Here is a 461,373-nt window from a genome sequence, read left to right on the forward strand (position 1 = left end):
GCAGCTTCAGTCAGGAGCTGCGCCTTGTCTCGCCCGCGCGAGAAGGTGCAAAGATAGATTATGTCGCGGGCCTCTATCTGGAGGATCTGCGCTTTTCCTATCGCATGCCGGTCATGACGCTGGGCAACCATCAGACCATCCGCACGCTGGCCGCCTTTGGCGAGCTGACCTGGCATGCAACAGACCGCCTGTCGATCACGCCTGGCCTGCGTGTCTCCAATGAGCGCACGCAGGCGCAGGCCGATTATGCCAGTGTCAGCTATGGCAACCGTGTCGATGCCACCCGCGTGCTGCCCAAGCTGGCGCTGGGCTATCGGCTGGACGGGAACACGCGGCTCTATGCCGTGGCCAGCACCGGCTTCAAGGCGGGGGGATTCACCCGCGCCGCCGTGCCCACCACGCTGGCCTATGCCTACAAGCCGCAATACACCCGCAACATCGAGGTCGGGCTGAAGGGCAACACCGAAGATCACCGCGTGGATTACAGCCTCTCGGCCTATTACATCGTCAACACCGGCTTCCAGCTGCCGGTCGGCACGGTGGCGGTGCAATATCTGGAGAATGTCGGCACGGCCAGAAGCCGGGGCGTCGATCTCAATTTGCGGCTGCGCCCGGTCGATCCCTTCACCATCAGCCTGTCGGGATCGCTCAACCGCAGCTGGTTCAGCCGCTACGACAATGCGCTGACACCCGGCCTCGACCTGACCGGCCACAAAGTGCCCTATGCGCCCTCCGCGCAGCTCAACGCCAACATCGATTATCGCATCTCCCTGCCCGGATCGCTGGGCACGCTGAGCCCCCATGCCGGGGTCAGCCACAATGGCCGTATCTGGTTTACCGAGGCCAATGCGGTGGGTCAGGGCCCCTATACGCTGGTCGATGCGGGCCTGTCGTGGCGGCTGAACGAGCGGCTGGGGATCGACCTCTATGGCGACAATCTGACCGACAAGACCTATGCCACCTATGGTTTCGACACAGGCGGCGCGGGTCTGGCCTATCAGCTGGGCCGAGGGCGCGAATTCGGACTGCGGCTGCGCGCCGGGCTGTGAGCGTGGCCGCGATGCCCACACCGGCGCGGCCACGGGCCGGATCGCGGGGGTTGCGCCGCTGGTCGGCGGTGCATCGCTGGTCTTCGCTGCCGCCCACCTTGCTCCTCTTCATCCTGTGCCTCACCGGCCTGCCGCTGATCTTCGAGAGCGAGATCAGCGCCATGCTGGGCGAGGCCCCGGCGCGGGTCGGCGCTTCGCCCGGCACGCTCGACGCAATGATGCAGGCCGCCCGCGCCCTTCACCCCGACCGCGTGGTGCAGTTCATCGTCTGGGAGGCTGATGCGCCCGAGGCCATCACCTTTTCCCTCGCCCCCTCGATCACCGCCTATCCCGACCACAACATCAATGTCGTCCTGTCGCGCCAGACCGGGCAGGTGATGCCACCCGATGCGGGCGCGGGGCCGATGGAGATGGTGCGTCGCCTGCACACGCAGCTGTTTCTGGGGCCGGTCGGCGGCATCGTGCTGGGGTTGATCGCGCTGGCTTTCGTGGCCTCGGTGCTGTCGGGCATCGTGCTGTACGCGCCCTTTATGGGGCAGCGGGCCTATGCCTCGATCCGGCAGTCCGCCGGGCCAAGGCGGCGCCATCTCGACTGGCACAATTTTCTGGGCATCACCCTGGCGATCTGGCTGCTGGTGGTGGGGGCCACGGGCTGGATCAACGGCTGGGGCAGCCTGATCTTCGAACAGTGGCGCGGGCAGGTGATGGAGCCCGTCACCGCACAAACCCGCATCCCCCCACCCCGTACCGGGCCCGCCGCCGTGCTTGAGGCCGCTCAGCGCAGCCTACCCGGCACCGAGCCCGCCTTTATCGCCCTGCCCGGTTCGATGATGGCCGATGCCCGGCATTACGGCGTCTATCTGCGCGGCATGGATGGGTTGCGCAAACGGCAGATGCGGCTGGTGATCGTGGATGCGGCCAGCGGACAGGTCAGCGCCATTCCGCCCATCCCCTGGTATATCTCCATGCTGATGATGGCCCAGCCGCTGCATTTCGGCGATTATGGCGGGCTGGGGCTCAAACTGCTGTGGGCTCTCCTCGACCTGCTGGCGATCCATGTGCTGTGGACGGGATTGCGCCTGTGGTGGGGCAAGCGGGGGCGACCATGACAACCAATGTCCAGCCGCCGATCACCGTCGGCCTGACGATGCTCGCCGGGCTGATCATGGCCCTGATCGGGGACGGGCTGTGGGATGATCTGGGCAATGGGCTGATCGTGCTGGCCCTGATCCGGGCAGGCCGGTCGTGGTTTGATCGCCAACATGGCGCGCGATGATGAAAGGACCATACCATCATGAAGCATCCCCTGCCCTCCGTCACCACATCGACCCTGAGCGGGGTGCCCGAAACCCTGCTGATTACGCTGGCCGCGCGCCTGCTGGCAGGACAGCTCAACCCCGATCTGAAATTTGCCGATCCGGCCGCGCTGGCAGTGGGGAAAGCGCTGGATTTCGATCCCGCCCGCTTTGCCCATGACCGGGCCAGCATGCGCGGATCGGTGGTGCGCGGCCAATGGTTTGACCGGATGGTGAGGCAATGGCTGGAGCGGCACAAGGATGGCCTGATCGTCTCGATCGGATCGGGGCTGGATACGCGCGCCAACCGCCTGATGCCTGAGCGGCACGACCTCGGCGGCACCGATTGGGTCGATATCGATGCTGCCGAGGTCGTGGCGCTCCGGCAGGCCTGCATCCCCTCACTGCCCAATGTGCAGCTGTTGCCGGGCGATGGCACCAGGGTCATGGATTGGGCCGACAAGGTTCCATGGCGCGAAAACCGTCCGGTGATGGTCATCGCCGAGGGGGTCTCAATGTATCTGCAGCCCGATCAGGGGATGCGCTGGCTGAGCGATCTGGCCGAAACGGCGGCGGCACGACGCTCCGGGCTGACGCTGGCGCTCGACCTTGCCTCGCCCCTGATGGTCAGCCAGTCGCACCGTCACCCCAGCGTGTCGCAGACGGGCGCCCGCTTCGCCTGGGGCCTGCGCCGCCCCGAGGAGATCACCCGCGCCATCCCGAGGCTGCGGCTGGTGGAAACCTATGATGTTGCCCGCCATTGCGGTCTGGCATCCAGCTGCTTTGCCTTGGCCTACCGGCTGTTGACGCTGGGCAGGCCCGTTTACAGCTGCGCCCGCTTTGTCACGCAGATCGAATGATGGCCAATTGGGGCGCAACCACAGCATTGCGCCTCGCATTGGACGATGTTTCCGGGGCCACTGGTATATCAGCGCTTCGCCACTCGCTGCCAAGCCTGCCCTTCGGCAACCGATATCGGAGCCTTGGAGGCGGTTATGCGTTCACGCGACGTTTGCTTGCCTTGATGTGTCGCTCGGCTCGGTATTCTGTCTGCTTCCTGTGAGCTCCCGACCAGCTCAACCGCGGGAGGCGTGTATGTCTGGCCGATAATCGCGACTCCAGGCAGATAGGCTCGCAGCAGGACCAGAAACGACCCGCTGGCGGGCCACCGGCAGCGCGGGAAAGTCTGAGACGGCGATGCCCGCGCAACCCAGATAGGCCTGGAAGAAATTGCCCGTGTTCGCCGCCGGACAGATCCAGTTGCCCATCCGCCGCCCGCTGAATCCGGCGGCCTTGCTCAACGCCCTACCCTCGGCGATGCCAGCGGCGATCTCCTCGGCTTGTGCGGGGGTAAAGTCGATGGGATCGAAATCGGCGCGGTCCAGCCCCGGCAGGGTGATGCTTTCCAGCATGCACCGGTCGACCGCAGGCGCCGGGTTTCCCAGCATCAGCGCATGGGCGGCGACCAGCCAATCCTACCATGGTCCGTGGCGATATCGCCCATCGGAGCAGCCTCGCAGGTGAACCCTGCCCGCATATCGCGCGCGGCCGCGCGGACCGCACCTGCTGGCTCCGGGCCTTCGGGACCGACGAGCGTGAAGGTTCCGCCATGTTGGCCCGTCGTGCGGCTGGGGAAGACATGGCCGGGGAGGCTATGGAAAAATAGCTTCTTAGTTAACTTATCTGACGCGCCACTCCTTTACGACACTTTATGACTTCCAAGCGATCGTAAAAGCCTTCCGGTGCCCGAGCTCGGCTCGGCATTCCCATCGAGCTATGTTAGCCAGATCATTGCCGCATGCGAAAGGACGGGCTGATGCATCAACGAATGACAGCGATCTTGCCTTGCAATGATCTCGACGCGGCACAGCGTTTTTTTCGAGCGTCTGGGCTTCACTCTCGAGGACGGAAGTCCCGATGAGTATCGGATGCTGAGCGACGGAAATGGAGGACTATCCACCTTAATCTCGCGGTTGAGGGCTGGCTTATACCGGGGCGAAATCCTTTTGACCTCTACCTCTATCGCGAGGACGTGGACGCTTTAGCCGCCGCCTTCGCTGGCGAAATCATTGAAAAGGAAGGTGCTGCCGATAAGCCTTGGGGTATGTATGAGTTTGCACTGAATGGCCCGGATGAGACGCTTGTGCGCGTCGGTTGGCCTAGCCGCCTTCGACGAGACGGCTAATTTTGACACCTCAATTCCAAACAGCGGTCGATCTACGGTCGCTGATAAGCCGTCCATTCATCTCGCGCGGAAAGGCATCCGGCGAACACGGGACGGCTCAGTTCAACTCCAATCTTATAGCTGGGCGCGCCCTTAGAACCAACGGCTTCCTTTCGGGCATGGAAGCCCGTGGCCAGCAGATACGCTCCCCTTTGGCCCGATCCATGCCACTTTGCAGCTTCGCACCGTTGCGGCGGTCTTCTGGAAGGTTATCATGTCGCTTTGAAGCCGGTTGTGACGGGTCCTCAGGGTCAGTACCGCCTGGGCGGGAGCATCAGCCTGATATCTGGCGGTTACCGTGCGTGTGATTTGGCGCCCCTTGCGCTCCTCGCAAACGGGTCGCGAAGTACCAAGGAATATGATGGTGGCGACCTGGTGACATGGTGAAGCCGGCGCATCCCCCTCATCAAACCAGTAGCCGTAGTAAAGATCGATGGCCGCCAGATTGTCGGGTTCATAATTTCTGCTGCTTGATGGATAACCAGCCCCACCACAACGTTTGGGCCGTTCCAGAAAGATGATCGTGCCGTGATCTGACCCGACCCAATCTTTCGGCAACGGGCAGTAGGTTGCCAATCGCGGAACATGAAAGGTGATACCGTAGTTCGAACTGGCGTAATGCGCGGGAGCAATATGAGGCAGGTGCCAGATAGGGGATTCCGCCGGAGACAGGTTGGGCATTAACAGCATCATGGCAAGCGTCAGGTGTTTGAAGGCTGCCATCAGTCAAATACTCCCATGCCACGACAGCAGTTCTTGAACCCGGCTGATTGGAAGCCCTTTGCCGACGCGTTCGAGCACGTCGGCCAGCAGCGTCAGTGATCTCCGGTCCTGTCCAATGCACTCTCCTCACGCAGTGTGAAACGACACTGCATCAGGAAAACTCATCGCGATGAACTGTCATTCAGGCAACACGACCGAGGCAGGATGCTTGCGGGACTTGAGAAGGCCCTTATTTCAGAACTGCCCAGCCACGCATGCGGGCAGTTTGCCATTCGAGACGACTATCTGCGCCTTCTCGCCTGTTGGGACTGCAAAGAATGGTCCAACCCAAGGACGTTGACACGAACCAACCCTGGGTCGGACAGGGCACAGTTGAGGTTTGGTCCATCTGAATTGCAGTTATTGCCGCCACGCAGTTGGCTTATCCAGATCAACCCATTGCTTTGATGTTTAGGGTCGTTCAAGATTCCCGCCATGAGCAGGGACTTAGCTTCCACCATAGGACAGGGGTGGATCGGCGATTGAGCGAAGGCTTGATCAGCGGTCGATAAAACCGAAAGCACGCAGAGGATTAGACGCTTCATATCCGATTTCCATGCCGAGATCTGGAGATTTTCTCACAGATTATATGGAATTTCTATCTCGAAATGCGCTTCCGAACCGGCTTTTCCCGTTGTGTCAAAAATACTGGCAGCAGGCCAGTCACTCAGGCCGTAGCTGCATCCTGATCATCAATAAAAATTTCGGCGCTTCAATACTATCTTCCGCCCATCGCACAGAGACAGGTGCATCACACTACCATCGCGCCCGCGCGGAATGAGCGATTTCGCTGTCATTGCCTGGTCATCAACGGCGCAAATCCGATCTCCATCATGAAGACCGATCGCCTGGGCGGGGGAATGTCGCATGACATGCGTAACCTGCCACCCCTGATCCGTCATGTCGCCCTGAATCCCCATGTTCGACACAACAGGCGGGCTGGGGCGACGTGATCGCGGCGTGAGAAGCAATCGGCCATTTGGGCCGTCTATAAACAGATTGTAGCGTTCGAGCATCTCCATGCCAATTCGCCCGCTTCCACTCCCCCCGATCGCTTTCCCATCGATCGTGGTCGGTACATTACCCAAGCGGTTGCCGCCCCATGAAATGCCATTCAGGCGGACATAATCTGTCGTATAGCCACCACCAAAACCAACCGACTCCAGATCGGTTACCCGCCAGTGAGGCGCGTCCGCTCCCAAAACAGATCTGTAAATGCTCAAGCTGCCTGAATCGCCCGTGTCGATCATCAAGGGGCCGATTGTGCGATGAGAAAGTGAAAGACTTGTCATCAGCCGCTCCTTGTCGCGTGACAACTCTGTCGGGACAGGTCTTGCACGAGAAGGGGAAGATGCTGCCATGTGAATCCGTATGCGCACCTGGTCAAAATCAATCTCGGTGACGAAGTGCTGAAGCGCTGCAAATCCGATGATCATGTCAATGCGGCGATTTGGAAGCTGCGCGTTGATTCCGTCCAGATCCATAACCGAGATGACACCACCTTTCTGCACATAACCACCGAACCTGAGCGATCCCAAAGCCGTTTGCCAAAGGTGCACCTCGCGTCCACCAAGGCCCGTCGAGTTCTCTACCGCTGATAATGCGGCGCCGTGGCTTTTTGCCCAGGAGGCGCTGATCGCCGTGAAGGGTGTACCCGTGTCGATGAGGGCAGATATAGACTCGCCGTCGATCCATGCTGGAATAACGATCTGCTGGTCCTCAAGGCCGGTAAAGGGTATCCAGCGCTCCGCCTCCTCAGGAAAATATGTTCCCTGCGCAGCGTCGCCTTGCGCTTTGACAGGCGATGTTGAAGCATCCCCGGCATGACTTGGGAGAGGGACCGCACACAGGACGATCAAGCCAATCAGTCTGGCAAGCATATCAACAATATGGTGCAATTTTGGTCCGCCCATTGAGATTTTCCCTCGGATGATCACACCATTGAGCGCTTCAAATTGCCGCAGTCGTCCGGAACCAATCAGTATGCGAGATGCTGATGTGAAGCACACCGGTGTTGATCGAGGTCACCTGAGAACGCCTGGTTAAATTTGAAGTCGATCATGTCTATCAAGGTGGCGGCGGCGGAGGAGGAAATGGCGCACCTGATGGGTCGCGAGGCCAGTAAGCGCAGTAGGTTTGTAGGCCGTAAATCGTTACGGGAGCATCTGAGTCTGTCTGAGCAGCAAGCAGAAATGAACAAGGTTGCCCAGGATCATTTCGATCTCCGCGTCTGACAGCTTCCGGTAAACTCTTGAAATGAAAGCGCGCGTCAGAAATCGCGACGATCGGCGCATCGATCACCCCGATATCGCGCAGGGCAGTGATTTCCGTTGGTTGGCGATGCTGATGCTGAGGTTTGACCCAAAGAGCTTTTTCCTCAGTGGCGAAGCCTGGCGAACATTGCGTCAGAACATGGGTTCCTTGCCCCTGGCGCTGGAAGATCAACTCATCGCACCCCAGCGCCAAGGGAATTCTGGTGGCAAGCGAAGCAGTGCTCATCAATGGAGAGGCCGAGCCATCGATGCTTGGATCATCTGACACACCCCAAAAAGCCCGCAGGATACTCAGTCGCCCATCCGCCCCTTTGTGCAACAGGCGCGCCCCATCCGTTGTAGGCAATAAACGAACGAGACCATCCGTAAAAGGCTGCCTGACACCTTTTATGGGGCGAGCACCAGGAAAGCAGCCACCTATTTCATAGCCCAACAATCTGGACTCACCCTTGACGGCAACCCAGACATTCAGGCCGACATAGCCCGGCTCGCCCGACCAACCGGCAAAACTCATCTGCCACGGTGGCCCTGGCAAGTCACGAATTGTCGTGGCGACCGGCTGCGCGGGTGCAGCGCGGGCTTCATCCGTGGAGGAAGGGACGCGAAGCCAATAGCCTCGATCTGTCGCCGCAACGATCGAACCGTTCTGCGTCAAGGTCAGTCCGATGACGCGCCCGATATGGGTGCCCGGAGGTGGCGTTACGGCTATGGCCCAGCCCAAGTTCAACAGAGCAGGTGCCTGAGGCAATGATGCAACGGTGCGGGTGAGCGGAATTGTCTCGGCTGGCTGTACGCGGCAGTCCGCGACCATTCTTGCAACAACCGCTGGCGGCGGGGGCGGCGGTGGGACCGCCCACGTCGTGGGGGGCGCAGATGATACCAGCAGGCTCAGCACAACAGATCGTTGCAGAAAGTTGGAGTAGATCTTCACTGGAGGGATCATCTCATATCATGGGGGCTGGTGAGATGTTTTGGTTTCCTCTGCGACTTGCGCATATGAATTGCACAAAAATCCAATAGCTTCCAGATCTGATTGAGCCATCTGGGTGATCGAAACCCGGTCGCGACTGTCAGCCGCGATCGTGCACACTATTCAATCCTCCTTCTTCTACCCCAGATCCACCAAAGCACCCGCCCCAGCACCATCGGAATGTCCCAATGTCCGCTTCGAATGTGTGCCCCGCCACGGTGCCCTAACGTCCTGCGCCCACGCCGCGGCATGTGCCGCCGACCATGTGCCTTGCGTGTCCATGCGGGCACCGAACATCCCCGCTCCCTCACCAGCCCCAAGCACTGCCAGTTCGATCAGGACTGGGTGCTATCCATTCTCCCCAACGGCGCTTACGCTGGCGGGCTGAACATATCATCGACCGGAGATTGTTCACCTCACAGATTGGGCGTGAACAATCGTCAGCTCTTCCCGATCCGGGATTCGGACGCGGACATTCTGTATGCCAAGCCCGCGCCGCCCATCGAGGCATAGCTCTCCACATGGCGAGACACTTGTCACCGACAAAGCGACCATACAATGCTTCGGAGTTCTTCAAAGCAGCCCTTCATTCAACACTAAAAGAGTGCCACCTCCCGAAAAACCTGCGGGATTCAACTTCCCCGCGCCGGCTCTGCTCGCTGAATGCGCACTTCTGCTTATGTGAACGTTGCCCTAGCCGCCGGGAACAGCTGGAGGCGATCCATCCACATGGCCCAGCCAGAACGTCCCGTCATAGGCACCATCCGCGACATGCTGAAGGACGATCCCCTGACCCGGAGGCTGACCAGGATCCGCAGACACTACTCTATTTTCGCAAACGAAATCAGCACTGCGGATCGGCTTGCCCGGTTCCGGCTTGATGCCCTCCCGCAACTGGCAATTCCACGCCGTGCCCCCGGACGTCCGCATATCAAGGGAGATCAGCGGGCCCGTAGCAGCCAGATGCATGGCCATCGGCTGAAAGCTGCTGCCGCGAAAGGCGACAGGCTGCAAACGAGCATGGACGTTGCCGACGAGGACAAGCGTGAGATCGTAGGCGTGTGCTCGCGATGCGGTGGCAATGTTCTCCGCCTGTGCCGCATCATATGGCCCTTGGCCTGGCAATTCCGCAAACTTGCTTGCCTGCTCGGCATTCCTTGGACCACTGAACGCCACAATCGCGATGTGCTTCCCCTTCTCCTTCAACGCGTGCAGCTTGACCAGCATGGTGAACAGCCCCTCGCTGGCCACACCATCGTTCCGACCGGCCCACCCCGCCTTGCGCAGTGCATCGGCAAACTGGTCATGCGGCTTTGCCCAGGCATCCTGCATCTGGGCATCGAAGGTGGAGCCCAACTCCACGCCCACAAGCACACTTTTACCCGATGCCGCCAAGGCACAAGCCACTTGCCCCACAAAGGCCGGGCTTTGCGCGGTGCCATGCCACTCGCCAAAGACCACATAGCGGGGTTTGCGCTGCTCGACTTCCACCCAACCGGAAGGGAGTTCGCATGATGAGGAGGTAGCATGCCCTCCCTTGGCGAAAACCACCAAGCCGCTTACGATCATCAATGACACAAGAAGGTGAAGGCGCATAATGAATTCCACCAACCTCGCTTCATAGATGACACTTATACCAATAATGCATGGAATATATATTTTTGCAAGATCGCCTTTCTGCAATGACCATCAAATAAATCTTGCCTTTTCAACGCAAATTAATTAAAGAAACCCCTAATCCGCTAAAGTCAACAAAGCTGTCTTCCGACCGCTGGAAGCACATCCCCGATAGCGGCTGTTCGTTCACATGCTGCGAAGGCGATGGGAGGCCTGATCCGGTTTCCATGTACCCCAAGCCAGTCTCTGTTGGGTACGTCTCAAAGAGACCAAGGCTCCAGCAGGCCCGGCGCGGTTCAATCCCCGCTTTTAGCGATCGATACTGAAACAGGCATCCAGCCGACCTTCCAGTGGAATCCTCTGCTCTTGAAACCCGAGATTCAGCGCCGTAGCATGCCGTTCATAAAGCGATTGCAGTCCTTAGGGTCCCGGCATGCCCTCATGTCTCACGGAATGGATCACATATGGAGGAGCGGATGGGAAGCAAGGGAAGAACGATCGGGATTCTAGCCACGCTAGTGGCCTCATGTCTTTCAGCGATTGCCAATGCTCAATCTATCCCGCCCAGCGGATACAGCGGCAACATATCCCACCCTGGAGTGGCCCCGGTGGACGATCCGTATGCCCCGCATCTCGCTCGTATCGACGACGACAGCGTTTCGAAGCTGATACGTCTCAACCTCGCCTATCCAAACTGGTATGCTACAGCGCATGTGGCTTCGATTGGTGCTTTTCCACCACGTGCCAAGTTGATTGGTGCTTTTTCCATCACCGAAACGAAGAAGCGGCATCTCGTGGCAGCCGAATCTCCCGGCTTCCTGCCTGTTACTCTATTTTTCAGCGACGGTGAGTGTTACGCCTTCGGTGCAAATTACGAGGGGGGCATGCTCTCAAATGGGCACCTCACACAGGTACCTTGCCAGCATCACAATCTTTATGAAGGTGAGAGGCGTGCATTTCCAAACCTTGAACGCGATCTGCGACTCCTCGGGAGGTCCTGGGGTTTCGGCGCGTGGATCGACGACAAGGCCCAAAGCACTCTCATCACAGCACCGTCGGCCAAAACCGATCAGCCGCTGTTTTCGCTCGACGCGGTCAGTATCTCAATGATGGCGATGCAAAGTCCGGATACGCCGAGTGGCGATCTCACGCTGGTGAGCCGGATAAAGGGGAAGCTCGTGGTTATGACGCTTGAGGTCAGCTATTGAAGAGAGGCGGCGAACGCGTCGATAGCGAACTGGTATGGATTTACCATTCGGCCAGCAAAAAGCCCGGTCTTTACCTCAAATGCTGACCTGTCGAATGTCCCTCGCCCATCGCCTCCGCTAACAGACCGGTTATTCAAATGCCCGCAACCGGTCTTCAAAAGCGGCCGTTCATTGACCTCGTCCACCGGAATTCCGAATTACCGCCATCGGGACTTTGCCGCCCTTTCCCTTCTGTATTGACATGCCTCTGACTGCGGCGATGCGCTGTCCCTTACTCTGGGATCATGACGGACCTGGGCAATCTGTGGTAGTGGTAGGACAATGCCGATACCTCCCGCACCCACAACCATTGTGTTTGACTTGGTGACCCATCCCGAGGCGATCACACCGCCATACGAGTATTTTGTCGTCTTCGGGCTTGGAGCTGTCCTGCTTGCGGCCATCGCAACCTTTGAATGGCGTCGAGGACGGCGGCCCATCAGGTTCTTGGTCTTTGTGGTGGTGTGGATCATGGTGGCGGTCTACGGCGGGGCTGTCGAGTTGAGCCATGTCCGCAAGACGCGGGCCAAGGCTCGGTCCGGCACCTATCAGTCGGTTCAAGGCTGCCTTGAAAGCTTCCACCCCGGCAAACCCTACGCCAGCAAGACAGTAAACGCTGACGAGGTATGGAGCGTCGGGGGCGAGAGGTTCCAATACGGTGCCGGTCAGGGAATCTTTGCCTGGCACCGTGTCGAGACACAGGGCGGTGCGATCCATGCCGACAGTTGGGTCGCGGTCGATTTCATGCGTGACGAGGACGATCGCCGCAATGACATCCTGCGACTTGCGGTTCGGCAGCACGCCTGTCCGAGGGCTCCCGATACCCTCCAGCTGTCTTGAAGGCAGGTGTCAGATCCCCAGCCACTCCAGCCCGCCGGGCAGGGTATCAGCGCTGAAATCGACCTGTAGCACCCGCCGTCGCGCCGGACGGCTCGCAGCCTCCGAGGCGTGCAGGATTGGCGTGGAGCAGGCCCACACGTCCCCGGCCGAAGCGAGACATGCCACCGTGCCGCAAAGGGCGGCCACGCCCTCCACCTCATCCACCGGCACTCGGCCATGCCTGTGCGAGCCCGGGGCGATAAGCAGCGGGGCATTGGAGGCGGGCACATCGTCAAGATGCACCCGCAGCGTGACCATCCGGGCCAGCAGATCGAAGGGCGGGGCGACATGATGCAGCCCGGCCTTGATCGACCACGGGCCGAAGCCGTCCACCTCTACCCGTTCGGCCACGCAAATGGTGCGGTCCTGATGCCATGCCAGCGACCAGTTGGTGCCCTCGCTTTTGTCGAACAGGATCGCCCGCACGGGTTTGCCCTCAGCCCCCAAGGCACGGCTGGCCACAGCGCCGATGGAACTGCCGGGAGCGAGGTAGGGGCGCAGGCCCGGCAGTCGACTGATGCGAACCCCAGCTTGTTCGTCGGGGAGTTCGGCCAGCGCGGTCAACAGGCCGGGGAGGTCGCGGAGTGCGGCGCTCCGAAACAGTCGGGCGCCATGGTCAGCAAGGGTGAGGCTGTCGGCATTGATCGAGGCGAGCACGAGATATCCAGTATTTTATGGCTGGTGGGATAAAGGTAGGCGCCCTGAGGTTGAAGCCCAAGGCGCCGAAGAGGCTATACACGCAGAACCTTCCCGACTAGCCTTCCGTCATGACCGCAGTTGCAGCGCCCGCCTATACCCTTGGCGACCCTCGCCCTATCGCGGCAGAGGCCCCCTATTCGTTCTTCCTGCCGGGCAAAGCAGAACTTGACGCGGTGGGGCCGGGCGACCTCGTGAAGCTCCTGTTCGAGTATACTCATGAAACCGAGAACTGGGCCGCCGAACGCATGTGGGTGACAGTGGGCCAGGTGGAAGGCGATCACCTTCACGGCGAGTTGAGCAACCAGCCAGACGAGCCCACTGCGCCTATTTCGCTGGGCGATCCTGTCGACTTCGAGCGACATCAAATCCTCGCCATCGTCTGGGCCGAGCCCGAGACAGCCCCACCCTCGCCGGAATATCGGGAGTATTGGGAGCGCTGTCTTGTCGATGATTGCGTGTTGGAGGGGCTGGAACCGGTTGAATACATCTATCGTGAAGAACCTGACCCAACACCCGAAGGTGACAGCTTCCCGGACAGCGGCTGGCGTATCCGAGGGCGACGGGGCGATGCGACGGATGCCCAAATGGAGGAACGCCAGCCGTCCTACATAGCATTGGCAAAGGTATTGAACCGTGACGACAGTTGGCTGCCTTTGATTGATGAGCCGGTAGGCGCTGCCTTCATGCGCAACTTCGATACCGGGACCTATGTCCGCCAAGACTGAAATGGCGGAGGCTTAATGCCATCCGGCCAGAACATCATATCAATCATCTGCTGCGTCAAATCAGTTGATTAGCGCTGGCAAACCCGCCATTCAGGGCCGCTGGCCACTTCCTCGATAGCAGCCAGCCATTCATCTCCTGCGAAAAACCCGGCGTGCTTCAAACTGCACCTGAAGCAGTGCCTTTCGGACAACGACCTTGAGATTTGTTAAGCCGAACATCACCGGCGCGAGGATCAGTTGGCGTGGGCAACCGGTCACTGGCGGCGACTTGTTTGCCATGCTCACCGGCAAAGCGATGCGGCATCTGCAACGCCAACCTATGGCGAAACGCTGACATCCTGATTGGCAGGAAAGATCATGACTTGCCGCTTGCCAATACTGAACACCGTCACTGACGTGCCCAGCACCGACAATCCGACCCGCCCCTGATAGCCGTTGAGGTCAGCAGGGCTTGCGCTGGAAATAGGCACATTGTCGGCGGCCAAGGTGCCGATCTTCAAGGTTTTGGCCGTGCCCAGGCGCCCCGTTACGGTGTTGCCCGCCGCCATCGTCGCACTGTTGATCTCCTCGGAGCGATCTTCCGGCGGGATCGCCTGTTGCCAGAGGTCCTCGCGCAACGAAATGGCGCCATTAAAACCATAGTCGAGCTTGAGATCGACCGGTTGGCCATTGACCGTGGCCTTGACGACTTGCCGCTCATCGAAAGGTATCGTCGCCGGCATCAGCTTGGGCATCAGGGCATTGACCGCCTCGCTTGTCGGCTTGGTCGCCCCGAAATTCATATTGGCATGCATGCTGACGTTCATATGGCCGGGCAGAGCGACAGCCATCCAGCCCTTCGCCGGATTAATGACCGCGGTGATCCCATAGAGCACATCGGTTCCGATGATCGCAGCGACCGGCGTGCCCAGCGCCCGCGACATCCTGCCCAGATCCGCCTCCATCATCTGCCCACTGATCCGTAGCGATCCGCCAAGCGTCAATGCGCCTTCCGCCAGCCCCAGTGGGATGACCATTGCTCCGGCATGAAGTCGGCTGACGGCTTTGGTCAGTTTCATCCCGCTGGCCTGTGCGATATGTTCATCGATGATCGTTGTATCGCTGCCATTGTCGAACACCACATCGACCTGCCGCTCACCGATCCGCGCAGGCAGCAGAATGATGCCTTTCACCTGCCGGATGGGAATGGTGGCCAGACCTTCCGGAGGAAAGGCGATCCGCATCGACCGTGTCGATGGCACGACTGCCGGAGCATCGGCAACCTGCGCCCACCCCGCCGTAGGCGCGAGAAGCGACAGGCCTAACATCGTGAAACGGATCATGCTTCGAAAGCTCCCATTGCTGGCAATTTGGCGCCACAGATGCTCGATGGCATGGCAGTCGGCAAGGAACTTGGAAAAATTCGACATTATCGCAGCAATTTGCCGCCGGCCTGTTATGGGAAAAGCACGTTCAGGCGCCGTGACAGATGCCTCGGCTCCCCGCGTAGCGGACGGATCACAGGAAGAGCCGAGCCGGCTTGCGCCAGGCGCACCGTCCAGCACCTGAAACTGCGCCGCTGCATCGGCCACTCCTTAGTCACAACGCCAATTTCGATGGAGATCGCGATCTGTGCTCGTTTGTTATCTTTTCAAAACCGCAGTCTCGGTTTCGCTTGCGCTCGCTGGCGCGCCCTGGAGCCTTGCGCAGAAGTGCTTTGAAGATTTCCGTCCGGCTCGATAAGAGCACCGGATCGGGTTACTCCAATCGCCTCGCACTCGGTTTCCGCCTCCAGCGGATCGTGTAAAGGCAGATCGTCAGGATTTTGAAGTCTCAATGAATTATCGCCATTCCTTCCATGCTGGCAACAGCGCCGATGTCGTGAAGCACAGCCTGCTGATTGCCCTCGTGCACGCCTTGCAGCAAAAAGAGGGCGCGCTGACCCTGATCGACACCCATTCGGGCTGCGGCCTGTACGACCTTTACGGCGACGAGGCCCAACGCACCGGCGAGTCCACCCAGGGCGTGCTGCGGGCCTTTGCCGACACGAATCCCTTGCTCGACGACTATCGCGCCGCCGTCCAGGCGGTGAATGGTGGGAATGAGCCACGCCTCTACCCCGGCTCACCGCGGTTTCTGGCGCAGCTTCTGCGCCCGCAGGATCTGCTGATCCTGAACGAAAAACATCCTGAGGACGCCTATGCCCTGCGCGGCGCGATGCGCGACACACAAGCCGCCGTGCATGAACGCGATGCCTACGAACTGTGGCTGGCGATGGTGCCGACCCGAACGCCTCGCGGCGTGGTCGTGGTCGATCCGCCGTATGAACAGACCGACGAACGCGCGCGCATCACCGCCACCCTCGCCGCCGCACATCGCAAATGGGCGCATGGCGTGACGGTGATCTGGTATCCGCTGAAGGAGCGCTCCTCGCATGCGCAGTGGAAGCACCAGTTGCGCAAGCTCGGCATCCCGAAATTCCTGAACGTGGAGCATTGGCTTTATGATGCCGATCAGCCCGGCATCTACAACGGCGCGGGCCTGTTTATCGTCAACCCACCCTACGCCTTTACACAGGCGTTGCCGCCTCTGCTGCAAGCCCTGCGCGCCGCGCTAGCGCCGGAGGGGCATAGGGGCGAGATCACAGCCGACTGGTTGACCTAAACGAACGAGGGCTTCAAAAAAGCCCCGCGACACCGGTGAGGGGTGGCATGCCGCCGCGGGCCTGCTAAAGGCATTCCATGCTTTATACGAATGGCCGTGGCGGCACCGTTGAAATCGACGGTTTCAAATATGACTGGGAACTCCAGAGCGAGCCCCAGCTCTCCTCATCCGATGGCTGGAAGGGCATGACCGTCTCCTTGCGCCAGCAAGGGATGCCACGCGAAGCCGTGCTGGAATTTCCGACGCCCAAACGCTTGTTGAAAGGATTGCCGAAAGGGCGGACCCACATCAATGACACGATTGCCGCGCGAGGCGTGCGGGCGGCCTTGTCAGCAGGATGGGATCCGGCATCGCGGGGCAAGCCCACGACATTTATGGTCGATGCCAACGGCGACTGACCGAAGGCCCGGCCTGCGCAACCTGAATGGCGGGTTTGGCAAAAGCTGACGTTCACATTGACGGCGCAGGATGTCTTGGGTTGGTCAGCAACTGCCGGTTGAAGCCCCGTCCGGCTGTGGCCGTTCGCCGGGAGCGCCAAGAAAGCGAATGCCAAAGGGGGCGGTTCGTAATCGTCGCAATCGCCCTTTCATTTGTCTCATTCTCAAAGGTTGACCGCTCCGGCATACCCGGAGTGATCCACCATCCAGCTTAGACGGCAGCGACCTGTGGCACGACGCGGAAGCTGATCTCCATGCGGTTACAGGCGTTCATCAGGCCTATGGCGATGGTCAGGTCGACCAATTCTTTCTCGGAAAACACGGCGGCAGCGGCCTCATAGGCGGCACCGAGCACATGGGTCTGCGCCACCAGCATCACCGCCTCTGCCCAGACCAGCATGGCCTGCCTGCTGAATGAAACGGCCCATCAAGCGCGTTTCAAAGCCCGCAACCCCAATCTGCCGTTGATCGAGGCGCTGGAACGCGCCGGGGTAGAGGTGCGCTGGTACAACTATGCTCTGGCCCATCAAGGCTTCCGCAAGGGCGAGGTCGCGCCCGGTGTGAAGGTTGATCTGTCGGCGATGATGACGCTGGCCAACCTTCAAATGCGTGGCTGGGCGGTGATCGCCGATTGACGGATCGGGGCGTGCAGGAACCAGGCCAAGGCCCCGCCTGAACGCCTCCGGCCTATTATTGGCGTTCAAAGCGCAGATTGTGCCAGATGAAGCTGGCACCCTCACCCTTGGCTGCAGGCGCGATCAGTTCGAGTTGGCGAGCGCCCTTCAGATCGAGATCGAGCGCCTCATTGCGCAGCGGCCCATGGGGCACAGCTTTGCCGTCCACCTTGATGACATAGGCGTCGGTGGCCACATGCTCGGGCGCAAGGCTAAGCCGTCGAAACTCCCCCCGCAAATCCACCATCAGATGCGCCCCGGCGCCGACGCCAATGGATGCTGTCTCCTGCCGTCCTGCAAAGGTGATCGGCGTACCCGAGGGCAGGAAGCCGATCCGCGCCGGCACCCACTGGTTCCGGGTGATACGGTCTGGCGGGAGATAGCCTGCCTCAGTCACATGGATGCGTGCGGGCATGTCGGCCGGAACACTCACCTTCGCCTCGATGGGCCGGGCCTCAATGCGGAGCAGCGCCGTTTCGCGCGGGGCAAGATCGACGCTCACAACGCCGTCGCGCAGCGTGCCTTGCCTGCCGTGCCACAGATCCCGCAGGTGAACCCCTTGGGCGGAGAGATTGAGGTCGGCCAGCGGCACGGAAAGATGCAGCCTGCCATCGCCCCGATTGACGAAGGCCAGCGCCTTGTGCCCGCGCGTTGCAAGCGCTTTGGCGATGATCTGCCCGTCCCCCTGTTGGGCGATGATAACTCCCTGATTCCCCGCAGGGTCCTGATCGATCGCGATCACATCCCGATTGCGGACGACCGCCAGAATGTCTGGCGACGCCCTGGTGAGGTCGAAACCCAGCACCAGCGGGGCCGCGATCATCGCCCACAGGCTCATATGTGCGCGGGCTTCCGTGAGATGGTTTCCATCGAAATCGCCATTACCGACTTCGAGCATGTCCGGATCATTCCAGTGACCGGGTCCGGCAAAGAGCGGGCGCACCGCCGCACTGTCGAAGTTGTGCAGCATGGCGCCCCAGCTCGCGTTGATGTCGGAGCTGGTCCGCGACATTTGACCATAGGAGCCCGCCCAATTGTTGACGTCGGCATCGCCCCAGGCACAGATCGAAAGCAGCAGCGGGTTGGCCGGACGCGCCTTGCGCAGTGCTGCCGCAAAATCGGCATAGAGTTTTTCCACCCGCGCTATATCCGAGGCCCCGGGGCGCTCGCGAAGCATGATCGGCCCGAGAGGGCGATAGGTGCCATCCATCACTTCTGGAAGATCGGCGCCGAAATCCGCAATGCCGCATGCATCGACCTTGACGAGATCAAAGCCCCAGGCGCTGAAGGCACGTGCATCTTCAAGTTGATGACCAAGGGAGCCAACTTCGCGCTGCCCGCGATTGCCCTCCGGCAGGTTGGCAGTGGCCTTTTCCCAGCGCTGTGAGCAAATGTTGTAACCGATATCGGTGTAGATGCCTGCTTTCAGCCCCATGGCGTGCAGCCGGTCGACAAATGGCTTCAGGCTGGTGGTGCCGTCGGGGAGGCGGGCGGAAGGGTAGAGATTGGTGCGGATCGTGATGCCTCCGGCATCGCGACGCAGCCACCAGCCATCGTCGATGTTGACGTAGCGATAGCCATCATCCTTCAGGCCCAGCTGCACCAGAGCTTCAGCGGCGGCCATCACAGTGCTTTCGTCATAATTCAGACGAAAGGCATTGAACGGGTTCCAACCCATCGGGGGTGTGGCGGCAATGGTCCGATGATTGTCGGCCGGATTGGCAACGACCGGAGAGGCCGCCAAGGCCGCTATGGCAGCAAGCCCCGTCCCAAATGCTCTGGATAGCATGGCATCCTGTCTCCATAATGAGGCCATTATTCGCCCATGGAAGACAGCTTAATTGTCTGACTTAATAACGACAAACGGAAAATGAACCTTCCGGATCGAATGGCGGCTCTACCGTCCTTGATGGGCGAATGGAGATCCAGCACGACTGCTCGACCGTCGAATGGTCATTCCGACAGGGTGCCCCCTTCCTCTACCGCCAACAAAGCTGCCTTTCGCGAGTCCGATTGGACCCGTCAAAAGCCGCCGTCGGTTCATCGGACTTTGGTCCGTCGAGAACGCCAATCTTTGGCAGAAAGTTGGGGCAAGCCCCCCCCTCAACTCCGGCCATTGAGTGCGGCGGCCGCTACATCGCCAAACTTCCATGCGAGCGTGCTTATGATGCCTGCAACACCGAGATAGATTTTGTCGCGCTCGGCCGAGGCTAGTTTGGCGAAAAAGGCGGTGCGCAGCAGCTCGGTCTGGCCCTTGAGCCGCGACAACTGGTCGAGGCCTTCGCTCAGTGTGGTTGGCTCTTTTTCGGCGAGAACATCGCTGTCCAGCCCATGGCTGTCGCCCAAGAGTGGGTCCACGGCAGGCTTGGACATGAAGACCATGAAGAACGTGAACGCGCAGCCCAACGCACCACCGTAACCGCCCTCTGATGCATCACCCCAGCAGCCGGCATAGACAATGCCGATCAGGGAAAGGGTCACCGAGGCGATCATCGTCAGGAAAAGGCGAATTTCGGCGGGCTTCTCCGGTCCGCCGGCTTCACTCTTTTTCTTTCGATCCTGATCGTAATGCCATTTGATCGCGAAATACATGCCCGTGAAGAGCACGAAAGCCTTGAACGTTAAGAAAACTATCGGAACCCATTCCATCGCTTTTTCCAGACACGATCGTGAGGTGCGCCAAAGGAGCGCTGCTTCAGGTTGAAATCTGCAGGCTGCCAGTCATCTGCCAGAGGTGGTTCGCTCTCCACCTCAGGGTCAGACCAAGCTTACTTTTCGAGGGGCCTGCGGGCTGATAAGGGCAGACAAGAGGGTGAGGCCGCGCCGCAACTGTTCTCGCGAGATGGTTCCCCCGATAGAAACCCGCATGGCGGCGGGGCCGGGCAGAGCTTTGTCGACAGCGAAAGCGTCCCCCGGGATCGCAGGAAGACCGTGCTGCCGCAGCACATCGCAGAGGTGCCGCGTATCGAGGTCATCCTGAACCTCGACCCACAGGTGATAGCCGTAGTCCTGCCACCGGAATGATCCCGGAGCCAGGCATTCCAGCGCCATGGCCTGCCGAAGGCGGGCTTCCGACCGCACCTCGCCGACCAGTTTCTGGAAGAGGCCGGAATGCACCCATTCGGTCACCACCGCAGCATTCAACGGAGGCGCCATGATCGCGGTTTCGTGCATATCGGCGGCAAGCCGCCAGGCTCCGGCAAGGTCGGGTGCGCGCAACCATGCCACGCGCAGACCGGGCGTCAGAACCTTTGACACGCTGGCGATATACCAACTGTTGACGGGAGCATAGGAGGCGATGGGCGGAAGCGGGTGCTCCGGCAGCCATCCATAGGCATCGTCCTCGATCAGCAGCAGATCATGCTTCGCGATAATGTCTGCGATCGCCTCTCTGCGCTCGACGGGCATCGTGACGGTGGTCGGGTTATCGTTCGTGGGAACGAGGTACACACCTCTTACGGTGCCGTTTTCACAGGCCTGACCAAGTGCATCCGGGGCCATGCCATCGGCATCGGAGGCGATGGCCAGAAGTTGCACGCCAAACCGCCGGGCCAGAGCGAGCAGCCCCGGGTAGACATGGGCGCACACCGCGAGCGTGTCGCCCGCCTTGAACTCGGCACTGAAGATGGCATGGAGCGCGTTCTGCCCGCCCGCAGCCACCAGAACGGTATCCTCCGAACAGGGAAGGCCACGCGCGCCCAACAACGCTGCCCCGGCCTTGCGCGCGGAAGGCGCTCCTCCGCTCCGCTGGTACTGGAACGGCAGCACCCCGGCCTCCGCGCTCAACAGGGCGGTGGCGCAATCGCGGAATTCTCTCATGAGCGTGCCGCCAAACCCTTCCGGCGGAGCGTTCATGCCCGTATCGCCGGCGTCGCCCGCCAGTTGCGAGGGCGACACGCTCGGCTTGCCCCGAACGAAGCTCCCGCGACGCCCGCTGCCTTCGATAAGGCCGAGGCGCTGGGCTTCACCATAGGCGCGGGTCACGGTGGTCAGGTCCAGCCCCAGCGCTTCCGCAAGAGACCTCTGGGGCGGCAGGCGATCGCCGGGCGCAAGGAGTCCGGCCTCGATGTCATTGGACAGGGCTTGAGCTATCGCGAGATATTTCGGCCCACCTATCGCGCGAATGTCGGGGTTCCAGGCTTGCATTGCCACCTTCCAATCAACTTTGCATGCATTTTGTCGGGGCGATTAGTCCCGATGGTCGAATGCGGGGCGCCCTGCAAGGACGTTTCGCGCCATCTCGCCGCCATCGTGAAGCGCCAGCGCGCCGCCCGGCGTCATATCGTCCCAGAAACCAGGATCGGCATATTGGCGCAGCGCTGATTCATATCGCGCAAGTCGCCCTGCATCCTGCTCCAGCCAGGAGGATGCGGCCTTGATCTCCGGGAAGTCGTCAGCCCCGCCCGCGCGGATCATGCCGGACAGGTCTGGCCGGTTGATTGCATCATACATGTCCGCGACGAGGCGCGCGGCCAGATTGAGCCCTTCGGCTGCACCAGATGCTTTACCGCTCATGTCGTTCACCTTCATGTTCGGCCCGGGCATGCAATTCAGCCCAGAGCTTCTCGGTTCCCGCTTCCTGCGCATGATTGACGTACTGCGAGGCGACCAGCCATCCCTTGATATAGGGCAGCGGAAAGACGCAGCCGAGCAGGACCAGAGGGAACGAGGTAACGAGATGCACCCAATAGGGCGGATCAAAGGCCACCTGGAGCCACACCACGAAGAATGAGAGCGGGAAAGCGACGATGCAGAGCGAGAAAAAGGCCGGGCCGTCGTCGGGCGCCGCGAAGTTATAGTTCAGATCGCACTTGGGGCAGCGGGTCTGCAACTTCAGCCATTTCCTGAACATGGATGCCGATCCGCACTTGGGGCAAAGACCCTTCAGCCCGCAGTGGAAGATCCATTTCCCTTTGCCTTCGGTGGTGCCTTTGATCTGCATCGACTCAGTCCTTAGCGGGATTGCTGATTCTGCCTGCCCTATACGCCCCCATTTGCATGCATGCAATATACCATGCAATTTACAGATATATGCCTATGCCAGGATTTATATGCATGCATTATGGCCAAGCGCCTTGATAGGCCGACGATAGCAAGCCAATAAACGTGCATATCGGGCAACCATATCTCGACACGGATGTGCGACCAACTATCGATAGCGATCTCTGCCATCAGCCTTCATCGCTTGCGGGAAGCACCCAAAGCCCCAACTTCCGGGCTGACAATCGCATTTGCGCTCCGCGCTGTCTCTTCTGCCATGTGGGCCGGGCCAATCCTGCCGGCCCTGGCTTCGCTGCCTTTGGCACAACCACCATTCTGTTGAGTCTGATCAACGCTGGTGTCCTCCCCATGGGCGGAACTGCGGTCGTCGTCCCCTTGGCATTGGTGTTTGGCGGGTTGACGCAGATGGTTGTCGACATCGTCGAATTCCAGCGCGGGAACACGTTTGAGGCTACAGCATCCTGCAGCTACGGCGCATTCTGGATGTGGTATGCCTTGCTTCAATTGCTGGCCGCCACCCGAATTCTCGATCTGGCAGCGGCTGGACCGACCATGGGCGCTGCCCTCCTGCTGTGGGGCGTGCTCACCCTCTATTTGTGGATCTGCACATTCCGCCAACCTCTGGTGGTTTTCCTGATCTTCCTAACCCTTTGGATTGACTATCTGTTGCTTGGGCTGGGCGCTTTCAATGATACGCCTGTCCTGACCCACGCAGGCGGTTGGCTCGGTATCTTGTGCGGTGCCATTGCGCTCTACGGGAGCTTCGGCACGATAATCAACGCAAATTCTGCAAAAGAAACTGTACCTTTAGGCCCAAAGCTTATCCCATGACGCTATAACATTTTTTACTATTACTGCGGTCAAAATTTAATTCTGATGATCAAGATGAAGTCTTTTCATATCGATTCATTTTGAAATCGGAATTGATCACCTGAATAGAGGAAGGCCAGCAACGCCGACCACTCCTTGGCACCTCCAGTTGGGCTAAGACCAGACCTGACCGGGGTGACTGCGACCACGATCGGATTGCGGAAGTGTGGCGATATATCACCGCCAATCCATCAAATTTCTTGCACTTAAACTGCAAAATTATGCGCTGAACGTTTGGATCTCACTTGGAATAAGGAGCGCCAGTCCGTGATAATCGAGCCTGAACCATGAGCATTCCCCCTGGCGCAGGGCGCACAGCCCCATTCGCGCCATTGATCAATCCGCAATGGCTGCTTTTCTCTTTGAGCAGCTTTCTGGCGGCCGGGATCACGCTGATTGTCACGTTCATGGCCAGCCTGCCCCGGCCATGGTGGGCGCTGCTGACCGTCTATGTCACCGCGCAACCGATGGCAGGCGCCTTTCGCCCCAAGGCGATTTACCGGCTGGGCGGGATCGCACTGGGCGCGCTGGTGACCATCGCGCTTGTGCCCAACCTGCAGAATTCTCCCGCGCTGCTGGTGCTCTGCCTGGCCGCATGGACGGGCTTCTGCATCTATTTTGCCGTGCTGGACCGCACGCCGCGCGCCTTCCTGTTCCAGATGTCGGCCTTCAGCGCGGCGGTGATCAGCTTTCCCTATCTCGACGATCCGGGCAACATCTTCGATACGACCATCGCCCGTGTGCAGGAAATGGCCATCGCCATCCTGAGCGTCACGGCGGTGCATGCCGTGCTTCAGCCATGGAGCGCCACGCCGGTAATCCGTGGCCGCGCGCAATCCTTCCTGACCCACGCCCGCCAATGGATGGCCGAGGCGATCGGCGAGCAGCACACGGTGCTTGAGAACGATCATCGCCGCCGTCTGGCCACCGATGTGACCGAATTGGGCATGCTGGCGGTGCATCTGCCCTTCGACCAGCGGTCGGCGCCCGCCACCCGCCAGCGTATCGCTGCCTTGCAGCAGCAGTTGGCCCGCATCCTGCCGCTGGTCTCGGCGGCATCGAACCGGTTGGCTTTCCTGCGCAACGGATCTGCATTTCCGCTCGCCCTTGAACGCCTGCTCGCGGACATCACCACATGGCTAAGGGATCAGAATAGCCGGGCGGTGGAGGGTTTCACTCTGGCGCAACGCTGCATGCGGCTTGCTCACACCGCCGAGGCGCAGCGCGATTGGCCCTCCCTGCTGGAGGCGAGCGCCTGCATCCGTCTGGCCGAGGCGCTCAAGGCCATGGCAATCAGCCGCCGCCTTGCCGAGCGGATCGGCATGCCCTCTCGCCAGCAGGGCCGCCAGACGCCCGCGCCCTTCGCTCTGGCGCGCGATCACACCATGGCTGCACTGGCCGGACTGGCCACGGCGCTGGCAATCATGCTGTACTGCGGTTTCTGGATCGTGCTGGCCTGGCCCAATGGCTCGGCCACGGCGGCCTTCGCCGCGCTGATCACCTGCTCCTTTGCCGCGCAGGACGATCCGGCGCCCACCATCACGCGCTATCTGGTGGCCACACTCAAGACCTATCCGCTGGCCGCGCTTTACCTCTTCGTGATCCTGCCGCGTGTCGATGGCGCCGAGATGCTGATCCTCACTTTGGCGCCCGCGCTGATCTGGATGGGCTATCTTCAGGCCGATCCCGCGCGCACCGCGCAGGCACTGCCGATGTTTTCCTGCTTTATCGTGGCCATGGGCTTTCTCGCCCGGTTTCAGGCCGATTTCGCCACTTTCGTCAACACGGGCCTTGCACAAACGGGCGGCATCGTCACCACGCTGGTGGTCACGAAACTGTTCCGCTCGACCAATGCGCTGTGGACGGCGCGGCGCATCGCCCGCGCCAACTGGAGCGATATGGCGCAGCTGGCCGACATTCGCCGCCCCTTCCGCCCCGCCGACTGGACCGCCAGAGCGGTGGACCGCCTCGGCCAGTTCGCGGCAAGGATCGCGCTGGCTCCGCCCGGCGATGCGCTGCATGGGGCCGACGGGCTGGCCGATCTGCGGATCGGGCGCAACATCATCCCGCTGCGTCGTGCGCTCAGCCATGTGCCGCATGATCTGCGCCACAGTCTGGGCGTGGTGCTGGGCGATCTGGCGCAGGCCTATCACGCGCGCCGGCAACAGGGGATTGCGCTGCCACCGCCCGCCGCGCTGCTGGGGGGCATCGATGATGCTCTGCGCGGCCTGCTGGTGCTGCCCGCCGATGCTGCGCGGCAGGAAGCGGTGCGCGCGCTGGTCGGTATGCGCTGCAACCTGTTCCCGCAAGCCGATGATTTCACCGTGAGGGCCCCGTGATCGAGGAAGTGCATCTCTGGGGCATCTATATGCCCGCCGCGCTGGCATGGGGCGTGCTGGCCGCGATCCTTGTCTTCGCCCTGCGCGGGGTGTTGCAGCGCCTGCCCCTCGAACGCCTTCTCTGGCACCCCAGCCTCGCCGAGCTGGCCTTGTTCTTTCTGCTGTGGTGGGGGCTCGGCGCCCTTGCCGACAGGCTTCCTGCCGGATGGTTCACATCATAATGGTCTATCGTCAAACTCTGCTGCGTTCGCTGGCCACCTTGCTGGTCATCCTGATCATTCTGGCGGGCATCTATGCACTCTGGCTGCGCTATCAGGTCGAACCTGTCACCCGCGACGGCAAGCTGCGCGCCGATATGGTGCCGGTCTCACCCGATGTCAGCGGGCTGGTCACCGATGTGCGGGTGACCGACAATCAGGTGGTGAAGAAGGGCGATGTGCTCTTCGTCATCGACCGGCCCCGTTATCAGCTGGCCCTCGATCAGGCCGAGGCGACGCTGGCGCTGCAGCAAACCATGCTGGCGCAGGCCGCGCGGGAGGACCGCCGCAACCGCGCCATGCCCGAGGTGGTCGCCGCCGAAGTGACAGAGCAGGGCAGCGCCAAGGTCAGCGAATTGCGCGCCACCATCGGGCAAGCTCTGGCGACGCGCAATCTGGCACGTTTCAACCTGAGCCGCACCGTGGTGCGGGCACCGGTCGATGGCACGGTGTCCAATGTGGGTCTGCAGCCGGGCGTCTATCTGACGGCGGGCAAGCCGGCGCTGGCGCTGGTCTCCGACAAGACCTTGCGCGCCGAGGGCTATTTCGAGGAAACCAAGCTGCCCGATGTGCGCATCGGCGATCCGGCCAGCCTCTATCTGATGGGCGTGGCCGACCGCATCGACGGCCATGTCCAGAGCATCGCGGGCGGTGTCGAGGATCGTGAGCGCACCGGCGCCGATGGCCAGCTCGCCAATGTGAATCCCGCCTTCACCTGGGTTCGCCTTGCCCAGCGCATTCCAGTGCGCGTCGCCATCGACAAGGTCCCGCCCGGCGTCCGCCTGATCCCCGGTCAGACGGTGACTGTCATCGTGCATCCCCGCAAGGATGGGCGCAGCATTCACAGGAGCCTCCCGTGGTAAGGCGCGCCGCAGCGCTGCTGTTGGTGACGGTGCTGGGGGCATGCACCACCGTGGGGCCGAATTACCACGTTCCCGATAAAGCGGTGGTGAAAGCGCCCGAAGCGCAGGGGGCGTTTCTCTCCGCCTCGGCGGGCACAACGGCGCAGGCTTTGCCAGATCGCTGGTGGGCGCTTTACGATGATCCCAAACTCGATGCGCTGATCGAGCAGGCCTTGAATGCCAACACCGATCTGCGCGTGGCTCAGGCCAATCTGGAGCGCAGTCTGGCCCTGCTGGGCGAACGCAACGCGTCCCGCGAAATTCAGGGCGGGGTCGATGCCGAAACCACCCAGTCGCAACGCTCGGCAGAGGCGGAGTTGCAGCATGTGCAGCCGCCCCGGCGGGAACTTTACAACATCGGCCTGGCGGTCAGCTATGATTTCGACCTGTTCGGCGGGCTGAAGCGCGGGATCGAGGCCGCCCATGCCGACAGCGAAGCTGCCGAGGCTGCGCGCGATCTGGTGCGTGTCAATGTCGCCGCCGAGGTGGCCCGCGCCTATGCCGATATCTGCAACAGCGGCCATCAGATGGATGTGCTTGGCCATGCCATTGCCGTGCAGAACAAGGGCGTGCGCCTGACCCGGTTGACCATCCAGCATGGCCGCACGGCGCCCTATGAACTCGACCGTCGTCAGGCCTTGCTGGAAGGCACCAGCGCCCGCCTGCCGCGCCTGGTCGCACGGCAGCGCAATGCGCTGTTCCGCCTGACCGCCCTGCTGGGGCAAGTCCCCGCTCAGGCCGACACCAGCCTGTTGCAATGCCATGCTCCCCTGGCGATCCGGCAGGCGATCCCGGTCGGCGATGGGCAGGCCCTGCTGCAACGCCGCCCCGATATCCGCATCGCCGAAAGGCGTCTGGCGGCCACGACGGCGCGGATCGGCGTGGCCACGGCGGCGCTCTATCCCGATATCACCTTTGGCGCGACGACAGGGTCGACCGGCGCGTTGACCGATTTCCTCTCGCCGCTGACCAACCGTTTCGGCTTTGGCCCGGGGATCAGCTGGACGCTCAACCGCCATGCCGCCCGTGCCCGGATCGAGGCGACGCAAGCGCAAAGCCGGGCCGATCTGGCCAGCTTCGACGGCACGGTCATCAAGGCCCTGCGGGAGGTGGAAACCGCACTCGACAGCTATGAGGCGGGCCTCGTGCAGCAACAGCGGCTGGAGCAGGCGCAGGCCGATGCCGCCCGCCTGTTGCAGCGCACCGCCCAGTTGCGACGCGGCGGACGGATCGCCGTCTTCCCCGCGCTAGATGCTGAAAGGGATGCTCTGGCCGCCGAGCAGGCCGCTGCCGAGGGGCAGGCAGCGGTCAATGATGATCAGATCAGCCTGTTTCTGGCACTGGGCGGAGGGTGGGCAACCCCGAAATAAGGCGTCAGACTGTGATCGCCGCAGCCTCATGCAGGCCAGAGCGGATGCGGTCCATCACGCCCGGATCGGCCTTGGCGGAATGGACCATATAGGCTGAATAGGAAAACTCCGGGCTGCCCGGCACCAGCGCGAGGCGGCCTTGCTCCAGATAGGGTCGGATAAAGCCTTTGCGGAAATAGCCGCTGCCGCCTGTTTCCAGAATATAGTCCAGCGCCAGCGGGCCATAGCTGATCGAGACAACCGGATTGGGCTGATCGGGAAAGGCTGCCTGATAGCTGGCGGCGAACTCATCTCCCCAGTCGATCTGTACGTGGTCCTCGGCGGTGAGGGGCGCAGTGGTGGGTGTCGTGCGCACCAGCACCAGCTTTTCCTCGAACAGCAGTTCAGCGATGATGCCCGGACGGCTGGGGGCTGCATAGAGCACCGCCACATCCAGCGTGCCGTCCTGCACCTGCTCCATCAGCCGCTCGGACGCATCGATCTGGGTGCTGACGGCGATCTCCGGGCATTCCCGGCGCATCCAGAGCAGCCAGTGGCGCAGCAGCGGGTTCCACAGGCTGATCTCTGCCCCTACCGTCACCACAGTTTCGCGACCGGGCGGCAAAGCGACTGCCCGCTGTGCCCGTGCCCAGACCTGCACCAGCGTGGTGGCAAACCGCAGGAACTGCTCGCCCGCCGGGGTCAACCGCGCCCCGGCCTTGTTGCGGATGAAGACAGGGCGGTCGAGCTGCTCTTCCAGCACGCGGATACGCGCGCTGACTGCGGTCTGCGTCAGATTGAGGTTGTTGGCCGCTCCCACGAAGCTGCCGGTCTTGACGACCTCCAGAAAGGTCCGGGCAACGCTGATGTCCATTCAATCAATGTCTGTATGAAACTGCATATCTCAGGATTTTTAGCCTGATTAAATATCCCTCTCAAGGGAAGAGTGAACCGCGCCCAGCCTGCATAGGCAGGTCCGTTTTCGCCGAGTTCAGGTTGGAAATTCGTTGGCCCCTTATTGAGGCTCCCTATGCCAACCGGCCATCTAAAAAGGATCGGAAACAACCCTCCCGAGGGGAGCGTTCCGGTGCCGTCGCGACGGGCATCTGAACCTGTGGCATCTACCCCGGTCCTCCAGCTTCAAACCGGAACTTCCGGAAACCGCGACCGCGCCGCCGCCGCGGATGCATATGGCTCTGCTCAGGGGATCGAGGCCAAAGGCAGAAAGCTGCCATATCCGCCTTGCAGGAAAAGCAGGGGCGTATGAGGATGTTCGACAGCCATGGCATAGACTTCGCCCACCGCGATGTCATGGTCCCCCGCCTCATGCACAGCATAGGGGCGACAGGCGATCCAGGCCACGACGCCCTCGATGATGGGCAGGCCGCCGCTGGACAGTCGATAGGGTACGTTCTCGAACTTGTCCTCCAGCCGGGATGACAGCGCCCGGCAGACGTCCTGCTGATGCTGCGAGAGAACATTCACGCAAAAATCCCCGGCCACAGCGATATCGGCCCAGCTTTTGGAGCGGCGATCCGGCAGGAACGCCACCAGCGGCGGATCGAGCGACACCGATGTGAACGACCCCACCACCATGCCTTTGGGCTTGCCCTCTTTCATGGCGGTCACGGCGCAGACGCCCGTGGGATAATGCCCCAGAATTCTGCGGAATTCCGCAGCGTCGATGGCCTCGGCAATCATGACTTTATCCTTGTGCAAGCAGGCCATCAGGCTCCGGCGCGTCAGGCGCCGGGGCCTTGACCGCCGGATAGCTGTAAGGCCCAAGCAGGAGAATCCCGGCAGCGCACACGATGAAGGACCCGCTCAGCAAGGGCAGCACCGCTTCATAAGAGCCAAGCTTTTCGTAAGCGAAGCCCACCAGGATCGGGCCCACCGCGATGCACACCATCACAGCGCCCTGAAGCACGCCGATCAGCGAACCGAACCGCCGCATGCCGAAATAGCGGCTGGTCAGAAAAGCCAGCAGGTCCACCTCGATGCCAAAGGCGATCCCGCACAGGCCCGCGGCAAACAGCGTGACCGCAAAGGCATGATTGACCAGCATCAGCACCACGCCCGAGGCTGCCAGCAGCAGCACCCCGGCCCCCACGCGCGTGCCGTGAAACCGGTCGAGCAGCACGCCCCCCAAGCGGCCGACCAGCGAGGCCAGACCGAACGCCGAAAGCACCACGGTCGCCTTATCCGCGCTGATGCCGCGCGCCAGCATCAGCGGGACGATGTTTGTCTGCAGCCCGGTCACCGTCAGGGCGGCAAGGCACAGCGGGATGATGATCAACCAGAAGTGGCGGGTCCGCACCGCCTCCCCGACGCTGAGCCCGGGCATGTTGAGCGCAGGCGCACGATCGCGCGCGGGATCAGCGATCACATCCCCGCCAGCCGCGCGCGGGCGCACGAACAGCAGGATCATCGTCAGGCCGACCACCAGCGCCAGACAGGCAAGCCACAGATAGGCCTGACGAAAGCCCGCCGTGCGGATCAGATAGGTCGCCACGATCGGGATGGTGGTCGTCCCCAGCCCCATCAGGGCCGCGGTGGCCCCGATCCCGGCGCCGCGATTGGCATCGAACCATGTCACCACCGCTTTCGCGCAGGAAATCAGGATGCCGCTGGTGGCCAGCCCCATCAGGGCGAAAGGCACATAAAACAACGGCAGCGAGAGAGGCGCCACCGAGACAGCCGCCAGACAGAGGCAATAGGCCAGCCAGCAACTCACCAGGATCGGCCGCATGGCAAAGCGGTCGATCAGCCGGCCGCAGATCGGCAGGCCCACGGCCACGCCCAGAGCGCAGGCAGTATAGCCGCCCAGCACCGATGTCCTGCTCCAGCCGGTCGCCTGCGTCAGGGGCAGCACGAAAAGGCTGAAGGTCGAGAGCACCAGCGGTTGCGCGCTGACCGCCTGGGTCACCCCCGCGCCAAAGACGACATGCCAGGGGCTCTGACGGGACGAAACGGTGGTAACATCAGAAGACATTGCGATCATCCGTCTTGAAAGGTGATGCACCTGCCGGTTTCGGCAATCCCGGGCAGGTGCTGATGGTCATGATGCGGCTGCGGCTTCAGCCGAAGATCGTCTTCATCTTGACGTCACCGATCGGCTGGGTGATGCCCTTGGTGAGCAGGAAGCCGCCGATGCGATCGACCCCGCCGCCAAAGGCGCTCTGCTTGTAGAAGTCGCGCAGCGCATTGGGCGCCCCGCGCTGGCCGTTGATCAGCAATTGACCGGTGCTCAGCTTGCGTGAAAACTCGGTCGCGCGCGCCAGATCACGGCTGTAGACGCTGCCGCTCAGGCCGAAATCGGTGGCGTCATGCAGCATGACCGCCTCTTCCTCGGTGTCATAGGCCGAAACGGTGAAGACCGGGCCAAAGATTTCCTCGCGGAAGATCTTCATGTCAGCCGTTACGCCGGTAAAGACGGTGGGGGCGACATAATAGCCCTTGTCGAAACCGGTCGGCGTGTTGCCGCCCAGCGCCAACACCGCGCCTTCTTCCAGCCCGCTGCGGATGTAGCCTTCCACGCGCTCCTTCTGGCGGGCGGAGACCAGCGGGCCCATGATCGTTTCATCATCCGAAGGATCGCCGAAGCGGAAGGACTGCAGCGTGGCGATCACCCCCGCGACCACCTCATCCTGCATCTTGCGCGGCACGATGATGCGTGCGTTGCAGAAGCAGGCCTGACCCGAAAACGGCAGCCCCTCGCGTTGGATCGAGGAGAGGAACAGCTCCACATCGGCATCGTCGAGCAGCACCGCCGCCGACTTGCCGCCCAGCTCGGCGATCAGCGGCTTGAGCGTGTTGGCGCATTCGCGCGCCACCGCCTTGCCCGATGCCGTCGACCCGGTGAAGGAGACCTTGGCAATGCCGGGATGCGCCACCAGCGCCGCGCCCGTAGCAGGGCCGCCGGTGACGACGTTGAACACGCCGCTGGGCACACCCGCATCGCGCAGGATCTCGGCCAGCAGATAGCAGTCGAGCGAGGTTTCCGGCGAAGGCTTGGCCACCACGGTGCAACCGGCGGCCAGCGCATTGGCAACCTTCATCGCCAGCAGTGCTTGCGGCGCATTCCAAGGCGAAATGGCGGCCACCACGCCGATCGGCTCGCGCTGAAGCAGTGTCTTGCCGCCATTGGGCGCCTCGACCAGCGTTTCATCCTCCAGCTGCCCGGCCCCCATCGAGGCCTGACGGTAAAGCATCTGGGTGATCGTCACATCCTGATCGCGCCACCAGCGGGGTGCGCCATTCTGCAGCAACAGCAGATCCTTCAGCTCCTCGGCACGCGCGGCGATGCCTTCGGCGACGCGGGCCAGAATGGCCGAGCGCGCGGCGCCACCGGCACGGCGCCAGCCGGGCAGCGCGGCGCGCGCGGCGGCCACGGCCCGGTCGATGTCGCGCTCATTGGCATCGGGGATGCTGCCGATGCGCTCCTCGGTGGCAGGGTTGATGGCATGGAGCCGCGCGGTGCTGTCGGCCGCCACGAATTCGCCGCCGATGAAAAGGTCTGAACGGTCGTGCTGGATTGCTGTGGACACTTCGAAACTCCTTAATCGTGCAAAGTCGCGGCGGGCGAGGCCGGAGCCCCGTCGTCAGCCGGGCGATACGTGTCGGCAAGCGCGCGCGGATCGAGCAGGCCCTGCGCCTGCTGCTGCAACAGGCTGGCATGATCGGGCGTGGCGGAAGCGAGGAAGTGCCCCTGCGCCAGAGCCTCGACCAGCACAGCCACCGCCTGCTCGGGGGTCTGCCTGAGGCGCGGGATCAGCCTTGCCAGCGCCGGATCGAGCGGCGGCGCCCCGGCGGGCGGCTTGGCAAAGCCCGTATCGGTCACATCGGGCGCGAAGAGCGTGACACCCACACCATAAGGCGCCAGCGCCACCGCCGTCGATTGCGCAAGACCGATAACCGCCGCCTTGGACGCGATATAGGGCGCCGTCCGCCCACTGAGCGGATGGCCGCTGATCAGCGCCAGGCTGGAGCTGGTCAGCACCACATGGCCCGAGCGCCTTTCCGTGAGATGCGGCGTGAAGGCACGCAACACCCGCACCATGCCCATGACATTGACGTTGAGCACCCGCTCCCACGCCTCATCCGACAGCGTAGCGATGTCGCCGGGGCCGGTGATCCCGGCATGGCTCATCACCAGATCCACCGCGCCGAAGCGGTCAAGCGCCATGTCGCGCGCATGTTCGACCTGACCGGTATCGGCAACATCGCAGGCCAGCCCGATCGCGCTGGGCAGCGAGGCCGCCAGCGCCTGCGCCGCCGCACCGTCAATGTCCGCGATCACGACATTGCCGCCCGCCTTCGCCACATGAGTGGCAAAGCTGCGCCCCATGCCGCTGGCGCCCGCCGTGATGAACAGCGTCTTCCCGGAAAAATCCATCATCATGCTCCAGCCTGCGCGGCGTTGAATTTGGCCTGAGGCAGCGTATCGAGCCGGAACAGGCGATCGGAATTCTCATGCATCACCTTGCGGCGCTGCTCCTCATCGAGCGTGACCGTCGAGCGTATCCATGCGGTGCCTTCGCTCGCCGAGGCGTAGGGATGGTCGGCGGCGAACAGGATGCGGTCGATCGGCGTCACCTCCATCGCGCAGCGCATCGGCGCATCGTAGAAGAAGCCCGCCGTGGTGACGTAAAAATTGCCGCGATAGACATCCTTGAGATGCTGCGACATCTCGGGCGAGGCGCGGTTGAGCACCTTGATCGATCGGTCGAGGAAGAAGGGCAATCCCTCACCGCCATGGCCGATGATCAGTTGCAGCCGGGGAAAGCGCTGAAACACGCCATTGAGCACCATGCGCATGCTGTGCATGGCCACTTCATAATGCCAGCCCATCATGCCGGTCGACAGCATCGCGCCGAACGCCGGGGGCAGATTGGAATAATAGGCGTCCACCACCGCCTTGGGTGCATAGCCGGGGTGCAGATACAGGGGCACGTCCAGCGCCTCTGCGGCCTCAAGCATCGGCCAGAAGAATTGATCGTCGAGAAAGCGCCCGCCGGTATGGCCGTGGATCATCGCGCCGCGAAAATCGAGATCACGCACGCAGCGTTCCAGCTCGCGTGCGGCGTCGACGGGGGCCGGTGTGGCCAGCGTCGCCAGACCTGCAAAGCGATCGGGGTGAACGGCGACCGCCTCGGCCAGCCGATCATTGACGCGGCAGGCGACATCGACGGCCTGATCGGGCTCCATCCATTGCACATGCGGCGCGGCGGATGACAGAACCTGCACATCGATCCCGGCGGCATCCATGGCGGCAAGGCGCTTCTCGCCGATATCCGCGAGATTTTCGCCCAGGATCTTGGGGAAGAGTTTTTCGGGCCCGTCCAGCACGGCCTCAAGTTCGGGGGTACGAAAATGCTCCTCCACCGCGACGACGCGCGTGCGGGCGGGTGTTCCAATAGGCTCGTTCATGGCGCATGCCTCTCCTGCGATGACGCGGTTTTCTCCACGGCGCGGGCGGCATTCTGGCCGCCTCGTTGCCCGCCGTGTGCGGGCCGCCGGATGATTCCGTGCGGCCCGTGGCACCGATTTAAACCTGCATCAGCAGTTCCTCAACGCCGCACAGCAGGCGGCCATAGGTTTCAAAATTGCTCGACGGATTGACGAAGGGGTGCATCGTGGCGACCCGCGCATCCTGCCACAGCCGGTTGGCGATGTTCTTGCTGTGCGCGAAAGACCCGCCGCCCGCTTCGGACAATTTGGTCGCCGCTTCAAAGACCATACGGTCGGCAAAGGCGACATCGCGATTGACCCTGGCGCGCTCTGCCACGGGCATGAAGGCCTTGCCGGCGCTCCACAGATCGACCTTCTCGACCGCACGCACGATAATGGATTCAGCCGCATCGAACATCGCGCTGATTTCGCCGGTCTGAAGATGGGTGACCGGGGCCTCGCCCTGGTTGGTGTAGGTGGTCAGCTTGATGTCGCGCTTGCCCACGGTTTCCAGGAAATTTTCCATGATATGCTTGGCCACACCGAGCACCGGAAACGCCAGGATCAGCACCATCAGCGGGCCGAAGGCGGCATTGAAGATCGGCACCTCGGGATAGGTCGGCTTCACCTCGCCACGGTTGCACCCCATCAGGCTGACGATCCGCTCGTCCGGAATGAACACATCCTCCATCGCGACATTGGTGCTGCCGCTGCCACGCAGGCCGCTGGGGTTCCAGTCATGGAGATTCTTGACATCGCTCATCGGCACGGCGGCCACGCCCGGGCCGATGGGCTCGCCATTCTTGTCGAACATCGGCACGCCGAGCAGATCCCAATCCGCCTGATACACACCCGAGTTGAAGAACCACATGCCCTTTTCAACCACGATCCCGCCATCGGCACGGCGCGCTTTCACCGCGCGACCGGAGAAAACACCGGCGACATTGGTGTTGGGCCGGGCGAAAATCTCTTCCGACACATGCTTGGGATAGAGGTTGGCCGCCATCCAGTTGCACGCCGTCACCAGCGTCAGCCCCCAGGCGACACCCGCGTCGCCGCGACCGATCTCGGTGACCACCTGGCGCCAGGTATCGAGACTGGACTGCAGGCCGCCATATTCATGCGGAACGGTCATCGAATAGATGCCCTCCTGCTTCATCCGCTCGGCCAGTTCTTCGGGCGGACGGGCGAGACGGTCGATTTCGGACCGTGCCTCGCGCAGATCGGGAACAAGCGCCTTGGCCCGCGCAACGAGATCAACATCCGTGCGATCGCTGGAGGCAAGAGTCGCCGTGCTGAGATTGAGAACGCTCATGTGCTTCCTCTCATTTTTATGAATTAGACGATATGTCCGTTATGACTTTGCATGGTGACTGTCAATGATCTTCGCTTTCGGGCCCTGATGCCAAAAACGGAACCCGTGCGGGGACGGGCTGACCTCAGCCGCTCTGAAAGCTGTTCCGCAGCCGTGATGCAGATGGACGATCATTCAAATTTTTCTGTATGTATCTGTATATATTTGTCTTTTTAGACATGTGGAAACTTTCGGCTTCGCCCTATCCCAGACAGGAGCAAGATCATGGCTGCCGCATCCGCTGCTCGCCCCGAACCACATTTCTTCCATCGTGCGCCATGCAGCAGGAAATTTGAGACGAAATGTATGGTATGAAAACGCCCAAAGGCACTATCGGGATCGCGAGTCGGCCTGCGGGGCGCATCTGACCTCTGGCGCAAGTGGTCAAAATCACCTAGGAGCAGGCGAACCCTTCAGCCTCATATCAGACCGATGATCTGAATTTCGAAGGCAACCGGGCTTGAAAATGTTGATGTGCGAATGGGCGACATGGGAATAAACAGGTGGGCATGAACAGGGAAGACGTCAAAAACGCCGATGAAGACCATCGCGTCAGAGTGGCCCGCCAGCGCCGCAGCAGAACGCGTACACGGTTGCTCGAAGCCGTTCTGGCCACCTGTGCCGCACGTCTGAATCAGGACTTGCCCACAGTCGATGACGTCATCGCCGAAGCCGATGTTTCCCGGGCGACATTCTATAAATATTTCAATTCCGTCGAAGAAGCGATCCGCGTCTACGGCCATATGCTGATGGAAGAGATGTTCCGCAGCCTGGTCACGCTGTTTACCCCGCAGGACGATGAGCTCTCGCGCATCGTCACCGCCATCCAGCTGTTTCTGATGCGCTCCGTGATTGACCCACAGTGGGGGGCTTTTCTGTCGCGCACGGCCCATCTCGCGCGTGAGACGATCCTGGTTGACCGGATCGTGGACTATGTGGAGACAGCGCGCGGAAAAGGCGTCCTCAACGTTCAGGCCCCGCTTCCCGCCAGCAGCATGATCATCGGCACGGTGCTGGAAGCTGTGCGTCATATCTCGCGCACGAACCTGCGCAGCCGCACCTATGTCGATGGCATAACCGCGATGCTGCTGCACGGGCTGGGCGTCGAGCAGGCCGTGGCCGAGGATCTGATCCGCAGCCGCACGATCTACATTCGCGGCCTTGCCCCCGACCGGCTCAGCTGGTGGAGCGACCCCTGGGCGCGCATGCCCGAGGATCGCTCCGAAACCAGAAATAGCTGACGCAACGCCTAATTTCCGAGCGCCCTGCCCCGGTCAGGATGCGGCGGCGCTCGTCTCGCCGGCCAGCCAGCTGCGCTCGGCGGCGCGCAGTTTTATGACCGTATCGGGCTGATCCACTCCGGCCCGATCATTGCGGGTCGGCCCGCCGCCTGACGCGGTCAGATAGCTCAGATAACGATAGGATTGGCGGAATTGCGCCAGTTTCTGCTGATCGATAACAAGGGCCTGCGTCGGGTCCGCAGCAGCCAGCGTATCGCGGATGTAGATCCCGCGCAGCCCGAAAATCAGCCATTCACCCTGCTGCTTCACCGCACGCCACAGCAGCCGCGTGTAGGCCGTGACATGCACATCAACCCCATTGAGCGTGGAAAAGGAATGTACCGCGCAAGAGGCGTCCGCAATGGCGCGGTCTCCGTTGATCGAGACAGCTGGCGGGCTCATGCTGTCGAAATAGACCGCCTTGAGCGAGGTGCCTGCGCGACCGGCCGCCGCACCGCGCCGCCCGGCTTCGACAAACTGCTTTGCCGTGCCGGAAAACCATGAAACATCAACGAAAGCATCCGGATGGAAGCAGGACTCTTCCAGATCGAAATCATGCGTCTCGCGCCCCAGCCGCTCACGCGCGATCACCTGAGTCACGGCGAACTGGTCCAGCAGCGTTCCGGCGTTTGCAGGACCTGCCGCAGGTTTCTTGCCCTCGCCGGCGGCAGCGGCGCGCCCGGTCACCATCGCGCCGAACATGGCGGCAATCCCGCCCTTGAGCAGGCTGCGGCGCAGCAGGGGCTCACGGGATTCGCCCGAGCCGACAGAAATGTCCGTCATTTTTTGATCTCCTCAACCCTGGATGAAAGTGCCGGAACCGGGGGCCCGAAGGTGAGAGAAAACCCCACCTTCCGGCAAGGCCGGATGGGCATCTCTGCACCCGTTCGGCCTGTTCCGTCGCGTTATTGTCGCTGTCATTCCAATGGCCTTACACCTGCCACGATCACGAAAAAGACACAAGGTACATTATGTAATTGGCAGCCATCATGATCCCCTATGCCGAGGGCACGATCCTGAACAGCTGCTCGGCATTGGCATGGGCCACCTTGCGCATGGTCTCCTCGTCCAGCGGCGCCTTGCGGATGAAATCCACCGCCTCGGCGGTCTGCTCATAGGGATAGTCCACGGCGAACATCACCCGGTCAGCCCCCATCATGTCGAGGCAGAAGCGCAAGGGCTCGTTCGACATCATGCCGCTGGTGGTGATCCACACATTCTCTCGGAAATAGTCGCTGGGCAGGCGCTGCAGCTTCTTCATGCCCAGCGGCTCCAGCCCGCCGCGCCGCAGGATGTTCTGATAGCGGTTGTCCAGCCGGCCCAGCCAGAAGGGCAGCGCCTCACCCAGATGGCCCAGCACCAGCTTCAGGGTCGGGAAGGCATCGAAGACCCCGCCCATGATCAGGCGCATCACATGCAGCGAGGTTTCCGCACCAAAACCCCAGAGCGCGCCCATCATGCCATAGTCGGAATAGGCGCCGATCATGCTGTCGGGAGGAAAGTTCGGATGCAGGTATAAAGGCGCATCCGCCGCAACAAGCGCCTCCAGAATCGGCCAGAATTTGGGATCATCGAGATATTCGCCCTGCGTATGCGAATTGATGATGATGCCTTTCATGCCCAACCCCGTCATGCAGCGGGTCACCTCGCGCGCGGCGCGCTGCGGGTCCTGCGGGGCCACCGCGCCCAATCCGGCAAAACGGGTTGGACGGGCCGCCACGGCAGCCGACAGCGTCTCATTGGCCAGTGCGGCCAGATCCGTGCCCAAACCCGCGTCGAAGGCCTGCACACCGGGCGCGGTGATGCTAAGCAGATGCATATCCACACCATGCGCGTCCATCTCGACCAGGCGGTGATCGAGATCGACCAATTGCCGCACCGCTTCGGCTTTCTTGTAATAGATGCCCAGATAGCGTGTGACCGGCGTATCGATCGTCCGGGTCAGCTTCAGAAATTCATCGATATAGTCCCGGGGCGCAAAGGCCTCTTCGGTGGCGATCAAGCGCATGGCGTTTTCTCCCAGATCATTCCGGTCTGCTCCCCGTTGGCCACGCACTATCCGCGGCGCCGGGCAGCGCCCAAGACCACTTGTTGGCCTTGGCTATAGCGTTTGCGTATCGCCCCCCTTTGATGGCACCGGCACAGGCGGTATCATCATAGCCATATTGGTAGCACCAAAGCCCCGCCTCGCCATGCTATCAGCTCCCAAAAGCATGACAGGGGAGAAGGACATGGGGTCGAGGATGGCATTGGCGACGGGCATTGCCCTTTTGGCCATGGTGACGGGTTTCGAGGCGCAGGCTCAGCAAAGGCCGGGCCCTTTGACCCTGACCCCGCACAAAATCGCCTCAGGCGTCTATTGGGTCGAGGGCGGCACATCGAACACCGGCTTTGCCGTGGGAACGACAGGCGTGGTGGCCATCGACGCCCAGCAGACGGCGGAGGCCGTGCAAGCGGTGCAGGCCGAGATTGCCAAAATCACACCCCGCCGCGTCGATACGCTGATCATCACCCACAGCGATCCCGATCATGTCGGCGGCATACCCTCTTATCCCCCCGCCACGCAGATCATCGAGCAGGAAAACACGCGCGCCACCATTCTGGCCACAGCCGCCGATACCAGTGGCGCCCCGCCGATGGTCGCCCTCTACAAGCAACTCGCAAAGGCCCCCAATCCGACAAGGCTGGTGGCCGACAGCGAGCATGCGACCATCGATGGCCTGCGGGTGGAGTTGATCCATGTCGCGCCGGGGCACAGTGCGGGCGATCTGATCATCTATCTGCCCGATCAGAAGGTGGTGTTCGCCGGTGATGTCGTCACAACCAACACTGGCCAGTTTCCCGTCATTCATCTTGGCGGCTCTTCGCTGGGCTGGATCGCGGCGATGAAGGCCATTCTGGCGCTGGACGCCCGCGTGATCGTCCCCGGCCATGGCGCGGTGGAAAGCCGCGAGCAGCTGACGGCCCGACTGAAAGCCGCCGAGCAGCGCCGCGATGCCGTCAAGGCGATGATCGCGCAGGGCAAGTCGCTCGACGAGATCAAGCAGGCCCTGCCCGAAACGGGCGGCAACCCCATGTTCCCCGGCTTTGACGAAACGACCTACAATGAGCTGACCAAGGGCTATCCCGGCACCGCCGTGGCGCCATGGCACAACATCATCCATCGGCCCTGAGGCAGGCGATCCGCCCAAAACCCGAATCATCCGGCAGCACCAGCGCGGCGCCTCCCTTGTCGGAAGGCGTCGCGACAGGTATCGTCATGCTCGCCGGTTTGAAGGGATAGCGGCCCGGCTTGCTGCTCAGCGTCCCCAGCCGCTGTCCTTCACGCCGCCTACCGGCAAGACGACCTCGACATCATCGAAAGCCTCGATCACGAGGAGTGATCCAAAGGTCTCGTCGCCCCCTGTTAACCGGACCAGCAGCTATGCCCCCCACCCGGTCGGACTATGCGGAGATGCTGGACGCCATTGCCGGCTGCTCCCGCGCGGCAGGACTCCAGGGCAGCACGATATCGAAACTCGATCACCACCGCCAATCACGATCTTATGCCTGAGCGCGCGCCCGTCTAAATATGGCGCCTGAACACACTGTCAGACTTGCGGGCAGCCGAGGCACAGAACCGGCCCCGCCCTTCCGTGGAGAGCCATCTTGAAACTTTTGCGCTATGACGATGCCGGTACGCCCAAGCTGGGCGTGGTTCAGGACGACCGGATCGTTTCGCTCGCCCCGCTTGCGGATCGCTATCCCACCATGCGCTCGATCATCGAGGGCGGCGATGCGGCTCTGGCACAGTTGCGCGATTTTGTGGCCACCGCGCCATACAGCCTGCCCCTCGCCTCGGCAAGGCTGCTGGCGCCCGTCGAAAGGCCCGGCAAATATCTGGCCATCGGCATGAATTATGCCAAGCATCTTGAGGAAGCCGACAAGCTTGGCGTGGCCCGTTCGAAGCATCAGGTGTGGTTCAACAAGCAGACAACCTGCGTGGCGGGCCCCTATGACCCCATCGAACCGGGCGCGACCGAAAAGCTGGATTATGAAGTCGAACTCGCTCTGGTGATTGGCAAACCTGCCAAGAATGTGTCGCAGGACGAGGCCCTCGACCATGTGTTTGGTTATGTCGTCGCCAATGACGTGTCGGCGCGCGATTTCCAGTTCCATTCCGCGACCTTCACCATGGGCAAAAGCTTCGACACCCATGGCCCCATCGGCCCGTGGATCGTCACCGCCGACGAGGTCGCCAACCCTCAGAACCTCGATCTGCGTTGTTTCGTCAATGGTGAGCTTCGCCAGTCGAACAACACCGCCACCATGATCCATCCGATCCGCGCCCAGATCGCCTATCTGGCCAGCGCCTTCACGCTGGAACCGGGCGACCTGATCGCCACGGGAACGCCTGAGGGTGTGGGTGTCGGCATGGAACCGCCGGTGTTCCTCAAGGCGGGCGATGTCGTGCGTTGCGAGGTCGATGGCATCGGCGCCATCGAAAACACCGTCGCGGGCTGACGGCAGAACGAGCCTGATCCGGAACCCGGCATCGGTTCTTAAATCGATGCCGGGTTTCCTGCCGGGCAGACAATAACAGACCTCATTTTTCTCGAACAATCGGCGCATCGCGCCCAATGCCGCATGACATGCCGGCCCCTGATGTGCATAATGGCCCTGTATCGATCATGGAACGATCGAACGAAGGGCGAGGCATGAAGTTCAATCACTTACGCAGGTTCGTGGCCGTCGCGGAGCGTGGCAGCATGCGCAGCGCCGCGCGCGAGCTGGGCATTCCCCAGCCCGTCATCACGCGCAGCATTCAGGAGCTGGAGCGCGAGCTGGGCGTGCAACTGTTCGAACGCTCCATCAACGGCATCGTGCTCACGCCGATTGCCGAAAAAATCCTGCGCCGCGCCAAGGTTATGGAAACCGAAATGGAGCGCACGCTGGAGGAAGTCGACCAGTATAAGGGCAAGGAGGTCGGCACGCTGACCATCGGCCTGTCATCGGGCGCGCATGTCGGAATTCTCCCCAAGGTTCTGGCGCCATTCCGCAAGCGCTATCCCAAGGTGCGGATCAAGGTCGTGGAGGGCCTGTTTCCCAAGCTGGAAACCGACATTCGTGACGGGATCATCGAACTCTATGTCGGCCCCATTCCGCGCGAAAGGTTCGGCGCCGATCTGACCGTGGATCTCTTGTTCGAAAACCAGCGCATCATCGTTGGCCGGCAGGGGCATCCGCTGTCGCAAGCCACATCGATCATGGATCTCAAAGATGCCCAATGGGTGGCAACGCCCGTGATGATGGACAGCGAAAACGAGGTCAACGCGATCTATACCGCAGTCGATATGCCGCCGCCCAACATTGTGGCGCAGGCCTCATCGGGCCTCAGCATTCTGTCGATCGTTGCCTCATCCGATCTGCTGGCACCCTTGCCGCATCTCTGGTCGGACTTCATCAGCAGCACGAAATTCGCCTGCATCATTCCGATCAAGCAGACCACCTTCTCGCCGCCCATTTGCGTGGCGCGGCAATCACGGCTGCTGCTTTCTCCACCCGGCCAGTTTTTCACGGATCTGGTTCACCGCGTGGCCGTCAATCACAAGCGTTCACTGGTCAGTTCGGTGGAAAGCGGGGGCACCCTTCCCCCGCCCCTGTAAAGCACAACCTCCCCGTAGCCTGAAAGCTCAGGCTGCGGGGAGGCATCCCCCATGGTCAGAAATGAACCCCGACCTGAACGCCATAGGTCCGGGGAGAGCCGGCGGTATAGAGTTGGTTGCCACCAACCGCAGCCGCGCCACCGGTGTAATAATATGAATTGGTCAAATTCTTGACGAAGGCCTGAATGTCATAGCGTTTGTTGGGCGCTTTCCATGTCAAGGATGCATTGACCAGATGGTAAGGTGCGTTGCTGATCGAACCATCGGCCACGAAGACATAGCGCGATTTGTAGGAATCGTTGGCGACGAGCGTAAAGTCGCCGATGTTCGATTCAATCGTGTAGCTCGCGCCGATGTTGAACGACAGCGTGGGTGACTGGATCAGCCTGGCGCCGCTCAGATCGCATGGCGATGCCGAAAATCCGCCCAGAATGGCCCCGCCGATCACCTGCGCCTTCACGCAAGTGCCGCCGACAAAGCTGGTGTAATGGGCGTCGAGCAATTCCATATTGCCGGTGAAGGTCAGATTGCTCACCGGCGTCAGCACCAGATCGACATCCAGCCCCTTGACCCGCGCCTTGCCCGCATTGACCAGCAGCGAACCGCCCGGAGGCGCCGGCGGCGCGGTGGAGCGCAGCTGGATATCCTTGTAATTATAATAGAAACCCTCGATGTTCAGCGTCAGCAAGCGATCGATCAGGCGCGATTTCACACCTGCGGCAAACGCATCGAGCACTTCGGGTTTCGAGGCCGGATTGTTGAACGCCGTCGGGTTGTAGGTCCCCGATTTGAACCCGCGGTTGTAGGACAGGTAACCGTTGATATCATCGGTAAAATCCTGCGCGAGAACCGCGCGCCACGTCACCTTGGCGAAGGTTGAATGGGTGGCGATCCCGCTGGGATTGCCCGCATAGGGGTCACCAGGATGCACCACTGTCGTGGCAGGCAGAACGGTGGGTGTGTTGGGCTGCCCCGCGAAAGGTATGGTTGTGCCCGACAGGGCTTTCTCGTCGCTGGTGTAACGCAGCCCAAGGGTCAGCCGCGTGCCATGCGTGATGCTGTAGGTGCCCTCGCCATAGCCGGAATAGGAGCGCGTCGTGGCCAGCGCATTGGTCTGCACCGGCAGCGGAGCCGCCGCGCAGACCGTGCCGACGCAGGTGCTGTAGGCCGCATTCACGATCGTCGTGTTGTCATTGAAATAGAAGGCGCCCGCCACCCATTTGAGCCGCGAGGCCGGGCTGTCGGAGGTCAGCTGAAACTCTTGTGTGATCGACCGGTCGGCGCCGGTCTGGTTGTTCTCGATGGCCGACTGGCCCAGCACCGGATTGCCGGGATCGCCGCTCTGGGTGAACATCAGCGGCTGGCGCGCATGGCTGTAGCTGGTCAGGCTGATCAGCCGGGCGAAGCTCAGCCGCTGCTCGATCTTGAGGTTGACGTTATACTGATTGAGTTCGGCGAAAGGATCGCGCCGCGTATCGGTGCGGTATTCGCCCTGCGGACGCGTGCCATCGGCGGCCACCGTGCCGGGCAGGATCTGGAACGCCAGACCGAAATCGCTCTTGTTGTAATTGTAGAGCCCGCGCAGCGAAATCTCCGTATCCGGGCCGGGGTTCCATTTCAGCTTGGCCTGCACCCCGCCGCTGCGCGCTTTCATCACATCATCGCCGGTATAGACGTTTTTGGCATAGCCGTCGCCCTGATTGGAATAGGCGGCGGCCACGTTGAAGGCCAGGTTCGGCGTCAAAGGCGTCGATCCGTAGAATTTGAAATCCACGGTGTTGTAATTGCCGTAAGAGACCGATGCGTCGAGGCGCGGCTTGTCGCCGGGCTCACGGGTGATGACATTGATCAGGCCGCCGGTCGAATTGCGCCCGTAGAGCGTGCCTTGCGGGCCCTTGAGCACCTCGATCCGCTCGATGTTGTTGAAGGAGAACAACCCGGCCGAGGCATTGGGCTGATAGACGCCATCAAGATAGACCGCGACAGGAATTTCCGTGGTAAAACCCGATGTCGCGGTGCCCACGCCGCGAATAAAGGGAATGATGCCGCCGCTGCGCACGATGGTCAGGCCCGGGGCCAACTGAGGCAGATCGGCGGTGTTGGCGATCCGCAGCGAGTCAAGACGCGCGCCCTGCACGGCGATCACATTGACCGGAACCTTCTGCAGGCTTTCCGAGCGCCGCGTCGCGGTCACCAGAATATCCTGCACCCCCGGGGTGGGGGCTGCAGCCTGCGCCGTCGTCCCGGTCTGGTTCGCCGGAGCAGCGGTCTGCGCCGCAACCACGCCCGGACCGGCTATGCCGGTCGTCAGCGCGAGCATCCATAGCTTTCTGTTCATCCTGTTCCTCCCCAAAACACTCGATATGAGTGGCAGGACGATCCGGGCCGCTCCTGCGGCCTCGTCATCGTCCGGTCATGTGCAATGTCCGTCCGTCCCATTGGACGCATCCGGCCCCGGCTGAAGCGCCATGCTGGTTTCCCATCCTGCTGCGGGGAGCAGGAGCCTCAGCTTCGCCCCCATCGTAATGATACAACCGCAAGGCGCAGTGATCACATAATGGAAAGCATGATATCAAATATTCGTCACCGGCCAGCCAGCCATGCCTCTCCTCTGGCATACAGCGCCTCGACCTCGGGCCCGCGCAACCCCGGCATATCGGTCTTGACCACCATGCCAAGCCCCGCCTGCATATAGGCCAGATGCCGGTAACCGTCCGGGAAGCTGCCAAGCAACGCCAGATCCAGCTGAGGCAGCGCCCCCGGCGTCACCGGATCAAGGCGGTCGCGCTCATAGATCGGCTGACGCAGCGCCAGCTTCCATTGGCCCTGACGGCACTCGAAAAAATCGTAAAAGCGGCCAAAGCAGGTGGCATCGCACAGCACGCCCTCCACCTCGCCGCGCTGCGTGATGGTCGTCTTGGTCTGGGCAATCGCGCGCTGGCCGACAATATCGACATGGCTGCCGCCCAGAAAATGCTGGATCATCGCGCCGCGCCCGAAGGCTTCGCGCGACCGTGCCACGAAATCGACCGCCGAAACCTGCGCCCAGGTGGTCATCATCCGGCCATCGTCATGCCACAGATCGAGCAGACGATCGTAAAACCCCCCGTCACGAAAGATGACCCAGTCTTCCACGACATTCCGGATCGCCGCAAGGCTTTCGGAATCACGCTCATTCATGAAACTACCTCCTTGTAATGGTCAGCGGGCCCCGCGCCGATCTGCCCCCTGGGTCGGCGCGGCATCTTGGTGGCCAGCCCGCATGCGATGGGGCAGGAAAGCGGCTAAAGAACTCGAACCAGACGAAAGCCACGCCACGAGGTGGCCTGATCACCCGGCGCTGTCGCAAGGCCAGCCGCCGCCAGATCGCCACCCTGCCATGATCCGCCGCGCAGCACCCGGCGGCGGCATGAGGCATCGGCGCAATCGCTTGTCCAGGATTCCACATTGCCGCTCATGTCGAACAGACCAAAGCCATTGGGCTTGTAGGTGCCGACAGGTGCCGCCGTCGCGCGCCCATCATGGCAGGCCAGCCGGACGGGGGCACCGCGATAGGTCAGGCCATCCTGATCATAGCCATTGGCATAGGTGCAGGCGTCTGCGGCCTCATTGCCCCACCAATAGGTCGTCGCCGTGCCCGCGCGGTTGGCATATTCATACTCCGCGCTGGTGGGCAGGCGATAGAGACGCCCGGTCTTCTTGGACAGCCATGCGGCATAGGCCAGAGCATCGGCATAGGCCACACAGGTCACCGGATCGCGTGGCGTAGCCGTGACGCCCGGATTGCGCCAATCGCGGTCCGGCATCGCGCGTAGCGCATCATCGCTGATCGTGGTGCAATGCGATGCCGCCTGATAGCCCGTTTCGGCCACGAAAGTCGCGAATTCCCCCACGACCACCGGAAACAGCCCGATCGCGACAGGTTCGGACATGCGGAACCGTCGGCGCGCCCTGCCCTTGCCGACGCCGCTGCCGATGGTGATCTCGCCTGCCGGAATGACGACCATGCGCGGCGCCACCGGATCTTCGAAGATCACGATCGGCTTGTCATACGCGTGCCAGACCACCGGAGCGGCATCCACGCCGCCGATTGGCCCTGCCGCTGCGACCATTTGGGCGGTGCGTGCCTTGGCCGCCTCAATCCGGGCGGGCTGATCGGGGTCCCCCGCCTTGAGCGCATCAAAGCGCTCCAACCGATTGTCCATGAAGGCTTTCATGGTGATCGGCGCCGCCAGAGCAGGTCCTGCCAGCGCGCTGGCCATGGCCAGAGCCGCCATCGTCAAGCCTCGTTTGCCTTGCAAGCTCATGCCATGGACCTTTCAATGTTGAAGGGCGGGAGCGAGGCCCCCCTCGCCCCCGCCAGAGGGCCATGTCCCGCCAACTGAAGCGGCAGGACGCGGCCGGGCAAGATGCCCGGGGCGATGGCCACCGCCGCCGCAACCGCCACCACCTGGCCCATGCGTCGATCGGCTGCCATCAACCCTCCCCTTTTGAAATATTCGTTGCGGTCGATCAGAGATGAACGCCAAGCGTCGCGCCGAAAGTGCGTGGAGCACCGGGCACAACCGTGAAGTTGCTGGATTCCGTGGCGACCGCATAGGTGTATTGCTTGGTGAGATTGCGAACGAACAGGTTCACATCATAGCGCTTCGAAGGAGACGTCCAATTGAGCGACATGTCGATCAGATGGTGGCTGTTCTGCCACATGCTGCCATCGGCCACCATGGAATAGCGCGAATTGTAGTGATCATTGGCGCTCAGCGCGAATTTTCCTGCCGGTGTGTTCAGCGTGTAGACCAGACCCAGCGCACCGGAAAAGGGCGCCGCGAAAGGCACGTCATAACCGGCAAGGTTGCAAATTGTGGTGACATTGGCCCCCACGGTGACGCCGTTCACAACCTTCGTGCCCGGGGTGACGCAGGCAGCACCGGGGAAATCGGCATATTTGGCGCGCAGGAATTCGAAGCTGCCGTTGATGACCAGCCCCGACAGCGGCGTAAAGCTGAAGTCACCATCGACGCCATCAAGCTTTTCGCGCGCGGCATTTTCCAGGATCGGAGATCCGGGGAGAGCTGGAGCTGCCTGCGAGCGAACCTGCACATTCTGATAGTTGTAATGGAAATAGGCGAGATTGAGCCGCAGATGATGATCGAACAGTTCCGACTTCACCCCAGCCTCGCTGGCCCACAGCAATTCAGGTTGCGCGGGCGGATTGTTGAATGAATTGGCGTTGAAGGCCCCCGATTTGAAACCAAGATTGTATGAGGCATAGGCATGCACATGGTCGGTGATGTCCTGCGCCAGCACAAAGCGATAGGTCAGCTTGTCGAAGTGCAGGCGCGTCGGGATGCCGTTGGGGAAATTGGGGAAAGGCTGACCCGGATAATAGACGCCACCCGGCGTCGTGGCGGTCGCGGCGACGGGCAAGGTCGTCACCGAATTGGGGAAACCTGCCAAAGGCGCCACGAAACCGCTCAGCTTCTTGGTTTCATCGGTATAGCGCAGCCCCGCCGTCACCCGGGTCGCGGAGAAAAAGCGATAAGTCAGATCACCATAGGCCGACAGCGATTCCGTCGAGGGCGAGCCTGCATTGCGGTTGGGCGTCAGGCTGATCGAATTGGTGGGATTGGGCACGCAATTGTTCGCCACACAGGTGAACCATGTATCGAGCTGCAAATATTGGTGATCATTGTAGTAAAAGGCACCGGCCACCCAATCGAGCCGCGACGAGGATGGCGCCGAGGTCAATTGCAGCTCCTGACTCCAGGTCCGGCTGGTTTCATAGAAAGCATCATAAGTCGCGCTTTGCCCCGTGACGGGCTGGCCCAGGATTGGCAGGCCACCCTGGAACGTCACCGTCGAGGCGCTGTGCTGATAGCCGGTCATGCTCATCAGCTTGGCAAAACCCAGATCCTGCGTGACCTTGAGCGAGCCGATATAAGAGCGGAACGGCGCCGAGGGATCGATCCGCGAGGCGTTACGGTACTTGCCCTGATTGACCGTGCCATCGGTGCCGACTGTGCCCGGATAAACCTCGTAGGACAGGCCCAGATCGCGGTTGTTGTAGTCGTAGATCATGCTGGCGACGACGCGCGTCCTGGGGCCCGGCTCCCATGCCAGCTTGCCCTCTACGCCGGTTTCGGTCGATTTCTGATTGTCATGACCGTTGAAGGTATTGGTGCTCCAGCCATCGGCCTGCCGGGAATGGAAGACGGCCAGATTGGCCGCCAGATTGCTGGTCAGCGCAGTCGTGCCATAGAAGTTGGTCGAGAAGGTGTTGTAGTTGGCGTAACCGACGGACGCATCGACATGGGTCGTATGGCCGGGATCACGCGTGGTGACGCCGATCAGGCCGCCGGTAACGTTACGGCCATAGAGCGTACCTTGAGGGCCTTTGAGAACTTCGATCTGATCGATGTTGTTGAAGGAATAGACGCCCATGGCCGGGTTGGCCAGATAAAGCCCGTCAATATAGACCGCGACCTGTGCTTCATTGTAACCGGTGCTCGTCGAACCAATACCGCGCATATAGAGGTTGTTGCCCCCCGCCGGTGTCACGACCAGACCCGATACCAGATTGGGCAGTTGCAGGACGCTGTTGATGTTGTAATCCTTAAGTGCGACTGCCGGGACGGCCTCCACAGTGGCCGCAACCTTTTGCAGATTGACGGCGCGGCGGGTGGCCGTGACCACGATCTCCTGCAAGCCGTGGTCATTGCCCTTGGGGTCGCTACCATTGGCGGCCCCGCTTTTGGCGGCTGTATCCTTGGCGGTGCTTTCGGGCGATGGAGCGGCGCTTTGCGCATGGCTTGCCTGGGCGCCCGCGATAAGGGCGACAAACGCCACGCTCGAAAATAAGGTGCGCACCATGGTAAATCTCCCTGACTGCCCGGTTCAAGCGTTCCGCTGACCATTTTTTTGACGGCATCCTGGGACTTTTCTTAAAGGCGTCGCCTTGCCATGAGGTGATGCAAAAAATCCAAGCATGATGAAGAATGCTGATTGGGCCAATCACGCGGCTGGCGCCATGCTCGCGCATCCGGGCATCAAACCGGCGTGCCCTATACGGCGCGACCGGCGGCGCTGATAAGCGCCACCGGCCCTCACCCCCTGCACGTCAGGCAAGCCCGGGTTTACCGGTCGTCCGCCAGCTTTTGCCATTCGGATATGGCGATCGTTCCGTCTCCCGTGGCCGAAGCCGGAACCTGATAGACAAGGCGGTCTCCTTTCAACGTGTAATCGCGCGTTTGCCTTTTCCCTTCCCAATTGGGAAAAACTGAAAGCTCGACATCGAAGATGATGTGATGACTGGCGTGATCCAGTGAAACATGGCCATAATGCACACTGTTACGCAACATGGCGTCCCGGAATTCTTCCGAAGAGCCACCCGCCTTGGTGCCAGAGGCAAAATTGACCGCTGCGGCGCGATAGATCTCAATGGTGTAGCGCCCTTGTCGATCCACCATCATCCGCCCTTCGGGATGATCGCCAAAGCCGTGGACACGATGCCCATCGGGATAGAGCGTGTCGGCAGCCGTCAAAATCCATGTCCCAGCCAACTCCGAGCCGTGCGATCCGGCGGGAGAAGCCTGTGCAGTCCCGGACAGGCACAGGCCGGCCACCATCACCACCTTCATCATTTTCGCCATCATCATCCTCACAAGCAAGCGCCATCCGGTTTCCGGTTGCGCATGACGAGAGGTCTATCGCCCGCAGGTCACTTCGAATAACGTCCATTTCTGAAGTCACTGTTCAGAAAGGCGAAACTGGAATGCCATCCCACTTCGATCTGGATTGCCTGCGCAGTTTCGTCGCCGCGCAGGATCTGGGCGGCTTCAACCGCGCGGCCGAGGTGCTCAACCGCTCGCAATCGGCTGTCAGCCAGCAATTGCGCAAACTCGAAGAACAGGCCGGTCAGCCTTTGACACGTCGCGACGGACGGCAACTTGTCCTCACACCCGCAGGCGACACTGTGCTGGCCTATGCAAGGCGCCTGCTCGCCCTGAATGACGAGGCCATGGCCGCGCTCGGCAACTATGCTCTGGCAGGACAGGTTCGGTTCGGCGTGGTGGGCGATCTGGCCGAGAGCTGGCTTCCCGCCATGCTGGCCTCCTTTCAGCGCGCCCATCCCCAGATCGTGCTTGAAGTCTGCGTCGACCGCGCCAGCGCCCTTTTCGAGGCGCTCGATCGCGGCGCTCTGGATCTTGTGCTGACCTTTGGCGGCGATGGCCGGATCGATGCGATGCCCTGGCGCGCCTTGCCCCAGCGCTGGCTTGGCGCCGTGGGCGGCACCTTCACGCCGGACGAAAGGGTCGAGCTTGCCGTTCTGCCCTCGCCCTGCCGCTTCAGAAAGGCGGCCATCGATCAGTTGGAAGCAGCAGGCATTCCATGGCGGATTGCCTTTACGGGACACAGCGTGGCGGCGCTGTGGGCTGCGGTGCGCGCTGGACTTGGCGTCACCTTTCGCGCGGTGGATGATATGCCGCAAGGCATCGCGGCATGGGACGAGCCGCTATCCGTTCCTCAGGCCTTGCCGATCAGCGTCAATCTGCATGATGGCGGGCGCCCGGCGGATGCGGCCATCGATCATCTGCGCGGCATTCTGCTGGAGCTAAAGGACTGAAAGGCCTGCGATCACGCGCCTGACGGTGAAGACATCAAGGCCACATGCCGCGCTTGCGTGATCTCATCAGCCGGAAACATGCATTCCACCCGCAATTCCTGAGCATTGATCTCCGCAGGCGTGCCAAGGGTGGAGACCATCGAGAAATAGCGCAACCGCATGCCATCCTTCTCGAAGCCGAGCGGGATCATCGGCAGGGCTTCATCCTCCACCGTCATGCTCCGGGCCGCAGGGCCCTCGACCGGCGGATAGGCCTCCAGCGCCGCGATCAAGGACTGCAGACGCGCGTCGATCACCCCGCCCACTGCTTCGCGCCGGACCCGCGTCAGCAGCGAGGCCGACACACGGTCCCAATCGCAGATGAAGGGGCGCATCCCCGCCGGATCGAACATCAGATGCAGAATGTTACGGGGTGCCGGCCGTGCGGCCATATCGATGAACAGGCCGAAAAAGCGCAGGGTCGCATCATTGGCCGCCAGAACGTTCCAATAGCGGTCCATCAACACCGCCGGATAAGGCTCCTGCAGTCTGAGCATACGGTCAACCGCCGCCGTCACGCTTTGCAGCTGAGGCGCATCCCACGCGGCCTCGCGATAGAGCGGGGCATAGCCCGCCGCGAGCAGCAACGCATTGCGATCGCGCAGGGGGATATCCAGTGCCTCGGCGATCGCGACCAGAGTTTCGCGCCCCGGCGCGCTGCGCCCGCTCTCGATAAAGCTGAGATGGCGCTGGGACAGGTTGGCATCCAGCGCAAGATCAAGCTGGCTTTTGCCCCGTGTCGAGCGCCAGCTGCGCAGCAAAGCGCCAAGCTCACCGCCACGCCGCCGATCGGTGCCATGCTGGATGGAAGGCAAGCCGGTTTCTCCCTTGATGATCGCACCCGACCGCCTCGGGCAGAGCGATGGCTAATCCATGCGCGCGGCGCATGGCAATGACCTCTCACGTAATTGAGAGCCGCCCGCAAGCGCCCTAGCCAGCTCCTGTCCGCAACAGCAATGGAATGGGTCATACGATGAGATATGAAGCTTTGGATCGTCGAACCGTGTTGGGTGCTGCCGTCACCCTGGCCTTTCTGCCGCTGCCTGCTGTGGGCAGAACCCCTCTGGCAAGAGAGAAAACCGCAATGCAAGTGACATTCACCAAAACCGAAGCGCCTGACTGGCTGATGGCTTTCTGGCGCGAGATCGACAACAAGACATGGGGATCGGGCTTCGATTGCCTCGCCGTGGATGCGGTCTGCAACCTTGGCGTGGCGGACTGGCATGGCCGCGAGGCGATCCGTGACAATCTGCGCAAATTCATCGACACCGGCTTCACCGCCCATCACGATGTGCTGGAATATTGGGACAGCCCGCGCCTGAAAGTGTTTCGCGGCCGGGTAACGATGACACCTGACGATGGCGGGCCCGCCGTTCACCCCACCATGACTCACTTCTTCCAGATGGATGAGGCTGATCCCGCTAAGGTGAAGCACTGGTATGGCGCCGTAGGCCCCGTTTCCTTCGGCTGACCTTGACCGTGCAGGCATCCGGCATCGGTCGGATGCCTGCATGGCGTCGCCTGAGCCATCAGGCTTCAACCATGTTGATCTTGAGGGCGTCGAAAGGCTCCAGCAGTTCGGGTGGCAGCATCGGTTCGATCACCAGCGTGTCCACCTCGTCCAGCGGCATAATGCGATAGGAGGATGCGGCTCCAAGCTTTTCCCGCGTGGCCAGCAGGATCGTTTCCGCCGATTGGCGCGCGATCAGCCGCTTGATCGCGGCCTCTTCCGGATCTCCCGTCGTCACGCCGGTGTCCGGATGGAGGCCGGTTGCGCCCATGAAAAAGGCGTCGAAACGGATGCGCGCAATGGCCTCGGCGCTCGACGCGCCCACCGCGACGATGGAATGTTTGAAAAGCCGCCCGCCGATGATCTCGACATCGATGCCGGGGTGATCGACAAGTTCGATCGCGATGCTGGGGCTGTGCGTGACGATGGTCGCCTGCAGGCCCCGGGGCAGATGGCGGGCGAGCTGAACATTGGTCGTGCCGCCATCGAGAAAGACGATCTGGCCCGGTTGAATCAGGCTGGCCCCCGCCTTGCCAAGGCCGGTCTTGGCCGCGGACTCCAGCCGCTCACGCGCGGCGAAATCCGCGATCGCCGAGGAGGCCGGCAAAGCCCCGCCATGCACCCGCTGCAACAGACCTTCGCGTGCAAGTTCACGCAAATCCCGGCGTATCGTGTCTTCAGACACATCGACCTGCTGGCTGAAGCGCTTGGCGATCAGCCTGCCCTCCTGCTGAAGGGTCTTGAGGATCAGCGCCTTGCGTTCCGAAGTCAGCATAAAACCTCACTTGCACGATATTCCTTGACTCTGCGCGATATTGCACGAAATTTCACACAAGGTCGAGCCTTCATTGGCTGCCCCGGATCACCATCGAAAGGATCGTCATGACTGTCGCCCATCGTGTCCGCCTGGAAGATGTCATCACACTGGCCGACGACTGGTATGTCCTGAAAAAGTCCACCTTTTCCTTCCAGCGCGCTGATGGCAGCTGGCAAAGGCAATCGCGCGAAACCTATGATCGCGGGAATGGTGCCACCATCCTGCTCTATGATCCCGAGCGACGGACGGTCATTCTCACCCGGCAGTTCCGTTATCCGGCCTTCGTCAACGGCCATGATGATCTGCTGATCGAAACGCCGGCAGGCCTGCTGGACAATGCCGCCCCCGAAGAACGCATCCGCGCCGAAACGCAGGAGGAAACAGGGTTCCATGTGCGCGAGGTGCGCCAGATCTTTGACGCTTTCATGAGCCCCGGTTCGGTGACGGAAAGGCTCCACTTCTTCGTCGGCGAATATCGCCTGGACGATCGCCTGTCCGCTGGCGGCGGCAATGCGGAGGAAGGCGAAGACATCGCCACCTTCGAAGTCGGCATCGATGAGGCCATGGCCATGATCGACTCAGGCGCCATCAGGGATGGCAAGACCATCATGCTGCTACAATATGCCGCGCTGAAGCTTTTCCGGTCCGATGGACGATGATCGCGGCGGTCTGCCCGGAATGACGGGGCTTTCTCCATCGAGAGCAATCGTCCAAGTCCGGAAAAGTCAGGCTTACAGGCCCAGCTCCGACAGGCCGGGATGATCGTCGGGGCGGCGACCCTGCGGCCAATGAAACAGGCGATCCTCTGGTGCGATGGCCAGATCGTTGATGCTGGCGATCCGGCGGCGCATCAGACCAGCCTCGTCGAACTCCCAATTCTCATTGCCATAGGAGCGCCACCACTGGCCGCCCTCATCATGCCATTCATAGGCGAAGCGCACCGCGATCCGGTTGTCATGAAAGCTCCAGACCTCCTTGATCAGCCGGTACGCCTGTTCGCGTGACCATTTGCGGGAGAGGAAGGCGATGATCTCCGTGCGGCCCGTTAGAAAATCGGCGCGATTGCGCCACTGACTGTCGAGCGTATAGGCCAGAGCGACCTTTTCAGGATCGCGGCTGTTCCATGCGTCCTCGGCCAGACGGGCCTTTTGCGCGGCGGTTTCCGGGGTAAAGGGCGGCAGGGGCGGACGGCTCATCAAACAATCTCCTGAAGGGCAAGGCGGGACGCGGCTTGGCGCGCTTCGGCTTCACGGATGGGCATCATGGCGGCCATGCGCCCCTGATAGGCAGCGAGGATTTCGGGCGGCGCTGTCTCGGGCGTGCCAGACTCGAAAGGCGGCGCGGGGGCATATTCCAATCCTAGCTGAAGCGACTGCGCCAGAGCAACGCCGCCCAGTTCGGCCAGCACGGTCAGCGCGAAATCGATCCCCGCCGTCACCCCGCCGCCGGTGATGACCGTGCCATCACGCACGACACGCCCGGCATCCGGTATGGCGCCAAACAGCGGCAGCAGATGGCGCCACGCCCAATGGCAGGCGGCACGCCGGCCCTGCAGCAGGCCTGCCGCTCCCAAAATCAGCGATCCCGTGCACACCGAGGTGACATAACGCGCGCCCAGACCAAGGCGGCGCACCTCACCGACAAAATCCTCATCCAGCGCCACTTGCGTGGCTGTGGCCCCGCCGGGAACGCAGAGCAGGTCACAGGCGGCAATGTCAGCCAGGCGCTGCGTGTCGGCAAACACCAGCCCCTCGGCAGCGACATGGCCGCCATCGCGGCTCGCCACAAGCGTCTCGCTGTTCGGCAGCCGTGAAAGGAACTGATGCGGGCCCGTGAAATCAAGCTGGGTCATGCCGGGGAACAGGGCAAAGACGATGCGGAACGGCTGATCGGTCATGAGAGCCTCCTTATGGGGAACAGCCTCTTCATCGCGCAGGGCACGGCTTGACGAAATGACAATGATCCCTCAATTCAAGCCATGCCTCGCACCCTCGCCCTTTACCTTTATGAGGAGTTTCAGCTCCTCGACGCCTGCGGGCCGATCACCAGTTTCGAGATTGCCGGGCGCATGCATGATACACCCTATCGGCTGACACTGCTTTCGGCCAAGGGCGGGCCGGTGCGCAGCTCTTCCGGCGTGGCGCTTGAGACCATCGCCGCTGATGCGGATGCACTTTCCATCGACACGCTGATCGTCGTGGGGGGCAATGGCAGCCGCGATGCCATGCGCGATCCTGCGGTTGTCACCTTCCTCCGTCAGGCTGCGGGCCGCGTGCGACGCTTGTGCAGCGTCTGCTCCGGCGCCTTCCTGCTGGCCTCAGCCGGTGCCCTCGACGGGCGCCGGGCCACCACCCATTGGCGCCGGGCCAAGCTGCTGGCGCGCCTGTTCCCCAAGGTGGCGGTTGACGTGGACCGCATCCATATCCGCGATGGCGATGTGTGGACATCGGCGGGGATCACCGCCGGCATTGATCTGGCGCTGGCGCTGATCGGCGACGATCTGGGCGAGGATCTGGCGCGTGCCGTGGCGCAGGATATGGTGGTCTATTATCGCCGACCGGGCGGGCAATCGCAATTTTCGGCTCTGGCGGAGCTTGGCGGCGATGGCGCGCATTTCGCCCCCTTGCTTGACTGGGTCCGCGCTCACCTCGACCAGCGGCTGACCATCGACGTGCTGGCCGCGCAGGCCGCGATGAGCCCGCGCAATTTCTCGCGGGCCTTTACCCGTGACATGGGGATGAGCCCCGCCAAGGCCGTCGAGCGTTTGCGGCTGGACGTCGCCCGCGAGCGTGTGGAAAGCAGCCCGGCCCCGATCGAGCAGATCGCCGCCACACTTGGCTTTCACGATCCCGAGCGGATGCGCCGCGCCTTTATTCGGGCCTTTGGCCAGCCCCCGCAGGCCATGCGCCGCTTGGCCCGGCATGGGTGATGCCGGACGGCCCCAATATCCGCAAATTCTGTCGACAACGCTTTCGATAAGGCCGAGGGAACGGCGAAACCACAGCAGGAAACCGATGCATGCCAGACAGCGATGACAACTATGTGTATGATGAGGAAAGCGGCGAATGGATGCCCGCCGCCGAACTGGCGGAACGGCGCAATGCCGCATCCCGGCCCGAAGTGCGCGATGCTGTCGGCAATCTGCTGGCCGACGGCGATCAGGTGACGCTCATCAAGGATCTCGACGTCAAGGGCGCGGGGCAAACGCTCAAGCGCGGCACGCTGATCAAGTCCATCCGCCTGACGGGCGACGCGCAGGAGATCGACTGCAAATTCGACGGCATCAAGGGCCTGGTGCTGCGGGCGGAGTTCGTCCGCAAGCGTTGATGAAGGCTGCTCCCGGATCGCACCCTGGCTGCCATGGCCATAGGTAATCCGGGAAGCCTCCAACCGAAAACATCGGCCACTCTGACCGGCATACCGAACGCGCGCTGCATCGTTGCGGCCAGCGCCACCATCTCGACGATCAGCGCGTAATGGACACCGCGCTCCTGATTTTCAGGCGCCTATTTCCCCTTTTCCTTCATTTCGAGATAGGCTGCATCACGCGCTTCCGGGGTCAGCCCCTGCAGATATTGCTTGGCGGCTTTATAGGTCAGGAATGGCTTCCCATCAGCAATGATGGGGGTGGTACGGCCGTTGTAGATACGGCGAAGCAACCGCCTTTGCGGTCTGCTCAACGATTGGGTGGCTTCATCTAACATCCCTAATTTTGATCCCGATCCCGGGAACAATCAAGCCCCATGAGGCGCTTTGTCGACCGAATACCGGCGCAGGTCATGCGCCCACCTCGCCTGCGCGAAACAGCGAAATCGTCAGAACATCCACAAGGGCCCGCAGGCGCGGCAACATATGCCACGCGCAGCCTCCCCTGCTGTCAGGGACGCATCATCACTGGTGCTGACCCGTCGCGCGCCAACGCCGTCCCTCGCCAATTTTACGCCCGCTCACTATTTTCGAGGGGCCCGCTCTGCCGCCGCGTATCGCATAAGCAACCAAAGGGAGTTTCTTCGATGCGCCATCCTCTTCTTGCCGCCGCGCTGTGTGCCGGCCTTGCCGTTTCGGGCCTTGCCGCCCCCGCCATGGCGCATCCCAGGCTGGTTTCGGCCAAGCCCGCCGACACCACCACCGCCAGCCATGTGACCGAGGTTTCCGTGACCTTCAGCGAGCCGCTGATGGCGGCCATGTCCGGCATGGATCTGGTGATGACCGGTATGCCGGGCATGGATCACCACCAGCCCATGAAGATGACCGGCGTGAAGACCAGCGTGGCGCCCGATGGTGTGACCCTGCTGGCCAAGGTCGCTCGCCCCTTGCCGCCCGGCACCTATGAGGCCGACTGGCACGTGGTTTCCACGGATACCCATCGCGTGACGGGCAAGCTGACCTTTACCGTCAAGTGATGGAAGGGGCTCAGATCTGGCTGCGCTGGGCCCAGTTCATCGATCTTGCGCTGGTTTTCGGCATTCCCCTTATCGCAAGCCTGCTGGGGGAACGCCGGATGAGTGGGCAATTGCGACTGGTTCTGGGCATCGGCTGTCTGGCCGGGCTCGGCATCGGCGTGCTGGGCTTCCTTGTGGCGATGGCGGTGATGGCGGGCAGCGGCATCAAGGATCTCGATCGGGATATGGTCATGATGGTGGCCTGCCATACCGCGCTGGGCTGGAGTGTCCTCACGCGGCTTGGGGCCTTGCTGATCGGCCTGATCCTCGCCTTGTCCAGCCGGTCGCTGGCGCCGTGGCCCGTGGTAGCAGGCGTGGCAGCAGCCAGTCTGGTATGGGGCGGCCATGCCGCTGCCTCGCAGGGAGCCCCCGGCATGGCGCGGCTGGCGGGCGACATCGCCCATCTGTGGTGCGGTCTTGGCTGGGTGGGCGCCTTGCTGCTGTTCACCGCCCGGCTGTGGCGCGCATCGGGTGAGGACAGCGTGATCCTTGCGCAGCTGACGCGCGCGCTGGGCGGCTTTGCCCTGATCGGCAGCGTGCTGGTCGGCGTGCTGCTCGTCAGCGGTCTGGGCAATCTGTTGTTTCTGGCGACACCCGGGGCATGGGGTGCCATCGCTCACGCGCCCTATGGGCGGCTGATGATCGCCAAACTCAGCCTGTTTGCCGGCATGTTCCTGCTGGCCGCGCGCAACCGCTTTCTTCTGGTGCCCGCACTGGAGCAGGCCTCCCTGCCTTTGGCCCGGCAACAGGCCCTTTCGGCCCTGCGCCTCAGCGTCTCGCTGGAGATGCTGCTGGCCCTCGGCGTGATCCTGTGTGTGGCTGCGGCAGGAACACTCGACCCTGCCGCAGCCTGAGCCTCTGGCCTAACAGACCACCACACGCACAAAACGGGCGATGGTCTCGCCCGCATTGGCATAGGAAAATTCCTGAGCGCTGCCATAAATCGCAAAGTCGCCAGCCTTGATCGTGACGGCGCCGTCCTGCTTGTCGATCCGCACGCAGCCTTCGTGAACGAAGATCATCTCTGACCATCCGGCAGGGTCCGGCTCGGCCTGATAGGTATCGCCGACGCCAAGCGACCAGCTCCAAAGCTGCGCGGATGAGGCCGCGGGCACGCTGCCCAGCAGCTTGGAGATGCTGGCGTCGCTCGCCCCGCGCCACATCGTGGCATCGATCCGCTCGGTGGCAGCGGTCGGGTCGGCGACCATGGCGACGAAATCGACGCCGAGCGCCCACGCCAGCCGGTCCAGACTCGAAAGGCTGACATTCGTGTCGCCGCCTTCGAGGCTGACGATCATGCGGCGGCTGACCTCGGCCCGTTTGGCCAAAGCGTCCTGACTCAAACCGGCAGCCATGCGCAAGCGACGCAAATTGCTGGAGACATGCGCCAGCACATCGCCACGCTTTTCTTGACTGCGCATTATATTGCTCATATCTGCGCATTATGTTGCACATCTCTCCACAGCGCAAATCCCTTTTCTCGCCTCAGGAACTGGCCCTGATCGGCATCACCACGCTGTGGGGGGCAACCTTCCTGATCGTCCATATCGCCATGGCGCATGCCGGACCGCTGTTCTTTGTGGGGCTGCGCTTCGTGACGGCGGGCGGGCTGAGCCTTGTGATCTTCCGCAAGACCTTGATGAAGGTAACGGCCAAGGAGCTGGTCGCCGGCACCGCCATCGGCGTGGCGATTTTCCTTGGCTATGCGCTGCAAACCTATGGCCTCAAGACGATCAACAGCAGCACATCGGCCTTTCTGACCGCGCTTTATGTGCCGATGGTGCCGCTGCTGCAGTGGGGCGTGATGCGGCGCTTGCCGCGGGCCATGACCTGGGCCGGGATCGCGCTCGCCTTTGCGGGGCTGGTCTGTCTGGCTGGCCCGAATGCCTTTCATGTGGGGTTGGGACGCGGCGAAGTGGCAACCGTGGTGAGCGCAGTCGCGATTGCCGCCGAAATTCTGCTGATCAGCCAGTTCGCCGGATCGGTCGATTCCACCCGCATCACGGTGGTGCAGCTCCTTGCCGCCGGCCTGTTGTCTTTCGCGATGATGCCGATCGCCGGGGAACAGATTCCCGCGTTTTCATGGATCTGGTGTGCCAGTGCTATCGGCCTTGGCATCGCCAGCGCGATGATCCAGCTGACCATGAACTGGGCGCAGCGCTCGGTCTCGCCGGCCCGCGCGACCATCATCTATGCGGGCGAGCCGGTCTGGGCCGGTCTTGTCGGTCGCCTCGCCGGGGACCGGCTCCCTGCCCTCGCGCTGTTGGGCGCGTTGCTGATCGTTGCAGGCGTGATCGTGAGTGAATTGAAGCCGCGAAGTGACCCTGCCTGAATCCCCCTTATTGCTCTCATCGCAGCGCCAGAAAGGCTTCAGAGCCCGATCTTTTCCAGAGCTGATGCGAGTTCGGTGTCAGCGATCACGCCATCCTTGGGCTTCAGGCGGTTCAGCGCAGTCTGCAGCCGCTTTTGCGCGACCTGAAAGCTCTTGTGCCGAACATCGCGCGCAAAATTCGTCCGCCCCGACCGGCTCTCGCCCAGCAGGGCTGCCCATTTCGCCTCTTCGGCGGCCAGCAGCGCCAGCGCCAGTCTCAGGCCATCTCTCTGGCCATGAGCGTAATCATCGGACATGCCGCGTCTCCTGAAGCCTCACAATCCGAAGGCGCTGGCGACGAACTCGGCCCCCATCCGCAATCCGATATCATCCACGCCGTGCCCAAGCCCTTGCGACACATGGGTCGTCACCGCAATACCCCGCGGCTCCAGCTCCATTTGCGCTGCTCGCAGCGCGGTGACCGGCACGATATCGTCCTGATCACCATGGATAGCAGCACGGGCGGCTTGCTGAACGGCTCGCGTGACAGCTCGGCCGCGCCCGTCAGCATCCCTGAATAGCCGACGATGCCCGCCACCGCCCGCTGGCGCCTGAGCCCGACATGCAGCGCCATCATCGTCCCCTGACTGAAACCGACAATCGCGAGCTTGTCCTCACCCAGACCATATTGCGCCAGCTTTCGGTCGATAAAGGCATCAATGGGCGCTGCGGCACTGGCAGCACCGGCAGCCAGCGCCGCCGGATTGAAGGCGTTGAGCGCCCACCACTGGTAACCCGGCCCCATCACACATGGCTGCGGCGCGTTGGGCGCCAGAAACAGAGCATCGGGCAAAAGCTTTTGCCATTCCGGCACAAAGGAGATCATGTCCGCGCCATTCGAGCCATATCCATGCAGCAGAAGCACAATCTGCTGCGGCGCTTTGCCCGAAAGGGGCTGCTTGCTCGATCCGTTGACAATTTTGGACACGCCGTCTCCCTTGGTGGCCGTTTCGCTTGAAAGCCTGTCATTCTGCCTTGATCAGGGATGGCTTGGCAACCGCCAGCCCGCTGCCAAAGACGATGGCATCCTCGATAAAGCCGGTCACCGTCTGGCCATAGCGCCCCATGGCCGTGCAGCGCAGTCTCCAGCCGATGTAGGATGCGGTCAGCGCGGTGGCCGCCGCAATCGCTCCGCCAAGCATCCGGCGACCGCGCGGCGCAACAGCCGCCCCGGCATAGGCGGCGGTGATGCTGCGCACGGCAAGGCCGACAGGCTCGATGCGATCAGGCGCGGTTTTCATCTTGTCGCCCGCCATCTCTGCCGCCGCCAGCGCCGCCGTTCCCGCCGCGATCAGCGGATTGAGCAGCAGCGACTGCAGTGGCAGATCCGTTGGCAAGCTACCGCTGCGCGTGGCCGTCGCGATGGCGGCCAGTGGCGTGATGCCGCGTTGCCCGGCCACCAGACCCATAAGGAAAGAACGAAGCATAGCGCCCCCTTTCGGTGAGACTGACCACATTGTAAGCGATGAGGACAACATCTGGTTCCTTGTCCCCCGCGGCAGATCGGTTGCTGAGGAAAGATCGAGGGGCAGGCCCGTCCATGGGCGGCTCACAGGATCAAAGGCTCGACCACCGTTTCAGACAAGGCGGTTCCCTTACGCCGCAGAAACAGGCGGAATTCAGGTTGAGTGATCGCCGCAGGCCGCACATCGAGGGTTACGCGCCAACGCTTTTCGACGCCGACCACAGGATAGGCCGCTTGCGCCACCACGGCGGCGGCGGGCAGGTTGGTCACCGCCTCGACCCCACTTGAGCGGTCCAGCCCGGCCAGATTTTCGCCTTCGAAATCGAAGACCAGCTTGCGTGTATCCTGCTGCGCAGCCGCGCCAGCCATGCCGCCAGCGCCGTTCCACTGATCGACAAGGCGCGCACCTGCACCGACCGATGGGTCATGCGAGGTCCAGTGCAGCCGATAGCGCCATTCATGATAGCCTCCAGCCCGTGCCGGCGTATCGCTGAGCCAAAAGGCGCTGACATTGTCGGTAATTTCGGAGTCGGTCGGAAACTCATAGAGCATCACCGCCCCCGGCCCCCAATCGCCGATCGGCTCCACCCAAAGGCTGGGCCGGCGGTTGTAAAAGGCGCCATCATCCTGATAGTCGCTGAAGCGGCGATCGCGCTGCATCAGGCCAAAGCCGCGCGGGTTGATGACGGTAAAGGCGTTGGTGCGAGGATGCCGGGGATCGCGTAGCGGGCGCCACAGATGCTCGCCATTGGCCGCAACGATCGCCAGACCATCGGAATCATGGATTTCGGGCCGCCAGTCCGGTGTGCGCTCGGGCGAATTCTGATCATACCAGAACATGCTGGAGGCAGGGGCAATGCCCAGGCGCTTGATGTCACGGCGCATGGCGAGTACGGCGGTCACATCCTGCAGGACTCCGTCGGGTCCCATGGTGTTGTCGAAGCGCATGGCGCCGACAAGGCTGGGGCCATCGAGCAGCGCGTAGACGCGCATGCCCGTATCGCCGAAGGTCTCGATCCAGAACTCGGTGAAAGCCGGAAACTCCTCCTCGGTGGCCAGCGCCGTGTCGACCGCGATCCCTCTTGCCGAGATGCCATATTGGTTCTGCGCGCCGGCCGTGCGGAAATAGGAGGCGCCCGTAAAGGCCAACCAGTCGCTGTCAGCGCCGGTGTGGAGCACGCGAAAGCCCGAGGCTTCTGACTCGCCACCGCCAGCGAACAGCCCTTTGGTCGACAGCAGGCGGCGGGCACGCCCGCCCTCAAGGATGTTCAGCTTGACTGGCGTTGGCGCGTAGCGGTTGACCGGAAGCAGGCGCACCGTTCCCGCCAGCGGCGTGGCGGGGCCATAGGTGAGCTTGCCCGCGGCATCGAAGTCAATGTCATGCGCGCCGGGAACGGGTGACTGCGTTTCGTAAGGCTTGCCCGACAGCGCCCGGACGCGCGCCGTCAAGGCCTCCCATGAAAAGTCTTGCGGCGGGGCGAAGCTTGTTGCGCCCGTGGCAGCGCCGGTCGCACGCGCCAGTGACAGGAGCGAGAGGCCCGCGATGCCGCCGCATATGTCACGACGCGAGAAGGCGGTGGGGCCGTTTTGCGCACTCATGCAGCAAAACTCGCGCCCGGTCGCTGTGGTGCGAAGGTAAGCGAAGAGATGGAGCGCCTTAAAACAGCCTCAGAGGGTGACTGAGGGTCGATACGGTCGGGAACGGGGTCGGCCTGACGAGCCATGGCGCTTCTCCTGACAGATCAGGGAAGGCACCGAACTCCGACAAGTTCCGGGCAGAGGCACAGCCGATCACCCTCAAAACAGTTACGGTCCTCCCATCAGCGTAAGGCTAACAGGAGGGAAAGCCTGTTTAAGAAATTTCCGAGTCGGCCTCTTAGGAAAGAATTTTTATGTTTTGAGGCATTCTATTCAACTGGACCGTAAATGCTGTTGCGATCTGGCGAGTGGATTGTTTTTCATAATGATTTTATCCTCGGAACAGTTAATGCCCGGCACGGCGAATCTTGCCTCATTCTTCCCGAAGAAGAGTGTGTTGCCGCGCAGCCTGCCGGGAATCGCGCAGGAAAGGCTGGCCGAAGCCGAGCGCCTGTCACGCTCCGGTCAGCCGATTTCGGCGATCACCCTTGCCGAACAGGTGAGAAACGAGGCGCTCGCCTATGGCAACCAGCATGTTTATGCGCTGAGCACCGGGCAGCTTTCCTGGTACTATTTCATGACCGCCCGCTATGAACAGGGCGCGGTGCATGCGCTGGAAGCGATTGAACTCTGGCAGGTCACGGGCGATGCCGTCCGTGAGGCGACCTGCCGCTGTTACTACGCCTGGCAATTGTGCCAGATGGGCATGCCCGGCGCCGAGCAGGAGGCGATGCAGGCGCTGCGGCAGGCGGAAAAGGCGGGTGATCCGGCGGCGCTGTGTCTGGCACAGAACACGGTTGCCGTGGTTCTGTGGATGTACAAGCAATTCGAACTGGCGCTTGATTTCAGCACTCAGGCTGTCGCTCTGGCGCGGCAGGTGGGCGATCCGGTGGCGCTGGGCTGGTGGCTGATCAACGATGGCGGGATCAGAGGCGATCATGCCGCCATCAAGGCAGCGCAGGGCGACCGCAGCGACCTCGCCTCCGCCATCGACCACGCCAACCGCGTCACCGAAGAAGCTCTGGCTCTGGCTCTGGCTCATCAGGATCATTGGGGGGCGCGGATCTGCCTCGGCAATCTGGCCGAATTCGCGCTGCATGTGGGCGATACCGATAGCGCCATGGCCCATATGGAGCATTGGCAGCAGCTTCCCGGTGAAGTGGGCGACCGCGACACCACCCAATACCATCGCTGCAACGGCATGGTGCTCATCGCCCAGGGGCGGATCGACGAAGCGATCGTCGCGCTCAAGACCGGGGTCGAGCATGCCGATCAGGTGAATGATCTCGAATCCGGCGTGCCGGGCTGTCAGGCACTGGCCGAGGCCTATGAGCGCAAGGGCGATTTCCGGATGGCCCTGCACTGGCACCGCGAATTTCACGATCATTATGTGCGTTACTGCACGCACACCGCCCAGCGCAGCGCGCGCGTCGCAGCAACCCAGTATGAGACCGAGCAGCTGCGCAACCAGAGCGAAACGGCACGCCTTCAGGCACAGGCGCTGGAAGTGTCGAACCTGGAGCTGACTCAGGAAACCGACCGGCTGAAAAAAGCCAATCTCGAAGATCCGTTGACCGGTCTCTACAATCGCCGGGCGCTGGAGCATGCCTTGGCGGAAGCGCAGAGTGCCGGTTCAGCCTATGCCATCGCCATTCTCGATGTGGATCATTTCAAGCGCATCAACGATCGCTTCTCGCATCTGGTTGGCGACGAGGTGTTGCGCCAGATCGCCGCGATCCTGAGCGGGTTGATCCGCAAGAGCGAACTTCTGGCACGGTTCGGGGGCGAGGAATTCGTCTTGCTGATGCCGGACGTTGGGAGTGCCGATGCGGTTATCCTGTGCGAGCGTTTGCGCAGTGCGGTTGAAGCATGGAGCTGGGTCGAGCAGAACACGCAGCTTCAGGTGACGATCAGCATCGGCATCGCCAGCACGGACGGCACCGACGAACCGACGGCCATTCTGGCTGCAGCTGACGCACTGCTTTATCAGGCCAAGGCGAATGGGCGGAACCGGGTGGAAGTGTCGAAACCCGCCGAGATTTGATGCGCCAGGAGCTTTTAAGCGTCCCTTCCCGATATCGTCAAAGAATGGCATGGATGCCATCGGCAAGCCTTATCCTCCCGAGCTGCGCCGTGTAGCATGTTCGCCGCCGGCGACGCTTTTGTCAGAAGATGGGGGAATGATGTCCGCAGGTGTTGAAACGCAGTTGCCTTTCCACTGGCTTCAGAACACGCCCATGGCAGCCACTGGCGTTCAAGACCAATCATGCCTCAGAGCATGGCCGCCGCGTGCCGATCTGGTTACGAAGGCTAACAGCGGGGAAGGCAGGCAATGCCCGATCCGCTGAGCGAGCCTCCCCGGCATGTCTGGCTGATGGGGCTGGCCAACACCACTTACGGCTATCTCTATGCCGTGCCGCTGGTCACCGTACCCCAGCAACTGGCGGCGCGCGGCGTGCCCGAGCCGGAGATCGCCAACATCGGGGCGATGGTCATGGCGCTGTCGCTGGCGACTTTCGCGCTGGCCCCGGTGCTCGATACGTCGATGAGCCGCCGGAAATGGTCGGTGACGCTGGGCTTTCTGGCCACCGCCCTTGCGCTGGCGGTGCTGCTCCTGCCCACCTCCAGCGCGCTGCTCACCCCGGGCCTTGCGGCGATGGCGCTGGCGACCTCGCTCTACAACGCAGCCATCGGGGGCTGGCTGGGGGCCGCGCTTCCCAAAAGCTGCGACGAAACCGTCGGCACATGGTTCGGCATCGGCAATGCGCTGGGTTTCAGCCTGGGCGCGATGTGCCAGTTCTGGCTGCTCACCCATCTGCCCACACCGCTGGGCAGTCTGGCCGTCGCGGGGATCGGCGTGCTGACGATGCCGATCCTGCTGGCACTGCCCAGCCCATCGGCTGACCGCAAAGCCATGCGCGAAACCTTTGGCACGCTGGCACGCGATGTCGCGCATCTGGCAAGGCGGGGGCCGGTCCTGCGGATTGCGGGGCTGCTCGCGATGCCTTGCGCTGCCTTTACCCTGACCAACGCTTTTGGAGGATTGGGCGGCGATTTCCATGCCTCGGCCAGTGTGGTCGGTGCGGCCAATGGCATGGGGCAGATGGTGGCCTCACTGCTAGGGGCACTGGCGATCCGCCTTGTGATGACACGGATGCCCGCGCCATTGCTCTATCTGCTGGTCGGCTCGGTGGGGGCGGCTTTTACCCTGCTGTTGCTGCCTCTGCCGCATACAGCACCGGTCTATGTCCTGGCCGTCCTGGGGGAATGCGCCGCGCAGACCTGCGCCCAGGTGGTGCAGAACGCGATTATCTTCCGCTCGATCGCGCCCGAGGACCCGCTGGCCTCCAGCCAGTTCGGGCTGCTGCAGAGCGCCCTCATCGTGCCTTACGCCTATATGCAGGCGCTTGACGGCTATGGCTATCGGTTGGCCGGAGGGGTTGCGGGCTCGCTGCTGATGGATGCGGGCGTAAGCCTTGCTGCCTGCGCCATCATGGCGATGCCGGTCCTGCGGTGGCTGCGCAACGGGCGCCTTGAAGCCGATCTGAAAGCACATCCCGGTCTTATCCGGTGATGAAGACCGAAAAGAACGCCCACGCGCACACCGCCGCTGCCCATGACATCATGAAGAAAGGCCAATCCACAACGGCTTATGTTGGCCTTATCGATCCCGCCTCATCCCTCTGCCCCTAAAGCCAACTCTGGATCACAACTGCGTCGGCCCGTCCTGCAATGCCGATGCGTCCATCCGTCCATCGCAGTGCATGGCGTCAGCTGGTGCCCACAAGCATGCGAAGGCGCTCGATATCCCGGTGACGCGTGGGGACATCGTCCCGCGGTGCGGCGCAGCGATAGTCCCGCAACCGCTCCAGACTGCGCAACAGCACTTCGAGCGGCGGCCCGCTCGCAGTGATCCCGTTCAAAGCGCGTGTGTTCACCTGCGCAGCCGGACGGGTGATGAAACGGTCAACCAGCATGTCGTGATGCTGCTGCGCCGTCCGCCCGAATGTATCGCAGAGCTTCAGAAACGCCCGGGCGTTGGTCTGGAACCAGGGCTGATCCGCATGGCTGTCGGCTGCCAGCAAAAACGCGTCAAGCATGCTGGGCGTCGCCATGCAGTCCCGCAATTGTGCCTGATCGCCCGGCATCATGAAGGGCATTTTCTCAAGCAGCAGCTGCGAATAATAGGGATCGCTGGCGCGGCAGAGGCCGAGCAGCAGGTCGATCTCGTTGATGCCGGGAAAATCCCCGGCATTGGCGCCGCGATAGACATGCCGACCGACCCTGTAAGGCTTGTAATAGGGCCGCACGCTGTAGAAGAACCGATCGACATCCAGCGTCTCGAACAGGCGCTGGTTGAAGCGGATGACGGCCTCCAGCGCGACGCCGGCCTGCTCGAACAGCACATCGGCCACCGGGCTGCTCACACCGATGGCGACCAGCCGCCGCAGCGCATCCGCCGCACATTGGAAGCTCAGAATGCCGCGCGTGTTCTCGTCGATGAACAGGAATTCGTCAGGCAGCGCGGTGAAGCTTTTGCGCACCCCGTTCACGGCCAGATTATGCGTGGCCAGATGGGCGGTCGCAAAGCGTGGCGCCATGCCCGCCGCCGCGCCGACATGAAGCGCCAGTGCGGAGGCCTCCCTATGCGGCGATTGATCTTCGCGATCGGGATTGGTCAATTCATGCCGGCGCAGCGCCCCCAGATAGAGACCAACATTGCCGAGCAGGTGAAAAGCCGAGCCAAAACCATCGGTCGTCCGCCCCTCTGCCAGCAGCGGCACGATCAGCAGACGCCCCTCCTCGCACAGGCGCTGCTTGATGCCCTCGCCAATCCCCTCGACCGCAGAGCGGTCCTCGCGGGCGAAATAAAGCTCCTCCAGTTCGGTGTTCATCGCGACGAAATCCGTGCGAATCCAGCGATCGAAGGCTTCCGCGTTCTGTGTCATCCTGCTCTCCTCAACCGCGCTTCGCCGAGCGCAGGCAATCGGCCACGCGATCGACATCCGCTTCGTCATTCCAGATGCCGAAGGAGAGGCGCAGGCGCGGCCCCCGTCGATCGAAACGGACGCCGTCCGCTTTCAGCGCAGCCTCGTGATGCTCGTCGAGGATAAGGCACAATGTGCCGCCGCGCTGGGCCAGAATGCCGGGATCGGCGAAGCCAAGGTCCATCCGGCCCAGCAACCTGCCGGAAAGATCAAGATTATGCGCGCGAATGGCAGCAACGCCGATCCCCGCCACAGTCCGCAAGCCAGCTGTCGCGATCACAAGAGGCGCCACAGAGGGCGTTCCTCCCCAGAGCCGCCGTGCATCGGGCGCGAAGGCGAAGTGATGGATATCCATCTCGAATGGGTTCGCGTGCGAAAACCACCCGCGCTCGACCGGCATGATGCGCTCGATCACCTCGGGCGAGATCCACGCGAAGCACGCGCCCGGCCCGCCGCTCAGCCATTTCACCGAGGTGCCGACAACCGCATCGGCATCCCATGCATCGACGCTGATCGGCAAGACACCCGCCGACTGGGCGATATCGACAATCGAGAAAACACCCCTGGCCTTCGCCATCGCCGTCAGTTCGGCAACCGGGCTGAGGATACCCGTGTTCGAGTGAACATGCATCATCACCACCACGGCAATGTCGGGATCGCCAAGGCGCCGCCAATTGGACAGGTCTGAAGGATCGCCTGTCACCAGCTCCATGCGGAAACCGAGGCGGGAAAGCCCCTCCACGGCATAGGCCACGGAGGGAAACGCGTGTTCGGAGATCAGGACGACATTGCGCCCCGGGCGGCATTCAAGGCCGCTGATGATCCGCGATATGGCGGCGGAGACGCCGGGTTGAGGGCACCATTGACGGGCCTCGCCGCCGAACAGATCGACCAGAGCGGATCGGAACGCGTCGACCGCCCCGAGCCATTGCGGCCATGCATCGCCGCCAGCGGTCTCCCAAGGGGCGAAGAACGCTTGCTCGGCGCTATCCCGGGCGGCGAGGGGCAGGCATCCGACACTATGGGCGATGAGGTAGGGCCCGCCCTCCGGCAGGTGAAACAGGCTTCGCGCGGATGGTGCAGCATGTTTGCCGCGGGTTTCTGGATCGGTCATGGCCTTGGCTCCCTCTGCGGGTATTCTAGGCATTCCGGTGGCGAATGTTGTCCTTTAAGCCGCCATGGCATCACGGTTATGCAGAACATTATTCCTCTTTATCGAAGCCTTCAGGAACGCTATCCACGTTGCGATACGGTCTGGCAGACATTTTGCGATTGAGAGGGGTTGAGGTGGACAGGTTCGATCGCGCCATTCTGGCCGAACTGGAACAGGATTCCCGTCAGAGTTTCGGGGCCGTGGCCGAAAAGGTCGGCCTATCGAAAACGCCGTGCTGGAACCGGGTGCAGGCGCTTGAACAGCAGGGCATCATCACAGGCTACCCTGCCGCCATCGATCCCTATGCCATTGGCCTCAAACTCAGTGCCTTTGTTGAGGTCTCCGTCGAGTTTGCGCAGCATCCGGCTTTCGAAGCGGCCATCATGGACCATCCCGCCGTCCTCAATTGCTACACGACGGCAGGCGACGGCGATTATCTGCTGCATGTCGTCACCAGCGACGTGGAAGCGCTGGACGGATTGCTGCGCGGAAACCTCAGCCGCCTGCCCGGTGTGCAGCGCTTTGCCACGACCATCTGCATGAAGACGATCAAACGCGGTGCGCCCTTGATGGCAGCGGCAAGATTGGGGGAGCCGTAAGGCAGGCCTTTTTCGTCGAGCGCGCACGAAGCGCGCCCGACGTGATCAGAGGAAAACAGGCCGCATCTTCAGGGTTTGCCGACTCCAAGATAAGTGTCGAACCAGGCGACGGTGCGGGCGGCGGCATCCTTGACATGGGCAGGCTGACGCAGCCGATGACCTTCGTCCGGGTAGATGACCAGGCTGGTCGGCACGCCCAGATCGTGAAGCGCGTGCCAATATTCCACCGATTGCGTGGGCGGCACCTCAATGTCGCGTTCGCCCACATAGATGAAGGTGGGGGTCTTCGCCTGCTTGATGAAGTCTATGGCCGAAGCGGCGCGATAGGCTGCAGGATCATCATACATGGTCTTGCCGAAGAAGGGCAGCATCCACTGGTCGATGCCATTGGTGCCGTAATAGCTGATCCAGTTCGACAGACCTGCGGCAGCGACGATGGCCTTGAAACGGTTGGTCTGCGTGTTGGCCCACATCGACATGAAGCCGCCATAGCTGCCGCCGGTCAGGCCAAGGCGACTGTCGTCAACGGGCGCAATCTTCTCCACCGCGTCGATGCCGGTCAGGATGTCGCGCAGGTCGCCGCCGCCGAAATCGCGCCTGTTGGCGGCGGTGAAGGCCTCGCCCTGCCCATAGGAGCCGCGAGGGTTGGGGTAAAAGATGTAATAACCCTTGGCCAACAGATCGGCCACGGTGCCCTTTTGCACATAGCGCGGTTCATTGGCCGCCGCCGGGCCGCCGTGAACGATCGTCACCATCGGCGCCTTGGCCGCGTTTTCGGCGGTGAGCGGCGCCAGGACCCAGCCCTGCACGGTGAAACCATCGTTGGTCCATGTCACGCTGCGCGCGCGGGTGACAGCGGGAAGACTGTCATTGTCATGGGTGAGAAGGCGCGGCGCCGTGGCGGTGCCCGCCAGGATGGCGGGGCCATGGGTGAAATCCTGCTGCACGCTGGCCACACGTGTGCCATCGGCCGACCAGACCGCACGGCCATCGCCCGCGCCAAGGCTGACAGGAGCATTCCACAAGACCCGCGCGGGACCACTCGCGCCCCAGGACACCAGCTGAGCGCTGTCACCGGCAAGGCGGGTGCCGCGCAAACCGCCCATGGTCCAGTCGAGCGAATTGACGGTGGCCTTATCGCCCGCCGTGCGGTTGACAGGCGTGCCGCCGGCCAGCGCCACGGTCCAGACATCGCCGCCGATCGAGCCGAAATCGCTCATCACGCCGCCGATGAAGGCCACGGTTTTGCCATCCGGCGAGACCCGGGGCATGTTGATCTGGGTGGTGGGCTTGGCGATGGTGCGCTGCGCGCCGGTTGCGGCATCCACCGCGTCCAGCGTGGCCACCCACCAGTTGTTGTCACCATTGCCCACCGCGCTGGTAACAACAAGGCTGCGCCCGTCCGGCGCCCAGTCATACTCATAGATGTAGCGGTCGGCGGGGGTCAGCGGCTTGACATCGGCGCTGGAAAGCGTGGCATTGCGGTCGAAAAGGGCCAGGCGCTGTTCGTCGCTCTTGTCCCCGATCTCGCCCACTTGCCGGGCTCCGGCCTGCGTCGCGCCGGTTTCCTTCGATGCGCCGATGGTCACCAGCAGAGCCACGCGCTTGCCATCGGGCGAGAAGCGGGGCGTAGCGGCCAGCCCGGCAATGGTGGCCAATGTGCGGAGTTGGCCATCCTGCGCCAGCATCAGGCTGGAGATGCCCTTCGCCCGGTCACGCGCAACAAAGGCCAGCGCGCCATCCATCGAGAAGCCGAGGCCTGCATAGGTGCAGGTGCCGCATGGGTCGAGCGTGGTCAGCACATGGCCATCAGCCGCAGCACGCAGGACGATGGCGGAGTGATCCTTACCGGCCGGTTCCACAGCGGCCAGCCGATCGCCTTTCGGCGCGAGAGCCAGCGCATCGTAAGTGTGAATGTGTTCCGAGGCCGTTTGAGACAAGGCAGGAGAGGCCAGCATGGTGGCGGCCAGAAGCACGCAGGCGGGAAGGCGCATGAGGCAGGAAACTCCGTAAAGCGATTGGCAAAGGGCTAGGGCGGGCAGCCAAGGATCGCAACCCTGCCGGCAAAGACCGACCTGCCGTTACCATGGCCTGAGTTTGCGTGGGCGCAATGCATATTGCATGCAATTGCGGGGCTCGCCGTCAGTTTTGACAAGCGATCCCGGTAATACAGGCATGAACGCCCCGCCAGACGGTTTCGGCTGGACGCTGTTGCGGGCATTTCGCGATAGCGCGGGCCTCCTGCTCAACCCACTGCCGTTTCAGTGCCTGCACAACAAAGGAGCCTTCGGGCGCACCGCCACCGTCAAGCCAAGTTCAAGGAGTTTCGGATCATCACACTCAGCCGCAGCGACACTGGCAGCATCACCAACAAAGCTTTGCTGCTCCAGACCAGCCTCGATCTGGTTCGCTCGATCTTCCCTCCTGAAATGGGTATCCGGCTGGTTGGCGTCACCGTGTCGAATTTCGGGATGCCAGCCTTTGATGGCGAACCGCCACTCCCCCTTTTCCTGTGGAACAGCGTAACCTGGCAACCGCAACGCAGGTCCCTGCTTGAGCAAGCGGTCCGGTAGCCCAGACATGCCGCTACACGATGGGCACGTACATGTCTGGCTCGGCCAACACATGATCCACTTGGGCGCCGTCATGGTCGAAGCCAAGGATTTCTTTCAGGTGGCTCTCTACAGATCGAGACCGAATGAATAGCCAAGATCGACCGGCGCCGGTCGTTGGGGCGGGTCAGAGGGGATCAGCACAAACTCGAATGCCGGCTCATCCAGGGCAGATCCGTTCCCATTGTCTGCAGCGATCCAGCCTGCGCGAACTTCAACCTGATACCAACCGTTCTCAATCTCGATAATCGGTCGGTTGGGCTCGGAATATTTCGCAAGGAGCTTCTCTACGGTTTCTCCCGTAAAATTATGGAGAGCCCGCCAAGTAAAGAGCGCCAGAGATCGGTTTTCAACACGCAAATAATAGCCCACGCGGCGATGCTGCAGCCTGCATGTCGATTCCGTTAACCGGGGGGCGCTCGGAGCGAGCGTGAATATGATGGTATAGGGGAAATTGTCGAGGCCGGGGACCGGGAGCACGAAGCCTTCATGGACGGCACGATCACCGGAATCACTCGTGACAAATTCCTGACCGAGATCGTCGGGAAGTGCGTTTTCTTCCTTGAAGCGGAGCAACGCGCGAAGGTCTGCAACGAGAAAATAATCGATGAGGTCGTTGAGGACTTCCGAAAATTCATAGCGCATCGTCGTATCCTGCCGCTGCGCGGGATCTCGATGTCCGCAACCGGGTTGAGGCGAAGGCGGGTGATCCAATCGATGGATCGGCGCCTGATCCTGATGTGATCGGCAATCCCGCCGCGAAAAGCAACCCGTCTTCATTGCCGTCAATCAGAGCCTATCCCTCTGAGAGGCATGACCCGCTCTGCCGCTGGCTAGGCGCGTAACCTGAACCAACGGAACTGCCCTCAGGCAAGCTGAATGAGGGGCGGCCAAGCCCCCTTACTTGATCCGAAGCTGCCCTCCCGGACCCAACATCGCTTCTTTCTCTTCCACCAGCACATCATCGATTGCCGGCGAAAGTCGATCAAGCTGTCGGCCTTCCTGCGTTCAGACATGGATCGTATAGGAGTATCTCGGTATTCGACGGATTCAAAGGCAAGGCACCGCATCACAGGTGCGAATACTGCAAAGCTCCTGGGCGTTTGCGCCACACAGGGCACGGTGTCGAAAAGAGCCCAAACAACCGATAGGTCATTCCATGAGCGCGTCCGTCGCGCTCAAACGGCGGGGGCCACCGGGTTGACGCTGATGGCTCCGTAGAAGAGCCCACAGGCGACCATATGAGCGCTGTTCTTCGCGCGCAGCTTCAAACGCATGTTTTCAATATATCGCTCTACGGTGCGGGGCGCCAGGCTGACATGCCTCGCAATTTCCTTGGCAGACAGTCCCAAGGCGACAAATCCAAGGATTTCACATTCCCGTACCGTCAAGCGCGGCTGCACATCCACCAACTGGGATATTATCACTCAAGGCCTCCCTGTCTTAATTCAGTCAAGATCACATATATTTTCCATACATTTTACATTACACCTTGATACAATGAGTCTTAACTCGATTCTCCCAAATAATATCCTTCATCTTCCATATAAAATTCAACACCCCATCGCCTTTTCGCAACCTCAACTCATCGCTAAATCACTCAATATCATGATATTAAATAACTTTACCTCTCCAACAACTATCCATAATTTCAATTCACGCCACCTGACTTTTGGGGAATCGCCCCACATCTTCGTGTAAAACATATGTCTGGAGCGTGTGCCGCACAGGCCTCAAGCCATTGGCGTTTGCCGATATTGTCCGTCACCTCGGCCAGCCGCGTTGGCCAAAGCTCCAGCGCATCGACCAGCGAGGGTGGTGCAATTGCTTCCACTACCCCTGTGTCAAATCGGGACATCCGCGTGCGCCTCTGAGCGGCCGCATAGCCAGCACTAGATATCGATTGCATCTTCGTTATAATATAACGACGCCTGAGTTCGCGGCATGGACCTTCTGTCTCCCCGACTCAGGCGGTGTGCATCCGGGTCGGGTCGCATTCGCCCGGATGCACAGCCTTTCACGAAAAGACCGCACTTCCCTCCGCGCCTTTTCGGCTGTCAGAGACACGGGTCTGTAAGCAGTCGGCCGCCGGATCATGGCATCAGCAACTCACAAGAACCATCAAAGAGGCTTACACCGCCTTGGTCCGGGATGATGCCCAGCCGAGGTGAACGGTCAGGGCGAGCGCTGGGGATGCAATGCCCAGACCCGCGATTGGTCCTCACCCAAGCATGGATGACACGGGGAATTGGCCATCCACCTCCCCAGTCGTTCCATTGGCTGAGCCGGGAGAATTCGAACCTCCGTACGGCGGCACCCAAATCCGCGAATTCCCGACATCACAGATCATGATGGCGATGATCCTGATTCACGATTGGACTGATAATGCTCCAAGGCGCAGATCGCCGCCAATCCCGGCTCATCCCAAGGAACAAACCCATGAATGCGATCATCTGGCCAGAAGATTATACCCCTGGCTTTACAGATAATTTTTGCTCGAACGAAGTGATCGTGGCAGGGCTGACGGCAGCGCAGATCTGGCCCTATCTGGTCACTCCTACCGCTTGGCCCAGCTATTACGCCAACAGCGCCGATCCCGCCTTTCTCGATGGCACAGGTCCGCAATTGCAGGATGGCTCGCGCTTCTTCTTCAAGACTTTTGGCTTCCCCGTCGATGCGCGCTGCAACGAATATGTCGCCCCCGCTGAGGGCCATCCGGGCCGCGTCGCCTGGCATGGCTGGGCCGGAGACGAGGGCGCGACAGACCGTCTGGACGTACATCACGCCTGGCTGGTCGAGAACCTGGAGGGTGGCCGCGTCCGCATCCTCACGCAGGAAACCCAGAAGGGCGAGCCCGCGAAGGAACTGGCCAAGGCGAGCCCCAACCCGATGATCAACGGCCATCAGGACTGGCTGAACGGACTGATCCGCGCCGCTCGCGAAAACCTGCCGCTTTAGCCAAATGGCATGGGGGCAGCTTCGCCTGCCCTCGTTGAGCAGAGCAGCCGCCCCCTCGCCTTATGCTGAACCTTCGAGCATCTTGATCGCGATGGTTGCGGCTTCCTGCACATGCTGGCGGCAGGCGCTGCTGGCGGCGGTGGGATTGCGATCGGCAATGGCGGCCACGATCTTCGACAGGCGCTTGAGCCCCGCCGCCTGACGGCCCACAACAGAGAGCGTCATCGCCCGCATCTGGCTGATCCGCCCGTTCAGGCGCTGCACGATATCCCAGGCGATATCATGCTGGCCGGTCATGAAGATGATCTCGTAAAACCGCGTCGAGGCGCGCAGCGCGCCAATCGGATTGCGATCCTCATGCGCCTGACGGATCGCCTCCAAAGCGGCTTCCAACTGGCTGACCACCTCGGGCGTGGAGGCTTCGGCACAGGCCGCCGCCGCCGAGGATTCCAGCTGGCTGCGGATTTCATAGATCTGCTGCGCCTGCGCGGGCGAAATCGTCGCCAGACGGGGCCCCGAGGGCGCGTTTTCCACCAGCCCTTCGGATTCCAGATTGCGGATCACCTCGCGGATCACCGAGCGGCTGACGCCCAGACTTTCCGCCAGCGTGCGCTCCACCAAACGTTCGCCCGGAGCGATTCGCCCCTCCATCACCGCATCGCGCACACGGTCCAGCGCGATCAGCCGCAGCGTCTGCGGGCGGGTCTCAATTTTCTCTAGAGTCTCAACCATTTTAACTTTCGCCCTGTCTCAATTCTCTCTTTGACAGAAAGGGCGAACCCTGTCTATTGTCTTGGTATACCATCCGACAACATACATATCAGGAGGCGCGCCATGACGCTCAAGATTCGCAAGCTGGTCAGCTACATCGAGGACGTTCGCATCGAGGGCGGCAAGGAAGCCACCAAGCCCGTCACCACCGTTCTGCTGGCCGCCGTGGTCAAGAATCCCTGGGCCGGTCGCGGTTTCGTCGAGGACCTGCAGCCCGAGATCAAGGCGATTGCCTCTGATCTGGGCGCGCTGATGGTGGAGCGCCTCTGCGCCCTGATCGGCGGCGCCGACAAGATCGAGGCCTATGGCAAGGCCGCCGTTGTGGGCGGCGCGGGCGAGATCGAGCATGCCTCGGCGCTGATCCACACGCTGCGCTTCGGCAACCACTATCGCGAGGCGGTGCAGGCCAAGTCCTACCTCAGCTTCACCAACAAGCGTGGTGGTCAGAACACCTCGATCCAGGTGCCGATGATGCACAAGGACGATGAGGGCGCTCGCTCGCACTACATCACCGGCGAATTCGCGATTTCCGACGCGCCGCTGGACGATGAAATCGTGATCGTGCTGGGCGCCGCCGATGGTGGCCGCGTGCATCCGCGCATCGGCAACCGCTATCTCGATCTGGAAGCCATCGCGGCGGAAAAGGCGGCGCAGGGCTGATCGTGGCAGCGTCTCTGCCCCCCCTGCCCGCGCGGGCCGCTTTCGACGACACCGGTGGTGATCTGCCGGTGGTCGTGCTGATCCATGGTGTGGGCCTGTCCCGCGCCATGTGGTCGGCGCAAATTGCCGCGCTGCGCCCGCATTATCGCGTGATCGCGGTGGATATGCTGGGCCATGGCGCCAGCCCCACCCCGCCCGCCGATGCCACGCTTGACGATTATGCCGCCCATGTGGCGGGCTTGCTCGATCTGGCGGGCGTGGAGAAGGCGGTGTTGATCGGCTTCTCGATGGGCGCGCTGGTCGCCCGCGCCTTCGCCTTCCTTTACCCGGATCGCCTGAACGCTCTGGTGCTGATGAACGGCGTCTTCGAGCGTGAACCCGATGTCCGCGCCAACATTCTGGCCCGTGTGGCCGAGGTGCAGGCCCATGGCCCCGGCGCCAATATGGACGCCGCCATCGAGCGCTGGTTCAGCCCTTCCTTCCGCGAAAGGAACGAGCCCTATCTCGCCGATCTGCGACAGGCTTTTGCCGCCAACGATCCGCAGGGCTATGAAACCTCCTATCGCCTTTTTGCCACGCAGGATGCCCTCGGCGCAGACCGCGTCGCCGGCATCGCCGTGCCCGTTCTGGTGACCACGGGCGAGTTCGATGTGGGCTCCACCCCGGCGATGTCATGGGCGCTGGCCCAGCGCATTCCGGGCGCGCGGCTGACCATCGTGCCGGGCGCCCGCCATATGATGCCGGTCGAAATGCCTGTAGAAACCAACGCCGTGCTAACCGATTTCCTGCACAGCCTCCAACAAGAGGCGCGCGCTTACGGAGAGTCCGAATGAGCCAGACCCATTTCAAGATGCTGATCGGAGGGCAGCAGGTCGATGCGCTCTCCGGGCGCACCTATGCCTCGCAGAACCCCGCCACGGGCGAGGCCTGGGCGATCCTGCCCGATGCCGACGCGCAGGATGCCGACCGCGCCGTGCGCGCCGCCCATGACGCTTTCCGCTCGTCCGCATGGCGGGGCCTGACCGCCACGGCACGCGGCAAGTTGCTGCGCAAGCTGGGCGATCTGGTCGCGCAGCACGGGCAGGAACTGGCCGAGCTGGAAACCCGCGACAATGGCAAGCTGATCCGCGAAACGCGCGGCCAGCTGGCCTATCTGCCCGAATTCTTCCACTATGCCGGCGGTCTGGCCGACAAGTTGGAAGGCAGCACCCTGCCCATCGACAAGGCGGACATGTTCGCCTTCACCGTGCCCGAGCCGCTGGGCGTGGTGGCCGCGATCATCCCGTGGAACAGCCCGCTGTACCTCACGGCGATCAAGCTGGCCCCGGCGCTGGCGGCAGGCAACACAATTGTGGTCAAGCCCTCCGAGCATGCCTCGGCCAGCATTCTGCGTTTTGCCGCGCTGGCCAAGGAAGCAGGCTTCCCCGATGGCGTCGTGAACGTCGTGACCGGCTTTGGCGCTGGTGCTGGCGCGGCGCTCACCAGCCATCCGCTGGTGCGCCGCGTGGCCTTTACCGGCGGGCCTTCCACAGCACGCCACGTCATCCGCGCCACGGCGGACAATTTCGCCAAGCTCTCGCTGGAACTGGGCGGCAAATCGGCCAACATCGTCTTTGACGACGCCGATCTGGAAGGTGCGGTCAATGGCGCGGTGGCGGGCGTCTATGCCGCCTCGGGCCAGAGCTGTGTAGCGGGCTCGCGCCTGCTGGTGCAGGCCGGGATCTATGACCGCTTCGTCGCGGCGCTGAAGGAGCGCATGGCGTGCATCGCCATCGGCGATCCGCTCGACCCGGCTTCGGACATGGGCCCCATGGCCACCGAGCAGCAGCTGGGCATCGTGGAGACCATGGTCGCCCGCGCCCGCGAACAGGGCGCCGAAGTTCTGGCTGGTGGCCAGCGCCCGGCAGGCCGCGAAGGCTGGTTCTACGAACCGACGCTGATCGCCGCCGAGACACTCACGCTGGACATCGTGCAGAACGAGGTCTTCGGGCCTGTTGCGGCGATCATGCGCTTCGAAACCGAGGCCGAGGCGCTCGAACTGGCGAACGGCACCGAATATGCTCTGGCCGCAGGCATCTGGACCCGCGACATGGCGCGCGGCCACCGTTTCGCCCGCGATGTTCATGCCGGGATCGTCTGGGTGAACACCTATCGCGCCGTCTCGGCCATGGCACCGATCGGCGGCTATGGCGCCAGCGGCTATGGCCGCGAGGGCGGCATTCACGCCGTGCTCGATTACACCGAGCTGAAGACTGTGTGGGTCAACCTGTCGGAACAGCCGATGGGCGATCCCTTTGTGATGCGGTGAGACCCATGACCAACCTGACAATCGACCCCGCCCAGTTCCGCCAAGCGATGGCCAGCTTCGCCTCGGGCGTCACCGTGGTGACGACCCAGGACGAGGACGGCCGCACGGTTGGCTTCACCGCCAGCGCCTTCAGCTCGCTTTCGATGGCCCCGCCGCTGGTGCTGGTGTGCCCCTCGCGCACTTCGGCGACCTATCCCCATCTGGTGCGCGGCGAGCGCTTTGCCATCCATATCCTCGCCGCCGGGCAGCAGGATGTGGCCATGGCCTTCGCCTCGAAGGGCGCGGACAAGGTGGCGGCGCTGGAGTTCTCGATCAGCGATCTGGGCAATCCGGTGCTGCCGGGCGCCACCGCCGTGATCGAATGCCGCCTGTGGAAGGAATATGACGGCGGCGATCACCTGATCATCGTGGGCGAGGTGCAGCGCATCGAGCAACAGGATGGCGCGGTGCTGCTCTACCATCGCGGCAAGATGAGCGACCACGGCGCGGAGGTGGTGGCATGAACATCACCACCCTCTCCCCCTTCCGCGACAAGTCCTATATCGATGGCGCTTGGATCGGCGGGGATGACACCACCGATGTGACCAACCCCGCCACGGGCACGGTGCTGGGCACGGTGCCTCATCTGGGCGCGGAAGCCACGCAGCAGGCCATCACGGCGGCTGAGACGGCTTTGGTGGAATGGCGCGCCCGCCCGGCGGCGGAACGCGCCGACATTCTGATCGCGTGGTACAATCTTATGCTGCGGGATCAGGAGGCGCTGGCGCAAATCCTCACCGCCGAGCAGGGCAAGCCTCTGGCCGAGGCGCGGGGCGAGATCCTCTATGCCGCCAGCTTTATCCGCTGGTTCGGCGAGGAAGCCCGCCGCATCGATGGCGAGGTGATCCAAGCCCCCCGCCGCGACCAGCGCATCATGGTCTGGCGCGAGCCGGTGGGCGTGGTGGCCGCCGTCACCCCTTGGAACTTCCCGGCGGCGATGATCACCCGCAAGGTCGGCCCGGCGCTGGCCGCCGGTTGCACGGTGATCCTCAAGCCCGCGCCGGAAACACCCTTCAGCGCTCTGGCGCTGGCCGCTCTGGCCGAGGAGGCGGGCGTGCCCGCTGGCGTGTTCAACGTGGTGACCGGTGATGCCGCCGCCATCGGTGGCGCGCTGATGGAAAGCCCCGTTGTGCGCAAGCTGACCTTCACCGGCTCCACCCCGGTGGGCAAGATGCTCTATGCACAGGGCGCGCCGACGCTGAAGAAGCTGTCGCTGGAATTGGGGGGCAATGCGCCTTTCATCGTCTTCGACGACGCCGATGTGGATGCGGCGGTCAAGGGCGCGATGCTGGGCAAGTTCCGCAATGCGGGCCAGACCTGCGTCTGCGTCAACCGCTTCCTGGTGCAGGACGGCATCCATGATCGCTTCGTGGAAGCGCTGCGCCAGCGGATCGGGGAACTGGTCGTGGGCGATGGCACGGCGGAGGGCACCACCACCGGTCCGCTCATCAACGAAAAGGCCGTAGTGAAGGTGGACGAGCATGTCGCTGATGCGGTGCGCCGTGGCGGCAAGCTGCTGGCAGGCGGCCAGCGCGCGCATGATCTGTTCTACCAGCCAACGCTGATCGCCGATGTGCCTGCCGATGCCATCGTGGCCAGCGAGGAAACCTTCGGTCCTCTGGCGGCGGTGATCCGCTTCAAGGACGAGGCCGAGGCAATCCGCATGGCCAATGACACCGAATTCGGTCTGGCGGCCTATGCCTACACCCGCGATATCGGGCGCGCCATGCGCGTGGCCGGGGCGCTGGAATATGGCATGGTCGGGCTTAACGAGGCAGCGATCTCCACCGAAGTCGCGCCCTTTGGCGGCATCAAGGCCTCGGGTCTGGGCCGTGAGGGTTCGCATCATGGCATCGAGGATTATCTCGAACTGAAATATGTGATGCTGGGCGGCCTCTGAACCGTCCCTCATAGGACAAAGGAAAGGGCGCCGGATCGTGATGATCCGGCGCCCTCTTCGTATCGACGTCAGGACCGATCAACCCTGAGCGTCGATCTCCGCAAACAGTTCGCGGGCCAGACGGAAGCTGTCCACGCCCGCCGGAATGCCGACATAACAGGCGATCTGCAGCAGGATCTCGCGGATCTCGTCGCGGCTGATGCCATTGTTCAGCGCGCCGCGCAGATGCGCCTTGAACTCATGCGGGCGGTTCAGCGCCGCCAGCATGCCAAGGTTCAGGATCGAGCGACTGCGGCGATCCAGACCGGGCCGGTTCCAGATATGGTCCCAGCAATATTCGGTGGTGAGCTGCTGCATCGCCCAGTTGAAATCGTCGGCATTGTCGACCGCTTTGTCGACATAGGCATCGCCCAGCACGGCGCGGCGGGTTTCCAGACCGCGCTCGAACTTTTCGCCGCGTTCGCGGGTGTCGCTCATGGTTCCAGTCCTTCCATCAGGATGATCTCCACCTCGGCCGCGCCCGCGCGCGCAGCACGGGCTTCCCGGTATTCGGGCGAGTCATAGCAGGCCAGCGCGGCCTCCATGCTCTCGAATTCGATCACCACATTGCGCTGGCGGGGCATGGGCCCCTCCAGCGCAACGGTGTGGCCGCCGCGCGAAAGAAGCCTGCCGCCATGCTGCGCAAAGGCTTTCGGCCCCAGCGCCATGTAACCGGCATAGGCTTCCGGGTCGGTCACATCGACCCGCGCGATCCAATAGGCCTTGGGCATTACGCGAAGGCCGGGAGGACGTGATCGATGAAAAGCTTCACCGAGTCGCGCTTCTCCTCGAAGGTCATCGCGCTGTCGACCCAGATGCTGTATTCATCGACGCCCATCGCCTCATAGGCCTTCAGGCGGGCGATGATCTCGTCCGGCTTGCCGATCATCACGCCCTGACGCAGCGCATCGGGGACGATATCGGCAAACTTCACCGGATCGAGCGGCGCGATGTCCTTGTGGAAGCCGTTGACCGGCGGCTTCTTGTTGCCCGCCCAGGCGCCGAAGGCACGGAAGAAATAGGAAATCGCCTCGGCGGGGCGCTTCCAGCCATCGTCGTCCTGATGCACGTAAGCATGCTGCAGGATCATCAGCTCGGGGCGCGGCACGTCGGGCGAGGCTTCGCAGGCCTCATCGAACTTGCGGACCAGATCCTTGACCTCGTCGTCGCCCTTGAACAGCGGCGTGGCCATCACGCTGCAGCCATTGGCCACAGCGAATTTGTGCGAATCGGGATCACGCGCAGCGATCCAGATGGTGGGATGCTCCTGCACCGGCTTGGGCACGCTGGTAGAAACCGGGAACTGCCAGATCTCGCCGTCATGGGCGTAATCGCCTTCCCACAGCTTGCGGATCACGGGGACCATCTCGCGCAGGTACTTGCCGCCGTCATTCGCCGAAACGCCGTTCAACATGCGATCGAATTCAAACTGATAGGCGCCGCGTGCCAGACCGATTTCGGCGCGACCACCGCTGATGACATCAAGCAAAGCCGCCTCGCCCGCCATGCGCAGCGGGTGCCAGAAGGGGGCGATGAAGGTGCCCGCGCCAAGGCGGATCTTCTTGGTGCGCTGCGCGACAGCGGCCAGCAGGGGAATCGGATTGGGCGAGATGGTGTATTCCATCGAGTGATGCTCACCGATCCACACTTTGTGCAGACCGCCCTCTTCGGCCAGATCGCACAGGGCCAGCAGCTCGTCGAACAGCTGCGCATGCGAGACCGTCTCGTCGTAGCGCTCCATATGCAGGAAGAGCGAGAACTTCATCTTTCATCCTTTCCATGCGGCTCCGACAGGCGGAGGCAAATTTTTCTCTTGCGGCGACCCATAACAGACAATACCGTCCGATGGTATACCAAAACTAAGCCTGGATAAGAGGATTCGCGAGGCATGGCAAGCAAGACCGATAGGACCGGTGAAGGCACAGGCGATGGCGGCAGCGTCATCGAGGAAAACAGCATCGGCTTCGTCCCCCTTGCCGCGCGGCATGGCAAGGTGCGCGACCTGTTTACGCTGTGGTTCACCACCAACATCGCGCCGCTGCCGGTGGTGACGGGCGCGATGGCGGTACAGGTCTATCACCTTCCGCTGCTTTCGGGGATCGTGGCTATCGTGCTGGGACATCTGGTGGGCGCGCTGGTGCTGGGCGCCTGCTCGGCGCAGGGCCCGCAGATGGGTCTGGCTCAGATGATCCAGAGCCGTGGCCAGTTCGGGCGCTATGGCGCGCTGCTGGTGGTGGTGTTTGCCACGCTGCTCTATGTCGGCTTCTTCACCTCCAACATCGTGCTGGCGGCCAAATCGGTGCATGCGCTGGCCCCCGCGGTCGGCCTGCCGGTGGGCGCGATCATCTGCGCGCTGGCCGCTGCCGGGATCGGCCTGCTGGGTTACAATGTGATCCACTGGCTCAACCGCGTGGGCATGTGGTTCATGAGCGCGGGCGTGATCTTCGCCGCTTTCGAACTGCTGCGCAACATGCCTGCAGGCGTCTGGACTTCGGGCAATGCCTCGATGATCGGCCTGCTCTCGATGTTCTCCCTGGCTGCGGTCTGGCACATCTCCTACGCCTGCTACACCTCGGATTATTCGCGCTATCTGCCACCGAGTGTTGGCATTCGCGGGCCGTTTCTCGCCAGCTTCGGCGGGGCCGCGCTGGGTGCTGCCGCCTCCTTCACGCTGGGCGCCATCGCCGTGGCCGGCGCGCCCGAAACGGCCGATCCGCTCGGCATGGTCAGCGGCGCGGCGGGCGCTCTGGGCCCGGTGCTGATGCTGCTCTTCGTGCTCAACATCGTCAGCCATAATGCGCTCAACATCTATGGCGCGGTGCTGTCGCTGATCACCATGGCGCAGACCTTCGCAGTCTCGTGGATGCCGGGACGCAAGGCGCGAGTCGTGATGTCGGCGCTGGTGCTGGCCGGGTGCCTCACCGTCGCCACCCTGTCGGCGACCACCTTCGTGCCGCGCTTCATCACCTTCGTGATCGGGCTGATGGTGGTGCTGGCGCCCTGGGCGACGATCAACATCGTCGACTTCTACCTGATTCGCCGTGGCCATTATGACATCGACTCCTTCTTCGAGGCCGATGGCGGCATCTATGGCCTGCTCGATGCGCCTGCCGCCATCGCCTATGTCGCGGGCATTGCGGTGCAGATCCCCTTTCTCTCCAGCTCGCTCTACACCGGCCCGCTGGCCGTTGCGCTGGGCGGGTTGGACATCGGCTGGCTGGTGGCCCCCATCGTCACCGGCGGCCTCTATCTGGCGCTGGGCCGCAACCGCAAGGCGGCCAAGCCCCGCGCGGCAACCCTGATCCCGGCCCGCGCCGAAACGCGCTGAAGCCCATAACCCTTCGGAGATCGCTCTCATGTCCCCTCAGACCTCGCCCGTCACGCTGGTGCGCGAACGCCCCGCCTTCCTTTCCTCGCCCGAGGAGATCATCGATGACGCCCGCAACGGCCGGATGTTCATTCTGGTCGATGACGAGGACCGCGAGAATGAGGGCGATCTCATCATCCCGGCCCAGATGGCCACGCCCGATGCCATCAACTTCATGGCGACTCACGGCAAGGGGCTGATCTGCCTCGCCATGGCCAAGAGCCGCATCGACCAGTTGGGCCTGCGCCCGATGGTGGAAACCAACGGGACGCGCCATGGCACGGCCTTCACCGCCTCGATCGAGGCGCGGATCGGCGTCAGCACCGGCATTTCTGCGGCGGATCGTGCCCGCACCGTGGCGGTGGCCATCAACGCCATCAATGGCCCGGAAGAGATCGTCTCGCCCGGCCATGTCTTCCCGCTGGCCGCGCGTGAGGGCGGCGTGCTGGTCCGCGCCGGCCATACCGAGGCGGCGGTGGATGTGGCGCGTCTGGCAGGGCTCAACCCCTCCGGCGTGATCTGCGAGATCATGAAGGAGGACGGGACCATGGCCCGTCTGGACGATCTATCCGCCTTCGCCCAGCTGCACGGCATGAAGATCGGCACGATCCGCGACCTGATCGCCTATCGCCGTCGCCATGACCATATCGTGGAAAAGCGCGCCGAAGCCAGCTTCCACAGCCGCTGGGGGGGCGAGTGGAAAGCCCTGACCTTCGCCAACCGCGCCACCGGCACCGAGCAGATCGCGCTGGTGAAGGGCAAGATCGACCCTGCCAAACCCACCCTCGTGCGCATGCATGCCATCTCCGCCTTCACCGACATTTTCGGCGGCGATGGCGCGGGGCTGGGCGTGCTGGAACAGTCGATGCGGATGATCGGCGAGGAAGGCTGCGGCGTGGTCATCGGCATCAACAGCCAGCGTGACGATCGCTACACCATGGCGCTGAAGGCGCGTTCGGGTCAGCTTTCGCCCTCGGATATGGATGAATTGCGCGACTATGGCGTGGGCGCGATGATCCTGACCGAGCTGGGCGTGGAGCAGATGGTGCTGCTGACCAACACCCATCGCACGCTGGTGGCGCTGTCAGGCTATGGCCTGTCGGTGGTCGGCGAGCGGCGGATTCCGGTGACCGACGCGCCCTGAGCGCGTCAGCCACCGCACAACCTCAATCAGAACAGAAGGGGCGCGGCCACGCTTGGCCGCGCGGGAGAGAGACTATGCTGACGGCAATCACCTTGCTGGCCGCGCTTGCGGCTGCGCCTGCCACACCCGTTGCGGCAACGCCCGCGCCAGACACGAGCGACACCATCACCACACCCGTCGCTCCGGCAGAAACGGCGACGCAGAAAGACGTAGCGGCTCTGCCGGAGGCGCCTGTCGCACCGGGTGCAGCCACAGACTCGACGCAAAAAGCGAAGCTGAAATTCGGCGTCGGCATTCGTGGTCGCTATGATCTGCGCTTCAACGATGTGGGCGGCAATGGGCAGCGCCGCACCTCCAGCCATCTCTCTTTCGACACGCTGGCGCTGACGGCGGATTACGATTCCGAGCACTTTTTTGGCGCGGCGCAATACCGCTTCTACGGCGGCAGCTTTATCTATGGCAAAGCCTCGGGCTATCAGAACTATCCCGGCGAGGTGAACTATCTGATGTATGGCTATGCCGGTGCGAAATTGTCCAAAAAGGACACCGTCACCGTCGGTGTGCAGGCCGTGCCCTTTGACGAGCAATATTGGGGATCTTCGCTGCTCGATGATCTCGGCTTCGTGCTGGGCATGGAGGAAACTTACGATCTTGGTGTGAAATATGCCCATAAGGGTGATCGCCAACAGTTCCAGCTGGGCTTCTTCCCCTCCAGTGGGCCCGATGGCATGGGTATCAGTCTGGATGGATCGCGCTATTCCACCAACATCGCGCGCGCGGACTCCTATGTCCCCAACGGCAGTCAGAATGACGAACGCAACATGGTGATCGGCAGTGCGCGCACCACGCTGATCAATCCCGCTGGCAAGGGCGGCTTCAAGCTGGACGCGATGGGATCAGCCTGGATCTCCACGATCCACAATTACGAGACCAATCGGAATGGCAGCAAACATCTCTTCGCCGCCAGCCTGATCGCCACCAAAGGCGCCTGGCACGCCAAGACACTGGTGGCCCGGCAGGATATCAATCCCCGTAATCCGGGGCGCAATGATATGATCACCGTGGGGGGCTTCGATGCTTCCTACAACATCGCCACCCACGGCACCTATGTCTTCGCCGAGATCGGGCGCGATATCGATACGGGCAAGTTTCCACTGAATGTCGAGCCTTATCTGAATTATGGCAAGTTCATCAAGGATGCCGCTGGCTTTCAGGACAGTGAGCGTTTCGATCTGGGGGCGGTGTGGACCTCCAAGCACAGCAAGCATGTGAAGGTCTTTTCCGAATTGCTGATCGGTCGCAACGATCCTTATGTCGGGGCCGGGCAGTTCATCTCGGGCGGGGCTCAGGGGGGCGACAATCGCTACAAAGTGTCTTTCATGCTGGTGGCCGGTTACTATTTTTAAGGCCTTGCCTTCCACAGCCCGAACTTGCCAGCGATGCAAATTAGGCTAGCATGTCCGGCATGACCGCCCCGACCATCTCCGCGCAATTTCTGCGGCATATTGCCAACTGCGTGGAGCTGACCGGCCGATCGACGGACACCCTGCTCGACAACATCGGCCTCACCCGCGCCGATATTGACGATGCCGACAATTTCATCGCCCTGGCGGATTTCCTGACCTTTATCGAAAGCTGCGCGCTGCTGATCCGCAATCCGCAATTCGGGCTGATGGCGGGGCGGCTGGTCGGCTCGGATGCGGTGGGGCCGCTCAGCCTGCTGTTTCTGAGCGCACCGACCTTGCGCCATGCCCTCAACGGTTTCACGCGCTATTTCACGCTGATGCAACAGGGATCGCGCATCGGCTTTGCGGAGGAGGGCGCGCTTGCGATCTATGAATATGGCATTCTTGATCAGACTTTGGGTCATTTACGACAGGATGCCGAATATTCGATCAGCGCCATGTTCAATCTGGCGCAGAAATATTGCGGTGGAAGCCTGTCTCTCACCGAGGTGCGCTTCGAGCATGAGCGGGTTGGCGACCTTTCCCGCTATGAGGATTATTTCCAATGTGATGTCTTTTTCGGGCAGGAGCGCAATGCGCTTTATTTCCCTGAGAGTCACCTCGATGTGCGCGGTAAGGTGCTGAGCGACAGTCTCTATCCCATCATCGATGATTATCTGGCGCGCAAGGCCAGTGTGGAACACAGCGCGACAGGGCTGACCAGCCGGCTGCGCGCTGCGATCGCCAGCTATCCGCCGGGCGCGATCCCTCAGCGCGAGGTGCTGGCCCGGCGCATGGGCCTGTCGGAAGAGACCATGGCGCGGCATTTGCGCGCGGAAGGCTGCTCGCTGCGCGCATTGGTCGCCGAGCGACGCATGGATGCCGCGGCCTATTTGCTGCGCAACACAAAACAGTCGGTGGCGGAAATCGCACACGGTGTCGGCTATACCGAAAGCGCCAGCTTTATCCGGCGTTTTCAGCAGCATTTCGGGACGTCTCCGGCGCGTTACCGTCGCGGATAAAAGCGCGCCATCGCCCCGGCAAGCCGAAACGATGGCGCCAGTCAGGGTAGACTGTTTACCACTTCACTGTGGCGCTGACGCCATAGGTGGCGGGTTTGGCATACATGCTGGTGGTGCCCAGCGCGCCTAAGTTGAGCGTATATTCGCGATAGGCCTTGTTGAAGATGTTACGACCGAAGACTTCGACCGATAATTTCTCATTGCGCGCCGTCCATGTCAGCGAAGCGTTCGAGACGTTATAGGCGTTCTGCAGCGAAGACAGGCCATTGGTGACCTCCAGATATTGCTTGTCGTACCAGGCCCCATCGAATTGCAGCGCAAGGTTGCCGATGGGCGTATCACGGTCATAGCGGAACACATAATTGACGCTGAACTTGGGTGCATTGGGCAGTTGCGCACCGACAATACCCTTCACCGGATAATTGCAGACGTAGTTGTCACCCACCAGCGTGCAATATTGCGGCACGCTGGCGCCCGGCACCGCGGTAAATGTCTCGCTGCCCACCGCTTTGACGTAATCGACACGGCTGGTCTCCCAGGTCGCGCCCAGATTGACGTTGAAATGCGGTGCCGGTGTCAGGAAAGTTTCCAGCTCCACGCCAGTGGCCGTGGCATTGCTGTTGCTGACCTGCGGCGTACCTCCAAGCAGAGCAAACACCTGATAATTGTTGTAGATATAATGATAGAGGGTGGCATTGGCGCGGATCGTCTTGCTGTCATTGGCCCATTTCGCGCCCGCATCCAGCGCATTGAGCACTTCACCCTTGTGCTGGAAGTTGTCAGGCGTGACATTGGGGTTCAGCGTAAAATTTCCGCCCTTGATACCACGGTTCCATGAGAGGAAAAACAGCGTGTTCGGCGCCGCCTTGTAGTTCAGCGTGGCACGCGCCGCCCAATCGCCCTTCACAATGCTGTCGACGCCGGGGATCACCGCATCGAAGCTCTGGTTGGTGGCCAGAACAGCGGTCTGCCCGCTGTCATTGATCACCGAATTGTAGAGAACATGCTTGTTGTCCTTCGAATAACGCAGTCCGCCGATCACCGTCAGCTTATCGGTCAGATCATATTCGCCCTGCCCGAAGATCGACCAGTTCTTCGACGACAAGCGATAGGTCTCGTCATCGGCCGGATTGTTACCGGGCAGACCTAACCCAAGCGAAGCGCCCAGCACCGGCTGACCGGTGGTCACCGAATGACCGCGCACCAGCATATTGAGGTAATAGAGCCCCGCCTGCCAGCGGAAAGGGCCCGCAGCCTCGCCAGAGAGGCGGAATTCCTCGCTGAACTGCGTATAACGCGCCTGGCTGCGATATTCGATGATATCCGCCGAGGTCCCGTCGCCATCCTCCTGATATTGCTTGGTCAGCCATGTGTAATTGGTGATGTTGGTCAGCTTGGCAAAGCCCAGATCATATTGCAGCTTGCCCTGATAGATATCGGTCTTGCGGCTGAAATCGCCGGGTGTGTTGGAATAGTTCGTCCAGGGGCTTGCCTTCTGGCCGGTGACACCATTGATCACACCGCCCGTGCCGTTTGAAAGCCCCGCCGCATCGGTCGAACAATAACCGCTGTCGAGCAAGTTGCAATTGTCGAAGACATAGCCACCGGTGGCGACATGATCATCCTGACTGTGCTTGTACCACAGATCCAGCTTGCCCTTGCTGCCCAGATCCGCCTGGATCGTACCCCGCAGCGCCCAACCGTTCTCACCGCCCAGCGCCTGTCCATCGCTGCCCGCCCCCGGTTTCACATAGCCATCGGCTTTGGAGACTCGCCCCGCCACGCGGAACCGCAACCCATCCATAATGCTGCCACCCAAGGCGCCTTCAACCGAGCGGTGGTTGAAACGCTCCCACCCGGCGGTGACATAGCCGTTCAGCTTGCTCTTGCTGGCATCCTCGCTGACATATTGGATCAATCCACCGGTAGCATTGCGCCCGAACAAAGTGCCCTGCGGCCCGCGCAACACTTCCACGCGCTGCACATCGAAGAGCTGGCCGGAAATGCCATTCATCGATCCCATATAGGCATCATCGATATAGACCGCGACCGGACTTTCCAGATAGTCGGTAAAATTGTTCTGCGAAATGCCGCGCAAATTGAAGATCGTCACATTGGGCGACCAGGCGTTCAACTGCAATCCGGGCACATGCTGGGTGATCTGCGTGGTGTCGGTGATGCCCAGCTTCCTGATCTGATCGCCGGAAAACGCGGTGATGGCGATCGGCACTTTCTGCACATTCTCGCTGCGCTTGTTGGCGGTGACGACGATATCACCGAAACCGCCCGACTGCGGCGCGGCTTGCGCCTTGGCACTGTCCTGAACAGCCCCCGTATCCTGCGCCTGCGCGATCCCGCCCAGAGTCAGACCGGACAGAGCCGTGGTCAGTACTAAAATTTCCCTCATATGCTTCATCCCGGAACTCCTGATGATCGTGAGCTCGCTCCTGCGGCGCCGCTTTGCGCGGGTCTCGCGATCCTTCATGCTGCCTGTCGCCGTGTCAGGCTTGCCCGATCCGGCCAAACATGCCGCCAACCGGTCTTCCTACGTCAAATGCCCCAACCTCTGCATAAATGCTAATTTTTGACCGAAACTATCAATCAACTTTGCCGATCCGGTTATAACCTCGCTCTCAGCAACAAGAACAACCGGATTCGGGAGAACCTTATGATACGCGCCAGCGTCAGATCGACTGCGCTCCACGGATGGCATGACATGCTGGCCGACAAGGGGCACATGTTGGGCCAGAACATTGCGGAGAACCCCCATTCCGCGCGCAGTGACATGATGTCGCTGCAGGATTTTGTGAGCTTTTCAGAGGGCGTGGTCGAGCAGGCGCGCGATATCGCCATTCCCTGGCTGGTGGGCACCCATTACGATCTGGCCAATCTGGGGCAGATCGGCCCGGCGATCCTCTCGGCCAACAGTGTGGGTGTGGCGCTGCGCCGTCTGGTCGATTACTTTGCCCTGCTGCAGGACAGCACTGATATCGCCCTGCACCGCGACGAGCAGACCGCCACTGTCAGCTACCGCATCCTCAGCCCTGACATCTGGCCGCGCCATCAGGATGCGATGTTCACTTTGGGCATCGTTTCGCAGATTTTGCGGCAGGGTCAGGGCTCCGGCTGGGACCGGATCGACTTCGCCTTCGAGGCCGAGCGTCACGATATGCGCGGCGATATCGGGCAAGTGCTGAACGCCCCTTGCAGCTTCGGCGCGGACACCAATCAGATCCGATTTCCGGCAGCCTTCCTCGATCTGGCGCTGCGCTCCTCGCCGCAGCATAGCGATGTCGGCGCGCTCAACCGTGCCATTGCGCAGCAGCGCCGCCAGACCCCCATCATCGACCGCATGGCGCAGCTGGTCTTCCGCGATCTCAACAGCTTCGCGGTCGATCAGGCGCGGCTGGCGCGTGAAATCGGCATGTCGGACCGCACCATGCGCCGCAAGCTGGCCGATGCGGGCAGCTCCTATCAGCAGGTGCTGGATGAATGCCGTATGCGCCAGGCCGCCTTCGAGTTCCAGACGCGGCCCGAACTGTCGATCGCCCAGATCGCGCTGCGGCTGGGTTATGCCGAACACAGCACCTTCACCCGCGCTTTCCAGCGCTGGAGCGGCATGGCCCCGCAAAGCTACCGCGCCCAACTGGCGCAGCATCGGGCGCAATAGGCATGGCCGCGCTTCACCCGCAAGCAGATGCCATCCGCGCCATGGCCCTGATCCGCATCGCCGAGGATCTGGCGCAGCATCGCGCCGGGCTGGAGCCGGTGTTGTCTCGGCGCAGCCTCTCGCTGGCTCAACTCAAAGACCCTTACGCCCTGCTTCCGCTGCATGATTATGTGCAGATCTTCGAGGAACTGGCCGCGCTCACCGCCCGGCCCGCGCTGGGGGCGATGATGGGCCAGAGCCATCGCCCCGCCGATATCGGCCCGGTGGGCATCCTCTTCTCGCTCTCGGCCTCTCCCGCCAAGGGGTTCGAGCGGCTGGGGCGGCTGCTGGCGGCCTTTCAGTCGGGCACCAGCGCGGCTCTGGTGCGCGATGGCGCGGAAACCGCATGGGTCTACAAGCTGAGCCGCAACGATATCTGGCCAAGGCGTCAGGATGCCGAATATGCCATCAGCGCCACCTGCGCCATGGTCCGATCGCTGCGCGGCACATCGTGGAGCCCGATCGAGGTTCAGTTCGAGCATGAGGCCCCCACCGATCCGCAGATCCTGCTGATGCTGCGCAACATTTTTCGCTGCCCGATCTCCTTCGGCCATGCCGCCAATGCGCTGGTGATGGACAGCACGGAGGTGGACCAGCCCTGCCATCGCGAGGATGCCGCGCTGATCGCCGTGCTGGAACGCCATCTGGCAGACCTCCACAGCCAGACCGCCCGGAACGACTGCCTGCGCCAGCGTGTCGAAGCCGCGCTCGACCTCTTGCTCGGGCAGCGCAGCGTCACTTTGCCTCTGGTGGCCTCCACTTTGGGCATCCCTGCGCGCACGCTGCAAAGGCGGCTCAATGCGCAGGGGCTGACCTTGCGCGATATGCTGCGCGAAAGGCGCCTCGCCACAGCGGAGCATCGGCTGCGTCAGGGCGGCACCACCATCGGCCAGATGGCGCAAAGGCTGGGCTATGCCGATCCCACCTCCTTCTCGCGCGCCTATCGCCACTGGACGGGAGATGCACCCTCGCGCCGCCGCGCCTGAGCCTGTCTCCCACTGGCACAGATGTGGCGCATTTTGCCACGCACTTGTCGCGCAATGCCATTCCCGCCCTTGCTCGCAGCACCTATCATCACCCCATACCAGGCGATGCCGCGAGAGGGCCAGTTCAAGGACGCACAGGATGGAACAACCATCATCCGCCATATCCGCCGATCGCGATCAGGCGCTGACCGGCTCGATCGGAGTCGGCCATGTCGTGTTTTTCGTGGTGGCTGCCGCCGCGCCGCTCACCTCGGTGGTGGGTGCCTCGCCCGCCGCTTTCGCTTTCGGCAATGGCGTGGGGGTGCCGGGCACCTATCTGCTGGCCGGGCTGCTTTACCTGATCTTTTCTGTGGGTTTCACCGCCATGAGCACCCGCGTCCGCTCGACCGGCGGCTTCTTTCTTTACATCTCGCTGGGGCTCGGCGTGCCGATGGGCATGGGCGGGGCTCTGGTCTCGATCCTCACCTATATGGCGATGCAGCTGGCGGTGCTGGCGCTGGCCGGGGTTTATATTGGCCATGTCGCGGCAGGGCTGGGCCTGATACTGCCATGGTGGGCCTATGCGGTGGCGATCATGGGCGTGGTGATGGCCGTGGGCCGCCGGCAGATCGAGTTTAGCGGCAATCTGCTGGGCATCTGCATGCTGGCCGAGATCGCCATTCTGCTGCTGCTCGATCTGGGCATTCTGCGCCATGGCGGAGGCCCTCAGGGCATCGCCTTCACCGGCTTTGCGCCCGCATCGGTTTTTGTCCCGGGGCTTGGCGTGTCGATGGTCTTTGTGATCGGCTCCTTCATGGGCTTCGAGGCCACCGCCCTCTTCGCCGAGGAAGCGCGCGATCCTTCCCGCTCGATCCCGCGCGCCACCTATCTGGCGGTGCTGCTGATCATGGGCTTCTACGCCTTTTCCACCTGGGCCATCGCGCAATTCTACGGCCCGGCCCATGTGACGCAGGCCGCCAATGCGGGTCTCGACAGCTTCTTCTTCCGCGCCAGCGACGCCATTCTGGGCTCATGGGCCACCGACACCATGCGCGCCCTGCTGATCGTCAGCCTGTTTGCCTGCGCGCTCTCGCTGCACAGTTCGATCAACCGCTATCTGCTGGCACTGGGGCGCGACGGGCTGCTGCCCCGCGCGCTGGGTCAGATCGATGCGCGCCATGGCGCCCCGGTGATCGCCGGCATCGCCCAGACCATCAGCGCGCTGGTGCTGGTGGCATGGATGGCTTTGGCGCATCTCGATCCTTATGCGGTGGTCTTCGGCTGGGCATCGGCCTTTGCGGTGCTGGGCATTCTGATGGTTCAGCTGGTGGTGTGCCTTGCCATCGCCCGCTATTTCCATCGGCGCGATGAAAGGCCTTCGCCCCTCATCTGGCTCTTCGCACCAGGTCTGGCAGGGTTGGGACTGCTGGCCTGCATCGGCGCTGTCATCGCCAACCTCCCCCTGCTTGCCGGGAGCGACAGCCCCGTCATTCGCACCTTCCCCTATGCGATCGCCCTGGTGTGGTTGTTGGGCGTGATCCGCGCCCGCCGACGAAAACACGCCACCCTGCGCGCCTTCGCCTGACATCTTTCCAAAATTCAACGGAGACTGGCCATGAGCACCATCTGGCAGCGCCTCGACGCGCCCAACTACTATCGTGCCACCAAGAAATACGACCTGTCCTTTCCGGCGCTGGACGGCGATCTGGATGTCGACATCGCCGTCATCGGCGGCGGCTTTTCGGGCATCAACACCGCGCTGGAACTGGCCGAGAAAGGCTTCACCAACATCGCCGTGCTGGAAGGCAAGGTGCTGGGCTATGGCGGCACGGGCCGCAATGGCGGTCAGGTGATGGCGGGCATCGGCCATGACATCAACGCCGTCTCCAAGCATGTCGGCAAGGAGGGCATGGAGATGCTCTTCCAGATCTCCACGCTGGGTGCAGGCGTGATCCGTGACCGTGTGGCGCGTTACAGCATCGATGCCGATCTGTGCCGGGGCTATGGCTATCTCTCCTACAACAAGCGCCAGACCGCCACACTGCGCAAATGGATGGACGAGTTCAAACAGGCCGAACCCGATGAGGACATCCAGCTGCTGGAAGGCAAGGATGTGCACCAGATCATCGGCTCGGACGCCTATGACGCGGTGATCAAACATATGGGCGGCGGGCATGTTCATTCGCTCAACCTGCTGCTGGGCGAAGCGAAGGCGCTGGCCAGCCATGGCGCGAAAATCTTCGAGAACACGCCGGTGCTCTCGGTGGAATATGGCCAGCGCATCACAATCCGCACCGCCACCGGCACCGTGCGCGCCAACAAGCTGCTCTGGGCCTGCGACAGCTTCCTGCGCGGGCTTGAGCCCGAGATCTATCCGCGCACCATCAACACCCATTCCTTTCAGGTCTCGACCGAGGTGCTGCCGCAAGAGCTGATCGAGCGCATCAGCCCGATCCGCGGCGCCTTCAGCGACATCAGCCCGGTGATCAACTATTTCCGTATCACCAATGAGAACCGCCTGCTGTTCGGTTCAGCCACGCGCTATGTGGAATATATCCCGAGCGATTTCGCAGCATGGAACCGCGACCTGATGCTTCAGGTCTTCCCCTATCTGAAAGACGTGAAGATCGATTTCGCATGGGGCGGCCCGATGGCCTGCAGCGCCAATCTCTTCCCGCAGATCGGCACACTCTCGGGGCGGCCCAATGCCTTTTACGTGCAGGGCTATTCGGGGTTTGGCGTCACGCCCTCGCACATCGTCTGCAAGGTGCTGGCCGAGGGGATGAGCGAAGGCTCGGCCCGCTATGATCTGATGAGTTCGATCCCGCACGCCAGCATCCCGGGCAAGGACGCCTTTGCCCCCGCCCTGCTGACCGCCGCCAAGACATGGCACCAGATTTCCGGCTTTTTCAACGGCCGCCGCTAAGGAGAACACTGATGTTTGCTTTCAACACCAACGATCATCCCGAACTCGATGCCTGGGGCACGGTTGCCGATCTGGGCTCCGAAATCCTCGAAGGCGAGTGCAAGGCGCTGGGCAAGATGGTGTTCGGCGCGCCGACTGACGCGCTGTCCAGCGCCTATTTCAGCGTGACCAAGGGCAAGTTCCGCATGACCTATCCCTTCAACGAACACGCGACCGTCATCGCGGGCAGCCTGACCCTGACCGACGAGCGCACCGGTGAGGCCACCACCTACAACCCGGGCGATGGCTGGTTCGTGGAAAAGGGCACGCCGGTCCTTTGGGACATCCACAGCGACCATTTCGTGAAGCATTATCTGGCCGTGGCCTGATGATTTGGGGGGCCGGTGCAACTCGCGCCGGCCCCTTTTGCCCTCACTGATTGCCAATCAGCAGATTGACAGCCTTTTCCGCCAGAGCGATGGTGGGCGCATTGGTGTTACCACTGGTCACCGCCGGGAAGGTCGAAGCATCGATCACCCGCAGCCCATCCACCCCATGCACCCGCATCCGCAGATCGACGACCGAATCCGCCGCCGAAAGCCCCATCCGGCAGGTGCCGACCGGGTGATACACCGTCTTGCAGGTGCGGCGCACCCATGCCTCCAGCGCGGCATCATCCGCACCCGGCTCAGGCGAGAAGACACCGTCAGTCAGCCCGCTGAGCGAGGGCGAACCGGCCACCTGCAAGCCCGCCTTGGCCGCGCGGATCTGCCCGGCCAGATCGTCCGGATGGCCCAGATGATTGCCCCAGATCTTCACCCCTGCCGCAGGATCGGCGCTGCGCAGGGTGACGGTGCCCCGCGCCTTGGGCCGCAGATGGCCGACCTTCAGCGTGATGCCATGGGGGTGCCCGTTGGTGATGCCATCGGGATCGTCCCAGCGGTCAAGCAGAGGCAGGAAATGGATCTGCACATCAGGGCGGCCCTCGCCATGGGTGTCGATAAAGGCGCCCGCCTCAAGGATGTTGGAGGAGACCACACCGCGCCGGGTCAGCATCCATTCCATGCCATTGCGCAGGGCTTTCAAACCGCCATTCTCGCCATCCAGCGTGATCGGCTGCTTCGTGGCGGCATTGACCGAAAGATGCAGGTGATCGTGATAATTGCGCCCCACCGGCAGATCGGCGACCGGCGCGATCCCCAGCGCTGACAAGTCCGCCGCGGGGCCTATACCCGAGAGCATCAGCACCTTGGGGCTGCCGATCGCCCCTGCGCTGACGATCACCTCGCGCGCAGCATGCGCTTCGGTCACGCCGCTGCCGCTATCATAGGCCACACCCGTGGCGCGCCCCTCCTGCACGATCACGCGATGGACCAGCGCTCCGGTCACCACTTTTAGGCGCTGGTTGCCTGCCACGGCTTTCAGATAGGTTTGCGCGGTGCTGGCTCGCTCACCGCCATGGGTGGTGGTCTGATACCAGCCCACGCCTGCCTGGCTCGCCCCGTTGAAATCCTGCGTATAGGGCAGGCCCGCCTCCTGCCCCGCGCGGATGAAGGCGCTGGACAAAGGATGGCGATAGCGCTGGTCGCTGACCGGCAGCGGACCATCCGTGGCGTGATAGCGATCGCTCAGGCTCTCATTGCTTTCGGCGCGGCGGAAATAGGGCAGCAGCGAGTCATAATCCCATCCCGTGCAGCCATGGAGGTCGCGCCAGTCATCATAATCCTCCCGCTGCCCCCTGATGTAGATCATGCCATTGACCGAAGAGCCGCCGCCCAACACCTTGCCCTGCGCCACCCCCATGCGCCGGTTGCCGGTGGCCGCATCGGGCTCGGTGGAGTAATCCCAAGTGCGCTTGCCGATGGCGATGGGCACACCGGCGGGCATCTTGAGGAACTGGTCCTTGTCCGAAGGGCCGGCTTCCAGCAGCAGCACGCGGGCATCGGTGCGCTCGATCAGGCGGCAGACCACGACGCAGCCTGCGGAGCCGGCGCCGATGATGATATAATCGAAACGTTCAGTCACGTTGGGGGCTTTCGAAAAGAGGCCGCCATGGGGGAGCATGGCGGCCTGTTGGGGGGACTGTCAGAAATGGAATTCGGCCCGCGCGTACCATTCGGCGGGGCGGTTGTAGGTCGCCTCTGCAAAGCCGACCGACGGGGTGACGTAACCGGCCACCTTGTAGCGCTTGTCGAAAACGTTCTTGCCGCCCACGCTGAGCGTCAGAGCGCCGCTGGGGATGGTGTAGGCAACCGACAGATTGACCAGATTGACCGCGCCCTGAAACAGCTGCGGCGAATTTTCCGCGTCGAGATAGACCGAGGAGCGGTAGCTGTCGGCGGCGTTCAGATCGATCTTCGCGCCGGAGGCCAGCGGCAAGGTGTAATTGGCCGAGGCGCTGGCCGTCCACGCAGGCGTGTTCTGGAAGCGGGCGGAGAGACCGAAAGTCGCCGTGCCTGCCGGGAAATTCAGGCTGGTGTATCTGGCATCGAGATAGCCCAGCGATCCGCCGAGCCGCAGCCGTGAGGTGACCTTGGCGTCCAGCTCGCCCTCGAAGCCGCGAATGCGGCCCTGCGCGGCATTTTCATTGGCCGGGGTGATGCCTGCCTGCACCACCACCTGAATATCGCGATAATCGTTCCAGAAAGCCGCCATGTTGAGGCGGAGACGGTGATCGAAGAACTCGTTCTTCAGGCCGATTTCATAAAGCGTGTTCTTCTCGGGCTGGAAGGCCAGCGAGGGCAGCAGGGAATTGCCCGGGAAAGCCGGATTGTAGGGTGCGGTCAAACGCGTGGTGAAACCGCCCGACTTGAACCCTTGCGAGAAGGTGAAATAGGCCATCGTATCGCGCGTGACTTTGTAATTGGCGCCAGCGCGGACCGAGAAATTATGGAAATGCACCCGCTGAATGCCATCGGGGCCCAGATAGCTGTGATCGGCGCGGGGGAAGGCATTGGCGGGCAGCCCTTCCAGATCGAAGAAATCGGTGAGGTTGCGCTGGTCGAGCTGCAGTCTTTTGACCTCATCGGTGTAGCGCCCGCCCAGCACCAGATTGAGCCGGGGCGTGATGGCAAAGGTGCCCTCGCCGAAGAGCGCGCCATTGTAGGTCCATTGCGTGTTGGGGCCGTAAATTTGCAAAAGCCCCTGCCCCAGCGGCACGAAATCGGTCTGAAGCGCATATTCCTTGAAGTAATAGCCGCCCAGCGTGTAGGTCAGACGGCTCAGCGCCTTGCCGTTCAACTGCAGTTCCTGGCTGAACTGATGCTCGTTGATGGCAAAGGTGGTCTGGTCGATGTCCAGCGGCGATCCGTCGATATCGGCGCCAAAACGGGCCTTCAGGCTGCGATAGGCGGTGATCGACTTGACCGAGAGATTGGGCGAGAACTCGTAATTCAGCGACAGCGCCGTGCCCCATGAATCCATATTCGAGAAATTGGCGCCCGTGGCATAGGTCTTGTCGATGTTGCCGGTGACATAGCGGTTGTCATAGATCGCCGCATTGCCCACGCCGTAGTTGATATAGGGCGAGGCAGCGCATAGCCCGCGCGGTGCCGCCCCCATCACACAGCCATTGTAGAGCGCCGAAAGCGAATTGACCGGGTCGAGGGTGGTCGTCAGCAGCGTGGTGGGCGGCGCGGCATCGCGGATGCGCGAGTAATCCGCCGAAAGCGTCGCGGTCAGCCCATCCTTGCGATAGCGCAGCTTGCCGCGCAGGGTCTGATTGTTCTCCGCCCCCGATTTGGCGCCGGAGTTCTTGTCGGCCACCAGAATCTGACCCAGCTGCGCGCCGCTGGTGGGTAAAGCGCCCGGAAAGGGAATGCGGTCCTGATAGCCGTCCCGCGCATGGGTGACGAAGGAGAAGGTCGCGCCCAGAGTCTCGCTGATCGGGATGTTCAGCGAACCGCCGGTGTTGATCTGGTTGTAATTGCCATATTGCACCATGCCCCGAAAACCGAAATTCGGCCCCGGATCGCGCGTGGTGATGTTGATCGCCCCGCCAATGGTGTTGCGCCCGAACAGCGTGCCCTGCGGGCCTTTGAGCACCTCGACGCTGTTCACATCCATCAGATCGGTGACCGCGCCCACCGTGCGCGCGATATAGACGCCATCAATGTAGACGCCCACGCCCGGATCGGTGTTCACCGCAAAGTCGGACTGGCCGATGCCGCGAATAAAGCCCTGAAAGGTGGACGACGCCCCCGAGAAGGACGAGGTGGAGGCGAAGACCACATTGGGCACCGCATTGGCCAGCTGGGTCGTATCGCTCACCCCGCGCGCTTTCAATGTATCGGCGTTGAAGGCCGAGACCGAGATCGGCACATTCTGGATGTTTTCGGCCCGGCGCCGTGCCGTCACCACGATCTCGCCCAGACCCTGGCCGGGCGCATGGGCGGCGGGTTGGGACGCAGGGGTTTCCTGCGCGAAACCCGGTGTGGCCACCAGCGCCCAACCCAGCGCTAGAACGGAACTCAGCTGTCGATCAGGTGTCACAGGCTTCTCCCACATATGTTTTATGGGGGAGAGTGTGGCGCCTGAACGATGCGCCGTCTTTCACGCAACCGAAGCGATCATGTCCAGACGCGAACAGAAAGCGCGGTCAGCCCATCCTCGGCGCCCCGCAGGAGGAGCGCCGAGGGATCAGGGAAGTGTCTGCAGCTCAGTATTTCAGGCTGAGCGTGCCGATCACCGTGCGGCCCGCTGCCTGATGGGCATAATGGGTCGCATAAGCCTGATCGTAATAGAGCTTGTTGGTGATGTTCAGCGCGCTGATCCGCAGGCCGATCCGCTCATTCAGCTGGTAGGCCGCATTGGCATCGAAGCGCCAATAGTCGGGCACATAGACCGCGCGGGTCTTCACGATGGACAGCACGCCATTGGTGTAGGTCCGGCTATCCGAGAAGCCGCCATAGACCTTGCCCATATAGATCGCGCCGCCGCCCAGGCTGAATTTGGGCGTCACCTTGTAATTGGTGAAAAGCGTGAAGCTGTTGGTCGGCGTGTTGGGGAAGGCATGGCCGGTCAGCGCCGCCGGGGCATAGATCGTGGCCGCCAGACCGCTGGCATTGGTGCCGGTGGTGGCGGTGTAGCCGGCGTTCAGCACCTTGGAGGGCATATAGGTGTAGCCGCCGAAGACGCTCCACTTGGGCGTGACATTGCCGCTGAAGCCCACCTCGACACCGCGCACGCGCTTTTCGCCAATGAAGGCCACGATACCGTTGGAATCGGTGTAGCGGGCATTGGTGGTGCGGGTCTGGAACACGTCCAGGCTCAGCGCGAACTGGTCGTCGAACAGGCTCCACTTGGTGCCGACCTCATAGGAGGTGGTCTTCTGCACCTTGAGCGAATTGGGATCGATCGTGGCGGAGGCCACGGCATTGTCCTCGCTGCCCTGCGCCAGGAACGAGCCCGGTGGCACGGCGGAGGAGCCGGTCGAGATGTAGAAGCTGCCGTTGGAAACCGGCTTGTAGATCAGGCCGGCCTGGTAGGTGAAGATGTTGTCCGTGCGCCCCTGCCAGGTGCGGCTGGCGGTATAGGGCGCGACCACGGCGGCGCTGGCATTGGTGACATAGCGGTCGAAACGGCCGCCAAGGTTCACCATCAGCTTTTCGCTCAGCGAGATCGTGTCGAACAGGCTGGCCGACACGGTCGAGGAATTGGCCAGCGTCATCGAGGCAGGGGCGCTGCGCTGAATGGCCGCTGACGTGTTCGACGTATCGCTGACGGTGCTGGCCCAGGCGTCATTCGGATTGGGGTTGGCCGCCGAGGCGCAATAGAAGCGGGCAATCGCCGCGGCGGTGCAGCGCGGGGTGAGAGTCGAGCCGGTGGACAGTGCCGTTCCCGTCGCCGCATTCGAGACGAAAGCGCCGTAGCCGGAGGTCTGCCAGCTGTATTCCACCGCGGCGGCAAAGCTGTGCCTGACCGAACCGGTGTTGAACTTGCCCGACAGATCAAGCTGATCCACAAAACCGCTCTGCGAACCATAACGGGTGTTGGCACGGCGCCAGACCGTGCCCGGCACCATGGAACTGGCCGTGGCATTGATCGAGGCGGCCACACCATAGACATCGCCCTGGGAATCGTCGGGCTGGGTGTAGATGTATTCCTGCGTGGTGTTGGAATAGCGCGAGGTGTTGCGCAGCTTCAGGCCGCTTTCGAACACATGTTCGAAGCGGGCGGTCAGGGCATCGGTGTTGGTGGTGCGGAAATCACGATCGATCAGACCATAGAAGGCACCGCGCGACCGGGTGATCGTCTGCCCGTTGATCAGCGTGGTCGGCGCGGTCGACAGCGGTGCGGTCTCCGCATTGGCCGAGGTCTGGTTGTTGATCGTGGTAAAATAGGGAATGCCCGAATCCGGCAGTTCGGTCGAATGCAGGTGATACCAGTCCAGCTCAAGGCTGGTGGGACCGGTCAGGCCGAATTTGATGGAGGGCGCGATGCCCCAGCGCTTCTGCCAGATCGCATCGCGGCCCGCCACGCCCTGATCGTGATACATGCCGTTGATGCGCACGCCCACAAAATCGCTGAGCGGCTGGTTGATGTCCACCGTCTCGCGCTTGTAGTGGGCATTGCCAAGGCTGCCGTCGATCTGGGCGAAACGCTTGTCGGTGGGCGCCTTGGAGACGATGTTGATCGAACCGCCGCCATTGCCCGAGCCATTGGTGACACTGTCCGAGCCCTTGGTGACCTCGATGCTTTCAACATCGAAGGTTTCGCGGGTCTGGGCGGCGATATCGCGCACGCCGTCGAGATAGGTGGAAGCCTGCGAATCCGCGCCGCGGATAAAGGGGCGGTCGCCCAGCGGATTGCCGCCCTCGCCCGATCCCATGGTGATGCCCGGCACGGTGCGCAGCGCCTCGGACAGGGTCGAGGAATTGGTATCGGCCAGCACCTGGCGCGAGATGACCGTGATCGACTTGGGCGTGTCCAGCAAGGGCGCGGTCGCCTTGGGGCTGGCCATGCGCTCGACCTTGTAGCTGCCTTCGGCAATGGCCGTATCGGTCACGGTGACGCCGCCCAGATTCTGCCCCTCGCCAGCCTGACCCGCTTGATCGGTGCCCTGAGCCATGGCGGGAAGGGTGCTGGAAAACAATCCGATGCAGCCAATGGCCAGCGTGCTGGCGCCTTGTGCAATCGTCCTTTGGGCGTTGCCGGTCATATAATCCCCTATTGAGAGTGAATTGCAATTAAGCCAAGCGGCCTTTTGCAAATGCGTTGCAATAGGTCAACGCGCAAAAGAACAAGAATCTTTGATGTTGCATCCAGACAACACAAAGGCATCAATCAGGAAGCGGGAATCCTATGAATGTATTCAAAATGTATCCATGCAGGATACATTCGCGATAAATTGACTTAAGACTTCACAGTCGAATTTTCATACATTGGCAAAAATCAATCTTTGTCGCAAAATTTATCGATTTGTCTCTCACTCATGACAATATGATGTTTGTAGAAGAATTCCCGGAAGCAAACGCTATGCAAGCGTTGGAGCCCTCCAGCCAAAGCATCCACTCTTCCGGTCTATCTCGTCATGAAACGCCATCCGTCACACCGCCATCCGCAACCCACCCGACATGCACATGCCTCGCCTGAAGCGCTCCCGTGTTTCTTCTTCAGGCGCCATTCCTCATGACGACGCCGGCGTCTTTTCGTCCCCATGTGCTGATTGTCGATGACGAGCGCGATATCCGCGAGATGCTCGCGGCCTATCTTACCCGCCAGGGCTGCCATGTGCTGTGCGCCGCAGACACGGCCGAAGCCCGCCACATCCTGAACAGTCAGCCTGTCAGCCTGGTCCTGCTCGATGTGATGCTGCCGGGGGAGAGCGGCCTGTCGCTGGCCAGCTTCATTCACGCCAGCAGCGGCATCCCCGTCATTCTGGTGACCGCCAAGGCGGAGGAAGCCGACCGGATCAACGGTTTGAATGCCGGCAGCGACGACTATGTCGTCAAGCCCTTCTCCCCGGGCGAGCTTTATGCCCGCATGTGCGCCGTGCTGCGGCGAAGCGGGGGACACAGGCCACTCCCCAGCCGGGAAAACCAGACCTACGCCTTCGCCGGCTGGACCTTGCGCACCGGCAGGCGCGAACTGATCGACGCGCAGGGGGTGGTGACGCCGCTTCCGAAAAGCGAATTCAACCTGCTGCACGCCCTCGTCACGCATCCACACCAGATGCTTTCACGCGAGCAATTGGTGAAGCTGAGCGAGGGCCCCGACGCCGTCCTGTTCGACCGCAGCATCGACAACAAGATCCGCCGCTTGCGCAGCAAGCTGGAAGCGGTTCCCGCCAGCCCGGAGCTGATCAAGACGGTCTGGGGCGGCGGCTATGTGTTCGCCGCCGAGGTCAGCGTGCGATGATGGAACTGCGGCGATCCAGCTTTGCCTTTCAACTCGCCCTGCTGCTGGGCATCGCGCTGCTGGTCGCGCAACTGGCCAATCTGGCGCTTGTTCTGAACGAACAGCAGAAACTCAGCCTGGCCAAAAACGAGGGGCCCGCCATCCATCGCTTCGCGGCGATTGCCGCCGATGCTCAGAAGGCGCCCATCGCAGCCGTCAACCGGCTGCTTCAGGAACGCTCCCATCGCGGCGCCTATTTCGACCTCAAGACTTACAATGATGTCACCTTCCCCGATGAGGAAAGGCTGGTGCGGCAAACGGTGGAGGCCCTCAAGGCGACCGGCGTCACGGCCCGGGATGTCCACATTGCCAGCGCGCCGCCGCATCAGGGCATGGGCCCGGGCGGAAAACCCTTCCCCAAGGCCGATCCGCTCGACCCGCACAAGCCTGATCCCGAGAGGCTTGCCGCCATGCAGGTCCTGCATTTTGCGTTTCAGCGCCCCGATGGGCTCTGGTTCACCGCGCGCATTTACGCCCCGCTGCCCGAGCCATTTCTGACCGTCCGCCTGCTGGTGGCGACAGCCTTCCTCTACGCTGTCGTGCTTGTGCCTGCCTTGTGGATTGCGGCCCGGATGGCGCGACCGCTTCGCTCGCTCACGCGGGCGGCCGAGGCGTTTGGCGGCCGAGGTACGCCGGATTTCGTCGAGCCGACCGGCCCCGGCGACATTGCCGGCGCCATCAGCGCCTTCAATGCGATGAACAGGCGCGTGGTCAGCCTGCTGGATGAAAAGGACCGCATGCTGGGCGCGATTGGTCACGATCTGCGCACACCGCTGGCCTCCTTGCGCCTCAGGCTTGAGCAGATGGAACCGCTCGACGACCGCGCGAGTGCCATCGCCAAGATCGAGGATATGGCGGCCATACTGGATGACATTCTGATGCTGGCCAGAACGGGCCGCTCACGCAGTGAAAGAGAAGCCATTGATCTTGCCGCGCTGGTGGAGGCCGTGGTCGCCGACGAGGTGGATTTGGGCCGACCTGTCACCTTCAGGGGCGGCGATATCGACGCTGGCGACCGGCTTCTGGTCATGGGGCACGCCGGCCAATTGCGCCGCGCCCTGAGCAATCTGATCGACAATGCAGTCACCTATGGCGAGTGCGCGCTTGTCGAGATCCATCCCCTTGGCGATCGGATCGAACTGAGCGTCTCCGATCGCGGCCAGGGCATCCCGCAAGAGGAGCTGGAGGCCGTGCTGGCCCCCTTCCATCGCACCGAACCCTCGCGCAACCGGGACAGTGGGGGGAGCGGTCTGGGGCTTCCGATTGCTCAGAGCATTGCGGAAAGCCACGATGGCACATTGCGCCTGCTGCCAGCAGAAGAACGCGGCCTGAAGGTGGTGCTCACATTACCGCGCGAACTGCCCTCCCCTGCCCGCCCCTAGCAAACAGCAACGCGCGGCCTTGCCGGATCAGTGCCGCGCGTCGGTTCTCGCTTCGAAGACAATCATGGACTGCCCCGCATTCTGGAAGACCATGTAGGAAAACATGTTGTTCGTGCCCGGTTGCATAAAACGGTGCAAGCCGAGCAAGGTCTGGGTGTTCGTGAAGCCCTCCGCACGGGCCTGCGCCTCGTAAAACGCGCCGATCTGCTCGGGCGATGCCTTGACGCTGAGTGTCTTGCGCCAATCGGCCAGTCCAAATGAATCCAGCTTCTGATCACGAACGACCTGCGCGCCGGGATACAGCCTGGCCCAGACCGGCATGTCGCCCGTGTTCGACGCGCCCTTGCCCACCATCACTTCAGCCGCCGGAGCAGGGGAGATGGCAGGGGCCGCTGCCGCATTGATCGCGCTGTGGGCCACGCTCGTCATCAGCCCCAGATAGGCCGCCAGCGCGATATACAGCGCCGTATATTCCAGGCGCTTGGCCATGGCCATATCATAATAGGCCCGGTTTTCCGGCGCATTGCGATCATAACGCCATGCCTTTTTGAGCGAGGGGATGGCCATGATCGCGATCAACACCAGCAGGGGGCTCGGCCTGTAAACCATCAGGGCCAGCATCACCGGCACGCCCAGAAACCAGATCCTGGGCGACAGAACGCTGGTGATCCGCCCGCCATCCAGCGGCGAAAGCGGGATCAGATTGAAGAAATTGAGGAAGAATCCGGCATAAGCCACCGCCAGCAGCAAGGTGCTGCCGAGTTCCCGCGCCAGCAAATAGCAGGCTGTCGCGCCCAGCGTACCAATGAGAGGCCCGGCCAAGGCGACATAGGCCTCGGTTTCGGCATCCATCGGCTGTTCCTTCAGCTCAATCCACGCGCCGACGAAGGGGATAAATGTCGGTGTACCGACATGAAGGCCGCGCCTTCGGGCTGCCAGATAATGCCCCATCTCATGCAGGAAGAGCAGTCCGATAAAACCGGCGGCATAGCGCCAGCCGAACTGAACACTATAAAAAACAAGCGACAACACCATGGTGATGGCCGTGCCGCCGATCTTGCCCAATTTGAACAGTTTCAGGACAAGGATGAGCGGCAGAAATATCGTGGCAAGCAGGCCGCGACGCTTCGTATCGGGCTTTTGATCTGTCGCGGCCTCGCTCCGCACCGAGGCATAAACATGGCCGGCGTGAAGGGCTTGACGCTGGATACCCTGCTCTCCGGATGGCTGGGGCAGCCCCTTGCGGCCAAAGACAACGGGGGTGGAGGGATGCACCATCGAAACGCCTTTCGGTACAAATAGGGAGGAGACCTTACAGGCCCTTGCGGCCGAAACCCCGAACGGGCGATCGCGGCGAACCGCCTTCATATCCGGCCCCGGGCATCGCCAAAGGCCATTGCTCCCCCCATGCCGCATTGGGCGAAGCGGGCATCGGATCACGCTGGTCGGATCGCCCTGGGGGGATGTTCAGACTGTCATCCTGACCTGGAACGAAGGCGATGACGGCCAGAAAGACAAAATCCGCCATTCCGAGCACGATGCTCACCACCAACAGCGGGATCGTCGTGTGGAAGGGCAGAGCAGGAAGGAAAGCCGATTGCAGGGCCCCCAGAACCCCGAAACTGGCCGCCATGCGCAAGGCCAGCCAGGGCAGAACGGGAGACCAGCCGATATCGCGGCAACGGCGCATCGCAATCACGCGCAAATAGAGGCCGAGAATAAAGGGCGCCACAAAGCCGAAAACGATCGGGACAAGCTTCAGGACCTGCCATTCATACAGGCCCCATCCGTACATGGTGACGCTCAATCCAGTGAGTATCCCGTAGTACACGAGGTACGCTGGACGGCCGATCCGACTCTCGTCTTTCATGCGATGGATCATGGCCCCTTCCCCTTTGGTGCGCTGTGAGTAGGAAAGTCGCATTAAAATTACGTAAAAACCTTAGGACTGTTCAATTTTCATTGGATCGAATTTTTATAGACATTTTTCCATCGCCCAAGATGTTCTGCAAATGCCGCAAGTATTGCTTAATTTCTCCTTTAACGAGGTGATGGTTGAATATGGCGGGAACACCACGATGACCGTGATCGCTGCGGGCGACCCAAGCCACACCCGGCAGGACAATCGAACCCTTTTACGGTCTCGACACCATAAAGATGGCGGCAACGGAGCCCTTTGATGGAAAATACCGCCCAGATAATTAAGCAATATTCTGTTTTATAATGATAAAACTAGAATCTCAACCTGACTTGCATGCACTGCCATAAAAGTGCAAAACATACTAACTAAATCTACGTTAGTTAGATTCGCTGGGAAGGTCCTTTCATGCCGTGTTTCCGCTCCGCCCTGTTATCCGCATCCGCGCTGTCGCTGATGCCCTTCACTGCCCACGCTCAAACCAACACGCCCCCAACCGGCCAGAGCGACATCGTGGTCACCGGCACCCGCGCCTCGATGGCCAAGGCCACGCAGATCAAGCGCGCCGCAACGCAGATCATCGACACCGTGTCCGCCAGCGAAATCGGCCAGCTGCCCGATTTCAACGCGGGCGATGCGCTGCGCCGCGTTACTGGCGTCAACACGCTGACCTATCAGGGCGAGCCGCGCTTCGTGATCGTGCGCGGCTTCAATCAGGGCTATAATGATGTGCTGGTCGATGGCTTCAGCCTGGCCGCCACGGACATCAACATGGGCATGACCACCACCAATGGCCGCCAGATCTCGATGGAGGTGCTGCCCGCCAACCTCGCCTCGCATATCGACGTGATCAAATCGGCCACGCCCGAGACCGAGGGCAATTTCATCGGCGGTCTGGTCAATTTCGTCACGCCCAGCGCCTTCGATTTCGCCAAGCCGACGCTCTCCCTCTCGGTGAAGGGCGGCGAGGCGCTGGACAGCAAGGCCAATGGCGGCAACCACTTCGGCGGTCAGGCCGAAATCGCGGGCGCCACCCGCTTCGGATCGGACCAGCAGTTCGGCCTCTACCTCTCGGGCACCTATTGGCGCCGTGACATCAATGTGGCGCAGGAGGAAACCGGCAGCACCCGCAACTGGTACACCGCTGCGGGCACCGTCACCACGCCCTATGGCGGCAATGGCTATGCCGTGCCCGCCAACCGTATCTACTACAACTATCGCAACAAGCGCGAGCGCTTCGGCTTTCAGGGTCGCCTCGACTGGCATGGCGAAAAGGCCAAGGCCTATATCGCCTCCTACTATTTCAACCAGCGCGAGAACTCCACCCGCTACACCACCAATGCCGCTGTTGCCGCCACCGCCACGGACAGCAACCAGACGGCCACATCGGGCACGCTGAGCAATGTTACCCAGACCGAGCAGCTGGGCCGCTATCTGTGGAAGCGGCAGGTCTATGGCCTCTATGGGCGTGGCGATGTGGAGCTGGGCGGCGGCTGGAAGGCGGATATCGGCGCCAGCTGGTCGCACAGCTCGGTGAGCAATCCGCAGATTTCGGATTCCTTCGCCCAGAGCAACATGGCCTTCAATTACGACACCAGCGGCATCGCCCCCACCTTTACGGCGGTGAATGCTGCCAATGCCGCGAATGCCAGCCTCTACAAGACCACCTCGCGCACGATGGAGACCTATTCGCTCTCCTCCAACCGCTATGATGTGCAGGCCAACATCGCCCGCAATGTGGAGGCGCAGGATCGCGGCTTCGGCATCAAGGCCGGCGCGCGCTTCAGCGGTACGCGGCAGGGCGTGGGCTATTACGGCACAACATGGTCGAACCTTGGCTACACGCTGGCCGGCGTGACCAATGGCGCGGGCATCTGCGGCTATCAATGCGATACGCCGATCCCGATGATCAGCGGCGCCGCAGCTGACAGCCTGTTCGCCCAATATGCCTCAAGCGCCACGGCCACCGTCAACACATCCTCCAACGCAGGCGGCACCTACAAGGTTTCGGAGGACATCTGGGCCGGTTACCTGCAAGGCCAGTGGCGCAGCGACCGCCTGCTGGTGGTGGGCGGCGTTCGTCTGGAGCAGACCCGCTTCGCCTCCAGCAGCACGCAGGCGACCAACGGCGTCTATGCCCCGGTCAGCGCCAGCAAGAGCTATTTCGATGCGCTGCCCTCGGTGAACGTGATCCTCAACACCACCGAAAACAGCAAACTGCGCCTTGGCGCCAGCATGAGCGTCGCCCGCCCGGCCTATAGCGCGGCGGCGCTGCATGGCGGTGTGCTGAACACCACATCGTCCACGCCCACGCTCAGCACCGGCAATCCCGATCTTGCGCCCCGCCGCGCCCGCAATCTGGACATCGCGCAGGAGTTCTATTTCGACCATGGCAAGGGCATGTTCGCCGTCTCGGGCTTCTACAAATGGATCAACAATGAGATCTATTCCTTCGGCGCCTATCAAACCGTCGCGGGCGTCTCGACCCCGGTGCTGGTCACGCAGGCCCGCAACGCCACCGGCCTGACCCGCGCCTATGGGCTGGAGGTCAGCGCCTCGCATGATCTCAGCTTCCTGCCCGCGCCGTTTGACGGCTTCGGGGTCAGCGCCAATGCCACCTTCTCGCGCGCCCAGGTGCCCATTACCCTCAGTGACGGTTCGGTGCGGGTGATGAACAATCTGGCCGAGCAGCCCGGGCGCATCATCAACGCCTCGATCTATTACGACAAGGGCCGCGTGCATGGCCGTCTGGCATGGAACCATCTGGGCCGCCTCTGGGACGATCGCTATCCCAACCTCACGCCCAGCGGTTTCTACGCCAACCGCATCCAGCAGCCGACCAACAATCTCGATTTCCAGATCTCCTATGATGTCACGCGCCGCTTCACCGTCAGCTTCGATGCGCAGAACCTGACGGCGCAGGGCATGAGCTATCGCTACGGCACCAATCAGGAACTGCTGCAATCGGCCTTCAAACTGCCCACCCAGATCCTCTTTGGCGCGAAGGTGAAGCTGTGAGCAGCCGTAGAACCTTTCTGGCCGGAAGCACGGCGCTGCTCGCGGGGCTGGGTACGGCGGCGCGCGCCGGATCGCCGGAACAGGGCACGCCCCCCGATGTCGGTCGCAAATTTCTGGCCAACGGGCAGGTGATGCCTTTTGCGGGCAACACCATCATCTGCCACCTGCCGCAACAGGGCCCGGACAGCGCGCCCTTTGACGCCCTGCTCGACGTCTATCGCGTTCTGCCTGCACGGGAATGGGCGCGCAAGGTAACAGTGCTGCCCCCCTCCAGCTATCATATGACGATCATCGGCGGCGCCAATGACAAGGAGCGCCGCCGCCCACTCTGGCCCGCCGATCTGCCTCTGGATATGCCCATGGCCGAGTGCGACCGCATTCTGGGCGAAAGGCTGCGCGCCTTCCGTCTGGGCACGGAGGCAGGCCCCTATCGCATGCGGGTGAACCCGGCGGCGCCTTCAGCCAAGGAAGGCCCGCTGACCATGCGCCTGCTGCCCTTCGACGCTGCCGAGGAAAAGCGCCTCAGGCGCCTGCGCGATCGCCTGTCCGAGGTGCTGGGCATTCAGGATACGGGCCATGATACCTATGGCTTCCATATCACGCTGGCCTATCAGTTCGCCGCGCTGACCAGCGCCGAGGATGCCGCATGGCGCGAGGATCTGGCGCAATGGAAACAACAGATCATCGCGCGCGCGCCGGTGATCACACTGGGGCCTCCGGAATATTGCCTGCTGGCCGATATGTTCGCCTTCAAACGCCAATTCTATCTGGAGTAGCAATCGGGAGTCATCATTCTGTCACCTTCCACAAGCAGGCGACAGCGATGCAGGCTCCGCACAACTACGGAGCCCTGCCCGCCGAGGAGGACAGGCCGTGGACGGACGATCACTGAGGATGCGGCCTTTGCTCCCGCCCCTGATCCCTCCTGCGCCAAAGCCGTTGCGCCTGTCCCCGCCCTCGACGCTGATGGTCTATGCGCTGGCCCATGCGGGCAAGACGCTGTTCTGGACCGTCAGCGACCTCTATTTCACATGGATGGTCATCACCGTGGGTGGGGTGGCGGCAGGCTGGGCCGGGCTGGGCATCGGCCTGTCGATCCTGATCGCAGCAGGGGCGGACTATACCGGAGGGCGCTGGCTAGGCGCCCGGGTCAGTGATATCGCCATGGCCGCCCGCACGCAGTTTCTGGCCTGCCTCGCCACCAGCGCCGCGCTGCTGGCCTTCGCCATTCTGGGGCTGATGCGGCCCGAGGGTCTGGCGCTGGCCATGATGGCGGGGCTGATCCTTTTCCGCCTCACCTATGCCGGGCTGGACATCACCCAGAACGCCCTGCCCGCCCTGATCGCCACCAGCGAGCGCGAAAGGGCCGCCTATGGCATGTGGCGCAACATCTCGGGCGGCCTCGCGCGGATTGCGCTGAGCGCGGCCTTTGTCCCCCTGCTGATGCACCGCCTGCGTCAGGATCAGGCGCTGAATTTCCTCGCCATGGCACTGGTGATCGCGGTGCTGGCCTGCGCGGCGGCGGCCCTGCTGCGCCTGCGCCTGACACATGGCGCCACGCCCGCGACAGTGCCTCCCCCGGCCCCATCCGCAGCGGAAGACAAGCCGCGCCTTGGCCCCCTCTCGCTGGCCATGGCGCTGGCCTCGCTGGGCATGACGCTGTTTCAGCAATTGGAGCCCTTCTTCGCCGCCACAGCGCTGGATCGCGATGCCGCCACCGCCTTTCTCACCGCAGGCGCGGTGGGCATGGTCGGCAGCCAGCCGCTCTGGCGCCTGCTGGCGCTGAGCCGCCACCGGCGCTGGACGCATGCCAGCGTCATCGCCGCCTGCCTTGCCTGCGCAGGGCTGATGCTGCTGACCAACGCCTATGGGCTGGTCTGGGCGCTTGTCTCGGGGCTGTTCTATGGGCTGGCGGGCGGCGGGGTGACGCTGCTGCTGTGGATGGCCGCGCTCGACTGCCTGCCGCAGCAGGCCATCGGGCGGATCAGCACATTTTCGGCCAGCGCCAAGCTGGGTCAGGCGCTCAGCATCGCGCTGGGCTGCGCCATGCTGCAGATCGGCGCGCCCGCTCCGCTGCTGGGGATGGTGATGGCGGCAGCGCTGGGGCTGGTGGGGCTCTCCATCCTGATTGCCAGAACCGGCCCGGCACGCTTACATAAAGCCTGACACAACAGAGCCTTCATCCCTTTATGAATCCATCGCATCTGCGCCCCTCCCCGCTTCCCGCCCAGCCCTTTCGTGCCCTTTCCGCCAATGAGCGCATGGTGCTGGGGCTGATCCGCCAGCATGCGCCGATCTCCCGCGCGGAATTGGCGCGGCGCTGCGGGCTGACCATTCCCTCGATCAGCCGCATCGCCGAGGCGCTGCTGAGCGACGGGCTGATCGCGGCGGAGGAAAAGGTGATGATGGGCCGCATGGGCCAGCCCAGCCTGCCGCTGGTGCTGGCGCCCGATGCCGCCTTCGCCATTGGCGTGGCAGTGCGCGCGGACAGTCTGGTCGTCACGCTGAGCCATCTTTCCGGCGCGGTGCGGGCGCAGGCGCGCGAGCATCTGGCCGATCCCGCGCGCGATGCGGTCGAGGCACGGATCATCGATCTGGCCACCGCCCTGCTGGACGCTCATGGCGCCGCACCGCGCCTGTGCGGCATCGGCATCGCCCTCTCGGGCTTTTTCCTTGAGGGGCAGGAGCAGATCAACGCTCCGCTGGGCATGGAAGACTGGGCCATCGACCGGCTGGAAAGCCTGATGCACACCCGTATGGGCGTGCCCGTGGTGATCGAGAATGACGGCAATGCCGCCGCCATCGGCGAGCATGACCAGCGCGGCGCGCAGGCCCCCTCCAGCATGGCCTATCTCTACATCGACCGGGGCCTTGGCGGCGGCATGGTGGTGGACGGGCGGCTGATGCGCGGCGCCCATGGCAATGCGGGCGAATTCACCGGCCTGATCCCGCCCGAAACCCGCCCCCTGCGCCCCACGCTGGAGCTGTTGCGCCGCATGCTTGAGGAAGACGGCCTGCCCTTCCCCTCCATCGCCGCCATGCTGGAACAGTTTGACGAAGACTGGCCGACGCTGGACCGCTGGCTCGATACGGTGACGCCTGTGGCCAATGCCGTGGTCTCCGCCGCCGCCGCCCTGCTCGATCCGCAGGAGGTGGTGATCGGCGGGCGCATTCCGCCCTCGCTGGCCCGGCGGCTGGCGGATCGCATGGCCTGCTACACCGTGCCCTTGCGTGGCAGGGATCGTCCCTTTCCGCAGATCACGGCCTCCGTCGCGCATGACGATACGGCGGCTTTCGGCGCGGGCATGATGTGTTTCCAGCGCTATCTGCTGTAGCGAATTCCCGCGCTCTGGCGAAGAGCGCATCGCCGCCTGTCAGACCGCAGCGCCCTCTTCCTGAGGTTGCGACCGCAATCGCTCGGCATCCCGCAAGGGCGGGGCTCCGAACTGGCGCGCATAATCGCGGCTGAACTGCGATGCGCTTTCATACCCCACGGCATAGGCCGTGCGCGCGGCATCGAGGCTGGTGCTCATCAGCCTGCGTGCGGCCTGCAGGCGGAGCGCTTTCTGATACTGCAGCGGGCTCATCGCCGTGGCCGCCTTGAAATGGCGGTGGAAGGAGGCGATGCTCATGCCCGCAATGTCCGCAAGAGTTTCGGTGCGCAGGGCCTGATCGAAGTGATCGCGAATCCACAGGATGGCGCGGCGCACCTGCGCCAGACGGCTGTCCTCATGGACAAGCTGGCGCAGCATCGGGCCATGGGCGCCTTGCAGAAAGCGGTACAGCACCTCGCGCTGACGCGCGGCGCCCAGAAAGGGGATATCCTGCGGCGTGTCGAGCAGGGCCAGAAGCTGATCCCATGCGGCCAGCAATTCGGAGGTGACCGGCGCCACGCCAAAGCCTGCCACCGGCTCACCCGGTGCGATCGGCGGCAAATCCGCCAGCAGCGCGGCCAGCATCTCGCGGTCCAGCGCGAGGCTGGCCACGACATAGGGCTTGTCGCCCGCCGCCTCGATCACGCAGCCGCTGGCGGGCAGGTCCAGTGAGGCGATGAAGCAGCTGGCCGGATCGTAACGCAGCACGCGGTCACCGATCAGCACCTGCTTGGCGCCCTGCAGCACCAGACAGGCCATCGGCTGATAGAGCGTGAGCACCGGCGTGCTGCTCTGCCGCGCGACGGCCAGCCCCACCCCCGGCAGCGGCGTTTGCAGCCGCAGCCCGTCAGTGTGGCGCAACACGCGCTGGCAGAGGCGATCGAGTTGGTCCTGCATCGGCTGATCCTCGCCCTTTCCGATGCCCAGCGCAAGCGGCTGATAGGATCGGGCAAGAGATCGATCGGAACGGGCAGCGGTTTGGCGCATCGCTCACCAATATGGAGGCAGCGGCGCAATCAGCCCCGTGACAGAAATGGACAGGATGATGACACAGGAATTCGGTTCGCAATCGACCACCGACGAGGTGCTGGCCGGGGTCAATCTCCATGGTAAGCGCGTGCTGGTGACCGGCACCTCAGCCGGGCTTGGTGTTGAAACGGCCCGCGCGCTGGCGGCTCACAGCGCCCATGTGCTGGGCACGGCGCGCGATCTCGCCAAGGCGCGGCAGGCCACGAGCAGCGTGCTGGAGGCCGCCAAAGCCGGCGGCGGCAGCTTCGAACTGGCCGAGCTTGATCTCGCCTCGCTGGCCAGCGTGCGCGCCTGCGCCGACCGCCTGCTGGCTGCGGGCGAAGGCTTCGACATGGTGATCGCCAATGCCGGTGTGATGGCCGCTCCCTTCGGCCACACGCAGGACGGTTTCGAGACGCAGTTCGGCACCAACCATCTGGGGCATTTCACCTTCATCAACCGGATCGCGCCGCTGCTGAGCGCCGGCGGGCGGCTGGTGAACCTGTCCTCGGCGGGCCACCGCTTTGCCGATGTCGATCTGGACGATCCGAACTTCGCGCAGACGCCCTATGATCCATGGGTGGCCTATGGCCGGTCGAAAACGGCCAATATCCTCTTCGCCGTTGAGTTTGACCGGCGGCATCGCGACCGGGGCGTGCGCGCGACGGCCGTGCATCCCGGTGGCATCCGCACCGAACTGAGCCGTCATATGAGCCAGGCCGATGAGGAAGCGCTGATCTCCACCATCAATGCGACCAATGCGGCGGCGGGCCTGCCGCCCTTCACCTACAAATCGATCCCGCAAGGCGCGGCGACCTCGGTCTGGGCGGCGGTGGTTGCGGATGGCGACGCAGTGGGCGGCCATTATTGCGAAGACTGCCATGTCGCTGCGGTGCAGGACGGCGAAGGGCTGCGCGGCGGCGTGCGCCCCTATGCCCTCGATGCCGAGCGTGCAAAGGCGCTCTGGGTGCTGAGCGAAAGGCTGGTGGGCGAGCAGTTCTGAGAAAAGAAGTGCCCGGCCTGTGAGCCGGGCGCTGTTATGATGAAGCCTGTAGGATGCTGATTTTCATCGGCCCAGGGAGCGAAAGACCACATCCCCATGCCCGCCCTTGGCGCTCCAGCGCGGGACGATGCCATGACCTTGCGGATCACGCTCCACCCCAGAGCCCCGACACCATCGTCAGCACCAATCTCCATGCCGCTATCCTCTCCGATCTGGCAGGCGCGTTGGCCAGACCGCTGGGCGCGGCCCCCACCGGCAACATCGATCCGGAACGCCGCTTCCCGTCGATGTTCGAGCCGATCCATGGCTCGGCTTTCGGCATCACCGGCAAGGGCATCGCCAACCCCGTCGCCACCTTCGGGACCGCCACGCAGATGCTCGACCACCTGGGCGAGCCCGATGCGGCCAGACGTTTGATGATCGCGGTGGAACAGGTATGCGCCGATGGTATCCTCATCCCCGATGTTGCCGTCATCGCCGCGATCCATGGAGCCAATGCCCGACATGACCCAGCCAGCTTTCACTGACACCCATGCCCGCCACGTGCTGCGCCGCATGTTCGATGCCGCCGTGGAAAGCGCGGCCCCCGCGCAGGCGGTGATCGGCCATCTGCCGGAGAAGCCGCGCGGGCGCTGTGTCGTGGTGGGGGCTGGCAAGGCCTCGGCGGCGATGGCGGCGGCGGTCGATACGGCATGGCCCGATGTCGATGTTTCCGGCGTGGTGGTGACCCGTGATGGTTATGCTGTGCCCGCCGGGCGGATCGAGATCCTCGAAGCCGCTCACCCCGTGCCGGATCAGCGCAGTGTGGATGCCGCAGGGCGTATTCTTGCTGCCGTTCAGGGGCTTGGGGCCGATGATCTGGTGCTGGCGCTGGTGTCGGGCGGCGGTTCGGCGCTGCTGGCCGCGCCTGCGCCGGGCATGTCGCTGGAGGACAAGCAGGCCGTCAATCGTCTGCTGCTCCACAGCGGCGCCACCATCGAGGAGATGAATGCCGTGCGCAAACATCTCTCCGCCATCAAGGGCGGGCGATTGGCCGCAGCGGCGCATCCGGCGCGGGTGGTATCCCTGCTGATCTCGGACATTCCGGGGGACGATCCCGGCTCGATTGCCTCGGGCCCGACCGTGGCCGATGGCAGCACGTTTGCGGATGTTCAGGCCATTCTCACCCGCTACGCCATTGATCTGCCGCCTGCGGCCAAGCACGTGCTGGAACGCGGCGAGGAAACGCCCAAGCCCGGTTCCATCGCCGAGGATATCCGCATCATCGCCGCCCCGGCTCTGTCATTGCGCCATGCGGCGCAGGTGGCGAGCCAGATCGGCATCCGCCCCGTCATTCTGGGCGACGCCATCGAGGGCGAGGCGCGTGAGGCAGGAATTGTCCTCTCCGGCATTGCGCAAGGCGTGGCGCGGCATGGCTTCCCGGCGAGCGCCCCTGCCGTGCTGCTCTCGGGCGGGGAGACCACCGTCTCCATCGGCAAGGGGCCTGCGGGCAAGGGCGGGCGCAACACCGAATTGCAGCTCTCCATGGCGCTGGCGCTGAAGGCGGCCCCGAACATCTGGTCCATCGCCTGCGACACCGATGGCATCGACGGCAGCGACGATGCCGCAGGGGCCATCGTCACCCCCGATACGCTGAGCCGCGCCCGCGCCAGGGGGCTGGACCCGCATGCCTTCCTTGCGGGCCATGACAGCTACAGCTTTTTCGAGCCGCTGGGCGATCTGGTCATCACCGGCCCCACGCGCACCAATGTCAATGATTTCCGCGCCATTCTGATAGGTTAGATCGTGACCGCCGCTCCCGAACAGACCCAAAGGGATACACACGGAAACAAACGTGCGGTTCTGATGAAGGGACGGATGCCATTCCAGCACATACCGTTTACCCTGCCCCACCCCCAATGCAGGCTATATGCCAAGCGGCCAGAAACACGCCTTCCACACCGGCGAAGCCTTCACGGAAACGTTGAATGATGTCCGTCACGGGGTCAGCGGCGACAAGCCGGCAGTGCTGATCATCACCTGTTCGGGCGTGAAGGGCATACCCGCCTTCAAGGCCGAGCCGGGGCAAAAGCCGGAATATTCATGCGATCAGGGCCTTGGTCGCACTTCCCTCTGCCGCGATCGGGGCCCACATCCGCCTGACTTAGTTGCCTTACAGAATGGATCATCGATGAGAACCCTCCTCCGCCTTGCTGCCTCCGCTTCGCTGGGCGCCCTGCTGAGCGTTTCGATCGCCCAGGCCCAACCGGCGGGCCAGATCGTCGCTTTGCAGCATGCCCGCGTGATCGACGGCAATGGCGGCGCGCCCAAAAACGCCCAGACGATCCTGATCGAGCAGGGCAAGATCCGCGCGGTAGGCCCCGATGCCAGCGTGAAACTCCCCAAGGGCGCCCGCATCATCGACCTGACCGGCCAGACCGTGCTGCCGGGTCTGATCTCTGACCATTCGCATCTGGCCTATACCGATGGCACAACCAGCGGCCCGCAGAATTACACGCGCGACAATGCCGTGCGCGAGCTGAAGCAATGGCAGCGCTATGGCGTGACGACCATCACCTCGCTGGGCCTGAACGCCCCGCTGTTCTATGAGATGCAGCCGCTCGCCCATGCCGGAACGCTGGGCGGGGCGGACTTCTTCGGCGCCGATCGCGGCATTGGCGTGCCCGAGGGCGCCCCGCCCATGGCCGCTGCCGACGACCAGCTCTATCGCCCCGCCACGGTGGAGGAAGCGCGCGCCGATGTGGATGAAACCGCCGCCCGCCATCCCAGCTTCATCAAGGTCTGGGTCGATGATTTCCATCACGCCCTCCCGGCCAGGATGAAGCCCGAGATCTACAAGGCGGTGATCGAGGAGGCGCATGCCAAGGGCCTGCGCGTCGCCGCCCATGTCTATTACCGCGAGGATGCACGCAAGCTGGTGGAAGCCGGGGCCGATCTGCTGGCCCATGGCGTGCGTGACGAGCTGGTCGATGCCGATCTGATCACCCTGATGAAGCGGCACGGCACATGGTATCTCCCGACGCTGGGTCTGGATGAGAGCTTCTACATCTATGCCCAGCACCCGGAATGGCTGAAATCGGGCTTTTTCCGGGGCGCGGTGCAGCCTGCTCTGGCAGCGCAACTGGCCGATCCGGCCTGGCAGGCCAAGGCGCTCGATCCCAAGGTGCTGGCGGTGAACCAGACCTCGCTGGCGATCAACAAGAGCAATCTGCTCACCCTCTATCGGGCCGGAGTAAAGATCGGCTTCGGCACCGATTCCGGCGCCACACCGCTGCGCATGCCCGGCATCGCCGAACAGCGCGAGCTGGTGCTGATGGTGCAGGCGGGCCTCACCCCGCTTCAGGCCATCACCGTGGCGACGCGCGATGCGGCGGCGCTGCTCGATCTGACGGATCGCGGGGTGATCGCGCCGGGCAAGCGGGCCGATCTGCTGGTGGTGGCGGGCGATCCTGCGCGCAACATCACCGACACCACCCATATCCGCGCTGTCTGGGAAGCCGGGCAAGAGGTCGTCTCGCGCCCTGCCCCACAACCCCGGACCTGATCATGATCGCCAGTTTAGCCGGCAAACTTCAGGCCTTACTTGAAGTTCAGACCCTGAAAACCGTGCCCTGACGAACCTTGCCGCGACCACTTCTGCTTGGTCGCGGTCCAAGGCCCGGTATGCTAGAGCACAGAGATGCTCGATCTGCCCCTCCTGCTGGCCTTTGTTGCCGCCGCCGCGATCCTCACCATCACGCCCGGCGTCGATACGGCCATGGTGCTGCGCGCGTCCACCACCGGAAGCCGCCGGGAAGGCGTTCTGGCCGCGGCCGGGATCTCGCTGGGATGTCTGATCTGGGGAGCGGCCGTTTCGCTGGGGCTTGGCGCCATTCTCAGAGCCTCCGTGCTGGCCTACACCATCGTCAAGCTGGCAGGGGCGGCCTATCTTCTGTGGCTCGGCTTTGGCCTGATCTTCAAGCCGCGCACCGGTCTGGCCACGCCCGAAACGACCCCGGAGCGCAACAGCCAGCATGCCTTTCTGCGCGGCTTGCTGACCAACCTGCTCAATCCGAAGATCGGCGTCTTCTATGTGACCTTCCTGCCCCAATTCGTGCCGGCTGGCGCCGATATCGCCGCATACACCTTCTTTCTGGCCTGCCTGCACGTCCTGATATCGCTGGTGTGGTTTGCGGTGCTGATCGCCGCCTCGGTTCCGCTGGGGCGCATGCTGCGCGAGCCCAAAGCGGTCAAACGGCTCGACCGTCTGACCGGAGGCGTGTTTATGGCGTTCGGCCTGAAGCTGGCCTTGTCTCCCGCGCGCTGAGGATGATCGGGCGCCAGACAGCCGCTCCCATCAACCTCAATTGTCGCTGAGTTCCGCCACCAGATCATAGGCATCGCCGCGATACCAGCTGTGCGTCAGCTCGATCGCGCGGCCATCGGCCAGAAAGGCACGGCGTTCGATGAACAGGCAGGGATCGTTGGGCTCGATCTTCAGCAATTGCGCCTGCTCCTCATTGCAGCCGATCGCCCGCACCCGCTGCAACGCGCGCACCGGGCGATAACCCGCCTGCTCCAGCGCGCCATAGAGCGAGGTGTCGACCGCATCAATCGAGGGCAGCCCCCAACCGGGGATCGTCGCCTGTTCCAGCGCCATGGGCTGGCCATCGGCAAAGCGGATGCGCTGAAAGCGATAGACGCGCGATCCCGGCGACAAGCCCAACCCCAGCGCCTCCTCGGGATTGACCGCGCCCTCGGCCCGATCAAGCCAGGCATTGCCCGGCTTGCGCCCGCGTGAGAGCATATCCTCGGAAAAGGAGGAAAGCATGGAAAAATTCTTTTCCACCCGCCCCGCGCCCGCCGCCTTGGCCGGATGGCCGGACACGAAGGTGCCCGCCCCCTGCCGCCGTTCCAGCAGCCCTTCATCCACCAGCCCGTCAAGCGCCTTGCGGATGGTAACGCGCGACAGATCATAGGTCTCGCAAAGCTCACGCTCGCTGGGCAAGGCTTCGCCAGCGGTCAGCCGCCGATCGCTCACGGCCTGCCGGATCAGATTCTGAAGGCGCATATAGCGCGGGCCTGCCACGCTCTCATCCAGAGCGCCGATGTGATCAACGAAGGACATGTCTCTCCTTTGCCACGGAAAAATAGGGCAAAGTGCGAGTTTGGACAACATGAATATTATCTGTATGGTTTTGGTATTATAAACGCAAGGAATCGGCTTTATGATCGACCGCAGGCAGCTTCTGGTTTCAAGCGCGCTGGCCGGTTCCGCGCTTTCAGGCTGGACATCAGCCTTCGCGGCCCAGACTGAAAATCCTGCGACCGCCCCGCTCTCGCCGGATATGCCCACGCCCCTGGGCCACCTGCCCGCGCCCGTTCCTGCGCAAGACCCCTCGCTGCATCGCCTCAACGATGGCTGGCGCTTCCATGAGGGTGACATCCCGGTCCCTTCCCCACGCGGCAATGACGAGACCTATTCCGCCACCAAGGCCGGCCATGCCCAAGGCGCCGCCGCCCTCGATTACGACGACACCGCCTGGGCACAGGTCCGCGTGCCGCATGACTGGGCCATCGCTCACCCCATCGAACCCGACCAGAACAACGCCTTCGCCTATCGCCGCCGCGGCATTGGCTGGTATCGCCGCACGCTGCGCCTGCCCGCGCAATGGCATGGCCGCTTTCTGGAGCTGCAGCTGGGCGGCATCGCGACGCTGGCCACGGTATGGGTCAATGGTGTGGAGGTGGCGCACAGCCATTCGGGCTATGTGCAGCTCAACATCGACATCACCCCCTATGTCAGCTTCGGCGCCGAACCCAACACCATCGCCATCCGCGTCGACGGCGATGCCATGGAGGGCTGGTGGTATGAGGGCGCCGGTCTCTATCGCGACTGCTGGCTGGCGGTGCGTGATCCGCTCCACATCGCCACCGACGGCGTCTGGGCCGATCCACGCCAGAACACCGATGGCAGCTGGCATGTGCCGGTGGTCGCCACGCTGGAGAGCAGCGCGGAAACGCCGGGTACAGCCACGCTGGAAGCCATGCTGCATGGCCCGGATGGCAGGATCGTTGCGCAACAGCGCCAAAGCGCCACTGTCGCCCCGCTTGGCCAGTCCGAAGCGCGCCTGACGCTACCCATCGCCGCGCCGCAAATGTGGCACCCGGACAGCCCCACGCTTTACACGCTGGAAACCCGCCTGCTGGATGGATCGGGCAAGCTGCTCGACAGCCGCCACACCCCCATCGGTTTCCGCACCATCCGCTTCGATGCGCAGACTGGCTTTCACATCAATGGCCAGCCCCTGAAAATCAAAGGCGTCTGCATCCATCAGGATCATGTGGGCGTGGGCGTCGCCATGCCCGAGGCGCTGTGGGAATGGAAGGTGCGCCGCCTCAAGGAGATTGGCTGCAACGCCATCCGCTCCACCCATCACGCCCCCAGCCCCGCGCTGCTCGACGCCTGCGACCGGCAGGGCATGCTGGTGATGGACGAAAACCGCCATTTCAACCCCAGCCCCGATTACCTCGCCCAGCTGCAATGGATGGTGCGGCGCGACCGCAACCGCCCCAGCGTCATCATGTGGTCAGTGCTGAACGAGGAGCCGATGCAGGGCACCGAGCAGGGTTATGAGATGGTCCGCCGCCTTGCTGCCGCCGTCAAGGCGCTGGACGACAGCCGCCCCGTCACCGCCGCGATGAACGATGGCATGTTCACCGCGCGCAATGGCACCGATGCTGTCGATCTGGTGGGCTTCAACTACAAGGCCAACTGGTACGACCGCTATCACGCGCTCCACCCGGACCGTCCGCTGACCAGCACCGAGGACACCAGCGCGGTGATGACGCGCGGCGAATGGCGCACCGATACCGAGCGCAATGTGCTGGGCAGCTATGACACCGAAGCCCCCGAATGGGGCCTGACTCATCACGACAGCTGGCAGATGATCGGCAGCCGGCCCTTTATCGCCGCCACCTTCGTATGGACCGGCTTCGACTACCACGGCGAGCCAACGCCCCTGCCATGGCCCGCCGCCAGCAGTTCCTTCGGCATTCTCGACATCTGCGGCTTCGGCAAGATGGCCTACCACCTGCGCCGCGCACAATGGCGCACTGAACCGGTGCTGGCCCTCGCCCCGCACTGGGATTGGGCTGGGCAGGAAGGCAAGCCGATCCGCGTGATGGTGCTCACCAATGTGGAACGCGTGGAACTGCGCCTCAATGGCGTGACGGTGGGCATGCAGGACCTCAAGCCCTCCACCATTCCCGAATGGCAGGTGCCTTATGCCCCCGGCAGACTGGAGGCCATCGGCTTTATCGGCGGCAAGGAGGTGCTGCGCGCAGCGGTAGAAACCACCAGCGCCCCCGCCCGGCTGCGCCTGACCGCCGACCGCCCGCTGATGCTGGGCACGGGCCGCGATGTGCAGCCCGTCAGCGTCGATCTGCTGGACACCATGGGCCGCCATATCCCCACCGCGACAGACCGCGTCACCTTCACCATCGATGGCGGGGAGATCATCGGCGTCGGCAATGGCGACCCGAACGATCACGACTCCGAACTGGCCGAAAACCGCAAGCTCTTCGCAGGGCTGGCGCAGGTGCTGATCCGCGCGCCCGCAGGCAAGGGCGATCTGGTGCTGACGGCGCGGGTCGCAGGCCTGCCGCCCGCTCGCCTCCTCATCCGCGTGGTGGAGGCCGATGTCGGCCCGCAGATCGCCGCCTCCCCCGCCGCGCAGCCGCTGACCGAATGGCGCCGCGCGGAGTTTACCGCCTCGGCGCCCGATGCCGCCCATGCCTATCCGGCCAGCGCCTGGCAGCACCTGTCCTACGTCCGCCCCGGACGGCTGGAAGAGGCCCAGAGCGCCAACAGCTTCACCCTGATCCAGAGCCACTACGCCCCGCGCGGCCCCGTGGCCGTGCATGGCGGGCAAGTGGTGTTCTCCGGTGTGTCCGGGCGAGCGCAGCTGTGGATCGACGGCAAGCTCGCTGCCCGCAAGGACAGCGAAGCCGATGGCCCGCTTCAGGCCGATCTCACCCCGGGCGATAACACCCGCATCCTTACGCTGGCGCTGGAAGCCCCCGCCGGGAAGCAGGTCGGGTTGAGCAAGGGGGTGACGGTTTGGGCTAAGGAGGTTTAAAAAGAGAATGCGAGGGGGTTACCCCCTCGCGCTCCCATAACGTCTTCCGGCGATGGCGCAGTGGCCCCCAATCGTGACGCGCTAACTCTCCACCTGCGCAACCAAAAAGCGCCGCAGGCAGGAAGCCCCGACGCCCATGTTTTCATGTGAAAGCCTGCGGCGCCGCGACGTTATCCTATGGCCGAACCCGAAGCACCACGTAGACATTCACGGGAGCGCGAGGGGATAATCCCCTCGCATCTTTCCCTTTTCCCCCTTCAACACCAACCAGCAATAACCTCCGGCGCAAAGAGCAGATGCCACACGGCCCCGCTCCGGGCGCTGCCGCGCAACCCCATCTCCGCCAGCGCAGGCAGATCGGGCGCACTGGCGCTCTCCACCAACAAACGACTGTGGCTGGCCGCAACCGAGCGGACCTCACCCAAGGCCGACAACAGATCTGCAGGCAGGCGCGTCAGCTCCAAAGCGACGGGCGCATCGGGCACATCGGCGCTCTCAGCCACCGTCGCCTCGCCGCCGCCTGCTGCCGCCGCCGCGCGGATATCGCCCGCCACGGCATCGGCGATAGGGCCAAGCACCACCTGCAGCGCCTGCGCCGAAGGGCGGATGATCCCCTTGGCGCCCAGCGCGCGCAGCGCAGGTTCATTCACCACGCCCTGATCCGCGACCACCAGCCGCAGCCTTGTGGTGCAGGCACCGATCTCGCGCAGGTTCGCCGCGCCACCCAGCGCCAGAACGAAAGCCCCGCCGCGCTCGCTGGCCGAGGTGGTGGGCATGACGGCCACCGCTTCATCCTCGCGCCCCGGTGTCTTCAGGTTGAGCTTCACGATCGCCACGCGGAACACTGCGTAATAGAGCCCGAACCACAGGAGCCCCACCGGGATCAGCATCAGCGGCCTGGTCGCCTTGGAGAAGTTCAGCACATAGTCGAACAGCCCCGCCGAAAAGCCGAAGCCCAGATGCACCCCCAGCGCCGACATCAGCGCCATGGAGGCCCCCGTCAGCACCGCATGCAGCGCAAAGAGCATGGGCGCGAGGAACATGAAGCTGAACTCGATGGGCTCGGTCACGCCGGTCAGGAAGGAGGTTGCCGCCAGGGACAGCAGCATGCCCCCGGTCGCCTTGCGGCGTTCCGGTTTGGCGGTGTGATACATGGCAAGGCAGGCGGCGGGCAGGCCGAACATCATCACCGGGAAGAAGCCGCTCATAAAGCCGCCCGCCGTGGGGTCGCCCGCGAAGAAGCGCCTCAGATCGCCGCTGGCGCCGTGATAGTCGCCCAGCACGAACCAGGCGATGTTGTTGAGGATATGATGCAGCCCGGTCACCAGCAACAACCGGTTGAGTGTGCCATAGATGAAGAGGCCAAAGCCGCCGCTGCCTAGTGCCGCGCGGCTCAATGCATCGACGCCATGGTCGATGGCGGTGAAGCTGGCGCCGACCACGCCCGCGATCACGATGCCGAAAGCGCCCGCAACGATGGGCACAAAGCGCCGACCGCCGAAAAAGGCGAGATATTCAGGCGGCTTGAAGCCGGAAAAGCGGTTGTAACCCACGCCGCCGACAATGCCGGAAAGGATGCCGATGGGCACGGCGAGGCGGGCAATCGGCACATCGCGCCATCCGGCCTCCACCACCGCCCAGGCGACTTTGGGCACGCCTTGCGTCACCTCGGGCGGCACGGCGAGCAGCATCTTGGCGCCCTCGCTGGCGACCAGAAAGCACACCACACCGGCCAGAGCCGCCGCCCCATTACTGTCCCGCGCAAAGCCTGTCGCCACGCCGATGGCGAAGAGCAGGCCGAGATGCGCGAACATCGCATTGCCCGCCGCGCTGACAAAGCTGAGGTTCAGCAGATCCGGCTGGCCCAGCCGCAGCAGCAGCGCCGCCATTGGCAGCACGGCAATGGGCAGCATCAGTGCCCGGCCCAGATTCTGCACCTGCTCTCCCAGCGATTTGCTGAAATGCTTCACTGACCAGCCCCCTCAATCGCTGTTTCATGCTGCACGCGCATCAGCAGCCCCCCGACCAGAGCGCGGACCTCCTTTGCCGAGGACACCGCGCAAACCTCCGCCGCCAGCGCCTTGCAGGCCTCCAGCGTCAGCACGCGCACCAGCGCCTTGACCTCGGGCACCATGGCTGGCGCGGCGGAAAGTTCACTCACCCCCAGCCCGATCAGGATCGGCACGGCCAACAGGTCCGACGCCAAACCGCCGCAGACGCCGACCCATTTGCCATGGCGCGCCGCTCCGGCGCAGGTCTGGCCGATCAGGCGCAGCACGGCAGGGTCCAGCCCATCGATCCCGCCTGCCACCGCCGGATTGCCCCGATCCATGGCCAGCGTGTATTGCGTGAGATCGTTGGTGCCGATCGACAGGAAATCGCATTGCGCCGCCAGAGCATCGGCCATCACGGCGGCGGCAGGGGTTTCCACCATCACACCCAGCGGCGGCATGGCGGTGCCCATGGCCTCCGCTTCGGCCTGAAGGGCGGTGCGGACGGCCTGCAACTCATCGACGCGAGCGATCATCGGCGCCATGATGCGCAAATCGCCCGAGGGCACTGCCCTCAGAATGGCGCGCAACTGAGCCAAAAGAATATCGCGCCGCGCCAGCGCCACGCGGATGCCGCGCAGGCCCAGCGCCGGGTTTTCCTCGGGCGCGATGGGCAGATAGGGCGCGGGCTTGTCGCCGCCGATGTCAAGCAGCCGCACGATCAGCGGGCGCCCTTCCAGAGCTTTGGCGATGGCGGCGTAATCCTCCGCCTGCTCGGCTTCCGAAGGCGCGGTTGCGCGGTTCAGGAACAGGAATTCGGTGCGCAGCAGGCCGCATCCCTCCGCCCCCTGAGCCACGGCCTTCGAAGCATCGCCCAACGAGCCGAGATTGGCGAAGACCTCGATCCGCTCGCCATCGGCCATGCGCGCTTCCTGGTGAGCACTGGCCAGAGCTGCGGCGCGGCGCGCGGCGCGGCCTGCCTTCTCTGCGCGAGCCTGTTCCAGACGCGGTGTGCCGGGGGCGATTTCCAGCCGTTCGCCCCCGGCATCCAACACCAGCGCTTCTCCTGCCGCCAGTGTCAGAAGTCGTTCGCCCAGCGCCACCAGAGCGGGGATGCCCCGGCTGGCGGCAATGATCGCGACATGCGATGTCGGCCCGCCGCGCGCCATGGCAATGCCCACCACGCGCGAGGCATCCAGCGCTGCCACTTGCGAGGGCAGCAGATCCTCGGCGATCAGGATGGCGTTCTCGGGCGCTTCCTGAGCCGGGGGCTCCTGCCCGGCCAGCTGCCATTGCAGGCGCAATTCCAGATCGAGCAGATCGTCGGCCCGCTCGGCAAAGCGCGGATCTGATTGCGCGCGCAGGGCTGCTGCCTGCGCCTGCAGTTCCTGCCGCCAGCTGATCCCGGCGCTGAGGCCAGAGGCGATACGGGCATGGGTTGCGGCAATCAGTTCGGGGTCTTCAAGGAAGCCCAGATGCGCGGCAAGGATCGCCTGCTGGGCCGGAGTGCCCTGACTGGCCTCACCGTCCATCTGCTGGCGCAGCGCGGCCAATGCCGCATCGAGCCGCGCCTGTTCGCTGGCGATGCCGCCTGCCTGCACAAGGATCTCCGGCTCGGCGCGCGCCAGCCGCCAGGCCTGCCCGACCGCCAGACCGGGCGCAGCCGTCACGCCGGACAGCACGTCCCCGGGTTCCAGCGGCAGCACCGAAGGTTGCTCTGCGATCACCTCAGGGGTTTCTTCAGGCAAGGGAGCGCCCTCGCCCATGCCGCTGGCGATCAGGTCGGCCAGAGCGTCCAGCGCCTCCTCGGCCTGACCGCCGCTGGCCAGCAGGGTGATGGTATCGCCATGACGCACTGCCAGACGCAGCATCGCGCTGGGGCTGGCCAGCGAGGCCTGCTCATCGCCCCGCGCCACGCGCACCTGCGCCGCAAAACCGCGCAGCACTTGTGCCAAACGCGCGCATGGCCGCGCATGCAGCCCATGGGCCAGAGGCACGCGCAAAACCCGCTGGGCCGTTGGCGAGAAAGCTGCGGTGGCCTCTCCAGCCTGCGCCGCGCCCACCAGCACGCCCAGCGCATCGCCCACACGCACCGGCCCGGCGGCGGCGCGCGGCTCAAACACCAGCCCCGCGCTTTCGGTCACGATGATCGGCGTCACCAGACTTTTGACGCGACCGCCCACCAGCGCCAGATCGACGCGCAACAGCGGATCGCCCGCCGCCACCTGCGCGCCCACGCTGACCAGTGGCGCAAAGCCCTGCCCGCCCAGCCGCACCGTATCGAGGCCAACATGCATCAGCACATCCACCCCCGGCGCCAGACGCAGGGTGACGGCATGGCCCGCCTCATGCACCGCCACCACCTCTCCGGCGGCGGGGGCATGCAGCGTGTCGCCCAGCGGATCGATGGCCAGACCGTCCCCCAGCAAGCGCCCGGCGAAGACCGGATCGGGCACCTCCTCCAGCGCGCAGAGCCAGCCGTCGAAAGGCGCGACAAGAGGAATCTGGATCATCGGATCATCCGTCAGAAAGAGAAAGGCTCAGGCAGCGACGCGTTCGGCCGCAACCGGGCGCCCGCCAATCCATGTCTGCACGGCATTCAGCCCCGCGTCGAGCATCACGAAATCCGCCCGCTGCCCTGCCGCCAGCGTGCCCAGATCATGGCCGAGGCGCAAAAACTCCGCCGGCGTGGCCGAGGCCATGCGCGAGGCCGAGGCTACATCGCAGCCCGACAGCGCGACCATAGTGCGCACGGCGCCCGCCATATCCAGCCCGGAACCGGCCAGCGTGCCCGAAGCATCGGTGCAGATGCCGTCCTTCACAAAGATCTCGCGCCCATCGAGCAGGAAGGGTTTGCCGCCATTGCCCACGCCGGGCATGGCATCGGTGACCAGCATCAGCCGTTCAACACCCTTGGCTTTCAGCGCCAGCTTCAAGGCAGCGCCCGCCACATGCACGCCATCGGCGATGAGGCCGCAGAAGGTTTCATCGCTGGTCAGGGCGGCCCCCACCATACCCGGCGCGCGATGCAGCAACGGCGACATGGCGTTGTAGAGATGCGTCACCCCGCGCACGCCATGAGCAAAACCGTCCAGCGCCTGCTCAAGGCTGGCATCGGTGTGGCCTGCGCTCAGGATCACGCCTGCTGCGGCCAGACGCTCCAGATCGGCAGGATCGGCCAGTTCAGGGGCCAGAGTCAGCATCACCACGCCCTTGCGGGGGCGGGTGAGCAGTTCCATCACCTCTGGGTCGAGGCGGATCAGCCGCTCCTCCAGATGGATGCCCTTGCGCTTGGGGTTGATGAAAGGCCCCTCGATATGAGCGCCCAGCACGCCGGGGATGCCTGCCTCAATGGCCGCGTCCACCGCATCCAGCGCTTTGGCGATCACCACAGGGCGGTCGCTGATCAGCGTGGGCAGAAAGGCGGTGGTGCCATATTGGGCATGGGCCGCGCCGATGGCGGCGATCCCGGCCACCGTGGGCTCATCGTTGAACAGCACGCCGCCGCCGCCATTGACCTGCGTGTCGACAAAGCCGGGCAGCAGCCAGCCGCCGCCCAGATCGATGCGGTGATCGTCATCGGCGCCGACCGTGGCCGGGGTGATGGCGGCGATGCGGCCATCCTTCAACTCCAGCCTTGCGGCGGAGAGGATCTCTTGGCCGGCCAGAATATGGCCATTGTGCAGGAAAAGGCAGGTCATCGCGTGCGGGTTACCTTGGCAAGATAGGGCGGCTGGTCGGGGTTGTTGCCGCGTGCCAGCGACAGGGCATTGGCCATGCGATAGAAGCTGGCGATCATCAGCACCGGGGCGAGTTCGGCCCGTGCCGTCACGGCGGGCAGGCTGGTCACGCCGGGGCGCGTTGCCCCCGTGCTGTCGGCCAGCCAGACGCGGGCGCCGCGCGCGGCGAACTCCTCGCACAGGGCGCGGACATCATCGCCCGCCGCATCCTCTCCGGCAAAGGCGATGACCGGGAAGTCCTCACGCACCACCGCCATCGGGCCATGGCGCACCTCCGCCGAGCTGAAAGCCTCGGCATGCAGGCTGGAGGTTTCCTTGAGCTTCAGCGCCGCCTCCTGCGCCACCGCCAGACCAAAGCCGCGCGCGATGACAAACAGGCTGGAGGCCTCGACCAGCCCTGCCGCCAGCGGCGACCAGTCCAGCGTAAAGGCTTTATCCAATTGCGAGGGCAGCGCCCAGATCGCCTGCTCCAGCCCGGCATCCTCGCGCCAGGCGGCCACCAGCGCGGCAATCCCCGCCAGCGAGGTGATATAGCTCTTGGTGGCCGCGACCGAACGCTCCGGCCCGGCGCAGAGCGGCAGCACCACATCGGCAAGCTCCGCCAGCGGCGAGGCTTCATCATTGACCAGCGCCACCACCAGCGCGCCTGCTGCCTTCTGCCGCTCAACAGTGGCGAGCATGTCCGGGCTGCGGCCCGATTGCGAGATGGCAAGGCACAGGCTGCCCGCCGTGCCCGCCGGGGCATCATAGAGCGACACGGTGGAAAAGGCAGCCGAGACGGTGGGCACGCCCAGCCCCGTCTCGATCAGATATTTGGCATAGGTGGCGGCATGGTCGGACGAGCCCCGCGCGCAGGTGACCACCAGCGCGGGCGGCGTGGCGCGCAGGCGCTTGCCCAGATCGGCCAGTGTCTTGCGATTATGCGCCAGAAAGCGAGCCACGGCAGCGCCTGCCTCGGCAGCCTCGGCCTGCATCAGTGTGGAGGGCGCGCCAGCCCCGGTCGGACTGGTCATGGTTTCTGAGTTCACCTTGGGAATCCTGCACTGTGCCGGTGCTGGCCGACAGACAACAATAGGGGCCCGATCAGAGGCCTGCCACCGCGAGGAATGGCCATAAATGGTATTATCATTCCAGCCATATTCGCACAATGGTATTGCATATGTATTTTCTAAAAGGCAGATGCCTATTCGATCACCCACTCCCACAGGCCACCGGTCTGCCCGGGCTTTGTGTGCAGACGCAGATAGCGCGCCGTTACACCGTGAGTGACAAGGATCGGCGATCCGTGCTGCTCCTGCTCGGGGACGATCACCTGCCATTGGCGCCCATCCGGGGAGGCCTCCAGCGTGAAAGCCCAAGGCCTGTCGGCAAATTCCGGGCGCAGCAGACTGCGATGCAGCTTGCGAAGCTGCCCAAGATCGGCGGTCAGCATGCCATCGGGCCCCGGGCGCCAGAGCGTGGCGAAATTGTTATCCGCCGCCCGCTCAGGGCCATGGGCAGCATCCGCACCCTGCCCCGAAGCGCGCCACGGCAGCCCATGCTCACGCGAGGAGGGCCAACCCGCCACCGCCGCGCCGGTATGGGTGGGATGCACCCTGTCCAGCAGGCCGTCAGGGCGCACATGCAAACGATCCACCACCACCTGCCTGAGCGTTTCCGCGCGCGGGCCGGTCCAGGGCAGAGCCTGTCGGTGATAGAGGATATAGGTCTGCCCGCCGCTGCGGAAGATCGCATGATGGCCGGGGCTGACGATGTTTTGCGCGGCATCTGTGCTCAGGATCGGACTGTTGGGCGCCTCGGTGAAGGGGCCCATCGGCGTGGGGCCGGTGGCATAGCGCACCTGATAGGTGTCCGTGGTGGTGTTGCCCGCGCTGTAGGTCAGATAATAGCGCCCGGCCGCCTTGAAGAGGAATGGTGCCTCAAAATAATGCGCCGGGGTGACGTCGCGCGGCGGGCCGTCGAGATGGACCATATCGGGCGCCAGCCTGGCGATAAAGCAATGGCCGTTGACCCAATGCAGGCCCGAGCCCCAGGCCAGATAGGCCTGCCCATCGTCATCGATAAAGGCCTCGGCATCGATCATATGATAGCCGGGCATGGCATTGCCGGGGATCAGCGGCTTGCCGTGATTGGCATCGGCCCATGGCCCTGCCGGGCTTGGCGCACTGCCCACCCAGACCTCACTGCCCACCGAGACATACATCCACCAGCGCCCGTCCCGCCCCTTCACCACCGAGGGCGCCCAGACCATCGAGTCCCCCGATGTGGGGCTGGTGGCCGCCGCCTTGGTGGGCCATGCGGGTTGGGAGAAGCTCCAGTCGCGGCCATTGGCGGATTGCCACAGGCCGACATGATCGCCGCCCCAGGGATCGATGGTGGCGAAGATATACCAGCGGCCCTGATCCTGCACGATCGAGGGGTCCGCCGCATAGGCGGGCAGCAGCGGATTGCCTGCACCCGGCTGCGCCCATGCCGCATTGGGCGTTGGATCAGGCGCCGGATCGGGAGGGCTGGCCGCCATCAGCATCAGCCCGGCGATCAGCACTGCCGCCCTGCCCCCTGCAATCTTCCCCATCAGCGCAACTCCAGCATGACCACGGCCTTGGGCGGCAGTGTAGCGGTGAGCACACCGTTCTGCCACCGGGCGGCGGTGAAGCTCTGCGGGCGCACCGCGTCTGGCGCGTCCATGGTGTTATGCGCGTCCATCTTGTCTGCCGTGAGGATGCGGCCCGAGACCGTGCCCGGCGCCACGCCATCGATCTTCACCGTCACCTGAGAACCCTGCGCCGGATCGGCATTGACCAGCGCCACATGCACCACGCCCTGCGGATCGCGCACCGCCGAGGCGCTGATCGCGGCGAGACCATACTCACCGCGCCCATACCAGCGTGAATCGACCTCGACCGGCAGCACCGTGGCCCCCTGATAATCCTTGTAGAGATCGAAGGCCCAATAGGTGGGCGTGCGGACCATTTTCGCGCCATCGGTGAGGATCAGCGCCTGAAGCACATTGACCATCTGCGCGATGTTGGCCCCGCGCAGCCGCTCGGCATGGCGGGTGAAGATGTTGAAATTGAGCGCGGCAACCAGCGCATCGCGCAGGGAATTCTGCTGATAGAGGAAGCCCGGGTTGGTGCCCGGCTCATTCTTGTACCACGTGCCCCACTCATCCAGCAGCAAAGCCACGCGACGCTTGGGATCGTACTTGTCCATGATCTTGCCGTGGCGGGTCAGCAGCGTGTCGACGGCAACGGTCTTGGCCAGCACCTCGGCCCAGTCATGCTCATCGAAGCCGGTGGCGGGCTTCTTGTTCTCCCAGCCGCCGGGCACGGTGTAATAGTGCAGCGCCAGACCGTCGATCACATCGCCGGCCTTGGCCATCATGGTCTCGGTCCAGGCGTAATCCTCGCCGCTGGCGCCGCTGGCCACCTTCATCAACGGCACGCCTTCAGGCGTCTTGATAAAGGCGGCGTAGCGGCGGGTTTCCTGCGCCGCCGTCACGGCATCCATATTGCCGCCGCAGCCCCACAGCTCATTGCCGACGCCGAACATCGCCAGCTTCCACGGCGCCTTGCGGCCATTGGCGATCCGCTCCTGCGCCAGCGCCGAATCGGTGGGCGAGGTCATATACTCCACCCATGCCGCCATCTCGCGCGGAGGCGCCGAACCCAGATCGCCCGCCACATAGGCGTCAGCGCCGACCAGCTCGGAAAATTCCATGAATTCATGCGTGCCGACGGCGTTGCTTTCGGTCACACCGCCCCAATTGGTGTTGACGCGTTTGGGGCGTTTGGCGACGGGGCCGATGCCCTCACGCCAGTTGTATTCATCGGCAAAACAGCCGCCCGGCCAGCGCACCACCGGCACGCGGATCGCCTTGAGCGCATCGATCACATCGCGGCGGAAACCATGGATGTTGGGCACGCTGCTTTTCGGGCCGACCCAGATGCCGTCATAAACACCATGGCCAAGATGCTCGGCGAACTGGCCGAAGATGTGGGGATCGAGTCGCGCGCCGGGCCGGTCGGCATGGATGGCGACGGCAGCGTCCTGAGGCGCGGCGGCCGGGTCCGCGGCAAAAGCGGGTTCGGCAAAACCCATCGCGGTGCTCATCGCGACGGACGTCAGGACACTGAGGGCGCAAGCCATTTTCGTCAGCTTTTTCGGCAACTTCGTTTCTCCCCCGTGGCTTGTGTCGCCCATAGTCCCGCCCGGCGCATGCCCTGAGCCCGAGCAAGACATCACCTGATTCTTACAAGACCAATATAGGTCAACCACCCCATGGCTTTACCAGTCACCCTATGGCAATCACGGCATCTGGCAATACCAAAATGTTTGGTATCGTCTTGCAATGGCCTTGACACTGTCCTTTTTCTTCGTGACACTAATCCTACAAAACGAGTGCCGATCCAAGACGACGCCGTACCGGCAGGGGGCCGGACACAGGGAAATTTCGCCGTATTTCCATGCCATGAGGGGGTTTCATGTCAATCAATCAGGCTAATCTCGCCCAGAATTTGTCCAACCGTTTGAAGCTGGTTTTGCTGGCATCGGCCTGCACAGCCTCGCTGGGCCTGCCGGCTGGCGCCCGGGCCCAAACCGCAGCACCTGCCCCGACCACTGCATCCGATGCCGCGCCAGAAAACAACGCGCCCACCGATATCGTGGTCAGCGGCTTCCGCTCCAGCCTGAAATCGGCGATGGATGCCAAGCGCAACGATATCCGCATGTCGGACGGCATTTCGGCGGAAGACATCGGCAAGTTTCCGGCTGAAAACATCACCGAAGCCATTCAACGCATCGCCGGTGTGCAGATGTCGAACATCAATGGTCGCGGCTCGACAATCAGCATTCGTGGCCTTGGCGCGCAATATGCCCGCACCACCATCAATGGCCAGACCTTCGCCAGCGCCGACTTCAAGGATGGTTTTCGTTACGACATCATCCAGACCGATCTGGCCAATGCCATTCAGGTCTACAAGTCGCCCACGGCTGACATGGATACGGGCGGTCTTTCCGGCACGGTCAACATCGATACGATCCACCCGCTGGATTACAAGGGGCCGCATCTGACCCTGACCGCCAAGGGCTATGACAATCTCTATCGCGGCGCGGTGACGCCCAAGGTGGGTGCGGCCTATATCAACAGCTTCGCCGATGGCACGGTGGGCGTGATGCTCAACGTGGACTATCAGAAGCTGATGGATCGCGGCGATTACGTCTTCATCGACCGCTGGTACCACCCCGCCGACACCTCGATCGGCGCCTATGTGCCCAAGCGTTTCCGCTATCGCCGCATCGATCGCAACACCGAGCAGCTGATGGCCAGCGGCGCGCTGCAGTGGAAGCCCACCGACAATCTGGAAACGCTGTTCCAGGCGGAATTCTCACGCGATCACACCACCTACAACACGCAGCAGCTGGTCTATGCCTTTGGCGACAGCAGCAAGATCACGGCCAACAATATCGCCAATGGCGTGGCCAACAAGATCACCGTGGCCAGCGGCAGCACGCTGGACAACAACGATCAGTCCGAAAAGCGCGATCTGCAGACCCAGGCCTACACCGCCACGCTGAACTGGAAGCCCGATGGCTGGAAGATCCATGCTGCAGCACATTACACGGTGGGCACGGCGCATCTGTATGAATGGGCCAGCATTCTGGGCATGAACATCAATTCGCCCATCTCGCTGGACATCAGCAACCCGAGCAACATTTCCTTCACGCCGACCCAGAGCCTGACCGACGGCTCCTTCTACAACAACAAGTCAGCCTACAACTGGTACGCCTTCTATGATGGCGCCTATCACTTCCAGACGTCGAAGGAAGCCGCGCTTCAGCTCGACACCACCAAGGAGATCTACAACGCGCCGATCAAGTCTTTGGTCTTCGGCGTGAAGTATCACCACGAAAGCTTTGCCACCCAAGCCTATCGCCATGACCGCGACGCCGATCCCAGCGACACCACCACCTATCCCGAAATCAATTACATCCCCGACATGACCGGGGCGGGATCGACGCTGGTGACAAATTTCCTCGGCAACTCCATGTCGATCCCGCACAGCTTCCTGGAGGTGAACGCCCCGGTCTGGCAGTCGACGCTGGACTCGCATGGCATCAACGTGCCGGTCACCTATGATGCCAGCAACAGCTGGCGCGTGGATCGTTACATTCCGGCGGTCTATGCCATGGCCAATCTGGACACGCATGTCTTCGGCAAGACGCTGCGCGGCAACATCGGCGTGCGTTATGAACACACGCATCAGAACGTCACCGCCAACAGCGTGGACGGCAACGGCAACTTCCTGAACCGCACCAACACCATTCAGGATTATGGCAATGTGCTGCCCAGCGCCAGCTTCGCGCTGGATGTGACCAAGCATTTCGTCACCCGTCTGGCGCTGGCCAAGGTGCTGGTGCGCCCGCTGCTCAACAGCGATACGGTGATGGCCACATCGATCACCACCGGCACGGCCTCGGGCCGGCCCTATGTGGCGGTGGCCGGGGGTGAAGCGGCGCTCAAGCCGATGACCGCCAATCAGGCCGATCTCAGCCTTGAATATTACTATGGACGCGGCAACTCCTTCACCGTCGCCGGTTTCTACAAGGCGATCAAGAACGGCACCTACACCTCCTTCTACTGCCCCGGCAGCTACAATGGGGTGACGCTGGCGGGCGGATCCACCAATTGCACCTCGGCCAATGGCGGCACCGATTACAGCTTCAGCCAGGTGCTGAATGACTCCGAGGTGGTGCATATCCGCGGCGTCGAGGTGGCCTGGAGCCAGGGCTTCGACCAGTGGCTGCCCTTCAAGGGTGCGGGCGTCACCACCAACCTGACGGTCGTGGACCCGGACAACGTCACACTGGGCAATGGCTTCCACCTCCGCAACCTGTCAAAGCTGACCTGGAACCTGACGCCCTATTGGGAAAACGAGACCTTCAGCGTGCGCGTCTCGATCAACCATCGCAGCGCCTATGATCAGGACTATGCCGATAGCTTCTTCGCCGGTTATGGCGAGACGCATACGGTGCGTGCCCGCACGCAGGTCGATCTTGCGCTGGGCTATACGATGAACAAGCATATCAGCTTCACGGCGGGCGTCATCAACCTGAACAACAGCCATGAAGACGCCTATTACCAGAATTCCAGCACCTTCCAGATGGCGAGCCGGACGGGTCGCAACGTCTATGCCTCGGTAACGGGCAAGTTCTAACATCTACCCTGCCTGTGGCGGGTGGCCATGGCGCCACCCGCCACTTTTTGTTTATGAACGATACGGACGACAAGCGGGCGAGACGGCTGACACGATGACCAACCCTTCCTTGCCCTCGCTGGCTTTGGGCGCACTGCTGCTAAGCCCTGCCACCTTGCACGCCCAGCCCACCGCGGAAGCGCGTGCTGCTTTGGCCCGTCTGGGGGTGGATCAGCGGCAAATCACGCTGACCCTGCGCCCCGGCGCAAAGCCCAGCTATCATATCCGCATCCGCAATGGGCACGTAACGGCTGAAGGCAATTCCGAAGTCGCGCTGGTGCATGGCGTGACGCAGGTGCTGGAACGCCAGGGCCGTTTTTCGCTGAGCTGGGAGGGCAAGCGCGTCGCCCCCCTCACCCATCTGCCCGCCTATGACAGCGGCGAGGTGACATCGCCCTTCGATGTGCGGGCCTATCTCAACACCTGCACCTATGGCTACACCACGCCATGGTGGGGCTGGAACCGCTGGCAACAGGAAATCGACTGGATGGCCGCGCGTGGCGTCGATATGCCGCTGGCGATGGAGGGGCAGGAGTATGTCTGGCGCGCCCTGTGGCGCGAGAACGGCATGGCCGAAACCGATATCGCGCAAAGCCTGTCTGCCGCCCCCTTTCTGCCATGGCAGCGCATGGGCAATATGGCAGGCTATCGCGCGCCGCTTTCGCCCGCCTGGATCGAGAAGAAGCACCAGCTGCAAAAGCAGATCTTGGGCCGCATGCGCGCACTGGGCATGACGCCGATCCTGCCCGCTTTTGCCGGATATGTGCCGGAAGCCTTCGCCAAGGCCCATCCCAAGGCCCGGATCTACACGATGCGGGCATGGGAAGGCTTTGCCCCGACCTATTGGCTTGATCCTTCCGATCCGCTGTTTTCCCAATTGGCGAAGCGCTTTATCGAACTCTACAACCAGACCTATGGCGCGGGCGATTACTACCTCGCCGATGCCTTCAACGAGATGATCCCGCCCATCGCCGAGGATGGCTCGGATGCGGCCAACGCTCATTACGGCGATGCCATCGCCAACACCGCCTCGGTGGAGAGCCCCGCCGCCCGGGCTGCTGCCCTGCCGCCTGCGGTGCGCGATGCGCGCCTTGCCGCCTATGGCCAGCGGCTGTTTTCCTCGATCACCGCTGCGGCCCCCAAGGCGACATGGGTGATGCAAGGCTGGCTCTTCGGCGCCGACAAGGCCTTCTGGACGCCCGAGGCCGTTGCCGCCTTCCTCAGCCGCGTGCCGAGTGACCGGATGCTGCTGCTGGACATCGGCAATGACCGTTATCCCGGGATCTGGAAGACCACGCAGGCCTTCAACGGCAAACGCTGGATCTATGGCTATGTCCATAATTACGGCGGCAGCAATCCGGCCTATGGCGATCCGGACTTCTACCGGCAGGACATCGCCGCCACGCTGAGCGATCCCGGCAAGGGGCAACTGGCAGGCTTCGGCCTGTTCCCCGAAGGGCTGCACAGCAACAGCATCGTCTACAGCTATGCCTATGATCTGGCCTGGGGCGAGCCCAAACGCCCGCTGGCCGACTGGCTGAAGGATTACACGCGCGCGCGCTATGGCGCGACGTCGCCCGCACTGGTGGCGGCATGGCAGCAGGCCATCGGGGGCACCTATCGCACCCGTTACTGGAGCCCGCGCTGGTGGCAGGAGCGGGCGGGCGCCTATTTGTTCTTCAAGCGCCCCACGCTGGCCGGAGCGGACTATCCCGCCGCACCGGGTGATCCGGAAGCCCTGCGCAAGGGGATCGAAGCGATGCTGGCTGCTGCTTCGGCCAAGCCCGCGCCTTTGCTGACCTATGATCTGGTCGACCTCACCCGCCATTACGCCAGCCTGAGGCTGGATGACCAGTTGAAGGCTGCACTTGCTGCCTATCGCGCAGGCGATGTGGCCGGGGGCGACAAAGCCCGCGCCGCCATGGAGCAACTGGCCCGGCAGATCGACCACCTTGCGGGCAACCAGCAGGAAACGCTGGGCAGCTGGATCGCTGACGCTCAGGCGCAGGGCGATACGCCCGCCGAGAAGCGCCATTTCGCTCAGGACGCCAAAGCGGTGGTCACCATCTGGGGCGGCGAAGGGCATCTTTCGGACTATGCCTCCCGCGCCTGGCAGGGGCTCTATGCCGGTTACTATCTGCCGCGCTGGCAGATGCTGCTCTCCGCCCAGCGTGAGGCTGCTGTGGCCCATCGCCCGCTGGATGAAAAAGCCATGCAGGCCAGCATCAAGCAATGGGAACAGGCATGGGTGGCGGACGGCAAGCTCTGGCCTCGCCAGCGCCCCGCCACGCCTGAGGCCGACATCCGCCAGATCCTGAATGAGACGCGCCCATGAACCCGCCTGCCAAGCCACAGCGTTTCGCCTCGCTCGATATCTTTCGCGGCATCACCATCTTTCTGATGATCTTGGTGAACACCGCCGGGCCGGGCGCGCCCGCCTATACCGAGCTGGTGCATGCCAAATGGTTCGGCTTTACGCTGGCCGATGCGATCTTTCCCAGCTTCCTCTTCGCCATGGGCAATGCGATGAGCTTTGCGATGAGGAAGCCCATCGATACCGGTCCTTATCTCACAAGGCTGGCGCGGCGCGGCGCGATCATCTTCCTGCTGGGCTATCTGATGTATTGGTATCCCTTTGTGGCGCACACCGCCGAGGGTTGGGCGTTCAAGCCCTTTTCCCTCACCCGCGTGCCCGGCGTGCTGCAAAGGATCGCCCTGTGCTATGTGGCCGCTGGCCTGCTGGTGCGCTGGCTCGACTGGCGCTGGCTGCCGGGCGCCTGCGCGGCACTGCTGCTGGGCTATTGGCTGATCCTCCTGAACGCCAGCCTGCCGGGCATGGCCTTCGACAAATTCGGCAATGCAGGCACAAGGCTCGACCTCTTCCTGCTGGGCCCGGGCCATCTTTACAAGAAGGATGGCGGCTTCGATCCTGAAGGCCTGCTGGGCACGCTGCCCGCCATTGTCAATGTGCTGGCCGGCTACCTGACCGGGCTGGCGATCCAGCGCGGCAGCGATCTCACCCGCCTGCTGCGCCGCATGTCGGCCTTGGGCGTGGCGCTGATCGGCCTTGCCCTGCTGTGGAGCCCATGGTTCCCCATCGCCAAGAAGCTCTGGACCGGACCCTATGTGCTGCTGACGGTCGGCATCGACCTGATCGCTCTGGCCGCCATTGTGATGCTGGTCGATGTGTGGAAGCTGGCCACCGGCCAGCGCTTCTTCACCATTCTGGGCCGCAATCCGCTGGCGATCTATCTCTTTTCCGAACTCTTCGTCACCACGCTGAACATGGTGCCGGTGGGCGATGACGGCGGGATCTACGACTGGCTGGGCATCGCCGTGTTCCAGTCCATTGCGCCGGGGCCTTTGGGCTCGCTGCTCTGCGTCTTTGCCTATACGATGGCCTGCTGGGCGGTGGGCTGGGCGATGGACCGCAAAGGCCTGATCCTGAAGGCCTGATCGCTGTTGCCTGCATAACATCACCAGCGCTGATCCAAGGTTTGATGGATCAACGCCGGCCATCAAGTCAGGGCTCGCGGCTTACATCCCGCTCATTTTGCCGGAAGCATCAGGCGGTCAACAGCCACACCCGTGCTCACCGCGCGAATTTCAACGCGATGATGCCCCTGCGCAACCCGCAGACCCGTCGGGATCGTCAGCATATTGTCCAGCACACCCTGAGCCCAACCGCTTGCATTCGCCGAGGTCCGATGGCTCGCTTCGGTCACGCGATGAACAAGGACAGGTTTAACCGGCCCGCCATCGATGGAGACCGCAATCTCCAGAGCGCCATTGTTCGTATCCGCGTAGAAAGGCAGCAGGCCCACATTGAGAGGGCGCGGCGCCCCGGCAGGCACAGTCACCTCAAGCGCCAGACTGGCGCCAGTCTGTGAGGCCATCATCGAGCCATCGCCACGTCCCAGACTTTCGATGAAACGCCATCCCCTGGCGCCACGCGCCGTCTCGGCCTCGACAATCACAACATCGTCGCTGGGCGGCGCGACATTGAGCGCCTCCAGAAACACGGACGCGCTTCCGCTGCGGATCGCCGGGCCCGGCACGCCCCCGCTGTTCTTCGGTTCGGCCAGCACCTTGTCGAAAAACGGCTTGGGATCGCCGCGCAGCGAAACCGCGGGCACAGCAAAAGGGCTCGTGCGGAAAATACGCCACTGCGTATCAGCCGGTTCCACAGCCATGATATTACGCCATTTTCCGCCAGCGATCTCATTGTTGAACCTGCTGGTCAGGGCCGCAAGATCCGCATCCGCCGCCGCAGCAGCCCCGGCGGCGGAGCTGGCCATCGCCGGATCTTCATCCTTGAGATCGTCATAGCGATCCGCCGCCACGGCCCGGACATTGATCGCCGAAGAGGCCCGCACCGGGTAATCGACAAGCTCGAAATAGGCATCGCCAAGCGAGGCGGGAATGCCCTGCGCCGCATCGCGCGACATCGTGACAAGCCGGTCGAAGCGACGCAGGCGGGCATCGGCCTGCGCATGGGTCAACAAGGTCGGTTTGACATGATCGGTGATCGCGGGCCAGCCGACATGCTCGGGCCTGGTTTCATAATTCAGCCGGTAATATTGATCGAGCACCGAGGCCACGGCTTTGGCATTGCCCTCACCAAAGGTATGACCGGCCCAATCGGTAAGGAAGTCATTCTGGCTGCGGTTGCGCCAGCGGTCGATGTCCCATGCCATGTCCATGAACAGGCTGGTGCCGATCTCTCCGGGCTTGATGTCGCCGACATTGACGATCCAGACCTTGCGCGCTCCATGATCATAGGCGCGCGTCATCTCTTCCTTGATCAGGGCCGGCGGCGTGCTGTTCAGCCAGAGATAGGCCAACGGCGTGCCGAGATAGGAGATATGGTAATAGACCCCCGCCCCGCCCGAACGCGCCTGTTCACTGGCATTCGCGAATTGGCGAATATAGCCGTAATTGTCATCCGGCCAGATGATCGTCACATCATCCGGAATCTTGAGCCCGGCGCGGTAGATATCCAGCACCTCCTTATAGGGCACGAAGACCTGATGCGCGCCTTGCAATGTCGGGCTGATATGCTTTTGCAGCAGGCCGCGTTCGTCGGCGATGATCATGTTGAGCAGATTGATCCGCTCGGCATCGGTACTGGCCCCCACCATCGAGGAATCGTGAATGCCCCGCATACCCAGCGTCCAAAGGCTCTCATACTTCGCATTGCTGGTGACACGCTCTTCCCAATATTTGCGCACGCCTTCAGGATTGATCGCGTAATTGAAGGCCTCGGGCTTGTCCTTCCATTCCCCCAGATTGTTGCGCAACATCGGCTCGGCATGGGAAGAGCCCATGACGATACCATATTCGTCAGCCAGCCGGGCGTTTTCGGGGTCGAGGTTGAAGGGCTGGCTGGTCTTGTGCATGGCAGGCCACAGCGTGTTGGCCCGCAGGCGCAGCAGCAATTCGAAGACCTTGCGATAAGTCTTGGGGCCGATGTTGCCATAGGCAGGGTCAAAAGTTCTGGAGGCCCATGGGAAAAGCCCCCAATCCTCATCATTGATAAAGATACCGCGATATTGCACCGAAGGCGGCCCGAACCTGCGGAGACCCGCATTCACGAACAGCGCCGGGTGAGGCTGAGGCGTCACATCGGCCCACCATGTCCAGGGCGACACGCCTGCGGATTGCGAAATCTCATAGGTCCCGTAAGCGGTTCCGCGCCGATCGCTGCCGATCACCACCAGCGCCTTGTCCACCCCCGCGACGGGCCTGTCGATACTTGTGATCAGGAAGCTTTCCCAGGCCCCCTTCAGCGTGCCGACATCGATCTTCTTCTCTGCGACGATCCGGTCGATGATGGCGCTTTTGCCCAAAGTTCCCACGATGATCGCCACTTTGGTGCCCGCCGCCGGGGTTTCGGCAATCATGGGGGCCACGCCGGTGATGACCTTGATATCGCCAGCCAGATCCTCGACGGCATGGCCCACCACAGCCGCATCGCCCGGGTCCCGGATGATGGGGGCGGCCTGCCCCTGCTCAACAATGGCAAAACCCTTGCCCGGCTGCGAAAAGGAGATGATCGGCGCGTCAGCCTGCGCAGCCAAGCCCTGACCGGGCGCCATGGCCAGCCCGCCAATCGCGCCCCCGAGCGTCAGCCCCAGCCACAAGACTCGCATGCCACCGGCCTTCTGACGGTGAAGAAAGGCGCTGGCCTGGCATGGGTCGAACATGATGGATGCCCCCTCCCGATGGGCGAATGTCTTGAGGCAGCTGTCATAGGTTGAGCCCCATGCGTTTTGCAATCATGGGTGCCTGCAAGACTGATCTTGCAGCTATCCGACTCCACCGGCAATCGCGAAATCGGGATGTTTGGCACTTTTTTGCCAATAATCGCTCAGCCCGGTGGTCTGGAAGATCGGGATAAGCCGGGGATCGACACGCAGCGCGGCCATCGGCGGCAACCAGAACAGCCATGTCGGGCGATCCCAGCGCTGGATATAGGTGCCCTGCTCCTTGGTATAGGCCTGATCCTTCACATCGAAGCCACGATCGAAATACAGCGCCTCAAGCACCTTGAAGGCCTCATCCAGCCGACCGACCGCCGCAAAGAAGCGCACCGCCCCTGTCGCAATGCCAACGGCCTGGCCGGCCCGTTCCCGAAACAGGGATGAGGCCTTGTCGATGTCAGCGCGCGACCGCGACATCAGGGCGCGCGTTTCCGCCGCCGCCAGATCGAAATCCCAGTCAGGCAGGCCGACAGGACGGTGGTCCTCATCCTCGATCATCGCCAGAGCCGCCGCCCCGCGCCCGGAATAGGCCAGCATCATCTGCCGCTGGAACCACACGGTCGTGTGGCGCGGCCATTGCTGGAAGGCGCGCTCGATCGCGCCATCGGCCTCGTCCAGCCGCCCCAGACACCAGCTGCTGAGCGCGACAGCCGTGTGAAGCCAGGGCCAGGCCGGATTGCTGGCCAGCAATCCCCGCGCCAGCCCGCTCAGATCCCGGATGCGCCCGACATTCGAAAGCAGATCGATGGTCAGAATGCCGATGCCGACCTCGCCGGGATGGCGCATCAGCACCGGCTGGCAGGCCCGCTCATAGGCCAGCCAGTTGCGGTATTTGGGTACCAGCGTGGCGAGCGTGGCCTGAGCATCGCCATTGTCGGGATCGAGCCGCAGCGCGGTTTGGGCGGCATCGCGGGCGCGCTGGGCGTCAAGGCTGGCCTCCTGCCCGTGCGACAGGCCATCGAGCCAGCGCCACGCCAGCGCCAGACAACCCCATGGCGCAGCCGCCTTCGGAGCAAGCTGGGCCGCCTGACGAAACGCCGCGACGGCCACCGCCAGATGATCCGGCGTCATCAGGCGCAAAGCCTCGATCCCGCGCTCCATCGCCTCGCGGGCCGGGGCGGGCATATCGGATCGGCCATAGCGCCACCAGCCTGCTCCGGCCAAAGCCAGCCCACCGGCACCCATGCCCGCCAGCACCGCGCGGCGCGGGAAGGGTAAGGCCGCGCGTTCAGAGGGCTGCGCGGCACTCTCAGCCGGCCCATCCGTGTGAGCGCCCTCCTCGATCAGCCGATAGCCGATGCGGGTGATCGTCTCGATACGGAACGAACCCTGCCCTGTCCCCTCGGCGACCCGGCGCAGGCGCGACAGGACACGGTTGATCGCATCCTCGCCCACCACGCGCCCTTCCCAGCAGCGCAGGGTGAGATCCTCACGGCGCACGATCTGCCCGCGTGCTTCGGCCAGCGCCAGCAAAACCTGCATGACCCGCGGTTCGACCACCTCCTCCACGCCATCATCGCGGCGGATCAGGCGCAGCGCGGGGGTCAGCGTCAGGCGGCCCAGACGCGCAGGAGGGGCCAGTCCCAGATCGATCTGCCCGCTTTGCATGCTCGCCCCCGCCCTGCCGCAACGCCCCGTTCTAGCACGGCCCAGGGCGGGCGAACATCGGCGGAGCGACCTTCCGGCTGAAAAATCAGGCGATGATCAGCGGTTCATCAGGCTTTCATCAGCTCCTCATCCTCCCGAATTGGCCGGTTGGCGAGGAGGATAGGGCTGTCGGCGCGATGGGTGCCCCGACCGTGACTGGAGACATCGCCATGATTTTCCGCATCTTTGCCACGCTGTCGCTCGCCGTTGCCACCCCTGCTCTGGCCACGGCGCCTGAAAGCATGACGCGCGCCGTGCATGTCAGCGATCTCGACCTTTCCACGCCAAGCGGCGCGCGCATGCTTCAGCATCGTGTGGCCGCAGCGCTGGAAGCGGTCTGCGGTTCCTATGAGGGCACCCAGTCCAGCGGCGGCGCTCAGGAGGCCGATGCGATCACGCAATGCCGCCTGCAAGCCCGCACGCAAATCGGCCAGCGCCTCGCGGCCCTGATGACGAAGAATCAGCTGTCATCCGCACGCTGAATACGGCCAGCGGTCGGTGGGAAATGCGCCCGCCACAATCGACAAGGCCGACACATCGACGGGCGCATCCCCACCCGCGCACCGACGCTCCCAGACGGGCGCGAGCGAAACGCTTGGCCCATCCGTAGATTCCACTAGTTAACGAAAGATTTCTATAGGCGCGTCGGCCAAACGTGGGAGCGTTTTGTAACCGGCCGACGCGCCATCGCTCGCGGAGAACTCAACGCGAGACGATTTCCTGTGAATAGAACCATCGCTTCTACATCACTGATAAGAAGCGTTTAGGGATTTAAACTTGGCACGGACTTGCACTTAGGTACAGCAACCAAGCGACGAACTGTTAGCAATTCATCGTGAGTACGGAACGTTATAGCGGCGTATTCATAAAGCAAAGGCTTGATCAGGCGGACAGAGCTGACACCATGATCGTGCGCCTCCCGATATGACCCCTTGCAGGCAGTGGTTGGTGGCGGCACGACAGGCCGCTATGATCGCGGAATCGCGCTCACCGATGGAGCAGGTTCCATGCATCCCCGATCCGACACAATGCGCAGTTCCGCAGCCTCATCCCAGCCGGGAAGGCCCGCATAATCATGCAGGCAGATCATTTTTCCGTCAGTCGGCGCATGCTGGGCCGGTTTGCCGTTGGCGCCTCTCTGGCGTCGCTGATGCCTTTTCCCGCGATCGGAGCGCCGTCGCCTGCCGCGCGATTTTCAGTGATGGCCTGGGCGCTGGGTCACGGCATTCCCTTTGAGCGCCAATTGGACATCATCAGCCGGGCCGGTTACCAGGGCATCGAACTGACCAATGAATTCCGGACCTGGTCGAAAGCCGATCTGGCCGACGCTGCCTCGCGGATCAGGAGCCATGGGCTGGTCGTCGATGCAATGGCGGGCGTGCGGACCGGCTTTGCCAAGCTTGCGGAAACCGCGCAGTTCCTCACCGAACTGTCACAGGTGATCGACAGCGCAGTCGCCCTCGGCTGCAAACGCATCATCCTTGTTTCGGGGCCTGCCACGCCAGACATGCCCCCCGCCGATCAACAGGCCAGAGTGGCGGAAGCCTTACAGAAGGCCGCCGACCTCGCCGCTGCCGCCTCGATCGAACTGGTGATCGAACCCATCGACCCCTTCGAAAATCCCGCCGCCTTCCTGACCGGCGCACGTCAGGCCAAGGACATCCTGCAGCAGGTGGGCAAGCCCAACGTCAAGATCCTGTTCGATATCTTTCACGAGCAGCGCGCCCATGGCAATGTGCTGGAAACGCTCGAACTGCTGGTGAAGGATATCAGCCTGATCCATATCGCCGATTCCCCCAAGCGCGGCGCGCCGGGCACCGGCGAACTTAATTTCGCGCGCATTTACAGCACGCTGACCCGTCTGGGCTACAGCGACTGGATCGCCATGGAATTCTATCCCGAGGGGGACCCCGTGTCCGCGCTCGACATGGCCCGGCGTCAGGCAATCCGAGCCATGTCAGGTTAAAGGGCAGCGACAGGCATCGCGCTTCAAACGCCTTGCAAGAATTATTGTATACTATATATTTTCTGGATGCAAAATCACAACGGTAAGATCGCCATCATCGGCGGCGGCATCCTTGGCATGACCACAGCCCTCGCCCTGCTCGATGCAGGCCACAGGGTCACGATCTTCGATCCTGACGAAGCACTGCAGGCCGCCTCATGGGGCAATGCGGGCCATATTGCGGTGGAGCAGGTCGAACCGATCGCCTCACCGGCAACGCTGGCCTCGCTGCCGCGCCATCTGCTTGACAGGGACAGCGCACTTTCGCTGCCGTGGCGGGCGGCGGGGGCATGGCTGCCCTTTGGCATGGCGCTCGCCCGGGCTGCCCGGCCAGCTGCCTTTGCTGCGGGGCGCGCAGCGCTCACCAGCCTGATCTCGGGCGCGATGCAGGCCTGGGTCGATCTGGTCGAGCGCCTCGGCGAACCCGACCTGCTGATCCGCGAGGGCCATTACATCGTCTGGGATACGCCGGAAAGCGCGCGCCTCGGCATGGCCCGCTTGCAGGCAATGCGGGCCCCCACCGCCAGCTTTCGCCCCGTCACCGCTCAGGAAACCGAAGAGCTGGCCCGCCTGACCGGTCGCCCCCCCGCCGGCGCCCTGCGCACCATGGACAGCGGCCAGATCGCCAGTCACACTCGCCTGCATGCCGCCCTCAAGCGCGCCATCCTGCAAGCAGGCGGCGTCTGGAAGGCCGAGGCGGCATCGCCCGAAGTGGACAGCACAGGCCTCTGCCATATCGCCGGGCATGGTGCTTTCAGCCATGTGGTGATGGCGGCGGGCATCGGCTCCCGCCCCCTGATGGAGCAACTGGGCCACCGCGTGCCGATGATCGCCGAGCGTGGCTATCACCTGCACAGCAGCGGCACCCACTGGCCGCAGACCATGCTGCCGGTGGTGTTCGAGGACCGCTCGATGATCGTCACGCGGTTCGAGAATGGGGTGCGCGCCTCCAGCTTTGTGGAGTTCGCCACGCCCGATTTCCCCGCCGATCCGCGCAAATGGGCCCTGCTGCGCCAGCATCTGGCCGCGCTGAACCTGCCCTTCGATCTGCCCGGCGCGGAATGGATGGGCGCCCGCCCCACCCTGCCCGATTACCTGCCCGCCATCGGGCGCAGCCGCCGGATCGGCAATCTTTTCTATGCCTTCGGGCACAATCACCTTGGCCTGACGCTGGGGCCTGTTACAGCCGCGCTGATGGCAGAGCTGATCGCCGGAGACACGCCCCGGATCGATCTTACCCCCTTCGATCTGGCCCGTTTCAGCAGGAAAGACGCAGCATGAACAGCAAAGGCATCGGCGGCTCGGACGCCGCCAGCGAATTGGCGCAGATGCGCCCCTGGGCCGATCGGGCCCCGCTCCTTTCCACCGAGGACTTCGCCCGGCGCATCGCCCGCGCCCGCCAGCTGATGGCGCAGACCGGCGCGGAGGCCCTGCTGGTCGATGCCGGGCCCAGCCTGCGCTATTTCACCGGCTTGTCATGGGGCGCCAGCGAGCGGCTGGTGGCCATGCTGCTGCTGCCCGAGGGCGATCCTGTGCTGGTGGCGCCGCGCTTCGAACTGGGCTCACTGGAGGCCGAATTGCAGGTGCCCGCGCAGATCCACGGCTGGGAAGAGCATGAGAACCCGCATCTCATCCTCGCCAGCCTGTTGGGGGCCGCGCGCGTCAGGCGGCTGGCAATCGATCCTGCCTTGCCCTTCGTCATGATCGAAAGGCTGCGCCGGGCGGCGCCTGACGTGGCCCTGTCAGAAGCCAGTGCGATCATCGATGGCTGCCGCTCGATCAAATCCCCCGCCGAGCTGGCGATCATGCAGCAGGCCAAAAATATGACGCTGGAGGTGCAGCAGCGCGCCGCCCGCATCCTGCGCCCCGGCATCACCGCCGGTGAGGTCACGCGCTTTATCGAGGATGCGCATCGCGCATTGGGCGCAGCGGGCAACAGCTTCTGCATCGTGGAATTCGGCGAAGGCACCTCCTACCCCCACGGCCTGCCCGGCGAGCGGCGGCTGGCAATGGACGAGATGGTGCTGATCGACACCGGCTGCCGCGTGCAGGGCTACAGCTCGGACATCACGCGTTCCTATGTCTTCGGCACGCCCACGGCGCAGCAACGCAACATCTGGGACCTTGAGCATGAAGCGCAAGAGGCCGCCTTCATGACCGTGTGCCCCGGCGTGCCCTGCGAAGAGATCGATGCCGCCGCCCGTCGCGTGCTGGAGCGCGCCGGGCTTGGCCCCGATTACGCTTTGCCCGGCCTGCCGCACCGCACCGGCCATGGCATCGGCCTGTCGATCCATGAAGGGCCCTATCTGGTACGCGGCGACACCACGCCGCTGGCCCCCGGCATGTGCTTTTCCAACGAGCCGATGATCGTGCTGCCCGGCGCCTTCGGGGTGCGGCTGGAGGATCACTTCCACGTCACGGAAACCGGCGCGGCATGGTTCACCCAGCCCTCGCCCGCCATCGACGCGCCCTTTGGTTGAAAGATTGTCCGGCCCGCCAAGCCTGATCGGCGGGCCGGATTGTCAGGGCTTGGGGCAACCTTGCTGAGCACCTTCGCCAGCGCGATGCACGGGGACGGGGCGCGGGGTCAGCACCTCCCATTCCTGCACCCCCACGCCCGCATGCTCGTCCTTGCCTGAAGCGTCGAAGACCGCCCGCAAACAGCTGGTGGTGACCGGCGCGAAGGACACGCTGCTGAAACCCTCTTCCGCCACCGGATAGCGCGCGGCGATGCTCTTCCACGCGCCCTTGTTCCAAAACTCCAGATGCCAGGCGCGCGGCGGGGCAACGCCATCGCTGGCCCCGGCGGGCTGGTCGTGGAAGAAGGCGATGCGCGCGCCATTGATCCGCACCGGCGTAGCCCAGCCATATTGCACCCAGGGGCGGGCGGGATTGTGCCCGGTCCATGTGCCCCACATATCGGGCGGCAGCGGCGCGCTGCGCACAATTCCGTCATTGAGCGCGTTCAGCCAGTACTGCACCGGCACCGGCGCGTTGGAGGCAGTGGCCCGCGCCGCCGGGGCGATGTTGCGCTGAGGCGGAAGATCCACCACCGGGCGGGGCGTGGGCTGAACCATCCGCATGCGCGCCGGGCTGACGCTGTCGTCCCAGTGCAGTTCGTCAATCGCCACGCTGCGGCGGAAATGGTCACCGCCTTTCGCATCCGCCGTGTGATAGGTGATGTACCATTTGCCTTTGAACTCGGCAAAACCGGGGTGCGAAGTGGTGGAGGACACAGGCGGCAGCACCACACCCGTGTAGGTCCATGGCCCCAGCGGGCCGGGCGCGGTGCCATAGGCGATGCAGGCGTGATAGACGGCAGGGGTGCAGCCGTCGCCCTGCTTCACATCATTGCCCGCATAGGCCAGATAATAGGTACCCTTGCGCTTGAAGAGCCATGGCGCCTCGAAAAAGCCCTTGAGCGAGGTGACAGCCACCGGCTGCCCCTTGGGCGTGACCATATCGCGCTCCAGCTCCATGCCGCGCAGCTGGCCGAAGGTGCCCCAATAGATGTAGACGCGCCCGTCATCGTCCACGAAGGGCGTGGGGTCGATGTTCTGCATCGCATTGCGCACCGGCGCCGCCTGCGAAATGATCGGCCCCTGCGGATGAGCATCCACCCATGGCCCCAAGGGCGTGTCGGAGACGGCCACGCCGATGCCGAAGCAATCCTTGTCCTCGCAAGACCCGCGCATCACCGGGGCGTAGAGATAGAAGCGCTTGTCGCCCCCCTGCACGATCTGCCCGGCATAGGCCCGGGCCGGAGCCGCCCAGGCGAAGACCTTTTCGGGGCGCAGCATGGCGGGATAGAAACGCCAGTCACCGGAAGCCACGTCCTTGGTGGCCAGCATCTGCCATTCGTTCATGATAAAGTCGTTGACGCCCGGCGGGGCCTCATCGCGCCCGGTCAGAATGTAGAGCGTATCGCCCACCACCAGCGGCGCGGGATCGGTGGAGTAAGTGCGGCCATCGGACAGGATAGGGTTGTGCGCGGCATGAACCGGCACCGGAACAACGGCCGTGGCCGGATAGGGCGGCAAAGCGGGCACACCCTCGGCATGGGCGAGAGCGCTTGTGGTCAGCGCCAGCGTGGCACAAGTTGCGATATATTGCGCGAGACGCATTCCTGGCACCCCCCTGTCAGCCCGGTCGATTTCAGGCAGGATAGTATACGATAAAAACACTGACAATCCCACAAAAGCAGACTTCTGGCGATAAATTATCCAGCCTTTCGAGATGCCATCCTCATCATAAAGCCATTTTCCACACCCGACAGGCTGGACAGCAGAGAAATATAATATACCAAATGCTCCATGAGCATCGCGCGCGACATCACCACCCAGACCAGCGCCCCCTCTACCCGCAGCGGCACGCAGGATGGACCACAGGCCAACTCCCGCCATCCGCGCGGCCTGACCGTGCTGGCCACAACCGAATTATGGGAGCGCTTTTCCTTCTACGGCATGCAGGCGCTGCTGATGCTCTATATGACCACGCGGCTGGTGCCTCTGGCAGGCCATGGCGGGGTGTGGGGATGGCTGGGGCTGCGCCGGGCCTTGCAGAGCGTGCTGGGGCCGCTCTCCGATCAGGCCTATGCCTCGCAGATCTTCGGGCTCTACACCGGGCTGGTCTATCTGACGCCGCTGGCCGGAGGCCTGCTGGGGGACCGCCTACTGGGCCGCCGCCAGACCGTGCTGCTGGGCGGAGCGCTGATGGCGCTGGGCCATTTCCTGCTCGCGGTGGAGGCAGCCTTTCTGCCCGCGCTGCTGCTGCTGATCCTTGGCTCGGGCTGCCTGAAAGGCAACATCGCCACGCAGGTCGGCGCGCTCTACGCCCCGGCGGACCGGCGGCGCGACCGGGCCTATCTGCTGTTCAATCTGGGCATCAATCTGGGCGCCTTTGCCGGGCCGCTGGTCTGCGGCGTGCTGGGCGAGCAGGGCAACTGGCACCTTGGCTTTGCCATGGCGGGGCTGGGCATGCTGGTCGGGCTGGCGATCTATGTCATCGGCTGGCGCCATCTGCCGCGTGACACCGCCATAGCCCACCCCTGCGCCGAAGCGCAGCCCCTCACCGACGCACGTCGCCGGGTTGGCGTGCTGCTGGCGCTGGTGGCGCTCACGGCTTTTTACAACATCCCCGTGGGCGAAGGCTTCAACGTCTTCCCCTTGTGGATCGATGCCGCCGCCAACCGCCAGCTGGGCGGCTTCACCATTCCCGTCTCATGGTATCTGGCTGCTGACGGGCTGGTGACGGTGCTGGCCTCGCCGCTGGTGGTGATGCTGTGGAAGCGCCAGACCGAACGGGGCACGCTGCCCCCGGTCGCCTTGCGCATCGGCATCGGCTGCGCAGCCATGGCGGCGGCGGATGGTCTGCTGGCGATCCTTGCCCATCTCTGGCCTCTGCCGCATAGCCTCGGCCCGCTGGCCGGTTATGCCTATTTCCTGCTGGCCTCCTCTGCCTATCTCTATGTCATGCCGGTGCTGCTGGCGGCGGTAGCCGGCGCCGCCCCGCCACGCCTGACAGCCACGATGATGGGTGCGGCCTATGCCGGCCTCTTCGTCGCCAACCTGACCGCGGGCTGGCTGGCGCGCTTTTACGAACCCTGGGGAGCGGCCCGTTTCTGGGCCTTTCACGCAGCCATCGCCGCCACCGGCGCCTGTCTGGCCGTGATCGCCCGCCGCCCCCTCTCCCTGCCCGACGAACAGCCTTAACGAAAGACACGCTCCATGACCCGCCCCATGACCCATGTCCGGCACTGCAACCTCTGGCGGGCGAGCGTGGCGCTGCTGGCGCTCTGCGCCCTCTCGGGCCCGGTGCTGGCCGCGCCAAAGGCGCCCGCCAAAACCACCGTACACCAGAACGATGACGCCCGTTTCGAGCAGATCGTGGCAAAGGAATGGGCCTGGCGGAAAAAGCAGATGGCCGCCAATGAAGACAGCGACGGCGCCAATGCCATGCTGCTGCCCGATGTGAGCACGGCAGCGCAAGAGGCCAAGACGCGCCGCTGGGAGGAGGTAAGCGCCGCGCTCGACCATATCGTGCCCGCGCATCTGTCGGAAGCCAACCGCACCAATTACGCGATCTATCGCTATCAGATCGCCACGCTGCTCTCCCAGCAGCATTATCGCGAGTATGAAAAGCCGCTCAACGCCGACAGCAACTTCTGGGGCGATGTGGCGGAAAGCGGGCGCGGCACGCTGCACAGCGCGAAGGAGATCACCGACTATATCGCCATGCTGCGCCAGATCCCGCGTTATTACGACCAGCAGATCGCCAATATGCAGGCCGGGCTGGCGCGCGGCTTCACCCCGCCGCGCATCACGATGAAGGGGCGCGAGGAGTCGATCCTGCCGATCGTCGAGGCTGCCACGCCTCAGGACAATCCCTTCTACGCCCCCTTGAAGACCATGCCCGCCGGTATCCCCGCCGCCGAGCAGGAAAGCCTGCGCAAACAGGCCGCAGAGGCGATCACGCAGGCCGTGGTTCCGGCCCATCGCAAGCTGCTCACCTTCCTGCGGCAGGACTATCTGCCCCATGCCCGCACCGCGCTGGACGCTTTCTCGCTGCCCGACGGCAAGGCCTATTATCAGGCCCAGATCCGCGAATTCACCACGCTGGACCTGCCGCCTGAACAGATCCACCGCATCGGGCTGGAGGAAGTCGCCCGCATCCGCGCCGAGATGATGGCGGTGATGCAGGAGGTGCATTTCAAAGGCGATCTGCCCGCCTTCCTCGCCTTTCTGCGCAAGGACCCGCAGTTCTATGTGACCACGCCCCAGGCCCTGCTCGACCGCGCGGCATGGATCGCCAAGGAGTTCGACGGCAAGGCGGGCGACTGGTTCGGCCATCTGCCGCGCCGCCGCTTTGCCGTGGTGCCGGTGCCCGATGCCATCGCCCCCTTCTACACCGGCGGGCGTGGCGGGCCGGGGGTCTATCTGGTCAACACCTGGAACCTGCCCTCGCGCCCGCTCTATTCGCTGCCCGCGCTCACGCTGCATGAAAGCGCGCCGGGCCATGCCTTCCAGATGCCGCTGGCCGCCGAAAACAAGGGGCTGCCCGCCTTTCGCCAGCAAAGCTACATCTCCGCCTATGGCGAAGGCTGGGCGCTCTATTGCGAGAAGCTGGGCGAGGAAATGGGCATGTATCACACGCCCTATGAGCGTTTCGGCATGCTCTCCTACCAGATGTGGCGCGCGGCGCGGCTGGTGGTGGACACCGGCCTGCACACCAAGGGCTGGAGCCGCGAACAGGCGCAAAATTACCTGCGCGACAACACCGCCCTCTCCGACCACGAGATCGAGACCGAAACCGATCGCTACATCGCCTGGCCCGGGCAGGCGCTCAGCTATTATCTGGGCGAGAAGGCGATTGTCGACGCGCGGGCCAAGGCGCAACAGGCGCTCGGACCCAAATTCAACATCCGCGCCTTTCACGATATGATCCTGCAACTGGGCTCGGTCCCGCTGCCGGTGCTTCAGGCCCGGGTGGATCGCTTTATCGCACAGGGCGGCAAGGGCCCTTACCCGGACGAGGAATGACCGGCCAAGGCATCGCTTGAGCCCGATCGAATACCCAATAAACCCCGCCTATACGGGGGCAGAAATGCCCTCCTTGTGGATGCGTGAAGCTTTTAGTATACCGCTCATCCACCTGCCCCGCATGTTTCCAGCCCCCTGACGAGTAGACTGTCAATATGAGCCTCATTGTCCGCACCCTGTCGGAACAGATCTTTGATATTCTTAAAGAGAAAATCGTGGGAGGTCAGCTGAGCAGCGAACAGCCCATTCGACAGGACGCTCTGGCCGCCGAACTGGGCGTCAGCAAGATTCCCCTGCGTGAGGCGCTGGCGCGGCTGGAGCAGGAAGGTCTGCTCTATTCGCAGGCCAATCGCGGCTTTTTCGTTCGCATGATGACTTCGGCGGAGGCCGAGGAAATTTACGCGCTGCGTCTGGCCATCGAACCGGCGGCGGTGGGCATGGCCTCGGTGGCCGCCAATCAGGAGGAGCGCGATCTGGCCGTGGAGGCGCTCAAGGCGCTGGATGAGGCCGCCAACCACAATCTGGAGCTGGTGACCGCGCGCAACCGCGATTTCCATATGGCGCTGATCCGCCCCTGCCGCCGGGAACTGACGGTGCAGCTGATCGGCCGCCTGCAAACCCAGGCCGAGCGCTATACCTACAAGCATCTGGAACCGGCGGGGCGGGGCGACCGGGCGCATCTGGAGCATACGGTGATGCTCAAGGCATGGCTGTCGCGCAATGCGCAGCGCGCCGAGGAGCTGGCCGCCGCGCATATCACCGGCACGCTGGAAGATCTGCGCCGCCAGTTCGAAGTCAACTGAGGCTCAAGCGAGGCGGGGAAAGGCACGCCCTTCCCCGCCCCATGCCTCATTCAGCAGGCAGCTCCTCAACAACGCGCCCCGCCACAAGGCCGCGCGTCCGCCCGTAGAGCACATAGATCGCCAGCCCGATCGCATTCCACTCGCCAAAGCGCACCAGCGTCTTGCCCGGCAGCGAGGCCATCAGATAGAGGCAGCCCACCACCGCCAGCGTGCCCACCAGATAGGGCTGCGGGCAGTTGAAGATGCGCTTCAAATCGGGCGCCCGGCGGCGCAGCACCATCAGCGACAGGCCCACCGCGATAAAGGCGAGCAGCGTGCCCGCATTGGCCAGTTCGGCGATCTCGTCCAGTCGGAAGAAGCCCGCGACTCCCGCCACCAGCAGGCCGGTCACCCCGGTGATCAGCTGAGGCGTGCCGGTGCGCTGCGACACGCGGGCAAGGCCGGGGGGCAGCAGACCGTCGCGCGCCATGACGAAGAAGATGCGGCTCTGCCCATACATCATCACCAGAATGACCGAGGGCAAGGCCAGCAGCGCCGCCCCGGCAATCGCCCAGCTGGCAAAGGGATGGCCCAGCGTGCGCAGCACCAGCGCCAGCGGCTCGGCGGATTTGCCCAGCACCTGATAGGGCAGCGCACCGATGGCCGAAACCGCCACAAGGATATAGATCAGCGTGCACAGCGCCATGGAGCCGACGATGCCGATGGTCAGATCGCGCGAGGGGTTGCGCGCCTCCTCCGCCGAGGTGGCCACCGCATCGAAGCCATAGAAGGCGAAGAAGACGATGGCCGCCGCCGCCATCACGCCGCGCGTTTCATCGCCCTCCATATGGCTGGTGAAACCATAGGGCATGAAGGGATGGAGATGCGAGGCATCGAACACCGGCAGGGCCAGCGCCACAAACACCACCAGCGCCACCATCTTGATCAGCACCAGCACGATGTTGAGCGTCGCGCTTTCCCGCGTGCCCAGCATCAGCATGCCCGCAATGCCCAGCGACACCACCACGGCGGGCAGGTTGATGATCCCGCCGCCATGCGGCCCGGACAGCAGCAATGCGGGCAGATGCACCCCTGCCGATTGCAGCCAGCCCACCAGATAGCCAGACCAGCCCACCGCCACGGTGGAGCAGGCCAGCGAATATTCCAGGATCAGGCTCCATCCCACGACCCAGGCGACGGTTTCGCCCAACACCGCATAGGAATAGGTGTAGGCGCCGCCCGCGCGCGGCATCAGCGTGGCCATCTCGGCATAGGCCAGCGCCGCGCAAGCGCAGACCAGCCCTGCCACCAGAAAGGCCAGCACCACGCCCGGCCCGGCCCGGTCCGCCCCCACGCCGATCAGCGTGTAGATGCCCGTGCCGACAATCGCCCCCACGCCCAGTGCCACCAGATGCGGCCATGACAGCGTGGGCTTCAGCCGATGCCTGGCATCGGGGGCCGCCTCGCTGATCACCGGCTTGCGCAGCCCCAGAATGCTCATTCCTCTTATCCCCCCAACCTTGCGTCAAACCACCGAGAAGCCGGCCCAGAACGGGTCTTCACGGTCGATCCATATGGTGTTGAACCCTGTTGCCACCGCGCTTCCCTCGATCGAGGGGATGATGGCGGGCGCTCCCATCAGCGAGGTTTCGGCTTCGACCCGCCCGATGAAGCGGCTGCCGATATAGCTCTCGTGGACGAAGCGATCCCCTACGTTAAGTTGCCCCTTGTGCACCAGATGGGCGAGCCGGGCCGAGGTGCCTGTGCCGCAAGGGCTGCGATCGATGGCGCGTTCGCCATAGAACACCGCATTGCGCCCATCGGCACCTTCTCCGCGCGGCTTATCGGCCCAGAGCACATGGCTGACACCGCTGATGCGCTCGTCCAGCGGATGGGTGGGCGTGTAGACCGCGCGCACCAGCTCGCGGATGGTACGGCTCAGTTCGACGATGCGCGAGGCGCCCAGATCGTCGAGCCCGGTGTAGGCGCCCTGCGGCTCGATGATGGCGTAGAAATTGCCGCCATAGGCCACGTCCAGCGTGAGCGGGCCAAAGCCGGGGACATCGATCGCGATGCCGGTGGCCGCCACGAAAGCCGGAACATTGCGGATGCGCACCCAGGTCACCTTCTGGCCCTGCGTGCCATAGTCGATGTCGATCACCCCGGCGGGGACCTCGATCCGCAACTGGCCGGGCGTGCGGGGCGTGATCAGCCCATGCTCCAGCCCGAAGGTGACGAGGCCGATGGTGCCATGGCCGCACATCGGCAGACAGCCGGAGGTCTCGATGAAGAGGATGCCGCAATCGGCATCTTCCTGCGTGGGCGGGAAGAGAAAACCGCCTGACATCATGTCATGCCCGCGCGGTTCGAAGCACAGGCCGGTGCGAATCCAGTCGAAGCGCTCAAGGAAATCGGCGCGGCGCTCGATCATGCTGGAGCCGCGCAGCAACGGCGCCCCGCCCGCCACAAGGCGAACGGGGTTACCGGCTGTGTGGCCATCGATGCAGAAGAAATGATGGCGCATACAGTTGACTTTCAGGCCGCGACGGCCGGTTTGAGCGTGGGACGCGTGGCGGCGCATTGCTCGACCCAGGCGATGACATCGGCACGGCGTTGCCCTGTCAGCGGCAGGCGAGGCATGCGCACACGCTCGCTGCCGCGGCCCATGATCTGCTCGGCCAGCTTGATCGACTGGACAAGATCATGCTCGGCATCGAGATGGAGCAGCGGCATGAACCAGCGGTAGATGGCGCGCGCCTCATCGAGCCGCCCTTCGTTCACCGCCGCGACAAGGCGCACGGATTCCTCCGGGAAGGCGCTGGTCAGGCCCGAGACCCAACCTGAGGCGCCCAGCAGCAGCCCTTCGAGCGCCACATCGTCAAGGCCCGCCATCACCGTATACCGATCGCCAAAGCGGTTGATCACATCGGTGATGCGGCGCGTATCGGGCGCGCTTTCCTTGACGGCCACCAGATTGGGCACGTCGCGCAAAGCCTCCAGCGTGGCGAAATCGACGTTCACGCGATAGGCGGGCGGGTTGTTGTAAAGCATGATCGGCAGGCTGGTTGCCTCGGCCACGGCGCGGAAATGAGCCTGCAGCTCTTCCCTGGTGGGCACATAGACCATGGCGGGCAGGAGCATCAACGCATCGACGCCGAGTTTTTCCGCGTCACGGGCATAGTCGATGGCGCGCGCCGTGGTCATTTCCGACACACCCGCCACCAGCGGGACCTTGCCGCCCACCGCCTCGACACCGGCGGCGAGAACCTTGCGCTTTTCATCGGCTTCGAGCGAGTTGTTTTCCCCGCAGGTGCCCAGCAGGATCAGGCCATCGACCCCATCCTTGACGAGCGCGGACTGAACGCCCTGCGTGGCATCGTAATCGATCGAGAGATCTTGCGCGAATTGTGTGGTGGCGGCGGGATAGACACCCTTCCACAGCACCTTGGATGCAGTCATGAACGCTTCCTCCTTAACTGCATTTTTTCGTATACTATATTCTAAATGGCGGCAAGCGGTTTTGTGCAAGGGGGCTGCGGGATTTGCCCCCTTGCATCACATGCGGACGCGCGCGCTCAGCTGGACGGTGCGCGCCTGAAAACGCACGCCCTCCGGCAGGTAGCTGCGCTCACCCCAGGTCTCGCGCATGTTGTTCTTGAGCAGATTGCTGGCTTCAAGGCTGAGCGTCATAAACTTGAGTGGCGTATAGTTGATCGCCATGTCGAGGCGCGATGTCGGCTCGATGTAGGGCGAATATTCGGCATTGGTCCAGACAGCGCTGCGATAGCGCGAACGGTAATTCCATGAAATGCGCGTGCTGAACTTGGGTGTATCGTAATAGAGCGCTGCATTCAGCGTCAGATGCGACATGCCCACCGCATTGTTGTCGCTGTTGTCGGGAAACTCGATCTTGCCGACAGCCAGATAGGTGGTGTTGAAAGAGGCGCCGAAATTGCGCAAATCCTTGGGCAGGAAATCGAAGAAGCTTTGCGCGGTGAACTCGATGCCACCAAATCTGCCATCACCGGCATTGCGATTCTGCCACACAGTGCCATAGGTGTTGAGTTCCGGAATATATTCCGTCTTCTGATCGTAATAGATATAGCCCTTGGGCATCTTGTAATAGCCGCCCAGAGAGATCTGACCGCCACGCCCGAAATAATGCTCCAGCGAGATGTCGAAGCTTCTTTCGGTATAAGCCTTCAGATCCGGGTTACCCGCATAGACGGTGTTGTTCTGAGCCTGCACGATACGGAAGGGGCTGAGCGCATAAAAATCCGCGCGCTGCACATTCTGCGTATAGGCCAGGCGCAATTGGGTCTTGGGCGAGAAATGCACGATGGCATTGATGCTGGGCAACACATCGATGAAATTGCCGCGCCCTGATGACTGGCTGATCGTCTGGTTCCAATTGACATCATAGGAATATTGAGCGCTGTTGCTGATACCCCAGGTGTTGACGATACGCGCACCCGCCACGCCATCAACCGGAATATTGCCAATTGTGAAACCATAATTCATCTGGGCATAGACAGCGAAAGTGTTCTCGCTGGATGCATAGCCGCTTCCCAAATCAAGGCTGGGATATTCAGTGCTCCAATCCGAAGCGGGATTGGTGCCGCTGGTCGCCAGTGAGGATTTGATCGCCGCCAGATTGTCCCACACGGAATTGGCATCCAGATGATACCAGCTTGGGGCGCCGGAATAGTCAGGCGTGGTGGCGCTGTAACTTACCCCATTGAAATTGGTGAGATTGTAATAGCCGCCACTCGCCGTGCGCGGAAAGCTGTCACGATAGCCATAGCGATAGGCGATCTTGCGGTTTGAAAAACGCGTGCCCATCTGCAAGGACTTGAAGAAACCGTCGCTGACATCCTGCGTGAGATCAAGCGCGAAGGCATATTGATCATTGGTCGAGACGCCGCGCTCATCGTGAAAGTTATAGAGAACATACTGGCTGGGATCAGTCAGACTGACCCCGTTGAAACTGACGAAGGGCCCGCCGCCCGGCACTTGCGATGAATCCATATCCGCAGTCGCACTTGTGGCATTGGGCAGGCGATAGATGCTGAGCAGCGAATAGGTTTCGCGGCGGCTATGCGCATATTGCGCGGAGAATTTGATATGGGTGTGAGCCGTGTTGAAATGCGTCTCGAAATTGAGATTGTAATTTCGTTCGGTCGCCTTTTCGGCATAGGCTTCCGGCCCGCCATCGACCATCGTTCCGGCTGCCGGGGTCAGCGTCAGGCTTTGCAGCGTGTTGTAGCCCAAAGGCGTGGTGGCACCATAACCCAGATTGGTCAGCGTGTTGCCATCGTCGCGCAGCACCAGATGCAGGCGGTCGCGTGTGCGCTTCTCGCTGCTGGAGAAGAACTGCCCTTCCAGCACAAAATCCAGCTTGGGCGTGGGCTTCCACTGCAGCACCGCATTGACCGAGGGCCGCGTGATGGAGCCCTGCTCCACGCCATAATTCACCGCATAGGGCAAAACCGTGGTCGCCGCCTTGCCGGCGGGCAGGCTGTTGTAAGCGGTCGTTCCGGGATTGAAGATATCGGGAGATTCGCTCTCCACAAAAGTCTCGTTGTAATTGTTGCGCGTGTAGGACGCGTTGATCAGAAAGCCGAATTCGCCGCCGCTGGCCGTATCCATGCGCTTGCCGAGCAGAACACTGGCATAGGGGCTTTTGGTACTGCCAATGTCGGAGAACACTTCGCGGAAACTGGCCGCGCCTGTCCAACCCTTCTTCAGATCGAGCGGACGACGCAATTCCACATTGACCGTGCCGCCAATACCACCCTCGATCTGATCAGCGGTGCGGGTCTTGTAGACTTCGACGGATTTTAGAAGTTCGGCAGGAATATTCGAAAGGTTCATCGAACGGCTGTCGCCCGAATTGGCCTCCATGCCGTTGACTGTTGTGCTGATATCACTCATGCCGCGAATGGTCAGCGAGGAGCCTTCACCATGTTCGCGCTCGATCTGAACGCCGGTAACGCGGGCCAAAGCTTCAACCACATTGTTGTCTGGCAGCTTGCCAGCGTCCTCGGCGACCACCGAGTCCACGATCTGCTTGGCCTCCTTCTTTTTGGCTGCAGCGGTTTTTAGACTTCCCCGCACGCCCAGCACCAGAATGGCCGCCTTATTCTCGGCATCGGCCTTCGATACTTGCGTGTTGTCGACAAATGCTGCGTTCTGGCTGGTCGACTGCGCTGCAACCTCCATCGGCTGCGATGCGATGCAAAGCGCAGCCAAGGCCGAAGACACATGCAAAGATGCTCTAACCCTCATGATTACCCCCATCGATTCTGCAGGCCATCCCCGACACCGCGATTCGTTTTAGTATGACTATTATCGTATACTGTATTTCAAGGATGCCAAGAGGGGTTATGACAGGATCATTGCATATGCTTCATTTTTGTGGGAGCCGGGCGATCAGTCCGCAGAGACCCCCAGACCGGTGGCAAAGCGCAACAGCACACTGCCATGCGCGGGCAGCACGAAGCCATCGCCCGTACTCACCCTCCGCTGCGCCCATACGTCCAGCGCCATGGTTTGCTGCGCGGTTTCCGCAGGCGTCAGATGCAATGTCACGGCCTGCTCACCCCGGTTGAACAGTGCCAGAGCGTGTCCGCCATCCGCCAGGGGCCTCGACCAGACTTCTGCCTGCCCCGCGCTGCGCAAGCGATGGCCCGGCACGCCAAGGCGATCCTGATCGATAGCAATAACATCCTTGTTTTCCAGAATTTCCTTCGTCTCGGCACTCATGGCGCGCACATCATGCCCCATCAGCAAAGGCGCCGAGGACATCGCCCACAGGGCCATATGCGCGCGATATTCCACAGCGCTCATGCCGCCGTTACCGACCTCCAGCATATCGGGATCGTTCCACCCACCAGGCCCTCCAGCGGGGAAGCGTGGATTGCGGTCGAGACCGATCGCCGTCATCGAGGCAAAGTCATCGGTGATGTCGCCCGTGGTGCGCCACAAATGGCCCCCGGCCTTGCGCCCCCATGTCGCGACATCGACCCGGCCATACTCACAAAGACTGTATACGATGCTGCGCCCCGTGGCTTTCAGGGCCGCTCCCATCTCCTGATAGCCACGCCGCACCTCATCCTGAGAGCGATAGAACCACTCGCCGGAACACAGGTCGTACTTCAGATAATCCACGCCCCAGGCGGCAAAGGTCCGGGCATCCTGCGCCACATGGCCATAGCTGCCCGTGAAACCGGCGCAGGTTTTCGGCCCCGGCGAGGAATAGATCCCCAGCTTCAGCCCCCGTGCATGGACGTAATCGGCCAGCCCCTTCATATCCGGAAACTTGGCATTGGGCCGCAAGATGCCATCCGCGCCCCGCTCGCCCTGCCAACCATCGTCAATGTTGACATACGTATAGCCTGCATCGCGCAGGCCCGTGGCAACCATCGCATCGGCGATTTCACGCACCGTCTTGTCATCGATGTTTTCGGCAAAACGATTCCAGCTGCTCCATCCCATGGGCGGGGTGGCAGCCTGCCCATCCACAGCCAGATCGGTCAGCGGCGGCAGGCTGGTGGGCGTAAAGCGATAGCGCTTTTGCTCCTGCGGCGTGGCAGGCCTCGCCGATTGCACCACATGCGAGGTCCAGATGTCCCCCGTCAGCGTCAGTTGATCGCCCTGAACAGCAGCCACCCAATGCCTCACCGGGCGCGCATTGTCGTTGAGATTGCCCAGATCGAACTCGAAGCCCTGCGCATTGCGGCGCACATTCTGCGCCGGCATCGTGCCATACCAGTCGCTGGTGACGGTCGCGCCGTCCTCCCCGATCTCCAGCAAGCGGACGCCGGGATAAGTCGGACTATCGGCGAAATACCAGACCTGCGCCGCCGCCGCATGAGCCGCCACCCCCGCCAGCACAGCAGAAAGCGCAGCCAAAGAAGCCAGGGCACGGCGAACCGGCCTGCGCATGACAATCCCCCGCATAATCATCCCCTGATTGGACGTATAAAACCTCAGGATGGTGCCTGAGTGAAAATCCTCACGCCGAAGACCGGCCCTGCTGTCTCGCGATCATGGGCCTCAAAGCGGATCTTCACGCTGGTCTTGCCCTTGGTCAGCGCCTCGGGAATGGGATATTCGGCGTCGAAAAACTTGCTTGGCCGATCATTGTCGATCGTGGCGGTGACAATCTTCACCCCATCCACCAGAATATCGAAACTGCGCTTGCGCTCGCTGCCCCAATAGGTGGCCTGCAAGACAAGCGGCCCCGGCTTCACCTTCATCGCGAAATCGAAATAGCCGCCGCCGCGCGCATCGCGCCCGTTCTTGCCGCGATAGCTCAGCGGATAGGACAAGTCGGAGGTCAGCCCATGGTCACGCTCGGGCTGCATTTCGCCCAGATGCATCACATCAACCGAACGCGCGGCAATGTCGCGCGCCTTCGCCTGATCGGCGAGGAAACCGGCCTCCTCGGTCTTCCACGCCGCCTCGCTGAAGCGCTTGAAATAGACCGCGCTGCGCCGTTCATACTGACTGTAGAAAGGCACGAAGGCATAGTTGGCCGGGCGCAGCACGCCCTGCGTGGCAAAGCGCGGACGGTCCGACACCATGGGTCGAAAGGCGGCCAGCGGCGCCTCACCGACCATGGCGGGATCGACGCCGGTCCATTCCACCTCAGTCGGCCCCAGATCGGCGGCCATCACCATCGGCCCGCGCAGCACCGCCACCGTATCGGGCGCGCCCGGCACCGCCTCCAGCCGCAAGTCGAGCGGGAGCACCAGCGACACGCGATCCCCGACCTTCCACATCCGCTCCACCACGGCATAGCCATGGCGCAACACCGGCACCACCGTGGCGCCATTCACCGCCACCAGTGCCTTGCCCTGCGCCCAGCCCGGCACGCGCAGCGCCAGAGCAAAATGCGCCGCCTTCCCCACCTTTTCCAGCGTCAGGCTGGTGTCGGGCTCATAGGGGTAACGCGTTTCCAGCCGCAGACGAACACCACGCGCCGCCCATTGCGCCTGCGCCGGGATGTAGAGATTGACGAAAAGCGTGTGCCCATCCTCCCAGAAGATGGAATCGCCATGCTTGGCGTGGCTTTCCATGCCCGAACCGACACAGCACCAGAAAGCTTCCTCATCCGGCTGCGAATAGCCACGCGCGGCGCCGCTCATCAGCGGCGTCATATAGGTGAAGCCACCGTTGGAAGGATCTTGCGCCGCCATCACATGGTTGAGATGCGTCCGCTCATAATAATCGAACAACGCGCCATCAGGCTGCCAGCCATAGAGATGCCGTGTCAGCTTGAGCATGTTGTAGCTGTTGCAATGTTCGCAGGTCTGCTCGGTGATGTGATCCGCCAGCGTGTCGGGCTCGGAGAAATATTCGCGATCCGCATTGCCGCCAATGACATAGGAGTGATGCTGCGTCACCGCATTCCAGAAGAACTGCGCGGCGCGCGCCGGTTCGGGTGTGCCGTTCAGCTCATGGATGCGTGCCAGACCGATCAGCTTGGGCACCTGCGTGTTGGCATGGAAATTGGCGAGCTTGTCCTCCTGCGCCACCAGCGGGTCCAGCACGCGCCGGTCATGGACGCGCACCGCCACGGCCAGCCATTGCGCATCGCCCGTGCGGGCATAAAGCTCGGCATAGCTTTCGTTGAGGCCGCCATATTCGCAGCCCAGCACCGCCTGCATCTGCGCGTCATTCAGCGCATCGAACATGCGCTTGAAATAGGCGCCCAGCCCCAATGCCACCTGAAGCGCGCGGGCATTGCCCCAGGCCTCATGCACATCGAGCAGCCCGGCAAACACCTTGTGCACCGTATAGAGCGGCGACCACGAACCGTTGAGATCGAACCCGCCCGAGCGAATGTCCCCGGCCATCACCTCATGGAAGATCACCTCACCATCGACGATCTGGCCCTCCCTGGTCTTGCGCCCCAGCCCGCCGACATAGCCGCCACCTTTGCCGCCGGCCCGATGCGCCTGAACCAGCGCCAGCTCCTCGACAATGTAATCGGCGCGGCGGCGGCATTCGGCATCGCCGGTCTGCTGCCACATCAGCACCAGCGCCGACATATAATGCCCCAGCGAATGACCCGCGATCGTGTCGCTTTCCCAGCCGCCATAGATCGGCGCCTTGGGCTCCAGCCCGGCATATTTGCGGAAATTGTGCAGAAAACGGTCAGGACTGAGCGACAGCAGATAGAGCCGGTTGACCTCCACCGCGCGGGCATAGTCGGATGGCAGCAGCCGCACATCGCGCAAGGGCAGAGAGCGCACCTTGCCAAGCCCCCGCACCGGGGCGGTGGCCAAAGCGCGCCCTCCCACCAAAGCGGTTACCGCCGTGCCGGCCATCCATTCGCGGCGGGTCGTTTTCATCATCAAGCCCCTCAATCTCGGAATAATCGTATACTATAATTTCAGGGAGGAATTTCTAAATCCCCGAAACCCGCCGATTTTCGGCTTTAAGTAGGAGTAGATAGCATAATTACCCCATGTCAACAAGAAAATATCGTATAACATTGTTGACAGCCTTACCCGCAAACCCTCATCATCCACGCCATTCCACATCGCCATCGACCGGGATCAAAACCCTTGCGAAAGCCCTCTTCCCTCGCCTTGTCCGCAACGCTCGCCCTGGTTCTGGCCGGGGGGCTGAGTGCCCCTTCCGTCGATGCGGCCACCCCCCGCCACAGCCGCCCGCACGCCATGCCGCGCGCCGCCACGCCGGCGGTCTTGCCCGCTCCGGTGCTGCCGCCGCTCGCGCTGCGCTATGGCACGGCGCTGCATCTGTTGAACGAGGGCGCGGGCTCCCTGTTGATCGATGCCAATCTGTCGCCCTCCTTCACCCATGACGGCGCAGGGCTGCTCTATCGCAAGGGCGGGCTCGCCAGCCGCCGCTATCTCTATCTCGACCTGACCACGCAGCAGGAGCGCGAGATCGCCAATCAGGCCGATCTGGCCCGCGCTTTCGCGCAAGCCGGGAACCCCGCGCTGCCCCCCGAAAAGCTGCGCATCGAGGATGCCGATTTCGACGCTCACGCCGGTCTGCTCACCTTCAAGGCGATGGACAAGAGCTGGCAATATGACGGCAAGACCGTCAGCGCCGCCCAGCACGCAGAACCCGATCCGGCGCAGGGCCTGCTCTCACCCGATGGACGCTGGCGCGTCGTCTACCGGCATTACAACCTCTATGCCGTGGACGTGCAGTCCGGCCACGAAGTGCCGCTGACCACCGATGGCACGCGTGAGGAACCCTATGGGCGCGAGATCGCCCCCCTGATGGACATCATCAAGCAGAACACCGAGGAGCCCGCGCTGCCCGTCTCGGCGCAATGGTCGCCAGACAGCCGCTATCTGCTCAGCTGGCGTCTGGATACGCGCGGCGTCGAACCGCTCTCCATCACCCAGCAGAGCCCGGTGGGCAGCTTCACGCCGCATACATTCCACTACATCTACCCGTTGGCCGGGGCGAAGATGCTGCCGCTGGCCCGGCGCATGGTGGTGGATGTGGAGGCTGCCATGAAGAAGGGCAAGGCACGTATCGTCCCCATCGATATGCCTGCCGAGGCGCTGCTCTATCCCGCCGCGCCCGATCTGGGCTGGGAAGCTGGCCGCCCGCGCATGACCTGGACCGAGCGCGGCTATGGCCGACAGGTGGTGTACGCGGCCGATCCCGAAACCGGCGCCACCACGGTGCTGGCCGAGGATGCCGTTACGCCGGTGGTCACGGTGACCTCCTCGGCGCTGATCCCGGCCCCCCAGCTTCATGGCGAGCTGGCCATTTCCGAAAGGTCCGGCTGGGCGCAGCTCTATCTGGTGCGCCCCGATGCGCCAAAGGCCGGCACGCCGCTGACCAGGGGCAATTGGGAGGTGCTTTCGGTCGATCACATCGCGCCGGATGGCCATGATCTGATCGTGACCGGCGTGGGGCGCGAGGCCAGTCGCAACCCCTATTGGCGCTCGCTCTACCGCGTGACGCTGGACGGCAGCGCGCCGCTGGAACTCACCCCCGAACCGCTCGACCATGATGCCAGCGTCTCGGAGGACGGGCGCTGGATCGTGGACGCCATGTCCAGCCCCGCCACCCCCACGCGCACCGTGCTGCGCGACGGCAAGACCGGCGCCATCCTGCGCGAGCTGGGCACCGCCGACGACAGCGCATGGAAAGCCGCCGGTTACGCCGATCCGGAGCTGTTTCAGGGCGTGGCGGCAGACGGCAAAACGCCCATTCAGGGCATGATCCTGCGCCCGGCGCATCTGGACCCTGCGCTGCATTATCCGGTGATCGACAATGTCTACACCGGCCCCACCACCACCGACGTCCCCGCCAGCTTTGCCGATGCGCATCGCGTGTCGGGCAATGCTCTGGCTCAGCTGGGCGCGATCGTGGTGATGATCGACGGGCGCGGCACATCGCGGCGCGGGCAAGCCTTCCGCCTGCCCGCCTTCCAGAATCTGGGCGAGGTGGGGCTGGACGATCATATCGCGCTGATCCGCCAGATGGCGGCGCGCTATCCCTATATCGATACCAGCCGCGTGGGCGTCTATGGCGGCTCGGCGGGGGGCTATGATGCGGCGCGCTTCATGCTGCGCCGGCCGGAGTTCTTCAAGGTGGGCATCGCATCCTCAGGCAATCACGAATTGCGGCTGGACAAGGCATGGTGGCCAGAGGTCTCCATGGGGCTGGCCGACGATGCGACGTGGGAGCGCAAATCCAACCTGTCAGTGGCGGGGAACCTCAAGGGCAAGCTGCTGCTGGTCCATGGCGATATTGACGACAATGTGCCAATCACCGCCAGTTTCCGGCTGGAAAAGGCACTGATCGATGCCGGAAAGGATGTGGACATGGTGGTGCTGCCCAACACCCGCCATGCCGTCTACCAGCCTTATTACTGGAAGAAATTCCTCGATTATTTCACGCTGAACCTGCTGGGCGAAACGCCGCCCGCCCTGCCCTACACGCCAACCGCGAGCCATTCATGATGCCCTTCTTGCGCAACCTGCCGCTACTGGCCCTGCTGGTCACGCTTGCCCCGATGGTTCATGCCGATGAGGACGCGCCCAAGCCTGCCGCCAAGGTCTATCCGCCCATCGCGACGCGCGTGATCCATGCAGGCGGCTTCACACTGGCACTGCGCAGCGATACGCAGACGCTGGCGCGGCTCTCCCCGGATGGCGAGGCCGGTTTCGATTTCGTCCCTGGCGGGCGTGAGGCCGAGCGCGCGGGCGATGGCTTCAACCATATCGGCGACCTTCATCTGCGGCTGAGGCAGGAAGGCGGCCCATGGCAGGATTTCGCCAGCCAGCATCAGCGCAAACCGATCACCCCGCTGCCCACGCGCGCAGGCGAACTGGCCGCCGCCGATATCTCCGCCACGCTGGGCGCGGGCCTGCCGCTGAAGGTGGAGCGCCGCTGGGCGGTTGAGAAAGGCACGCTGGCCCTGCGCTTCACGCTCACCAACACCGGCAAGGCGCCGGTGGAGATCGGCGCGCTGGGCATGCCCATGGTGTTCGACAACATCATCCTCGACCGCGATCTGGATCAGGCGCACAGCCAGGCCAGTTTCGTCGATCCCTATATCGGGCGCGATGCGGGCTATCTGCAGGTCACGCGGCTGAACGGTGCGGGCCCTGCTCTGGTGGTCATGCCCGAGAAGGGCACCCCGCTGGAGGCCTACAAGCCGCTGATGCAGGAAGGACGCCACAGCGGCGAGGATATCTTCACCGAAAAGAGCCCACGCACACAGGTCAGCGAGGGCTTCTATGACTGGACCGTCGCCAGCAAAGGCTTTGCCGAAAAGGAATGGACCAAGGCGGGCGAGCAGTGGAACGTGCCCACCAGCATCACGCTGAGCCCCGGCCAGAGCCGCAGCTTCGGCCTACGTTTCGCGCTCTCGCCCTCCATCCGCGGCATTGAGGGCACGCTGGCCGCGCATGGCCGCCCGGTGGCCGTTGGCATCCCCGGCTATGTGCTGCCCACCGACCAGACCGCCAGCCTGTTCCTGAAATCGCCCAGCCCGGTCAGGAGCTTCGCCGCCAGCCCGGCAGGCGCCCTGACCGTCACACCCGATGGCACCGGCAAAGGCTGGGCCCGCTATGCCATGCGCGCGCAGGGTTGGGGGCCAGCGCGCCTGTCGGTCACCTATGCCGATGGGCAGGTGCAGACGATCAGCTATGACATCACCAAGCCTCTGGATCAGGTAGCCGCCGATCTGGGCCATTTCGCCACCACCAGCCAGTGGTTCGAGGGCAAGGGCGATCCCTTCCACCGCTCCCCCGCGATCCTGACCTATGACCGCGAGGAAAACCATCTCCTCACGCAAGACAGCCGCGTCTGGGTGGCGGGGATGAGCGATGAGGGCGGCGCGGGCAGCTGGGTGGCCGCCATGGTCAAGCAGCTCGACAATCCGAACCCGGAGGAAGTGGCCAAGCTGGAGCGGCTGGTCAATGAAACCGTGCTGGGCCATCTGCAGGTGGCAGAAGGCGAGCATGCCGGCGCCGTGCGCAAGAGCCTGTTCTATTACGACCCCAAGGACTTCCCCGATTATTACGATCCGAAGATCGACTGGCGCAGCTGGACCTCATGGTCGAAGAAGGATTCCGAGGACATCGGGCGCTCCTACAACTATCCCCATGTGGCGATCGGGCACTGGGTGCTTTACCGTCTGGCGCGCAACAACAGCGGGCTGGTCAAACAGCATGACTGGCGTTTCTACCTCGATCGGGCCTACCGCACCGCCACCGCCATGATGCGCGACGCGCCTTATTACGCGCAATTCGGCCAGATGGAGGGCGATGTCTTCCTCGATATCCTGAAAGACCTGAAGCGCGAGGGCATGACCACCGAGGCGACCGAGATGGAACGCCTGATGAAGGAACGCGCCGACCATTGGCGCAGCCTGAAATATCCCTTCGGCAGCGAGATGGCGTGGGATTCCACGGGCCAGCCCGAAGTCTACGCCTGGATGCGCTACTTCGGCTATGACAAGCAGGCGGAGGAAACCAGCGAGGTGATCCTCGGCTATGATCCCGCCATCCCCAGCTGGGGCTATAACGGCAATGCGCGGCGCTATTGGGACTTCCTCTATGGCGGCAAGGTCTCGCGCATCGAGCGGCAGATCCATCATTACGGCTCGGCGCTCAATGCCGTGCCGCTGTTTGACGCCTATCGGCGCCACCCGGGCGATCTGCATCTGCTGCGCGTGGCCTATGGCGGCATGATGGGCGGCATCACCAACATCGACCAGCAGGGCTTCGGCTCGGCGGCCTTCCACAGCTGGCCCGACATGATGCGCTGGGATGCGCTGACGGGCGACTATGGCATGGGCTTTTACGGCCATGCCATCGCGGCGGGCACCTATCTGGTGAAGGACCCGACCTTCGGCTGGCTGTCCTTCGGCGGCGATCTGAAGCGAGAGGATGGCGCCGTCACCATCACCCCCAAAGATGGTGCGCGCAGACGCCTGTTTATCGCCCCCGCCGGCCTGTGGATCACGCTGGAGGCCGGGCGCATCGCCAGCGCCCGCTATACGCCCGCCGATGGTGCGATCACCCTCACCCTCGACCCGGTGACGCCGGAGGACAAGGCTGCCCGGGTGTTCATCGAGAGCACCGCGCCGGGGGCCGCGCCTTACACCGCCCCCGGCCAGTTGGAGCGGGGCGGCTACACCGTGGCGCTGGGCGCAGCACCGACCGTGCTGCATCTCACCAGATAAGTTCGCCTGATACGTTGACCGGGGCCCTGAAACAGGAAAGATATTAAGCTATTCGGGGCCCCCGCCCCAACCGGGAATGGATGCACAATGAACCGTCGAGACATGATGCAATCGGGCGCCGCCGCTTCGGCGCTGGCCATGCTGACCCGCCTGGGCACCGCCCGCGCCCAGACCGTCACCACCAGCGCGGAAGACCAGCGGCTGGCTGCCCTCTTCGATGCCATGATGAAGCAGGCGCTCGACCGCTCGCCCGAGACGGTCACCACGCTGGGGCTGGACAAGGGCCCAAGGCTGGCGGCCAAGAGCAAGTTGGATGACCGCTCGCTGGCCGCCTGGCAAAGCGACAAGAAGCAGACCGCCGCATGGCTGGCCGCGCTGCACCGCATCGATGTGGCCAAGCTGACCGGGCTCAACCGCTGGAACCACGCCAGCGTGCTGTTCTCCACGCAGGTACAGGACGATATCTATCGCAATTTCGCCACCGTCGGCACGCCCTATGCCGTCACCCAGCTGACCGGCTGCTACCAGCAGGTGCCCGACTTCCTCGACAGCCAGCACACCATCGAGACTGCCGAGGACGCCAAGGCCTATCTGGCGCGACTGGATGGTTTTGCCACCGCGCTCGATCAGGAAAGCGAGCAGGTGCGCCATGACGTGGCGCTGGGGGTGATCCCGCCCGATTTCATTCTGGTCAAGGCGCTGATCCAGCTCAAGGTGCTGCATGATGCTCCGGCCGATCAGGCCAATCTGGTGCAGTCGCTGGTGCGGCGCACGGCGGCCAAGGGCATCGCCGGGGATTGGCAGGCCCGCGCCGGAACCATTTACACCAGCCGCGTGCAGCCCGCGCTGGGCCGCCAGATCGCTCTGCTGGAAAGCCTGCAACCCAAGGCCGTCCATACGGCAGGCGTGGCGCGTCTGCCCAAGGGTGCGGAAATCTACCGCACCATGCTGCTCTCCTACACCACCAGCACCATGGGCCCCGAAGAAATCCACCGCACCGGGCTGGAGCTGATCGAGAAGCAGAGCGCCCAGATCGACGCCATCCTGTCGGCTCAGGGCCTGTCGCAGGGCAGCGTCGGCCAGCGGCTGCGCAAGCTCTATGACGATCCGCAGTACCGCTATCCCAACACCGATCCGGGCAAGGAAGCGCTGATCGCCGACCTCAACAAGCTGGTCGTCAAGATGCAGGCCCGCCTGCCCGAATGGTTCGGCACCCTGCCCAAGACGCCGCTGACCATCCGCCGCGTGCCCAAGGCCACCGAGGCCGGCGCCCCGGGCGGCTATTACCAGAGCGGCTCGCTCGATGGCACGCGCCCCGGCGCCTATTACATCAACCTGCGCGATACCTCCGAAGTGCCGCGCTGGACCCTGCCCACGCTGACCTATCACGAGGGCATCCCCGGCCACCATCTGCAAGGCACGCTGGCGCTGGAAGCGGGCCTGCCCGACATCCGCAAGGTGCAGTTCTTCTCCGGCTATGGCGAAGGCTGGGCGCTTTATGCCGAGGAGCTGGCTGTCGAGATGGGCGCCTATGCCGACGACCCGCTGGGCCATGTCGGCCAGCTGCATGATGCCATGTTCCGCGCGGTGCGTCTGGTGGTGGACAGCGGCATGCACGCCATGGGTTGGAGCCGCGAGAAGGCCATCGCTTTCTTCACCGACACCATCGGCGATCCGGAGACCATGGCCACCACCGAGGTCGAGCGTTACTGCATCTGGCCGGGTCAGGCCTGCAGCTATATGCTGGGCAAGCTGGACTGGCTGCGCCTGCGCGAGAAGGCGAAGACCGCGCTTGGCGCCCGCTTTGACATCCGCAAGTTCCATGATGCGGGTCTGTTGCCCGGCGCCATGCCGCTGACCGTGCTGGATCAATGCATCGATGCCTATATCGCAGAGGAAAGCGGCAAGCGCTGAACGCGCGCTCCGCGCAGGTTGAGGCCTGTGCGGAGCCGATCTGTCCTGTTTGAATGGAAAAGCCGGGCCCAAAGCCCGGCTTTTCTTTTTGGCATCGAGGCTTGAGTATAACCCTCCCCGAGACAGACGCCCGGGGAGGAGAAAGGCCGGTCAGAAGGCCAGCGTCGCCCCAAGGAACAGCGTGCGACCCAGCGGGTCATAAACACCCGGATAGGTGTTGCCATTGCCGAAGGCGCTCAGGATGCCTGCCGCGATGGCGGGAGGATCGCGGTCGAACAGATTGTTCACCCCGGCCCGCAGATTGACCGCCTTGGCGATCTTCAGCGTGGCCGATAGATCGAAATAGTCATAGGCCGGGATCTTCGCATTGATGATGCTGGTGCCATTGGCGCTCAGCGCTTCGTTCGAGGACAGGCTCGACAGGGTGGTGCCCGCATAATGGCGCCATGACAGCGACACCGAACCGCTATCACGCGGCGCCGTCCAGGTGAAGCGCGCCACATGGCGCCAGCTCGGGTTGGGCTGGCCGCAGGAATAGCCGTAATAGCCCTTGCAGTCATAGCTGCCCAGACCCGGCAAAGGCTGCGCTTCCTGGCTGAGCAGCAAGGTGCCCATGCCATTGACGTTCAGCTTGCCGAAGCGTCCCAGAGCGCGCGTGTAATCGGCGTTGAAGTCGATGCCGTCGGTCTTGAGATAGCCCGTGTTAAGCGTGGTGGCGATCAGATAGCCGCCCGCCGCATTGCTGCCGAAGATCGCCCCCGACCGCGGATCGCGATGGAACAGGCCGCAATAGAAGGGGTCGCCGGTGCTGATGCATTGCGAGGCGATCAGCGAAGGATCGAAGGAGGAAATATAGTCCTTCACCTTGATGTGGTAATAATCGATGGAGAAGGAGAAATTGCGGATCTGGCGCGGGGTCAGCACCATGCCCAGAGTCACCGTATCGGCGGTTTCGGGCTTGAGCGCGGGATTGCCGCCGCCCAAGGATGAACAGGTGTCCGAAGGGCACTGGATGATCGTGCCATACTGGGCCTGCGTCACACCGGTACGGGCGCATTGGGCCGCCGTGGCAGCCGGTGATGAGCCCGCGCAAGGATCGTCCAGCGCCACATTGCCCACCTGACGCGCGGCGAACAATTCGCCGATGTTGGGCGCGCGAATGGCCCGGTTGTAGCTGGCGCGCAGGCGCAGATCATTCACCGGCGCCCAGGCCAGCTCGCCCTTGTAGGTCCAGGCCTGATAGGCCGTCTGAGTCCCCGTGGAGGGCTGGTTGTTGGCATAGGAGGAATAGCGCAGGCCGCCATTGATGGTCAGCGTCTTGGCGAAGGGCTTGTCCTGCAGGATCGGCACCTCGATCTCGCCAAAGCCTTCCCAGACGGCGATCTGGCCATCGGAATTGCTGGTGCCGTTCTGGATGGCCACCTCATCGCCCTGAAACAGCAGCGTTTCCTTGCGATGCTCCATGCCCAGCACCAGCGCCACGCCATGGTTGGCCCAGGGGCTGGTGATGCCGAAGGTGCCCAGATCGCCGTTGATGGCGGCATTGACCACGCTCAGGCTGTTGCGGCTCCAGGTGTTGCTGGGACTGAAGAGATATTGCGCCTGCTGCGAGGTGATGCCGTCAGCCTTGAAGATGTCGATCGGCACGCAGGCCGGATCGGTGCCGTCCACCACCGACTGGCAGGTAACCGTACCATTCACATTGACTGCATCGAGGGCACGCTGGGCCTTCACATTGTCGACGTTGTTGAGATAGGTTTCGTGATAGCGCACCAGCGAATACATGTAATTGACGTCATAGCTGAAGCCATGACCAATATCGCCGCGAAAACCGATGTTGTAGCGATAGTCCTGATGGTTGAGATCATCGCGCCGCGAGAAATCATTGTTGAGGCGATAACCGATCAGCGTATCCTTGCTGGCCGACGTGCCTGCATCCGAACCGCACAGCATCTGCGCCTGCGAAGCGCTCATCAAGGGATTGTTGCAGGGAATCGAGAAGGTCGATCCCAGGAACAGTGCCGACGGCGCCACCTGAGAGAAGGTGTGATCCTTCATGAACATGAAGCTGCCATAGGCGGTCAAGGCATCGGACGCCTTGAATTCAAGGAAGGTGCCGGCGGTGTAGCGCGTATCCTGCCGCTGGATATAGCTGGTGGGCGCGTAATTATAGGAATAGGAGCTGTTGTAAGGCACCCATGTCTTCGAACCATCCCTGGCATTGGTCAGATAGCCCACATTGGCGCTGGGGCCTTCAAGCGGCGCGAAGGTGCCATAGGTGGTGTTCGACGAACCGTCGCATGACAGGCCCGTGCCCGCGCTGTCGAGCTGACTGAGCGCGCAGGCCGAATAATCGCGCGTGGATTGCAGCACCGGCGCGGTATGCCGATAGCCGCCATAGATCGTGATATGACCGCGCCCATCGGCAAAGCTGCGGCCATAGGCACCGTTCACATCCTCCTTGCCGCCATCGGCAACCGAGAGGGGCGCGGTGGCAAAACCGCGCTGTTCCTGCAGGCCGCGCAGATAGGTGTTGCCATTGTTGTGCTGGGCAAAGCCGCCCTGCGCGTCGAAGCGGAAGCCCTCAAGCTTGTCACGCAGAATGAAATTGACCACGCCCGAGATGGCATCCGAACCATAGACCGCCGAAGCGCCGCCGGTCACCACATCGATCCGCTCGATCAGCGAGGACGGCACGAAATTGATGTCCATGGCCTGCGTGGGCAGCATGCGCTGGCCGTTCATCAGCACCAGCACACGGCCCGACCCGAGATTGCGAAGATTGACGTTGGAGGTGCCATCCGAGCCGTTCGAGACGTTCTCATTGGCGTCGGCAGTGAATTGCGGCATCCGGTTCAGCACCGCTTCGGCGTTGGTGGCGCCCTGATACTGGATTTCCTGCGCGCTTACGGTGCTCAGCGGGCTGTTGCTGGTGAGATCATGGCGCTTGATGCGCGTGCCGGTCACGACGATCTCGCCGCCGTCCTCATGCGAGGCCGATACCGCCCCGCCGGATGATGGAGCGACGAGCGGAGCGTCGTTGCCCTCAGCGGCATGAGCGTTGGCTGAGAACAGGCCGATGGCCAGAGCGCCGATCGCCGCCCTCCCCAGCAGGTTGCACATGGTGGATGTCATACTTGCCCCTCATTTGTTGTCCTGAGCGCAGTTCAGCACGAATGAGGCAGAAGGTCAAATATCGTATACTGTATTTTTATGGCATCATGGACATCAAAGCGCCGACTGGTTGAGAAGGCTTCCGGCATCTGGGGAGCAGGGGGCCGACTTCGCGCAGCCCCGACAACATTCATATTCAGCTTGATAAAGTGCGTTATGATATAAAATCCAACCCATCATCCACGCCTTGGAAGGCATGATGGGTGCCCGCATTCATCAGTATAATTTTATCCAGCAATCAATCGAAGAAGCCCACCTTCAGCTGGATGACTCATAGCATATGAATAATAGTATATGGATCTGAAAGGCCGAGACCATCGATGGCAAACATCATCTCGGTGAAGCCACCGCCAGCACAACCGTCCATGGTAGCGAGCAAGGATCGCGCAGTGTCACCTGACCGGCATTGCGGCCAGCACCCTCGGGCATAAACCAAACGCATGAGCAAGTGCGCGCTCAACCCCGAAGCACTTGCTCACCCCCAACCGGGCCAGCCCGCATCGTCAGAAAAGCGACTTCACATCCTCGGCCTGCCACACCGCATCGCTTTCAGCCCTCCAGCCGCGGAAGCGGGAAAAGCTGTGCCCCAACAGGCCAGAACCGCATTCCTGATCCACACCCCGGACCTTTGAGACCGCCTTGCGCGGCGCAACCTTCGCTCGGCGCGCAGCAGCGCTGCATCGTCCTGTACCCACCCCTGATCCGCCGCAAAATTGATCCGGCAAGCAGGCGTCAAAGCGGGCACCGGCACCGCTGTGGCGGGCCTTCCGGCAATGATCGCGGCAGCCTGCAACCAGCCCCTCACCGGCTGACCGTCAGCGCCCGGCAAGGCATGGGCACAGGCCTGATCGGCAATCTGCCTTGCGGGCAGACCCGCACGCATCGCTTCAGCCAGCCCAAGGATATGATGTGCGCCCGTGCCCGCCACCGTCAGCTCGGGGCGGGTCATGCCATCGGCCTGCCAAGGGAGGACCAGCGCCTTGGCCCAGTCATGCCACAGGATCGCGGCACGCCAGCCGTCGCTGTCCGCTCGCGGATAGGCCCGAGCCAGCCGGGCACCGCGCGCCAGATTGCCTGCAATATGCTCCGCCAGCCCGCCCGGCCAGCTGTGATGCGAATGGCTGTTCCCGCCCGCCGCCGTCAGCACCGGCCAGAGCAGATGCGGACAGGCCCCGCCCTCGCCAGCCACGCCGGGGAACAGGCCGCCACGCGCCGCCTCCATCGACACAGTCTGAGGCAAAAAGCCCGAAGCCTTGAGCCGGGTGACGATGGCGTCCTCCTCCTGCGCGCCCAGCCCGATGCGATGATGGATGCAGGCACCCGGCTCAAGCAGTGCCTCGCGGGTTTCGCGGACCAGAACGGGATCGGCAAGCGCCGCGGTATTGCGCTCCACCGCCTGACGCGCATGGCGATAAAGGGGCGAGCCTTCGGCCATCCGCGCCATATCCCGATTGACGGAGACAGGCTGAGCCAACGCCGTGCTGCCACCACACCCCAGAGCAAGGCCCAAAATCCATGCCAGCCTAGAACGCATAATCGGCCCTCACCCCAACTTGCCGCCCGCCGCTGATGGTCTGAGGCACGGCATAGCTGGCCAGCCCCATGGTGCTGCGCCATGCGAAATCAGCCAGCAGATTGCGGACAAACAACCGGATCTCACCGCGCTCACCCAGCTTGTGGCCGATATCGAGGTCGATCTGCCGCGAGGGCCTCACCCAGATGTCGAAAGCGCTGCCATCCAGCCGCGAATGATCCGACAGCGATGTGCCGAACAGTCCATATTGCTGCAGAAAAGCCCCGGTCCAGCGCCCCGCGATCCGCGCCGACCACGCCCCCCGCGCCCAGCCCAGCTCCACCGAGACATTGTAGGGCGGCGCATCCTGCAGATGCTCGACAGGATCGAGCAGCGGATTGTTCAAACGCACCCTGCCATCCAGCGCCGTGGCGGTTGTACCAAGCGTCCAGCCTTGCAGGGCGTGCCCCAGCAGCCCAAGCGGCAGGCTGGCCGAGACTTCCGCCCCCAGCACCCGCGCCGTGCCGCCATTGACGGGCTGGCTGATCAGCAGGCCATTCTCGCTGACCATAGCGGCATTGGCGTAATCGGCCCCGGCATCATAGATGTAATGCGTCAGCCATTTGGCGAAGAGCGCGCCATGCAGCCGCGCGCCGCCTGCGCTGTGCCATGCGCCGGACAGGTCGAGATTGGTGGCATGCATCGCCTTGAGATCGGGATTGCCCTGAGTCAGCAGCAGCGAGCCATCGGCCTGCGTCGTCAGGCTGGCCGCGCCCGAAAGCTGACTGACAGCGGGGCGGGTGGTGCTGGTCCACAGGCCCGCGCGCGCCTGCCAAGGGCCATCGCGCCAGTCGAGATACAGGCTGGGCAGCAGCGCCAGAAAACGCGCATGGCCGTGGTTCCAGCCATAGGCGATGCCACCTGCGGGCACGCCCTGATTGCCCGCCAGCCAATAGGTGGTGTCCATCGCGCTGCTTTCCAGCCGCAGGCCGGGTTGCAGGGTGAAGGCGCCTCGCCCCAGCACGGCGCGCAGAAAACCGGCGGCTCTGGCTTCGCGCCCGTCCAGCGTCTGGGCATTGGCCTCATCGAGCGTCAGCGCATCGGGCGTGGCCTTGGCGATCAAAGCGGCCAGCCGGTTGCCCGACACCAGCGGCAGCCCGACATCATAGACCCCCGGCAGGATCGCCGCGATGCTGCCATCGACCAGGCCGCTCTGCGCCAGCGTGGTGCCGCTGGGGAAAAGGTTGGAATAGGTGACGTCGATCTGCCGCCAGCTGCGTTTCGCCAGATCCAGCCGCAGGCCCGTTTCCAGCAAGGCCAGTGCGCCATGTTCCGGCTTCCAGCCCAGCCTGCTGTCAAGGCTCCAGTGGCGGTCGCGGCCTTCCTCGTCCCGGCGCTCGGCCTGAAGGTGGATGGGGTAGGACAGGGCATTGCCGATCAACGCCCTGTCAGCAGCACTCAGTGCGGGTTGCGGATAACCGCCGCCGTCCGTGAAGGCGGTGCCCTGCGAAAGAAGCGTCGCGCTTTCGCCCCAGAAGGAGGTTTCGATATGATCGGGCCTCGCGGTGACGCCCCGTGTGAAGGCCAGTCGCGCCTGCCATGCGAGCGGCGCCTTAAGGCCTTCCGGACTGCCGATGCGGGCCTGCACCATGGTCAGACGGCTGTTTTCGGGGTTGGTTTCATACCAGTAATGTGCCCGCGCGGTGCTGCTGGCAATCTGGCTGATGCCACCGCCCAGACTGGTCAGCGTTTCATCCTCGGCGGAGTTACCGCCTTGAAGACCCAGCTGATAGATATCCTGACGCGTGCGGCTGACGGCATGCAGCACGCGCAACCCCGCCTGCAGCTTGTCGCCATGCCATTCCAGCGCGCCATGCCCGGCCAGACTGAAGGTGCTGCCCCGCGTGAACTCCAGATTGAGGCCGGTCAGCAAAAGATTGCTGGCAGGGTCGATCCCGGCGGGCGTGGTTCCGGCGGCGTTGACCTGCTTCAGCTCGACCGTGCCCTGCTGATAGGTCTGCTCGCTGGTGGCGAAGACCCGGCGCGAGGCCGTGACGCCCAGCGCCAGCCCCCATTGCTGCGCCTCACCGAAACGATGCGTATAGCGCAGCCCCGCCTGCCAGCTGGCGGCGGGCTGGCGATAGGCCATGGCCTGCCCGTCGAGATCGCCGCCCAGCGTGATCCGCAGGCCCGGATGGCGGTCGGCAAAGGCGGAGGGCGTGGCCAGATCGACCAGCGCCGAGGTCGCATCCCCCGCCTCCTGAGCGCCCGGCGTCAGGGTGATGCGCGCCTTGTCGAAGACCAGCGTGGAGAGCATGCCTAGTTCCGCGTCGCGCCCGAAAGGCAGGCTCTGCGGCAGATCCACCCCATCGACGCGCACGGCAGCAAAGGCACCACTCAGGCCGCGAATGGCGAGAAACTGGCCCTCGGCGCGCCCCGCCCGGTCAATGCCGCCCAGATCGCCCTGAAGATTGGTGGCCAGCACCAGCACCCCGGGCGAGCGCGCGAAAGCTTCGGCCAGATTGCGGTCAGTAGCACGCTCGGCGGGGGAAAGGATGGCAAGATCGGGCGCGGTGTTGTGAAAGGCCTCGGCGCCGAAGCTGGTTGCGGTGTCCCGCGCGCTGACCACGATCACCACGGGCGGCGGGGCCAGACGGGCGGCCTGTGGGCGCGGCGAAGCCGCATGCGGAGCAGCAGGCTTTGCCGCCATGCGGCCCGGCGCGATCACCACGCCATGCGCCTGATGCAGCACCCGCACCGGCATCCCCGCCAGCATCTGCCTGAGCGCCTGAGCCAGCCCCTTGGCCCGCACCGGGCGCGAGGTCAACCCGGCCATGCTGCCCGGCAGAAACAGGATGTTGCTGCCGCTCTGGCGGGTGAGTTCCATCAGCGCCGCCTCAAGCGGGCGGGGCGGGATCACGATCTCCGCCACGGGCACAGGAGACGCGATGGCGCTGCTCGCCTGCGCAGCCAGCACCACTCCCATCCACCATAACCCAGCCCGCGCGCTCATCCCCGGTCGCCTAGCGCCGTTCGATGACATATCCCTGACGTTCATGCGCCACGCGCACCGGCATGATTGCCGTCAGCCCGTCCAGAAAGGAGGCGATGTCGGCAATGTCATAGGCGCCGCTCACCGTCTGCCGGGCCAGCGAGGGATCGGCCAGACGGACCCTGGGCGCGCCCTGCTCAGCAAAGCGGTCCAGTGCCTCGCCCAGCGGCAGATGATCGAAGACCAGCCGCCCCTGCCGCCAGTCCAGCAGCCCTTGCGCATCCACCGGGGCGATATGCATGCCCTGCGCATCGCGGCGCGCCTGCTCGCCGGGGCGGGGGCTGAGCAGCGGGGTGTCGCTGGCCGTATCGCGCAGCTCGACCGCGCCATGAGCCAGCACCACGCTGACCTCGCCCGCATGGCGGTTGCGCACACCAAACAGCGTGCCGCGATCCACCACGGTCAGATCGCCCGCTGTCACGCGGAACGGGCGCCATTGATGGACGACATCGAACACCGCCTCGCCCTGCGCCAGCCGGACCTCGCGCCCCAGCGGGGTGATCGCCACCTGCGCTCTGGTCTGCGGCGCCAGCCACAGCCGCGAGCCATCGGGCAGCATGGCAAGGTGCTGCTGCCCTACGCCGGTCGCCAGATCGAGATCATGGCATCCCGCCCGCCAGCCCAGCGTAGCGGCGATCACCAGACCCAGTGCCATGCCGCCAGCCGCCAGAGGCCGCCAAAGACGCGCTGCTGCGCTGCTGCGCACAGGCCGGGGCACAGCAACCTCGCCCATCGCGGCAGGCGCTGCGGCCCATGCCTGCGACGCCAGATCAGCAGCGGCGGCATGTTCTGGCCTTTCGCGCAGCCAGCTCAGGAATTCGATCTTTTCGCGCGCTGACAGGCCTGAGGTGCGCGCCCTGGCCACCCATCCGGCGGCGGTTTCGGTGATCCGGGCTTCATGCGAAGGGGAAAGATCGCTGCTCATGCTCCCCCCGTTCATGCCGAAGTCTCCAGCAGGCTGCGGCTCAGCCGGGCGAGGCTGCGTTCGACATGGTTGGCCACCTGCCGGGGCTCAATCCCCAACTGGCGCGCCGCCTCCTTGTGGCTGAGCCCCTCGACACGCACCAGCATAAAGGCGGCGCGCGCCACAGGCGGCAGAGTCTCGATCGCGCCGGAGAGCGCCCGCAGCTCATCGCGCGCGATGGCGGTGCGTTCGGGGCAGGCGGCGGCGGGGTCGGTCAGGGTCTGGGCAAGGTCGTCGGTCAGCGTCTGGGCATCCTGCTCGATACGGGTTTTGGCGCGGCGATGCCGGTCTATCCATACACTAGACGCAGCCCGCAGCAGAAATCCGCGCAGATTATGAATTTTTTTAGGCTCTTGCCCCGCCGCCTGTTCCGCCGAGAGCACACGCAGATAGACATCCTGCACATAATCCTCGGCATCGCGGCCCGCATCGATACGGCGCTGGAAATAGCGTTTCAGCGTCGGGCGATGGGCCTCCAGAGTCTCCTCCGGGGGATCGTCAGGCATGATTGACGGCGCCATCTTGCCAAGGCTGTTCATGATGCTGCCCTCTTACGGGCTCTCCAGGGATAGGCGCTGCGGCGGATGGTGGGGCGCGGGTTCTTAAGGAGCTTTCGATGACGGGTTGATGACAAAAAATTTTGTTTTTGCCGCCCCGGAATCTCCGCCTGCCCTGCGTCCTTCGCCTTCGAGCGGCCAATGGTGCGCCGCCAACTGGAGGCTGACATGCATCTCTCTCTTCGTCCGGGCTGGCTGGCCGGGGTGGCCACTCTGGCGTTGACCACCCCTGCCTTCGCGGCGGCGCCGGTGGTGGCTGCTCCGGCTGCCGAACCGGCGGCTGCAAACGCAACCGACAATGACGCCGATCAGGCCAACAGCATCGTCGTGCTGGCCAAGCGCGCCGATGCCGCCTCGCTGGAGTTCCGCTCCTCCGTGCCGGTGGCGGCGCTTTCGCAGGAGGATCTCCAGCACACCGCCGTCCATAACGTGGCCGAGGCGCTGGGGCTGCTGCCCGGCGTCAATGTGATGAACACGGGCTCCTCCTATTTTGGCGGTGTCGATGGCGCCTCGCGCGGGGAAGGCATGTTCGTGGGCATCCGCGGGCTGAATTCCGAGTATAACGTCAATCTGATCAATGGCGTGAATGTGGCGCAGGGCATGCCCTACAGCCGTCAGGTTCAGCTCAGCCTGCTGCCGCCCTCGGGCCTGAACACGATTGTCGTCGAAAAAGCCTCCACCGCCGAGATGAATGGCGATGCCATCGGCGGCACGGTCGATTTCCGCACGCCCAATGCCTTCGATTTCGCCAAGCCTTTCCATATGTCGGTGGCGCTGTCCGGGCGGATGGAAACGCGCGATCAGGATTACGGCAATGCCGGGCTTGGCGGGGGTTTCAATGCCGATATCGCCAAGCGCTTTGGCGATGAGGGCCAGTTCGGCATCTATGTCTCGGGCTATTACGACCTGCGCCATTTCACCAACAGCGAGCTGGGCGGCGTGATGGCCGCGCAGAACGACGGCGGCTGGGCCTATCTGCTGGCCGGCGATTCCAGCGGCAAGACCTCTGCCGCCGGGCTCAATCCGCAGCACAACATCACCCAGACCGGCATCGATCTGGGCTCATCGAGCGGCTACACCACCCGCTGGGGCACCAATGCCAGCTTCGACTGGCACCCGGATGACACCACGCAGGTCTATCTGCGCGGCACCTGGGCCTCAGCCAAGACCGAGCAGGATTCGACGCTCGCCGAATATGTCTCGGACAGCAAATCGTGGAATCAGGTGGCCGGCACCAGCAATTACCTGCTGTCGGTCAACACCATCTCGCCGCGCGTGTGGTATGAAACCAACCCGGAACTCGCCAGCCTTGGCACCGCCGCGCTGGGCCTGCGCAAGCAGCTGGGCAAATGGACCATCTCGCCCCAGCTCTTCTACTCCGAGGGCCATAATGACCGGCCCGACCATATCGAGGCCTCCGAACGCCTGAACCAGCAGGACAATTACAACAACGGCCAGAGCCTGGCGCTGGGCGGCCAGTCGATCACCTACATCAACGGCCTGCCTCAGCCGGTGATGACCAGCGCGATCAGCAATGCCATGAACAATGCCAACACCGTGCAGCTGGCGCGCGGCGCGGGTCAGCTCACCTCCGAATACAGCGGCCAGACCAAATATGGCGGGCGCGTGGATGTGGCGCGCGACATCGACAATTCGGTGCTTCAGCAGATCCGCTTCGGCGGCAATTACGCGATCAGCCACCGCCTGTTCACCGAAGTGGACTGGAGCAACGGCAAATTCGCCAATCTGATGGGCCATGGCGGCGAGACCTGGCAGTCGCTGGGGATCTCCAACAGCTATTACAACCAGGCCTTCCCCGGCGTGTACAACTTCCGCCTGCCCAAGGTGAATCAGGCCGCGCTGTTCAACTATTTCTACCAGTACAAGAACGACAGCAGCCTCGACACCTGCGGCGGCACCACCACTGACAACCTCAACTGCGACACGCTGCGCGGCAGCGAGGCCGTCAGCGCCTTCTACCTCACCGGCACGCTGAAAACCGGCAATCTGGAGGTCATCCCGGGCCTGCGTTACGAGCATACCGCCATCCACAACACCTATTGGCTGATGGGTGACGGCGATACGGTGCAGAGCGGCTGGGGCCACAACAGCACCCATTACAATGAATGGCTGCCCAGCCTTTTCGCCAATTACCGCCCCAATTCCAATGCGGTCTATCGCGCCGATCTGTGGTGGAGCTACACCCGCCCCGCCTTCGTCCAGCTGGGCGGCGGCGCGACGGTCAGCGTGGGCGACACGACCACCACCATCACGCAGGGCAATCCCAATCTGAAGCCCATTCAGGCGATGAATGTCGATGCCTCGGGCGAGTGGAAGTTCGGCCGCGAGACCCAGCTGATGAGCGGCTTCTACTACAAGCACCTGCGCAACTACATGTATGACAATGGCAGCGGCTACATCAACAGCGGCACGCTGGCTGAAAACAACACCATCTATCAGCAGCCCGAGAACGGCGGTTCGGGCGATATCTATGGTCTGGAAGCGCAGCTGCGCACCCGCTTCACCGGCCTGCCGGACTGGATGGGCAAGCTGGGCGTCAACATCAACGGCACGCGCCAGTGGACCAGCGTGGACATCGGCGGCGGCGTGATGAAGCAGGTGCAGAATGCTCCGGCCTGGCTCGCCAATGCCCAGCTGTTCTGGGAGAAGGGCCCGGCGGAGGTCGACATCAGCTTCAAATATCGCGGCGAATATGTCTCGCAATATGCGGCGCTGGGCATCGGCACCTGGGACGATCTGTGGGTGAGGCCTCTGAAAACCGTTGATGCGCATGTCGGCTATCAGCTGCAGCGCAATGTGCGTGCCGATTTCTCGGTGGCGAACATCTTCGGGGCCTACAGCTACTGGTCGCATGTCGGCCATGACACGACGGCGATTTCCGATGTGGTCGATTCCGGGCGCACCCTGCTGCTCACGCTGAAGTGGAGCATTTAAGCTGTCACCGTTCGGGGCCATGGCACGGCGCCATGGCCCCTCTTGCCCTGATACCCCCCGGAGTTTTGTGATGATCGCCCAGCCTTTTGCGCGCCGCCTGCGCCTTTTCGGCCTGACACTGGCCATCGGTTTGCAGGCTGCCCTGCCCGCACAGGCGAAGGCCCCCTCCAAGCCTGCCGGAGAACGGATCGAAAGGCTGGTCCTGCTTTACCGCCATGGCGTGCGCGCGCCTCTGCCCGGTGAGGCGGGGCTTGCCGATCTGGCCCCCGCGCCAATGGCGGACTGGTCCACCGCGCCAACCCTGCTCACCCTGCATGGCGCTGAAGCCTTGACCCTGCTGGCGCGCTGGCAGGCCGGACAATGGCGCCATCTTGGCCTGCTGCCCGCCCATGGCTGCCCCAGCCCGCGCGATCTCACGCTCCACGCCAATGCCACAGAGCGCACCATCGCCAGCGCCCATGCTCTGGCCGAGGGGCTGGCCCCCGGTTGCGATCTGCCCGTGGAGCACAAGCCGCTGGGCCAGCACGACGCGCTGTTCGAACCCATGGAAGCGGGCACCGCCACCGTCGATGGCCAGCAGGCCGCTCAGGATGTGAACCGCTACACCGGCGGCGCCCCGGCCATGGCCGCCCGCCAGGCCCCGGCGCTTTCGGTCATGGAACGCATTCTGGGCTGCGACAAGACGCCCAAGCCCTGCCATCTCTCGACCATGCCCGGTGCCATCTCTGCCAGCGCCGATGGCCATGGCCTCTCGCTGACCGGGCCGATCGACAAGGCATCGGGCACGGCGCAGGTCTTTCTGCTGGAGTATATGGAGGGGATGCCGCTGGCGCATATCGGTTGGGGGCGGGCCACGCCTCAGGCCATTGCGCAGGTCAGCCCGCTGCATGCCGCGCTCTTCGACGTGTTCGACCGCTCGCCCTATATGGCCCGGCGCAGCGGCGGAGAGCTGGCGCGGCAGGCCCTCACCGCCCTTTTCGCGCCAGACCAGCCCCGCCTGACGCTGCTGATCGGCCATGACAACAACATCGCCGCGCTGACCTCGCTGCTGGGCGCCGGTTTTCAGGTGCCCGGTCTGGGCCGCAACGATCCGCCGCCCGGCGGCGCTCTGGAACTGGCGCTGGTGCGCCGCCCTGACGGCACAGCCTTTGTCAAAGCCTTCTATGTGGCGGCGACACCCGATCAGGTCCGCCATCTGACCCATTTTAACCCCCGGCATCGCCCCTATGAGCAGGCGCTGACGCTGGGCCTCTGCGCCCGGACCGCCTGCCCTGCCGCCACCTTCCGCCAGCGCCTGACCGCGCGCCTGTTGCCCACTGTCACAAACCGCTGATACGCCGGGCCAATCAGGAGAATCACCGATGATCGACCGCCGAGCCCTGCTGCGCCAATCCCTGCAAGGGGCTGCCCTCGCCTCGCTGCCCGCCGGGCTTGCGCCCATTCTGGCGCGCGCGGCCAGCATCGCGCCCGATCGCCGCAGCGGCACCATCAACGATGTCGCCCATATCGTGGTGCTGATGCAGGAGAACCGCGGCTTCGACCATTATTTCGGCACCATGCCGGGCGTGCGCGGCTTTGGCGACCGCTTCCCCATCCCCCTCCCCTCCGATGCCGATGGCACGCCCCGCACCGTCTGGGACCAGCGCGACGCTGCCGCCACTCCGCCGCGCCGCATGCGCCCCTTCCCGCTCGCCACGCAGCAGGATTTCGACCTGATGCGCATGCTGGGTACGCCGCACACCTGGTCCAACGCGCAGGCGGCGTGGGACAATGGGCGCATGGCGCATTGGCCCGAAGCCAAGACCCAGCGCTCCATGGCCTATTACCAACAGGCCGACATTCCCTTCCAATGGGCCATGGCCGACGCCTTCACCCTGTGCGACGCCTATCACTGCGCGATGCACACCGGCACCAACACCAACCGCCTGTTCCTCTGGACCGGCTCGAACGATCCGCTGGGCAAGGGCGGCGGCCCCGCGCTGGACAATCCGGACGACGATCTGGCCAAGCCCGATGCCGCCAGCCAGCCGCGCTTTTTCTGGACGACCTATCCCGAAAGGCTGGAGGCGGCGGGCGTCAGCTGGCGGGTCTATCAGGATATGGCCGACAATTTCGGCGACAATCCGCTGGCCAATTTCCTGCAATATCGCGCAGCCTATCGCGGCGATGCGGGATCGCGCAAGGTGCTGGCCGACAAGGGGCTCAGCACCCATGCGCTCGACGCGCTGCGCGCCGATGTGCTGGCCGACCGCCTGCCGCAGATCAGCTGGATCGTGGGCACCACCGAAGGGTCGGAGCATCCCGGCCCCTCCAGCCCGGCGCAGGGCGCGGCCTACACCGCCAAGGTGATCGAGGCACTGACCGCCAATCCCGCCGTCTGGGCGCGCACTGTGCTGTTCATCAACTTCGATGAAAATGACGGCTTTTTCGATCACGTCCCGCCCCCCGCGCCGCCCTCGCCCGATGCCGATCTGCCGGGCGGTTTTGCCGGGGCCAGCACCGTTTCCACTTTGGGCGAATACCACCATCTGCGCGCACCCGGCGCCGATGGCGATGATCTCAATCTGCGCGGCCGCCCCTATGGGCTGGGGCCGCGCGTGCCGATGTATGTGCTCTCACCCTGGTCGCGCGGCGGGCGCGTGCATTCAGAGGTTTCCGACCATACTTCAGTGATCCGCTTTATGGAACGCCGCTTCGGCGTGCAGGAACCCAACATCAGTGCCTGGCGCCGCGCCGTCTGCAGCGATCTGACCAGCGCTTTCGATTTCGCGCATGCCGCGCCGGTGCAGCCCATCCTGACCCCCGCCCTGACCTCGACCATGGCCCAGGCGCCGGACCGCAGCGCCCGCGCCCATGCCATCGCCAAACAGCCCGACGCCCATCCGCCCGAGAACCAGCCCCTGCCCACGCAGCATTCCGGTATCCGCCCGGCCTGCCCGGCGCGCTATCAGCTGGAGGTGACGGGAGGCCTGTCCGATGGCGGCGTGGCGCTGACCTTCTCCGCCGGAGAGGGGCTGGCAAGCGTCTTTCAGGTCTATGACCGGCTGAGGCTGGATCTGGTGCCCCGCCGCTTCACCGTCGAGCCGGGCAAGCAGCTCAGCGATCACTGGCCCCTGCATGGCGCGGAAAAGGCCTATGACCTCTGGGTGCTGGGCCCGGCAGGCTTCCATCGCGCTTTTGCCGGCAGGGCGGGCGGGCAGGAGCCCGAACTGATGTGGTCCATCGCCGATGGCCAGCTCAGCCTTACCGTCAAACCGGGGCATGGCGGCGTCAAGGCCAGCGCTCAGGCCTATCGCGCCCATCATCGTGACTGGTCCCCCGCTGCCGAGGGCGGCACCATGCGCTGGCCGCTGGCTCCCACCCATGGTTGGTACGATATGCAGGTCGAGGGCCCCAACGGCTGGCAGCGGCGCTTCGCAGGCCGGATCGATGGCGCATGGGCCGCGATCAGCGATCCGGCGAGCGCTTCATAACTGCCGATGGAGCGCGGGCGGGCCACGCTCCCGCCCCCTCAGCGCCATGATGGAGATGGCCAGAGCGCATGGCCCGGTCATCTCCAAAGGCGAGGCGCCCCCTGCTGCTGCCGATAATCGCGCGGTGACACACCAAAGCGCCGCGCAAAACAGCGCGAGAAATGCGCCGAGCTGGCAAAACCGCAATCCAGCGCGATCCGGGTGATGCTCTCGGGCCGACTGGCCAGGCGCTGCGCCGCCAGATCCAGCCTGCGGTCCATCAGATAGGCGGAGGGCGTGGTGCCCGCCTCGGCAAAGGCCATCTGCAGCGCGCGCTGGGTCACGCCCAACCGCCGCGCCAGCTCCTGCCCGCTCAGTTCCGCATCATCGGGCGAGCGTTCGATCTCGGCCACGGTGCGGCGGAACAGCGCGCCCGCTCCGCGCCCGGCCAGAGCCGTATCGTTGGACAGCACCGCCAGCGCCACCATATCGAGAAAGGACCGTTCCAGCAGAGCGCCCGCCTGATCCCCGGCCTGAAACGGCGCCTCGCTCACCAGCGTGGTCAGCATCTGCCCCACCAGCCCCACCGCAGGCACCGCGGCATCGAGATGGATGGCCCCGCGGATCGCCGCCGCACCCACCCGGTCACGCAGGGCCTGTTCATCGAATTCGGCGATCAGCAGGCTGACATCGCGCGAGGTGTCCAGATCGTAATGATCGTCCAGCCGTAGCAGGGTGAGGTCTCCGGTACCCAGCGTGGCCTCGCGCCCGCATTGGCGGTTGCGGGTGGCGCCGCCTTCCTGAAAATGCAGGATCATGCGCTGCGGCCCCGTGCCCCTTGCCTGCCTTCGCACCCTGGACGAGCAGGAGCGCACCCGCGAAAAGCGGATGTTGCCGACTTCGCATTTGACCAGATCGGCAGGAAATCCCGCCTCCCGGCTGGAGATGGCGATGCCCTGCCAATTCTCCATCGCCCAATCGTTCCAGCAATCGAGCTGGCGCCGCAACGGCAGCTCACGCGTGGAGAGAACTTCCCGCCCCATGATCCTTCCCCTTCTACCCTGCGGGGCACCTTCTGCGGGTGCCCTCGCCCTGCTTTTCGGACTGCTCAATGCGCGATGCAGACCGATTTTTCCTCCGTATAACCGTCCAGCCAGTTCGTCCCGAAATCGCGACCGAGGCCCGATTCCTTGAAGCCGCCAAAAGGCATGTTGGGATCGATAAAGACATGGCTGTTGACCCAGACCGTGCCCGCCTCGATGCGGCGGGTGAGGTCCATCGCCGCGCCGATGTCCTGAGTCCACAGGCTGGCGGCCAGACCCAGCCGGGTGTCATTGGCGCGGGCCAGACCTTCCTCGGCATCGGCCACTTTCGTGATGTTGAGGATGGGGCCAAAGACCTCCTCGCGGGTGAGCTTCGTGTCTTCCGAGGGGTTGAGCACCAGCGCGGGCGAGACGAAATAGCCCTCATCCGGCACCGCGATCTGGCCGCGCAGTTCCACGCCCTGCGCCTTAGCATCGGCCACATAGGCCTGCACCTTGGCCTGATGATCGGCGGACACCAGCGGGTTGAGCTGCGCCGCCGGATCGAGCCCGCTGCCCACGTTCAGCCCCAGCAGGGGCTGCTCCAGCCCGGTGATCAGATCGTCATAAAGCGGCGCCTCGACAAACACGCGCGAGGCCGCCGCGCAGACCTGCCCGCCATTGAGGAAACCGCCCGCCATCAGCCCGGGGATCACCTTGCCGAGATCTGCATCCTTCAGCACCAGAGCCGGGTTCTTGCCGCCCAGTTCCAGCGTGAAATGCTTCATGCCCTCGATGGCGGCATGGCCGATGGCCTTGCCCGTGGCGGTCGAGCCGGTGAAGGAGAGCTTGGCCACCAGCGGATGGCTGGTCAGCGCGCGGCCCGCGACAGCACCGCCGCCCGTCACCACATTGAAGACGCCAGCTGGCACGCCCGCCTCAAGCGCGGTTTCGGCCAGCCACAAAGCGGTCAGCGGCGTCACCTCGGAAGGCTTCAGCACAATGGAGCAGCCCGAAGCCAGCGCGGGCAGCACCTTCCACAGGGCGATCATCAGCGGGAAATTCCACGGCGCGATGCCACCCACCACGCCGACAGGCTCGCGCCGCGTATAGGCCGTCCAATGTGCAGGGCCGCCGGGCAGCGAGACATCGAAGGTACGCCCGCTCAGCTTGGTGGCCAGACCCGCCGCATAGCGGATCCAGTCCACCGAGGCGCCCACCTCGATCATCCGCGCGATATGGATCGACTTGCCCTGCTCCAAAGTTTCCAGTTGGGCGAAGGCTTCGGCGCGGCCCTCCAGCAGATCAGCCAGCTTCAGCAGCACGCGCTCACGATCCGCCGGGCGCAGCAAACGCCAGCGGCCATCGGCAAAAGCCTGATGCGCCGACTGCACGGCAGCGTCCACATCGCCCTCGCTGGCCTCCACGGCCTTGGCCAGTTCCTTGCCGGTGGCAGGATCGAACACCGCGAACTGCCCGCCACCCGAAGAGGCGCGCCACGCGCCCTCGATAAACAGGGCGGGATCGCGCTCCAGAAAGGCGCGCACCGCCGGATCGATGTCATGGGGCCCCTGATACGGCATAGCTCTTCTCCGCCTGTCTGCGGACGGCGCAAGGCCGTCCATGTTATGCCCATCCTTTCTAGCCTTGCGCCGCGCATGGCGCTGTCATCAGTTCCAATGACAGAGGGTGTTTCGCAGCGGCGCTAGAAGGAACCCACAAGGCCTCCCCGGCAAAGGCGAGGCACTCTGGGAGAATCCTGATGACCGTCTCACCCGTGCTGGAGACCCCGCTGCGCGCCGCCCCGGCGGTTGACGCCTATCTTCCCGGCTTCGGCAACCATCTGGCAACAGAGGCCGTGCCCGGCGCCCTGCCCGTGGGCCGCAACTCGCCCCAGCATGTGCCCTATGGCCTGTTTGCCGAGCAGCTTTCGGGCACCGCCTTCACCGCGCCGCGTGTGGAGAACAAGCGCTCATGGCTCTATCGCCTGCGCCCCACTGCGCAGCATCCACCCTTCGTGCCCTATGCGCGCGAGAGCCTGATCCGGGCCAATCCCTATGACAGCGCCCCGCCCAGCCCCAACCGCCTGCGCTGGAACCCGCAGCCGCTGCCGACCGAACCGGTCGATTTCATCGATGGCCTGACGACCTATTGCGGCAATGGCGATGTGGGCACGGGCGTGGGTGTCAGCATCCATCTCTATGCCTGCAATGCCTCGATGCAGGGCCGCGCCTTCTTCAGCGCGGATGGCGAATGGCTGATCGTCCCCCAGCAGGGGCAGTTGCTGATCGTTACCGAACTGGGCCGCATCACCGTGGGGCCGCAGCAGATCGCGGTGATCCCGCGCGGGGTGCGCTTCCGTGTGGAGCTGCTGGATGGCCCGGCGCGCGGCTATATCTGCGAGAACCATGGCGCCATCTTCCGCCTGCCCGATCTGGGGCCGATCGGCAGCAACGGCCTCGCCAATCCGCGCGATTTCGAGACGCCGCTCGCATGGTTTGAAGACAGCGATGAGCCCACGCAGGTGGTGCAGAAGTTTCAGGGCCATCTCTGGACCTCCACGCTGGATCACTCGCCCCTCGATGTGGTGGCATGGCACGGCAATCTGGCGCCCTATCGCTATGATCTGACGCGCTTCAACACGATCAACACCGTGTCCTTCGATCATCCCGATCCCTCGATCTTCACGGTTTTGACCTCCCCTACCAATACACCTGGCACGGCCAATTGCGATTTCGTGATCTTCCCTCCGCGCTGGATGGTGGCCGAGGATACCTTCCGCCCCCCATGGTTCCACCGCAACGTCATGAGCGAGTTCATGGGGCTGATCCACGGCGCCTATGACGCCAAGGCAGGCGGCTTCGCGCCGGGCGGCGCTTCGCTGCACAATCAGATGTCGGGCCACGGGCCCGATCAGGCCAGCCATGAGGCGGCGGTGAAGGCAAAGCTGATCCCGCACCGCATCGAGAACACCATGGCCTTCATGTTCGAGAGTTGCCACGTCTTCGTGCCCACGCGCTTCGCGATGGAAACGCCGCTGATGCAACTCGATTACGACGACTGCTGGGCCGGTTTTCAGAAGGCCCAGGTTCCTCTCAGCCTTCCCCTTTCAGGAGTGGCACAGTGACCCTGCCCCGGATCGACCATACCCATGAGCCCAGCCTGACGAGCTGGGTCGCCTCGGCCAACGGCCATGCCGACTTCCCGATCCAGAATCTGCCGCTGGGTGTGTTCTCGCCCCAAGGCGCTCAGCCGCGCATCGGTGTCGCCATCGGTGACAGTGTGCTGGATCTGGCCGCCATCGCCAGCCTTCTGCCCGAGGCGATGCAGCCTGCGGCGGGCCAGTCCTCCCTGAACGCCCTCTTCGCCCTGCCGCCCGAGGATCGCACCCTGCTGCGCCGCCGCCTCTCGCAACTGCTGAGCGACGAGGCCCATCGCCGGGACGTCGAAACCGCGCTGCATCCGCTGTCCGAGGTCACGCTGCATCTGCCCGCGCGGATCGGCGACTACACCGATTTCTATGTCGGCATCCATCACGCCACCAATGTCGGCAAGCTGTTCCGGCCCGACAATCCGTTGCTGCCCAACTACAAATATGTGCCGATCGGCTATCATGGCCGCGCCTCCTCGGTGCGCCCCAGCGGCGAGCCCGTGGTGCGCCCGCGCGGCCAGCGCAAGGCGCCCAATGCCGATGTGCCGGTCTTCGAGCCCAGCGCCCGCCTCGACTATGAGCTGGAACTGGGCATCTGGGTGGCGCAGGGCAATGCTTTGGGCACCACCATCCCGATTGGCGAGGCCAGCGAGCATATCGCCGGGCTCAGCCTGCTCAACGACTGGTCCGCGCGCGATCTGCAGGCGTGGGAGTATCAGCCGCTCGGGCCGTTTCTGGCGAAGAATTTTCACACCACCATCTCGCCATGGGTGGTGACGGCGGAGGCTTTGGCGCCCTACCGCATCGCCCAGCCCGCGCGGCCCGAGGGTGATCCGGCACCGCTGCCCTATCTGCTGGACGCGCAGGATCAGGCGCAGGGCGCTTTGTCGCTGACGCTGTCGGTCTGGCTCTCCAGCGCGAAGATGCGCGAGGAAGGCCGTGCCCCGCTGCGCCTTTCGCAAGGCCCGGCCAGCAATATGTACTGGACCTTGGCGCAGATCGTGGCGCATCACGCCTCGGGCGGGTGCAACCTCAATCCCGGCGATTTGCTTGGGACGGGCACCATTTCCGGCCCCACGCCAGACAGCTATGGCAGCCTGCTGGAGATCACCGAAGGTGGCAAAAACCCCTTCACCCTGCCCACCGGCGAGACGCGCAGCTTCCTTCAGGATGGCGACGAAATCTCCATCACCGCCAGCGCCCATGCCCCGGGGCGCGCCTCCATCGGTTTTGGCGAGTGCCGCGCGGTCATTCTGGCCACGCCGGCATGATCCGCCTGCATGGCTACTGGCGGTCGGGCACGTCCTATCGCACGCGGATTGCGCTGAACCTGAAAGGGATCGCCTATGAACAGGCCACCCATGATCTGCGCAAGGGCGAGCATAAGGACAGCGCCTTCCTCGACCTGCAGCCGCAGGGACTGGTTCCCGCGCTGGAGGTCGAGGGCGAGGTGCTGATCCAGTCCCCCGCCATTCTGGAATGGCTGGAGGAGGTCCATCCGCAACCGCCCCTGCTGCCTGCTGGTCCGGTCGGGCGGGCGCAAGTGCGGGCGATGGCTGCCGTGGTGGGCTGCGACATCCATCCGGTGAACAATCTGCGCATCCTCAAATCTCTGCGTGCCGATCTGGGGGCCGATGAGGCGCAGGTCAGCGCATGGATCGCACGCTGGATCACTGAAGGCTTTGCGGCTCTGGAACAGCTGATCGCCCGGCACGGCGGCGCCTATGCCTATGGCGAAACGCCCACGCTGGCTGACATCTATCTGGTGCCGCAGGTCTATGCCGCCGAACGCTTCGGTGTCGATCTCAGCCCCTATCCCCGCCTGACCGCCGCTGCGGCTCATGCCCGCCACCATCCCGCTTTCATCAAGGCTGCCCCCGAAGCGCAGCCCGACGCCGACTGACACGATAAAACCCTCAAAGGAGCCGATCATGGCCAAGCCTTTTGCTTCCTCTGCCGATACTGCCCCGAAAAAAGAAACGCTCGAAGTGCTGGCCGACGGCGTCTACGCCTTGACCGCCGAGGGCGATCCCAACGTCGGCGCCATCGAGGGCGAGGATTTCCTCGTGGCCTTCGAGGCCCGCGCCACACCTGCCGCCGCCCGCGACTGGCTCGCCAAGCTGCGCGAGCATACCGACAAGCCGGTCAAATATCTGGTCCTCACCCATTATCACGCCGTCCGCGTGCTGGGCGCCAGCGCCTTCGAGGCCGAACACATCATCACCAGCAATGTGACCAAACAGCTGATCGAGGAGCGCGGCCAGCAGGATTGGGACAGCGAATTCGGCCGCATGCCGCGCCTGTTCAAGAATCCCGAGGAAATCCCCGGCCTGACCTGGCCCACCGAAACCTTCGCCACCGAACACCGCATCGAACTGGGCGGCGACCGTGGCGCCATCGAGCTGAAGTTCTGCGGTCGCGGCCATACGGCGGGCGATATCGTGGCCTGGCATGACAAGTCCAAGACGCTCTTCGCGGGCGATCTGGTGGAAGCCGAAGCCGCGCTCTATACCGGCGATGCTTTCCACTTCGACTGGTCCACCACCACGCTCGACAATGTGAAGGCCTTCCGCGCCGAGAACCTGATCGGCGGACGCGGCGCCATCGCCAAGGGCACCGCCGCCACCGATGCCGCCATCGAACAGACCCGCGACTTCCTCAAGGGCATGATCGAGCATGTCGGCAACGCCCACAAGAATGGCGGCACGCTGAAAGACGCCTTCCTCGCCACCCATAAGGCGCTCTCGCCCAAGTTCGGCATGTGGCCGATCTTCGAACACTGCCTGCCCTTCGACGTGCAGCGCCTGTGGGATGAGTTCGACGGTATCGACTGGCCGCGCATCTGGACCATGGAGCGCGACCGCGAGGTCTGGGCCCAGCTGCAGGACTGAGAGGAACCATCATGACCGCTACGAACAAGAAGGGCGGCATTCCGGTCTGGCGTGACATGGGTGTCACGCCAAATCCGGCCCGGGAGGATGATGCCGAGGTGGTGATCGTGGGCGGAGGGCCGGTGGGCCTGACGCTCGCGCTCGATCTGGGCCGCCGGGGCCGCCGGGTGCTGGTGCTCAACAAGCGCGATATCATCGCCGCCGGATCGAAAGCGATCTGCTTCTCCAAGCGCACGCTGGACATCTGGAACCGTCTGGGCGTGGGCAAGGCTATGGTCGAGAAGGGCGTGGTCTGGAATGTCGGCAAGGTGTTCTGGGGCGCTCAAGACGAGCCTGTCTACAGCTTCGACATGCTGCCCGTGAAGCATCAGCAGATGCCCGCTTTCATCAACCTGCAGCAGTATCACGCCGAGGAGATCCTGATCGAGGCAGTAATTGCCCTGCCCAATGTGACGTTGCGCTGGGGTCATGAAGTTACCGAGATCGCCCAGTCCGCCGATAGCGCGCGGCTGACGGTGCGCTCGGATGAAGGCGCCTATTGCATCGACGCGCCATGGGTGGCGGCCTGTGATGGCAGCACCTCGCCCCTGCGCCATATGCTGGGGCTGGATTTCGAGGGGCGTATCTTTGAGGACAATTTCCTCATCGCCGACATCCGCCTCAAGCAGGATCGCCCTGCTGAGCGCTGGTTCTGGTTCGATCCGCCCTTCAACCCCGGCCAGTCGGCCCTGCTCCACAAGCAGCCCGATGATGTGTGGCGCCTCGATTTTCAGCTAGGCTGGAACATCGACCGCGAGGCCTGCATCAAGCCCGAAAATGTCGCACCCTATGTGCGCGGCATGCTGGGCGAGGATGTGGAATTCAAACCCGAATGGTACAGCGTCTACACCTTCCAGTGCCGCCGCATGGCGCGCTTCGTCCATGACCGGGTGATCTTCGCCGGGGACAGCGCTCATCTCGTTTCGCCTTTCGGCGCACGGGGTTGCAATGGCGGCGTGGCCGATGCCGACAACCTCGGCTGGAAGCTGGATCTGATCCTGCGCGGCGAGGCACCCGAGGATCTGCTGGAAAGCTACAATGACGAAGCCATCGCCACGGCGGATGAGAACATCCTCAACTCCTCGCGCTCGACCGATTTTCTGACGCCCAAATCGGAAACCAGCACCGCTTTGCGCAATGCCGTGCTGGAACTGTCGGAAACGCATGCCTTTGCGCGGCCTTTCGTCAATTCCGGGCGGCTGTCGACGGCGGTGTCCTATCCGCATTCGCCGCTCAGCACAGAAGACGGTTTGCAAGGCGGCATCACCCCCGGCTCGGTGGCTCTGGATGCGCCGGTCGGGAACGGCTGGCTGCTCGATCATCTGGGGCAAGGCGATTTCGTGCTGCTCAGCGCGGATGGCACCGCCCCCGAAATCGAGGGTCTGCGCAGCCTGAATGTCGCGGACCTCGGCGACAGCGAAGGCCTTGTGGCCCAGCGTTACGCAATGGAACCCGGCGCCGCCTATCTGATCCGCCCCGACCACTATGTTGCGGCGCGCTGGCACCAGCCCTCCGCGCATCAGATCAGCGCAGCCTTGCAGCGCGCGAAGGGATTGCACGCATGAGCACGATCAACCTTGCCCCCAACATCGCCCGGCCAGACGATTTCTACGCCCGTCTGGTCAGCCTGCATGACGGGCTGGACATGAAGGCCAGTGCCGTCGTCAACGCCAAGCTGATTTTCCTTCTCGCCAACCATATCGGTGATGAGGATGTGCTGCGCGAAGCCCTGACTCTGGCCGCCGCCAAACAGCCTGCAACCCGGCCGCAAGCGCCTTGCGCGCAGGCAGCCTGAGACCTTCCCGCGTTGCGGCGATGGCATGGCTCCATCGCCGCAACGCCATACTGCCGGGCGATTGCAATTCGCCCGCAAAGCTGCTTGACTGATACCGATAAGAACAGGCCGCCTTGCTGACGGAAGGATGTGGCCGGGAGAATGCGATGGTTGTGGGATCTGTCCTCTATGAGGCGCTGATCGATGCCACCGGCACGGGCGCGCTGGCCGATGTGCTGCTCTCGGCAGCAGATCAGGCCGCCGGTGTCGATGAAATCTTTGGCTATTGGCTCGATGAGCGCGGACGGGTCTTCGTGATCGTCTCTTCGGGCCATGTCGGATCGTCGCAAAGCCGCGCGGACCGCTATGCCAGCCAGTATCATGCACTCGATCCGTTGGCGGGCATGGCGCATTATCACGGCAAGGATATGCGCATGGCCCGGCTGGCGGCCAGCGATGTGCATCACTCCGCCTATCGCCGCGAATGCTACGACCATCCCGGTTTCGCCGAGAAGATCGCCTTTGCCCGCGCGCGCGGCGGGCGCAATTTCGTACTCAACTTCTACCGCCGCAAGGAGCAGCCGGTCAGCAGCCTCGACACGCTGAGCGAACTGGCCGAACTGGCCTTTCCCCTGCTGCGCAAACATGTCGATCTGGCGCGCGACGACACCGATCTGCCCATCGTCGCCAAGCTGGAGCAGCGGCTGACCAACACCTATCCCCTGCTCAGCCGCCGCGAGCGGGAAGTCTGCGCCCGCACCCTGACGGGCATGACCGCCGAGGCCATCGGCATCGACCTGTCCGTCAGCGAGACCACCGTGCTGACCTATCGCCGCCGCGCCTATGAACGCTACAATCTCTCCAATTCGCAGGAGATGCTGGGGCGCATCCTGTTCTGAGCCTTACGGCCAGCCCACCCCATCCAGCACCAGCTTGATGCCGATGGCGATCATCAGCGCATAGATGATGCGATAAAAACGCGCGGGATCGACCTTGCGCACCAACACCACGCCCCCCATCGTCGCGGCCAGCGCCACCGGCATCAGCGCGGCGGAGGCCAGCAGATTGGCCCGGCTGAACTGCCCCAGCGCCAGATAGGCGGGCACCTTGATCCAGTTCATAAAGGCAAAGCAGATCGCCGTGGACCCGACCAGCGCATCGCGCGGCAGGCGGCGCGGCAGCACCCACATCTGAAACGGCTGCGCCCCGGCATGCGCCACCTGACTGCCAAAGCCCGAGCCGATCCCGAACAACACCCCCAGCCAGCGCGGCGATGTGGAGGGCAGCACCACCGCATTGCCCCGCTCCTGCCACAGGCGTTGCAGACCAAACAGCAGCGACAGCGCGCCAACCGTCCCCAGCACCGCGCTTTCCGAAACGCGCGCGGCGAAGAGATAGCCCAGCAACACGCCCATCGCCATGCCGGGCAGCATCACCAGCAGCACGGTGCGATCCCAGCTTTTGCGGAACGACCAGACGCTGACGACATCCTGCACCACCAGAATTGGCAGCAGCACCGCCGCGCTTTCCAAGGGCGGATTGGCCAGCGCCATCACCGGCATGGCCAGCGCGCCGATCCCGGCAAAGCCCCCTTTCGACATGCCCGAGAGGATCACGGCAACACCCGCGCAGATCACGGCAGGGGCACTATCAAGCATGGAGAACCGCTTTCAAAACCGGGGGCAACACATGGCCGTGATGCGGTTGCCATGGGCGCCGGTCAACAGCAACCCTTGCGGTTAAAACGGACCTTCAGCGGAACGTATAGCCCCCATCGCAGCAGAGCGTGCTGCCGGTCATATTGGTGTTGTCCAGCAGGAACAGTGCGGCATGGGCTTGCTCTGCGACGCTGGCCGGGCGCTCCAGAAGGCATAGTTGCCGCCATTGGGCATAGGCGACCTCGCGCTGATCGGCGGGCCGATTGCGCCAAAGCTCGCTGTCGGTCGTTCCGGGAGACAGGCAGTTGACGCGGATGGGCGCCAGCTCGACCGCCAAGCCCCGCGCCAGCCCTTCAAGCGCGGCATTGCAGGCGGCATAGGCCGGGGCGCCGATCGGGCGCTGAGACGCCGCCCCGGACATCAGCACCAACGAGGCGTCGCTGCGCAGCACCGGCAAGGCCGCATACACCGCCCAATATTGCCCCCAGAATTTCGCCTGAAACAACGCCTCGCTGGTGGCCGTATCGCCATGGCGAAAGGGGCCGGTGCGATAGGAGGCCGCCGGGGTGAACAGGCCGGATAAAGCCTCGCCCTGCGGGACGCCTCGCGCAAAGAAGGTTGTGAGTGCCTCGCGATCCGTGATGTCCACGAGCGTGCCCTTCGCACGATCCCCGAGTTGGGCCAAAGCCTCTGCCAGACGCTCCGGCGAACGCCCGCCGATCCAAACCCGATCCCCGCGTGCTACCAGTTGCCGCGCCGTGGCCAGGCCGATCCCCGAAGTGCCGCCAAGGATGGCGTATAAGCGATTTTCAGTCATGCCCGCGATGCTATTGCCGCATCAGATGCCGTTAAAGCGATATATTTTCCTGTCATTCACGCATAAAATTCTCCATTCATCGGCCATGACTCATATCCCCGGCGACGATCCCGGCGTTTTCCTCGCCGTCTGTGAGGCAGGCAGCTTCGCGGCTGCCGCTTCAGGCATCGGCCTGTCGCCTTCCGCCGTGGCCAAGGCCGTGGCGCGGCTGGAACAAAGGCTGGGGATCGCGCTGTTTCATCGCACCACCCGTCGGCTCTCGCTGACCGGGGAAGGCATCATCTATCGCGACCATTGCCACATCACGCGCGCGGAAATGGCCCGCGTGGAGACCATGCTCTCCGCCTCGACGCGGCATCCGGCGGGAACGGTCAGGGTCAGCCTGCCGCCCTTGTTGGGGACACACATCATCGCCCCGGCGCTTTACGAACTGTGCCGCCTCTGGCCTTTGCTCAGCTTCGATATTGCCCTGTCCACGCAAAAGGCTGAGCTGTCCGCAGGTGACATCGATCTGGCGGTCCGCATTGGCGATTTGCCCGATCTGCCTGCTGTCATGGCGCGACGGCTGGGGTTGCAGCGTGTCGCCCTCTGCTGCTCCCCCGCCTGTCTGGCCGAGCGCTCACCACCCGAAAACGTCGAGGATCTGGCAGATCACAGGCTGATCGCCACGCGGCGTGATCATCGCCCCCTGCCCTGGCTGTTCCGCGAAGTTGACGGCACGCTACGCAGCATCACGCCTCACGCGGCGCTGATGCTGGACGGCAGTCTCTTGACGCTGTCAGCCATTCGCGCCGGTCATGGCATAGGGCTGGTGCCGCGCTGGCTGGTGCAGGATGAAATCGCCAGCGGCGCGCTGATCAGCGTGCTGGACGACCGGCTGGCCGGTCATCTCCCGGTCCATGTGTTGTGGCCCGCCGCCCCCGCCATGCTGCCCCGCCTGAGGGTCAGCATCGATACCATTGTCGCGACGGCGCAAAAAGCCGTCGAAGATGGCTTGCTGATCTGAACGCCCGAGTTCGGGCAAGGGATCAGGCCGCCATCCCCAAGGCCGGCTCTTCCACAGACAGGCCCAGCAAAGCTTTTCGGAATAAGGATTTGACCAGACGGTCTTCAAGAATGCGCCCCGCCACATACAGCACCGCAAACATCGCCGCGAAGACATAGGCGGAGGTCGGCGAAGGCTTCTTGTCCTGCCCTTCGGACAGGTCGGTGCCGTCCTTTTTCGGCTTGTCTGGAGCCGGGGCGCCCAGAGCCTTGTCGATCGGGCTTTGCGGCAGCTCCACGAGTTTTTTCACGTCCTTGTGCCCCGCCACCGCCGGAGCAGCGGGCTTTTCCAATGTGCCCAGAACGATCGTCAGCTGCGCAAAGGCCAGAAACAGCAAAGGTGCGAGAAAGCAGAACAGCAGCGCCCGGCTGCTCAGCCGATAATGCAGCTCTGCCCCCGCCGCGCTCTCCCTGATCTGCAGCACCCCGCCATCGAAGACCGACATGCTGTCCTGCGCCGCCTGATCCTTCTTGCGGAATGTCAGCGTGTCGCCCCGCCTTTCGCGCGCCGTGCCAGACTGTCGGAACAGCGGATCGAGCCTGCCAAAAGCCTCCTCACGCGACTGCCCCGCAGCCAGCGGCAGGCTGCCCGTGATATGCCAGATCCTGTCGAGCCAATGCAGTGTCACATCAAATCCTTCAGAAGAATGCGCCTTATTCGGCGGGCATCACCTCGGCAGGCCGCGCGAAGCGGTCTTTCAGCGCATTCCATCCTTCGGTGAAGGGATAGGTCATCTGCTCGCGGATCGACATGCGGCGACCGCCTTCCATGCCCAGCAGTTCGGCCTCGCCATCGATGCAGGTGCCGAACATGCGATCGATAAAGATGTAGGTGCCAGCGTAATTGCTGCGGCTGGCCTCGAAATCCTGCGAATGATGCACGCTGTGATGTTCGGTGGTGTTGAAGACGAAGCGCCACCAGCGCGGCGTGTTGAAACGCACATTGATATGCTGATAGGTGCTGACCGCCATGCCAATCGCCCCCGCCAGCAGCGCGGCGCGCGGCAGGAAATCGAAAAAGCCACCCACGCCCAGCCCGATCAGGAAGATCTCGACCGGATTGCCCACCGCGCCTTTGTTGATGTTGAGCTGGGTGATGTAGTGATGCACCGAATGGGGCAGCCAGAGCGGATACCAATTGTGCATCCCGCGATGCATCCAATATTGACCGAAATCGAAGATAAAGGAGATCAGGAAGGCCTGCACCAGCAGCGGCAGCCCCATGAACCAGGTGAACTTCTCCCAATCGAAGGCATGCTGCACGGCTTTGACCATCACGCCCGAGCCGATGTAGCCGTTCACCAGCCGCACCAGCGTGTAGCCCAGCCCGACATAGAACAGATCGGTGACCAGCTCCTTCCATGTCAGCCGCCAGCTGCGATAGCGCGGATTGACCCATTCCAGACCCAGCAGCAGCACTTTAAAACCGATGCCGATCCCCACCGCGGTGGAGGTCTTGGCGATGGAATTGGGCGCATAATACCAGAACAGGATCAGCGCGAAGAGCATGGTGGGCTGAAACCAGGTGAAGACGAAGCGCTTGAGCGGCCCGCCCTCCACGCGCGGGATGTTCTCCCACCCGACCGTCACCGGGGCCTGAGCCCCGATCAGCCTGTTGCCGACGCGAACCGCTTCCATAAGCTTTCCCTCATGATGTGGGGGCAGCTTCATAAAAGCACCCCCATCACGCCAGAGGCCAATATCTTATGAAGGCCATAGATACGCTCTATGCCCCAGTGCATCGCGTGGGGATTTGCGCGACTTTCTCCCCTATGCCGATCAGTGACAAGAAATTTGCCAGCCGCGTCGATTGGAATCTGATGCGCACCTTCGTGGACATCGTGCGCGCGGGCGGCATCGGCGCAGCGGCGCGGCAGCTCAACCGCCAGCAGCCCAGCATCAGCGCGGCGCTGAAACGGCTGGAGGAAAGCGTCGGCGCCACGCTGCTTCACCGCACCGCCACAGGCGTGGAGATGACCACGGCAGGCCGTGCGATGATGGCCCTGTGCGAGGATATGCTCGAATCGGCACGCATGATGCCGCATCAGATCGCGCAGGCCACCAAGCGCGTCGAAGGCATCGTGCGCATCCAGATCATCTCCGGGCTGGTCTCGCCCGAATTCGACGAGGCCATCGCCAGCTTCCATGTCCGCAATCCCGACATCCATATCGAGATCCGCGTCTCGCCCTGGCGGCAGGTGCTCGACGCCATCGAGCAGGGCGAGGTGGAGATCGGCGTGGGCTATGACAACAATGTGCGCGGCTCGCTGATCTATGAGCCGCTGTTTACCGAGCGCCAGCAACTCTATTGCGCGCGCAACCACCGCCTGTTCGGCTATCGCGTCGGCCGCCTCAACGAGTTGAAGGATGAGGGCTTCGTCCTCACCGGCGAGGATGAGATCGAAACCATCACCCAATTGCGCCGCCGCTACCGGCTGGGCATGAAGGTCAGCGGCATGGCCGAGGACATCAATGAGGCCCGGCGCCTGATCCTGCAGGGCGTGGGCATCGGCTTTCTGCCGATCATGGCGGTGGAGGATGAGGTGGCCAAGCGCAAGCTGTGGCCGATGCTCCACACCGAATTCGAGCCTTCCTACGAGCTGTTCCTGCTGGCCCGCGCCGAGCCCGCGCGTGACACGGCCACCCAGCTTTTCCTCGATGAAGTGGTGCGGCGCATCCGTGCGCAGCGCCGATCCTAGGGAGGGCATAGTGTGGATCTATGGCTTTCATCGCAAATTTGCATCTGCCCTGATGACCCACCCTGCATCAGTCTTCCCCCAAGCCGGAAACCGGCGTTCCAGACGGGAATCGATATGAAGGACAAGCTGTTCAATCTGGTGCCCCCGGCGATGGTCGCCATGGTGATCCTGTTCTGGTGGATGGGTCCCAAGGTGCTGGTCGACAATTCATGGACCATCATCGTGATCGGCCCGCTGATCACCGTGATCGTGCTGGGGCTGGAATTCGTGCATGAGCGGCACGCCGGCTGGCGCATGAACTGGCAGGAGTTCTTCACCGACCTGTTCTATGTCGTGCTGGGATCGACCGCCATTGAGCGGGCTTCGGATTTCCTGACCAAAACACCGCTGAAAGACCTCAAGCAAGCGCTGGGCATTGCCACACCATGGGCCGAGCATATGCCCTTTCTTGCGCAGGTGGCGCTGGCGGTCTTTATCGTGGAATTCGGCCAGTACTGGATGCATCGCCTGATGCACAACAAGCTGCCCTTCTGGCTGGTTCATGCGCCGCATCACCACATCACCCAGCTCAATGCGGCCAAGGGCGCGGTGGGCAATCCGATCGAACTGTTCCTCATCAGCCTGAGCGTGCTGGCCTTGTTCGACCTTCAGGAGAAGGCCCTGTTCTGCGCCTTTGGCGTAATGACGGTGGTCTCCACCTTCGCCCATGCCAATGTGCGCGCCGATCCGCCGTGGTTCTATTCCTTCTTTTTCACCACCATCCAGCATCACAGCCTGCATCACTCGACCGATTATGAAAGCACCCGCTGCAATTACGGCAATTCGCTGATCCTGATCGACCGCATCTTCGGCACCTTCCGCAGCGGTGAGGCCAGCATCGTGGGTCAGGATGACCGCAAGCGGCTGTCCATCCGCGAGCAGATGATCTTCCCCTTCCAGCCCCTGATCGATGCCTACAAACAGCGCCGTCAGCAGGCCGCGCTGCAACCCAGCGGTGATGCAACGGCATGACGACATTGCGCGCCAAGCTCACGAGTGCGGCGCGCGGCGCCCTTGCCCGGGGCGATTTTGCCGGGACGCAGCGCCATGCCGCAGCGCTGGTCGCCAACGATCCCAACGATGCCGAGGGCCATTTCCTGATCGGGATTGCCGAGGCGGGAGCGGGGCGCATCAGGCTGGCAGTTCCCCATCTCGAACACGCGGTGGCGCTTGATGCTCAAGGGGAATATCGCGCACAACTGGCCCGGCTGCTGATCATGCTACGGCAAGATGGAGAGGCGGCGGCCATGCTCCGCGCCGCCGAAACAGCGCCCCCCACCGATGCGCTCAGCCGCGACACGATGGGCTGTGTCTATGCCCGTCTGGGCGATCACACCGCCGCCCTGCCCCATTTCGCCGAAGCCGTCCGGCTTGAGCCGCGCAACAGCGAGTATCTCTACAATCAGGCGGTGACGCTCAATTTCCTTGGCTGGGTGGATGAGGCCGATGCCGCGCTCGAAGCGCTGATCGCGTTGGAGCCGGGCCATGCCCGCGCCCATCACCTGCTGGCCAGCCTGCGCAAGCAAACCCCCGAAACCCAACATATCGAGCGCCTGACCCGCACCCATGCGCAGGCACGCGATGACCGCAGCAAATTGCTGCTGGGCTATGCACTCTCCAAGGAACTGGAGGATGTGGGCAGGCCCAGGGAAGCGCTGACCCAGCTTTGCGCGGTCAATGCCGCCTATCGCCAAACCTTGCCCTACAGCTTCGCGCAGGACGCCGCCGCTTTCGACGCCATGGAAGCCCATTGGCCGCAACTGGCCCAAGCCCCCAACAGCGGTGCGCCGCAAGACTCGCCGATCTTCATCATTGGCATGCCCCGCACCGGCACCACGCTGATCGACCGCATCCTCTCCTCCCATCCCGAGGTGGAAAGCGCCGGAGAGCTGCAGGCCATGCCGCTGGCGGTCAAAAAAGCCTCAGCCACGCGCAGCCCGGTCATTCTGGACCCCGAAACCGTCGCGGCGGCAGCGCTGAAAGATATGGGCGAGATCGGGCGCGACTATCTGCGCAGCGCCAGCCATCACCGCCGCGACACCACCCGCCGCTTTACCGACAAATTCCCCGGCAACTTCCACTATGTCGGCTTTATCGCCAAGGCGCTGCCTCAAGCACGGATCGTCTGCCTGCGCCGGCATCCGATGGACACGGTGCTCAGCAATTTCCGCAATCTCTTCGCGATCAGCTCGCGCTACTATGATTACAGCTACGATCTGCTGGATATCGCGGCCTATTACGCCCGTTTCGACCGGCTGATGGCCTTCTGGCATCAGGCCTTGCCGGGCCGCGTGCTGGAACTGCGCTATGAGGATGTGATCGAAGATCAGGAGGGCCAGACCCGCCGCCTGCTGGATCATTGCGGGCTGGACTGGTCGGAGGCCTGCCTGAATTTCCACACCAACAGCGCCCCGGTTTCCACCCCCAGCGCCGCGCAGGTGCGTCGCCCGCTCTACAAGGATGCGGTGGCGCGCTGGAAGCAGCATGCCGAGGTTCTGGCCCCGGTGGCGCGCTTTTTCGAAAGGTCAGGCATTGCATTGGACTAGCCCCCTACTGGCCTCAGGCCTGATCGCCTCCCTTGCCGCTCCCGCGATGGCGGCCTCACAGCCCGACACAAGGCTGGTCACCTACCATGGCGAGATCTGCCTTATGATCTCCGGCCACCGTGACAATCCGGCCTCCGCCGTGCTGATCGAGGATCATGCAGTGTCCGTCGAAGGCAGCCGCAACTGGCGCGTGCGCGTGCCGGTCACCACTCTGCGCCAATGGGCAACGCCCTTTGCGCGAAGGATTGCGATCACAACCACAGGGCAGACCGAGCCCGCCATGGCGGATCTGCCCATCGGCCTGCTGGGCCACACCACCGATCTTGCCGCCCTGACCATCGGGCAACGCTAGCCCCCAGCGCTTCTGCTGGCCATCCCCTGCCCCGTGAGGTATGGTCCGCAAGCAGTCGCCACAAGGCGACGCTTCGCAGGAGATGATGCATGACCACCCGCCTGATGGGCCTCGCCGCCCTGCTGGCCGCCGCGACGATGGCGACCGCGGCCTCTGCGGCCACCACCACAAGCAACCCCTTCGCTCAGGACAAGGCCGTGCTGCAGCTGAGCGACCTTGATCTTGCCACGCCTCAGGGCCAGCACCGCCTTGCCATCCGCATGGATCAGGCCGCCCGCGCCGTCTGTGGTGAGAAGATGGCCAGCGTGCATCTCGCACTTGAGGATCAGGCCCGCGCCTGCCGCGCCGAAGTGCTGGCCGATATCCGCAGCAAGATCGAGGCCCGCAGCGCTCTGGCTGACAAGCCTTCGGCAGTCCGCCTCGCCTCCAATCGCTGACACAGCATCGCCTGCCGGTGGTCCACCCCCGGCAGGCTGACGCTTCACTTCCCGATCTTCCTCGGCTTCTTCCACCATGACAGCGTGTGCTGGTCATGCGCGGAACTCCACACACCTGCCTTGGTGTAACGCAAGGCCCCACTGCCTGCCGCCGCACCAACCCGCGCGCGGATCGCCAGCGTCACGGGATCGATCACCGCAAATTGCTGATCGTCGGTGGTGCGCAGCCAAACCTTGCCGCCGCCAGTGTCGATATCGCCCCATTTGAGGTTATCACCCACCTTCACCCGGCCTGATACCGCACCGCTGTCCTTGTCGACGCGTGCCAAAGTGCCGTCACCCTGCTCCTGCACCCAGACGGCGCCCTCACCCACGGCGAGAAAGCCGGGGGTCTTCCCCAGAGCCGTCCGGGCGGTGACCCTGCTGGTCAACGGATCAATGCGCTGCACCGATTGCTGATCGCTGCTCACGGCCCAGAGCGCGCCATAGCCGAAGGCCAGATAGAAGGTGCCCGGATCCACGGTGATGCTGCTCACCACCCGGTTGCTGCCCGGATCGACGCGGGCAATCACGCCTTTCTCATCGCTGGCCACCCAGATCGAACCGGCGCCTTCCACCACATTCAACTCACCCTTGGGGTTGGCGATGCCGGTGGGAATGGTGGCGGTGATGGTCCCCGTCCGCGTATCGATCCGCTTGAGCGCGCCCTCCTTGCAATCGGCCACCCACAGCGTGTGGTGAGACAGCGCCATGGCCCCGCAAGGATGCGCCATGGCCACCTCGGCCAGCTTGCCCTTGCGTGACCAATGCTCCACCCGGCCCCGGTTGGTGGCCCAGACGGTCTTGCCCTCAACGGCAAGAAAATCGGCGAAACCGGGCACCTCGATCACCTGCGCAGTCTGGGCTTGCGCCATCACTGGCAACACGCAGCCCGCCGCCGCCATCCATAAAGCCCAGAGCCTGCGCATAAAAGCCTCCCCCAAAGATCAGGCCAGCTGTGCGATATAGGCGCGCCAACCGCCCAGTTCGGTAATGTCCCTCGCGCCGGTCATCGCGCGGGGCTCGGCGACAAAGCCCTTCACGCTGGTGCCATCCTCCAGCGTCACCGTGCCGATGGCCAGCGGCGCGGGTACTTCCACCACAAAGCTGCCGAATTCGGCCACGCCCAGCTCATAAACCTCCACCGCGATGGCCGCCCCGCTCTCATCATAGACCAGCGCGGGCTTGGGCGGCACGCTGTAGGCCATGGCATAGAGGCGATAGGTCGGCGCCGTCTGGAACGCGCCCACAAACGTCGCCTCACGCGAAGTCAGCTGCCAATGCAGCGGCATATCCTTGAGGTGAGCACCCACAACCGCCAGTTTCACAGTCTGCATTTTACCCTCCAGATCCAAAGGTGGCAGCATCGGCAAATCCGACGCCGAGAAATAGGAATCCGCCTCGGCCAGCAACGCCATATCGCTGTCAGCCGGGCCGATCAGCGTGATGCCAAAGCCGGTACCATTGGCGCGCGCGCCCGCCGGAACCGCCACGGCGGCCATATCCAGCAGATTGACGAAATTGGTGTAGGCCCCAAGATTGCTGTTGAGCGCAATCGGCGCAGCCTCCAGCTCCCGCACCCGGAAGGTGGTGCCGGTGGTGGGGAAGGCCAGCATGCCGACCTGCGTCCACATCTCATCGGCCTGACGCTTCAGATCGGCCAGACGATAGATGCCGTTGAAGACCTCCACAGCGCTGATCCCGGTGCCGGGTTCGACCACCTCGCGCACGGTGTCATCGATGGCTTGCGGGTTATCGGCCAGCAAAGCGGCAATGGCAGCGGTCCGCTCGGCGACCCAAGGCCCCTCATAAAGCAGCCGTGCCGCTTCCCTCAGCGGTTCGAGATCGATTTCGACAATCGGCGCCAGACTGGCCAGCCGCTCAATGGCGCGGTCGTAGAGATATTCGGACTCCGCGTCCCCAAACCACACACGCTGATCGCGGCGCGGCACGCCGATGGCAGGCAGGCGGATCGGCTGATCGGTCGAGACTTTGGAATAGGGGTCACCGGCGTCATACTCCGCCAGCACCAGATCGACCAGCCGCGCATCCGCCGTATCGTCGGTAAAGACGGTGATGCAATCCAGAGTACGGCAAGCCGGAACCAGCCCCCTGGTGCTCCAGCGCCCCTTGCTGGGCTTGAAGCCGATCAGATGGTTGAAAGCGGCGGGCACACGCCCGGAGCCAGCCGTATCCGTTCCCAAAGCAAAGGAGACGAGGCCCGCCGCCACTGCCACCGACGAGCCAGAGCTGGAGCCGCCGCTGACATAATCCAGATTGTAAGCGTTGCGCGGAATACCATAGGGGCTGCGCGTGCCGACCAGCCCGGTGGCGAACTGATCGAGATTGGTCTTGCCGATGCACAGCGCGCCTGCCGCCAGCAGCCGCTCGACCACGCTGGCCGAAGCCTCCGGGCGATAGGCAAAGGCCGGGCAGGCCGCCGTGGTCTCGAAACCGACGACATCGATGTTGTCCTTCACCGCGAAGGGCACGCCCGCCAGCGGCAGCACCTCGCCCGCTGCCACGCGGGCGTCGATGGCTTCGGCCTGCGCCAGCAGCGCTTCGGGCGAGGCGCGGCTGATCCAGATCTGCGGCTGGACCTTGTCATAGGCCTCCAGCCGCTCCTGCGTTTCGCGCGCCACAGCAACGGCGCTGGTCCAGCCTGCCTTGACGGCGGCGGCGATGGTGGCGGCGTTGCGCCGGTTCATCGCGCTCATGACTGGCGCCTGATCGCAAACATGGCGGCGCCGGGCTGGAAGCTTTGCCGTTCCTGAAGGTAGACCGCCTCGATCGTGCCCGCACCGGGGCTTTCCACCGGATATTCCATCTTCATGGTCTCCATCACCGCGAGCGTGTCGCCTGCCTTGACCTCATCGCCGGGCGCCGCCAGCATCTTCCAGACACTGCCGCCGAAAGAGGCTTCGAGCAGTTCAGCCCCTTCCGGCACCTCGATGGTGACAGGGGCGCTATCGGTGTCTTCGGCTTCCGGTGCGCGGTCAAATTCGCCCTTGCGCTGCCAATCATCGCGCTCGGCATCGAAAGCGGCCTGACGGCTGGTTTCGAATTGCGCGATATCCTGCGCATTCTCGACCAGAAAGGCGCGATAATCGGCGAGGCGGAATTCGGACTCCTCGACCTTGATCGGGCGGCGACCGCTGGGGAAATCGCGGCGCCATTCGGTCAGTTCATCCGCGCTGACGGGGAAGAAGCGGATCTGGTCGAAGAAGCGCAGCAGCCATGGCTTGCCGTCGATAAAGCTGTCGGTCTGGCGATGGGTGTTCCACACCTGGATCGTGCGACCGAAGAGCTGATAGCCGCCCGGCCCCTCCATGCCATAGATGCACATATAGGCCCCGCCGATGCCCACCACATTGGGCGGGGTCCAGGTGCGCGCGGGGTTGTATTTGGTGGTGACCAGCCGGTGCCTTGGATCCACAGGCGTTGCCACCGGCGCGCCCAGATAGACATCGCCCAGACCCAGCACCAGATAGCTGGCATTGAAGATCAGATTCTCCACCGCATCGGCATCGGGCAGGCCATTGATGCGGCGGATAAATTCTATGTTGTCCGGGCACCAGGGCGCGTCAGCGCGCACGGCGCTCATGTATTTTTCGATGGTCTCGATGGTGGCCGGATCGCGCCAGCTGAGCGGCAGATGCACGACGCGCGAGGGGATCGAGAAATCCGCCAGATCGCCCAGACGCTCTTCGGCCGCCACCAGCGCGGCCAGAGCGGTCTGCTGGGTCAGCGCCTTGCCGTCGAAGTGCAGTTGCAGCGAGCGGATGCCGGGCACGATATCGATCACGCCGGGCAGCGCCTGCTGCTCCAGCTCGCGCATCAGGGCATGGACACGGATGCGCAGCTCGATATCCAGCACGATATCGCCATATTCGACCAGAATGTTGCGGTCGCCCTGCTGGCGATAGACCACGCGCGGGCGGCCCGGTGCCTCTGCGATCTGCGTGAGGATCGGCGAAAGATCAGAAATGGCGCGCGCGGGGGTAGAGCAGGGTTCCGCACCGGTGGCGATCAGCGCCTTTTGCGCGGCATCGGCTTGCTGCGCATCCGCGATGGTGACCGGCACGAAGGTCAGCCGATCTCCCGGCTTGAGCTGGCCGATTTTCCAGCGATCCGCCGCGATCACCACGAAGGGGCAGACGAAACCGCCCAGCGAGGGTCCATCCGGGCCCAAGATGATCGGCATATCGCCGGTGAAATCCACCGCGCCGATGGCATAGGGGTTGTCGTGGATGTTGGAGGGGTGCAAGCCCGCCTCGCCGCCATCCGAGCGCGCCCATTCCGGCTTGGGGCCGACAAGGCGCACGCCGGTGCGGTTGCTGTTGTAATGCACCTGCCATTCGGCGGCGGTGATGGTGTCGATGTCCTTCGGCGTGAAGAAATCGGGCGCACCGTGCGGGCCATAGAGCACGCGCAAGGCCCAATCCGTGGGCAGTTCAGGCAGGCTGACGTCTGACAGTGCCTGCTGTGCCGGGGCATCGCCCAGATGTAGCGTATCGCCCGCCAGTAGGCGGCGCGCGGCATGGCCGCCGAACTGGCCCAGTTCAAAGGTGCTGCGGCTGCCCAGATAGGCCGCCACATCCAGCCCTCCGGCAAACAGCACATAGCCGCGCATGCCGCCGCCCGCCATGCGGCTCAGCGCCAGAGTCTGCCCTGCGACGATCTCCACCGGAATGCCGCGCGCTACGGCAGCGCCATCGAGCGTCGCGCCGAAATCAGCGCCCATCAGGCAGACGCGCGCGGGCGTATTGAACAGCAGGCTGGGGCCGGCAACGGCCACTTCCAGCCCCGCCGTGCCCTCCGGATTGCCCAGCAGGCGGTTGCCCAGACGGAAGGATTGATCGTCCATCGGCCCCGAAGGGGGCACGCCAATGGCCCACAGGCCCTCACGCCCCGGCCAGTCCTGCACGGTGGTGGCCGTGCCGCCGCTGATCACGCGGATGCTGCGCGGGTGGTAGGTCACACTATCGAGCGCCTTGGTCGACACCTCACCGCTGGTGAAGGCGGGGGAGCGCACCACATCGCGCAGCCAGCGCAGATTGGTCTCGATGCCATCGACGCGGCTGTGGTCCAGCGCGCTCTGCATTGCGGCCACAGCTTCCTCGCGCGTGGGGGCGTGAACGATCAGCTTGGCCAACATCGGATCGTACCAGGCGCTGATCGTGGTGCCCGCCATGCACCATGTTTCGGCGCGGATGTCTGCGGGAAATTCCAGCGCGGTGAGCATGCCCGAGGTGGGGCGATAATCGACCGCAGGGTCCTCGGCATAGAGGCGCACCTGCACCGCATGGCCCTTTGGCCGTGGCGCTTCGGCATCGAGGAAGGTGAAATCCCCGGCCCCACCGCGCACCATCCATTCGACCAGATCGACGCCCATCACCTCTTCGGTGACGCCATGTTCGACCTGCAGGCGGGTGTTCATCTCAAGGAAGAAGAACTGCTGCTGATCGGCATCGTAAAGGAATTCGACCGTACCTGCCGAGCGATAGCTGGCCGCCTGCCCCAGCCGCACTGCCGAGGCGATCAGATCCTTGCGGACATGATCGGGCAGCAGGGGCGCAGGGGCTTCCTCCACCACCTTCTGGTTGCGGCGCTGAAGGGAACAGTCGCGCTCGCCCAGAGCCATGACATGGCCCGCGCCATCGCCGAAGATCTGCACCTCGACATGGCGCGCCCGGCCCACGTAACGTTCGAGGAAGACACCGGCATCGCCGAAATTGCCCTCGCCCAGACGCGCCACGGTGGCGAAGCCCTGGCGGATGGCGGCCTCGTCCTCGCAAATGCGCATGCCGATGCCACCGCCGCCTGCGGTGGCTTTGAGGATGATGGGATAGCCGATGCTGCGGGCCGCCGTGACGGCCTCTTCCTCATCGGTCAGCAGGCCGGTGCCGGGGGCCAGCGGCACACCATGCGCCTGCGCCAAAGCGCGGGCGCTGTGCTTCAGGCCGAAGGTGCGGATGTTCTCCGGCGTGGGGCCGATAAAGACGATGCCTGCCGCGGCGCAGCTTTCGGCAAAGTCGGCGTTTTCAGCCAGAAAGCCATAGCCGGGATGGATCGCCCCGGCGCCGGTGGCCTTGGCGGCCTCCAGAATTTTGGCGGCGTTGAGATAGCTTTCCATGGCGGGCGCCGCGCCGATGCACACCGCCTCATCGGCCAGGGCGACATGCAGCGAGCCCTCATCCGCCTCCGAATAGACGGCAACCGAGCGCAGCCCCATGCGCTTCAATGTGCGGATGATGCGGGTGGCGATCGCGCCCCTGTTCGCGATCAGGACGGTGTCGAAGCTCATGCGGCGACAATCATGCGGACGGGGGTGGGGTTGAAGGCGTTGCAGGGATTGTTGATCTGCGGGCAGTTGGAGACCGCCACGATCACATCCATCTCGGCGCGCAGATCGACCAGCAGGCCCGGCGCCGAAATGCCGTCGACAATGCCCAGCGCGCCATCGGCCTCGACCGGCACATTCATGAAGAAGTTGATGTTGGAGACGATATCGCGCTTGCCGCGCCCCTGCGCCAGATTGGCCTCAAGGAAGTTCTCGACGCAGGCGTGTTGCGACTTGGTGTGATGGCCATAGCGCAAGGTGTTGGACTCGCAGGAGCAGGCGCCGCCGATCGTGTCATGATACTCCACCGAGGTGCCGGTGATGGTCATCATCGGATTGCCTTCGTTGGAGAGCAGCACGCTGCCGCCGCGCAGGAACAGATTGCCTTGCGCCGAAACCGTGTCCTGAGCGCTGTAACGCTCGGCATCGTCGGCGGCGGCATAGATCATGAAATCCACCGCCTGATTGCCTTCCAGATCGACGATGCGCAGCGTCTGCCCGGCCTTCACCGTGTGCAGCCAGGGCGCGCGGGCGGGCACGATCTCGTCATGGATCGGGGTGCCGGTCAGTCCGGAGAGATGAGGATCAGCGCTCATGGCGGCCTTCCTTGCAACTGGGCGTTGTCGCATGCGGCGGGCACAGGGCTCCGCTCCGCGAAACGCGGTCAAACACAATCTGGAGCGGGTTAAGCGGCTCTAGCGGCGGTAGTAATCCTCGACGTTCTGGAAGGCGCGCAGGCCCTCCGGCGTCGCATTGCGAATGGGATCTTGCGTGGGGGTGACGGCGCCGCGCCATGCGGAAACGCGCAGCGGCGAGATGCTCCATGCCTCGCGCGGGTCAAGCACATGGGGGCAGTTGGCGATGACCACGATCACATCCATCTCGGCGCGCAGCACCACGCTGCGGCCCGCATCGAAGGGGCCGATCACCGGGGTGATGGTGCCATCCGCCTCGATCCGTGTGCCCTTGAACAGGTTGATGCAGGGGTGAACGTCGCGGCGGCCAAGGCCGTGCTTGGCGGCGCCCAGCAGCAGCCGGTCACGCCCATTGGGGAAGGCGCCGCTGTTGCGGCCTTCGCCATATTTGCGCGTGTTGACCGCTTCGTTGGAGGTGCCGCAGAAAGTGTCGTGGGTTTCCGCGTCATCCTCCAGAATGCTCATCAGCACCCGGCCCATATCGGAAAGCAGCAGCTTGCCTGCCTCCAGATAAGCATTCCACTGGATCTTGACCGTATCGGCGACATTGAGCCGCTCGGTCGGCATCTCGGCGTTGAAGAGCATCAGCGAGGCGCAGGCATCGCCCTGCAGATCGATCAGCCGCAGCCGCGCGCCGCGTGCCAGACGCCGCGTGGCATAGCCGCCCGCCGCGATGGTTTCTTCCCACAGCAGATCCTCCGCCGCCACATCCTCGGGCAGATCACTGGCGACTGGCGGGATGATCGGCATGGTTTCAACCTGCGTGCCGCCCATGGCGCGGGCGTGATCGCGCGCAGCCAGCGGGTTGGCCAAAATCTGGCTCATTCGCCTGTTCCTTTCCGCTTGGCGTCATGCTCATGCCCATGTTCGTGCAAGGGAGGCAGAAGCGCCGTGGTGGTGACGAGTTCAAGTTGCTGCACACCGCGCACCCGGCGCAGTGCATCACATAATTCCTTCAGCCTGATCGCCGGGCCCTGCACCAGCAGAACCTCCAGCGACTGGTCATCCTCAAGAAAAACATGCTGCGCGGAAATCACCTCGCGCAGGAATTCCGCCTCGGTCTGGGCCAGCTGGTGGCGAACGCGGCCACGCTCGCCACGATAGACCAGCGTGATCGTGCCCGCGAGCATCTCCTCTGGGCGGATCAGCGCTTCATGCTCGGCCAGAGCATGGCGGATCAGCTCGGAGATCAGCTGCGAACGAGAGGGCAGTTCCCGCTCCTCCACCATCATATCGAGCTGTCGGAAAAGGTCGGCGGGCAGGCTGATGCTGAGGCGGGCCAGGGTCGATTCTGAACTCATACCGCAGCCTCCAGTTTATTACCTTTATTGTCAACCGTAATACCGATAGGTTGTCTGTCTTTACGATCGAGCTGCAGGTCATAAACCGCCGTGGCACCGTAACGATGCGGCGCATGCGGGTCATGGCGGCGCTTGTCGAGTGCGAGAACGCGGGTGCCAAGGCTGAAAGCCTCGCGAATATCATGCGTGACCATGATGATGGTCAGTGCGTAATCGCCCCACAATTGGCGGATCAGCGCATGCATATCGGCACGGATACCCGGATCGAGCGCGCCGAACGGCTCATCCAGCAGCAGAATACGCGGACGCTTGAGCAGCGCCTGAGCAATGGCAAGGCGCTGCTGCATGCCGCCCGACATTTGCGCGGGGTAGAGATGCAGGCTGTCACCCAGACCTACGGCCTTGAGCATGGCGGCGGCTTCCTCCTCGGCGGCGCGGCGGGCACTGCCGAAGAGCCGCGCGGCCAAGGGCGCCTTTTCGCATTCCAGCCCGAAGACCGTGTTGCGCAGCGCCGTGAGATGCGGGAAGACCGAATAGCGCTGGAAGACCACGCCACGATCCGGCCCGCATTCGGGGGCCAGCGGCACGCCATCGAGCAGGATGCTGCCACGTGTCGGCACCTCTTGCCCCAGGATGACGCGCAGGAAGCTGCTCTTGCCGGCGCCCGATGGCCCCACGATGGAGACGAAGGAGCCTGCCTCGACATCGAGGTCGACCTTCTCCAGCACGACCTTGTCGCCATATTCGACCCAGACGCCGCGAAGGCTGAGAAGCGCGCTCAATGGCTTGCTCCATGCGCCCAGGGGAAGAGACGGCGGCTCATCAGCGCCAGAGCGGCGTCCATCAGGATCGCCAGCACAGCGATCCACACAACATATGGAATGATCACATCCATCGCGAGATAACGCCGCACCAGAAAGATCCGATAGCCAAGGCCGACATCCGAAGCGATCGCCTCGGCGGAGATCAGGAAGACCCACGCCGGGCCGAGCGACAGGCGCACCACCTGCAGCAGGCGCGGCATGGCCTGAGGCAAAGCAACGCGGATCATGATCTGCCAACTGCCCGCGCCCAACGTCTGCGCCTTGATGATCTGCTCGCGCGGCAGGGCTGCGATATGGCCTGCCAGATCGCGCAGCATGGCGGGGGCAATGCCCAGCACGATCAACGCGATCTTCGCGGTTTCGCCCAGCCCCAGCGCGATAAACAGGATCGGCAGCAGAGCAATCGGCGGGATCACGGCAATGCCTGTCACCAGCGGGCCTAAGGTGGCGCGCACCGGCGGCAGCACGCCCAGCGCAAGGCCTGCAAACAGCGCGATCAATGTGGAGATGCCGATGCCAATGCCAAGCCGTTCCAGACTGGCCATGGTATCGGCCATAAAGATCAGCTTGCCCGACAAGGGATCGGGCTGAGCCATCAGCGCGCCAAGGCTCTGCGCCATGCCGCTGGGCAGGGGCAGAATCTTGTCAGCAGGGTTGATGCTGTGGCGCTGCATCGCCATGAACAGGTAGAGCAGCAGCAGCAGCGCAATCGGCAGCCCGCCCAGAAACAGGCGGTCCTGCCGCCGCATGTGACGGTTTACCCAACGCATCGTGTCATACCACCTTGATGGAGCGCGAAACCCAAGCGATCACAGCTTGCCGTCGGCGGCCATTTTCATAAAGCTTTCGTCAAAACGCAGGGTGACATGCTGGCTATCGCCCAAAGTCTTGCCGCCGGGAAAGCCAATACCCACGGCATCCGCTGAAGTCGCGCCTTTGAACAACCCCTTGGAGAAGCTGAAGTCACGCACCCTCTTCATCGTCGTTTCCAATGCCGGAGCGGTTGTTGCCGCCACCGCCGCCTTGGGATCGTCATAAAGATAGGTCGTGGTGATCTGGCTATCGAAGACCTCGGGCTTGGCACCCGCCAGCTTGGCCATCTGGGCGCGGGCTTCCTTGCCCTTGGCGTCAGGGCTCTTCATCAGCGTAACCGTGTCATACCAGATGCCCGCCAGCGCCTTGCCCAGATTGGGGTTGGCCTTGAGCGTGTTGGTATCGACCACCAGCAGATCGAGGATCTCGCCCGGCACATCGGCGGAGCTGAAAACCTGCTTGACCCCGGCCTGCGCCTTCATGGTCGAAAGCTGCGGGTTCCAGGCCACCGCGGCCTTCACGTCCGGGCTGGCAAAGGCGCCGACAATATCGGCATCTGACGTATTGACCGTCTTCACATCATTGAAGGACAGTTTGGCGGCGTCGAGCGCGCGGCCCAGCAGATAATGCGAGACTGTCAGCTCGGCCAGATAGATCGACTTGCCCTTGATATCGCCAACTTTGCCGCCACCCTTCACGAGGATACCGTCATTGCCGTTGGAGTAATCGCCAAGAATGATCGCACTGGTATCCTTGCCGCCTGCGGCCGGGATGGTCAGCGCATCCATATTGGTGACCGTGACGCCGTCGAACTTTCCGGCGGTGTATTGATTGACCGATTCAACATAGTCGTTCACCTGAACGATGTTGATCTTGATGCCGTATTTGTCTTCCCACTTCTTCACGATACCAGCCTGCTGCGCATAAGGCCATGGCATCCAGCCGGTGTAGATCGACCAGCCGATGTTGAATTCATGGCGCGGTTTAGCCGTATCGCTCGTAGAGGGAGAGCAGGATGCCACCAGAAACACAGCGGCCATCAGGGTGAGATTGCGGGTCTTGCGGAATGATCCTGGCATGATTCGTCCCCTTTGCACTGCAGCATCGCGATCATCATCCCAGCTGTCCAGTGGAAATATTACGTATTCGATGATTGGTAATATCAGGCCAGCTTTCTGCCCGGAAACGCCAGACACAAGGCAGCGATGAGCGACACAGTCAGCGCTTCTCGCCGCCTCTTGGCGCGCGCCTGAACCATTCACACAAATATCTGTTTTTCATTGCCTTTGTGAACATAGCTCCACTGCGAATCAGGAAGCTTCTTCATGACTGTTTCGATGAACGCCACACCTCTTGCCGGTTCCAGGGATGCGCATGATTACGGCGCTTCCCTCAGGGTTCACCTTGAAAATATCGCGCATTTCCCGCGCATGATGCCAGATCTCTTCATACTGCAATGCACAATAATTATTACGCTTGACCATCTAGGTAATATCAATAGCGTATAAGCATCGCTCGGCAGAAGACCCTCCTGTACCGCGTCCATGCCGGGCCAATCCAAGAGTCAAACGTGGAACGCCTTCTCCATTCGGGGTTCCATCAGGGAACAATGGCCAGGATCTGGCTGACGACACTGGCGTAGCCGGGCGTCCATGAGGGGATGTCACTTTGCGACAGGCTTTTTCAAAACAGAAGGGGGCCGAAGTGACCGAGCAATCTTTCCGTAAGTCGTTATTATGCGCGACCATGCTGATGGGCGCCGCTTCCGCTCCGGCCTTTGCCGCAGACGCCGCACCGGACCCTGCAGGCGCCACACCGGGCGCTGCCAATGAAATCGTGGTGACGGCCACCCGCCGCTCCACCACGCTTCAGGATGCTCCGATCAACATCAGCGCTGTCAGTGCCGAACAGCTCTCCAAACAGCGCATCGATGATGTGAAAGCGCTTTCCGCCTTCACGCCTGGCATGACTGTGGTCGATACCGGGCCAAGCTCAACCGGCAACATCATTCTGCGCGGCATTTCTTCTTCCAGCACCAGCGCAAGTGGTTCAAACTACCAGAATGCTCTGGGCGTCTATCTTGGTGAAGTTCCGCTTTATCTTGATTTCAAGCTGATCGACATCAGCCGTGTCGAGGTGCTGCAGGGGCCGCAAGGCACGCTCTATGGCCTCGGCACACTATCGGGCGCGGTGCGCTACATGCCCAACCGCCCCACCACCGACCGTTTCTCCTTCGATTTCCATGAGCGTGCCTATGGCCAGTCTCATAGCTCATCGGCGGGGGTCAACATCGATGGCGCGATCAACATCCCCATCATCAAGGATCATGTCGCCCTGCGCTCGGTCGTGGGTTACTATGACAATCCCGGCTTTATCGACTACGATCATCTTCTGAAAAACCCGGGTGTCTCGAACCCGCAACCCGTGCGCGGCACGACAGCGGCGCAGGGATCATTCGGCACTCCTGCCGATTACGCCGCAAACTTCTATAGCAAGCGCGATGTCAATTACGAACATACGTTCACAACGCGCAACCAGCTGCTTGTCGAGGTCAATCCCGATATCAAATCCTATCTGACCTATGCGCATCAGGAAACCAGAACCGGCGGCAGGCAGGCCAATGGCGCCGGCGTGCTGGGCACCGGCAACTATGAAGGCCCCTGGCGCTATCTTGAGCCGACCACGCGCATATCGGACCTGTTCTCCGCCGAATTCAACGTCAATCTCGGCATCGCGCAGCTGGTCGCGACAACGGCCTACACCAATCAGAAGATCCAGGACAAGGAGGACAACACCGACCTCCTGCTCGATCTCGATTATGGCTATGAGGCCTTCCCTGCCTTTTCATCCTACAACACACAGACCGAATATTACCGCCAATTCAATCAGGAAGTTCGCCTGGTCTCTTCGCATGGCGGTCCGTTCAGCTGGGTGGTCGGCGGTTTCTACAACAATCTTCGCGACTATCGCAATTATCGTGAATACACGCCAGGCTACGCCAATTTCATCGGCGTCAACCGCCCTGACGATCTGGAATATATGTCCTTCGTGAACACCGCCACCAAGGAAAAGGCGGTCTATGGTGAGGGCACCTTCCATATCACCAACGCCTGGCAGGTGACAGGCGGCCTGCGTTACTTCAAATATGACGCGGAAGCCGCCGGCGGCACAGACACGCCCCTCACCAGCGGAGGCCTTGCCCGCACGCCCTATCCGCTGGTGCAATTCGCGGCCAGCCGCATCAAATCGGGCGCCACCAATGCCAGCGGCACGGTGTGGAAAGCCAACACCTCCTACAAGTTCAGCAATCAGTTGCTGGCCTATGCCACCTACAGCACGGGTTATCGCACGGGCAATGTCAACCGCGTCGCGCCCTGCGTGCTGCCGTTGAGCCCGGGGCAGAATGTCTGCGCCCTGCCCAATGAGCTGGTCTACAAGCCGGACAAAACCCGCAACGCCGAAATCGGTATCCGCGCCTCCCTGTTCGACAAACGCCTGCAATTCACGCTGGATGCGTTCCATGTCGACTGGAACAACATTCAGGTCTCGACCCAGACCGTCAACGGTGCCGTGGGTGTAACGGTCAACGCCAAGAATGCCGTGTCGCAGGGTGTCGAGTTCTCCGGTCAATTCAAGGTCACACCGCGACTGCAGCTGGCAGGCACTTATTCTTATGTCGACGCACATCTTACGCAGGATGCTTCGGGCATCGTCGTCAGCGGCGGCGTGGCTTATGATGTCTATAAGGGTGACCGCCTACCCGGATCGGCCAAGAATTCAGGCAGCGCTCAGCTGACATACACCTTCCCGTTGAGCCAGGGGCGCGATATCGAGGCCAATTGGGCCACGACCTATGTCGGCGATATCTATTCCCGCATCGGCCTGCGCGGCAATGGCCAGGATATTCCCGGCTATGTGACGCATCGCGCATCCGTCACCTATCACGCGAAGACCTTCGACATCGGCGTCTATGCTGACAACATCTTCGACAAATATGCCGTTACCGCAATCAGCAATGACGTCAGCTCCTACAATCAGGTCCGCACCGGCGTGGTCGAACGCTACTACGCCCAGGGCGTGCTGACACCGCGCCGCGTCGGCGTCGATTTCCACTTCCATTACTGAGCAAGGCCGGGCGCTCCAAGCGGGTGCCCGGGTTCCAAGAGGACAATCATGACCATTTTCAAAGTCTCCACCGTGAAGACTCAGGACATCACCGTGACCGCCTCGGAAGGCCAGTCGCTGATGGAAGCCCTGCGCGACAGCGGTTTCGAGGATATTCAGGCCTTTTGCGGCGGCGGTTGCTCCTGCGCCACATGCCATGTCGTGATCAGCCCCGACTGGTTTGCAAAACTGCCGCCAGTATCGGATGAGGAAAACGATCTTCTGGACTCGATCGAGGGGCGGCTCGCCACCTCGCGTCTGGCGTGTCAAATCCCGGTCAGCGATGGGCTTGAGGGTATGACCATCATGGTTCCTCAAGCGGCGGATTGAAGGCGAAGAAGAACAATGCGAGGGGGTTACCCCCTCGCGCTCCCGGAACGTCTTCCGGCGATGGGGCAGTGGCGCCGAAATGATGTGCCCGGCCTCTCCACCTGCGCTGGCTAAGCGCCGCAGGCAATCGATCCTTAACAATAACGCTGCCCGGCGATAATTGCCTGCGGCGCTGCAACGTCGCTCTTTGGCTGAACCCGAAGCGCCCACGCTGACAAAACCCGGGAGCGCGAGGGTGTAACACCCTCGCATTCTTCTTTTCTTAAATCCCCAAAACCCCGGCCGCTTCCAACCGGGCAGCCAGATCAAACAACAACCCCTCCCGCCCCGGAGCCGAAATCAGTTGCAAGCCCAGAGGCAATTGCCCGGGCCGCTTCAAAGGTGCTGACAGCACCGGCAGCCCCGCAAGACTGATCGGCTGCGCCAGCATCCCAAGATTGGCCCGGGCAGGCGCAGGGCCGTTGCCGGTATGGATCATCGGATCGGCCATCAGCGGTGCAACATCCGGCGTCGCGGGGGCGACCAGCACTTCATAACGCTGAAGCAGCGTGAGCGCCTGCTTGCGGAACCAGTCTCCAAACAGGGCGGCACGGTCCCGCAAAGGCGTGGGCACCAGATTGCCGGCCAGCAGACGATCGCGGGTCTCGGGATCGAAGGCCAATGCTCGTTTGGCCAGTTCGGCGCGGTGCAGGCGCCCGCCGTCATGGGCGGTGATCAGAAAGGCTGCGGCGCGCGCGGCCTCCACATGCGGCAGTTCAGTCATGGGCAGCACGCCCAGCAGCGCTTCGATCCCGGCGAAGGCCTTGTAGAAATCCGGAATCGCGTGATCCACGAACCAGCCGCCCAGACGGGCCACGCGGCGGGCTTTCATCGGCGCGATGGGCTGGCCCTGGGCAACCTCCATCGCCAGACGCAGATCTTCCAGCGTGTTGGTGAAGGGCCCCAGCGTATCGAGCATGGGCACGAAGGGGAAGCTGCCCTCCTCAGCCACGCTGCCATGCGCCGGGCGGAAGCCCCAGACGCCGCACAGCGAGGCAGGCACGCGGATCGAGCCATTGGTGTCCGATCCCCAGGCCAGCGGCAGCATTCCCGCCGCCACCGCCGCTGCCGATCCGCCGCTGGAGCCGCCGGCCAGTCTGGCGGTGTCGCGCGGGTTGCGGGTGGTGCCGAAATGAGCGTTCACCGTGACAAAGCCATAGGCATATTCGTCCATGTTCAGCACGGCGATGGGCACGGCTCCGGCGGCGGTCAGGCGTTGCAGCAACGCGGCATCGCGCGGGGCCGGGGCGGCATCGGCACGCATCGCGGCGCCTGCGGTGGTGGGGTGGCCCGCCACATCGAACAGGGCTTTCAACCCGATGGGCACGCCTGCCAGCGGGCCGAGGTCCTCCCCGCGCGCCACGGCGGCATCGATGGCGGCGGCGGTATCAAGCGCGCGGTCGGCCAGTACGGTGTTGACGGCGTTGATGGCCTTGTCTCGCGCGGCGATGCTTTCCAGCGCGGCAAGCGTGATCTCCACCGCCCGGACGCGGCCTTCACGCACCGCGCCGGCAATGGCCGAAGCGGAGGTCAGCGCGGTGAGGGTCTCGCTCAAGGCGCCTCTCCGATGGCAGTCAGCGCAGCGTCCACCGTGGCCCAGCGGTCTTCGAGCAAGGCAAGATTCGCCTTCACGCCGGGCAGGCAGGCATCGGGCAGGGTCAAGCCTTGCGCCTGAGCTTTCTCGCGGATCTGCTGCTCGGTCCAGTTGGTCGGGTCGAAATTCTCCATCATGGCATGACGATCACAGGCAAAGGGGCAATCTCCATCAGGCCGTGAAGAAACGGCTCAAGCCCATATCGCGCAGACCGCGGCGATAGGCCATCGAACTCATATCGGCGGGGATATGCGCCTCCATCATCGGGTCGAGCGGCAGGCATTCGGGCATCTGCGCTTCCACGATGGCTTTATCTTCCTCGAAAACGCGGCGGTTGAAGTCATAGACATCCTGCACCGGCAGGTCCTTGTCGAAATTGCGGGCGATGGGGGCGAACAGACGCGTCACCTTGGCCGAGACCGGCGAGGCCGCATTCATGATCACCAGCCGCGCCTCATCGGGGAAGTGAATCTCCAGCGTGGCGGTGAAGGGCAGATGGGTGCGGAAGTGGCGCAGCCATTCGAATCCCGGCTTGCCCCGGTCGGTGACGCCGATGGGGTAATTGCCGACCGAGCTGCGATATTCGACCTCGAAACCATGCTCGGTGGTGACCGGGCGATAGGGCGGCACCACGGCATTGTTGGCATCGCCAAAGGTGTCGGTGTGGACGAAGGCGAAATGGGCGACGTCGAGAAAGCCCTCCATCTGGCGGCCCGCAAAGCCGAAAATATCGATGGTGGGGCAGGTGATCTGCTGGAACCCCGCCTCATCCCAATGCGGCATATCGGGGATCACCGGCTCGCCGCCATCGTGGAGCAGGCAGGTCCAGATCAGGCCATAGCGCTCGACATGGGGATAGGATGTGAGGTTGAGGCGCGCGGGAATATCGCGGTCCGGGTGAGCGGGCACATGGTTGCAGCGGCCACCGGCGCCGAAGCGCAAGCCGTGATAGGCGCAGGTCACCCCGCCCTCGACCTGCTTGCCAAGGCTGAGCGGCACGCCGCGATGCGGGCAAATGTCGCGCGCCACAACCAGGTCCGATCCGGCGCGATAGATCACCAGCGGCTCGTCCAGCAATTTGGTGGAGAACGGCTTGTCGCCAACCTCACGGGCCAGCGCGATGGGATACCAGTGCCGGGCCAGAATCGCCCAATCGTCACCGTCGAAGGTGCAGTTACGGGGCAATTCGGGCTCGAAGGGCGTGAGGATGGAGGCGGTAGAGGTGGCCATAATCAGAAACTCTCAGTGGGTTTCCAGACCATGGCCGCCCCGCCCCGTGCGATCAAACGCAATCATTTTGACGTTATGTCGCAAAAATCAGAACACCCCTCAATCCTGAGCCAGATCGCCCAGTGCCTCTCGCAGCGGCCCGAGCCATTTATCCCAGGCCTGCCAGTTTTCCGTACCCTGCCGGAAAATGGGCGAACGCACCTGCTCGGAGGAGGGGGTGCGCACCGGGCGCTCGGTCTTGTGGAACTGGAGGCAGGAGGCCTCGAAAGGCAGGTTCAGCCCCGCCAGCAGAGCCCTGATCTGCCCCTCACTGTCCTCGACAAGACTTTCATAGCTGACGCGATGCACCGCGCCGGGCAGCACAGCATCGACATGCGCCATCAGCCGCACATAATCGCGGTAATAATGGCCCAGATCGCCCAGATCATAGGCAAAATGCTGCCCGCGCGCGAAATGCTGGCGGAAATTGGCCACGCCCGCCGACAGCGGATGACGCCGCACATCCACGATCCGGGCATTGGGCAGGATCGCCTTGATAAAGCCGACATAGAGCCAGTTGTTGGGCAGCTTGTCGATGAAGAGCGGGCGGTCGGTTTTGCGCTGGGGCGAGACGCGGCGCAGATAATCCTCGCCCATCGAGCGCAACTGCTCTGGCGAGAGTTCCGCCAGACTGGCGTGAGGGTCCTCTCCCAGACGGCCCCAGAGTTCGGGAATATCGGGCAGTTCAGCCGTGGCCTCGACCTGACTGTGGCTGGCCAGAATCTGCTCGACCAACGTCGAGCCCGCTCGCGGCAGGCCGACGATAAAGATCGGATCGGGCGCCCAGCAGCCCTGCCCCTGCCGCGCCGCAAAGAAACCGGCATCGAAGCGGGCGATCATGGCATCGACGCGCCTTGTCGTCTCACCGGCATCGTATTGGATCAGGGCACGGCGATGGGCATTGGCGTCGCGATAGGCGACGAAGGCTTTCTCCGGATCGCCCGCATCCTCCCACGCCTTGCCGCTGGCGAATTCGAGATGGAAGCGGTCCTCGGGCGCCAGATCCTTGCGCTCCAAAGCCTGGCTCATGGTGGCGCGATCCGCATCATCGAAGCGCACCGTTTTCAGATTGGCCAGTGACCACCATGCCTCGCCAAAGCCCGGCTCCAGCGCCACGGCCTTGCGATAGGCCTCCACCGCATCGGTGAGCCGCCCCACGGTCTTCAGCACATGGCCGCAAGACATCCACACCCGTGCATGGCCCGGAAAACGCGCGAGCATATCCTCATAGAGCGCCAGCGCCGCCTCGAACTCGCCCAGCCGGTTGAGCACGGCGGCGCGCAGGTTGGGATTGCCCTCTTCACGCTCCACATCGAGTCGATCAAGCTGCTCCAGCGCCTCGCTGGCCCGGTTGGTGCGATAGAGCATCGTCGCCAGATTGACCCGCGCCGCGCTGAAGTCCGGCGCCAGTTCCAGCGTGCGGCGCAGCAGCGTTTCGGAATCGCGCGCCCGACCGATCCGCGCCGCCAGTTCGGCCAGCATGCGGATCGCGGCCACATCGAAAGGATCGCGCTTCAGATGGTTCTTGAGCAGCGGCTCAGCCTCATCCAGCCGGTTCTGGCGCAGCGCCAGCGCGGCGCGCAGCAGGACGGGATCGCGGGTGGCGGCGGCAAGCCGGTCGGACAAATCGGTGGTCATCGCCCCAAACTATGCTGTTTTGGCCACGGTTTGGCAAATAGCAACGCGCGGGGGACGGCCTGCGTCATTTACCCCTTGCAATCAAAAGAGACACAGGCAGTGATAAAAATACAATAGAAATGTAACAGGGTGGACATATTATGCGCGAACGCGTCGCCGGGGTTTCCATGCGTCGTCTGTCGGGGGTGAGTCTCGCCACGCTGCTGGGGGGCACCATGCTGGCCTCCACACCGGCGCTGGCGCAACAGGCCGCCAATCCTGACACTCCTGCTGACATCGTTGTCACCGCGCAAAAGCGCGAGGAGAGCCTGCAGCAGGTTCCCATCAGCATTCAGGCGCTCAGCGCTGCCAAGATGGAGCAGCATCAGGTCGCCAGCTTTGACGATTACGCCAAGCTGCTGCCCAGCGTCAGCTTCCAGTCCTATGGTCCGGGCCAGTCGCAGATTTATTTCCGCGGCGTGACCTCGGGCAGCGATTACAATGGCGCTTTCGGCGGTTCGCAGCCGACCAGCGCGCTCTATCTCGACGAAATGCCGCTGACCACCATCGGCGGCGCGGTCGATCTGCATATTTATGACATGCAGCGCGTCGAGGCGCTGTCGGGCCCGCAGGGTACCTTGTTCGGCTCCAGCTCGCTGTCGGGCACGCTGCGCCTGATCACCAACAAGCCGACGCACAAGTTCGAGGCCGGGATCGATGTGTCCGGAACCACCTTCGGCAAGGGCAGCAACTCCAGCGGCGGCAGCATCGACGCCTTTATCAACATTCCCATCAGCCAGAGCGTCGCCTTGCGCGCCTCCGGCTTCTACCAGCGCGACGGCGGCTACATCAGCAATGTGCCGGGCACGCGCAACTATCCGGCGCTCGACGTCAACGGCAACCCGACCATCGTGCCGGTCAGCAATGCCAAATATGTGAAGAAGAACTACAATGATGTCGAAACATGGGGTGGCCGCGCCGCCCTCGGCATCGATCTGGACGAGAACTGGACCGTCACGCCCAGCGTGATCTATCAGGACCAGAGGTCGCACGGCACCTTCCTCTACGGGCCGCTGACGGGCAATGATCCGCTCAGCCCCTCGGTCGGCGACCTGAAGGTGCAGGATTACACGCCCGAGATGAACCGCGACCAATGGGTGCAAGCGGCCATGACCATCCATGGCAAGCTTGGCAATTGGGATGTGACCTATGCGGGCGGCTATTTCAGCCGCTTCGTCGACACCACCGCCGATTATTCGGACTACACCGTCTCATACTATGAGTCGCTTGGGCCCGCCTACACCAGCTTTATCGGCGCCAATGGGCAAAATCTGGACCCGAGCCAGATCTATCACGTTCACCACCACTACACCAAGCAGAGCCACGAGTTCCGCGTGTCCTCGCCCTCCACCGACCGCTTCCGCCTGACCGCCGGCCTGTTCATGCAGCGCCAGAGCGACGAGGTGAAGGCCGATTACATCATTCCGGGGCTGGCCACGGCGCAGGGCAATCCGGCGGTGCCGCGCTGCGGGGATGACATCTTCTGCTCGCGCATCAACCGCATCGACCGCGACTATGCCGCCTTTGCCGATGCCTCCTATGACATCCTGCCCAATCTGACGCTCTCGGCAGGCATTCGCGGCTTTATCGCCAACAACACCGCCGCAGGCTTCTCCGGCACGGCGAGCCGGGTGGGCACCGCCGCCTGCCCCGTCACCAGCGATATGAACCTGCCCTGCCTGCTCTACAGCAAGAAGGCGGTCGAGGCCGGACAGACGCATCGCGTCACACTCAACTGGAAGGTGGACCGCGACCATCTGGTCTATGCCACCTACTCCACCGGCTATCGCCCGGGCGGCATCAACCGTCTGGTGCAGGTGGCGCCTTACGAGGCCGACACGCTGACCAACTATGAAGTTGGCGTGAAGACCAGCTGGTTCAACCGCCATCTGACGGTCAACCTCGCCCTGTTCGACGAGGAGTGGAACAAGATGCAGATCGGGCTGACCACGCCCGATTCCAACGGCACGCTCAGCATCTACAATGTCGGCAGCGCGCGCATCCGGGGTCTGGAGGGCGATGCCAGCCTGAACCTTGGCCACTTCACCCTTTCGGGATCGGGCGCCTACACCGACGCCAAGACCCGCAAGGACTTCTGCAACATCGGCGCCAGCGGCAACCCGGATTGCAGCCAGGGCGTCTATATTCCGGCTGGCACGCGCCTGCCGGTGCAGCCCAAGTTCAAGGGCAATGTGACGGCGCGCTACAGCTTCGATCTGGGCGGTTACCGGCCCTATGTGCAGGCCAGCGCCAGCCACCAGTCGGGCACGGATGCCTATTTCGTGCAGCCGGTGGCAGGCGCGCTGTGGCAGACGGCGGGCTTCACCACCTTCGACTTCGCGCTGGGCGCCAAGGCGGGGCAATGGTCGTGGGAGGCTTTCGTGCTGAACGCTTTCGACAAGCGCGGCATTCTGAGCCTCAACACGGTCTGCATTCCCTCGACCTGCGCGCAATTCGCGCGGGCCTATGCCACGCGGCCTCAGGAGTTCGGGATCAAGCTGGGGCGCAAGTTCTAAGCGCTTAAGTCTGGCGGTTCGCCCCCTCGCCAAACAGGCGCGAGGGCAGGCGGACCGCCAGCACGGCGCAGACCAGCAACACCGGCACCAGCAGCAAGGTCGCGCCCAGCACACCTGACAGGCCCGTCAGATGCGGCGAGGCAAAATAGCCGCCGCCGATCAGCGCCACACCGAGCGCCGTCCCCAATTGCTGGCCGGTCTTGAGCAACCCGCTGGCCGCGCCCGCATGGGCCCGGTCAACATGGGCGACCGTCACCGGCCCCACGCTGCCCGATGCCATGCCCATGCCCATGCCCGCCAGCGCAACCAGCGGCAAAAGCGCCATCAACGGCCACGGCGTCAACCCGATCGCCAGCAGCAGCGTGCCGCCTGAAACGGCCATCATCAACGCCCCGGCCACCAGCACCCAGCGGCCATAGCGCGGCAGCAGACGCCGCCCGATGCTGCCAATGCCCAGCATCACGCCAAGGCTGAAAGGCATATGCAGCAGCCCCGTCTGCAAGGGTGAGAGGCCACGTTCGCGCTGGAGGGCAAAGGCGAAGATCAGCAGGAAGCCGCCTGTCGCCAGCGCGAAACTGGCCGCGATGGAAAGGCCGAGGCGGAAGGTCGGCACGGTGAACAGGTCGGGTGCGAAGAGCACGCTGCGCCCCTCCCCGGATCGGCGTTTCACATGGCGCCAACCCACCGCGTAAAGCACGACTGCGCCCAGCAGGCTGCCCAGTTCCAGAGGTCCCGCGCCGCTATGCTCCATGGCGATCAACGGCCAGACCAGCGCGGCAGTTGCCAGCGCAAACAGCGCCGTGCCTGCCAGATCGAGCCCTCCACCATGAGGCGAGCGCAGTTCCGGCAGAAAGCGCAGCCCCATCAGCATGGCGATCAACCCCACCGGCGCATTGACCAGAAAGATCATCCGCCAGCCAAGGCCGAACAGATCAGCATGGATCAGCACGCCGCCCAGAATAGGCCCGGCAATCGCCGCCAGCCCACCGATCACGCCGAAGAGTGCCATCTTGTGAACCCGCTCCAGCGGATCGAACAGGATTTGCATCAGCGCCAGCGATTGCGGCGCCATCATCGCCCCGGTCACACCTTGCAGGATGCGCGCCACCACCAGCTGCGTGCCGCTGCCCGCCACGCCGCACAGCACCGAGGCCAGCGTGAAACCGGCCACACCGATCACGAACATGCGGCGATACCCCAGGGCATCGCCCAGCCTGCCGCCCAGCATCAGGCACATGGCAAAGGCCAGCGCATAGCCCGCCGCCACCCATTCGGAGGTCTGCGGGCTGGCGGCATAATCGGCCTGAATGGCAGGCAGCGCGGTGTTGACGATGGTGAGATCGACGATCTCCAGCACCAGCGCGATCACCAGCGTCAACACGGCCAAAGTCTTCTGGCCGTGCGACAGGGTTGGAACAGTCATGATGGAAGGCCCCCCGCCTTCTGGTTTTCGCCCTTATTTCAGGCTTTGCAGATAGGCGACCACGGCAGCCCGGCGCTTGGCATCGGGGATGGAAATCACCATGCGTGTGCCGGGCACCATCTTGGCCGGGGCGGTCAGAAAGCGGTCCAGATTGGCGGCATTCCACACCAGACCCGAAGCTTTCAACGCGGGCGAATAGCTGGCGAAATCCGTGCTGCCCGCCTTGCGCCCGGCCACGCCGAAGACATTGGGCGCGATGGCGGGCCTGGCGCCCTTGGCATTGACATGGCACATCTGGCACTGCTGCTTGAAGATGGCCGCGCCCTCCGCAGCAGGCTGAGCGGAAGCCAGTGCAGGCGTAAGCAGAGCCGCCAGCGCGAGCGGCATGGGACGAAACAGGGTCATGATGGGTCTATCCAATCGTGGGGGGAGCAGGCGCGTCAGATCGCGCCCGCTTTCATTTGCGTGACGGCGTAATCCGCTGCTCGGGCGGTCAGCGCCATATAGGTCAGCGAGGGGTTCTGGCAGGCGCTGGAACTCATCTGCGCGCCATCGGTGACAAACAGATTGTCGATTCCGTGCGCCTGACTCCACTTGTTGAGCACGCTGCTGGCCGGATCATGGCCCATGCGCGCACCGCCCATCTCGTGGATCGCGGTGCCGCCGGGGCCGGGCTGGTCGAAGCCGAAGATCACATGGCCGCCCGCTGCGGTCAGCATGGTGGCGGCCTCCTTCTTGGCATCGGCCAGAGCGGCGAGTTCCTCCTTGCCGTGGTTGAAGCTGATCTCCAACTGAGGCACGCCCAGCGGATCGAGCTTCTTCGACAGGGCCAGCCTGTTGGTCACACGCGGCACGCTTTCGGCAAAGACCACCAGCACCATGCGCCATGCGCCCGGTTCGCGCAGGTGGTTCTTGTAATCCTCACCGATGCCTGCCTCGCGCGCGCCTGCTGTCCATGTCGATTGCAGCGCGCCGCCCTGGAAGGAATAGCCGCGCGTAAAGCCATCGCCATCCAGCTTGTCGAGGTTGCGGAAACGCGGGATCACGATGCCGGTGGGGCGGTTGCCGAAAGTCGTATGATCCTCAAAACCCGGCATAATCGCCGCCGCCGAAAGCGTGTTGGCATGGTCCATAATATGGGTGCCCAGCACGCCCGATCCGTTGGCCAGACCGCCCGGCATCGCCTCGCTGGCGGAGTTCAGCAGCAGATGCACCGAGTTGAAGGCGCCCGCGTTCAGGAACACCATACGCGCCGTGGCGCTTTTGCGGGCCTTGGTCTGCGTGTCGATCCAGCGCACGCCCGTAACGCGTTTGGTGGCCGGATCGTAATCCACCTTCTCGACCTGCGCATTGGTGATGACAGTCAGCCGCCCGGTCGCGGTGGCGGCGGGCAAGGTGCTGGATTGCGTCGAGAAATAGGCGCCGAAGGAACAGCCGCGCATGCAGATGTTGCGATATTGGCAGGGCCCGCGCCCCAGTTCGGGCTTGGCCTCGGTGAGGTTGGCGGTGCGGCCCACGGTGAGGCAGCGGTCCGGCCATTGCTTGAGGATCTTTTCGCGCACCGATTGTTCAACCGCGTTGAGCGCCATCGGCGGCTGGAAGTGCCCATCGGGAAGCTGGGCCAAGCCTTCCTTGGCGCCAGACACGCCGACAAACTCTTCCACCTTGTCGTACCACGGCGCCAGATCGGCATAGCGGATCGGCCAGTCGGTGCCGTGGCCGTCGCGCTTGTTGGCGCCGAAGTCATAGTCGGACCAGCGATAGCACTGGCGACCCCATGTCAGCGAACGCCCGCCCATCTGGTAAGAACGGAACCATGTGAAGGCGCCCTCGCCGACCTCGTAAGGGTTCTGGGCATCGTTGACGAAGTGGTTCTGCGTGAATTCGGTGAAGTGGCGGTTCAATTGCTGCACCGGATAGTCGCGCGCATAGAGTGCAGCATCGCCCTCGCCGCGGAAGGGCATCTCCCAAGGGGTTTTCATCTCGGTGGTGTAATCGGCGCCGTGTTCGATGGGGCGGCCACGCTCCAGCATCAGCACCTTCAAACCGGCCTCGGTCAGCTGCTTGGCGGCGAAGCCCCCGGTGATGCCGGAGCCGACAACGATAACGTCAAAATCGTGATTGGTCATGGGCTTATCCAAAATCCACGGCAGTCCAGTCGCTGGAAAAGGCGCGATCGCCCTTGTGCAGCGGAATGTCACTGTCCCAGCGGCCCGGGACGGGGTCGTAGCGCAGCTCCTTCGAGCCGCCTTCCTCGCTGGTGTAATAGCCGGTGAGGATCAGCGTCTTGAGCGCGCGCCATGGGGAGGGTTGTGCAGGCGGCGGGCCAGCGGGAAAAGCCTCGGCATCCAGCGCGGCGAGCAGGGCATGGCGCTGGGCCGGGGGTTGCGCCATAAAGTCGCCCTTGGCGCGGCGGTTCAGCTCCTGCTGCAACCACAGATCATGACGCAGCGAGCCATCAGCGCGCAAAGGCCATCCGGCGGGCGCATCCTTCATGGGCGCGCGCGTGCCCTTCAACCCATGCGCCAGAGCAAGGCTGAGGAACGCGCCGGTGCCGACATCCCCGGCACCCGCCGTGGCAGTGCGCGGGATCACCAGCTGGCTGACCTCGCGCAGCAGAGCGCTTTGCTGCGCGGTCGGCGCTTCCTCAGCAGGTAGAGCGGCCAGCAGGCGTGCAGGTGTGGTGCCCAAGGCTGCGGCCAGCAGGCCTGCCGCGCTCAGGAAGCTGCGTCGGTTCCATCCGTTGGTGTTCATGTCTCTCCCCGCCTGGCGATTCTTCGCAAAGCATTATCAGAACTTTCATTCTAATAATGCGCCAAACGCATGGAGAGTCAATGACTCAATTCCGGCGCGAAGACCGGATCACCTCAGATCAGCGCATCGCTCATCAGGAAGGCGGCAATCATCTGCGCCAGATCATATTTCAGCACTGCCCAGTCCCCTTCCCAGGCGGAGGTGCTGATCGTGCCAAAGCCCAGATAACGCGCAATCGCGGCATAGAGGATGCGGAAGGTGCTATCCACCGCACGCTGCGGGTCCTTTACGCGCATCTCGTCGCGATGATCCAGCAGCGCCTCCTTGATGGCGTTGGCCGTGCCCATATACGAGGCCTTACCCACCGAGGCGACCATGGCATCGGTGGACGCCCGCGCCATCAGCGGTCGCATCTGCGGGCCGAACTCGCGCAGGGTCTCCGCCAGCGTATCGACCAGCGAGACCACCAGCGACGGCAGCGCGGTATGGCCCGCCCGCGCCTCGGCAATGCGCGCATACATGGTGCGATCCAGCTGATCCAGCACCCGCAACTGCACCGCATGCAGCAATGCGTCCTTGCTCTCGAACCGGTTGTAGATCGAGCCGATTGAGACCTTGCCCTTCTTGCTCACCTCCAGCAGCGTGAAGTCATCGGTGCCCCGCTCGACCAGCAGCGCCTCCGCCGCCGCGAGCATTCGTTCATACGAAGCCTTGCTGCGCCCCTGAACGGGTGCGCGCAAGGCAGTGGCAAGGCCGACATCTTTGTTCATGCGGCCTTGTCGGCAAATGACAGTCTCGCGTCAACCGGGACTCGACAAAATCGAATCACAATTCTACTTTTATCTCTCATGACCTCGCTCCACCTCGGACGCGTGCATCGCGGTGCCGATACCGCGGGCATCCCCGCCCCAATCCTGCAAAAACAGCGATAAAAACGGGGGTTGCGTGCCTCGATAAATTAGAATAGTAATTCTGATAATATGTCGTGGCCGCCACGAACAGCTTTTGGGGAGAGACACTGCAAGCGCCGCCGGCCCCGTCCGGCGCCCTGCCTCACTGCCCCCGCATGCCTGTCCGTGCACGCTCCGGCATCAGAGTTTCAAAGCTTCAACCCATGAGGACTACCATGCGCTTTTCGGTCTTTCTGAATGCCCGTTCGATGTCGCCGCAGGAGGATCGCGGGCTGATCCAGGACCTGACCGCCCATGCGACCAGCGCCGCAAATCAAGGCTTTGACGCGATTTTCATGCCTGATCACCACTTCAACGGCTATATGCCGGTGGCCTCGGACAGTTTCATGTTCGCCTCCTATCTGGCCGCAAAACTGCCGCAGATGCATTTCGGTTTCTCGGTGGTTTCGGTGCCGTTGCATCACCCGATCCGCTTTGTGGAGCGCATCAACATCCTCGACCAGCTGACCGACGGCAAGCTGCTGATCGGTGTGGGCAGCGGCACCACGCCTGAGGAAATGATCGGCTTTGGCGTCGATTACCGCGATGCGGGTGCCGTGTCTGACCGCAACCTCGAACTGGCCGAGCAGCTCTGGGCCAAGGGCATGGAAGACCCCGCGATCGACTTCGAGAACGGGCCGCACAAGGGCCGTGTGCTGCAGCGCATCGCACCTGCCGCCTATACACCGGGCCATGCCCGCCTGATGCCTGTCGCCATGAAAGAAGCAAGCAGCCGCCGCGCTGCAGCCAATGGCTGGCCCGCCTTCATTCCGGCCTTCACGCCCCCCAAGATCGGCGGCACCGAGCCCTTCACCCATGTGAAAAAGTGGTTCGACATCTACAAGGGCTTCCTGCTGGAAGCCGGCCACAGCGATGAGATTGTGCGCAACGCACTGGACTGGACGACGCACACCTATCAGGTCGTCCATATCGCCGAAACCGACGAACAGGCCCGCGAGGAGCTGGAAGTCATCCTGCGGAGCTATCAGGACGCCGTGGAGCGCGAGGCCGAATTCAACAATCGCGCCGAGGCCGACAGCGCCAACAAGAAGACCGACCGCACCCCCAATGCGCTGACCGACGACTGGATCGGCACCTGGTGCCTCTATGGCTCGCCCGAGACGGTGATCGAACACCTCAAGCCTTATCAGGAACTGGGCATCGGCAACATTCTGTGCGGCACCACCACCGGTCCGCTGACGCAGCAGCGCCTCGCCTATGGTGAACAGACGCTGCGCCTGCTGTCGCAGCATGTCATGCCGGCGTTCAAAAAGTGACGCGCCGGATTGTAGGTCTGGGCGGGACCTTCCGCCCCAACTCTTCCAGCGAGCGGCTGGTGCGCAGCGTTCTGACCGCCTGCGAGGCGCTGGGGGCGGAAACCCGGATGTTCGATGGGCCGGCCCTCGCCGCTCTGCCCCATTTCAACCCCGAAAGCCCGGAGCGCACGCCGGAACAGACCGCTCTGGTCAACGCCGTGCGTCAGGCCGATGCGCTGGTGATCGGCACGCCCGGCTACCATGGCGGCCTGTCGGGTCTGGTGAAAAACGCCATCGATCTGCTGGAAGACACGCGCACCGATGCCCGCGTCTATTGGGACGGCATGCCGGTGGGCCTGATCGTCTCGGCGGCGGGCTGGCAGGCGGGCGGCGTCACGCTGGGCGCACTGCGCGGCATTGTGCACGCCATGCGCGGCTGGCCGACGCCGGTCGGGCTCGCCATCAACTCCATCGAGCAGAAGCCCTTCGGCCCCGATGGCGCGCTGGTGGATGAGGGCATCGCCGCGCAAATCACCCTGATGGCCCGCCAGATCATGAGCTTCTCTCTGGAGCGTCTCCCCGCATGAACCTTCTTCTCGCCGATCAGGCCCGCCTCACCGCCGGAGCCAGCATGTGGACCACCGCCGCCGTGCCCGAAGCTGGCATTCCCTCCCTCACCCTCAGCGATGGCCCGATGGGCATCGCCAGCGGGCGGGTGGATGAGCGTGATGTCGCCTTGCTCTCCCCCTGCGCCACCTTGCTGGGCGCCAGCTTCGATGTCGATCTGGCGCGGCGCATCGGTTCGCTGGTCGGTGGGGAAGCGGTGGCGCGCGGCGTCGATATGGTGCTGGCGCCCAACGTCAATCTGGCGCGCAGCCCGTTGGCTGGCCGAGCTTTCGAATATTTCTCGGAAGACCCGCTGTTGGTCGGAACGTTGGGCGCGGCATGGGTGCAGGGGCTGCAAAGCACCGGCACCGGCGCCTGCCCCAAGCATATGGCCTGCAACGACAGCGAGACCGACCGCGACCATATGAACGCCGTTGTCGATGAACGCACCTTGCGCGAGGTCTATCTGCTGCCCTTCGAACTCTGCGCAGCGGCTGGCGCAGGGGCGATGCTGACGGCCTACAACCGCCTCAACGGCACCTATTGCGCCGAACAGAGCCATGTCACCACCATCGTCAAGCAGGAGTGGGGCTTCGACGGCCCGCTGATCAGCGACTGGTTCGGCACGCATGACACGCTGGGCAGCCTGAACGGCGGCCTCGATCTGGAGATGCCCGGCCCGGCGCGCTTTATGGGTGCCCATACGCTGGCCGCCGTAGAAAATGGCGATGCCAAGGCCGAACGCCTTGCCGATGCTGCGCAGCGTGTGGCCCATGCTGCACGCCGCTTTGGCGCGGAGAAAACCCCGCCCACGCTCGACACCGAAAAGGTGCTGATCGAAGCCGCCGCCGCTGGCATGGTGCTGCTGAAAAATGAAGGCGATCTGCTCCCCCTCGCCCCCGGCGGCAAGATCGCGCTGATCGGGCCGAATGCCGCCAATCCCTGCTATCAGGGCGGCACCTTTGCCAAGATCGCGCTCTCGCCCGAGGCCATTCGCCCGCTCGAAGCCCTGCGCCGGGCCTGTCCGGGGCTGGTCTATGAGCCCGGCGTCGATCCGCAGCCCCGCCTGCCTGCCATGCCCGTCAGCCCGATCTCTGGCGAGGCCGCGCGCGGCATGACGGTGGAATATTTCGCCGGTTCGGACATGAGCCAGCCGCCGATCAGCAGCGAAACGCGCGACACCAATTCGCTGGTGTGGTTCGTCGGCGTCCACGATCAGGGCGTGTTCGACGCCCCCGCCGCCATCCGCGCCAGCGGCTGGTTCACCCCCGAAACCACCGGCGAGCATCGCTTCTACGCAGGCGCCACCGGCATGGTGCGCCTCTGCGTCAATGGCGAAACGCTGATCGACAAGCGCGAGAAGATGGCCGCCCGCGACGTGATGGGCAGCCTGAAGCGCGGCGACGCCGAAAGCGCCACGCTGCATCTGGAAGCCGGGGCCAAGGCGCTGGTGGAAGTCGAATTCCACTATGACGGCGCCCGCGTCCACGGGTTGTGGTATGGCGTGCGCGGCCCCGACAGCGCTCAGGCCATGCTGGAACGCGCCGTGCAGGCCGCGCGCGAGGCCGACACCGTCATCCTGATGGTCGGCGAAACCTCGGACTCCAGCGTGGAAAGCAAGGACCGTCCCGACACGCGCCTGCCCGAAGACCAGATCCGCCTGATCGAGGCCGTCTGCGCCGCCAATCCGCGCACGGCGATCGTGGCCAATGTCGGCCATGCCTTCGATGTTACTTGGTCTGCGCAGGCCGATGCACTGCTGCTGGCATGGTATCCCGGCGAAGGCTTCGGCCCCGCTGTGGCCGATGTGCTGACCGGCACGCGAGAGCCGGGCGGCCGCCTGCCCGTCACGCTGGCGCGGCAGGACAGCGACTATCCCGCGCTCGACCTCACCCCGGACGCGGACGGCAATCTGCCCTACGCCGAAGGGACCGCCATCGGCTATCGCGGTCTGGCGGCCAAGGGGATCGACGCGCTCTACGCTTTTGGCGAGGGGCAAGGCCACACACGCTTCGCATGGCTCTCCGCAACGCCTGCCGAGGGTGGCGTCACCGTCCGCCTGCGCAATGAGGGCGACCGCCCCGGCAGCGAGGTGGTGCAACTCTACCGCCATGCGCCCGAACTGGCGCTGATCGGCTTTGCCAAAGCCCATCTGGCGCCGGGCGAAGAGGCCGACCTCTTTGTCCCCATCGAACCACGCATGCTGCGCATCTGGCAGGATGGCTGGCAACAGCTTGAGGGCGACATTCAGGTCTCGGTTGCCCGCAGCAGCCGCGATATCGCCTTTTCCATCACCCTCTGAAAGAAGCCCCCGCCCCCATGCCCGCCAAGCCCCGCCGCGCCCGCTATCGGCATCTGTCTCTGGCCGCGCTGGTGCTGGCGGGGGCTTTCCCGCCTGCTCTCCATGCCCAGCAGGCCTCCGCGCCGGATTGGGAAGAGGTCTTCCGCCATCCTCCCGCTGCCGCACGTCCGCATGTGTGGTGGCACTGGATGAACGGCAATGTCGATGCCGAGGGTGCGCGGCGCGATCTGGCCTGGATGGCCAGCGTGGGCATCGCCGAGGCGCATATCTTCGAAGGCGGCATGGGCACGCCCAAAGTGGTGCCCGAAAGGCGCCCTTTTATGTCCCCGGGCTGGCAGGAGGCGCTGAGAGCCAGCACTGACACAGCCGCTCGTCTGGGCATGACGCTGGGCCTTGCCACCTCACCGGGCTGGAGCGCCACCGGCGGGCCCTGGGTCGCCCCGGCAGACGCGATGAAAAAGCTGGTGTGGAGCCAGACCGAAATCGCCGGGGGCCAGCGCTTCCATGCGGCTTTGCCGCAACCTCCTGCGGTGGCGGGGCCTTATCAGGATGTGCCGCTCTCCCTGCTGCGCCCGGATGAGCATGACGGGCCGCAGTTCTATCGCGACAGTCGCGTGCTGGCCCTGCCGGTGACTGGCGAGGCCTTGCCCAAACCCCGCATCACGGTTTCAGGAGACGTCAGGCTGGACGCGCAGGCCCTGAGCAATGGCCGCTTCGCCGATGGCCAAAACCTGCCGCTGGTGGATGGCGCCGCCTGGGTCGCCTACAGCTTCGACACCCCGCAAACCTTGCGCGGCGCGCGCATCGGCCTGCCCGCCCCCAGCGGCTTCGGCATGCCCAATCCGCCGTTGGCCCGGCTTGAGATCAGCGATGATGGGCAAAACTGGCGCAAGCTGGCCGATCTGCCGCCCACGCCCGCCCCGGCGCTGGCCATGCCGATACGCAGTGCCAGCTTCGCGCCCGTCACCACGCGCCACATCCGCCTGCTGTTGACGCCTGACCCGGCCCCCGCCTTTACCGATCAGTTCACCTTTGCCCCCGGCGCGGTGAAACCGCCCTTCGCCGGACCGCCGCCCAAGGCTTTCCAGCTTTCGGAATTCACGCTTTCCGCCGAACCGCTGGTCAGCCGCGCGGCGGAAAAGGCCGGTTTCTCCACGCTGGACAATTACTACGCCGCCGCCGATGGCCCGGCGCAGGGTGTCGATCCGGCCCGGGTGCTCGACATCTCCACCCATATGGCGCCGGACGGTACGCTGGACTGGACACCCCCGCCGGGCCGCTGGCGCGTGCTGCGTCTGGGCTTTTCGCTGACCGGCCATCAGAACGGCCCCGCTCCCGAGGAAGCCACCGGGCTGGAGGTGGACAAGCTCTCCGCCCCGCGCGTTTCGGCCTATCTCGATCATGATCTGGGGCTTTATCGCGCAACATTGGGCGCGAAGGCCTTTGGTCCGGGCGGGCTCACCTCGCTGCTGAGCGACAGCATCGAGGCCGGGCCCCAAAACTGGACCCAAACGCTGCCTGACGAGTTCGCGCGCCGTCGCGGCTATGATCCCACGCCCTGGCTGCCCGCGCTGACCGGGCAGATCGTGGGCGATGCCAAGCGCACCGATGCCTTCCTCTACGACTGGCGCCAGACCATCGCCGAGCTTTATGCCGATGCCCATTACGGCACCATCGCCAGGGTGGCCAGGGCCAACCAGCTGACCTATTCCGCCGAGGCGCTGGAAGATCACCGCCCGCAACTGGGTGACGATATGGCCATGCGCGCCCGCGCCGATGTGCCGATGGGGGCGATGTGGACGGTCGACAGCGGCGCGAAACCTTCGCCGACCTATGTGGCGGATCTGAAGGGCGCGGCCTCGGTGGCCCATCTCTATGGCAAGCCGGTGGTGGCGGCGGAATCCATGTCGGCCTTCGGGCGGCCATGGGGTTTTGCGCCGGTGGATCTGAAGCCCACGGTCGATCTGGAATTCGCGCTGGGCGTCAACCGCATCCATATCCATGAAAGCGCCCATCAACCACTGGCCGATCAGGCGCCGGGGCTGGCGCTGGCCACCTTCCTCGGCCAGTATTTCAACCGCAACGAGACATGGGCGCCGCTAGCCGATGGCTGGATCAGCTATCTTTCGCGGTCCAGCGCGCTGCTGCAGCAGGGGCATCACAGCGCCGATATCGCCTATTTCCATGGCGAGGAAGCGCCGCTCACCAGCCTCTATGGCGACCGTCCGCTGAGCGATGTGCCCAAAGGCTATGACTATGATTTCGTCAATGCCGAGGCCCTGGCGACGCGGCTTTCCGTCAAAGATGGCCGGCTGGTCACGCCCGATGGGCAAAGCTATCGCTTGATGATGCTGGGCGGCGACAGCGCGCATATGACCCTGCCGACCCTGCGCCATCTGCGCGATCTGCTGGCGGCGGGAGCCACGGTGGTGGGCCAGCCTTCGCAGGGATCGCCAAGCCTCGCCGATGATCCGGCGCAGGTCAGCGCCTTGATCGGCCAATTGTGGGGCGATGGGCAGCATGGGCCGGTGGCGCATCTGTATGCCGATCTGCCCGCGGCGCTGGCGGCTCTGGATGTGGCGCCAGATTGGCGTTGGGATGCTGCAGGCGGGTTGGCCGTGCTGCATCGCAAGGATGCAGCGGGCGATCTCTGGTTTGTCAGCAACCGTTCGGGCAAGACGATTTCCGGCACGCTGGATGTGCGCGTCACTGGCCGCCAGCCCGAGCTGTGGCATGCCGATACGGGGCGCATCGAGCCCGCCAGCTACAGCATGGCGCAAGGGCGCACGCGCATCCCGCTGACGCTGCCGCGCGATGAGGCGGTCTTTGTGGTCTTCCGCAAACCGACTGCCGTTGCCGCGCTGACTCTGCCCACTCCCTCACCCCGGCGTATCGCGCGGATGATGGACGGCTGGCAGCGCAGCTTTCAGGCCGGGCGTGGCGCTCCGCAGGGCACGCAGCCCGCCGCTCTGGGTGACTGGAGCAAGGAGGCCGATCCGGGCATCCGCTATTTCTCGGGCCTTGCAACCTACAGCCGCGATCTCGCTCTCCCCAAGGGCTGGCGTGCGCCGCAGCGCCGGGTGGAGATCGATCTGGGCGAGGTCAGGGATGTGGCCGATGTGGCGATCAATGGCCAGCGTGCGGGTGTGGCGTGGAAGCCGCCCTATCGTGTCGATGTCACGGGCCTGCTGCATCCCGGCGTGAACCGCGTGACGGTGCGCGTCGCCAATCTGTGGGTCAACCGGCTGATCGGCGACCAGCAAAAAGGTGCGACCAAGATCGCCTTCGTCACCGGACCGACCTATCAGGCCGATGCTCCCTTGCGGCCATCGGGGCTGCTGGGCCCGGTCACTGTGATCGCCACGGGACGCTAAAAAGGGGGCTCTCCAGCGAGAGCCCCCTTTTCCATAGCGGCGTTAAGCGGAGACCACCTGCTGGCCGATCGCGCCAAACGGCGATCCGCCCGGGGCCAGGGCCTGCATTTCAACCCTGTCGCCATAGTGCAGATAGGGCGTGGCGGGGGCACCGCTGGCGATCATCTCGATAGCGCGGCGCTCCGAGAGGCAGCAGGAACCCAGCGTAGCATAATCCGCATTGGACACCGTGCCCGAGCCGATCACCGTGCCCGCCACCAGATCGCGACTGCGCGCGGCATGGGCGATCAACTCATGGAAGCCGAAGGCCATCTCGCGCCCATGGGGGTGACCGAACCACTGGCCGTTCAGCGTCACTTCCAGCGGCAGATGGACGCGACCATCGGCCCATGCCTCGCCCAGAGCATCGGGCGTGACGGCAAAGGGCGCCACCGAGCAGGCGGGCTTGGCCTGCACCCAGCCGAAGCCGGTCTTCATCTCGATGGGGGCGATGGCGCGCAGCGACCAGTCGTTGATCAGCACCACCAGCTTGATGTGTTGGAGCGCCTGATCCGCCGTGGTGCCCATCGGCACGGCATCGACGATCACGCCGAATTCGCCCTCGAAATCGATGCCGTCGGCCTCGCTGGGCAAAGGCACATCGGCATGGCCGGGCAGGAAGCGGTCTGACAGGCCTTGATACATCAGGGGGCGGTCGGTTTCGATGGGCGGCAGGTTGAAGGCCTTCTGCATCAGCTCGCCATGCTGCGGGAAGGCCGAACCATCCAGCCACTGCCATGAGCGCGGCAGAGGCGCCAGCAGGCGGCTGTGATCCAGCCTGCCGCCCGCGCCCTGTTCCACCAGAGCCGAAATGCGGCGCAGCATGGGCTCCGCAGCATTCCAGTCCTCGATGGCAGCAAGCAAGGTGAGGCCCGGTGCGCCCAGATAGCTTTCGCCATCGCGCGAGACCACCACCAGCTCACCATCCGCCTTGCCATTGTTCAGCGTGGCAAGGCGCATCAGTCCTTGTCCTCGATGATGGCGACGGCGCGCGTCCAGCCCGCCGAGGCACCCTTGATCTTGTGCGGAAAGCAGGAGACCGTGAAGCCGTGCGAGGGCAGCGCCTCAAGGTTGTGCAGCTTTTCAAGGTGACAATAGCCGATGTCGCGCCCGGCCTTATGGCCTTCCCAGATCAGGCTGGTGTCGCCGGTTTCCTTTACCTTTTCCGCCGTATAGCTGAAAGGTGCGTCCCAGCTCCAGGCGTCGGTGCCGGTCACCTTGACCCCGCGCGAGGTGAGGTAGATCGTCGCCTCATAGCCCATGCCGCAGCCGACATTGACGAAATCGGGGCGCCCCAGCGCCTCGCCCGCCGCCGTGTTGACCAGCACGATATCGAGCGGCTGAAGTTCGTGCCCGATACGCTTCAACTCATCCTCGACATCCTGCGCGGTGACGACATAGCCATCGGGGAAATGGCGGAAATCCAGCTTCACACCATTCTGGAAGCACCATTCCAGCGGCACCTCATCGATGGTGATCGCGCGCTTCCCGCCGTCCATCGTGGGGTGGAAGTGGTAGGGCGCATCGAGATGCGTGCCATTATGCGTGGTCAGCTTCACCCATTCGGCGGCAGCGAAACCGGCGCCGTCGGGCGTGTCCTTCTGCTCCACGCCGGGGAAGAAATGGCCCAGTTCGGCCACCGTCTCGCTGTGGGTCTGATAGGTGATCTCGGGGCGCATGAAGGGCGGGTCGGACACCACCTCGTTGCAGAGGGTGATCGACAGGTCGATAAAACGGCGGGTCATGCCACGTTTCCTCCCAGAGTTTCGGCAAACCAGTCGGCGATGTATTCGCGGCCATAGGCCATGTTGTCGGCACCGACATGCTCAACGCCGCCTTCGCGTGCGGTGAAGATCTTCAACTCGCGGCGGGGCGAATTGACCAGCTGGTCATAGCAATCATGGGCGTAATCGACGCTGATCTGGCGGTCCTGAGCGCCATGGGTGACGAGGAACGGCACCTTCACGCCATCCATATGGCCGTTGAGGTTCATGCCCTCGGCCCTGGCGAGGAAATCGTCCATATCGCTGGCGCCGAAGGCCCAGAAGACATGCGCCCAGTAATGCGGCACGGGATTTTCGCCCTCGCGCTTCATGCGCTTGTGCTGCACTTCCAGCCAGTTGTGGTTGGCGCCCCAGCAGGCGCCGCTGGCAAAGCGCGGCTCATAGGCGACAGCGCGCGGCGCGAAATGACCGCCCAGCGAGATGCCGGTCATGCCGATGCGCTTGGGATCGACCTCGGGGCGGGCCTCCAGCCAATCGACGGCCTTGCTGGCCCAATGTTCGCTGTGCGGATCGACGGGCAGGCCTTGCAAGCGCAGGGTCTCGCCGCTGCCGGGCTGATCGACGCAGAGGGTGGAAATGCCGCGCCGCGCCAAAGCCTCGGGCAGGCGCGACCAGTAGAGCAGCTCCTTACAGCTATCGAGGCCGTTGCAATAGACCACCACCGGATGCGGGCCTTCGCCTTCTGCCTTGGTGTAGAGCGCGGGCATGAAACCTTCGCCCAGCGGGATTTCCACCCGCTCACGGTTGATCTTGCCCAGCTTCGTGGACTTCTCAAAGGTGGCCAGCGCCTTGGCGTAAGTTTCCTGACGCCCCGGATGCCCATGGCCCTGCATGCGCTCGGCGGTGATGAGATACAGCGCCGCACGCTCCAGCTTGTTGCTGGCGCTGATCAGGCGGCCCTTGGCCTCGTCTTCAGCGGCCAGTTCGACAAGCTTATCGCCCATCGCGGCCCATTGTTTCATGAAGGCGGGGGTTCCGGCATCCGCGCCACCGGCCGCCGCATCCTTGATGGGCTGGCACATATCGATGATCTCACCGATCTGCGCGCCCGATTCCATCGCGATCGAAACCGACAGGTTCCAGATATAGTTCGGGAAATATTCGAACAGAGCCACGGTTCAGGCCTCCACCGGCTGGAACAGGCCCTTGTCGGGGTGCGGATGCGGCATGGTCTGCGGGCCGCCCACGCCGATGCCCCACTGGTCCATCACCTTCGGGCCAGGGATATGCACCTTGGCCTCATACGTCTCGAAATCGACGTGATCGAGGTCGGCGGTGTATTCCACGGCGAAGCCGGCAGGCGTGGTGAAATAGCTGAAGGTGTTGTTGCCCGCCGTATGGCGCCCCGGCCCCCAGCGCAGATCGGTTCCCGCCTGCTTGAGCCGGTTGATGCCGACCATCATGTCATCCACGCTCACCATATCATAGGCGACATGGTTGAGGCACGGCGGCCCGGGCAGGATGGCGAAGCGGTGATGCGCATCGTTGCAGCGCAGGAAACACATGAAATCGCCCAGCCAATCGGAGACCTTGAAGCCCAGCACATCGCAGAACCACGCCACCAGCGCCTGATGGTTGGGCGAGTGCAGCACGATATGGCTGATCTTCTGGGGAATGCCTTCCCAATGGGCGATCTCGCGGGGTTCGCGCTTGGCCACACCTGCCGAGATTTCAAAGGGCAGACCATCGGGGCTGAAGAAACGGAAGCCATAGCCGCCGCCCAGCGTGTTCAGATCGCGCGGGGCAAAGATGATGCGCGCGCCGGTGGCCGCGACCTTCTCATGCAGCGCATCGACATCGGCGTTGGTATCGGCGGCCAGAGCGATCACATCGATACGGGTGTCGTCATTCTGGCGCAGGCGGACGACATGGTGTTCGACGCCACCCTCGGCGGCGAAATGGACCATGCCGTCCTGCTCCCCCACTTCGACCAGCTTCCACTGGTCGTTGTAGAAGGCGCGCTCGGCGGCCAGATCGGGCACGCCATAGCCGACATAGCGGATTTCAGTCACTCTGCTCATGATGGTTTTCCTTGAAAATCAGATAGCTTGGGCGACGACGTCGAACATCGCATGGGTCGCCTTGGCGTTGTCGACCGGAGGCCCCTTGCCGATCTGCCCGTGGCAGATGGCCAGACTTTCGCGCACGATATAGGCGCAGCGCTCGAAGCGGCGGGCGCGATAGGCGGTGAAGGCGTCCTCGGGCGTTTCGGCGCGGCTGAGTTCGTCGGCCAGCACGATGCTGTCCTCGATGGCCATGCCCGCGCCCTGCCCCAGATGCGGCGTGGTGGCATGCACGGCATCGCCCAGCAGCACGACGCGCCCCTTGTGCCACGGCCCCTCCAGCAGCAGCGCTTCGAGCGGGCGATAGACCACGCCGTCATCATCGGTGATCTGCTCGGCCAGCGCCTGAATGGCGGGCGCGGTGTTGCCCAGCTTGCCGCGCATGGTGGCCGCCAGACCCTCGCGCGGGTAGCGCGGATTGCCCGGTTCAGGCGTGGTGGCGTACATATACATCAGCGTTTCGGAGACAGGCACCAGACCCACGCCGGTCGGACCGTTGTAGACCTGCAGCACATCGAGATCGGCGGGGCGCGGGAAGTTGTAGCGCCACACGGCCTGTCCGGTGAATTCGGGGTCGGCGCTGTCAGGGAAGATCGCCTTGCGGGTCTGGGAATAAACGCCATCCGCACCGATCACCAGATCGTAGCGGGCTTCGCTGCCATCGGAGAACAGCACATCCACACCCGCGCCATCATCGGCCAGCGTATCGGCGGTAAGGCCTAGACGCACCTGCGCCCCGCTGGCCTTGGTGCGATCGCCCAGCACCTTGTGCAGCGCCGGGCGCCCGATGCCGACATTGGCGGGTTTGCCGGGCACCAGAGGCGGCGTCGGCACGCGGGCGATCCTGGCGCCATTGGGCAGGAAAATCTCCACCGCATCGAAGCCAATGCCCGCCGAAAGGTAATCGTCGAGCAGGCCCAGCTGGTCCATCGCCCGCACCACATTGGACTGCTGGATGATCCCCACGCCATAGACCGACCATGTGGGATCGCGCTCGATCACGGTGACAGTGTGCCCATGCGTGCGCAGGGCAATGGCTGCCGTCAGGCCGCCAATGCCGCCGCCCACCACCAGTATGTTCAGCGCTTTCAACCCATCTCTCCGCTTGATTATGCGTTGAGAGAATATCAGCCCATATCAATATATAAACTTTATTGTTTGGATCATCGTCAATCCAAAATATTGATCAAAGAAGCATCGCGCAGCTTGGTCTTCATCCAGCTGAGCCCTTCATCCTGCGCCCGCGTGTGATGATATTGCACATGCTCCTCCATCACCGGGAAGGCGAAGGGCAAAGGCTGGAGGCGGATGGGGAAAAGACGCGCGGCGACTCGCGCCAGACGCTCATGCATCACCGCGATACGCGGCGTGTTGATCAGCAGCCAGGGCACTGTGGCGAAGGAGGCCGCCTCCACCTCCACCCGCCGCAGCTTGCCCAGCAGCGCCAGATGGCGGTCGGCAAAAGAGGCATTCACCCGCCCGCCAATCGCCACCGAAACATGGCCCGCCTCCATAAAGGCCTTTTCGGTGAGCGGCCCGTCCAGCAACGCATTGCCCATCCAGCCGACCACCACATGGCGCTCCTCGAACAGCAGTTCGGCGGGGTTGTCGGGCGCGAGCCATTCCCGGGGATTGATCGCCAGATCCACCTTGCCGTCATCCAGCAGATGGCCCGTGTTCTCATCAGGATAGCTGAGCTTGAGATGGATGCCGGGCGCCTCGATCGCCAGCCTTTCCTGCATCGGGGCAATCACCGCCGCGACCAGATAGTCCGAAGCCACGATGCGGAAGCTGCGCTGCGATGTCGCCGGATCGAAAGAGGCCGAAGTCGCGAGCAGCGCCTCGATCCCGCCAAGGCATTGGCGTACCTGAGGCAGCAGGCTTTCGGCAAAGGCGGTGGGATACATCCGCTTGCCATGCGAGACGAGCAGCGGATCGCCGAAATAGTCACGCAAGCGGGCCAGAGCCGCGCTCATGGCGGGCTGGCTCAGGTTCATGTGGCGTGCCGTGGCCGAAACCGAGCGGCTTTGCATCAGCCCATCAAAGACGGCGAGCAGGTTAAGATCGAGACCACGGAAGCGCATCATCCATCCATAGGATGAATGAACGCCGCGATCATCAGAAGAAATGCGTGATGGATTGAAAAAAGGGGCAAGGCCTGTGCCCTGCCCCTTCCTGCAATCAGCCTTGTGCGATCAGAACTTGCCCGACACCCGCACGCCGAAGGTGCGGGGCGGCTGGAATTCATAGGCATTGATCGGATTGGGCGTGGTGGTGAAAGTCTCCGCCGCGCTGGCCAGCACCGTCTTGTTGGTGAGGTTGCGCACGAAAGCCGCGATCTCCAGCCCCTTGAGCGCGGGCTTCAGGGTCAGCGTGGCGTTCAGCGTGTTGAACTGGCCCTGACGCGTATCGGGATCGTTGAAGGCCGAGAAATAATAGCTCGACGAATGCTTCAGCTCGATGCGCGGGGTCAGCGTGGCATGGCCCATCGCCAGCGCATATTCCAGACCGGCGGTCAGCACGAAATCAGGCGCGTTGGGCAGGCTGCGGCCCTGCAGATTGACCGAGGTGCTGTCGTCACCCTTCACGATCACCGAATTGCTGGTGAAGCGCGCATGCAGCAGCGTGGAGTTGACATCCAGACGCACGCCGCCCGCCGAAGCGATCAGCTGCGCCTCACCACCATAGATCTCCGCCGCACCGACATTGAACACGCCCGAGGCGCCGCCCGAAATCACCGAAGTGCTCTGCGAGGCCTGATAGCCATTGTAGGTCTGGTAGAAGGCATCGGCATTGACCATCAGATGGCCATCGAGGAACTTGTTCTTGGTGCCGACTTCCCAGGCTTTCAGCGTTTCCGGGCCATAATTGACCGAAGGCGCCGAACCATTGGAGTTGAAGCCGCCCGATTTGAAGCCGGTGTCGAACTTGGCATAGACCATCGAACGCGGCCCCGGCGTCCAGTCGACACCGGCATGGAAGGTCGGCTTGCTCTCGCTGACATTGCCGTTGCCCGGCGTGGTCAGCGTGGGCTGGGTGCCCGCGCAGCCCACCACGCTGTAGAGGAAGGCCGGAATGCCCGCGATATCGCAGCGCAGATAGGCGTTGCCGGTGCGCTCTTTCTTGTCCCAGGTGTAACGCATGCCCGCCGAGAAATGCAGCGTCTCGGTGGGGCGCCAGCCGAACTGGCCGAAGACACCATTCGACGTGGTCTTGGTATCATAAAGGAAGTGAATCAGATAGTTGTTGGCATAGGCACCGCTGGTCTCATAGAGGCCGCTGTCCAGATTGCCATTGTGTTCACTGAAGTGGAAATAGCCCACCTGCGCCGTCAGCTTGCCATTCTGAGGCGTGGCCAGACGGACTTCATGGTTCCAGGTGCTGGGGTTTTCACCCTGACGGAACTGCACGGGGTTGCCAGCCATCGCGCCGGTGGAATCGATCGAGGTGGCATCAAGCGCGTGGCGCCACTTCTGATGATCGTAACCGCCGGCATAGAACAAGGTGAGGTTGGCAGGCAGTTCATAGCTGAACTCCCAACGAATACGGTCACCCACCAGCTTGTTGAAGGTGGTGACGTAATTGGGGAAATGCACCACCTGCTGGCCGGTGTAGGCCTGTCCGAAGGGCAGCTTCATCGCCACGTCGCCGGTGGTGTCAACATCGTCATGCTGATACTGGATCAGACCATTGAAACCCTGGAACGGCTGGAAGGCCAGCGTGGCGCGGCCCGACTTGGTGTTGTCATCATCGCCGCGCCCGCCGATGCCATCGAGGTTGCGATAGCCCTCATGATAGCTCTGGAAGCCCGAGAGGCGCAGCTGCACCGTATCGGCCAGCGGAATGTCCACGCCAACCTCGGTCTTGATGGCATTGTAGCTGCCGGCTTCCACCGAAATATCAGCGCCATAGGTCTTGCCCGGCTTGCGGGTGATCACCTGCACCAGACCGCCGGTGGAGTTGCGCCCGAACAGCGTGCCCTGCGGGCCCTTCAGCACCTCGACACGCTCCAGATCATACATGGAGGTGCCGATCGAGAAGGAGCGGTTGGTGAAGAAATTATCGCGCGAGATCGGCACCGAGGGGTCGCCCGTCTCGGTCACATCGGTCGAGGCAATGCCGCGAATGGCCACGTAAGAGGCGCCGCCATTGGTCGAAACGTTGATGCTGGGATCGACAGTGGCCAGCGCCAGCACATTGGTCACGCCCTTGGCCGCCAGATCGCCGCCCGAATAGGCGTTCAGAGCAATCGGCGTCTTTTGCGCGCTGCTCTCGCTGCGGTTGGCGGTGACGACGATTTCCTTGATGCTGTCATCGCTCTTGCCGTCACCATGCGCGGATGCGGCCTGATCCTCGGCGGGCGCAGGGGCGGCCCATGCCGCCACCGGCAGAGCCAGAGCCGAGGTGCCGAGCAGAAACGCCGCCGTCATACGGTAAGCCATTGCATTCTCCCTAAGCCGATGCTGCGATTCGTCCATGGCAGCTATTCGGAATCAAAATGTGTATTCTGATTTATCCTTCCGGCGGGCGATGTCAATCGGCTTGATTTTGATCTGCGTCATTGCAGACCCCTCTGTCACTTTCCGGCCACGGGGCGCCATGCTGCGCAACATAAAGTGGCACAAGACCAACTCCCCATCGAAAGGCCCCTGCTTCAAGGCTTGACAAATCAGCGCGAAGCCGCCCATTTCAGAACCATTGTTCTAAATAACGCGGTCCACCGCGAATCGGGAGAGCTTCCGTTGTCCAAAACGGTGTCCGAAACCGCCATCCCGGGCCAGACGGCCCCCCACATGGCTTCTACGCATGACGCTGCCCACCCCCGGCAGCCCGGCCCTGCTCAGGGCTTGACCGTGGTGGTCGCGGGCTTTTTGCCCATCGTCGCCATCGTTTCGATGTTCCCGGCGGTGCCCGCCATCATCGACCATTTCATCAAGGCCGACCCGCAAGCCATGACCAAGGTGCCTGCCATGGTTTCGGCCCCGGGCCTGACCATCGCGATCATCGCCCTGTTCATGGGTCTGCTGGTCGATCGCTTCGGGCGGCGTCGCCTGCTGCTGATCTCCACCGCCGCTTACGGCGTGGTGGGCATGGCACCCTTTTTCCTTGAGAACCTTGATGCGGTCTATGTCTCGCGCCTGGCGCTGGGTGTGACCGAGGCGGCGATCCTCACCACGCTCAACACGCTCATCGGCGACTATTGGGATGAAAAGGGCCGCCGCAACTGGTTGACGCTTCAGGGGCTGGCCGGGCCGTTCCTTGGCAGCTTCTCGATCCTGCTTTCCGGTTACCTCACCGCCATTCAGTGGAACTCGATCTTCCTGATCTATGCGCTTGGTTTCCCGGTGTTTCTGGCCGCACTCGCCTTCCTCTACGAGCCCGCTTCGGACATCACCGTGCGCCGCATGCTGGGCATCGGCGAAAGCACGCAGGACTTTCCCTGGAAGAGTGTCGCGCTGTTCGGCGGCGTCACGCTGGTTGGCTCGGCGCTGTATTATGTGTTCATCATCAACGGCGGTCTGGTCTGGCGCGAAATCGGCTACACCGATTCCGCCACCATCGGCCGGCTGACCACCATTCCCAGCCTCTTCGTCATGCTGGGCGCGGCGATCTTCTGGCTCACCGGGCGCTGGGGCGCACGGGCTCAGCTCACCTGCTTCTTCGGCCTGCTGGGCGCGGGGCTGCTGCTGATCGGCCACGCGCATGACTGGCGCGGCATGGTGCTGGGCATGGCCCTGCAGCAGACGGGCGCTGGCATGGCCGTGCCCACGCTGATCGCCTGGGCCCAGACCTATCTGCCTTTCCAGCATCGCGGACGCGGCATGGGCCTGTGGACCGCCTGCTTCTTCTTCGGCCAGTTCTCCTCGCCGCTGCTGGTCAGCCTGATCCGCAGCAATGTCGGCACCATGCATGGCGCCTTCGTGGTGGCGGGAATCTTCGGCCTGATCTTCACCGCCATCGTGCCCTTCCTCGTGCGGCGCGCGGCCCCTGTTTCGGGACTTTGACATGACCTCCAAGATCAAAAGAGGCGTCAGCCTCTACAGCTTTCAGGAAGAGATGTTCCTCGGCAAGATGACCCTCGACGATGTGGTGGGTTTCGCCGCCAGCATCGGCGCCCCGGGCATTGAAATCCTGCCCGAGCAGAACATGCCCACCTTCCCCAACATCACCGATCAGCAGATCGGCGAATGGCAGGACCGGCTGGCGCGCCACGGCGCTCACTTCACCTGCTATGACATGTTCCTCGACACCAAGCTCCGCAAGGGCGAGGTGATGAGCGATGAGGAGCAGGTTGCAAGCATCGTGCGCGATCTGAAGCTGTGCAACCGGCTCGGCATCAAGAATATGCGTATCCTGATCTTTGTGCGCCCGGATATCCTCGAACAATGCGTGCCTTACGCCGAGCAATATGACGTCCATATGGGCGTCGAAGTTCATGCCCCCTGGTATCTGGACCATGCCTGGATTCTGCGCACCATCGAGGTGGCAGACCGCCTGAAGACGAAGCATCTGGGCATCCTGCCGGATATGGGCATCTTCATGAAGCACTATCCCCCCGCTTTCCGGGGCCGCTTCGAGCGTCAGGGCGCCCGGCCTGAAGTCGCGCAATTCATCGTGGACAGCCATGAACAGAAGATCATGTGCGAATACACGATCTATGAAGTCGCGGTGAAGATGGGCGGCAACAAGGCCGAAGTGGCCATGGCCGAAACCTTGCGCCATGCGCCTTTCGCCAACCCGAAGCGCATCGCCGATTTCGCCCCCTACTTCCGCCATATTCAGGCAAAATTCTACGAAATGACGCCCGACTGCACCGATCCTTCGATCGCCTATGACGAGGTGATCCCGCAGCTGGTGAAAGCCGGTTGGGAAGGCACTTTGTCCTCCGAATATGAGGGCAACCGCTGGATTCAGGATGTGGAGGATGTCGACAGCCGCGAGCAGGTCCGCCGCCAGCATGTGATGTTCGAAAAGCTGATCGCCAAAGCCGAAGCTGAAGTGGAGCCCGCCTGATGTTCGACAAATTCCTGATCGACGCGACTTCGCTGCGCAACATCGGGCCTGATGAGGCCCCCACCGGCTTCGCCTTCGAGGCCAAGCTGGGCTATTATCGCGGCCTTGGCCTCTCCATGATCGAGGAACTCAACGTCTCGATCGACGGCGAGGCTGTGGCGCGCGAAGCCGTCACCTTCGATGAAGGCGAAGGCCCCATCACGCTCGACGCGATGGAAACCGCGTATGATCGCCGCTGGCCCTTCGGCACCCCTGCGACCATCGCGGTGGCTCACCCCGGCGGCTTTCCAGAAGGCGAACACAGGCTGGGATTCCAGCAGAAGCTGCGCATCTCTTACCTGCCCTTCCCTTCGTTCAACAATGACGAGAAGGTGGTCAGCCTGTGAAGGTTTGGCCAGCTCTGGCGCTGGGGGTGGCGGTCATCGCCGCCCCGGCCTCGGCCAAAGCGGCGCATCCGGACAATCGCGCGATCATCAAGCACTTCGCCCGCCTGTTCTACACCGAGCGCAAGGTGAAGCAGGCCTTCGAAACCTATGTTGCACCCAACTACGTGCAGCACAACCCAGGCATCGCCGATGGCCGCGATGCTGCGGTGGCGGCTTTGGCGGATATGTTCGCCGATCCGGCCAAGCACTTCACCATCGAGCAGGTGCTGGTCGATGGTGATATGGCGGTGATCCATGTGCATGCCATTCCCACGCCCGGATCACACGGGGCATCGGTCTTCGATATGTATCGCATGAAGGACGGCAAAATCGTCGAACATTGGGATGCGATCCAGCTTGTGCCTGAAAAGGCTGCCAACTCGCACCCGATGTTCTGAACGTCAGCCCTGCTGGTGCAATGCCAGCAGGGCGAAGAAATCCTCGAAGGTCAGCCGCGCATCCAGCGTCTCGAAGACGCGGATGTTGCGCCCAGCGATCTCCTCGCCATAACGCCCATCGGGCAGGATGCGGCGAGCAAGGCGCTCCACAGACAGGCTGCTTTCCTGCGAAATCGCCGTCAGCAGCACTGTCGGACTGTCCCCCAGCGGCCAGCTTCCGCCCACATCGATAAACGCAGGCGGATGGGTGAACTGCGCATAGAGCCAGCGCCCGAATGGCGAGGCCCCGGCCATCCGCACCCGCAACTCAGCATTGGACATCTGCATCAGGCGATAGGCATTCTGAGGGATCTGCCACAAAGGGATGGCGGACTGCTCGATCACCTGCCGCGCCGAAGCCAGATCGCAGTTGAGATTATACTCCCAACCGCCCTCCGGATAGCGCCCGCCGCCGATCCACACCAAAGTCGCGCGCTTGGCGATACGCGGTTCCAGACGCAAGGCAGCGGCGATGTTGGTCAGCGGGCCGCCACAGGTGATGTAAAGCGGCAAGGGATCATCGCGCATCGCCTCGGCCACAATGGCATGAGCCGCGCGGGTGATCTGGGCCGGGCCATCGCCGAAGCTTTCGGCGCCCGCCTCTACCGGCACGGCTGCGATGCCACCCTGCCGCATCAGCTCCAGCGCCAGCTTCGCTCCCGCCGCCGCGCCCGCAATACCACCCGACATCTTCGGGTCCAGCGCCGAGCTGGTGGCCAGCACCACGCGCGTCTTGGGCGTCAGCAATTGATGGGCCAGCGCCACCAGACCATCAGGATCGCCCGCGAAATCATTGTCGATGATCACCCGCGCCGATGCGCGCTGCGGAATGGTGGCATCAGCCCAAACCCGTCCCGGCAAGGCCAGCAGAGCAGCGCCACCCAACGTCATACGCCGTGACAGCATCATGCCTCACCCTCCGCCAGAGCGCGGAACCGATAGGTCGAAAAGCGCACCTTGCCCTTGCCGCTGGCATAAAGCGCGGGGCGCAACGAGGCCAGATCGTCCACCGTATTGGCCTGATAGCCCGAAACCTCACTGCGGATACCATGCCGCGTCCACGCCTTGCCATCGAGGCTGTAGAAGAACGTCACAATGTTGCGATCATTGACGATTTTCAGATGCAGGCGGGGCGTAGCAGGCGCCGGTTCCTGCCAGAAGCTGCGATGACCGCCGCGCCATGTGGTCATGTACTGGCCATCGATGCCAAGGCCCAGAAACAGCCGGTCATCATAGAACAGCAGCAAGCCGCCCTCCGCGCCATCGAGGGGCTCGACCACCACACTGATCTCATAGGCATGGTCACCCACGGTTTGCGTCAGCGGGGAGCAATCGGCGGGGCTCGATCCCTTCGCGGCCAATTCCAGCACGCCACCGCCGACATGGGCGCGGGCAATCTCCCCCGGCGCGGCACCGTAAAAACTCCAGCGCGTGCCGAAATCCGGGGCGGTAAAATCATCCGAGCGCAGGAAGCCAGACGGCCCGCCCGGCTTCCCCGTGGGCATCGGCAACGCCATCGACAGATCGCCACCCAGGGCACGCGGCCAGCCATCCTCGCCCCATGCCATGGGCTCCAGCAGAGTCTGGCGGCCCAGCGTGCGATAGCCATTCTCATAGCCATGATAGACCATCGACCACTTGCCACCCGGCCCTTCCACCATCGTGGCATGGCCGCGCGACCACCACGCCTCCTTCTCGCTGCGTGTGCGAACGATGGGGTTATGCGGGCGGTTCTCCCAAGGCCCCAGCACCGATTTCGAGCGCGCCACAATCACCATATGGCTTGTCGCTGGGCCGGATGTACCGCCCACTGCCGAGACCAGATAGAACCACGCCCCGCGCCGGAACAGCTTTGGCCCCTCCAGCGAATAGCCCTCGGTCACCCAGTCATCGGGGTAGTGCCAGCCATCATAAGCCTTTTCGACCGGGCCATCGGTGGAAAGGCCATCCGCGCTCAGCCGCACGCGGTTGATGCCGGAGAGGAAGAGGTAGCGATGCCCGTCCTCGCCCACCACATGGCCGGGGTCGATCAGCCCGCCGATCTTCATATCGATAGGCTCGCTCCACGGGCCCGCCATGCTGTCGGCGTGGATGACATAGATGTTGGCGAAACTGGCCAGCCCCTGCGACCACGGCGCCTTCATGAAAGGGATGTAGATGTAATAACGCCCATTATGCTTGGCGATATCGACGGCGAAGACCGTGCCCAAAGGCCTGGGCAGCGCCGGTCCAATCGGCTGCCAGTTCACCAGATCGCGCGAGTGCCAGATGATCAGCCCCGGCGCCGCGTCGAAGCTGGAATGAGTCATGTAGTAATCGTCGCCATCCTTCAGCACGGATGGGTCGGCATAGTCGCCCGGCATGATCGGGTTGCGATACCAGCCATTGCCGAGGTCAGCGCGACGCTCGCCCTCCGGGCCGGTGCCCCAATGCGGCGCGGATTTCACGGCGGGTTTGGCGGTTGCGGCCTGCGCCATGGGAGGCAGCGCCGCGGCGCAAGTGCCCGAGACCAGAGTGGCTAAAGCGCGGCGGCGGCTTGGCATGATCGTCTCCCGAATTTTATAGAACCATCATTCTAGATAGATCATGCCACAGCGCAAGCCGCATCATCGCTTTTGCCTCGGCGATGATACGGCTTGTGATCGTGATCAGCCCTCGGCTTCCTCCCGCCGCAGCTTCATCAGGCGTCGACGCACACGCACGGCGGCGGCATCGATGTTCAGCACCACGGGTTTCAGGTCCCAGAAAGCCTCGCCTTCCGCCGCCTCGCCGATGGTCTGCTGGATGCCGGCGAGGATGGGCAGATCCTCCATTTCGAAGACCTGCCGCGTCATCACCTCGGCCTCTTCGCCGGGTTGGCGGGTGTAGAAATAATGGGTGGATGTTGCGCTTTCGGGCGTGAGGATATGCGGGTTGATAAAAGGCGGCACGGGAGCCGCAGCGCGCTCGGCGCCAGCCAGCGTAAAGCCCACCTCCAGCAGCATCGAGGCCGGGGCATGCCAGCGCATATCCAGCCACTCATCCATCCGCGCGTCCTCTGCCACACCGTTCAGCCACACCGGGCGGGGGGTGTTGTGGAAGGCCCAACGCGACCAGATCGCGCCGGTCTTATCCTCCTGAGCGCGATGGGTGCCATTCAGGAATTTGCCCTCCATGCGGAAGCTCTCCTCATGGATGAATTCGGTGTGGGAGAGGTCCATCAGATTGTCGGTGATGATCTCGTAATGGGCCGGGAACAGCATATGGCCGTGGACCATCGGGTGTTCGACCTCGATGGCCGAGAAATCGGGGATCAGCGCCGGATCGGGCTTATCGGCATCGCCCGCCCAGAACCAGATCGCGCGATGGCGAGCCACCACAGGCGGCGCCTCCACGCGGGCATGCGGCGGGATCAGCTCCGAAAAGGGGTTGTGCAGACAGGCGCCACCCGCGCCGAACTCCAGACCATGGTAAGGACAGGCAATGCTGTCCCCCTTGCGCTTGCCTTGGCTGAGCGTGGCAAACCGATGCGGGCAGCGGTTGTGCAGCATGGCATAGCTGCCGTCCTGCTGACGATAGAGCAGCCAGTCCTTGCCGAGCAGGCGGCGTGCCAGCAACGCCTCGCCCGCGATTTCCTCTTCCCAAGCCGCCATATACCAGATGTTGCGCAGATAGCTCATCAGACCGTCCTCGAATGTGTCGTGGCGGCGGTGATGCGCAAAAGGTGCGGCGAGCGCGCTGCATCCCCCTTGCGCGTCCGCTCCACGGATCGCCAATGGGGCCTGCAGCATGACGCCGCAGCATTGCGGCGCCTTCCCAAGCCGGATCTCCGGCTACCAGGCATGCCTGTTGTGACACAGGCGTGCCCGGATTAGAGGATCACGAGGGGCCGGTCAATCACGAGGCAAGCGCATTGGCCTTGGCAATCGCGCCCAGCACGGCGGCGGAGGGCTTGGGCGTGCGGGCGAAGGTCTTGCGGTCCAGCGTGTGCAGGCCGAATTGTGGCTTGTAGCCGAAGACCCATTCGAAATTGTCGATCAAAGACCAGTGCATATAGCCCAGCACCGGCACGCCATCATCCATGGCGCGCTTCAGTTCGGCCAGCGCCGAAGGAATGAGGCGCACACGCTTGGTGTCATCGGCAGAGTTCAGCCCGTGCTCGGTGACAATCACCGGCACGCCGCTGACCTCATGCGCATAGCGCACCGCGCCCGCCAGCGAGGGTGGATAGATTTCGGAACCCGCATCGTTCAGCTCCGCTCCCTTGGGCGCAGGCAGACGGCCCGTATCGGTCCAGATCGAGCGTTCGTAATTCTGCACGCCGACGAAATCATTGCCGCGCGCCGCTTCCAGCCAGGGGCGGTAGAGCTTGGCGCGCATGGCATCGCGCAGGCTGTTCTTGCCCGCCGCCTGATCGTCGATGATCGCAAGGCTGACGCCGACTGGCAGATCGGGGCGCACCGATTTGATCGCTTCGCGCCCGGCCTTATGGCCCGCCAGCAGTCCGGCCTGCACCACCTGCGGGTCCGCGACATAAAGCGGATTGCCCGGCAGGAAACGCGCCACGCCATGTTCGCGCGCGGCGGCCTCCTGCATCTGACGGTCGGCATCGAGCAGGCGCTTGCCGATGTCACCGGGCAGCACGATGTCGAGCAGACCGCTCAGATTGGGTTCGTTGAGCGTGGTGGTATAGCCGATCTCGGAGGCCAGATGCCGCGCAGCATGCTCGCAATAACGCGCAAAGAGCGAGGGCGCCTCGGGGTTGGACCAGCCGCCTTGTGCCGCAAACCACACCGGCGTGGAGAAATGGTTGAACGTCACCACCGGCGTTAGCCCGCGCTCCCGGCAACCTGCGATCATCGCCTTGTAATGCTCCAGCATGGCGATGGAAAACTCGCCCTTGGCCGGTTCGATCCGCGCCCATTCCAGGCTGAAGCGATAGCTGTTCAGCCCCATGGTCTTCACCAGATCAAGGTCCGTGCGCCACAGCATGAAACTGTTCGCCGCATCGCCCGAAGGCTCGGCATAGACGGTGGGATGGGCATGCTCCATCGCCCAGACGCAGCTGTTGGTGTTGTTGCCCTCCACCTGATGCGCGGCGGTGGCGGCGCCCCAGAGGAAGCCTTTCGGGAAATTCGGGCTGGCGGGTCTGGCGGCAGCCCTTGCGGGCGCGGTCATGGCGGCGATGCCTGTCGCGGTGGCGGCCAGCAGGGTGCGGCGATCGATCAAGAAAAGTCTCCCACGAATCTCGCCTCTCATGGGCGCAGCATTTTCTAGAATATTGATTCTGATATAGGAAGGGAAATATGACCGAAGGTAGGAGGCTTTCTGAGAGCACTCTCATCAGGATCCCAAGATTTTCTCATGCCCTCAGGCCTAATCTGCCAGCATCAGGACATCCCGCCGCAGCGGGAGGCGGGGGATAGCGATGAACAGGCACAGATCGATCTTGGAAACCCATCCGGCAGCAGGGCGACGCCGCCCGTAACCCGCCACAGGATCTTCCAGATCAAGGATTTTTCGCGATGCGTGCTTCCCTTTTGGCCCTTCTGCTCTCCGCCTCGCTGGCACCGGCCGCGGCGGCGCAGACCACCATCGTCAATGTCGAGGAGCGGCCCAATCCGTGGATCGTCGGCAGCTGCGAGATCGGCCCCAATGCGCAATGCCCCAATGCCGATCTCAGCTTTGCCGATCTGCATGGCGCCGATCTGCGCGGCGCCAATCTGACCGGCGCCAAGCTGGTGCGGGCCGATCTGCGCTATGCCAACCTCAATGGCGCGGATCTGACCGACGCCGATCTGGACGGCGCGCGCATGACCACCACCTTCATCAACGCCGCCAGCCTGCATCGCGCCAGTCTGAAAGGGGCAGACCTCAGCTTTTCGCGCGGCTCCCATGCCAATTTCGACGAGGCCGATCTGACCGCCGCCACGCTGGAAAAGGCCGAGCTGAAATCGGCCAGCTTCCAGCGCGCCAAGCTGGTCTTCACCGAGCTTCAGGAAACCAAATTCTACGAGGTCAATTTCACCGGCGCTGTGATGCAGAACGCCCATACGCGCTTCGCCATCTTTCAGGACGCCTGGATGGATGGCTGCACCGGCTGCCCCAAGAACTGGCAAACCGGCGAAACCGTCTGGGATGCCGAGGCCAAGGAACGCGAACGTGGCCGCGAGGCGACCGCTTCTCACCCTTAACAGAGGCCATCACCATGTTTTACCGTGCCAAGGGCCTTGTGCTTCTCGCCTCTTTCGCCGTGGCGACCGGTGCTGTTGCCTCCCATCTGGGCGCGCAGGAGGATATTCCCGCTCAGCCGGTCGACACATCGGCGCTGCCCGATCTGGGGCCGGATCAGGAGCGCTGGCTCACCCGCAATCCCTATCGCGCCGATCCCGCCACCTATGCCAAGGCGCAGCAAGTGGGGCAGGAAGCCTTTGCGAAGAACTGCTCGCGTTGCCACGGGCCCAATGCGGTGAGCGCCGGGATCTTCCCCGATCTGCGCTATCTCGACCCCAGGGAGGCAGGCGATGTGTGGTTTATCAGCCGCTTCCATCACGGGCTCAAGCGCGACGGCAAGGTGCTGATGCCGCCGTTGGGCGAGGCGCTGGGGCAGAAAACCGGCTGGGCGATCCGCTCATGGCTGGATGCGCGGCATGAGAAATAAAGCATCATGCGAAAAACCGGTTTTCGCGAAAGACGACGCGACAACCAACAAAGCGCAGGCCTTTGGGTCAGTAGGATCGCCGCAAGCCCTGTGTTAGCCATAGCCATCCAGCAGCAGGAGCATCATCCGTGATCAAGGTCAGCGTGTTCTATCCCGCCGATGGCGGCGAAAAATTCGACCATGCCTATTACCGCGAAAAGCATTTGCCGATGATTCAGCAGCGCCTCGGCGCGGCCTGTCTGGGCTATGAGATCGACAAGGGGTTGGCCGGAGGCGCCCCCGGCAGCCCCCCGCCCTTCGTGGCGATGTGCCATATCTTCAGCGACTCGCTGGAGAGCTTTCAGGCGGCTTTCGCCCCCCATGCCGCAGAGATCATGGGCGACGTGGCCCATTACACCGACATCACCCCCATCCTTCAGTTCAATGAGGTGATCGAGCGCTAAACGCCTCCGCAATCCGCAATCCGCAATCCGCAATCCGCAAAAGCCCGCCTGCCTCTTCAACCAGAGGCAAGCGGGCTTTTTTGCGCCTACCACTCGGGTGCGGGCTGAGATGGCAGCAGATTGGGTGCCCTGAAGCGCTTGGCCTCGGTGAGGATGCGACAGCTACGCTCATCCTCGCGATCGGCGCAGGCCACCTCGACGCCATCGGGATAGAGCGCCGGATTCTCGCACTCCGCATGATAGCGCAAAGGGGCGGATTTCGCTTCCGCAGGCAGCAAGGTCAAAGCCGTTACCCGGCAGTCCGACCTGTCGCTAAGCAGGCGGCGGATCTGATAGTCCTGCACGCTGGCCTGTGCCTGCTGCGGCACCCCGCTTAGCAGGCAGAGGGCCAGGATCGGAATGGCTCGCATGCTGCAAACGCCCTTCGGCCAAAAGCGAAAAAGGGCGCCGAAACCCCGCGCCCTTTCCCAGATTTCACAAGAGGCTGCCCGGCCTGACTGCGGGAGATGATGAAAAGCAGTCAGTCCGGGCAGACAAGCGTGGGAGTGACCAAACTCCCACGCCGAAACACTCAGCTGGCAGGCGTCTCCGGCAGTTCGAACACCCAGAAGGAACCGCCCTGGCTGACGGTGCGCGTCAGATCCGCCATATCGCCGCCCCACAGCGGCACAGCGCCGCCATAGCCGGAGGACAGGCCGATGTACTGGTGCCCATCCATTTCCCAGGTGATCGGCACCGAGACCACGCCCGAACCGGTCTGGAATTTCCAGAGTTCCTCGCCCGTCTTGGCGTTGAACACCTTCACATAGCCGTCGCTGGTGCCCTGAACCACGATGTTGCCCTTGGTGGTCAGATTGCCACCCCACAAAGGCAGCGGCTCCTTGGCTTCCCACGCCACCTTGCCGGTAACCGGGTCCATCGCGCGCAGCACGCCGACGTGATCGGTGGAGGTGCGCTTGATGCGGAAGCCCTGCCCCAGATAGGCCGCGCCCTTGTTGTAGGCGACATGCTCGGTCCAGTAATCTTCCTTCCAGTCGTTGGACGGGATGTAGAAGAGGTTGGTATTGGGATTGTAGGACATCGGCATCCAGTTGGTGCCGCCCAGGAAGTTGGGCGTCACCTGCACCACCTTGCCGCGATCCTGACCGGGTTCGGGCGGCAGCGGGCGGGCGCTGGGGGTGGATTCATGCGGGCGGCCGGTCTTCACATCCCAGCCGGTGGCCCAGCTGATGTCGGGCACGAAGGGATAGATGCCAATGGCGCCGCCCACCTGCTTGGAGATGCGCCCGTCGCGCTTGGTCATCGTGTCGAGATCGGTGATGAAGAAGAAGCCGTTGCGGTCGGCATGGGCGCCGGCGCGGATGGTCTTGCCGTCTTTCTTCAGGTCGAAGAGCACGATGGGGTTGTTGCCCGAAAAGTCCCATGCATCGTTGGGCGTGTGCTGGAAGAAGCCCACCGGCTCGCCCGTCGAGGGATCGATGTACATCTGGCCCGAGGTGTAGAGGCTGTCGCCCGGCGAACGCATGTTGGTGTTCCACGGCGCGGGGTTGCCGGTGCCGATGACGATTGTGTTGGTCTTCTCGTCATAGGTGGCCGACTGCCATGGGGCGCCACCGCCATGGCTCCACGCCTCGACTTTCTTGCCGTCCTTGTCGTTGGGCCATGAGGGCGCCTTGGGGTTGCCGGTGAAGCTGGAGGGCTTGCCGTTCAAACGCCCCTGATGGCCTTCGACCATCGGGCGCATCCAGATTTCCTCGCCCGTGTCGGGATCGCGGGCATAGAGTTCGCCCACCGCGCCGAATTCATCGCCCGAGGAGCCGTGGATCAGCATCACCTTGCCGGTCTTCTGATCCTTCACGATCGTCGGCGCGCCGGTCATGGTGTAGCCCGCCGTGTGATCCTGGAACTTCTTGCGCCAGATCAGCTTGCCGGTCTTGCGGTCCAGCGCGATGATCGCGGCGTCCAGCGTGCCCATGAAGATCTTGTCGCCATAGATGGCGGCGCCACGGTTGACCACGTCGCAGCAGGGGCGAATGTCGTCGGGCAGGCGGTAGGAATAGGACCAGATCTTCTTGCCGGTGCGCGCATCCAGCGCGAAGATGCGGCTGTAAGAGGCGGTGACATAGATCACCCCGTCATAGATCAGCGCCTGCCCTTCCTGACCGCGCTGGCGCTCGTCACCGAAGGAGAAGCTCCATTTGGGCTTGAGCAGCTTGGCGGTGGAGGTGTTGATCTGGTCCAGCGTGGAATAGCGCTGGGCGCGCACGCCCGCGCCATACATCAGCACATTGTCGGTGCTGGTTTCATCGTGGAGAATGTCGTCCCAGGTGACGCCCGGCTTGTCGAACTCATGGGGAGCGGCAGGCGGCTGCGCCATACCGGCCTGCGCCATGCCAAAAGCCACTGTCGCCATCAGGCCGCGATAGAATATGCCCTGCCTTTTCATCCTGTCCCCTCCGTAAAGCCCTTTGTCCGGGGCCGTTTGATGGGATCATTCTAGGCAGGGCTTTGTGAGGAAATCTTGGGATCGGTCTGAGAGCCGTCTCAGAATGCCTCATACCTTGGGCCGGGGATCGTGGCCTGCACGGCAAGGCGATAACCGACCCCGCGCATGGTCACGATCCGGGGCGCATGCTCGAATGTGGCGAGCAGCTGGCGCAGATAGCCGATGTAGACATCGACCGTGTTTTGCGTGACATCGCTCTTGTCGCCCCACACGCGGTCGAGGATCTGATCGCGCGAGACAGCGCTGCCGCCGCTTTGTGCAAGACACAGCAGCAGGTCGAATTCGCGCTTGGAGGTTTCCACCGGCACGGCATCGATGGAGAGCAGCCGCGCCCCGGCATCGATCCGCATGGCACCAAGGGTCAGCACCTCGCCGCGCTCACGGTCGGCGCGGCGGGTGATGGCCTTGAGGCGCACCAGCAGTTCCTCGAAGGCGAAGGGCTTGGGCAGGTAATCATCCGCGCCGGCACCAAAGCCGTCGATCTTGTCCTGCAGGCTGGCCCGCGCGGTGAGCATCAGCACCGGGGTTTCGATGCCCGCCCGCCGCAAGGTCTGGCAGACGCTCAGCCCATCCATATCGGGCAGGCCAAGATCGAGGATCGCCGCGCCGAAGGTGCCGCTCATCAGCGCCTCGCGCGTGCCTGCGCCGGTCTTGCGCCAGTTGACGCCATAACCCTCCGCCGTCAGGCCGCGCGCCAGCACGCGGCCGATGCCGGGATCGTCCTCCACCAGCAGAATGTTCATGCCATGCTCCCCCCAAAAGCCGATGATTGTTGCAAAGGCAGGGCGATGGTCATGCACAGCCCCCCGCCCGCGCGATTGCTGGCGGCGATCCGCCCGCGATGATGATCGACCACCCAGCGCGCCACCGAAAGGCCCAGCCCCGATCCGCCGCGCGCCCGCCCTTCGGGCTCCTGATGGAAGCGGTCGAACAGGCGGGTGAGCGCGGCTTCGGGCACGCCGGGGCCGGAATCGCCGATGGTCAGCACGGCCTCATCGGCAGAGCGTTTCAGCCCCACGCTGACCGCCGCATCGGGCGAGAATTTGATGGCATTGTCCAGCAGGGCCAGCAGCGCCTGCTGCATCCAGCCGGCATCGCCATGGACCGGCAGGGGATCGCCGGGAATGGTTGATTCCAGCCGGGCCTCGCTGGCACGGGCGAAGGGTTCCGCCATGGCGAGGCCGGCGCGCACCGCATCCCCCAGATCGAAGGGCTTGTCCGCCATCACCAGCCTGCCGTCTTCGGCCTGAGAGATGGTCAGCAGATCGTTCAACCGCCGCCTTGCAAAGCTGCCCTGCACCAGCACCTGCTCCAGCGCCTGACGCAGCATCGCCACATCGGGCCGAGGCATGCGCAGGGCGACTTCCGCCTCGCATTGCAGGGCGGTGATGGGGGTGCGCAGTTCATGGCTGATCTGGGCGAAGAACAGACGGCGGTTGGCCTCGATTTCGGCAAGCTGGCTGTTGCGCGTTTGAAGCTCGGCGGTGCGCAGGGCGACATCGCCCTCCAGCCTTGCGTTCACCTGATGCAAGGCCGCGCGCTGAGCGGTGATTTCCCGTGTCATCCGGTCGAAACCAAGGGCCAGCGTCTCGAATTCGGCGAACCCCATCCCGCCGAGGTCAGCGCTATCCCCGCGCGCCACCGCTGCCATCGCCGCCTCAAAACGCCGCAACGGATGCTTGAGCCTGCCCAGCAACAGCATAAGCCCGATCACCCCCGCGATCCCTCCCGCCAGAGGCAGGCCGATAGCCATGCTGCGCACAATGCCTCGCTCACGATCGAAGCTGGCCAGGGCTGCGGCCACCTCATCACGCTCCTGCGCGACGGTGGCGCGGACCAGATGCTGAAAGCGGTCCAGATCCCGGGCAAGGGCTTGGGGCTCGATGCTGCGGTCGGCATCACGGCGAATGTCCGCGAACAAGGCGCCCAGCTGTCGCACCGTGGCCAGCTCGCTGTCCGCATCATCCTTCTCGCCAGCTTCTGCCAGAAACCGATGCTCCGCCCGGATCGAGGCGGCATACTGCGCCAACAGCGCTTCGATCCCGGCCCTGTCATCTGCGCGCTCCTGCGCCGCACGGGGCGCCGTCGCCAGCGCCGCCCGGGCGACATAGGCGTTGACCTCGGCCTCAAGCCGGGTGGCGATGGCCAGCTGCTCCTGCGAATAGCCCGAGCGCGTCAGCACATGATGCGCGCGGCTCAGCCCAAGGCCCGCCGCCAGCGCGACAGCCACCACCACCGCCAGAGCCACCACCCCGGCGAGGATCAGCGTATGGCGGATCGATGGGCTTATCCGCCGCATCGCCCGCGCCTTGTGGCAGCTTTGCCCATGGGTCATCTCTCCGAACGCCATGCTGCCTTGGCGCGCGCCTCACCGCAATCGACCCAAAGTACAATGCAGACCGATTTGCGCTGCCGATAGTCTGCCCGCCCTTGCCCCACCTTTGCCTTGCGCTTCCAGGAACCGCCCGTGAACCAGCCTCTCCGCCTTGGACTGCAAGCCGCCATCATGCTGGCTTTACCGGTGGCGGCCCATGCCCAGAGCGATCCCCTGACGGATCTCACCCAATGCCGCGCCGTGGCCGAGGACAAGGCCCGCCTGAGCTGCTTCGACAAGGCCGCCGCCCATATCACGCCGCCGCGCTGGGCCGGGCGCCTCTCCTTCTCCACCGAGCCTTTCGAGATCGACCGGCCCACCCTGATCCGCTTCGAAAGCGAGGGGGTGATTTTCGTGATGGCGCTGAAAGATGCGCAGGGCGAGATCGTCCAGAACCTGCATCACGCCGGCAAGGGGGAAGGCCGCTATCTGATCGCTCACCCCGGCACTTACAGCCTGCAGATCAATGGCGCGGAAGGCTGGCGCATCTGGCTGGAGCCCCAGCCATAAGATCCGATGGCAGCTCCCTTGCGCAAGGGAGCTGCCATGTTGCGGCTCAGAAGCCTTTGCGCAGTGCCACCATCACGCTGCGCGGCTCGCCATAGATGCCGAAATAGCTGTTGGGCACGCGGGCGTAATAGGTCTTGTCGAGCAGATTGTTCACCGAGACCGTCATCGACCATTGCCGGTTCAGCCGATACCCCACCTGCGCATCCACCACCGCATAGGCGCCCTGCACCGGCCCGCCGCGCGTGGTGGAACTCATCGCCCGCACGCCGCCGCCGATCTGGAAACCGCGCTTCTCGATGGGCCCGAAGCGATAGGTGCTCCACAGCTTGAAGGTGTGTTTGGGTTCCTCTGCGTCATAGAGCAATCCCTGATAGGTGCTGTCGTCGAGGAATTTGGTGTCCAGATAGGTGTAGCCCGCAAAGAGGCTCCACCCCGGCAGCGGTTCGCCATTGATCTCGGCTTCCGCGCCCCTGCTGCGCACCTTGCCCGCCGCGATGTAATAGTTGGGATGCGCCGCATCGGCATAGGCCCGGTTGCGGTCGGTGATGTTGAACAAGGCCGCGGAGGCGGTCAGCGCGCCATTGAGGAAGCTGCCCTTGGTGCCGATCTCGAACTGCTCGCCGGTGCGGGGTTTCAGCGTGCCGCCGCCATAGACCAGATTGGCCTGCGGCACGAAGATGCTGGCATAGCTGCCATAGACGCTGATCTGCCGCGTGGCGTCATAGATCAGTCCCGCGGTGGGCGTCACATGGCCGGTGCTGCGCCCATTGGCGTAGAAATCGCCGAAACCATTGGCCCCGTCGCGCTCCTTCGAGCGGTAATCGGTGACGCGCACGCCCGCCACCAAAGTCAACGGATCGGCAAGGCTGAAGCGACCCTGCGCATAGGCGCCGAACTGCTCGGTGCGAATGTCCGATCCGCCGGTGAAGGCCGCATCCACTTCGGGCAAGGTGATGTTGTAGACATTGGCGATGTCCACCTCCTGCGAGCCCCAGAAGCTCACATTGTCCTGCCAGGCGTAATTCACCCCGAACAGCAGCTTATGGGTGCGCCCCAGCAGTTCCACCGGCCCGCTGACACTGGCATCCGATCCGAACCATTTGTTGAGCACATACTGGTTCTGCAACGCATAGGTGGCGCTGTTGTCCAGATTGACTGGCCCGGCGATATAGCCATAGGGCCCGGTCAATTGCTGCTGGCGATAATCGAGGCTGGCCTTCGCCTTCCAGCCGTTGCCCAGATCCTGATCCACCGAGGCATAGGCATCGCGCGTATGGGTGATGCTGCGCGACCATGTGGTGCCGAAAAAGGCCGAGCGCGGGGCGTTCAGCACCTGCCCGTTGGTGTAGGTCGACTGCCCGTAATCGAGCGGCGCCTGCCGCGAATTCTGCCAGCTGCCGGAGACGGTCAGCGTGGTGCCTGGCGTCACATCGGCCTCGACGATGCCATAGAGCATGGCATGCTTTTCATGCTCCTTGTCGGTGAAATAGCCGCGCGTCTCGCCCGAGGCGACGAAACGCGCCCGCACCGCCCCATTCTTGTCGAGCGGGCCCGTCACATCCAGATCGCCATGAAAATTGGCCCAGCTGCCCGCCATCAGATCGCCCGACCAGCCGAAGGTGTCATGCGGGCGCTTGCGCACCAGATTGATGGTGCCCGAAGGCTGCCCGCTGCCCTGAAGCAGGCCGGAGGGGCCGCGCAGCAGCTCGATCCGGTCATACATGCCAAGATCGAACTGGGTCTGGTACTGCACGGCGCTGTTGGCGGGGATGCCATCATACTGCACCTCCGCCGCATAGCCGCGCACCTGATAATAGGCCGAACCATCGCCATAGGGGATGGCGGTGACACCCGTGGTCTGGCGCAGGGCCTGTTCCAGCGTGATCATGTTCTGATAGTCCATCCGCTGGCGGGTGACGATGCTGACCGACTGGGGGATCTCGCGCAGATCCTGCGCCTGCTTGCCCGCCACCGTGGCGGCGCGGGCAGCATAGCTGTGGCTGCGATCCGTGGCAGCGCGATCGGTGCGCGGGGTGTCGGTGTTGGCGAGGGTTGTGTCCTGCTCGCTGCCCTGCACCTGCACCGGGCCGAGTTGCACCGCCTGCCCTGATTGCTGGGGCGCCGGCTCCAGCGTCACGGTGCGATCAGGCAGCAGACGGAAGGTCAGCCCGGTTCCCGCCAGCAGGCGCGAAAGCGCATCCACCGGCGCCAGCCGACCGCTCACCCCCGGCGAGGCCCTGCCCCGCACCAGATCGCCATGCACCGAAACCTGCATGCCCGATTGCTGCCCGAACAGGGTCAGCGCATCGGCCAGCGGCTGGGGCGGAATGGCGAAGCCCGCAGCTTGCGCTTGTGTCGCCGCCTGCGCCAGGGCCGGTTGGGCCAGAGCGGCAGGCGCCAAAGCCGCCGTCCAGAGCAGAGCCGTCATGCGCTGCTGCCTCCCGGTTCCGATGAACTGTACCATGGCCGTCACGTCCTCCATTGTCGTTGCGATACTTTGCAAACGCTTCGCAAAAGCATCATTCCAGCAACTAACGCTGGGAGGTTTGGCGATTTTCAGAAAAATTTTGGCGACGGGGCAATTTTCCGGATCAATCCCCGGCAATCACCAGCACCCAGGGGGTGATCTGATAGAAGCGGGCGTGCTGCCCCTCGGCCACGGCGCGCAAGGCACCAACCGGATCGGCGGCGCGATAGACGCCGGTCAAAGGCTGTTGCGGCAGGCTCGCCCCGCGCAACATCACAAAGCCATGGAAATAGGGCCTGATCGCATCGACGACATCACTCACCGGCTGATCCCGCGCGATGATCTGGCCATCCTGCCAAGCGCCGATCTGGGTGGCCGGGCGCTGCCCCTGAGCCAGCCCGCCATCATCGCCCAGATGCAGCCAGCCGCCTGCCCGCACCGCGCTGCTGCCATGGACGTGGTTGGCCTGCACCTCACCCTCGCGTACTTCCAGCGCCGTGCCATGGGCCGTCAGCCGCAGATCGAAGGCGGTGCCGACGTCCATGGCCTCCATGCCCTTGGCCGAAACGCGGAAGGGGTGGCGCGCATCATGCACCACCTCGAAAAACGCCTCCCCCTTGAGCAGACGAATATGGCGCTCGCCCGAGGCTTCATCGATGGCAATCGCGCTTTCCGGCGCCAGCCGCACCCGGCTGCCGTCGCGCAGCGCCACCAAACGCTGCTCGGCGGTGGTGGTGGAGACGCTGGAGCGCCAGAGCAGCATGGCCTGAGGCGCAAATGCCAGCATCAGGCAGGCCGCCAAAGCGCCCGCCGCGCCCCATCGCCATGATGGCAAATGGCGGCGCGGCGCGGGCCTGCTTTCCGCCCAATTCGCCCATTGCTCGGCATGGGCGGGCGCCATCAGACCCATCAGCGCATGGGTGCGCAGCATCTCCTGCCAGTCCTGACGATGGGCCGGGTCCTGCTCCAGCCAGAGGGTCAGGGCGGCGCGCAGATCCGCGTCATCGGGCGCTTCCTGCAGCGCGATCAGCCATGCGCTGGCGCGGCGCGGTGTCCGGGCTTTATCCATGCCGCGCCTCCTGTGCTGCGCCTTCCATGGAACAGACGTTCGCGGCAGGCGGCATTTTCAGAAAAGCATCGGACACGATGATCAACGGCGACATAGCCGCTCCCGGCAATGCTCCAGCCCGTCGACCACCAGCGCATGGGCGAGCCCGACCGAAATGCCCAGATGCGCGGCGATATCCTTCAACTTCACCTCGCCAAAGCGGTGCATTTCCAGCGCGATGCGCGTGCGTTCGGGCAGCTCTTCCATCGCCGCGCGCATCACCCGCAGATCATCGCGCGCCTCGGCGGTGGCATCGGGGGCGGGGCTGTCATCCGCCGCTTCGGCCACGGGATGATCGGCCTGAGGCACCAGATAGCGCTCTTCCCGGCTCAGGCGTCGGGTGACATCGATCGCCAGATTGCGCACGATGCGGTAAAGATAGCCGACCGGCTCCTCGGGCACCGCCTGAGCCCCCGGCGTCGTCTGAGACTTGGGAAGGGCGCTGAAGCGCAGCCAGGCATCCTGCACCACATCCTCGGCATGGGCGGAATCGCGCAGAATACCATGGGCATAGCGCACCAGCCCCCCGCGATGGGAGAGGAAGAGTTCCAGCGCTTTGCCCTTATGCGTCACGCGCCGTTGATGCCCTGAATCATCCGTGATGGCTGCGGCACAATTGCGAACCGCTCTCAAATTCTCCTAGCGGCAAGCCGGGCCGCTATCAACCGCCATACCTCAGGGCCCGGACAAGATGATCGGCGAAGGCGCGCACGCGGGGGATCATATCGGCGCGGGTGGGGAAGGTCAGATTGAGGCGGCTCGCCCGCAGCGCGATCTGAGGCAGCACCCGCGCCAGCGCGCCCTGAGCGATCAGCGGCTCCACCATGCCCGCAGGCAGCAGGGCCACACCGAACCCCTGCACCGCCAGCGAGCGGGCCATCAGCAGATGATCGACCTCGATCGCGGGTTCGGGCAGATGGCCCTCACCCAGCACATGGCGCTCCAGATAGAGGCGCAATCCGGCATCGGGGGCGATAAAGTCGCGCAGGGTCGGCAGGCTTTGCGGACAGCCCTGGCGTAGCAGCCAGTCCGGGCTGGCGCAGAACATCCAGCCGATCTCCAGCACGGGGCGCTCCACGGCATCGGGCGGCGAGCCATCGCTGACGCGCAGGGCGATATCGATGTTCTCGCGCACCAGATCGAGTCGCTGAGGCGTGTGGAGAAGCTGGAAACGCAGCTGAGGATGGCTGCGGCTGAAGCTGGTGATCGCCCCGGCCAGAGGATCGGTGGGGAAATCGGCGGGCACGGTCATGCGGATGGTGCCGCGCAGGGCGCCTTTGTCCTGCTGGATATGCTGCAGTGCGTGGGTGAGTTGCTCCAGCGGCATCTGCGTCAGGCTGTGAAGCTGGCGCCCCTCATCCGTCAGCACCAGCACCCGGGTCGAACGCTTGAACAGCCGCAGCGCCAGCGCCTCTTCCAGCGACTGGATGTGCAGGCTGACCGTGGAGCGCGGCACGCCCATGCGCCGCGCCGCAGCGCTGAAGCTGCCTGCGGCCACCACCTGAGCAAAGCTATGAAGCAGATCGAGTTTCACCATTGTCCATTCATATGGCCAATCCTGCCAGCAATGAAGGGATAATGCGGCAGATGCGCTGCGCCTAGGCTGGCCCCGTCACCAAGGAGACAGACCCATGACTGAAACGACCTTCGGCATACTCACCCCCAGCGCGACGGCGGTCTTTTCCGGCATCCGCGCCGACGTGCTGCTAGGCGGCGAACAAGCCCCGATGACCGCCATGCACATGACGGTCCAGCCGGGACAGGGCGCGCCACAACATATCTCGCATGAGGAGGACAAGCTGTTCCAGATCCTCACCGGGCAGCTGCTTTTCGTCATCGACGAGCAGCGGATCGAGGCGACCGCCGGAGACACCATCTTCGTGCCACGCGGCGCGGTGCATGGTTTTTCCGCGCAGCATCAGGAGGCGCACATGCTGCTGGCCTCCACCCCTGCGCGGCATGACCGCTTTTTCCTCGCCATGGATGCTCTGCCTCTGCCGCATGAGATGGCGGATGTGGCGGCAGTCTGCCAGCGCTTCGCCCAGAGCATCGTCGGGCCGGTGATCACCGCTTGATGGCTGGCGGGGCGGCGTTCAGATCGCCGTTCCGCCCCATGCCGCCAGCCAATGGGTCTGGCGGCTTTTCAGCGCACGGTCGCGCCCGAATTCCAGATCCTCTTCCTTCATGCGCTCCACCACCTCGAAGGTGAAGGCCTCTGCGCCATGGCTGTTCCATGCCTCCTGAAGCGAGCGATGCGGGTTGCCGCCCTGCCGCAAGGTGAACCACAGGCGGTTCTGGATCGTGCCCAGATCGGGCGCCCTGCCGATCCATAATTTGCCCGATGCGGTGCAGCGCAGGGCATAGATTCCCGCCTCCACCTTGCGTTCCTTATAGGCGGCCAGCGCCTCGCGTCTGTCTTGTGCTTTCATGGCGGCATCCTTTGGAATGGTGACGGCCCCATATATTACCCGGGTATATTGACTCGCAAGAGGCAATATTTTAACCCGGCATCATGGACCAGCCGACAGACCATCCGCTCGCCACGCGCTGCACCGCTTTTATGGGCGCCCGGAAACTGGCCTCGGGTGATCTGGCCGATGTGGCGCTTTGCGTGAACGCGCAGATCGCCAGTGCGACCGCCCCCATCCTGATCTTCGACGATGCGACCGGCTCCCAGATCGATATCGACCTGCGCGGCAGCACGGCGCAGATCATCTCGCGCCTCGCCGTTTGGCAGGGCCCTCAGCCCGAGGCTCGCAAGCGCGGCCGCCCCCGGCTGGGCGTGGTGGCGCGCGAGGTCACGCTGCTGCCCCGCCACTGGGACTGGCTGGCGCTGCAACCGGGCGGTGCCTCTCAGGCGTTGCGCCGCCTTGTCGATCAGGCCCGCAAGGCCGATGAGGGGCGCACGGAAACCCGCCTCGCCCGCGAACGCGCCTATCGTTTCATGTCGGCGCTCGCCGGGGACTATCCCGGTTTCGAGGCCGCCAGCCGCGCCCTGTTCGCCGACGATCTGGTCGCTCTGGCGCAGGAGACCGCCGCATGGCCGCAAGACCTGCGCGAGCATCTGCTCACGCTCGCCCGCCCAATGGCTCAGGACTGACCCCATGCCGATTGCACGCGTGCAAGACCTCGCGCTGGCCTATGACAGTTTTGGCGATTCCGATGCCCCGGCCTTGCTGCTGATCGCCGGGCTGGGCACACAGATGATCCGCTGGACGGAGCCCTTCTGCAACACCCTTGCCGCTTGCGGCCTGCATGTGATCCGCTTCGACAATCGCGATTCCGGCCTCTCCACCCATAGTGATGCGCCTGCGCCGGATGTCGCTGCGATGATGGCAGGGCGCCCGATCTCCCTGCCCTACCGGCTGACCGATATGGCTCAGGATGCCATCGGCCTGCTCGATGCTCTGGGGATCGCGCAGGCGCATGTCGTGGGCCGCTCGATGGGCGGGATGATCGCGCAGATCATAGCCAGCCTGTGGCCGCAGCGTGTGCTGTCGCTCACCTCGATCATGGCCAGTTCGGGCAATCCGGCCCTGCCGCCACCTGCACCCGAAGTGATGGCCATGCTGATGGGCCCCTCGCCCGATCCGCGCCAGGATGAAGCCGGTTTTCTGGCCCATCGGCTGGCTTTCGCACGAAAGATCGCATCCCCAACCCTGCCCTTCGATGAAACCGGGCATCGCGCGCTGGCTCTGGCCGAATTGCACCGGGGCTGGCAGCCCGGCGCCACCACCCGCCAGATGGCCGCCATCGCCATGGACGGCGACCGCCGCCCCCGGCTGGCCGCCATCACAGCCCCCGCTCTGGTCATCCATGGCAGCGCCGACCCGCTGTTCCCCCTGCCGCATGGGCAGGATACAGCCGGCGCTATCCCGCACGCCCGTTTCATGCCGCTTGAGGGCATGGGTCATGATCTGCCACCTCCCTTTCACGCCGCCGTGATCGAGGCCATCACGCAAACCTGCCGCCAAACCCGTTGACGCGCGCGCCTGCTTTTCCCAACATCCCGCCATGCTGGACGTCTCTCAACCCCGCTCGTGCCATGTCGTCAGCCAGTCGCTGCGGCTGCATTATCTCGAATGGGGTGATCCGCAGGCGCCGGTGCTGATCCTGCAGCATGGCGGCCTCGACCACGCCCATGCGATGGACTGGATCGCGCGAGAGTTCGCCCCGCACTGGCGCGTCATCGCGCCTGATCTGCGGGGCCATGGCGACAGCGCATGGTCGCCCGATGCCGATTACACGCTGGCCGCCATGTTGCTCGATTTCGCCAATCTGGTCGAGGCGCTCGGGCAGGACCGCGTGACGATCTGCGCCCATTCGCTGGGCGCCATGGTCACCACGCGCTATGCCGGGCTCTATCCCGAAAAGGTGGCGCGCCTTGTCAACATTGAAGGGCTGGCCCCGCCCCCGGGCGGTCGCGGCACGCAGCGCGCGATCCAGCCCTTCGCCGCCCGCGTGCGCAACTGGATCGAGCTGCACCAGCAGGCCACGCAGCGCTCCCCCCGCCGCTATCCCAGCGAGGAGGCCGCCTTCTCACGCATGCGTGACAAGAACCCCTATCTCACCGACGATCAGGTGAGGCACCTCACGCACCACGCCCTGCGCCGGAACGGGGATGACACCTTCAGCTGGAAATTCGACCCGCGCCTCAACATCTGGCCGCTGCTCGATTTCCCCGAGGCCGAGGTGATCGCCATGTGGGAGGCCATCACCTGCCCCGTGCTGTTTTTCCACGGCAGCAACACCTTTATGCCCAACCCCGGCAAGGATGGCCGCATCAACCATTTCCGCGACGCCCGGCTGATCGAATATGCGCAGGCCAGCCATTGGCTGCACCATGACCGGCTCTCGACTTTTATCGAGGATCTGAAGGCGTTTTTGGAGGAGAAGCAGGGACGTTAACCTCCGGCGGGCAAGGCGGCGCTGATCCTGCTGTCGCTCAGGACTGGCGCAGATCGCCGCCATGAAAGCGCCCGAAATGGCGCGCGGTGAACAGGCCGATCGCCAGACCGCCCAACCCGCAGACCAGTGCATCGAGCGGCTGGCGCAGATCGAAATCGCCCACATGGCACAGCAGTCCATAGGCCATCGCCAGATTGGCAAAGCCCCACAGCACATTCACCGTTGCCGAGGACAGGCCTTCCCCCGGTGGACTGGCGAAGGGCGACTGAAACGCCCGCCCCATCAGGCCCGACATCAGATGCGGCATGGCATTGGTCAAAGTCGCGCCGCCGAAAAACCATGCGAGCGCTTGCAGAATATGCATTCCGGCATCCTTTCCCGTTAGCGCTTGGGGTGCCCGTCAAGCCCGGCTGGCAGGCGCCCGGCCACCAGCCAGATCAACCCATGGATCAGCGCCAGAGCGGCAAAAGCCCAGCCATAGGCATTCATTCCGGCGTGAAAGGCACTGTGTCCCTCCACCTCCAGCCGCCAGGCCAGCAGCGTGGCGCAGAGTGTCGTCATCGTCGGCCCGCCGATGCGCTGGACGATGTTGATCGAGGTGGTGGCCATGGCCAGTTCGCGCTTGTCGATGGCGGTGTAGGCCGCAGACATCGTCGGCAGGCCAACCGAGCCCTGCCCCATGCCGCGCAAAAACAGCGCGGGCAGCAGCAGGCGGAGATCCAGCCCATGCCCATGCCCCCACTGCCACGCCAGCCACACGAAGGCCAGCGTCGACACCGTGGCCAGCGCCGTGCCGCTGCGCACCAGGCGGCGCGTGCCAAGGCGCCGGGTCAGCGTGCTCATCGCCAGACTGCTGACCATCATGCCAAGGCCCAGCGGGGCGAGCATCCAGCCCATTTCGGTGGGCGCCCGCCCGCAGGCATCGACCAGAAACACCGGCACCAGCATCTGCCCGGCAAACAGCGCGCCATTGGAAAGAAACTGCGTGATGGCACAGGCGCGAAACACCATGCCCTTGAACAATTTCAGATCGACCAGCGCTGCGTCGGCCTTGTCCCGCGCATGCCACAGGAACAGGCCGATCAGGGCCATGGCGGCCACCACCTCCAGCCGCCCGATGGCGCCGGCGATGCTCTGCGTGCCCAGCAGCAACAGCACCAGCGCGGGCGAGAGCAGCGCCAGCCCGCCCCAGTCGAGCCCGCGCGGACGCAGATCCTGCCGGTCCTCGGGCAGCAGCGTGAAGGCGAGCACCAGCGCCAGCAGGCCCACCGGCACATTCACCAGAAACAGCCAGCGCCATGTGGCATATTGCAGGATCACCCCGGCCAGCATCGGCCCGGCGATGGGCGCGAAGAGAACCGGCAGCGACATATAGCCGACAACCCGGCTCATATTCTTGCCCGCCGCGCGCGCCACCAGCATCTGCGCCATGGGCGCCATCAGCCCGCCGCTGATCCCCTGAAAGGCGCGGAACGCAATCAGCGACCCCGCCGACCACGCCAGCCCGCACAGCGCCGAAGAGATCGTGAAGCCCGTCAGGCAGACCAGAAACAGCCGCTTGGCGCCGATCCTTTCGAGCAGCCAGCCATTGAGCGGCAGCACCAGCGTGAGTGCCAGCAGATAAGCGCTGGTCACCCACTGGATGGTCGAGAGCGAGCTGTGCAATTCCGCCGCCAGCCCGGACAGCGAGACATTGACGATGGTCGCATCCACCTGCGAGAGCAGCGGACCGAACAGTGCCACAAAGCAGATCCTGTAGACGGAAGGATCGAGCTTCTCTGGCGCCTGCTTGTCAGGCATGTCGCGGGCGGCGGATGCCATGGGCTTAAGCCTGCGTGTCGACGGGCGCGTCGAGCAGCGCGATGATTTCAGCCACCGTACCGCTTTCGCCCAGACGCGGGAAGATACGCGCCAGACTGTTCTCATGGGCCTCAAGGCTCATGTCGGTCATGGCGTCGGTGGCCAGCGTGACGTTGAAGCCCAGCTCATGGGCAAAGCGCGCGGTGGATTCCACGCCAGCCGTGGTCGCCACGCCGCAGACCACCACCTGAGTCACGCCATGCGCGCGCAGTTCCGCTTCCAGAGCGGTGTTGGTGAAGGCGCCCCAGGTCTGCTTGGTGATGAGGATATCCTGCGGCTGCCGGTCCAGCTCGGGCACCAGATCGGCGAAATCGGGCGGGAAGACGAAACCGCTCATGCTGTGTTCGGCGCGGCCCGGGGCAAGGCCCGTCACATTGACCAGCACCACCGGCAGATCGCGCTGGCGGAAGGCCTGAAGCAGAGTGGCAGCCTTGGCGACGACATCCTCCACGGGATGCGCGCAGGGGAAGGCGACGATGCCCTTCTGCAGATCGATGACGATCAGGGCGGTCTTGGGATCGAGGGTGGTCACGGTCATGGGGGGGCTCCGTGGTTGGGGGGTCAGTCTTCGCCGAGGCGACGGATCAGGGGGATGGCATCATGGAGAAGCTGGATTTCGGCAGGGTCCAGCCGCTGCATGGCCGCCGTCAGCCAGGCGCGCTTGGCGGCCTGCTGGCGATGACGCGCGGCAAGGCCGGCCTCGGTCAGGGCGACCAGCATCTGGCGCCCGTCGGTGGGGTGCGCCTCACGCCGCACCAGTTCCCGGCGTTCGAGCTGAAGCACCAGCGTGCCCATGGATTGGGGCGTCATCGCCTCGGCACGGGCCAGGGCGGCGGTGGTCAGGGAGCCCTCGCGCTCCAGCCGGGCCATCACGCTGACTTCGGACAGGTTGAGATCACTGGCCCGCACCTCCGAGCGCAGGCGGCGGATCAGCCCGCCCACCGCAACGGTCAGCTCAGCCACAACGGAATCGAAAGAGGGAGACTCATGGTCTGACATGCGAGCCTGTTAGCCTTTGGAAGATTATCTTGCAAGATTAACTTGCAAGATAACCTTCCAATTATATCCGGACTGCCCCTGACACCCGCGCCACACTTTCACAGAACTGACATGCTGCACGCCTACCGGAACGCGACTCCTTCTCTTCGCGAGTGTCCGTGCCCGTCATCCGCCCCATCGACCGCTGGTTCATCGAGGAGGTGCTTCCCTGTGAAGCCCGCCTGCTGGCCACTGCCCGGCGCCTGTGCCGCGATCCCGAGGATGCCCGCGATCTGGTGCAGGATGTGCTGGCCCGCATGCTCACCATCGAGGGATGGAGCGCCATCGCCTCGCCTCAGGCCTATATGCTGCGCATCCTGCGCAACACGGCCATCGAGCGGATGCGCCGCGCCCGTATCGTCGATTTTCGCCAGCTGAGCGAAACCGATCACCTCGATCTGGCCGATGATGCGCCCGACCAGCAGCGCATCGCCGAAGACCGTGAGGCGCTCGCCCATTTCCACCATGCGCTCGACACGCTGCCCGAACGTTGCCGCGATGTTTTCGTGCGGCGCCGTATCGAGGATCAGGCCCCGCGCGCCATCGCCGATGAGCTGGATGTCAGCCTCTCCACGCTGGAAAAACGGCTCGCCCGCGCGATCCATCTGCTGACCCGCGCCATGGCGCCCTGGAGACAGGAGGAGCGTCAGGATGACCATCATGGCGACGCGGTCTGCGATGGCAGGGATCGCGACAGCGCCTGATCGCCCGATTTATTTTTCACCCGGACACGAAAAAGGTGGCGGTTGGCGCCCCTTCAGTCGTCCTGCCGCTGTGCATGTTATGAAAAGAGAGTTCCGTTGAGGCGGCAAGATGACGATGTGAACGGCGCCCCGGACGATCCGCTGAGCGAGCAGGCCGCCCTGTGGCTGGCGCGCCATCAACTCGGCACGCTGGATCAGGATGCCTTCCACGCCTGGCGCATGGCCGATCCCCGCAATGCTTTGGCCTTTGCCCGCGCGCTGGCCGCATGGGATGCCGCCGGGCGCCTGCCTGTGCCGGAAGCAGCCCCCGTCACCCAGAGCACGCCGGTCTCGCGCCGGTCCTTTATGCGTGCGGCCGCAGCGGCGGGCGCGGTCACGGTGGCCGGGGCGGGCGGCTTTGCCTCGCGCGCCTATGCCTGGAGCACAGCCTCCACCAGGCTGGGCGAAAGCCGCAAGATCCGCCTGCCCGATGGCAGCAGCGCCGCACTCAACACGCTGTCGCGCCTGTCCTGGCGCTTTTCCAGCAGCGAACGCACGCTGTGGATCGAACAGGGCGAGGTGGCGGTCGATCTGGTCGATGGCCCCCCGGCGGCGCTGCATGGCGAGGACCGTCTGGCGCATCTTTCCGCCGGGCGCTTCAATGCGCGGCTGCGCGGCGACATGCTCGATCTGATGGTGATGCGCGGGCAGGCCGATACGGCGGGCGCCAGCGCGCAAAGCGGCCACAGCCTGCTGATCTCTCCGCACAATGCCGTGGCGCGGCCTTTCAGCACCATGCAGATGGCCACCGCCATGGCCTGGCAACAGGGCGAGATCCTGTTTCCCGACACCACGCTGGGCGCAGCGGTGGAGGAGTACAACCGCTATCTGGCGCGCAAGATCGTCATCGTCGATCCGGAACTGGCCGCCATTCCGGTGGGCGGGCGCTTCACCTCATCGGACCCGGCGGCGTTTCTGCGCGGGATTTCGCTGGGTCTGGGCGTGCATGTCGCCACATCTGACAGCGGATATTTCCTGACGCGCTGAACATCTCGAAACCCGAAAATTTTTTTGCAGCAACTTGGCGGTGAGCGGACAATCAATCGTCCTGGAAAGCAAGAGCCCATCAGGTCGCTTCACAACAAAGGTTCTTTCCATGTCTTCGCGTTCGCTTCAGAAGTCGCTTTGTGCGGCTCTTCTTGTCACGTCTGCTCTTCATGCCCTGCCCGCCTGTGCCGCGACGCAAGGTTTCGACATTCCCGCCCAGCCTCTTTCCAAGGCGCTGACGCTTTATGGCCGTCAGGCGGGCGTGCAGATCTTCTTCCCCAGCGCGCGCATCGCCGGGATCACCTCCGCCGAGGTCAAGGGCAGCATGCCGCGCGATACCGCGCTGCGCCGCCTGATCGCGGGCAGCGGGCTGGAGATCAAGAGCGATGACGGCAAGACCGTGATCCTGGGCATGGGTGAAGGCGCCCCCCAACCCCAGACCGCCGCCGCCGACAGCGACGACATCATCGTGACCGGCACGCGCGAACAGGCGCAGACCACCTTCACGGCGCTCTCGCCGATCGACACCTTTTCATCCAAGACCATCAACTCCACCGTCTCCAGCCAGCTGCATGAAACGCTGGCGCAGCTGGTGCCGGGCTTTCAGGTCAAGAAGCAGCCCGCCTCCGATGGCCCCGAATTCATCCGCCCCGCCTCGCTCGACGGGCTTTCGGCGGATATGACTCTGGTGATGGTTAACGGCAAGCGCTTTCACCGCTCGGCCTTTCTCAACAACAGCACGGGGGCGCAGGCCGCCGATCTGGCGCAGATCCCCACCTTCGGGATCGACCGTCTGGAGGTGCTGCGCGACGGCGCCTCGGCGCAATATGGCACCGATGCCATCGCCGGGGTGATCAACATCATCCTCGACACCAAGCCGGGCTTTTCCGCCTATGCGCAGGGCTCGCAATATTACCATGGCGATGGCGCTCAGGGCCAGTTCGGCGGGCGCGCGGGCTTTGCGCTGAAGGGCGGCGGCCATGTGGTGCTGACGGCGGAATATGCCCATTCCGACGCCACATCGCGCACCAACCAGCGACCCGACGCGATCAGCTTCGCCGCCGCCAACCCCGGCCTTTCCGTCCCCAACCCCGTGCAGCGCTGGGGCAATCCCAGCACCACCTCGCTCAAATTCTCGCTCGACGCCGCCAAGCCCATCACCGACAGCATCGAGGCCTATGCCTTTGGCACCTATGGCAATGGCCATGGCTGGTCGGACATCAACTGGCGCAATCCGTCCAGCAACAGCAATCTCTACAACACCAGCGCGGCCTATCCCGGCTTCAACCTCAACACTGTCTACCCCGCCGGTTTCACCCCCAGCGAGGGCGTGCGCTACACCGATCTTCAGGCCGTGGGCGGCATCCGCAGCACCAGCAAGGGCGATTTCACCTGGGATCTGAGCGGCTCCTACGGCGCCAATGGCACCAATTTCTACCTCAACAATTCGATCAACGCATCGCTGGGCGCCGACAGTCCGCATGATTTCTATCTGGGCCGTCAAGTGCAGCGCGAGTTCAACCTCAACGCCGATGGCGTCTATCGCCTGTCCACGCCGCTGTTCGCCAAGCCGATCAACATCGCTTTCGGCGCGGAACGCCGGGTGGAAAGCTACAGCATCCGTCAGGGCGACTATGCTTCCTACGCCGTCGGCCCGGCGGCCTCTTACGGTCTGGCGGCGGGCGCCAGCGGCTTCCCCGGCTTCACCCCCAGCCAGAGCGGCACATGGGATCAGACCAGCTATGCCGGCTACGTCGATGTGCAGGTGCCGCTGACCAGCAAGTGGACCGCCGAGGCCGCGCTGCGCGATGAAAGCTACACCAGCTTTGGCAACACCTTCAATTACAAGCTGGCCACGCGTTACGAACTGACCCCGGCCATCGCCGTGCGCGGCTCCTGGTCAACCGGCTTCAAGGCGCCCACCCCGGCGCAGATCAACTCCACCAGCACCAGCCAGGGGCTCGATACCACCACCCTGCTGCTCTACACGACCGGGCGCCTTTCGCCGCTCAATCCGGTGGCGCAATATTTCGGGGGCAAGGCGCTCAAGCCCGAGACCTCCAAGACCGCCAGCTTCGGTTCGGTGTGGAAGACGCGCTTTGGCCTGTCCGGCTCGGTCGATCTCTATCAGATCGATGTCGACAACCGCTTCAGTGTCTCGCCCACCTACACCATCACCTCGGCGATCCGCCAACAGCTGGTGGCCGGCGGCGTGGCGCAGGCCGCCGATTACACCTCGATCACCTTCTTCACCAATGATTACAACACTCGCACGCGCGGCGTCGATCTGGTGCTGAACTACAAGCATAAGGTCGGGCCGGGTCAGCTCGATGCCGGGGTCGCCTACAGCTACACCCAGACCAAGGTGACGCGCGGCACGCTGGCCACCAACACCACGCAGAAGATCCTGTTCGAACAGGGCCTGCCGCAGCACAATGCCACCGCCTCGATCGGCTATACGCTGGGCAAGGTCTCGGTGCTGGGGCGGATGCGTTATTATGGTGCCTGGACCGATTCCAGCGGCAATGCCACCGGAGACATCTTCCAGCGCTTCGGGGCGATCACCTTCTTCGACGCTTCGGTGTCCTATGCCTTCACCCCGAAGGTGTCGCTGCGCATCGGCGCGGAAAACATCTTCAACAAATACCCCGATCAGGCCATCTTCCAGGCCAGCCGCGGTCTGGTCTATTCGCGCAACGCGCCTTACGACACCAATGGCGGCAACTACTATGGCCGCGTGGAGGTGAAGTTCTGATGCAGCTGTCACGCCGCAACACGCTGCTTGCCGGGGGGCTTCTGCTCCCCGGCATGGCGAGCGCCGCCACACCGTCGGCCCTGCCCCCGCAACCCGAGCACAGCGGCATGGCCAGGGCACGGCTGGGCGTGACGGAAAACCCCTTCGGCCCCAGCCCGGCGGCGCGGCGCGCCATTGTGGAATCGGTGGCCGAGGCAGCCTATTACCCCCACAGCGAAGCCCCCCTGCGCGACATCATTGCCCGGCAGGAAGGGCTGGCGCATGACCACCTCACCCTGTCGAGCGGCTCTCTGGATGCGCTCACGCTGTTGACGGTGGCGATCGCTCAGAGCGGACGCGTGGTGGCGCCCGCGCCCAGCTATGACACCCATCTGATCTATGCCGCGCGGCAGGGCATCGAAAGCGACCGCGTGCCGCTGCGCGCCGATCACCACTTCGATCTGGATGCCATGCTGGCCGCCATCGGGCCGCAGACGAAGCTGGCCTATGTCTGCAACCCCAACAACCCCACCGGCCTGCGCCCCGATCCCGAGGCGCTGCGCGCCTTCTGCATCGCCGCCTCGGCCAAGGTGCCGGTGCTGGTGGACGAGGCCTATTTCGAACTGGCGCCCGATCCACATCGCCAGTCGATGGCTTCGCTGGTGCGTGAGGGGCATGATGTGATCGTCACACGCACCTTCTCCAAGGTTTACGGTCTGGCCGGTTTCCGCATCGCCTATACGCTGGCCCAGCCCGAGCGGATCAGGCTGCTCAACAGCCGCATCACCACCTCGCGCAATCAGGCGGGGCTGGCGGCAGCGGCGGCCTGTCTGGGCGACACAGCCTATCTGGCCGGAGCCATCGCCTATCTGAAAGGTTGCCGCGAGCAGATCTATCGCATCTGCGAGGCCAACAGGCTGCGCTATCTGCCGTCAGACGGCACGTTCGTCTATATCGACTGCGGCATGCCCGCAGCGGCGTTGCAACAGCGCCTGAAAGCGCTCAGCGTGGAGGTGCGCCTGTTTGAAGGTGAGGCCTATCGCAACTGGATGCGAGTGGGTACAGCGACACCAGCGGAACTCGCCTATTTCGCCAAGGTTCTTCCAGAGGCGCTCAAAGGGTAAGTGGCCGGCCCTCATGACGTGCCCTTGATCAAGAGGACTCGTGCATGGACAGGCGGCCTGAAAGACGATCATGGATCGTCGGCAATTGGAAAATGCATGGCCTGCGCGCTTCGCTCGCCGCTGTGGTGGAGATCGACCGCGCCGCGCAGGCTTGCGGCGAGGTGGATGTCGCGCTGGCGCTGCCCTTTACGCTGATCCATGCGGCGGCGCAGGCGGTCAGCCATATCGCGATCGGCGGGCAGAATTGCCACACGCAGCCGCAGGGGGCCTATACGGGCGATATCTCCGCCGCGATGCTGCATGATAGCGGGGCCGATTGTGTGATCCTCGGCCATTCGGAGCGTCGCCTCGATTGCGGCGAAACGGACGAGATCGTGCGGGACAAGCTGCACACGGCGCTGAGCAGCGGCCTGACCGTGATCCTCTGCCTCGGCGAACATCTGGCCGAGCGTGAGGCGGGCCTCGCCGAGGACAAGGTGCGGCAACAACTGACCCATGCGCTGACAGGCCTGACCCCCAGCCCCGATCTCGCCCGGCATCTGGCCATCGCCTATGAGCCGATCTGGGCCATCGGCACCGGTCTGGTGCCCGAAGCCCCCGCCATCGCCGCGATGCATGGCGCCATCCGGCAGAGCCTGGCCCAAGCGCTGGGGCCATCGGCCAGAACGATCCGCCTGCTCTACGGCGGCTCTGTGGATGAGGGCAATGCTCCGGCGATCCTGCGCCTTGCCGATGTGGATGGCGCGCTGGTCGGCAACGCCAGCCTTGATTCCGCCCGGTTTGCTGCCATCATTCAGGCCGCACAAGATATCCGGGATGCGTGACAGGTGACAGCAGGCTGATGGTTGATGGTTAACTTTCGGCCCTGGCAAACGCCAGGCTAGCTCGCCGAGCGAAGGTATCTCAAAAGGGCAGAAACTGCCACTATGAATACGCCGACAGAGAATTTGATACAAACTATCTATCTGAAAGATATGAATTACCAAGTCCAACCTACCGGATTTTAATCTAGCGAGTCCTCTTAGTTCGGCACACCGGCCATAAGATCATCACATGCCCTGGAAGACTGAGTGCTGCTCTCGGCTCCTCTTGATTGCTCAGAGTTAGACATCTCTGGTGCCAGGATTCATGCCATGATTTTGTGGGCCGTTGCGACCGAGAGAATCGGACTATGACCAAGAAAATTAGCTTCACGCCTGTGACAATTGATAGCCTTGCAAGAGGCTCGCTGGCGGACCCACTCACACCCGGTTTGGCGATCGAAGTTCTGCCAAGCGGCAAGAAGCGTTGGTATTACCGTCGCAAAATTGCGGGCAGAAAGGTCGTCGCCACGCTGTTCGGAGAATTGTATCCCTCAATGACAATTGCCGATGCACGAGCATGGGCACGCGGATTAAACGACCAGGTTGAAGCAGGGATTGACCCACGGGTCACGCTTCGGAAAGCAAAGTCCCACGCACAAATGACGGTCGCGTTCGCCCACGGACTTTATATGGAGGCCGTCAGGGATGGCCGAATTTCTCGAAGACAGTCTACCCTTAAGCCGAATTCGATTAGGCTGAAATTGGGTTATTACAGACGTGACATAGCACCCAAATTGGGAAGTCGGAGCATTTACGACATTACCGAGAACGAGCTCATAGAGTTGGTGGAAGCAAAGGGCAAGACCGCCAAGGTTGGAGCTAACGGCCTTGCAGCGGAGTTGAGAGTTTTTTTCGGGTGGGCATGCTTTCTGACGGGTAAGGAGGTCGGTCTATCGGCAACCCTACGGCTACCAATCCAAAGAGCCTTCTTGCTGTGCGCTTCCGCTGACATAACCGCCGTTCGCGAGTCCGATTGGCCGAGTCAAAAGCCGTCGTCGGTTCATCGGGCTTTGGTCGACCGGGAACGGCCGCTTTGAGGGCCGTCAAGAACGGCAATCTCTGGCAGAAATGTCAGGGGGAGCGGGCATGGGTTTCGCCGCTATCAGGGAGGTTCACCTTTGTGGTTAGCATGCCCGATAAGCGAAAATTTGGAAACGCAGAGCTGATCCGAAATGCCAGCGCTGGAAAAACTGACCTGTTCATTGAACGGGAACCGGAACACACGCGTTTGGTCAACCTGTTGATATCCGGTGCCTCCTGCCGCCTGCAATTGAGAAAACATTTTCAGCGAGCTAATGCAGTATGGCCGCATTGATCCATGCATCCAAGACACAATGACTGTCGATTCAGGGCTGTTTTTCTGCGTGCTCACTGCCGAATTTGGACCTCCTTCCAGAACCATGATATGGGCCTCGTGAAGATTGCCATCCCATTCGGACACATCTTTATCATTAATGGCGCTGTGTATGAGAACCAGCTTGACGCCCAATGCTTGACTGATTTCTTTTGGCGAATGGTATCCTTGTTGAGATCGCACAAGTGTAATCAGTCCGGTCCACAGTGCCTTTTGGACGGGATCAGCAATTAAGCTTTGCTCACCCTGCCGGACCTGTTCAGGCGACGCCACAAATGAGTGAATACCGAAATCTTCAACAGGATAGAGCGGGCCTATCAGAGCTGGAGCAGACTGCCGTTGTTCGATTGTGGTTTGAGAATTCACATCATTTGCGAACATGGCAAAGGCAAATGCAGCAGCCAGTGCTGGGACTTCTGGCAAAGGGCATATGCGAGCCGTAAGGCGCTTGGTGATAGCTGCGAGTCTCATCACGTTGATCTATCGCGCTTCGCAATATTGCTGGCAATGCCTGCCAGATGGGGCATCAGGCGATGTCCGCTTTGTTGTTGCATCCGGAAAGGCAGATTTTCGAGCAAAAACGCTAAAAGCTGCCACTGCAGGGCTATAGGCCCTACCCGCTGACTTAGCTGCCACCCAGGGCCACTATCGTAATAGTTGAAAGCGCCCATTCGTTCAGCAAGCAACCCTGAGTTGCCCCCCCAACAATGCGTCCGGGTTCATGGTGCCCACTTTTTGAGACGCCAAATTGGGTATTACAATCTCGCAACGTCCAGCAAATATGCTCCCTTTCAGACATGTAAATACCGCATAAACAAGATTGACACTATGAAATGAGTAATTGAGTACTACCTTCGCATATTGCGAGGATTTTCAATGAATATGATCATACGCGGCGTGCTTGCAGCTCTCATACTGGCAAGCATGCCAGCACATGCCGTAGCTAAGGGTTTGGGCGGTGAGATCACTGCAGGAAAAGCCGAGCATAACTGGGGTGGTGAATTAGGCGTAGGTTACGGGCTCGAACTTGGCCCTGTTACCTTGAGGCCAATTGCAGGTGCCTTCCTCTACCGAGGAGATAACAATCGCTACTATCAAGACAATTTCGCGAATGGTCAGTCGCGATGCCGGGATAGCACAAACGGCCTGTTCGCCAACGACAGCAAATGCAACAACTGGCCTGCTGCCGGTTTGATGGACACCAAGATAAGGTTCTTTAGGCTACCCCAGCCTGGCGTTCGAAGTCGATAGGGCTGAGATAGCCCAGGGTCGAGTGCCTGCGGGTGGGATTGTAGAAACGCTCGATATAATCGAACACATCGGCTCTGGCCTGATCGCGAGACCGATAGACCTTCTTGCGGACCCGTTCGGTCTTGAGGGAAGAGAAGAAGCTCTCCATCGCCGCATTATCCCAGCAATTGCCCGATCGGCTCATGGAGCAGGTCACGCCATTATCCTGCATCAGGCGCTGGAACTGCTCACTGGTATATTGGCTGCCCTGATCCGAATGGTGCAGCAGAGCATCGGGTTTGCCCCGGCGCCAGATGGCCATCATCATGGCATCCGCCACCAGTTGGGCCGTCATGGTCGGGCTCATCGACCAGCCCACGACACGGCGCGAGAACAGGTCGATGACCGCCGCGACATAGAGCCAACCTTGGGCGGTCCAGATATACGTGAAGTCTGCCACCCACTTTTGGTTGGGCGCATCGGCCACGAACTGACGATCCAGCACGTTGGCCGCGACCACTGACTTTTCGCCATGATCCTTGGGCAGGCCACGCCGGCGCGGTCTGGCGCGCAATCCCTGCTGGCGCATCAGACGCTCGATGCGATGCAAGCCGCAATCCACACCGTCAGCCAGCACGTCATGCCAGACCCGCCTTGCACCATAGGTCCGGTCGCTCAGCGTGAAGCTTGCCCTGACTTTGCGCCCCACCTCGATGTCGCTTCTGGCGCGCGCCGATGGGGCACGCACCAGCCAGGCATGAAACCCACTGCGCGAGACACCGAGCGCCCCGCAAAGCCACGATACCGGCCAGATCCCTCGATGCTTCGCGATGAAGGTAAACCTCATATCGAGTCCTTCGCGAAGTAGGCCGCGGCTTTTTTTAGAATATCGCGCTCCGCCTTGAGCTTGGCCACTTCCCGGCGCAGGCGCTGGATCTCCTGCTGCTCAGCCTTCATCTGGCCGTGCCCAGGAAAGGCATCCTGCTTGTCGGCCCCAAACTCCCGAACCCATTTGCGCAGCACATTCTCATGCACATCAAGATCGCGGGCGGCTTGTGCAACCGCTACCCCGCGCTCCTTTACCAATCTTACCGCTTCAAGCTTGAACTCGCGGCTGAACTTCCTTCGTTGCATCGATGCTCTCCGGTTGATGAAAACACCTTATCTTGGTGTCCATCAAACCGGCAGCAGGCCAAACGTTGCAGTGTCGTTCTACGGCAAAGTCGAGGCGGCGGTGTCGATTGCCTCACTCGCAGAAGTTGGAGTTGGTGCGCGTTATTCTCGTGAGAAGGTCCGGCCATATGGCCTGATCGCGGTGCCCGTCGCCCCCAAAATCAAAGTGGCGGCTCAGGTTGGTGACCGCTACTTTTCTGCAGGCTTTCGAGTTGGATTCTGATCCGTTCGAGAGCAGGTTTCGCCTGCTCTCGAAAGCCCCATTAGGAACTGGCGGAAGGGCGTTGTCCTCTGAAAAGCCGGCACTTCGCGGTAGCAGATTGCGCCCCAAAAAGCGGTCACCTATTGAGTAAGCCACAGCCATATTCGACAATAATATAACTCAGTTCTGTTTACCCCCCTACGCTATCAATTTACCATTGATTACACTCTGACATCATGAAGAGTTTTTCAGATTTTATGATCGGAAATTTTCAAACGTTTACAAGCAGGGATCGGAACGGGAGTAGACTATGAACAGAGTGGCTCGCTCGATAATATTAATGACCGCGACGATATTCTGCATGTTCCACGGCCCTTACGCCAAAGCACAGCCTTCACCTTGCCAGGACGATAAAGGGAATGATCGCTGCAACGACGACCAGCGTGCTCAACAAAGGCATCTCTACAATGCTTCTGATGCACAAGATTTCGCGAATAAGAAAAGTCAGTTGGTCAGGGCTTTCTTTGTCGATGGCTATGGTCAAGACGTTGCACTGGTTTCCTTCGAACGCGCCCCAGGAGAAGATCTGAAAGTCGAGGTGCGCGTTCCCAGCCATAATGGAAGTTCGGAGAACGTATCTCTGGTCGGCCAACTGTCAGGCGCTGCATGGACGGACATATTGGAAGGTGCTCGAACGTTTGACCGCGACCTTGTCCCTTTGCCCAAAAGGAAAGGCGAGTTGTCCATTTGTCTTCATAGTTGGGTGTCCACCGTGGAGGTGGCTGACGAGAATGGCAAGGTTCGCAGAAAAACCAGCCTTGCTTGCGGCAATGACGACCTTGTCTCTGCCTATGCGTTCAAATTGGCGAACATCGCCGTCGATTCCTTTTCCTTCTGTGCAACGCTTTCGCGCGAAGCATCAAGGAATGATGTCACACGGCTTGCTGATTGCTGGAAGCTGAGGGGAGACAGGACAGCAGCGTCCCAAGCGTATAATCGCCTCCATACCCGATGGTTTCTGCATCCGAATGGAGTTGATTTCGCGCGCTCCCTATACGATCTTTTCGACGAAAATGCAGAGGTTACGTGGCCAGGAGAAGAAAAGGCGACAGGCGCTGCATCTGCTTCACAACTCTGGACAGCAAAGGCAGGTCAGAACCGCTTTGTGCCCCGAACCTATTTCGGTGAAACGCATGACAGAGTGAGAATAGAAGGACAAATCTGGCCACGGCCCAAATCTGACGCGGACAGACCGCAACCCATTCCCGTCACCATGCTCTGGACCAGAGAGAATGGCTTTGACTTTCGCTTGCGGAGCCTATCGCCAGCAACGCGGCGTTAGGATAGACTTTGCACCGCCGTTGCGCCATGTGTAACCGCGCGGTTGGAAGCTCAACGATGGTTTCCACTGGCAAAGCCAACATAGCCGGTCGCTGTAGGCAACCCTAAGAGCCGCCGTTCATTCAGGTGAGAAAGCACGCTCACAAAACCTTCCTGGTCGATCGGCATCGACTGCACTGGCATTCCACGATGCATATTATGCGTGTGCCAATTTGACCCTTTTTAGCGGCGCGCAATGCGCTTTCGGGTGATGTTTTTTGCCCTGTGAGCGTGTTAGCACCTCTCATCAGTCCAATATCCGCGAATCATCATCCTTAGATGAAAATCTTGCGTATTCAGATTTATAAAATCCAAAGAAATCCAATCCATAAAATAATTATAAAATAATGCTTGGGAGGAATGAGATGATCATATCTCAACTGCTCGATACACGGCCGCAACTTTCGGTAAGGGAATGTGATATCCTTGAATGTGTCGCGATAGGCATGTCAGCCAAGGAAATTGCACGGCATGTCGATTTAGCGCCACGCACCGTAGAACGGTATATTGAGAATATGCGATTGAAGATGCACGCACGCAACAGCGCGCATATGGTGGCTTGCGGCCTGTTTTACGGTGCTATCAATATGCCGAGCTAACTTGCCTCCACAAACCGACGCCAACCATCCTTGATGTCTAGCGCTCAACTTTGCGCAATTGCCGGGGGCGTGTAGATCTGACCGGTCATCGCCGCGTCAGGCATATAGGCCCGCAGCAGGATCAGAAACGGCCCGCTGGCCGGGGCTGGGAGCCAGTTGGCCGTCTGCACGCCGCCCGGATCGCTACGCGGAATGACAATCTCCAGCGAGCCGTCCTCGCCATAGATCAGGCCAGGCGTGCGGTCGCCGATGGTGTAGCGGTCTATTGGATTGTCGGTGAGGAAGAAGGCGCCATTGGCTTCGGCCTGATACATGGTCAGCGACCAGAACGCTTCAACCGGCGGCCTTGCTCAGCGCCCTGCCCTCGGCGATGCCAGCTGCGATCTCTTCGGCCTGCGCAGTTGTGAAGCGGGCGGGATCAAAATCGGCATGACCCAGCCCCAGCGGGGCGATGTTTTCCAGCATGCGTCGGTCGGTGGCTGGTGCCGGGTTTTCCAGCATCAGCGCATGGGCGGCGGCCAGCCAATCCTGCCATGGTCCGTTGCGATCGGCGCCTGGGGCCCAATCGCCCCTCGGAGCGGCCTCACAGGCGAACCCCGCCAGTACATCGCGCGCGGCGGCGACATCCTCGGGCCCGTTCACCACCACGCGCGCCAAAGCCCAAACCCAAGGCGTGGTCGCGCGGATCGCACCTGCTGGCGCCGGGCCTTCGGGACCGACGAGCGTGAAGGTTCCGCCATGTTGGCCCGTCGTGCGGCTGCCCAGCACGGCGATATGATCGCTGAACATGTCCATCAGCGCCAGCGAGCCATAGCGATCGCCCAGCGACGGCAGGGTCAGCGTCGCCGGGCCATGGCGCAGGTCAATAAAGGCATTGGCATAAATCGTGTCGGCATTGGGCGTGGTGACGAAACGATCCTTCGGTGTGGCCAGCCCCTTGAGCGAGAGGAAATGCCCCGAAGGCAGGCCCCGGCCCAGCATGGTGGCGCGGGTGTTGGCGATCTCGACCAGCGGCAGGGCGTAGAGGAAGGCATCGCGCGCGGCAGTGGTCAACGTGGGGGGGGGCGGCGGTTTGCAGGGGCATGGCTGAGGCCTTTCGCTTGGGGAGTATCAGGCCTTGTCGGCGGCATTCTGGCGGCGGCGCCACCAGCCATAAGTGGAGGAAGCGATCAGCGTGATGAGCAGAGTGAGCATGGCGAAACTCCTGGGATGGTGAGGATTGATGCCCTTGGGATGCGCCATTAATATGAGCCTAACTCACATTCTCAAACTCGCGTTCACGGGGCGACGCATTGCCAAGAAAAAAGAGCAACGATCAAAGCGATAGAGCCAAAGAGCCGCAGCAGCAGCGTTCGCGACTCAAGGTCGAACTCATATTGGAGGCGACCATGCGCCTGCTGGAGAAAGGCGGCATGGCTGCGCTGACCACCAATGCCGTGGCCGCCACAGCGGGGGTCAGCATCGGCACACTCTACCAGTTCTTCCCCAACAAGGAGGCGATCCTCGACACACTCGCCGATCACGAGATGGCGCAGATGCGCCAGCGCGTGATGCTGGCGATGAAGGATGCTGGCACGACCTCAACCCAAGCTCGCATTGCCGCCGTGGTCGAGGCGGTTGCCGCCAGCTATGGCGAGCGCCACGGTGCGCATCGCATCGTCATGGAGCATTCGCTCGATCGGAGGAGCAACCGAATGGGCCCTCTGATTGCCGCGCTGCTGACGCATCTGCGGCAGTATCGTGCGGTGGGGCCGATCCGGCGGGCGCTGAGCCCGCAGGATGCCTTCGTCCTCACCCATTCCTTTATAGGCGTGCTGCACGCGATGATCGCTGACGATCAGACCATCGTATCGAAGGCAGAGATAGCAGAAGCACTTTCCCGCATGACCTGTACCTTCCTCGGCCAGTGACGCTGACAAAGCCGACCTTTGCGTCTCCATTTGCCCTCGTGAAAAGCTGCCAGCCGCTCATGACATCAAACCGGGGCTCATTGCGATCGCAAAACGCGGAGTACGACGAGGCGTTGAGCCGAGAGAATGCCCTGTGATCGAACATAAGCCAGACAGCGAAAAGGGGCAGGTGTCGCCACCCTCCCCTCGACGCCATCGGCCCTGCGTAATCAGGCGGGCCGGATCAGAAGCGGTAGTTCGCGCTGACCGTGAAGTTGCGCGGCTCGCCATAGCGATATTGGCTGAACGAGCCGATCTGGCTGAAATAGGTCTTGTCCAGCAGATTATCGATATTGGCCTGCAGGCTCGCCCGATCGGTGACGTTGAGGCGCGCCATCAGGCTGACCAGAGCAAAACCATCCTGCTGGAAGCGGAACGCCGTCGTGGTGCCGGTGATCGTGCCGTTCGTGTAGCCTGAACTGCGATAGTTCACGCCGCCGCCAAAGGTGAAGCCCTTCAGGATCGTCGGGATCGTATAGGTCGAGAAGACCTTGAACACGCTGCGCGGCTGATCGGCATTGGCGTCGAGCCCGGCAGCCGTTTTGGCGCGGAACAGGCTGTAGCCGGCGTTCAGGTTCCAGTTCGGCAGCGGGCTGCCCGTCGCCTCAAGCTCGAAGCCTTCGCTCACCACGCCCCGCGCCCCCAGATAGGGCTGGTACAACTGGGTCGGCGTGACGCCCGGAATGGCGATCTGCGCGCCATCGACCTGCCCGAGATTGTCCTGCTCGATGCGGAACAGGGCGGCCGAGGTCTGCAACGCCTCGTTGAAGAAGGCGCTCTTCACACCGACCTCATAGGACTTGCCGGTGACCGGGTTGAGCTGGTTGTAATTCTTGTCGCGCAGGTTCTGCGGCTGATAGATGGTGGTGTAGCTGGCATACAGGCGATGGTTATGCGAAAGGTCCGCCAGCACGCCCGCATAGGGAATGAAGACGTCCTTGTTCCCGTAATTGCTGACCGTGCCATAAGCGATGCCGGTCTGCCGCCACGACGCGAGACGCCCGCCGCCGATCACCTTCAGCCAATCCGCCACATTGATGCGCAACGCGCCATAATAGCCGATCTGCTTGATCCGCTGCTTTTCCACGCCAACGTTGGGCGTCGTCGAGAAACCGGCATTGGGATAGGAATTGGCGTTCCAGGTGAGGAAGTCCCCGGCCGGCGGATAGCCGCCAAGCGGCGTGTAAGAGTCGGTGTGGCGGTTGATGACGCTGTTGAGATAGCCCAGCACCACTTCATGGTCGCGGCCAAAGACGGTCAGCTTGCCCTTCAACTGGGCATCGTAGCTGTTCTGAATGCTCTCGCCATAGGCCGAATAGGGGTTGCTGGCGAGGCCGAGGCCGGTCGTCTTGTCCACCTTGCCCGAGAGATACAGGATCTGGGTGAACTGCGTGTTGCGGTTGCGGTTGTAATTGCCGGTCAGGCTCCAGCCATTGCCGAAATTATGACTGATCGTGGCGAAGGCGGACTGATTGACCGTCTGCCAAGTCGTCCATGGCTGGGTGGTGGTCTTTGAGCGATCCCATTTGGCGACGGTGTTGTCGCTGTAGAAGGTTGGCAGGCTGCCCCAGAAGACGCCGTGGGGCGTGTTCTTCTGGTGGCTGAAGCCCACGCGCAGCAGCGTGTCCGGCGTGATGTCGGCATCGGCGACACCGTAGAGCACCAACTTCTTGTTCTTGTAGAAGTCGGTGAAGCTTTTGCCCTGTTCATAGCGAGCCACGCCGCGCACGCGGATGCGCCCTTCGGCATCCACCTTGCCGCCAACATCGCCCGACAGGCGCCAGGTGTCCCAGCTGCCATAGGCGGCGTTGGCGTAACCGCCCCACGTCGTCTTGTCGGCATGCTTGCGCACGAAGTTGATCGAGGCGGAGGGATCGCCCACGCCGCTCAGCAGGCCAGTGGCGCCGCGCACGATCTCCACGCGGTCATAGATCGACACGTCGGCGATGGTTTCGCCCCGGTCGCCGCCCAGCGCCCATGCGGTCGGCACGCCGTCGATCTGGGTGTTCTGGATCTGGAAACCGCGCGCATAGAAGGAGTTGCGGACGTCATCCGTTTCCTTGACGACCACGCCAATGCCGTTCTCGACCACGTCTTTCACGCTGATGAGGTTCTGGTCGAGGATGCGCTGGGCGGTCACGATGCTGACCGACTGGGGCGTCTCGCGGATGGTGAGACCAAGACCGGTGGCGGTGTTGATCTTGTTGGGGATCGTGTATTTGCCGCTGACGACGATGCCCGCTTCGTCCTCACTGGCTGGTGCGTCCTTTTCAGCAGGTGATGGCGCGGCGGCTGCAAGCGCCCAGTTCGGCGCTGCACATGCCACGAGCGCTACGCTCAGGCAGAGCTTGAATTTGGTTGTCAATGTCGTTCCCCGCTGTTCGTCATATCCATCGACGCCGCGACCAAGCGACGTTGGGGCGCGGCTATCGCTATTGATATTGGCTTTCAATAGCGTTTATGTATTTGCTATGCGGCATTCGCTGGAACGGTGATGCCGAGGGGCACAGGCAGGATAACCGCCGGACTATATCCATGGTTGACAGCGCGATGATATTGCAGCGCTGGGCAGGCGCTCCGGCAACAACCGCTGACAAACCTGACATACACCTGCCCAACACACCCCTGAAAGAGGCTGTTCGTTCATATGCCGTGCGACCGCCTGGGATGTGCAGTCCGATTGCCAGATAACTTTTGCCGATCTCTTTTGGGTATACTTATCAGAGACCAAGCATTCTGGGAGAACGCGCCTCCGGCAAAGCCGGGCCGGTTCACTCACCGTATGGAACCCATTGCGCAGATGAACCTTGCGCGCATCATGCTGCACTGCCACTACGCCGATGTGGCGGGCCGAGCCGGGGCGCCTTGTTGTGACGCACACACAACATCGCTGCCGGCATGGCCTCCATGGTGGCGAAAGGGCGACGGGTGAGCTACGAACACAGCAGCAGCAGTCAGAATTTTACGTTCCCCAATCCATTGCGGGAGCATAAATATTTTGTGGCCGCCGCCGCCGTGGTGTCTGGCCTGACGGGGTTGGTCGTGCTGTTTCAGGCGCGCGCGGCCTTGCATCAGAGCACCCATGGCCGCGCTCTGGGCGCAGCTTTGGTCGCCTTCGCGCTGATCGTTGTTGCCGGGCGGCTGTTGTTCCAGTTTTTCACACAATTGCGCTTCTTCTTCGGGCGGGGCAGGCCGATGGGGCTAGCGCCGCAGCTCGCGCCGGATCAGCTCGGCACAAGTCCTGGCGCCGAGAATTATATCAAGGAGACGCTGCGTCAGCAGGCTCTGGACTATCCCGAACCGCGCGATCCGCTCTCCAGCCTGCTCTACTATCTCATCCCGGACCTGCTCTACGCCCCCCGCCCGGTGCGCGGATTTGCCGAGCGGCAGTTCCAGTCAGGCATTCTGACGCTGGCCTTGCTGGCAGGTCTGCTGGTCATCGCTGTTTTGGGCAGCGGCAGCACCGAGAATGCGGCCAATGTGTCGAGCTGGGTGGCAATCATCCTGTTTCTGGCCTCGCTGCCCAGCCTGTGGAAGCCCAAATCCGGCAGTCCGGACACCGACGCCGCTTTGAGCGCATTGTCGGTGCCCAAGATGGCGGGGCTGATCGCCTTTTCCGTGCTGGGCCCGGTGGCGCTATCGCTGCTGGGCAGCATGCTGCCGCCACCGCCCATCGGCATCAGCACCGGCACGCTGTTCGTCCTGCTGCTGATGACGGTGGTGCTCCATGGGCTGTTCTTTGCAGCGGTCATTCGCCACATGATGGCAGCTCCGTCGACCACCGTCACGATGATCCAGGATACGTGGAACATCTCGGTCACCCCGGCGCTGATCTCCGCCGAATTCATGCGCGCCATGCAGGAGGCGTGGTGGGAAAAAATCCCCAACCGCCGCTATTGCCGGATCGACCCGGTGGTCAACCTTCAGCAGCGATCGGGCCAGTTCCACGGCAGCATGGTCGAGGAAACGCAGCCTGTGCCCTTCGTGCTCGGAGGCAAAGGCGCTGAACGCCCGTTCGCGTCAGGCAACCCTGTCATCATCAACATCATCAATGGCTATGCCCTGTTCCTCACCGTCATGGGGGCGATCGGCAGCTATGTGCTGGCGGACTCCCTGATCGCCGGCGGGCGGGATATTGGGTCGCTGCTGATCTCCACCCTGTTCTGCTGGGCCGTGTCCAAGGCGGCCTTCGACGTTGCCCGGTCGTTGACGCTAAGGTTCGATTTCCGCTCACAACTGATCTGGATGGAGATGAGCGGCACCTACAATGCCGCCGAGGTCGGTCAGGGCAATCGTTACACCTCCAACCTCCATTCCAGCAGCCAGGTCGTGCAGGTGGAGGGAATGACCTTCCGGCTCTGGGTGGCCGAGGTCCATTCGGTGGCGTTTGGCAAGGATGGGCCGCGCCAGATCGTCTCCATGCTGGGCGAACCCGACATGGCTGCCGCGCTTGCCGCCCGGCTACGAAACTTCATCACCAGCCAGGCGACGCTGATCTCCGTGGGCAGCGCGGGTGACCAGGAGCGCGCGGCGATCAGCAGCCAGATGAACGCGAACATGTATTCGGGCGGATCGGGCCCGGTGCAAGGCAATCTTCCGCTGTCATGACGTCGCGGGGCGGCTCATTCGCGTGAGCCACCCCGCGATACGAAGACCTTCCTCAGGCCTTCTTGCAATGCGACATGAAGGCCTTGCGCGCCTTGCCATGCACATTCTGGGCGTCAGCTTGCTTGGAACAGGCCAGCGACTTGGCCGTGCGGGGCGCCTGCCCATTCGCCGCAACGGCAGCGGGCTTGGTGGCAGGCACGGCCGCCTTTGGCGCAGGCTTCGCCGCAGGAGTGGGATGCGCGGCAGCCTTCATCCGGCTTAACATTGAAGGTTTGGCGGGCGCGGGGGAAGGCGCCTGCGACATGGCCGGACCCGACATGAGCCCGATGGCAACGGCCAGCAGTGTCAGCTTCGCTTTCATACTTCTTCCTCCCGATATGACGATCCGCGGCAGTTTAGCTCTCGATGTAAAAAAGGTATAGTCATCCTCGCCGCGCGCGTCGTTCGATGCCGTGTAAAAATGTGTTGGCCTCACCAGCCACGGTTCCAGCGGCACCATTCACGATCAGGCATCTTCGTAACGGCGCTGTTCGCAACGCGGCTCCTCATCGCGGCGCCATTGCCATTCGCAGCGCGCCTGCCAGTCACGCAAGACGGACTCCGCCAACAAAGCTGGCGTCCCGTGAAGGATCGTTGATCGGGAACGAGATCGCTTTCCCGCAACCCGTACTGCAAGGGAAAACGGGAAGGGCGGGTTCTGCCGAGGCCGGCGCTCAAGCCTCGGCGCGAGCGTAGCGGCGCGGAGCGCAGCCGATAACCCGCCGGAACGCCGTGTTGAAGGCGTTTTCGGACTCGTAGCCAAGCGCCCTCGCGATCGTGCCGAGCGTCTCCCGGCCAGCCGTGAGCCTGTCCCTCGCCAGCATCATCCGCCATCGGGTGAGATAACCGATTGGTGTTTCACCCACGCGCTCGCGGAAGCGCTGTGCGAAAATCGACCGCGACAGACCGGCATGGTTCGCCAACTCGGCCAGCGTCCAGCGGTGTGCCGGATCGGCGTGCATCGCTTCGATCGCCCGCCCGAGCTGCGGGTCGGCCAGCGCGTAGAGCAATCCTACGCGGTCGTTCGCCTGCCTTGCCAGATGGAGCCGGAAGGCTTGCAGCAGCATCAAATGCGCCAGGTGTCGGGCGGCCAGCGTCCCACCCGGTCGTCCTGCCCGCATCTCGGTCATCATCTGCGCGATGCACCACCGTAGCGCCTCGCGATCCTCGGCCTCGTAGAGGTGGATCAGGGCCGGCAGCGTTCCCAGCAAGACACCCGCCTTGCGGCTATCGACCTCGAAGCGGGTGCCGATAAAGGAGAAGTTCCCTCCCCCATTGTGGACGATCATGTCACCGGGGCGAGCGCGGCCAAGCACATCCGGCGCATGGACCGGCTCAAGCCCGAGGTCGCTGGCGAGTGTGAAAGGGCACCCGCTCGGCAATATGATGCAATCGCCCGCCGTAAGCTGAACCGGCGCCTCCATGCCGTCCACCGCCAGCCAGCAGCCCCCGGCCGTCACCGCATGACATTTAATGGTGCCGGGCCGATTGTCGAACCGGATGGCCCACTCACCTCCAGCGTCGACGCCTGCGGTCAGGTAGCTCTCGGGTTTGAGGATGGCGAGGATTTCGGACAGCGGGTCCATGAGCATTTCCGGACGATGGCGAAGGAATCGGAGACGATCAACGATAGCGCGTGCGGTCACGCCTGACTATCTCCGGGATCAATCAACCGGAGCCCTCACCTATGATCGTCGTCACCACGCCCACCGGCAACATCGGCCGCCATGTCGTCCGCCACCTCCTTGATGCCGGCGAAATGCTACGCCTGATTGTGCGCGATCCGTCCAAACTGGCGCTCGACGTGCGCGATCGGGTGGAGGTGGTGGAGGGCTCGCACGGTGATGCGGCCGTGGTCGATCGGGCCTTCCGGGGGGCGGAGGCCGTGTTCTGGCTCTGCCCGCCCACGCCATCACCGACGCCGGCGGCCGCGACCGTCGATTTCGCCCGGCCTGGCGCGGAAGCGATGCGACGTCATGGCGTAGCCCATATCGTCGCCGCCACGACGCTCGGCCGTGACACGCCATGGCAGGAGCGCGCCGGCAACGCGACAGGCTCGATCCACATGGTCGATCTGCTCCGCACGACCGGCGCGGCGGTGCGTGGATTGGCCCTTCCAGCGTTCATGGACAACGCCCTGCGGATGCTCGGAACGATCCGGCAAGGCTGGATGGCCGGACCTATCGCGCCCGACAAAAAACTGCCGCATACCGCGACCCGCGACACCGGCGCTGCCGCGGCCCGGCTTCTGATCGATCGGAGCTGGTCGGAACAGGAGGACGTGGCCGTCCTCGGGCCGGAGGAGCTGTCTTATGCCGATCTGGCGGCGATCCTGTCGGACGTGACCGGCCGCGAGGTCCGCTACGAGCATCAGAGCTACGAGGCGTACAAGGAAGCTGCGCTGGCACGGGGGCTCACCGACGCCTTCGCTCAAGGCTTTGTCGATATGCTACGTGCCAAGGAGGAGGGCATGGACAACGTTGCATCACGCGCCACGGCGATCATCGGGCCGACCAGCTTCCGTCAGTGGGTCGAAGAGGAGTTGCAGCCGGCTCTCGCCGGCTGACAGCATCGACAAGAGCATGGAGTTTGGTTGTAAGGCCGCCCGGGGGACGTGCCATACCATAATTGCTGGATACCCCTTTTTGCCCGTCGCACCGCGCTGGTGGACGCGCATGCACCCTCCGTTTCCGAAAACCGCCTGAATCACGCAAAGGCCGGCAACTCAACCCGATTTATGAGTCTGTGCCCCAGGGTAGTGTGGATCGCGCGGGCGGCCTGCTCTAAGGGAGCCGGGCATGAGCCGAATCCGCATCAAGTCCGCTATCGAAACCGACGCCGAAGAGCTGATCGCGGCCAACCGCAACAGCGTCGGGTTCCATGCGCCTTGGGTTCGTCCGTTCACGGACCGCACCGGCTTCGAAGCCTGGTTCGCAGGGCTCGACGGGACCCGCGCAGTCGGCCTGGTCGCCCGCAATGCCGCCAGCAATGCCCCCGTCGGCGTCTTCACCTTCAGCCAGATCGTGCGGGGGCCATTCCAGAGCGCCTATCTCGGCTTCTACGGATTGGAGGGGCAACTGGGACAAGGGCTGATTACGGACGCGCTGCGGGCCAGCATCGTCTACGCTTTCTCCCGGCTTGAACTGCACCGGGTGGAAGCCAACGTGCAACCCACCAACCATCGCTCGCTGGCCCTCGTCGCACGAGCGGGCTTTCGCAAGGAGGGCTATTCGCCCGCCTATCTCTACATTGACGGCGCCTGGCGCGACCATGAACGCTGGGCCATTCTCGCTGACTAAGCGGTCCTTCCCTAGCCCAAATGCGCTCCATGTCACGCCGGCCAGCGCGCAGGATCGCGGCGAGGTCGAGACGCTCGCCCGCACAACCCAGGCCGTCCCCCACGACAGCATCGAGATCGCCTGGGCCGTCGTCGAGCGATCCTTCGCATGAGCCACCCGTTTCCGCAGGCTCGTCAAAGATTACAAGCGATACGCCCAAACCTTTGCAGGCCTGCACCTTGTTATCTGCGCCACCATCATGTCAAAGCAAGCCGTCGCCATGATCGCAGCTTCATAAAAGCCTCTATTGCTCCGTTCAGATCTGGCTCAACCGTGACGCTTTCTGCCCTTCGAGCGATAAAGACCTAGCCAGTTTGCGCCCGACCTGCGTCAATGGTTGTTCCACCCAGCGCTGCAACATGTCAGCCGCGATGATTGAAAGCACGACGCCAATCCCAACGGACACTGGCAGTGGCAGCACTTCGCGTAGGGCTTGAACACATGCGGTTATACCAACGGCATGGATTAGATAGAGACTGTAAGAAATCCGGCCCAGATAAACCGGGATTCGGTAGGCGAGCAAAAGCGCCGATGTCGTTCCTGAAATGCTCAGCAAAACAAGACCTGCTGCGGCCACCCCATGCGCCAGCAGCCGAAGATTGCTTGAGACCGTAGCCCCTGCGCCACTGTAATCGGCTGCAGCGGCGGCACCAGCAAGGCAGAGCAGCCAGAGAATAATCCTGACAGGCTTCGGCGCGGAGCCAATTTTTCTCCTAAGCGGCGCAAGATGCAGCGCGATCAGGGCGCCGAATACAAAAAGAGCAAGGAACCGCGTGCTCGACAACAGTGAACTGACGAACCCAGGGGATGGGTGAATTGCGCCAGACAGAACCGATACTGCTGAAGTCGCGATGAGCGCTATGCGCCAGTTCCATAGGACCATGGCGATCAGGAACGGAAATAAGATGGAAATCCGCATCTCGTGGATCAAACTCCACATTGGCCCGTCGAGATCCGTGTGAGTTCCAGACATTGCGAGGTGCTGCCCCAGCATCGACGCCGACACAGGCGTGCCCCAATTGGCGTGGAAGGTGCTGGCAGCGCCCGAGACATAGTGATGGCCGATCGCAAGTAGCATGCCGGCTGAGGCGCATACGACCAGTGCAAACAGGGGCCAAATGCGAAAAAAGCGTTTTATGATGAACGGGATATAGCGATCACCATCACGATAAACGAAAGTCATCGCGAGAACGAGACCACTTAAAACAAAAAAGACGAGAACGGAGGCACTACCTGGAAATAATCTATGCAGAATCCCCATGCTTTGGGTGCATTCAAAATACTGAACGACGTGATGCAGGACAACGATCATCGCCGCCACTCCGCGAAGAGCATCGGCAGAATCAAGCCTGATTGTCGAATCTTTCTGCATTTAGCCCCCATGCAATTATGATGACGGCTAATCATATTTTTCTATTATCACAACGACGATTAGATACTAATACGAAGGTGTTACACGGCCAAAAATCCCAGGTGGCGTTGACAAAGTGGATTCGCAACCGACCTGATTTCTGATTCAGAGCCTCTCTTTGCGGCAGTGGAATGGCTCAGGGCGATCTGACCGACGAGGAATGGGATGTGATCGCGGGACTGCTTCCGTCGGCGCGAGGCCGTCAATCGCGGCCTGCTCATGACGACCGCCGCTTTCTCAACGGCATGCTGCATGTGTTGCGGGTCGGCTGGTGCGCTTCGTCTATATGTCGCTCTATCGCATGCATTTGCTGGCGGTGCATGGCTGGCTGCGCGGCACGGCGCTGATCCTCGTCAGCCACATCAACCGCTTCGTGCACCCCAAGCTGAAACTGCACTGACCGGCGCATGCCCTGTCAAAGCGGTATTTGCCCACCCCTTTGACCGCGTCGATGCGTCACGCTGTCGCATCCATCATCCCCCATGTCGCAGTCCTCTTGGTGGCGGCCCCGGGGCTATGCTCATCTCCCTCCATGCCGAACGAGTCGGCCGCTCAAGAACGGGCTTTAGGCTGATCCAGCGACCATCGGCGAAGAGCTGACCATCCCGAGCCTTCGGACGACGCAGGACAGCGCCTTTACCCTTCGCGGCATCGACAGCCAGATCTTCACGTCCGACGTGGACTCGTCCCTGGGCGTCATGGTGGATGTCATCTCGCTTGGCATCCCCGTTTTCATGAGCAACGCGGCCTTCGTCGACATGGAACAAGTCGAGGCCCTGACCCGATCAACCTGAGGATCGATGGCTCCGGTGCGGCGATCGACCCAGCCATGCAGCGAGCAGGCTGGGTGAAGGCCGACAATGTGTCGGTGGTGTCAGGCCCTAAATGTGATTTTGGGCCGCCCCTATCCCAAATGCTCTCGGGAGCCCGCTGTTCTTCAATGATAAGCAGCCGGACTTTGACTATTAGCATGATGAAGGCCGCAGTGCCGATCGGCGCCATCATGTCCGTTTCTGTAAGCTCGAGCCGAACCACTGGGTGACCTCGGCGACGTTCGACCGGGGGCGTCGGCATCAGCCTCTACACCCTGCAAATCACACATCATATTGGCACGACTGTGAATCAGGAGTGGGATACCGTCGCCAGAATTCCAGGCAATGGTCAGCCGATCTCGCTGACATAGCTGCCGTTGTCGGGCAAAATGCGCTCCCTAAAAGCAGCCATCCATTCACCCTAAACTGTTGCCTCTAACCCAGGCTTGCAAAGCGTCTCCAGCTTTCCGAAAGAAGGGTTGAGCAAAACATAGGACAATGCACTGTGGTGACCATTCGCGATGCGACGAAAGCCGCCTGAGTTTCGGTTACAACGCCATCCCGGGTCGTCAACAAGGAACCGACTGTTCGCTCCTATCTGCGAGAACGGGTGGAAGCCGCAGTTCGCGAGCTTGATTATCGCCCTAATCTGGCTGCGCGACGTCTTCGAGCATGTGTTCCTTCACCATCGGCATGATCGTGCCGCGCGCGGGCGTCGGCTATATCCCCCGCCTGATCGTCGAGCTTTCATGGATATTCCGGGCCAATGGCCATCAGCTGATCACGAAAGCGGTTGAATTCGTTGACCGTCTTCAGGCCTTCTCCAACCTGACCAAGGACGCGCTGCGTCCCGATGCCATCATCCTGCCCCCCCGCTTCAGCGATGGTGATCTGCTGAAGCGGTTTGAAGAGGAAGGTATTCCGCTGGTCCGGCTCACAGGCTCACCAGAGGGTTACGGCCTCTCCGTGCAGGTTGACGACCGGCCGATGGCGACCGAGATGGTCCAGCATCTGATCGGGCTCGGACATCAGCGCATCGGTATGATCGAATTTGTGTCGGGCAGCGAGGACGGCCGACGATTCCGTTCGTTGAGTTGGCGTTTCGAGGCAGGCGGCCGCTCCTTCGCCTTCACGGGCGACACCGGGCCAAGCGAAGCGGTCACGCGCTTTGCCTGAGGCGCCGACGTTCTGTTGAGCGAGATCATCGATCTGGATGCAATGCTGGCCAAGATCCACCTCCAGCCCTCCGATCTCGATGGGCAAAAATATGCTAGCATGGTCGAGCATCTTAGCCGCCACCATCTCCCTACGTGGGAAATGGGCAAAATGGCTGCCGCTGCTAGGGTGAAGGAGGTCGTGATCACCCATATCGTTCCCACCGATCCTTCCCCGGTTCAGGCCGAAAATCTGCGGCAAGGAATAATGCCCCATTTCAAGGGAACGATTACCATCGCCCATGATCTCAATAAGTTTTGATCCCTTCGACAGATCGGTCATTCGGGATTCTAAGAGGCCGCTCACAGGACTACCGTTCATTCAAAGCATTATCAAAACGAATACATCCTGGAGATCGAGTTTGGTTATCCCCATTCTACATTCAAGTGCGCAAATATACCATAAACGGAAATCCCCCTCATCGATTTCGAACGCCAGAATAATCTAGATTAAAAATAAAATTTCGGCATCCATGCCTCCAGTAAAAGAACAACTACTCATTCTGAAAAAATCGTGACGTTCTGCGAGGCTCATCCGATATTCAATAGGGTGTTCCCAGTTTAGAGAAGGCCTTCGTCAGCAAAGCAACATTTTCAGAATGGGGCGCACGCTCCTGCTCAAGCTGACCGAGACGCACGCTGGTTTCCACCACCAGCTTCACACGCTCATAGCGGCGCTCCATGAATTGCGCCAAGGCCTCCGGCAGGGTTGCCGCCCCCCCGATCTCCTGCCCCAGCACCACCGCATCCTCCAGCGCCATGCCACCGCCCATGCCCATATGCGCGCTGGTCGCATGCGCCGCATCGCCGATCAGCAGGATACGCCCCTTGTACCAGCGATCCTCCAGCAAAATCCATTCGAACTGGCGACCGATCAGTTCGGAGCTGTCCGTCAGCCGCGCGCGCAGTTCACGGATCGCAGGCGCCTGCATGGTATCGAGCAGACCGGTGAAGATCGCCCGCACCTCATCCTGCGAGTACCAGCGCGGCTCGGGTATGTTGATGACGGAGGGCACATAGGTACCGGCGCCCGGCAGATAATAGAAGCCCAGACGTCCGGCGGGCGAGGCATACCAGCCCTCATCCGGCACCGGTTCGCCCGGCACCATCCAGCGAATGCTGAGCTGCCCGGCGAATTTGGGCGCGGGCGCATCGGGAAAGACCTTCTCGCGCAGCTTGGAGCGAATGCCCTCCGCCCCGACCAGCAGATCATAGCGCCCCGTCTCGCCATCGGTGAAGGTGACGGTTACGCCGTCCGCATCCTCCTCGATGGTCTCATAGGTCACCCCCTTGCGGATCCGCACGCCAAGCCGCTCGGCATGGGCCTGCGCCACGGCGAGAAATGTGGGCCGGAACACACCGACGCCGGGCACCGCGCCGGGCCATGTCGGGCGTGCCGGGCCGGGGTTGAGGATCTCGCCCGTGGCGGCGCTACGGATGGAGACCGCCGTGTTGCCGGGCAGATCGGGCCTGCCTGTCGCATAGACCTCATCATAGATGCCCAGCTCGACCAGCGCCATCGCCGCGCGGCCCGAAAAGGCGAGCGAGGCGCCCAGCGCCTCATGCGAGAGTTCGACGACATCGACCGTGACGCCCTGCTGTGCCAGAGCGATGGCCGCATTCATCCCGGCAATGCTGCCGCCGACGATCAGGGCGGTTGAGATACAGGCCATCAGGGTTTCCTCTTTTTGAATGTGTCGAAGTGGGTGGCGCGCAACTGGTCGCCGCCACCCCGCATGATGGGCTTGCCATGCATCACGCAGATCTTGTCGAAGCTATAGCGCCTCAGCCGGTCCAGACTGGCCAGCGCGAGCTGCGGCTCCTCGGTGCCGACGGGCAGGGTCAGGCCGCGACGGTTGACACATGCATCGGCAGGAAACAGCACGCCGCCATGGCGCGCCCACAAAAAAGCGATCTGGCCCTGACAATGGCCCGGCAGATGGATCGTCGTCAGATCCGGGGCAAAGGCGGGGCTTTCTCCATCATCGAGGAAACGGTCCACCTTGACCGGCTCGACCCGGGCGACCTTGCCCGCCAGCAATTTGGCCAGAATGCGGTTGCGCCAGCCCGGCGAGGCGCACATCGGCTGGCGCATGGTGGTGCCGGCCTCCATCATTGGCGCGTCGAGCCGGTGCGCCCAGACCGTCGCCCCAGTGGCGCGCTGCAAGGCTGCGGCGCTGCCGATATGGTCAGGATGACAATGGGTCAGCAGCATATGCCGCACATCGGCCGAGGTCTTGCCGATCGCGTCGAGCGCGGCGAGGATTTTGGGTGTCCGCCCCGGAAAGCCGGTGTCAATCACGGCCAGCCCATCCTGCGTGTCGAGGATGTAGACATTGACCAGGCCGGGGATCAGCCACAGATCGCGTTCAAGTTGCTTCACGGCCATGGTCAGCCTGCCTTATCATGCATCGAAACAGCTGGCATCGGCCCCATCAAGCCATTGCCGCATGCTCTCCATCAAAGCATCCACCGCCGGGCCGCGCGTGCCCGGCAGGTCCTTATGCACCGTAAAGCCCAGCCTGGTCTGCAGATAGGCCAGATGGCGATAGCCCTGAGGGAAGGAGGCCAGCAGCGCCTCGTCCAGTTGCGGCACCTGCGCGGGATTGACCGGCGTAATACGGTCCAGCTCATAGATCGGCTGGCGGAACACCATGCCCCATTGGCCATCGCGCTTGTCCAGCGCATCGGCAAAGCGGCCGAGGCAGGTCACATCGACCTCCACCTCATCGAGCATGCCCCGCTGCACGATCTGCATTTTCGACTGGGCGATGGCCCGGCTGCCCCGCACATCCACGCTGATGCCGCCCAGCGCATGCAGCCCCACCATGCCCGCGTCGAACCCCTTGCGGCACCCGGCGATGAACTCGGCGGCGCTGGCGCGGAACCATGTGGCGGCCATGCGGCCATCATCGTGCCAGACGGTGGCAAAGCGTTCCCAATCACCGGCATCGCGCCACAGGACCCAGTTCTGCAGCAATTCGGCAATGGCCAGACGGTCCATCGCATCATCGATCCGCTCGGCGGCAGCTTGCGGCATAGGTGTCTATCCTCTCATGGCGGCCGCTTCATGGCATGGGCCGCTTGCTTGGCCTGCACCCTAGGCACAATGCAGACTTGCCAGAAGATGCGATTTGCATGAGGTTGTTACCCGGGAGATATAGGGAAGCCGGGCCATACCGGCGGGAGGAAACACCATAAAACTGCATCATCTGCGCAATGTCGTGGCGGTGGTCGAGCGCGGCAGCCTGCGTGCCGGGGCGCGGCATCTGGGGCTGGCGCAACCGGCGGTGTCGCGCAGCATCAAGGAGCTGGAGCAGGAACTGGGCGTCACCCTGTTCGAGCGCAACAAATTCGGCATGACGCTGACCCGGGCAGGCGAGGTTTTCGTGCGCCGCGCCAAGGGCATTCAGGCCGAATTCGCCCGCACGCTGGAGGAAATGGAGCATCTGAAGGGCGAGGATCGCGGCACAATCACCGTCGGCTGCTCCAGCGCGACGCTGATCGCCATGATCCCGGCAATCATGCCCCGCTTTCATGCGAAATATCCCAACATCCGCATCACCCTGCTCGAAGGGTCGCTGCCCATGCTGGAAAGCCAGCTGCGTGACGGGCTGGTCGATCTCTATTACGGCCCCGTGGTGACCGGCTTTGTCGACCCGGCGCTGACCATCGAAACCCTCTTCGAGAACGAACGCATCATCGTTGGCCGCCGCGACCATCCGCTGCGCCACGCCACCTCGCTGGAGCAGCTGGTGGGGGCCGAATGGGTGACCACGCCCATGGCAATCGACAGCGACAATGAAGTGAACAGCCTTTTCGCCTCCGCAGGGCTGCCAACGCCGCGCATCGCCATGCAGGCCTCATCAGCGATGAATCTGGCGGTGATCGTGGCCACCTCGCATCTGTTGGCCCCCGTTCCGCAACAATGGCTGCAGCTGATCCGCGAGACCGGCATGATGGAGCGCATCCCCGTGGACGGCCTGTCCAAAGCGCCACGCATCTGCGCTGTGCGCCGCGCCAATGTGCCGCTGACCCCTGCCTGCGACGTGTTCAACGATCTGGCGATGCGCGCCGCCGGGATCTACACCCACAAGCTGAAGGGCACTGCCTGATCCGGCCCGCCCGGCGATCGGGCCATCCTATACCTCGCAGGTAACAACATCGCTCGAATGTCATCTTCCCCGGCGGCGGCATAATCCGCATGTCATGATCCTGCCGAACGCCCGCAACGGAGCGATCGCGATGACAAGCCGCTACAAAAGCGGCGACAAGGAGGGGATCATGTCTGTTTCGCGCAAGAGCCGGCTGTTGCTGTCGGCAGCTGGTATGATGGTTCCAGCGCTCGCCCTGGCCCAGAGCGCGCCTGCCCAGCCGGCGCAGGCACATGCCGACAAGGACTCTGCAACGGCGCCGGCGCCCGAAACCGTTGGGCTCAAGGACATCATCGTCACCGCGCAGCAGAGGGGAGAAAGCCTGCAGAAAGCCGCCATACCCGTGGCGGTGGTCTCGGGCGCGGAATTGCTCAACACCGGAGTGCGTGGCGTTGAAACGCTGGGCAAGCTGGTGCCCGCGCTGGCGGTGGCCGGTGGCGGCCAGGGCAATCTGATTTTTATCCGGGGCGTGGGCAATTTCTCCTTCGTGGCCAGCAGCGATCCGGCGGCGGCCTACAATTACGACGGCATCTATGTCGGCCGGTCGAGCGCCACCTTCGGCACCTTTTACGATCTTGAGCGGGTCGAGGTACTCAAGGGGCCGCAGGGCACCCTTTATGGCCGCAATGCCACGGCAGGCGCAATCAACATCCTGCCCGCCCAGCCGCGCCCCGGCGAGACATCCGGCTATGCCACGGCCAGCTACGGCAATTACAATGAGGTGCAGGCCGAAGGCGCGATCAACCTGCCGATTGGCGAGAATGCCGCCTTCCGCGTCGCGAGCACCTACACGCGCCATGACGGCTATCTGCAGGACGGCACCCAGACCGACAATGCGGCAGGTGGCCGCGCGCAGCTGAAGGTCAGGCTGACCCCGGCCCTCACCGTGCGCGTCGAGGCCGATTATGCCCAGCAGCGCGGCATCGGCGGCGGGGCCAATTACATCGGCAAATATGCGCTCAACCCGGCAACCGGGCAATTTGTCGTCACACCGGCGGGTCTGCCAGTCGATGGCGGGCTGCTCAGCCCGGCGGCGCAAGCCTATCGCACCGCCAATGGCCTGGCGGGCAAGCTGGCAGGGCGCTCCCTCGATCCGCTGATTTCAACGCCCTATCAGCATAATGACGTCTATGGCGTGGCCGTGCATGTCGACTGGCAGACGCCGATCGGCACGGTCAGCGTCATTCCGGCGTGGCGCCATGCGCTCAAGAACAATCTCAACATCGAATCCGGGCAGGCTGTCGGCAACATTCAGCAGGCCGATCAATATTCCGCCGAAGCGCGTCTGGTCAGCACCGGCGGCAAGCTGCTCGACTATATTGCCGGCGCCTATTACTTCAGCGAACATCTGGATGATGACGTCCATAATTCATCCGGAGCGCTCGCCAATTTCAACATCAACCACTTCGCCACGCATTCGCCCTCCTTCTACGGACGGCTGACGCTGCATGCCACCAGCTGGCTGCGCTTCACCGGCGGCGCGCGCTACACCGAGGATCACAAAAGATTCTTCAATTCCCAGAACACCGCGCTGGCCGTGGTCTGCGCCGTGGCCGCCGCCTGCCCTGCCGCACCCTTGCTGCCCTATACGATGACGCTGGCGCAGCAGCCCCATGCGCCCGCTCTGGGCGGCGCGCCCGTGGCAGTCAGCCCCGGCGTGCTGGTGGCGCGCACCGATACCTATCCCGGCGGCACGCTGGGCACCAACAAGGTGACCTGGCGCGGCGCCATCGAGGCCGATGTGGCCCGCCATTCGCTGCTCTATGCCAGTGTCGAGACCGGCTATCGCGCGGGCGGGTTCAACGCCTTCAACACCTACAATCCGGAAAACATCACCGCCTATACGCTGGGGTCCAAGAACCGCTTTTTCAGCAACCGGCTGCAGCTCAACATCGAGGCATTCTGGTGGAAATACCGGGACCAGCAATTGAGCTATTTCGGCATCGACCCGACCGGGCGTCTGGGCGTCATCACCGAGAATGTCGGACGCTCGACCATAAAGGGCGTGGATGCCGAGGCACGCGCGCAGGTCACCCACACCACCTTGCTGACCGCCAATGTGCAATATCTCGACGCCCGCTATGACAGCTTCACCTATGTGTCACCGGCGCCCACCTTCACAGGCTGCGCGCAGGCCCCCACAGGCGCGCTCTACACCGTGGACTGCTCGGGCAGGCGGGCGATCAACTCGCCCAAATGGACGGTCAATCTGGGCATCGAACAGACCATTCCGCTGGGCGACCGGCAGATCACCCTGAGCGCCGACACGCAATATCGCTCCGGGCGCTACACTGGCTTCGACTATATCCCGCAGGAGTATGTCGACCATAGCTGGGTATCGAATGCCTCGGTCTCCTATGGCACGCGCGACGGAAAATATGTGATCAGCGGTTACATCCGCAACATCGGCAACAATCGCGCGCAGATCTATGGGACGCCGGTGCCCGGATCGAACCTGATCACATCGATCATCGCACCGCCGCGCACCTATGGCCTGCGGCTCTCCGCAAGGTTCTGAGACCTTTCACGACCGCTTCGCCCTCCCCATGGAACCGCCCCGGGCCGCGCCTTTCGCACACCGGGCAAACACAGGCCGACATGCCATGAGCGCCGCTCCGATCCACACCGTCCCCGACAATCCCCTGAACGACGCCCCCATGCGCCCGCGCCAGCTTCTGGTGCTGGGGCTGGCGGTCCTGCTGGCCGCGCTCGATGGCTATGATGCGCTGTCCATGGCCTTTGTGGCGCCGGTGCTGGGGCGGGACTGGCATATCGGCAAGGATGTGATCGGCCTGCTGCTGGCCAGCAGCCTGATCGGTATGGCGCTGGGCGCGGTGGCGCTCTCTCCGCTGGCCGACACATGGGGGCGGCGCAAGGTGGTGCTGGGCGCGATTGCGATCCTGACCCTGGGCGCGGCCATGTCGTCGCAGGCCGGTTCGGTCAGCGTGCTGGCCGCCTCACGCGGGCTGACGGGCATCGGCATTGGCGTGATGGTGGCAATGACCACGCTAATTTCGGCCGAATTCACCAATGCCCGCCGCCGCTCGCTGGCCGTGGCCGCCGTCGCCACGCTGGGCTTTCCATTGGGCGGAGTGCTGGGCGGCCTCTGTTCGGCAGCCATCCTGCGCGCGGCCAGTTGGCACTGGGTGTTTCTGGCCGGGGCGCTGTGCGGCGTGGTGCTGTTCGTGGCGGTGGCGCTGGCCTTGCCGGAATCGCCCGCCTTTATCCTCGCCCGCCGCGCCCCCGATGCTTTGAGCCGTGCCAACCTTGTGCTGGCACGGCTGGGCCAGCCTTGTATCGCCAGCCTGCCGCCCCGCGCCGATAAGGCACAGATACCCTATACCGCACTGTTCGCCCCCGGCCTTGGCGGCATCGTGGGGCGGCTGATGGGGGTTGCCATCCTCATCGCCACCACCTCCTATTACATCCTCAACTGGCTGCCACAGATCGTGGTCGATGCCGGCTTCACCCCAGCGCAAGGCAGCATGGCCTCGGCCTTGACAGGCTCCATCGGCTTTGTCGGCGGCGTAGGCTTCGCCTCCTTTACCTCGCACTTTCCACCCACAAAGGTCGCGGCAACTGCCATGGTCGGGGCAGCGCTGGCGTTGGTCGCGTTCGGCCTGGTGCCGCCGGTCATTGTTCTTTTTGTCATTGCTGGTGGCATACTTAGCTTTTGCCTCGCCGGCACCACGGGCCTGCTTTACGCCATCATGGCCGACAGCTTTCCCGCCGCTCTGCGTGCTTCGGCCATGGGGCTGGTGATGGGGTCGGCCCGGACCGCCAGTGCAAGCGGCCCTGCCATCGCGGGCATCTTGTTCGCCCATGGCATGTCGCGCGCCAGTGTTTCGCTGATCTTCGCCGTAGGACCGTTGATAGCGGCCGCGCTGATCGCCTCTTTCCGGAGTCGTCCGATCGTGTTTCAAGATGTCTTGTCATGACCGAGACCAGCTATGAGCTGAACGACACCGAGAAAAAATGTATATATTATCTGCCGATATGAATACTGCGCCATCCCAAACTCCGCTGGGAAGATAGAGATTGACGACCACTCTGTCATTCCGATGCTTGGATTGTTGAGCACTCAAATTCAATTCTCCAATCTCACGCATCGCGCAAAGCAGGGGCACCCACAGATGACATGGGGGATCTTTCATCATCTCGGCATCCTCAATGCTTTTCATGCCCCTTCACAGACAGAGTCCGTCGCGCCGTCATCCGCTGAAAAGCTGCCACTCACACCTCGGTGCGATTCCTCTGAAAGCCGCTGTCTGTTCAGTTGGTCATTTGTCTTCTGCACGGACTCGATCGACTTTGCAACGTGAGAAGCCGCAACTATGCGGTCAGATCACCCTATTTGAAAAGTTATTTTATTACAATATAATAGCCCGTCGCGACTTGGGAGAGGGCATCACACCGACCTCTTTTGTCGGAACCCAACCATCCATTCGAGACTTGTCCGATAATTGTATGCGCTCGATGATCTCGGCGTGACATCAACCTCGCTGGCATGAAGGGGCATATCGATGGAAGTTTCGTCCCCTGCGATCCTCGTGGTCGAGGATGAACCGATGCTTCGCATGACGGCGGTCGATCTGATCGAGAGTGCTGGATTTATCGCCATCGAGGCTGCGAATGCCGACAAGGCGCTCGCGCTGCTGGATCAGCATCAAAACGTCCAGCTCGTCTTCACCGACATACAGATGCCGGGCTCGCTCGATGGCCTTGCGCTGGCCGCGCATGTCCGGAAAACGAACCCGTCTGTCGGCATCATCGTGACGTCCGGGCTCATATCCCCGGAACCGGAAGCGTTACCAGAGCGAACGGCCTTTCTCCCCAAGCCCTATCATGAGCATCACGTTATGGGGCTTATCCGAAGCATGATCGCCTGATCCGGGCCTCTGGCTATGCTGAGGAGGACTGCAGGCCGTGCCGGGCTTCCTCGATCCTCATCGCCAGACTGGCCAGGCTGGCGGGCTTGCGGACCATCGGCACCGTCTGCAGCCGCTGCGGAATCATCACCGTATCGCCGTAGCCGGTGGCAATTACGAAGGGCACGCCGATGGCTGCGAGGTGTTGTGCCACCTGCTCGGAGGTGCCCTCCCCCAGATTGAAATCAAGCACGGCCACATCCGGGCGGAACGCGCCCAGGGTCAGGATCGCATGGGTCGCATCGGGTGACAGGCGCACGTCGCGCGCGCCCAGTTGCCGCAGCATGGCTTCGGTATCCAGCGCAATCAGCGACTGGTCCTCGACCAGCAGCACCGCCATATCAGCCAACGGCCTGTCCGGCACGACCGCCGTTGGCAGCTGGCGCGGAGGACCATTCTCCCCCGGCGCCAGATGCCGGCCCGGCACCACCAGACGGGCCCGCAGACCTGTGGCTGCATAGTCCATGTCAGCCCGGCCACCCAGATCATAGACCAGCGTCGTCTGGATCAGGCGCGAGCCGAAGCCGTTGCGCGTCGGCTGCGTGACCACCGGTCCGCCGCTTTCCGACCAGTCAATGCAGCAATCACCCTGCTCGCCAAGCGTCCAGGTGATATCCAGTTGGCCCTGAGGCGTGGAAAGGGCGCCATATTTCGCGGCATTGGTCATCAACTCATGCACCACCAGCGCCAACGCGCCAAAGGCCCGGTCGTTCAGCCCGATGCGCGGGCCCCTCGCCACCACCCGGTTCGGCGCCGACCCGAAGCGGTGCAGCCCCGCCTCGGCCTCGATCAGCGTTTCCAGATCGCCGCCCACCGTGGCGCTGAGCGACTGGTCATGGGCGAAGGCCAGCGCCCGCAACCGCCCCTCCAGCGAGGCGGAATAATCGGCGACGCTCTGTGCATGGGCGCCGGTCTGCAAGGCGATGGATTTGACCAGCGTGATGATGTTCTTCACCCGGTGGTTGAGTTCATCATTCAGCACCCGGCGGCGATGCTCCATCTGCCCGCGCTCTTCCGCGCTGGCCTCGGTCTGCTTCAGGAAGACGTCGCGCAGATAGGTGCGCACCGCCTCGCCGATCACCAGATCGCTTTCCGACCAGGGGCGCGACTGGCCGCGCACATCCTCGCGCCATGTCTCGAAACTGCCGCGCGGGGTCAGGCGGTCGCCCTGCGGGGTCGTCACCTTGCGCTTGACCGGCTCACCCGCCCATTCGACCTGATGCGCTTCCTCACTGCGGAACAGCATCAGATAGTCGCGCGGGGTGGAGGTCAGGGGAATTGCCAGCACGCCCGCCACATCCGTGCCGAAACCGGGCAGGCCAGTCTGCCGCCCCAGATCCGCCGTGGACCACAGGCCCAGTCGCGCACTGATCCCGGTCTGGGCGTGGTGCTGCCCTTCGCCCGCCAGATGGCGCACCAGCGCCAGCGCCTCGGCCTCGCCGGGCGCCGCCCCGCAGGCGGTCCAGCTGTCATCCATCCACAGCCCCACACCCTGGCAGTCGAGCAATGTACCGAAATCCTTCAGATGGGCGCGCAGCCCTTGCGCCAGCGTCTCGTCCATCGACAGACCCGACAGAATGCGGTCGAGCCTTTCGCGCGCCAGACCCGAAGCCACGATCTGCGCACGCCGCTCGGCCACGGAAATCTGGAGCGAGACATATTGCCCGAACAGCTCCGCCCCGATGCGCAGCGGAATCGGCACCATGCGCGGAGCATCATGATGGCACGAGATCAGCCCCCACAGCGCACCGTCGATGATGATCGAGATCGACAGCGAGGCGCCCACGCCCATGTTCTGCAGATATTCGCAATGGATCGGCGAGACCGAGCGCAATTGCGCGAAGGACATGTCCACGGGCTGCTCCCCGGCCCGCAAGGCAGGCACCAGCGGCACCGGCCGATAGGCGGCATCGCCGATCATGCGGATCGCGTTCAGTTCATACAGGCGCCGGGCCTGATAGGGAATGTCGGAGGCCGGGAAATGCTGGCCCATGAAGCTCTGCAGATCGTGACGTTTGGCCTCTGCGATGACCTTGCCCGCGCCATTGTGCAGGAACTGATAGACCATCACCCGGTCATAGCCCAGCATCGCCCGCACCAGCTTGGCGGTCGACCGGGCAAGACTCTCGACGTCGGTCTCCATGGCGATGCGCCGTATCAGGCCCTGCGTCAGGTCGAGGGCGTCCTTGGCGCTCTGTCCACCGTCGATGGCTGGCTCAAGCTCGATGAACACCCGGTTCTTGTATTGATGGACGATCACGTCGAGCGGATGCTCGGCATGGGCCAGCCTCATGCCCAGCTCCACCCCGGCGATCTGCCCCCCACCTGCCTTGGCGGCGGCATTGCGAATGTCATGGGCGGGCCCGTCCCCCAGGATCTCGCCCAGGGCCATGCCCGGCGCGAAGGGGCCAGTGTAGCCGGTGATCTCGGGCAGATTGTCCGAGGCGTAAAGCGCGGTGAAACGGTCAGCGCTGACCACCAGCATCGCACCATGGGGCTGAATGCTGCCGGGAATATGGATGGGTTCGCGGTCGCAGTTGGTCAGGTCCACCTTGCCCCCGAACGGTGCGCCGGCATGGCCCTCGTCGGTGTAGGGAGGCGAAGGTGGAAGCATGGGATATCTCTTTGGAACAGGGCCAGGCATGGAGGCCCGGCCATCGACGACAAGAAAGCGGCATTGCGCCAGAGCCGGTTGCAGATCTTTGCGGTGGTTGAAATGTAAATTATCCGCCCGACAGGCTGCGGCAGGAGTGCGCTATGTTCACGAGTAACATAAGGCGCACCCTGCGTCTGTCCACTTGTGAACATTCCTGCCCGCCAAACATTTGAAGCGACAAGGAGAGTTCGATGTCCGCCCCCTTGCTTGAAGATCTGTCCCGCAACGCTCTGCTGGCGACGCTGAACGAAGACGACCGGCGGCGCCTGATGCCGCACATGCTGGTGTTCGAGATGCGCAATGGCGACCTGCTACAGGAAGCCGGCGAAGAGGTGATCCATACCTGGTTCCCCTGCGGCCCGGGCATGGCGGCTTTCAGCGTCGCCACGCATGACCACGCCATGGCCGTCGAGGTGGCGCTCGTGGGGCGCGAAGGGGCCATTGGCGGCATCGTGTCCAACGGGCATGTCCCGGCCTTCGCCACGGCGCAAGTGCGCTATGGCGGGCGCTTTCTTCGGATCAAGACAGCCGCGCTGGAGCAGCTGAAGCTCGACTCCATCTCGCTGCGCCACTGGTTCTCGCGCTATTCCGACTGCTTGCTGGCGCAAGTGTTCCAGACAGCAGCCTGCAACGCCACCCACACCATTGCGCAGCGCACGGCGAAATGGCTGCTGGCCGCCATTGCCCGTACCGGCGATTGCCAGTTCGAGATGACTCAGGAGCAGCTTGCCGAGATGCTGGGGGTGGGCCGCACCTTCGTGACACGGGTCGTGAGCAGGCTGCGACAGGACGGTACGATCGAGACGCGACGGGGCGTCATCATCGTCCGGAATGAAGAGATCCTGCGCCGCACGGCCTGCACCTGCACCGCAACGATCGAAAACCATTTCGACACGGTGCTGCACGGTATCTACCCTGTTGCCTGAACCGCGGCCGGGCGTATTCTCGATCTCCCGCCGGGGCCCTCCGCCCTGGCTGACCACGGTTTGTGAGCGTTCCATGTCTGGCTACAGTCCCATCGCCATCGATGCGGCGGCACACGTCGTCCAACTCGCCCTGACGCCGATTTTCCTGCTGACCGGCATTGCCTCGCTGCTGAACGTCTTTTCCACGCGGCTCGGGCGGATCGCCGATCAGGTCGACAAGCTGGTCGACGACGTGCAGCGCAATCCCCGGCGTCTGGCCCGGCTGCGTCTGCGCTCACGCGTGCTGGATTCCGCTGTGCTGCTTGCCGCCATCGCGGGCGCTTTGACCTGCGCTGCGGCCATGACACTTTTTGTCGGCGAAATCGGCACGGGCAGCGCTGGTCGCTTGTTGTTTGCCCTGTTCGGCGGCGCGCTGGCCTGCTCCATCGCCGCGCTGGGCGCCTTCAGCGCTGAGATGATCCTGGCTGGCAAAGGCACGCGCGAAAGAGCGGAGGGCGACGCGGGTGATCAGTAATTTCGGCAAGCCAGTGCCATCGCGCTACGATACAAGACATGAGAAATTTACGGATGACGTTCACCGGATGGGCAAAGGATCACAGGCGTCACATCGGCGGCACCATCGTGACCATCGCATGGTTGCTGCCAATTCTGTGGTTCGCCATGGCTTATGCCGGTCTGCCCCGCATCTGGAGCCATCATGAGCACAAGAAGGGCAAGCCCCTCGGAGACGCGGTGGCCTATACAGCGCAGGACATTCCCGGCGACCCGATCAACCTCAAGATCGATGGCTCCGGTGCGGCGATCGAAGCAGCCATGCAGCGAGGAGGCTGGGTGAAGGCCGACAATGTGTCCGTGGTGTCAGGTCTTAAAATCGGGGGCAGCGTGATCCTGGGCCGCCCCTATCCCGATGCTCCCGTGAGCCCGCTGTTCTTCAACGATAAGCAGCAGGACTTTGCCTATCAGCATGATGAAGGCCGCAGTGCCGATCGGCGCCATCATGTCCGCTTCTGGGAAGTCGAGCCAAACCATTGGGTGGCCTCAGCGACGTTCGACCGGGGCGTCGGCATCAGCCTCTATACGCTTCAGATCACGCATCATATCGGCCCGAATGTGGATCAGGAGCGTGATACCGTCGCCAGAATTCTCGCTAAGGGTCAGCCGATCTCGTTGGTTTCACTGCCGGGCGCAAGCCAGGGCGGCCTACGAAGGAATGGAGGGGGCGACAAATATCTCACGGATGGCAAGGTCGCGCAGATCAACCTGGGTAGCCAGAGAAATCGCTGACAAAGTTGCCCTTCACGCCTACGCCCGTGGCCGCCGAAAGCCGACATTCGATCATCAGGCACTTCCGAACTGAGCCCTCCGGCAAATCCGGTACGGTTCAAACTACCCTCAAGGAGAAGACGATTAACCTCCGCTCCTGAGTTGAATTGAACCGTTCCAGCTTTACTGAAAATGCCCGCATCGGAGACTCTGGTCCTTTTGGGACACCCGCGAGGCCTAGAAACAAATCATCAAAATTGCGCCGGATTCCGGGACATTTGTCAGATGCGCCGGTACGACGGGTCAGGCAGTTCTTGATGCACGGATTGAGGTTAGCTGGCGATCGATTTAGACCCCTTCACGCGTCTGCTGCTTGGCATCTGTTTGCTATGCCCAAAGCGACCATCAAAGGCATTGGATGGCATCAAGTCGCCTTAATAAAGAACGGCCAATAAACAAATGATATTTTTGCTATTTAGCCAATTAAAACCATTGGGGCCGATTCAATTCTTATTCGATAAAACGGATGCGCGCCGATCGATTTTGAAAATTCCCTTCCAATAGTAATCATATCCTTTTCGGTGTAAAACCACCATTCTTCTTGATTTACATTTTCACCTTTGCTGAATGACCGTATTTCCAAAGCATCTGATAATAATATTTCTGCACATTTTTCCTTTGAATAGGATCGGTCTAGCTCGCCACAATCAATTTCATATTGCGAGTCATTCCGAACATCACCAACGGTTTCTCGCAAAATATTAAGAGCCAAACTCGCGTTTAAGTCACTTTCGCCGACAGACCACGACAAATTTTTTCCACTGAGATTTGCGCAGGCATACTGCAAATCACTGGAACGGGCCGCAGCAGTGTGGTCAAGGAGGTAATACTGGGAAACAATTGGTTCAAGTCCAGCGGGTTTTTGTTTTTTGCGACCTTTCACATCCTTGTACGCACTGTATCTCAATTGGATTATATCGCGTCGACATAAGTTGTCTTCACTCGAAGCATAAGGGCCTGTCGCCAAACCAAATTCAGTAACGGGACCCGTGAGGATCGCCTCAATCTCAGCCAGAGCCTCGGCGTGCTTCTGAGAATCCACCGCCTTTTCTCGCCCAGAGTTTTGGCCGATAGAGTTAGTTTTAGCATTGAGGTGGGCTGGGGCCGTCAATGAGATCAATAAGGCCATGAGAATCGATCGAAGATTCATCTGAAGCCCTCCTAGATGCTCCACCGACGTAACTGAGTCGCTCGCAAATTTCTATTCCTGAAATGTGAGTTAAGAATTGAAGCCTGGAGCCGCACTGAACCGTAGCGGCTCCGCCGACGGGCTTTTCGCGGGAGCTGGGAGGATGCGATCGCGCTAACGATGGGAGGCGCTGAATGGCAGGTCTCCCAGGCATGGCTTGGCCGCAAGCCTTTCCGGCAAGTTTCATTGAATGTCTGAAGATAGGTTGCCGGGTCAGGTTGAGGGGAGCTGGCTGCATTGGCCGTGCCGGGTGCTATCAGAGACCACCCAATTATAAATAACTGAGATTTTGACCACATCTGACATGCTCCCTATCGGTTGGAGCATTTTGGCAAGATGCGGTTACTACCTTGTAAATTATGGATGCGCTCGACGGACTTAAATAAATTTAAGAAACAACACCCTATAAATCCAGAGGTTCATATATAATTTTTATAGAGTTCGCGGATCACGCTATTTCCACCAGGCAATTTAACCGTATGCCAACTCCGAGAGGTTGAAACAACGCTCCATGACACGCTGGTTATATCTCCTTCATATCGTGGGAAGCATGCTCGCTGTAGTCTTGGCCTTCAATTATGTGCATGTAGACGCGACCGGTGCTTTTGATCAAGCAAGTGAAAAATTGTGGAATTCCATTCAAATATTTCTAAAGCTTCAGTTAATTGCATCAATCGGATTGTTGTTTATAATGCCGAGAAGTAATATCATCCTCAATCTCATTTTAGCCATCACTAGCTTTTTTATGGTGATTGGCGCATATTTCGCGCAGATGGTGGCTGTTTTGGCGTGAGTGAAACGGACCGAATTTGCCGGTGAGCTTTCCATGAGGGAAGAATTTCGGGCTGCTATCGCGGGACCGCCTGACGCGAGCTGACTGCCTTCTCCCTGTCAACTAAACGGTCCTTTTGCGATACACAGCGCGACCCACGCACAAATCATGAAAATCGTCCCGATTTTGGAGGCGGTTGTCATGCGTGAATTGCTGAGGCCGAAAATGTCACGTCTACCCGCACCAAACTCCTCTCTCCTGCACCACAGCATCCCCTTCAAGAAAAACGCGCTCTCCGACCAAATCGGTAAAAACACCTCTTCCGCCAGGTGATGCTTGCCAGCACAGAGCCCAATTACACCTTCTAATTGTAAAAATCAGACCGAGAAATGAAATAAATTTTCCAATTTCCAGCGTAGAATTTATATGCGCTCTGAGGAAACTAGCCACGGATGCATGGGCCGACGGGGCAGGATAGAACTGCTGGGGTATCATGAAACGTTGGGATCGCGACGCGAACGGATATGGTTTCAGCATAAGGTCGAAGCTCATCCGCATCCGAAAAGTGACCATTGCCGCTGTGGTGCTGATAATCACGGTAGGGATGGGCGCCTTGATCTGGAAGTCCATGCCAACTGCGACGAGGCCCAGATTTTCTGAGACAAAAATTGCAGATGTTTCCGAATTGGGAGCTATCTCCCCAGAAACGGTTTCTGCTGTTTACCCTCGGCTAGTGCCTACCTATGAGCCGATCCAATACGGTGGAAGAGACTCCTTAAGCAAAGAGCAAAAAGCCAAATTCCAAGCAATCAGGGATCTCGGGCTGGAGGAGATGGTAAGGCGTCATGTGTCCTCAAAAAGGTACAATCAATTTCTTTGGCTAATGCACTTCTATGTACCTGTGCACTACAAAGAAGTGCAATGCTCCGCTGGGCGCCCGATAAACGTGTCGAAGGATGCCGCGGATATCGACGCAATGGGATTGGCGATGAAGCCAATCATTGATCGATATGATAAAGGCATAAATGAGAAAAATCCCCATATACCGGAAAAAAATAGATACCCATTTATTGAAAATGCCATGAATAGTGATGATCGTCTGGATTTATACAGTTACAACCTGTGGACGTTCATTGGGGTATATGCCAATCGACCGGCGAACTACGAAACATTCATCCATTTTACAGACCGCCTGACGTCTCAATATGAAGATGTTCATTGCTTTCATGGTGAAGGAAATTTGGTCAATGGCTTTGCGATAAATGACAGATTTATGCTGCAATATCTATCTGGTTCGGACTGAAAATAATTTAAAGGGCAGTAATATGATCGACACCCTCATCTCAAAAAATTCGGCGAAACTGCGGCTCCGAACCGCTCCGGATCTGCCGGAGGGCTTTTCGCGAGAGATGGACTAGAGGGCTGCTGCCCTGGTCGTGGCGCGGTGGCACTGACTACCCTCTCACTGTCAACTAAACGGTGGTTTTAGACACTGTAAACCAGGGCGCCAAATTTCCCATGTGCGTGTGAGGCAATCGCGTTAAATCAAGGCCTGTAAACTTAATCCGACAAAAGCCACATTAAGTTTACAGATTGCCGAGTACGATCCAAATGCCAATCTGTTGGCCGCGCCGGCGGTCGGAACCGTTATGAGTTCCGGCTATGCCACACGCACTCCCTAGATCGTCTGCACCGCAAACCATAGGAGGGTTCCGGTGATGCACCCGTCATGCATCTGAACATATGGCGGCTTCCCCCGACCTTTGCTTGCGGAGGGGATGAGGTGGATGGCTCCCGCTCACGACATTTGAATGTCATGATGAGGTTGCCGTCAGGCAAACCCACGCAAGGAGCCATCCGCCATGGAAATTAGCACGATCGGCCTCGATCTGGCCAAAAATGTCTTCCAGGTTCACGGTGTCGACAAAGAGGGCACCGTCATTGTGCGCAAGGCGTTGCGCCGAGCGCAAATGTTGCCCTTCTTTGCAAGGCTATCGCCCTGCCTTGTCGGCATCGAGGCTTGCGGGACATCGCATCATTGGGCGCGGGAACTGCAAAACCTTGGTCACGAGGTGCGACTGATGCCGCCATGCTACGTGAAGCCCTATGTAAAACGCGGCAAGAACGATGCTGCTGATGCCGAGGCCATCTGCGAGGCGGTGACACGTCCGACGATGCGGTTCGTGGCGATCAAGTCTCGTGAGCAGCAGGCGGCCCTGTCACTTCACCGGGTGCGCTCTCTTTTGACTGGTCAACGTACACAGTTGGTCAACATGATGCGCTGCCAGTTAGCAGAGTTTGGTATCGCCATTCCGATCGGACTTGGGCGGGCGCTGCATCTGGCGCAACAGATCGAAGATGGCGAGGCCGCGATTGATCTGCCACCACAAGCGGCGCAGGTGATCGGCATGCTGTGCGAGCTGGTGCTCAAGCTTCATGCCCGGCTTCATGAACTTGATTTGCGCCTGGAAGCTCTCCGGCGAAGCGATGACATGGCGCGTCGGTTGGCGACGATCCCGGGCATTGGTTCGATTGGCGCAACCGCGCTGGCAGCATCGGTTACCGACCCGCACCAGTTCAGGTCTGGCCGCCAGTTTGCCGCATGGCTTGGCCTGACACCGCGTCAGCAGTCGAGTGGCGGCAAGGAGCGCCTTGGCCGGATCACCAAGATGGGCGATAAATATCTACGGCAGCTGTTGGTCATCGGGGCGACCTCCCTGCTACGCCGCGCCAAGGAGGGCCCTGCAACGGTTCACCCGTTTCTCGTTGGGATACTGGCTAGAAAATCTGCCCGCGTGGCCAGCGTCGCCATGGCCAACAAGATAGCGCGGATCGCGTGGGCGGTCATGACACGCGGTCAGGTCTATCAATCACACCATGTGCCCGGATTGGCCGCATGAGTACGCAATCCGGCTGAGGTGATCGGCCGAACGGAGTTGTGAGCGCAAAGAGAAATGATGGCGACACCGGTCAGACCGGGAACAGGGACAACCCGTGGAAAGTCTTAGGCGCAACAGCCTGTGAAGGCGATAGGAACTCTGTTTTTCGGACCCCATCAGGGCCAGCAGTCCGAAACGACTGCATCAACAGGCCGGACAGACGACTGCACCCGACCGATCGTCAGAATTTCAAAAAGTGCTTGCAACGCGGGAGCCATCCACAGAAGACATTCCGGAAACCACAACGCTGCAGCCATTCCGCAGGCTCATACTTCGACAAGCCGACCTATGAGGACTGGTTCATGGGGGGCCAACGGAGACTCCACCAGATTAAGGAACCAAAGTGCAGAATAGGAGCCGGAAACCGCTCCACTCCGAAGTATGTCAGGATTTATGCCACGATTTTCCTTGGAGTGGCCATCCAGGTAAGATATTGCTCAAAAATCCGCAGATTTGTGCGGGTCTCGCGTCAGTTGAAATTCGGGAACTGCAGACCGTAATTGTTTCATGGATAACAACCAGACCACCACGCTGCGCCGCTTCCGCCCGACCTGCTATGATGTTGCCGAAAAGGCCGGGGTCAGCCAGTCCACCGTCTCGCGGGCGCTGGCCGGGCATTCTTCCGTCTCGGCGCAGACGCGGGAAAGAGTGGCGGACATCGCCCGCGCGCTCGGCTATCAGACCGACAGCGTAGCCGCCTCGGTGCGGACCGGGCGCATCGACAGGATCGCCGTGATCGTGCTCGCCCGCAAGGGCGCCGCGCCGGAGCATTGCAATCCCTTCCATCACACGCTGCTGGCGGCGATCTGTCAGGCCGCCTCGGCCCGCGGGCTGGAAACGCTGGTCTCCTTCCAGAGCCACCCCGAAACGCTGTGCGGCAATTATGAGGAAGCGCGCAAGGCAGCCGGGCTGATCGTGATCGGCACCAGCGAGAATCAGGCGGCATGGCGCTATTTCCGCCAGATCGCGCGGGGCGGCGCCAACATCGTGGGCTGGGGCACGCCGCATGAGGATATGCGCTGGGTTCGTGCCGACAATGCCATGGGCGGTCGGCTGGCGGCGCGGCATCTGCTGGAGGCGGGTTGCCGCAGCATCGCTTTTCTGGGCGGCGGGTCCCATGCTCCGCCGCAATTTGCCGAGCGCTTTGCCGCCAGCCAGGCCGCTCTGGCCGAGCAAGGCCTGGTGCTGCATGCGCTCGACATGCCCAAGGGCACATCCCGCCTGCATCAGGGCGAAAAGGCGGGCCGCGCCCTGCTGGCGACGCTGCCCGCTTGCGACGGGGTGATCGCCGCCAATGACAGTCTGGCGCTGGGCCTGCAGAATGCCCTGCGCAGCGGCGGCGCACTTGGCCGCATACTGCTGATCGGCTTTGACGGCTCTTACGAGGCTCGGCACGCGAATCCGCCGATCCCCTCGATCGCGCCCGATTTCCAGATCGCGGGCAGCATTCTGCTCAATGCCGTGATGGACAGGCAGGCAGGCTCCGCGCCCGCTTGCCCGAGATCGCCCGTGGGGATGATGATCTGAATTTGACGCTGTAGGCCACCCTCGCTAACGCGCTCCCGATGATTGCCCTGCTCTCCCCCGCCAAGACGCTTGATTTCGAACGCAAGCTGCCGCCGCTCGACGTGTCCACGCCGCATTTTGCCAAGGAAGCGCTGGGCCTCGCCCGGTCCGCCGCCGATCTTACAGCAGAGCAGCTCGGCAAGCTGATGCATATCTCGCCCAAGCTGGCGCAGCTCAATGTCGAGCGTTTCAACAGCTTTACCGATCAGCCCGAGCGGCAGGCGCTCTTCGCCTTTGCAGGCGATGTCTACACCGGTTTCGAGGTGCATACGCTCGATGAGCCGGGTGTGGCTTTTGCCCAGAACCATGTGCGGATGCTTTCGGGGCTTTATGGCCTGCTGCGCCCCCTCGATGCGATCCGGCCCTATCGGCTGGAGATGGGCACGCGCTGGGCGCCCGGATACAAAAAGCTGACCGACTGGTGGGGTGACCGCATCGCCAACTGGCTGCTTGAGCAGGTTGAGGAAGAGGGCACCGGCACGGTGCTGAACCTCGCCAGCCAGGAGTATTTCGCCGCCGTTGCCGGCCAATTGCCGGGCCTGCGCGTGATCGAGGTGGAGTTCCGCGAACCGGGCCCCGACGGCCCGCGCTTCGTCAGCTTCCACGCCAAGCGCGCGCGCGGCATGATGGCCCGCTGGATGTGCGAGCACCATATCACCGACATCGACGCCATGCGCGGCTTCGACACGGACGGTTACCGCTTCGACGCCGCCGAAAGCGAGCCCGACCGCTGGCGCTTCACCCGCGTATGAGCGGCAGCGGCACAAGCTCCGCCGTGATCATCGGCGCCTCGGGCGGGATCGGCGGCGCCTTTGAGGCCGCGCTGATCGAGGAAGGCAGCTTTGCCAAAGTCCATGGCTTCGCCCGCTCGCGCAGCGGCGCACAGCACCTCGATCTGCTGGATGAGGGCAGCATTGCCGCCGCCGCCGCGCATGTCGCCAAGGGGCCGCCGCCCTCGCTGGTGATCGTGGCGACCGGCCTGCTGCATGAGGGCGATCAGGGGCCCGAGAAGGCGCTGCGCGATCTCGATCCGGCGTGGCTGGCCAAGGTCCATGCCGTCAATGCCATCGGCCCGGCGCTGGTGGCCAAGCATTTTCTGCCGCTGATGCCCAGGGCCGGGCGCAGCGCCTTTGCCGCGCTGTCGGCAAGGATCGGCTCGATCACGGACAATCGGCTGGGTGGCTGGCATGGCTATCGCGCCTCAAAGGCGGCGCTCAACATGCTGATGCGCAATCTGGCCATCGAGGAGCAGCGGCGCAACGATCGCGCGCTTGTCGTGACGTTGCATCCCGGCACGGTCGATACCGCGCTGTCACGGCCCTTTCAGGCCCATGTCGCCGCCGGAAAGCTGTTCGATGCCGAGCGCGCGGCGTTGCAACTGCTCGATGTGATCGAGGACCTCAAGCCGCATGATAGCGGAAAGTTCTTCGATTTCGAGGGGATCGAAATTCCCTTCTGAGCCTGAAGGCACGCACCCGCAGGGTGGCCGGGCCCCGTCAGGAGCCCGGCCTGTGCAGGATCAGGCGACCGGCGTCAGCGCCACCTCGGGGAAATCCACCGGCACATCCAGCGCGACATTGATATAATTGGTGAAAAGATTGAGCGCGATATGGGCGATGATCTCCACCACGCCCTCATCGTCGAAGCCCGCCGCCTTGAGCGCGGCGACATCATCCGCGCTGACGGCGGCACGATCGCGCACCATCTTCAACGCAAAATCCAGCGCCGCCTGCGTGCGCGGATCGGCGGTATGACCTGCCTGCGCCTGTGCCATTTCCGCAGCCGAGGCGCCTGCTTTCTGGCCCAGCACCGTATGGGCCGCCAGACAATAGCCGCAGCGGTTCACATTGGCGATGGCGACGGCCAGTTCCTCACCCAGCCTTGCACCCAGACTGCCGGTGGAAAGCGCGCCAAAAGCGCCCCACATGCTGGCCAGAGCAGCGGGCGAATTGGCCACCGCCTTGAACATGTTGGGCACCACGCCAAAACCGCCCGCGATCCTGTCAAGCGTCGGCTTGATCGGGGATGCGCAAGAGGCTGGATCGATAAGCTTCACATATGCCATAAGTGTCATTCCTGTTCTGATGCTCTCGGAGCGGGTGTTCGGGCGGTTCGGCGATGGCAGTCGCCGGACCGCTTTTGCGTTTCGGCCCGGAAAAGGCGGAAAGCGCTTTCATATTTAGGACTCCTAATATAGAGTCAAGCTCCTTGATTGACGCGTGCCGGAAGGAAAGCCGATGCCTCAAAGTGCCCCCAGAACCGCGCTGGCGATCCGCCATATCCATTTCGAGGGGCTGGGCCTGTTCGCGCCCGTGCTGGCGCAAGCGGGCTATGACCTGACCTATCATGACGTCGGCGCCGATCCGCTGGAGGAGATCGATCCCTCGGCGCCCGATCTGCTGGTGGTGCTGGGCGGGCCGGTGGGCGTCTATGAGGGCGAGGCCTATCCCTTTCTGGAGACCGAATTGTCGATCCTGAAGGCAAGGTTGCAGGCTGGCCGTCCCACGCTGGGCCTGTGCCTTGGCGCGCAGCTGATGGCCTTTGCGCTGGGGGCCAAGGTGGCGCCGATGGGCCATAAGGAGATCGGCTTTGGCGCGCTGACATTGACCGATGCCGGGCAAGCCGGCCCTCTGCGCCATCTGGCGAATGTCCCCGTGCTCCATTGGCACGGCGATGCCTTCGAAACCCCGCCCGGTGCCGAGAATCTGGCCACCACCACCCTGTGCGCCACGCAGGCCTTTGCCCTTGGCCCCAACATTCTGGGCCTGCAATGCCATCCCGAAGTCGATGCTCAGGCTGGTATCGAGCGCTGGCTGATCGGCCATGCCGCCGAGCTGGCGGGGGCCGGCATCTCCTCCGCTGCGCTGCGCGCGCAGGCGGCAGACCTTGCCGCTTCGACCTCGGGCGATGGCGCGCGTGCCATGTTGCGCGCATGGCTGGAGGGCCTGAGCGATGGATGATGTCGCCGCAAAGCTGCAGGCGGTGAAGGGCCAGATCCGCGACGCCGCCGAAAGCTCGGGGCGCCGCGCGGAGGACGTGCGGCTGGTGCTGGTCACCAAGACCGTCGCGCCCGAGCGCATCCGCGCGGCCATCGCCGCCGGTCAGCGCGATCTGGGCGAGAACAAGGTGCAGGAAGGGCGCCAAAAGGCCGCAGCGCTGGAGGATGAGGCCCTCCGCTGGAGCATGATCGGCCATCTCCAGACCAACAAGGTCAAGGATGTGCTGGGCTTTGCCGCCGAGGTCCAGTCGCTGGACCGGCTTTCACTGGCAGCCGCGCTGGACCGGCGGCTGCAGCAACTGGGGCAAGGGCTCGATGTGCTGGTGCAGGTCAACACCTCGGGCGAGGCCAGCAAATTCGGCCTGACGCCGGAGGAGGTCCCCGCTTTCCTGCGCGAACTTCCTGCCTTTTCCGCCCTGCGCCCCAAGGGCTTCATGACGCTGGCCACCTTCACGCCCGATGAGGGCGAGGTGCGCCGTTGCTTCCGCCTGCTGCACGCCCTGCGAGACCGCGCGCGGGAAGAAGCCCCTCAGGCCGGGCAAATGGCGGAGCTGTCGATGGGCATGTCGGGCGATTACCTCTGGGCGGTGGAGGAAGGGGCCACCATCGTGCGCGTCGGGCAGGCGGTCTTTGGCAAGCGGGCTGTGCCGGATGCTCATTACTGGCCGGGCGTGGCGGGAACCATCCTGTGACGACCATCTTTGACACCATCACCGAACCGATAGCCCGGCGGGTCACGGCAGGGCTGGTGCGCATCGGCCATGTGCTGCGCAGCCGGGCCTGGAAAGGCGCCACGCCCGAGGGGGTGACCCCCACACAGGGTCATGCTCTGGGCCTGCTGCGCGAGGCCGAGGGCGGGCTGTCGCTGGGCGCCATCGCCAGCATGCTGGGCATTTCGGCCCCCACGGCCAGCGATGCCATGAGCGCGCTGGCGACCAAAGGGCTGGTGGTCAAGGCTCCGGGCGCAAAGCCGCGCTCCATCAACCTGTCCCTCACCTCTGAGGGCGAAGCGCTGGCCGCGCGCACCAGCGAGTGGCCCGCTTTCCTCTCCGATGCGGTGGAAACGCTCGAACCGGCGGAACAGGCGGCGCTGCTGCGCGCGCTGGTCAAGCTGATCCGGGCCATGCAGGCCAGCGGCGACATTCCGGTGCAGAAAATGTGCGTCACCTGCCGCTATTTCCGCCCCAACGCCCATCCCGGAACCGAAACGCCGCATCACTGCGCTCTGGTCGACGCGCCTTTTGGTGACCGGCACCTCAGGCTCCATTGCGGGGAGCATGTGCCCGCCGAGGACGATGCCCTTTACGAGCAGTGGCGATAAGTACTCACCCTTATACCGGACCGTAAATCATACCATGGCGGTATAGTTCAGCTTATGAAAGCCGTCCCAACAGGCAGGACGGCTGTGTTAACGAAAAAAGAAGCGATCAAATGCTAGAAATCCCCGTGATAAGGGGATGAAGAGCTATGGCACCACGCTGTTCGTCACAGCGTCAAGATCAGGCGGTCTCAGCGACGGATGCCACAGGGCGGATTCGGCGCGGGTCGGCCCTTCGCGACTTTATCCCCGCAGCCATGCTGCTTGTCTTTGGCCTGATCACCCTGCTGGCGGCCTCCCTCTCCGGCGATGGACGCGGCGGCCAGTATTTGGTCATGGGCGCGCCCTGGGCCAGCTATGGCCGGATGATCGGGGTTATTCGCAAGGCCGATGGCGGCCTTGCCGCGATCGGCGGCTTTGGCAACATCGCGATTGCCTCCTCCTCACGCAGTGATTTTGCCCGGCGGGCACGGCAGGCCGGGGCCTGGGCCGTGCTGCCCAGCCCGCGCGTCGCAGGCTGTTTCGGTCTCCAGTCGGAAGCATCCCACCCATGAACCTTGAGCTTGACAGCCTGCGCCGCCATTTCGGGCGCCTTCTTCTCGTTCTGCTCTGGGCACATGTGCCCTTGATGGGGCTGGTCGCCTGGGTGATGGGGCGGCCGCCGCTGTTTCCCATGCTGGCCGCCACCGTGCTGGCCGGGGCCTATCATCTGATCTGGCTGCAGCGCGGCATCGCGCCGCCCACCCGCTATCTCTCCGCCGTTGCGCTGGTGGGGGAGCCGGCGCTGCTGCTGTTCCTGCTGCGTGGCCATCCCTGGCAGATGGACATGCATATGTATTTCTTCGCCATGCTGGCCCTGACCATTGCCTGGTTCGATCGCAGCGCCATTCTGGTCGCGGCGGCGGCGACGGCCCTGCACCATCTGCTGCTGCTCTATCTGCTGCCCTATGCCGTCTTCCCCGGTGAGGGCGATCTGGGCCGGGTGCTGCTGCATGCCGCCATCGTCGCCTTCCAGACCGCCGTGCTGGTCTGGCTGAGCAATATGGTGGTGGAGAGCTTCGAGCGCATCGGCCGCATGAGCGCGGAAATCACCGACAAGAATGTCGCGCTGGAAGAACGCACCCGCGAGGCCGAAGAGGCCAACCGCTCCAAGAGCATGTTCCTGGCCAATATGAGCCATGAGATCCGCACGCCGATGAATGCCATCCTCGGCTTCTGCCATCTGTTCCAGCGGCTGGATCTGGATGCCAAGCAGCGGGACTACATCACCAAGATCAATGGCGCGGGCGTGTCGCTGCTGCGGCTGATCAACGATATTCTCGACTTTTCGAAGAATGAGGCCGGCAAGCTCACGCTGGAAAGCCATGCCTTCGATCTGCGCACCGCGATCGACAACCAGCTTCATCTGGTGGCCGAGAATGCCGCAGCCAAAGGCGTGGCGCTCCGGCATTCCATCGATGAGGCGATCCCCACCGAATTGCTGGGGGATGAGTTGCGCTTCAATCAGGTGCTGCTCAACCTGCTCAGCAATGCGGTGAAATTCACACAGGCGGGCGAAGTGACCGTCTCTGCCATTCTGTTGACCCGCGACGATCAGGAGGCGCGGATCGAGGTCTCGGTGCGTGACACCGGGATCGGCCTCACGCCTGAACAGCAGGCCTCCCTGTTCAATGTCTTCACGCAGGCCGACAGTTCGACCACGCGCAAATTCGGCGGCACCGGCCTGGGGCTGGCGATCAGCAAGCAGATCGTCGAACTGATGGGCGGGCAAATCCGCGTCGAGAGCGAGCCCGGCGTCGGCAGCACCTTCATCTTTCAGGTCGATATGGCGCTGGCACAGGCGTCGCAGGCGCTGGCACTGCAGCCGCCCCCGGCCCTGCGCGATCTGCGCGTGCTGGTGGCCGATGACAATGCCGCCGCGCGCCAGATCGTGGGCGAAATCTTCCGCGACTGGGGCATGGCGGTCGATCTGGTCGCCTCGGGCGCGGAGGCGATCAGCGCCATCGAGATGACGCTGCAATCGGGCAAGCCCTATGATCTGCTGCTGCTCGACTGGAAGATGCCCGGCATGGACGGCATCGACACCATTGAGGCGATGCGCCGCATTCCGGGTCTGTCCAAACCGCCGGTCACGCTGATCGTCACCGCCTATGGCAATGACGCCTTCATGTCGGAGCTGGGCAAGGCGGAAATCTCCGCCTTCCTCACCAAGCCGGTGGACGCGCGGGCAATGCTCGACACGATCACCAACCTGTTTGTGGATGCCAAACCGATCCGGCAGGATGCCCAGCCTGAAACGAGCGGCGTGCCCATGGTCTCGCCAGCGCTGCGCGGCCTGCGCGTGCTGCTGGTGGAGGACAATGAGATCAACCGCGAGATCGCTCAGGAGCTGCTCACCGACGCCGGATTGCAGTTCGATATCGCGGAAAACGGGAAGATCGCCTGCGACCTTGTTGCCGAGCGCCATGCGACTTACGCCGCGATCCTGATGGATGTGCAGATGCCCGAGATGGACGGCATCGAGGCCACTACCATCATCCGCCGCAGCCATGCCGCCGATGCCCTGCCGATCATCGCCATGACCGCCCATGCCTATGAGGAGGAGCGCCAGCGCTGCTTCGCGGCGGGGATGAACGATCATATCGCCAAGCCGATCTCGCCACCGGTGCTGGTGCGCACGCTCGACCGCTGGCTGAAAGCGGATCGCGGGACGGTGGCGCCGGTTGTGGCGGCAAGCGAGCCCGCCCCCAAAGTGGATAGCGTTCTGCCCGACCAGCTTCCGCCCTTCGGGCTGGAAGCGGCGCTGGGGCGTGTCAACGGCAAGGCGGCCTTGCTGCGCAAGCTGATCCTCTCCTTTGCCGACAGCTATGCCCATGCCGGACAGAGCCTGAGGGATCTGCTCAAAACCGACCATGCCGAAGCGCGGCGCTTCGCCCATACGCTCAAGGGCGTGTCCGGCTCACTCGAACTGCCCGGGATTCAGGCGGTGGCGGCAGAGATCGAGCGCCGGATCGCGGCGGAGGATGTCACCGGAATGGAGGGCAGGATCGCCGATCTTGAGGCGAAACTCGCCCCCGCCATCGCCGCGGCACTCAGCCTCAAGGGTGAACAGCCGGTGGGGCAGGATCATGCCGGCCCGGCGGCTGCTGACCCTGTCGAGGTCTCCGCCGCCAGCGCGCGGCTGCGCGATCAGATCCAGCGCCGCAGCCTCAAGGCGCGCTCGGGCTTCGATGCCCTGGCGCAGACCATGGGGCTCTCCGCCGAGGCCATGGCCGAGCACCCCATCCGCAAGGCGCTGGAAAGGCTGAATTACGATCAGGCTCTGGCGCTGCTCGATGAAGAGCATACGCCCATCCTCCCCGAGATCAGAGAAGCATCATGAGCATTATGACGGACAGGGCCTCCATCCTGATCGTGGACGATGAAGTCTCCAACATCGAGATCATCAATGCGATCCTTGAGGATGATTACGAAATCTCCTTCGCCACCTCGGGGCAGGAAGCGCTGGAGACGGCGCGGACCATCCTGCCGGATCTGATCCTGCTCGATGTGCTAATGCCCGGCATGGATGGTTTCGAGGTCTGCCGTCAGCTGAAAAGCGAGGCTCTGCTGGCCGATGTTCCGGTGATCTTCACCACCGGCCTTGGCGATACGGCCGATGAGGTGCGCGGCCTGACGCTGGGCGCCATCGATTATGTCACCAAGCCTGTCGAGCCGGTGATCCTGCGCGCGCGGGTCGGCAATCATGTGGAGTTGAAGCGCCTGCGTGACAGGATGGCGGAAATGGCCGTCACCGATGCGCTGACGGGCCTCTCCAACCGGCGCGGTATGGAGAAGATCCTGAACACCGAGACCGCCCGGCTGGCGCGCACGGGGGAATGGCTGTCGGTGATCATGCTCGACATCGATTTCTTCAAGCTGTTCAATGACAATTACGGCCATCCGGCGGGCGACCGCTGCATCGCCATGATCGCCTCGGCGCTGAACCGCGCCGTCAAGCGGGCGGCGGATGTGTCCGCCCGCTATGGCGGCGAGGAATTTGCCTGCATCCTGCCGGGAGCGGACGCTCAGGCCGCGATGTTCGTGGCGCAGGAAATCCTGCTTCAGGTGCAGACGCTGGACATTCCCCATGCCCATTCGCTGATCAGCAACCGCGTGACGGTCAGCGTGGGCGTGGCCTCCGCGCGCTGCGAGCCGGGTCTCACCCCCGATATGTGGATCAACCACGCCGACAGCCAATTGTATCAGAGCAAGCATGGCGGGCGGAACCAGATCTCCGCCCATATTTTCGGCGGCGAGGTGGCAGAGGAGGTCAGCGAACTCAAGGACGCCTGATCGCCCGAAGCATGGCCGATATCGACCGGGCCGATGCAATGTGGCAGGCTGGACGGAGCAGTACCCTTCCCGGGATTCGCGCTGAGCTGTCAGGAGTTTACGATCATGTCCGAAGAGATCGCCGTCGTCGCCTATCTGCAGGCGCTTGAGGGGCAGGGCGCCGCCGTGGAGGCCGTGATCCGCCCCTGCGTCGAGGCCTCAAGGCAGGAAGCAGGCTGCCGGTATTACACCGCCCATACGGACAGCACCCGCCCGGGCCTTTTCGTCTTTATCGAACGCTGGGCCGATCAGGCAGCGCTCGATGCCCACACCCGAACCGAGCATTTCCAGGCGCTGATCGCCGGTGTGGAAGGCAAGCTGGCCGGCACGCCGGAGATCCAGACGCTCAAGGCGCTGGCATGATGCTGGCTGGCCAGCCCACCCCGGCGCTGGTCCTCGATGAGGCGCGCATGCGGCGCAACATCGCCCGGCTGCGGGACCGGCTGGCCCCTTTTGGCGTGACGCTGAGGCCTCATGTCAAAACCGCCAAATCGATCGAGGTGGTGCGCCAGTTGCTCACCGATGGGCATGGCCCGGCCACGGTCTCCACGCTGAAAGAGGCCGAGGCGCTGTTCGCGGCGGGCGTCACCGATATCCTCTATGCGGTGGGCATTGCGCCTCACCGCCTGGAGCGGGTGCAGGCCTTGCGCGCGCAGGGCTGCGATCTGGCCGTGCTGCTCGACAGCATCGAGCAGGCCGGGGCGGTGGTGGCCGCCTGCGCCCATGGCGCGATCCCGGTGCTGCTGGAGATCGACAGCGACGGCCATCGCGCGGGGCTGAAACCGCAGGATGAGCGGATCGTGGCCATCGGCCGCCTGCTGGTGGAGGGCGGCGCGATCCTGCGCGGCGTGCTGACCCATGCGGGCGGCAGCTATGGCGCGCGCAGCCCGGCCGAACTCGAAGCCTATGCCGAGCAAGAGCGCGCCGCCGTGGTCGAAGCGGCGGAACGCCTGCGCGCCGCGGGGCTGCCCTGCCCGGTGGTCAGCGTGGGATCGTCGCCCACTGCCCATTTCGCGCGGCACCTTGATGGCGTGACCGAGGTGCGCGCCGGGGTCTATGTCTTCTTCGATCTGGTGATGGCAGGCATCGGCGTGTGTGCGCTGGATGACATTGCGCTCTCCGTGCTGACCACGGTGATCGGGCATCAGGCCGAGAAAGGCTGGGTGCTGTGCGATGCGGGCTGGATGGCTCTGTCACGCGATCGCGGCACGCAGGGACAGGCACTGGATCAGGGCTATGGCGTGGTCTGCGACATCGACGGCAAGCCCTATCCCGATCTGATCGTGGACTCGGCCAATCAGGAGCATGGCATCATCGCCCTGCGCCCCGGCAGCACGCAGCCCTTGCCCGATCTGCCGGTAGGGACGCAGTTGCGCATCCTGCCCAACCACGCCTGCGCCACCGGCGCGCAATTCGATGACTATATCGTGCTGCCCGCCGATGGTGGCCCCATCGCGATCTGGCCGCGCTTCCGGGGGTGGTGAGCGATCCTACCTCCCGGAGGCGATAAAGCCTGCGATCCCCTCCACCACATGCGGCGCCAGCGGCAGGTTGGGATCGACATAAGTGGCAAAATTGGCGGCGCGCCCCTCCCCCGTCACCGATTTGAGCATGTGATTGGCATCGGGCAGCAAATCCAGTTGCGCTGACGGCAGCGCGCTTTTCAGCCGCTGCGCATCCTCCACACTGACCTGCAAGTCCTTCTCGCCCTGCACGATCATCACCGGCAGGTGCAGCTTGCCGATCAGCCGGGCCGGATCGACAGCCATCTCGCTGATAAACCAGCCCTGCGTCTCGGGCCGGAACAGTGCCATCAAGGGTGGCGGCAGCTTGCTCGCATCCACCCGCTGCCCGGCGGACAGCGTGTCGATCGCGCGGTCGGCATCGGGCAGCAGGGCAGCATTGTTCGGGTTGTCATGCAACTGCTGCTTCAGCACCTGCCCCAAAGGGCGTCCCGCCGTGGCCACGAGGATCAGACCGCAGATCTCGTCCCCGCCGCCCGCCACCGTGGCCAGCGCGATCAGACCGCCTTCGCTATGCCCCAGCAGCCAGACACATGTGGCACCGGTGCGGGCGCGTGTCGCCCTGATCCAGGCATGCGTGTCCTGCACGTAATCCTGCAGGGTCACGGCATTGCCGTCCTCCACCGCCCCGGCACTGGCCAGCAGACCGCGCTTGTCGATACGAACGCTGGCGATGCCATGTTGAGCCAGCCCTTCGGCCAGCAGGCGATAGGTGGAGGCTTTCATCCCCAGCGAACTGTTGCCATCGCGATCCGTAGGCCCGGAACCGGGCAGCATCAGCACGGTGGGCTGGGTGCTGCCTTCGACATGGAGCAGCGTGCCCCTCAGCTCTCCCTTGGGGCCCGGCGCCGCAATATCGCTCGATGTCACAGCCCCCGGCACGGCAGCAGCCAGAGCGAGAAGCATAAGCGGCATGGACATGATCACGGAACCCCTGCTGTCGATCAGAACAATCTATCATACTGACGTGGAATGGAAATAGGTGCGGGCATGCGCGGTGCTTTACCTTGCCCCGGAACATGACCTAATCAGGCGAGATGACAGCCAGCACCCATGTCGCAAAAACCATCGAGGGCACGACCCTGACCCGCGCGGATCTGCAGGTGCTGATCGGCACGGGGCCCGTGCAGCTTGTCGCGTGCGATCTGGATGAGGCCGATCTCTCCGATCTCGATCTGGCCGGATGGAGTTTCGAGCGCTGCAGCCTGCGCCGCACCAATCTGACCAAGGCCAATCTGGAACGAACGCAATGGCTCTCCTGCCGCGCGGGTTTTGCCAGCCTGTTCAGTGCCGATCTCAGCGATGCCGCGATCCGCTCCTGCGATTTCAACAATGCCAACTTTCGCCATGCCCGCCTGACCGGCACGCGCCTCACCAGCAGCAAGCTGACCGGCGCCGATCTGACCGATGCGCGGATCATCGATCTGACCTGCGAGGAGGTGCTGATGGCCGGCGCCAAGCTGGCGGGGCTGAGCTTCCGCAAGCAGCATCTCAAGCGCATGGATTTCAGCCAGGCCGACCTGCGCAAGGCCGATTTCCGCGATGCCAGCTTCGAACAATCCAGCCTGCGCGACGCCCTGTTGGCCGGCGCCCGCTTCGACAAGGCCGATCTGCGCGGGGCGGATCTTGGCGGCCTGCGCCTTGTCGATGCCGCGCTGTTTCGCGGCGCGACCATCTCGCGTGAGCAGGCCGCGCAATTGCTCGGTGAGTTGGGATTGAAGCTGGGTTGATCGCCCTCACGGCAAAAGATCAATCCATTCAACAGCTTCGAAGGTCAGTCCTGCCTATCAATCCATTTTAATAATGGAAAACGATAAAAACTAACGATTTTCGTGATGCAGAACCTCATGCCAGCATAGCCCCATAAAAACATCACAATGGGGGAAGAACATGAGGCTGAAGGCTTTGCTATTCGCGTCTGCTGCCTTGGCACAACCGGCGCTGGCTCAAGACACCGCGCCGCCAACGACCAATGGTTTGCAGGATATCATCGTCACGGCCCAGCGCCGTTCTGAAAATCTGCAGAAAACGGCGCTGGCCGTCAGCGCTGTGGCGGGCGATGTTCTGGTGCGCCAATCGGTCACACAGGCAACCGATCTCACACGTCTGGTGCCCGCCTTACAGGTTGCTCCGGCGGCCTCCTACACGCAGATCTATCTGCGCGGCGTGGGTTCTTTCGGCGCCAATGCCTTTGCCGAGCAGGGCGTCGCCTTCAACATGGACGGAGTCTATCTCTCGCGCCCCGCCGCCCCCGCCGCCCTGTTCTATGATCTTGAGCGCATGGAGGTGCTGAAAGGCCCGCAAGGCACGCTTTATGGCCGCAATGCCAGCGGCGGCGCGGTCAATGTCATCACCGCCAAGCCCAGGCTGGGGGAAACATCCGGCTTTATCAATGGCGAATATGGCAATTACAACACCGCCAAGGTCTCCGCCGCCATCAACCTGCCGCTCGGCGAGCGCTGGGCGGTGCGCCTCGCGGGCCAGCACGCCAGCCATGACGGCTATTTCAACGACGGCTATGACGATGAAAACACCCAGGCCGCCCGCACTCAGGTCAAGTTCGACAGCCACGCCGGTTTCGACGCCGATCTGATGCTGGATTACGGCCATGTCGGCGGCAAGGGCCCGGGCGGGACGATCATGCCGTTGATCGGCAATGGCCGGTTGGGGGTCAGCGATCCCGCCGTGCTGGCCGCCTATCAGGCCGCAAGCCCCACGGCTCCCGTGCCGCAAGTGGTCGCCCGCAATGACGGGTTCCAGCGCAACAATTTCTACGGCGTGGCGCTGACAGCCAATCAGGATCTGGGCTTTGCCAAGCTCACCCTGCTGCCCTCTTTCCGTGAAACCGACATCAATTTCCTCTCCTATGCCTCCAGCTTTTACATCCGCGATGTCGAGAAGACCCATCAGACCTCGCTGGAGGCACGGCTGGCCAATGCGCGCGGTGCGGTGAACTGGGTGCTGGGCGGTTACTTCTTTGACGAACGCGTCCATGCCAGCCAGACCTACGATCAGGGCAGCAACCGGCTGCAGGTCAATCCACTGCTGGCCACCCGCAGTCTGGCCGCTTTCGGGCAGGCCACGGTGACGGTGCTGCCCGCTTTCCGCATCACCGGGGGGCTGCGCTATACCGATGATCACAAGCAGCAGAACACCGTCTTCACCAACGCGCCATTTGTGGGCTTCGTCAGCCCTGCCACCGGCAATTTCACGCCGATTTTCAATCCCATCACCGCTCAGGCGGTGAGTGATATCCACTTCCGCAAGGTGACGTGGAAGGCAGGCGTGGAGTATGACGCGGGCCCGCGCAGCCTGCTCTATGCCTCGGTGGCGACGGGCTTCAAATCAGGCGCGCTGTTTGCGGCGCAGGGCAACAACACCTCGGCGCCGGAAAATCTCACCGCCTATACGCTGGGCGCCAAGAACCGCTTTCTCGACAACAGGTTGCAGCTGAACCTTGAAGCCTTCTGGTGGGATTACAAGAACCAGCAGGTCTCGCATCTGGGGCCGGTGCAGGTGGCCAGCACACCGGCGGGCGGCATCTATGCCCCGGTCTTCATCACCGAGAACGCGGGCAGCGCCCGGCTCTATGGCGTGGAGGCCGAACTGCAGTTCAAGCCCGATGACGCCGATCTGCTGAGTGCCGACCTGCAATGGCTCCACGCCCGCTATCGCCGTTTCGGCTACAACAGCTATTCCAGTTCGGGCGCGGTCCCCGCCGTGGGCTGCGCGGTGAGCCCCACCTCGCTGATCGCGGCCACGCCGGGCGGGGCGATCTACGCCGTCGACTGTTCGGGGCGGCAGGTGGTCAATGCTCCGGAATGGACGTTGAACATGGCCTATGAGCATCGCTTTGCCCTGCGCAATGGCGGCAAGGTCACCTTCGGGGCGAACACGCGCATCCAGTCAGGCAGCTATGTCTCGATCGATTATCTGCCCGGCGGCTATCAGAGCACCTACACCACCTCCGATGTGAGGCTGGAGTATCAGCCCAAGAGCGGCAAGCTGACGCTGGGCCTGTTTGCCAACAATCTGGAAAACACCACGATCTTCGCCGCCAGCTTCCAGAGCCCGGTCAAGAACGGCGTGCTGTACAATCAGCTGCGCCCGCCGCGCACCTATGGCGCGCGCGCTTCGGTGCGGTTCTAGAAGGCCCCGGGCGGCGCTCGACCGATCAGGAGTCGAGCGCCGCCTGCACCGCCTCCGGCGAGGCCACGGGCGCCTGAGGCGGGTTGAAGGCGGGCACATCGCGGCTGTTGCGCGTGTCCAGAGGCACGCCGCTGGTGTTGATGTACCAGTTGAGCAGGCGCTCTTCGAGCGCCGCCTGATCCTTCGCCACGGCGCGCGTGCCGATCAGATTGCGCGTCTCGCCCGGATCGGCGATGCGATCGTAAAGCTCGCTGACGCCTTGCGGGCGGTGGATATAGGTATGGCGCTGGGTGCGGACGCTGGCGGCGCGAGCCACCAGTTCGGGATGCTGCGCGGGCAGCTGCGACTTGTAGCGATAGAGACCGCCGGTCGGGTTGTCGAAAGCCTGCGGCTCGTAGATGCCGAGCCCCGCCTCGGTGAAGGCGGCGCGGTTGGGATCGCCGGGGCCGCCGTGGATCTGCGGCAGCAGGCTGCGCCCGAACTGGGTGTGATGCGGCGCGGTGCCCGCAAGGTTCAGGAAGCTGGGCAGGATGTCGTACAGCTCGACCATATCGGGCGCGACCACGCCTTGCGCCGCGCCGGGCACGCGGCCGATCAGCGGCACATGGGTGAGGCAGCTTTCGAGGCCGCCATGCCATTTCTCGACGAGCCCATAATCGCCCGCATAATCGCCATGATCGGAGCCGACGAAGACCGCCGTATCCTTGTCACGCCCGGTGCGGTCCAGAGCGTCGAGCAATTCGCCCAACAGCCAGTCGGTGTAGGAGACCTGCCCGTAATAGGTGGCGCGCACCTGACGGAACACCTCGGGCCCCACCTTGTCGAGGCCGTAAGCCTTGCGGATCGCCTCGTGATAGGCAGGCTTGTTCGGCAGGCCGGGCGGGATCGGGGCCGGAACGTCCTCCGGCTTGTACATCGCCTGAAAATCGGCGGGGGCGTGATAGGGCGGATGCGGCTGGAAGATCGGCAGGAAGAGGCAGAAGGGCTTGTCGCTCTCCTTGCGTTCGATGATCTCGATGGCGCGCTGGATGATACCGTAATCGCTGGTGGCGCGGCGGTCGCCCATGGGGGGCAGCAGCATGGTGACGGTGCTGCTGGTGGCTCCGGCACGGGCTCCGGGAGAGTGGTCGCCGGCGGCGGCGCCCGGGGCTGGCGGATCGGCCCATGCGGTCAGGCTGGTGGCGAAAGTCTCGGGGGCCAACACATCGTTCTTGCCGAAGAAGAAGGTGTCATAGCCCGAGGCGCGCAGCAGGGCGAAGAGGTTGGGCTCCTGCGGCTGGATCAGATAGGAGAAGCCGCGATGGCCCGTCGCGCTGGTGGGCAGGCCCGTCAGCATCGAGCAGCGCGAGGCGGCGCAGACCGGGTACTGCACATGGGCATTGGCGAAACGCGTGCCTGATTTGGCCAGACGGTCGAAATTGGGCGTGCGCGTGACGGGGTTGCCATAGCAGGCCAGCGCGTCGGCGCGCAGTTCGTCGGGGAAGAAGAGGATCAGGTTGGGGCGTGAACCTGTGGCCGCGCGCGCCACTTGGGGCAGCAGCGAGGCCAACAGCGCACCACCGGCACCGCCCATGACCGTTCGACGATTGAAGTTCATGGGCGGTATCCTTTTCGGGTGGGTTATTCCGCGTCGGGCTGGGTGGCCGGATTGGCGGCGATAAAGGCGGGATGCGCAAGGCATGCCGCTTCCACCGCCAGCAGGCGCGGCCAGCGCTGGACATCCACACCAAAGCGGCGCGCATTGACCAGTTGCGGGATCAGGCAGAGGTCGGCCAGAGACACCGTATCGCCGAAGCTGAACTGGCCAGCATAGGGCGCGATCAGCGTGTCGTAAGCGTCGAAGCCTTCCTCGATCACCTGAGCGGCCCAGGCGTTCTCGTCATGGCCCAGCGCCTTGATCCGGCCCAGCACCTTCAGGTTCTGGATCGGATGGGTGTCGCAGGCGATGACCTGCGCCGCCGCGCGCACGCGGGCGCGCATCACGGCGTCTTCCGGCAGCAGCTTCGGGCCATCATGCGTCTCGTCGAGATATTCGCAGATGGCCAGACTCTGGGTCAGCACCACGCCGTCGATCTCCAGCGCGGGCACCAGACCCTGCGGGTTGAGCGCCAGATAGGCCGGAGCGCGCTGCTCGCCCGCACGCAGGCGGTAAAAGGCACCGTCATAGTCGATGCCCTTCAACGCCAGCGCCACGCGCACCCGGTAGGATGCGCCCGAACGGAAGAAGCCGTGCAGCTTAGTCATTGGCCACCGGGCCAACGGTGACGGTGCAGTCGGTCAGACCGGCAATCGAGACGTTGATCACATCGCCCGACACCACCGCGCCCACGCCAGCGGGTGTGCCGGTGTAGATCAGATCGCCCGGCTCCAGACGGTAGAAGCGCGAGACGTAAGCGATTACTTCCTTCACGTCCCAGATCAGATCGGCCAGATCGGCGTCCTGCTTGGTTTCGCCATTGACGGTCAGCTTGATGCTGCCGCTTTCCAGCACGCCGGTTTCGCTCTGCGGATGGATCAGGCCCAGCGGGCTGGACTGCTCGACATTCTTGCCGGTGCTCCAGGGGCGGCCCTTGTCGCGCGCTTCGAACTGCAGATCGCGGCGCGTCATGTCCAGACCGGTGGCATAGCCATAGATATGGTCGGTGGCGTTCTCTTCGGTGATGTTGCGACCGCCCTTGCCGATGGCCAGCACCAGTTCGGCTTCATAGTGGAAGTTCGCGGTTTCCGGCGGATAGGCGATGGTGGTGCCGCTGGGCACAACCGTCTCGGCCCATTTGGTGAAGAAGAAGGGCGCCTCACGCGTCGGGTCCTTGCCCATTTCGCGGGCATGGGCGGCATAGTTGCGGCCAATGCAGAACAGGCGGCGCACGGGGAACTCATTGCCGTCGGAGGTCTTGGCCACAATCGGGGCGGGCAGCGTGAAGAGGGTCATATCAGGCGTTCCATTCGCGGTAGAGGTTGAGCTTTTCCTGGCTGGCCTTGTCGGAATAGGCAAACAGCACGAGATCGGTGTCGGCAGAGAAACGCACTTCCTTCCACGAAGGCACGCAGAAGGTGTCGCGTTCGGAGAGCTGGATGTCCTCGCCATCGATGATGACGGTGCCTAGCCCCTCGCACACGACAAAGATCGTGCCATCGCTGGAGCGGCGGGCCTTGGTCTCGAAACCGGCGGGGATCAGGCGGACATGGGCCGAGATCGTCGGCATGATCGAGCCACCATCGGCCGGATTGGTGAACTCCAGCGCATGGCCGACATGGGGGTCGACCTCGGCGCTCTTGGCCATGGCGTCCAGCGCCGGACGCCACTGGGCGTAAGGGTAGTGGAACAAGGGCTGATGCGCGGGGCGACGATCCGCCGCCGTGCCGCGCATCGGGCGCATGTTGTGGCCATAGCGGGCCTGCGTGTCGCCAGCGGGAGCGCTTTCGGGGAAGGCCTTGCCGTCGAAATGCTCGGCAAACTGCGCGTCGAACAGGCGGACGGTGGGGATATCCAGACCATCGAGCCAGATCATCGGCCTGTCGGTGGTGTTGCCGTGATCGTGCCACTGGCCGCCCGGCGTCAGCACCAGATCGTACTGGCGCATGATCGCCTTTTCGCCATCGAGCGCGGTAAAAGCGCCATCGCCCTCCATCACGAAGCGCAGCGCGCATTGGCTGTGGCGGTGGCAGGGGGCGATCTCGCCCGGCAGGATCAGCTGGAGCCCGGCATAGAGGCTGGGCACGATGGCCGACTGGCCTTCCAGACCGGGGTTCTCAAGGATCAGCACGCGGCGCTCGGCCTGTTCGGCGCTGATCAGATCGCCGGCGCGCATCAGATAGTCGCGCGCCTGATCGTAATTCCAGCGATGAACATGGGCGGGCGAGTTGGGCTGCGGCTTCACCAGCCCCGCCAGCAGTTCCCACAAGGGCGTCAGATTGGCGGGCGCCATTTCGGCATAAAGCGCTTCGAGTTGCGACCTCTGGTCGTTGGCAAGTGCCATCTCGTCGATCCTCTAATCTCTTTGACTCGGGCAGGCTCTTGGGGCTGCGCGCAGCTTCATGTGGAGCAACCACGCCCCCCGCGCAACCAAAAAATTGTAGCGCTATACCAGAACAGCTCTTGCCACCCCCCGCCCGCTTCATTTAGCGCAGGACGTGACGCGGAAAGCCGGTGAAGGGCTACCGCACAACAGGATGACGAATGGCCACAGTTACGCGCTCTTCACGAAGATCCCGCCAGGCGGTCACCATCTCTTCGGTGGCCGATGCGGCAGGCGTTTCGCCGATGACGGTGTCGCATGTGCTCAACGGCACGAAAGCCGTGCGCGAAGCGACCCGCGCCGCCGTGATGAAGGCGGTGGAGGAACTGGGCTATGTGCCCAATGCCGCTGCGCGCTCGCTGGCCTCGGCGCGCAGCACGCGGATCGGCATCGTCTATCGCAATGCGCAGAATGCGTTCCTCTCGGCCATGCTGGTCGGCGCGCTGAACGCCGCCGCGCGGGCAGGCGTGCAGATCATCATCCGCAAATGCGACGACCTTTCAGCCGCCGCCGCCATGGAGGCCGTTTCGGGCCTCGTGCGCAGTGGGGCCAATGCCATCCTTTTCGCCCCGCCCTACAATGAGTTGCTCTCGGGCAGCGCGGCGCTGGCCAAGCTGAATGTGCCGATGGCGGCCATCGCCTGCGGGCGCGGGCTGGCGGATATGGACACGGTGGGCGTCGATGAAAAAGCCGCAGCGCAGGCCATGACCGAGCATCTGCTCGACCGGGGCTACAAGCGGATCGGCTTTGTGATGGGCGCCTCGATCCACTCGGGCAGCAAGGCGCGTTTCGAGGGCTATGGCGCGGCGCTGGCGGCGCGCGGCATCGGCATCGATCCGGCGCTGATCGCTATGGGCGATTTCAGCTTTGAATCGGGCCTCAGCGCCGGCTCCGCCCTGCTCGATCTGCCTGAACCGCCCGATGCCATCTTCGCCAGCAATGACGATATGGCTGCGGGCGTGATCCTGAGCGCCCATCGCCGGGGGCTGAGCATCCCGCAGAATGTGGCCGTGGCGGGCTTCGACGATGCGCCCATCGCGGTAAAGATCTGGCCACCACTCACCACCGTGCGTCAGGATGTCGACCTGATGGCGGCGCAGGCCACCGACTGGCTGATCCAGCGCCACCGCGAGGATGACGGGACAGCCAAGGCGCCCCTCTCGCAATGGGTGCCCTATACGATCGTGCTGCGCGAAAGCGCCTGAAACAAGCGTTCGGCCGGGAGGCAGAAACCTCCCGGCCGAGCCGGCTCACCCTTCATTTTTGTGATTAAAGGGCAATAATCCGGCGATAATCTTTCATACCCATCCACAGCAGCACCACAGACAGCGGCGAGGCCACGGCGCAGACGATCGAAATCGCGTAGTGCAGCGCCTTGGGATCGTGGAACACATAGTCGGTCACCAGCGCAATCGCCGTGGGACCAAGCGCCGCACCGATCAGATTGATCGTGAGCATATAGGCCGCCGACATCAGCGCGCGCATGCGGTTGGGCGTCAGCTCCTGAAGCGTCGCCAGACCGCCGCCGAAGTTGAAACCGGCCAGAAAGTTCATCAGCCCGATCAGCACCAGCGCCATGCCCGCCGTGGGCATCAGCGGGAAGGCGATGGTGACGGGCACCAGCGCGACAAAGCCGATCATTGAGGCCTGCAGATTGCCATGCGCCAGCCCGCGCTTGCGCAGCCAGCTGGCCACCAGACCGCCCGCCAGCGCGCCAGACGTGCCGCAGACAAAGACCACCGGGCCATACAGGCTGCCGACCTGAGCCGTGGTCCAGCCATAGGAGCGCTCAAGGAAAGCAGGGATCCACACCGCCGTGCCATTGCCCACCAGCACCATCAGCGCAAAGCCCAGCATGATGCCCACATAGGCCTTCGCCCGCGCGCCGACATGGGCGAAGAACTGCGAGAGCGGCACGCTGTCCTGAGCGGCAGTCTTGTCGCCAGCCTCGCCGCGACGGGCCGGTTCGCGCAGGGTCAGCGTCACCAGCGTGAGCAGCAGGCCGGGGATGCCCAGCAGCAGGAACACCAGCTGCCAACCCTTCATCGCGCCCGCGAGCGGCACCATCACCGTACCGCCCGGCGGCAGATGGGCGAAGATCACCCCGCCGATCACCAGAGCCGAGGCGCTGCCGAGGTAAATGCCGATCTGATAGATGCCCATCGCCAGCGGCAGGCGGCTCTTGGGGAAATAGTCGGAGAGCAGCGAATAGGCCGCAGGCGTCAGCCCGCCCTCGCCCGCGCCCACGCCGATGCGCGCGGCAAACAGGCTGGAGAAGCTGCGCGCGAAGCCGCAAAGGCTGGTCGCCACGCTCCACACCAGAATCGCGCCCGCCACGATGTTGCGGCGGTTCGACCGGTCGGCGATGCGCGCGATGGGCAGGCCTACGGCAACATAGAACAGCGTGAAGGACAGGCCATAGAGCAGGCTGATCGCCGTGTCCGAAATGGCCAGATCCTTCTTGATCGGCTGCACCAGCAGCGCCAGCGCCTGCCGGTCGACAAAGGCCAGCGTGTTGGCCAGCATCAGCACGATGGCCACCCACCAGGCGCGGCCCGGCGATGGCCAGGGCTTTTCAGAGGCAGAGACGGGTTCAGGCATCGAGGCTTCCTGTGAGAGGGTAAGGCATCACCGTAGAGCGTTCAGGGCTGAACATCCACGATAAGGCGGCGATAGCTGGTGAGCGCGGGGGTGCCATTGTCGGACACCTCCAGAATGATGTGCAGCGTGGCGGGTTTGCTCACGGCGGGCATGGTGGCCTGCGTGGTCAGGGCATCGGCACTGTCGAAGGTGACCGGAGGCTGGGGCGGAATGCCGCCGACCTCGCGATATTGCCACCAATGGGCGTGGATGGGGTTGCCATCGGGATCGCGCGAGGCGCTGGCGTCCAGCGTGATGGTCTCGCCGCTTTTGGCGGTGAGGTGGAGAATCCCGCGCCTCGCCTGCCCCTGCACCACGGCCAGCGGCGCGTGGTTGGCCTGTTTGGGATCGGGCGTGAGGGTCCAGCCGATGCGGGCGGCAAAGTCGTTCTGGAAGGTGCCGCGCCAGCGATAGACGCTCGCCTGATTGCCCGAGAACAGCGTGCCGTCACGCTCGAAGATATCCTTGGTGTCGGCATAGAGGCCTATGCCCGGCGACTGCGCCATATAGCGCCCGCCCCAGCTGCCCCATTCGGGATGCTCGGGATCGGAGAGGCCGTTGGGGATCAGGTACAGGAAAGCGGGCGTGTCACCTTCCATGATAAAGGCGGGCAGCGGATAGAGGCTGCCCAAGGGCCCGCGCCGGATATTGGCAGAGAGCCATGGGTCCTGCACCGTCTCGCGGTCGGGCCAGCGTTCGGCGGTGCGGCGGTCTCCGGAGATGCCCGACCATGCCGCCATATTGTACTGACCCCAGCCATGGATGCTGGCGATCCAGAACAGTTGCGGGAATTGCTGCCGCGCCCATGGCCCGGCATCGTCCTGATCGGAGATGGAATAGACGCGCAGCTTGGCGATGAACTGCTTCACCTGTTCCGGGCTGCGGGTGGCGCGCACCGACCACAAAGCCTGCGCCAGATCGACCGCCCCGCCCCAGCACAGCACCCAGACCGGGCGGGCATCGGGCTTGTCGGCGGCGGCGATGATCGCGCGGGAGGCGGCGGTGTCATGCCCCTGCCCCACGCCCGCCATGCCATAGAGCGGCGCGCCCGCGATCACTTTTGCGCGCAGGGCTTCGGCGGCGGGGTAGCCTTGGGCATGATGCGTCAGATTGTCGCGCACTTGCGCGTAACCGGCGATGCGTTCCAGCATCAGGTCCGGGCGTACCTTGTCGCGCTGCCATGTCGAGGTGGTGGCGATCAGACCTTCGACATCAAATTCGTTCGCGTAGAGCAGAAAGCGCACAAGGCTTTCAGAATCATCGGGCTCATTGCCGATATCGCTCAGCACGATGATGCGCGGTTTAGCAGGAGCCGGATCGGCCCGCACCGGCGTGGGAGCCGCCTGTACGGGCGTCACCAAGGGCAAGCCCAGCGCCATCAGCGCAGCCACAAGCCAAACACGCGCCGGGCGAGGGAGCCCGACGCGCGAGGAAGAGATACGGGGCAGGGAAGAACCCCGTATCATCAGAAGCGGTAACCGATCGTGCCGCCCACGTAACGACGCGAGTCCTTGTTGACGTTGGCCCACAGGTCGGTCGCATTGGTGGTGGTGGCCAGAATGGTGCCGTGGTTCAGCTGGCTGTAGTAGTTCTGGTTAAACAGGTTGCGGATGAAGAAGCTGACGTTCCAGCGCTTGTCCGGCCCGGCCAGACCCAGAGTCAGATCAACCAGCGTATAGGCCTTCTGCTGCAGCAGCGGGTCCTGGTTCAGCGACAGGCTGGTGGCGCTCTGATAGTTGATCGGCATCATGATCGAGCCGGTCAGATTGCCGATCTCATGCTCCCAGCGCGGCGTGAAGCCCACACGATACTTCGGCGTTGCAGGCAGCTGGCCGCCGACCACATCGATGATCGCGCCCGAGGTCGTGCTGCCGGTCTTCTTGATGTAGCAGGTGTTGCTGGGGAAGTTCGAGGTGTAGGTCGTCAGGCCGGTCTGCTGCTGGATGCCGCAGGTCTGGCCGGGCACGTCGATCGTGGCGTCCAGATAGGTGAAGTTGGCGGCCAGCGAGAAGTGATCGTCAGGGCGGAAGTTGGCCTCGACCTCAAAGCCCTGCGAGCGCGACTTGCCCGCATTGGCCAGCACGGTGTTGAAGGAATTGTTCACAACATCCGTCACCAGCGCCTGCACCTGAAGATTGGTGAAATCGCTGCGGAAGACTGCGGTGTTGATGTCGAACTTTCCGCCGGGCGCCTGCCACTTCAGGCCGAGTTCGTAGGCGTTGACATGTTCGGGCGCCAGACCGGTCTGGGTGGCGAAGTTGGTGCCGATGTCGATGTCCAGCGCGAAGGCCTTATAGCCACGGGTGTAGCTGCCATAGGCCTGCAGGTTGCGGTTGAACTCGTAACGCAGGCCCGCCTTGCCGGTCAGCGCGCTGCCGCTGCGATGCGTCGTGCCGCTGGAGATCACCGAGCCGGGGAAGGTCACATCGGTTGAGGTCAGGGCGCCATAGTTGCTGCCCGTGACGCTCTGGGTTTCATACTGCTCGCGCAGGCCCGCGATGACATGCAGCTTGCCAATGGCGCGCCAGTCGATCTGGCCGAAACCGGCGATGTTGTCGCCAGCGTAAGAACCCTGCATCCCCGCCGACTGCGAGACCGAGGTGCCGGTGCAGGCGCTGCCAATCGAAGCCCCCGCCGAGCAGGTATAGCGTGTGCGCGACTGCTGACGGTTGAGGTTGATGTGGTTGTAGAACACGCCAGCGACATAGGTGAAGTCGCTGTTGCCATTCGAACCGATGCGCAGTTCCTGCGACCAGTTGCTGTAGGCAACGTGGTTGAGGTTGTTGTTCCACGCGGAATAGGCCGAGCTGCCGACATAACGATTGGGGATCGAGGCGATCTGGTCGGGCTCGAAATTGTCGGTGTCGGTGAAACGCTGGAAGGCGGTGATCGAGGTGATCGTCGCCGCGCCCAGATTCAGATCGCCCTGCAGCGAGACGATGTTGGTGTTGGTCTTGTAGAAGCTGGCATCGTCATTCGACACCGTGCGGTTCGTGGGCGAGGCATTGATGCCGCCCAGCAGCGTCTGCACTGCAGGCGTGGTGATCGACACCGGCACGCGCGAGCAGCAATCGGCGTTGTTCTTGGCAATATCGGCCAGCAGCTTGAAGGTCAGGTTACTGGTGGCATCCCACTGCAGCTTGCCGCGCACGCCCCAGCTCTTGTAGCCGTTCTCCATCTTGCCCGTATTGGCATTGTAGATGAAGCCGCCAACATCGTTGTAATAGCCGCTGACACGGGCCTTCAGATTGTCAGTGATCGGGCCGGAGACCGAACCCTTGATACGATACTCGCCCTTTTCGGCGATGGTGGCGTCAAAGTGCCCGGTCAGATGGTTGGTCGGCGCTTCGGTGACGATGTTGATCACGCCGGCGGTGGCGTTCTTGCCGAACAGCGTGCCCTGAGGACCGCGCAGCACTTCGATGCGCTCCATATCGGCCAGATCAGCAAAGCCCTGCACCTGACGCGGGGCGACCACGCCATCGACCACGACGGCCACGGCGGATTCAACGCCATAGCTGAAGAGCTGCGTACCGACGCCGCGAATGCGGAAGCTGGAGTTGCCCGGGCCGTTGCCCGCCTGGAAGCTGAGCGAGGGCACGGCTCGCGTCAGGCTGGCGGTGTCGTTGATCTGCAGGCGGCTGAGCGTCTGGTTCGACACGGCGGTGACAGCGACGGGCACCGAAACAAGGCGCTCTGCGCGCTTGTTGGCGGTGACCACGATATCGCCGGGGGCGGGCTCTGCGGCAGCGGCGGCAGGCTCGGCGGCGGGCGCAGGCGCGGTTTGGGCGAGCGCCGGCGCGGCGGCGACCATGGCCAGAACGCTGGCAAGGCAGGCGAGATGGTTGGAGACGACCCGATTCTTCATGCGATTATACCTCCCTCGGAGGCATTGGGAGAGAATGACGGAGACCCTCAGGCCAATCCCATAAGCCTCTCCCAAGGCCTCAAACTGTGCTTTTCGGCTTCGCTTTTCGCATCCAATTTGGATTAGCGCTATACCGTTGAGCCGCATTTCGCGCGTTTCCGGAGCGCTGTCAAGGCCGGAAAATATGCTGCATCGCCACATAGCCCTTCGCCTGTTTTCCCTGCATTCTCTCGGAAATCCTCAATTCCCCGTGAGATCAGCATGCAAGCGCCCCTCTCGACAGGGCCTAAAGTTTAGTTTAGCGCTAATCACGAAAGATCAGAGGCCCGCAGGCCCTGCATGAGCGATTCGAGGGGATTGAGAATGACCGGCTCCACCACCAGCGAACGGCCCGTCCGCGCCGATGAGCCGCAGCAGGCGGATATCGACACGCAAGTCGAATCGCTGATCGCGCAAATGTCGCTGGAAGAGAAGGTTGCCATGATGTCGGGCACCGGTTTTTTCCAGGCTTTGCAGGAGGATGACCGCGTCTGGGGTGCCCGCCCCTATCGCGCGGGCAGCGGCAATGAGCGCCTTGGGCTGGAGCCTTTGTGGTTCACCGATGGCCCGCGCGGCGTGACGCGCGGCAATTCCACCTGCTTCCCCTGCACCATGGCACGCGGCGCCACCTTCGACGCCGATCTGGAACTGCGCATCGGCGAAGCGATGGGCGTGGAAGCCCGCGCTCAGGGCTGCAATTTCTCGGGTGCGGTCTGCATCAATCTGCTGCGCCACCCGGCCTGGGGTCGCGCTCAGGAAACCTATGGCGAGGATAGCTATCACCTCGGCGTGATGGGCGCGGCCATGGGCACCGGCATTCAGACGCATAATGTCATCGGCACGGTCAAGCATTTCGCGCTGAATTCTATGGAGAATGCCCGCTTCAAGGTCAATGTGAAGGCCGACGAGCGCGCGCTTCACGAAGTCTATCTGCCGCATTTCAAACATTGCCTCGATGCCGGCATCGCCTCGGTGATGAGCGCCTACAACAAGGTCAATGGCGAATTCACCGGTCAGGATCGCGTGCTTCTGACCGATATTCTGCGCGATGAATGGAAGTTCGAAGGATTCGTCCATTCCGACTGGGTGCGCGGCGTCCATAAAGTCTATGGCGCCTCTGCCGGTCTCGACATCGAGAACCCCGAACCGCTGGTCTTCGGCGAAAAGCTGGTCGCGGCTGTGAACGAAGGCACCGTCGAACCCGAAGTGATCGACCGCGCCTGCCGCCGCATCCTGCGCACGCAATTGCGCTTTGCCGCAAGGCAAGACCCCCTGCCCGCCTATGGCCCTGAGCTCATCGCCAGCGAAGCGCATCGCGCCCTCGCGCTGGAAGCCGCGCAAAAATGCGCCGTGCTGCTGGAGAATGACGGCACACTGCCTCTGGCCAAAACCGCGAAGATCGCCGTGCTGGGCCGCCTCGCCGCGATGGAGAACACTGGCGACAATGGCTCCAGCCGCGTGCGCCCCTCCTATGTCGTCACGCCTTTGCAGGGCCTGCAGCGCCTGCTGGGCGAGGACGCCATCACCCAGGCCGATGAAGAGGATCTGGCGAACGCCACCGCCGTGGCCGCTCAGGCCGATGTGGCGCTGGTGGTGGTGGGCTACACCGCCAAGGAGGAAGGCGAATACATTATGGGCGACATCGCCCTTGGCGCCGACCAGAAGAAGGTGCCGGGCCGCCCCAGCCTCTCGCCCGTGCCGATCGGCGGTGACCGCGTCTCGCTGGGCCTGCCCGAGGATCAGGTGGCGCTGATCCGTGCTGCCGTCGCCTCGGGCAAGCCGGTGGTGGTAGCGATTGTCGCCGGTTCAGCGGTGATGGTTGAGGCATGGCGCGAAGAGGTGAACGCCATCCTCATGAGCTTCTACGCCGGGATGGAAGGCGGCACCGCGCTGGCGCAGGTGCTGCTGGGCCTGGTCAATCCTTCGGGCAAGCTGCCCTTCTCGGTGGCGCGCAACACGGATCACTACCCCTTCTTCGACCGCGACGCCGACGAAATCACCTATGATCTGTGGCACGGCTATACCAAGCTGGAGCGCGACGGAAACACGCCGCGCTATGCCTTCGGCCATGGCCTGTGCTACACCAGCTTCGACTATCGCGCGATCACCGCAAGGCTGGGCGCGCAGAGCATCGAGGTTACCGCTGCCGTCACCAACACCGGCACGCTGGCGGGTGAGGACGTTGCCCAATGCTACATCGGCGCCCCGGGCGTGGAGGCGGAGCGCGCGCCCAAGCAGCTCAAGGGCTTTGCCCGCGTGGCACTGGCGCCCGGCGAGATGAAGGTGGTGCGCTTCAGCGTGCCGCTGGACAGCCTGCGCTGGCGTGATGGAGCCCACTGGCGGTTGGAGAGCGGCAACTATCGCGTCTTCGTCGGCGGCAGTTCGGCGCAGGTGCTCAGCACCAAGGTTCGGGTTCCAGCTGTGCAAGGCTGAGGCCGCAACAAAGCTGACGGTCATCACACAGCCAATAAAGGGGGCGCGCACCTTAACCGTGCGGCCCCCTTTTATGCATCAGGCTTCGATGCCTTAGCGAGCAGGTTGCCCCTATTCGCCTTGCAGCATGGCGGCGAGCATGGCCTGCCAGACCGTCAGACTGTCTGCCCCTTCAAGCTTGCTGTCGCCCTTGCGGATCATGGCGGCGCTCGGCTCCATCACGGCCATGAAGGCCACGCGGGCATTGTCTCGATACAGTTTGCGCATCGGCTCGGCATCAGGATCGCTCCAGTCCCAATCGGGCTGGACATTGTCATACATGGCGCGCGCGGCGCGTTCGAGCGGTGTCACATCAATCGCGGTCATGAAAGCGCTGGTAGCGTGAATGCTCGCCGGGGTGAAGCCGGTGAGCGGCGTGCGGCCATGGCTGGTGCAAGGGTTGCAAAATAAAATAAAAACCTCGGGGGTGGGCGGCAGGCAAAGGAGGCGGCCCCATGCAATGTCAGCTCGCACGCATCATTCTCTTTTCGGCCGATGTGCAGCGGCTGGCGCAGTTCTATCAGGATATGCTGGGCTTGCCCGTGATCCGGACCGAGCAGGGATGGGTCGAACTGAACGCGGGAGGCTGCTCGCTTGCCATCCATGCCGGCGCCTCCAAGCCCGGCAACCGACCTCCCAAGCTGAGCTTTTATGCCGCTGACGTGGCGGCCGCGCGGGCCAGCCTGATCCGGAAGGGCGTCGCGACGCTTGGGCCGATCAAATCGGCCGGAACCTTCAATATGTGCGATGGTCAAGATCCCGATGGCAATCCCATCCAGATATCCAGCCGAAGGTGAGGCAGGAAGTGCCTGGGTTGTTGCCTGCGAATTCATGGCCTGCCAATGTGCAGGGGTAAAGTAGACAGTCCCACGCCCAAAACGTTGATGGTCTTGTTATGGCAAAACCCAAGCGAAAAACATTGCCGAAAGATTTCGAGGCGATGCTGGCACAAGCCGACATCGAGGCCTTGAAGGCTGTTTTCGAGCTTTGCAGCCCGGACGCACGCGGCGGCGCGTTCAAGCAAACCGCGCTGGCCTTTCACACGTGCCCCGATGAGCTTACCCGCTGGCTGGTGAGCCAGGGCGCCGATCTCAACGCGGGGGATCAGTATGGCGAAACGCCGCTGCATGCCCGCGCCGGGCATTGGCAGGGCGATGTCAGCCTGTTGATCGAACTGGGCGCCGATGTGAACCATCATGCCGGAGGACGCGGAACACCGTTGCACCGTGCAGCGGCGGTCGGCAATCTGCGGACGGCCCGTGCGCTGCTGGAGCATGGCGCTAACGCCGATGCCACCAATGCCGCCGGGCAGACTCCCCTGCTGTTTGCCCTTCAGCGCTGCAGCAATGCCACTCTGGAACGCATGGCGCCCATGGCGGAGCTGCTGTTGAAAGCCATGACCGCGCCTGAAGTCAGGCCGTCCATGCTCGGTCGCCTGCTGGGGGCCAAGGCAAAACGAGCCTCGCCCGTCTCTCAGGCCATGCAGGAGCAGGTGACGCGGCTTGGCGGCAATTTCGAGTTCCATCGCGCCGGCTTCAATCCGGACAGCGTGAAGGCCGCGAGTGACGCGCTCGATCGGCTATATTCCTTGTTCGATGTGCCGCCGGTGCCGCGCCGGGCCATGCATGATGGCACGTCAGCGATCACGGCCAAGGCCGCGACCTGGCAGGATCGGCATCGTGAGCTTTGGGAGCTGCTGGTGCCGTCAAGCGGCGCGGCCGCCACGATCCAGGGCGAGGTGATCCGCATCTCCGGGCGGATCAGTGACGAATTGAAACGCAATGGCGGCGCGAACTGGGATGGAGATTATCGCAAGATGGCCGATGCCATTTTGGCACATCTCAGCTCTGGCAACGCGCTTTCAACGGCGGACATGAAGGCTGCGGCTCAGACTGTTGCGGAGATCAAGCTGCAGCGAGGCGATCCTGCCGAACTATGCCGCCTTGCCGTGGAATGGGTCGCCCGCAATCCCAAGCCTCAGACGCTGCCAACCCCGGCCTATACCAGATAGCGTCCTGCGCTGCGGCAACCGCTGGCGCAAAGCCAGCCCAATGGCCTAGAGCCCATGGCCGGGCTGCTTCCATTCAATCCGCGCCCAGCCTGCAAGGAGGTTCTTGGCTTCATCTTCGCCCCTTAATTACAAAGACGAAACCAGAAGACCTCTTAACCGCGGATCTGTGACGAAGGAACTGACAGGGCCGTATAGGGTGCGATATCAGACGGCACATTGATAACGCCATAGAAGACGCCGCAAGCAACCATATGCGCGCTGTTTCTGGCGTGCATCTTCAGCCGCATGTTTTCAATATAACGCTCCACAGTGCGGGGCGCCAGACTGACATGCCGGGCAATTTCCTTCGCGGACATCCCCAATGCAACGCATTCGAGAATTTCGCACTCCCTCGTCGTCAGATGCGGTTGCGCATCCAGCAGTTGAGATACGATCATCATCCACCCCCTCAATTAGTATTAACCAAATAATCGATTCAAAAAATCGATGATCGGTCGTCTTGTGGTGAATCCAGAGGCGCAGATCCATTCCCGTTACATGAAATGGCGCGCGGTCAATCGGAGTAACAACTTAGGTGGTAACACGTTCCTAGAACAAAAGATACAGTTAAGTAGTTTTAACCATATCGTTGAAATTGCTCAAATTGCGCGTTGCAAAATATGCATGGCGGAATTTCCGTGCGATTCGTTCCCGTGGTAGATTCGCAGGCAGACGCATAGCCTTCCCTTCGGCATGACCGATTCTCGGTCGGAGGGGCAGCGGATATGGAGAAGTCCATTTCAACACTGACACGTGTTGACCGGCACAGTACGATTTTTCTTGCCGGCTCTCGCGCAACACATTGGGCCGTGGTGACGACGGGAATCGTGGCCGAATGCAAGATCTCGATCGACGGGGACCGGCGGCTTACAGGCTTTCGCCTGCCCGGCGAGGCCTTTGGTGTGGAGATCGAGCGATACAGCGTCACCTCGGAGGCGCTGACCGACTGCGTGATCTCGCTGTTTCCCACCAATGCCCCGGCGGCCAATGCCAGACTGTTCGCGGCGATGGCCCGGCAGTTGAAGCGCGTGCGCAGTGACCATCTGCTGACAACCTTTCGCTCTGTGCCAGAGCGGATCGCGGCCTTTCTGGTCGATCTGGCCGATCGCGGCATGGGGGAATGCTTTCATTTCCCCATGGCCCGCTCCGACATTGCCGATTTCCTTGGCACCACCGAACCGACGATCAGCCGCGCGCTGGCGGAACTGGAACGGCGGGGTGCGATCAAGCGCCGCCCCCGCGGCAGGATCGAGATCATGGATCGCGCATCCCTGACACAGGTGACCCAAGGTGACGCCAGCCACAATCCCCTCAATCGCGAGCCGGAGATTTCCCATGCGTAAACATCGACTGGTGATCGCGCTGGCGAGCGCAGCGGCTTTGCCCGCCCTGATCGGTTCAGCCCGCGCCGCCGATGCCGACCCGCCTCTGGAGCCGACATCGGATCATCTGCCGACCGCCTCGACCGCTCGTTCAACCCTGACGGTGGGCGATATCGCGGAATTGCGCGCGAAACTCGATGAGCAACGCGCCATGCTTGATGCGCAGGAGCGAGAGATCCATGCGCTGGAAGCCCGCCTGAACGCCGCAAACAACACTACCACCACCACTGCAAGCACCAGCGTCATATCGACCGATCCGGTTGCGTCGCCCGAGCAGGTCGCGCTTCTTGAACAGCGCGCCATGGGTGGTGATCAGCAGGCGACCACAGGGCAAGCGACCCCGGGGCAGCCCACCGTGGGTCAGGCTCCGGCGCCCGATGACAGCCACACGCTCAACACCCGCACCGCCTCCATTCCGCCCGGACAGGGCGTGCTGACCCCGTCAGGCCATTTCTCGATCGAGCCGACGTTCGAATATGCGGCATCGGCGAACAATCGCCTGACCTTCAGCGGCATCGAGCTGATCCCGGGCCTGCAATTGGGCGCCATCAGCGCACAGACGGCCCAGCGCGATACGTTCTTCTTCTCACCCACCTTCCGCTATGGCATCAACAGCCGCTTCGAGGTCGAAGTCACGGTGCCGATGCTGTACCGTCATGACAATATTCAGGTGGTGCAACAGCGCGATGAGCAAATCGTCCGCACGCTGGATTTGCGGCAATATGCGCTGGGCGATGTGGAATTCGGGCTGCGTTATCAGCTTAATCCGGCAACCGCGCCGGACAAGCCGATCTGGATTCTCAGCCTTCACGTCAAGAGCAACACGGGCATTGGCCCCTATGATGTCGGCTATGACAGTTTTGGCATCGCCACCGGCCTGGCGACCGGTTCCGGCTTCTGGGGCGTCGAGCCGGGGGTGAGCTTCCTGCTGCCGTCCGATCCGGTCGTCATTTATGGCAGCTTGAACTACCTCCATCAGTTCAAGCGGAATCTGAACAAGGATGTCGGCGGGTCGCTCGTTCAGGAGGTTCGCCCCGGGGAAGCCATTCTGGGCAACATCGGCTTCGGATTTTCGCTCAATCCCCGCTTCTCTTTCTCTCTGGGATACAGCCACAGCTACATCATGCCGACGATGACCTACATCGGTGGCGGACCGGAATATTCGACCGGCCAGCAGATCGGCACGCTGGACATGGGCATGTCTTACCGCCTGAACAGCAAGACATCGGTGAATCTGAACTTTCAGTTCGGCGTCACACCCGATGCACCCAACCTCAACGTGACCCTTCGCGTTCCGTTCAGCTTTTGAGGCATTGCGCTTCAGATTGCGCTTCAGGGGGTTGCGCGCAGGGGATTGCGGTCAATGGATGCCCGCAATCCCCACCGCAGCCCCCAATGTCCGTCCGAGGCTGGCGGCAAGGTTGGCGCTGCTGTAGCCGGCATAGCCGGCGATCCCCACGGTCGCGTTGATCGTCTGGGTGGCATTCACCCCCGACGCGGTGTTGACCAGAACGTTCTGCAACCCATTGGTCGCGTTCTGGTAGAGCAGGGTCTGCCCGTTGTTGGTGATATAGGCCTGCCCGCCCGACGTCGCCATGCCGAAACTGCCACCCGAGGTCACCACGGACTGCAGGGTCGCCTCGCTGGCCGGGGTCAGCGCGACGCTGGAGGTCGCATTACCTCCGGTCGTCCAGTTCAGCGTGGTCGCCAGAACAAGCTGCCCGTTGAGATAGGTGTTGAGCTGCGCGCCAAGCGAAATGCTCACACCCTGAAGCTCGAAGCCGCCACGCAGCATGTCCAGATCTTCGTCGGACAGGCCCTTTTTGTTCATAAAGGCCGGCGGCCCTTCCGTTGGCGCGGCATCAACTGAAGGCGTCGCGGCCAGAGCCGATCCGGAGGGCCAGGCAAAGAGGGCAGCCAGGCTAATCAGCCAACGCATGACACACTCCTTTTCCCATGATGGATCATGGCGCAATGCCCCCGGCGTTGTCGACAATCAACGCCGGAGTAAGTTGATAGATCGGCGGCAGATTCGTGGTGACATCGCCGATCCAATGATCATGCAAGGCCCATAGCGGGGCTGTGGCCCACTTGGTCCATTCGGTTGGCGTGTTGTAGGAGACCTTCTGCTCATGCGGCAATTTGAGGATGACCAGAACGACCCCTTTCCACTCCTTGGCAAAGTCTTTCATGGGCACCTGCAACAGGCCGCGGATCGGGTCGCCGATCAACACGGCATTGTCGTGAACGCCCTTGACCACCACGAAATGGCGGAAACCCTTGGTTTCGATCAGCACGATCATCGGCTGGTTCGCCTGACGCAGGTCATCGATGCCGATGCTGTAACCCTGGGCATCGAAGCCGCGCGTTTCCAGATAACGCTTCATATCCAGCAGCGAGAAGCCTGACTGGATGATCTTCTTCTGGTCGCCGGCGCCCCACATCACGGAAAACGCATCGTTTTCCGTGGTCGGTATGCCGTAGCTGTAGGTCAGCATCGTGGCCAAAGCGGCCGAGCCGCAGCTGAAATCATAGCGCTGCCGCACGATGGTGCGAAAGGGGATGTCGCGCCAGCTGGTCACCTGAACCTGCGCCGGCCCCTGCATCGTATACCCGATCGAGATCTGCGCATCAGCAACAGAAGGCTCGACAAAGGGCAGCGCCAGCATCACGCCGACAGCCATGGCACGCGCCACGTTGCGCTTCAGGACCATCGCCTGCACCATCGTACAACTCCCAAACCTGCCCTTCGGTCCAGCGACCTTGTCAGGGCGTGACGTTCACCGTCACATTCATCGCGCTTTGCAGCTGGGACATCGCCCCGGTGTTGATCGTGATATTGCCCAGCCCGTTGAAATTGGAGAGCGCCGATTGGGAGATGTTGACAGCGCCGGCCGTGTAATTGCCAATCGTGCTGTTGCCCGAGGTGATGGCATTCAGCGTCTGATTGCCCACCACAATGCCACCACTGCCGCGCAGATCGCCCAGCGCGCTGTTGTCCAGGGGCTTCCCTTGCAGAGCAGCCGGTTCGTTGATGGCCACTGCCACATCGACGGCCTCAGCCTGAATGAGCGGGACCTGCGCGAGCAGCTCCTGCGCGGGCGGCAGCTTGGCAAAAGCAACCGGGAGAAGCGTTGCCTGAGCCGTTTGCGACACATCCACCTGCTGTGGTGCCGTTGGCGTTTCGGCCATGGCAGAACCGCTTCCGACGCATCCTATCCCCATTGCGGTCAGCACAAGGGTCAAGTTACGCAGTGTCATTGCATGTCTCCTTGACGGTGGCCGGACATGGCCGGGCGCGTGAACGCCCGACCATCCCTACATCATCAGAAGTTGATCGTACCCTGAGCGGCAATGTTGGTTGCAGCCTGAGCGTTGGAGCCCATGCCCGTGTTCCAGGCCTGGTTCAGAATGCCAGCATAGGCGGCAAAAGCCGACCCATTGATGCTGTTGGAACCGCTGGAGAAGGACACGGACCTGCCGCTGCTGGTGACAGGCGCGGCGGTTGCCGACAGATCCTGAACGGCCACCAGATGCCAGTTGCCATTGGTCTGCGAGTTGTTGGTGTTGTTGGAATTGCTGGTGTTGCCCGAATTCAGCGCCAGATTGTTGGTGTGCGTCGAATTGTCGGTGCTGGTCGAGCTGTTGTAGGAATCCAGCGTCGCCGTCTTGTTGGTGTTCGTGGTGTTGTTCGAGGCCACCGTGGCGGTCTTGGTGGAGGTGTTGTTGTTGGTGTGGTTCGACGTGTTGTCGGTGGTGGTGTTGGTCGTGTTGTTCGAAGCCACCGTCGCGGTCTTGGTCGAGGTGTTGTTGGAGGCGATCGTGTCCGTCTTGTTCGACGAATGGGTCGAGCTGTCGGTGCTGCTGGAGCTGTTGTAGGAATCCAGCGTGGCCGACTTGGAAGACGAATGGGTCGAACTGTCGGTGCTGCTGGTGTTGGTGCTGTCATTCGTGCTGTTGTACGAATTGACCGGGACGGTAGCATCGACGCTCACGCTGGTCGTGGCACCGTTGTGGTCGCCCGACGAGCCTGACGCCCCCGACGATTGCGCAAATGCCGGCCCAGCAATGACGAGAGCCGATACCGCCGTAGCGGTCAAGAGGATTGTACGCACCATTTCAATTCTCCTCAAAGTGCCCCCAAATTTAGCGCTGGTGGGCGACAGTCGCGTGGTGGCGACAGGGATGGAAATAGAGCATTCAGGAGGGGCAGTTCTTGTTGGGCGACAAAATTTCAGGCTTATTGGATTACCTTTGGAATTCCCTACGTATATTCCGCCATCCCAAGGAGGTAGTTTTCATCCTGAATTCAGATTGACATTTCCATCGTCGATGGAGCCGCCTCGCTCACAGTGACTGTCATAACCGCCGGCCGTGATTCCTCTGTTCATCCTGAACGGAGCGAGTCGAAAGCCCAAAATGACAGGAAGTCGTTCATCTCAAAGGCGACAACCTCGCCCGGCAGCCCATGCAGCGCCTGCGCAGAAGAATCAAAAACCCCGCAAATCGGGCGGATTTTACGACGAATCACGCGGCCGCTGTGCCCGTAGAGCATAGCAATCCGCCTCTCGTTAAGCGCACTTTAAAGTTGTCTTGCTAATCGGGCCGCCACCTCAGCCTCGGCCGGATTCGCCACCTTGTTCAAACCTGTGTCCAGACGTACTGCCTTGACAGCGATTGCCTCGCTGCCTCTGGCTTTGCGCTTTTCGGACAACAGTATGGCATCCTCGGGGATTTCTCTTGGCCATCAGCATGATACCGGCATGCGGCGGTTTGGCGCGGCGGTGCGCCCCGACCAACTGGTCGATGACACGCCATTGCTGGCCGCCATCAAGCGCTGCAACATTCTGGTGCCCGAATATCACGGCCAGTGGAGCGCTGTCGAATGGCAGAAGGGTGAGCCCTGGTACGGCAACTATGATGCCATTCTGGGCTTTGCCGAAAATCACGGCATGGCGGTGCGCGGCCACTCGCTGATCTGGGAAAAGATGACCCCGGACTGGGCCCGTGCCGAAATGCTGGAAAAGCGCGACTGGCGCACGGTCACGCAGCATTTTGCCACGCTGCTGCCGCGCTACAGCGGCCGCATTGCCGACTGGATCGTCGTCAATGAGATGATCGACACCGAAGACGGCGAGAACGGCCTGCGCCGCACCAGCTTTCAGCGGGCCTATGGCAGCGATTATGTCGCCATGGCGCTGCTGACGGCCAATGGGCTTGATCCGCGCGCGAAGCTGATGATCAACGAATATGCCCTGAGTTACGACAATCCCGTCGATGAAGCGCGGCGCAATGCCTTGCTGAGGCTGGTGGAGAACCTCAAGACGCGCGGCATTCCGCTGCACAGCGTCGGGCTGCAGGGCCATCTCGAACTGGCCAAGGGGGCGATCCCGCAAAAGCGGCTGGCGCGCTTCATGTCCGATCTGGCGGATACGGGCGTGACGCTGGCGATCACCGAACTCGATGCGATCGAGGCCGACCGCAGCCGGTCGATTGTGGAGCGGGATGCCGCCGTGGCGGATCATATCCAGTCCTTCCTCGATGTGGCGATGGATCAGCCCGCCGTGGAAAGCATCGTGACCTGGGGGCTGAGCGACCGGCACAGCTGGCTGCAGGAAAACGCGCCCGATACACTTGCCGCGCTCTCTCACGCGCCCATCGATGGCAAGCGGCTGAACCGCGGCCTGCCTTTTGACGCCGATATGAAGCCCAAGCAGATGCAAATGGTGCTGAACGACGCCATGCACATCCAGCGCGCCTGACCGGTCAGATCACCAGCCCCTTCTCGCGCAGCTCCGACAGGCTGCTTTCGGATTTGTCGACCGGCTTTTCGGTCGAGCGCACCCAATCGATCAGCTCTGCCATGCCCGCTTCGAAATCGACCTGCGGAGTCACGCCAAACGTGTCACGCAATTTGGAAATATCGCCAAAGCAATGGCGGATGTCCCCCACGCGATACTGGTGCAAGATCTGCGGCGCGATGTTTTTCTGAAGCAGGCGGGCCAGCACATGGGCCATGTCGTGGATGGCGATCGGATGATCGCTCCCCACATTGAACACGTCCCACAGGCGCTTGTCGCTGTCCAGTACGGTGGCGAAGGCATGGGCCACATCGCGCACATGGACGAAATCGCGCATCTGCTCGCCATCCTCGAAGACCAGCGGGGCCTTGTCGTTCAGCAGGCGTGAGATAAAGATCGCCGCCACACCGGTGTAGGGATTGCTGAGCGCCTGCCGCGAGCCATAGGCGTTGAACAGCCGCAAGGCGACCGTGGGGATATCCAGCGCCCGGCCAACGGCCAGAAACATCTCCTCGTGATCGCGCTTGTTCACCGCGTAGATCGAGGTTGGTTGCAGCAATTTGGTCTCGCGCGTGGGCACCGGGACCAGCCTTTCGCCGTCCGACCCCATCACGTCCCATTGGCGCTGCTGCAGATCTTCGCGCGAGCGTGTCTGCGGCATGATGCGTGCGCCATCGGCATCCACATACTCACCCTCGCCGTAAATCGACATGGAGGAGGCCACCGCCATGCGCTCCACCGTATGCTGCCCCTTGGACAGCACCTCCAGCATCACGGCGGCGGCCATCACATTGTTGCGCGTGTAGTCGACAATGTTGGTCATGCTCTGCCCGACACCGACCGAAGCGGCCAGATGGACAAGATGGGTCATCCCATCCAGCGCGGCCTCAAAAGCGCCATCGTCCAGCAGATTGGCATGGATGCGCCCCGCCGCCGGGTTAAGGTAGGTGGGCCAGCCAGAGGCATCGACTTCGGCATGGGCGTGAACCTGAGGCAGCAAGGCATCGAAGACGGTGACGCGAAAGCCACGCTCCAGCAGCAGATCGACCAGATGAGAGCCGATAAACCCCGCCCCGCCCGTCACAAGCACATGCTTTTCCATGGAACAGATCTCCCAGATTATCGTGCTTGCGGCACGGCGCCGGCCGGCGTGGTGGATGCGGCGTCCTCCGCATGCTCCGAGGCGACGATTTCGCGAACGATGTCATTGTTGGCGTTGATCTTGATGGTGCGCTCCCACACCAGCCCGGCGTCCTTGCGGTACATGCGCCAGCCCTTCCAGAGCGGGATCATCCAGACCAGCCAGAAGATCATCAGCGAGATCGGATTGACCCGGATCAGATACCACAGCCGCTTGAACCGCGAGGGCAGGACCAGAGCCGTGCGCCGCCAGGTGATGACATATTGCCCCAGCAGCAACAGCGCGAAGCACAGCACATTGAAGGCGGAGAGATAGACCGTCCAGTGCGGCAGGGGGCTGGTGCCCTTCGCCCATTCGACCAGCGCCCAGATCCCGACAGGGATACCCACCGAATTGAACCAGAAGGACAGGCAGGGCAGGAAGTTGAGCCAGGCCTTGAAGCGCTCATAACGGCTGAAGCCCATCTCCTTGAGCGGCGTATCGAGCGACTGAAAGAAGCCCGCCACCCAGCGCTTGCGCTGCGTGATGCCGTTGCTCAGCGTTTCAGGCACTTCCTCGACCAGCGGCGCCTCGATCAGCCCCAGCGTCTTGCCATTCTTCCAGAAGCGCATGCCGACTTCCGGGTCCTCAATGGTCATCCAGGGGTGGAAGCCGCCCAGCTGTTTGAGATCGGAAGCCTTGAAAAACAGCCCCTTGCCCAACACCCAATAGGGGTGATGCCCGTTGGCGGTCAGATGGCCATATTTGTTGGCATCCCAGCACAGGTGATCGAAGGCGAACCAGCTGGCGGGCATGGTATCCAGCAGATTGCCCGCGATGTTGGTGGCCTGAAGCACATCGTAATGGCGCATGCCCACGGCGGCGGCCTGAAAGTGATTGGCCGGTGGCGCGCTGTCGGCGTCGATGTAATCGACCAGAAAATCGCCTTTGAACGGGTTGTTGGCATAGGTGGTGTAGAAGGCATAGATCAGCTGGCGCGTCTTCTTGGGCGGCAGATCGCGCACACCGGCGCGCGGGCCTTTGTGAAACCAATAGGCATTCTGGTTCGCCTGCCAGTCATCCCACACCACATTCCAGCGCGGATCGCTGGTGGGCGGCACCGGCATCACGCTGAGGAACGGAAACTCCCTTGCCAGCCGCTCCAGACTCTCGACGGTGGGCAGGTCATTGTCATTCGGGATGGCGATGATCCTGAACTTCTCCGTCGGATAGTGAAGGTTTTCCAGCGACACGAAGGTTGTGCGCATCGTGGATTCAAGTTCACGCAGAACCGGATAGAACAGAATGATATCGGGATAGTCATCCTGTGAGATATCCTTGATCTCTTCCATATCGACGCGGTTGACAGGCCGCGTGATAAAATAGATCTCGATCAGCATGGTGCAGAGGTAGGCCAGCTGAGCAATGATAAACAACACTATCAGAACCAGATTGATCATGCTCATGGCACAAACTCCTGACACAGGCGCAGGATATGCGCCCATCCCACTCTTGCCTCACATCGCCAGACGGCTTCCCACAAGGGGCGGTATGGCGGCCAGAAAGTCCGGTGAGATCGCTTCATCAAACCTTCTGCGGAAATAGCTGATGGTCTTTTCCAGACCGCTCACCAGATCGACCTTCGGCGACCACCCCAGCAAAGCCTGAGCACGGGAAATATCCGGGCGGCGGCGGCGCGGATCGTCGATGGGCAAAGGCTTGTAGACAATCGAGGATCGCGACCCGACCATCTCCACGATCAGGGATGCCAGCTCACCGACCGTATATTCACCCGGATTGCCGATGTTCATCGGGCCGGATGCCCTGTCGTCAGCGGCCATCAACAGTTGAATGCCGTCGATCAGATCATCCACATAGCAGAAGGACCGCGTCTGGCTGCCATCGCCATAAATGGTGATCTTCTCGCCCCGCAGCGCCTGGACGATAAAGTTGGAAACCACCCGCCCGTCATCGGGCTGCATGCGCGGACCATAGGTGTTGAAAATACGCACCAATCTCACATTGAGCCCGGATTGCGCGGCATATTCCGTCAGCAGCGTTTCAGCAAAACGCTTCCCCTCATCATAGCACGAACGCGGACCGATCGTGTTGACATTGCCGTGGTAGGATTCATGCTGCGGATGGATTTCCGGATCGCCGTAAATTTCCGAGGTCGAGGTGTGGAACACCCGCGCATTGTCGCGCGCCGCACGCTCCAGCATGTTCAGCACGCCGACCGAGCAGACCTTCATCGTCGCCACCGGATCTTCCTGATAATGGACCGGCGAGGCGGGGCAGGCCAGATTGTAGATCTCGTCGAAACGCGGCAGATCCGGCAAGGGATGGATCATGTCATGCGCCACGATCGTCAACCGGTTGCTGCGCAGCAAAGGCGTCAGATTGGCCCGGCGACCGGACTGGAAATTGTCGAGACAGAAGACCTGATGCCCTTGGCCAAGCAGACGCTCGGCCAGATGCGAGCCCAGGAAGCCCGCTCCTCCGGTGATCAGCACCGTCTTTGCGCGTTCGATCTTTGCGCGTTCGGTCATCATTTTAGCCATGGCGCTCCCCCGCAAGTTCAGGCGTTTCCGTCAAACGGTGGAAGATGCTGCACCCGGCACCTTCCATAGCCCGGTTTCAGAATTTGTACCAAAAACCGACAAGTGGACCACGCTGCCGCAATGAATTTCTTCCAGTGACAGTACCCGTATATCCAGCTTGCAGTGAAATTCTTGGAGTCAGATCGTAAACCACGCTGGCATAGACATCGGTGTAACGATAAGACTGATTGAAGACGCCCCGCCCCCTGCCATCCGACACTGTGGTGTAAGCGGAAGCAAGCAGCATCAGGCGCGGCGCGACATGGGCCCCGGCCGTGGCGTCGATATGAAATTCATTGGGCGGATCGCCGGAACGCAGCCGATATCCTGTATCGAGCGTGATAAACGCCGGCCCCGCCATATAACCACCCGACGCGCGAAGGTCATATTGCATGTTACGGTCATTGACCTGAGCCACGGGATAATCGCGCGCGGTGCCCGGAATTCTGAGCAAGCCCTGCACGGACAAGATCCAGTGATCGCTCTTGGCCAAGCGATACCTTCCACCGACATCCGTATAGCCCAGACCGCTGGAATCATTACCGCCTTTAAGATTGACGTTGCCCACACTGGGCGTGACCAGAACGGTAAGATTGTCCGTTACGCCATATTCGCCCATGATGTAGAACTGATTTTGATCATATTCCTGGATGGGCGCTGTGTTGCCATTCGCATCGAAGCCCTTCGGACTTTGCGTAAAGATGCCACTCACAATCACCCGCCCCTGGCCCTGCGGCTGTGTAAAGGGATCTGCATAAGCAGGCCCCGCAAACAAGACGGAAAGCAGAAAGGTCGACACGACTGTCTTGAGATAAGTCATCGCATTTACCCCGAGACCAGATAGGGACGGCGCATAGCAGAATGCGCCATGGTCATTCCAAACGATCAAGCAAGTCACCCTGACGGCCCGGCGCAAGCGCGTGATGAGGAAAATCCGTCCACCGTTCGGGCGAAATTTTTGATTAGAATGCAACAATTGCAAACCAGTTTAGTAGCTTTCCACAAGGGGGAAACGGCAATTGGGGCACGTATTTTCCGCCATTGAAAACAGCGAAATCCCGATTTGGGAATGCGCTGTATCCCGCGTACCACCCAACCCCTTGAAAAGCCGCTCCAGTCCGAGCGGGAATTGCAATAGTCTCGCCCCGCTATCCCGTATAATCAAGGCTCTAGCCCAGCCATGATGGAGCCGCGAAAACTCATGTCCTTCCATCGCGCATGGCGCTTGCTGGTCCTGTCTCTGGGGCTTTTGCCATGCTGCCCGGCAACGGCTGGCGCCCATGGCCTGTCCTGCCATCGCCGGACCGTGGCGGTGCAACGGCTTGGCAGCCGCGCCCTGGTTCCACTGGCGATCAACGGGCGGAAAATGCAAATGATCCTCGACACCGGGGCCAGTGAAACCGTGCTCTTCCACGATACACCCGACCACCTCGGCCTACCGCCTTCGCCCGGCCTCGCCGCAGCGCAAACGACATCCTACGGCCAGCCGCTTTCCATTCACTTCGTGCGCGCCGAGACCGTGGCTTTTGCCGGAATCACGTCACACGCCCTCGATCTGGCGGTTTTGCCCAGGGATCAGGGCAGCGCCATTCCCGCCGGTTTTTTCGCCGACCCCCGCCTTCAGGAAGGTGATTACGATCTGGCGAACCGCAGCTTGCGCCTGACCTGCGCGCCTTTCCCGCCGCCCCGCTGGACCCGGCAGGGCAAGGTCACAAAGGTGCCGCTCGAAACCGTCAGCAGGGTGTTCGGAACAGGCTCCGTCAAGGGCGTGACCATGCGCGTGCTGTTCGACACCGGCTCCCCCACCTCATCCATGACCCTTGCCGCCGCCCGGCGAGCAGGCCTGCCGGTCGATGGCCCTGCGGACAGCGTGGCAGCAGGGCTCGCCCCGGATTCGGCGCTAAGGGCCTGGTCGGTCAGCGTGGACGCCCTCCGACTGGGCGATAGCGACGACATCGAACTGCCCCTGCTGATCGTCGACAAGCCCCATGCCAATGCAGACATGATCATGGGGCTGGATTTCTTCACCCACCATCGCGTCTGGATCGATCGCAGCAGGCATGTTCTGCTTTTTGCGCCCCTCGCCACCAAAATGCATGGATCTTGATGTCAGGCATCCGGCCATCATCCGCAAAGACCTGAAAAGCGGCGCAAGCCTTGCCCAAACCGGCTCTGCGTCACGCATCCGACATATTCCGCGCATACCGCAGCCCAATCCCCCTCCGCTGCCCCCCGAGCCGTCCGATCATGCCACGCCCCAAACCCTCCGGTGCCACGATGAGCCTGATCATCGGCGGGCTGGGCCTGACCTCGCTTGGCCTGCAGCCGCAGATGTTTGACGCCGCCATCGCCTCGGGCCTCGATCCGCAGGATGCCGGGCTGCTCTCTTCGCTGGAAATCGGGGCGATGGCTCTGGCCAGCATCCTGCTGCTTTGCGGCGCGCTGGGGCGGATCGGGCGCTCGGTCCTGCTGCCGGGCGCTGCGCTGATGGCGGCGGGCAATGGTCTGGCCGGAATGGCCGCCAGCCTGCTTTCGGCAGCGATCGGGCGCGGCATGGCCGGGCTTGGCGAAGGCCTGCTGGCCTCGGCAGGCGTTGCGGTGGTGATCGCCAGCACGGCGCCGGTGCGTGACAGCGCGCGGTTTATCGCCTGCTCGGCGGTGCCCCAGTTGCTGTGCTGCGCGATCCTGAGCGTCATAAGCGGCCCGCACCTGTGGACCTCCACCCCGTTGCTGCTGCTGGTCGGTGTCGCTCTGGCTGCGCTGGGGCCTGTGCTGTTGCTGGAGGCTCCGCGCGCCCTCGCTTCGAGCCGGTCGCGCTGGCCCACGCCGCTCTCGCTTGCCGCTCTGCTGCTGATGGTGGTGCTGAATGCGATCGGCAGCGCTTGCTGGACCTATCTGGGCGCGCTGGGTCAGGCGATCAGCCTTTCGCCATCCCATATCGCCCGCTGCCTGACCGCCAGCCTCTGCGCGCAGATCGCCGCCAGCCTGCTGCTCGGCTGGCGTGAGCCCGGCCAGCGCCTGATCCCCCTGCTGATGCTGGTGCTGGCCGCACAGGCCGGGGCCGTGCTGAGCCTTTCGCTGACCAGCAGCTGCTTCACCTATCTGGCGGCATCCGCCGCTTTCGGTTTCAGCTGGCAAGCCGCTTTGCCCCTGGCCACCGGCCTGTTCCGCCAGAGCGACCCCGACGGCAGCGCCAGCTTCCTCGCCCTGCCCGCCACGCTGCTGGGCATCGCCATGGGCCCGGGCGCGGCAGGGCTGATGGCCGGCCCCGCCCCGATCGGCACCTTTTTCCTCAGCACCATGCTGCTGGCGATGGTCGGCGCGGGGCTGGCCCTGCTCGGTCTGATCGCCAAGGCCAGAGAAGCCCGGGCCTATTCGTAATCGGGATCATGCGCCATCGCCTTGAAGGCCGGGCGCGCGTTCTTGAAGGCAGCCTCTCGTTCCATGGCAGTGTCATGCAGCATGGCGCAGCCGCATGCCCCCGGCTCGCCATGGCTGATGCCCTATCCGCAGCCCATCATAGGCGCGCTTTTGCCTCCCGCCCCGCACAGCTTGAAACCGTCCTTCCCGCCCGCCTTGTCCTGCCCTGCGATAAAAAATCGCGAACTGTCATAAAAACGATATCTATCGCTATCATATCTCCTGCCAACCGAGACAGCCAGGGGTTATGGTCCGATGAAGTCACGATATTTGGGCGGCGCCATGCTGCCGCTCACGGCGCTGGTCTGCGCGCTGGCGACGCCCGCTTTCGCCACCACCGCACCAGCGGCCACCGAACCTGCCCCGGCGGCTGATGCCGACGCCGGGGACGGCCAGATCGTTGTCACCGGCGATCATCTGGCCAATCCGGTGAAGCTGAAGAAGGACGCGCTCGCCACGGTGGAGGTCATGTCCGCCGATGAGATCGCCAAACAGCCGGGCGGCAACATCGTCGACATCATCTCGCATCTGCCGGGCCTGACGGGCTACAGCGACATGGGCCTGGGCCAGGCCGCAACGGGCGAGAAGGAATTCGTCACCATCCGCGGCATCGATGCCAGCTACAACAGCTACACAATGAACGGCATCGAGGTGCCGACCGCCGATTTCTCGACCCGCGCGCTCTCGCTCAAGATGATTGCGCCCTATGGCATTTCAAACGTGACGGTCACCAAGACCCCCACCGCCGACATGCCCGGCGATGCCATCGGCGGCGTGATCGATATCGCCACCCCCTCCGCCTTCGATTTCGCCAAGGGGCGGCTCAACAAGATCACGCTGGCCGGCACGCTGTCTGGCAAGGCGGTGGATATGGGCTTCCCGGCGGCAGGCGGCACGGCTCAGGCGGAATTTGCCCGCACCTTCGGGGCGGAAAAGCAGTTCGGCATCTATGTCACGGCCTATTACGACAACCGCAGTTCGGTGGGCACCACGCTTCAGGCCTATGGCTATACGCCCACGCTGGAAAGCGAGGCCAATGTCAGCGACTGGCGCAATCTGAAGGGCGGCGTGTCGCTGCAGGGTCTGCAATCCGATTTCTATCGCAACCATATCCAGCGCTATGGCGGCAACATCGCGCTCGATTACCATGGCGACCGGCAGACGCTCTATCTGCGCGGCACCTATGGGCGCTACACCGACAGCGCCACCGACAGCCAGCACGGGCTGTTCTCGATCGCCACCGGCTATGACGGCAATGGCAGCTATGCCCCGGTGGGCCTGCTCTCCAGCGGCTATTTCCAGCTGCGCGACCAGACCACCGCCCTGGCCTCGGTTCAGGCAGGCGGTTCGACCCAATTCAGCGACCGCCTGACGCTGACCTATGACCTCTCGGTGGGGCGCAGCACATGGGCGCGGCCCAATTATGTGGAAGGCTCGCTCTACGGCCAGTATATCACCGATGGTTCGGCCAATTTCGATGCGGGCAACCCTGCCGCGCCCACGGTCGCCTACACCAATGCCGCCGCGCAGGCCTATGCCAGCAATGCGAACAACACCTCGGTCTGGAAGTTTCAGGGGTCGGACAGCGGCGCCTCGAACATGCTCTATGCGGGCAAGATCGGCGCGGAGTACAAGGTCGGCAACGGCTGGCTGGACAGTGTGAAGGCCGGCGCGCGCATCGCCATCTCCAAGCGCTATGAATATCAGCACCAGTTCATGGGCAACAATGGCGATAATTTCGTCATCAAGGATGCCGCCGGAAATGTGGTGCCCTTCACCGATCCTCAGGGCCCCACGGTGAACCAGCTGGCAGGCACGGCGATCACCGATGCCTATGGTCTGGCGTGGAAGAGCTTCGACCGCTCCTATTTCGTCAACAGCATCGTGCCTTACAAATACACCAGCCAGTATGGGCTCGATCCCGATACGGGGCAGGTCACCGGCAATCCGGGCGCCTATACGGTGAACGATTATCTGCGCAACACGGTCTATGGCACCGAAAGCACCTATGCCGCCTATGTGCAGGCCAATCTGCATCTGGGCCCGGTGCAGGCGGTGGCGGGGCTGCGCTATGAATACACCGATTTCAAGGCGCCCCAGTGGCAGGTGCTGACCACCGACACCGGCGCCTGGGCCAAAAGCGGCAATGCCTATGGCGAGCTGCTGCCCAGCCTCAATCTGGTGTGGCGGCCTGACAAGCAGCTGGTGGTGCGCGCCTCGGCGCATCGCGGCTTTTCGCGCCCGGCATTCGGGCTGATCGCCGGGCCGGAAACGATCACCATCGACGATGTGTCAGGTACGCAATACATCTCGCGCTCGAACCCCGATCTGAAGGCCACCACCTCGAACAATTTCGATCTGGGTGTGGAATGGTACGGGCATGACGGCTCGTTCCTGACGGTGGCCAGCTATTACAAGGCCTTGCAGAACTACATCTTCACCGCCAGCGCCACCGGCAGCCTGCCCAACAGCGCCAGCGGCACCATCGGCGATGTGACCATGCCGGAAAACGGCACCTCGGCCCATCTCTATGGCATCGAACTGAGCGCCAACCACAAGCTGAAGGAGCTGCCCGGCCTGCTTTCCGGCTTCGGCATCGGCGCCAATGCCACCTTCCAGCACAGCAGCGCCAATGCCGGGGCCGCCTATGACAACCGCAAGACCTGGCTGCCCCGCGCGCCCGAGCAGATGTACAATGTCAACGTCACCTATGAGCACGGCCCTTTCAACACCATGCTGACGTGGCAGCACACGGGCCTGCAACTCCTCAGCCTCACCAGCAACAATCTGGATGAATATCTGCAGCCCTCCAGCACGCTGGACCTCAATGTCGGGCTCAATCTGGGCCATGTGACCTTCGGGCTGCAGGTGCAGAACCTGCTCGACAAGGCGCAGTTCTGGAAGACGATGGGCAAGGGCACGCAATATCTGGGCACGCAGGATGGCGGGGGCAATGGCTCCTATGTCCAGACCGGGCGCTTCTTCAAGCTGACGGCGTCGTATCAATGGTAAGGTGGCCAATGGTAAGGCGCTTTCTGGCGGCCGGGTTGATCCCGGCCGCCGCGCTGCTGCTGGCGGGCGCAGCCTTGGCCCAGCCGGTCGAGGGCATACCGGGCGATCTGCGGCTGGATCAGCTGCAGGAGCTGGGCTCTCACAACAGCTACAAGCGCTATCCTTCCGCGCAGGAGGATGCGCGCTTGCTGGCTTTGGCCCCGCAGTACCGCGATGAGCTGAGCTACGGCCATCCGCCGCTTGAAGCGCAACTGGCGCTCGGCATCCGCCAGATCGAGATCGATGTCGCGCCCGATCCTGAAGGCGGGCTCTATGCCGCGCCCTATCAGATGGCGGCGCCTGCGGTGCGCGAGGCCATGATGGCGCCGGGCGCCAAGGTGCTGCACTTTCCGCAGATCGACACCGAAAGCCATTGCCTCACCTTCCGCGACTGCATCTCCATCCTGCGCCGCTGGTCCGACACGCATCCCGACCATCTGCCGCTGACAGTGCTGGTCAACGCCTCTGACTTTCCCCCGATCAAGGGCTTCTGGCTGCATGATGCGGCTTTCGATGCCGCTTCGCTGGCGGCGCTGGATGCCGATCTTCTCGCGGTGATCGGGCGGGAGCGGCTGATCACCCCTGACGATGTGCGGGGCACCCGCCCCACACTGGCGCAAGCCTCGCACGATCACGCATGGCCCACGCTCAAGCAGGCCAAGGGCCGCTTCCTCTTCGTGCTGGACGGTAACGACCATCATGAAGACCTCTACCGCACCGGCCATCCCTCGCTGAAGGGCCGCGCCATGTTCGGCTATTATCCCGAGGATGCCCCCGAAGCCGCCATCTTCAACATTCAGGACCCGCGCGGAAACGAGGCCCGGATCACCCGCCTTCTGCAGGCAGGCTATCTGGTCCGCACCCGCGCCGATGCGGATACGAAAGAAGCCCGCGCCAACGATCCCACGCGCCTGAACGCCGCCGTCGCCTCAGGCGCGCAATTCGTCAGCACCGACTATTACGACGGCGTGCCCAATCCGCAGGGGCTGGCCTATCGCGCCAGCCTGCCGGGGGAACGCAAACTGCGCTGCAATCCCGTCACCGCCCGCTGCCCCGCCCGTAAACCGTAAGGACGCCCCCGATGCTTCGCACTCTGCTGCTCGCCCCGGCCATGCTGGCCATGGTGCAACCCGCAATGGCCGCCCCCCTGCCGGATGTGATCCTCACCGGCACGCTGCATGACGCCGACCGCGCCACCTACCGCGAACTGCTTTTCGACGTACCCGCCGGGGTCACCAAGCTGACCATCGATGTCGATGGCGCCGATCCCTCAAAGGGCACCTATCTGGTGCTGGGCGTCTATGACCCGCAGCGCGAGCGCGGCTGGGGCGGCGCCATCAAGCCGCATATCACGCTGGGCGAAACCTTCGCTTCCACCTCATACCTGCCCGGCCCTCTGCCCGCCGGGCGCTGGAAACTGAGCGTGGCGGTGGCCTTCATCAAGCCGGGCAATGTCACGCCCTATAAGGTCACGGTGCATTTCGATCAGGGCCCTGCCGCGCAGGTGCTCGATCCCGGCGTGAAGAAGGCTGGCCCGGGCTGGTATCGCGGCGATTTCCATGTCCACACCGGCCAGAGCGACGCCCAGTGCCGCTCCGTCCCCGGCGGCAAGCCGGTGCCTTGCCCGGTCTGGCATTCGCTGAAAGCGGCCTATGACCACGGGCTGGATTTCGTGTCCGTGTCGGACCACAATGTCGCTTCGCAGGATGCGGAACTGGCCAATGACGCACCCCTTTTCGACAGCATGCTGGTGATCCCGGGCCGGGAAATGACCACGCAATACGGCCATTTCAACCTCACGGGCCTGACGGATTTCATCGATTTCCGCGTCGGCACGCCGGGCTATCCATCGGTCAACAACATCTTCGACGCCGCCAAACCAACCGGCGCGCTGATCTCGCTCAACCATCCCGAAATCCCCACGGGCGAAAACTGCCTCGGCTGCGGCTGGTCGGCGCCTGATACCGATCTCAACCGCGTCGATGCCATCGAGGTCGCCAATGGCGGGATCGCCGCCGATGCGGGCGGACATTTCGACGATGGCGCGGGATCGGGCACCGCATGGTGGGAAGCCCGGCTCAACAAGGGCCATCACCTCACCGGCATCGGCGGCAGCGACAATCACGATCCCATCGATGGCCATGCGGGAACCTCACCCGTCGGCGGACAATCGCCGGTGGGGATGCCTGCCACGGTGGTCTTTGCCCGGAATTTGTCGCAGCCGGAGATTCTTGCCGGGGTGCGCTCGGGCCGGGTGTTTATCGATCTGACAGGGGCCAATCCCGCCCATCTGCTCGATATGTCAGCCGGTGTCGCCGGGGGAGCCATGGTGCCGATGGGCGCGACCTTGACCCGTACCGCCTGTTCAGCCGTGAAGGGCCAGCTGCATGTGCGCGGCGAAAAAGGCGCGCATATCGATCTGATCGTGGACGGCCAGCACCAGCCGCTGAACGCGGGCGGGCTGATCGCTTCGGACGATGCTTCGGTCGAATTCACGCTTCCCGCCCTGAAGCAGGTCCGCTGGTTCCGCGCCGATGTGCGTGACGTCAGCGGCAAGCGCCTGCTGATCGGCAATCCGATCTATGTCGAAACGCCAAAGGCCTGCCCGACATCCTGACCGCAGACAGGCCATGCTCCTCCTGCCCTGCCGGGTGCCGGGGGAGCATGGTGAAGGCTCTGGATCTTCAGCGCCGGGTCAACATCCCCTGCATCGCCATCCAGGCGACGAATTCGTCCATCACCAGCGTGGTGGTGGTGCCGGGCACACCCAGCCCGAAGCCATGGCTCCCCTGCTGATAGCCGTGGATCTCAACCGGTCGCCTGGCCGCCAGCCAGCCCTGCGCGATGGGGAAGCCCTGCGAGGGAAACAGCGGATCATCCAGCGCCAGCGCATCGAACATCGGAGGCGCATCCGCAGGCACATCGACCCTTGGCTGCGGCCCGTAAATATAGCCGAAGAAGGCGGGTTTCTCACCGGGCCTGGCCGTCAGGACGGTCTGCAAGGCGGTCATCGCTCCGGCGGAAAATCCGATCATCCCCACCCGCGCCGGATCGACACCCCAGCGCGCGGCATTGGCCCGCACCAGCTTGATCGCCTCACGCCCATCGGCGGCGGCCTCGGGATCGGTCAGCGTCGGTTGCCGTGTCGGATCGGGCAGACCGGCCATCATCTTGTGCATCATATAGGCCCCGGCCTCGCCCTCATCACCCGGCGTCGGCAACAGGCGGTATTTCAGCACGAAGGCGGCGATCCCCTTCGCGGCCAGAGCATGCGCCACGCCCCAACCTTCATGATCCATCGCGAGCAGCATAAATGCCCCGCCGGGCGCCACCACCACCGCCGCGCCGGTGGCCTTGGCCGGATCAGGCAGCACCGGCGTCAGCGTGGGCCGCGTAACGTTGCGCACCGTATAATCGACCCCGCCAGCCTTCGACCAGACCTCGCTGGCGGCGCTGCCCGGAGTCGCCTGACCATAGAGCGGGATCGCATCGGGCTCTGCTGGCGCGGCGGCGGGCTCCATTTTGGGCATGCCCTGCTGCGCCTCGCGCTGGGCCTGCGCGGGGGAGGCCCCCACCAGCATCAAGGCCAGCGCACAGGCTGCGCGGCGGAACGGGGCTTTCGGCATGGTTCTCTCCCTTTGTGTCTTTTGCCGACCATAAGCCATGGCCCGACAGCGAAGTACAATCGCGTTTTTTGGGGCCACCATAGGGAGCGCTGATGGAGGCAGACCCCGGATTTCAGCGCGGCCGAGGCCGCCGCGCCATTGTTGAATCCAGCTCACAGCCGCTTGCAGATTATACAGTCTAATGCCGATCCGCGCTTGGGCCTAAAAGGCAGCCTGTCGATCATCGCTGAGGCCGCCTTCGCGTTACAGCGCCCCAGCCACCTGCCTTTCCCCTTCCCCCATTTCGAAAGGAACCCCTCATGCAAACCCGCGAACTGGGCCGCAGCGGCCTTCATGTTTCCGCCCTGGGCCTTGGCTGCATGGGCATCAGCTTTAGCTACGCCACCAAGCTCTCCAAGGAGGAGGGCATCGCCCTGATCCGCTCGGCGCATGAGCGCGGCGTCACCTTCTTCGACACCGCCGAGGTCTACGGCCCCTTCGAGAATGAGGATGTCGTCGGCGAGGCGCTGCGCCCGGTGCGCGATCAGGTGGTGATCGCCACCAAATTCGGCTTCGATATCGATGCCGCAACCGGGCAGAATCGCGGCGTCAGCAGCCGGCCCGAGCATATTCGCAAGGCTGTCGAGGGTTCGCTGAAACGGCTGGGCGTCGAGACCATCGATCTGCTCTATCAGCACCGCGTCGATCCCAATGTGCCGATCGAGGATGTGGCCGGCACGGTGAAGGAGCTGATCTGGGAGGGTAAGGCACGCCATTTCGGCATGTCGGAGCCGGGCGTGCAGACCTTGCGCCGCGCCCATGCGGTGCAGCCGGTGGCCGCGCTGCAGAATGAATATTCGCTGTGGTGGCGCGCGGTGGAAAGCAACGGCATCCTTGAGGCCTGCGACGAACTGGGCATCGGCTTTGTGCCTTACAGTCCGCTGGGCAAAGGCTTCCTGACCGGCGCGATGACCAAGGATACGAAGCTGGAAAGCCATGATTTCCGCGCCAGCATCCCGCGTTTCGCCCCCGAAGCGATGGAAAAGAACCAGGCGCTGGTCGATCTGCTCAAGCGCGTCGCTGCCGAGAAGCACGCCACCCCGGCACAGATCGCTCTGGCCTGGCTGCTGGCGCAGCGCCCCTATATCGCGCCGATCCCCGGCACGACCAAGCTGCACCGGCTCGAAGAGAATCTGGACGCCGCGCAGGTCACGTTGAGCGAGGCCGATCTCCACGCCATCCGCCACGCCGCCGAGCAGATCGAGGTCACCGGCGACCGCTACACCGCCGCCAATATGGCGATGGTGGGCCGCGAAGCGCCCCTCGCCGAGGCCTGACCCCATGCGCGCCACCGTCATGCACCAGGCCGGAGACGTGCGCGTCGAGACCATTCCCGACGCCACGATCCAGCAGCCGACCGACGCCATCATCCGCATCACCCGCGCCTGCATCTGCGGCAGCGACCTGTGGCCCTATCACGATCTGCAGCCCGATGCCGTTCCCGGCGGGCGGCGCATGGGCCATGAAGCCATCGGCATTGTCGAAGAGATCGGCAGCGATGTGCGGCGGATCAGGCGCGGTCAGCTGGTGATCATGCCCTTCGCCTTCTCGGACGGCGGTTGCCTGTTCTGCGACGAGGGGCTGCACACCTCCTGCCTGCATGGCGGCTTCTTCGGTGTCGGCGGCGAGGCCGGCGGCGCTCAGGCCGAGGCGCTGCGTGTGCCGCTGGCCGATGGCACGCTCTATCCGCTCGATGTGGGCGCGGAGGATGCGCTGATGCCCTCGCTGCTCACGCTCTCGGATGTGATGGGCACAGGGCATCATGCTGCCATCACCGCGCGGGTGGCGCCGGGCAAGCCGGTGGCGGTGATCGGTGACGGCGCGGTCGGCCTGTGCGGTGTGATCGCCGCGAAACGGCTGGGCGCCGAGCAGATCATCATGCTGGGCCGCCATAAGGCACGCACCGATCTGGCCAGAGCCTTTGGCGCCACCGATATCGTCAGCGCGCGGGGCGAGGAAGCCATCGCGCAGGTCCGCGCCTTGACGGGCGGCCATGGCGTGCATTCGGTTCTGGAATGCGTGGGTGCCGAGGCAGCCATCACCACCAGCCTTGGTATCGTGCGCCCGGGCGGGACGATCGGCCGGGTGGGCGTGCCGCATTACGGCCCTCAGGAGGTGGGCGGGCCGTTCTTCTACCGCAACATCGCCATCGCGGGCGGTCCTGCCCCGGTGCGGGCCTATATCGCAGACCTCCTGCCCGACATTATGGAAGGCCGCATCGAACCGGGCCGCGTCTTCGACCGGACCATCGCTCTGGAGGAGGTGCCCGCAGGCTATCGCGCGATGGACAATCGTGAGGCGCTCAAGGTCATGATCCGGCCATAGAACCTAGGCGGCGAGGCTGGCGATAAAGTCGTAGATCGCCAGCACCGCCAGCAGGCCCAGAAAAACGCGCATCCCGATCAGCAACCGCCGCTGGGGCCGCGTCAGCGGCATCAGGGGCAGGCTTGGCACCAGGGTTTGCGATGAGGTGTTCATAGGTGTTCTCCTGAAGGACGGTGTGATCAGGCCAGCCAGTGGCTGGCCGACTGCCAGCTTGAGGCCAGCACGCAGGCGGTGGCCGCGACAGTGACGCCAATGGTGATCCCCATGCCGAGGATGTTGGCCATTCTGCCGTTGACCTGATCGCCCATCAGCTCGCGGTCATTGGCCATCAGCAGCAGGAAGACCAGCGCGGCGGGCATCAGAATGGTCGCCAGCAGATTGGCGTTGAGCACGATGGCCATCAGCGGCACGCCGGGGATCAACACGATGCCCCCCGCAATCACCACCATGCCGATGTTGATGCCGTGAAACAGCGGCGCGCTGGCGGGACCGGCATCGAAGCTGGCGACGCAGCCCCTGATCGATTCCCCGGCGGCATAGGCACTGCTGGCCGAAATGGTGAGCATCGCCACGGCCCCGGCCTCGATCAGGCCCAGTGCGAACAGCGTTCCGGCAGGTCGACCCAGCAGCATTGACAGGGCCTGCGCAAATCCGGCGCCATTCTGGAAGGCGGCCATATCGATATGGTGGATGAAAAGCGGGCTCGCCGCGACCAGCGCGCCGCATCCCGCCACTGCCGCCACAATGGCGCCCAGCATGGTGTTGATCCGGCTCTGGCGCAGGGCTTGCGCACCGGAGAGTTGCTTGTCGACCGAGGCGCTCTGCTGGAAGAACAGCATCCACGGCGTGACAGTGGCCCCGACGTTGGAGGCGATCACCAGCAACAGCTGCGCCACACCCGATTGCGGCAAGGGTGACCACGTCGCCGTCGCCAGAGCGATCTCCCGCATGGATGGATGCGCCAGCACCGCCACCACGATAAACAGCAGGTTGAAGATGGCGAGCCCGGCACACACCGCCTCCCAGCGTGCATAGCGCCCGGTCAGCGAACTGCAGACGATCAGCGCCACCGCGCATAACACTGCGCCCCAGGCGGGGATGCCGAAAAAGCCCATGCCGATGCGGATGGCGATCACCTCGGCCAGAATGGTGACAAGATTGGTGCCCAGCAGATCGATGGCGGAAATCCAGCCCCAGCCCTGCCCGAAGCGCTGGAACATCAGCGCGCCATAGCCGCGCCCGGTGACCAGCGCGATCCGCATCGCCATCTCCTGAATGACATAGGCGGCGGCAAAGGTGACCAGAATGAAGGGCAGGAAAAAACCGATGCCATAGCTGGCGCCGGTGGCGGCATAGGAGAGCATGCTGGGCCCGTCATTCTCGCCCAGCATGGCCAGCATGCCCGGGCCGATCAGCAGCTTGGCCCAATTGGCCGCCCGGCTGCGGGATGGTGCGGCAGGGGTATAAGGCAAAGATGGCGCATAGGGCATCGAGGACGTCTGCGACATGGTCGGTGCGCTCCATCGGAAGGAAGGTCAATGAGCCCGGCAGCCCTCGGTTAGGGGACAGGTGACTGCCGGGCTCGCCGGGCGTTCAGGCCGGCAACACGTCCCAGCGGGCCTTCGAGAACTGACGGATCAGCGAAGGGTCCATATTGGTATGCTGGGCAACAAGTTCGGGCGGAGTGCAGGCCAGCCATTGCGCCAGCGAGACCTCCTGAAAGCGATCGGCCTTGAAGATTTCCAGAAAGACCAGATCCTCGGTCCCGGTGTTCTGGACGTAATGGCCGAAGCTTTTCTTCACATAGCCAAGATCGCCGGCGCGGAAATCGGCGGTCATGGCGCGCGGGCCGGTGTTGAACACCGTCATGCGCGCCTGGCCCTTGATGTAATACTGCCACTCATCGGCATTGGGATGCCAGTGCAGCTCACGCAGGCCGCCCGGCTTGATCGTGACCAGCGCGGCGGCGATGGTCTTGGAGATCGGGAAGTTGCGCGTGTCGACGATCTTGACGCTGCCACCCCTGGTGACCTTGTTGGCCTTCATCTCGCCCATCGAGAAGGTGAACTCGAACTCGGGCTCGCCCAGGGGAGAGGCCACCGCACGCTGCGCCTCGGCCAGCGGAGGCACCGGGTCCTTGGCCTGATAGATCCAGAGATTGTCCATGGGGATGTTCTGAAACGCGCTCTGCGGCAGGCCGAAATTGTCGGCCAGAATTTCCGGCGGGGTATGCGCCATCCATTCGGTCAGCATCAGCGTGTTGAATTCCGACGCGCGGCCATTGTCGAACACCAGCGTGAATTCCGCGCCGCTGGTGCCGATGCCCTGAAGCGAATGCGGCAGGCCCGGCGGGAAATACCAGAGGTCGCCCTCTTTCACGTCACGCACGGCGGCGCGGCCATCGCCATCGAGCACGGTGATGCGGCATTTGCCGTCGGTCATCACCGCCCATTCGGCCTGCTGGTGCCAGTGCAGCTCCCGCACGCCGCCCGGCCCGAGGCGCATGTTGACGCCGGAAACCGCTTCGGAAATCGCGAAATCGGCCTGCGTCACCTCGCGCGCCCAGCCGCCGGACTGGATGCGCTTGTGAGCATTGCTGAAAGAGGCCCAGAACAGATCCATCCCCGCCACATCAGTGGCAGGCGGGTCCTGAAAGGAGGGGAACTGCCCGGCCAGCGTCGGGTTCTGCGGCCCCGGGTCCTGCCCGGCGATGGCATTGGCAAGGTTGCGACGGCCCTGCGGCGGGCGGTCCGGATTGCCGAAGGTGGCGGCGTGAGCAGCACTGGCGGCGGAAGCGGCAGCCGCCACCGCGCCAGCCGCAATGATGTTGCGACGGGAATAATCACTCATGGCAATTCTTCCAATAGTTGGAGATGTTCAGGATCTTGCCAGGATTAAAAATATTTAAGGTGGAAGCGGCTCGTTCCTGTGAAAGACATCATCGCCATAGGGTGATTTTGATCAAGCAATAACAATCATTGCGATTTCGAATGGGCCGACGATGTTTGACACCAACCTGCTGAAAACCTTCCTTGCCGTAGTCGATGCCCGCCAGTTTACAGCGGCGGGCACCATACTGGGAATCAGCCAGTCCACCGTCAGCCAGCATATCAGGCGGCTGGAGCTGGCCTGCGGGCGCCCGCTGCTGGAGCGTGACACCCATGCTGTCAGCCTGACCCCGGATGGCGCGGTGCTGGCCGATTTCGCGCGCAAGATCATCGATGCCAGCCGTCAGGCGGTGGATTTCTTTGCGGGCAGCGCGCCGCGCGGGCGGGTGCGGCTGGGCATTTCGGAGGAGATCACCCTGACCCGCCTTTCCGCGCTGCTGCGCGAGATCGGGCAGGCGCATCCGCTGCTCAGCATCGAGCTGACCGTGGGCCTGTCCTCGGCGCTGTTTCAGAAGCTGGATGGCGGCGGGCTCGATCTGGTGCTGGCCAAGCGGCCTGCGGGCGACGATCGCGGCATCGTCGTCCATCGCGAGCGTCCCTTGTGGATCGCGCATCAGGATTTCCGCCTTGGCGCGGGGGACGCCGTGCCACTGGTGATCTATCCCACATCCTCCATCACCAGCTCGCTGGCGATGGAGGCGCTGGTCAATGCCGGGCGGGCGTGGTTCGTCGCCTGCTCCAGCGAGAGCCTCAACGGGCTGCGCGCCGGAACTTTGGCGGGCCTTGGCATTATGGCGCAATCGCGCTTGCTGCTGGGCGATCCCGAAGGGCAGTTGGTGGCCATCGGGCCTGAGGCGGGACTGCCCGAACTGGGCGCGTTCGACTTCGTGGTTGTAGGGCGCAGTGCCCGTATGAGCGGCGCCATCGGCACGCTGGCCGATCTGATCGTGGAGAAAAGCCCGGCGCTTTGGCCATGATGCACAAAACCGGCCCGGAAAGCATCCGAACCGGCTTTGTTGCGTGCTTGCCTGATCAGGTCAGCTTGTAGGACTTGGCACCCGTGCCGGCCAGCACGCCGGAGTCGACGATCAGATATTCATCGCGGATGGGCGTGCCCTCGAAGTAGTTTTCGAGGATCTCCAGCGTGCCCGCCGCATAGCGCGTCTGCGCCGACAGCGAGGTGCCCGAGATATGCGGCGTCATCCCGTTGTTGGGCATGGTGCGCCACGGGTGATCGGCAGGCGCGGGCTGCGGGAACCACACGTCGCCAGCGTAACCGGCCAGTTGCCCGCTTTCCAGAGCGCGGACGATGGCATCGCGGTCCACCAGCTTGCCGCGCGCGGTGTTGATCATATAGGCGCCGCGCTTCAGCTGGCTGAGCTTCTTGTCATCGAAGAAATGCTCGGTGGAGGGGTAGAGCGGCATCTGCAGGTTGATGATGTCGACCGCCTTGATCAGCGATTCCGCATCCTCATGGAAGGTCAGGCCCAGCTCCTTCTCGACCTCGGGGCTGAGGCGATGCGGGTCGGTGTAGTGCAGATGCAGGCCGAAGGGCTTGAGGCGCCGCAGCACCGCCAGACCGATGCGCCCGGCAGCGATGGTGCCGAAATGCATGCCTTCCACATCATAGCTGCGCGCCACGCAATCGGCGATGTTCCAGCCGCCCTTCACCGCGATCTCATGCGAGGGCAGATAGTTGCGCACCAGCGAGAGCACCATCATCACCACATGCTCGGCCACGGAAATGCTGTTCGATCCGGTGACTTCGGCCACGGTGATGTGGTTGCGCGCGGCGGCCTCCAGATCGACATGGTCCGAGCCGATGCCGGCGGTCAGGGCCAGCTTCAGCTTCTTGGCCTTGGCGATGCGCTCGGGGGTGAGATAGGCGGGCCAGAAGGGCTGGGAGATCACGACCTCGGCATCGGGCAGATGCTTTTCGAACTCGCTGTCGGGGCCGTCCTTGTCGCTGGTGACGATCAGTTCGTGGCCCAGTCCTTCCAGATAGGAGCGCAGGCCCAGCTCACCCGACACGCAACCGATCAGATCGCCGGGCTTGAAGCCAAGCTCACCCTTGGGGGTCGGCGCGGTCTGGCCGTTGGCGTAACCGGAAATCACCGGAATATCGTCCCGCGCATAGCGGGGCGGATAGGAGGTTTCGGGATCGGGATAGAGGACGCAGAGAATCTTTGCCATGATTTCAGTCTCCTGCTCGCTGTCGGTTGATCTGTGCAGCGACAGGAACGGGATGGGCTCAGGAACCAGATGGGTCCAATCGTTTGATCTGACTGGATCATAAGCGAAATCTATCAGGCGGGCGCAGCGCCCCTGTTTCCGGCAAAAACCGCCGGGTCCAGCCGCCGTGACAGGGCCCATAAAGCCTCCGACAAGGGCGGCTGCACCTTGCGCGCCTGCCGAATCAGCCCGACCGCAGAGGTCTGCTGCGGATCGATGGCATGCATATGAATGTCCGCCCCGAGGCCCTCAACCGGCAGCGCCCCTTCGGGCAGCACGCTGACCAATGTGCCCCCGCGCACCTGCGAGAGCAGCACCTCCACCGCATTGGTTTCCAGCACGATGTCCGGCTTCACGCCCACCCCGGCGAAAATCCGGTCGATGATGCGGCGGTTGTGCATCTCGCCGCTCAGCAGGCAGAGAGGCAGGCTGGCGACCTCTTTCCAGCCGATATGCTCCGGCAGGGCCACGCCATCATGGGCGATCAACACATGGCGTTCAGTGAAGAGCGGTAGATAGTCGAAGCCGTCCTCCTCCTGCGCATCGGCATAGACCACGGCGAAATCCACCTCGCCCTTCTTGATGCGGCGGTAAAGCTCCGGCGTGCTCAGCGCGTGGACCTCCAGCGTGAGGGCAGGGAAACTCTCGCGAAAGGCGCTGACCAGCGCGCTGAGCGGCGCCACCGCCGAAGGGATCGTGCCGATCGCAACATGGCCGCCCACCACCTGACGCACCAGCGCCGCCTCCTGCTTGAGGCCATCAAGCGAAGCCAGCACCTGATGCGCCCAGGCCAGCACCCGCTCGCCTTCCGGGGTGATGCCCTGAAAGCTGCGGTTGCGCTTGATGATGGTGATGCCCAGCTCGCGCTCCAGCTCGGCCAGCCCGGCGGACAGGGCAGGCTGCGAGACATGGCAGGCCTCTGCGGCGCGTGCGAAATGGCGATGCCGGTCAAGGGCAACGAGGTAAACCAGCTGGCGCATGAACATGGAAAATGCAGTCCTGATCCCGGCGTGATCGCGGAAAAAGCGCTGGATAGCAGCGGGATCGGCCCGGACCAAATGAAGGATCACCGCCGAAGCGATGACCCCATGCCCTTATCGCCGTCCGGTGTTCTGCAGCCCCTGAAAATTGAGCGACCTGTTTTGCTCGGCTTCAATGGCCGCCCATTCCGCTTTGGTGTGGCAAATGCGCTTGGGCACGATCGAGCTGGTGTCGTCGTCCAGCCGGCAGGTCCGCTTTTCCTTGACCGGGGCCGGTGTGGCCGCGGCTTCCGATGCCGCGGGCTTTGCATCCTGCGCCTGCGCGGCAGGGCTCATCGTCATAAGCGACGCAGCGACGATCAATCCAAATTTCATTCAGCCTACTCCTGAATACATCCAAGATCTCAGGTGATGCGCGTTCAAAACCCGCAAGGGTAGAGAACATAGTTGCCTCCGCCATCAAGTATATCCGTGTAAACCACTGCTTTGCGGTGTTTTATTCACGCCCCCAAAGAGCCTGCAAGCCAGCGGCACGCATAGGCGACCCCAAACCTGCGTATAGTGTCCCGGCCCGCACAGTCGGGCTAGATTTCAGCGCATGGCAAGGGCCCCGATCCGGTTGTCCCTTCCACCAGTCCAGCACACACAGACGGGAACGCGCATGTCACACTCAGCCTTCACCCTTTCACGGCGTCATGTCATCGTGAGCGGTGCGGTTGCTGCCACCGCGCCATGGCTTCCCACGGCAGCGCTCGCCAAGGCCTCATCCCACCCCACACCTCACGGAGATACGATCATGAGCAGCGGTTTTGTGAAAACTCAGGACGGCACCGAAATCTTCTACAAGGACTGGGGCCCCAGGGACGCCCAGCCCATCGTCTTCCATCATGGCTGGCCGCTGTCCTCCGACGACTGGGACACGCAAATGCTGTTCTTCCTCGGCCATGGCTACCGGGTGGTGGCGCATGACCGCCGTGGCCATGGCCGCTCCACGCAGGTCGATACCGGCCATGACATGGATCACTACGCCGCCGATGCCGCGGCGGTGGCCGAGCATCTCGACCTGCGCAATGCCGTCCATATCGGCCATTCGACCGGTGGTGGCGAGGTCGCGCGCTATGTCGCGAAATTTGGCCAGCCGCAGGGCCGCGTGGCCAAGGCGGTGCTGGTCAGCGCCGTGCCGCCGCTGATGCTCAAGACGCCCGCCAATCCGGGCGGCACCCCGCTGGAGGTCTTCGACGGCTTCCGCGCCGCTCTGGCCGCGAACCGCGCCGAATTCTTCCATGCCGTGGCCGCAGGGCCCTTCTATGGCTTCAACCGCCCGGGCGCGAAGGTCTCGCAGCCGGTGATCGACAATTGGTGGCGGCAGGGCATGATGGGCAGCGCCCTGGCCCATTATCAAGGGATCAAGGCCTTCTCGGAGACCGACCAGACCGAAGACCTCAAGGCCATCGGCGTGCCCACTCTGGTGATGCAGGGCGATGACGATCAGGTCGTGCCCTATACCGATGCGGCGCTGCTGCAGATCAAGCTGCTGAAGAATGGCACCTCGAAGATCTACAAGGGCTTTTCCCATGGCATGCTGACCGTGAATGCCGAGACGATCAATCCCGACCTGCTCGCTTTCGTGAAAGCCTGACCTCGCCCGGAAACGGACAACAACACGGGGTGCGGGGCAGGTCACCGATGACCTGCCCCTTCACGCCTGGTGCCCTGTGATCATCGCCCAGGCTTACAGATCGAACTCGATGCTCGCCAGCAGGGTGCGCGGCGTGCCCGAATAGGCGGTGTTGGCGCCCGGGCTGCCCACGATGTTGCCATCGGCGATGGAGGCGTAGTAGCGCTTGTCGCCCACATTGATGACGTTCAGGCGCAACGTCTCGTGATGGCCGCCCCATGCCGCATTGTAGCGCAGCCCCAGATCGACCGTGGCATAAGACGGCGCAAAGCTGTTGTTGGTGTTGGTGGCAGCGCGGTCGCTTTCGTAATGCAGCGTGCCGGTGAAGGCGACGCCATGCGCGAAGGCCGGATGCAGATCGGCGGAGATATCGCTCTTCCACGCGGGCACGCCCACCACGCGCTTGTCATTGGTGGTGGCCACGCCCGAATTGACCAGCCGCGCATCGATATAGGTCACCCCGCCAAACAGGCTGAGCGCCGGCGAAATCGCCCCCTGCCCGAACAGCTCGCCACCCCAGTTGCGCTGCGTGCCCACCACCGCAAAGATATTGCTCACCGCATCGGTGGTGGCCAGCGGACGCGTCATGCGAAAGCCCGAGGCGGTGATCAGGAAGCCCGGCGTCACCTGATATTTGGCGCCGATCTCGGCCTGATAATCGCGATAGGGTGCAAGGATCTGATTGGCATTGGCGGTGCCCGCAGGCGCCGTCTCGCCCTGCTCCACACTGTCGACCCAGGTGGCATAGAGCATCAGCGGCGCCACAGGCTTGTAGCTGAGACTGACCGTGCCGCTCACCAGCCCATTGCGGTTGTCGGCGCTGGTGACCGTGCCCGTCTTCGACCAGCTCCTGGAATCGAGGAAAGAGGTGCTGAGCGTGCCATGCAGCGCCACGCTGTCCCCGACATGCACCGTATCGCCCAGCACGATGGTCTGCACGAAGGTGCGGCCTGAAAGATATTTGCCGCCATCGGCCGGCGTGGGCACGGTGGGCAGCACGGTGGGATTGGCCAGATTGCCCGTGCCCAAAGCCACGGCGATGGAGTTTCTGGCGCTGTACTGCCCATTGATAAAGCCGTTGGTGCCGATCGCCACATCGTTCACCAGCCCCGCCACACGGACATGCCCCGTCAGCGACGCCGTGTTGCTGGCTGCGGTAAAGCGCGGCACGGCGGTGAAATTCTTGGTGACGGTGTCATTGCCGGCATTGTCGGTCAGCGTGTTGGTGATGCCATAAAGGCCGCGATTGGCGTTCTGATACAGCCCGCCGACCTCAAACTGCCAGCCATTGCCCAGATCATGCTTCAGCTTGGCCAGCGCCGTATCGGTGCTCAGATCCACCCCGGCGCCGGGCTGACCATAGCCGACCCGCGTGGGATCGATGGCGGCAGGCAGCACCGTCTTGCCGCCGGTGAAATAGACGATGCTGCCGGGCAGACCATAGGCCTGCGTGCGGTAATGGCTGAGGTCGATCTCCAGCACGGTGCGCGGATCGATATGGACGTCGAAGTCGCCCGCAATCAGCGTGCGGTTCTGCGAACTGCCATCGACATAGCCCGAGCCCTGCCCATGCAGATAATTGATCCGCCAGCCCACCGGGCCAAGGCGGTTGCTGGCATCGACCTGCCCTGTCCACATGCCGGGGGAATCGAAGCTGCCGACCATGCGGAACAGCGGCGCATCGGTGGGGCGCTTCAGCTCGTAATCGAAGACGCCCGCAGGCGATTGCGGGCCATAAAGCGCGCCGCTCAGCCCGTTGAGCACCTGAATGCCCGCCAGATTTTCCGAGGCAATCGCGGTGGTGCCCACGATGTTGAGCCCGTCGAGCCGCGTATCCTGCACGATGCTGCCCTGAAAGCCGCGCGATTGCGGGCGCGAGACCTCGAAGCCCTGCTGGTCGCGCACCTGCACCGAGGGCAGATAGCGCAGCGTGTCATTGACACTGCGCGCCTGATTGTTGACGATCAGATCCTCCGGCACGGTGGTGACCGAGGCGGGCAGATCGGCGATCGGCTGCTGCCCCAGCGGGCCCAGATCGGCCAGACGCACGGCATAATCGGTCTGCTCGGCATAGGCGCGGTTGGCGGTGACCACGATCTCACCGGTGCGGCTGCGGGGGCCTGTGTCCGTGGCGGTGCCTTCCGCCGTCTGGGCCTGTGCGGGCTGGCTGAGCATGAGCGCCATGGCCAGCGTGGAAACAGGCAGCACACGCGGGTGAAGAGACAGGATGGCGGATCTGGCGGACATGGGGGGCTCCGGCACTATAAATTATCTATAGGAAAACAGGCGCCGCCCTTGCCAGACGCGACCGGCCCGGCCTAGTCAAAAGCTTGAATTTTCATGATCCCGGCCATCATCGTGAAAAAATGTGTCCGCGCCGCATCACCTGTCCTGCGGCACCTTTGACTGGAGACCGACATGGCATCGCGCGCGACTCTTCTTTCCACCGCACTGGCCATGGTGCTGGTCGGCAAGCCTGTTCGCGCCGAAACGGTGGAGGTCTTTGCCGCGGGCAGCCTGCGCGGCGCCATGGCCGAGATCGGCCAGCGCGCGGCCACCATGGGCATCCAGATCAAGCCGGTCTTCGGCGGTTCGGGCACCTTGCGTGAGCGGATCGAAAAGGGTGAAAAGCCTGACCTGCTGCTCTCGGCGGATATGGGCTCGCCACTGGCTCTGGCAGCACAGGGGCGGACCTTTGTGCCGCCCGTCGCCTTTGCCCGCAACCGCCTGTGTCTGGTGGCGCGGCATGAGCTGAAGCTGAAGGGATTGAGCGCGCCGCGTCTGGTCGATGGCCTGCTGGCCAAGGGGGTGCGTATCCGCACCTCGCGCCCCGTGGCCGATCCTTCGGGCGACTATGCCATGGCGATGTTCGATCTGATGGACAAGGCCCACCCCGGCGCTGCCAAGGCCCTGCGCGACAGGGCCGCGCAGTCCTGGGATCTGCCCCTGCCCGCACTGACCGCCGGGCAGAATGCAACCACGGCTCTGTTCGCCGCCAAAAGCATCGATGTCGCCGTGACTTATTGCAGCGCCACATCGGATCTGACGAAAGGCGTGCAGGACCTCGATACCGTGCCCGTTCCAGCAGCTTTCGATCCGCAGCCGGTCTTCGGGCTTGCCTTGCTCTCCGATAAGGCCGCCGCAGCGCGTCTGGGCCTGTTGCTGCTGTCAGGCGCCGGTCAGGATGCCCTGGCGACGGCGGGCCTGCTGAAAATCTCTGACAGTCATGCTCGTCAGGCGCGGCCTGACTAACGGGTCACCGACAGCGTCATGCGCAGCGCCCGCCCGAATTCGGGGCGGGCCAGAAAGAAGCTGGTCAGCCCCCCGGCGTTGAACGAGCCCGCGCGCGGATTGCCCTCGGTCACGCCCAGCGCATTGGTGATGTTGGTTGCGCTCAGCACCAATGTCGCATGATGGGTGAGTTTGGCATTCAGCGTGGCGTTCAGCAGCCCATAGGGCGGCAGGCGCTGGCTGTTGGCGATATCGGCATAGCGGGCGGAATAATGCACCAGCTCGGCGCCCAGCCGCAGCCTGCCGCCCATCAGCTTCAGGCTGGGCGCCGCGCGCAGAGCCAGAGCAGGCACCCGGATCAGCTGATTGCCGGTGGCATCCTGCGCCACGGGCTGCCCGCCCATCAGCGTGACATAATGGAAATTGCGATAACGCGGGTCCTGCACCGTGGCCTGCAGATCGAGGGAAAGCGGCCCGAGCAGATCGGCATGGCCTGACAGCTCCAGACCGATCGTGGTGGTGTCGGCGATGGAGGTCGTCTCGACATAGGCATTGCTGGCGGTGTCAAAGCGATAATCGGTGAAGGGCAAACGCGCAAAATGGGTCGAAAAGCCCACGGCAGAGAGGTTCCAGCGCCGATGTTCGGCGATGACCCCGGCCTCGGCCATGGTGATCGGCACATCGGCCTCGTCGGTGCGGTTGGGGGTGCTGGTGAATTCGCTGGCGCTGGGCAGGCGGTTGATGCGCGTGTAGCGCAGGAAAAAGCCGAGGCTGGAGACAGGCCGATAGTTGACGCCGACCGTGGCGTTCAGCCCGGAAAAGCGGCGATGGATGGGGGTGAACTGTCCCGTGCCCGTCAGCACCGCATCATCGGCCAATGTGGCGGCATCACCCAGATTGACGGCAGTGCTGTTCTCCATGCTGCCGCCGATCCGCGTCTGCTCCCAGCGGCCGCCCAGATCGATCCGCCAGCGGCGCCCCAGCTTCCACTCATCGGCCAGATAAAGCGCCAGATTGCTGGTGTGCAGCTGCGCATTGTCGAAGATCGAGCCATAACGGGTGAAGCCATTGTCGGTCAGCGCCCCCACCTGCCGCCCCGCGCCATCCAGCGCGACCACATCGAGCCGCCGCGCCTGCCCGCGCACATCGAGCAGGGCGGTGCTCATGGTGCGCGCGAAGCCCAGCCTTGTGTCGGCAAAGGTCAGGCCCAGCGCCAGATCGTGATGACCGGCAGCGTCCAGCCTTTGAGTCAATCTTGCATCGGTGATCCATTCGGTCATCGGCATGCGCACCGAGAGCAGATTGGCCCCCACCACCAGACCGTTGCCATTGCTGTCAGAGAGAAAAGGCTGATCGCTGCCCGTATAGCGGATCGCCGCGCTGGTCGCAGAGGGAAAGGCCGAGGACAGCTGAGGCCAGACGCTGGCCAGATAGCTGCTCCCCGTCATGGGTTGCCCCACGGGAAACAGGCCGTTGCGCAGGGTGGTGCCGCTGCGCAGGCGGGTCTTGATCTCCAGCGCGCCAGGGGCGCCCAGCGTCCGCCGCGCCCGCAGGGTGAGAAAGCCGATGCGGCTGTGCGTCCCCTGCGAAAGGTCGAAATCCTGCGGGCCATTGGCCGTCTTGAAGGCCACATGCACCTGTTGCGGCCCGGCCAGCGTATCGTAGAGCGGATCGAAACCGGGCACCGCCTGCACCCGGCCCTGCCCGTTCGACTGCAGCGGCACGGGCAGATAGAGGATCACCCGGTCATCAAGCCATTTGCCATTGAGCGAAAGCTGCAGGCCTCCATCGTCATAATCGAGCCCCGCGCGGATCTGCCCGCCCTGATCCGCCGGATAGCCCGGATTGCGCAAGCCATTGTCCTGCCGATAGAAACCGCCCAGAGACAGGCCAAGCTCGGGCGTGATCCGCATCCCCCAATAGCCGTCGATCCGGCGATAGGCCGCACTGCCCAGCGTGGTCGAGACGGTGAGCCCGGGGTCCTTCAACCCGCTGCGGGTCAGGAAATTGATGCTGCCGCCCGGCGCATTGGGCTGGAAAATCGCCGAGGGGCCGCCGCGCACCGCCTCCACCCGCTCGATGGTGGAATCGACGCGCATGATCTGATCGGTGTTGAGATAGGCCAGACCGCCATCATACTGGATCGGCAACCCATCCTCCAGCATGGCGACCGAGGAATAGCCGTCGGTGGGGATGCCCCGCGCGCGGATGTTGTTGCTGGCCTCGCCGCCGGTCGCCTCGACCCAGAAGCCGGGGATCTGGCGGAAGAGATCGGCGGTGGAGGTCAGCGGGCCGTTGCGGTGCAGCGTATCAGCATCGATCCGGCTGACGGCATAGCTCAACTCGGTCTGTGCGAGTGCGCCCTGTGCGGCGCGGCCTGTCACCAGAATATCGCCTGAAGGCGGCGCGGCGGCGGGAGGTGGCGGCGGGCCTGGACGCGCAGGGCGTACAAGAGCTTGTGCCCTCGGCGGCGGCGCGGCGCGCAGGATGATCGTGCCCGGAGTGATGCTGGCAATCTCCAGCCCGCTGCCCTTCAGCAGATGGCGCAAGGCGCTGGCAACCGGCATGTGGCCATGGATCGCCGCGCTGCGCCGTGCTGCTGCGGTGGCATAGGGATAGAGGATCTCCCAGCCGCTCTGATGCGCCAGACTGTCAAGCGCATGGGCCAGCGGCTGGGCGGGCAGGTCGATGCTGATCGGTGAGGCAGGCGGTGTGGCATGGGCCGGCGCCACGATCAGCAGCGCGGGAGCCAGCGCGCAAAGCATGGCGCGCCGGGAAGCGTTGTGCATCCCTCGTCCTCTCGCCATGATTCTGTGGTGACGCCCCGGCCCCTTCATGCGCTCGCGCATGGCGTTCAAATGCTGCTTTGGCGTGACAGGGCGCGGCTGAAGGCCTCTCAGGCCCCCGGCTTCTTGCGATAAAGCAGAATCTGGTCACCCTGCTGGCGATGGGCGATGTCGAAACCGCTGGCCAGCGCCGCCAGAAAACGGTCGGGATCATCGATGCGGAATTCGCCGCCCAGCCGCGTCTCGCCCAGTTCGGCATCCTGCAGCACGATCTTGCCAGGCAGATAGCGGTTGAACTCGGCGATCGCGCGCCCCAGCGGCATGCCGTTGAAGACAATCTTGCCCTGCTGCCATGCCGTGGCCGCGCCCAGCTGGTCGGCGGGTGCATCGCTGATAAGGATGGTGCCCGCCTTCGCCGTGGCCATCTGGCCCGCCGCCAGCCTTTCGCCGGTTTCCAGCCGCGCCTGACCGCTCTGCACCAGCAGATGGCCTTCCTTGCCCAGCAGGCGCAGGTTGAAGCTGCCGCTGCTCAGCTCCGCCGCAAGGGGGGCGCTGTGCAGCATAAAGGCGGCGGCATCGGGGCGGACCGTCAAGGCCGCCTCGCCCTGCTCGATCCAGAACTCGCGCTGCCGACCAAAGCGCCATGACACCTTGCTGTCCGTGTTGAGCATGGCATGGCTGCCATCGGGCAAGAGGATGCTGCGCTGCTCGCCCACACCTGTGGCGGCATAGGCCCGCCCGGGCATCGCCAGCCAGCCGCCCAGACCGCCCATGCCCAGCAGAGCGGCAAAAGCACCGCCCGCCACGGCACGACGCGAAACACCGCGCGCAGGCAGCTCTTCCTGAACCGGCGCCTCTTCCACAACCGGCTGATCGATCATCCCCGCAATCCGCCGGTCGCCCGTGCTGCGCCAGACCGCCGCCGCCTGAGCAAAGGCCGAGGCGTGAAACGGGCTGGTACGGCGCCAGGCCTCGAAAGCCTCCGCGTCAGCCGTGCCGCAATCGAGCGCGACCAGCCAGCGGGTGGCTTCCTCCCTCAGCTCCGTTCCAGTTTTTCCGCCTTCTCCCATGCCCTTGACTGCTCCGTATCCGCTTTCTTGCCTGTTCGGTCGACTGCCTGCATCAGAAAGCGAAGGGCCTTGACCAGATGTGTCTCCACTGTGGAGACGGAGATATCCATTCTTTCAGCTACCTGCCCGGGCGGCAACCCGTCAATTCTTCGCAAAGTGAGCGCCTCGCGCATCCTTGGCGGCATCTGCTCCATGGCCTGGACCACCTGATGCAGCTCGGACCGGTCCAGCGCCACCCTGTCGGGCGTGGGATCGTCATCGGGCACCTCCAGCATTTGCAAAGCCGCACCCTGATCGATCCGCACCACATCGGCGCGGCGGAAGCGCTCTACCGCCAGATTGCGGATGATCCGCAAGGTATAGGCATGGGGATTGGCAATGCCCCGCCAGTCCTCCAGCGTGAAGAGGCGGGCATAGGCTTCCTGCACCAGTTCCTCGGCCTCATCCTCGTCGCGCAGCAGGCTCATCGCATAGCGGCGGCTCTGCTGGTGGAAGGCGAAAACATGATCGGCGAACCAGACGTCGATGTCGCGCAGCCAGGCCACAGGCGCCTCCCCATCCGTTTCCATCGCCCCGGTCTGGAGCAATGCGCGGCACCGTCTAGGGCGATTCCATGACAGAAATCTGACATCCGGCGCCCCTAAAAAATCTTTCGCACATCGCCGATTTTTTCGCCGAAACGGGTAGCGGAAAGCCTCCAGCCCCCCGTCTCCGCCCCGAATGGCATGAACCGGCAACCGCTCCTGACGGCGGCCCGGCATGACTAAGGACCAAAGGGGCACTTATGAAATCCTTGCTCGTCACCACCTCGCTGATCGCGATGCTGAGCGCCACCCCGGCGCTGGCCAGCGACAATGCCGCCGCCGATGGCCAGACCGCGCAGGGCGGCCAGTCCACCGACATCATCGTGACCGGGCGCGCCGGCACGGGTGAGCGCACCAAGGCGCAGATGAGCTATTCGGTCACCCGCATCGATGAGGAAGCGCTGCGCCTGCAGGCCCCCACCAGCGTGACAGAAGCGCTGAAATCCGTGCCCGGTTTCTGGGTGGAATCCTCGGGCGGCGAGGCCAGCGGCAATGTGCGTGCGCGCGGCGTGCCGGTCGATGGCTATGGCTCGATCCAGCTGCTGGAAGACGGCATTCCGGTGCAGCACGATCCGGCGCTGGGCTATCTCAACGCCGATCAGGCCTTCCGTCTGGACGAAACCATCGAGCGTATCGAGGTGGTGCGCGGCGGCCCGGCCTCGCTGTTCTACTCCAACGCTCCGGCGGGCGCGGTCAACTTCATCCCGCGCAAGGTGGGCGACACGGCCGAGGGTCTGGTCAAGATGACCATCGGCGCCGACAGCCTCTATCGCAGCGACTTCTGGGTCGGCCTGCCGGTGGGCGAATGGAAGTTCGCGGTGGGCGGCTTCTATCGCTCGGAAGGGGGCGTGCGCGATCCGGGCTTCACCGGCAACCATGGCGGGCAGATCCGCGCCACCGTTTCGCGCGAGTGGAACCGGGCCAAGTTCAGCCTCGACGTAAAGCGGCTGGATGACATCGTGGCCTTCTACACCGGTATTCCGATGCGCACCTATCCCGATGGCAAGATCCGCGCCGTGCCCGGTTTCAGCGGCAATTACGGCACGGTGGCCGGGCCCGAGACCGAGAAGATCAGCATGATCGAGGGCGACGGCAGCCGGTACAATTTCGACAACAGCCTGGGCACGCAGGTGAAGCGCACGCAGATCACCGGCAAGTTCGATTTCGAGCCGTGGGATGGCTGGAAGATCAGCAACACCTCGCGCTATGACAGCACCTGGACCCAGCGCAACGGCGTCTATCCCAACACGCTGCAAAGCGCTTCCAGCCTGCTCAGCCAGCAGTCATCGCTGCTCTCGCAAGCGCCGGGGGCCAGCGCGCTGCAATTGCGCTATGCCACCTCTGGCCAGATCTATGACACCGCCAACCAGAATGGCAACGGGTTGGTCATCGTGGGCGGCCTGCGCGGCATCACCATGCCAGTCAATGAGTTCATGAGCGACACCCATGTCTCGCACCGTTTCCACATGGGGTCGACCACGCATGATCTGACCTTCGGCTATTATTTCGCCCATCTCGACGAGAATTTCAGCCGTTATTCCTCCACCGCCTTGCTCGATGTGCAGAACAATGCGCGGCTGCTCGATCTGGTGGCGGTGAACACTGCCGGCAATGTGGTGAAGACCTTCACCGATCACGGCATCTACAAATATGGCTATGAGTGGGAAGACGCTCATGGCGAGCAGACCACCAATGCGCTCTATCTGGGCGATGAATGGCAAATCACGCCCAAGCTGCGCCTCGATGGCGGCGTGCGCTGGGAAACGATGCGCGCGCGCGGCACGGTGGCGCTGAAGACCACGGCCAATCTGGGCACGCCCGCCACCTCCTCGATCATCACCGGCAGCGGGCTTTACGCCAATTACGACAACACCTTCAGCCACGCCACCTACACGGTGGGTCTGGATTATCAGATCACCCGCAAGGCCGGAATCTTCGGGCGCTTTACCGCTGCCAACCGCATGCCCAGCCTTGGCAATTACATCACCAGCCCAACCGCCACGCCCATCACCCAGACGATGGATCTGGGCGAGATCGGCCTGAAATACGCCAGCCGCCTGTTCGATGTCTATGCGACGGGCTTCTGGACCAAATACAACAATGTCTCCTTCACCAACTATCGCTTCGACCTCAACACCGGCGCTTCGGTGACCGAGGCGCTCTATGCCGACACGCGCACGCTGGGCGTTGAGCTGGAAGGCACGATCCGCCCCGCACAGTGGTTCGATCTTTCGGGAACGGCCACCTTGCAGGACCCGGAATATCGCGGGCTGACCTATGTGGATGCCACGGGCAAGCTCAACAATTACAACGGCAATCAGCTGATCCGCGTGCCCAAGGTCAGCCTGCGCATCGTGCCGGGCTTCAACCTGCTGCATGGCCGCCTGCGCGTGCAGGGATCGTGGGAGTATGAGGGCGCGCGCTATGTCGACACCGCCAATTCGGTGCGTCTGCCCGCCTATGGCACGATCAATGTCAGCACCCGTTTCGACATCACGCCGCGTCTTTCGGTCTATGGCTATATCGACAATCTCAACAACTCACTGGGCCTGACCGAGGGCAATCCGCGCGCCGGTGAGCTGCAGAATGGCGATGCTGGCGCCAACACCTTTATCGCGCGGCCGCTGATCGGGCGGAATTTCCGCGGCGCCATCATGTACAAGTTCTAAGCCATGGGTAAGCGCTTCGCATCCGCCTTTCTCGCTTTGTCCTGCGCCTTTGGCCTGTCGGTTGCGACAGCCGGGGCGCAGGCCCCCGCAACCTCAGCGGCGGATGCGGGCGCGCCATGGCGGGTTCTCGAAGGAGACCTCGGCCATGATCGCTTCGAACATTACACCGAACTGCCCTTCGACCTGCCCCCCGGCGTCACGCGCGTCACCATCCGCTTCACCTATGATCGCGCCCAGCACAGCGTGATCGATCTGGGCCTGCGCGATCCGCAAAGGTTTCGCGGCTGGGGCGGCGGCGCGCATGACCATATGACACTGAGCACCGAGGATGCCACACAGGGCTATCTGCCCGGCCCCCTGCCCGCCGGGCACTGGAACCTGATCCTTGGCGCCCCCAACATCCGCCCGGGCGCAAAGGCGCATTATCAGGCGCAGATCTTTATCGAGCGCAAGCCGACCATCACCGAATTCGCCGATGCCCCGCTCTCCAGCCACCCCGGCTGGTATCGCGGCGATCTGCATATGCACAGCGGCGACAGCGACGGCCATTGCCGGTCGCAAGCGGGCAAAAGCGTCTCCTGCCCGGTCTATAGGGTGGTGGAAACCGCCGCCGCGCGCGGTCTCGATTTTATCGCGCTGACCGATCACAACAGCACCGCGCATTTCAACGCTTTGCGCGAACTCCAGCCCGCTTTCGACAAGCTGCTGCTGGTGCCCGGGCGAGAGATCACCACCTTCTGGGGCCACAGCAATGTCTTCGGCCCCACCGATGTCCTCGATTTCCGCATGGGCTCGCCCCATTGGGATCAGGCACGCCGCTGGATCGACGCCGCCCATGCCGAGGGCGGCATCGTCTCGATCAACCACCCCGGCGCGCCCTCGGGCGAGATCTGTATGGGCTGCGGCTGGCGGGTGGACGACTTGCCGCAGGGCGTGGCCGATGCCGTCGAGGTGGTCAATGGCGGCACCATGCGCGAGACCGGCGCGGCGGACAGCCCACTGCAAGGCTTCGCTTACTGGAACCGCCTGCTGAAAAGCGGCGCACATGTCACCGGCATCGGCGGCAGCGACAGCCATGAGGCCGATCGCCCGCTCACCGAAGCCGGCGCTTTGGGCATGCCCACCACCGTCGTCTACATGCCCGAGCTTTCGGTCCATGGCCTGCTGGCCGGGCTCCGCAGCGGGCGGGTGTTTATCGATGTGGAGAGCACGCACGATCGCATCCTCAACCTGACCGCCAAAGCGGGCCCACAGCAGGCCGAGATGGGCGGCACGCTGCGCCTGCGCGCGGGCGACAGCGCCGATCTGGCGGTGGAGGTGAAAGGGGTGAGCAGCGGCACGCTGCAGCTGATCGTCGATGGGGAAAGCGACGGGGCCCGTCGGGTCGCGTTCGCGGGCGATGCGTCACTTTCCCTGTCGCCATGGCGCGCCGATGGGCGGGCGCATTGGCTGCGCGCCGATGTGCGGGATGCGCAGGGGCGCCTGCTGCTGGTGGGCAATCCGATCTACATCGCCGCAGCCCGGTGACATAGGCGGTGCGCCCGTCACTCCGCATGCGTTGCAGATCCTGACGCAAGGCGGTCACAGGAATCGCGTAAGCGGGCTTTCCCCCCATCATGGTGTGAACGGCCCGTGCTCCAGCCTCTGCTTTCCACCCTGCCGCTCAGCACAGCCCCGGCCGCTGAGCGGCGCCATGCGCCCGGCCAATGGCTCGCGCAATTGCCGCCGATTGCCTTTGGCCTTTATGCCGGGCTGATGGCCTTTGGCGTCTATTTCGCCATGTATGCCTTTCGCAAACCCTTCACCGTGGGCGATTTCGGCGCGCTGACCATCTGGGGCGTCGATTACAAGATCGTGCTCGTGATCGCGCAGGTGGTGGGTTACGCCCTGTCCAAGATGATCGGGGTGAAGATCATCGCCGAACTGCCGGCGCACCGCCGCGTGCTGGGCATTCTGGCGCAGATCGGCCTGGCGGAGCTGGCGCTGGTGGGTTTCGCGCTGTTTCCGGCGCCGTGGAACGCGGCCTGTCTCTTCGTCAACGGGCTGGCGCTGGGCATGATCTGGGGCATGGTCTTCGCCTTTGTCGAGGGGCGGCGCCAGTCGGAGCTGATCACCGCCATCCTCTGCGCCAGCTTCATCCTGTCTTCCGGCGTGGTCAAATCGGTGGGCGAAGGGCTGCTGCTGCGCGGCATCAGCGCCTTCTGGATGCCCGCGTTGACCGGAGCGATCTTCGCGCCGGTGCTGCTGGCCTGCCTTTACGGCCTGGCGATCCTGCCTGCCCCCACCGCTCAGGACATCGCCGAACGCGTCGAGCGTACCCCCATGGATGCCGCCGCCCGCGCCCGCCTGTGGCAGCGCTATGCGCTGGGGCTGAGCGGCCTGATCCTGCTCTACATCATGCTGACGGCCCTGCGCGATTTCCGCGATAATTTCTCTGCCGAGATCTGGCGCGAGGCCGGTCTGGGCCGCCAGGCCGACATCTTCGCCTGGACCGAGCTGCCCGTCAGCCTGGCGGTGCTGGGCGCGCTGGCGGCGCTGATGGGCTTTCGCGACAACCGCCGCGCGCTGACGGCCAATTTCATGCTGATGGGCTTTGGCCTTGCTTTGGCGGGCGGGTCCTCGCTGGGGTTTGCCGCGCATCTGCTGGGGCCGGTGGCCTGGATGATCCTGCTCGGCGCGGGGCTCTATCTGGCCTATACACCCTTCAACGGCATTCTGTTCGACCGGCTGGTGGCCACGGGCGGCACGCCGGGCAATGCCGGTTTCCTGATCTATGTCGCCGATGCCTTCGGCTATGGCGGCACGGTGGCGCTGCTGCTGCTGCGCAACCTGCCCAGGCTTCAGCTGGGCTGGACGCATTTTCTGATGACCGTCAGCCTGATCACCAGCGCGCTGGGCATGGCGCTGCTGGTCGCGGCATGGTTCTATTTCGATCGACGGATGACAGCATGATCACCCTGCATGATTTCGACGCCACTGGCGCCCGCTTTGCCGACAGCGCGGGCACCCTCCATGCCCTGTCGACCCCCGACCTGCTGGCACTGGCCGAGGAGGGGCGCGATCCGCGATCGCTGCAACGCGTGCCTGGCTTCTTGCGCCCGCACGGCGCGCTGCTGGCCTGCGAAGCGGGCGCAAAATTCTGGCAGCTCCGTTTTGCCGATGGATCGCGGGCCACCCTTGCCGTGGCAAGTCTGGCCCGCATGCTGGAGCCCGTTGCCGCGCAGGTTCCCCGGCAGGCATGGCGCAACGACACGCCGCCGCCCCAATCGCATGACTATCACGCGGTCCTGCATGATCCCGCCGCGCGTCTGGCCTGCCTGCGACAGGTCCTTTCGCATGGTTACACCCGCCTGACCGATGTGCCCACCATGCCCGGCACCGTCGAGACCTTCCTCGCCAGCTTCGGCCCGGTGCGTGAGACCAATTACGGGCGCCTCTTCGATGTAAAGGTTCAGCCCGATCCGGCCAATCTGGCCGACAGCGCGCTGGCGCTGCTGCCTCATACCGACAATCCCTATCGCGTCACCCCGCCCGATCTGCAGCTGCTCCACGCCCTCGACACGCCCGATGAAGGCGGCGAAACATGGCTGGTCGACGGGCTGGCGCTGGTCGAGCATCTGCGCACCGAAGCGCCCCAAGCCTTCGCTCTGCTCACCACCGTGCCGGTGCGCTTCGCCTGGCAGAGTGCCGACTGGCGCCTTGCCACGGTCGAGCCGGTGATCGCCCTCGCCCCCGATGGCAGCCTGCTGCGGCTACGGATCAACTCCCGCTCGCTCGACCGGCCTGTCGAAGCCGATGCCGCACGCCGCGCCGCATGGTGGGCGGCATGGGAGCAACTGGAGGCCTGCCTCGCCGATCCGGCCTTCGCGCAGACCTTCGCCCTGCGCAGCGGCGAAATGGTGCTGATGGACAACCGCCGCTTGCTGCATGGGCGCTCCGCCTTCACCGCCCATGGCGCGCGGCACCTTCAGGGTGCCTATGCCGATATCGACGGGCTGACCTCACAGGTTTCCGTGCTGGCCGAAGGGCTGGCCGGGCAGGCCGTGGCCCGGGTCGAAGAACTTTTCCTCGCCCCCGTCATGGCGGGCACCTATGGCGAGGCCATCACCATCCGCGACCATATGCTGCAAGCCGCCGAGATCGCCGCCCGCCAGGGCCTTGGTGAGGAGGCCGTCGCCGCCGCCCTGCTGCATGATATCGGCTGGACGATGGCCGCGCCGCATGAAACCAGCGGCGCGGACTGGCTGGAACCGATGTTCGGCGCCGGCGTGGCCGGGCCGGTGCGCCACCATGTCGCGGCCAAGCGCTATCTGGTGGCGCGCCAGCCTGCCTATCGTGACCGCCTGTCTGAGGCCTCGATCGCCACCTTGCAGCAACAGGGCGGCCCCATGGACGAGGAAGAATGCGCCGCTTTCGAAGCGATGCAAGGCCATGACATCGCGCTGGCCGTACGCCATGCCGACGATGCCGGCAAGGAAACGCCCCCGCCCCAAACCAGCTGGGCAGATTACACACCCTTGCTCCATCGGCTGGCGCTGCGGCACCTGCTGACCGCTTAGCTGGCCCCTTTCACCCATAACCTCGGCGCCATGCCCCGGCAGCGATGGCGCCGCCCTTTCACTGCGGTTCTTATCGGTTTGCGCGAGGTTTCAGGCGCGCGCAAAACGGCGGCATGGTTTGCCACGCCGGATCGCCGCCTGTCGCTGAAGTGCCACGCATCGGTCAGGCCAAGCTCGACCGGGAGGGGAAGCATGCCGTTCAGCCTCCGGCGCACCGCTTCGGCCCTTGCGGGACAGATGTGCAGGCCAACACCTGCGACGCCCGTGCCTCCCATTCGACAGAAGACGACATAGACCGTTCGCTGAGGGCCCTTCACATCGCGCTGGCCGCTTGTGGCAATCGTCACATATCGGCGGCCATCGACCATACAGGTGATTGGGGGCGCTGTTCCGGCATAGGGCAGACTTCCCTCCCGCTCCGGCTGCCGAAGGCGCGGAACCGCGCTTTGATGAGGGACATAGCACCTTTGAAGCGGCAGATGGGCATGCCACCGCGAAACAAGAACATGACCGTGCGGATCAATGATGAGGTGACGAATGGCTCAGGCGAAACAGCGATCCTGCGCGCCGGTAAACTGAAAAGACGCTGAAAAGACAGGGGCGGCACCGGTTGGATAGACCGGCACCGCCCCGCCTTATTTAACCCGGGATCAACCGTGCAGCACAGCCGTCTCCAGCGCGGCGGCATGGGCCTGAGGCACTGCTGTCACATGCAGCACGACATCCTGGAAATCGTCATCGCTCTGCGAGCCGGAGCGCAGCAGATCCTCAAAGCCGATCCGGATCGTGCCCGAACCGTCGCTCGCCACGCCCGAGAGCACATGCTGCATTCCATCGACATTGGCCGCCGCCGAGGTCGAGAAGAAGGTCGTCGCCCCGCTGATCGCCGTGCCATTGTTGGCCAGCGCCAGATGGCCGTTCTGGCTGACGATCGACAGATTGGTGCTGCTCAGCGCCGAACCCAGCGTGCTGGCGCCATCCTGCACCAGGAAGAAGCCCAGCTGGTGCCCGGCTTCTACACCGGTGACGCTGATCGCGCTCGCGGCATTCTTGGCATCGGCGGCGATGATCCGCACATCCGAAATCTGGCCCGTGGCGGTATCGACCTCATAGACGCCCACCGTGTTGTGATAGGCAGCCCCGCTCATCGCCTCGACATTGACGGTGAAAGCGGTGGAGGTGTCACCGCTCAGATAGGCCTGATTGGTGATGCCGTTGATCGCGCTGCTGGATACGGCGGTGTTTTCGGTCAGCGCGGCCAGATAGGCATGGAAGGTCACCACCGTGTCATTGCCCGAATGGGCCACCATGACATCGCCGCCCGACAGCCCGCCGGTCAGCGCCATCGAACCACCGCCGAAGCCCAGCGTGGTGGAGGCACCCGTGCCCGAAACGGTGAAATCCGAACGATGGAAATCACTGTTCTGGATCTGGATGCGGTCTTCCTTGCCGAAATCGGTGATGGTGTCGCCCAGCAGCTCGGCCAGCAGCCCGCGCACCGTATCGGCGCCCGCGCCCAGCGTGATCGTGTCGACGCCAAGGCCGGGGCTGACCACATCGTCGCCCGCGCCCGCATCGATCACATTGTTGCCGGCATCGCCCAGGATCGTATCGCTGCCGCTGGTGCCGCCGAAGCTCTCGGCCACATCCTGCACCGCCAGCGTGATGGTCGAGGTGGTGTGCAGCCCGCCCTGATCGGTGGCGGTGATGTCCAGGCTGATGCTGTGCTGCGCTTCGTAATCGATGTTGGCGCCCGCCGCGACCAGCAGCGTGTTACCCTCAATGACAAAGCGGCTGTCGGCGGTGGCCAGCGCATAGGTGAGCGTGCTGCCCGCATCGGGATCATGCCCGTCAAGCGTGCCGATCACCGTGCCGCCGACCGAATTTTCGACCACCGTGGCATTGCTGATGGTGACGCGGGCCGGCGCCTCGTTCACATCGCTGACGAGGATGGCAATGGTCTTGGTGAAGCTCAACCCGCCACTGTCGGTGGCCGAGATGGTGATGTTGGCGCTGGCCAGCGCCTCGTGATCGAGCGCCGCCGTGGTGGTGATCACGCCCGTGGCCGCATCGATGGCGAAGAGGCCCTTGGCATTGTCGGTCAAGGCATAGACCATCGCGCCGCCCTCGGCATCGACAGCCGCCGCCGTGCCGACCACGGTTCCTGCGGGCAGGTTTTCCGCCACGCTGGCATTGGTCAGGGTGATGTCGGTGGGGGCGGTGTTTGTCGGGGTGGTGGTGGCCGTGGGCAGATAGATCGTGGCCACCACCTGATCGTGGTCGGTGATCACCTGCACAGTCTGCTCGGCGTTGACATGCACCGCGTCGAAGGCGGCGCCATTGGTCAGATTGTTGCTGACCAGAATGTTGTCGAAGGCCTGAGAAGCGCCTTCATAGAGGTAGGAGTAACGCTCCTCCTCGGGCAGCAGCGAATAGAGGTTGGTGAAGCTGCCATCCTTGGTGAAGGTGCTCAGCGCGTTTTCGTAATAGTAACCGTTGAAATCGCCCAGGATCACCATCTTGGTCGAAGGATCGGCGGCTTGCAGCGCATCGGTATAGGCCTTGATCGCCTCGGCCTGAGCGGTGCGTGAGGAATCCCCGGCCTGCGTGGCGGGCTGGTCGGCACCCCATGCCGATTCCGAACCACCGCGCGAGGTGGAGTGAACATCGATCACCGTCACCGTCTGGCCGTTGAACTGGAATTCGGCGGCCAGCGGACTGCGGCTGCCGGTGAAGGCCGCGCCCGGCACCAGCTCGGCGCTGCCCTCGACATAGGTGACGCGCTCGGGGTTGTAGAAGAAGCCGTTGCGGATGTTGCCGCCCGGCTCGCCGCCGGTGCTGCCTGCCACGGTGGGAGCGATTTCCACATAGACATAGGTGGGGCCGCCCGCCGCCACGATGGCGTCGATCACCTTCTGGGCCGTGGCCGCGCCCGACAGGTCGCTGCCGCTGCCTGCACCATCGGCATCCTGAATTTCCTGAGCGCCGATGATGTCGGGCGAGCCCAGATTGTTGACCACCTCCTTGCCGATGGCGTCGAACTTGGCCTGCGGATCGGTGGGATCAGCATTTTCCATGTTGAAGCTGGCGATGGAGAGGTGATCGGCGTCGCCCTTCAGCGCGGTCACCTCCTGCGTGGTTTCCTTGTCGACCAGCGTGGTGACAGCCTGCGTGGGCAGCAGTTCGGGCGAGTTGTAATAGGTGAGGATGCCGGTGACATTGTTGAGAATGTCGCCCAGCGTGTGGTTGGGCACATAGCCGGGCAGCACGGTGTTGTCGGCATAGATCTCGATGCGCTCGGGCGCGGCATCGGTGCCCGACAGGGTGATGCCGCCGCGATCGTTCATATTGGTCGCGCCCTCGCCCGCCGAGGCGACGACATAGGTGTTCTTGCCATCTGTCGGCCCGACCACGATCGGCGTTTCCACCGTCACCAGCATGCCTTCGAGCGATTCGTAGAAGTCGATGCCGTCGTGCTGCGGGTCATAGGAGGTCATGCCATCGTCATCGATGACATTGGTGGGGGGCAGAATGCCGTCCACGCCGATCACGATGGCGGCGGGCAGGGCATTGTCATGCGAGACCACGGTGACGGTTGGGGTGTTGATCTCGGTGACTGTCAGCGAACCGGCCGCAGGCTGGAATTCGGTGACGACGCCCGAAACCTGCACCGCATCGCCCACGGCGACGGTGGGAGCGCTGCCCACAAAGACCTGAATGGCATCCGAAGCGCCGGTTTCGCGGTGGCTGGTCGGGTCCTGAATCCAGAAGCTGGTGCCGCTCACCGCCGTAACGATGCCGGTGGTGCTGACCGTCTGGCCGACCACCGGGGAAGTATGGGCCGCCCCCTGAATCTGGTAGATCGCCAGCTCGATGGGATCATCGTTCAGGATCGTGCCGGTGGCGGTGGCCTGGTTGATCTGCGCATCGCCGACCGGATTGCTCAGCGTCAGCGAGAGGGTTTCATTGTTTTCGCCCACCGTGTCGCCGATCACGCCGATGGTGATGGTCTTGGCCACTTCGCCCACGCCGAATGTCAGCGTGCCCGAAAGCGGGGTTGCGGTGATGTCATCAAGCGACACCGTGCCCAGATCGATATGATAGTCGACGCTGGCCGCCGCAGCCGAGCCGCCAGCACGGGTGACGGTGAAGGTCAGCGGGGTGACGCCGCTGTTGCCCTCGTTGATCTTCGTGTCGGTGACGCCGAAATAGCTGGTGCCGGTGGCGGGCAGGAAGCTCTGGCCGGTGTTGATCGCGCCGGTGCCGCCGGAGCCCGCGGCAGGCATGGTCCCGAAGGTGTTCTGCGCGGCATTCTGCCAGGTGAAATCGCCATAGTTCGAGCCCGTGCCCGACAGCTGGAGCGAATAGCCATTGGTGACCGAGGTTTCCGACACGCCGATGTCAGTGCTGGTCATATCCTTGGCCGCGCCGTCCTTGGCGGTCATCGTGCCTTCATAGGACAGGAACTGCACCACATGGCCGCTGGCATCGACCAGAGCCATGCCGCTGGGCGAACCGTTCTGGATGCCGTTGCTGGCATAGGCGAAGGTCATCGTGCCATAGCCGTGATCCTGATCGGGGATCACACCGGACAGGGTGCGGGTGCTGTAGGCCAGACCGCTGCCGCCGTTGTAGAGCACCAGCGTCCAGCCCGTCAGATCGGTGCCTGCCGGGCCTGCCAGCTCGATGGCCTCGCCGATGTCGGTGCCGACATTGTCGTAATGCAGCTCGTTGATGAAGACCACGCTGGTGGGGTCATTGTCGACGATGGTGCCCACGGCCTGCGCGTCGGTGATCACCGCACCGCCGGTGGCGTTGGACAGGTTGACGGTGAAGGTCTCGTTGGGCTCGATGGTGGTGTCACCCACGATGCCCACCAGCAGCGTGGCGGTGGTCTGACCGGCGGCGAAGGTGATCGTGCCGCTATAGGCCTGATTCGGATCGAGATCGGCGGCGCTCGCCGTGCCCAGCGCTAGCGAGTAATCCACGGTGATAGCGCCGGTGCTGCCGCTGTCACGCGTCAGCACGAATTCCATCGACTGGATGCCGCTGTTGCCTTCCACGATCGAGGCGTCGGCGATGGAGATCGCGCCTGCTGCCGGGGGGGCATCGTCATTCAGGATCGTGCCGGTGGCGGTGGCCTGAGCGATGGTGGCGCCGCCGGTGGGGGCGCTCAGCGTGATGCCGAAGGTTTCGTCGGGCTCATAGGCGGTGTCGCCCTGCACATGCACCACCACATCGGCGGTGGTGGCGCCATCGGCGAAGGTGACGGTGCCGGTGGTGGCACCAGTCAGGTCATCCGCCGTGGCAGTGCCGTTGAGGTTGACGGTGTAGGTGGCCGAGACCTGGCCATCGCTGCCGCCCGCGCGGGTGACGGTGAAATGCAGATCGGTGCTGCCGCTGTTGCCTTCCAGCACGCTGGCGTTGGCGATGGAGAGCGCCCCGGCGTGATCGTCGTTGAGGATCGTAGCGCTGGCCGAGCCGGTGGCAATGGCGGCGTTCTGCGGATTGCTGAGCGTCACCACGAAGCCCTCGTCATTTTCCGCGAGATGGTCGCCGGTGACGATGACGGTGATGGTTTTTTGCGTTTCGCCATCGGCGAAGGACACGGTGCCAGAAGGCAACAAGCCACCGAAATCGGCGGTATTGGCGCCGTTGGTGGCCGCGCCGGTGACGGCATAGTGAACGCTGGCGGTGCCGGTGCCATCGCTGCGGGTGACGGTGAAGGTGAACGGGGTGTTGTCGCCCGGAGCGCCCTCATTCGCGCTGGCGGTAACGGCGGCGATGGAGAGCGTGGCGCTGGGCGTCGGTGTGCCGGTGCCCGTGGGGGCGGTGTAGGTCTGCCCGTTGTTGATCTTGTTGTAGGTGCTGGCAGCCGTGGGGGCCCAGGTGAAGTCCTCGTAATAGCTGCCGCTGCCGGTCAGCTGCAGTGAGGTGCCGACAGGCGTGGCATTGCTTTCCTGCTGGATGACATCGGTGCTGGTCATCCCGGCGGCGGGGCCGTTGGCAGCCGTCAGCACGCCTTCATAGGAGAGGAACTGCACCACCTGGCCCTGCGCATTGACCAGCGCGAAACCATCGGGCGAACCGTTCTGCAAACCGTCTTGCGCGTAGGTGACCATCATCGTGCCCAGCCCGCTGCCATTGTCGACCAGCACGCCAGACAGAGTCTGGACGGTGCCATAAGTCACGGCTGCAGCAGCAGCGGCAGCGGTGGTACCACCATTGTAGAGGACGATGGTCCAGCCCGTCAGGTCGGTGCCGGGGATGCCGGCGATTTCAATCGCTTCGCCGGAATCGGTGTTGACGTTGTCGTAATGGAACTCATTGATGAAAACCGACGTAGGCATGGAACACGAACCCCTGAAAAACCCAAGACGATAGGGGGTGCTGATTACGACAGGCAGCCGTCATCCATGGCCGCGCAAGGTTTTCATCCTGCACGGCATCATGATGGGGAAAGTTAGTGTGGATCTCGTCTGGATAAAAAACTTATATAATCCAGATCATGTCACCTCAAAACTGTACAAGCCACGATGTCGCATCGGTCGCACCTCCGATTGACCGGCAATTGCTAGAAATGAAATAAGTCATAACTGTTACGTTCAAAAATTATTCGTCATTTATTTTATATATTTCATTTTTAATGCAAATTTTGCGACGAATTTTCTTGCGATGGGTCTGGACAGATCGTTCGGACAGAAGCTAGGGGGCCGACCCGTTCGGGGCATGGGCAGCCCCGCCAAGGATCTTTCCCTTTCATGCGTCTGTCTTTGAGGATCATGTCATGCCCCCTTGTCGGGGCATTGCTGCTGTGCGGGGCGGGGCCTGCTCTGGCGCAGGGCGGGTTGCATGCTTTGCCCGCACCTCAAGGCGATCCGCTGGCCATCGATCCGGCGCGCGATCCTGTGCTGGCTCTGGGCGAGGCGGCGGGCGCCGCCGATCCTTTCCGTCAGGCGCTGGCCGAAGCGGTGGCCCGCAACCCGGCTTTGGCCGAAGCACAGGCCGCCGGAGAGGAAGCCCGTGCCGCCCGCAGCGAAGCGCGAACCGCCCGGCTGCCGACCGTGACCCTGGGCCTCTCAAGCTATCGCACTCTGTCGCGCAGCTTCGACAATGACCCCAATTACGCCATCGAGCGTCTGCGCGCGCCGCAGCGCAGCGACATCACCGTCTCGCTCGATCAGCCGCTGTTCGATGGCGGCGCCAGCAACCGCCGAATCGGCGCGGCGGGCGACCGCCTGCGCGCCGCAGCCGCCGGGGTGGACAGCGCGGCGGAGGATATTGCCTTGCGCGCCATCGCCGCCTGGTACGATATCTATGCCGGGCGCACGCTGGTGCAGCTTGATGCCAGCTATGCCGGAGAAATCGCCATGATGCGCGAGGCTTTGGCCGAGCGCATCGCGCGTGGTGCCTCCGCCTCCACCGATGTGGCGCGGATGGACAGTGTGGCCGCCACCATCGCCACGCGGCTGGCGGGCTATCGCCGCCAATTGGCCAATGCCGAGGCACGCTTCACACAATTGACCGGCGCCCCGCCGCCCGGTGCGCTGGATCGCGCGCCTCTGCTGGGTCAGGCGCCCGCTGATGGCACCGCCGCGCGTGAAGCCGCCGATGACAGCCCCGCTGTGCAAGGCGCTCAAGCACAGGCGGCGGGCAGCCGGTTGGATGCGCGCGCGGCCCATGCCGATCTGCTGCCCCGGGTCAGCGCAGGCATGGATGCGGGCCGCTATGGCGTGTTCGAGAACGATCAGAATTACGATGTGCGTGCGCGGGTCTCGCTCAACTACCGCTTTTCCTTCGGCGCCGGCGCGCATGCCCGTCAGGCCGATGCCCGCGCCAGCGCCGCCCATGCCCGCGCCGACCGCGTGCGCGAGGAAGCCGCGCGCGATGCCGCCATCGCCCGTTCGGACCTGGATGCCTTGAATGAGCAGATCGCCGCCTTGCGGGTCAGCTATATCGCCGCGCGCCGCTCACGCGATGTGCTGGCCGAGCGGTTTCGCGTGTCACGCGGGGACCTCTTCGATGTGCTGGCCTCCAACACCGCCATGTTCGATGCCGCCGCCGCCTATATCGAGGCGCTCTCGCAGCGCGATGCGGCCCATTATGTTTTGCTCTCCCGCACGGGCCGCCTGCTGCCCGCGCTGGGGCTTGCCTCCGCCATGGAACGGATCACACGATGACACGCGAGATCGAGATCGCGCCTGCCCACCCCCGCTTTGCCCCATGGCTTTTCCAGCCGATGCTGGAGAACAGGGCGATCTATCTGAAGGTCGCGCTGGCGGCGGGGATGATCAATCTGTTCGGACTTGGATCATCGCTGTTTTCGATGACAGTCTATGATCGTGTGGTGCCCAACAATGCCACCGCATCCCTGATCGGGCTGAGCATCGGATTGGGCATCGTGGTGGTGTTCGACTTTATCCTGCGGTCCTTACGCAGCTATTTCGTCGATATGGCGGGGATGGATATTGATCGCAAGCTGGGCGGGGCGGCGTTCGCGCGGCTGCTGGCGCTGCGCCTCGATCTGCGCAAGGGATCGGCCGGATCGCTGGCGGCGATGATGCGCGAGCTGGAGACGCTGCGCGATTTCTTCGCCTCGGCCACGATGACAGCTCTGGTCGATGTGCCTTTTATCGCGCTGACCTTGGTGGTGATCGCAGCGATGGGCGGCTGGGTGGTGCTGGTGCCGCTGGCGATGGTGCCTCTGGTGATCCTGTCCGGCCTGGCGACCTATCCGGCGCTGGATCGACTGTCCGCGAAATCCATGGGGGAAGGACTGGCCAAGCAGTCTGTGCTGGTGGAAACGCTGGGCGCCATCGAGACGGTCAAGACCAGCGGCGCGGGCGGTCTGATGGGGCGGCGCTGGCTTTCGGCGATCGACCATCATGCGCAATCCTCGCTGCGGCAGCGGCTGGTGGGGGCGATCGGCGTCAACATCGCCACCTCGGCGCAGACGATTTCCTATGCGGGCGTCATCATTCTGGGCGTGTCGATGATCGCGGCGCATCAGCTGACCTCGGGGGCGCTGATCGCCTGTTCGCTGCTGGGCGGCCGGGCGGTGGCACCGCTGGGCCAGATCGCGCAATTGCTCTCGCGCCTGACGGCGACGCGCACCGCCTATCGCCAGTTGGACGCCATGATGGCCATGCCTGTCGAGGGCGGCGAAGGCGAACCCCTGCGCCCGGCGCGGATCGAGGGGGCCATCGAGTTTCGTAATGTGTCATTCCGCTATCCCGGCTCTGCCGAAAAGGCGCTGAGCGAGGTCAGCTTCGCGATCCGTCCCGGTGAGCATGTGGCGCTGCTGGGCCGGGTTGGATCGGGCAAATCGACCATCGCGCGCATGGCGCTGGGGCTCTATCGCCCCGAGGAGGGCATGGTGCGCGTGGATGGAACCGATCTGGCGCAGCTGGACATCGCTTTCCTGCGCAGCCAGATCGGCGCTGCTCTGCAGGACAGCGTGCTGTTCACCGGAACGGTGCGTGAGAACATCGTGCTGGACCAACCCATCGATGATGATGAACTGCTGCGGCTGGCCCGTATTTCCGGCGCGCATGATTTCATCGGCCGCATGGCCAATGGTTATGATCTGCGGTTGGGCGACCGGGGTGAGAGCCTCTCGGGCGGTCAGCGCCAGTCGATCGCTCTGGCCCGCGCGCTTGCGGGGAGCCCGCCGATGCTGATCTTCGACGAACCCACCAGCGCCATGGATGTCGGCGGCGAAGGCGCGCTGATCGCCCGGCTGGAACAGGAATTGAAGGGCCGTACCCTGATGCTGATCACCCATCGTCCCTCGCTGCTCAAGCTGGTGGATCGGATCATCCTGCTCGAAGGCGGGCGGGTGGTGGCCGATGGCCCGCGCGACATGGTGCTGGCCCAGATCGCGAAGGCCGCGGCATGATGCATCTGGAAGACCGCGCCGCGCGCATCCGCCCCAATACCGCTTCGAACCTGCTGCTCTGGTGCATCGCGGGCTTTTTCGCGCTGGCCATTCTCTGGGCCTGCTTCACCCAATTGGATCGTACCGTACATGGTCAGGGGCGCGTGATCCCCACCGCCCGGTTGCAGACCGTTTCCAATCTGGAAGGCGGCATCATTGCCGCCATTCTGGTGAAACCGGGCACGGATGTGGCGGCCGGGACGCCGCTGATCCAGCTCGACCGCACCGCCAGCGCCGCCGAACTAGGCAGTGGCGAGGCGACGGTGGATGCACTCAAGGCGCGCACCGCGCGTCTGGCCGCTGAAGTGGGTGGTGGCACGCCGCATTTCGCGCCCGGCGCGCAAGGCGAAGCGGTTATGCGCGAACAGGCCGCCTATGCCGCACGTCAGGCCGAGTTGGCCGGGACCATGGCCACGGCGGAGGCGCGCGTCGCTCAGGCGCAGCGCGCCATTGCCGAGGCCGATGCCACCCATACCGCCAAGCTGGCCCAGCGCGACACGGCGAAGGAACAGGCCGAGGTGCTACGTCCGCTGGTTGAAAAGGGCATCGAACCGCGCCTGTCTCTGGTGCAGGCACGCAATGCCGCGCTGGCCGCGCAGAGCGAGGCCGATGGCGCCGCCGCCACCGCCCAGCGCGCCCGTGCCGCTCTGGCCGAGGCGCGCGCCAGCATGGGGCAGCAGCGGCAGGAATGGCGGGCGCATGCGGCAACCGATCTGGCTGCTGCTCAAGGCGAATTGTCCGCGCGGCAGAACGCCTTGCCCGCCCTGGCCGACAAGGCGCAACGCACCGTGGTGCGCGCGCCCATGGCGGGGCGGATCAACCGCCTGCTTTTCACCACTTTGGGCGGATCGGTGCGGGCGGGCGAACCCTTGCTCGAACTGGTGCCCTCCGACAATGCGCTCACTGTGGAGGCATCGGTCAAGCCGGAGGATATCGCCTTTGTGCGCAAGGGGCAGCGCGCTCTGGTGAAGATCACCGCCTATGATTATTCGGTCTATGGCGGGCTGGAAGGCAACGTCAGCGATATCTCGCCCGACGCCACCGTGGAAGAGCGCACCGGCGAGGCGCATTACACCGTGCGGGTCAGCGTGCAGGCCGGAGCGCTGCGCGGGCCTGATGGCGCGCCTTTGCCGATCGGGCCGGGGATGGTGGCCGATGTGAACCTGATCGGTGATAAGCGCTCGATCATGCGTTACCTGCTTACGCCCTTCACCCGCCTGTCCGGAGAGGCGTTTCGTGAACGCTGAGAGTAGCCATTCAACCTAAAAGGGGGGCAGCGGTATCGGCCTCCCGAAATGCTGCGGCAGGATCGACGCTGCCCCTCTCAGGGCTTTCTCAATCTGGCAAATCCGTTACGATCCATGCCCGAAAGCATCGGTGTAACGCCAGAACAGGGAGAGACGATATGCAGAGCCGGATTATGCGAGCGCCAGCCCTTATAGGTGCCGCAACTTTGGCCCTCGCCTCGCTTCAGCCTGACATGGCCGCTGCTCAGCCGGTGCAGGCCAGCGCAGAGCATGGCGCCGCGCTGACCTCGGCCAGTGAACTCAACAGCGCGATTGCCACGATGAAAGCCCGGCTCAAGCCGGACACCGATCTGCTCTGGCAGCCGGTGCTGATGGCCGATGGCACGACTGCGGCGCTGGAATATTGGCATCGCCCGCGCCCGCCTGCCGTCCATGTGGCGGAAGCCGAATATGTGACGGTGATGCAGGGCAGTGGATGGATGCTGTCAGGCGGCACCATGACGCAGAGCCGTGAAACCCATCCCGGCTTGCTGGAAGGCGCCGAGATTCAGGGTGGCACCAAAAGAGAGCTGAAAGCCGGCGATGTGTTTCTGGTGCCTGCCGGTATGCCGCATTATTTCGGGATCTATGGCGATGGTCTGGTCCTGCTCGGCATCAAAATCCCGCATTCCGCCAGGAAGGACTGACCCGGCCCGGCGCTGATCGCCCTGCCCTCCTGCCCGACAAAAGGACCCCATCATGCTGCATCATGCCTTCTTCTGGCTGAACAATCCCGCATCGCGCGAAGACCGTGATGCGCTGATCCGGGGGCTGGAAACGCTCCGGGCGATCCCGCTGATCCGCACGCTGACGATCGGCGTTCCCGCGCTGACCGAGCAAAGGGATGTTGTCGAGAGCGGCTTTGCCGTGTCCGAACTGATGGTGTTTGACAGCCTCGCCGATCAGAACGCCTATCAAAGCCACCCCCTCCATCAGCGCTTTGTCGAGGAGTGTTCGCATCTCTGGTCCAAAGTGGTGGTCTATGATGTCGAGGCCTTACCTTAAGGTCACCCCGTCCAGATCCCCACCAGCGCGGCAAGGCTGACCAGCACCAGAAAGCCGTTGACCACCACCAGCAGCGCTGGCGGCAGGCGCCGCGTATCGGGGCGCGGCGGGGCCACAGGGTGCATCTGCCGCCACACCGCGGCCATAAAGCAGAAGGCACTCATCAGGATCAGCACGCTGCCGGTGGCGCCAATCAGCCAGCCCGCCACGATCTTGTCGAGCAGCGCCCGCGCCCCGATCCCCGAGGCCAGCGCCGCCAGGCCGGTGCGCACCCAGGCGGCATAGGTCCGCTCGGCGGCCAGCACGGTGCGATCGGCGGCGAGCTGGGTGCGGCGGTCGGCACTGTCGGTCTGCTGCTCGGCGCTGTGCTCCAGCTTGCCCGCGCTTTGCGCCAGCTTGACGTGCGCCTTGGTTGCTGCCTGCGCGGCGGCCTGTTCGGTTTCGCTTGCCATAGGGATGAAATGCGCGAGGCGGGCCTCTTGCCATCACGGTAGGAAAAAATTCCGCCCGCGCGCATCGCAAGGCTCACTCTTCCATATAGTGATCCTTGGCGAAGGGCTGGCCCGCATAGGCCAGTTTCTGGGTCCAGGGCTGCGCCGGTGATGTCCAGAAGGAATCCGAAGCACCAAGCCCCAGCGGCAGCAGGCTGAGCGAGGCCAGATACATGCTGCCGGAGTTGGAATAGACATCCGCCAGCATCGGCTGATGGCCGCAGAAGCCCAGCGTCAGATAGCCTTCTGCATTGAAATTGCCCGGATTGCTGAAGATCCTGCGCTGCGCAGCCAGCAGGGCCGAACGCGCCTTGCCCTCGGGCAGCAGCGCGGGCAGGCGTTTGCGCAGAGCCAGCAGCCCCAGCGGCTGGAACACGGCCGTGCGATAGGTCAGCGATCGGCCCACCGGCGGATAGGTGCCATCCGGGCTGATCATGCGCTCCAGACTGGTGGCGTAGCGCTCCATCCGAACCCAGGCGCGATCCAGCAGCGCCCTGGCATCCATGCCGTTCAGCTTCTCCCCGCTGGCGACCAGCACCTCCAGAATTTCCACCAGCATGGGATGGATCACATAGGCGCCGTAATAGTCGAAATGGAAATGCGGCCCATCCGAGTACCACCCATCGCCGACATACCATTCATCGATCTTGCGAATGGCCAGACCGAGGCGGATCGGGTCCCAAGCCTCGCCGATGGACAGCAGGAAGGCCTCATTCATCGCGGCGAAGAGCAGCCAGTTGCTGTAGGGCGGCGACACCGAGCGCAGCCCCTTCAACTCGCGCACGATCCCCGCCCTGGTCTTGGCGTCGAGCGGCTCCCACAGCACCTTGGGCGCGCGCATCAGGGCGTTGGAGAAATAGGCGGAATCAACCAGCGCCTGCCCCTCACCCTGCCATTTCAGATAATCCGGGCTGGAGGGATCGACGGAATAGGCATAGCTGGCCAGCGCCTGATCACGCAGGTGCTGGCGCAGGCTGGCCTCGGGCCCGGCATCGCCGTTCAGGGCCAGCCAAGGCGCCAGCCCGGCGATCAGGCGGCCAAAGCATTCGAGATAGGCCACCTGCGGGCTGCGCCCATCCCATGTCGGGCTGAGTTCAGGCTTGAACTGCGCATGAAGCCGCCCCTGAGACATCGGCCCCAGCACCGGCACGGCCATCTTTTCCAGCAGCGCCAGCATATAGCCCCGGTCCCCCATGCCATCGGATGGGCCTGCGGGTTTGGCGGCCCGGGCAGGCTGGGCGGCAACGGTGGTCGCCAGCGCGCCTGCGCCCAGCGCCGAGACGATAAAATCGCGTCGTTCCATGATCGTATCCTTCAGAGCATTTTCGAGGCGGGCCATCACGCCCGTCCGCTCGGAAAACGCGGTCAAACAAGACTTTAACGCGCAGGGGCGGCAGGCATGGCGAAATCAAGCTTTTCACCCGCGACATAGCGATCCCAGTCAGCACGCGACCGGATGCCCCCCTCGCCCTTGCTCCAGGCCGAGCCCGAGTAATAGACGAAAGGCTTGCCCGGCATCACGCGCAGCAGCAGCAGATGATTGTCGGCATCGCCCTTGCTCTCCACCACCATCGCCGGATCGACACGGATGGCGATGCCCATGCGGCCATGGTCGCTGGTGTCTGGCCCCCACCAGCTGATCAGGCCATGAGCGCGGTCGATGGTCACCTCGCCATCCTTGTCGGCAATGGTGGTGCGCTTGCCCACGCCAATGCCCACGATCAGCTCTCCCGGCTTGTCCGAGGACAGAGTCGAGACCAGTCGCGTGAACTGCGTGCCCAGCGGCAGGGTGAAGCGGCGCGTTTCCCAAACCTTGCGGCCCACATCGACCGGCCAGGGGGCATAGCTGACCTCGAAATCGGCCACATCAGGCCCGTTCCTGAAGATACGATAGCTGCGGTAATTGCGCGAAACCCACAGCTTGTTGTCGTACCAGATGCCCAGCCCGCCCGCACCGCGCCCGGTGCCGACATTGTAGAAATCCATGCCCTCGCCATGATAGCCATGCTGGTCGCCGGTTTTCAGCTGACGCTCGGCGAACATCCAGGGCACATTCTTGCCCCAGGAATCGATGCCAGACCCCGAGGGCGGCTCGGCAGCCTCCAGCGCGTGGCCATAGATGCGATGGGCGGTGCGGTCGTTTTCCCAGAGCAGATCGTCATAACGATAGGGCGCCAGTTGGACCGAGGCGCGGGCCGCCTTGTCTGCCGGGGGCGACAGCGGCTGCTTGCTGATGGCGGGCATGGGGTTGCCCGGCTCGCCCTGCGCGAAGGCGGCGGCTGACACGGCAGCGGTCAGCAGACCGGCAAAAACGATCGTTGTTTTCATGGCAAAACCTCCGCAATTCCGGTTGCGCTGGCGGGCCGCGCCTTGTCGGGCGTGGTGCCTGCACCATCGATGGGTCTGAGGGTGAAGCTGTAGGTGAGCGGCGCCGAAACGATGCGATATTTCGGCAAGGCGCGCCCCATCGGGCTCCATTGATCATCACCGCCCACGCCCGCCTGCGCCGCATCGACCAGCAGCGAGACGCTGTCATGCGGGGTGATATCGGAACTGCGGCGCGTGCCGGCTTCGCGGCGCGAGAGATCATCATAGGGAAAAGCCAGGAGATTCATCGACAGCGGCTGCGCTCCCTCGATCCTCAGGCCGGAGCCGGGCTGCAGCACCTCCATCCAGCGCACATCGACCTTGTTGCCGGTTTCCTGCGGGCGCATGTAATCATGGTTCTGATCGGCGATCCTGCCGCGCCACAGGGCGATGGGGGCGCCCGTCTTGCGGTCTTGATAGGTTTCATGCGGACCCCGCCCATACCATTCGACCATATCGAACGCGAAAGGCATGGCAAAGCCGAGGCCGACCCGCAGCGGATCGGGCAGATCGGCCCGCGAGGGGGTGAACTCGCCGCGCACCTCCACCGTGCCATCGCCGGCCATGGCGTAATGGCTGGTGAAATGGCCTCCTTCCCCGCCCAGTCTGTAGCGGATGGTGATCTCGGCGCGGCCATCGGGCAGAGCGTGGCGGGCGATGCTCTCCACACTGCGCCGGGCCGAGGCGTCCTTCCAGACGGCATGGGTCTTTTCGACGCCGGTGCCGACATCATTGTCGGTGAGGCCGCGATAGAAATTGGGCGCCCCGCCTGACAGGATGCTGCGCCCCTTCACCGCATAATGGCTGACCAGACCCGTCTTGCTGTCGATGGCCAGTTCAGCCTCCGCGGCGCGCATCACCAGATCGCTACCTTGCTGAGAGAGGCGAACCTCTCCGCCAGCCCGGGATACCGCAAGCGGCGCGCCCTGGGCGAGCGGAAACTGTTCCCAGCCGACCAGAGAGCCTGCCGCCACGCCGGGGATCGTGTCAGCCCGGGCGCGTGCGGTGACGTTCAGCAGATATTCCGCGCCCGGCTTGCGGGTGAAGGCGGGCAGGCCAAGCGCCAAATCTTCACGGCCATGCGCTGCCGTCGCCAGAGGCGGGATGGCGCCTTGCTGGATGATGACACCGTCCTCCTCGATCTGCCAGCCCAGATCCAGCCCCTGCAATGTGGCAAAATCATAATGGTTGGCCACAGTCAGGCGCTGTGTCGCGGGATCGAAACCCTCGAACTGGATCGGGGCATAGACCTTGCGCAATTCGAACAATTGCGGGTTCGGCGTGCGGTCCGATTGGGTGAGCCCATCGCCAAATTCCAGCTCTTCGCCCGGGTTGGGGCCATACTCTCCGCCCATGCCCCAATAGAAGCGCCCGTCTTTGGTGTGGCGAAACATCGACTGATCCACCCAGTCCCAGATAAAGCCGCCTTGCAGCTTGCCGGGGTGAGCATAGATCACATCCCAATAGTCCTTCAGATCACCGCCCGAATTGCCCATCATATGGGCATATTCGCATTGGATCACCGGCTGGCGATAGGACCAGTTCTCGGCATAATCCTTCAGCTTGGCGGCGCTGTCATACATGGGGGCATAGATGTCGGCGAAGTCATTGGGGCGATGTTCGCGCTGATCGTCCCATGTGCCCCAGCCCAGATAGGAGATCAGGCGCCCCGGATCGCGCTGCCGCGCCGTCGCTGCGGCATGGGCAAAATTGGGCCCGATCCCCGCCTCATTGCCCAGCGACCAGAAGATGATCGAGGGATGGTTCTTGTCCCGCTCGACCATGTTCATCACGCGCGAGACATGGGCCCCCTCCCACGCCGGATCGAAACCGAGCTGATAGTCCCCACGCTGACCGGGATGCTTGTTGGCCCAGTCCATATAGCCGTGGCTCTCGATATTCGCCTCATCCATGACATAGAGGCCATAGCGGTCGGCTAGCTCATAGAGCCTTGGATCATTGGGATAATGCGAGGTGCGGATGGCGTTGATGTTGTTGCGCTTCATCAGCTGGATGTCGCGCTCCATGCTTTCCAGCGAGATCACATGGAAGGTTTCGGGATCATGCTCATGGCGGTTGACGCCGCGAATGGTGATCGGCTTGCCATTGACCGTGACCAGACCATCGCGGATCGCCACATTGCGAAAACCGATGCGCGTGTAGGTGGACTGGATGATCCGCCCCTTGGCATCATAGAGTTCCGTCAGCAACATATAGAGGTTGGGCGTTTCGGCCGACCATGGGCGCACACCGGGCACGGTTTCCGCGATGGTGACTTTGCGCTCCGTATCGCTGGCGGGCAGGGTGCGTGCGCTTTCAAGGATCGGCTTGCCGCCATCGAGCAGCACGATGCGCGCGCTGGTGGGTGCTTTCGCGGCTGTGACATCCAGATCGACGGCCAGTTTGCCATTGGTATAGGTTTCATCCAGCCCGGCATGGACGAAACTGTCGCGGATGCGCGTTTTGGGGGCGGCCATCAGGAACACCTCGCGCTCGATGCCCGAGACGCGCCAGAAATCCTGATCCTCCAGATAGGACCCGTCCGACCAGCGGAAGACCTGAATGGCGACGACATTCTTGCCGGGATGGACGAAGCGGCCGACGTTGAATTCGGACGGCAGCTTGCTATCCTCCGAATAGCCGACCTTCTGCCCATTGACCCAGACGTAATAGGCAGAGCCCGCCGCGCCGATATGCAGGATAACATCCGAAGCACCCCAGCCCGCCGGAATCTCCACATCGCGGCGATAGGAGCCCACCGTGTTCATGCCATGCGGGATCAGCGGGCGGTTCGCCGGGAAGGGATAGGTGATGTTGAAATAGCGCGGCTGGTCATAGCCCTGCGCCTGCCAATCGGCGGGCACCTTGATGCTCTTCCATTGCGAGACATCGAAAGCGGGCTGTTCGAAACCCTTGGGCAGGTGCTCGGCATCGGGGCTGAAGGCAAAGCGCCAGTCGCCGCTCAGCAGCAGAAAGCGATCGGATTTGGTGCGGTGCCCGGCAAGGGCTCGTTCCCGGCTTTCAAAGGGGAAGCCGGTGGCGCGGGCCGGTTCCTTGCCGATCGCGAAGACCGCCGGATTTTCCCAATCGGGCCGCCGGGCGTCGATCTGGGGCTGGAGCGGCGGCACCGGATCGGCGGCCAGAGCGGGAAGCGGGAGGGCAAGCAACAAGAGAGGCGCGGTCTTGCGCAAGGCTGGCACGATAGAGTCCTTCCCGATCCTTGCGGTGGCGCCTCCCCTTGCCCGTTTTAAGCGGACAAGTGGTCATACGAGTCGACCCGCAACCTGTTTCGGTCTATAGTGTTATCGCCAAGAAAATTGTATGACAAGTCGTTGTGAACGGAAACAAGCTCCTGTGACTGCCGCTGCCTCATCGCTGTCCGATACCCTTTACAAAAAGCTGGAAGCCCAGATTCTGGCCGGAAAGCTGGCGCCCGGCGCCCGCCTGCCGTCCCAGAAGGATGTGGCCGAAACCGAAAACGTCAGCCGCACCGTGGTGCGCGAGGCGGTGGCGCGGCTGGCGGCGCAGGGGCTGGTGGTGTCGCGTCAGGGATCGGGCGTCTATGTTGCCGAAACCGCGCAATATAAGCCGTTTCAGGTCACGCGCGATGAATTGGCCGAACTGGCGGATGTTATCAAGCTGCTGGAAATGCGACTCGCGCTGGAAACCGAAATGGCGGGCCTTGCTGCGGCTCGCCGTACCACGGCGGATATTGGAGCGATTCGTGAAGCGCTTTTCGCCATGGAAAGCGCTTTCGATGATCCCATGGTCGCGGCACGCGCCGACAGTGATTTTCATCTGGCCATCGCCCGTGCCACACAGAATCATTATTATGAGCGCCTGATCGAATTTCTGGGCGTCCGCCTCGTGCCGCCGCGCAACATGTATCTGCGTGATGAGAGCGAGGACGCCCATCGCGCCTATGCCGCCAAGGTCCGCGCCGAGCATGAGGATCTGGTCGATGCGATCATCCGCATGGATGTGCCCCGCGCCCGCGACGCGGCACGGCATCATATGCAGGAAAGCCTGAGCCGCCATTCCCAGCTCAGCGCCATTGCCCTGTTGCGGCCCGGTGCGCAATCGGGCGATTGACCCCGCGCTGCAAAGTTGTCATACATATCTCCAATCAATGCAAAGCATGATATGGAGAGGTCGGAGCCATGGCAGGCATACAGCTGAAGATCGCTGACTCACGCGCCGTGCAAGCCTGTCGGCTTGCGGCCCGGCTGCGCTGAAAGATGACATACAAGCTGATGCCGGCCACGCGCAGCACCGCCTATCGCTGGAAGATCTGCGCCCTGCTCTTCGCGGCGACGGCGATCAATTACATCGACCGCCAGATGATCGGCGTGCTCAAGCCGGTGCTTCAGCACGATCTGGGCTGGGACGAGCGGCAATATGCCGACATCGTCTTCTGGTTCCAGACCGCATATGCCATCGGCTTCCTGATCATGGGCGGGCTGATCGACCGGATCGGGGCGCGTGTCGGCTATGCCGTGGCGGTCGGCTTCTGGACGCTGGCGCATATGGCGCATGGGCTGGTGAGCGGCGTGGTGCAATTCGCCCTCGCCCGTTTCGCGCTGGGGCTGGGGGAGAGCGGCAATTTCCCCGCCGGGCTCAAGGCGGTGGCCGAATGGTTTCCCCAGCGTGAGCGCGCTCTGGCCGTGGGCATCTTCAACGCCGGGGCCAATGTCGGCGCCATCGTCACCCCACTGATCGTGCCCGCGATCACGCTGGCCTATGGCTGGCGTGCGGCCTTTGTCGCCACCGGGGCGCTGAGCCTGCTGTGGGTGGTGGCATGGGTGGCGATCTATCGCCGTCCCGGGGAAACGGCGCAAGTCACGCAGGGCGAACTCGATCAGCTCCGTGGCGATGCCTCCCCGGTTGCGGTGCGCACGCCTTGGGCTCAACTCTTCACGCGCCGCCAGACCTGGGCCTATGCCGTGCCCAAATTCCTGACCGATCCGATCTGGTGGATGTTCCTGTTCTGGCTGCCCGATTTCCTGAGCAAGCGCTACGGCCTCGATCTCAAGAGCTTCGGCCCGGCGCTGATCGCCATCTATCTGATGTCGGATGGCGGCAGCGTGCTGGGCGGCTGGTGCTCATCACGGCTGATCAGGGCCGGTTTCACCCCCAATCGCGCGCGCAAGCTGGTGATGCTGGGCTGCGCCTTTGCGGTGCTGCCGATCATCACCGTGCAGCATGTCGATACGCTATGGACCGCCGTGCTGCTGATCGGGCTGGCCACAGCCGGCCATCAGGCCTTCTCCGCCAATCTGCTGACGCTGCCCTCCGATCTCGTCCCACGCTCTGCGGTGGGATCGGTGGTGGGGATCGGCGGCACGGCAGGCGCGATCGGCGGCATGCTGATCGCCAAATTCGTGGGCTATGTGCTTGATGCAACCGGCAGTTACGGCCCGATCTTTCTGGTCGCCGGATCGGCCTATTTCGTGGCGCTGCTGGCGCTTCATCTGATCAGTCCCCGGCTTGAGCCGTTGGCCGGCTTCCCTTCCCCCCTATGACTGAGGATCACCTGTGAAACATCTTTCCCTTACGCTGGCCATGGCGCTGGCGGCATCGAGCATCGCGGCTACCCCGCTTCAGGCCGCCGCCGCCCAGGGGCCAACCAGCCATGAAGCACAAGCCCGCGCCACCATTGATGCTGCCATTCGCCTCGCCCACTGGCAGGTCGAGCGGTTGGACAACACCTCGCATGTTTCGCAGGCCACCAGCGAAACGGCCAACACGCGCGGCTGGGAGCGCGCCGTCTTCTGGATCGGCATGACTGCTCTGGCCGATCATGGCGGCGGGCCCGACATTCGCGAGGATGTGCTCAAGATGGGCACCGCCAATGGCTGGACGCCCGGCAGCCGCCCCTATCATGCCGACGATCTGGCCATCACCCAATCCTATCTCTGGGCGGCAGGCCATGGCGCGGGCGCCCCGGCGATCGCCCCGACGCGCAAGGGCTTCGACTTTATCCTCGCCCATCCGGCGCGCGTATCGCTGGCCTTTTATCAGGGGGCCAAGGGCGGCGATGTCGAATGTCTGGAGCGTTGGTGCTGGTGCGATGCGCTGTTTATGGCGCCGCCCGCAATGATCGAACTCTCCCGCCAGACGGGCGATCCGCGCTATGCGGCTTTCGCACTGAAGGAGTTCTGGGCCACCACCGATTTCCTCTTCGATCCCGCCCAGCATCTCTATTACCGCGACAGCCGCTTCTTTGAGCGCCGCGACGAACAGCAGCGCAAGCTGTTCTGGAGCCGGGGCAATGGCTGGGTCTTTGCCAGCATGGCGCGGATCATCCCGCTGCTGCCCAAAGGCAGCGCCGACGACATTCGGATGCGCAAGCTCTTTGTTGAGATGGCCGGGCGACTGAAGGAGCTGCAGAAGCCCGACGGCTATTGGGCGCCATCTTTGCTGGCACCCGAGCAGGCCCCGCCCGAAACCAGCGGCACCGCCTTTTTCACCTATGGCATGGCCTGGGGCATTTCAGCCGGGCTGCTCGGCAAGGAGAGCTACGCGCCTGTGGCGCAGAAAGGCTGGCAGGCGCTGGCTCAGGCGATCCAGCCCGATGGCAGGCTGGGCTGGGTGCAGCAGGTCAGCGACCGGCCCGACAAGGTCGAGGCCAGCGACACCCAATATTATGGCGTGGGAGCCTTTCTGCTCGCCGCCACCGAGGTGAGCAAGCTGCAGCGCAGCGGCATCCTCAATTAAGTCAGGCGGGAGGCAAAGCCTTGTTCAAGAAAACCTATTACGCCACCCATCCCGACATGATGCAGGGCGCCTCCAACGAGGATCTGCGCGAGCGCCATCTGGTCGACGGCCTGTTCCAGCCTGGCCAGATCGTGCTGACCTATTCGCATGGCGAGCGCTTTATCATCGGCGGCGCGGTGCCCGGTTCCGCCACGCTGGCACTGGCCCGGCAGGCGGAGCCGACAAGCGCTGCCGGCCATCCGCTGCTGGAACGGCGCGAGCTGGGGGTGGTCAACATCGGCGCCGGGCCGGGCACGGTGACGGTCGATGGCGAAAGCTTCGAACTGGCGCAGCATGACGCGCTTTATGTGCCGATGGGCAAGGCGGATGTCAGCTTTTCCGGCAAGGGTGCGCGCTTCTATCTGCTGAGCGTGCCGGCCCATCGCGCCTTCCCCATGCGCAAGCTGACGCTGGAAGAGATCACCCCGATGCAGCGCGGCAGTCTGGAAGGATCGAATGAGCGCAGCATCTATCAGCTGATCCTACCCCATGCCTGCCAGAGCGCCTCGCTCTGCCTTGGGCTGACGAAGCTTCAGCCGGGCAGCGTGTGGAACACCATGCCGCCGCATGTCCATGAGCGGCGCAGCGAAATCTACCTCTACATCGACCTGCCCGAGGAGGACCGGGTGTTCCATTACATGGGCCAGCCCGATGCGCTGCGCCATATCGTGATGGGCAATGAGGAGGCGGTGATCTCCCCGCCATGGTCGGTGCATATGGGATCGGGCACGCGGGCCTATACATTCATCTGGGCAATGGCGGGTGAAAACCTCGATTACGAGGATATGGACGTGCTGGATATCTGCCAGCTGGCCTGACCGGGGGCTGACTCAGGGCGTCCAGCCCTTGGTCCAGCGCAGCACGGGGAGGCCGTCCTCCCAGTCGATGGGCAACCAGATGTAGCGGCCGTCGATGGCGTTTTTGGGCTGCCAGATATCGGCCATGAAGATCAGGCGTTGAGTACCGTTGGCGGTCTTGATCGGCAGAATGAAGGTGCTTTGGCCGCCGAATGTGGTGGCCATTTGCTCCGGCGTGCCGCGCACCGGATTGCCATGCGCCTGCCACGGGCCGAACAGATTGTCCGCCACGTAAAGCCGCGCCGGATTGGGGGCCCAGCCTGTCGTGCCCGAGGCGATCAGAAAATAGCGCCCGTCATGCTTGAAGAGCGCTGGCGCCTCATTCGCCAGCCCCGGCAGGATGCGTGCATAGCGGCCGCTGTGGCGGGTGAGATCCGGCGCGAGCTCGGCGATCTGAAGCGTCTGATTGTCCTCCGAGGCGTAGATATGATAGGCGCGCCCATCGTCATCGACGAATAGCGTCATATCGCGGCACATCTGGCCGCCGGAAAAATCGCGCGCCAGTTTCGTGCCCGCCTGGCAATCCTCAGGCGTGGCATTGATCGGCCAGACCCCGGGATTGACCCGAGCCGAGCGCAGATAGGTGAAAGGCCCCTGCGGCTGCTCAGCCACCGCCACGCCCGCGCGGGCCGAGGCATAGCCCTGCCCCTTGAGTTCAAGGTGGAACCACATCACGAAACGCTTGCTCTGCGGATCGAAAAGCACTTTGGGCCGCTCCAGAATGCAGCCCGCCTCCAGATCATCGCCAGGCTGGTGCGAGACGCTCAGGCAGATGCCTTCGTCGCGCCAATGCATCAGATCCGCCGAACTGTAGACATGCACGCCGACCTGCGCCCTGTTACCGGCATCGCCCGCCACCTTATGCTCGCCATACCACCAATAGCGGCCCTGATGGTGCAACACCCCGCCACCGTGAGCGTTGATATGGAGACCACGGTCATCAGGCCATAGCTGCCCCGAAGCAATAGAGGCCGGAGTTTGGGCGCGCGCCATCGCGCCGTGAAGCAGCGCAACGGACCCCGCCAGCATGCCGCGTCGATGGATCTTCATCTCAGTGTTCCTTCACCTGCGCTGCGAGCCTCTGGCCGCATATCCCAAAAAAAGGGGGCCCCTTGCGGGGCCCCAGTCGATGCTTCACCGAGAGAAGCACCGAGGAGCGGTAAGCCCGTCAGAATTTGCCACGTATCCCGAAACTGAACGTCCGGCCATTGTAGAAGGAGTTATCGCGCCGGGATTGCCCATTGCCCTTGGGGCCGGTGGGGTCCTCATAATAGATATAGGTGTTGGCATTGGTCAGATTGACCGCATCGACGCGGACTTCCAGCCAGTCGGTAAAGCGATAGCTGATGTTGGCATCAAGGTAACCCGCCGCCGAATTGTAAGGAATCTGGTTGTTGCCGGTGTTGACATTGGTGTTGGCCGCAGCGGAGTAATAATTGTAGGATGAACGCAGCGAGAAGCGGCCCTTCTCATAATAGCCTGTGATGCTGTAGGTGTATTTCGGCACATAGGCCACGCTGAAGCTCTTGGGCGAGGCGCCCTGCGTGACGAAATCATAGCCTTGCGACTTCACCGCCGTAAAGCTGGCCAGCATGCCCAGACCGTCGAAAGGCTTGGGCAGGAATTTGAAGGTCTGCTGATAGGCCGCTTCCAGCCCGCTCAGCTTGATCGTGCCCTGATTGATGTAAGAGGTGCGGGTCAGCAGATAATCGGCGGGAATGTTGCCATCCGGATAGCCAAGCGCAGTGCCGTTGAAGGCGCTGGCCGGCAGGCCCGACGCCCCCAGCGTGATCTGATCCTGCACCGCCTGCGTGGTGCCATTGAGCGTCTTCTGGAACACGCCAAGGCTGAGCAGCGCGCCGGGCTGGAAATACCATTCCACGCCGCCGTCCCAGGTGGTGGCCAATTGCGGCTTCAGATTGGGATTGCCCACTGTGTAGGCGCCCGAGAAAATGTTGGGCACATAAAGCGCCGAAGCGATGTTCTGCAAAGCGGCGCGGGTGATCGTCTTGCCGAAAGAGGCGCGCGCCACCAACTTGGGCGTCAAATCATAAGCCAGCGTGGCCGAGGGAAGCCAGTTGCTGTAGCCGCCCTTGGCATTGTTGGGCGCGAAAACGCCCGAGGCGATGCTTTTGAAATTGTCGATGTTGGTGGCGGTGCTCGAATAACGCAGGCCAAGATCGGCGCGCAGTTCACGACCGAAGAGTTTGGTCTTGCCCGTCACTTCCAGCCAGCCAGAGGATACATCCTCTTGCGCGGTGAATTGCGAACTGGGGTTGGGCGTGGCTGCATTGTTGGCGCCATTCGCGTCAAGAAAATCCATCACGAAGGAGCGCGAGAAGGTCGCAAATTCCGAGAGATAGCCCGGATTCCCGCCATTGGCGAGGCGACCGATCTGCACATAGGGGTTCATATAGGAAAACACATTCAGAGTGCTGAAGGTGCCTCCGGTCGAAAGCGTCCGGTTCGTGGCGATGCTGCTGCCATCGGCAATGGCCAGCCGCTTGGTGGTGGCCACATAGCTGCCGCCCAGACGCGCCTTGATCTCGATACCGGCCACATCACCGGCATCCCAATCGAACTGGGCGCGGGTGGTCTTTTCGATGTCGATCTCACGCGCCAGCGAAAAGCCCAGCGAAGGGCTGGTGAAATTGGCCGGATTGGTGAAATCGACGGGAGAGGAAATACTGGGATAGCTGACATTGCCGGTCGGATCGAAAGTGGTCTGGATACCGTTGATCAGAGACACGATACGATTGGCCGAATACCAGGCATTGCTGCGCGAATAATTGGCCTGAGCGGAAAATTTCAGCCTGTCGGAGACATCATAGACGCCGCGCAAAATGCCATAATAGAAGCTGGTCTGGGAATCGCGATAGAAGCTCTCGGTGGTGATATCGGTATTGCCGAAAGTGCCGTAGAGATTGTTATACTGGTCAATCTTGACGTTGAGCGGGATGATACCGGAGTTCGTCCCGGTTCCGGGCGCAGAGGTCGATCCGGGCACGCTGCGGGAGTTACGAACACCGACGCCGAACGTATATTCGTCCGTCGAATCTTTCAGCTTCGAGAAAATGCCGTCCAGGCTGATCTCAAGCCGATCGGATTTATATTGCAGCGAACCGACCGCGCCAATACGCGTGCGCACATCGCTGGAGGCATAGACACGATAGAAGCGCGGCAAATAAGCGTTCGACACCTGATCGCGCGTGTAACCGCTGAAATTGGCAAGCGGACTGTCAAGATTGAGCTGGAAAGGGAATGGGCCAGATGTGTTGGTCGGCGGCGCGGGGGAATTGTAGGAGGTCGCGCCCAGCGTCGAGGAATTGTAGCCGCCGGTCGACTGGAAGCCGGAGCGTTCATTGGTGTTCTTGGCATAGGCAAAGCCCAGCAACAGACCGAAATTGCCCCAGGTATTGCTGTAAAGCAGTGACCCACGCGGGCCGATCTTGGCGGATTGATCATTGTAATTGGCCGAGAGCGAATAGCGCAAAATGCGCTTGTTGCTGTCGAAGGGGCGCGGTGTCTGCAGATCGACATTGCCGCCGATCCCTCCTTCCTCAAGATTGGCGAGCGGCGTCTTGTAGACATCGACCCGCCCGAACAGTTCGGAAGGGAAAACGTCATAGTTGAAGTCGCGCGTCGAAGAACCGACGTTTTGCGATGATGTTGTATGAACAGGTGCCATATTGATGGTTGTCACCGCATATTGCGATCCCAGGCCGCGAATGCTGATCCGCTGTCCTTCATTCGATGTACCATCGCGCGAAAGGCGCACACCGGGAATGCGCTGGAGCGAATCCGCTACATTCTGCTCGGGGAACTTGCCGATGTCTTCGGCCACGATCGAATCCCGCACGCCAACCGCTTCCCGCTTCAGCGTAAGGCCCTTTTGCAGGCTCGAACGGAAGCCGGTAACAATGATGTCCGCCGCTGCAGGCTGAGCCGAGCCCCCATCGGCAGGCGGCGGCGTGGCCACTTCGGTCTTTGCAGGCTGGGCATCAGCCTGCGCCTCGGCGTTGAACGCCCCCAGCGCAAGCGCCAGAGCCCCGACGGAGACCGCACTTCTGAATGTCGAAGAAGACATGTCCTCACCCCTGTTGGCTGCGGTCTGCGCCGCAATGAATAGTTGTCATATAACTTTGGGTGCAGGCGTCGTCAATCAGTAGGATAATTGCTGACCGTGAATGCCGTCAGATCTGGCATTGATGGAATTTAACAAGCTATTTTTTCATCATAAATTTTTTGGATGGCCTCGCCCTCTTCAGCAATAATCCGGATATTTGCTCCTACAAAAAAGGAGGGGGCGCTGCACACCCCCTCCTTCAATCGATTGCCCAACAACGGGCGATCACCATCACCGCCGCTGCGAGTCGCTTGCTTCACGGCGTTCAGACCATCAAAGCAATGCTATGAATTTATCATATGACTAAAATGATGGGAGCACCCGCCGAAGCCACCCACAATGGCTTCAGCGCGTTCCCCATGCCGCCAACGGAATGGGCGCCGTATAGTGCGGATCATCGACCATGGGATCGAAGGCCTGATCCACCACCGCCTGTCTTTCAGCGATAACCCGCGCCCTTTCGCGCACCTGCTCGGGCGTGGCATCGGGCGGCAGGGGAGCCCCGGACCAACTCGCGGCTCTGTACTGAAGCTTGGGAATTGCCGGCAAAGGCACCGGCAAAGGCGTCTGCGCATCGCTCAATCGCGAAACCTCCACCCCCGCTATCAGGAAAGCACCGCTGGCATAAAGGCCGGTGGTCTCCGGCCTTGTGGGCACGGGCTGATCGCCGGTTGTCTGCACCTGCCCCAGAATCCCGCTGGGCAGCAGATGGCGGCCAAGGCCAGCCCAAGCCCTCAACACCGGCGACAGATAGGTCTGGCGGTCGAGCAGCCCGTGATTGATCCCAAAGGCCAGCGCATAGGTGAACAGCGCGCTGCCCGAGGTTTCCGGCCCCGGGATCAGATCAGGTTCCAGCAGATTGGTGCCCCACAACCCATCCTCATGCTGCAGCGAGATGATCCGCTTCGCCGACTCCCTGAACAGCGCCACATAGCGCGGGCGCGAGGGATAATCCGCAGGCATCACCTCCAGCACGCGGGCCAGACCGCCGATCACCCAACCCTCACCCCGCCCCCAGAAGATTTTCCTGCCATTCGGCGAGCGGCGCGTGACAAAACGCGCATCGCGGGCGAAGAGATGCTCATCCTTGTCATACAGATGATCGTAAACCCGCCAATATTGCGCATCCATGGCATCGAGATAGCGCCGATCGCCGGTGATCGCCGACATGCGCGCCAGCACAGGCGGGGCCATAAACAGCGCATCGCACCACCACCAGACCAGACGTTTGGGCTCGGGCGCAAGACTCAGATAAGGCAGCGTATAATCCAGCCTTTGCTTGAGCGGCATCAGCGTACCCGGCGCCCCCGTCTGGAAAAAGGCCGACTGGTACAGATCCCCGATGGCCTGATCATCGGCATTGATCAGATGAACCGGCGCGCCATCGCCCTGATGGGCATAGCTGAAACGGCGCGCGGCCTTCAGGCTATAATCCAGAACCTTCGGCACATCGGTGGCGGTCGCCAGCTTCATGGCGCCGGTAAAAAAGACAGCGGAGACCCAATCGGGGCCTGTGCCCCGGCGCCCCGCAGCCTCATCGGCCTGCAACTGGGCGACCTGCGCTTCGCCAGAGCGGCGGGCCAGTTGTAGCACCTCTTCTTTTGATGGCACCACAACCGCCTGCGTGGTCTGATCAGGCTGGGCAGAGTGCGCCAGGGCGGGGGAAAGACTGATGGCCATGGCCAGCAACAGGCACGCCGCAGATTTGGGGGCGAAGGGCTCTTTCACGACATCCTCCCTGTTATAATGGGTGACCGCCCGCTGGAAGATTCCTCAATGCGAACCAGTTACTCACAATGTAGACTTATCCTACAACCAAGAAGCCTTCGCGGCAAGTCCGGCACGGGAAAAGCGGAACCCAAAACCTCTCAGCCGCCATCGAGCCGACCATTGACTGCCCCGGTGGGCAGCAACAGTCGGCCCGGGATTCACGCCAGCAGGACATTTTTCACGTTTGACCAAGTTGATCCCCGTATCGGAAATCAGTCTGGCCCCGCCGCTGGCCCAATCCATCATTTTCCTTCGGAGGGCTCCCCATTCGCTACATCGACAACGATTTTCCCGCGCCCCTCTCCGGCGCGCAGCGTGCGATAGGCATCGCAGACCGTCTCCAGCGTGAAGTGGCGCGGATCGACCATCGGCAGCAGACTGCCCGCCTCGACCAGCTGCGCGGCCTGCGCCAAGATCTCGCCATGATGGGCACGGCCCACGCCCGACAGCAGCGGCATCAGCGTAAAGACGCCCGAATAGCTGGCCCCTTTGAAGGACAGCGGCGCCAGCGCATGCGTGCCCCAACCCAGACAGCTGACCACATGACCAAAGCGTCGCACCGCCTGAAAGGAAGCATCCAGCGCCACGCCGCCCACCGTGTCATACACGCGGTCGAAACCTTCGCCCCCGGTCAGGCGCGCGACATAATCGGCGACAGGCTCCTCACGGTCGATAAAGATCGCGCCCAGCCTTTCGATCACACCCCGCTGCCCCGCCGAGCCCGTGGCGAAAACCTCAGCGCCGCGCGACAAAGCGATCTGCACAGCAACATGGCCGACACCGCCCGCGCCACCCTGAACCAGCACCGTCTCCCCGGCTTTCACATTCATGCGGTCCACCATGCCCTCCCAGGCGGTGATGGTGATCAGCGGCAGGGCGGCGGCCTCGCGCATGGAGAGATTGGCGGGTTTGATCGCCAGCAGATCGGCATCGACGATGGCCGCCTGTGCCAGCGATCCCTGATGGCCGCCGACGCCGCCGGTCATACCATAGACCGCATCGCCGGGGCGGAAACGGGTGACGCCTTCGCCGACGGCCTCAACGGTCCCGGCCAGATCGAGGCCAAGCACGGCAGGCAGAGGGTGCTTTGCATGAGCCGCCTGCCCCTGATGGATTTTCAGATCGAGCGGATTGACGCCGCTGGCCGCGATGCGGACGCGGACCTGCCCGGGGCCGGGCTCGGGCAGCATGATGGTCTTTAGAGTGAAGGCTTCGGTGTGGGTTTCAAGAATGGCTGCTTGCATGATGGCTCTCGCTGATATGTGGGCTGTTTCCCATGGCCCTCATCATCGGCCCGAACGCCTCATGCGAAAATCAACGATGTTGCATGTAGGCCATGCATTTCTGTTTGAGCTTGGTTGGCCATCTGCTCAAGCTGCCGCATGTCCGTGTGGATTTTTATGGCAGCTGTCCGAACCCCGATGCTGTTGGCTTGTCAGAATACCGAAAGGCGGTCATCAAGTCGCTTGACGGAGCCTTCCTCAGGGCCGAGTCTTCCTGATCAGAACCAGAAGAACACGGTTGCAGCCAGAGCCAGGGCGAAAAAGAAGGCGGCGGGACATCGGTCATATTGTGTTGCCGCGCGGCACCCATCCTTCAGGCGCCCCGAACATGATCTCGATCCGGTTGCACCGCTTGTATCAGCGCTTGTCGTGTTTGACGGATACGAAACGGGATTTCCGACCCGGAATGCAAGGTTTGGCGCCTTTCTGCTCAAGCGTGTGCCTGAACCATTCTGCGTCATAGCCCTGGTCGGCCAACACCACTGGGCCTTTGGTAAATCGTCGAGCAAGGGAGCTGCGCCGATTCTATCGCTGGTCTTGCCTCTCCCGGATGTTGAAGGGCCGAGTTGCTGCAGGACGCCGCCGTGAGGCGCTGATCCGACCAAGCTGAAGCTCTATTCGGAGAGGACCGTCGGCTCCATAACTCGCGCCGCACCATGAGTTCGCCTTCGCCCGGCCCATATCATGCGGGGCCGAAGCGCCGCCCTCATGGGAATGTCAAACCACCGCGAGGCAGCCATGCTGGCGATCAGCAACACCATCAGCGCTCCACCTTCGATGGCAAAGGTGGCCGCCGCCCCCCGCTCCCGCACGCCGATCACGGCGGCAAGCGCGAGGCAAAAGGGGAAATGGATGGCGTAGACCGGATAGGATGTCTCACCCAGAATCCGCGCGATCCGTTTCGTGCGGGCCGATGGCTCGGTCACCGAGCAGACCATCACCAAAGCCGGTGAAATCAGAAAAATAAAGACCGCGTCATACAGCGTCCGCTCCCAGTTCAACAAACTCAGGAGCAGCGCGCCAGCAGCAAACAAGAGCGGCAGCAGCGGATTGAGCCTGGGCGTAAATCTTCCCCATAGCCCGCGAGATCGATAGAGAGCGACCCCCAGCATGAACGAAAAGCATACCCTGAACAGGCCCGCCATCCGCTGATTGTAGGCCCAACCGACATTGGCCGAATGATAATGCTCGATGGCCGCCAGCATGCCCAGGCCGGACAAGACCAGAAAGGCAATCAGAGGCCTCCCCCGCAAGCGAAACAGACCCAGCGCGAACACAATGTTAATGACCACCTCAAAGAACAGCGACCACTCGGGCGCATCGGCGATAAAGGCGCTGCCGACCGGATTATGGAACCAGGACGGCAGGAAGATCAGATTGAGGAGCGCACTGATCCAAATCTGATCAGGAGGAGCATTGTGAGGCTCCCCCGGAACGGGCAAAATCGTGAGCTGGGTGGTGCCAAGCACGATGCCGAGCGCGATCAACGGCCATAAACGCACCGCCCGCATGGCAAGAAAGGAAGGAGCAGTCAGCGTATCCTGCAATTTCCCGTCATAGACATGCGAGATCACAAACCCGCTCAAGACAAAGAAAATATCGACCGCCAGATAGTAGCTGCCGTTCAGCATAAAGGCGGATTTGAAGATAACGCCCAGGTGTCCGAGCACGACCACGATCGCGGCGACACCGCGCAGCGCATCCAACGTCAGATATTTATGGCCATCTGCCGTTTCCAACTCTGCCGCTCCAACCCCCAGACTGCCTTGGCCTGGTTATGAAGCGGTTCTGCATGGAGTCCAGCCAGGAACCTCGGCCCTATCCTTAATTGCAATGGCTTAGCCTCCTCGAAACTTCCTTGCCACCGCTTGAGGCTGCCACAGCTGCCCCTCGGTTCATTCCGCCTCGAGTCACCGGCAGAGAAATTCAATGCTGTGGCTGAGTTTCAAGGGAATTTCTGTACTACACCCAGTTGATTACCCCCGATACCCCATCGCCCCGCAAGCGTCATCGCAACGCGATCCGCCCATTGGTACGGCATGGGAGAAGAGCCTATGCATGCCTGTGAACAGATTGATCTGTCAGGCCAAGAACGGACATACCCCACTATTGCCCTCCTACTCTTTGGGAGAAGGCGGCACAGTTAGAAGACTTGGCCGATGATAGCGCTATAAACGCTTATCACCTCCTGCCACATCTTGATATCCCACGTCTTACGGCCAAAGAAACCATTGTAAGAAATGCGATTCATCCGCGAGAATCACTTCACCTTGGACAAGCACAGTCATAAAAGCATTTTTTACACAATGACAGGACTGTCATAAACATATGGCATTTTTATTGATAGATTTGCCTCGGGACATGCACAATGAATAGACTCAATTAAAGCTTCACAAAATCACGGCGCATCGCTTTTCATGCGGCATGTTGAGGTTATTCATTATGGCCCTTGCTCTTATGAAAAAAAAATATGCAAAAGCATTTGCATCAAAAGAAGATGGCCGGCTGAAGGTGGTTGCACGCCTGTATAGATTCAGCAGCTTTATCACAAACCCGGACCGTCATTGGCGCGTCCGCAGGGCTATTTCATGGGATGGCTTCAAAATCATCAAGCGTCTTCAGCCGAGGATAGAATTCAAATACCTTCACCCTAAATATCTCGTCAAAGGTCTTGATACAGATAGCAAGGCATCGATATTCATCAGGCATTACGAGGTTCTGAGTGACGCCTTGTCTGATAAATTGTCAGGATTGATGTTATCAGAAGGACTTGATTTATGGAGCTATGGTGAGGAAGCCGAAAATCACAGCATAAAGCTCGTGTTCTCGCACCCCACCGACAATGAGGGCGAGCTTACACTCGAGTATATGTTTGGATCATCCCTGATCTATCTGATGTCCTTCTCATTTGCTCCCGGCTCGCTGGTGGGGCGCCCTGAAGAAACAATCATCCTGCTCACAAGGATACAGGGCATCGCGAAGGAATTTGAAGCAGCCCGCTGTGCAATGAAGGACCTGCGAGGATTGTCCGCCGCATCTTTGCTCATGGCGGCCCTGCAGGGAATCGCTTTGGGTATAGAAGCCAGAACGATCCTGAGCGTCTGCGCTGAAGCGCAAGTCTGTTTGACAGACGCAGAATCCTCTGTTTTCCTCAATGCCTATGACAAATATCTCTCCGACCTCGGAGCAGAGAAATATTCCGACAAGTTCTTCCTTCTGAACATCCCTTTGGTGGAGCGCCCCCTTGAAGAGGTCAAATCCAGCAATCGCTCACGGGTCCGTTTCCAGCGAGAGCGCAAGCGGGATCTTCTGACATCATCGCAAAATCTATTCTTGCAATCTCGTGCCCAATCGAGTTCTCCTTACCCTTCGGGAGACGCCCCCATGACGAAAATAGCGCCCGGAGGCGTGCATGATCGACAATGACAAGCCAGTGGTTCTGATCTTCACGTCATCATTCGCGGCTGAAATTGATGGATCTCACGCCAGGGCGGCATCTCTGTTGAATCGTCTGGCATCAGAATTTTCGAATGTGATGGTTTATTCTCACAAAAATCATCCATCGCATCCCTGGACTGAAGAGAGTGTCAAGCTGTTCCACAGCCGCTGGCCCAGTGTACATCTGGTGATTGAGGATTTCTCTCCTCTCCTTGCACGGGTTGCTGCCGTTAAAAACCTGCTGGTATCGCTGTTCCCTAAACGGTCTTCATCGATCCTAGGCTTTAGCGCCCCGAAGCAAAGTATCAATTTCGAAACAATCAAACAACAGGCCGGCGCTTTCATTGTCAGCTACAAATTTGCCCTTAGCGAACTTAATGGCCTCGACACCTCCAAATGTCTGGTCGATACGCATGACTTGCTGTTCGCAAAATGGGCAAAATTATCAGAAAAAAGCAACCTATCGATCAGCGCCTTGCGAAAATTGCGGGGTGAATTGGCAGCTCTCGATGCGACAGCAGGGGTTGTGGCAATATCGCCGTCCGAGACTTCATTCTTCCGCATGATGCTGGAAAATTCGAAGACCTTTTATGTTTCCTCTTGGGAGCATCTTTCGGGGAAAGCAAACCGAGGCGACAATCCGGATTATCAATTCGATCTTGTATTCGTGGCATCCGGATATGAAATGAACGTCAGGGGGTTTTTATCCCTTCTGAAGACTCATGGCCAATGGCTGTCGCGTTATCGGATCGCTGTGTGCGGACAGATTTGCAACGACCCCGCCATCATTGAGGCGGCTTCCGGTTACCCCTCGATCCAGTTGCTGGGGTTTGTCGACAATATAGAGGAAATCTATGCCGTTTCCAAAGCTGCCCTCGCTCCAGTCGATGGAACAGGCCTCAAGATAAAGATTGTGTCAGCTCTCGAATATGGATTACCCGCCTTCGTTTCGGAACAAGCTTTTGATGGATTGCCTCATGGGTATGATGGGGCAATTTTCGGCATTGACCAAAATATTTTTCAAGAAATTCTTGAAAACCCACAGCACCTTGAGGAAGCACAAAAGAAAGCCGCCTCATACTATGATCGATTCAACGCAATGAGCGAGTCTGATCATGTCATGGCAGCGATCAAGAACATATTGACTATCCCCGACAAACCACGGCCATCTGAACCGAACTTATCTCTCCAAAACCCTGCTGTTCCCGAATGAATGATTGCAGCCAAGGCCCCGTCAGCCCTTCGATCATAACGAAGACCATGGGTTGATGAAGCCAATCCGGGATCGGCCAGATGCCAGAACAAAAATCCAGCACTTCCTGTGCCCCAAAGACGCATGCGTCGCGGGCCAGCAGAGCATGATTCCAGTCAGCGCGCCTCCAGCACCATGTTGAACGGCCCTTGGGTGGCACGTCGCACGCTTGCAAAACCGCCTTCGCGCATAATCCGGGCCAGCCTCTGTTCCCCGGCCTGAGCCCCGAGCGCCTCGCCGACCTCCTGATCCAGCGATGTTGGCACGCAAATCATGGTGGAGGCATTGTAATATAGCCGCCCCACGGGGTTCAGATTATCGACTGGCGCGTCACCGGCGATAGGCTCGACGACCATCCAGATTCCGCCATCCGCAAGTATCCGGCGCATGTGGATGGCGCAACCGCGCGGATCGCCCATATCGTGCAGGCAATCATACATCGTGATCAGGTCGAAGCCGTCCTCGGCAATGTCCTTCGCCGTTGCCACTTCGAATGTGACGCGGTCAGAAAGGCCATGGTCTCGTGCATGTCGCCTTGCCTCTTCGATCGAGGGCGCATGGAAGTCAAAGCCCATGAACCGGCTTTCCGGATAGGCTTCGGCCATCAGCAGGGTCGAGAAACCGACACCGCACCCGACATCCGCAACCTTTACGCCGCTGTGAAGCCGTGCCTCCATGCCATCCAGCGCCGGAATCCAGTTCTGAACGATGTTGTTGACGTATCCGGGCCGGAAGAATGCACCCGTTGCGCAAAACAGACAGCCGGCATGATCGCCCCAGCGCACGCCGGTGCCATGGCGGAAACAGTCCTCAACCCTGGCTTCAGCTTCGATCATCGCCGCCACCAGCTCGAAGGCTCCGGCAAGGAAGACCGGGCTGTCCCGGTTGACGAAGACCATGGCCTGTTCTGGCGACAGGCTGAACCGATCCGAGGCCGGATCGAAATCAACATAGCCGTTCGCAGCCTGTGCGAGCGCCCATTCACGGACATAACGGTCATGCAGGCCGCCTGCCCTCACGGCCAGTTCATGCGCGTTGGCAGGCGCCCGGGCCAGGGCATCGAACAATCCGAGCCGCATGCCGATGCGAACCGTTGGCACGCTCATCGCACCGCCCAGATCGCCGAGCATCTTTCCAACGAACGCATGCAGCTTTGTTTCATCGATGACGGGCGGCATGATTTCGCTCCTCTCTTGAGGCCGCGTCACCCGCGACTCCACAGAACGATCAATTGGGCGCCATCATAGCATAATCGAAGCAAGTTGACCCTCGCTGCCATAACATCCCCATTGGAGGCCTGCTTTTTGAACCGCTACGTCGCAGCGTCCGGTCAGATCAACCGCCATGGCTAGAATCCATGGCGGCAACAGGGACCAATCGCGCTTAACAGACAACAGTTATGTCAAAACGAATGATCGCGCAGAATTAGCGGCGCTGCATACAGAATGGCCCACCCCTGCTACTTCCCGGGCGGGGGAGGCATGAAACCAGTCGTCGCCAACACGCGCCCTTGAGGATCGGCCACAATCCCGATCCCCGCCGCGCCATTGTCAAATGTGGCGAGGTACATGTCCGCGCCCATCATGACTTCACGAAACGTGAGCGACTTGAGCGTGCCGTAGCGCTTCCGCTGCTCAAGCATAAACGGCAGAGCCTGACGTGCGCCCTCGACCGCGTCAGGAGCGAACAGCGTGTCGTCCATCTTGCCGGTCGCGTACATGGCGATGATTCGTGTCAGCAACGCGTCGCTGCCCGGTATTGGCGCAGTGCGCGGGGCAAATACTTGCTCGCGCGATGCAACGGCGATGTCAGTGGCCGGCTTCTGGCCAAGCGCTTTCAGCGCCGCGCCGAAAGCCTCCCCCGCCGGGACCTTGACGTCAGGCTCGACGCCCACACCCTCCCAGTTGGTTTTGGTGATCGGACTTTCGGGACGACCACCGGGCATCGCTACCATGAAGTCATAGCCGAGGATCACCGGCCCGACGGGATTGGCCCCGCCGCCAGTCACCTCCCCGACGAGGGTGGCGCGCTTCATGGTCTTGACATCATAGGCGAACTCCTCCCCGCCCGAAAAGGTGGCTTTGCTGGTCAGCACATAGATCGGCACACCGGCAAAGCTGAAAGGCGTCGGGCCGGTCATGGTGCGATCACGCTTGAACTCCCGAGTACCCGGCGTCCGGTGGATGAACTCGATGAGCGTCGCCGGCTCTGCGGGCAGCAATAAATAGCTGACCAGATAGGCGACCGATTGCGGCACCCCGCCGCCGTTGCGCCGATCGTCGATAATCAGGGCGCGGCTTCCTTTCAGCTTGGCCAAGGCCCGATCGAGCACCGGTTTGAACAAGGGCGGCGGTGGAAATCCCGAGACATCAATGTAACCGATATCGTTCGCAAGCTTGTCGGCGCGGACGATACCGGCCTCGCTGCCGAAGGTCGGAGGAGCACCTGGCCCTGAAGACGGTGGCGCAGATACCTGCGAGATGACGCGCAGGTGCTTGTCATGCGCGATGGCGGCGAGATCGGTGGTCAGTCGTTCAGCAAAGGCGGCCGGATCGCTCAGGGCATTGTAGTCACCCCGCGCCAGCGCGGCCGTTATGGCGGCTGCGGCCTGCTCACCGACATCGGGAAAGACATATTGGTCGCGCATGGACTGGGCGAGCTTTTCAACCACCGCTTGTCGCGTGGCCGCGTCGGTTGCCTTGCCCGGGGCGGCGACCGGCGGCGGGCCTGCCTGCGCAGCAACCGGCGAGGCAGCAACGGGCAACAATGAGAGGAGCGAGGCACAGGCGGCGAAGCGAAGGCGAAGGATCATGACGGTTCTCCTCTCTCAAGCGGGCGCCAGTTGACGTGACGGTCGACGGAGTGCGGCCTCTCTCCTATACTCAACTTATGATGCAGTGAAACAGGTGCGGTTTACTTAAACAGAGGGACGCTTATCGCCTGCTGCCTCTAGTTGCATTTACGTCATGCTCATCTGGAAAATTTCTACCGCTCCGATTAAAAATTTCGTTGATGATAGTCATCATAATTGACATGGATTACTCTCCCCTTTTGCGATTGCACCTCCCTGTCGGTTGGCACCGCTGATTTCCGCAAGAGCCCTTGGCCATGAATTTCAGACGGTACGCCGGGAGAGCGCATACCTGACAAGGCCGCCCCTCCAGAATTGGGCTTAGCCCGCTCGCCCTTCCTTGCCGGTCACATGCCCCCTCGGCGGCCTCCATCGAAGCGACGGAAATAGCGGACAGTGCTTTCTTCTGGAAATAATGAGGCCGAGTCGCTTGCCTGATGGCTGAACCGACACGAGCAGCAGTCCATCATGGACCAAGCATTTCAGAGAAAACGCGCCGAAATGGTTGTAATGTATCACCGACATAGCTGCAGACGAAATTCCAACCGCTCGCCCCCGTAAATTAACATAGGCATTGCTGATGAAATGTGCATATCTCAGGATATGTCGAGTGAGCAGCCTTTCTGCCCGATTACCCTTCGGTTCGCTGCTGCGGTAGCCCGCAGAAGAAGCGAAGGGACCGGCATGTGGAATGATGAGCGGCAAAGCGCGGCAGATGCTCTTGAAATGTTGGCGCGAAATCTTGAGGCAACCGCAGCGGAAATGGAACGGGGTTGGCGAGGAGAACCTCCCGAGGAAATGATCTAGCGCTCGCCCCATGGAAATCACGGCTGCGAACGGGCAGGATATCATCCTGCTTCTCGTCGAACCCAAAGACTGACAGCATCCGACCTAGTGCTGATCCGACCGGCGCCCGGCCTATTCCGACACTCCCGAACTCAAAGCCTATCCTCAAGCGCAGTCCTTCACTCAGGAAGCAGATCGCACAGTTTCAGGGTGACCGCTCCGCACCAGAAGAACAGGAACGTCAGGGTAGACAATTCTAATAGACACGCCACAGCGATCCATGATCGTTGCGCGATAGGCAACAAGTGTCACTTTCGATTTGTAGCCGTTGCCAGATAGAAGCCTATATCGCTGTGAGCGACCGAAAGCCCCAAAGGCGCTGCCCCAGCAATCTCGACCGGCCATTCGCCGAGCTTCGTCAGCAAGCCTGTTTTCCCAACCGCATTGCCACACGTGGTTGTCCGCTCTCCCCCCCACTGAGCAGCCTAAGCTTACAGGAAAATCGGCGCTGATCGCCCTGCTGACCTCGCCTGATCTGCAGCCTTTGCACGGCCCCGAAGCCCCGGCGAGCCGTTGAACAACACCACCCATCGATGTCGCAAATTGCTTGTAAGAGCCGAAAAGCCGTCATGCTACGTTGAACAAAATTTCCCATCACACACCCAGCCCGCGAGAAGAAATTTGAATATCCCTGCACACCTCTCGTATAGCAGCAATCATATAAAATTCACCTTCCCGAAATAATCTGAGAATTATTCTTATAGGAGAATTTTATGTCAACGATCGTAACAGAATTCGATCTGGCCACATCTTCCAGTTCGTCAACGCCTAGCGCGGCGGCGAAAGCAAAAAGCCAGCGGGCAGATTTCGCTAAAGTTTTGGCGGAATTCAACAAGGCCGCCACCGAGACGCAATATGAACGAATCCGCGATGGCATTTTGAAAAAGCACAAAATGACCGAACAGGAATATAGCGTCCTGACCGGCCCCGAAAAAGACAAGATTAACGATGAAATTCAGGAAGCAGTCAAGCGGGCCGCCCTGCAAAGCCGCGGCATGAGCGCGACTGCCGCATCCAGTGTGGCTGCAAACGGCCTGCTGGCATAAAATTCAGCACCATCAGCTGACTGGCTCTTGTCCAGTTTGCAGACATATCCGCTGACAAAGCGGCCTGTCATCGATCCATCGAATGCCACCCTCTATTCGCCAGACTACAAAATTTATTGCCAGGCAGGCAGGAAGCGTGATGTAACAGCAGCCAAACTAAGCATCTGCTCATCGATCGCCACAGGATTACAGATTCGGCATGATTACCCGCCTCGCCGTTGCCGGCTATCGATCCTTGCGGGATGTTGTGCTGGAACTGGGCCAGTTAACGCTCATCACCGGTGGCAATGGCAGCGGCAAGTCCAGCCTCTATCGCTCGCTTCGGCTGCTGTCTGAAGCGGCACAGGGGCGATTGATTTCCACGCTGGCAGCCGAGGGCGGCCTCCTCTCGGCCCTGTGGGCCGGGCCGGAAAATTTCAGCAAGGCCATGCTGCACGGTGAGACGGCGATCACCGGCACGGTCCGTTCGGCGCCCTACAGCCTTCGTCTTGGCTTTTCAGGCGCGGATTTCGGCTATGCCATCGATCTGGGGCGCCCCGAACCCATGTATCCCTTCCAGCGCGACCCCGAAATCAAGGTCGAGGCGATGTGGACCGGCGAAGTCCTGGGCCGCACCAATCTCTTTGCGGAAAGGCGCGGCCAAGCCGTCCGGTTGCGCCGGGCCGAGAATGGCGAATGGCGCGAGGCATTGACCAATCTGCTGGCCTTCGACAGCATGGTCACCCATTGCGCCGATCCGGTCGACGGCCTCGAACTGTTGCTGATGCGCGAACGGATGCGCAACTGGCGTTTCTACGACAATCTTCGCACCGATGCCGATGCCCCGGCGCGGCGGCCGCATGTCATGACCTATACGCCCGTGTTGGGCAGCGATGGCGCAGATCTGGCCGCTGCCATCGCCACCATTCAGGCCATCGGCGATGGGGAAGCCTTTGGCGATGCCATCGATGACGCTTTCCCCGGTTCCGCCATTCATGTCGAGGGTGAGGATTATGGCGTGGTGACCATGCATCAGCGCGGCCTGCTGCGCCCCTTCGAGGCCAAGGAACTGTCCGACGGCACGTTGCGCTATCTGCTGCTGGTCACCGCCTTGCTCTCGCCCCGCCCGCCCGAGATCATGATCCTCAATGAACCGGAAGCGAGCCTGCATCCCTCACTGCTGGAGGCTTTGGCGCGCCTGCTGGTCGAAGCCGCGCGCCGTAGCCAGATCGTGCTGGTCTCTCACAGTGAAAGGCTGATCGCGGCGCTGCGCCAGAGCCGTGGCCTGCATGAGATCGCCCTGTCCAAGCGATTGGGCGAGACCCAGATCGAGGATCACGACGCCCCGCGCTGGATCTGGCCAAAGCGATGACACAGGGCCGATGGCCCGCTTCCCCTGCCCGGGCTTTCATCCCTTGCGATATGCCCTCACCGTAGCGGAAGCGCGTTGATCACGTGCCGCCTGTGCAACATCCCGGGTGACGATCGCCTGCCCCACCGGAAAGAGCGCCAAGCCCGCCAGTTTGAAATGCTGGAGCCCGAACGGGATGCCGATGATCGTGATGCAATTGGCAACGCCCCAGAGGACATGACCAAGCGCCAGCCAGAAACCTGCGCAAGCAAACCAGATGATGTTGCCCAAAACACCGATCGAACCGGTGCCCAGATCATCCCGCCCGGTCAGGTCACGGCGATTGATGGCTTCCCTGCCAAAGGGCAGGAACGCCATCTGGCCGATGACGAAGCAGGCTCTCGCCCATGGCAGCCCCACGATGGTGATGGCCGCGACAGCGCCGAAAAACCACCAGCCCAGCCCCATCCAGAAGCCATTGAGGACAAACCAGAGAAAATTGGCCACCATGCGCATTGGCTTACCCCTGTTGCTCGATGCAGGCTGGCAGGAAGTTGGCGCCTTGTCACCCTCAATGGGGCGGGCCAGCTTCGCCCTTCCCCGCAGACCCGGCAACCTTGATGGTCTTATCCGTCGATCGATCTGGGCGGCAGAGGCGCACGCCAACCGTAATAGATGGCCATCAGGCGCAAAAACAGGCACAGGCCCGCCCCGGGAAGCACCGTGTAGATCGACGGAATGCCCAGAAAAGAGCCACCCGCCACGATAGCGCCCGCAGCCAGCGCGGCCAGCGCGTAAAGATCGGCACGCAGCACAAAGGGGATCTCGCCGCTCAGCACATCGCGAACCATGCCGCCACCGATGCCGGTCAGCATCCCCATCAGCGCGCTCATCACGGGATTGATCCCGAACTCCATCGCCTTTTGCGTCCCCACCACAGCAAACAGGGCCAGACCCACCGCATCGAGGCACTGCATCATATTGGGATGTTTCGCGATCCGGGGAGACCAGAAGAAGGTGGCCAGACCCGAGATCATGGCGATCAGGAAATAATGGATATCCCGCATGGCAGCAGGAGGAATGGCGCCGATCAGCACATCGCGCATCATGCCCCCGGCCACCGCCACCACAAAGGCGAGGAACAGGACACCGAACAGGTCGAAGTTCTTGCGAACGCCCAGCAAGGCGCCGCTCACCGCGAAGGCGATGGTGCCCAGCGCATCAAGCACGTTGATCGTTACGGAAAGCAGATGTTGGTTCACAATCGGGTCGCTTATCGAGGTTATTGTGCGGGCGCCAGCCATGCGAGGGCAGCACTGACCATGGCCTTGAGGCCGATCTGAAGCGTCGGGTCCAGCACCGGCGCGAAATCCGGAGCATGATTGGCGGGCAATGTGTCCACCGCACCGCGTGACCGGGCTTCGGCATAGAGATCGGGATCGATGCCGCCCACCACCCAGAACACCGAAGGGCTGTCCCATGCGGTGCCGAAGAGCCCGAAATCCTCGCTGGCTGTTGCGGGAGGGATTTCGCTCACCGCTTCCGTGCCGAAGGTGCCTTCCAGCGCCGCAACGACGCGCCGGGTCGCCTGTTCATCGTTGCGGGTGATCGGAAACTGGCTGAGGACCGAAATATCCGGTTTGCGCGTGGCCCCGGAGGCATCGGCTTCAGCCTCGACGATGCGGCGGATGGCGCCCAGCACGCGGTCGCGGACCTCTTCCTTGAAGGTGCGCACATTCAGCCGCAGCAGCGCTTGATCGGGGATGACATTCTCGCTGCGCCCGGCCTGCAGCGCCCCCACCGTCAGCACGGCGGAGTCCGTCATGGCAACCTCACGCGCAACGACCGTCTGCAGGCGCATCACTGTCGAGGCTGCCATCACCACCGGGTCGATGCTCTTTTGCGGCATCGATCCATGGGCGCCGCGGCCATAGAGCGTCACCTCCCAGCTGTCGCCGGCCGACAGGATGGTGCCTGTCCGCCAGCCGAGATGCCCGGCGGGCAAGGGCATGACGTGCTGGGCCAGCGTCACGTCGGGCCGGGGGAAACGCTTCACCATGCCATCCTCGATCATGGCCCGGGCGCCCTGCCCGGTTTCCTCGCCCGGCTGGAACACGCAGAGCAGCGTGCCGCTCCATCCCTCGGGATGCGAGGCCAGTTGATGGGCAACCCCCATCAGCCAGGTGACATGCATGTCATGCCCGCAGGCATGGGCGATAAACGTGTCCTGCCCGAACCGGTCGACGCCCTCTTTCGCGCTGGCATAGGGCAGGCCGGTCGTTTCGCGCAGCGGCAGGCCGTCCATATCGGCGCGCAGCAGCACGGTCGGGCCATCGCCATTGCGGATCAGGCCCACAACGCCCGTGCCGCCCAACTGCTCGGTGACCTCAAAGCCCAGGTCACGCAGCCAGCTTGCGGCAATGCCTGCGGTCCGGGCTTCCTGCATCGAGAGTTCGGGATTGGCATGAAGATCGCGATAGATGTCGCGCAGACGCTCCAGCAGAGCATCTGAAGGTGTGGTGAGCGGGCTTTCGCCGGTGCTGCTCGTCATGGCCTAGGCAACCTGATTGAGGTTTGCGCTCTCTTGCGCGGGCTCGGGAGCGTTGCACCATGCCAGCAATTCCCGGGCGATGCGCAGGGCGGCCTCTTTGGGCAAGGCATCCTCATGCTCGATCAGGGCCAGCAGATTCAGCACATGCATGCGCAAGGCATCGTCAGCATGGGTGCCATCCGCGCAATGGGTGCAGTGGCTGCCGTTGCCATAAAAGGGAAGAAGCCCGGAGCGCGTTTCTCCGGATCGTGAAAGGCTGGCGCTCATCAGGAGGCTCCTTCTTGTTGGCCGTCATATCTACCGCCAAACCGCAAGCCGTGCAAATGCAAGCATGGAGCAAAGTCCGCACGGAGGTCACGCAAGCGAGGCATGCGGCGCCCTCTGGGCCAGGCCGTAGACCTCCGGCAAGATCGACCTTCCGGCAACTCTGCATGCCTTGGGCAGCATGGACGGCAACAATCATGATTTTGACGTGACCACAGATCGCGGACTGTCTAAAAGATAAAAACCATCATTTACCGCTGACAAAGCTGTCCATCACTGTTCGGAATTCTCTTCCTTATAGCTGCCATTTTTTCATATGGTCACAACCTGATGGATAGAGATAAGCATTTTAAATAAGATGAAAATCCCTGCATCGATCAAACACTTGATGGATTACTTCTCCGGCGCTTCTTCAATAACCTTCTGGAAACTCCAAAAACCCTGCAAATACCTTGAAATTCAGACCATCTTCCTCCAACTTTCTGCATCTTATTTGAGGAAGCTTCGCATCTGGCTTGCGAGGAATTGAGGATCTTCCTCGGGAATGAAATGCCCCACATCCGATTTCACCACTCTGAGATCGCTTGTGCGGGCGGAAAGAACGCTCTTCAACCATCCATACCCCGGGCCGCCGACGGCCAGCACCGGCATGGCCAGTTTCGAATAGCTCTCATCATCGACAATGTCCTGCGGGAAAGCCTGATACCACGCATCTCCGGCGCGGATCGCATCCTTGCTGGTATAGGCAGACTGGTACACCGCGCGATCCAAAGCATCGATGCTCGCCTCATCACGGGTGAGATAGTGGAAGAACCAGTCCTGAGCGTAACGGATGCGACCGTCAGCCAGCAGTTGCTCCGGCAGACCCTTGACCTGATGGAAGGCGAACCACCAGACATAGGCGGTCGAGCCATCACCAACCTTATCGCCAAAAGTACCGACGCCGGGCAACATGGGCCAGCTCTTCAGGCTGTTATCGGGCGGCGCAACATCCACCAACACCAGCTTGCGCACCAGATCGGGCCGGGTCGCGGCGAGTGAGAAAGCCACCATCGAACCGATGTCATGCCCAGCCACATCGGCCTTGTCCGCGCCCAAACTGCGGATCAGCGCGCCAATATCTGCTGCCATGGTCTTCTTGTCATAGCCGCTCTCAGGCTTGTCAGACCCGCCCATGCCGCGCAAATCGACCGCGACTACGCGGTGTGTCCGGGCCAGTTCGGGCATGATCTTGTGCCATTCCCACCACGTTTCGGGCCAGCCGGGCAGCAGCACAAGCAGGGGCCCCTTGCCGCCAATGACATAATGCAGGCGAATGCCATTGATCTGCGCCGTCGTGCTGGAAAAATCGCCGAGCCGGGCGGCAAGAGCGGCATCGGAGACGTCGACTGTGACAGCCGGAACCGGCTGCGCGTGAAGCGCCGAAGTCGCAAAGCCAGCGGTCATGGCCATTGCGGTGATGATCCTGCGAAATCGTGTCATATCAGCACCTCGCATCTCGTTCTGTCCGGCTGGTGCCAGACCCATGTCATGTCAGAAGACTTCAAGGACAGGCCCAGCCCGGACCTGCGGTCAAAACGTGATGCACGCGCATCACTGCGTGGAGCGCAGGCGCCCCGCCTTGATGGGCTATCCGTCCGGCGCGAAAACCAGCTCGATCTGCGAACCCCATGGTGTGAGCATATAGACCCAGCGCGATCCGTCCGGGCCAGTCGCCGGAGCGTTCAGCACGGGCAGGCCAAGGCGTCGAACTGCGGCCAGCGTGGCCTCCGGATCATGAGCCTTGAAGGCGATATGGGTTTCGGCAGCATCATCTTCATGAGGTCGCGCGCGAGACATCAGGGGCCCGGCATATTGGAACAGTTCGATTTTCGACCCGTCAGGTTCCTGCAGCATCACCATACGCTTGAGGCGGCTTGAGGCATGCCAGTGAAAGCGCCTCTTCCATGCGGGGCTGATCGGCGCCGGGCGCACATCCGTCAGAACATGCGTACCGAAAAGCTGCGCGAAGAAGGCGATGGCCCGATCGGCATCAGGGACGTTGATGCCCACATGGTCGATGCCCGTCACGGCCAGCGGCCCGGTCTGCGCATCAGCGGGCACGGGGGCCGCCACCATCAAGGCCGCGATCCCGAGGGGCCGCCAGATCACCCCCTTCATCGCAGACCGCGCAATGAATTACGCAATTCGGACACGAAAATTTCCGGCTGCTCGAAGGCCGCAAAATGGCCGCCATGTGCCGTCTCGTTCCAGTAGATGATGTTCGCATAGAGCCTCTCGCCCCATTTACGCAGCGGGCGATAGAGTTCACCGGGAAACACGCTGACGGCAACCGGCAGATCCAGCTTCTGAGGCGTGAAATCGGTCGCGAAGCTCTCCTGATAGAGCCGGGCCGAGGACGCGCCGCTGTCTGTCATCCAGTAAAGCATGATGTTGTCGAGGATCTCGTCGCGCGACAGGACCGTCTCCGGCTGATGGCTGGTGTCGGTCCATTCGCCCAGTTTCTCGTAGATCCACGCCGCCTGCCCGGTGGGCGAATCCGCCAGCGCATAGCCGATGGTCTGCGGGCGCGTGCCCTGCAGCTTGGCATAGCCCGACATATCCTCGGCAAAATTCACCAGCCGGGCGATGGAGGCTTTCTCATCCGCATCGGGCTCGCCCACGATCGGCGGCGGGAAGAGGATCGGCAGGTTGAGATGGACGCCCACCAAACCCGGTACATGCTGCTTGGCCATCCAGGTGGTGACGCCCGCGCCCCAGTCGCCGCCCTGCGCAACATAGCGCGTGTAGCCCAGCCGCCCCATCAGCGTGCCCCACGCCCGCGCGATACGGGGCAGCCCCCAACCCCGCTCTGCGGGCTTGTCGGACAGGCCATAGCCGGGCAGCGAGGGGATCACCACATGGAAAGCATCCTTGGCCGACCCGCCATGAGCCTCGGGATCGGTCAGAGGCCCGACCACCTTGAGGAACTCCACGATGGAGCCCGGCCAGCCATGCGTCAGAATGATCGGCATGGCATCGGCATGTTTCGAACGGACATGGATGAAATGGAAGCCCAGCCCATCGATCTGCGTGCGATACTGCGGCAGCGCGTTGAGGCGCTTTTCAAGGCGCAGCATATCGTAATGATCGCGCCAATAGGCGACCAGCGCCTGCACATCACGCAGCGGTGCACCCTGCGACCAGTCACTGACGGTTTCCCTGTCAGGGAACCTCGCCATCGTCAGGCGGCGCTTGAGATTGGCCAGTTCAGCCCGATCGAGCGTCAGGCTGAAAGGCGTGATCGCCGATGTGGCCGGAGCAAGGCCAACCGGCTGAGCCAAGGCTGTCTCGGACCATGCTCCCGTCACCATGGCGGCAGATCCCAGACTCAGAGCGCTGCCTTGCAACAGCATCCGGCGGGAGGGGGAGAGATCGAAGATTCCGGTTGAGGATCGGGCGGTCATAAGGCCTCCAGGGATGTCTGTGTTGAACGCAAAATGTGGATGAGGCGGCGCGGTATTCTCCGGGAGCCACCGCCGGGCGTGTGAAGACCAAGGGTTCGCCACGACCGGGCAAAGCACTGAACCAAGAAATTGAATAATATCGGCAAATTGACGATCCCATGCCAAGCCGCACCCGCCAGCTGCGCTATGCCTGCCGCGATCACATCCGCTTCATCAGGGGTAAGGCGGAGCACCATGGCGATGGCCGTGATCGACCATGCCTCCATGCGGCGGCGCACCGTCACGAGCCGCGCCTTCCCACCGCACCGCCCACATCTCCCGGCCCGCCCAAAGGCGCCAGAGTGAGAGCAAGCGCCAGCGTAAGGATGGCCGTCACCAGACCATCCTCGGTCGCGCTGTAAAACAGCCACCCTGTCAGCCCCAGCGCAAGGGCGCCTGCGATGGTGAGAAGAGGAAGCTTGAAGGCGGCCATGATCGGGTCCCTTGATCCGGTATGGCGATCATCCTCGGGCATCGCATGGAGCGGAGCCATCCTACCTGCGGCTCCCGCCGACATACCTGCGTATGAGGCATGCAGCTTCAGGTAGACTGGCCGCCGGGCACCATTCGCGGGATCATCCGGCCTTCGACACCGGAAAGGACACCGCCATGAAACGAACGAAGCTGCATCATGCTTTGAGCTTGCTGGTTCTCACGGGTCTGGGCGGCGCATGGGGTGGACCAGAGCTTGCCGCACAGCCGGCCATTGCCGTCACCGGACATGCCGGAACGAGGCAGCAGGTTGACGTGCAGACGCGGGCCATCTCGCGGCAACACGATCGCCAACTGGCCCGCTTCGAGGATGCGGTCTGCATCTCCGTCAGCGGACTCGAAGGGCCCTACAACGAGGTTGCCGTGCGCCGGATCGCCAGCGATGCGCGGGACGCGGGGCTGCATGTCGACAAGGCCGGGTGCCACCCCAACATCGTCATCGTGATTGCCAAGGATGCCCGGAAAGAACTGGAGCGCCTGTCGCATGATGATGGCGCCGCCAGAAGCCTCGGCATGGAGGTCAAGGATCTGGTCAGGCTGGCGGACACGCCGGGGCCTGCCTATGTCGCCACGATCACCGCGATGCGCGGCAAGGACGGCGCTCAACCGCATGTCGGAACCCTCACCCGCAAGGATGAAACCGAACTTATCGGCCATGACGTGTCGATCATCGACCAGCCCGCACGCTATGACATCACCGCCGTGCTGATGGTCCTTGAGAGTTCAGCCACGCTTGGCAAAACGCTGCAGCAGATCGCCGACTATGCCGCGTTCAGGACGCTGTCAGACCTCAACGGTGATGCGACCGAGACCATTGTTCCGAGCATCCTCACCCTTTTTCGCGACAAGGCTCCTGCCCAAGGCTTGACCGACTATGATCGCGCCTATCTGGCAGGCCTCTACCGCGGCAGCTCGGCGATGACCGCCAATGCCAGGGTGGAGGAGATCACTTCGGCCTTTATGCGCGGGGCCGGGAAATAGGATCTGGCCTCCCCTACCGCCATGGCATGGTGAAAGCAAAGCTCGCGCCCCCCGCCGGGAGATTGCGGGCCTGAATTTGCCCGCCATGAGCTTCCACGATGGTTTTGGCCACCGAAAGCCCCATGCCCATGCCTTCCGCCTTGGTGGTGTAAAAGGCGTTGAACACCTGCTCCCTTCCCTCACTCGGCAAGCCGGGGCCGGTGTCGCTCACCGCAATGGCGATATGCTCGCCCTCCAGCCAGCTGCGCACCATGATCGAGCGCGTCCCCTCCGCCTGCGCCGCCATCGCCTGCGCGGCATTGACCAGCAGGTTGATGATCACCTGCTGAAGCTGTACGCGGTCGGCGGTGATATCGGGCAGATCGGGCGCCAGTGTGACGGACAGCTCCGCCCCCAGATTGGCCAACTGCCAACGGGTGATGGCGATCGATTCCTCGACGATCTCATTGGGCGAAAAGACCGTCCTTTCCCCCGATCCCTTGGTCGCCATCTTGCGGGTCCGCGCGATGATCTGCGAGGCCCGCGTGCTCTCCGAGATCATTCGCGTGATGGCGCAGACCGCCTCCTCCAGATCGGGCTCGGCCCGGCGCAGCCAGCGCAGCGCCGCATTGCCGTTGGTGGCGATGGCAGCGAGCGGCTGGTTCACCTCATGCGCGATGGAGGCGGTCAACTCGCCCAGCGCGGCGATGCGCGCGGCATGGACCAGATCGGCATTGGCCTGTGCCAGCGCTTTTTCGCGGGCGATGCGCTCGCTGATGTCCATGATGGCGAAGGTGCCTGCGGGCGACGCCACCACCTGCCGGGGAAAGGCCGTGCTGATATGGACGGGAAAGCATGTGCCATCGGCGCGGGTCATCACCGTCTCGCCCTCGAAACCGCGTGCGCCGGTCAGATAGGCGATGAGATTGTCCTCAAGGAATGGCTCGCTCTGCGGCGGGCACCAGCGGCCGAAGGGCGTGGCCAGCGCCTCGCCACGCGAAACGCCAAACACCTCTTCGGCCCTGCCATTGAGATTGAACACCTGACAGCGATCGAGCGAGGTCCGCACAAAATCGGGATGGCTGCGGATATAGGCGACCGGATCGTCGATCCCCTGCTCGCTCAGGCTGGCGAGCCAGGCGTGGACGCCCGACAGATCGATCTCCCAGAAGGCCACCGCCGTGGCATCGAAGACCCGGTGATAGCGATGCGACTGGGGCGCGATATCCACCACCAGCACGAAGAACCCCTCGACCAGACCGCCCGGCCCTGTCTTCGGCACATAGCGGATGGCGGCCTCCCGCGCGGTGCCATCGCGGTGCGGGACGCTTGCCTCGAAGGAGACGGTCTGGCCGCTTGCCACCATCGCCAGATGCTCACGCCGCGTTTCATAGGCCGCCTCGCCCAGCATCTCGCGCATGGTCAGGCCGACCAGCGTGGCAGGCTCGCGCCCATACCATTCACGGTGATGGGCATTGGCAAAGCGGCAGACATGGCCAGTGTCGAAAAAAGAGACAAGCGCCGGCATGAGGTCCAGGCTGAGGCTGGCGAAATCCGTGGTATCCAAGGCTGGTGAACTCATGTCCTGTGTTTCCGCCCGTCCACCCCGAGCCGGGCCCGGCGCGGGACAAACAGGCAGACCTCCTGATGCTGCGGACCATAGGCGCTTCTCAAAGCGTTTGTCTCTCATCCCCGCGTATGATTTCCATCGCGGCCGCTTTGGACCATGGAATGACCTTGGCGCCCCTTCCTGATGGCGCCACACAGGAGCTGAATTTGTGACCGATATCCCGGTTATCGCTATCGTGGACGATGACGCAGGCATGCGCCAGTCGCTGGATGGCCTGATTCGGAGCCTGGGTTACCGCGCCACGCTGTTCGAAAGCGCGGAGGCCTTCCTTGGCGCTCCCGAAGCGAAAAGCTGCCAATGTGTCGTGAGCGACCTGCAGATGCCGGGCGGCATGGACGGCATCGAGCTGGCACGGGCGGTGGACGACAGGCTGCAGGGCAGAGTGATCCTGATCTCGGCCTTTCTCGACGATGCCGTTCAGGAGCGCGCGCTGGAAGCCGGGGTCTACCGCTTTCTGCGCAAGCCTTTCGATGGCGAGGAGCTGGTCGGCTGCATCGAGGCCATGCTGGAAGCCTGAGCCGCCTTATAACGAAAGGCCCGCGAACCAGGGCTGCAGAACATAGGCCCGCCGCGCCGGAATCCGCAGGCTAACGACAGTGCCTGCAGTGTTTCCCGGCTGGATCGTTAGCTTGGCGCCGATCGATGCGGCTCTCTCGTGCATACCCGTCAAACCCAGCCCGGGGCGAGCCTGCTCGCAGGGGATGCCGATGCCATCATCGGTGATGGTGACCTCCAGCCAGCGCGGATGAAAACGGACGACCAGCGCGATATGGTTGGCCCGCGCATGACGGGCGGCGTTAAACAGAGCCTCGCTGACGATTTCCCGGGCCTCAAGCGCGGCGGAGGCCTGCATCGCCCTTGCTTCGCCCTCTATGTCGAAACTGCGGCCCGTACCGGCAGGGAAAGCCGCGTCATCGAGCAGGCGCTGCAGATCGGCGACAAGGTCCGGCGTCTGATCCGCAATACGCAGACCCAGCACCCGGCTCTTGCCCTCGGCGATCAGGCCGTCGGCACGGTCCAGCGTCTTGTCCAGCAACGCGCGGTTGGGATCATCCTTGCGCATCCGGCTCGCCACGGACTGAACACGCAGCACCAGCCCCTGCACGCCTTGCAGCAGCGTGTCATGCAGATCGCGCGCGATTCGCTCGCGCTCATTGGCCCGTTCGGCGGCCCGGTTGCGCATCTGACGCGCCACCAGCCCCACCCGCCAGCGATAGAGCAGCCATGCCGCAACCCCGGCCAGCACAAGGCACAGCCCCCGGAACCACATGGTCTGGTAAAAATAGGGCTGGATGACCAGATCGAGCGTAGCCCCCTTCGCGTTCCAGTCACCATCCTTGTTCGCTGCCGTGACCTGGAAATGGTAGGAACCGGGGCCAAGGCTGGTGTAGCTGGCAGAGCGCGTGCTTCCCCCATCGACCCAGCCCTGATCCACGCCCGACAGCCGGTATCTGAACCGCATATGGGTGGGATCAACGAAGCTGAGCGCGGTGAAATCCACCTTGAGCCGTGCCGTCCCGGCCGGCAGGACGATCCGGGGCTGCGGGCCATATCGCTGCCTGTCCACCTGCAGGCCGGTGATCATCACCGGCGGCGCGGCACGGTTGAAACGCGCGTCATGGGGATCGTAAACCGCGATGCCGCCATTGGTGGTGACCCAGACCCGCCCCTCACGATCCGCCGTGATGTTGGACATGTTGATGAAGCTCGGAGGGCCGGGCAAGCCGTCCGACAGACCGAAAACATCGAAAGCGGGCCGAAAGCCGGGATCGAGGAAGGCACGCTCCAGATCCTTCGTGCGAAAGCGCACCATGCCCTTGTCGGTCTGGAGCCAGGTATCGCCCTGCTCTGTCTGCACGATGCCGCTGGTGATGCTGAGCGCCGGAAAGCGGTCGCGGTGCAAGGTGCGGAAGGCTTTGCCATCATACTGAACCAGCCCGCGGTCGCCCCCCAGCAGCAGGTAATGCGGCGCCTGATACATCACCTCGATCATGCCGAGCGTCATGTCCTGCTGCTTCCAGAGCTGCTGCGTGTGAACCCCGTCCGTGCGCCACAGGCTGCCATGCCCGACATAGGCCAGCACCTGCCCCTGCCCATCCGGCAGGACGTTGATGACGCCCCAGCCGCTGTCTTCGCCCAGCGCGATCACCCGCGCGCCGGACGGCCCCAACAGCATCAGCCCGTGCTGATCGCCAACCCACAGCCGCCCCCGGTCATCCTCGACACAATGGCCGCCATTGGTGAGTTTCCCGAGATTCTGGGTTCCCGCCATCGAAACCCATTGGCGCCCGTCGCCGCCGAGCAGGGCCAGCCGGTCACGCCCTTGCGGAAGCCACACGCTACCTTTCGCGCCCGGGCAGGGCACAAATTCCTCGGGCAGGGTCACAGGCTGCTTCAGCAGGCGGCCATCCGTCCCCGTCCGATAGAGGTCGTGCCCATGGCGCAGCCAGACCGCGCCCGCGCCATCGCGGATCGCATAGGGCGGCGAAACGGCGTGGCCATCCTCGGGGGCCTCCACCATCATCGGCCTGAAGGCGGAGGGGCTGAAGCGCTCCAGGCCGCGATTGGTCCCCAGCCAGAGATTGCCTTCCCGGTCGACCAGAGCGGGCAGATCGTGCTGATTCTCGCTCAGAATGGGCAGGCGATAGGGGCTCTTCCATAAGGTGCCCAGCCGTTGCGCGCCTTGCCCCTCTGCGAACCCATAGCGCCTGATCTGATTGTCATCCTCGACCGACCAGAAGGCATGCGGCCCATCAAAGATGACCCTGCCGCCCATCTTCACCGCAGGCCGGGGCAAGGACGGCCCGATATGCGCCAAGGCTGCTCCTGAATCTGGCAACAGGCGACGGATCGCCTTGCGGGTGATCAGCCAGACCGCGCCGTCGCCATCGGTGGCAAGGCTGGCATCGACCAGCGGCTCGGGGGTGATCTGCCTGATGATCTTCTGCGTCGGGGAGACCATGAAGAGACGGTCATGGAACAGCATCCACAGGGCGCCATCCTTGCCCTCGGTCACATCATTGACCCAACTGGTGAAAGGCAGGCTGACCCAGCTTTCCCACCGCCCCGCCGTCAGACGGGCAAGGGTCAGATCGCGGCCATCGCCCGTGACGGCCCAACCGGGCCCCGTGCCAGTGCCTATGCCAATGCCACGCATGTAGAAAACCGTGTGGTAAGGCAGATGATCGACCGGCCGGTGCTGCCCTTTGCGGTAAAGCGAGATGCCGCCCCACTCATGCCCAACCCAGAGATCGCCATCCTTCGTCGCCAACAGGGAGAGGATGCCATCGGCCTGCAGCGGGTGCGGACTGGAGGGCGGCATCTGTTCGAAGCTGACCCCGTCATAGCGATAGAGCCCGTTGCTGGTGCCGATCCAGATCATGCCGTCAGGCGTCTGGGCGAGCGCCCGTATCCCGCTCGGCGCGCCTTCCTCGCTGCCGGAAAAATGCCGCTGCCAGGCCAGCGGGTGATCATCGCCGCTGGAACGGACCACAGCAGGCACAAGCCAGAGCAGCAGGCAGGCGCAGAACGCAAGAAGCGCCGCCCTCGCCTTCAAGCCGGATGCCTGTTTAAACCGGAGTATGGATGCCGCGTCAGCCAAGGTTGCCGGGTCAGATCTCGATCATGCCGCGCTTGATCGCCTGCGTGACGGCATGGGTGCGATCCGCGACTTTCAGCTTGGCAAAGGCGCTCTTGAGATGAGCCTTCACGGTTTCTTCCGAGATGCCAAGCCCTCCGGCCACCTCCTTGTTGGACTGCCCCCGCGCCACCAGCGACAGCACGGCAATTTCCCGGTCACCCAGAGGACGGTCCGCGATATGCGATGCCAGATCCTGCGCGACATCGGGATCGACATAGGTCGCGCCGCCAGCCACCTTGCGGATGGCCTCCAGCATATCCTTGCGCAGGCTGCTCTTGAGCATGTAGCCAGAGGCGCCGGCAGCCAGCGCGCGAGACGCCTGATTATCGCCCGGATAGGTCGTGAGCACCAGAATCTTCGCGGCGGGTGCTTCGGCCATGATGGTGGCGATTGCCTGCAGCCCGTTGAGCCCCGGCATCTGGATATCCATCAGGATCACATCGGGCCGCAGGGCGCGAAACTGCTCGACAGCCTCCATGCCATCGGCAGCCTCGCCGATCAGGGCCATATCCTCCTCATTCTCAAGGATGGCGGCCACGCCTTCACGGATGATGAGATGGTCATCGACGATGAGAATACGAATCATGTGAAGCGCGCCCGCGAGATCAGTGGTTGGCCGTGCTGCGCTTCATGCAGGGCGAGCCCTGCGGACCATGCGCGAACAATCGGGGCCGGTTCTGGCGGCATGCCTGTCGAAAGGCAAGCCGCCCCAGCACCCGCAGCCTTTTCTCCGTGAGCGAAAACGCTCTCTTTGCCGGATCAGGCGACCTTCCCGCGCGGATCGTCGATATGCATCTTGCCGACATCATAGCGGATGCCCTGCCGGTCGAGGATGCGCACCGTCTTCACCACCGTCGAGAGGGCGGTCAGGAAGCTTTCGGCGTTTTCGTGATGCTCATAGGCCTCCTGGTCCGCCCAGCCTTCCAGCAGATGGAAAGTGTTGGGATCGGTGAGATCCTGAGCGAAAGCGTAATAGATGCAGCCGGGCATCTTTTGCGCCGCGGTCATTTCCGGCACGACAGCGGCGATAAAGGCATCTCGGTCATCGGGATGAACGCGATAATAGGCGCTGACGAGGATTTGCGTCGGCAGCGTTTTGTCATGATCGGCCATTGGGGGTTCCTTTGTGCGACGTGCCGCAACCAAGGCGGCACTTCCGAAGAGGCCCTGAAAATAGGGCGCGCGGCGCAAAAGCGTCCATTCATACGCGTGTATGACCGGCCATCACCCGCGTATGGCTGCCTTTTCCCCGCGCTTTCCCGATGCTGCTGCCAACAGCCAAGGAAGGACTTCGCCCATGAACGACACTGCCACCCAAGCCATGTCCGCCAATGAAAAACTCATTCGCGACCTCTATGCCAGCGCCGAGGCCAATGCGAAGGACACCGCCCATTTCGTCTCGCTCTTTGCGCAAGACGGCTATTTCTGGGACGTCAGCGCCGGGCAGAAATATTATGGGCAGGACATCGGCCTGACCGTCGATGTTTACGCCGCCGCCTTTCCCGACATGCATCGTGAACTCTACAGCCTCTATGAAAGCGGCGATGTGATCGTGGTGGAACTGTCGCTCAATGGCACCCATCGCGGCGACCTGCCGATGAGCGCGGGCACGCTGCCCGCCACGGGCAAGGAAATCCACGCCCCCTGCTGCGACGTGTTCCATCTGGAAGATGGCAAGGTGAAGTCCTTCCATTGCTATGTCGCCGTGCCGATCCTGCTCGGCCAGCTTGGCGTGATGGGCAATCTTGAGGCCGCCTTGAAGGCCTGACCCCTCCGCAGGCCTGCCCGCTTCGGGGCGCATCGATCACAGCGATCGATGCGCCCTTTTTCGTGACCCGATCCGCCATGATCATACACAGGTATGATCCACGGAAACCTTCAGATCAGAACCATCAACCCGCGTCTGATCCCCTTCCCTCGCCGCCAATCCTAAACAGATCCGGCAACGAAGGAAGGAACCCCACCATGCCCCCCATCGACACCTTGCCAGCCGGAGCCCCGCTCTCCCGCCGCTCCGCCATGCTCGGTCTGGCCGAGGGCGCGACGGTCGTGGCGCTGGCGGGCGGCCTCTCGTCCACAGCCCATGCGCAGGTGCCCACCCCCGGCGTCAGCCCCGCCAGCGCGGCCATCACCCCCTTCAAGGTCAGCGTGCCTCAGGTCGCCATCGACGATCTCAAATTCCGTCTGCGAGGCGCCCGCCTGCCCGAGCGCGAGACCGTCAGCGACTGGTCACAGGGCGTGCCGCTCGACAAGGCGCAGGCGCTGATCGCCTTCTGGCGTGACCGCTATGACTGGCGCGCCTTCGAGCGCCGCATCAACGCCTTCCCCCAGTTCCGCACGCAGATCGACGGGCTCGGCATCCATTTCATCCATGTCCGTTCGAAGCATGCCAATGCCATGCCGATCATCCTGACCCATGGCTGGCCCGGCTCGGTGGTGGAGTTCCTCAAGGTGATCGGCCCGCTGACCGATCCTGTGGCCCATGGCGGCAAGGCGGAAGACGCCTTCCATGTGGTGATCCCCTCGCAGCCCGGCTTCGGCTGGTCCGATCGCCCGCGGGAAACCGGCTGGAATGTGGTCCGCACCGCCAAGGCCTGGGGCGTGCTGATGCAGCGCCTCGGCTACACCAAATGGGTGGCGCAGGGTGGCGACTGGGGTTCCGGCGTCACCCATGCGCTGGGCCATGTCCGCCCCGCAGGTCTGGTGGCAGCCCATGTGAACTGGCCGCTGGTCTTCCCCGAGAAATTCCCCGACAATCCCACGCCGGAAGAAAAGGCCGCCATGGAGGCGGCCGCCCATTTCGCGGATGACCAGTTCGGCTACTTCAAGGAGCAGGCCACCCGCCCGCAGACCATCGGCTATGCGCTGGCGGACTCGCCGGTCGGGCAGGCCATGTGGATCTACGAGAAGTTCCAGGCCTGGACCGACAACCACGGCAACCCCGAGGATGCGCTGACCACGCAGGAGATGCTCGACAACATCTCGCTCTACTGGTTCACAGATACAGCGGCCTCCTCGGCGCGGATCTATTGGGAAAATGCGCGCCATGGCGGCGGTTTCGATGCCGGTCGTATCGAGCTGCCGATGGCCGCCACTATCTTCCCCAAGGAAATCTACCGCGCACCCAAAAGCTGGGCTCAGGCCCATTGGCCCAATCTTATCTACTGGAACGAGGTCGACCGCGGCGGCCATTTCGCGGCCTTCGAGCAGCCCCAGCTGTTCTCGGAAGAAATGCGCAAGGCCTTCCGCTCGATCCGCGCCTCCTGATCCTCCCCTCCCCCCCATTGAAGGAGAATACTCATGTCCAATCGTCTGTCCGGCAAGATTGCCGTCGTCACCGGTGCCACCAGCGGCATCGGCCTTGCCACCGCCAAGCTGTTCGCGGCTGAAGGCGCAAAGGTCTTCATCACCGGCCGCCGCCCCGATGTGCTGGAGCGCGCCGTGAAGGAGATCGGCGGCGAGACCGTCGGCATTCAGGCCGACTCCGCCAACCTCGCCGACCTCGACCGCCTGTTCGAAACCGTCAAGGCGCAGGCCGGGCGCGTCGATGTGCTTTTCGCCAATGCCGGTGGTGGCGGGATGCTCCCGCTCGGCCAGATCACCGAGGAACACGTCGACGACACCTTCGGCCGCAATGTGCGCGGCGTGGTCTTCACCGTGCAGAAGGCGCTGCCGTTGATCGGCAAGGGCGGCTCGATCATCCTGACCGGCTCGACGGCGGGCACCGAGGGCACGGCGGCCTTCAGCATCTATTCGGCCTCCAAGGCAGCGGTGCGCAATCTGGCGCGCAGCTGGGCGCTGGACCTGAAGGACAGCGGCATCCGTGTGAATGTCGTGAGCCCCGGCGCCACGCGCACGCCCGGTCTGGTCGAGCTGGCGGGCGATGATGAGGCCCAGCAGCAGGGCCTGCTCGATTATCTCGCCTCGCGCATTCCGCTGGGCCGCGTGGGTGAGCCGGAAGAAATCGCCAAGGCCGTGCTGTTCCTGGCCAGCGACGATGCCAGTTTCGTGAACGGCGCAGAGCTGTTCGCCGATGGTGGTCAGGCTCAGGTCTGACCCGCCTGGAGCGCCCGGCAAGGCTTCCACCCCGAGCCGTGATCCCCCCGTCGCCGGGCGCTCCCCTTTTCCTATCAAGGACTCTCGCCATGATCGAACACCGCCCCCTCGCTACCCTCGATGGCGGCGATCACGGATGGCTGAAAGCCCGCCATCACTTCGCCTTTGCCGGTGTCGGCAATCCGGCGCATCGCACCATCGGCGCGCTCAAGGTGTGGAACGACGACACCATCGCGCCCCGGACCGGCTTTCCCCTGCATCCCCATCGCGACATCGAGATCGTCACCTACGTGCGCGAGGGTGCGATCACCCATGAGGACAGTCTGGGCAACAAGGGCCGCACCGTGGCGGGCGACGTTCAGGTGATGAGTGCCGGGACCGGCATCCGCCATTCGGAATACAATGCCGAAAGCGTGCCGACCCGCATGTTCCAGATCTGGCTCGAACCGCGCCAGCGCGGCACAAACCCCCGCTGGGCCACCCGCAGCTTCCCCAAAGCCGAGCGCCAGCAGCATTTCGCCGTGCTGGCCAGCGGCAGGGCCGATACCGATGCCCTGCCCATCGACGCTGCCGCCGATGTGCTTGGCGCCACCTTGCAGGCAGGCCAGAGCCTCACCCTGCCGCTTGAAGGCGATGCCTATCTGGTCCCCGTCTCGGGCCGGATCGCGTTGAACGGCATCACCCTTGCCCCCGGCGATGGCGCGGCCATCGCGCAGGAACCCCAGCTTCACCTGACCGCGCTGGACGACACCGAAGTCGTGCTCGTCGCGCTGTTCGCGAAAGGATAAGTCACATGCTTTCCGTTCTCTATCGCCAGCACGGCAAACCCTCGCAGGTGCTGGAAGCGGCTCAGGTCGCCGATCCGGTACCGCCCGCCCATGGCGAAGTGCTGATCCGCGTGCAGGCCCGCCCTGTCCATTACGGTGACCTGCTGGGCATCGCCGGGCACTACCGCAGCAATGGCGATCTGACCGTGCCCGAAGGCGGCAACCGCGTCGGCTTTGAAGGTTTCGGCGTGGTGGAAGCGGTGGGCGAAGGCGTTGCCCTGACGCCCGGCACCCGCGTCGCCTTCTTCCCGGGCCGCGCGGCATGGAGCGAGCTGGCCATCGTATCGGCCGCCTATGTCACCCCCATCCCCGACAGCATCGCCGACGATGTGGCCGCCCAGCTTCACGTCAATCCACTGACCGCCGCCCTGCTGTGGCGCGCAGTGCAGCAGGCAGGCGCCATTCCCGGCCAGCATACGGTGGTGCTGACCGCCGCCGGTTCTGCGGTTTCGCGGCTGACAATCTCACTGCTGCGTGACGCCGGGCTCGATGTTGTCGCTCTGGTGCGCAGCGCCAAGGGCGCCGAGGAGCTGGCCAGCCTGATCCCCGGCCTCTCCGTATTCTCCACCGACAGCCCCGACTGGCAGACCCGCCTTGCCGCCGCCGTGGCGGACAAGCCGGTGCAGGCCGTTCTGGATGCCGTGGGCGGCTCGCTGGCCAGCGATCTGGTGAAGGTTTTGACCAATGGCGGCTCGCTGATTTCCTACGGCGACCTTTCGGGCGAACCCATCGCCGTGCGCGCTCTGGCCTTTTCCACCCGTAACATCCGCATCTTCGGCGTGACGGTCGGCACATGGGGCGGCCTGCCGCCCGAACAACGCGCGGAAGATATCGCGCTGGCCCTGCGTCTGGCCGAGGGCAACCCCGCCCTCTTTCCCGTGGCTGCCCGCTATCCGCTAACCTCCGTGCGCGAGGCCGCCGATCATGTCGAGCGCCCCGGCAAGGCGGGCGTCGTGCTGCTGACCTCCTACTGAAGGCGCCCGCAATGCATATCGGAACCATCGGCGCGGCTGACGTGGCGCAGGCCGTCGCCGCCCATGCCATCAGGGCGGGGCATCAGGTGACGCTCAGCAACAGTCGCGGGCCCGAAACGCTGGGCGAGGTGATCGAGCGCCTTGGCCCCGGCGCCCGCGCCGGAACGCGCGAGGAAGCTGCTGCCGCGGACTTCGTGCTGCTGGCCGCGCCATGGGTGAAGGTTCCGCAAGCACTGGCGGGCCTGCCCGACTGGCAGGGGCGCATCCTGATGGATGCCACCAACCATTTCGCGACCTATGCGCCGGACTATCAGCGCAGCCCGCTCGATGGCCGCACCTCCAGCGAGATCGTCGCCAGCCTCGCGCCCGGCGCCAGAGTGGTGAAGGTGTTCAACACCCTCATCGCCCGGCTGATCGCTGCCCGGCCCGATGAGCGGGGCGGCCGCCGCGTGCTGTTCCTTTCAGGCGACGATGCGGAGGCCAAGCAGCAGGTGGCGGATTTGGTCCGTTCTTTCGGTTTCTCGCCACTGGATCTGGGATGCCTGAAGGACGGCGGGCGCATGCAACAGCTCGACAATCCGCTGGCCGGGCCCGATCTGATCCGGTTCACCTGAGATGCCCGCCGCGTCCTCCCCCGCGCTGGACAATTCGGCAGGCTGGGCCGCCGTTGGCTCGATCGCGCTGGGCACCTTCGCTATGGTGACCAGCGAGTTCCTGCCCATCGGCCTGCTCGGCGCCATCGCCCATGATCTGGGGGTGAGCGAAGGCCATGCCGGATTGCTGCTGAGCATGCCCGGCATCACCGCCGCCTTCGCCGCGCCGCTGTTGACGGTGCAGGCGGGAAAGCTGGACCGCCGGTTTGTGCTGCTGGCGCTAAGCCTGCTGGTCGCGCTGGCCGATCTGGTGACGGCCTTTGCCCCCACTCTGGGGATCGCTCTGCTGGGCCGCATGGTGTTGGGGACCGCGCTGGGCGGCTTCTGGGCTTTTGCGGCAGCGGCGGGACGCCGACTGGTGACCGAGGAGGCCGGCCATCAGGCTACGGCGCTGATCCTTGGCGGCATTTCGGTGGGCACGGTGCTGGGTGTGCCGCTGGGAACCTGGATCGGCGGTCTGGGCGGTTGGCGGAGTGCCTTTGAGGTGGTGGCCCTGCTCGCCGGGCTGGTTCTGATCGGCCAGCTGGCGCTGCTGCCCGCCCTGCCGAGCCGGGAAACCACCCGGTTTCGCGATCTGCTCTCCATCCTTACTGTGCCCTCGGCGCGGCTTGGCTTTGCCGCTGCCGCACTGATCGCGGGCGGCCATTTCGCGGCCTATGCCTATCTCCAGCCCTTTTTGGCGAGCATCCATTTGCCCGCCTCGCAGGTGACGCTGGTGCTGGCCGGATATGGCATCGCGGGCGTGATCGGCACATGGGCAGGCGCCAAATGCGCGGCACGGAATCTGCGCCTCACCTTTGCGGGCACTGGCCTTGCCATTGCGGCGGCCATCACCTTCGCCTTTCTGGCAGGCCAGCATGCATGGATCAGTGCCGGGCTGATCATGCTCTGGGGGGCGGCTTTCGGCGCCTTGCCCGTCTGCGTGCAGATCTGGACCTATGAGGCCGCGCCGGACCGCTTCGAAACCGGCTCGGCCCTCACCGTCACCGTGTTTCAGACCGCCGTGGCAGCGGGTGCTCTGGTGGGCGGGATCGCGGTCGATCATGTCGGGGTCTGGCTGGCCTATCTGATCGGCAGCCTCTGGGCGGGGTTGGCTGGAGTGCTGCTGCTCGCGCGTGAGAAGCTTCCCGCTTGAAGCGACTTTGCCTATCCCGCGGCCAGACATCAAGGCCAAGCCTGCCGGCCTCTCATACCAGCGTATGATTTCGCATCTGCTGGCTTCGTCCTAAGATCTGGAACATCCCCCATCCCCTTTCCAAATCCTCCCGGTAAAGAGGCGTAAAGCGAGCCTTTACAGGCTCATACCCTCGTTGTTCAGCCCGGCGACCTCTGCTTATAGGGTGTCATGTTCACGAAAAAACAGTGCGGCAGCGCGCTGACGATGAACTGTGATGCGGAGCGGACAATCCATGCGGCGGCTTTGTTGAGGGACTTTGGAAGATGTGTTCGGGCGCAAAGGTAACCACAGCAGTACGGGGCAAGAAGAGCGCTGCGGCCCTTCAGCCTGCCTCGCGCCTGTGAGCGGCCAGACCGCAGACAGAAGTCTGACCCCGCTGGACCTGCTGCGCCTGCTGGGTGAGACCTTGCAGGCCAGCCGCGTCGGTTATGCGCTTGCCGATCTCGATGCCGAAACGCTGCGCCTCGAAACCGTGTGGGAAGCATGCCCCACGGCCAGTCCGCCCGGTCTTGCCTTTGAAGACTTCGCGCTGTGCCGCAATGCAGTCGCCTCACGCGATGCCCTGTCACAGCTGCTGCTGGCCAGCGGCTCAACCGGCTGCATCGAAATTCCCGTCGTGCAACAGGGCAAGGCGATCGGCTTTCTCTTCATTCATGCCGAGCAGGACCGGGCATGGACCGGCGAGCAGCTGGCCCTGGCGGATTTCACGGCAGCACAGTTGCGCGGCGCGAACTCATGGGCCCGGATCGAGGCCCTGCGCCTCGATGCCGAAGCGCAGGCGGTTGCCGCCACCCGGCATATGCCCGCACTCC

General features: G+C 63.1%; 383 protein-coding genes, 1 tRNA gene and 10 pseudogenes (2 of these 394 only partly in view). 195 read left to right on the forward strand and 199 right to left on the reverse strand.

The window, feature by feature from the left end; genetic code table 11:
- The 4 genes in view from HGK27_RS20135 to HGK27_RS20150 are tightly spaced (at most 18 nt apart) and all read left to right on the forward strand, a layout consistent with a single transcriptional unit that may run on beyond the window.
- A protein-coding gene (locus tag HGK27_RS20135; RefSeq protein ID WP_206244626.1) for a TonB-dependent receptor crosses the window boundary here: on the forward strand, positions 1 to 1,049 show its 3' portion. Its footprint begins 868 nt before the window's first position; the window shows 1,049 of its 1,917 coding nt (coding positions 869-1,917); the start codon falls outside the window, past its left edge; the stop codon is at positions 1,047 to 1,049.
- An 11-nt stretch (positions 1,050 to 1,060) separates the two neighbouring features.
- Entirely contained in the window at positions 1,061 to 2,158 is a 1,098-nt protein-coding gene (locus HGK27_RS20140) for a PepSY-associated TM helix domain-containing protein (RefSeq protein WP_241127826.1), read from the forward strand.
- Complete coding sequence (locus HGK27_RS20145; protein ID WP_206244628.1) at positions 2,155 to 2,325, forward strand: hypothetical protein; 171 nt, start codon at positions 2,155 to 2,157, stop codon at positions 2,323 to 2,325. The genes HGK27_RS20140 and HGK27_RS20145 overlap by 4 nt, the downstream gene beginning before the upstream one ends.
- Positions 2,326 to 2,343: 18 nt before the next feature.
- Positions 2,344 to 3,204: a class I SAM-dependent methyltransferase gene (locus HGK27_RS20150; protein WP_206244629.1), complete on the forward strand. Its 861-nt coding sequence runs from the start codon at positions 2,344 to 2,346 to the stop codon at positions 3,202 to 3,204.
- Positions 3,205 to 3,420: 216 nt separating this feature from the next.
- On the opposite strand, the gene HGK27_RS20155 is transcribed toward HGK27_RS20150, so the two are convergent.
- Complete coding sequence (locus HGK27_RS20155; protein WP_206244630.1) at positions 3,421 to 3,756, reverse strand: hypothetical protein; 336 nt, start codon at positions 3,754 to 3,756, stop codon at positions 3,421 to 3,423.
- A 404-nt stretch (positions 3,757 to 4,160) separates the two neighbouring features.
- On the opposite strand from HGK27_RS20155, the pseudogene HGK27_RS31100 reads away from it, so the two are divergent.
- Positions 4,161 to 4,529, forward strand: a pseudogene (locus HGK27_RS31100) (VOC family protein).
- Between the two features lie 132 nt (positions 4,530 to 4,661).
- On the opposite strand, the gene HGK27_RS20160 reads toward HGK27_RS31100, so the two are convergent.
- The 4 genes from HGK27_RS20160 to HGK27_RS20175 all read right to left on the reverse strand — a co-directional run bounded on the left by HGK27_RS20160 (position 4,662) and on the right by HGK27_RS20175 (position 10,184).
- Complete coding sequence (locus HGK27_RS20160; protein WP_206244631.1) at positions 4,662 to 5,291, reverse strand: hypothetical protein; 630 nt, start codon at positions 5,289 to 5,291, stop codon at positions 4,662 to 4,664.
- Between the two features lie 731 nt (positions 5,292 to 6,022).
- The gene (locus HGK27_RS20165; protein WP_206244632.1) at positions 6,023 to 7,243 is read right to left on the reverse strand and encodes a retropepsin-like aspartic protease; all 1,221 of its coding nucleotides are present in this window, start codon (positions 7,241 to 7,243) and stop codon (positions 6,023 to 6,025) included.
- Positions 7,244 to 7,397: 154 nt separating this feature from the next.
- Complete coding sequence (locus tag HGK27_RS20170) at positions 7,398 to 8,117, reverse strand: hypothetical protein (RefSeq protein WP_206244633.1); 720 nt, start codon at positions 8,115 to 8,117, stop codon at positions 7,398 to 7,400.
- Between the two features lie 1,149 nt (positions 8,118 to 9,266).
- Complete coding sequence (locus HGK27_RS20175; protein ID WP_206244634.1) at positions 9,267 to 10,184, reverse strand: hypothetical protein; 918 nt, start codon at positions 10,182 to 10,184, stop codon at positions 9,267 to 9,269.
- 614 nt (positions 10,185 to 10,798) lie between these two features.
- Between HGK27_RS20175 and HGK27_RS20180 the strand changes: the two genes are divergently transcribed.
- A complete protein-coding gene (locus HGK27_RS20180) occupies positions 10,799 to 11,398 on the forward strand; it encodes a hypothetical protein (protein WP_206244635.1) in 600 nt (199 codons plus the stop codon).
- 360 nt (positions 11,399 to 11,758) lie between these two features.
- Positions 11,759 to 12,277, forward strand: a complete 519-nt coding sequence (locus tag HGK27_RS20185; protein ID WP_206244636.1) for a hypothetical protein — start codon at positions 11,759 to 11,761, stop codon at positions 12,275 to 12,277.
- A gap of 9 nt (positions 12,278 to 12,286) precedes the next feature.
- Here the strand turns inward: HGK27_RS20185 and HGK27_RS20190 are convergent, their stop codons facing one another.
- On the reverse strand, positions 12,287 to 12,973 hold the full coding sequence (locus HGK27_RS20190) for a phytanoyl-CoA dioxygenase family protein (protein ID WP_241127668.1): 687 nt from the start codon (positions 12,971 to 12,973) through the stop codon (positions 12,287 to 12,289).
- Between the two features lie 110 nt (positions 12,974 to 13,083).
- On the opposite strand from HGK27_RS20190, the gene HGK27_RS20195 reads away from it, so the two are divergent.
- Positions 13,084 to 13,740, forward strand: coding sequence for an immunity protein Imm33 domain-containing protein (locus tag HGK27_RS20195; protein WP_206244637.1), 657 nt, complete (start codon positions 13,084 to 13,086; stop codon positions 13,738 to 13,740).
- A gap of 317 nt (positions 13,741 to 14,057) precedes the next feature.
- Here the strand turns inward: HGK27_RS20195 and HGK27_RS20200 are convergent, their stop codons facing one another.
- Positions 14,058 to 15,311 (reverse strand): aspartyl protease family protein, encoded by a 1,254-nt coding sequence (locus HGK27_RS20200; RefSeq protein WP_206244638.1) that lies wholly within the window; start codon positions 15,309 to 15,311, stop codon positions 14,058 to 14,060.
- 244 nt (positions 15,312 to 15,555) lie between these two features.
- Here HGK27_RS20200 and HGK27_RS20205 point away from each other — a divergent pair, with 244 nt between their 5' ends.
- Positions 15,556 to 16,383: a 23S rRNA (adenine(2030)-N(6))-methyltransferase RlmJ gene (locus tag HGK27_RS20205; RefSeq protein WP_206244639.1), complete on the forward strand. Its 828-nt coding sequence runs from the start codon at positions 15,556 to 15,558 to the stop codon at positions 16,381 to 16,383.
- Positions 16,384 to 16,460: 77 nt separating this feature from the next.
- The gene (locus HGK27_RS20210; protein ID WP_206244640.1) at positions 16,461 to 16,781 is read left to right on the forward strand and encodes a hypothetical protein; all 321 of its coding nucleotides are present in this window, start codon (positions 16,461 to 16,463) and stop codon (positions 16,779 to 16,781) included.
- A 250-nt stretch (positions 16,782 to 17,031) separates the two neighbouring features.
- Here HGK27_RS20210 and HGK27_RS20215 read toward each other — a convergent pair.
- Positions 17,032 to 17,226, reverse strand: a pseudogene (locus HGK27_RS20215) (carboxymuconolactone decarboxylase family protein); the annotation flags it as partial.
- Here HGK27_RS20215 and HGK27_RS20220 point away from each other — a divergent pair.
- On the forward strand, positions 17,219 to 17,455 hold the full coding sequence (locus HGK27_RS20220; protein WP_206244642.1) for a DsrE family protein: 237 nt from the start codon (positions 17,219 to 17,221) through the stop codon (positions 17,453 to 17,455). The pseudogene HGK27_RS20215 and the gene HGK27_RS20220 overlap by 8 nt on opposite strands.
- Before the next feature lie 55 nt (positions 17,456 to 17,510).
- On the opposite strand, the gene HGK27_RS20225 is transcribed toward HGK27_RS20220, so the two are convergent.
- The 5 genes from HGK27_RS20225 to HGK27_RS20245 form a co-directional block, all read right to left on the reverse strand.
- The gene (locus tag HGK27_RS20225) at positions 17,511 to 19,283 is read right to left on the reverse strand and encodes a glycoside hydrolase family 27 protein (protein WP_206244643.1); all 1,773 of its coding nucleotides are present in this window, start codon (positions 19,281 to 19,283) and stop codon (positions 17,511 to 17,513) included.
- Between the two features lie 314 nt (positions 19,284 to 19,597).
- A complete protein-coding gene (locus HGK27_RS20230) occupies positions 19,598 to 20,143 on the reverse strand; it encodes a hypothetical protein (RefSeq protein WP_206245640.1) in 546 nt (181 codons plus the stop codon).
- Between the two features lie 108 nt (positions 20,144 to 20,251).
- Positions 20,252 to 21,640, reverse strand: a complete 1,389-nt coding sequence (locus tag HGK27_RS20235; protein WP_206244644.1) for an aminotransferase-like domain-containing protein — start codon at positions 21,638 to 21,640, stop codon at positions 20,252 to 20,254.
- A gap of 42 nt (positions 21,641 to 21,682) precedes the next feature.
- Complete coding sequence (locus HGK27_RS20240) at positions 21,683 to 22,009, reverse strand: hypothetical protein (RefSeq protein ID WP_206244645.1); 327 nt, start codon at positions 22,007 to 22,009, stop codon at positions 21,683 to 21,685.
- Complete coding sequence (locus tag HGK27_RS20245) at positions 21,999 to 22,436, reverse strand: DUF983 domain-containing protein (RefSeq protein WP_206244646.1); 438 nt, start codon at positions 22,434 to 22,436, stop codon at positions 21,999 to 22,001. Before HGK27_RS20245 ends, HGK27_RS20240 begins: the two co-directional genes overlap by 11 nt.
- A 164-nt stretch (positions 22,437 to 22,600) precedes the next feature.
- On the opposite strand from HGK27_RS20245, the gene HGK27_RS20250 reads away from it, so the two are divergent.
- The 5 genes from HGK27_RS20250 to HGK27_RS20270 all read left to right on the forward strand — a co-directional run bounded on the left by HGK27_RS20250 (position 22,601) and on the right by HGK27_RS20270 (position 28,233).
- On the forward strand, positions 22,601 to 23,326 hold the full coding sequence (locus tag HGK27_RS20250) for an acetate uptake transporter (RefSeq protein WP_241127669.1): 726 nt from the start codon (positions 22,601 to 22,603) through the stop codon (positions 23,324 to 23,326).
- A gap of 326 nt (positions 23,327 to 23,652) precedes the next feature.
- Positions 23,653 to 25,704 carry an FUSC family protein gene (locus HGK27_RS20255; protein ID WP_206244647.1) on the forward strand — a complete coding sequence of 684 codons (2,052 nt, stop codon included), beginning with the start codon at positions 23,653 to 23,655 and terminating at the stop codon, positions 25,702 to 25,704.
- Positions 25,701 to 25,925 (forward strand): DUF1656 domain-containing protein, encoded by a 225-nt coding sequence (locus tag HGK27_RS20260; RefSeq protein WP_206244648.1) that lies wholly within the window; start codon positions 25,701 to 25,703, stop codon positions 25,923 to 25,925. The genes HGK27_RS20255 and HGK27_RS20260 overlap by 4 nt, the downstream gene beginning before the upstream one ends.
- Positions 25,925 to 26,824: an efflux RND transporter periplasmic adaptor subunit gene (locus HGK27_RS20265; protein ID WP_206244649.1), complete on the forward strand. Its 900-nt coding sequence runs from the start codon at positions 25,925 to 25,927 to the stop codon at positions 26,822 to 26,824. Before HGK27_RS20260 ends, HGK27_RS20265 begins: the two co-directional genes overlap by 1 nt.
- Positions 26,818 to 28,233, forward strand: a complete 1,416-nt coding sequence (locus HGK27_RS20270; protein ID WP_206244650.1) for an efflux transporter outer membrane subunit — start codon at positions 26,818 to 26,820, stop codon at positions 28,231 to 28,233. The genes HGK27_RS20265 and HGK27_RS20270 overlap by 7 nt, the downstream gene beginning before the upstream one ends.
- A 4-nt stretch (positions 28,234 to 28,237) precedes the next feature.
- Here HGK27_RS20270 and HGK27_RS20275 read toward each other — a convergent pair whose 3' ends face one another.
- From HGK27_RS20275 to HGK27_RS20305, 7 genes are all read right to left on the reverse strand, one after another.
- On the reverse strand, positions 28,238 to 29,086 hold the full coding sequence (locus HGK27_RS20275; RefSeq protein WP_206244651.1) for a LysR family transcriptional regulator: 849 nt from the start codon (positions 29,084 to 29,086) through the stop codon (positions 28,238 to 28,240).
- A 326-nt stretch (positions 29,087 to 29,412) separates the two neighbouring features.
- Positions 29,413 to 29,913 (reverse strand): flavin reductase family protein, encoded by a 501-nt coding sequence (locus tag HGK27_RS20280; protein ID WP_206244652.1) that lies wholly within the window; start codon positions 29,911 to 29,913, stop codon positions 29,413 to 29,415.
- A gap of 4 nt (positions 29,914 to 29,917) precedes the next feature.
- Positions 29,918 to 31,204 (reverse strand): MFS transporter, encoded by a 1,287-nt coding sequence (locus HGK27_RS20285; RefSeq protein WP_206244653.1) that lies wholly within the window; start codon positions 31,202 to 31,204, stop codon positions 29,918 to 29,920.
- Between the two features lie 85 nt (positions 31,205 to 31,289).
- On the reverse strand, positions 31,290 to 32,759 hold the full coding sequence (locus HGK27_RS20290) for an aldehyde dehydrogenase family protein (protein WP_206244654.1): 1,470 nt from the start codon (positions 32,757 to 32,759) through the stop codon (positions 31,290 to 31,292).
- Between the two features lie 11 nt (positions 32,760 to 32,770).
- A complete protein-coding gene (locus tag HGK27_RS20295) occupies positions 32,771 to 33,613 on the reverse strand; it encodes an SDR family NAD(P)-dependent oxidoreductase (protein ID WP_206244655.1) in 843 nt (280 codons plus the stop codon).
- A complete protein-coding gene (locus HGK27_RS20300; RefSeq protein WP_206244656.1) occupies positions 33,610 to 34,641 on the reverse strand; it encodes an amidohydrolase family protein in 1,032 nt (343 codons plus the stop codon). Before HGK27_RS20300 ends, HGK27_RS20295 begins: the two co-directional genes overlap by 4 nt.
- 118 nt (positions 34,642 to 34,759) lie before the next feature.
- Complete coding sequence (locus tag HGK27_RS20305; protein WP_206244657.1) at positions 34,760 to 35,977, reverse strand: acyl-CoA dehydrogenase family protein; 1,218 nt, start codon at positions 35,975 to 35,977, stop codon at positions 34,760 to 34,762.
- Positions 35,978 to 36,525: 548 nt separating this feature from the next.
- Between HGK27_RS20305 and HGK27_RS20310 the strand changes: the two genes are divergently transcribed.
- Positions 36,526 to 37,257: a TetR/AcrR family transcriptional regulator gene (locus tag HGK27_RS20310; RefSeq protein ID WP_206244658.1), complete on the forward strand. Its 732-nt coding sequence runs from the start codon at positions 36,526 to 36,528 to the stop codon at positions 37,255 to 37,257.
- A 33-nt stretch (positions 37,258 to 37,290) separates the two neighbouring features.
- Here HGK27_RS20310 and HGK27_RS20315 read toward each other — a convergent pair whose 3' ends face one another.
- Together HGK27_RS20315 and HGK27_RS20320 are read right to left on the reverse strand one after the other, a co-directional pair.
- Complete coding sequence (locus HGK27_RS20315) at positions 37,291 to 38,079, reverse strand: nuclear transport factor 2 family protein (protein ID WP_241127670.1); 789 nt, start codon at positions 38,077 to 38,079, stop codon at positions 37,291 to 37,293.
- Between the two features lie 214 nt (positions 38,080 to 38,293).
- Positions 38,294 to 39,304: an amidohydrolase family protein gene (locus tag HGK27_RS20320; RefSeq protein WP_206244659.1), complete on the reverse strand. Its 1,011-nt coding sequence runs from the start codon at positions 39,302 to 39,304 to the stop codon at positions 38,294 to 38,296.
- Positions 39,305 to 39,539: 235 nt separating this feature from the next.
- Here HGK27_RS20320 and HGK27_RS20325 point away from each other — a divergent pair, with 235 nt between their 5' ends.
- The 3 genes from HGK27_RS20325 (at position 39,540) to HGK27_RS20335 (ending at position 42,941) form a co-directional block, all read left to right on the forward strand.
- On the forward strand, positions 39,540 to 40,469 hold the full coding sequence (locus tag HGK27_RS20325; RefSeq protein WP_206244660.1) for an MBL fold metallo-hydrolase: 930 nt from the start codon (positions 39,540 to 39,542) through the stop codon (positions 40,467 to 40,469).
- 475 nt (positions 40,470 to 40,944) lie between these two features.
- Positions 40,945 to 41,799: a fumarylacetoacetate hydrolase family protein gene (locus HGK27_RS20330; RefSeq protein WP_206244661.1), complete on the forward strand. Its 855-nt coding sequence runs from the start codon at positions 40,945 to 40,947 to the stop codon at positions 41,797 to 41,799.
- A gap of 194 nt (positions 41,800 to 41,993) precedes the next feature.
- A complete protein-coding gene (locus HGK27_RS20335; protein WP_206244662.1) occupies positions 41,994 to 42,941 on the forward strand; it encodes a LysR family transcriptional regulator in 948 nt (315 codons plus the stop codon).
- Between the two features lie 55 nt (positions 42,942 to 42,996).
- On the opposite strand, the gene HGK27_RS20340 is transcribed toward HGK27_RS20335, so the two are convergent.
- From HGK27_RS20340 to HGK27_RS20365, 6 genes are all read right to left on the reverse strand, one after another.
- Positions 42,997 to 45,279 carry a TonB-dependent receptor gene (locus HGK27_RS20340; RefSeq protein ID WP_206244663.1) on the reverse strand — a complete coding sequence of 761 codons (2,283 nt, stop codon included), beginning with the start codon at positions 45,277 to 45,279 and terminating at the stop codon, positions 42,997 to 42,999.
- Between the two features lie 245 nt (positions 45,280 to 45,524).
- On the reverse strand, positions 45,525 to 46,121 hold the full coding sequence (locus HGK27_RS20345; protein ID WP_206244664.1) for a nuclear transport factor 2 family protein: 597 nt from the start codon (positions 46,119 to 46,121) through the stop codon (positions 45,525 to 45,527).
- 104 nt (positions 46,122 to 46,225) lie between these two features.
- Positions 46,226 to 47,248 (reverse strand): SUMF1/EgtB/PvdO family nonheme iron enzyme, encoded by a 1,023-nt coding sequence (locus HGK27_RS20350; protein ID WP_206244665.1) that lies wholly within the window; start codon positions 47,246 to 47,248, stop codon positions 46,226 to 46,228.
- On the reverse strand, positions 47,245 to 47,418 hold the full coding sequence (locus HGK27_RS20355) for a hypothetical protein (protein WP_206244666.1): 174 nt from the start codon (positions 47,416 to 47,418) through the stop codon (positions 47,245 to 47,247). The genes HGK27_RS20350 and HGK27_RS20355 overlap by 4 nt, the downstream gene beginning before the upstream one ends.
- 35 nt (positions 47,419 to 47,453) lie before the next feature.
- Entirely contained in the window at positions 47,454 to 49,811 is a 2,358-nt protein-coding gene (locus HGK27_RS20360) for a TonB-dependent receptor (RefSeq protein WP_206244667.1), read from the reverse strand.
- Positions 49,812 to 50,074: 263 nt separating this feature from the next.
- Positions 50,075 to 50,566 carry a lipocalin-like domain-containing protein gene (locus HGK27_RS20365; protein ID WP_241127671.1) on the reverse strand — a complete coding sequence of 164 codons (492 nt, stop codon included), beginning with the start codon at positions 50,564 to 50,566 and terminating at the stop codon, positions 50,075 to 50,077.
- 146 nt (positions 50,567 to 50,712) lie between these two features.
- On the opposite strand from HGK27_RS20365, the gene HGK27_RS20370 reads away from it, so the two are divergent.
- Positions 50,713 to 51,564: a LysR substrate-binding domain-containing protein gene (locus tag HGK27_RS20370; RefSeq protein ID WP_206244668.1), complete on the forward strand. Its 852-nt coding sequence runs from the start codon at positions 50,713 to 50,715 to the stop codon at positions 51,562 to 51,564.
- 11 nt (positions 51,565 to 51,575) lie between these two features.
- Here the strand turns inward: HGK27_RS20370 and HGK27_RS20375 are convergent, their stop codons facing one another.
- Positions 51,576 to 52,418 carry a helix-turn-helix domain-containing protein gene (locus HGK27_RS20375; protein WP_241127672.1) on the reverse strand — a complete coding sequence of 281 codons (843 nt, stop codon included), beginning with the start codon at positions 52,416 to 52,418 and terminating at the stop codon, positions 51,576 to 51,578.
- A 269-nt stretch (positions 52,419 to 52,687) separates the two neighbouring features.
- On the opposite strand from HGK27_RS20375, the gene HGK27_RS20380 reads away from it, so the two are divergent.
- On the forward strand, positions 52,688 to 53,074 hold the full coding sequence (locus tag HGK27_RS20380) for a nuclear transport factor 2 family protein (protein WP_206244669.1): 387 nt from the start codon (positions 52,688 to 52,690) through the stop codon (positions 53,072 to 53,074).
- Between the two features lie 58 nt (positions 53,075 to 53,132).
- Here the strand turns inward: HGK27_RS20380 and HGK27_RS20385 are convergent, their stop codons facing one another.
- Positions 53,133 to 53,888, reverse strand: a complete 756-nt coding sequence (locus HGK27_RS20385; protein WP_206244670.1) for a DeoR/GlpR family DNA-binding transcription regulator — start codon at positions 53,886 to 53,888, stop codon at positions 53,133 to 53,135.
- 107 nt (positions 53,889 to 53,995) lie between these two features.
- Here HGK27_RS20385 and HGK27_RS20390 point away from each other — a divergent pair, with 107 nt between their 5' ends.
- The gene (locus tag HGK27_RS20390; protein ID WP_206244671.1) at positions 53,996 to 54,589 is read left to right on the forward strand and encodes an NUDIX domain-containing protein; all 594 of its coding nucleotides are present in this window, start codon (positions 53,996 to 53,998) and stop codon (positions 54,587 to 54,589) included.
- 72 nt (positions 54,590 to 54,661) lie between these two features.
- Here HGK27_RS20390 and HGK27_RS20395 read toward each other — a convergent pair whose 3' ends face one another.
- A complete protein-coding gene (locus tag HGK27_RS20395; protein ID WP_206244672.1) occupies positions 54,662 to 55,126 on the reverse strand; it encodes a nuclear transport factor 2 family protein in 465 nt (154 codons plus the stop codon).
- Complete coding sequence (locus tag HGK27_RS20400; protein WP_206244673.1) at positions 55,126 to 55,827, reverse strand: DJ-1/PfpI family protein; 702 nt, start codon at positions 55,825 to 55,827, stop codon at positions 55,126 to 55,128. Before HGK27_RS20400 ends, HGK27_RS20395 begins: the two co-directional genes overlap by 1 nt.
- A gap of 81 nt (positions 55,828 to 55,908) precedes the next feature.
- On the opposite strand from HGK27_RS20400, the gene HGK27_RS20405 reads away from it, so the two are divergent.
- Positions 55,909 to 56,859 (forward strand): GlxA family transcriptional regulator, encoded by a 951-nt coding sequence (locus HGK27_RS20405; protein WP_206244674.1) that lies wholly within the window; start codon positions 55,909 to 55,911, stop codon positions 56,857 to 56,859.
- Positions 56,860 to 56,948: 89 nt separating this feature from the next.
- Positions 56,949 to 57,257 carry an alkylphosphonate utilization protein gene (locus tag HGK27_RS20410; protein WP_206244675.1) on the forward strand — a complete coding sequence of 103 codons (309 nt, stop codon included), beginning with the start codon at positions 56,949 to 56,951 and terminating at the stop codon, positions 57,255 to 57,257.
- A gap of 179 nt (positions 57,258 to 57,436) precedes the next feature.
- Here HGK27_RS20410 and HGK27_RS20415 read toward each other — a convergent pair whose 3' ends face one another.
- Positions 57,437 to 57,634 carry a hypothetical protein gene (locus HGK27_RS20415; RefSeq protein WP_206244676.1) on the reverse strand — a complete coding sequence of 66 codons (198 nt, stop codon included), beginning with the start codon at positions 57,632 to 57,634 and terminating at the stop codon, positions 57,437 to 57,439.
- 309 nt (positions 57,635 to 57,943) lie between these two features.
- Between HGK27_RS20415 and copC the strand changes: the two genes are divergently transcribed.
- Both copC and HGK27_RS20425 read left to right on the forward strand, forming a co-directional pair.
- Complete coding sequence (gene copC / locus HGK27_RS20420) at positions 57,944 to 58,333, forward strand: copper homeostasis periplasmic binding protein CopC (RefSeq protein WP_206244677.1); 390 nt, start codon at positions 57,944 to 57,946, stop codon at positions 58,331 to 58,333.
- Positions 58,333 to 59,226 carry a CopD family protein gene (locus tag HGK27_RS20425; protein ID WP_206244678.1) on the forward strand — a complete coding sequence of 298 codons (894 nt, stop codon included), beginning with the start codon at positions 58,333 to 58,335 and terminating at the stop codon, positions 59,224 to 59,226. The genes copC and HGK27_RS20425 overlap by 1 nt, the downstream gene beginning before the upstream one ends.
- A gap of 9 nt (positions 59,227 to 59,235) precedes the next feature.
- Here the strand turns inward: HGK27_RS20425 and HGK27_RS20430 are convergent, their stop codons facing one another.
- Positions 59,236 to 59,805 carry a helix-turn-helix domain-containing protein gene (locus tag HGK27_RS20430; RefSeq protein WP_206244679.1) on the reverse strand — a complete coding sequence of 190 codons (570 nt, stop codon included), beginning with the start codon at positions 59,803 to 59,805 and terminating at the stop codon, positions 59,236 to 59,238.
- An 11-nt stretch (positions 59,806 to 59,816) separates the two neighbouring features.
- On the opposite strand from HGK27_RS20430, the gene HGK27_RS20435 reads away from it, so the two are divergent.
- Positions 59,817 to 60,704, forward strand: a complete 888-nt coding sequence (locus HGK27_RS20435; RefSeq protein ID WP_206244680.1) for a DMT family transporter — start codon at positions 59,817 to 59,819, stop codon at positions 60,702 to 60,704.
- 38 nt (positions 60,705 to 60,742) lie between these two features.
- On the opposite strand, the gene HGK27_RS20440 is transcribed toward HGK27_RS20435, so the two are convergent.
- From HGK27_RS20440 to HGK27_RS20455, 4 genes are all read right to left on the reverse strand, one after another.
- Positions 60,743 to 61,000: a hypothetical protein gene (locus HGK27_RS20440; RefSeq protein WP_206244681.1), complete on the reverse strand. Its 258-nt coding sequence runs from the start codon at positions 60,998 to 61,000 to the stop codon at positions 60,743 to 60,745.
- 110 nt (positions 61,001 to 61,110) lie between these two features.
- On the reverse strand, positions 61,111 to 61,671 hold the full coding sequence (locus HGK27_RS20445; RefSeq protein ID WP_322099064.1) for an alpha/beta hydrolase: 561 nt from the start codon (positions 61,669 to 61,671) through the stop codon (positions 61,111 to 61,113).
- A gap of 37 nt (positions 61,672 to 61,708) precedes the next feature.
- Positions 61,709 to 62,170, reverse strand: coding sequence for a DUF4126 domain-containing protein (locus tag HGK27_RS20450; protein ID WP_241127674.1), 462 nt, complete (start codon positions 62,168 to 62,170; stop codon positions 61,709 to 61,711).
- Positions 62,171 to 62,292: 122 nt separating this feature from the next.
- Entirely contained in the window at positions 62,293 to 63,807 is a 1,515-nt protein-coding gene (locus HGK27_RS20455) for a glucan biosynthesis protein (RefSeq protein ID WP_206244682.1), read from the reverse strand.
- Positions 63,808 to 64,243: 436 nt separating this feature from the next.
- On the opposite strand from HGK27_RS20455, the gene HGK27_RS20460 reads away from it, so the two are divergent.
- Positions 64,244 to 65,890, forward strand: coding sequence for a GGDEF domain-containing protein (locus tag HGK27_RS20460; protein ID WP_206244683.1), 1,647 nt, complete (start codon positions 64,244 to 64,246; stop codon positions 65,888 to 65,890).
- Positions 65,891 to 66,178: 288 nt separating this feature from the next.
- Entirely contained in the window at positions 66,179 to 67,420 is a 1,242-nt protein-coding gene (locus HGK27_RS20465; RefSeq protein ID WP_206244684.1) for an MFS transporter, read from the forward strand.
- A 196-nt stretch (positions 67,421 to 67,616) separates the two neighbouring features.
- Here the strand turns inward: HGK27_RS20465 and HGK27_RS20470 are convergent, their stop codons facing one another.
- Together HGK27_RS20470 and HGK27_RS20475 are read right to left on the reverse strand one after the other, a co-directional pair.
- Entirely contained in the window at positions 67,617 to 68,795 is a 1,179-nt protein-coding gene (locus HGK27_RS20470) for a PrnB family protein (protein ID WP_206244685.1), read from the reverse strand.
- Between the two features lie 10 nt (positions 68,796 to 68,805).
- Positions 68,806 to 69,948 carry an aminotransferase class V-fold PLP-dependent enzyme gene (locus HGK27_RS20475; RefSeq protein ID WP_206244686.1) on the reverse strand — a complete coding sequence of 381 codons (1,143 nt, stop codon included), beginning with the start codon at positions 69,946 to 69,948 and terminating at the stop codon, positions 68,806 to 68,808.
- Positions 69,949 to 70,121: 173 nt separating this feature from the next.
- Here HGK27_RS20475 and HGK27_RS20480 point away from each other — a divergent pair, with 173 nt between their 5' ends.
- Entirely contained in the window at positions 70,122 to 70,586 is a 465-nt protein-coding gene (locus tag HGK27_RS20480; protein WP_206244687.1) for an Lrp/AsnC family transcriptional regulator, read from the forward strand.
- Positions 70,587 to 70,654: 68 nt separating this feature from the next.
- Here the strand turns inward: HGK27_RS20480 and HGK27_RS20485 are convergent, their stop codons facing one another.
- Entirely contained in the window at positions 70,655 to 72,580 is a 1,926-nt protein-coding gene (locus tag HGK27_RS20485; RefSeq protein WP_206244688.1) for a S9 family peptidase, read from the reverse strand.
- A gap of 270 nt (positions 72,581 to 72,850) precedes the next feature.
- On the opposite strand from HGK27_RS20485, the gene HGK27_RS20490 reads away from it, so the two are divergent.
- Positions 72,851 to 73,159 carry a DinB/UmuC family translesion DNA polymerase gene (locus HGK27_RS20490; RefSeq protein ID WP_206244689.1) on the forward strand — a complete coding sequence of 103 codons (309 nt, stop codon included), beginning with the start codon at positions 72,851 to 72,853 and terminating at the stop codon, positions 73,157 to 73,159.
- A 108-nt stretch (positions 73,160 to 73,267) separates the two neighbouring features.
- Here HGK27_RS20490 and HGK27_RS20495 read toward each other — a convergent pair whose 3' ends face one another.
- The 3 genes from HGK27_RS20495 to HGK27_RS20505 all read right to left on the reverse strand — a co-directional run bounded on the left by HGK27_RS20495 (position 73,268) and on the right by HGK27_RS20505 (position 75,547).
- A complete protein-coding gene (locus HGK27_RS20495) occupies positions 73,268 to 73,843 on the reverse strand; it encodes a hypothetical protein (protein ID WP_206244690.1) in 576 nt (191 codons plus the stop codon).
- 533 nt (positions 73,844 to 74,376) lie between these two features.
- Entirely contained in the window at positions 74,377 to 74,625 is a 249-nt protein-coding gene (locus HGK27_RS20500) for a helix-turn-helix domain-containing protein (protein ID WP_241127676.1), read from the reverse strand.
- An 850-nt stretch (positions 74,626 to 75,475) separates the two neighbouring features.
- Positions 75,476 to 75,547, reverse strand: a tRNA-Ser gene (locus tag HGK27_RS20505).
- Positions 75,548 to 75,637: 90 nt separating this feature from the next.
- Between HGK27_RS20505 and HGK27_RS20510 the strand changes: the two genes are divergently transcribed.
- Entirely contained in the window at positions 75,638 to 76,156 is a 519-nt protein-coding gene (locus HGK27_RS20510) for an SRPBCC family protein (RefSeq protein WP_206244691.1), read from the forward strand.
- Between the two features lie 60 nt (positions 76,157 to 76,216).
- Here HGK27_RS20510 and HGK27_RS20515 read toward each other — a convergent pair whose 3' ends face one another.
- Positions 76,217 to 76,888 (reverse strand): GntR family transcriptional regulator, encoded by a 672-nt coding sequence (locus HGK27_RS20515; RefSeq protein ID WP_206244692.1) that lies wholly within the window; start codon positions 76,886 to 76,888, stop codon positions 76,217 to 76,219.
- Positions 76,889 to 76,990: 102 nt separating this feature from the next.
- Here HGK27_RS20515 and HGK27_RS20520 point away from each other — a divergent pair, with 102 nt between their 5' ends.
- From HGK27_RS20520 to HGK27_RS20540, 5 genes are read left to right on the forward strand one after another with little or no spacing between them, the layout of a single operon-like run.
- Entirely contained in the window at positions 76,991 to 77,587 is a 597-nt protein-coding gene (locus tag HGK27_RS20520; RefSeq protein WP_206244693.1) for an amino acid synthesis family protein, read from the forward strand.
- A complete protein-coding gene (locus tag HGK27_RS20525) occupies positions 77,587 to 78,420 on the forward strand; it encodes an alpha/beta fold hydrolase (protein WP_407674703.1) in 834 nt (277 codons plus the stop codon). The genes HGK27_RS20520 and HGK27_RS20525 overlap by 1 nt, the downstream gene beginning before the upstream one ends.
- On the forward strand, positions 78,417 to 79,895 hold the full coding sequence (locus HGK27_RS20530; RefSeq protein WP_206244695.1) for an aldehyde dehydrogenase: 1,479 nt from the start codon (positions 78,417 to 78,419) through the stop codon (positions 79,893 to 79,895). The genes HGK27_RS20525 and HGK27_RS20530 overlap by 4 nt, the downstream gene beginning before the upstream one ends.
- A gap of 5 nt (positions 79,896 to 79,900) precedes the next feature.
- The gene (locus HGK27_RS20535) at positions 79,901 to 80,398 is read left to right on the forward strand and encodes a flavin reductase family protein (RefSeq protein ID WP_206244696.1); all 498 of its coding nucleotides are present in this window, start codon (positions 79,901 to 79,903) and stop codon (positions 80,396 to 80,398) included.
- Positions 80,395 to 81,834: an NAD-dependent succinate-semialdehyde dehydrogenase gene (locus HGK27_RS20540; protein WP_206244697.1), complete on the forward strand. Its 1,440-nt coding sequence runs from the start codon at positions 80,395 to 80,397 to the stop codon at positions 81,832 to 81,834. Before HGK27_RS20535 ends, HGK27_RS20540 begins: the two co-directional genes overlap by 4 nt.
- Before the next feature lie 78 nt (positions 81,835 to 81,912).
- On the opposite strand, the gene HGK27_RS20545 is transcribed toward HGK27_RS20540, so the two are convergent.
- Genes HGK27_RS20545 through HGK27_RS20555 form a run of 3 tightly spaced genes read right to left on the reverse strand, consistent with a single transcriptional unit; the run spans position 81,913 to position 83,638 of the window.
- Positions 81,913 to 82,311: a carboxymuconolactone decarboxylase family protein gene (locus HGK27_RS20545; protein ID WP_206244698.1), complete on the reverse strand. Its 399-nt coding sequence runs from the start codon at positions 82,309 to 82,311 to the stop codon at positions 81,913 to 81,915.
- Entirely contained in the window at positions 82,308 to 82,604 is a 297-nt protein-coding gene (locus HGK27_RS20550; RefSeq protein WP_206244699.1) for a DUF1330 domain-containing protein, read from the reverse strand. The genes HGK27_RS20545 and HGK27_RS20550 overlap by 4 nt, the downstream gene beginning before the upstream one ends.
- Positions 82,604 to 83,638: an LLM class flavin-dependent oxidoreductase gene (locus HGK27_RS20555; RefSeq protein WP_206244700.1), complete on the reverse strand. Its 1,035-nt coding sequence runs from the start codon at positions 83,636 to 83,638 to the stop codon at positions 82,604 to 82,606. Before HGK27_RS20555 ends, HGK27_RS20550 begins: the two co-directional genes overlap by 1 nt.
- A gap of 123 nt (positions 83,639 to 83,761) precedes the next feature.
- Here HGK27_RS20555 and HGK27_RS20560 point away from each other — a divergent pair, with 123 nt between their 5' ends.
- The 4 genes from HGK27_RS20560 (at position 83,762) to HGK27_RS20575 (ending at position 88,851) form a co-directional block, all read left to right on the forward strand.
- Positions 83,762 to 85,201: a purine-cytosine permease family protein gene (locus HGK27_RS20560; protein WP_206244701.1), complete on the forward strand. Its 1,440-nt coding sequence runs from the start codon at positions 83,762 to 83,764 to the stop codon at positions 85,199 to 85,201.
- 28 nt (positions 85,202 to 85,229) lie between these two features.
- Positions 85,230 to 86,384: a 3,4-dihydroxy-2-butanone-4-phosphate synthase gene (gene ribB / locus HGK27_RS20565; RefSeq protein WP_206244702.1), complete on the forward strand. Its 1,155-nt coding sequence runs from the start codon at positions 85,230 to 85,232 to the stop codon at positions 86,382 to 86,384.
- A 74-nt stretch (positions 86,385 to 86,458) separates the two neighbouring features.
- Positions 86,459 to 87,790: a hypothetical protein gene (locus HGK27_RS20570; protein WP_241127677.1), complete on the forward strand. Its 1,332-nt coding sequence runs from the start codon at positions 86,459 to 86,461 to the stop codon at positions 87,788 to 87,790.
- A 59-nt stretch (positions 87,791 to 87,849) separates the two neighbouring features.
- Entirely contained in the window at positions 87,850 to 88,851 is a 1,002-nt protein-coding gene (locus HGK27_RS20575) for an AraC family transcriptional regulator (RefSeq protein ID WP_206244703.1), read from the forward strand.
- Positions 88,852 to 88,906: 55 nt separating this feature from the next.
- Here the strand turns inward: HGK27_RS20575 and HGK27_RS20580 are convergent, their stop codons facing one another.
- Complete coding sequence (locus tag HGK27_RS20580; protein ID WP_206244704.1) at positions 88,907 to 91,267, reverse strand: TonB-dependent receptor; 2,361 nt, start codon at positions 91,265 to 91,267, stop codon at positions 88,907 to 88,909.
- A 252-nt stretch (positions 91,268 to 91,519) separates the two neighbouring features.
- Between HGK27_RS20580 and qhpR the strand changes: the two genes are divergently transcribed.
- The 5 genes from qhpR (at position 91,520) to HGK27_RS20605 (ending at position 96,819) form a co-directional block, all read left to right on the forward strand.
- Positions 91,520 to 92,521 (forward strand): AraC-like transcriptional regulator QhpR, encoded by a 1,002-nt coding sequence (gene qhpR, locus HGK27_RS20585; RefSeq protein ID WP_206244705.1) that lies wholly within the window; start codon positions 91,520 to 91,522, stop codon positions 92,519 to 92,521.
- A 2-nt stretch (positions 92,522 to 92,523) separates the two neighbouring features.
- Positions 92,524 to 93,546: an AraC family transcriptional regulator gene (locus HGK27_RS20590; protein WP_206244706.1), complete on the forward strand. Its 1,023-nt coding sequence runs from the start codon at positions 92,524 to 92,526 to the stop codon at positions 93,544 to 93,546.
- Between the two features lie 139 nt (positions 93,547 to 93,685).
- A complete protein-coding gene (locus tag HGK27_RS20595) occupies positions 93,686 to 95,110 on the forward strand; it encodes an APC family permease (RefSeq protein WP_206244707.1) in 1,425 nt (474 codons plus the stop codon).
- Positions 95,111 to 95,149: 39 nt separating this feature from the next.
- Positions 95,150 to 96,451 (forward strand): NAD(P)/FAD-dependent oxidoreductase, encoded by a 1,302-nt coding sequence (locus HGK27_RS20600; protein ID WP_206245453.1) that lies wholly within the window; start codon positions 95,150 to 95,152, stop codon positions 96,449 to 96,451.
- Positions 96,452 to 96,462: 11 nt separating this feature from the next.
- Positions 96,463 to 96,819, forward strand: coding sequence for a cupin domain-containing protein (locus HGK27_RS20605; protein ID WP_206244708.1), 357 nt, complete (start codon positions 96,463 to 96,465; stop codon positions 96,817 to 96,819).
- 43 nt (positions 96,820 to 96,862) lie between these two features.
- Here HGK27_RS20605 and HGK27_RS20610 read toward each other — a convergent pair whose 3' ends face one another.
- From HGK27_RS20610 to HGK27_RS20620, 3 genes are all read right to left on the reverse strand, one after another.
- Positions 96,863 to 98,494, reverse strand: a complete 1,632-nt coding sequence (locus tag HGK27_RS20610; RefSeq protein ID WP_407674684.1) for a GMC family oxidoreductase — start codon at positions 98,492 to 98,494, stop codon at positions 96,863 to 96,865.
- Positions 98,495 to 98,515: 21 nt separating this feature from the next.
- Positions 98,516 to 100,921, reverse strand: a complete 2,406-nt coding sequence (locus HGK27_RS20615) for a TonB-dependent receptor (protein WP_206244710.1) — start codon at positions 100,919 to 100,921, stop codon at positions 98,516 to 98,518.
- Between the two features lie 166 nt (positions 100,922 to 101,087).
- Positions 101,088 to 103,589 (reverse strand): TonB-dependent receptor, encoded by a 2,502-nt coding sequence (locus tag HGK27_RS20620; RefSeq protein WP_206244711.1) that lies wholly within the window; start codon positions 103,587 to 103,589, stop codon positions 101,088 to 101,090.
- Positions 103,590 to 104,059: 470 nt separating this feature from the next.
- Between HGK27_RS20620 and HGK27_RS20625 the strand changes: the two genes are divergently transcribed.
- Entirely contained in the window at positions 104,060 to 104,788 is a 729-nt protein-coding gene (locus HGK27_RS20625) for a response regulator (protein ID WP_206244712.1), read from the forward strand.
- Complete coding sequence (locus HGK27_RS20630; protein ID WP_206244713.1) at positions 104,785 to 106,209, forward strand: sensor histidine kinase; 1,425 nt, start codon at positions 104,785 to 104,787, stop codon at positions 106,207 to 106,209. The genes HGK27_RS20625 and HGK27_RS20630 overlap by 4 nt, the downstream gene beginning before the upstream one ends.
- Before the next feature lie 387 nt (positions 106,210 to 106,596).
- On the opposite strand, the pseudogene HGK27_RS20635 reads toward HGK27_RS20630, so the two are convergent.
- Both HGK27_RS20635 and HGK27_RS20640 read right to left on the reverse strand, forming a co-directional pair.
- Positions 106,597 to 107,313 (reverse strand): annotated as a pseudogene (locus HGK27_RS20635) (site-2 protease family protein); the annotation flags it as partial.
- 208 nt (positions 107,314 to 107,521) lie between these two features.
- Positions 107,522 to 108,091, reverse strand: coding sequence for a hypothetical protein (locus HGK27_RS20640; protein ID WP_206244714.1), 570 nt, complete (start codon positions 108,089 to 108,091; stop codon positions 107,522 to 107,524).
- A 492-nt stretch (positions 108,092 to 108,583) separates the two neighbouring features.
- On the opposite strand from HGK27_RS20640, the gene HGK27_RS20645 reads away from it, so the two are divergent.
- The 4 genes from HGK27_RS20645 (at position 108,584) to HGK27_RS20660 (ending at position 114,480) form a co-directional block, all read left to right on the forward strand.
- Positions 108,584 to 111,145, forward strand: coding sequence for a TonB-dependent receptor (locus HGK27_RS20645; protein ID WP_206244715.1), 2,562 nt, complete (start codon positions 108,584 to 108,586; stop codon positions 111,143 to 111,145).
- Positions 111,142 to 111,921: a DUF1868 domain-containing protein gene (locus HGK27_RS20650; RefSeq protein ID WP_206244716.1), complete on the forward strand. Its 780-nt coding sequence runs from the start codon at positions 111,142 to 111,144 to the stop codon at positions 111,919 to 111,921. The genes HGK27_RS20645 and HGK27_RS20650 overlap by 4 nt, the downstream gene beginning before the upstream one ends.
- A 127-nt stretch (positions 111,922 to 112,048) precedes the next feature.
- Positions 112,049 to 113,311: an MFS transporter gene (locus tag HGK27_RS20655; protein ID WP_206244717.1), complete on the forward strand. Its 1,263-nt coding sequence runs from the start codon at positions 112,049 to 112,051 to the stop codon at positions 113,309 to 113,311.
- 23 nt (positions 113,312 to 113,334) lie between these two features.
- Positions 113,335 to 114,480, forward strand: coding sequence for an ROK family transcriptional regulator (locus HGK27_RS20660; protein ID WP_206244718.1), 1,146 nt, complete (start codon positions 113,335 to 113,337; stop codon positions 114,478 to 114,480).
- A 39-nt stretch (positions 114,481 to 114,519) separates the two neighbouring features.
- On the opposite strand, the gene HGK27_RS20665 is transcribed toward HGK27_RS20660, so the two are convergent.
- Positions 114,520 to 115,416: an AraC family transcriptional regulator gene (locus HGK27_RS20665; protein ID WP_206244719.1), complete on the reverse strand. Its 897-nt coding sequence runs from the start codon at positions 115,414 to 115,416 to the stop codon at positions 114,520 to 114,522.
- Between the two features lie 148 nt (positions 115,417 to 115,564).
- Between HGK27_RS20665 and HGK27_RS20670 the strand changes: the two genes are divergently transcribed.
- The 5 genes and pseudogenes from HGK27_RS20670 to HGK27_RS20690 all read left to right on the forward strand — a co-directional run bounded on the left by HGK27_RS20670 (position 115,565) and on the right by HGK27_RS20690 (position 120,836).
- Positions 115,565 to 116,530 carry an SDR family NAD(P)-dependent oxidoreductase gene (locus tag HGK27_RS20670; protein ID WP_206245454.1) on the forward strand — a complete coding sequence of 322 codons (966 nt, stop codon included), beginning with the start codon at positions 115,565 to 115,567 and terminating at the stop codon, positions 116,528 to 116,530.
- 126 nt (positions 116,531 to 116,656) lie between these two features.
- Positions 116,657 to 117,057 (forward strand): annotated as a pseudogene (locus HGK27_RS20675) (isocitrate/isopropylmalate family dehydrogenase); the annotation flags it as partial.
- Positions 117,035 to 118,312, forward strand: coding sequence for a glycerate kinase type-2 family protein (locus HGK27_RS20680; protein ID WP_206244720.1), 1,278 nt, complete (start codon positions 117,035 to 117,037; stop codon positions 118,310 to 118,312). The pseudogene HGK27_RS20675 and the gene HGK27_RS20680, both read left to right, overlap by 23 nt.
- A gap of 388 nt (positions 118,313 to 118,700) precedes the next feature.
- Complete coding sequence (locus HGK27_RS20685; protein WP_206244721.1) at positions 118,701 to 120,074, forward strand: amidohydrolase family protein; 1,374 nt, start codon at positions 118,701 to 118,703, stop codon at positions 120,072 to 120,074.
- Between the two features lie 135 nt (positions 120,075 to 120,209).
- Positions 120,210 to 120,836: a LysE family translocator gene (locus HGK27_RS20690; protein ID WP_206244722.1), complete on the forward strand. Its 627-nt coding sequence runs from the start codon at positions 120,210 to 120,212 to the stop codon at positions 120,834 to 120,836.
- Between the two features lie 36 nt (positions 120,837 to 120,872).
- Here HGK27_RS20690 and HGK27_RS20695 read toward each other — a convergent pair whose 3' ends face one another.
- The gene (locus HGK27_RS20695; protein ID WP_206244723.1) at positions 120,873 to 121,637 is read right to left on the reverse strand and encodes a GntR family transcriptional regulator; all 765 of its coding nucleotides are present in this window, start codon (positions 121,635 to 121,637) and stop codon (positions 120,873 to 120,875) included.
- A 100-nt stretch (positions 121,638 to 121,737) separates the two neighbouring features.
- Here HGK27_RS20695 and galA point away from each other — a divergent pair, with 100 nt between their 5' ends.
- Positions 121,738 to 124,650, forward strand: a complete 2,913-nt coding sequence (galA, locus tag HGK27_RS20700; RefSeq protein WP_241127679.1) for a beta-galactosidase GalA — start codon at positions 121,738 to 121,740, stop codon at positions 124,648 to 124,650.
- Positions 124,651 to 124,907: 257 nt separating this feature from the next.
- On the opposite strand, the gene nagE is transcribed toward galA, so the two are convergent.
- The 6 genes from nagE to HGK27_RS20730 all read right to left on the reverse strand — a co-directional run bounded on the left by nagE (position 124,908) and on the right by HGK27_RS20730 (position 134,482).
- Positions 124,908 to 126,563, reverse strand: coding sequence for an N-acetylglucosamine-specific PTS transporter subunit IIBC (gene nagE / locus HGK27_RS20705; RefSeq protein ID WP_241127831.1), 1,656 nt, complete (start codon positions 126,561 to 126,563; stop codon positions 124,908 to 124,910).
- A 53-nt stretch (positions 126,564 to 126,616) separates the two neighbouring features.
- Positions 126,617 to 129,154, reverse strand: a complete 2,538-nt coding sequence (gene ptsP, locus HGK27_RS20710; RefSeq protein WP_206244725.1) for a phosphoenolpyruvate--protein phosphotransferase — start codon at positions 129,152 to 129,154, stop codon at positions 126,617 to 126,619.
- 27 nt (positions 129,155 to 129,181) lie between these two features.
- On the reverse strand, positions 129,182 to 130,342 hold the full coding sequence (nagA, locus tag HGK27_RS20715; protein ID WP_206244726.1) for an N-acetylglucosamine-6-phosphate deacetylase: 1,161 nt from the start codon (positions 130,340 to 130,342) through the stop codon (positions 129,182 to 129,184).
- Positions 130,339 to 131,394, reverse strand: coding sequence for an SIS domain-containing protein (locus HGK27_RS20720; RefSeq protein ID WP_206244727.1), 1,056 nt, complete (start codon positions 131,392 to 131,394; stop codon positions 130,339 to 130,341). The genes nagA and HGK27_RS20720 overlap by 4 nt, the downstream gene beginning before the upstream one ends.
- A gap of 170 nt (positions 131,395 to 131,564) precedes the next feature.
- The gene (locus tag HGK27_RS20725; protein WP_241127682.1) at positions 131,565 to 132,956 is read right to left on the reverse strand and encodes a family 43 glycosylhydrolase; all 1,392 of its coding nucleotides are present in this window, start codon (positions 132,954 to 132,956) and stop codon (positions 131,565 to 131,567) included.
- The gene (locus HGK27_RS20730) at positions 132,956 to 134,482 is read right to left on the reverse strand and encodes an alpha-N-arabinofuranosidase (protein WP_206244728.1); all 1,527 of its coding nucleotides are present in this window, start codon (positions 134,480 to 134,482) and stop codon (positions 132,956 to 132,958) included. The genes HGK27_RS20725 and HGK27_RS20730 overlap by 1 nt, the downstream gene beginning before the upstream one ends.
- A 383-nt stretch (positions 134,483 to 134,865) precedes the next feature.
- On the opposite strand from HGK27_RS20730, the gene HGK27_RS20735 reads away from it, so the two are divergent.
- The 3 genes from HGK27_RS20735 (at position 134,866) to HGK27_RS20745 (ending at position 141,093) form a co-directional block, all read left to right on the forward strand.
- Complete coding sequence (locus HGK27_RS20735; protein WP_206244729.1) at positions 134,866 to 137,598, forward strand: TonB-dependent receptor; 2,733 nt, start codon at positions 134,866 to 134,868, stop codon at positions 137,596 to 137,598.
- A 94-nt stretch (positions 137,599 to 137,692) separates the two neighbouring features.
- On the forward strand, positions 137,693 to 139,972 hold the full coding sequence (locus tag HGK27_RS20740) for an alpha-N-acetylglucosaminidase (RefSeq protein WP_206244730.1): 2,280 nt from the start codon (positions 137,693 to 137,695) through the stop codon (positions 139,970 to 139,972).
- A complete protein-coding gene (locus HGK27_RS20745; RefSeq protein ID WP_206244731.1) occupies positions 139,969 to 141,093 on the forward strand; it encodes an acyltransferase family protein in 1,125 nt (374 codons plus the stop codon). Before HGK27_RS20740 ends, HGK27_RS20745 begins: the two co-directional genes overlap by 4 nt.
- Positions 141,094 to 141,185: 92 nt before the next feature.
- Here HGK27_RS20745 and HGK27_RS20750 read toward each other — a convergent pair whose 3' ends face one another.
- Positions 141,186 to 143,843, reverse strand: coding sequence for a glycosyl hydrolase 115 family protein (locus HGK27_RS20750; protein WP_241127685.1), 2,658 nt, complete (start codon positions 143,841 to 143,843; stop codon positions 141,186 to 141,188).
- Positions 143,844 to 143,945: 102 nt separating this feature from the next.
- Positions 143,946 to 145,508: a winged helix-turn-helix domain-containing protein gene (locus tag HGK27_RS20755; protein ID WP_206244732.1), complete on the reverse strand. Its 1,563-nt coding sequence runs from the start codon at positions 145,506 to 145,508 to the stop codon at positions 143,946 to 143,948.
- 209 nt (positions 145,509 to 145,717) lie between these two features.
- Here HGK27_RS20755 and HGK27_RS20760 point away from each other — a divergent pair, with 209 nt between their 5' ends.
- The 4 genes from HGK27_RS20760 to HGK27_RS20775 all read left to right on the forward strand — a co-directional run bounded on the left by HGK27_RS20760 (position 145,718) and on the right by HGK27_RS20775 (position 150,032).
- The gene (locus tag HGK27_RS20760) at positions 145,718 to 146,029 is read left to right on the forward strand and encodes a UrcA family protein (RefSeq protein ID WP_206244733.1); all 312 of its coding nucleotides are present in this window, start codon (positions 145,718 to 145,720) and stop codon (positions 146,027 to 146,029) included.
- 593 nt (positions 146,030 to 146,622) lie between these two features.
- On the forward strand, positions 146,623 to 147,513 hold the full coding sequence (locus tag HGK27_RS20765; protein ID WP_206244734.1) for a TIM barrel protein: 891 nt from the start codon (positions 146,623 to 146,625) through the stop codon (positions 147,511 to 147,513).
- A gap of 117 nt (positions 147,514 to 147,630) precedes the next feature.
- Positions 147,631 to 148,833, forward strand: a complete 1,203-nt coding sequence (locus tag HGK27_RS20770) for an NAD(P)/FAD-dependent oxidoreductase (RefSeq protein WP_241127687.1) — start codon at positions 147,631 to 147,633, stop codon at positions 148,831 to 148,833.
- Positions 148,830 to 150,032 (forward strand): M24 family metallopeptidase, encoded by a 1,203-nt coding sequence (locus tag HGK27_RS20775; RefSeq protein WP_206244736.1) that lies wholly within the window; start codon positions 148,830 to 148,832, stop codon positions 150,030 to 150,032. Before HGK27_RS20770 ends, HGK27_RS20775 begins: the two co-directional genes overlap by 4 nt.
- Positions 150,033 to 150,074: 42 nt before the next feature.
- On the opposite strand, the gene HGK27_RS20780 is transcribed toward HGK27_RS20775, so the two are convergent.
- A complete protein-coding gene (locus HGK27_RS20780; protein WP_206244737.1) occupies positions 150,075 to 151,676 on the reverse strand; it encodes a family 43 glycosylhydrolase in 1,602 nt (533 codons plus the stop codon).
- 189 nt (positions 151,677 to 151,865) lie between these two features.
- Between HGK27_RS20780 and HGK27_RS20785 the strand changes: the two genes are divergently transcribed.
- The 3 genes from HGK27_RS20785 (at position 151,866) to HGK27_RS20795 (ending at position 155,893) form a co-directional block, all read left to right on the forward strand.
- On the forward strand, positions 151,866 to 153,263 hold the full coding sequence (locus HGK27_RS20785) for a peptide MFS transporter (protein ID WP_206244738.1): 1,398 nt from the start codon (positions 151,866 to 151,868) through the stop codon (positions 153,261 to 153,263).
- Between the two features lie 15 nt (positions 153,264 to 153,278).
- Positions 153,279 to 155,090, forward strand: coding sequence for a DUF885 domain-containing protein (locus HGK27_RS20790; protein WP_241127689.1), 1,812 nt, complete (start codon positions 153,279 to 153,281; stop codon positions 155,088 to 155,090).
- Positions 155,091 to 155,245: 155 nt separating this feature from the next.
- Entirely contained in the window at positions 155,246 to 155,893 is a 648-nt protein-coding gene (locus HGK27_RS20795; protein ID WP_206244739.1) for a GntR family transcriptional regulator, read from the forward strand.
- A gap of 46 nt (positions 155,894 to 155,939) precedes the next feature.
- On the opposite strand, the gene HGK27_RS20800 is transcribed toward HGK27_RS20795, so the two are convergent.
- The 6 genes from HGK27_RS20800 to HGK27_RS20825 form a co-directional block, all read right to left on the reverse strand.
- Positions 155,940 to 157,373 carry an amino acid permease gene (locus tag HGK27_RS20800; protein WP_206244740.1) on the reverse strand — a complete coding sequence of 478 codons (1,434 nt, stop codon included), beginning with the start codon at positions 157,371 to 157,373 and terminating at the stop codon, positions 155,940 to 155,942.
- Positions 157,374 to 157,397: 24 nt separating this feature from the next.
- Complete coding sequence (locus HGK27_RS20805; protein ID WP_206244741.1) at positions 157,398 to 158,396, reverse strand: 4-hydroxyproline epimerase; 999 nt, start codon at positions 158,394 to 158,396, stop codon at positions 157,398 to 157,400.
- Between the two features lie 11 nt (positions 158,397 to 158,407).
- A complete protein-coding gene (locus tag HGK27_RS20810; protein WP_206244742.1) occupies positions 158,408 to 159,331 on the reverse strand; it encodes a dihydrodipicolinate synthase family protein in 924 nt (307 codons plus the stop codon).
- A 96-nt stretch (positions 159,332 to 159,427) separates the two neighbouring features.
- Positions 159,428 to 162,160, reverse strand: coding sequence for a TonB-dependent receptor (locus tag HGK27_RS20815; protein WP_206244743.1), 2,733 nt, complete (start codon positions 162,158 to 162,160; stop codon positions 159,428 to 159,430).
- Between the two features lie 144 nt (positions 162,161 to 162,304).
- The gene (locus HGK27_RS20820; RefSeq protein ID WP_206244744.1) at positions 162,305 to 163,819 is read right to left on the reverse strand and encodes a glycoside hydrolase family 27 protein; all 1,515 of its coding nucleotides are present in this window, start codon (positions 163,817 to 163,819) and stop codon (positions 162,305 to 162,307) included.
- Positions 163,820 to 163,863: 44 nt separating this feature from the next.
- Complete coding sequence (locus tag HGK27_RS20825; RefSeq protein ID WP_241127832.1) at positions 163,864 to 166,233, reverse strand: glycoside hydrolase family 127 protein; 2,370 nt, start codon at positions 166,231 to 166,233, stop codon at positions 163,864 to 163,866.
- Between the two features lie 216 nt (positions 166,234 to 166,449).
- Between HGK27_RS20825 and HGK27_RS20830 the strand changes: the two genes are divergently transcribed.
- From HGK27_RS20830 to HGK27_RS20840, 3 genes are all read left to right on the forward strand, one after another.
- Complete coding sequence (locus HGK27_RS20830) at positions 166,450 to 168,840, forward strand: S9 family peptidase (RefSeq protein WP_206244745.1); 2,391 nt, start codon at positions 166,450 to 166,452, stop codon at positions 168,838 to 168,840.
- Positions 168,840 to 171,572, forward strand: coding sequence for a DUF5695 domain-containing protein (locus HGK27_RS20835; RefSeq protein WP_206245460.1), 2,733 nt, complete (start codon positions 168,840 to 168,842; stop codon positions 171,570 to 171,572). Before HGK27_RS20830 ends, HGK27_RS20835 begins: the two co-directional genes overlap by 1 nt.
- A gap of 87 nt (positions 171,573 to 171,659) precedes the next feature.
- Positions 171,660 to 173,486 carry a DUF885 domain-containing protein gene (locus HGK27_RS20840; RefSeq protein ID WP_206244746.1) on the forward strand — a complete coding sequence of 609 codons (1,827 nt, stop codon included), beginning with the start codon at positions 171,660 to 171,662 and terminating at the stop codon, positions 173,484 to 173,486.
- A 150-nt stretch (positions 173,487 to 173,636) separates the two neighbouring features.
- Here HGK27_RS20840 and HGK27_RS20845 read toward each other — a convergent pair whose 3' ends face one another.
- From HGK27_RS20845 to HGK27_RS20865, 5 genes are all read right to left on the reverse strand, one after another.
- A complete protein-coding gene (locus HGK27_RS20845; RefSeq protein ID WP_241127691.1) occupies positions 173,637 to 176,621 on the reverse strand; it encodes a TonB-dependent receptor in 2,985 nt (994 codons plus the stop codon).
- A 556-nt stretch (positions 176,622 to 177,177) separates the two neighbouring features.
- Positions 177,178 to 178,194, reverse strand: coding sequence for a hypothetical protein (locus HGK27_RS20850; protein ID WP_206244747.1), 1,017 nt, complete (start codon positions 178,192 to 178,194; stop codon positions 177,178 to 177,180).
- On the reverse strand, positions 178,184 to 181,186 hold the full coding sequence (locus HGK27_RS20855) for an outer membrane beta-barrel protein (protein ID WP_206244748.1): 3,003 nt from the start codon (positions 181,184 to 181,186) through the stop codon (positions 178,184 to 178,186). Before HGK27_RS20855 ends, HGK27_RS20850 begins: the two co-directional genes overlap by 11 nt.
- 10 nt (positions 181,187 to 181,196) lie before the next feature.
- On the reverse strand, positions 181,197 to 182,150 hold the full coding sequence (locus tag HGK27_RS20860) for a FecR family protein (RefSeq protein ID WP_206244749.1): 954 nt from the start codon (positions 182,148 to 182,150) through the stop codon (positions 181,197 to 181,199).
- Positions 182,151 to 182,161: 11 nt separating this feature from the next.
- Positions 182,162 to 182,695, reverse strand: a complete 534-nt coding sequence (locus HGK27_RS20865; protein WP_206244750.1) for an RNA polymerase sigma factor — start codon at positions 182,693 to 182,695, stop codon at positions 182,162 to 182,164.
- A gap of 219 nt (positions 182,696 to 182,914) precedes the next feature.
- On the opposite strand from HGK27_RS20865, the gene HGK27_RS20870 reads away from it, so the two are divergent.
- From HGK27_RS20870 to HGK27_RS20880, 3 genes are all read left to right on the forward strand, one after another.
- Complete coding sequence (locus HGK27_RS20870; RefSeq protein ID WP_206244751.1) at positions 182,915 to 185,701, forward strand: TonB-dependent receptor; 2,787 nt, start codon at positions 182,915 to 182,917, stop codon at positions 185,699 to 185,701.
- Positions 185,702 to 185,771: 70 nt separating this feature from the next.
- Positions 185,772 to 187,034 carry a histidine-type phosphatase gene (locus tag HGK27_RS20875; protein ID WP_206244752.1) on the forward strand — a complete coding sequence of 421 codons (1,263 nt, stop codon included), beginning with the start codon at positions 185,772 to 185,774 and terminating at the stop codon, positions 187,032 to 187,034.
- Positions 187,035 to 187,062: 28 nt separating this feature from the next.
- Positions 187,063 to 189,174 (forward strand): phosphocholine-specific phospholipase C, encoded by a 2,112-nt coding sequence (locus HGK27_RS20880; protein WP_206244753.1) that lies wholly within the window; start codon positions 187,063 to 187,065, stop codon positions 189,172 to 189,174.
- A 77-nt stretch (positions 189,175 to 189,251) separates the two neighbouring features.
- Here the strand turns inward: HGK27_RS20880 and HGK27_RS20885 are convergent, their stop codons facing one another.
- Both HGK27_RS20885 and HGK27_RS20890 read right to left on the reverse strand, forming a co-directional pair.
- Positions 189,252 to 190,196 (reverse strand): helix-turn-helix domain-containing protein, encoded by a 945-nt coding sequence (locus HGK27_RS20885; RefSeq protein ID WP_206244754.1) that lies wholly within the window; start codon positions 190,194 to 190,196, stop codon positions 189,252 to 189,254.
- A gap of 65 nt (positions 190,197 to 190,261) precedes the next feature.
- A complete protein-coding gene (locus HGK27_RS20890; protein WP_206244755.1) occupies positions 190,262 to 191,758 on the reverse strand; it encodes an aldehyde dehydrogenase family protein in 1,497 nt (498 codons plus the stop codon).
- A gap of 179 nt (positions 191,759 to 191,937) precedes the next feature.
- Here HGK27_RS20890 and hmgA point away from each other — a divergent pair, with 179 nt between their 5' ends.
- From hmgA to HGK27_RS20925, 7 genes are all read left to right on the forward strand, one after another.
- Positions 191,938 to 193,302 (forward strand): homogentisate 1,2-dioxygenase, encoded by a 1,365-nt coding sequence (hmgA, locus tag HGK27_RS20895; RefSeq protein WP_206244756.1) that lies wholly within the window; start codon positions 191,938 to 191,940, stop codon positions 193,300 to 193,302.
- The gene (gene fahA / locus HGK27_RS20900) at positions 193,299 to 194,597 is read left to right on the forward strand and encodes a fumarylacetoacetase (RefSeq protein ID WP_206244757.1); all 1,299 of its coding nucleotides are present in this window, start codon (positions 193,299 to 193,301) and stop codon (positions 194,595 to 194,597) included. The genes hmgA and fahA overlap by 4 nt, the downstream gene beginning before the upstream one ends.
- Positions 194,594 to 195,229: a maleylacetoacetate isomerase gene (gene maiA / locus HGK27_RS20905; RefSeq protein WP_206244758.1), complete on the forward strand. Its 636-nt coding sequence runs from the start codon at positions 194,594 to 194,596 to the stop codon at positions 195,227 to 195,229. The genes fahA and maiA (HGK27_RS20905) overlap by 4 nt, the downstream gene beginning before the upstream one ends.
- Before the next feature lie 28 nt (positions 195,230 to 195,257).
- Entirely contained in the window at positions 195,258 to 196,217 is a 960-nt protein-coding gene (locus tag HGK27_RS20910; protein WP_206244759.1) for an MBL fold metallo-hydrolase, read from the forward strand.
- 11 nt (positions 196,218 to 196,228) lie between these two features.
- Complete coding sequence (locus tag HGK27_RS20915; protein WP_206244760.1) at positions 196,229 to 197,821, forward strand: FAD-dependent oxidoreductase; 1,593 nt, start codon at positions 196,229 to 196,231, stop codon at positions 197,819 to 197,821.
- Positions 197,818 to 198,051: a DUF2783 domain-containing protein gene (locus tag HGK27_RS20920; protein ID WP_206244761.1), complete on the forward strand. Its 234-nt coding sequence runs from the start codon at positions 197,818 to 197,820 to the stop codon at positions 198,049 to 198,051. The genes HGK27_RS20915 and HGK27_RS20920 overlap by 4 nt, the downstream gene beginning before the upstream one ends.
- Positions 198,052 to 198,197: 146 nt before the next feature.
- Positions 198,198 to 198,929, forward strand: coding sequence for a helix-turn-helix transcriptional regulator (locus HGK27_RS20925; RefSeq protein WP_206244762.1), 732 nt, complete (start codon positions 198,198 to 198,200; stop codon positions 198,927 to 198,929).
- A gap of 3 nt (positions 198,930 to 198,932) precedes the next feature.
- Here HGK27_RS20925 and HGK27_RS20930 read toward each other — a convergent pair whose 3' ends face one another.
- Entirely contained in the window at positions 198,933 to 199,688 is a 756-nt protein-coding gene (locus tag HGK27_RS20930; RefSeq protein ID WP_206244763.1) for a sulfite exporter TauE/SafE family protein, read from the reverse strand.
- Between the two features lie 94 nt (positions 199,689 to 199,782).
- On the reverse strand, positions 199,783 to 200,505 hold the full coding sequence (locus tag HGK27_RS20935; protein WP_206244764.1) for an SDR family oxidoreductase: 723 nt from the start codon (positions 200,503 to 200,505) through the stop codon (positions 199,783 to 199,785).
- Between the two features lie 85 nt (positions 200,506 to 200,590).
- Here HGK27_RS20935 and HGK27_RS20940 point away from each other — a divergent pair, with 85 nt between their 5' ends.
- The gene (locus HGK27_RS20940) at positions 200,591 to 201,511 is read left to right on the forward strand and encodes a LysR family transcriptional regulator (protein ID WP_206244765.1); all 921 of its coding nucleotides are present in this window, start codon (positions 200,591 to 200,593) and stop codon (positions 201,509 to 201,511) included.
- A gap of 22 nt (positions 201,512 to 201,533) precedes the next feature.
- On the opposite strand, the gene HGK27_RS20945 is transcribed toward HGK27_RS20940, so the two are convergent.
- On the reverse strand, positions 201,534 to 202,178 hold the full coding sequence (locus tag HGK27_RS20945) for a hypothetical protein (protein WP_206244766.1): 645 nt from the start codon (positions 202,176 to 202,178) through the stop codon (positions 201,534 to 201,536).
- Between the two features lie 25 nt (positions 202,179 to 202,203).
- Positions 202,204 to 203,187, reverse strand: coding sequence for a sterol desaturase family protein (locus HGK27_RS20950; RefSeq protein WP_206244767.1), 984 nt, complete (start codon positions 203,185 to 203,187; stop codon positions 202,204 to 202,206).
- Between the two features lie 134 nt (positions 203,188 to 203,321).
- Between HGK27_RS20950 and HGK27_RS20955 the strand changes: the two genes are divergently transcribed.
- From HGK27_RS20955 to HGK27_RS20975, 5 genes are all read left to right on the forward strand, one after another.
- Complete coding sequence (locus tag HGK27_RS20955; RefSeq protein ID WP_206245462.1) at positions 203,322 to 204,248, forward strand: LysR family transcriptional regulator; 927 nt, start codon at positions 203,322 to 203,324, stop codon at positions 204,246 to 204,248.
- 114 nt (positions 204,249 to 204,362) lie between these two features.
- Positions 204,363 to 205,259 (forward strand): sterol desaturase family protein, encoded by an 897-nt coding sequence (locus HGK27_RS20960; RefSeq protein WP_206244768.1) that lies wholly within the window; start codon positions 204,363 to 204,365, stop codon positions 205,257 to 205,259.
- Positions 205,256 to 206,833 (forward strand): tetratricopeptide repeat-containing sulfotransferase family protein, encoded by a 1,578-nt coding sequence (locus HGK27_RS20965; protein ID WP_206244769.1) that lies wholly within the window; start codon positions 205,256 to 205,258, stop codon positions 206,831 to 206,833. Before HGK27_RS20960 ends, HGK27_RS20965 begins: the two co-directional genes overlap by 4 nt.
- Positions 206,820 to 207,185, forward strand: a complete 366-nt coding sequence (locus tag HGK27_RS20970; RefSeq protein ID WP_241127693.1) for a hypothetical protein — start codon at positions 206,820 to 206,822, stop codon at positions 207,183 to 207,185. Before HGK27_RS20965 ends, HGK27_RS20970 begins: the two co-directional genes overlap by 14 nt.
- An 89-nt stretch (positions 207,186 to 207,274) precedes the next feature.
- Complete coding sequence (locus HGK27_RS20975) at positions 207,275 to 207,622, forward strand: UrcA family protein (RefSeq protein WP_206244770.1); 348 nt, start codon at positions 207,275 to 207,277, stop codon at positions 207,620 to 207,622.
- Between the two features lie 44 nt (positions 207,623 to 207,666).
- Here HGK27_RS20975 and HGK27_RS20980 read toward each other — a convergent pair whose 3' ends face one another.
- The 10 genes from HGK27_RS20980 to HGK27_RS21025 all read right to left on the reverse strand — a co-directional run bounded on the left by HGK27_RS20980 (position 207,667) and on the right by HGK27_RS21025 (position 219,121).
- On the reverse strand, positions 207,667 to 208,590 hold the full coding sequence (locus tag HGK27_RS20980) for a Vgb family protein (protein ID WP_206244771.1): 924 nt from the start codon (positions 208,588 to 208,590) through the stop codon (positions 207,667 to 207,669).
- Positions 208,591 to 208,608: 18 nt separating this feature from the next.
- Entirely contained in the window at positions 208,609 to 210,378 is a 1,770-nt protein-coding gene (gene atzF / locus HGK27_RS20985) for an allophanate hydrolase (protein WP_206244772.1), read from the reverse strand.
- Positions 210,375 to 213,968 (reverse strand): urea carboxylase, encoded by a 3,594-nt coding sequence (gene uca / locus HGK27_RS20990; RefSeq protein WP_206244773.1) that lies wholly within the window; start codon positions 213,966 to 213,968, stop codon positions 210,375 to 210,377. The genes atzF and uca overlap by 4 nt, the downstream gene beginning before the upstream one ends.
- Positions 213,965 to 214,600, reverse strand: a complete 636-nt coding sequence (locus HGK27_RS20995) for an urea amidolyase associated protein UAAP2 (RefSeq protein WP_206244774.1) — start codon at positions 214,598 to 214,600, stop codon at positions 213,965 to 213,967. Before HGK27_RS20995 ends, uca begins: the two co-directional genes overlap by 4 nt.
- Positions 214,601 to 214,699: 99 nt before the next feature.
- Positions 214,700 to 215,524: an urea amidolyase associated protein UAAP1 gene (locus HGK27_RS21000; RefSeq protein ID WP_206244775.1), complete on the reverse strand. Its 825-nt coding sequence runs from the start codon at positions 215,522 to 215,524 to the stop codon at positions 214,700 to 214,702.
- On the reverse strand, positions 215,521 to 216,000 hold the full coding sequence (locus HGK27_RS21005; RefSeq protein ID WP_206244776.1) for a CopG family ribbon-helix-helix protein: 480 nt from the start codon (positions 215,998 to 216,000) through the stop codon (positions 215,521 to 215,523). The genes HGK27_RS21000 and HGK27_RS21005 overlap by 4 nt, the downstream gene beginning before the upstream one ends.
- Positions 215,997 to 216,782 carry an ATP-binding cassette domain-containing protein gene (locus HGK27_RS21010; RefSeq protein WP_206244777.1) on the reverse strand — a complete coding sequence of 262 codons (786 nt, stop codon included), beginning with the start codon at positions 216,780 to 216,782 and terminating at the stop codon, positions 215,997 to 215,999. The genes HGK27_RS21005 and HGK27_RS21010 overlap by 4 nt, the downstream gene beginning before the upstream one ends.
- A complete protein-coding gene (locus HGK27_RS21015) occupies positions 216,779 to 217,594 on the reverse strand; it encodes an ABC transporter permease (protein ID WP_206244778.1) in 816 nt (271 codons plus the stop codon). The genes HGK27_RS21010 and HGK27_RS21015 overlap by 4 nt, the downstream gene beginning before the upstream one ends.
- 39 nt (positions 217,595 to 217,633) lie before the next feature.
- Positions 217,634 to 218,716, reverse strand: coding sequence for a putative urea ABC transporter substrate-binding protein (locus tag HGK27_RS21020; RefSeq protein ID WP_206244779.1), 1,083 nt, complete (start codon positions 218,714 to 218,716; stop codon positions 217,634 to 217,636).
- Positions 218,717 to 218,947: 231 nt separating this feature from the next.
- The gene (locus HGK27_RS21025) at positions 218,948 to 219,121 is read right to left on the reverse strand and encodes a hypothetical protein (protein ID WP_206244780.1); all 174 of its coding nucleotides are present in this window, start codon (positions 219,119 to 219,121) and stop codon (positions 218,948 to 218,950) included.
- A 268-nt stretch (positions 219,122 to 219,389) separates the two neighbouring features.
- On the opposite strand from HGK27_RS21025, the gene HGK27_RS21030 reads away from it, so the two are divergent.
- Together HGK27_RS21030 and HGK27_RS21035 are read left to right on the forward strand one after the other, a co-directional pair.
- Positions 219,390 to 221,762: a TonB-dependent receptor gene (locus HGK27_RS21030; protein ID WP_407674705.1), complete on the forward strand. Its 2,373-nt coding sequence runs from the start codon at positions 219,390 to 219,392 to the stop codon at positions 221,760 to 221,762.
- A gap of 48 nt (positions 221,763 to 221,810) precedes the next feature.
- Complete coding sequence (locus HGK27_RS21035) at positions 221,811 to 222,131, forward strand: 2Fe-2S iron-sulfur cluster-binding protein (RefSeq protein ID WP_206244781.1); 321 nt, start codon at positions 221,811 to 221,813, stop codon at positions 222,129 to 222,131.
- Between the two features lie 262 nt (positions 222,132 to 222,393).
- Here the strand turns inward: HGK27_RS21035 and HGK27_RS21040 are convergent, their stop codons facing one another.
- The 4 genes from HGK27_RS21040 to HGK27_RS21055 form a co-directional block, all read right to left on the reverse strand.
- A complete protein-coding gene (locus tag HGK27_RS21040; RefSeq protein WP_241127695.1) occupies positions 222,394 to 223,725 on the reverse strand; it encodes an AtzE family amidohydrolase in 1,332 nt (443 codons plus the stop codon).
- Complete coding sequence (locus HGK27_RS21045; RefSeq protein ID WP_206244782.1) at positions 223,722 to 223,901, reverse strand: DUF4089 domain-containing protein; 180 nt, start codon at positions 223,899 to 223,901, stop codon at positions 223,722 to 223,724. Before HGK27_RS21045 ends, HGK27_RS21040 begins: the two co-directional genes overlap by 4 nt.
- A gap of 34 nt (positions 223,902 to 223,935) precedes the next feature.
- Complete coding sequence (locus HGK27_RS21050; protein ID WP_206244783.1) at positions 223,936 to 224,994, reverse strand: aromatic ring-hydroxylating oxygenase subunit alpha; 1,059 nt, start codon at positions 224,992 to 224,994, stop codon at positions 223,936 to 223,938.
- Between the two features lie 99 nt (positions 224,995 to 225,093).
- Positions 225,094 to 226,671 carry a tetratricopeptide repeat-containing sulfotransferase family protein gene (locus tag HGK27_RS21055; protein ID WP_206244784.1) on the reverse strand — a complete coding sequence of 526 codons (1,578 nt, stop codon included), beginning with the start codon at positions 226,669 to 226,671 and terminating at the stop codon, positions 225,094 to 225,096.
- Positions 226,672 to 226,811: 140 nt separating this feature from the next.
- Between HGK27_RS21055 and HGK27_RS21060 the strand changes: the two genes are divergently transcribed.
- Positions 226,812 to 229,226 (forward strand): TonB-dependent receptor, encoded by a 2,415-nt coding sequence (locus HGK27_RS21060; protein ID WP_206244785.1) that lies wholly within the window; start codon positions 226,812 to 226,814, stop codon positions 229,224 to 229,226.
- A 4-nt stretch (positions 229,227 to 229,230) separates the two neighbouring features.
- Here the strand turns inward: HGK27_RS21060 and HGK27_RS21065 are convergent, their stop codons facing one another.
- The 5 genes from HGK27_RS21065 to HGK27_RS21085 form a co-directional block, all read right to left on the reverse strand.
- Positions 229,231 to 230,649 carry an MFS transporter gene (locus tag HGK27_RS21065; protein WP_206244786.1) on the reverse strand — a complete coding sequence of 473 codons (1,419 nt, stop codon included), beginning with the start codon at positions 230,647 to 230,649 and terminating at the stop codon, positions 229,231 to 229,233.
- A gap of 33 nt (positions 230,650 to 230,682) precedes the next feature.
- Positions 230,683 to 231,054 carry a c-type cytochrome gene (locus HGK27_RS21070; RefSeq protein WP_241127697.1) on the reverse strand — a complete coding sequence of 124 codons (372 nt, stop codon included), beginning with the start codon at positions 231,052 to 231,054 and terminating at the stop codon, positions 230,683 to 230,685.
- Positions 231,055 to 231,089: 35 nt separating this feature from the next.
- Positions 231,090 to 232,778 (reverse strand): GMC oxidoreductase, encoded by a 1,689-nt coding sequence (locus HGK27_RS21075; protein ID WP_206244787.1) that lies wholly within the window; start codon positions 232,776 to 232,778, stop codon positions 231,090 to 231,092.
- 4 nt (positions 232,779 to 232,782) lie between these two features.
- Complete coding sequence (locus HGK27_RS21080; RefSeq protein WP_206244788.1) at positions 232,783 to 233,403, reverse strand: gluconate 2-dehydrogenase subunit 3 family protein; 621 nt, start codon at positions 233,401 to 233,403, stop codon at positions 232,783 to 232,785.
- Between the two features lie 113 nt (positions 233,404 to 233,516).
- A complete protein-coding gene (locus HGK27_RS21085) occupies positions 233,517 to 234,173 on the reverse strand; it encodes a TetR/AcrR family transcriptional regulator (RefSeq protein ID WP_206244789.1) in 657 nt (218 codons plus the stop codon).
- Positions 234,174 to 234,529: 356 nt separating this feature from the next.
- On the opposite strand from HGK27_RS21085, the gene HGK27_RS21090 reads away from it, so the two are divergent.
- The 4 genes from HGK27_RS21090 to HGK27_RS21105 are packed head-to-tail and all read left to right on the forward strand — an operon-like array spanning position 234,530 to position 241,891.
- Entirely contained in the window at positions 234,530 to 235,630 is a 1,101-nt protein-coding gene (locus tag HGK27_RS21090; protein ID WP_206245467.1) for an LLM class flavin-dependent oxidoreductase, read from the forward strand.
- On the forward strand, positions 235,627 to 236,196 hold the full coding sequence (locus HGK27_RS21095; protein WP_206244790.1) for an NADPH-dependent FMN reductase: 570 nt from the start codon (positions 235,627 to 235,629) through the stop codon (positions 236,194 to 236,196). Before HGK27_RS21090 ends, HGK27_RS21095 begins: the two co-directional genes overlap by 4 nt.
- Entirely contained in the window at positions 236,193 to 238,517 is a 2,325-nt protein-coding gene (locus HGK27_RS21100) for a beta-glucosidase (protein ID WP_206244791.1), read from the forward strand. Before HGK27_RS21095 ends, HGK27_RS21100 begins: the two co-directional genes overlap by 4 nt.
- A gap of 17 nt (positions 238,518 to 238,534) precedes the next feature.
- Positions 238,535 to 241,891, forward strand: a complete 3,357-nt coding sequence (locus HGK27_RS21105; protein WP_206244792.1) for a glycosyl hydrolase — start codon at positions 238,535 to 238,537, stop codon at positions 241,889 to 241,891.
- Between the two features lie 42 nt (positions 241,892 to 241,933).
- Here the strand turns inward: HGK27_RS21105 and HGK27_RS21110 are convergent, their stop codons facing one another.
- The 7 genes from HGK27_RS21110 to HGK27_RS21140 form a co-directional block, all read right to left on the reverse strand.
- A complete protein-coding gene (locus HGK27_RS21110) occupies positions 241,934 to 242,890 on the reverse strand; it encodes a fumarylacetoacetate hydrolase family protein (protein WP_206244793.1) in 957 nt (318 codons plus the stop codon).
- Complete coding sequence (locus HGK27_RS21115) at positions 242,890 to 243,675, reverse strand: cyclase family protein (protein ID WP_206244794.1); 786 nt, start codon at positions 243,673 to 243,675, stop codon at positions 242,890 to 242,892. Before HGK27_RS21115 ends, HGK27_RS21110 begins: the two co-directional genes overlap by 1 nt.
- The gene (locus tag HGK27_RS21120; RefSeq protein ID WP_206244795.1) at positions 243,672 to 244,829 is read right to left on the reverse strand and encodes an alpha/beta hydrolase family protein; all 1,158 of its coding nucleotides are present in this window, start codon (positions 244,827 to 244,829) and stop codon (positions 243,672 to 243,674) included. Before HGK27_RS21120 ends, HGK27_RS21115 begins: the two co-directional genes overlap by 4 nt.
- A gap of 3 nt (positions 244,830 to 244,832) precedes the next feature.
- Complete coding sequence (locus HGK27_RS21125) at positions 244,833 to 245,735, reverse strand: VOC family protein (protein WP_206244796.1); 903 nt, start codon at positions 245,733 to 245,735, stop codon at positions 244,833 to 244,835.
- 18 nt (positions 245,736 to 245,753) lie between these two features.
- Positions 245,754 to 246,869, reverse strand: a complete 1,116-nt coding sequence (locus HGK27_RS21130) for an FAD-dependent oxidoreductase (protein WP_206244797.1) — start codon at positions 246,867 to 246,869, stop codon at positions 245,754 to 245,756.
- Between the two features lie 77 nt (positions 246,870 to 246,946).
- Positions 246,947 to 247,864, reverse strand: coding sequence for a LysR family transcriptional regulator (locus tag HGK27_RS21135; RefSeq protein WP_241127699.1), 918 nt, complete (start codon positions 247,862 to 247,864; stop codon positions 246,947 to 246,949).
- 108 nt (positions 247,865 to 247,972) lie between these two features.
- Entirely contained in the window at positions 247,973 to 250,219 is a 2,247-nt protein-coding gene (locus HGK27_RS21140) for a TonB-dependent receptor (protein WP_206244798.1), read from the reverse strand.
- A gap of 300 nt (positions 250,220 to 250,519) precedes the next feature.
- Here HGK27_RS21140 and HGK27_RS21145 point away from each other — a divergent pair, with 300 nt between their 5' ends.
- The 4 genes from HGK27_RS21145 to HGK27_RS21160 are packed head-to-tail and all read left to right on the forward strand — an operon-like array spanning position 250,520 to position 253,614.
- Positions 250,520 to 251,782 (forward strand): MFS transporter, encoded by a 1,263-nt coding sequence (locus tag HGK27_RS21145; RefSeq protein ID WP_241127701.1) that lies wholly within the window; start codon positions 250,520 to 250,522, stop codon positions 251,780 to 251,782.
- Between the two features lies 1 nt (position 251,783).
- Complete coding sequence (locus tag HGK27_RS21150) at positions 251,784 to 252,791, forward strand: sugar phosphate isomerase/epimerase family protein (RefSeq protein WP_241127703.1); 1,008 nt, start codon at positions 251,784 to 251,786, stop codon at positions 252,789 to 252,791.
- On the forward strand, positions 252,791 to 253,177 hold the full coding sequence (locus HGK27_RS21155) for a C-glycoside deglycosidase beta subunit domain-containing protein (RefSeq protein ID WP_206244799.1): 387 nt from the start codon (positions 252,791 to 252,793) through the stop codon (positions 253,175 to 253,177). The genes HGK27_RS21150 and HGK27_RS21155 overlap by 1 nt, the downstream gene beginning before the upstream one ends.
- Positions 253,174 to 253,614 (forward strand): nuclear transport factor 2 family protein, encoded by a 441-nt coding sequence (locus tag HGK27_RS21160; protein ID WP_241127705.1) that lies wholly within the window; start codon positions 253,174 to 253,176, stop codon positions 253,612 to 253,614. Before HGK27_RS21155 ends, HGK27_RS21160 begins: the two co-directional genes overlap by 4 nt.
- Before the next feature lie 3 nt (positions 253,615 to 253,617).
- Here the strand turns inward: HGK27_RS21160 and HGK27_RS21165 are convergent, their stop codons facing one another.
- The 5 genes and pseudogenes from HGK27_RS21165 to HGK27_RS21180 all read right to left on the reverse strand — a co-directional run bounded on the left by HGK27_RS21165 (position 253,618) and on the right by HGK27_RS21180 (position 258,861).
- On the reverse strand, positions 253,618 to 254,562 hold the full coding sequence (locus HGK27_RS21165) for a nucleoside hydrolase (protein WP_241127707.1): 945 nt from the start codon (positions 254,560 to 254,562) through the stop codon (positions 253,618 to 253,620).
- Entirely contained in the window at positions 254,559 to 256,196 is a 1,638-nt protein-coding gene (locus HGK27_RS21170; RefSeq protein WP_206244800.1) for a family 43 glycosylhydrolase, read from the reverse strand. The genes HGK27_RS21165 and HGK27_RS21170 overlap by 4 nt, the downstream gene beginning before the upstream one ends.
- A 105-nt stretch (positions 256,197 to 256,301) precedes the next feature.
- Positions 256,302 to 256,910, reverse strand: a complete 609-nt coding sequence (locus tag HGK27_RS31445; RefSeq protein ID WP_407674706.1) for a hypothetical protein — start codon at positions 256,908 to 256,910, stop codon at positions 256,302 to 256,304.
- Between the two features lie 201 nt (positions 256,911 to 257,111).
- Positions 257,112 to 257,423: pseudogene (locus HGK27_RS31450) on the reverse strand (Rieske 2Fe-2S domain-containing protein); the annotation flags it as partial.
- Between the two features lie 106 nt (positions 257,424 to 257,529).
- Positions 257,530 to 258,861: a glycoside hydrolase family 1 protein gene (locus HGK27_RS21180; RefSeq protein ID WP_206244801.1), complete on the reverse strand. Its 1,332-nt coding sequence runs from the start codon at positions 258,859 to 258,861 to the stop codon at positions 257,530 to 257,532.
- 296 nt (positions 258,862 to 259,157) lie between these two features.
- Between HGK27_RS21180 and HGK27_RS21185 the strand changes: the two genes are divergently transcribed.
- From HGK27_RS21185 to HGK27_RS21195, 3 genes are all read left to right on the forward strand, one after another.
- Positions 259,158 to 259,826, forward strand: coding sequence for a pentapeptide repeat-containing protein (locus tag HGK27_RS21185; protein ID WP_206244802.1), 669 nt, complete (start codon positions 259,158 to 259,160; stop codon positions 259,824 to 259,826).
- A 14-nt stretch (positions 259,827 to 259,840) separates the two neighbouring features.
- Positions 259,841 to 260,293, forward strand: coding sequence for a cytochrome c-550 PedF (gene pedF / locus HGK27_RS21190; RefSeq protein ID WP_206244803.1), 453 nt, complete (start codon positions 259,841 to 259,843; stop codon positions 260,291 to 260,293).
- Between the two features lie 128 nt (positions 260,294 to 260,421).
- On the forward strand, positions 260,422 to 260,736 hold the full coding sequence (locus HGK27_RS21195) for an EthD family reductase (RefSeq protein WP_206244804.1): 315 nt from the start codon (positions 260,422 to 260,424) through the stop codon (positions 260,734 to 260,736).
- Between the two features lie 86 nt (positions 260,737 to 260,822).
- On the opposite strand, the gene HGK27_RS21200 is transcribed toward HGK27_RS21195, so the two are convergent.
- The 4 genes from HGK27_RS21200 to HGK27_RS21215 form a co-directional block, all read right to left on the reverse strand.
- Entirely contained in the window at positions 260,823 to 261,146 is a 324-nt protein-coding gene (locus tag HGK27_RS21200; RefSeq protein ID WP_206244805.1) for a hypothetical protein, read from the reverse strand.
- Positions 261,147 to 261,307: 161 nt separating this feature from the next.
- Positions 261,308 to 263,128, reverse strand: coding sequence for a methanol/ethanol family PQQ-dependent dehydrogenase (locus HGK27_RS21205; protein WP_241127835.1), 1,821 nt, complete (start codon positions 263,126 to 263,128; stop codon positions 261,308 to 261,310).
- A 152-nt stretch (positions 263,129 to 263,280) separates the two neighbouring features.
- Positions 263,281 to 263,985, reverse strand: a complete 705-nt coding sequence (locus HGK27_RS21210) for a response regulator transcription factor (protein WP_206244806.1) — start codon at positions 263,983 to 263,985, stop codon at positions 263,281 to 263,283.
- Positions 263,982 to 265,577: a sensor histidine kinase gene (locus HGK27_RS21215; protein ID WP_206244807.1), complete on the reverse strand. Its 1,596-nt coding sequence runs from the start codon at positions 265,575 to 265,577 to the stop codon at positions 263,982 to 263,984. The genes HGK27_RS21210 and HGK27_RS21215 overlap by 4 nt, the downstream gene beginning before the upstream one ends.
- A gap of 132 nt (positions 265,578 to 265,709) precedes the next feature.
- Between HGK27_RS21215 and HGK27_RS21220 the strand changes: the two genes are divergently transcribed.
- Positions 265,710 to 266,126: a hypothetical protein gene (locus HGK27_RS21220; protein WP_206244808.1), complete on the forward strand. Its 417-nt coding sequence runs from the start codon at positions 265,710 to 265,712 to the stop codon at positions 266,124 to 266,126.
- A 46-nt stretch (positions 266,127 to 266,172) separates the two neighbouring features.
- Here HGK27_RS21220 and HGK27_RS21225 read toward each other — a convergent pair whose 3' ends face one another.
- From HGK27_RS21225 to HGK27_RS21240, 4 genes are all read right to left on the reverse strand, one after another.
- Positions 266,173 to 268,554, reverse strand: a complete 2,382-nt coding sequence (locus tag HGK27_RS21225; protein WP_206244809.1) for a TonB-dependent siderophore receptor — start codon at positions 268,552 to 268,554, stop codon at positions 266,173 to 266,175.
- A 163-nt stretch (positions 268,555 to 268,717) separates the two neighbouring features.
- Positions 268,718 to 269,662, reverse strand: coding sequence for a FecR family protein (locus tag HGK27_RS21230; RefSeq protein ID WP_206244810.1), 945 nt, complete (start codon positions 269,660 to 269,662; stop codon positions 268,718 to 268,720).
- An 81-nt stretch (positions 269,663 to 269,743) separates the two neighbouring features.
- Positions 269,744 to 270,274, reverse strand: coding sequence for a sigma-70 family RNA polymerase sigma factor (locus tag HGK27_RS21235; RefSeq protein ID WP_206244811.1), 531 nt, complete (start codon positions 270,272 to 270,274; stop codon positions 269,744 to 269,746).
- 88 nt (positions 270,275 to 270,362) lie between these two features.
- Positions 270,363 to 271,238: a LysR family transcriptional regulator gene (locus HGK27_RS21240; protein WP_206244812.1), complete on the reverse strand. Its 876-nt coding sequence runs from the start codon at positions 271,236 to 271,238 to the stop codon at positions 270,363 to 270,365.
- A 94-nt stretch (positions 271,239 to 271,332) separates the two neighbouring features.
- On the opposite strand from HGK27_RS21240, the gene HGK27_RS21245 reads away from it, so the two are divergent.
- Positions 271,333 to 271,776 carry a cupin domain-containing protein gene (locus HGK27_RS21245; RefSeq protein WP_206244813.1) on the forward strand — a complete coding sequence of 148 codons (444 nt, stop codon included), beginning with the start codon at positions 271,333 to 271,335 and terminating at the stop codon, positions 271,774 to 271,776.
- An 18-nt stretch (positions 271,777 to 271,794) separates the two neighbouring features.
- Here the strand turns inward: HGK27_RS21245 and HGK27_RS21250 are convergent, their stop codons facing one another.
- Entirely contained in the window at positions 271,795 to 272,130 is a 336-nt protein-coding gene (locus HGK27_RS21250; RefSeq protein ID WP_206244814.1) for a GIY-YIG nuclease family protein, read from the reverse strand.
- A gap of 83 nt (positions 272,131 to 272,213) precedes the next feature.
- Between HGK27_RS21250 and HGK27_RS21255 the strand changes: the two genes are divergently transcribed.
- From HGK27_RS21255 to HGK27_RS21265, 3 genes are read left to right on the forward strand one after another with little or no spacing between them, the layout of a single operon-like run.
- Complete coding sequence (locus HGK27_RS21255) at positions 272,214 to 272,801, forward strand: DUF2239 family protein (RefSeq protein WP_206244815.1); 588 nt, start codon at positions 272,214 to 272,216, stop codon at positions 272,799 to 272,801.
- A 4-nt stretch (positions 272,802 to 272,805) separates the two neighbouring features.
- Positions 272,806 to 273,684 carry an alpha/beta fold hydrolase gene (locus HGK27_RS21260; RefSeq protein WP_206244816.1) on the forward strand — a complete coding sequence of 293 codons (879 nt, stop codon included), beginning with the start codon at positions 272,806 to 272,808 and terminating at the stop codon, positions 273,682 to 273,684.
- Positions 273,685 to 273,715: 31 nt separating this feature from the next.
- Entirely contained in the window at positions 273,716 to 274,609 is an 894-nt protein-coding gene (locus tag HGK27_RS21265; RefSeq protein WP_206244817.1) for an alpha/beta fold hydrolase, read from the forward strand.
- A gap of 37 nt (positions 274,610 to 274,646) precedes the next feature.
- On the opposite strand, the gene HGK27_RS21270 is transcribed toward HGK27_RS21265, so the two are convergent.
- From HGK27_RS21270 to HGK27_RS21285, 4 genes are read right to left on the reverse strand one after another with little or no spacing between them, the layout of a single operon-like run.
- Positions 274,647 to 274,973, reverse strand: coding sequence for a hypothetical protein (locus HGK27_RS21270; protein ID WP_206244818.1), 327 nt, complete (start codon positions 274,971 to 274,973; stop codon positions 274,647 to 274,649).
- Between the two features lie 17 nt (positions 274,974 to 274,990).
- Entirely contained in the window at positions 274,991 to 276,430 is a 1,440-nt protein-coding gene (locus tag HGK27_RS21275) for a DHA2 family efflux MFS transporter permease subunit (RefSeq protein ID WP_206244819.1), read from the reverse strand.
- A 4-nt stretch (positions 276,431 to 276,434) separates the two neighbouring features.
- Entirely contained in the window at positions 276,435 to 277,007 is a 573-nt protein-coding gene (locus HGK27_RS21280) for an isochorismatase family protein (RefSeq protein ID WP_206244820.1), read from the reverse strand.
- A 23-nt stretch (positions 277,008 to 277,030) separates the two neighbouring features.
- Positions 277,031 to 277,468 (reverse strand): MarR family winged helix-turn-helix transcriptional regulator, encoded by a 438-nt coding sequence (locus HGK27_RS21285; protein WP_206244821.1) that lies wholly within the window; start codon positions 277,466 to 277,468, stop codon positions 277,031 to 277,033.
- A gap of 158 nt (positions 277,469 to 277,626) precedes the next feature.
- Here HGK27_RS21285 and HGK27_RS21290 point away from each other — a divergent pair, with 158 nt between their 5' ends.
- The 6 genes from HGK27_RS21290 to HGK27_RS21315 all read left to right on the forward strand — a co-directional run bounded on the left by HGK27_RS21290 (position 277,627) and on the right by HGK27_RS21315 (position 284,995).
- Complete coding sequence (locus HGK27_RS21290) at positions 277,627 to 278,211, forward strand: RNA polymerase sigma factor (RefSeq protein ID WP_206244822.1); 585 nt, start codon at positions 277,627 to 277,629, stop codon at positions 278,209 to 278,211.
- Positions 278,212 to 278,307: 96 nt separating this feature from the next.
- Complete coding sequence (locus tag HGK27_RS21295; RefSeq protein WP_206244823.1) at positions 278,308 to 279,237, forward strand: FecR family protein; 930 nt, start codon at positions 278,308 to 278,310, stop codon at positions 279,235 to 279,237.
- 109 nt (positions 279,238 to 279,346) lie between these two features.
- Positions 279,347 to 281,992, forward strand: a complete 2,646-nt coding sequence (locus tag HGK27_RS21300; RefSeq protein ID WP_241127711.1) for a TonB-dependent receptor — start codon at positions 279,347 to 279,349, stop codon at positions 281,990 to 281,992.
- Positions 281,992 to 283,095 (forward strand): pyridoxal phosphate-dependent aminotransferase, encoded by a 1,104-nt coding sequence (locus tag HGK27_RS21305; protein ID WP_206244824.1) that lies wholly within the window; start codon positions 281,992 to 281,994, stop codon positions 283,093 to 283,095. Before HGK27_RS21300 ends, HGK27_RS21305 begins: the two co-directional genes overlap by 1 nt.
- Positions 283,096 to 283,139: 44 nt before the next feature.
- Complete coding sequence (tpiA, locus tag HGK27_RS21310) at positions 283,140 to 283,919, forward strand: triose-phosphate isomerase (RefSeq protein ID WP_206244825.1); 780 nt, start codon at positions 283,140 to 283,142, stop codon at positions 283,917 to 283,919.
- A 347-nt stretch (positions 283,920 to 284,266) separates the two neighbouring features.
- Positions 284,267 to 284,995: an Arm DNA-binding domain-containing protein gene (locus tag HGK27_RS21315; RefSeq protein WP_206244826.1), complete on the forward strand. Its 729-nt coding sequence runs from the start codon at positions 284,267 to 284,269 to the stop codon at positions 284,993 to 284,995.
- 65 nt (positions 284,996 to 285,060) lie between these two features.
- Here HGK27_RS21315 and HGK27_RS21320 read toward each other — a convergent pair whose 3' ends face one another.
- Together HGK27_RS21320 and HGK27_RS21325 are read right to left on the reverse strand one after the other, a co-directional pair.
- Positions 285,061 to 285,783 carry a hypothetical protein gene (locus tag HGK27_RS21320; protein WP_206244827.1) on the reverse strand — a complete coding sequence of 241 codons (723 nt, stop codon included), beginning with the start codon at positions 285,781 to 285,783 and terminating at the stop codon, positions 285,061 to 285,063.
- Between the two features lie 745 nt (positions 285,784 to 286,528).
- Positions 286,529 to 287,676, reverse strand: a protein-coding gene (locus HGK27_RS21325) for an IS3 family transposase (RefSeq protein WP_206244828.1) whose coding sequence is annotated in 2 segments (ribosomal slippage) — positions 286,529 to 287,418 and positions 287,418 to 287,676 — 1,149 coding nt in all. Because the reading frame shifts where the segments join, the coding sequence is not laid out codon by codon here.
- A 16-nt stretch (positions 287,677 to 287,692) separates the two neighbouring features.
- Here HGK27_RS21325 and HGK27_RS21330 point away from each other — a divergent pair.
- The 3 genes from HGK27_RS21330 to HGK27_RS21340 all read left to right on the forward strand — a co-directional run bounded on the left by HGK27_RS21330 (position 287,693) and on the right by HGK27_RS21340 (position 289,896).
- Positions 287,693 to 287,938, forward strand: coding sequence for a hypothetical protein (locus HGK27_RS21330; protein ID WP_206244829.1), 246 nt, complete (start codon positions 287,693 to 287,695; stop codon positions 287,936 to 287,938).
- A gap of 289 nt (positions 287,939 to 288,227) precedes the next feature.
- Positions 288,228 to 289,259, forward strand: coding sequence for a hypothetical protein (locus tag HGK27_RS21335; RefSeq protein ID WP_206244830.1), 1,032 nt, complete (start codon positions 288,228 to 288,230; stop codon positions 289,257 to 289,259).
- A gap of 484 nt (positions 289,260 to 289,743) precedes the next feature.
- Positions 289,744 to 289,896, forward strand: coding sequence for a LuxR C-terminal-related transcriptional regulator (locus HGK27_RS21340; RefSeq protein ID WP_241127837.1), 153 nt, complete (start codon positions 289,744 to 289,746; stop codon positions 289,894 to 289,896).
- Between the two features lie 44 nt (positions 289,897 to 289,940).
- Here HGK27_RS21340 and HGK27_RS21345 read toward each other — a convergent pair whose 3' ends face one another.
- The 3 genes from HGK27_RS21345 to HGK27_RS31305 are packed head-to-tail and all read right to left on the reverse strand — an operon-like array spanning position 289,941 to position 291,138.
- Positions 289,941 to 290,210 carry a DUF1214 domain-containing protein gene (locus HGK27_RS21345; protein WP_206244832.1) on the reverse strand — a complete coding sequence of 90 codons (270 nt, stop codon included), beginning with the start codon at positions 290,208 to 290,210 and terminating at the stop codon, positions 289,941 to 289,943.
- A gap of 19 nt (positions 290,211 to 290,229) precedes the next feature.
- Positions 290,230 to 290,949 carry a DUF1254 domain-containing protein gene (locus HGK27_RS21350; RefSeq protein ID WP_206244833.1) on the reverse strand — a complete coding sequence of 240 codons (720 nt, stop codon included), beginning with the start codon at positions 290,947 to 290,949 and terminating at the stop codon, positions 290,230 to 290,232.
- Between the two features lie 57 nt (positions 290,950 to 291,006).
- Positions 291,007 to 291,138, reverse strand: coding sequence for a hypothetical protein (locus HGK27_RS31305; RefSeq protein WP_274617188.1), 132 nt, complete (start codon positions 291,136 to 291,138; stop codon positions 291,007 to 291,009).
- A gap of 146 nt (positions 291,139 to 291,284) precedes the next feature.
- On the opposite strand from HGK27_RS31305, the gene HGK27_RS21355 reads away from it, so the two are divergent.
- On the forward strand, positions 291,285 to 291,806 hold the full coding sequence (locus HGK27_RS21355) for a TetR/AcrR family transcriptional regulator (protein WP_206244834.1): 522 nt from the start codon (positions 291,285 to 291,287) through the stop codon (positions 291,804 to 291,806).
- A gap of 223 nt (positions 291,807 to 292,029) precedes the next feature.
- Here HGK27_RS21355 and HGK27_RS21360 read toward each other — a convergent pair whose 3' ends face one another.
- Positions 292,030 to 294,210: a TonB-dependent siderophore receptor gene (locus tag HGK27_RS21360; RefSeq protein ID WP_241127712.1), complete on the reverse strand. Its 2,181-nt coding sequence runs from the start codon at positions 294,208 to 294,210 to the stop codon at positions 292,030 to 292,032.
- Positions 294,211 to 294,773: 563 nt separating this feature from the next.
- Here HGK27_RS21360 and HGK27_RS21365 point away from each other — a divergent pair.
- Entirely contained in the window at positions 294,774 to 296,453 is a 1,680-nt protein-coding gene (locus HGK27_RS21365) for a hypothetical protein (RefSeq protein ID WP_206244835.1), read from the forward strand.
- Positions 296,454 to 296,505: 52 nt separating this feature from the next.
- On the opposite strand, the gene HGK27_RS31105 is transcribed toward HGK27_RS21365, so the two are convergent.
- Both HGK27_RS31105 and HGK27_RS21375 read right to left on the reverse strand, forming a co-directional pair.
- Positions 296,506 to 296,952: a PsiF family protein gene (locus tag HGK27_RS31105; RefSeq protein WP_241127713.1), complete on the reverse strand. Its 447-nt coding sequence runs from the start codon at positions 296,950 to 296,952 to the stop codon at positions 296,506 to 296,508.
- A 214-nt stretch (positions 296,953 to 297,166) separates the two neighbouring features.
- Positions 297,167 to 298,078, reverse strand: a complete 912-nt coding sequence (locus HGK27_RS21375) for an AraC family transcriptional regulator (protein WP_206244836.1) — start codon at positions 298,076 to 298,078, stop codon at positions 297,167 to 297,169.
- A gap of 101 nt (positions 298,079 to 298,179) precedes the next feature.
- Here HGK27_RS21375 and HGK27_RS21380 point away from each other — a divergent pair, with 101 nt between their 5' ends.
- Complete coding sequence (locus tag HGK27_RS21380) at positions 298,180 to 299,058, forward strand: NmrA family NAD(P)-binding protein (protein WP_206244837.1); 879 nt, start codon at positions 298,180 to 298,182, stop codon at positions 299,056 to 299,058.
- On the opposite strand, the pseudogene HGK27_RS31110 reads toward HGK27_RS21380, so the two are convergent.
- Positions 299,051 to 299,172 (reverse strand): annotated as a pseudogene (locus HGK27_RS31110) (IS5-like element ISRhru5 family transposase); the annotation flags it as partial. The gene HGK27_RS21380 and the pseudogene HGK27_RS31110 sit on opposite strands and share 8 nt — an antisense overlap.
- A gap of 118 nt (positions 299,173 to 299,290) precedes the next feature.
- Between HGK27_RS31110 and HGK27_RS21385 the strand changes: the two are divergent.
- Complete coding sequence (locus HGK27_RS21385; RefSeq protein ID WP_206244838.1) at positions 299,291 to 299,791, forward strand: GNAT family N-acetyltransferase; 501 nt, start codon at positions 299,291 to 299,293, stop codon at positions 299,789 to 299,791.
- A gap of 295 nt (positions 299,792 to 300,086) precedes the next feature.
- On the opposite strand, the gene HGK27_RS21390 is transcribed toward HGK27_RS21385, so the two are convergent.
- Positions 300,087 to 301,202, reverse strand: coding sequence for an acyltransferase family protein (locus HGK27_RS21390; protein ID WP_206244839.1), 1,116 nt, complete (start codon positions 301,200 to 301,202; stop codon positions 300,087 to 300,089).
- 170 nt (positions 301,203 to 301,372) lie between these two features.
- On the opposite strand from HGK27_RS21390, the pseudogene HGK27_RS31520 reads away from it, so the two are divergent.
- The 6 genes and pseudogenes from HGK27_RS31520 to HGK27_RS21415 form a co-directional block, all read left to right on the forward strand.
- Positions 301,373 to 301,510, forward strand: a pseudogene (locus HGK27_RS31520) (transposase); the annotation flags it as partial.
- A pseudogene (locus HGK27_RS21400) lies at positions 301,498 to 301,641 on the forward strand (FAD-dependent oxidoreductase); the annotation flags it as partial. The pseudogenes HGK27_RS31520 and HGK27_RS21400, both read left to right, overlap by 13 nt.
- Before the next feature lie 417 nt (positions 301,642 to 302,058).
- Entirely contained in the window at positions 302,059 to 302,283 is a 225-nt protein-coding gene (locus HGK27_RS31455; RefSeq protein ID WP_407674707.1) for a hypothetical protein, read from the forward strand.
- Between the two features lie 362 nt (positions 302,284 to 302,645).
- A pseudogene (locus HGK27_RS31125) lies at positions 302,646 to 302,750 on the forward strand (hypothetical protein); the annotation flags it as partial.
- Positions 302,747 to 303,229 carry a type 1 periplasmic-binding domain-containing protein gene (locus HGK27_RS21410; protein ID WP_206244840.1) on the forward strand — a complete coding sequence of 161 codons (483 nt, stop codon included), beginning with the start codon at positions 302,747 to 302,749 and terminating at the stop codon, positions 303,227 to 303,229. The pseudogene HGK27_RS31125 and the gene HGK27_RS21410, both read left to right, overlap by 4 nt.
- 15 nt (positions 303,230 to 303,244) lie before the next feature.
- Positions 303,245 to 303,529, forward strand: a complete 285-nt coding sequence (locus HGK27_RS21415) for a hypothetical protein (protein WP_206244841.1) — start codon at positions 303,245 to 303,247, stop codon at positions 303,527 to 303,529.
- A gap of 280 nt (positions 303,530 to 303,809) precedes the next feature.
- Here HGK27_RS21415 and HGK27_RS21420 read toward each other — a convergent pair whose 3' ends face one another.
- Genes HGK27_RS21420 through HGK27_RS21430 form a run of 3 tightly spaced genes read right to left on the reverse strand, consistent with a single transcriptional unit; the run spans position 303,810 to position 306,307 of the window.
- Entirely contained in the window at positions 303,810 to 304,940 is a 1,131-nt protein-coding gene (locus HGK27_RS21420; RefSeq protein ID WP_206244842.1) for an FAD-dependent monooxygenase, read from the reverse strand.
- Positions 304,940 to 305,656 (reverse strand): MBL fold metallo-hydrolase, encoded by a 717-nt coding sequence (locus HGK27_RS21425; RefSeq protein ID WP_206244843.1) that lies wholly within the window; start codon positions 305,654 to 305,656, stop codon positions 304,940 to 304,942. Before HGK27_RS21425 ends, HGK27_RS21420 begins: the two co-directional genes overlap by 1 nt.
- A 15-nt stretch (positions 305,657 to 305,671) precedes the next feature.
- Positions 305,672 to 306,307, reverse strand: coding sequence for a nuclear transport factor 2 family protein (locus tag HGK27_RS21430; protein ID WP_206244844.1), 636 nt, complete (start codon positions 306,305 to 306,307; stop codon positions 305,672 to 305,674).
- 184 nt (positions 306,308 to 306,491) lie between these two features.
- On the opposite strand from HGK27_RS21430, the gene HGK27_RS21435 reads away from it, so the two are divergent.
- The 4 genes from HGK27_RS21435 to HGK27_RS21450 all read left to right on the forward strand — a co-directional run bounded on the left by HGK27_RS21435 (position 306,492) and on the right by HGK27_RS21450 (position 312,310).
- Positions 306,492 to 307,382 carry a LysR family transcriptional regulator gene (locus HGK27_RS21435; protein ID WP_206244845.1) on the forward strand — a complete coding sequence of 297 codons (891 nt, stop codon included), beginning with the start codon at positions 306,492 to 306,494 and terminating at the stop codon, positions 307,380 to 307,382.
- 169 nt (positions 307,383 to 307,551) lie between these two features.
- Positions 307,552 to 309,939 carry a TonB-dependent receptor gene (locus HGK27_RS21440; protein WP_206244846.1) on the forward strand — a complete coding sequence of 796 codons (2,388 nt, stop codon included), beginning with the start codon at positions 307,552 to 307,554 and terminating at the stop codon, positions 309,937 to 309,939.
- A gap of 85 nt (positions 309,940 to 310,024) precedes the next feature.
- Positions 310,025 to 311,359 (forward strand): MFS transporter, encoded by a 1,335-nt coding sequence (locus HGK27_RS21445; RefSeq protein WP_206244847.1) that lies wholly within the window; start codon positions 310,025 to 310,027, stop codon positions 311,357 to 311,359.
- A gap of 585 nt (positions 311,360 to 311,944) precedes the next feature.
- Positions 311,945 to 312,310 carry a response regulator gene (locus HGK27_RS21450; RefSeq protein ID WP_206244848.1) on the forward strand — a complete coding sequence of 122 codons (366 nt, stop codon included), beginning with the start codon at positions 311,945 to 311,947 and terminating at the stop codon, positions 312,308 to 312,310.
- Positions 312,311 to 312,323: 13 nt separating this feature from the next.
- Here HGK27_RS21450 and HGK27_RS21455 read toward each other — a convergent pair whose 3' ends face one another.
- Positions 312,324 to 314,963 carry an HWE histidine kinase domain-containing protein gene (locus tag HGK27_RS21455; protein WP_206244849.1) on the reverse strand — a complete coding sequence of 880 codons (2,640 nt, stop codon included), beginning with the start codon at positions 314,961 to 314,963 and terminating at the stop codon, positions 312,324 to 312,326.
- Positions 314,964 to 315,196: 233 nt separating this feature from the next.
- On the opposite strand from HGK27_RS21455, the gene HGK27_RS21460 reads away from it, so the two are divergent.
- The 3 genes from HGK27_RS21460 to HGK27_RS21470 all read left to right on the forward strand — a co-directional run bounded on the left by HGK27_RS21460 (position 315,197) and on the right by HGK27_RS21470 (position 317,215).
- A complete protein-coding gene (locus HGK27_RS21460) occupies positions 315,197 to 315,931 on the forward strand; it encodes a Crp/Fnr family transcriptional regulator (RefSeq protein WP_206244850.1) in 735 nt (244 codons plus the stop codon).
- A gap of 73 nt (positions 315,932 to 316,004) precedes the next feature.
- Positions 316,005 to 316,445: a DUF2721 domain-containing protein gene (locus HGK27_RS21465; protein ID WP_206244851.1), complete on the forward strand. Its 441-nt coding sequence runs from the start codon at positions 316,005 to 316,007 to the stop codon at positions 316,443 to 316,445.
- A gap of 53 nt (positions 316,446 to 316,498) precedes the next feature.
- Entirely contained in the window at positions 316,499 to 317,215 is a 717-nt protein-coding gene (locus HGK27_RS21470) for an LssY C-terminal domain-containing protein (protein WP_206244852.1), read from the forward strand.
- Positions 317,216 to 317,669: 454 nt separating this feature from the next.
- Here HGK27_RS21470 and HGK27_RS21475 read toward each other — a convergent pair whose 3' ends face one another.
- Positions 317,670 to 318,404, reverse strand: a complete 735-nt coding sequence (locus HGK27_RS21475) for a hypothetical protein (RefSeq protein ID WP_206244853.1) — start codon at positions 318,402 to 318,404, stop codon at positions 317,670 to 317,672.
- A gap of 550 nt (positions 318,405 to 318,954) precedes the next feature.
- Here HGK27_RS21475 and HGK27_RS21480 point away from each other — a divergent pair.
- The 6 genes from HGK27_RS21480 (at position 318,955) to HGK27_RS21505 (ending at position 325,179) form a co-directional block, all read left to right on the forward strand.
- Positions 318,955 to 319,236, forward strand: coding sequence for a hypothetical protein (locus HGK27_RS21480; protein WP_206244854.1), 282 nt, complete (start codon positions 318,955 to 318,957; stop codon positions 319,234 to 319,236).
- A 472-nt stretch (positions 319,237 to 319,708) separates the two neighbouring features.
- Positions 319,709 to 320,518, forward strand: a complete 810-nt coding sequence (locus HGK27_RS21485) for a hypothetical protein (protein WP_206244855.1) — start codon at positions 319,709 to 319,711, stop codon at positions 320,516 to 320,518.
- A 559-nt stretch (positions 320,519 to 321,077) separates the two neighbouring features.
- The gene (locus HGK27_RS21490; RefSeq protein WP_206239818.1) at positions 321,078 to 322,115 is read left to right on the forward strand and encodes an IS110 family RNA-guided transposase; all 1,038 of its coding nucleotides are present in this window, start codon (positions 321,078 to 321,080) and stop codon (positions 322,113 to 322,115) included.
- A gap of 546 nt (positions 322,116 to 322,661) precedes the next feature.
- Positions 322,662 to 323,681: a LacI family DNA-binding transcriptional regulator gene (locus HGK27_RS21495; RefSeq protein WP_206244856.1), complete on the forward strand. Its 1,020-nt coding sequence runs from the start codon at positions 322,662 to 322,664 to the stop codon at positions 323,679 to 323,681.
- A gap of 38 nt (positions 323,682 to 323,719) precedes the next feature.
- The gene (gene yaaA, locus HGK27_RS21500) at positions 323,720 to 324,472 is read left to right on the forward strand and encodes a peroxide stress protein YaaA (RefSeq protein WP_206244857.1); all 753 of its coding nucleotides are present in this window, start codon (positions 323,720 to 323,722) and stop codon (positions 324,470 to 324,472) included.
- On the forward strand, positions 324,469 to 325,179 hold the full coding sequence (locus HGK27_RS21505; RefSeq protein ID WP_206244858.1) for an SDR family NAD(P)-dependent oxidoreductase: 711 nt from the start codon (positions 324,469 to 324,471) through the stop codon (positions 325,177 to 325,179). Before yaaA ends, HGK27_RS21505 begins: the two co-directional genes overlap by 4 nt.
- A gap of 60 nt (positions 325,180 to 325,239) precedes the next feature.
- On the opposite strand, the gene HGK27_RS21510 is transcribed toward HGK27_RS21505, so the two are convergent.
- Complete coding sequence (locus tag HGK27_RS21510; protein ID WP_206244859.1) at positions 325,240 to 325,785, reverse strand: carboxymuconolactone decarboxylase family protein; 546 nt, start codon at positions 325,783 to 325,785, stop codon at positions 325,240 to 325,242.
- Between the two features lie 172 nt (positions 325,786 to 325,957).
- On the opposite strand from HGK27_RS21510, the gene HGK27_RS21515 reads away from it, so the two are divergent.
- From HGK27_RS21515 to HGK27_RS21550, 8 genes are all read left to right on the forward strand, one after another.
- Complete coding sequence (locus tag HGK27_RS21515) at positions 325,958 to 326,680, forward strand: glutamine amidotransferase (protein ID WP_206244860.1); 723 nt, start codon at positions 325,958 to 325,960, stop codon at positions 326,678 to 326,680.
- Positions 326,673 to 327,410 (forward strand): YggS family pyridoxal phosphate-dependent enzyme, encoded by a 738-nt coding sequence (locus tag HGK27_RS21520; RefSeq protein ID WP_206244861.1) that lies wholly within the window; start codon positions 326,673 to 326,675, stop codon positions 327,408 to 327,410. Before HGK27_RS21515 ends, HGK27_RS21520 begins: the two co-directional genes overlap by 8 nt.
- Positions 327,407 to 328,039 (forward strand): MarR family winged helix-turn-helix transcriptional regulator, encoded by a 633-nt coding sequence (locus HGK27_RS21525; protein WP_206244862.1) that lies wholly within the window; start codon positions 327,407 to 327,409, stop codon positions 328,037 to 328,039. The genes HGK27_RS21520 and HGK27_RS21525 overlap by 4 nt, the downstream gene beginning before the upstream one ends.
- Before the next feature lie 254 nt (positions 328,040 to 328,293).
- On the forward strand, positions 328,294 to 328,590 hold the full coding sequence (locus HGK27_RS21530; protein ID WP_206244863.1) for a hypothetical protein: 297 nt from the start codon (positions 328,294 to 328,296) through the stop codon (positions 328,588 to 328,590).
- Entirely contained in the window at positions 328,587 to 331,418 is a 2,832-nt protein-coding gene (locus HGK27_RS21535; protein ID WP_206244864.1) for a response regulator, read from the forward strand. Before HGK27_RS21530 ends, HGK27_RS21535 begins: the two co-directional genes overlap by 4 nt.
- 5 nt (positions 331,419 to 331,423) lie before the next feature.
- Positions 331,424 to 332,371 (forward strand): diguanylate cyclase, encoded by a 948-nt coding sequence (locus tag HGK27_RS21540; RefSeq protein WP_206245478.1) that lies wholly within the window; start codon positions 331,424 to 331,426, stop codon positions 332,369 to 332,371.
- 105 nt (positions 332,372 to 332,476) lie between these two features.
- Positions 332,477 to 332,773, forward strand: coding sequence for a putative quinol monooxygenase (locus HGK27_RS21545; RefSeq protein ID WP_206244865.1), 297 nt, complete (start codon positions 332,477 to 332,479; stop codon positions 332,771 to 332,773).
- A complete protein-coding gene (locus tag HGK27_RS21550) occupies positions 332,770 to 333,894 on the forward strand; it encodes a DSD1 family PLP-dependent enzyme (protein WP_206244866.1) in 1,125 nt (374 codons plus the stop codon). The genes HGK27_RS21545 and HGK27_RS21550 overlap by 4 nt, the downstream gene beginning before the upstream one ends.
- 6 nt (positions 333,895 to 333,900) lie before the next feature.
- Here the strand turns inward: HGK27_RS21550 and HGK27_RS21555 are convergent, their stop codons facing one another.
- Positions 333,901 to 334,854 carry an alpha/beta hydrolase gene (locus HGK27_RS21555; protein WP_322099067.1) on the reverse strand — a complete coding sequence of 318 codons (954 nt, stop codon included), beginning with the start codon at positions 334,852 to 334,854 and terminating at the stop codon, positions 333,901 to 333,903.
- Between the two features lie 116 nt (positions 334,855 to 334,970).
- Between HGK27_RS21555 and HGK27_RS21560 the strand changes: the two genes are divergently transcribed.
- Both HGK27_RS21560 and HGK27_RS21565 read left to right on the forward strand, forming a co-directional pair.
- The gene (locus tag HGK27_RS21560; RefSeq protein WP_206244867.1) at positions 334,971 to 335,663 is read left to right on the forward strand and encodes a pentapeptide repeat-containing protein; all 693 of its coding nucleotides are present in this window, start codon (positions 334,971 to 334,973) and stop codon (positions 335,661 to 335,663) included.
- 160 nt (positions 335,664 to 335,823) lie between these two features.
- The gene (locus HGK27_RS21565) at positions 335,824 to 338,082 is read left to right on the forward strand and encodes a TonB-dependent receptor (RefSeq protein WP_206244868.1); all 2,259 of its coding nucleotides are present in this window, start codon (positions 335,824 to 335,826) and stop codon (positions 338,080 to 338,082) included.
- Between the two features lie 25 nt (positions 338,083 to 338,107).
- Here the strand turns inward: HGK27_RS21565 and HGK27_RS21570 are convergent, their stop codons facing one another.
- Genes HGK27_RS21570 through gtdA form a run of 4 tightly spaced genes read right to left on the reverse strand, consistent with a single transcriptional unit; the run spans position 338,108 to position 342,062 of the window.
- Positions 338,108 to 339,679, reverse strand: a complete 1,572-nt coding sequence (locus tag HGK27_RS21570; protein ID WP_206244869.1) for a sulfatase-like hydrolase/transferase — start codon at positions 339,677 to 339,679, stop codon at positions 338,108 to 338,110.
- A gap of 23 nt (positions 339,680 to 339,702) precedes the next feature.
- Positions 339,703 to 340,326 (reverse strand): maleylacetoacetate isomerase, encoded by a 624-nt coding sequence (maiA, locus tag HGK27_RS21575; protein WP_206244870.1) that lies wholly within the window; start codon positions 340,324 to 340,326, stop codon positions 339,703 to 339,705.
- Positions 340,319 to 341,014 (reverse strand): fumarylacetoacetate hydrolase family protein, encoded by a 696-nt coding sequence (locus HGK27_RS21580; protein ID WP_206244871.1) that lies wholly within the window; start codon positions 341,012 to 341,014, stop codon positions 340,319 to 340,321. Before HGK27_RS21580 ends, maiA (HGK27_RS21575) begins: the two co-directional genes overlap by 8 nt.
- A gap of 1 nt (position 341,015) precedes the next feature.
- Positions 341,016 to 342,062, reverse strand: a complete 1,047-nt coding sequence (gtdA, locus tag HGK27_RS21585) for a gentisate 1,2-dioxygenase (protein WP_206244872.1) — start codon at positions 342,060 to 342,062, stop codon at positions 341,016 to 341,018.
- A gap of 200 nt (positions 342,063 to 342,262) precedes the next feature.
- On the opposite strand from gtdA, the gene HGK27_RS21590 reads away from it, so the two are divergent.
- Positions 342,263 to 343,306 carry a LacI family DNA-binding transcriptional regulator gene (locus tag HGK27_RS21590; RefSeq protein WP_206244873.1) on the forward strand — a complete coding sequence of 348 codons (1,044 nt, stop codon included), beginning with the start codon at positions 342,263 to 342,265 and terminating at the stop codon, positions 343,304 to 343,306.
- 64 nt (positions 343,307 to 343,370) lie between these two features.
- Here HGK27_RS21590 and HGK27_RS21595 read toward each other — a convergent pair whose 3' ends face one another.
- The 3 genes from HGK27_RS21595 to HGK27_RS21605 form a co-directional block, all read right to left on the reverse strand.
- Positions 343,371 to 344,702, reverse strand: a complete 1,332-nt coding sequence (locus tag HGK27_RS21595; RefSeq protein WP_206244874.1) for a spinster family MFS transporter — start codon at positions 344,700 to 344,702, stop codon at positions 343,371 to 343,373.
- 41 nt (positions 344,703 to 344,743) lie between these two features.
- Positions 344,744 to 346,132: a DUF1593 domain-containing protein gene (locus HGK27_RS21600; protein ID WP_241127714.1), complete on the reverse strand. Its 1,389-nt coding sequence runs from the start codon at positions 346,130 to 346,132 to the stop codon at positions 344,744 to 344,746.
- A gap of 74 nt (positions 346,133 to 346,206) precedes the next feature.
- Positions 346,207 to 348,609 (reverse strand): TonB-dependent receptor, encoded by a 2,403-nt coding sequence (locus tag HGK27_RS21605; RefSeq protein WP_206244876.1) that lies wholly within the window; start codon positions 348,607 to 348,609, stop codon positions 346,207 to 346,209.
- A gap of 363 nt (positions 348,610 to 348,972) precedes the next feature.
- Between HGK27_RS21605 and HGK27_RS21610 the strand changes: the two genes are divergently transcribed.
- Positions 348,973 to 351,081: a beta-glucosidase gene (locus HGK27_RS21610; protein WP_206244877.1), complete on the forward strand. Its 2,109-nt coding sequence runs from the start codon at positions 348,973 to 348,975 to the stop codon at positions 351,079 to 351,081.
- Positions 351,082 to 351,192: 111 nt separating this feature from the next.
- Here HGK27_RS21610 and HGK27_RS31130 read toward each other — a convergent pair whose 3' ends face one another.
- Positions 351,193 to 351,594 carry a hypothetical protein gene (locus tag HGK27_RS31130; protein WP_241127716.1) on the reverse strand — a complete coding sequence of 134 codons (402 nt, stop codon included), beginning with the start codon at positions 351,592 to 351,594 and terminating at the stop codon, positions 351,193 to 351,195.
- On the opposite strand from HGK27_RS31130, the gene HGK27_RS21620 reads away from it, so the two are divergent.
- Positions 351,576 to 351,917 carry a VOC family protein gene (locus tag HGK27_RS21620; RefSeq protein WP_206244878.1) on the forward strand — a complete coding sequence of 114 codons (342 nt, stop codon included), beginning with the start codon at positions 351,576 to 351,578 and terminating at the stop codon, positions 351,915 to 351,917. The two genes, HGK27_RS31130 and HGK27_RS21620, sit on opposite strands and share 19 nt — an antisense overlap.
- A 143-nt stretch (positions 351,918 to 352,060) precedes the next feature.
- Positions 352,061 to 353,131, forward strand: a complete 1,071-nt coding sequence (locus HGK27_RS21625) for an ankyrin repeat domain-containing protein (protein ID WP_241127718.1) — start codon at positions 352,061 to 352,063, stop codon at positions 353,129 to 353,131.
- A 152-nt stretch (positions 353,132 to 353,283) separates the two neighbouring features.
- Here HGK27_RS21625 and HGK27_RS21630 read toward each other — a convergent pair whose 3' ends face one another.
- Positions 353,284 to 353,571 carry a helix-turn-helix domain-containing protein gene (locus HGK27_RS21630; RefSeq protein WP_241127721.1) on the reverse strand — a complete coding sequence of 96 codons (288 nt, stop codon included), beginning with the start codon at positions 353,569 to 353,571 and terminating at the stop codon, positions 353,284 to 353,286.
- Positions 353,572 to 353,982: 411 nt separating this feature from the next.
- Between HGK27_RS21630 and HGK27_RS21635 the strand changes: the two genes are divergently transcribed.
- Positions 353,983 to 354,513, forward strand: a complete 531-nt coding sequence (locus tag HGK27_RS21635; RefSeq protein WP_241127723.1) for a Crp/Fnr family transcriptional regulator — start codon at positions 353,983 to 353,985, stop codon at positions 354,511 to 354,513.
- On the forward strand, positions 354,506 to 355,861 hold the full coding sequence (locus HGK27_RS21640; RefSeq protein WP_206244881.1) for a transporter: 1,356 nt from the start codon (positions 354,506 to 354,508) through the stop codon (positions 355,859 to 355,861). Before HGK27_RS21635 ends, HGK27_RS21640 begins: the two co-directional genes overlap by 8 nt.
- Positions 355,862 to 355,912: 51 nt before the next feature.
- On the opposite strand, the gene HGK27_RS21645 is transcribed toward HGK27_RS21640, so the two are convergent.
- The 5 genes from HGK27_RS21645 to HGK27_RS21665 all read right to left on the reverse strand — a co-directional run bounded on the left by HGK27_RS21645 (position 355,913) and on the right by HGK27_RS21665 (position 359,107).
- Positions 355,913 to 356,491 carry a hypothetical protein gene (locus HGK27_RS21645; RefSeq protein WP_206244882.1) on the reverse strand — a complete coding sequence of 193 codons (579 nt, stop codon included), beginning with the start codon at positions 356,489 to 356,491 and terminating at the stop codon, positions 355,913 to 355,915.
- 25 nt (positions 356,492 to 356,516) lie between these two features.
- Positions 356,517 to 357,278, reverse strand: a complete 762-nt coding sequence (locus HGK27_RS21650) for a C39 family peptidase (RefSeq protein WP_206244883.1) — start codon at positions 357,276 to 357,278, stop codon at positions 356,517 to 356,519.
- A 40-nt stretch (positions 357,279 to 357,318) separates the two neighbouring features.
- The gene (locus HGK27_RS21655; protein ID WP_206244884.1) at positions 357,319 to 357,744 is read right to left on the reverse strand and encodes a hypothetical protein; all 426 of its coding nucleotides are present in this window, start codon (positions 357,742 to 357,744) and stop codon (positions 357,319 to 357,321) included.
- 134 nt (positions 357,745 to 357,878) lie between these two features.
- Positions 357,879 to 358,547 (reverse strand): hypothetical protein, encoded by a 669-nt coding sequence (locus HGK27_RS21660; RefSeq protein ID WP_206244885.1) that lies wholly within the window; start codon positions 358,545 to 358,547, stop codon positions 357,879 to 357,881.
- 392 nt (positions 358,548 to 358,939) lie between these two features.
- Positions 358,940 to 359,107 carry a hypothetical protein gene (locus HGK27_RS21665; RefSeq protein WP_206244886.1) on the reverse strand — a complete coding sequence of 56 codons (168 nt, stop codon included), beginning with the start codon at positions 359,105 to 359,107 and terminating at the stop codon, positions 358,940 to 358,942.
- 112 nt (positions 359,108 to 359,219) lie between these two features.
- On the opposite strand from HGK27_RS21665, the gene HGK27_RS21670 reads away from it, so the two are divergent.
- A complete protein-coding gene (locus HGK27_RS21670) occupies positions 359,220 to 360,314 on the forward strand; it encodes an endo-1,4-beta-xylanase (protein WP_206244887.1) in 1,095 nt (364 codons plus the stop codon).
- Between the two features lie 4 nt (positions 360,315 to 360,318).
- Here the strand turns inward: HGK27_RS21670 and HGK27_RS21675 are convergent, their stop codons facing one another.
- From HGK27_RS21675 to HGK27_RS21690, 4 genes are all read right to left on the reverse strand, one after another.
- On the reverse strand, positions 360,319 to 361,455 hold the full coding sequence (locus tag HGK27_RS21675; protein WP_206244888.1) for an NAD-dependent epimerase/dehydratase family protein: 1,137 nt from the start codon (positions 361,453 to 361,455) through the stop codon (positions 360,319 to 360,321).
- A gap of 17 nt (positions 361,456 to 361,472) precedes the next feature.
- Positions 361,473 to 362,939: a glycosyltransferase gene (locus tag HGK27_RS21680; protein WP_206244889.1), complete on the reverse strand. Its 1,467-nt coding sequence runs from the start codon at positions 362,937 to 362,939 to the stop codon at positions 361,473 to 361,475.
- A gap of 51 nt (positions 362,940 to 362,990) precedes the next feature.
- Positions 362,991 to 364,034, reverse strand: coding sequence for a UDP-glucuronic acid decarboxylase family protein (locus tag HGK27_RS21685; protein ID WP_241127725.1), 1,044 nt, complete (start codon positions 364,032 to 364,034; stop codon positions 362,991 to 362,993).
- Positions 364,035 to 364,110: 76 nt separating this feature from the next.
- Complete coding sequence (locus HGK27_RS21690; protein ID WP_206244890.1) at positions 364,111 to 364,893, reverse strand: transporter; 783 nt, start codon at positions 364,891 to 364,893, stop codon at positions 364,111 to 364,113.
- Positions 364,894 to 364,941: 48 nt separating this feature from the next.
- Here HGK27_RS21690 and HGK27_RS21695 point away from each other — a divergent pair, with 48 nt between their 5' ends.
- The 6 genes from HGK27_RS21695 to HGK27_RS21720 all read left to right on the forward strand — a co-directional run bounded on the left by HGK27_RS21695 (position 364,942) and on the right by HGK27_RS21720 (position 373,161).
- Entirely contained in the window at positions 364,942 to 365,118 is a 177-nt protein-coding gene (locus HGK27_RS21695) for a hypothetical protein (protein ID WP_206244891.1), read from the forward strand.
- Positions 365,119 to 365,274: 156 nt separating this feature from the next.
- The gene (locus HGK27_RS21700; protein ID WP_206244892.1) at positions 365,275 to 366,180 is read left to right on the forward strand and encodes an aspartyl protease family protein; all 906 of its coding nucleotides are present in this window, start codon (positions 365,275 to 365,277) and stop codon (positions 366,178 to 366,180) included.
- Positions 366,181 to 366,320: 140 nt separating this feature from the next.
- A complete protein-coding gene (locus HGK27_RS21705; RefSeq protein ID WP_206244893.1) occupies positions 366,321 to 367,454 on the forward strand; it encodes a hypothetical protein in 1,134 nt (377 codons plus the stop codon).
- 294 nt (positions 367,455 to 367,748) lie between these two features.
- Entirely contained in the window at positions 367,749 to 370,505 is a 2,757-nt protein-coding gene (locus HGK27_RS21710) for a TonB-dependent receptor (RefSeq protein ID WP_206244894.1), read from the forward strand.
- Positions 370,506 to 370,513: 8 nt separating this feature from the next.
- Positions 370,514 to 371,614 carry a Ca2+-dependent phosphoinositide-specific phospholipase C gene (locus tag HGK27_RS21715; protein ID WP_206244895.1) on the forward strand — a complete coding sequence of 367 codons (1,101 nt, stop codon included), beginning with the start codon at positions 370,514 to 370,516 and terminating at the stop codon, positions 371,612 to 371,614.
- Between the two features lie 11 nt (positions 371,615 to 371,625).
- Positions 371,626 to 373,161 (forward strand): CehA/McbA family metallohydrolase, encoded by a 1,536-nt coding sequence (locus tag HGK27_RS21720; RefSeq protein ID WP_206244896.1) that lies wholly within the window; start codon positions 371,626 to 371,628, stop codon positions 373,159 to 373,161.
- A gap of 67 nt (positions 373,162 to 373,228) precedes the next feature.
- Here the strand turns inward: HGK27_RS21720 and HGK27_RS21725 are convergent, their stop codons facing one another.
- On the reverse strand, positions 373,229 to 374,170 hold the full coding sequence (locus HGK27_RS21725) for an alpha/beta hydrolase (RefSeq protein ID WP_206244897.1): 942 nt from the start codon (positions 374,168 to 374,170) through the stop codon (positions 373,229 to 373,231).
- Positions 374,171 to 374,469: 299 nt separating this feature from the next.
- Here HGK27_RS21725 and HGK27_RS21730 point away from each other — a divergent pair, with 299 nt between their 5' ends.
- Together HGK27_RS21730 and HGK27_RS21735 are read left to right on the forward strand one after the other, a co-directional pair.
- A complete protein-coding gene (locus HGK27_RS21730) occupies positions 374,470 to 375,486 on the forward strand; it encodes an aldo/keto reductase (protein ID WP_206244898.1) in 1,017 nt (338 codons plus the stop codon).
- A 4-nt stretch (positions 375,487 to 375,490) separates the two neighbouring features.
- Positions 375,491 to 376,534, forward strand: coding sequence for a zinc-dependent alcohol dehydrogenase family protein (locus tag HGK27_RS21735; protein WP_206244899.1), 1,044 nt, complete (start codon positions 375,491 to 375,493; stop codon positions 376,532 to 376,534).
- Positions 376,535 to 376,537: 3 nt separating this feature from the next.
- Here HGK27_RS21735 and HGK27_RS21740 read toward each other — a convergent pair whose 3' ends face one another.
- The 3 genes from HGK27_RS21740 to HGK27_RS21750 all read right to left on the reverse strand — a co-directional run bounded on the left by HGK27_RS21740 (position 376,538) and on the right by HGK27_RS21750 (position 379,384).
- Positions 376,538 to 376,687, reverse strand: a complete 150-nt coding sequence (locus HGK27_RS21740; protein ID WP_206244900.1) for a hypothetical protein — start codon at positions 376,685 to 376,687, stop codon at positions 376,538 to 376,540.
- A 26-nt stretch (positions 376,688 to 376,713) separates the two neighbouring features.
- On the reverse strand, positions 376,714 to 378,042 hold the full coding sequence (locus HGK27_RS21745; RefSeq protein ID WP_206244901.1) for an NRAMP family divalent metal transporter: 1,329 nt from the start codon (positions 378,040 to 378,042) through the stop codon (positions 376,714 to 376,716).
- Between the two features lie 85 nt (positions 378,043 to 378,127).
- Positions 378,128 to 379,384, reverse strand: a complete 1,257-nt coding sequence (locus HGK27_RS21750) for a cupin domain-containing protein (RefSeq protein ID WP_206244902.1) — start codon at positions 379,382 to 379,384, stop codon at positions 378,128 to 378,130.
- A 151-nt stretch (positions 379,385 to 379,535) separates the two neighbouring features.
- On the opposite strand from HGK27_RS21750, the gene HGK27_RS21755 reads away from it, so the two are divergent.
- The gene (locus HGK27_RS21755) at positions 379,536 to 380,399 is read left to right on the forward strand and encodes a LysR family transcriptional regulator (RefSeq protein WP_206244903.1); all 864 of its coding nucleotides are present in this window, start codon (positions 379,536 to 379,538) and stop codon (positions 380,397 to 380,399) included.
- Between the two features lie 55 nt (positions 380,400 to 380,454).
- On the opposite strand, the gene HGK27_RS21760 is transcribed toward HGK27_RS21755, so the two are convergent.
- From HGK27_RS21760 to HGK27_RS21770, 3 genes are all read right to left on the reverse strand, one after another.
- Positions 380,455 to 381,615, reverse strand: coding sequence for an NAD-dependent formate dehydrogenase (locus tag HGK27_RS21760; protein WP_206244904.1), 1,161 nt, complete (start codon positions 381,613 to 381,615; stop codon positions 380,455 to 380,457).
- A gap of 113 nt (positions 381,616 to 381,728) precedes the next feature.
- Positions 381,729 to 382,640 (reverse strand): LysR family transcriptional regulator, encoded by a 912-nt coding sequence (locus HGK27_RS21765; protein WP_206244905.1) that lies wholly within the window; start codon positions 382,638 to 382,640, stop codon positions 381,729 to 381,731.
- Positions 382,641 to 382,748: 108 nt separating this feature from the next.
- A complete protein-coding gene (locus tag HGK27_RS21770; protein ID WP_206244906.1) occupies positions 382,749 to 383,009 on the reverse strand; it encodes a hypothetical protein in 261 nt (86 codons plus the stop codon).
- Between the two features lie 421 nt (positions 383,010 to 383,430).
- On the opposite strand from HGK27_RS21770, the gene HGK27_RS21775 reads away from it, so the two are divergent.
- Positions 383,431 to 384,273, forward strand: a complete 843-nt coding sequence (locus HGK27_RS21775) for an alpha/beta fold hydrolase (RefSeq protein WP_407674689.1) — start codon at positions 383,431 to 383,433, stop codon at positions 384,271 to 384,273.
- 93 nt (positions 384,274 to 384,366) lie between these two features.
- Here HGK27_RS21775 and HGK27_RS21780 read toward each other — a convergent pair whose 3' ends face one another.
- Complete coding sequence (locus HGK27_RS21780; protein ID WP_206244908.1) at positions 384,367 to 386,559, reverse strand: TonB-dependent receptor; 2,193 nt, start codon at positions 386,557 to 386,559, stop codon at positions 384,367 to 384,369.
- A gap of 171 nt (positions 386,560 to 386,730) precedes the next feature.
- On the opposite strand from HGK27_RS21780, the gene HGK27_RS21785 reads away from it, so the two are divergent.
- Positions 386,731 to 387,564, forward strand: a complete 834-nt coding sequence (locus HGK27_RS21785) for a substrate-binding domain-containing protein (RefSeq protein WP_206244909.1) — start codon at positions 386,731 to 386,733, stop codon at positions 387,562 to 387,564.
- Here HGK27_RS21785 and HGK27_RS21790 read toward each other — a convergent pair.
- The 3 genes from HGK27_RS21790 to HGK27_RS21800 all read right to left on the reverse strand — a co-directional run bounded on the left by HGK27_RS21790 (position 387,561) and on the right by HGK27_RS21800 (position 391,968).
- A complete protein-coding gene (locus HGK27_RS21790) occupies positions 387,561 to 390,332 on the reverse strand; it encodes a TonB-dependent receptor domain-containing protein (protein ID WP_206244910.1) in 2,772 nt (923 codons plus the stop codon). The genes HGK27_RS21785 and HGK27_RS21790 overlap by 4 nt on opposite strands.
- A gap of 107 nt (positions 390,333 to 390,439) precedes the next feature.
- Positions 390,440 to 391,399: a FecR family protein gene (locus tag HGK27_RS21795; RefSeq protein WP_206244911.1), complete on the reverse strand. Its 960-nt coding sequence runs from the start codon at positions 391,397 to 391,399 to the stop codon at positions 390,440 to 390,442.
- Positions 391,366 to 391,968 carry an RNA polymerase sigma factor gene (locus tag HGK27_RS21800; protein ID WP_206244912.1) on the reverse strand — a complete coding sequence of 201 codons (603 nt, stop codon included), beginning with the start codon at positions 391,966 to 391,968 and terminating at the stop codon, positions 391,366 to 391,368. Before HGK27_RS21800 ends, HGK27_RS21795 begins: the two co-directional genes overlap by 34 nt.
- Positions 391,969 to 392,183: 215 nt before the next feature.
- On the opposite strand from HGK27_RS21800, the gene HGK27_RS21805 reads away from it, so the two are divergent.
- From HGK27_RS21805 to HGK27_RS21825, 5 genes are all read left to right on the forward strand, one after another.
- Entirely contained in the window at positions 392,184 to 394,652 is a 2,469-nt protein-coding gene (locus HGK27_RS21805; RefSeq protein WP_206244913.1) for a TonB-dependent receptor, read from the forward strand.
- 3 nt (positions 394,653 to 394,655) lie between these two features.
- On the forward strand, positions 394,656 to 396,179 hold the full coding sequence (locus HGK27_RS21810) for a CehA/McbA family metallohydrolase (protein WP_206244914.1): 1,524 nt from the start codon (positions 394,656 to 394,658) through the stop codon (positions 396,177 to 396,179).
- A gap of 105 nt (positions 396,180 to 396,284) precedes the next feature.
- Complete coding sequence (locus HGK27_RS21815; protein ID WP_241127727.1) at positions 396,285 to 397,604, forward strand: DUF5690 family protein; 1,320 nt, start codon at positions 396,285 to 396,287, stop codon at positions 397,602 to 397,604.
- Positions 397,601 to 399,211, forward strand: coding sequence for a TauD/TfdA family dioxygenase (locus HGK27_RS21820; RefSeq protein WP_206244915.1), 1,611 nt, complete (start codon positions 397,601 to 397,603; stop codon positions 399,209 to 399,211). Before HGK27_RS21815 ends, HGK27_RS21820 begins: the two co-directional genes overlap by 4 nt.
- 239 nt (positions 399,212 to 399,450) lie before the next feature.
- On the forward strand, positions 399,451 to 399,801 hold the full coding sequence (locus tag HGK27_RS21825) for a hypothetical protein (RefSeq protein WP_206244916.1): 351 nt from the start codon (positions 399,451 to 399,453) through the stop codon (positions 399,799 to 399,801).
- A gap of 60 nt (positions 399,802 to 399,861) precedes the next feature.
- On the opposite strand, the gene HGK27_RS21830 is transcribed toward HGK27_RS21825, so the two are convergent.
- The gene (locus tag HGK27_RS21830; RefSeq protein ID WP_206244917.1) at positions 399,862 to 405,561 is read right to left on the reverse strand and encodes a Calx-beta domain-containing protein; all 5,700 of its coding nucleotides are present in this window, start codon (positions 405,559 to 405,561) and stop codon (positions 399,862 to 399,864) included.
- A gap of 432 nt (positions 405,562 to 405,993) precedes the next feature.
- Here HGK27_RS21830 and HGK27_RS21835 point away from each other — a divergent pair, with 432 nt between their 5' ends.
- From HGK27_RS21835 to HGK27_RS21855, 5 genes are all read left to right on the forward strand, one after another.
- Complete coding sequence (locus HGK27_RS21835; RefSeq protein WP_206244918.1) at positions 405,994 to 407,391, forward strand: TolC family protein; 1,398 nt, start codon at positions 405,994 to 405,996, stop codon at positions 407,389 to 407,391.
- Positions 407,388 to 409,109, forward strand: coding sequence for a type I secretion system permease/ATPase (locus HGK27_RS21840; RefSeq protein ID WP_206244919.1), 1,722 nt, complete (start codon positions 407,388 to 407,390; stop codon positions 409,107 to 409,109). Before HGK27_RS21835 ends, HGK27_RS21840 begins: the two co-directional genes overlap by 4 nt.
- Positions 409,106 to 410,395 (forward strand): HlyD family type I secretion periplasmic adaptor subunit, encoded by a 1,290-nt coding sequence (locus HGK27_RS21845; RefSeq protein WP_206244920.1) that lies wholly within the window; start codon positions 409,106 to 409,108, stop codon positions 410,393 to 410,395. The genes HGK27_RS21840 and HGK27_RS21845 overlap by 4 nt, the downstream gene beginning before the upstream one ends.
- 233 nt (positions 410,396 to 410,628) lie before the next feature.
- Positions 410,629 to 411,081: a cupin domain-containing protein gene (locus tag HGK27_RS21850; protein WP_206244921.1), complete on the forward strand. Its 453-nt coding sequence runs from the start codon at positions 410,629 to 410,631 to the stop codon at positions 411,079 to 411,081.
- Between the two features lie 52 nt (positions 411,082 to 411,133).
- The gene (locus HGK27_RS21855; RefSeq protein WP_206244922.1) at positions 411,134 to 411,439 is read left to right on the forward strand and encodes a Dabb family protein; all 306 of its coding nucleotides are present in this window, start codon (positions 411,134 to 411,136) and stop codon (positions 411,437 to 411,439) included.
- A gap of 2 nt (positions 411,440 to 411,441) precedes the next feature.
- On the opposite strand, the gene HGK27_RS21860 is transcribed toward HGK27_RS21855, so the two are convergent.
- From HGK27_RS21860 to HGK27_RS21875, 4 genes are all read right to left on the reverse strand, one after another.
- Positions 411,442 to 411,891, reverse strand: coding sequence for a YidH family protein (locus HGK27_RS21860; protein ID WP_206244923.1), 450 nt, complete (start codon positions 411,889 to 411,891; stop codon positions 411,442 to 411,444).
- A 73-nt stretch (positions 411,892 to 411,964) separates the two neighbouring features.
- Positions 411,965 to 413,233 (reverse strand): DUF2264 domain-containing protein, encoded by a 1,269-nt coding sequence (locus tag HGK27_RS21865; protein WP_206244924.1) that lies wholly within the window; start codon positions 413,231 to 413,233, stop codon positions 411,965 to 411,967.
- Between the two features lie 74 nt (positions 413,234 to 413,307).
- On the reverse strand, positions 413,308 to 414,258 hold the full coding sequence (locus HGK27_RS21870; protein WP_206244925.1) for a DUF4861 family protein: 951 nt from the start codon (positions 414,256 to 414,258) through the stop codon (positions 413,308 to 413,310).
- Positions 414,255 to 417,497, reverse strand: a complete 3,243-nt coding sequence (locus HGK27_RS21875) for a glycoside hydrolase family 2 TIM barrel-domain containing protein (RefSeq protein WP_407674693.1) — start codon at positions 417,495 to 417,497, stop codon at positions 414,255 to 414,257. The genes HGK27_RS21870 and HGK27_RS21875 overlap by 4 nt, the downstream gene beginning before the upstream one ends.
- Before the next feature lie 154 nt (positions 417,498 to 417,651).
- Here HGK27_RS21875 and HGK27_RS21880 point away from each other — a divergent pair, with 154 nt between their 5' ends.
- The 4 genes from HGK27_RS21880 (at position 417,652) to kduI (ending at position 421,871) form a co-directional block, all read left to right on the forward strand.
- Positions 417,652 to 418,389, forward strand: a complete 738-nt coding sequence (locus HGK27_RS21880; RefSeq protein WP_322099068.1) for a FadR/GntR family transcriptional regulator — start codon at positions 417,652 to 417,654, stop codon at positions 418,387 to 418,389.
- A gap of 146 nt (positions 418,390 to 418,535) precedes the next feature.
- On the forward strand, positions 418,536 to 419,819 hold the full coding sequence (locus tag HGK27_RS21885; RefSeq protein ID WP_206244927.1) for an MFS transporter: 1,284 nt from the start codon (positions 418,536 to 418,538) through the stop codon (positions 419,817 to 419,819).
- A gap of 40 nt (positions 419,820 to 419,859) precedes the next feature.
- Positions 419,860 to 421,014 carry a glycoside hydrolase family 88/105 protein gene (locus HGK27_RS21890; protein ID WP_206245485.1) on the forward strand — a complete coding sequence of 385 codons (1,155 nt, stop codon included), beginning with the start codon at positions 419,860 to 419,862 and terminating at the stop codon, positions 421,012 to 421,014.
- Positions 421,015 to 421,034: 20 nt separating this feature from the next.
- Positions 421,035 to 421,871, forward strand: a complete 837-nt coding sequence (gene kduI, locus HGK27_RS21895) for a 5-dehydro-4-deoxy-D-glucuronate isomerase (protein WP_206244928.1) — start codon at positions 421,035 to 421,037, stop codon at positions 421,869 to 421,871.
- A 12-nt stretch (positions 421,872 to 421,883) separates the two neighbouring features.
- Here the strand turns inward: kduI and HGK27_RS21900 are convergent, their stop codons facing one another.
- From HGK27_RS21900 to HGK27_RS21925, 7 genes and pseudogenes are all read right to left on the reverse strand, one after another.
- Positions 421,884 to 422,960 (reverse strand): glycoside hydrolase family 43 protein, encoded by a 1,077-nt coding sequence (locus HGK27_RS21900; RefSeq protein ID WP_206244929.1) that lies wholly within the window; start codon positions 422,958 to 422,960, stop codon positions 421,884 to 421,886.
- 118 nt (positions 422,961 to 423,078) lie between these two features.
- The gene (locus tag HGK27_RS21905; RefSeq protein WP_206244930.1) at positions 423,079 to 425,997 is read right to left on the reverse strand and encodes a TonB-dependent receptor; all 2,919 of its coding nucleotides are present in this window, start codon (positions 425,995 to 425,997) and stop codon (positions 423,079 to 423,081) included.
- 128 nt (positions 425,998 to 426,125) lie between these two features.
- A complete protein-coding gene (locus HGK27_RS21910) occupies positions 426,126 to 426,296 on the reverse strand; it encodes a hypothetical protein (protein ID WP_206244931.1) in 171 nt (56 codons plus the stop codon).
- Positions 426,297 to 426,381: 85 nt separating this feature from the next.
- On the reverse strand, positions 426,382 to 427,764 hold the full coding sequence (locus HGK27_RS21915) for a glycoside hydrolase family 88/105 protein (RefSeq protein WP_206244932.1): 1,383 nt from the start codon (positions 427,762 to 427,764) through the stop codon (positions 426,382 to 426,384).
- Between the two features lie 284 nt (positions 427,765 to 428,048).
- Positions 428,049 to 429,050, reverse strand: a complete 1,002-nt coding sequence (locus tag HGK27_RS21920; protein ID WP_206244933.1) for a zinc-dependent alcohol dehydrogenase family protein — start codon at positions 429,048 to 429,050, stop codon at positions 428,049 to 428,051.
- A gap of 257 nt (positions 429,051 to 429,307) precedes the next feature.
- A pseudogene (locus tag HGK27_RS31135) lies at positions 429,308 to 429,631 on the reverse strand (transposase); the annotation flags it as partial.
- Positions 429,632 to 429,703: 72 nt separating this feature from the next.
- Positions 429,704 to 430,828: an acyltransferase family protein gene (locus tag HGK27_RS21925; protein WP_206244934.1), complete on the reverse strand. Its 1,125-nt coding sequence runs from the start codon at positions 430,826 to 430,828 to the stop codon at positions 429,704 to 429,706.
- Between the two features lie 703 nt (positions 430,829 to 431,531).
- Between HGK27_RS21925 and HGK27_RS21930 the strand changes: the two genes are divergently transcribed.
- Together HGK27_RS21930 and HGK27_RS21935 are read left to right on the forward strand one after the other, a co-directional pair.
- Positions 431,532 to 432,515 (forward strand): DUF535 family protein, encoded by a 984-nt coding sequence (locus HGK27_RS21930; protein WP_206244935.1) that lies wholly within the window; start codon positions 431,532 to 431,534, stop codon positions 432,513 to 432,515.
- Complete coding sequence (locus HGK27_RS21935) at positions 432,502 to 433,740, forward strand: glycosyltransferase family 4 protein (RefSeq protein WP_206244936.1); 1,239 nt, start codon at positions 432,502 to 432,504, stop codon at positions 433,738 to 433,740. Before HGK27_RS21930 ends, HGK27_RS21935 begins: the two co-directional genes overlap by 14 nt.
- A 155-nt stretch (positions 433,741 to 433,895) precedes the next feature.
- Here the strand turns inward: HGK27_RS21935 and HGK27_RS21940 are convergent, their stop codons facing one another.
- Both HGK27_RS21940 and HGK27_RS21945 read right to left on the reverse strand, forming a co-directional pair.
- The gene (locus HGK27_RS21940) at positions 433,896 to 434,957 is read right to left on the reverse strand and encodes a class I SAM-dependent methyltransferase (RefSeq protein WP_206244937.1); all 1,062 of its coding nucleotides are present in this window, start codon (positions 434,955 to 434,957) and stop codon (positions 433,896 to 433,898) included.
- Positions 434,958 to 435,238: 281 nt separating this feature from the next.
- Positions 435,239 to 436,591: a S41 family peptidase gene (locus tag HGK27_RS21945; protein WP_206244938.1), complete on the reverse strand. Its 1,353-nt coding sequence runs from the start codon at positions 436,589 to 436,591 to the stop codon at positions 435,239 to 435,241.
- Between the two features lie 1,598 nt (positions 436,592 to 438,189).
- On the opposite strand from HGK27_RS21945, the gene HGK27_RS21950 reads away from it, so the two are divergent.
- Together HGK27_RS21950 and HGK27_RS21955 are read left to right on the forward strand one after the other, a co-directional pair.
- Entirely contained in the window at positions 438,190 to 438,522 is a 333-nt protein-coding gene (locus HGK27_RS21950; RefSeq protein WP_206244939.1) for a hypothetical protein, read from the forward strand.
- A gap of 199 nt (positions 438,523 to 438,721) precedes the next feature.
- Positions 438,722 to 439,873 carry an AAA family ATPase gene (locus tag HGK27_RS21955; protein WP_206244940.1) on the forward strand — a complete coding sequence of 384 codons (1,152 nt, stop codon included), beginning with the start codon at positions 438,722 to 438,724 and terminating at the stop codon, positions 439,871 to 439,873.
- A gap of 36 nt (positions 439,874 to 439,909) precedes the next feature.
- Here the strand turns inward: HGK27_RS21955 and HGK27_RS21960 are convergent, their stop codons facing one another.
- From HGK27_RS21960 to HGK27_RS22000, 9 genes are all read right to left on the reverse strand, one after another.
- Positions 439,910 to 440,368, reverse strand: coding sequence for a YccF domain-containing protein (locus tag HGK27_RS21960; RefSeq protein ID WP_206244942.1), 459 nt, complete (start codon positions 440,366 to 440,368; stop codon positions 439,910 to 439,912).
- Positions 440,369 to 440,478: 110 nt separating this feature from the next.
- Positions 440,479 to 441,114: a trimeric intracellular cation channel family protein gene (locus tag HGK27_RS21965; protein ID WP_241127732.1), complete on the reverse strand. Its 636-nt coding sequence runs from the start codon at positions 441,112 to 441,114 to the stop codon at positions 440,479 to 440,481.
- Positions 441,115 to 441,134: 20 nt separating this feature from the next.
- Entirely contained in the window at positions 441,135 to 442,403 is a 1,269-nt protein-coding gene (locus HGK27_RS21970; RefSeq protein WP_206244946.1) for an amidohydrolase, read from the reverse strand.
- A 3-nt stretch (positions 442,404 to 442,406) separates the two neighbouring features.
- Complete coding sequence (locus tag HGK27_RS21975; protein ID WP_206244951.1) at positions 442,407 to 442,670, reverse strand: hypothetical protein; 264 nt, start codon at positions 442,668 to 442,670, stop codon at positions 442,407 to 442,409.
- A 486-nt stretch (positions 442,671 to 443,156) separates the two neighbouring features.
- Positions 443,157 to 444,119: an alpha/beta fold hydrolase gene (locus tag HGK27_RS21980; RefSeq protein WP_241127734.1), complete on the reverse strand. Its 963-nt coding sequence runs from the start codon at positions 444,117 to 444,119 to the stop codon at positions 443,157 to 443,159.
- A gap of 177 nt (positions 444,120 to 444,296) precedes the next feature.
- Positions 444,297 to 444,785, reverse strand: a complete 489-nt coding sequence (locus HGK27_RS21985) for a VOC family protein (RefSeq protein ID WP_241127737.1) — start codon at positions 444,783 to 444,785, stop codon at positions 444,297 to 444,299.
- 38 nt (positions 444,786 to 444,823) lie between these two features.
- Positions 444,824 to 446,113 (reverse strand): epoxide hydrolase family protein, encoded by a 1,290-nt coding sequence (locus HGK27_RS21990; RefSeq protein ID WP_206244954.1) that lies wholly within the window; start codon positions 446,111 to 446,113, stop codon positions 444,824 to 444,826.
- Positions 446,110 to 446,397: a hypothetical protein gene (locus tag HGK27_RS21995; RefSeq protein WP_206244956.1), complete on the reverse strand. Its 288-nt coding sequence runs from the start codon at positions 446,395 to 446,397 to the stop codon at positions 446,110 to 446,112. Before HGK27_RS21995 ends, HGK27_RS21990 begins: the two co-directional genes overlap by 4 nt.
- The gene (locus HGK27_RS22000; protein WP_206244957.1) at positions 446,394 to 446,585 is read right to left on the reverse strand and encodes a hypothetical protein; all 192 of its coding nucleotides are present in this window, start codon (positions 446,583 to 446,585) and stop codon (positions 446,394 to 446,396) included. The genes HGK27_RS21995 and HGK27_RS22000 overlap by 4 nt, the downstream gene beginning before the upstream one ends.
- Positions 446,586 to 446,761: 176 nt before the next feature.
- Between HGK27_RS22000 and HGK27_RS22005 the strand changes: the two genes are divergently transcribed.
- Positions 446,762 to 447,625: a hypothetical protein gene (locus HGK27_RS22005; RefSeq protein WP_206244959.1), complete on the forward strand. Its 864-nt coding sequence runs from the start codon at positions 446,762 to 446,764 to the stop codon at positions 447,623 to 447,625.
- A gap of 13 nt (positions 447,626 to 447,638) precedes the next feature.
- Here the strand turns inward: HGK27_RS22005 and HGK27_RS22010 are convergent, their stop codons facing one another.
- A complete protein-coding gene (locus HGK27_RS22010) occupies positions 447,639 to 449,186 on the reverse strand; it encodes a PAS domain-containing sensor histidine kinase (RefSeq protein ID WP_206244965.1) in 1,548 nt (515 codons plus the stop codon).
- 196 nt (positions 449,187 to 449,382) lie between these two features.
- Between HGK27_RS22010 and HGK27_RS22015 the strand changes: the two genes are divergently transcribed.
- Positions 449,383 to 449,751, forward strand: a complete 369-nt coding sequence (locus HGK27_RS22015) for a response regulator transcription factor (RefSeq protein WP_206244971.1) — start codon at positions 449,383 to 449,385, stop codon at positions 449,749 to 449,751.
- Between the two features lie 6 nt (positions 449,752 to 449,757).
- Here HGK27_RS22015 and HGK27_RS22020 read toward each other — a convergent pair whose 3' ends face one another.
- From HGK27_RS22020 to HGK27_RS22030, 3 genes are all read right to left on the reverse strand, one after another.
- Positions 449,758 to 452,790, reverse strand: coding sequence for a sensor histidine kinase (locus tag HGK27_RS22020; protein ID WP_206244973.1), 3,033 nt, complete (start codon positions 452,788 to 452,790; stop codon positions 449,758 to 449,760).
- Positions 452,791 to 452,845: 55 nt separating this feature from the next.
- Positions 452,846 to 453,460 carry a response regulator transcription factor gene (locus HGK27_RS22025; RefSeq protein ID WP_206244975.1) on the reverse strand — a complete coding sequence of 205 codons (615 nt, stop codon included), beginning with the start codon at positions 453,458 to 453,460 and terminating at the stop codon, positions 452,846 to 452,848.
- A 173-nt stretch (positions 453,461 to 453,633) separates the two neighbouring features.
- Entirely contained in the window at positions 453,634 to 453,987 is a 354-nt protein-coding gene (locus HGK27_RS22030; RefSeq protein WP_206244977.1) for a putative quinol monooxygenase, read from the reverse strand.
- A 208-nt stretch (positions 453,988 to 454,195) separates the two neighbouring features.
- On the opposite strand from HGK27_RS22030, the gene HGK27_RS22035 reads away from it, so the two are divergent.
- From HGK27_RS22035 to HGK27_RS22070, 8 genes are all read left to right on the forward strand, one after another.
- On the forward strand, positions 454,196 to 454,642 hold the full coding sequence (locus HGK27_RS22035) for a nuclear transport factor 2 family protein (RefSeq protein WP_206245487.1): 447 nt from the start codon (positions 454,196 to 454,198) through the stop codon (positions 454,640 to 454,642).
- A 197-nt stretch (positions 454,643 to 454,839) separates the two neighbouring features.
- On the forward strand, positions 454,840 to 456,141 hold the full coding sequence (locus HGK27_RS22040; RefSeq protein ID WP_206244979.1) for an epoxide hydrolase family protein: 1,302 nt from the start codon (positions 454,840 to 454,842) through the stop codon (positions 456,139 to 456,141).
- Between the two features lie 33 nt (positions 456,142 to 456,174).
- Positions 456,175 to 456,930, forward strand: a complete 756-nt coding sequence (locus tag HGK27_RS22045; protein WP_206244981.1) for an SDR family NAD(P)-dependent oxidoreductase — start codon at positions 456,175 to 456,177, stop codon at positions 456,928 to 456,930.
- A gap of 89 nt (positions 456,931 to 457,019) precedes the next feature.
- Positions 457,020 to 457,718, forward strand: coding sequence for a pirin family protein (locus HGK27_RS22050; protein ID WP_206244988.1), 699 nt, complete (start codon positions 457,020 to 457,022; stop codon positions 457,716 to 457,718).
- A gap of 5 nt (positions 457,719 to 457,723) precedes the next feature.
- Positions 457,724 to 458,731 (forward strand): zinc-binding dehydrogenase, encoded by a 1,008-nt coding sequence (locus HGK27_RS22055; protein ID WP_206244993.1) that lies wholly within the window; start codon positions 457,724 to 457,726, stop codon positions 458,729 to 458,731.
- An 11-nt stretch (positions 458,732 to 458,742) separates the two neighbouring features.
- Entirely contained in the window at positions 458,743 to 459,345 is a 603-nt protein-coding gene (locus tag HGK27_RS22060) for an NADPH-dependent F420 reductase (protein ID WP_206244995.1), read from the forward strand.
- A 1-nt stretch (position 459,346) separates the two neighbouring features.
- Positions 459,347 to 460,519 carry an MFS transporter gene (locus tag HGK27_RS22065; RefSeq protein ID WP_206244997.1) on the forward strand — a complete coding sequence of 391 codons (1,173 nt, stop codon included), beginning with the start codon at positions 459,347 to 459,349 and terminating at the stop codon, positions 460,517 to 460,519.
- A gap of 382 nt (positions 460,520 to 460,901) precedes the next feature.
- Positions 460,902 to 461,373: the 5' end (the start) of an ATP-binding protein gene (locus HGK27_RS22070; protein ID WP_206245000.1), read on the forward strand. It continues 1,121 nt past the right edge of the window; 472 of the gene's 1,593 nt are visible here — the first part of the coding sequence; its start codon is at positions 460,902 to 460,904; its stop codon lies beyond the right edge, outside the window.

Origin of the sequence: Novosphingobium terrae (assembly GCF_017163935.1) — a bacterium.
GTDB classification, from domain to species: domain Bacteria; phylum Pseudomonadota; class Alphaproteobacteria; order Sphingomonadales; family Sphingomonadaceae; genus Novosphingobium; species Novosphingobium terrae.

What these genes read in the sequence shown, in the direction of transcription:
- HGK27_RS21840 (WP_206244919.1), top strand. Translation starts at nt 407,388, where the DNA reads ATGACACGCGAGATCGAGATCGCGCCTGCCCACCCCCGCTTTGCCCCA.
- HGK27_RS21780 (WP_206244908.1), bottom strand. Translation starts at nt 386,559, where the DNA reads ATGTCCGCCAGATCCGCCATCCTGTCTCTTCACCCGCGTGTGCTGCCT.
- HGK27_RS21905 (WP_206244930.1), bottom strand. Translation starts at nt 425,997, where the DNA reads ATGTCTTCTTCGACATTCAGAAGTGCGGTCTCCGTCGGGGCTCTGGCG.
- HGK27_RS21035 (WP_206244781.1), top strand. Translation starts at nt 221,811, where the DNA reads ATGACCATTTTCAAAGTCTCCACCGTGAAGACTCAGGACATCACCGTG.
- HGK27_RS21655 (WP_206244884.1), bottom strand. Translation starts at nt 357,744, where the DNA reads ATGGCCGAAACGCCAACGGCACCACAGCAGGTGGATGTGTCGCAAACG.
- HGK27_RS21845 (WP_206244920.1), top strand. Translation starts at nt 409,106, where the DNA reads ATGATGCATCTGGAAGACCGCGCCGCGCGCATCCGCCCCAATACCGCT.
- HGK27_RS31105 (WP_241127713.1), bottom strand. Translation starts at nt 296,952, where the DNA reads ATGGTGCCGCTGGAACCGTGGCTGGTGAGGCCAACACATTTTTACACG.
- HGK27_RS20745 (WP_206244731.1), top strand. Translation starts at nt 139,969, where the DNA reads ATGAACCCGCCTGCCAAGCCACAGCGTTTCGCCTCGCTCGATATCTTT.
- ribB (WP_206244702.1), top strand. Translation starts at nt 85,230, where the DNA reads ATGTCCCCTCAGACCTCGCCCGTCACGCTGGTGCGCGAACGCCCCGCC.
- atzF (WP_206244772.1), bottom strand. Translation starts at nt 210,378, where the DNA reads ATGAGCGCGATGAACCGGCGCAACGCCGCCACCATCGCCGCCGCCGTC.
- HGK27_RS20370 (WP_206244668.1), top strand. Translation starts at nt 50,713, where the DNA reads ATGCCATCCCACTTCGATCTGGATTGCCTGCGCAGTTTCGTCGCCGCG.
- HGK27_RS21045 (WP_206244782.1), bottom strand. Translation starts at nt 223,901, where the DNA reads ATGATGGAGAATTTCGACCCGACCAACTGGACCGAGCAGCAGATCCGC.
- HGK27_RS21430 (WP_206244844.1), bottom strand. Translation starts at nt 306,307, where the DNA reads ATGCCGCAAGCTGCCGCCGAGCGGATCGATGATGCGATGGACCGTCTG.
- HGK27_RS20240 (WP_206244645.1), bottom strand. Translation starts at nt 22,009, where the DNA reads ATGAGCGGTAAAGCATCTGGTGCAGCCGAAGGGCTCAATCTGGCCGCG.
- HGK27_RS20740 (WP_206244730.1), top strand. Translation starts at nt 137,693, where the DNA reads ATGACCAACCCTTCCTTGCCCTCGCTGGCTTTGGGCGCACTGCTGCTA.
- HGK27_RS21710 (WP_206244894.1), top strand. Translation starts at nt 367,749, where the DNA reads ATGAAGTCACGATATTTGGGCGGCGCCATGCTGCCGCTCACGGCGCTG.
- HGK27_RS20155 (WP_206244630.1), bottom strand. Translation starts at nt 3,756, where the DNA reads ATGCTGGAAAGCATCACCCTGCCGGGGCTGGACCGCGCCGATTTCGAT.
- HGK27_RS20780 (WP_206244737.1), bottom strand. Translation starts at nt 151,676, where the DNA reads ATGCGTCTCGCGCAATATATCGCAACTTGTGCCACGCTGGCGCTGACC.
- HGK27_RS20790 (WP_241127689.1), top strand. Translation starts at nt 153,279, where the DNA reads ATGACCCGCCCCATGACCCATGTCCGGCACTGCAACCTCTGGCGGGCG.
- HGK27_RS20885 (WP_206244754.1), bottom strand. Translation starts at nt 190,196, where the DNA reads ATGGGGCGGGAAGTTCTCTCCACGCGTGAGCTGCCGTTGCGGCGCCAG.
- HGK27_RS20810 (WP_206244742.1), bottom strand. Translation starts at nt 159,331, where the DNA reads ATGACTGCATCCAAGGTGCTGTGGAAGGGTGTCTATCCCGCCGCCACC.
- HGK27_RS21030 (WP_407674705.1), top strand. Translation starts at nt 219,390, where the DNA reads ATGGGCGCCGCTTCCGCTCCGGCCTTTGCCGCAGACGCCGCACCGGAC.
- HGK27_RS21085 (WP_206244789.1), bottom strand. Translation starts at nt 234,173, where the DNA reads ATGAACAAAGATGTCGGCCTTGCCACTGCCTTGCGCGCACCCGTTCAG.
- HGK27_RS20805 (WP_206244741.1), bottom strand. Translation starts at nt 158,396, where the DNA reads ATGCGCCATCATTTCTTCTGCATCGATGGCCACACAGCCGGTAACCCC.
- HGK27_RS20835 (WP_206245460.1), top strand. Translation starts at nt 168,840, where the DNA reads ATGCCCTTCTTGCGCAACCTGCCGCTACTGGCCCTGCTGGTCACGCTT.
- HGK27_RS21625 (WP_241127718.1), top strand. Translation starts at nt 352,061, where the DNA reads ATGCTGGCACAAGCCGACATCGAGGCCTTGAAGGCTGTTTTCGAGCTT.
- HGK27_RS20355 (WP_206244666.1), bottom strand. Translation starts at nt 47,418, where the DNA reads ATGGCAGCCGATCGACGCATGGGCCAGGTGGTGGCGGTTGCGGCGGCG.
- HGK27_RS21015 (WP_206244778.1), bottom strand. Translation starts at nt 217,594, where the DNA reads ATGCGTTGGGTAAACCGTCACATGCGGCGGCAGGACCGCCTGTTTCTG.
- HGK27_RS20535 (WP_206244696.1), top strand. Translation starts at nt 79,901, where the DNA reads ATGACCAACCTGACAATCGACCCCGCCCAGTTCCGCCAAGCGATGGCC.
- HGK27_RS20285 (WP_206244653.1), bottom strand. Translation starts at nt 31,204, where the DNA reads ATGTCTTCTGATGTTACCACCGTTTCGTCCCGTCAGAGCCCCTGGCAT.
- HGK27_RS20865 (WP_206244750.1), bottom strand. Translation starts at nt 182,695, where the DNA reads ATGCCTGACGATCCCCCGGAGGAGACTCTGGAGGCCCATCGCCCGACG.
- HGK27_RS20140 (WP_241127826.1), top strand. Translation starts at nt 1,061, where the DNA reads ATGCCCACACCGGCGCGGCCACGGGCCGGATCGCGGGGGTTGCGCCGC.
- HGK27_RS21460 (WP_206244850.1), top strand. Translation starts at nt 315,197, where the DNA reads ATGTCCGCCCCCTTGCTTGAAGATCTGTCCCGCAACGCTCTGCTGGCG.
- HGK27_RS21790 (WP_206244910.1), bottom strand. Translation starts at nt 390,332, where the DNA reads ATGCACAACGCTTCCCGGCGCGCCATGCTTTGCGCGCTGGCTCCCGCG.
- uca (WP_206244773.1), bottom strand. Translation starts at nt 213,968, where the DNA reads ATGAGCTTCGACACCGTCCTGATCGCGAACAGGGGCGCGATCGCCACC.
- HGK27_RS20570 (WP_241127677.1), top strand. Translation starts at nt 86,459, where the DNA reads ATGCTGACGGCAATCACCTTGCTGGCCGCGCTTGCGGCTGCGCCTGCC.
- HGK27_RS20230 (WP_206245640.1), bottom strand. Translation starts at nt 20,143, where the DNA reads ATGGAATGGGTTCCGATAGTTTTCTTAACGTTCAAGGCTTTCGTGCTC.
- HGK27_RS21765 (WP_206244905.1), bottom strand. Translation starts at nt 382,640, where the DNA reads ATGTTCATGCGCCAGCTGGTTTACCTCGTTGCCCTTGACCGGCATCGC.
- HGK27_RS21810 (WP_206244914.1), top strand. Translation starts at nt 394,656, where the DNA reads ATGGGTAAGCGCTTCGCATCCGCCTTTCTCGCTTTGTCCTGCGCCTTT.
- HGK27_RS20890 (WP_206244755.1), bottom strand. Translation starts at nt 191,758, where the DNA reads ATGCCGTATCAGGGGCCCCATGACATCGATCCGGCGGTGCGCGCCTTT.
- HGK27_RS21920 (WP_206244933.1), bottom strand. Translation starts at nt 429,050, where the DNA reads ATGCAAGCAGCCATTCTTGAAACCCACACCGAAGCCTTCACTCTAAAG.
- HGK27_RS21305 (WP_206244824.1), top strand. Translation starts at nt 281,992, where the DNA reads ATGCAGCTGTCACGCCGCAACACGCTGCTTGCCGGGGGGCTTCTGCTC.
- HGK27_RS20980 (WP_206244771.1), bottom strand. Translation starts at nt 208,590, where the DNA reads ATGCGCAGGCTCTGGGCTTTATGGATGGCGGCGGCGGGCTGCGTGTTG.
- HGK27_RS21985 (WP_241127737.1), bottom strand. Translation starts at nt 444,785, where the DNA reads ATGGTGGCGGCCCCCGTGCCCGCTGATGCGCAGACCGGGCCGCTGGCC.
- HGK27_RS21570 (WP_206244869.1), bottom strand. Translation starts at nt 339,679, where the DNA reads ATGAACTTCAATCGTCGAACGGTCATGGGCGGTGCCGGTGGTGCGCTG.
- HGK27_RS21250 (WP_206244814.1), bottom strand. Translation starts at nt 272,130, where the DNA reads ATGAAAGCACAAGACAGACGCGAGGCGCTGGCCGCCTATAAGGAACGC.
- HGK27_RS21935 (WP_206244936.1), top strand. Translation starts at nt 432,502, where the DNA reads ATGATCGACAATGACAAGCCAGTGGTTCTGATCTTCACGTCATCATTC.
- HGK27_RS21140 (WP_206244798.1), bottom strand. Translation starts at nt 250,219, where the DNA reads ATGGCTTACCGTATGACGGCGGCGTTTCTGCTCGGCACCTCGGCTCTG.
- HGK27_RS21990 (WP_206244954.1), bottom strand. Translation starts at nt 446,113, where the DNA reads ATGACCGCCCGATCCTCAACCGGAATCTTCGATCTCTCCCCCTCCCGC.
- HGK27_RS20345 (WP_206244664.1), bottom strand. Translation starts at nt 46,121, where the DNA reads ATGAATGAGCGTGATTCCGAAAGCCTTGCGGCGATCCGGAATGTCGTG.
- HGK27_RS21270 (WP_206244818.1), bottom strand. Translation starts at nt 274,973, where the DNA reads ATGCATATTCTGCAAGCGCTCGCATGGTTTTTCGGCGGCGCGACTTTG.
- HGK27_RS21070 (WP_241127697.1), bottom strand. Translation starts at nt 231,054, where the DNA reads ATGACCCTGTTTCGTCCCATGCCGCTCGCGCTGGCGGCTCTGCTTACG.
- HGK27_RS20520 (WP_206244693.1), top strand. Translation starts at nt 76,991, where the DNA reads ATGACGCTCAAGATTCGCAAGCTGGTCAGCTACATCGAGGACGTTCGC.
- HGK27_RS20860 (WP_206244749.1), bottom strand. Translation starts at nt 182,150, where the DNA reads ATGAGCAGCGATCTTTCCCCTTCGCATGAAGCCCGGATCACCGAAACC.
- HGK27_RS21945 (WP_206244938.1), bottom strand. Translation starts at nt 436,591, where the DNA reads ATGATCCTTCGCCTTCGCTTCGCCGCCTGTGCCTCGCTCCTCTCATTG.
- HGK27_RS20335 (WP_206244662.1), top strand. Translation starts at nt 41,994, where the DNA reads ATGAAGTTCAATCACTTACGCAGGTTCGTGGCCGTCGCGGAGCGTGGC.
- HGK27_RS20145 (WP_206244628.1), top strand. Translation starts at nt 2,155, where the DNA reads ATGACAACCAATGTCCAGCCGCCGATCACCGTCGGCCTGACGATGCTC.
- HGK27_RS20390 (WP_206244671.1), top strand. Translation starts at nt 53,996, where the DNA reads ATGACTGTCGCCCATCGTGTCCGCCTGGAAGATGTCATCACACTGGCC.
- HGK27_RS21020 (WP_206244779.1), bottom strand. Translation starts at nt 218,716, where the DNA reads ATGCCAGGATCATTCCGCAAGACCCGCAATCTCACCCTGATGGCCGCT.
- HGK27_RS20325 (WP_206244660.1), top strand. Translation starts at nt 39,540, where the DNA reads ATGGCATTGGCGACGGGCATTGCCCTTTTGGCCATGGTGACGGGTTTC.
- HGK27_RS20910 (WP_206244759.1), top strand. Translation starts at nt 195,258, where the DNA reads ATGGCCAAGCCTTTTGCTTCCTCTGCCGATACTGCCCCGAAAAAAGAA.
- HGK27_RS21760 (WP_206244904.1), bottom strand. Translation starts at nt 381,615, where the DNA reads ATGGCAAAGATTCTCTGCGTCCTCTATCCCGATCCCGAAACCTCCTAT.
- HGK27_RS20220 (WP_206244642.1), top strand. Translation starts at nt 17,219, where the DNA reads ATGGCCTGCCTGCTGAATGAAACGGCCCATCAAGCGCGTTTCAAAGCC.
- HGK27_RS20280 (WP_206244652.1), bottom strand. Translation starts at nt 29,913, where the DNA reads ATGATTGCCGAGGCCATCGACGCTGCGGAATTCCGCAGAATTCTGGGG.
- HGK27_RS21060 (WP_206244785.1), top strand. Translation starts at nt 226,812, where the DNA reads ATGCGCGAACGCGTCGCCGGGGTTTCCATGCGTCGTCTGTCGGGGGTG.
- copC (WP_206244677.1), top strand. Translation starts at nt 57,944, where the DNA reads ATGCGCCATCCTCTTCTTGCCGCCGCGCTGTGTGCCGGCCTTGCCGTT.
- HGK27_RS20925 (WP_206244762.1), top strand. Translation starts at nt 198,198, where the DNA reads ATGGTTGTGGGATCTGTCCTCTATGAGGCGCTGATCGATGCCACCGGC.
- HGK27_RS20580 (WP_206244704.1), bottom strand. Translation starts at nt 91,267, where the DNA reads ATGAAGCATATGAGGGAAATTTTAGTACTGACCACGGCTCTGTCCGGT.
- HGK27_RS20555 (WP_206244700.1), bottom strand. Translation starts at nt 83,638, where the DNA reads ATGAAGTTCTCGCTCTTCCTGCATATGGAGCGCTACGACGAGACGGTC.
- HGK27_RS21620 (WP_206244878.1), top strand. Translation starts at nt 351,576, where the DNA reads ATGCAATGTCAGCTCGCACGCATCATTCTCTTTTCGGCCGATGTGCAG.
- HGK27_RS20295 (WP_206244655.1), bottom strand. Translation starts at nt 33,613, where the DNA reads ATGATGATGGATTTTTCCGGGAAGACGCTGTTCATCACGGCGGGCGCC.
- HGK27_RS20625 (WP_206244712.1), top strand. Translation starts at nt 104,060, where the DNA reads ATGACGACGCCGGCGTCTTTTCGTCCCCATGTGCTGATTGTCGATGAC.
- HGK27_RS21645 (WP_206244882.1), bottom strand. Translation starts at nt 356,491, where the DNA reads ATGCGTTGGCTGATTAGCCTGGCTGCCCTCTTTGCCTGGCCCTCCGGA.
- HGK27_RS21640 (WP_206244881.1), top strand. Translation starts at nt 354,506, where the DNA reads ATGCGTAAACATCGACTGGTGATCGCGCTGGCGAGCGCAGCGGCTTTG.
- ptsP (WP_206244725.1), bottom strand. Translation starts at nt 129,154, where the DNA reads ATGATCCAGATTCCTCTTGTCGCGCCTTTCGACGGCTGGCTCTGCGCG.
- HGK27_RS20665 (WP_206244719.1), bottom strand. Translation starts at nt 115,416, where the DNA reads ATGCAGGACCAACTCGATCGCCTCTGCCAGCGCGTGTTGCGCCACACT.
- HGK27_RS20955 (WP_206245462.1), top strand. Translation starts at nt 203,322, where the DNA reads ATGCCGATCAGTGACAAGAAATTTGCCAGCCGCGTCGATTGGAATCTG.
- HGK27_RS20410 (WP_206244675.1), top strand. Translation starts at nt 56,949, where the DNA reads ATGCCAGACAGCGATGACAACTATGTGTATGATGAGGAAAGCGGCGAA.
- HGK27_RS20825 (WP_241127832.1), bottom strand. Translation starts at nt 166,233, where the DNA reads ATGAAAACGACCCGCCGCGAATGGATGGCCGGCACGGCGGTAACCGCT.
- HGK27_RS21425 (WP_206244843.1), bottom strand. Translation starts at nt 305,656, where the DNA reads ATGGCCGTGAAGCAACTTGAACGCGATCTGTGGCTGATCCCCGGCCTG.
- HGK27_RS22040 (WP_206244979.1), top strand. Translation starts at nt 454,840, where the DNA reads ATGCCCCCCATCGACACCTTGCCAGCCGGAGCCCCGCTCTCCCGCCGC.
- HGK27_RS20540 (WP_206244697.1), top strand. Translation starts at nt 80,395, where the DNA reads ATGAACATCACCACCCTCTCCCCCTTCCGCGACAAGTCCTATATCGAT.
- HGK27_RS21245 (WP_206244813.1), top strand. Translation starts at nt 271,333, where the DNA reads ATGACTGAAACGACCTTCGGCATACTCACCCCCAGCGCGACGGCGGTC.
- HGK27_RS21850 (WP_206244921.1), top strand. Translation starts at nt 410,629, where the DNA reads ATGGCCGCTGCTCAGCCGGTGCAGGCCAGCGCAGAGCATGGCGCCGCG.
- HGK27_RS21170 (WP_206244800.1), bottom strand. Translation starts at nt 256,196, where the DNA reads ATGCCAAGCCGCCGCCGCGCTTTAGCCACTCTGGTCTCGGGCACTTGC.
- HGK27_RS21860 (WP_206244923.1), bottom strand. Translation starts at nt 411,891, where the DNA reads ATGGCAAGCGAAACCGAACAGGCCGCCGCGCAGGCAGCAACCAAGGCG.
- HGK27_RS20930 (WP_206244763.1), bottom strand. Translation starts at nt 199,688, where the DNA reads ATGCTTGATAGTGCCCCTGCCGTGATCTGCGCGGGTGTTGCCGTGATC.
- HGK27_RS20235 (WP_206244644.1), bottom strand. Translation starts at nt 21,640, where the DNA reads ATGCAAGCCTGGAACCCCGACATTCGCGCGATAGGTGGGCCGAAATAT.
- HGK27_RS20975 (WP_206244770.1), top strand. Translation starts at nt 207,275, where the DNA reads ATGACCACCCGCCTGATGGGCCTCGCCGCCCTGCTGGCCGCCGCGACG.
- HGK27_RS21340 (WP_241127837.1), top strand. Translation starts at nt 289,744, where the DNA reads ATGTCAGCCAAGGAAATTGCACGGCATGTCGATTTAGCGCCACGCACC.
- HGK27_RS21330 (WP_206244829.1), top strand. Translation starts at nt 287,693, where the DNA reads ATGAAAACACCTTATCTTGGTGTCCATCAAACCGGCAGCAGGCCAAAC.
- HGK27_RS20800 (WP_206244740.1), bottom strand. Translation starts at nt 157,373, where the DNA reads ATGAGCATTCTGGGGCTGCGCAAGCCGGTGATCAGCGAGGCGGCCCCC.
- HGK27_RS20385 (WP_206244670.1), bottom strand. Translation starts at nt 53,888, where the DNA reads ATGCTGACTTCGGAACGCAAGGCGCTGATCCTCAAGACCCTTCAGCAG.
- HGK27_RS20530 (WP_206244695.1), top strand. Translation starts at nt 78,417, where the DNA reads ATGAGCCAGACCCATTTCAAGATGCTGATCGGAGGGCAGCAGGTCGAT.
- HGK27_RS20275 (WP_206244651.1), bottom strand. Translation starts at nt 29,086, where the DNA reads ATGGACATCAGCGTTGCCCGGACCTTTCTGGAGGTCGTCAAGACCGGC.
- HGK27_RS22025 (WP_206244975.1), bottom strand. Translation starts at nt 453,460, where the DNA reads ATGATTCGTATTCTCATCGTCGATGACCATCTCATCATCCGTGAAGGC.
- HGK27_RS21555 (WP_322099067.1), bottom strand. Translation starts at nt 334,854, where the DNA reads ATGTCCATGCCGCTTATGCTTCTCGCTCTGGCTGCTGCCGTGCCGGGG.
- HGK27_RS21075 (WP_206244787.1), bottom strand. Translation starts at nt 232,778, where the DNA reads ATGACCAATCACGATTTTGACGTTATCGTTGTCGGCTCCGGCATCACC.
- HGK27_RS21100 (WP_206244791.1), top strand. Translation starts at nt 236,193, where the DNA reads ATGAACCTTCTTCTCGCCGATCAGGCCCGCCTCACCGCCGGAGCCAGC.
- HGK27_RS20205 (WP_206244639.1), top strand. Translation starts at nt 15,556, where the DNA reads ATGAATTATCGCCATTCCTTCCATGCTGGCAACAGCGCCGATGTCGTG.
- HGK27_RS20880 (WP_206244753.1), top strand. Translation starts at nt 187,063, where the DNA reads ATGATCGACCGCCGAGCCCTGCTGCGCCAATCCCTGCAAGGGGCTGCC.
- HGK27_RS21155 (WP_206244799.1), top strand. Translation starts at nt 252,791, where the DNA reads ATGTTCGACAAATTCCTGATCGACGCGACTTCGCTGCGCAACATCGGG.
- HGK27_RS20300 (WP_206244656.1), bottom strand. Translation starts at nt 34,641, where the DNA reads ATGAACGAGCCTATTGGAACACCCGCCCGCACGCGCGTCGTCGCGGTG.
- HGK27_RS21280 (WP_206244820.1), bottom strand. Translation starts at nt 277,007, where the DNA reads ATGACCGTGACCACCCTCGATCCCAAGACCGCCCTGATCGTCATCGAT.
- HGK27_RS20845 (WP_241127691.1), bottom strand. Translation starts at nt 176,621, where the DNA reads ATGACATCCACCATGTGCAACCTGCTGGGGAGGGCGGCGATCGGCGCT.
- HGK27_RS20195 (WP_206244637.1), top strand. Translation starts at nt 13,084, where the DNA reads ATGACCGCAGTTGCAGCGCCCGCCTATACCCTTGGCGACCCTCGCCCT.
- HGK27_RS20225 (WP_206244643.1), bottom strand. Translation starts at nt 19,283, where the DNA reads ATGCTATCCAGAGCATTTGGGACGGGGCTTGCTGCCATAGCGGCCTTG.
- HGK27_RS21520 (WP_206244861.1), top strand. Translation starts at nt 326,673, where the DNA reads ATGGATGATGTCGCCGCAAAGCTGCAGGCGGTGAAGGGCCAGATCCGC.
- HGK27_RS20450 (WP_241127674.1), bottom strand. Translation starts at nt 62,170, where the DNA reads ATGCTTCGTTCTTTCCTTATGGGTCTGGTGGCCGGGCAACGCGGCATC.
- HGK27_RS21775 (WP_407674689.1), top strand. Translation starts at nt 383,431, where the DNA reads ATGAGCAGCGGTTTTGTGAAAACTCAGGACGGCACCGAAATCTTCTAC.
- HGK27_RS21440 (WP_206244846.1), top strand. Translation starts at nt 307,552, where the DNA reads ATGTCTGTTTCGCGCAAGAGCCGGCTGTTGCTGTCGGCAGCTGGTATG.
- HGK27_RS20380 (WP_206244669.1), top strand. Translation starts at nt 52,688, where the DNA reads ATGCAAGTGACATTCACCAAAACCGAAGCGCCTGACTGGCTGATGGCT.
- yaaA (WP_206244857.1), top strand. Translation starts at nt 323,720, where the DNA reads ATGATTGCCCTGCTCTCCCCCGCCAAGACGCTTGATTTCGAACGCAAG.
- HGK27_RS20920 (WP_206244761.1), top strand. Translation starts at nt 197,818, where the DNA reads ATGAGCACGATCAACCTTGCCCCCAACATCGCCCGGCCAGACGATTTC.
- HGK27_RS21110 (WP_206244793.1), bottom strand. Translation starts at nt 242,890, where the DNA reads ATGCGCCTTGCCACGCTGAACAATGGCAAGGCGGATGGTGAGCTGGTG.
- HGK27_RS21605 (WP_206244876.1), bottom strand. Translation starts at nt 348,609, where the DNA reads ATGAAGAATCGGGTCGTCTCCAACCATCTCGCCTGCCTTGCCAGCGTT.
- HGK27_RS20670 (WP_206245454.1), top strand. Translation starts at nt 115,565, where the DNA reads ATGACACAGGAATTCGGTTCGCAATCGACCACCGACGAGGTGCTGGCC.
- HGK27_RS21980 (WP_241127734.1), bottom strand. Translation starts at nt 444,119, where the DNA reads ATGGCCATGACCGCTGGCTTTGCGACTTCGGCGCTTCACGCGCAGCCG.
- HGK27_RS22035 (WP_206245487.1), top strand. Translation starts at nt 454,196, where the DNA reads ATGTCCGCCAATGAAAAACTCATTCGCGACCTCTATGCCAGCGCCGAG.
- HGK27_RS21735 (WP_206244899.1), top strand. Translation starts at nt 375,491, where the DNA reads ATGCGCGCCACCGTCATGCACCAGGCCGGAGACGTGCGCGTCGAGACC.
- HGK27_RS21885 (WP_206244927.1), top strand. Translation starts at nt 418,536, where the DNA reads ATGACATACAAGCTGATGCCGGCCACGCGCAGCACCGCCTATCGCTGG.
- HGK27_RS21285 (WP_206244821.1), bottom strand. Translation starts at nt 277,468, where the DNA reads ATGTCAGACCATGAGTCTCCCTCTTTCGATTCCGTTGTGGCTGAGCTG.
- HGK27_RS21730 (WP_206244898.1), top strand. Translation starts at nt 374,470, where the DNA reads ATGCAAACCCGCGAACTGGGCCGCAGCGGCCTTCATGTTTCCGCCCTG.
- HGK27_RS21255 (WP_206244815.1), top strand. Translation starts at nt 272,214, where the DNA reads ATGGACCAGCCGACAGACCATCCGCTCGCCACGCGCTGCACCGCTTTT.
- HGK27_RS20265 (WP_206244649.1), top strand. Translation starts at nt 25,925, where the DNA reads ATGGTCTATCGTCAAACTCTGCTGCGTTCGCTGGCCACCTTGCTGGTC.
- HGK27_RS21445 (WP_206244847.1), top strand. Translation starts at nt 310,025, where the DNA reads ATGAGCGCCGCTCCGATCCACACCGTCCCCGACAATCCCCTGAACGAC.
- HGK27_RS21355 (WP_206244834.1), top strand. Translation starts at nt 291,285, where the DNA reads ATGCGCCTGCTGGAGAAAGGCGGCATGGCTGCGCTGACCACCAATGCC.
- HGK27_RS21530 (WP_206244863.1), top strand. Translation starts at nt 328,294, where the DNA reads ATGCTGCTTGTCTTTGGCCTGATCACCCTGCTGGCGGCCTCCCTCTCC.
- HGK27_RS20640 (WP_206244714.1), bottom strand. Translation starts at nt 108,091, where the DNA reads ATGATCCATCGCATGAAAGACGAGAGTCGGATCGGCCGTCCAGCGTAC.
- HGK27_RS20735 (WP_206244729.1), top strand. Translation starts at nt 134,866, where the DNA reads ATGTCAATCAATCAGGCTAATCTCGCCCAGAATTTGTCCAACCGTTTG.
- HGK27_RS20850 (WP_206244747.1), bottom strand. Translation starts at nt 178,194, where the DNA reads ATGCGTTCTAGGCTGGCATGGATTTTGGGCCTTGCTCTGGGGTGTGGT.
- HGK27_RS21745 (WP_206244901.1), bottom strand. Translation starts at nt 378,042, where the DNA reads ATGTCGCAGACGTCCTCGATGCCCTATGCGCCATCTTTGCCTTATACC.
- HGK27_RS21490 (WP_206239818.1), top strand. Translation starts at nt 321,078, where the DNA reads ATGGAAATTAGCACGATCGGCCTCGATCTGGCCAAAAATGTCTTCCAG.
- HGK27_RS21785 (WP_206244909.1), top strand. Translation starts at nt 386,731, where the DNA reads ATGGCATCGCGCGCGACTCTTCTTTCCACCGCACTGGCCATGGTGCTG.
- HGK27_RS21830 (WP_206244917.1), bottom strand. Translation starts at nt 405,561, where the DNA reads ATGCCTACGTCGGTTTTCATCAATGAGTTCCATTACGACAACGTCAAC.
- HGK27_RS20440 (WP_206244681.1), bottom strand. Translation starts at nt 61,000, where the DNA reads ATGTCCGATGATTACGCTCATGGCCAGAGAGATGGCCTGAGACTGGCG.
- HGK27_RS21630 (WP_241127721.1), bottom strand. Translation starts at nt 353,571, where the DNA reads ATGATGATCGTATCTCAACTGCTGGATGCGCAACCGCATCTGACGACG.
- HGK27_RS21560 (WP_206244867.1), top strand. Translation starts at nt 334,971, where the DNA reads ATGACAGCCAGCACCCATGTCGCAAAAACCATCGAGGGCACGACCCTG.
- HGK27_RS22000 (WP_206244957.1), bottom strand. Translation starts at nt 446,585, where the DNA reads ATGGCCGCCTTCAAGCTTCCTCTTCTCACCATCGCAGGCGCCCTTGCG.
- HGK27_RS20935 (WP_206244764.1), bottom strand. Translation starts at nt 200,505, where the DNA reads ATGACTGAAAATCGCTTATACGCCATCCTTGGCGGCACTTCGGGGATC.
- HGK27_RS20755 (WP_206244732.1), bottom strand. Translation starts at nt 145,508, where the DNA reads ATGCAAAGCGGGCAGATCGATCTGGGACTGGCCCCTCCTGCGCGTCTG.
- HGK27_RS20750 (WP_241127685.1), bottom strand. Translation starts at nt 143,843, where the DNA reads ATGTTCGACCCATGCCAGGCCAGCGCCTTTCTTCACCGTCAGAAGGCC.
- HGK27_RS21495 (WP_206244856.1), top strand. Translation starts at nt 322,662, where the DNA reads ATGGATAACAACCAGACCACCACGCTGCGCCGCTTCCGCCCGACCTGC.
- HGK27_RS21275 (WP_206244819.1), bottom strand. Translation starts at nt 276,430, where the DNA reads ATGGCATCCGCCGCCCGCGACATGCCTGACAAGCAGGCGCCAGAGAAG.
- HGK27_RS20775 (WP_206244736.1), top strand. Translation starts at nt 148,830, where the DNA reads ATGAACAGCAAAGGCATCGGCGGCTCGGACGCCGCCAGCGAATTGGCG.
- HGK27_RS20340 (WP_206244663.1), bottom strand. Translation starts at nt 45,279, where the DNA reads ATGAACAGAAAGCTATGGATGCTCGCGCTGACGACCGGCATAGCCGGT.
- HGK27_RS21450 (WP_206244848.1), top strand. Translation starts at nt 311,945, where the DNA reads ATGGAAGTTTCGTCCCCTGCGATCCTCGTGGTCGAGGATGAACCGATG.
- HGK27_RS21975 (WP_206244951.1), bottom strand. Translation starts at nt 442,670, where the DNA reads ATGAGCGCCAGCCTTTCACGATCCGGAGAAACGCGCTCCGGGCTTCTT.
- HGK27_RS21960 (WP_206244942.1), bottom strand. Translation starts at nt 440,368, where the DNA reads ATGCGCATGGTGGCCAATTTTCTCTGGTTTGTCCTCAATGGCTTCTGG.
- HGK27_RS20360 (WP_206244667.1), bottom strand. Translation starts at nt 49,811, where the DNA reads ATGGTGCGCACCTTATTTTCGAGCGTGGCGTTTGTCGCCCTTATCGCG.
- HGK27_RS21105 (WP_206244792.1), top strand. Translation starts at nt 238,535, where the DNA reads ATGCCCGCCAAGCCCCGCCGCGCCCGCTATCGGCATCTGTCTCTGGCC.
- HGK27_RS20365 (WP_241127671.1), bottom strand. Translation starts at nt 50,566, where the DNA reads ATGGTGGCCGGCCTGTGCCTGTCCGGGACTGCACAGGCTTCTCCCGCC.
- HGK27_RS21940 (WP_206244937.1), bottom strand. Translation starts at nt 434,957, where the DNA reads ATGCCGCCCGTCATCGATGAAACAAAGCTGCATGCGTTCGTTGGAAAG.
- HGK27_RS20465 (WP_206244684.1), top strand. Translation starts at nt 66,179, where the DNA reads ATGCCCGATCCGCTGAGCGAGCCTCCCCGGCATGTCTGGCTGATGGGG.
- HGK27_RS20960 (WP_206244768.1), top strand. Translation starts at nt 204,363, where the DNA reads ATGAAGGACAAGCTGTTCAATCTGGTGCCCCCGGCGATGGTCGCCATG.
- nagE (WP_241127831.1), bottom strand. Translation starts at nt 126,563, where the DNA reads ATGCTGCCCATTGCCGTGCTGCCAATGGCGGCGCTGCTGCTGCGGCTG.
- HGK27_RS21770 (WP_206244906.1), bottom strand. Translation starts at nt 383,009, where the DNA reads ATGAAATTTGGATTGATCGTCGCTGCGTCGCTTATGACGATGAGCCCT.
- HGK27_RS20620 (WP_206244711.1), bottom strand. Translation starts at nt 103,589, where the DNA reads ATGACCGGCAACGCCCAAAGGACGATTGCACAAGGCGCCAGCACGCTG.
- qhpR (WP_206244705.1), top strand. Translation starts at nt 91,520, where the DNA reads ATGATACGCGCCAGCGTCAGATCGACTGCGCTCCACGGATGGCATGAC.
- HGK27_RS20875 (WP_206244752.1), top strand. Translation starts at nt 185,772, where the DNA reads ATGATCGCCCAGCCTTTTGCGCGCCGCCTGCGCCTTTTCGGCCTGACA.
- HGK27_RS20305 (WP_206244657.1), bottom strand. Translation starts at nt 35,977, where the DNA reads ATGAGCGTTCTCAATCTCAGCACGGCGACTCTTGCCTCCAGCGATCGC.
- HGK27_RS21135 (WP_241127699.1), bottom strand. Translation starts at nt 247,864, where the DNA reads ATGATGCGCTTCCGTGGTCTCGATCTTAACCTGCTCGCCGTCTTTGAT.
- HGK27_RS21240 (WP_206244812.1), bottom strand. Translation starts at nt 271,238, where the DNA reads ATGGTGAAACTCGATCTGCTTCATAGCTTTGCTCAGGTGGTGGCCGCA.
- HGK27_RS21185 (WP_206244802.1), top strand. Translation starts at nt 259,158, where the DNA reads ATGCGTGCTTCCCTTTTGGCCCTTCTGCTCTCCGCCTCGCTGGCACCG.
- HGK27_RS20455 (WP_206244682.1), bottom strand. Translation starts at nt 63,807, where the DNA reads ATGAGTGCGCAAAACGGCCCCACCGCCTTCTCGCGTCGTGACATATGC.
- HGK27_RS21720 (WP_206244896.1), top strand. Translation starts at nt 371,626, where the DNA reads ATGCTTCGCACTCTGCTGCTCGCCCCGGCCATGCTGGCCATGGTGCAA.
- HGK27_RS21265 (WP_206244817.1), top strand. Translation starts at nt 273,716, where the DNA reads ATGCTGGACGTCTCTCAACCCCGCTCGTGCCATGTCGTCAGCCAGTCG.
- HGK27_RS20165 (WP_206244632.1), bottom strand. Translation starts at nt 7,243, where the DNA reads ATGGGCGGACCAAAATTGCACCATATTGTTGATATGCTTGCCAGACTG.
- HGK27_RS20610 (WP_407674684.1), bottom strand. Translation starts at nt 98,494, where the DNA reads ATGCTCCCCCATGGCGGCCTCTTTTCGAAAGCCCCCAACGTGACTGAA.
- HGK27_RS21455 (WP_206244849.1), bottom strand. Translation starts at nt 314,963, where the DNA reads ATGCTTCCACCTTCGCCTCCCTACACCGACGAGGGCCATGCCGGCGCA.
- HGK27_RS21835 (WP_206244918.1), top strand. Translation starts at nt 405,994, where the DNA reads ATGTCATGCCCCCTTGTCGGGGCATTGCTGCTGTGCGGGGCGGGGCCT.
- HGK27_RS21590 (WP_206244873.1), top strand. Translation starts at nt 342,263, where the DNA reads ATGGCCACAGTTACGCGCTCTTCACGAAGATCCCGCCAGGCGGTCACC.
- maiA (WP_206244870.1), bottom strand. Translation starts at nt 340,326, where the DNA reads ATGACTAAGCTGCACGGCTTCTTCCGTTCGGGCGCATCCTACCGGGTG.
- HGK27_RS20485 (WP_206244688.1), bottom strand. Translation starts at nt 72,580, where the DNA reads ATGCGCCTTCCCGCCTGCGTGCTTCTGGCCGCCACCATGCTGGCCTCT.
- HGK27_RS20765 (WP_206244734.1), top strand. Translation starts at nt 146,623, where the DNA reads ATGCAGGCAGATCATTTTTCCGTCAGTCGGCGCATGCTGGGCCGGTTT.
- HGK27_RS20150 (WP_206244629.1), top strand. Translation starts at nt 2,344, where the DNA reads ATGAAGCATCCCCTGCCCTCCGTCACCACATCGACCCTGAGCGGGGTG.
- HGK27_RS20395 (WP_206244672.1), bottom strand. Translation starts at nt 55,126, where the DNA reads ATGAGCCGTCCGCCCCTGCCGCCCTTTACCCCGGAAACCGCCGCGCAA.
- HGK27_RS21515 (WP_206244860.1), top strand. Translation starts at nt 325,958, where the DNA reads ATGCCTCAAAGTGCCCCCAGAACCGCGCTGGCGATCCGCCATATCCAT.
- HGK27_RS20425 (WP_206244678.1), top strand. Translation starts at nt 58,333, where the DNA reads ATGGAAGGGGCTCAGATCTGGCTGCGCTGGGCCCAGTTCATCGATCTT.
- HGK27_RS20210 (WP_206244640.1), top strand. Translation starts at nt 16,461, where the DNA reads ATGCTTTATACGAATGGCCGTGGCGGCACCGTTGAAATCGACGGTTTC.
- HGK27_RS21715 (WP_206244895.1), top strand. Translation starts at nt 370,514, where the DNA reads ATGGTAAGGCGCTTTCTGGCGGCCGGGTTGATCCCGGCCGCCGCGCTG.
- HGK27_RS20720 (WP_206244727.1), bottom strand. Translation starts at nt 131,394, where the DNA reads ATGACCAGTCCGACCGGGGCTGGCGCGCCCTCCACACTGATGCAGGCC.
- HGK27_RS21300 (WP_241127711.1), top strand. Translation starts at nt 279,347, where the DNA reads ATGTCTTCGCGTTCGCTTCAGAAGTCGCTTTGTGCGGCTCTTCTTGTC.
- HGK27_RS21805 (WP_206244913.1), top strand. Translation starts at nt 392,184, where the DNA reads ATGAAATCCTTGCTCGTCACCACCTCGCTGATCGCGATGCTGAGCGCC.
- HGK27_RS21795 (WP_206244911.1), bottom strand. Translation starts at nt 391,399, where the DNA reads ATGGGAGAAGGCGGAAAAACTGGAACGGAGCTGAGGGAGGAAGCCACC.
- HGK27_RS22055 (WP_206244993.1), top strand. Translation starts at nt 457,724, where the DNA reads ATGCTTTCCGTTCTCTATCGCCAGCACGGCAAACCCTCGCAGGTGCTG.
- HGK27_RS21260 (WP_206244816.1), top strand. Translation starts at nt 272,806, where the DNA reads ATGCCGATTGCACGCGTGCAAGACCTCGCGCTGGCCTATGACAGTTTT.
- HGK27_RS20870 (WP_206244751.1), top strand. Translation starts at nt 182,915, where the DNA reads ATGCATCTCTCTCTTCGTCCGGGCTGGCTGGCCGGGGTGGCCACTCTG.
- HGK27_RS21000 (WP_206244775.1), bottom strand. Translation starts at nt 215,524, where the DNA reads ATGAGCCAGATTTTGGCCAACCCGCTGGCTGCGCGCGATCACGCCCGC.
- HGK27_RS21930 (WP_206244935.1), top strand. Translation starts at nt 431,532, where the DNA reads ATGGCCCTTGCTCTTATGAAAAAAAAATATGCAAAAGCATTTGCATCA.
- HGK27_RS22005 (WP_206244959.1), top strand. Translation starts at nt 446,762, where the DNA reads ATGAAACGAACGAAGCTGCATCATGCTTTGAGCTTGCTGGTTCTCACG.
- HGK27_RS20310 (WP_206244658.1), top strand. Translation starts at nt 36,526, where the DNA reads ATGAACAGGGAAGACGTCAAAAACGCCGATGAAGACCATCGCGTCAGA.
- HGK27_RS21535 (WP_206244864.1), top strand. Translation starts at nt 328,587, where the DNA reads ATGAACCTTGAGCTTGACAGCCTGCGCCGCCATTTCGGGCGCCTTCTT.
- HGK27_RS22050 (WP_206244988.1), top strand. Translation starts at nt 457,020, where the DNA reads ATGATCGAACACCGCCCCCTCGCTACCCTCGATGGCGGCGATCACGGA.
- HGK27_RS21115 (WP_206244794.1), bottom strand. Translation starts at nt 243,675, where the DNA reads ATGACCCGCCGTTTTATCGACCTGTCGATCACCCTCTGCAACGAGGTG.
- tpiA (WP_206244825.1), top strand. Translation starts at nt 283,140, where the DNA reads ATGGACAGGCGGCCTGAAAGACGATCATGGATCGTCGGCAATTGGAAA.
- HGK27_RS21410 (WP_206244840.1), top strand. Translation starts at nt 302,747, where the DNA reads ATGATCGTGCCGCGCGCGGGCGTCGGCTATATCCCCCGCCTGATCGTC.
- galA (WP_241127679.1), top strand. Translation starts at nt 121,738, where the DNA reads ATGATCGACCGCAGGCAGCTTCTGGTTTCAAGCGCGCTGGCCGGTTCC.
- HGK27_RS20965 (WP_206244769.1), top strand. Translation starts at nt 205,256, where the DNA reads ATGACGACATTGCGCGCCAAGCTCACGAGTGCGGCGCGCGGCGCCCTT.
- HGK27_RS21470 (WP_206244852.1), top strand. Translation starts at nt 316,499, where the DNA reads ATGACGTTCACCGGATGGGCAAAGGATCACAGGCGTCACATCGGCGGC.
- HGK27_RS21950 (WP_206244939.1), top strand. Translation starts at nt 438,190, where the DNA reads ATGTCAACGATCGTAACAGAATTCGATCTGGCCACATCTTCCAGTTCG.
- HGK27_RS20255 (WP_206244647.1), top strand. Translation starts at nt 23,653, where the DNA reads ATGAGCATTCCCCCTGGCGCAGGGCGCACAGCCCCATTCGCGCCATTG.
- HGK27_RS21215 (WP_206244807.1), bottom strand. Translation starts at nt 265,577, where the DNA reads ATGACCCATGGGCAAAGCTGCCACAAGGCGCGGGCGATGCGGCGGATA.
- HGK27_RS21695 (WP_206244891.1), top strand. Translation starts at nt 364,942, where the DNA reads ATGGTCATTCCAAACGATCAAGCAAGTCACCCTGACGGCCCGGCGCAA.
- hmgA (WP_206244756.1), top strand. Translation starts at nt 191,938, where the DNA reads ATGACCGTCTCACCCGTGCTGGAGACCCCGCTGCGCGCCGCCCCGGCG.
- HGK27_RS20550 (WP_206244699.1), bottom strand. Translation starts at nt 82,604, where the DNA reads ATGCCCAAGGCCTATTGGATCGCGCGGGTCGATGTGACCGACCCGGAA.
- HGK27_RS20725 (WP_241127682.1), bottom strand. Translation starts at nt 132,956, where the DNA reads ATGGGGAAGATTGCAGGGGGCAGGGCGGCAGTGCTGATCGCCGGGCTG.
- HGK27_RS21315 (WP_206244826.1), top strand. Translation starts at nt 284,267, where the DNA reads ATGACCAAGAAAATTAGCTTCACGCCTGTGACAATTGATAGCCTTGCA.
- HGK27_RS21320 (WP_206244827.1), bottom strand. Translation starts at nt 285,783, where the DNA reads ATGAGACTCGCAGCTATCACCAAGCGCCTTACGGCTCGCATATGCCCT.
- HGK27_RS21565 (WP_206244868.1), top strand. Translation starts at nt 335,824, where the DNA reads ATGAGGCTGAAGGCTTTGCTATTCGCGTCTGCTGCCTTGGCACAACCG.
- HGK27_RS21125 (WP_206244796.1), bottom strand. Translation starts at nt 245,735, where the DNA reads ATGAGCAGAGTGACTGAAATCCGCTATGTCGGCTATGGCGTGCCCGAT.
- HGK27_RS20695 (WP_206244723.1), bottom strand. Translation starts at nt 121,637, where the DNA reads ATGTCCTTCGTTGATCACATCGGCGCTCTGGATGAGAGCGTGGCAGGC.
- HGK27_RS20575 (WP_206244703.1), top strand. Translation starts at nt 87,850, where the DNA reads ATGACCGCCCCGACCATCTCCGCGCAATTTCTGCGGCATATTGCCAAC.
- HGK27_RS20430 (WP_206244679.1), bottom strand. Translation starts at nt 59,805, where the DNA reads ATGAGCAATATAATGCGCAGTCAAGAAAAGCGTGGCGATGTGCTGGCG.
- HGK27_RS20785 (WP_206244738.1), top strand. Translation starts at nt 151,866, where the DNA reads ATGAGCATCGCGCGCGACATCACCACCCAGACCAGCGCCCCCTCTACC.
- HGK27_RS20510 (WP_206244691.1), top strand. Translation starts at nt 75,638, where the DNA reads ATGAATGCGATCATCTGGCCAGAAGATTATACCCCTGGCTTTACAGAT.
- HGK27_RS21580 (WP_206244871.1), bottom strand. Translation starts at nt 341,014, where the DNA reads ATGACCCTCTTCACGCTGCCCGCCCCGATTGTGGCCAAGACCTCCGAC.
- HGK27_RS21820 (WP_206244915.1), top strand. Translation starts at nt 397,601, where the DNA reads ATGATCACCCTGCATGATTTCGACGCCACTGGCGCCCGCTTTGCCGAC.
- HGK27_RS21970 (WP_206244946.1), bottom strand. Translation starts at nt 442,403, where the DNA reads ATGACGAGCAGCACCGGCGAAAGCCCGCTCACCACACCTTCAGATGCT.
- HGK27_RS21025 (WP_206244780.1), bottom strand. Translation starts at nt 219,121, where the DNA reads ATGGTCAAGCGTAATAATTATTGTGCATTGCAGTATGAAGAGATCTGG.
- HGK27_RS21420 (WP_206244842.1), bottom strand. Translation starts at nt 304,940, where the DNA reads ATGGCCTGTATCTCAACCGCCCTGATCGTCGGCGGCAGCATTGCCGGG.
- HGK27_RS21375 (WP_206244836.1), bottom strand. Translation starts at nt 298,078, where the DNA reads ATGGACCCGCTGTCCGAAATCCTCGCCATCCTCAAACCCGAGAGCTAC.
- HGK27_RS20795 (WP_206244739.1), top strand. Translation starts at nt 155,246, where the DNA reads ATGAGCCTCATTGTCCGCACCCTGTCGGAACAGATCTTTGATATTCTT.
- HGK27_RS20770 (WP_241127687.1), top strand. Translation starts at nt 147,631, where the DNA reads ATGACCACAGCCCTCGCCCTGCTCGATGCAGGCCACAGGGTCACGATC.
- HGK27_RS20680 (WP_206244720.1), top strand. Translation starts at nt 117,035, where the DNA reads ATGACCCAGCCAGCTTTCACTGACACCCATGCCCGCCACGTGCTGCGC.
- HGK27_RS21165 (WP_241127707.1), bottom strand. Translation starts at nt 254,562, where the DNA reads ATGATGCTGTCACGGCGTATGACGTTGGGTGGCGCTGCTCTGCTGGCC.
- HGK27_RS20350 (WP_206244665.1), bottom strand. Translation starts at nt 47,248, where the DNA reads ATGAGCTTGCAAGGCAAACGAGGCTTGACGATGGCGGCTCTGGCCATG.
- HGK27_RS20595 (WP_206244707.1), top strand. Translation starts at nt 93,686, where the DNA reads ATGGAACAACCATCATCCGCCATATCCGCCGATCGCGATCAGGCGCTG.
- HGK27_RS20315 (WP_241127670.1), bottom strand. Translation starts at nt 38,079, where the DNA reads ATGACGGACATTTCTGTCGGCTCGGGCGAATCCCGTGAGCCCCTGCTG.
- HGK27_RS21200 (WP_206244805.1), bottom strand. Translation starts at nt 261,146, where the DNA reads ATGCGAGCCATTCCGATCCTGGCCCTCTGCCTGCTAAGCGGGGTGCCG.
- HGK27_RS31305 (WP_274617188.1), bottom strand. Translation starts at nt 291,138, where the DNA reads ATGGCGCATCCCAAGGGCATCAATCCTCACCATCCCAGGAGTTTCGCC.
- HGK27_RS20730 (WP_206244728.1), bottom strand. Translation starts at nt 134,482, where the DNA reads ATGGGTTTTGCCGAACCCGCTTTTGCCGCGGACCCGGCCGCCGCGCCT.
- maiA (WP_206244758.1), top strand. Translation starts at nt 194,594, where the DNA reads ATGATCCGCCTGCATGGCTACTGGCGGTCGGGCACGTCCTATCGCACG.
- HGK27_RS21550 (WP_206244866.1), top strand. Translation starts at nt 332,770, where the DNA reads ATGATGCTGGCTGGCCAGCCCACCCCGGCGCTGGTCCTCGATGAGGCG.
- HGK27_RS21225 (WP_206244809.1), bottom strand. Translation starts at nt 268,554, where the DNA reads ATGACGGCTCTGCTCTGGACGGCGGCTTTGGCGCCTGCCGCTCTGGCC.
- gtdA (WP_206244872.1), bottom strand. Translation starts at nt 342,062, where the DNA reads ATGGCACTTGCCAACGACCAGAGGTCGCAACTCGAAGCGCTTTATGCC.
- HGK27_RS21680 (WP_206244889.1), bottom strand. Translation starts at nt 362,939, where the DNA reads ATGAGCATGATCAATCTGGTTCTGATAGTGTTGTTTATCATTGCTCAG.
- HGK27_RS20320 (WP_206244659.1), bottom strand. Translation starts at nt 39,304, where the DNA reads ATGCGCTTGATCGCCACCGAAGAGGCCTTTGCGCCCCGGGACTATATC.
- HGK27_RS21800 (WP_206244912.1), bottom strand. Translation starts at nt 391,968, where the DNA reads ATGGAAACGGATGGGGAGGCGCCTGTGGCCTGGCTGCGCGACATCGAC.
- HGK27_RS21890 (WP_206245485.1), top strand. Translation starts at nt 419,860, where the DNA reads ATGGCGCTGGCGGCATCGAGCATCGCGGCTACCCCGCTTCAGGCCGCC.
- HGK27_RS21725 (WP_206244897.1), bottom strand. Translation starts at nt 374,170, where the DNA reads ATGCCGAAAGCCCCGTTCCGCCGCGCAGCCTGTGCGCTGGCCTTGATG.
- HGK27_RS20475 (WP_206244686.1), bottom strand. Translation starts at nt 69,948, where the DNA reads ATGACCGATCCAGAAACCCGCGGCAAACATGCTGCACCATCCGCGCGA.
- HGK27_RS20405 (WP_206244674.1), top strand. Translation starts at nt 55,909, where the DNA reads ATGCCTCGCACCCTCGCCCTTTACCTTTATGAGGAGTTTCAGCTCCTC.
- HGK27_RS21335 (WP_206244830.1), top strand. Translation starts at nt 288,228, where the DNA reads ATGAACAGAGTGGCTCGCTCGATAATATTAATGACCGCGACGATATTC.
- HGK27_RS31445 (WP_407674706.1), bottom strand. Translation starts at nt 256,910, where the DNA reads ATGGTCCACGGCCATATGCTGTTCCCGGCCCATTACGAGATCATCACC.
- HGK27_RS21900 (WP_206244929.1), bottom strand. Translation starts at nt 422,960, where the DNA reads ATGAAGATCCATCGACGCGGCATGCTGGCGGGGTCCGTTGCGCTGCTT.
- HGK27_RS22030 (WP_206244977.1), bottom strand. Translation starts at nt 453,987, where the DNA reads ATGGCCGATCATGACAAAACGCTGCCGACGCAAATCCTCGTCAGCGCC.
- HGK27_RS21690 (WP_206244890.1), bottom strand. Translation starts at nt 364,893, where the DNA reads ATGACTTATCTCAAGACAGTCGTGTCGACCTTTCTGCTTTCCGTCTTG.
- HGK27_RS20415 (WP_206244676.1), bottom strand. Translation starts at nt 57,634, where the DNA reads ATGTTAGATGAAGCCACCCAATCGTTGAGCAGACCGCAAAGGCGGTTG.
- HGK27_RS20760 (WP_206244733.1), top strand. Translation starts at nt 145,718, where the DNA reads ATGATTTTCCGCATCTTTGCCACGCTGTCGCTCGCCGTTGCCACCCCT.
- HGK27_RS21050 (WP_206244783.1), bottom strand. Translation starts at nt 224,994, where the DNA reads ATGGCCACCTCTACCGCCTCCATCCTCACGCCCTTCGAGCCCGAATTG.
- HGK27_RS20645 (WP_206244715.1), top strand. Translation starts at nt 108,584, where the DNA reads ATGCCCTTCACTGCCCACGCTCAAACCAACACGCCCCCAACCGGCCAG.
- HGK27_RS21080 (WP_206244788.1), bottom strand. Translation starts at nt 233,403, where the DNA reads ATGAACACCAACGGATGGAACCGACGCAGCTTCCTGAGCGCGGCAGGC.
- HGK27_RS20245 (WP_206244646.1), bottom strand. Translation starts at nt 22,436, where the DNA reads ATGCAGATCAAAGGCACCACCGAAGGCAAAGGGAAATGGATCTTCCAC.
- HGK27_RS20855 (WP_206244748.1), bottom strand. Translation starts at nt 181,186, where the DNA reads ATGAGCGCGCGGGCTGGGTTATGGTGGATGGGAGTGGTGCTGGCTGCG.
- HGK27_RS21675 (WP_206244888.1), bottom strand. Translation starts at nt 361,455, where the DNA reads ATGGAAAAGCATGTGCTTGTGACGGGCGGGGCGGGGTTTATCGGCTCT.
- HGK27_RS20470 (WP_206244685.1), bottom strand. Translation starts at nt 68,795, where the DNA reads ATGACACAGAACGCGGAAGCCTTCGATCGCTGGATTCGCACGGATTTC.
- HGK27_RS21055 (WP_206244784.1), bottom strand. Translation starts at nt 226,671, where the DNA reads ATGACCACCGATTTGTCCGACCGGCTTGCCGCCGCCACCCGCGATCCC.
- HGK27_RS22010 (WP_206244965.1), bottom strand. Translation starts at nt 449,186, where the DNA reads ATGAGTTCACCAGCCTTGGATACCACGGATTTCGCCAGCCTCAGCCTG.
- HGK27_RS21665 (WP_206244886.1), bottom strand. Translation starts at nt 359,107, where the DNA reads ATGCTCTACGGGCACAGCGGCCGCGTGATTCGTCGTAAAATCCGCCCG.
- HGK27_RS21865 (WP_206244924.1), bottom strand. Translation starts at nt 413,233, where the DNA reads ATGGAACGACGCGATTTTATCGTCTCGGCGCTGGGCGCAGGCGCGCTG.
- HGK27_RS22045 (WP_206244981.1), top strand. Translation starts at nt 456,175, where the DNA reads ATGTCCAATCGTCTGTCCGGCAAGATTGCCGTCGTCACCGGTGCCACC.
- HGK27_RS21475 (WP_206244853.1), bottom strand. Translation starts at nt 318,404, where the DNA reads ATGAATCTTCGATCGATTCTCATGGCCTTATTGATCTCATTGACGGCC.
- HGK27_RS20590 (WP_206244706.1), top strand. Translation starts at nt 92,524, where the DNA reads ATGGCCGCGCTTCACCCGCAAGCAGATGCCATCCGCGCCATGGCCCTG.
- HGK27_RS21750 (WP_206244902.1), bottom strand. Translation starts at nt 379,384, where the DNA reads ATGAGTGATTATTCCCGTCGCAACATCATTGCGGCTGGCGCGGTGGCG.
- HGK27_RS20840 (WP_206244746.1), top strand. Translation starts at nt 171,660, where the DNA reads ATGAACCGTCGAGACATGATGCAATCGGGCGCCGCCGCTTCGGCGCTG.
- HGK27_RS21090 (WP_206245467.1), top strand. Translation starts at nt 234,530, where the DNA reads ATGCGCTTTTCGGTCTTTCTGAATGCCCGTTCGATGTCGCCGCAGGAG.
- HGK27_RS21205 (WP_241127835.1), bottom strand. Translation starts at nt 263,128, where the DNA reads ATGGCGCAGGCCGGTATGGCGCAGCCGCCTGCCGCTCCCCATGAGTTC.
- HGK27_RS20940 (WP_206244765.1), top strand. Translation starts at nt 200,591, where the DNA reads ATGACTCATATCCCCGGCGACGATCCCGGCGTTTTCCTCGCCGTCTGT.
- HGK27_RS21150 (WP_241127703.1), top strand. Translation starts at nt 251,784, where the DNA reads ATGACCTCCAAGATCAAAAGAGGCGTCAGCCTCTACAGCTTTCAGGAA.
- HGK27_RS21465 (WP_206244851.1), top strand. Translation starts at nt 316,005, where the DNA reads ATGTCTGGCTACAGTCCCATCGCCATCGATGCGGCGGCACACGTCGTC.
- HGK27_RS21005 (WP_206244776.1), bottom strand. Translation starts at nt 216,000, where the DNA reads ATGAGTTCAGAATCGACCCTGGCCCGCCTCAGCATCAGCCTGCCCGCC.
- HGK27_RS21700 (WP_206244892.1), top strand. Translation starts at nt 365,275, where the DNA reads ATGTCCTTCCATCGCGCATGGCGCTTGCTGGTCCTGTCTCTGGGGCTT.
- nagA (WP_206244726.1), bottom strand. Translation starts at nt 130,342, where the DNA reads ATGACCTGCCTTTTCCTGCACAATGGCCATATTCTGGCCGGCCAAGAG.
- HGK27_RS21955 (WP_206244940.1), top strand. Translation starts at nt 438,722, where the DNA reads ATGATTACCCGCCTCGCCGTTGCCGGCTATCGATCCTTGCGGGATGTT.
- HGK27_RS21065 (WP_206244786.1), bottom strand. Translation starts at nt 230,649, where the DNA reads ATGACTGTTCCAACCCTGTCGCACGGCCAGAAGACTTTGGCCGTGTTG.
- HGK27_RS21650 (WP_206244883.1), bottom strand. Translation starts at nt 357,278, where the DNA reads ATGGTGCAGGCGATGGTCCTGAAGCGCAACGTGGCGCGTGCCATGGCT.
- HGK27_RS20435 (WP_206244680.1), top strand. Translation starts at nt 59,817, where the DNA reads ATGTTGCACATCTCTCCACAGCGCAAATCCCTTTTCTCGCCTCAGGAA.
- HGK27_RS20660 (WP_206244718.1), top strand. Translation starts at nt 113,335, where the DNA reads ATGAATCCATCGCATCTGCGCCCCTCCCCGCTTCCCGCCCAGCCCTTT.
- HGK27_RS21595 (WP_206244874.1), bottom strand. Translation starts at nt 344,702, where the DNA reads ATGCCTGAACCCGTCTCTGCCTCTGAAAAGCCCTGGCCATCGCCGGGC.
- HGK27_RS20690 (WP_206244722.1), top strand. Translation starts at nt 120,210, where the DNA reads ATGCTCGATCTGCCCCTCCTGCTGGCCTTTGTTGCCGCCGCCGCGATC.
- HGK27_RS22060 (WP_206244995.1), top strand. Translation starts at nt 458,743, where the DNA reads ATGCATATCGGAACCATCGGCGCGGCTGACGTGGCGCAGGCCGTCGCC.
- HGK27_RS21610 (WP_206244877.1), top strand. Translation starts at nt 348,973, where the DNA reads ATGACCGGCTCCACCACCAGCGAACGGCCCGTCCGCGCCGATGAGCCG.
- HGK27_RS21855 (WP_206244922.1), top strand. Translation starts at nt 411,134, where the DNA reads ATGCTGCATCATGCCTTCTTCTGGCTGAACAATCCCGCATCGCGCGAA.
- HGK27_RS21385 (WP_206244838.1), top strand. Translation starts at nt 299,291, where the DNA reads ATGAGCCGAATCCGCATCAAGTCCGCTATCGAAACCGACGCCGAAGAG.
- HGK27_RS21345 (WP_206244832.1), bottom strand. Translation starts at nt 290,210, where the DNA reads ATGTATCAGGCCGAAGCCAATGGCGCCTTCTTCCTCACCGACAATCCA.
- HGK27_RS22065 (WP_206244997.1), top strand. Translation starts at nt 459,347, where the DNA reads ATGCCCGCCGCGTCCTCCCCCGCGCTGGACAATTCGGCAGGCTGGGCC.
- HGK27_RS20170 (WP_206244633.1), bottom strand. Translation starts at nt 8,117, where the DNA reads ATGAGTTTTGCCGGTTGGTCGGGCGAGCCGGGCTATGTCGGCCTGAAT.
- HGK27_RS21480 (WP_206244854.1), top strand. Translation starts at nt 318,955, where the DNA reads ATGACACGCTGGTTATATCTCCTTCATATCGTGGGAAGCATGCTCGCT.
- HGK27_RS21505 (WP_206244858.1), top strand. Translation starts at nt 324,469, where the DNA reads ATGAGCGGCAGCGGCACAAGCTCCGCCGTGATCATCGGCGCCTCGGGC.
- HGK27_RS21485 (WP_206244855.1), top strand. Translation starts at nt 319,709, where the DNA reads ATGAAACGTTGGGATCGCGACGCGAACGGATATGGTTTCAGCATAAGG.
- HGK27_RS20630 (WP_206244713.1), top strand. Translation starts at nt 104,785, where the DNA reads ATGATGGAACTGCGGCGATCCAGCTTTGCCTTTCAACTCGCCCTGCTG.
- pedF (WP_206244803.1), top strand. Translation starts at nt 259,841, where the DNA reads ATGTTTTACCGTGCCAAGGGCCTTGTGCTTCTCGCCTCTTTCGCCGTG.
- HGK27_RS21740 (WP_206244900.1), bottom strand. Translation starts at nt 376,687, where the DNA reads ATGAACACCTCATCGCAAACCCTGGTGCCAAGCCTGCCCCTGATGCCG.
- HGK27_RS20995 (WP_206244774.1), bottom strand. Translation starts at nt 214,600, where the DNA reads ATGAGCGCTGATCCTCATCTCTCCGGACTGACCGGCACCCCGATCCAT.
- HGK27_RS20545 (WP_206244698.1), bottom strand. Translation starts at nt 82,311, where the DNA reads ATGAGCGACACCCGCGAACGCGGCGAAAAGTTCGAGCGCGGTCTGGAA.
- HGK27_RS20495 (WP_206244690.1), bottom strand. Translation starts at nt 73,843, where the DNA reads ATGCGCTATGAATTTTCGGAAGTCCTCAACGACCTCATCGATTATTTT.
- HGK27_RS20820 (WP_206244744.1), bottom strand. Translation starts at nt 163,819, where the DNA reads ATGCGCAGGCCGGTTCGCCGTGCCCTGGCTTCTTTGGCTGCGCTTTCT.
- HGK27_RS21380 (WP_206244837.1), top strand. Translation starts at nt 298,180, where the DNA reads ATGATCGTCGTCACCACGCCCACCGGCAACATCGGCCGCCATGTCGTC.
- HGK27_RS20560 (WP_206244701.1), top strand. Translation starts at nt 83,762, where the DNA reads ATGGCAAGCAAGACCGATAGGACCGGTGAAGGCACAGGCGATGGCGGC.
- HGK27_RS20515 (WP_206244692.1), bottom strand. Translation starts at nt 76,888, where the DNA reads ATGGTTGAGACTCTAGAGAAAATTGAGACCCGCCCGCAGACGCTGCGG.
- HGK27_RS21870 (WP_206244925.1), bottom strand. Translation starts at nt 414,258, where the DNA reads ATGAAAACAACGATCGTTTTTGCCGGTCTGCTGACCGCTGCCGTGTCA.
- HGK27_RS21755 (WP_206244903.1), top strand. Translation starts at nt 379,536, where the DNA reads ATGTTTGACACCAACCTGCTGAAAACCTTCCTTGCCGTAGTCGATGCC.
- HGK27_RS21545 (WP_206244865.1), top strand. Translation starts at nt 332,477, where the DNA reads ATGTCCGAAGAGATCGCCGTCGTCGCCTATCTGCAGGCGCTTGAGGGG.
- HGK27_RS20815 (WP_206244743.1), bottom strand. Translation starts at nt 162,160, where the DNA reads ATGAGGGTTAGAGCATCTTTGCATGTGTCTTCGGCCTTGGCTGCGCTT.
- HGK27_RS20400 (WP_206244673.1), bottom strand. Translation starts at nt 55,827, where the DNA reads ATGACCGATCAGCCGTTCCGCATCGTCTTTGCCCTGTTCCCCGGCATG.
- HGK27_RS20915 (WP_206244760.1), top strand. Translation starts at nt 196,229, where the DNA reads ATGACCGCTACGAACAAGAAGGGCGGCATTCCGGTCTGGCGTGACATG.
- HGK27_RS21685 (WP_241127725.1), bottom strand. Translation starts at nt 364,034, where the DNA reads ATGGCTAAAATGATGACCGAACGCGCAAAGATCGAACGCGCAAAGACG.
- HGK27_RS20160 (WP_206244631.1), bottom strand. Translation starts at nt 5,291, where the DNA reads ATGGCAGCCTTCAAACACCTGACGCTTGCCATGATGCTGTTAATGCCC.
- HGK27_RS21210 (WP_206244806.1), bottom strand. Translation starts at nt 263,985, where the DNA reads ATGAACATTCTGCTGGTGGAGGACGATCCCGGCATCGGCCGCGTGCTG.
- HGK27_RS21510 (WP_206244859.1), bottom strand. Translation starts at nt 325,785, where the DNA reads ATGGCATATGTGAAGCTTATCGATCCAGCCTCTTGCGCATCCCCGATC.
- HGK27_RS21230 (WP_206244810.1), bottom strand. Translation starts at nt 269,662, where the DNA reads ATGGATAAAGCCCGGACACCGCGCCGCGCCAGCGCATGGCTGATCGCG.
- HGK27_RS21705 (WP_206244893.1), top strand. Translation starts at nt 366,321, where the DNA reads ATGCCACGCCCCAAACCCTCCGGTGCCACGATGAGCCTGATCATCGGC.
- HGK27_RS21540 (WP_206245478.1), top strand. Translation starts at nt 331,424, where the DNA reads ATGACGGACAGGGCCTCCATCCTGATCGTGGACGATGAAGTCTCCAAC.
- HGK27_RS21390 (WP_206244839.1), bottom strand. Translation starts at nt 301,202, where the DNA reads ATGCAGAAAGATTCGACAATCAGGCTTGATTCTGCCGATGCTCTTCGC.
- HGK27_RS20605 (WP_206244708.1), top strand. Translation starts at nt 96,463, where the DNA reads ATGTTTGCTTTCAACACCAACGATCATCCCGAACTCGATGCCTGGGGC.
- HGK27_RS20950 (WP_206244767.1), bottom strand. Translation starts at nt 203,187, where the DNA reads ATGGAAGCGGTTCGCGTCGGCAACAGGCTGATCGGGGCTCAGGCCCCG.
- HGK27_RS20685 (WP_206244721.1), top strand. Translation starts at nt 118,701, where the DNA reads ATGAGAACCCTCCTCCGCCTTGCTGCCTCCGCTTCGCTGGGCGCCCTG.